We start from the raw sequence: 461373 nt of genomic DNA on the forward strand, positions 1-461373 counted from the left end.
GTTTTCGTAGCAGTAGTTCGTTGCTTCGATATAACCTTCAACGCTACCACAGTCAAAACGATGACCTTTGAATTTGTACGCTAGTACACAACCTGATTTTGCTTGTTTCAATAGCGCATCAGTGATTTGGATTTCACCGCCTTTACCTGGTTCAGTACCTTCAATAAGCTCGAAGATATCCGGTGTTAGAATGTAACGACCGATGATCGCAAGGTTGCTTGGCGCTTTACCTTTTTCTGGTTTTTCCACCATGTCTTCAACACGGAAGATGTTATCTTTGATCATCTCACCAGAAATCACACCGTACTTGTGCGTTTCATCTTCAGGAACTTCTTGAACCGCAACAATTGAACAACGGAACTGCTTAAACAGTGATACCATTTGTGCCAGTACTCCGTCACCTTCGTTTACACAAAGGTCATCCGCAAGTACAACCGCGAACGGTTCATCACCGACTAATTCACGACCTGTTAAAATCGCGTGGCCTAGACCTTTCATTTCACGTTGACGAATGTAAGTGAAGTTCGCACTGTCGATTACTTCACGGATATCGACTAATAGCTCTTCTTTGTTCGTACCGCTAATTTGATGTTCTAGCTCGTAGTTTTTATCAAAGTGGTCCATGATCGAGTGTTTGCCTCGACCTGTCACAATGCACATGCCATCCATACCAGCATCGATGGCTTCTTCTACACCATATTCAATCAATGGTTTGTTTACCACTGGCATCATTTCCTTAGGCATTGACTTAGTTGCAGGTAAAAAGCGCGTACCATAGCCAGCTGCGGGGAATAGGCATTTTTTGATCATTCTGAATCCCTTATCTTTCTTATTACGATAATTTGACTAGACAAACCTTAACATGCTTTTTGGGGAGAAATAACGACAGTCAGTTCGAAAATGTGCAATTTTAGGCTTTGGTTTAAATTTAAGACAATATGTGCTGTTTTGCCCACGAAATGGCTTGGGCACGATTTCGTACAGAAAGTTTTTTAAAGATCTGATACAGGTGCGACTTTACGGTGAACTCACTGATAAAGAGGTCTTCGGCAATCTGTAAGTTCGACGCCCCGGTCCTTAAACTTTGCAGAATCTGAACTTCTCTGCAGGTGAGATCAACCACGACAGGGGTACGGCTTTGGTCTATCACATGGCGGTAATAGTGTAACAACTGCGCACATACCTTTCTTGGTAACCAGTTTTGGCCATTGATGATTTCAGCGCAGCCTTTGGCAATGGCCTTATTATCCTCTTTATACCCAAATAGCCCTTTTAAATTCCCGAGTTCTAAAAGCTGCTCTGTGGTTAGACGTTTCGGTACATTAAACACGATGGTTTCAAAGTTTTTATCGGTCAGCGGCAGATCACGGACTTGCTCTGTGAGGAGGTGAATACTTTGATAATCAATTAGCAGAATTTTATGTTTGTGTTTTTGTAGTGCCATCATAAGGCCCTTGGGCGAGATTTTGGGAATATCTAGCGCGAGGTGATGTTCAATATCGTTTACTTGAAGGTAATTGGCGTTAGGGTTATCACATAAGTGATAAATTGTACGGGTATAACTAGACTTGCTGACCATCTCTATGTTCTCCAAAGATTTTTTGCAGAATATGGTGCATAGGGTCGGTACAGTGCTAATCGAATCATTACTTTTGCGCCTAGTTTCATAATTGACGGTAAGTAAGTGGTTTATCAGTAATATTGTTGTTGAGTTGACTCGTAAAATGTGAGGGCGAATGACGGTCAGCGATCGCAATCGATTCTGTTGGCAATACAATTTGTACCTCACACAAAGCGTGGTATGCTAATGCGCTATTTTTAAGTTACACACTCATTAATCAGACGGAGCAGAACATGGCGAGCCGTGGAGTAAACAAAGTCATCCTCGTGGGCAACCTCGGACAGGATCCAGAAGTACGATACATGCCAAGTGGTGGCGCAGTTGCGAACATTACTGTGGCAACTTCAGAATCTTGGCGCGATAAGAGTACTGGCGAGCAACGTGAAAAGACCGAATGGCACCGTGTTGCTTTGTTTGGCAAATTAGCCGAAGTGGCTGGAGAGTACCTACGTAAGGGCTCTCAAGTATACATTGAAGGCCAGCTGCAAACTCGTAAGTGGCAAGACCAAAGCGGTCAAGATCGTTTTACCACTGAAGTCGTGGTACAAGGTTTTAACGGTACCATGCAAATGTTGGGTGGTCGTGGTCAAGGTGGCGGTCAAAATCAAGGTATGGGCCAAGCACCACAACAGCAACAGCAAGGTGGTTGGGGACAACCTCAACAGCCAATGCAATCTGCGCCACAACAAGCGCCAGCACAGCAAGCACCTCAACAATCCCAGCCTCAATATAACGAGCCACCAATGGATTTTGATGACGATATCCCGTTCTAGGGATGTCATCGACGAAAAAAGCCGCGGTTTCCGCGGTTTTTTTATATAGTTAACAAGATATTGACCTTCTCTCATGGACGGTTTTAACTACGCAATTTTTTTAGCGTAAGCGCTTTGGTTGAGTTAGCCCTTTGCGCGATGGATAAGGATGTCATTATACAATGAGGTATACCCCTACCTTAAAGCTCAGTACTCGCTTGGTGGCTTTTGTCACGATGATCGTCATCAGTGCGATGTTCATTTTGTTTATTGGTGGCACATTGTCGCTGCGCAGTTTGGGCCAAGAGTACGTTGAGCAATCCCTGCAAGGCATTGTGGAAGTGGTGGATAAGGAGATGGAAGATCCTGATGCTGCCTACTCGATGCAGCGTTGGATGCCCAAAATGCTGCAAGCGTCCAACATTGTTGAAATGCAACTGTCCTCCTCGTTTGGTGTCGTTTATCGCTACAAAGATACCTCGATGCGCATCGACGAACGTGCGTTGTACGAAAAAACTTATGTACTAGAAAGGAATGACGGATATTCCATCACCTTTAAAGTTCGCCCTCCTTATCTGGGATACAATTATTCTCTGCAAGCCTTCTCTTCGCTCTCTTTAGCTATCGCGCTGGTGGTGTTTTGTCTTGTGCGTGGTGTTAAGTGGTTGAAAGAGCAATTACTCGGTTCTGAATTGTTGGAAGAACGGGGAAGAATGATCCTCGCCGGGCGAGTTGAGCAACATGCCAAAGGCGATGAGCGTGAATGGCCGTATACGGCGAGTGAAGCCTTAGACCTTTTGATTGAAGAGTTGCAGGATGCACGTCAAGAACGCAGTCGGTTTGATACCTTTATTCGGACTCAGACCTTCTTGGACAAATTGACGGGCACGGCTAATCGCGTGCTGTTTGATAGCAAGTTGGAGTCGGCTTTATCTGAAACGGGTTCTCAAGGCGCTGTGTTCTTGATCCGTTTGGACGACTGGGAATCGGCGATTGAAGAAGTTGGGTTACAACAGGCGAATGAGTTTATTGTTGAGGTAGGGCGCAATTTATCTAACGTGATTCAGCGCTATCCGGATATTACGCTCTCACGATATTACGATGCTGAATTTGCGCTATTTGCTCCGCAAGTTAATAGTAAAGAAGCAAGCTCCATTGCGGCGCAATGTTTGAAGCAACTCAGTCGCATACAGCCGCCTAAACCGCTTGATCCAGAAAACTGGTGTCATATCGGAGTAACAAGTTATCGTGAAGGTGAGCGACAAAACCGGATCATGGATGAAGTCGAAACGGCGCTAAAGAGCGCACGAATTCAACAAATGAACACGTGGAACCGCTTTGATAAAGCGTTTGCTCAGCAAGATGAACGGGGGAGCGTGCGTTGGCGCTCTCTGTTTGATCAAGTAATGGTGCCAGAGAAAATATTAGTTTTTGAGCAGGCGTGCTATCTGTTCGATGAGCAAATGAAAAACGTGCTGGATCACCGAGAGTTATTTATGCGCCTTCGTGATCCTGAAAAAGGGGTGATCAAAGCGTCGAAGTTTGCTTCAGCGGTTGAATTAGTCGGTTATCAAGCGGTGATGGATAAAACTCAGATGACGGTTGTGAGTCAATATCTTAAACAGCGAGATACCGAACAAAAGTTGTCCATCAACCTGCACGTGACACCATTTGCAGAGCGCGACTATTTTAAATGGTTTAGAAATGAGTTGCTGCAGCTCTCAATTCGGCAACGTAGCGCACTGATTTTTGAGTTTTCTGAAGCTAAAGTTGTAAAACATTTGGATTATATGCGTCCGGTAATCAAAATGTTGTCGGGGTTAGGTTGCCAAGCCGCGATAAACCAAGCCGGGCGTTCGATTGTTAGTACGCATTACCTAAAAGAACTGCCTTTTGGTTATATGAAACTACACCGTAGTTTGATTAAGCGCATCGACCAACGGCATGAAAACCAGCTATTTGTACGTAGTTTGCTTGGCGCTTGTGAAGGCAGTGGCACTAAAGTTGTTGCGGTTGGGGTCGATAGCGAGGCTGAGTTAAAAACATTGCAAGATTTAGGTGTTGAAGGCGTTCAAGGGCGATTAGTCGCGAATGAACATCAAATGTTGCCTCCTCCACAAGTTGAGAATCAAAAGCCGAAACAAAATAAAGTCCAAGTAGGTCGACGAAATCGGTGGCGTAAGAAATAATACAAAGGTATGAATATTCAAAGCTTGTTATCTAAATTCAGCAAAACAGCATCTTACCATAAGAAAGTTGTGGTTATTGTGCAGCCTGATGGGTTGTATTTTGCTGGTAAACATCTTGCGCAATTGCCGCAATACGTTGAGTTGTCCAGCCCGTGGCAAGACGTGTTGGTTGAGACGTTACAATCCGCTGATGTTAAAGAATCGGTGCTCGATGTCGTTTTGCATTCGAGTTTTTACCAAACCTACCAGATTGAGCGCCCGAATATTCCTGAAACCGAATGGGAAAGTGCTCTGCCTTTTTTATTAAAGGACTTAACCTCAGAAAAAGTGAGCGATATTGTCGCTCAAGCCTTTCCGCTGCCCTACGGTAATCGCATTCAATGTTATGTGGTCAATAAGCCACTGATTGTTCAACTCGCCATAAAATTGGCTGAGATGCACATTCAGCTTGGAAAAGTTCTGATAGAAGATGATGTTTGGCCACTTGTTGATGATGTACCGAACTCATTTTTGCTACTGCAGAAGAGTAAGCAAAGCCAATATAAAGTGAGCGCGTTGGTGTCTGGCTCATGTGTGTTTCAGCGTACCATTCGCGGTGTCACGTCACCGTTAGTTGGCGGGGCAACCAGTAGTTTACAACTGGACAGCATTGCCTTAGAGCTTCAACGTTCGGTGGATTACCTCTCCTCGCAACTTAAAGGCACCCATATCCACCAAATGAAGGTGTGTTGTGACGGTGAAGATTCAGCTTTACTGGCGAATGAGTTGACTCAGCGACTCAATGTGAATGTTTCACCACTTTCGAGTCACCAAGAGCTGTGTGGCCATATTCTTGCCGTGGCTGCCAGCCAAGGTAAGCCGACGCATATCGACTTATATCTCGAGTCCCTAAAGCCGAAAAAAGAGCATTTAGGGCTGAAGACAGTGCTCGCGGGTTGGGGCATTGTCGCACTGTCATTATTTGCGGCTTGGGGATGGTTGGTGTTTGAACAGCAAGGCCTTAAGCGCCAGGCCGCTGCGTTAAGTTCCCAACAACAAACGCTTGATGACCAGTCAAAGCAATTAAAACTGCAGCTCGCGCAACACAAACCCTCCGCTGACAAATTAGCCGCAGTGGAACGCATCAAAGCCGAAATCGAAGCGCAAAAATCGGCGCTGAATTCTCTACAAAATTATGAGCTTCAAGATCACGCCGGTTTCTCTGGCGTCATGAGCGCGCTGGCCAACATAAACCGTACAGACATTGCTTTAAACTATATTAAAGTTGAGGGGCAATATTTTGATTTAAAAGGCTTAGCCAAAACGCCTCAAGCCGTTCCGAGTTGGATCAAGCAATTCAAACAGGAGCTTAATTTGGTCGGGCGAGCTTTTGATAAGCTCACGATCGGTCGAAACGATCAGCAAGTGATTACGTTTGAGCTGAATACTAAGCGGGAGAGTAACTAGTGGAACGCTATTTACAATTGATCAACGCTCGCTATTCCGAATTCACTGACCGTGAGAAAGGCCTGGTGATGTTGTGCGGTTTTGTTGCGATTATTTTTGGTCTGCTAACCGTATTACTCGACCCGAGTTATCAAACCAACAAGAGGTTGGCAAATGAGATTTCTCAACGCCAACTGGCGATCCAAGCTCTTGAAAGTAACAACATGGTGATGAGCGCTAAGCTCAGGCGTGACCCAGATATCGATGTTGATAAACAGCTTAAAGCACTGACCAAGCAAAGCCTTGCGCTGAGTGAGCGTTCCGCCAATGTGGTCAAGAATTTCATCACGCCGGAAGCGATGGCACATTTGCTGGAAGATGTACTGACCAGCAGTCAAGAATTGAGCTTGATTTCACTGGAGTCTCTGCCTGCGAAACCGATTATCGGCCAGCAATCTCAAAGCAATACAGGATATTATTTACATCCTATGCGGCTTGAAATCAGTGGGAATTACTTTGCTATTCAGCGGTATTTAAGCACGCTGGAGACTTTTGAAGCGAAATATTATTGGCAAAGTTTCGAGTACCAAGTGGCGAGTTATCCGACTGCAACCGTCGTACTTCACGTCTATACATTAGGGACGAGTGAGGAGTTTATCGGTGGCTAAATTTATCTCGGGATTGGTATTTTTCATGGTGTTACTGGCGCCGACGCTACAAGCCGCGTCCAAGGATCCAACGGCGCCGCTGTCTTGGAGTGCGCCAAGTGCAACATCATCCCGCAGCCAGGCGGTCGTTGCTAAACTGCCCACATTACAAAGCATTACATGCAATTCGTCATGCCAAGCGGTGATTAACCAGCAGGTCGTCAATCAAGGGGCGAGAATCAATGGTTACCGAGTTCAAAGCATAACCCCGGATTTTGTCACGCTGACGCGTAACGGAAAATCTTGGCATCTTGAATTATTCTCTTTAGATATAAAACAATAAGGTATTGATAATGCGTCAGGCGGTCATCGTTCTCGTTATCTCATCTCTGGTTGGTTGTTCAATGGGGCACCGTGATCCGGTTGAAACCAAGCAAGCCTTGAATCAGGCGATCAACGAATCAAGCAGTCATAACCTTCAGCAACTGCCAGCCTCGGTTGAAGCTGACTTAATGCCCGATTTAAATAGCCATGACAGTGTGACGTTGCAAGCCATGAAGCGTTTTCGTATTCAGGCGAATGATGTGGATGCGAAAGCGTTCTTTGCCAGTTTAGTCAAAGGTACTGAATTTAGTACTGCAATTCACCCAGAGGTCACCGGGCGAATTACGGTCAATCTCAGTGATGTGTCTCTGGATGAAGTGCTGAATGTCGTGGGCGATATGTATGGCTACGAGATTGAAAAGAACGGCAAAGTCATTCAGGTTTTTCCCGCTGGATTACGAACCGTGACTCTGCCCGTTGACTATCTGCAGCTAAAGCGTCGTGGTCGCTCATTGACTTCAATTACCACTGGCACCATTACCAATACCGATAACAGCAATACAAGTTCATCGTCAAACACCAATAACTCTTCAAACTCCAATGACAGTGATAGCGGCTCCAACTCCGAAAAAGGGGGGACTGAAATCGAAACCACTAGTGAAAGTGATTTTTGGCCTCAATTGCAACTGGCTGTTTCGCAATTAATTGGTAGTGGAAAAGGGCAAAGTGTTGTCGTTTCACCGCAAGCGAGTGTGATCACGGTAAGGGCTTATCCCAATGAGATTCGCGAGGTAAGACGTTTCCTTGGGGTTTCTCAACAACGGTTGCATCGCCAAGTCATTTTAGAAGCCAAGATTATGGAAGTGACATTGAACGATGGTTACCAGCAAGGTATTAACTGGTCAAAAGCCTTTTCGTCCAATGGAACCAATTACAGCTTAGGCCAAGGCTCGGTGGTACGTGATACTGATGGAAACATTGTGACCTCAGCATTAGCGGGTTTGGATGCGATTGGTAATCTACTTGGTGGTCAAACGAACTTAGTGATTTCCAGCGGCAGTTTTGATGCCGTGCTGTCGTTTATGTCGACTCAAGGTGACGTGAATGTGCTGTCGAGTCCACGTGTGACGGCCTCAAACAATCAAAAAGCAGTGATCAAAGTCGGTACTGATGAATATTATGTCACCGATTTTTCCAGTGTGGTTGGCAGTGGGGATAACTCAGAGCCCTCCCCAGAGATCGAACTGACGCCATTCTTTTCCGGTATTTCGTTAGATGTGACGCCGCAAATTGATGATTCCGGAAATGTCTTGCTGCACGTTCATCCAGCGGTGATAGACGTGGCTGAGCAAATCAAAGAGATTGGTTATAACGATTCATCGATTACATTACCCCTCGCGCAAAGTTCGATCCGTGAGTCAGACTCTGTGATTCGTGCTCGAGATGGTGATGTTGTGGTGATTGGAGGCTTGATGAAGTCGAGCGTGGTTGAACAGGCGACAAAAGTGCCGTTTTTAGGTGATGTTCCCGTTCTCGGGCATCTGTTTCGTAGTAAGAGCAATGTGACCGAAAAAACCGAATTGGTTATTTTGTTGAAACCAAGTGTCGTCGGTGTTGATACATGGCAAAAGGAATTGGAACGTTCGCGCTCTCTACTGCAAGATTGGTTCCCCGAGCAGCAACCGTAATTTGTTATGTATCTGACGCACTTTGGTTTTTGCCAATATCCTTTTCACCTGACCCCAAATACCGAACTGTTTTTAGGGTTAGCGCCTCACTATGAGGCGATTCAAACCGTCAATAGTGCGCTGGCGATGGGGGAAGGTGTTGTGACCGTCACGGGTGAGGTTGGTACTGGAAAAACCATGGTGTGCCGAATGTTGATGTCACTATTTTCTGAGCAAACTCAGCTGGTTTATTTGCCAAATCCATGTTTGTCTGACCAAGAATTGCGTCAAGCGATCGCCAAAGAGCTGGCGATTGTTGACAGTGATACAATCTCTATCGTTGATGACATTCAGCAACGTTTAGTTGCGCTCCATCGACAACAGAAGCAAGTTGTGGTGTTAGTTGATGAAGCTCAAGCGTTACCCGACAGTGCGATTGAAGCTTTGCGCTTGTTTGGTAATTTAGAAACTGCGCAAGATAAATTAATGCATATTGTCTTGTTTGGGCAGCCGGAGTTAGATCAGCGTTTAGCGCAGCATCACTTACGGCAGTTTAGGCAGCGGATTTCATTTCGCGCTCAGTTGCGTCCGCTCACTTTGCAAGAAACGGTGGCGTATATTGATAGCCGCTTGATGCAGTCGGGTGGGGACGAGCGCATTTTCAGCTTGAATCATAAGCGCGCAGTTTGGCGAGCCAGCGGTGGCATTCCGCGCTTGATCAATCAGGTGTGCCATAAAGCCTTGCTGATGACCTACAGCGCTCAGCAATCGAGAGTTGGCAGTGAGCGTCTGTTCGAGGCCATTCATGACACCCTAGACACCTATAAGCCGAGATTTAAACGCCCACTGTTATGGGGGTGGAGTCATCCATGAGTAAGATAAATCAAGCATTGAGTGAATTGGCTTCCGAGACCGGAAAGAGCCCAAAAACGTTACAGCGAGCGTCGTTACCTGAAGTGAAGCAGCGCCGGGTTCTACCTTGGTTGATTGCCGGCTTTACATTGAGCATGGCGGTAGGAGGATGGAGCTTAACGCTTCAAGCGCCAAGCGAAGCGATGATCGTTGGCAGTGAGGCGATTGCTTCATCGGCCCCTGAGAAGGCGCGTTCAACCCTATTGTCGCCTACCAGCAAAATGCTGACCACCAGTGGCGCAGTGTTTCCACTTACATCATCAACGACGTTACACAGTCAGGAACAAGAGATTAAGCGTTCTCAACCCCAGTTAACGGCAAAAGTGGATTCAAAGCCTCAAGTCACACCAAAAATAAAAACCGTCACCCAGAATTCACCGCCGGCGGCAGAGGCACCGACTGTTTCGCCTCAAGTGAGTCAACCAGGCAGCGTGCATATTGAACAAGTTGACATGACGCCACGACAGTTGGCGACGAATGCTGAGCAACGTGCGCAAAAAGCCCTTGATAGCAACAACCTAAGTGAAGCCATTAGCCAGTATGAAGATGCGCTGCGTTATATGCCAAGTGATGAGAAAGTTCGTCAGACATTATCTGCGCTCTATTACGGTAAAGGGGAAACTCGTAAGTCCGCCGATTTATTGCAACGAGGCATTGAGCGCAATGTGAATAGTCAAGCGTTGCGTATAGCGCTGTCTAAGTTATTGATCAAAGAAAGCCAACAGCAAGCGGCGCTAACGCCGCTTTTGTATTTGCCTGATCAAGCGAGTACTCAGTATTTATCGCTACGAGCCGCTTTGGCGCAAAAAGTGAATCAAGATGAAATCGCCGAGCAGAGTTATCAAAAACTGGTGGAGATTGCACCAGATAACGGTCGCTGGTGGATGGGGTTAGGTATTCAGCAGGAGCGAGGATTAAAGCCACAACAGGCGCTTATTTCTTATCAATACGCTTTGCAAAAGTTGGGACTTTCTAGCCAATCACAGCAGTTTATTCGTCAACGTCTCGCATTATTGACGCAGCAAGGGGAGTCTTCTGGTGCAAATTAAATTACGTAAACGGCTTGGCGACCTATTAGTTGAAGAAGGGATCATCACTGAATCTCAAGTAGAACAAGCCTTAAGTGCTCAAGCCACTACCGGGACGAAACTCGGTGCAACTTTAATTGAGCTTGGATTCCTTTCAGAACAACAGATGCTGACGTTCCTATCGCAGCAGCTTGATGTTCCTTTAATCGATTTAAGCCGCGCTCAGGTTGATATTGATGCGGTACAGCTGTTACCGGAGGTACATGCCCGACGTTTGCGTGCTCTGGTCATTGGCCAAAATGGCGATATTTTGCGTGTGGCAATGAGTGATCCCGCGGACTTGTTCGCTCAAGAAGCGCTGCTGAGTCAGTTACCGCAATATGCGATCGAATTTGTGATTGCGCCAGAGAAGCAATTGGTCGATGGTTTTGACCGTTATTATCGTCGTACCAAAGAAATTGCGTCGTTCGCCGAGCAGTTACAAGCTGAACACCAGGTCACTGATGCGTTTGATTTCAATATCACTGATGCAACAGACAGCGACGAAGTGACGGTGGTTAAGCTTATTAATTCGCTGTTTGAAGACGCCATTCAAGTCGGGGCATCGGATATTCATATTGAGCCTGACATCAATGTCCTGCGTCTTCGTCAGCGTATTGATGGTGTGCTTCATGAAACGTTACTCAATGAAGTGAATATTGCCCCAGCCTTAGTACTGCGCCTTAAACTGATGGCCAATTTGGATATTTCAGAAAAACGTTTGCCGCAAGATGGCCGTTTTAATATTCGAGTCAAAGGCCAATCTGTTGATATTCGTATTTCGACGTTGCCTGTACAGTATGGTGAAGCTGTGGTCATGCGTTTGCTCAACCAGTCATCGGGCGTGCGTAAACTTGAAGAATCAGGTTTGCCTCATCATTTGCTCGAGCGTTTTCGTCGCCAGCTTCGTCGGCCACATGGCCTGATTTTGGTGACTGGGCCAACCGGCTCCGGTAAAACCACCACCTTATACGGGGCGTTAAGTGAACTTAACCAACCAGGAAAGAAAATCATTACCGCAGAAGATCCGGTAGAGTATCGTTTACCTCGAGTGAGCCAAGTTCAGATAAATAGTAAGATTGCGTTGGATTTCTCAACGGTTCTGAGAACCTTTCTGCGTCAAGATCCAGATATTATCTTGATTGGTGAGATGCGCGATCAGGAAACGGTGGAAATTGGTCTGCGAGCTGCATTAACGGGTCACTTGGTTCTGAGTACCTTACACACCAACGATGCGGTCGATAGCGCGCTTCGAATGATTGATATGGGCGCACCGGGCTACCTAGTGGCGAGTGCAGTGCGAGCCGTTGTTGCTCAGCGACTAGTGCGTCAAGTCTGTAATGACTGTAAAACCGAAGACACTCTCGATACCGCACGTCAACAATGGCTGACTCAACGTTTCCCCAATCAGCAGCATGCAACATTTGTTCGTGGGCGCGGCTGCCAAAGCTGTAATTTGACAGGATATAGTGGTCGAATTGGTGTGTTTGAAATGTTGGAGTTGGATCAGCCGATGATGGATGCTCTAAGAGTTAACGATGCCGTGGCATTTTCTCGCCAAGCACGTCTATCGAACGAGTATAAGCCTCTGATTGTCTCCGCAATGGAGCTGGCGCTCAGTGGCACCACCAGTTTGGATGAAGTGATGGTTCTGGGTGAGGGTGATAGCTCAGGCCATAGTGAAGCGATTTATTTGTAGGTTTTCATGGCGATATTTCGATACCAAGGTCGTAATGCGCAAGGCGCGCAAGTCTCAGGGCAAGTCGAAGCGGCGACACAGGATTTGGCTGCAGAATCGCTAATGAGTAAAGGTGTGATTCCTACTTCGCTCAGCGAAGGTAAGGTCCGCACTCAAAGCAGCTTCGATCTTAAAGCCTTATTGACGCCTTCCGTACCACTGGAAGTGCTTGTGATCTTTTGTCGTCAGCTTTATAGCTTGACCAAGGCGGGGGTCCCTCTCTTAAGGGCGATTAAAGGTCTGAGTCAAAACAGCGACCATAAAACCTTAAAAGCGGCCTTAGAAGACGTTAGCCAAGAATTGGCCAACGGCCGTAGTCTGTCGAGTTCGCTGCAAATGCACTCGAATGTATTCAGCTCGTTATTTGTTTCGATGGTTAATGTCGGTGAAAATACAGGCCGGCTGGACCAAGCTTTGCTTCAACTCGCTAACTATTATCAGCAAGAAGTTGAAACACGTAAGCGCATTAAAACCGCCATGCGTTATCCCAGCTTTGTGATTAGCTTTGTTGCTATCGCTGTTGCGGTATTAAATCTCAAGGTCATTCCGCAGTTTGCTAATATGTTCCAACGTTTCGGAGTGGATTTACCGCTGCCAACGCGAATTCTAATCGCAACCTCTGATTTTTTTGTTAACTACTGGGCCTTTATTGTGGCGCTGTTAGTTGGCTCTTGGTTTGCTTTTCGGGCTTGGCTGAAAACCGCTAACGGTCGAGAACGTTGGGATAAAGCGCGGCTGAGAATGCCGATTGTTGGCTCTATCGTCAATCGGGCTCAGTTGGCGCGCTTTTCTCGAACTTTTTCGCTGATGCTGACCGCAGGTGTTCCTCTTAACCAGTCATTATCGCTGTCTGCAGAGGCGCTGGATAATCAGTATTTAGAAAACCGTCTTCAGGAGATGAAGTCGGCGATTGAAGCCGGTTCGACGGTTTCTACCACCGCTACCAATACCGGAATCTTTACGCCCTTAGTGCTACAGATGATTTCGGTGGGTGAAGAAACTGGGCAAATTGATCAGTTGCTACTGGAAGTCGCTGATTTTTATGATCGCGAAGTTGATTATGATCTCAAAACCCTCACCGCGCGTATCGAGCCTATTTTATTGGTCTTTGTAGCGGGTATGGTGCTGATGTTAGCACTGGGTATTTTTCTACCTATGTGGGGCATGCTTGATGCGATTAAAGGCGGATAATTTCTTCCTTTCGGCGACAAGAGTATTGCCGGTTTCCTGCGTTGGTGCATTTTCTTCTTATCTCAATGCCTCTTATCTAAAGAGGCTGTCCCGCTTATCTCTTTTGTGTTTAAGGTTCACTTTTACATCAGCAAAGTGATCTAACAACCAATATTTTCGTTTAAATTAAAAACAAAGCGCATTAACGACAATTAATGCTTTTCTATTTAATGTAAAGTCTATAAATTTAATTTGCGTATAAACTTTTCGCTTTGTTTTATTTGTAATTATATGTCCTATAGTAGTAAATACTATTTTGCGTATAATTAATTCGTTGAGTGTTGGTGTTTATTTATGCCTCATAAACAAGTGGGTTTTACTCTTGTCGAGCTGGTGGTGGTCATCGTTATCGTTGGTCTATTGGCGGTTGCAGCCCTACCTCGGTTTTTAGATATTACAAACGAAGCCAAAAAAGCCAGCGTCGAAGGCGTGGCTGGTGGGTTTTCGACAGGTGTGTTATCTGCTCGTGCTCAATGGGAAGCAGAGTCAAGACCTTCAATTTCGGTCGATAGTGAGTCGTACAACAGCGTCAATTATGACGGGGTAAACTTTTGGCTAACTCGCTCGCGAACCAGTTCTGGGGCGAGTACCGGTTATCGTGATGGCTATCCGTTAGCAATCAACACTGGTAATTCCAGTTTTCCTACAGAAATAACAGCCGATGACTGTATCGACTTAATGGAGAATTTACTCCAGAATCCACCGCAAGTTGGGTCGGTTGATGACGCAAACAGCAATTCAAATATTAAGTATTCAGCGCAAGCCGACGGGACAAATGCCACTTGCACTTATATTCAGCAAGAAGGCGGCTCAGAGCACCAATTTGTGTATGACGCTCGGACTGGGCGAGTCATGGTGACGTTGCAATAGTTTTGTAAGTACATAATACCTATGAGAGAAAATGTTATGAAAAGACAAGGCGGTTTCACTCTAATCGAATTAGTAGTGGTGATTGTTATTTTGGGTATCTTGGCTGTGACGGCCGCGCCGCGTTTCTTGGACTTACAAGGCGATGCGCGTAAAGCGTCACTGCAAGGTTTAAAAGGGGCAATGCAAGGCGCTGCAGGTATTGTCTATGGTAAAGCAGCGATCAGTGGTGATGAAACGGCATCTTCTGCAACTGTTACTAATGGAACAACAACTATTTCTACAGTTTATGGTTTTCCTGCTGCAACCTCTGACGGTATTGGCAATGCTGTTGCTGGTATCGATAGTGATTGGGATGAAATTGTAAGCGCAGGCCAGGCGAACGATTCTATTTCCTATACATTTGATGGTCGCAGTACTGCTGGATGTCATGTTAATTACCAAGAAGCAGCTCAAAACGGTGAACCAGCAATTGTGGTTGTGACTACCGGTTGCTAATTGAGTAATAAGGCCAGCAACGCTGGCCTTTTTTAACTTCCTTCTTACCATTTTCATCTATGGTTAGATATACATCCTATCAAGCTAGAGAACCATGCGCCGCACTGTTGATTCCGGTTTCACCTTAGTTGAATTGATTGTTGTGATCATTTTGATCGGCATTGTGTCGGTTTATGCCGCAAGCCGTTTTTTTGGTGTCGATAGCGTCTCAGCACCGGTTGCTAAAGAGCAAATTATTTCTGTTATTCGTCAAGTGCAACTCACGCGGATGCAAAATAATATCAATGAATTAAGTTCCTATTGCCGTGACAGTGCGCCCGCGTCGTCAGCCCAGCGTCAACAATGTCTGCGCAGTCGCTTGGTCATTCAGCCTCACTGTATTGGCAGCGCTCAAGCATGCTCATTGACTGACTTAAGTCAACGCAGCGATGCGGTCGCTTTGTCCAACCTAAACTTTTCAACGACCCCTGTGCTAACCGAAGTGGATTTTGATTTGTTTGGCAATCCTCAAGGCAGTGCTGGCAATGGTTTCACCATTTCGATTCAAGGGTTGGACAGTCGTGCCAGCGTGTGTGTTAATCCACAAGGCTATGTTGGTGGAGTCTGCCTATGAAGTGCCCCAAAGTGCGTGGATTTACGTTAGTTGAGAGCGTCGTAGCGATGGTGATTATGGGCATCGCGATGGTCACGATAGCGTCGTTTTTATTACCTCAAGTCTTACGTTCTGCTGACCCTTACTACCAAATTCGCGCTTTAGAGCTTGGACAAAGCGTGATGTCTAAAATGTTGTCGCGGGGCTTTGCGGATAACAGTGATTTTAACGGCGGTAATTGGCGTTGCGGCGATGATAACACCTTGTGTTCAACGCCGTTAGGGCCGGATGGCGAAAGCGCTCCACAACAATTTAATGATGTTGATGATTACATTGGCTGTTGGGTGCCGACTGGCAGTGCGCAGTGCGGTGATCTTAATATTTTAGCGGACGACACCAGCGGTGAGACCTACCGTAATTTTCGCCTTGATATCGCTGTGAGCAATGACAACTCTGACGGTTTTGCTCCACAGACCATGAAAAAAATCGAACTCTCGATAACCATTCCGAATCAGTCACCAGTTGAATTGCAGGCTTGGCGAGGGAACTACTGATGAAATTAGGTGTTCCACGCGGTTTTACATTAGTCGAAATGGTGGCAACGATTGTTGTTAGCTCGATACTGATCCTTGGCATCGCAGGTTTTATTGAACTCGGCACCACAGGTTACGTTGATTCTGTTGAACGAGGACGCTTACAAACTCAAGCCAAATTCTTACTTGAAAAGATGAGCCGTGAGGTACGTCATAGCATTCCGAATCTGGTTTCTACTGATTCTCCCGCAGGCTATGAAACTTGTCTAAACTTTTATCCTATCGACCATTCAGGTTTTTACACTGTTTCCGGTGCCGATCTGCAATTTGTTATTGGTGATGACTATACGAATGAACAGATCGTCGATGTAGGCAAAAAGCTGATTATTAACCCAGCGCGAATGGCGGATATCGACAATGCGATTGAACTGACCTCCAGTAATACCAGCATATCTGGCGCGGTGTTTACCGTCACAGATGGTCAACAAGCATTAGTCAGTGAATCTGTGGCTAAGCGTATGTATCTGTTTAGTCATCGCGTCGCTTATTGTTTGCCAAGTACAGTGAAACCATCCCATTTACAAAGGGTTGATAACGGGCAAGCGGTCGCCATTTCGGACAATATCGTGACGCAAGCCGAGTTTCGTTACGATCAAACGGATCTTCGCCGCGGTAGTTTGATTCATATTGATCTTGATCTCACTCAGAATGGTGAGAACAACCATTACCAGCAAGATATACAGGTGCTTAATGTCCCCTAGTTTACGTAAGCAAAAAGGTAACCTGTACATCGTGGTCATCTTTGTACTGGTCGTGATAGGGTTTTTGGCTAGTGGTTTGGCCAGAATACAGTGGTCAGATAACGATGCTCAGACGCGTAGCGTGCTGGGCGCACAAGCTTGGCTGATTGCTCACTCGGCCAATGAGTGGGCGCTGACTCAGCTTTATCCACTGAGAGAAAATGACCAGCCTTTTGATTTGGCCGCTCATTGTCAAAACCTTGCACCCACGCCAGACACGCTAGAAACGGCGAGCTGCCGTGAAGTCGAAGTGACATGCAGTGCCTCAGCCAGTGAGGTACCTGACGCGTTAAAGTTTTATCGTGTTGAGGCGCGAGTACAGTGCGGTAGTGGGATTAACTTAGTAGAACGACGCCAGCAAGTTTGGGTTAGAGAGGTGGAATAGATGAAATGGTCGCCGTTTTTTTGTGGAGTATTACTGACCTTGTGGTCATCATTGGCCAGCGCGGCTTTTTTTCCTTCTCAGTGTTCCAGCATTGAAACTAGCCAAGACTTCTCGGTAAGCTTTAGCTTGCGTCCTGCGTTACTTCAAGAAACCGTATATCTCACCAAGCGCAATCAAGATGGGTTTGCTGTTGCTTGGACTAACGATCGTCTAATTCGACGTGCTGCAATCCATGATAGGCAAACTCTGCCTCTATTTAACTACAATATCTTACTTCAGTATGAACACATTCGCGGAAAGCGAGGTGTGTTGACCTATTATCTTGAGCGCAATGGCAGTTGGGTTGAAATTGATGCCGTTGAGGCTGATGTTACCGATTTGTCGGCAGCGATAGAGGTCTCTGGGATTAATGTGCAGAACTTAGCGTGTTCTGAAGAGATCGAATTTCCTGAAGCTGAGTCGCTTAACCTTTGCGAGTATTTTCCCGATCCGATTCAAAGTAACCGTTACGTGTTAGGTGTGCCATTTTTCACTGACTTAGTGATTGGCGGCGATCGCAATAAACTCTATTTGCCAACGTATTCACCGATTTCTTTCTCATCCGTGGCGACTAACCCCTTTGGGCAAAGTGGTTGTGTGTACGGCAGTTCAAGCTCGGTTTCTGGCTGCCTATATAATCCATTTTTGAGTTACGCTAACTTTCCGCCGCAACTGGCCACGTTTATCCCAAGTTCGAAAGATGTTTTTTGCACCAACAGTTGTACGGAAACGCTTTCTCCTGGGGCTTATCGCACCATTACGATTGGCTCTAATGGCAGTACGGTGACGCTTTCAGCAGGAGAGTATTGGATAAATACGCTTAATTTCTCAACCAACGATGCCAAGCTTAACGTCACCGGTCAGGTGGTGCTTCATTATAAAAACTTATTAATTAATGGTGACCGAGTAAAAATAAACAGTGAAGGAAATGCCGACAATTTGGTTTTAATTGGTCATGGTACGAATTCAGGGGTCACCATCTATAACAATGATGTTTCCGGCCGAGCACATTGGTATGTTGACCCGGATAATCTTTTTGGTGTCAATGGCATCGTGAGTTACGCAGACCGCTTTAATTGGCGCGGTGCAATAACCGCAACACGGGTAAGATTAGGTGGACACGACAGTCAAATTTCCGCTTACGCGCCACAAAGTTGCGCGCTGTTTAATAATAACTATGCAATCACTATGTCGCCGAATACGGATATTAGCTTGATGTGCGGCGATGAACGCCCTGAGTTCTTAGTCAGAACGACCAACAACGCGTTAGGATTTTCAACTCAAGTGAATGTCGACGTGTTTGATTCGAGTGGTAACGCGGCTTCGGGGGTGACACTGGTGGTGGCGGACGGCGTGGGCTCCGGTTCTGGGAGTGTTTTTACCTCTAACAGTGAAGGGCGTTTGCGTTTGCAAGTCGTGAGTGACAACCCAGCCCTAGTGGCTTTAAACCAAAGTTACTCATTGAAAGTCACAATGGCCGTCGATAATAATCAAGCGGATGTCAGCACATTTCGCTATGTTCCATTTAAGTTTGCTGTGGACGATCAGCAAATCATTGCAGGCCAAGAGACCACCATTGACGCTCAAGTACTGGCGTGTGATGTGGATGGTGGACAAGTGGTGGCAAGCAATTATGCTGGCTCACCGCAAGTTACCCAGCGCGTCGATTACCCGAGTTCAGCGGACGGGGGAATTGAAGGGGTATTAAGTTATCAACCTCAATTTAACCAAGGGCGTTCTACGGCGTCGTTAACCCACAGTGAAGCTGGGCAATTTACGGTCACGCTGCAAGATAGCCGTTATGATTGCTCTGAATTTGCCAGTTGTCCTGTCGATGGAAGTGGCGTGCTACAAGGTAGTTTCACTTTGTATTCTCGCCCATGGACGTTTGCAATCTGTGGTGACAATTTGCAACAGGGGACCAGTGAGTCAGGGCTTGGTATGGTTGCGGCTGGTGAAGGCTTCGACCTGATCGCAAGGCCGATCCGTTTTACGACTCAAAGTGACAATCGCTGCAACCTCGATTTGGTCACCCAAAATTACTTCTATTCTGATGCCAGCATTGATGCCAGTTATTCTCTCGATACCCCTGAGTCTGGTGTGCTAGGCGCTTTGTCTTCCAGTCGTGGTTTGAGCCAAGTGATTGGCGCCGCAGATGTGGTGAATCAGGGCTATCTATTTAACCAACTGCGTTACGATGATGTCGGAAGTATTGATTTTCACGTTACCGAAACAGGCAGTTTCTATTCCAATATTTTGCAAGGAATAGAAACGTCACAGACCTTAGGTCGTTTCTACCCTGCTCAGTTTCGAGTGTTGAGTAATGAGTGGGGTTACCCGGGAACGCAATCTTTTATCTATATGAACCAACCGTTTGAATCTGTTGGTTATCAAGTCGAAGCGCTTAATGCGCAGTTTGAACCAGTCCAAAATTACCCGTTGTTTAATCCGGGTTTACAGGCTCAGTTTGATATCACAGAGCCCAATTATGATGACCGTTTTAGCGCGCCGCGAATGGCAGGGGCTTGGCAACAGATTGATGGGCGTTCGATTGGCGCATTTACCCAACCCGGAAGTGATGATTGTTTAGATGGCTTATGTTGGACAAAACTTTCTGATTTTACTCCTGACGGCCCGTTCAATATGTTGGCTGAATCATTGATCACCGATTTGCAGCTTACGGGCGATCTCATTCCCGGAGATGGTAATGACAACCAAGACCCGGTGAATTTTGCCGGCAATGACAATCAGTTTCTCATTCAGCCCGATATCCGTTTCGGACGAGCTCGGCTTGAAAGTGTCGGAGGGCTGGAAGATCAACAAATTCAGGTTCCTTTAAGTGTTGAGTATTGGAATGGCCAACAGTTTGAGAAAAACGTTGATGATGATTCCACTTCATTCAATGGTGAGCACTTTTGTTCACAACTCATTTGGTCTGAGGGCGGGAGTGGGGCATACTTGTCTGGCAGCGGGCGCGTGTCGAGTGGCTCTTTCTCGTCATTGCTTGCACAACAAACGGTTGTGGGGAAACAACAAGTTCGCTTTTGGCTGCGTTTAGGTCTTCCTCAAACGGATGGTGACTGCGTTGCCTCAACCAATGTTTTACCTTGGCTTCGTTATGATTGGGCACAAGCTCAAACTGATGAACAAGATCCCTCCGCTGTTGTGACTTTTGGTCTATATCGAGGCAACGATAAAGTCATTTTTCGTGGTGAGCGAGGAATGACTGGGCAGTAAATTTTGGATATTTTGGGGTTTTAGTTAGGAATCTGTTAGAAATTGCGGGTTTCAGCCCATCTTTCCACTTCATTGCCTTGCTGTAATGGCAAGGCATTGGTAAATTTAGAGCAATTTTCTTTCTTCTAATTCTTTCAGGACGAGCGAAGAGTATGTTCAAAAAACTTCGTGGCATTTTTTCTAATGACCTATCTATCGATTTAGGTACTGCCAACACTCTTATTTACGTTAAAGGACAAGGTATTGTTCTTGACGAACCTTCCGTTGTTGCGATTCGCCAAGACCGAGCTCGCGCAGGCAAAAGCGTCGCGGCTGTTGGTCACGCTGCTAAACAAATGCTGGGTCGTACTCCGGGAAATATTTCTGCTATCCGTCCGATGAAAGATGGTGTGATTGCAGACTTTTATGTCACCGAAAAGATGCTGCAACATTTCATCAAGCAAGTGCATGACAATAGTGTACTTAAGCCTAGCCCTCGTGTACTGGTCTGTGTACCTTGTGGATCAACTCAAGTTGAGCGCCGCGCAATTCGTGAATCGGCTCTAGGTGCCGGTGCGCGTGAAGTGTATCTGATTGACGAGCCAATGGCGGCGGCAATTGGTGCTGGGCTTCGTGTATCAGAACCTACTGGTTCCATGGTGGTTGATATCGGTGGTGGTACCACCGAAGTTGCGGTTATCTCACTCAATGGTGTGGTTTACTCTTCATCTGTTCGTATTGGTGGTGACCGCTTTGACGAAGCGATCATCAATTATGTGCGCCGTAATTACGGCAGCTTAATCGGTGAAGCAACCGCCGAGAAAATCAAGCACGAAATTGGTTCTGCTTACCCAGGCGATGAAGTGCAAGAAATTGAAGTTCGTGGTCGTAACTTGGCTGAAGGTGTACCACGCAGCTTTAGTCTTAACTCAAATGAAATTCTTGAAGCCTTGCAAGAGCCTCTAACAGGTATCGTATCAGCAGTGATGGTAGCGCTAGAGCAGTGTCCGCCAGAACTGGCATCAGATATCTCTGAAAACGGCATGGTATTGACGGGTGGCGGTGCGCTACTTAAAGACCTTGATCGTTTACTGACTGAAGAGACCGGTATTCCTGTGGTTATCGCCGAAGATCCATTGACCTGCGTGGCTCGTGGTGGCGGTAAAGCACTAGAGATGATCGATATGCATGGTGGCGATCTTTTCAGTGAAGAATAATAAGACTTTGACGCCGAATGGGGTCAACTCTCGATAAGCAGGAACTCAATCAATGAAGCCGATTTTTGGCCGAGGACCTTCACTTCAGATACGTCTGTTATTCGCCGTCATTCTATCAGCCAGCCTTATGCTGGCTGATAGTCGTTTAGGTGCGTTTACTCAAGTACGCTATATATTGAACAGTGTGGTCGCGCCAATTCAGTACGTTGCAGATTTGCCACGTAGCATGTTCGACGACTTTTATGAGCAGTTCAATACACGTCAGCGCTTGATGGATGAAAATCACAGCTTTAAACGTGAAGTCCTCAGACTGAAGAGCGATATCAGCCTGCTCGATCAGTATAAAGAAGAAAACCAGCGCTTGAGAAAGCTGCTGGGGTCTAGTTTCGTGCGCGATGAACGCAAAGTCGTCACTGAGGTGATGGCCGTCGACACCTCACCATATCGTCACCAAGTGGTGATTGATAAAGGCCGCACTGATGGCGTTTATGCTGGGCAACCTGTGGCCAATGAACGAGGTATTGTCGGTCAAGTCACTTTCGTGTCGGCTCATAATAGCCGTGTGCTACTGCTTACTGACGCTAACAGTGCGATTCCGGTACAACTGCTACGCAATGACATTCGAGTTATTGCTTCCGGTAACGGTCAAATTGACCGTATTCAACTTGAGCATATTCCAATCAGTACCGATGTTCAGGAAGGTGATGTGCTTGTTACTTCAGGGCTCGGTGGTGTCTATCCAGAAGGGTATCCGGTCGCGAAAGTCTCACTGGTTGAGCGAGACTCACGCCGCGAATTTGCTTTGATTGAAGCCGATCCTGTGGTCGATTTTGAGCGACTTCGTTATTTGCTACTCATCTGGCCAAATGATGTGCGTCAAGATCGTGTTCAATCGGCGATGCCGGAACAGATGACAGAGGAAATCAGCAGTGACCAATAAGTTTTTTCAAGGCCGCTTTGTCATCATCGTAACCTTTCTTGTTGCGCTGACCTTACAGACCATTCCGTGGCCAGGTGTTCTCGACTTACTCAGACCGTCTTGGCTATTACTCGTCGTCTGTTATTGGGTCTTGGCGCTCCCTCATCGCGTGAATGTTGGCAGTGCTTTAGTCCTTGGTTTAATGTGGGACTTATTACTTGGCTCAACGCTGGGCATTCGCGGTATGATGATGTCTATCGTCGTGTATTTAGTCGCACTTAATTTCTTAGTGATGCGTAACATGGCGCTTTGGCAGCAGGCGATTTTAATCGGTTTGCTCTCTATGTTGCTGGATGTATTGATTTTCTTTGGTGAATATTTGATCCAAGACGTTGCATTTAATCCGCTATCACTGTGGAGTGGGCTAATAAACTGTATACTTTGGCCATGGATGTTTTTATTGCTGCGTCGTATCAGACGCCATTGGCATATTAAATAATATGGAATCACCAACACTGATCCTCGCGTCTGGGTCTCCCAGACGCAAAGAGCTTCTTCATCAACTTGGCTACCAGTTTGAGGTCGTCAAACCGGATGTTGAAGAGTGTCAAACCGCCGAAGAAAGTCCGGTGCAGTATGTAGAACGCCTTTCGCAAGACAAAGCATTTGCTGGTGTGCAATTAGCCCCACCGAATGCAGTGGTGATTGGTTCGGATACCATTGTCGTCGCGGGTAGTGACGTTTTGGAAAAGCCTCAAGATCTAACGGATGCCAAGCGTATGTTACTCAGATTATCTGGTACATCGCATCAAGTGATGACAGCCGTGACTGTCGCCACACAAACCAAACACAAGTCTGTTGTTGTGACAACGGATGTATGGTTTAAAGCTCTAGACCAAGCAGAAATAGAACAATATTGGCAGTCTGGAGAACCATGCGATAAAGCTGGCAGTTATGCTATCCAAGGATTGGGTGGGCGATTTGTAACTCGCATCGAAGGCAGTTATTACGCTGTTGTAGGATTACCGCTATTTGAAACTGACCAGCTCTTGCACGAATTTTTATAATTTACTTTGAGGTGTGCTCATGAGTGCAGAGTTGTTAATCAACGTGACCCCGAGTGAAACTCGAGTGGCCATGATTGAAGGAGGTTCACTCCAAGAAGTACATATCGAACGTGAAGCAAAGCGTGGCATTGTTGGCAATATCTATAAAGGCAAAGTGAGCCGTGTGCTGCCAGGCATGCAGGCGGCGTTTGTTGATATTGGCTTAGATAAAGCCGCCTTTCTTCATGCCTCCGATATCGTTCCCCATACTGAATGTGTTGCCGAAAACGAAAAACAGCAGTTTCAAGTTCGTGATATTTCTGAGCTGGTTCGTCAAGGGCAAGACATCGTGGTGCAAGTGGTGAAAGACCCACTCGGCACCAAGGGCGCACGTTTAACCACAGACATTACACTTCCCTCTCGTTATCTGGTCTTTATGCCTGGTGCCAGCCATGTTGGTGTCTCTCAGCGTATTGAAAGCGAGTGTGAACGCGAGCGATTGAAAAAAGTCGTTGCCGACTATTGCGATGAAAACGGTGGTTTTATCATTCGTACTGCGGCGGAAGGCGCAGATGAGAAAGAGTTGTCTCAAGATGCGGCGTTCTTAAAGCGTTTGTGGTCGAAAGTGGTGGAGCGCCGTTCTAAATATAAAACTCGCTCAACACTGTACGGTGAGCTTGGTCTATCCCAACGTATTTTGCGTGATTTTGTCGGAACCGAACTGACAAAAATTCTTGTCGACTCTCGCCTTGAGTTCGAAAATTTGTTGGAATTTACATCTGAATACGTGCCAGAGCTGTCTGATAAGCTTGAGCTGTTTGAAGGTGATAAACCGATTTTCGATATGTTTGACACCGAAAATGAGATTCAACGTTCACTAGAACGTAAAGTCGAACTCAAATCTGGTGGCTATCTGATCATTGACCAAACAGAAGCAATGACCACGGTTGATATCAACACTGGAGCGTTTGTCGGTCGTCGTAATCTCGAAGAGACGATTTTTAATACCAACATTGAGGCGACTCAGGCTATTGCTCGTCAACTGCGTCTGCGCAATCTCGGTGGTATCATTATTATCGATTTTATCGATATGACATCAGAAGACCACCGTAAGCGAGTGTTACTGTCATTAGAGGCGGCACTGAATAAAGATCGAGTAAAAACCAACATCAACGGCTTTACCCATCTAGGTTTGGTTGAGATGACCCGCAAACGGACACGAGAAAGTATTGAACATGTTTTATGTTCGACTTGTCCTACTTGTGAAGGGCGAGGCAGTGTCAAAACCGTAGAAACGGTGTGTTTTGAAATTCTGCGTGAAATCACTCGTGTTAATCGTGCTTATGATTCGGATAAGTTCGTGGTTTATGCTTCTCCAGCGGTCGCTGAAACGCTACAAGGTGATGAATCGCATGCACTCGCAGAGCTTGAGGTGTTTATCGGCAAGCAAGTTCGTATTCAGGTAGAACCTTTGTATATTCAAGAACAATTCGATGTCGTTATGATGTAAGGCTGTTTGGTGAGCTCGACTGCTACGCGTATATCACGCTTTTTGCTTTGGCTATTGGTGATTTTTTTTGTCACCTTGGCCATTGCGGTAACCACACTACGTATTGCGTTACCTAAGTTAAACCACTTTCAATCTGAAATTCAAACTCTTGTTACGAAAGTGACAGGTGTAGAGATGCAGATCGACAACATCAGTGGTTTCTGGCGCAATACCCATCCGTCTATCTCGTTGCAAGGCATTCAAGCTAAGCTGCCCAAAGGCAGTCATGTTAAATTTGCCGCGGACAAAGTGGATGTCGAATTTGACCTCGTGCAGTCAGCGATGCAATTACAGCCTGTGATTGCAGAACTGACCATTCACCAATTGGGACTTGATGTCAGCTCTATCGATTTTTTCTCTTTGCAGCAAAACCCAGTGAACCAAGAGGATAAGCCCAAACGTAACGCGGTGCAGATTCTTGATGATCTCTTCCTTCGTCAGCTAGATAACTTCTCGCTTATTGACTCAAATGTGATTTACACCAGTGTTGATACCGGTGTTCGTCAATTGAATATTGAAAAACTGAATTGGCGTAACCATGGACGTCGCCATGTTGCTGATGGCTTGGTAAGTATTGCTGACAGCAATATTAACTCGCTGAGCGTCAGCGCCGATTTTGTCGATCATGGCTCATTACTTGATGTCTCCGGTGAATTTTACGCTGCAGCTGACCGAGTGAGTATCACACCATGGCTAACGGTGTACCTCAAAGATCAAACCGGCATTGAAAAAGGGGAAGTGGGCTTACGCAGTTGGATTACCCTTAAGCATTCACAGCCGACCAACGCTTATGTCGATCTCAAACCTTCGGAGCTGATTTGGCAAGAGGGACAGCAGCACCAACTCAATATTGAATCTGGTGTGTTTCAGTTATCTCGTAAAGGCGAGGGTTGGCTGGTGAGTGGTCATTCACTCAAGCTTAGAACTGATGATACACCTTGGCCTCAATTAGACTTAGCTCTCGATTATCAACCTCAACAGTGGCGTTTAAATGCCTCGCAGCTCGAATTGAGCGCAGTGAGCCCACTGGTAAAATTATTACCCGACTCGCAGGCGACCACCGATATTCTTGAGCAGCTTAAATTGGGTGGTTTGCTTGAAGATGTTCGAGTCTCTATGGCGAGTGGCTTGGAAACCCTTCGCTATTCCGCAACGCTTGAAAACGGTCAAATGGCGCAATGGTCGCTATTACCTGAGTTTCATCATTTAAGTGCTTCTATCGCTGGCAATGCGGATAAAGCAGATATTCACCTCTCGCTGATTGATGATATTTTACCTTATGGTGATGTCTTTCAAGCTCCGCTGAACATCAAGCAAGGACAAGTTGATATTGTCTGGCAGCGGCAGAAGTCGGGATGGTCTCTTTGGGCGGATAAAGTGACGGCCGCCACACCAGACTTACAGGTTTTAGGGGCGTTTCGTTTGGACTTTCCAAAAGACAAAAGCCCATTTCTCTCTTTTTACGCCGAAGCGGATGTCTATAACGCTGGAGAAACCTGGCGTTACTTACCTACATTAGCTCTTGGCCAAACCTTGACCGATTACCTGTCTACCGCGATTCAAGCCGGGAAAGTGGATACGGCGAAATTGGTTTGGTATGGCAATTTAAGCGATTTTCCATACAAAAATGAGTCAGGCATTTTCCAAGCGTGGGTGGGCCTGAAAGATGGCCAGTTTAGCTTTGATACCAATTGGCCAGCGGTCACCGATTTGCAGATGGATTTGCTGTTTCAAAACGATGCTATGTACTTGGACTCTGATCACGCCATTCTCAACGAAGTTAAAGCATCACGGATTAAGGGGCAAATTGCCCAGTTAGCAGAAGATGGTCATTTACAGCTAGAAGCCATTGCCAGCGGTGATGGGCAAGCGGTACGTGATTACATGATGGCAACGCCGTTAGTTGATTCTGTCGGTGCTGCGTTAACCGCAGTTAAAGTCAAAGGGGAGGTGGATGCGTCTTTCCAGCTTGATATTCCACTTAATGGGGATGAGCCTCGCGCCTGGGGCTATGCCGAATTAAAAGATAATCATGTCGATATTGATGCACCGCCGATGGCTTTAGAGTCCGTGTCAGGAAAAATCGAGTTCGATAATGATGTGGTCAATGCCGCAGGCATTTCTGCTCAGTTATTAAATCAACCCGTGGCGGTGGATTTTAAAGGCGAGAATGCCACCCAAGGTTATGCGGTCAACATCGATGTGTTGGGGGATTGGGATATCCAACCGTTAGCGCCCTATATCGGCGAGGTTTGGACTCAGCCATTATCCGGACATGCGCCTTGGCGAGCGGGTGTGGATATTCAACTTAACGACGTTGGTTTTAGCTATCAGATTAACGCCAATGCCGACTTGAGACAGTTAGTTAGTACTTACCCTTATCCGCTCAATAAAGCGATGAATGTTAAAGGTAAAGCCACGCTTCAGGCTTCAGGTAATCAGCAACGAGTGGCGGCGCGTCTGCAATTACCGAACACCAAGTTTCAAACCGATGTGGATTTAAGTGGTGATATTCCGGTATTGCAGGCCACCAATCTGGTGTTAGGTCGCGGTAGTTTTAAGATAAGCCCGATGGTGGGTCATCACGCTCAAATACGACTGAAGCGACTTGATCTGGACACTTGGGATGGCTGGTTTAAAACCCACTCAGCGCAACTTGAGCAGACTCAAGGCGCAAAAGACGACGTAAAACAGATACAAAAACCACAACTGCAGCGACTTGATCTTGAAGTGAAAGAGTTGAAAGCGGCAGGGATAGATTGGAATGATGTCAATCTTAATGCGCGGAATAAAGATAAGACCTGGACCATCAAATTGGATAGCCAGGAAGCAAAAGGGGAAGTGCAATACGATCCTTCGCGTAATAATACCGTTGTTAACTTAAGTAAATTACACATCTTTGTTCCGGGGCTCGATGCTAAAAATGAGCATCCTTTGGAGGCACCGACTCTTGAGCGTCCGTTGGTCACCGACTTAGAACGCGATATCTACAAAGGCGTGACTAACGTGACGGTGAAAGTGGATGACTTTTGGCTGCAGGGCTACAAAGTAGGCACCGCAGACATGAGAGTTCGCCGCGAACTCAATCAAATACGCTTAGAGAACCTATCGTTTGCCAGTGGCAGCAACAAAATTGATATCGACGGTATGTGGGCACTGGGTAAAGACAAAAATCAGTCCGCGTTTAATCTGTTTGCCAAAGGGGATAATAACAGCGACCTGATGGAGCGTTTTGGCATCGCCTCAGGTGTTCAGAAAGCGCCGTTTGAACTCAAAACGTCGTTATCTTGGCAAGGCGCACCTTGGTCAATGCGAATTAATACCCTCGCCGGCAAAGTGAATACCGAACTCGGGAAAGGGGTTATTTCGGATGTCAGCGGGGCGGCAAGATTGCTTGGCCTGTTCAGTTTGGATTCCATCATTCGCAAGATGCAGCTCGATTTCTCCGATGTTTTCGACCAAGGTATGGCGTTTAACTCGATTACGGGGAGCGGTGAAATTCAAGAAGGAGTCTTTGTCACTAACGATATCGAGATGGATGCGGTGGCTGGTGAAATGACCATCAAAGGATTGGCGGATTTGAATAAACGTACGGTGGATGCAGAAGTTAACTTTGTTCCGGATATTACGTCAGGAATTCCAGTGTTGACCGCATTTGCCGTTACGCCGACGACCGCACTGTATGTGCTTGCGATTACGACGGTGATATCTCCCGTGGTGGAGGTATTTACTGAAGTCAATTATCAAGTTAAAGGTCCGTTAGATTCACCGACGGTAAAAGAGTTGTCGCGCAGTCGCGGAGAGTTTAAGCTGCCAGAAAAACTTCGTAAAGAAGCCGAAGCGGTGCAATAAAGGAGAATACTCATGGAACGAGTTGGTGTTATTCAAATGACATCAGGCCCCGACCCGCAAGCCAATCTAAAGGTTATCGAAAAGCAGCTTGAGACGTTGAGCCAGCAGGGCGTACGCTGGGTTGTGACCCCAGAAAATGCTTTAGTGTTTGGCGCGAAAGCGGATTATCATCAGCACGCCGAAACCTTTGCTGACGGCCCACTACAGCACCAAGTGGCCGCATTGGCGAAGCGTTTTCAAGTTTGGTTTCTGATTGGCAGCATGCCGATTCGCCGCCCACAAGGTGTTTCCACAACCTCAATTCTTTTCTCTCCAAACGGGGAATGTGTAGCGGCTTATGATAAGCTGCATATGTTTGATGTTGATGTGGCTGATGGCCATAAGCGTTATCGTGAATCTGAAATATTCGCGGCTGGGCATCAAGTTGTTAGTGTGGAGACGCCATTTGCCAAACTCGGATTATCGATCTGTTACGATCTGCGTTTTCCCCATTTATATGGTGAGTTAGTTAAACAAGGTGCAAATGTCATCGTCGTTCCTGCGGCATTTACCGCAGTGACGGGGCAAGCGCACTGGCAAACGTTACTTCAAGCTCGGGCGATTGAAACTCAGTGTTGGGTGGTGGCGGTTAATCAATGTGCGACTCATCCATGCGGGCGGGAGACATGGGGCCATTCGATGGTCATAAACCCTTGGGGAGAGATCGTCGCTTGCCTAGATAATCAGCCAGATACGCTTGTTGTAGAGCTAGATATCGACAAAGTACAAGACATCAGAACGGCGATGCCTGTAGCGAAGCACATCCGTTTTGATACCCAAATAAAACAGTAAAGAGTGAAGTATGACCATTAACCACGTTGAAGAAGCGCTGTTGGCACCTGCTGGTTTAACCGAGCAAGATGTGGCTGACACCTTATCGAGCATCGCGACTCGTCAAATCGACTACGCGGATATCTACTTTCAGTCCAGTTGGCATGAATCTTTGGTGCTTGAAGACCGCATCATTAAAGACGGTTCTTTTAATATTGACTGCGGCGTGGGTGTTCGCGCGGTAACCGGAGAAAAAACGGGCTTTGCTTATGCTGACCAAATTCAGCTTGATGGACTAAAACAGAGCGCCGTAGCGGCTCGAGGCATTGCTCAGCAAGGACAAAATGGTCAAGTACACGCGTTTAAACGTAGTGTTAACCAAGCCTACTATGCGGCGGTTAACCCACTGGCAAGCTGGGAAAAAGAGCAGAAAACGGCATTATTGAAAGAGTTGGATGCTTACATTCGTACCAAAGAACCTTTGGTGACGGAAGTCTCGGTAAGTTTAAGTGCTGTTCATGAACAGATGCTGGTGGCCGCAACCGACGGCACTTATGCGGGTGATATTCGTCCTCTCGTTCGTTTATCGATCAGCGTATTAGCGCAAAAAGGTGAACGACGCGAGCGTGGTAGTGCAGGCGGTGGTGGTCGTTTCGGTTACGATTTCTTCTTGAGTGATTATCAGGGCCGTGCGCAAGCATACCATTACGCTGACGAAGCGATTCGCATGGCATTAGTTAATCTTGAAGCCGTGGCGGCTCCCGCTGGTACAATGCCCGTCGTGCTTGGGTCAGGCTGGCCTGGTGTGCTTTTACATGAAGCGGTAGGCCATGGACTTGAAGGCGATTTTAACCGTAAGGATTCCTCGGTATTTAGTGGTAAGTTAGGGCAAAAAGTGACTTCTTCGCACTGTACCATTGTCGATGATGGTACGCTCAAAGACTTACGTGGCTCTCTCAATGTGGATGATGAAGGGGTTGCGGGGCAATACAATACCTTAATTGAAAACGGGGTGTTGAAAGGTTACATGCAAGACAAATTGAATGCGCGTCTGATGGGAATGTCTCCGACCGGAAATGGTCGTCGTGAATCTTACGCACATCTGCCCATGCCTCGTATGACCAATACCTATATGTTGCCGGGTGAGCATGCTCCTGAAGAGATTATTTCGACCGTAAAACGTGGCCTATACGCACCTAACTTTGGTGGTGGGCAAGTTGATATTACATCAGGTAAGTTTGTGTTCTCTGCCTCAGAAGCCTACATGATTGAAGATGGCAAGATCACGCACCCAGTGAAAGGTGCAACGTTGATTGGTTCTGGTATTGAAGCGATGCAACAGGTCTCGATGGTCGGAAATGACTTGAGTATCGACCGTGGGGTCGGTGTGTGCGGTAAAGCCGGTCAAAGCGTGCCTGTCGGCGTTGGGCAACCAACATTGAAGCTAGATTCAATCACGGTTGGTGGCACAGAATAATTCATCGTGTGGTGATCGAAATAAAAAAGCTGCGTTCATCGCAGCTTTTTTATTATCAGAAGTGTAGCCTTTTCATACAGATTAAATATCGTCTCGCTCTATAGGGCAACTCATGCAGCGAGCTCCGCCGCGGCCGCGACCAAGCTCATTGCCTGGAATGGTTAAGACTTCAATACCGGCTTTATCATACTTTTCGTTGGTATACACATTGCGTTCGTAGCCAATTACCACGCCAGGCTTGACGGTAAGTACATTATTGGCGTCATTCCACTGTTCTCGCTCTGCTTCATAGTTGTCGCCGCCCGTGGTAATGATCTTGAGTTGATTGAGGCCTAGCGCTTGTTCGATGGCATGGATGTAGCTTACTACTGGTTTGACTTCCATCTCTCCATTGGCGGTCGGTGTTAAAGACCACGTTTCCAAATCACTACGCATGACTTCGGGATAAACGGAAAAGGTATCGACATCCATATGCGTCATGACGGTGTCTAAATGCATGCAAGCACGGCTTTTCGGTAAGCGAATCGCGATCACTTGTTTAGCTTGTTGATGTTTAAATAGGTTCGCCGCTAGGTTTTCGACACCTTGTGCGCTAGTGCGCTCTGACATACCAATGAGCACCGTACCTTTGCCGATTACCAGCACATCGCCGCCTTCAATGTTGGCGTTGTCATAATGTAAGTCTTCATCACCAAAGTATTTAATGAAGTCTTGTCCTGCAAAGGTCGGGTGCCAACGATAAATCGCACGTAGATGGTTGGTCTCACGCTGGCGAGCGGCTTTCATCATTGGGTTCAGTGACACACCACCGTAAATCCAGCACGAAGTATCACGCGTAAAGAGGTGATTGGGTAAAGGTTCGATGACAAAGTCTAGTGGGCGATGCAAGCTTGGCAGCATCGATGATGAGCGAATGGGAAGCTCGGAGTAGGCTAACCCCCCAAGTAAAATCGTCGCTAAATGCTCATTGTCCATTTCGGCCAAATACTGGCGTAGCTCTTTCGCAAACGTTGGGCCATAGCGCAAATCTGAAATCTGGGTTTCTAGCAACCAGCGACGCGCTTCTCCTATCGTGAGGGTTTCAACGAGCAAATCGTGTAGCAGTAATACTTCGACATCTTGCTGACGTAAGGTTTCAGCAAATGCGTCATGTTCTTGTCCGGCAGCTTCGACCGCAAGCACATCATCAAACAGTAATTCATGACAATTTGAAGGGGTGAGGTGGGTAAGGGCTCGTTCCGGTCGGTTTAATAATACTCGTCTTAACTGGCCAACTTCCGAGCCAACGTACAGCTTACTCATTTTGTATCCTTACAACTTAATCCTGAGTGTATTTATGACAAGCTTGTTATCAAGATGCAACCCTTGTAATTAGTCTTTAATTCTTAATTTTAAGGTGGAATAGGTGATTCTACCGACTTTTATTATGGGTATTTTGTATTTTTTAAAAATTATCTCTGTTGGCTACTTTTTGCTGACTCTGCGTCTCTATTCGTTTACTTTAACCATGATGAATGCGCAATCTTACATCACGATAGAATAGCTATTCATTCTCTCGGTTAACTATCGCCTTAGAGTTAGTTTTTTATGCATTCGTATGTTTTTTGGTCAACTGAATGGGCTTAATATAAAATACGCATGTATAGGCAAAACCGAGCAAAAATGGCGATATAGATAATTCTGAATCTGGTTTTGAAAAGAAAATGTTAAACGACAGCGGTTTTTCTACTATTTGCTGCTAATTCTTCGCTAAGCTAAAGAAATATGGTCTTATCAACGGGGTTATTGGTGGCTTTTATCGCCGATCCATGCCATATTTCGTCGCAACCAATTAGCTATGAGCGGAGCCACAATATGTCTCATGAAGATGACTACTTATCAGTTGAAGATCTGATTGAAATTCAAAAAGAAGATACTCGAGATATCATTCAATCTTTACTGGAAGATGGCAGCGATCCTGATGCTTTATATGAAATTGAGCATCACCTGTTCTCTGAAGATTTTGATAAGTTGGAGAAAGCGGTCGTTGAAGCATTCAAAATGGGATTTGAAGTACTAGAAGCTGAAGAAACCGAAGATGAAGACGGGAATAAGCTTCTATGCTGTGATGCCACGATGAGCTCGACTTTGGATGCCAAACTAATTGATGAACAAGTGGAAAAACTGGTTCAGCTCGCTGAAAAATACGACATTATCTATGACGGTTGGGGAACGTATTACGAAGGCGAAGACGCGCTTTATCCCGAAGAGGATGATGACGAACTCGAATAAGAGAAATACCAGCTATAGGCTGGTATTTTTTATGGCTGTTATTGCCGTTTTATGTTTGACTATCAACAAATATAAAATAATTAGCTCAACGTTATGATTTCTCCACTATCCGGCTTATGGCAACTGTCTCCGCTGACCGATCTGTCCATTCCTCAGGATGATCTCACTTTTCCTGGACCATTGAGTCAAATCCTGCCCTCAACCCTGTCAGAACAAGATATTGCCGCGCAAGAATGGCATCTCATGCACGATATTGAACTGGATGAAGTTCAATTGGCGTATCCTGCGATCGACCTAGTGATCTCTGGTATCGATTATTTTGCAGAAGTGCGCGTTAACGGCGTGGCGGTATTTGATTGTGATGGCAGCAGCCGAGAGTACAAAAAAGACATTCGTCCTTATCTACAGTTAGGTCCAAACCGATTTGAGATACTGTTCCTTGAACAGGAAGAGGATTGGCTAATTGATGATGAACCAGAGCAGAGAGAGCCAATCGTTGCAACCGATTCACGCATGGGAATTTGGATGCAGCCGTATTTGCAATTCATCTCTAACCTTCGATTGGAGCAGGTGACCACGGAGCAAATTTGGCATCATGGTGGTGGCTGTGAGTTTCTGGTTGATCTGCAATACACCACTTATAAGCCGGGGTTGGTCTCAGCATCGGTCAAATTTAATAGCATGACTTATCATCTACCGATTGATGTACGAGCCAATCATGTCAGTGCGTTATTTCAGATAGACGCACCTGTTTGCATTGATGAGCGTGAACCTAATCCAAGTGATCTTTATCCTTTGGAAGTTAACTTAGATGGCCAGCATACTGAGCTATTGATCGGTTTAAGCCCCTCATTAACGGTGACGCATTATCGAGTTTAACGTCTTACCTTAGTGCGCGGATGCTAACATTGCGTGATGTTTACGTTGCCAACGTTTCTCATGAAAGTAATACGCAATGGTGTTAAAGCAGGGCTCGATGGCTGCCATGATCCCACCGACGAAGAGATCGCCACTGATCATATACGCAACGCTGAATGCGACACTGAAATGCACAATGGCAAAGCTGGTCGTTTTGTTGCGGGTTAGGTGGCCAATAGCGCGATATTGGTTGAAGTGACTCCATACTTTTTCATGGAAGTAAAAGGCAAGCGTGTTGACGCTGGGTTCAAGCATGGCGATTAAGCTGCCCAATAGAATATCGCCAGTTAGCACGTAGGCGACAGTAAAGGCAATCGTAAAATGTATGGCAGCAAAGTTAAGTGTCTTTTTCATAATCTAGCCTTACTGAATCATGTAACCGTGGTGGATATGGTTATTATTGTAAATAATTCTCATTTGTAAAAGACGAAAAGAGCAATGTTTTTGATAGGTGAAAACGATGAAAAAAGCGCCGATAAGATCGGCGCTTTTGATTTGATATTTCGATGAAGAAATAACGTTTATTGCTGCGGTTTGACCACCAATACATTGATGGGCGAATTTTGCACCACTTTGGTTGCCACAGAACCAAGCATTACATTATCAACTCGAGAGCGCTTATGGCTTGGCATAATAATTAAATCTGCCCCTAGACGCTCAGCGTAGTCAAGAATAGTGGTATAGGCTTTTCCTTCGGCCACATGCACGTGATAGACCACGTCTTCATCGATATGGTCAACAGCAAACTGTTTGAGCTGCGCTTTGACATCCGTTTTCATTTTATTGGCAGCATCTTTAGGGAAATAAGTCGCAACCATCGACATATGGATACCAGGAAGAACATTCAGTAGGTGCACTTCCGCATTTGAGTGCTTGGCATGCCAAACGGCTAATTCAACCGCTTTATCTGAAAACCCTTTTTCGTTCAGGTCTACAGGGACAAGGATTTGCTTATACATAAGTGATTCTCTTGATAATAACAAAGTATGCCTATCGGCATTCGCCCTACATTATATGCAGGGCGAAGCGCTTAGGCGCTGGCTTTCTTATTACCTGCTCGGCGTCGTTGATTCCAAGCCATTAGCAATAAGAGTAAACCTGCAGGAACAAAGACCCACTCTTTCATTGGTCTTGGCATCTCTTCAACGACGGATTTGATTTCCCAATCGAAATCAATGCCAGCTGTTTCTGCTGGACTGCCGAATTCAACCATATCGACAATCATTTTTTGCTCGTCTTGGCGTAGCATCAAACCTGTAGAAGCGATACGTTGCTCTGCAGTTTCCGCTTCAGGATCAAACGGAAGCATGACGACTTTTTCAACATGATCACCATCAAGCGTTTCGCCCGCGACGACAAGCTCTAATGATTCTCCCACGTTTAACTGTTCAGTAACTTGCGCTATCTCAATCCCAGGAGAAACAACTTTTGGAGGATAAATCATGTCCCACCAAAAACCCGGACGGAAGAAAGTAAAGGTAAGAACTAAAAGCAGTACTGTTTCCCACCATTTATTTTTGGTAAACCACCAACCTTGTGTGGCTGCGGAGAAAATCAGCATTGCGGTGATCGCCGAGATAATCGTCAGTCCCAAATGCCACCAAGTATCAATACCCATTAATAGTAGTTGAGTATTGAAGACAAACATAAAGGGCAAAATCGCGGTTCGAATATCGTAGGTAAAGCCTTGGATACCTGTGCGAATTGGGTCAGATTTGGCGATCGCTGCAGCCGCAAAAGCCGCTAAACCAACTGGCGGCGTATCATCAGCCAAAATACCGAAATAGAAGACAAACAGATGCACGGCAATCAGTGGAATGATCAAACCGTGTTGAGCGCCTAGTGTAACAACCACAGGAGCCATCAATGTCGACACGACAATATAGTTGGCCGTTGTTGGTAAGCCCATCCCCAAGATCAAACTGATCACTGCGGTAAATAGCAACATCAAGAAAATGCTACCACCGGAAATAAACTCAACAAAGTCGGTCATGACTAAGCCGATACCAGTCAGAGTCACAACGCCCACGACCGTACCAGCAGCGGCTGTCGCAACACCAATACCGATCATATTGCGAGCCCCGGATACCAAGCTTTCGGCTAAATCAACAAAACCGGCTTTGAGCTGTTGTGCTACGTTGTCTTTATTTGTCATCCACGCCATGATTGGGCGCTGAGTGATCAAAATAAAGATCATAAAGACGGTGGCCCAGAATGCAGATAGCCCCGGTGAGAAACGTTCAACGGTCAAACACCAGACCAAAACCACGATCGGCAATAAAAAGTGTAATCCAGATTTTACCGTTGGGCCTGGATCAGGAACTTCCGTTAATTCTTGATCAATCTCTGGCGCTTGGTCTGCATATTTTGCTGATACGCGCAGCAAAGCGACATACACAAGCAGCAGGGCAATGCCAACAATGGTAGTGGCTGCGCCGCCAAACACGTCTTTAGTCCAGCCCACACCGTAGTAAACTAAGGCACTGAGTGCACCCAGAGCGACGATAGTGAAACTAAATGAGAAAATGCTTTGAAGCCATGTTGGCGTATGGCGACGAGGTAAGCCCGTCATACCAGCTTTGCAGGCCTCTAAATGGACAATATACAACAGTGCAATGTATGAGATTAATGCTGGTAAAATCGCGGCTTTGATCACTTCGACGTAAGAGATACCGACATACTCGACCATCAAAAATGCTGCGGCACCCATAATTGGTGGCGTTAACTGACCATTCGTCGAAGCGGCGACTTCCACCGCGCCCGCTTTGGTACCCGGGAAGCCCACGCGTTTCATCAAAGGAATGGTGAACGTTCCTGTGGTCACGACATTGGCAATCGAAGAGCCCGATACCAAGCCTGATAGACCGGATGCGACAACGGCGGCTTTTGCCGGGCCGCCACGCATGTGACCAAGAAGTGAAAACGCGACTTTAATAAAGTACGCCCCTGCGCCTGCGCGCTCAAGCATTGCACCAAACAGAACAAATAAGAATACAAAGGAGGTTGATACGCCTAAAGCAACACCAAATACCCCTTCCGTAGTTAACCATAGATGTGACATCGCTTTATTAAGGCTCGCGCCTTTATGTGCGATCACATCCGGCATGTATGGACCGGCGAAAGTGTAGAGCAAGAACACGGCGGCAACACACATTAGTGGAGGACCGAGTGCTCGGCGCGTGGCTTCAAGTAGTAACACCATTCCGATTACGGCGACCACGATGTCTAAAGTGGTGGGAGCGCCAGAGCGGTTTGCCAATTCGGTATAAAACAAATAAATGTAAGCGGCTGAAAAACTGCCTGCTAAGGCGAGTATCCAATCGATGGCTGGAATACGATCGCGTGGCGAATTGGTGAGCGCTGGATAGGCCGTAAACGCTAAGAAAACCGCAAACATGAGATGAATGGAGCGTGCTTCTGTGTCGTTAAGAATACCGATATCCAGAATAAAAGGCAGTGGAGACGCGTACCAGAGTTGGAATAGTGACCAACACAAAGGCACAAACCACAAAATGCGCCCAGGTAGACCGGCGGGGTTTCGCGCACCAGTGTCTGCTTGAGCGACCATCTCTTGCACATCTTGAGACGAATTATTTGTCTGCGTCATGTACGTTGTCCTTATTATAATTAATTGATTATCGCTTAACAGCGAGTATCTATGTTCGTGTTGCTTTTCAAGTCTAGTTAAAGACCAAATCAACGCGGAACGGTTTGTCTTGTTGTATAGAGATTAAGAGAGAGTGGGATTCGAAAAAGGAGAATACCCAATTTTTGATTTGTTATTGAAATTAGGCTTTTTATTTATAAGGAGATGGTGACAGAACCATCTCCTTGTTGTTCGGATTCTATTATTTTAATAGACCCGCTTCTTTATAGTATTTGATAGCGCCAGGATGAAGAGGAATTGAGATACCTGCTTTCACCATGTCTTCTTTGCTTAAGTTCGCAAATGCTGGGTGTAGGCGTTTGAAGGTGTCAAAATTTTCAAACACGGACTTTACAACATTGTATACCGCGTCTTCAGAAACATCTGAAGTGGTCACTAGGGTGGCAGCTACACCAAAGCTTTTCACATCCTGATCGGTTCCGCGGTACATGCCAGCTGGCACGTTTGAGTATGCGTAGTATGGATTGTCTGAAACAATCTTGTCGATTTCTGGGCCGGTCACAGGAACCAGTTTTGCATCACAAGAGGTGGTTGCTTCTTTGATTGATCCATTTGGATGACCAACTACATAGACGAACGCATCAATTTTGTTGTCACACAGTGCTTGTGAACGTTCAGAGCCTTTTAGCTCAGAAGCAAGTTTAAAGCTGTCGTTTGTCCAGCCCATTGCGTCCATGACAACACCCATGGTTGCACGGTCACCAGAACCTGGGTTACCGATGTTGACGCGTTTACCTTCAAGATCTTTCACGTTGTTGATGCCTGCATCGGTGCGGGCAATAACGTTGAAAGGTTCAGTATGTAGAGAGAAAACTGCGCGAAGTTTTTTGTATGGACCTTGTTCTTCGAACTTACTCGTACCGTTGTAGCCGTGGTACTGCCAGTCTGATTGAACAATACCGAAGTCCAATTCACCCGCACGGATGGTATTAACGTTATAAATAGAGCCGCCAGTTGATTCTACTGAACAACGGATGTTGTGGTCCTTACGTCCTTTGTTCACCAACTTACAGATCGCGCCACCAGTTGGGTAATAAACCCCAGTAACAGAACCTGTACCAATGGTAATAAACTCTTGTGCGTTGGCAGCGCCGGCACCTATAACAGCCGCTGCAAGTGCGCCGACTTTTACTAGTTTGTTAAATGCCATGAATTATCCTTCCTTATTCATTATTGTCCCTAAGCAAGTGTAGATGCTTGGGCGTTTTCTAGGTGAAAACGGGCATCTTTTTCAATCCATCTGTTGAAAAAGTCGCAGAATAATACCAAAAAACAATAGATAATGACGAGAAACTGACAAATTCTAGTAAGAATGACTAATTTATTACGGAGGTTCTACGCGTTTAGTTTGGAATAAATTTGTTCTCACTCAATGAGTTAGTGTAGGTTAGCAAGGAATGACAAATTTATTTGTAGTGTGATCTAAATCACACTAATGTCAGTGTGATTTAGACAGAAAACCGACGATTTTGAGTAATTACCCCGAATATTCAAAGAGTTCGCATACGGAGTGAAAAAGCTCTTTTGCACTGGTGCTCAATGTTGGCGTGATGAAAATGGTGTCGTCACCCGCAACCACACCTAAGATCCCTTCTGATTTACCTAAAGAGTCGAGTAGGCGAGCAATCAATTGTGCGGCGCCAGGGCCTGTATGAATAACAACTAATGCATCGTTGTGGTCGATATCCAGTACCAGCTCTCGCAACGAACTTGAAACGGTAGGTACTCCAAGTTCTGCGGGTAGGCAGTAAACCATTTCCATCTTTGCGTTACGAGTTCGAACCGCTCCAAACTTGGTCAGCATACGAGATACTTTAGATTGGTTGATGTTATCAAAGCCTTCACTTTTGAGGGCATCGACAATATCGCCTTGAGAGCCAAAGCGCTCTTCTTTTAGTAGTGATTTAAAAGCACGAACGAGATTGTCTTGTTTGTCTGAATTACGCATGGTATTTCCAGTCGAATTCCAAAAAAAAAGAAGTGAATATTCTCGCATAGCTATGCAGTCAGTACCAATCACTAAGGTAAAATCTGTCTAACACATCACTGTAAACATTGCGGATATTTAAATGTTGACAAGGCGAACTTAAACCAAGGTATGGGATACGGATAACCACCGCGTACCACGTAATTTCTGGGTTGCGCAACGTCGCAAAGATGACGTTAATTGTTTGTAATCAGTATGTGATTACTATAGCTTTAATTTTCCTGATTTAGATTAGCCTAACTATATTTATAAGAGAGTCATCTCAAGGAGAAGAACAATGAAAGTCGCCGTTATTGGTGCCGCTGGCGGCATCGGTCAAGCCCTCGCCCTACTACTTAAAAATCGTCTTCCTGCTGGATCTGATCTTGCCCTTTATGACATCGCCCCTGTTACTCCGGGTGTCGCTGCCGACCTTAGCCATATTCCAACCCCTGTTAGCATTAAAGGTTACGCTGGAGAAGATCCAACACCAGCACTTGAAGGTGCTGATGTGGTCTTGATTTCAGCCGGTGTTGCACGTAAGCCGGGTATGGATCGTGCGGATCTTTTCAACGTAAATGCTGGAATTGTTAAATCTCTGGCGGAAAAAATTGCCGTCGTGTGTCCAACCGCGTGTGTTGGAATCATCACCAACCCAGTGAATACAACGGTACCTATCGCAGCTGAAGTTCTAAAGAAAGCAGGTGTTTATGATAAGCGCCGTCTATTTGGTGTGACGACTCTGGATGTTATCCGTTCTGAAACTTTTGTGGCTGAACTTAAAGGAAAAGACCCAAGTGATGTTCAAGTTCCTGTCATCGGTGGTCACTCCGGGGTGACCATTCTACCGCTGCTATCCCAAGTCGAAGGGGTTGAGTTTACCGCTGAGGAAGTCGATGCCTTGACTAAACGTATTCAGAACGCCGGTACTGAAGTGGTTGAAGCCAAAGCGGGTGGTGGCTCAGCAACACTTTCAATGGGGCAAGCTGCATGTCGTTTTGGTATTGCTTTAGTGAAAGCACTGCAAGGTGAAGAGAATGTGATCGAATGTGCTTATGTTGAAGGTGAAGGCGAACATGCTCCATTCTTTGCTCAACCAGTAAAACTCGGCAAGCAGGGTGCAGAAGCAATCCTAAGTTACGGCGAGTTGAGTGCTTATGAGCAAGCTGCGCTGGAAGGTATGCTTGATACTTTGAAAGGCGATATTCAAACAGGTATCGACTTCGTCTAACGACGCACTCTATTTATATAGAAAAAGCCGACATTGCGTCGGCTTTTTTGATCGTCATCGATCGTTAGCGATGGTGAACTTTCGCTATGTGTTATTTTGAGCGATTCACAGCCAAATGCGCCAACGTAATAAGCGCTTGTTTGTAGTCCGACTCAGGTAACACCGCTAACTCTGCAATCGCTTTATCGGCTTCTTGTAGCGCTTTCTCTGTGGTGTAAGCCAGAGAGCCAGCTTGATCCATCGCGGCAAGGATCTCATTGAGTCTATCCATACCGTTGGCGTGTTCAATCGCATCGCGAATCATGGCCGTTTGCTCGTTATTTCCATGACGCATCGCATGAAGTAGAGGTAACGTTGGCTTGCCTTCCGCGAGATCATCCCCCACGTTTTTGCCCATTTCTTCGCCATCCGAAGTGTAATCCATCACATCATCGATGAGCTGGAAAGCGGTTCCTAAGTATTTACCGTAATTTTGCAGTGCGGTTTCAATCTCAGGCGAGGAGTCGGTCAAAATAGCGCCTATCTGGCTTGCCGCTTCAAAGAGACGAGCGGTTTTTGAATAAATGACTTCCATGTAACTCTCTTCGGTCGTATCGGGATCGTTACAGTTCATCAATTGTTGCACTTCGCCTTCGGCAATGACGTTCACCGAATCACTCATCAATTTAAGGATCTTCATGGATCCTAGCTCGGTCATCATTTGAAAAGAGCGAGTGTAGATGAAGTCACCAACCAATACGCTGGCGGCGTTACCAAATGCGGCGTTAGCGGTGGCTTTGCCACGCCTCATGTCTGATTCATCAACCACGTCGTCATGCAACAAAGTGGCAGTATGAATAAATTCTATAAAGGCTGCTGCGAGTGTATGCCCTTGGCCTTGGTAACCCAAAGCACGGGCGGATAAAATGGCCAAAAGAGGGCGCAGACGTTTACCACCACCACTGATGATATAGAAACCAAGTTGATTAATAAGAGAAACGTCAGAATTCAGTTGGGCATGAATAGTTTCATTCACTTTTGCCATGTCATCGGCAGTCAGCGATTGGATAGCTTTAAAATCCATGATATATCCGGCTGAGGTTAGTACCTGTAAGGTATTTTTATCGACTTTATTCGTTGAATAATACACTAAAAACCGTTGATAAATACATGCTTTAAGGGCATGATTGCGGCACTTTTGTTTGGCGAGTGCATTTTCGCCAATTATTTTAAAATATGGCTTGTCATGGTCAGATCCTTTCTGTAGAATCTGCGCCCTATTGATGATTAGTTTAGCGCACACCCGAAAGAGAATATTCATAAGGCTGTGCGGAAAAAGCGGAGTAAAATATGTACGCTGTTTTCCAATCTGGTGGTAAACAACACCGTGTAAGCGAAGGTCAAACTCTTCGTTTAGAGAAATTAGACGTTGAAACTGGTGCAACAGTTGAATTTGATAAAGTTCTACTTGTTGCTAACGGTGAAGAAATCACTGTTGGTGCACCTCTTGTAGCTGGTGGCAAAGTAACTGCTAAAGTTGTACAACACGGTCGTGGCGATAAAGTAAAAATCGTTAAGTTCCGTCGTCGTAAGCACTCTCGTAAGCAGCAAGGCCATCGTCAGTGGTTCACTGAAGTGAAAATCACAGGCATCAACGCTTAAGAACTTGTAGGAGAGTTTAACAATGGCACACAAAAAAGCTGGCGGTTCTACTCGTAACGGCCGCGATTCAGAAAGCAAACGTCTTGGTGTAAAACGTTTCGGTGGCGAATCTGTACTTGCAGGTAACATCATCGTTCGTCAACGTGGTACTAAATTCCACGCTGGCAACAACGTTGGCATCGGTAAAGACCACACTCTTTTCGCTCTTGCTGAAGGCAAAGTGAAATTTGAAGTGAAAGGTCCTAAAAACCGTAAATTTGTAAGCATCGAAGCTGAATAATTTAGGTTTTAAGCTGAATTCAAAAGCCCTGCCAATTCGGCAGGGTTTTTTATTGGTCAAGATGAATCAATAACCCACCTTTTTAGTGGTGAGAAAGGTGAGTTATTGGTTTCTTGTATTAGCGACCTCAAGATCTAAGGTGATCGATCTAACGCTTAGGTCTGCTAGAATTTATATCATTGCTATCGCAGTGATATCGCAACGCAATATGCGGAGTATGAAATGAAATTCGTTGATGAAGCGGCAATTAAAGTTCAAGCCGGTGATGGCGGTAACGGTATCGTCAGCTTTTGGCGTGAAAAATTCGTCACTAAGGGTGGCCCTGATGGCGGTGACGGTGGTGACGGTGGTGACGTGTATATCCAAGCGGATGAGAACCTCAATACCCTAATTGACTACCGATTCCAGCGCTTTTATGAAGCTGAGCGTGGTGAGAATGGTCGCGGTGGTAACTGTACCGGAAAACGCGGTAAAGACATCGTAATGAAAGTGCCTGTGGGAACTCGAGCTGTGGATATTCACACCAATGAAATCGTTGGTGAGGTTGCCGAACACGGTAAAAAGGTCATGGTCGCTAAAGGTGGCTGGCATGGTTTAGGGAATACCCGTTTTAAATCATCAGTTAACCGTGCACCACGCCAAAAAACCATGGGGACTAAAGGTGAAGTTCGCGAGTTGCGCTTGGAGCTATTACTCCTGGCTGACGTTGGTATGCTTGGTCTTCCTAATGCGGGTAAATCGACATTTATCCGTTCCGTCTCGGCGGCGAAGCCAAAGGTTGCGGACTACCCATTTACAACCTTGATTCCAAGCCTTGGCGTGGTGAGCGTGGTTCCCGAGAAAAGCTTTGTGGTTGCCGATATTCCAGGGCTTATCGAAGGTGCTGCTGATGGCGCAGGTCTTGGTATCCGCTTTTTGAAACACCTTGAGCGTTGCCGAGTGTTACTGCATATGATCGATATTATGCCGATTGATCAATCGGATCCGGTGCAAAATGCATTGACCATTTTGGATGAGCTTGAACAGTACAGTGAAAAATTGGCGAATAAGCCGCGCTGGTTGGTATTTAATAAAGTTGATCTGATGCCGGAAGAAGAAGCCGATGAAGTGATCCAAAATGTCCTTGATGCACTAGGTTGGGAAGATCAATATTTCAAAATCTCTGCGATCAACAAAGCTGGCACCAAAGAGCTCTGCTTTAAACTGGCTGAATTTATGGAAGCACTGCCTCGTGAAGAGGAAGAGCTTAGCGAAGAAGAGAAAGTCGAGTTTATGTGGGATGATTACCACAAAGATGCGATGTCTGGCGATGATGTGATCACAGAAGACGATGATGATTGGGACGACTGGGATGACGAAGAAGATGACGGTCACGTTATCTACGTGCGTGATTAATCGAAATCGTTAATATTGAGCCGCTCATTAAAGCGGCTCTTTTTGTATCTAAATCAAATCATTTTTGTGTATATTTGTTCACAATGATCTCATCTTTTTAGGTTCTAAACGGAGTTAGGAATAATCAATGATATCCAAGCAACGAGCCGTTTCTCGTCTTATTGCACAGGCAGGGCAAATGCTATTAGCGCATGGGGCTGAAAGTACCTTAGTTGGCGATATTATGCGCCGAATGGGCGTTGCCAGTGGTATGGATGAAGTGGAAGTGGCGTTGACAGCCAGCTCTCTCGTGGTGACCACTGTCTCGCAAGAGCACTGCATTACGACCGCCAGACGTTGTCCTGATCGCGGCATTAACATGCGTGTTGTCACTCAAGTTCAGCGCATTTGTATTATGTTAGAGAAGAAGATCATCGATCCGGAACTCGCGCAGACACGACTGAATCATATAAACCCAGAGCGCTACAATCGATGGATTGTCGTACTGATGATTGGCTTGTCTTGTGCGGCATTTAGCCGTTTAGCTGGTGGTGATTGGACAGTATTTATGATGACGTTCATCTCTTCCGCATGCGGCATGATTGTGCGTCAAGAGATCGGCCATCGTCATTTTAATCCGTTACTAAACTTTGCCTCGACGGCTTTTGTGACCACCGTCATAGCGGCGCAAGCGGTGATTCATCAGTTGGGCAATCAACCCTCTTTGGTCATGGCTTCGTCGGTGTTGATGTTGGTTCCCGGTTTTCCGCTGATCAACTCTGTTGCCGATATGCTCAAAGGTTATGTCGATATGGGGGTTGCTCGCTTCGTGATGGCCAGCTTGTTAACACTAGCAACCTGTCTTGGGATTATCGCGGCGATGAGCATCGTCGGCGTTTGGGGATGGGCTTAATATGATGGATTTATTGCTTGGCTTACTCAACGATATGTTTTTTGCTTCTATTCCTGCTGTAGGTTTTGCGCTTGTATTTAACGTACCATCGCCAGCCCTTAAGTACTGCGCGCTCGGTGGTGCAATAGGGCACGGTTCTCGTTATTTGATGATGCAGTTTGGTATTCCTATTGAGTGGGCCACCTTTTTTGCAGCCACGATTGTCGGTATGGTCGGCGTATATTGGTCGCGGCGTTTTATGGCACATCCCAAGGTGTTCACTGTTGCTGCGTTGATACCCATGGTTCCCGGCGTGTTTGCTTATAAGGCAATGATTGCCATGGTTGAAATTAATCATCTGGGTTACACCCCTGAACTGATCGCCACGTTATTTGAAAACTTTTTGAAAGCGATGTTTATCATCGCAGGTCTTGCGGTTGGTCTTGCGGTGCCTGGGCTGTTATTCTACCGTCGCCGTCCTATTGTTTAAGCTCAAAGGGCAAAGATAGATTCACATTCAGGAAGTTCTAAATGATCATTAGCATGATTGCTGCCATGGCTGAGCAGCGCGTTATCGGTAAAGACAATGAGATGCCTTGGCATTTACCTGCCGATTTTACATGGTTTAAGCGTTGCACTATGGGCAAGCCCGTGATTATGGGGCGCAAAACCTATCAGTCCATCGGGCGGCCTCTGCCTGGCAGAGCCAATATTATCATCAGCCGCGATCCTGAATTGAAGATAGAAGGGGTGACAATCGTTGCTTCTATTGAGCAAGCCTTATCATGCGTAAGCGATAGTCCTGAAGTGATGGTTATTGGTGGTGGTTCAATTTACCAAGCTTGTCTTGAGCGAGCTCAGCGTCTGTATTTGACGTTTATTAACGCGCAATTAGAAGGGGATACACAATTCCCAGATTGGGGAGAGGCATTTATCGAAGTCTCTCGCGAGTCGTTTAAAGCTGACGAGAAAAACGCTTACGATATGGATTTCTGTATTTTCGAGCGTAAAGAATAAGATGTATATCGCGTAAAAAAGGCAGGTCAATGACCTGCCTTTTTTAATCATTGAGCGCGGTTTGCGTAAAGTAGCGTTGATCGTCCCAGCGCAGCATGGTCAAACAGCCTCCCCATACACAGCCGGTATCCAAACCCACGACTTTTTGTCCTTGGTACCCTTCTAGTGCTGCCCAGTGACCAAAGAGCACGGTTTTTTCTAATTGGACTCGATTAGGCACTAGAAACCAGGGCATTAGTTGATCATTGCTGATCTGTGACGGTGGCAGTTTGCAGGCCATATCGAGATGTCCTTGTGCGTCACAAAAGCGCATACGCGTATAGGCGTTGATGATATAGCGATAGCGAGCGAGACCCGTTAAGGATGAATCCCATAAATTGGGCTGATCAGCATACATGTTGGCAATCAACCAGCGCCAATCATCACTTTGTAAGATGGCTTCGACTTCTCTTGCGGCATTACGTGCCGTGTCTAAATCCCATTGTGGAGAAATGCCCGCATGACACATCACAAATTCATCGTGTTCGGCAAGTAGGGGTTGTTGACGTAGCCAAGTCAGCAGTTCTTCGCTGTCTGGAGCCGTAAGAATATTTGCGGTTTTATCTTTGGCTTTAACGGGGTGAATACCGAGAGAGACCGCGAGTAGGTGGAGGTCATGATTGCCTAAAATCACTTTAGCACTGCCACCGAGCGACTTAACAAAGCGTAAGGTTTCTAAAGATTTTGGGCCACGAGCGACTAAATCGCCTGCTAGCCAGAGGGTATCGTGGTCTTCTGAAAAGGCGACCTTTTTCAGTAGCGCCTGCAGTTCATCAAAACAACCCTGAATGTCTCCAACAATATAATTGGCCACGTAACCTCCCGAACAACTTAAAAAATTAATTTAACACGTTAGGGACGGCTAAGCGAAATGGTTCGATTTCAGCGCTGAAATCTTGACCATTTTCATCCAACAATTGATATTGACCCTGCATGACGCCAACAGGCGTTTCAATTGCGGTACCGCTACTGTAAGTATACTCATCAAAGCCAGGGATATGAGGCTGCTGACCCACGACACCATCACCTTCCACCGTCATCTGTTTGCCATTGGCATCGGTAATTAGCCAACGTCGACTGATAAGCTGTACAGTTTGTGAACTGAGGTTTTTTATGGTGATGATATACGCAAAAACATAGCGCTTGAGCTCTGGGTTAGACTGCTCAGCGATGTATTTGGTATGCACCTGAACTTTAATACACGGGGTTGATGAATCCATAATTACTCCTTTGATGGCGTGCAGAGCAATAAATAAAAGGTCATCGCGAGCGATGACCTTATCGATGTGATTACTGTTTAGCGTCTAGCCAGTTAGCCATCGCGACAAATTGTTGTAACGTAAGACTTTCTGGTCGAACACTTGGATTAATACCCAGTTGTTCTAAGGTCTGTTCATCAAGCAAGCCTTTATAGCAGTTGCGAACGGTTTTTCTGCGCTGGTTAAACCCATCACGGCAAACACGATCAAGCCATTTCAAGCTGGTTGCTGGGTGAGGGAGCTCTTCATAAGGTTCTAAACGAACCACGGCCGAATCCACCTTTGGTGGTGGCACGAATGCCGTTGGTGGCACTTCTAATACAGGTACCACCTTACAATAGTATTGAGCCATAACGGTGAGGCGGCCATAAGCTTTACTGCCAGGGCCTGCAGAAAGGCGGTTTACGACCTCTTTTTGCAGCATAAAGTGCATATCCGCGATCTCTTTATGAAACTCAAAGAGATGGAACATCAGCGGCGTTGAAATGTTGTAAGGCAAGTTACCAAAAATTCGTAACTTATTATTTGGCTTCACCAACTGATTGAAGTCGAAGCGCATCGCATCGCCTTCATGAATCGTCAGCTTATCTGCCAAATCTGGATGATTACGCAGGCGTTCTGCTAAGTCACGGTCAAGTTCAATAACGGTGAATTTATCCGTTTGAGCACCAACAGGCTCAGTTAATGCACCGAGACCAGGGCCAATCTCAACCAGATTTTGACCTGGTCGTGGATTGATGGCAGAGACAATGCCATCAATGATATAAGGGTCGTTTAGAAAGTTTTGACCAAAACGTTTTCGCGCTTTGTGCCCCAAGTGGACATCATTTCTCATAGTGTTCTCAAATCGTTTCGCTTTTTTCGACCAAGTCAACGGCATGGTCTAAGGCTGTTTTGAAGCTCCCTGTATCCGCTGTGCCTTTCCCTGCAAGATCTAGTGCGGTACCGTGGTCAACCGAAGTTCTTATAAAGGGTAGACCAAGAGTGATGTTTACTGAACGTCCAAAACCTTTGTATTTCAATACAGGTAGAACTTGATCATGATACATACCCAGTACTGCGTCGGCTTCTTGAAGGTATTTCTCACTGAAAATCGTGTCAGCCGGAAGAGGGCCAACTAGGTCAATACCATCGCGTTGGCGAATTCTATCTAAAGTTGGCGTGATTGTCTCAATTTCTTCACGTCCAAGTACACCATCTTCACCTGCGTGGGGATTTAAACCGCAAACGTAGATTTTTGGCTTAGCGATGGCGAACTTGTCGACCAAGTCTTGGTGCAGGATCGCGATGATTTTCTCAAGCCTGTCCGCTGTTACCGCTTGTGACACATAAGCGAGAGGAATATGTGTCGTTACTAGTGCAACACGGAGCCCTTGAGTTGCAAGCATCATCACGACCAATGGTGTATTGGATTTCTCGGCAAAAAACTCGGTATGGCCACTAAAAGCCACACCGGCACGATTGATGACACCTTTATGGACTGGGCCAGTCACCACTGCAGCAAACTCGCCATTCATACAACCTAAAGCCGCACGTTCCAGTGTTTGCAGAACATAATGACCATTGAGTTCATTCAGTTCTCCGGCGGTGGCGTCGACTGCCAGAGGAATATGATCGACGACCAATGACCCCGCTTGTTGCGGTGTTGGTGCTTGTTCACTGCAGTAATCGCGAAGCTCGACCTCAATACCTAACTGCTGGGCTCGTTCTGCAAGTAGCTGTTTATCGGCACTGACCACGATTTGATGTGGCCAGTTTTCTTGCGAAAGTGCGAGAACCAAATCAGGCCCAATACCGGCAGGTTCTCCGGCGGTAACGACGATGCGTTTAACTGTCATCTTCGTCGTCCTTGACCACTTCCACGTAGGCACTGGCGCGCAGTTCTTGAATCCATGCACTGGCTTCTTCATTAAACTTACGGCTAAACAAAATGCGATATGCTTTGTTTTTTAATGTAGAATCCGTACGGTCGACTTCGCGGCGATCCAGCACTTCAACAATGTGCCAGCCATGAACCGTTTTAAATGGTTCGCTTATTTGACCGACGGGTAAGGTTTCAACTTGGTGCTTAAATTCAGGCACGTATAAATCTGGAGTTTGATAACCAAGTTCACCATCTTGCGCGGCTGACCCTGGATCTTGACTATATTGATGCGCTAATTCCGCAAACGTCGCTTTCCCGGACTTGATTTGGTCGATGAAGTCGTTGAGCTCTTTCTTGGCCCCGTCATCACTGAGAATCACGGTCGGTTTTATCAAAATATGGCGAGCGTTGACTTCAGTTACTGCGACGGTTTCAAGGCCTTTGACATCTTCGATTTTTAGAATATGAAAGCCGACGCCACTACGGAATGGGCCAATAATGGTGCCTTTATTTTGCATCTGGATTTGATCGGCAAAGATGGTGGGCATCTCTTCTTTACGCATCCAGCCCCAATCCCCACCTTGCATCGCTTTCGGGCCTTTAGAATAGGTATACGCGAGGTTATTAAAGTCCGCCCCTTGGTTCAGTTGATCAACCAATTTTTGTGCTTGCGCTTCAATCGCCGATTTATCATCTCCTTCATTGACGCGCAGTTGAATGTGGCCAATTTTATATTGAACCGTTGAGTCAGACTCTTGAGCCAGTAGGCTGGCCATGTTATCAACTTCGGCCGGCAGGATATTGATACGGCGACGAACTAAGGCATTACGTGCTTCTGAAGCGGCGATCTCATTACGAATCTGCTCACGAAACTCTGTGTAACTCAATCCTTCAGCACTGATCGAAGCTTTAAGCTGATCGAGGCTTTGATTGTTCTTTTGGGCAATATCGTTGATTGCGCGGTTGAGCTGAGCATCATCGATACGTACGCCAATACGCTCAGCTTCTTGCTGCTGAATGGTATCGGTGATCAGTTTCTCGGTGATTTGCTCGCGAAGCACGTCATTGCTTGGTAGGTTTTGACCATTGCTGGCGGCGTTCGCGCGTACTGTTTTTAGCGCAGCATCAATATCGCTTTGCAGAATGACGCCCTTGTTGACGATAACTGCCACGCGGTCCAGTTCTTGAGGCGCTGCTTGCGCAGTGCTTAGGCTGCATACCGAGATCAGAGCGATCAGGGTTTGTTTCCACAACTTCATGTATTGTCCTACTGTTGCAAGCCCACCTTAAAAGCAGGCTGAAATTCATTAGTTATTTAAGATAAACGGACGACCGTAACCGAGCGAGTTTGAGCTCGACATTTCAGTTCCCATATTGGTGCCAAAGCCGATAATACCGAAGTTGATTTGAAAATCATTTTCGTACTCAGGTTCAGAATCTGGGTAATTGGAGAACGCGGGTTCCCACTCTTTTAGACGGTTAGAGTAGCTAAATCCGATATACCAACAGTCAGAGGTATAGCGCACTCCGGCAAGCCATTCCAAATCTTGTTCTGTGGTTAAATCATAAAAATATTGGCCGTTTACGCTCCACTTTGGCGAAATTTGATACGAGCTCAATAAGCCAGCTTGAGAGATACCATCTTCGGTGATGGCATCAAGGTTGAGATCAACGGTTTCCGCGATGTATTCACGAGTCACATAGCGGTAGTTACCTTGGATATAGCCGCCATTAAAGCGGTATTCTAACGTACTATTACCAAATTGGACTTCATTGCTGTCGACATCGTATTGAATACCACCGTGATAAAACAAGAAATCGTCGTAGTTGAAATCTAACTCGACTGCGAGTGCAGAGTAGTTAGAGTCATGTTTATCATCGGTTGGTGCATTGGCATTCTTATACTCTTTATCTAAGTAGAAAATCTGCCCAAATGAGAGTGCAAGGCGCTCTTTATAGGCGCTATCAAAGAAGCGAGTCGAAGCGCCATAACTGAATTGGTTAGCTGGTGCGATGCGATCGACACTGCTGTATCGACGACTGCGGAATAAGCCGTAGTAGTCGGTTTGCAATAGCGTTGTATCATACAGGTAGATGTCGTTTTGCTCTTCCTTTGGTACATACAAATATTGCATTTGTGGCTCAAGTGTTTGGGTGTAGCTATCAAGAACGATAGTGTCGCGCTCAAGCACAATTCCCGCATGAGAGCGAAACTCAGGAATTACACGTGACACATCTTCTTTGAGGTCATAACCATCAAAAATACTTGAGCCCAAATTCACATTGGACAAATCTTGGTGATAGTAGGTTCCGAGAACTCGCGCTTCTGTGGTCCAAGACCCCCAAGTTGTTCCTAATGGAACTTTAAAGCCCGGTTCAATATGAACACGAGTTGCCGAAGGTTTATTTCCGTCATCGGTTTCAAAGCGAGATATCTTACTTTTTACATCAAAGTCGAGATAGCGCATTAATTCCGGCGCGTAGTAGTTGAGATCGACCTGCGGCAGGAGTTGGTATGGGGTATTGCCGCCAGAGGTTAGAATTTGGAAATCACGCGTTTGAATGGACGCATCCCAAGAACTTGAACGATAAGAGGCTTTTACTTCTTGAATCAATTGGCCATCTTCACGATTACCAATACTTGAACCTAAATCGGTAAAATAATCGATGTCGCTGACTTTGGCGTAGTCGATATCAAACTTCCAGACCTGGTCAAAAATCCCTGTGTGTTGGTATTGAACGCCCCAACGTGCGCCTTTGTCTTGATACTTTTCATCATCGGGCAGATATTCTGAAACGATGGAGCCAGTACCAAAATCATTTAAGTAACGGAATTTACTGTTCAGTTGCGCGCCACGCTTATCCATGTATTTCAGCGTCGTTTGCAAATCATAATTAGGCGCTAAGTTCCAATAAACTGGAACCTCCACTTCATAGCCATCACTGGAGCCGTAAGATACGGTTGGGTACAAAAAACCCGTTTTACGTGTATCGCCAATTGGCACAGTGAGAAACGGCAAATAAAACACCGGTACATTTTGAATTTCAAAGCGCGGGTTATAAAACGTGGCTTCTTCTTCATCTTGGTCGACGTCGATGCTGGTCGCCACCATTCGCCAAGAGCTGTCGTTTTCAGGGCAAGAGGTAATGGAACCGTCTTGAATCTCGTACACCGCTTTACCCGTTTTAGATACGTACACCGCTTCTCCACGGCCGGGTTCACAAAGGAACTTATATTTGGTGTTTTCGAGCGTAATTTGCTCAGTAGTTAAATTGTTGGTGGCTTTATCGGAAACGGTTTTAAATTGCCCATCATTAAAATTGACATCGCCTTCAGCCACCACAATGTTATCTTTTTGATGTAAAGTAACGCGATTCGCATTGATGCGTTTTTTCCCTTGGGTGACAACCACATTCCCGTTGTAGACGGCTTTATCGCCGTTTATCGCTTCAAGTGAGTCTGCTTCAACGTTAATCGGTTGCTGAGTCGGGTTTTCGGGTTCGGGCTCATTGATCAAACATTGATCTGTAGTGGGCAGATCCTGCACACTAGCATCTGGCATCGATTCTGCTAGAGTCTGAGGCACAAATAGCGCTGCACTGATTGAAGCGGCTAAAAAGGTGCGGGGAAAACATGACATCGAGTTTTACTATCCTGTTCAACTTGAATGATCCGGTAAAAGAGATGACCGAACGTGATTAAAAACGAGGTCTATCATAAAGGAATTTAACGCTTCCGGCACTATCAGACCACGTTACGATAAAAAAATTCAGACATTGAGAGCACATAATGCAGTTTTTTGGCAAAATTCTTGGCGCCTTTTTTGGCTTCTTATTTGGTGGGCCGCTTGGAGCCGTATTCGGATTTTTTCTTGGACATCAGTTCGATAAAGCGCGTCGCTTGAATCAAGCTGGCTTTCGTACGGGCGGTTTTGGTTCTGGTCCAAGCCAAGCTGAGCGCCAAGAAGAGTTTTTTAAGGCCGCGTTTGCGGTAATGGGGCACGTCGCCAAAGCGAAAGGCCAGGTGACGAAAGAAGAAATTCAATTGGCCAGCGCGATGATGGAGCGTATGAACCTGCATGGCGAGCAACGTCGTGCGGCTCAAGATGCGTTCCGTGACGGAAAAGACGCGGACTTTCCATTAGAAAGTGTGTTGGAAAAAGTGCGTCTTACCACTGGAGGACGTTTTGATCTTTTGCAGTTTTTCTTGGAGTTACAAGTGTCAGCGGCATTTGCAGATGGTGAGCTTCATCCGAGTGAGCGCAATGTGCTGCATAAGATTGCCCGTGGACTGGGTTTCTCTTCTGAACAGCTTGAACAGCGACTGCGTATGCAAGAAGCCGCGTTTCGTTTTCAACGTGGCGGCTCATCGCACTCTGGCCAGCAAGGTGGTCAGTATTCTGGTCAATGGCAGCAAGCAAGCCAAAGCGATCAATTAGCCGATGCTTATGATGTTCTGGGTGTGAGTGAAAGTGCCGATAGCAAAGAAGTGAAGCGTGCTTATCGCAAATTGATGAACGAACACCACCCAGATAAGCTGATGGCGAAAGGGTTACCCCCTGAGATGATGAATGTGGCGAAAGAGAAATCCCAGGAAATTCAAAGCGCTTATGACTTAATTAAAAAGGTCAAAGGGTTTAAATAACCGTCTTCGTCATTCAATAAAAAAGCGAGCTTAGTGCTCGCTTTTTTATTTGCCACGATAATTATTTACGCAGTGCAATCGCTTCGATTTCAATGCCGACATCTTTTGGCAAACGTGCCACTTCCACACAAGAGCGCGCTGGGTAGTTCGCGACATTGTGGTCATCGAAGAATTTGCCATAAACCTCGTTCACCGTACCGAAATCGTTGAGATCTTTAACAAATACCGTCATTTTGATGATGTCTGTAACGCCAAGGCCTGACGATTCAATCACTGCTTTCACGTTATTAAGAGATTGCAGAGCTTGCTGTGCAATATCCGCAGGGACTTCGCCCGTGGTTGGGTTGACAGGAATTTGTCCAGAGGTCATCACCATGTTGCCAATATCAACACCTTGAACGTAAGGGCCAATTGCTGCAGGTGCGGATTCGGTATGAAGCACTTTTGTCATTGTTATATATCCATATGTTGTGGTTGAACGCTGAAAACAGTGTGCCGCGAAAGGATTGAGTCGTAAAGAGTAAATCCGTCACTTCTCGGCGTTGTTACGACTTAGCCTTCGCCCATAACATCTCTGGAGAATACTTTTTCGCAATATTTGCACTTCAAACGAATCTCTTGATGTTTTTCAAATACTCGAAAGCTGCTGTCTACGGGCTCGTTATGGGTAATACAGTTGCTATTTGGGCATCGAAAAACGCCTTGAACTTGCTCTGGTAATTCAAGCGCAAGTTTCTTCACCACTTGATAATCTTCAATTTGATTGACGGTCGCATGTGGCGCATAAAGGGCTAACTTATTCGCTTGCTCTTCATTAATAAATACATTTTCAATCTTAAGAAGGTCTTTACTGCCTAATGCTGATGAGGGCAGGTTTAGCCCGACTGTTACACGTTGCTCAGATTTATCCATCGCAAACAGTTTGAGGACCTTAATGCCGATTTGCGCCGGAATATGGTCAATCACGGTGCCGTTTTTGATTGCTTCGACTTGAAGTTGTGTTTCTTTCGCCATGATAGATTCCTTGCTTACAGTGTTTGGTTGAGAACCAGCGCGAGTAGGGCTTCACGCGCATAAACGCCATTTTCGGCTTGCTCAAAGTAGTAAGCGTGCGGCGTTTTATCAACATCGGTGGTGATTTCATCGACGCGAGGCAGCGGATGGAGAACTTTGAGGTTACGGCGTGCATGTGTTAGTAGCGCAGCATTTAACACATAAGCTGACTTGATATGCGCGTATTCCGACTCATCAAAGCGCTCTTTCTGAACTCGCGTCATGTAAAGGATATCCAATTCAGGAATCACACTTTCCATGTCGGTATGCATGCTGTACTGAATGCCAGCTTCATCTAATTCTTCACACAAATAATCCGGCATCGCTAATGCTTCCGGTGCGATAAAGAAGAAGCGGATATTGTTGAACTTAGCCAACGCTTGAGTGAGCGAGTGTACGGTACGACCGTATTTTAAATCCCCAACAAAGGCCACATTGAGATCATCAAGGCGTCCTTGAGTTTCTGAAATCGTAAACAGATCAAGCAAGGTTTGTGTTGGATGCTGGTTGGCGCCATCGCCCGCATTAATCACTGGGGTTTGGTTAGAAAACTCAGAGGCTAAGCGTGCTGCCCCTTCTTGGGGGTGGCGCATCACGAACGCATCAACGTAAGAAGAGATGACACGAACCGAGTCGGCAAGGGTTTCCCCTTTATTGGCTAGGGATGTATTACCGCCGCTATCAAAGCCGATAACGTCGCCGCCGATGCCTTGAATCGCCGTTTCAAAAGAGAGGCGAGTTCGCGTTGAAGGCTCAAAAAAACAACTCGCAATCACTTTGTTTTTAATTAAATTAGGATTGGGATTCGCTTTAAGTTCCCCGGCGGTATTTACGATCAACTCCAGCTCTTGGCGAGAGAGTTCTGGTATCGAGATAATGTGCTTATGATAAAGCGTGTTGGTCATAATCTTCTTCCCTTCAGGTAATAAAAAAGCCTCCCATAACGGGAGGCTTTAACATTTTTGAGCAATAGAAAAAAAGCAGCCGTGTAAGCTTACAGACAGCTTACCGAACGTGTGTCGCAGTGCAGCCATGAGACTCGGTGTCATTTCATATCCCTCAGACAAATTGCCGAGCATTATACGCCTGCAAACGATTACCTCAAGGTTTTTATCAGCAAAATCGCTTAATTTCCTAGCGTGGCAACCATCACGGCTTTGATGGTATGCATGCGGTTTTCTGCTTCGTCAAAAACAATAGAATAATCAGACTCAAACACTTCTTCGGTCACTTCCAGACCTTTCATACCATATTTTTGAGCCACCTCTTTGCCTACGGTGGTTTCATCGTTGTGGAATGCGGGTAAGCAGTGCATGAATTTTACATCTGGATTCCCTGTGAGCTTAATGACTGACATGTTGACTTGGTAAGGCGTCAACTGCGCGACACGTTGATCCCACGCTTCTGGTGCTTCCCCCATGGAAACCCACACATCGGTATATAAGAAATCACAATCTTTCACGCCTTCTTCAACCGATTCCGTAAGGGTGATATGTGCTCCACTTTTTTCCGCCAGAGCCTGGCATTGCTTAACCAAAGATTCATCTGGCCAAAAAGCCTTAGGGGCGACTAAGCGAATGTCGACACCCATAATTGCGGCACCAACTAATAGCGAGTTACCCATGTTGTTGCGTGCATCGCCTAAGTACGCAAGCTTGAGTTGTTTTAGCGATTTTCCGTGGCTATGCTCAAGCATGGTTAGGAAATCAGCAAGGATTTGTGTTGGGTGGTACTCATCCGTGAGGCCGTTCCATACCGGAACGCCCGCATAGGTGCCGAGCTCTTCAACAATCTCTTGACCATACCCACGGTACTCAATGCCATCGTACATGCGACCAAGCACGCGAGCTGTGTCTTTCATTGACTCTTTATGGCCGATTTGCGAACCGGAAGGGCCGATGTAAGAAACCTGAGCACCTTGATCAAAGGCCGCTACTTCAAACGCACAGCGCGTACGTGTTGATGACTTTTCAAAGATCAGAGCGATGTTCTTACCCACTAAGCTCTTTTGCTCATTCCCCGCGTATTTGGCTTTTTTTAACTCGGCCGCCAAATCGAGCAGAAACTGAATTTCCTTAGCGGAAAAATCAAGCAGCTTGAGGAAGTTCCGGTTCCGTAGATTAAACGCCATAGTTATGATCCTTTTTAGTAATCTTTTGTATAGCGTCAGTTAAACATAACTACCCATGTTTTGTGAATATTTATTTTTAATTGGAGCGATATTCGCCTTATTTATTGCAAAGTTGTGATTATAAATGCGTTTACATCGCTTCTTTTATTCCCTGACGAATGAGCACATAGTTGACCGGGATCGCCGTTACTAATCCACACAGCATCGCCAGTTGCATCATCCACCAAAAGCTGACGGAAGTGACTTGTAGAGGGGTATTGAGCACCTGTGCAAAAAGATAGAAATGGGCGAACGCCATAAACCCATACATACCAACTTGCCAAGCCGTCAACGAAAGAAAGTCGGCTTTGAGTGCCTCAAAGATCGCTTGGCGGCGACTGATATCTCGCATCGGTTTAATCGCAAGGTATTGAAAGATAATGCCCAAGGCAAATGCGATAATGAAGTCTAATCCCCAGACCGCAAAAATCTTATCGGCAAATAACCAGTGCCAACCAAATAAGATTGCGAGAGAAGGGAGCAGGAAAGCAAGGCTTTCAGCAATGATATCACCTAATGTACAGCCACTGCCGCAGTGTAGCGCTCCCTTGATAACTTGCACCAATGACGGGTTAGAATCATGTTGATGTTGATGTTGATGTTGATGTTGATGTTGATGTTGATGTTGATGTTGATGTTCTGGATTCGCACGACCGTAGCGAAAATAGAACCAAGCTAATAGCAAATGACCAAACAACGCACACAGGGGCCATACCCAGTTCATAATTTTCATCGGTTGCGGGCGTTGGCGAATATCTCTGATGATGATGAGGCTAGAGGTTAAGCCAAGAAGAATCGATATCCATGCAATCACGGTGACCCAAGTCGGTATCATAAGCGCTCCTAAAGCATTAGCGTAAGTGAGACGATGACCTAAATTTCATTGCAACAATTTGAAACAAAAAGTGCAAGTCATGCTATGAGGGAGTATTGCTGATGAGACAAAGAGTGTATGCGATGAGGGGATTGAGACGGAATGCGGAAACTCTACAGTAAAGAGCTTCCGCATCGTATAAAGGCTAGAGGTTTTCTTCTGCAAACTCGGCCAAACGACTGCGCACCACACCGTTTAAGTGAATGTTGGCGCTGCCTTCAAAGTTCTTAAAGCGTTCAACCATGTACGTTAAACCGGAAGTGACTGGCGTTAGATAGTGGGAATCAATCTGCGCTAGGTTACCTGAGCAGACAATTTTTGTTCCTTCACCACAGCGAGTGATGATTGTTTTGATCTGTGAAGCGGTTAAGTTTTGACACTCATCTAGCAGCACGAATGCATTTTGAATCGAACGTCCACGCATAAAGTTAATCGATTTGAACTGAATATTGGCTTTGTCACAGATGTATTTCATCGAGCCTTCAGTACAGTGATCATTTTTATGCAGCGCTTCGAGTGTATCCGTGACCGCGGCAAGCCAAGGCATCATTTTCTCTTCTTCCGAACCAGGTAAGAAGCCGATCGACTCACCGATGTCAGGAGTGTTACGGGTGACGATGATTTTATCAAACTGATTCTTTTCGATGGTTTGTTCAAGCGCGGCTGCCATCGCAAGCAATGTTTTACCGCTTCCTGCTGCACCGGTCAGAATGACCAGGTCTATGTCGGGGTCAAGCAAGGCATCGAGCGCCATGGCTTGGTAGACATTTTTGGGTGAAATATCCCAAGCATGGCGATGCATCATGTGCTCACGGCTGAGATCACGAATCGTAATTTCCTCTGGCGTTATATCTTCAACACGTCCGGCAAAATCGCTCTCTTCATCAATCACATATTGGTTGATATAAGTGGGTTCAAACGGTTCTCGCGCTAAGGTATGGTAGGTTTTTCCGGCGTAGTTTTGGGTGTGGACTTCACTAATGTTGCTCCAGAAATCGCCTTCAATCTGCTGGAAACCTTTGGTTAAGTACTGAACATCATCAATCAATTGGTCGGTACGGTAGTCTTCAACAAAGCGGACACCGGCTCCTTTTGCCCGTAATCGCATGTTGATGTCTTTGGTGATCAAGACCACTTCACGGGGAGCTCGTTTGTTTTGTAAGTAGAGTACGGCGTTAAGTATACGGTTATCACCTGCTTTATCGGCAAAGGCTTTAACGGTTTCTTGCAGTTCAAAATCGGCGAGGATGGAAATATGTCCTGTGGCCATGCCATCTTTGGAAAAAGGTATGCCTTCGGATATCTGATCTGGGGTTGCTTCGCGGAATAAATCTTCCAGTGCTCGAATCGCGACTCGCGCATCCCGTGCGACGTCACGTTTACTGTCTTTGATTCGGTCAAGCTCTTCTAGGACGGTCATGGGAATGACCACATCGTGTTCTTGGAAGGAGTAAATGGCAAGAGGTTCGTGAAGCAGAATATTTGTGTCGAGCACAAACAGTTTCCGATCGGTATCGCCCATAAGCGTCTCCTTGCCGCAATGCGGCATGCTTAGCAATAGATGTTTGCGCAGGGCAGATTACTTTCGCTCAGCGGACTAGCAGAAGTAATCAATGACAAGCTGCAAACCCGTATGGTTCCGTTTTTGAATAAGCATAACTTGTGCCATTCAGCTTATGTCTGATGCTAAAAATCCTTAGCCTGTGACATAAAACCAAGTTACTTAGGCGTCCTATTCAATGTTGAGTATATGCAAATTTGACTACACTCAAGATTAGATTTGCCATTGAATTATGACATTTTGAAGTCACACAAAAGGACGAAAAAAAATCCTGGCTTTTAAGGTGTTTGTTCGTGACCTGTATCACGGCTTGCAGTAATATTATCGACCTTTTTTCTCAGCCAGATATAACGCTAAATTCATAGATTTGTGACTTTTTTCTGGTAGCAGAAGCTTTAAGATAGCAACACGCTTAATTTCCAATTGATATAGGTGAGGTAGTCGATTCATGACATTTGCTTTGGGGCAACGCTGGATCAGCGATACGGAAAGTGATTTGGGATTAGGGACGGTCGTCGCGCTTGATGGGCGTACGGTCACTCTAATGTTTGCAGCATCAGAAGAGAACCGAGTCTACGCTCGTCATGATGCGCCAGTGACCCGAGTGACTTTTAATGTCGGTGATGAAGTGGAGAGTCAACAAGGCTGGTTTCTGACTGTCGAACAGGTAGTCGAAGACAGTGGCGTCGTCACCTATGTGGGGACTCGTTCCGACACCGAACAACAAGGGGTTGAGCTACGTGAGATTATGCTCAGCCATCAAATTCGCTTTAACAAACCTCAAGATAAGCTGTTTGCTGGTCAAATTGACCGCATGGATAACTTTGTGCTGCGTTATCGCGCATTAACCAATCAGTATCAGCAGCATCGTAGCCCAATGCGTGGCTTGTGTGGTATGCGTGCTGGTTTGATTCCTCACCAGCTGTTCATTGCCCATGAAGTGGGCCGCCGTCATGCACCACGTGTTTTACTGGCCGATGAAGTCGGGCTGGGGAAAACCATTGAAGCCGGCATGATTATTCACCAGCAAGTGTTGTCTGGGCGTGCTGAGCGAATATTGATTGTGGTTCCTGAGACCTTACAGCATCAATGGCTGGTTGAAATGCTCCGGCGTTTTAATTTGCACTTCTCTATCTTTGATGAGGAACGTTGTGTCGAGAGCGTTGCTGAAGGGGAAAACCCATTTGAAACTCAGCAATATGTTCTATGTTCACTCAATTTCTTGCGTAAAAGCCGCGAACGCTACCAACAAGCTTTGGATGCGGAGTGGGATTTACTGGTGGTCGATGAAGCTCATCACCTTGAATGGAGCCAGGATAACCCAAGTCGTGAATATCAAGTTATAGAAGGGCTGGCCAACAGCGCTCCCGGCGTTTTACTTCTGACCGCAACCCCAGAGCAGCTTGGTCGCGAAAGTCACTTTGCGCGCCTGCGGTTGCTCGACCCTGATCGTTTCTATGACTATCACGCGTTTGTCGAAGAAGAGCAGCAGTATGAACCGGTGGCTGACGCCGTTGCTGCACTCTTTTCGGGCGAAGAGCTTCAAAATGACGCAAAAAATAAGATAACCGAACTACTTTCAGAACAAGATGTAGAACCTTTGTACCGGATTCTTAGTGGCGAAGTGAGTGACGAAGAAAAAGCTCAAGCGCGCCAAGAGTTGATCGATAACTTGATGGACCGCCATGGAACTGGACGCGTCTTGTTCCGTAATACTCGAGCGGCAGTGCAAGGTTTTCCTCAGCGTCATGTTCACTTGCTACCGATGGAGATTCCATCTCAGTACACTACTTCAATGCGTGTCGCGAACATGATTGGTGGCAAAATTAGCCAGGAAGCTCGTGCGGTGAAAAACCTCTATCCAGAGGAGATTTTCCAAGAGTTTGAAGGGGAAGAAACCAGCTGGTGGCAATTTGATCCTCGAGTGAATTGGCTTTTGGATAAGATTACCGAAAAGCGCAGCGAAAAAATCTTGGTCATTGCTTCGCGCGCTAGTACGGCTTTGCAGCTTGAGCAAGCGTTACGTGAGCGAGAAGGCATTCGGGCGACCGTTTTCCATGAAGGCATGTCGATTTTAGAACGTGATAAAGCGGCGGCGTATTTCGCTCAAGAAGAGGGCGGTGCTCAAGTTCTGATTTGTAGTGAAATTGGGTCTGAAGGACGTAACTTCCAGTTTGCGAATCAGCTGGTGATGTTCGATTTACCATTCAACCCTGATCTTTTAGAACAGCGAATTGGACGCTTGGACCGTATTGGACAAGCGCGTGATATCGAAGTGTATGTTCCTTATCTTGAGGGGACCTCACAAAGTATCTTAGCTCGCTGGTTTAATGAGGGCTTAAATGCATTTGCAGAAACTTGCCCAACAGGCCGCACGGTCTATGACCAGTTTGATACAACGCTGATTGAAATGCTGGCGACAGGGAATACTGAAGCGCTGGATGATGTGATTGAACAATCTTCGAAACTGAATAAATCATTAAAAGCACAACTTGAGCAAGGGCGTGATCGCCTGCTGGAAATGCACTCAAATGGCGGTGAGCGAGCCCACGAGATTGTTGAGCGTATCGCCGCAACCGATGGCGATACCAATCTAGTGACTTTTGCGCTGAGCCTGTTTGATACCATTGGTCTAAACCAAGATGACAAAGGCGATAATGCTCTGGTCGTCACGCCGTCAGAACATATGATGGTACCAAGTTATCCGGGCTTACCGTATGAAGGGGCAACCATCACCTTTGAACGCAGCACCGCGCTCGCACGAGAAGATATTCACTTTATCAGTTGGGAACATCCAATGATTCAAGGTGGTATTGATCTTCTGATGAGTGAAGGTGTGGGCACTTCCGCGGTATCGCTGTTAAAAAATAAAGCGCTGCCCGTGGGCACTGTCCTTCTTGAATTGGTATTTGTGGTTGATGCACAAGCGCCAAAAAGCAGTGGTATTAGCCGTTTCCTTCCACCGACACCGATTCGCCTTCTGCTTGATCAGAAAGGGAACGATCTGTCGCATCAAGTCGAGTTTGATGGTTTTAACCGTCAATTGAGTCCTGTTAATCGTCATCTGGCGAGTAAACTTGTCACCTCTGTTCAGCCTCAGTTGCACCATCTGATTGAGGTCGGTGAAGGGTTAATTGAAGCCAAAGTTGATGAGGTGAGACAGCAAGCGCAGCGTGATATGCATAGCCGCCTCAATGCCGAGCTTGAACGTTTACAAGCATTAAAAGCAGTTAACCCAAACATCCGTGATGAAGAAATTGAAAGCCTTGACGAGCAAATTACCACGCTTAATGGTTACATTTCTCGTGCTCAGTATCAGCTTGATTCGTTACGCGTCATCGTCGTATCGCATAACTAAACCTACTTTCCAGATATGCAAAAGGCCTTCATTTGAAGGCCTTTTTTGTCGATGTCATGTGCAATTACATGATCCACTTCCACCAAACAAACAGCGCTAGGAAGCCAAAGAGATAAATCAGACCAATAACGGAAAGAAGCTTCAGCTTGTTCCCTACAGCCAAGGCTTTAGGGAGTGGTGTTTTGGTGACCAAAATAAAGTTAAGCAAGGCAAAGAACGGCGTAGTGACAAACGCAAGTACCATCGCGAAGTTCAACATGGGTAGTAGAGCTGATGCCCAAAATACGATAATGCCAAGCGCGAGTGCTGAGATGAACCACATCCAATTTTGGGTTGTTTTAGGGTTCATTTCCGGTTGGTTACGCAGCAAACGCTGAGATTCAGACACGACACGAGCATAGCCATCAATCACCGTAATGGTACTGCCAAAAATACAGAAAAATGCAATGACAGCAATAAGGTAGCGTGACCACTCACCAATCGTCGATGCGTACATACCCACTAACTGATGTGAAAATCCAATCCCTGATTTAGACAGTTCAACACCAGAACCGTGCAGAACCAACGCACCTAATGACAGGAATACAATCGCCAGTAGCGCAGTGCCAATGTAGCCAACATTAAAGTCAAACAAAGCAGAACGTGCGGTGACCGCTTGATGTGAACTCTGGCTCTTGAGCCACATTGAGGTCAGGCTTGAAATTTCAATGGGTGCAGGCATCCACCCCATGGTGACGACGATAAAGCCGATCGCAGCGATGGTCCATGGCGAAGGTTCTTCTACTGCAGCCGATGCCACTGGTTGAGCATCGCTTGAAAAGGCAACCATTACCGCGCTAAGTGTCGCGATGGTTAATACAGCCATGATGATTTTTGACAGTGAATCGAGGGCTTTGTAGTGACCGGCAAATAAAATGACTAAGCAGGTAACCAGCACAATCGCACTCAGGGCACTCATTGAGAGATCAAATGGAATAAAGTAGCCCAGTAGACTTGCACTAAATAGCGCCAGTGCTGCGGTATTTACCACAGCTGAAATACTGGCCAGAGCCATGAAAACCCACAGGTAAGGACGGCCAAGTTTTGAGTAGCCTTCAACTAAACTTTGCCCGGTTCCCATCGTGTATTGAACACCAGCTCGAAAAAACGGATATTTAAAAAGGTTTACGAGCAAAATGAGCGCAGCAAGTTGCCAACCATAAATGGCACCCGCTTTAGTCGATGCGACGAGGTGTGAGCCACCTACCGCGGCAGCCGCGGTCATGACGCCGGGGCCTAAAGACTTGATCAATTGTGACAAGGGAGCTCGCTCTTCGGCGGGCCGGTACTCGGCAGCATTCTCCATGGGTTAATCCTTATACGTGTGCTTGCTTATTGTTTTATAGTTTTTTGTCAATAGATGGTATGGATATCACGTATGACTTTTGTGTCAAACTAAATTTACATTTTTTTCAGAAATAGCAGTTTTAGATTGACAATTAGCCATTCGAGCTTGAAAGGACTCTGGTATAATCGCGACGTTTTTAGTGATGAGACACATTGAATGGCGATGCATGAATACCACCCTCCCACTGAGCCGTGGGTTGAGATCATTTATGAAGACGAACATATTTTGGCAGTCAACAAGCCATCTGGCTTGCTGTCGGTTCCTGGCCGTTTGCCTGAGCATCAAGACAGTATGTGGCGTCGCTTACAAGAAACACATCCCAGCATACAGGTTGTGCATCGCCTCGACATGGATACCTCAGGCTTGATGGTACTTGCTAAAGACAAATGGGCAGAGTCGGCGCTAAAAAAGCAGTTTCAATACCGATTAACTCATAAAGTGTACTATGCGCGAGTTTGGGGGACGGTGAATCATGAGCAAGGCGAGCTCGATTTCCCACTGATAGGTGATTGGCCCAATCGCCCCAAGCAAAAAGTGTGTTATCAACAAGGAAAGCCCGCCAAAACCTATTATCAAGTGGTAGAACGCGAAGCCCAGACAACCCTAGTCCGCTTGCTACCTGTGACAGGGCGCTCGCATCAATTACGCGTTCACATGCAGGCTTTAGGGCACCCTATTGTTGGGGATGAGTTTTATGCATCCGAGCAAGCATTTGAATTTTCTGATAGGTTAGAGCTTCACGCCGCTGAGTTGAGTTTTTATCATCCTCGAAGTCACGAGTTAAGTAGCTTATTTGTTGCCTGTGATTTTTATCCGCAAGCCCAAGCGATGATCTTTGAACATTTTGACGCTGAGAAAACACTGCCAGATTATAAAACTCTGCCCACCCCTTAGTCAGGGGAACTTGGGTAGCGAATAAGGAGAATAAAAAATGACGTTACCCAAAGTGGTCTTTCTGGACCGTGCAACCATTCCTTCCCATATCCATTTGCCTCATTTGCCGTTTGAGCATCTATGGGTCGAGTACGATACCACCGCGCCACCGCAAGTTCTTGAGCGTATTTATGATGCGGCGATCGTGATTACCAATAAAGTGGAACTCAAAGGAGATCTGCTCACTCAGCTTTCCGATCTCAAATTGATTGCTGTCTCTGCGACCGGCTATAACAACGTCGATATTGAGGCATGCCGAAAAAGTCATATTGCGGTCACCAACATTCAGGGGTATGCAACCCAATCTGTTCCCGAACATGTGATTGCAATGATGTTTGCTTTACGACGTAACTTATTTGCCTATCATCAAGATATTGCTAATGGTGAGTGGCAGCGTAACGGGCAGTTTTGCTTTTTTACTTATCCGATTAATGATATCTCCGGAAGTACGCTAGGCGTTATTGGCCGAGGTGCTTTGGGGCAAGCAACAGCTGAACTGGCCAAAGCAATTGGTATGAATGTCCTGTTTGCTGAGCGTAAGGGGGAAACCCGTTGTCGTACTGGATTGACACCGTTTGAACAGGTACTGCAGCAAAGTGATGTTTTGACGCTACATTGCCCGTTGAATGAGGACACGCACCATTTGATCGGTCAACGTGAGCTAAAAACGATGAAGTCGTCGGCCATTTTAATTAATACTGGGCGTGGTGGGTTAGTTGATGAGCAGGCATTAGTGGAGGCATTGACTGAACAAATCATCGCAGGGGCTGGTGTTGATGTATTTAGTGCGGAACCTGCTGATATGTCCAATCCTTTATTAGCGAACATGTCGCTGCCTAATTTACTTTTAACTCCGCACGTTGCCTGGGGGAGTGACTCTTCAATTACGCGTCTCGCCGAAATTTTAATACAGAATATTGCCGCCTTTGAACGAGGTGAGCAGCTCAATAGAATTGTTTAGACGGACGGTTCTTTCCTCTGGCTAAATATTGATAAAAGTAATAATTATATGGTGTATTTTTTTGTGAATTTTACCCATGCAATTGTATTAGTATGATGAATATTTCCTGAACACTTGGTATTCTAAATAGGCAAATATTTGCTTATTTTTGTCGCTAGCAAAAATAATAACAACGTCAGGAAGAACAAATTCATGGATAATAAACAACATATAAACCCCCTGATATTTAAAGGTCAAGGGGGGGCTTTTTTTGGTATTTGGATCGTTAATATATTACTTTCGATTGTTACTCTTGGTATTTATTCTGCGTGGGCAAAAGTGCGTACCAAACGTTATTTTTATGGTAATACGCAATTAGCCGGTGATGTATTTGAATATCATGCGAAACCGCTACAAATTCTAAAAGGGCGCTTAGTGGCTCTACTGTGTCTATTGGTTTGGGCGTTGCTTGGGCAATTCAATCCGGTCGTCTCATTAGTGCTCATATTGGCGTTTTACGTTGCGATCCCTTGGCTACTTTGGAGTAACGCACGCTTTGATTCGGCAATGACCAGTTTTCGTAATGTCCATTTTTCTTTTGCCGGAGAACTGTCTAAGGCGTACGCGGTTATTCTGGGACGAGCTCTAGGGGCACTTGTTATTCTCGCGGTATATTGTGCTTTGGTTGCAGGCGCATTTCATGCCTCATTTGGTTTCGGGTTAGTCATGGCTATCGGCGCGCTGATCTTAATGGCCGTATTATACTCGTGGGTGGTATTTGGCATTACGCAATATTTCGTCAACGGTTACCGTTACGGGGATTGGGCATTTTCAGCGCAGCTTAAGCAGAGTGTTTTTGTTAAAATCTACTTATCTGCCATGGGTTTTGGAGTATTAGCCTTTATCGCGTTGACAGTGGTTATGTTGGCGTCTTCATTCTCCGGTGTTGATTTTAATGGCAGTGCGCAGGATATGTTCGCGACCATCGGGTCGAACTCTGTAATAACGGTGGTTGGTATGTATCTTGGCTTTATTTTGATTACGTTAACGCTAACCGCTTATACCGTAACTCGCGTCCGTAACTATTTATTTTCTGTGATGGTGCTGAGCCAAGAAGAGCATGACCAACTTAAACTGACGTTTATTTCTAAATTTAAGGTTTCAAGCTTTATATGGTTGATGCTCTCTAACTTCCTCTTACAACTTGTGACGCTTGGTTTAGCCAGACCGTGGGCGATGGTGAGAGCCTCTCGTTATGTCGCTGATAATACTCGTGTCGTTGGTGATATGGCGTTGCTTGTATCACGAGACCAAGATTCAGATGTTGATTCGGCGGTTTCCGATGAAGTTGCTCAGGCCTTTGATCTGAACCTAGGCATCGGTTAATGCAACTATCGGGTCATGCCTTCGCGCCTCGCAGTTCACAACGCTGCGAGGCGTTTTTTCATCTTGAACAAAATGAAGCCGGAAGCCAACAATGGGTTTTAGCCTTAGAGGGACAGCGGTTTTGTTATCCACTGCAGGATGTTGAGTTTAGTGCGCCAGTCGGCAACATGCCAATACGTTTGCGGTTGCCTGATGGGCGTATGTTTATTACCCAGCGAACGTCAGAGTTAGATAAGTGCCTCAAATCCCAGCAACGCTGGACGTTGAAGCTTGATTGGTTGGAACGTCACTGGATAGCTTGGCTGAGCAGTGGGATTCTGTGTTTGGTACTCCTTGTATCCGGTTATCACTATGCCTTACCTTGGGTGAGTAGTAAAACGGCACAAGCCTTGCCTGAGCGCTGGAGTCTGCTCATCGGTGACCAAGTTTTGGACACGCTCGACCATATTTATCAGCCATCACAATTGAGCATGGATCAGCAAAACGCTATTCGTTCACGAGTGGCAGGTTATCTTGAAAAGTTACCTGCAATGCCATTTTCTATCGAGATAGAATTCCGGTCATCACCGGGGGAGAGTAACGCCTTTGCTTTACCCGGCGGCAAAATGGTTATTCTCGATGATTTAGTGGCTATGATGGAGAACCCGCGTCAACTTGACGCCATCATCATGCATGAGCTTGGGCATATCTATCATCGCCATATGCTCACTCGCTTGGTTCAATCAAGTATTATCTCGGTGTCGGTTGCAGTGATGACGGGGGAGGCCAGTGGTGTGATTGATAATATGGCTGGCGTGGGGGTTTTTCTCTTAGCGAACCAAAAATCTCGCCGCAATGAGCAGCAAGCGGATGCGTTTGCGCGCCAAGCGATGATGCGTTTGTTTGATGATCACCAGGCCTTGGCGAAGGCGTTTGAGCGCCTAAAACAGCAGCCGGGGTTGGAGCTTCCACAGTGGCTAAGTACTCATCCTGATATTGAGCAGAGAATTCAAGATGCGCAAATATCGCCTTAGTTGGCAGAGGATGAAGAAACAAAAAAAGCAGCGGTTTTCCGCTGCTTTTTTATATCAAAGTGAGGCTTCTTATAAAGCAGCAATCGTCACTTTTTGCTCTTCAAGTTTCGCCAATGTCTCTTTGTAACCTTCGAGCTTCTCTCGCTCTTTTGCAACAACGGCTTCAGGCGCTTTCGCCACGAAACCTTCATTACCAAGCTTACCTTCAAGGCGTTTGATTTCACCTTGCGTTTTCTTCACTTCACCATCAAGGCGAGCAAGTTCCGCATCTTTATCAATGATACCCGCCATTGGGATCATCAGTTCCGATTTGCCCACAAGCGCGGTCGCACAGGCTGGCGTCTCTTCTCCGTCATTGAGAACACGAATACTTTCAAGCTTAGCCAGTGACACCAGCACTTGTTCATTGGCACTGACACGAGCTGCATCAATGTTATTCGCCGCTTTTAGCATCACTTCCAATGGCTTGCCTGGGTTGATGTCGTATTCAGCACGGATATTACGAATGCTAGTGATGAAAGATTTGACCCACTCAATATCATCTAACGCTTCTTGGTGGAAATTATTTTCATCGTACTGTGGCAGCGCTTGCAGCATGATGGTTTCACCTTCAACACCCTCCACTAATGGCTTGATACTTTGCCAGATGGTTTCGGTAATGTAAGGAATTACCGGATGCGCAAGACGCAGGGTTTTTTCCAATACCGTGATTAAGGTGCGGCGAGTGCCTCGCTGCTGCGCTTCGTTGCCTTTCCAAAGTACCGGCTTCGTTAGCTCCAAGTACCAGTCACAGAATTGGTTCCAAATGAACTCGTAAATCGTGTTGGCCGCCATATCTAAACGGAAGTTATCGATATGGTTGTTGAACTCTTTAGCCGCTAATTCAAATTGTGATTCGATCCAGCGGTCGGCATAGGAGTAGACGACTTCACTACCTGCATCAAAGCCACAGTCTTTCTCTTCGGTGTTCATCAAGACGTAACGGCTCGCGTTCCACAGCTTATTGCAGAAGTTGCGGTAGCCCTCTAGGCGTTTCATGTCCCAGTTAATATCACGTCCAGTTGATGCCATGGCCGCAAGCGTAAAGCGCAATGCGTCAGTACCGTAAGCTTCGATACCGTTCTCAAAGGTTTTGCGTGTGTTCTTTTCAATCTTCTTCGCTAATTGAGGCTGCATCATGTTGCCGGTGCGTTTCTCAACCAGAGATTCAAGGTCGATACCATCAATCATGTCGATAGGATCAAGAACGTTACCTTTCGATTTCGACATTTTATCGCCGTTTTCGTCACGAATTAGCCCTGTGACGTAAACGGTTTTGAACGGAACTTGTGGTTTGCCATTTTCATCTTTGATGAAGTGCATGGTCATCATGATCATACGCGCAACCCAGAAGAAGATGATGTCAAAGCCCGTAACTAATACATCCGAAGGGTGGAATGCTTTTAAATCCGGCGTTTGTTCTGGCCAGCCTTGAGTTCCAAAGGTCCACAATGCAGATGAGAACCAAGTATCCAGAACATCATCGTCTTGGCGCAGTTCAATCACTGACTCAAGGTTATGGTTACGGCGAACTTCTTCTTCGTTGCGACCCACGTAAACATTGCCTTGGTTGTCATACCAAGCCGGAATACGGTGACCCCACCATAGCTGACGCGAAATACACCAATCTTGAATATCACGCATCCAAGAGAAGTACATATTTTCGTACTGTTTTGGCACGAATTGGATTTCGCCATCTTCTACCGCTTTAGTCGCGACTTCAGCCATTGGGGCTGTGCGCACGTACCATTGGTCGGTGAGCATCGGTTCAATGACCACACCGCCACGGTCACCGTAAGGGACGGTTAAATCGTGATCTTTAATTTCTTCGAGCAAACCAAGCTGTTCAAACTCAGCAACAACCGCTTTACGTGCCGCAAAGCGCTCCAAACCTTGGTATTGGGCCGGAATTGTGGTTGGGTAGGCTTTGCTTGGCTCACCATTGGTAGTGAAGACTTCCGCTTCATCACGAATATTGGCATCAAAGGTGAGAATGTTGATCATCGGCAGTTGATGACGTTTACCGACTTCGTAGTCATTAAAGTCATGAGCTGGCGTTATTTTTACACAACCAGTGCCTTTTTCCATATCAGCGTGTTCATCGCCAACAATCGGAATGCGGCGGTCAACTAATGGAAGAATGATCTCTTTGCCAATCAGAGCTTTGTAGCGTGGATCTTCTGGGTTAACCGCAACACCGGTATCGCCAAGAACGGTTTCTGGGCGGGTCGTCGCAACCACAATGTAGTCTTTGCCTTCAGCGGTTTTCGCTCCGTCGGCGAGCGGGTAGCGGAAATGCCACATATGACCTTTTTTATCTTTATTTTCAACTTCAAGGTCAGAAATCGCGGTGTGCAGTTTTGGATCCCAGTTAACCAGACGTTTGCCACGGTAGATCAAATCTTCCTGATAAAGGCGAACAAACACTTCTTGAACGGCGTTGGAGAAACCTTCATCCATGGTGAAACGTTCGCGATCCCAATCAACAGAAGCACCAAGGCGACGCAGCTGTTTGGTGATGGTGCCGCCAGATTGGCCTTTCCATTCCCAAATTTTGTCGATAAATGCATCGCGGCCGTAATCGTGCTTGGTTTTTTCCTCTTCCGCGGCAATCTTACGCTCAACCACCATTTGGGTTGCGATACCTGCATGGTCAGTACCGACTTGCCACAAGGTGTTCTTGCCTTTCATGCGTTCGGCACGGATTAAAGTATCCATGATGGTGTCTTGGAAGGCGTGGCCCATGTGTAGGCTACCAGTGACGTTCGGTGGCGGGATCATGATGCTGTATGATGCTTTCGTCGTGTCACCGTGTGGCTTAAAGTAGCCTTTTTCTTCCCAAGCCTGATACAGCGCTTGTTCAATTGAAGTTGGGTTGTATGTCTTTTCCATAGTACTCATTTAATGGATACGTTGAGGTTAATCTTTGCCAATCTTTATAAGTGAACTCTCTGTTTGGAGAGCTTAACTATAAGGATTGACGACTAAGGGTAGTGTATTTCTATGGTTTGCAGCTGGTAGCCAGCTTGACGATAGATTTTATACCTTTCTCTTGCGAGTTGCTTTGCTTTTTCATCGCAGGGGACGAAGTCTACCACCTCTGCAAACTTGTTCGCAAAGGTTGTCTGATTATCCGCCACATTTATAACAAGCTGACGATTCCAACTCGGTTTTACCCCTTGATGACCAATTTCGATACTGGTGGCGTACTTAGGGCCTTCACCGACAAGGTTATGGGCGATAAATTGCTCGGGTGGTTGCTGCCAAAAGTATTCGGCGAGTTGCTCAGCATGGGGCTTATCTTGGCAGTTGAGATAAACCTTAGCCCCTTGCTTGGCAAAGTGTTGAGCCAGAAAAACCACATAGGCAGCAAAACCTTCGGCGCTGGCCTGTGGTGATTGTTCAGGAACAATGTAAAAAGTCGCGTTAGACATGGCGCTTCACTTATTGATTGCAGCAACAAAAAAGGGCCTTTCGGCCCTTTTCGAATTACTCTTCGCTATCTTGGCCACTGCGGTTAAGCAGGAATTGGACAAGCATTGAGACCGGACGGCCCGTCGAGCCTTTTGATGCACCTGATTTCCAAGCGGTTCCGGCAATGTCGAGGTGAGCCCAGTTGTATTTCTTAGCAAATTTCGACAAGAAACAGCCCGCAGTGATGGTTCCCGCAGGACGACCACCAATATTGGCCATATCTGCAAATGGGCTTTTCAGTTGCTCATGGTACTCATCAGTCATTGGCAAACGCCATGCGCGATCGCTGGCTTGCTCTGAAGCATTGATAATTTCATGCGCCAACGGGTTGTGGTTGGAAATGACCGCAGAAATGTGATGACCAAGGGCCATAATACATGCGCCAGTCAGGGTGGCCACATCAACCACACATTCAGGCTCGAAACGCTCAACGTAAGTGAGAGCATCACACAAAACTAAACGGCCTTCCGCATCTGTGTTTAACACTTCAACCGTTTGACCCGACATGGTCGTGAGGATGTCTCCCGGACGGTAAGCATTGCTGCCCGGCATATTTTCACAACCTGCGAGCACACCGACAACATTAATAGGTAAGTTCAGTTTTGCTAGCGCTTTCATCGCGCCAAATACTGAAGCTGCACCACACATATCGTATTTCATCTCATCCATACCAGCGCCGGGTTTGAGTGAGATACCGCCAGAATCAAAGGTTAAGCCTTTACCGACTAAGACAATCGGCTTAGCGTCTGGCTCGGGATTACCTTTGTACTCGATGATTGACATCATCGATTCGTTCTTCGAACCACGACCAACGGCGAGGTATGAGGTCATGCCGAGTTTTTCCATCTCTTGCTCACCAATGATTTTAGTGGTGATGGACTCGTAATCGTCAGCAAGGCGGCGCGCCTGAGAGGCAAGATACGCAGGGTTAGCGACGTTTGGTGGCATGTTACCTAGGTCTTTACATGCTCTTACACCTGACGCCACAGCTAGGCCGTGAGCAATGGCTTTTTCACCTAAACTCAGTTCACGGCGAGTCGGCACGTTGAAGACTAACTTGCGAAGTGGGCGGCGAGTTTCCGGCTTGGTACTTTTGAATTGATCAAAGGTATAAAGACCATCTTTGGTCGCTTCAACAGCTTGACGTACTTTCCAGTATGTATCACGACCTTTGACATGAAGCTCAGTGAGGAAGCATACTGCCTCCATCGAACCGGTTTCGTTCAATGTACTGATGGTTTTTTGAATGATTTCTTTGTATTGGCGCTCGCCCAGTTCGCGTTCTTTGCCACAACCGACGAGCAAAACACGCTCAGAAAGTACTCCGGGTACTTGGTGAAGCAGTAGCACTTGGCCTGGTTTTCCTTCTAGGTCACCACGACGCAGTAGTGAGCTGATATAGCCATCACTGATTTTGTCGAGTTGCTCTGCTACTGGAGAAAGGCGACGTGGTTCAAAGACGCCGACAACGATACATGCGCTGCGCTGTTTCTCTGGACTTCCACTTTTTACACTGAACTCCATGCGTACTCCTACATCCTAAAGACAAATAGTTCTAAATGTTAGATAATGGTCGCCATACTTATGGGAACAACCTTTGAATTAAGCAATCTAACAGTTAGTGAAAAATTAAAAAATAAAAGGTTCAACGGAAAACTATAGTGATTCGACTAAAAATACAAGTTTTGTATAGGTAATTTCAGCGTGATTATTGTTAGATATTTGATCCGCGAGACACTCAAGAGCCAGTTAGCGATCTTTTTTGTACTGTTTCTGGTGTTCGTCAGCCAAAAATTTATTCGAGTGTTAGCGGATGCGTCGGATGGTGAAATTCCTGCCCGTATGATTCTCTCTATTGTTGGTTTAAATATGCCATCAATGGGGTTGTTAATGCTGCCATTAAGCCTGTTTATTGGGATTCTTTTAACCTTCGGACGTCTCTACGCCGAGAGTGAAATTACCGTAATGAACGCGACCGGAATAGGAAATAAATTTCTCATTCGTGCCGCGTTATACCTTGCGGTGATTACTGGTGGTTTAGCGGCGTTTAACGCATTTTGGCTTTCACCATGGGGGCAGGATAAAGAAGCTCAACTGTTTGAACAGTTTGAAGCCGAAAACAGCGTTGACCTGCTACAAAAAGGACATTTTCAGCGTACGCCGGACGGTTCGTCAGTGGTGTTTATTGACAACATCCAGAACAAAAAGTTGTCCAATGTGTTTGTTGCTCAACTAACGCCTCGGGATTCGATTTTACCAAGTGTTATGTTCTCTAACTCTGGGGAAGTCAAAGAGCTCGGGGATGGTCGTCAAGTCATTAGTATGTATGACGGGACCCGTTATGAAGGAGTTCCAACTCGGGTTGATTATATGACAACAACCTTTGATGAATACCAAGGGCTGATTGGGCAGCGTGAAGTCAAACAGCGTAGCCGAGATTGGGAAGCGATTCCGACGATAAACCTGATCAAAAACTCTGATCCGGAAGCACAAGCCGAACTTCAGTGGCGAATTTCGTTAGTGGTGTGTATTCCACTGCTGACGATGTTGGTTGTCCCCCTATCAGCGGTTAATCCTCGTCAAGGGCGTTTTGCGAAGATGGGACCGGCTATTTTGATCTATCTTGCGTATTTCCTTGCTATCAGTGCAACGAAATCAGCATTGGAAGATGGCTCAATTCCGACCATTGTCGGCATGTGGCCGATTAACGCGGCCCTGTTGTTTACGGCTATTGTTGCCAACTCATTGGACAGTGTCATGGCTCGACGCCTGAAAGACCGATTTAGAAAAAAGAAGGCCGCATAACCTGTGTTTAAAATTCTTGATTTGTATATAGGTCGAACCATTATTGCGACCACCTCTTTGGTTTTGGCCACTTTTGTTGGTCTGTCGGCGATCATTAAATACGTTGAGCAGTTACGTAAAGTTGGGCAGGGCAGTTATGACTTGCTACAAGCTTTGTTCTTCGTGGTGCTGAGTATCCCACGCGATGTGGAAATGTTTTTCCCTATGGCTGCGCTGTTGGGTGCGTTAATTGGTCTGGGAATGATGGCTTCAAGTTCAGAGCTGGTGGTGATGCAAGCCTCTGGTTTTTCGAAATTGAACATCGGAACCTCGGTACTCAAAACCGCGGTGCCTTTGATGATAGCTGTCACCCTGCTTGGACAGTGGGGTGCGCCGCAGGCGCAGAAAATGGCGCGAGATATGCGAGCGTTTTCCACCTCTGGAGGGCAGTTGTTGTCGGTACGTGCTGGGGTATGGGCGCGAGATGCCAACGACTTCATCTTCATCGGTAAAGTGGAGGAAGATAAACTCTATGGGTTGAGCATGTGGCGTTTTGATGCGGACAAAAAGCTCGATACAGTCGTGTATGCCAAAGAAGCGGACTTTGTTGAGCAAAGCCATTGGATTTTGAAAGATGTACAAGTGACAAACTTGCAAAATGATATCGAAATATCCAAACAAAATCTCGATGAGTACCGTTGGGATACAACGCTCGCTCCGGATAAACTCGCCGTCGTGACTGTGAAGCCTGAAGAGTTGTCTCTGACGGGGTTGTATGATTACGTCTCTTATCTTGATGCCTCAGAGCAGGATTCTTCCCGTTATGAATTGGCACTGTGGCGTAAAGTCACTCAACCATTTTCAATTGCGGTGATGATGTTGATGGCCCTGTCGTTTATTTTTGGTCCGCTGCGTAGCGTGACCATGGGGGCTCGCATTTTATCGGGCGTCATTGCCGGCTTTACGTTTTACATCTCCAGTGAATTTTTCGGTCCATTGAGTTTGGTGTACGAAATGCCCCCTGCTTTTGGCGCCATTGCGCCTAGTGTGGTGTTTTTGACGATTGCCGTCTTATTGTTGAGGCGCAAGCTTTAGCGACTGTTTGATGTATTAAAAAGGCTGCCTGGATGGCAGCCTTTTTAATTTATTGCGTTACTGGTCTCTGCGAGATGCTGTCTTATAACAACTGCTTAAGGCGATAAAGTGCATCCAAGGCTTGGCGCGGCGTCAATTCGTCCGGATCGATACTTGCCAAGACTTCTTCGACTTCACTCGGCTCGGGAATTAAACTCAGTTGATTGGCGACATCGACCCCTTGACTGGACGACGGATTATGGCTGGAATCTCCCAAGCTTTCTGCTTTACTGAGCTGTTCTAGTTGTGTGAGTTTAGCGCGTGCATTTTTGATCACACTTTTTGGAACACCAGCAAGCCCGGCGACCGCCAAACCATAAGATTTGCTGGCGGCTCCTTCTTGTACGGCATGCATAAATGCGATGCTGTCACCATGCTCAACCGCATCAAGATGCACGTTGGCTAATGCAGGAATTTGCTTGGGTAGCTCAGTCAATTCGAAGTAGTGAGTTGCAAATAAGGTTAACGCACCAATTTGTTTTGCGAGCCATTCGGCACTGGCCCAAGCTAGAGATAAGCCGTCATAGGTGCTGGTGCCGCGACCAATTTCATCCATCAAGACTAAGCTACGCTGGGTTGCGTTGTGCAAGATATTCGCGGTCTCCGTCATCTCAACCATGAAGGTTGAACGGCCTGATGCGAGATCATCGGACGCACCAATACGAGTAAAGATACGATCAATCGAGCCTATCTGTGCTGACTCTGCGGGGACATACGCGCCAATATGAGCCATCAGAGCAATCAAGGCGGTTTGTCGCATGTAGGTCGATTTACCTCCCATATTAGGTCCGGTAATGATCAACATTTTACGTTGCTCTGAGAGTTCAATTGGGTTGGCAATAAAAGGGTCATCCAACACTTGCTCAACCACTGGGTGGCGCCCTCCTTGAATATGCACTCCGATATCATCGGTGAGTTCTGGTCGGCAGTAGTCAAGGCTCTCGGCTCGCTCAGCCAAATTCTGCAACACATCGAGTTGAGAGAGCGCCGAGGCTAAATTTTGTAAACTCTCAAGGTTTGGAAGTAGAAGATCAAATAACTGTTCCCATAATTGCTTCTCAAGCGCCAAGGCTTTGGACTTGGAGTTGAGGACCTTATCTTCATGCTCTTTGAGCTCAGGGATGATATAGCGTTCTGCATTTTTTAGGGTTTGGCGGCGAATATAGTGAGGCGGCACCAAGTGGCTTTGTCCTCGGCTGACCTGAATGTAAAAACCATGAACGTTGTTATAGCCCACTTTTAGGGTATCAATGCCGTGACGTTCTCGCTCTTCCCGCTCAAGTGCTTCAAGGTATTCAGTGGCCCCCTCCGCGAGATTACGCCATTCATCAAGCTCAGCGTTGTAACCACTGGCGATCACGCCGCCATCACGAATCACAACCGGCGGGTTTTCAATGATGGCTCGCTCTAGCAGTGCACAGATTTCCTGTTGCGGTGCGCAGTACTGAGCTAACTTCTGCAAATAAGGGTGCGAGAGCTCACTCACGACAGAGTCAAGATCCGGTAATTGTTGCATGGCGTTACGTAACCTTGCCATATCGCGAGGGCGTGCTGACCTCAAGGCTAAACGCGCCAAGATTCGCTCTATATCGCCAATCTGTTTAAGCACTGGGTGTAACTCAGCAAATAAGGCCTTGTGCTTAATATCGCCTATGGCATCGAGGCGTTGATTGAGTGCCTCGCTATTGCGCATTGGCTGATGAAGCCAGCGCTTAAGCATACGACTGCCCATGGGTGTTGCCGTGTGATCCAGCACCTCTGCCAAGGTATTTTCGCTGCCACCGGCTAAGTTTTGAGTGATTTCCAAATTACGACGAGTTGCCGCATCAAGGATAACGGAGCTGTCTTGACGGTCAAAAGTGAGTGAGCGAATGTGTGGCAGGGCTGTGCGTTGGGTATCTTTCACATATTGGATTAAACAACCTGCTGCACATAGACCATACTGTGCTTGCTCAACCCCAAAACCCACTAAATCTTTAGTGCCAAACTGCTGATTGAGTTGCTGCCTTGCGGTATCAAGTTCAAACTCCCAAACAGGACGACGACGATTACCTTTTCGGTGCTCCATTAACTGCACGGGTTGAAAATCTTCAGGAAACAGCAGTTCACGTGGAGAGGTGCGTTGTAATTCAGCCTGCATCGCCTCTTCATCTTGTGGTTCGCTTAGCTGAAAGCGCCCTGAAGTAATATCTAAGGTCGCGTAACCAAATTGGCCTTGATGATGATAAATCGCTGCAATCAGGTTATCGACACGTTCAGAGAGCAAGGCTTCATCAGTCACGGTTCCTGGAGTAACGATGCGTACGACTTTACGTTCAACCGGACCTTTACTGGTTGCTGGGTCACCGATTTGTTCACAAATCGCGACGGATTCACCGAGCTGAACCAGTTTGGCGAGATAACCTTCCACAGCATGGTAAGGGACGCCTGCCATAGGAATTGGTTGGCCAGCAGATGAGCCTCGTTTGGTCAGAGAAATATCGAGCAAATGTGCAGCGCGCTTTGCATCATCGTAAAAAAGCTCGTAAAAATCGCCCATACGATAGAACAGCAAAATCTCTGGATTTTCAGCTTTCAGTTTGAGGTATTGCTGCATCATGGGGGTGTGTTTTTGCTCGACTGTCACGGGGCCATCTTTGTGTTTATTGGTGTTGGCGATTAGGATACGTGAAAGGAATTGATGCGAAAAGACGAAAATCGGATTTTAGTTATGCAAACGTTGGAAAAATTATCCGCTCAATTGGGCACTTTGCTTGAACAAAAACAACACATTATGACAACGGCTGAATCATGTACTGGTGGTGGTGTCGCCGCTGCTATTACTGATATCGCAGGAAGTTCAGCTTGGTTCGAGCGCGCCTTTATTACCTATAGTAATGAAGCGAAAATGGAAATGCTTGGTGTCAGCGAGCGCTTACTCAATACGGTCGGGGCGGTCAGTGAGCCCGTGGTCATCGAAATGGTTCAAGGTGCACTTAAGCATTCACGAGCGACGATCGGCGTATCCATCAGTGGTATTGCAGGCCCTGGAGGCGGGAGTGATGAAAAACCAGTGGGAACAGTATGCTTTGCATGGGCGAGTACCAACGGTTGGCACAAAGTTGAAACCGTACGATTTAGCGGCGACCGTTGTCAGGTACGCCAGCAAGCGAGCTATCACGCGTTATCGGAAATTTATCAGTACCTTAGTCGATAAACCGGTGATGGCATCCTGAAGTGTGACCTTTGGGCGGCGTCTCACGCTTATGGCACGAGATGTAAATTTTTTTTGTACAGGGCTAGACACTGTATGAATCAACAGTATAATAACCAGCAATTCAAGCTCATAATTTGAGTTAAGTAGATTCAGTTCACTTGATTAAAGTGGGCGCAACGGAGAAAGTGATGGACGATAACAAACAGAAAGCGTTAGCCGCGGCGTTAGGTCAAATTGAAAAGCAATTCGGTAAAGGTTCAATCATGCGCCTTGGTGATAACCGTGCGATGGATGTTGAAACCATTTCTACCGGTTCACTTTCTCTTGATATTGCTTTGGGTGCTGGTGGCTTACCAATGGGACGTATCGTTGAAGTTTACGGCCCTGAATCTTCTGGTAAAACGACATTAACCTTAGAGTTGATCGCTGCCGCGCAACGTGAAGGTAAAACCTGTGCATTTATTGATGCTGAGCACGCACTGGATCCTGTCTATGCGAAAAAACTGGGTGTCGATATCGATGCATTACTGGTTTCTCAGCCAGATACCGGCGAACAAGCGCTTGAAATCTGTGATGCATTAGCTCGCTCAGGAGCAATTGACGTTATGGTGGTCGACTCGGTAGCCGCACTGACGCCAAAAGCGGAAATCGAAGGTGAGATGGGTGATAGCCACATGGGCTTGCAAGCTCGTATGCTGTCTCAAGCGATGCGTAAATTAACGGGTAACCTCAAGCAGTCAAACTGTATGTGTATCTTCATCAACCAAATCCGTATGAAGATTGGTGTTATGTTTGGTAACCCAGAAACGACAACCGGTGGTAATGCGCTTAAATTCTACGCTTCTGTACGTCTTGATATTCGCCGTACTGGCTCTATCAAAGAAGGTGACGAAGTTGTAGGTAACGAAACCCGTATTAAAGTCGTTAAGAACAAAATCGCGGCACCATTTAAAGAAGCGCACACTCAAATCATGTATGGTCAAGGCTTCAACCGCGAAGGCGAGTTGATTGATCTTGGTGTGAAACATAAGCTGATTGAAAAGGCAGGAGCTTGGTATAGCTACAACGGTGACAAAGTGGGTCAGGGGAAGGCGAACGCATGTAAATACATGCGTGAAAATCCTGAGACGGCCAAAACCATTGATAGCAAACTGCGTGAAATGTTACTGGCACCTGCTGAAATCCCAGCCGATGAGCCAGAATTTGGTGCGATGCCTGAGCAATCTGAAGAGCTATAAAACGCTCGACAAAGTCATGCTATTTTTAAGCCCTGCAATGCAGGGCTTTGTTGTATTTTGTAAACGGAAATTGAACTATGTTTAGACGTTCATCACCGCCTTCATTATCGGTTAAAGAGATGGCCATTCAGCTATTAAGCCGACGAGATCACGGTGAGCATGAGTTGGCGCAAAAGCTGACCCAAAAAGGTTATGAGTCAGATGACGTTCAAGAAGCGATAGCGTTCTGTCAGCGTCATCACTATTTGGATGATTTACGCTTTGCGAAAAGCCAAGTACGTCAACATGTCGGAAAGGGGCATGGCGAAAGGCGCATACGTCAAGAACTGAATCAAAAACGTGTGGCAGAATCTGTGATTGACCAAGCTTTTGCTGCTGAGCCCCAAGATTGGTTTGAACTCGCAAAATCGGCTGCAGACAAAAAATTCAAAGGTATCCCGGCCAAGGATCAAAAAGAATACGCCAAGCGCGTACGTTTTTTACAATATCGTGGTTACAGTTTTGAGCAAATCAGCTACGGATTGAACTCAAACCGAGACGATGAGTGATAGCGCCATAACCTTGACTTTTTTGCTCGCCATGAATTTGTTACCGTGACAGCCGAATATTAAAACTCTCAAGCACACCAACAATGACGCATCTCAATGTGAGAACTAAATCTCGTTGGAACTAGCATCAAATGCACGCTTGAGTATACAATACCCCAAAATTTTAACTCGCTATTTTCAGGAAGAGCTGCATGTACATGAGCACTGACGAGGTTCGTAACTCGTTCCTCAAGTTCTTTGAAGCCAAAGGACACCAAATCGTAGAAAGTTCGTCGTTAGTTCCACACAACGATCCGACTCTGCTTTTCACTAATGCCGGTATGAACCAATTTAAAGATTGCTTCCTTGGCCTAGAGAAGCGAGCCTACACACGAGCTACTACGGCCCAGCGCTGTGTACGTGCCGGTGGTAAACACAACGATTTAGAAAACGTAGGTTTTACTGCGCGCCACCATACCTTTTTTGAAATGCTGGGTAACTTCAGCTTTGGTGATTATTTTAAAGAAGATGCAATTAAGTTTGCATGGGAGTTTTTGACGCAAGTGCTTAAACTTCCTCAAGAACGTCTTCTCGTTACCATTTATCAAACGGATGACGAAGCCTTCGACATATGGAACAAACAAGTTGGTGTTCCTGCAGATCGCATTGTGCGTATCGGTGATAAGCCAGGGGGCAAGCCTTATGAGTCAGATAACTTCTGGCAAATGGGGGATACCGGTCCTTGTGGTCCGTGTAGCGAAATTTTTTACGATCACGGTGAGCATATTTGGGGTGGCCGTCCTGGCACACCAGAAGAAGATGGCGACCGCTTTATCGAGATCTGGAATAACGTTTTCATGCAATTTAACCGTCATGCTGACGGCACCATGGAACCCTTGCCGAAACCGTCCGTGGATACAGGAATGGGCATTGAGCGTATTTCTGCGATCATGCAAGGCGTACACTCTAACTACGAGATCGATGTTTTCCAAACGCTGATCAAAGCGGCCGCAGACGTCATTGGCTATGAGGATCTTTCAAATCAGTCACTGCGTGTCGTTGCTGACCACATTCGCTCGTGTGCGTTCCTGATTGTTGATGGTGTGATGCCGTCCAATGAAGGCCGTGGCTATGTGTTACGTCGTATCATTCGTCGCGCTGTACGCCATGGTAATAAGCTTGGTGCCAAAGGCACTTTCTTCCACAAATTGGTTGGTCCGTTGATTGATATCATGGGCAGTGCGGGTAAAGAGCTTAAGAAACAGCAAGCGATTGTTGAAAAAGTACTGCGTATCGAAGAAGAAAACTTCGGGCGTACCTTGGATCGCGGTATGGCGATTTTAAATGAAGCACTAGAAGCCGTTGAAGGTGATGTTCTTGATGGCGAAACCGTCTTCAAGCTATACGATACCTACGGATTCCCAGCTGATTTGACCAATGATGTGGCCAGAGAAAAAGGCTATTCGATTGATGCAGACGGTTTTGAGCAAGCAATGGAAGCTCAGCGTCAGCGAGCTCGTGAAGCGGGGCAATTTGGTACCGATTACAATTCCAGCATTAAAGTCGACGCTGATACAGAGTTTTGTGGTTACACCGCGACTCAAGGTGAAAGCACCATTTCGGCGCTGTTCTTTGACGGTGAAGAAATTGATTCTTTGTCTGCCGGGCATAAAGCCATCATCGTACTGGAAGAAACGCCATTTTACGCTGAGTCAGGCGGTCAATGTGGTGACACCGGAGTATTAAAAACAGAATCGGGTGTGTTCCAAGTGAATGATACCCAAAAATTGGGTAATGCAATCGCTCACTACGGTGAATTAATTCAAGGTGTGGTTGCCAAAGGTGACGCGGTGAAAGCTGAAGTGGATGCTGAACGTCGTCAGGCTATTTCTTTGAACCACTCTGCAACCCATTTGCTCCATGAAGCGCTGCGTATTGTTCTGGGCGAACATGTGGCACAGAAAGGGTCTTTGGTTCGAGCTGAAGCTCTGCGTTTTGACTTCTCTCATCTTGAAGCAATGACGGAAGAGGAAATTAAACGGGTTGAACGTTTAGTGAACCAACAAATTCGTCGCAATCATCATATTCAGACTGAAATCATGGATATTGAAGCTGCGAAAGCCAAAGGTGCGATGGCGCTATTTGGTGAAAAATACGATGACCAAGTGCGTGTGTTATCGATGGGCGATTTCTCTACTGAGCTTTGTGGTGGTATTCACGCTAGCAATACCGGTGATATTGGCTTGTTCAAGATTGTCTCTGAAGCGGGGATTGCAGCAGGGATTCGCCGAATCGAAGCTGTGACAGGTGAAGCGGCATTAGACCTCATCGAAGAGCAGCAAGAGAAATATCAAGAAAAATTAGGCGAAGCGGCGAGCAAAGCGAAGAGTTTGGAAAAAGAAATTCAGGTTCTTAAAGAAAAACTTGCTGCGCAAGCTGGCGCTTCTCTGATTGACCAAGTTAAAGACATTTCTGGAGTGAAAGTCTTGGTTGCTCAACTTGATGGCGCGGAAAACAAAGCATTGCGTGGTATGGTTGATGAATTGAAAAACCAACTGGGTAGTGGAATCATCATGCTTGGTAACGTTGCTGATGGTAAAGTCGGCCTGATTGCGGGTGTGACGAAAGATCTGACTGGCAAAGTCAAAGCGGGTGAGTTGGTCAATATGGTCGCAGTACAAGTCGGTGGTAAAGGGGGCGGTCGTCCTGATATGGCCCAAGCTGGTGGTAGCGACGCAAATGCTCTACCTGCGGCTCTTGCTTCGACTGAGGCATGGTTACAAGAGCGTTTATAATTTAAATTATAAATCAATCGGCGTAATATAGTCGCCGAACTTATGTTTAAGATAACCAAGCGTTATCTCAGGAGATATTTCTGAGAGCGCTTGGTTTTTGTTTTATCCACGCTAATTTTATCCAACATGTTGAGTATGAATTGGCCGCAATGAGATGTTGTGTCCTAGGAAGGTGAAGACTGGTGAAAAAGCCCCTTATCGTGCAGAAGTTTGGTGGAACCTCTGTTGGCTCCATAGAGAAAATTCATGGTGTTGCTGAGCATATTATTAAGGCGAAAAATGCTGGCAACCAAGTTGTGGTTGTGGTTTCGGCTATGTCTGGCGAAACGAACCGATTAATGGACCTTGCGACGCAGATCGACTCGGTGCCAACCGCTCGTGAATTGGATGTTCTATTGTCTGCAGGTGAGCAGGTATCAATGGCATTGCTTGCAATGACATTGAATAAGTTGGGCTATCCAGCCCGTTCTCTAACTGGAGGACAAGCGGGAATAACCACCGACAGTCAGTACAACGATGCGACGATTACACATATCGAGACATCGATGGTGAATCAATGGTTGGAGCAAGATAACATTGTGATTGTCGCAGGCTTCCAGGGCTCGAATGAATTAGGGGATATCACTACCTTAGGCCGCGGCGGGTCAGATACCACAGCGGTCACATTAGCCGGAGCGCTACACGCAGATGAATGCCAAATCTTTACCGATGTTGATGGTATTTATACTTGCGATCCTCGGATTGTCAGTCGCGCACAAAAGTTGGATGTTATCGACTTTCCTTCCATGGAAGAGATGGCAAAAAAGGGCGCTAAGGTACTACATTTACCGTCAGTACAGTTTGCGTGGCAGCATAACGTCCCGCTACGAGTACTATCGACCTTTGAACCAGGGCCCGGAAGTTTGGTGGCGGGGGAAGAGTGCCATGCTGATGTGTGTGGACTTGCCGTTCAGCGAGATGTCGTTATGATTCAAGTTGATAACGGTAGTTTGTCAGCGTTGCTCACCCAGTGCCAGATGTTAGGGATTGCGGTCAGTAATGTGATCGAACGAGCAGATTGGACAGGTATTGTAATAAAACAAGATGCCCGTCCAAAGTTGGAACTGGTTTTCCACGACAAAATCCGCAATAGTGAAGAGGTAAGTCTTCTCACTGCGGTGGGAAAACAAGCCGAAGGATTGGTCGAGCATGCTCAAGCACTGCTCGGTGAAGAGGGGATTGAAGTGCCGTTCATTTGCTGTCAAAAGCAATCACTGGCTTTAATTCTTTCACCGGCACATATTGAACGTGCTGCAAATATACTGCACGACGTTTACATCAAAGCCAATATAGCGATAGATTGTCAGCCAAAACATGCGTTTTTAGGTTAGATTCTCGTTGAATAGAGTTTACGAAAATATAAATTTTGTTGGATAATGGCTTAGTAGCAAGATAAATTCAGAGATTACTCAAGGAGAGCATAGAATGCTAATTTTGACTCGCCGCGTTGGCGAAACACTAATGATTGGTGATGAAGTGACAGTAACTGTACTCGGTGTAAAAGGTAACCAAGTACGTATCGGCGTTAATGCTCCGAAAGAAGTGTCTGTGCACCGTGAAGAGATTTACATGCGCATACAGGCAGAGAAAGGCAGCGGTAATGTGGCTTCTGGCAACTACTAATCGCTGAAAAGGCTGACATTTAGTCAGCCTTTTTTGTTTCTAAAAACCATCCAAAGCAGTGAAAAACAACCGATTCACCAGACTTTGATTAAATAGCCAACGATTGACTTACTTTTTGGGGATTTTCCCAAGAAAATGTTTGACATATTTTTGGTAAATCGTAATATGTGCCTCCGCAAGACGGTGAGGTGGCCGAGAGGCCGAAGGCGCTCCCCTGCTAAGGGAGTATGTGGTTTGTAGCCGCATCGAGGGTTCGAATCCCTCCCTCACCGCCATTCTTGCTTATTTGGGTTAGCATCCAAATGAAAACAAAAAAGTGCGTCCTTAGCTCAGCTGGATAGAGTACCTGGCTACGAACCAGGCGGTCGGAGGTTCGAATCCTCCAGGACGCGCCATATTCTTTGTTTTGATTGAATATGGAAAATGCGGTGAGGTGGCCGAGAGGCTGAAGGCGCTCCCCTGCTAAGGGAGTATGCGGTTTGTAGCCGCATCGAGGGTTCGAATCCCTCCCTCACCGCCATTTATTGGCCTAAGGTCAATTTTTTTGTTTTAAAATAAGTTAAATGTGATATGTTTCACAACTCTGCGCGCTCGTAGCTCAGCTGGATAGAGTACCTGGCTACGAACCAGGCGGTCGAAGGTTCGAATCCTTCCGAGCGCGCCATCACTCTTTTGAAGTGATGAATACAATAGAATTAGGGCATTGCCCTGATATTGAACTATCAATATCAAAACCTGCGCGCTCGTAGCTCAGCTGGATAGAGTACCTGGCTACGAACCAGGCGGTCGAAGGTTCGAATCCTTCCGAGCGCGCCATTATTCTTTTAGAGTGATGTATGGTTTAAGATAATCAATATCAAAATTTGCGCGCTCGTAGCTCAGCTGGATAGAGTACCTGGCTACGAACCAGGCGGTCGAAGGTTCGAATCCTTCCGAGCGCGCCATTATTTCGTTTAATAAGCTTGTATTGCTTAGTAAACACGACGCGTCCTTAGCTCAGCTGGATAGAGTACCTGGCTACGAACCAGGCGGTCGGAGGTTCGAATCCTCCAGGACGCGCCACTCTTCATCAATTAGGCTCTTACCTGATTTGATTTCAAAAATTTGCGCGCTCGTAGCTCAGCTGGATAGAGTACCTGGCTACGAACCAGGCGGTCGAAGGTTCGAATCCTTCCGAGCGCGCCATCATTTTGAGCCTTGCTTTTGCAAGGCTTTTTTATGCCCATTCAAAAGATCATTTCGTTAACAATTTATTAAAATTAAATTTACATCTATTTGTTTTTAAAAGGCTTAATGGCTGAATTTTTAAGCAAATCCCATTATTGAATCGAAACATCAGCTAACTTCTTTAAAGACAAAGATAAATATGTCGAAAAGTTCTGTTTAGGCAGAGTTATGTGACTGACAAGACATTTGTTCACAATAAGTGTGCAACAGCACTCGTTGGACTCGAAAGCAAATTGACAAAATTTAATCAATTACGATAATCCTAGACCGCTTATCAGAGTGACGATTGACTCTGGTGCCATTTGCCACATTAAGATGGCGTTTGTCAGGATGACAACGAAAGGAAGCTCAAATGGAGAATATCGGAAGTCTGCTCGCCGACGCAGCGACTCTCATGGTGACAGGTATGGCTGTCGTCTATCTATTTCTAACGGTTCTCGTTTATCTCGTTCAATTAATGTCAAAACTGGTTTCCGAGGAACAACCGGAACCTGCTACCCAACCGCTCGCATCTAAAACAACGATTCCAACCGCTACGGGTGTGAATCCTAAACTCATTGCGGCGATTTCTAGCGCGGTACATCAGTATCGCAACTCTTCTGCCAAATAGCCTAGTTACATGAATTAAAAGGAGTTTATGAGCATGTCTACACCACTCGCTATTACGGATGTGGTCCTGCGGGATGCCCATCAATCATTGTTTGCGACACGCATGCGAATTGAAGATATGTTACCTATCGCTGCCGAGTTGGATAAGGTTGGATATTGGTCGTTAGAAACTTGGGGCGGTGCTACCTTTGATGCCTGTATTCGTTTTCTCGGTGAAGATCCGTGGGAGCGTTTGCGTGAATTAAAGAAAGCAATGCCTAATACCCCGATGCAAATGTTGCTGAGAGGACAAAACTTATTGGGTTATCGTCATTATGCCGATGATGTGGTTGAAAAGTTTGTTGAACGCGCCCACAGCAATGGTATGGATGTTTTTCGTATCTTTGATGCGATGAACGATGTACGCAACTTTGAAAAGGCAGTGAAAGCGACCGTCGATGTGGGTGGGCATGCTCAAGGCACGCTGTCTTACACTACCAGTCCTGTACATGACTCTGATACTTGGGTTGACCTTGCCAAGCGACTTGAAGACCTTGGTTGTCACTCGCTGTGCATCAAAGATATGTCCGGTTTGCTCAAGCCCTACGAAGCTTATGAGCTTATTTCTCGTATTAAGCAATCATGTGATGTGCCATTAGCCCTTCATTGCCATGCAACGACGGGGCTCTCTACTGCAACTGCAGTAAAAGCCGTTGAAGCGGGTATCGACATTCTAGATACGGCCATTTCGTCAATGAGCTCGACTTATGGTCATACACCAACCGAAACCGTTGTGGCTATGCTTCAAGGAACTGAGCGTGATAGCGGACTGAAGCTCGATCAGCTTGAACCTATTGCTGCATACTTCCGTGAAGTTCGCAAAAAATACGCCAAATTTGAAGGTCAGTTAAAAGGGGTCGATTCGCGAATTCTTATTGCTCAAGTACCGGGTGGCATGCTCACCAATATGGAAGGGCAGCTTAAAGAGCAGGGTGCAGCAGATCGTATCGATGAGGTGTTAGAAGAGATTCCTCGCGTGCGTAAAGATCTCGGTTACATTCCATTAGTCACTCCAACTTCTCAGATTGTCGGTACCCAGTCGGTGATAAACGTGCTGACAGGTGAGCGGTATAAGAGCATCACTAAAGAAACTGCCGGGGTATTGAAAGGCGAATATGGTAAAGCGCCGGCGCCAGTTAATACTGAACTACAAGCTAAAGTTCTTGAAGGGGCAGAGCCGATTACTTGCCGCCCAGCAGATTTGCTTGAAGCTGAAATGGCCACATTGACGGAAGATCTACTGACCAAAGCCAAACAAGAAGGGATTGCGTTAGCAGAAGATACTGTGGATGACGTTCTTACGTACGCCTTGTTCCCACAAGTTGGCTTGAAATTCCTTAAAAACCGCCGCAATCCAGATGCTTTTGAGCCTGTTCCTGGCAGTGAGCCGACAGCGGTTGTTGATGAGCCTGTTGCTGCGCCAGCCACCGGTGGTGTAGAAGCCTACAGCGTCAAAGTTGACGGGCAGGTCTATGAAGTGGAAGTGGGGCCGCAAGGTCAACTGACCTCTGTCGCTCCGGCGAGTCAGCCAGCGGCTTCACCAGCCCCTGCGCCACAAGCCGCGGTAAATGATGCGGAAGTTGTACCAGCACCATTGGCTGGCAACATCTTTAAGATTATCGCACAAAGCGGCGCTGAAGTGGCTGAGGGGGATGTGCTACTGATACTCGAAGCCATGAAGATGGAAACTGAAGTCCGCGCGGCGCGCAGCGGTAAAGTTCACGATCTGCATGTCAAAGAAGGTGACTCCGTTTCCGTTGGCTCACCATTACTAAGCCTAGTGTAAGGGAGTGTCATGGACGGATTACTGACTCTCTGGCGAGAGACGGGCATCGCTAACTTCGAATTTGGTCAAATTTGTATGATTTTGGTCGGTGGGTTATTGTTGTTTCTCGCGATTCGAAAAGGCTTTGAGCCGTTACTGTTGTTGCCCATCGGCTTTGGTGCCATTTTAGCTAATATTCCTAATGCTGGCTTTACTGAGCCAGGTGGCATGCTTTATTACGTCTACCACGTTGGGATTGAATCTGGTGTGTTCCCACTGCTCATCTTCATGGGCGTGGGCGCGATGACCGATTTTGGCGCATTGATCGCGAACCCTAAGACATTATGGTTGGGGGCTGCTGCACAATTTGGCATTTTTACCACTTTGTTCGGTGCTATTTTGTTGAACTTCGTACCTGGTATGGAGTTTTCGATGGCCGATGCCGCCTCAATTGCGATCATTGGCGGTGCTGACGGGCCCACGGCGATTTTCTTAGCCAGCCGATTGTCACCTGATTTATTGGGGGCGATTGCGGTTGCGGCCTACAGCTATATGGCATTAGTTCCGATTATACAGCCGCCTATCATGAAAGCGCTGACGACGCCTGAGCAGCGTAAAATTCAGATGAAGCAACTGCGTCATGTTGGAAAAACAGAGAAAATCCTGTTTCCTATGGCCGTTTTATTGATGACGATTCTGTTCTTGCCTTCCGCAACACCGCTGGTTGGTATGTTTTGTTTAGGTAACTTAATGCGTGAAGCTGGCGTGGTTGAGCGTTTGTCAAAAACCGCGCAAAACGAACTGATCAACATCGTCACCATCTTTCTTGGCTTAGGGGTGGGCTCTAAACTGCAGTCAGATAAGTTTTTAAACTTCGAAACTTTGGGGATTCTAGCGCTAGGCGCGGCCGCATTCAGTGTTGGAACGGCGTCTGGGGTCATGATGGCTAAATTACTGGGCAAGTTTAGCAAAGAGCCGATTAACCCATTGATTGGGGCGGCTGGTGTTTCTGCGGTGCCGATGGCTGCGCGAGTGGTTAATAAAGTCGGTCTACAAGCAAACCCTCAGAACTTTTTGTTGATGCATGCGATGGGGCCTAATGTCGCAGGGGTGCTGGGTTCGGCTGTGGCCGCTGGTATTCTTTTGGCCTTAGTTCATTAAGTAGCAATTTTCGACAAAACGGTTAACTTAGTCCGAATAAATGGTATATATTCAAAGGGATGCCTCAAGCATCCCTTTTCTACATCATAGGGAAACGTATTTATGGATAACAAACAAATCGCGATTACTCAGTTTGGAGAGCCTGACGTTCTCAAACTACAAACCTCGCCCATTCCTCAACCCCAAGCAGGAGAAGTGTTGGTCAAAGTCGCATTTGCCGGCGTTAATCCTATTGATGTCAAAACGCGGGCAGGCCTTGGTTGGGCTGCAACGCAGAATAAAGACAATTTGCCTTGGGTGCCAGGGTACGACATTTCAGGCGAAATTCAGCAACTGGGTGATAATACTCAACGCTTTAGCGTTGGAGATAAAGTGGCTGGGTTCATCGGCTTTCCACTACAAGGTGGCGGTTATAGCCAATATGTTTGTGTGCCAGAATCGGCATTAAGCCTAGTGCCTGACTCTGTGATGTTGGAAGCTGCTGCAGCGCTACCTCTGGGGGGACAAACGGCAGCCCAAGCCTTGGACAAGTCTCAGTTGAAGGAAGGAGAGAAGGTTCTCATCTTGGCGGGAGCGGGGGGCGTTGGCCATATCGCGATTCAAATCGCAGTCGCTGCCAAAGCAGAGGTATATACCACCTGTAGCGAAGCGAACCTTGACTATATGGCGACACTGGGTGCTCATGCGATTAACTATCAATTTTCGCCAGTATCACAGCGTCTGCAAGATATCGATGTACTGATTGATTTGGTTGGCGGTGATGCGGCGTTAGATGCATTAAAGTGCCTAAAAGATGGTGCTCGCGTGATCAGTGTACCTACGATTAGCGCGGAAATGATCTGCGAAAAAGCCAAACTACTTGGTTTTGAAGCGAGTGGGATGCTGGTTGATCCTAACCCTGAACAACTCGACACCATGCTCTATATGGTGAGTGTTGGGTTATTGAAAACCGAAATTTTTGCCACTTATCCGCTTGAGCAAGCGATGGATGCACATCGACAAATCGAAACCGGACATACTCGAGGTAAAGTTCTGCTTGATATGCAATGATCGAGCAATTTAATCTCGCATTTCAACACATAGCGCTGTGGTTCTCTGACTCAGCGTTATGGGTATTATTCTTGAGTGGCTTTCTTAGTGCGACATTATTACCCGGAGGCTCAGAAGCGAGCCTGATCGCGACGTTAAAATTGCAGGCTTACCCTCTGGGTTGGATTTTAGTGGTTGCGACATTAGGTAACACTCTGGGAGGAATAACAAATTATGCGCTTGGCTGTTGGCTTCCGAATCGAACTCAATCCTCAAAACATGGTCATAAAGCTGTAGCTTGGTTACAGAAATATGGCTTTTGGTCGCTTTTATTAAGTTGGTTGCCTATCATCGGTGATCCTCTGTGTCTTGCTGCAGGTTGGTTGCGCTTGCCTTTCTGGCCTAGCTTCTCAATGATTTTTATCGGTAAAGCCCTTCGGTACTCTTTACTTGCAGCGCTATTTTTTGGCTTTTTTTAAAGGAGATGTCATGAGAAAAATATGGCTTGGTGCGTTTTCTCTCTTAGCTTTGTATGGCTGTTCTTCCAATAACGTGTCAATGTTCTCCTCCCTTCCTCAAGGGGTGACTTTAATCGAAGAGGTTGAAGCTCAGCCCGGTAAGGCGATGATTCCCTATTCAAAATACCGTTTAGACAATGGCTTAACGGTGATTCTTTCTCCGGATCACTCGGACCCACTCGTGCATGTGGATGTGACATATCACGTTGGGTCAGCTCGTGAACAGGTGGGCAAATCCGGGTTTGCACATTTCTTTGAACACATGATGTTCCAAGGCAGTGAACACGTTGGTGACCAAGAGCATTTTCGAATTATCACCGAAGCAGGCGGCACGCTAAATGGCTCAACCAACCGTGATCGAACCAACTATTTTGAAACGGTGCCAGCCAATCAGTTAGAAAAAATGCTGTGGTTGGAGTCCGACCGAATGGGTTATCTTCTTGATGCGGTTTCTCAGCGTAAGTTTGAAATCCAGCGTGACACGGTGAAAAACGAGCGCGCCCAAAACTTTGACAATCGACCTTATGGTTTAATGTGGGAGAAGATGGGCGAAGCGATGTATCCTGAAGGGCATCCTTACTCATGGCAAACCATTGGTTATGTTGAAGATCTTGACCGTGTGGATGTGAATGATCTCAAAGCTTTTTTCCTACGCTGGTATGGGCCCAATAATGCCGTTTTGACCATTGGTGGTGACATTAATGTCAATGAAACGCTAGATTGGATTGAAAAATATTTTGGCCCTATTCCCAAAGGGCCTGATGTTGATGATGCGCCAAAGCAGCCTGCACAGCTTAATAACGACCGTTATGTGACGATGCAAGATCGTATCCAGCAGCCCATGGTTCTGGTGGGTTGGCCAACGGAGTATTTGGGGGCCGATTCTCAACAATCTCTGGATATGCTAGCCAAAGTCTTGGGCAGCGGCGCGAATAGCTTGTTGTACCAAAAATTGGTAAAACCACAAAAAGCCGTTGATGCCGGAGCGTTTCAAGACTGTGCGGAGTTAGCGTGCACCTTTTATGCGTATGCCATGGCGCCAAGTGGTGAAAAAGGCCAGCTTAAACCGCTGTACGACGAATTGATGCAAACCCTTAAAGAATTTAAACAGTCAGGCGTAGAGCAAGATCGTTTAGACCAAGTTACTGGTATGGCTGAAGCCAATGCGGTTTTCTCGTTACAAAGTGTACGCGGTAAAGTCACTCGTTTGGCATCAAACCAAACGTTCTTTGATCAGCCTGACCGCATTCAGCAGCAACTGGAACAAATTCGTGCTGTCACTCCGCAGTCCGTAATGGACGCTTACCAGCAGTTTGTTGCGAATAAACCAAAAGTGACATTGAGTGTGGTGCCGCGTGGCAAGACGCAATACCAAGTCGCGAAGCCAAATTTTGAAACGCCGCCACGTCAATTGCCAGATTACACACCCATTGAGGAAGATGATCTCAATTACCGTCGTCCAAAAGATAACTTTGACCGTTCAGTGATGCCTCAGGTGGCACAAAGCGTAAAAGCGCAAATGCCTAAGCTGTATGAACAGCACTTTGATAATGGAATTGAGCTGCTCGGTTCCCAAACCAGCGAAACCCCGACGGTACAGCTAGTCATGAAATTGCCGGCTGGTGAGCGTTATGTGCCAAATGGCAAAGAAGGGCTTGCTGGACTCACCGCGTCGCTGTTGGAAGAGGGCACGACCAAGCACTCATTAGAGCAACTGGAAGCCAAGCTCAGTAAACTGGGTAGTGAAGTCAGTGTGAACAGTAATCACTATACCACCAGTATCGTCGTCTCTAGTTTGGAGAAGAACTTTGAACCCACGCTTGAGATCATGCAGGAGGTGTTATTCCATCCTGCGTTTAACCAAGACGATTTTGAGCGTGTGAAGCAGCAAATGTTGCAAAGTATCGTTTACCAGCATCAGCAGCCAAGTTGGCTTGCTTCGCAAGCTACACGCGAAGTCTTGTACTCCGGCACCGTGTTCGCAAGGGCGCAAGATGGCACGGCGCAATCGCTGCAAGCGTTAACGTTAGAAGATGTTAAACAGTTTTATGCGAAGCATTACACGCCACAAGGAACACAAATTGTGGTTGTCGGTGATGTCAATAAGCGCGACGTACGCAAGAAACTGGCATTTTTGAAATCATGGCAAGGTGAAGCGGTGCCGTTGCTGCGTCCACAAACGTTAACGTCACTTGATGCGCAGAAGATTTATCTGATTGATAAACCAGATGCGCCGCAAACGACAGTGCGTATGGTCCGTCAAGGTTTACCGTTTGATGCTACGGGCGAAGTCTACCTTACTCAGTTAGCCAACTTTAATCTTGCAGGTAACTTTAATAGTCGTATCAATCAGAACTTACGTGAAGACAAAGGCTACACTTATGGGGCGAATGGGTACTTAGCGGCGAATCGTGAAGTGGGCGCGATTGTTTTTAATGCGCAAGTTCGCGCAGATGCGACCGTGGCGTCTATCATTGAAATGAAGAAGGAAATGGCGAAATACAGCCAATCTGGAATTACGGATAAAGAGATGAAGTTTTTGCGGTTGGCGGTCGGTCAACAGGACGCACTGAAATATGAAACCCCTTCTCAAAAGGCGCAATTGTTGAGCAATATTCTGACGTACAGTCTTGATGATGATTATCTTAAGCAGCGCAATGATATTGTTGAGAGTGTGTCAAAACAGGCTCTCAATGAGGTTGCGAGCAAGTGGTTTAACCCCAATGATTATCAAATCATCGTGGTTGGTGATGCTAAATCGTTAAAACCACAATTAGAAAAGTTACAGATTCCGATGGAAGAGCTTGAAATCATCCGTTAGAGTACACATAAATTAGGCATCAGCAGGGGCGACTGAGTCGCCCTTCCACATTTAAGCCAGCCGAAAGCCTCTTTCGGCAACAGATATAGGCGACCTCGTTTTGACTGATTTTGCTGCGCGACTTGAGCGAGTTGCACGTAATCCCAATATCCTTAAACAGCTTTCCCGCGGTGTAGAACGAGAAACGCTACGTTACAACCCAGATGGTTCACTGGCGACGACGCCACATCCTCAAGATCTTGGATCGGCGTATACCAACGAATGGATTACGACTGATTTCTCTGAATCTTTATTAGAGTTTATTACACCTGTCTCACATGAGGTCGATACGCTCTTAGGTCAACTGGAAGATATCCATCACTTCACGCAAACGAAGTTGGGTGAAGAGAGCATGTGGCCACTATCGATGCCATGTTATGTCAGCGATGAAGACGACATTCAGTTAGCGCAATATGGTTCGACGAATTCGGGGCGAATGAAGACGTTATACCGCGAAGGGTTAAAGCGTCGCTATGGCAGCTTGATGCAAATTATCTCCGGTGTGCATTTTAACTTCTCCTTCCCTGATGAGTTCTGGGATGTCCTATATGGTGAGCAAGATGAAAACGCACGTCAGGAAAGTAAATCAGACAGCTATTTTGCGGTGATTCGTAATTACTACCGCTTAGGTTGGCTTATCCCGTATTTCTTTGGTGCATCACCTGCGATCTGTTCTTCATTTTTGCGAGGAAGAGACACCAAGCTTCCGTTTGAGTATATCGGCCAGACTCTCTACCTGCCGTACGCAACCTCTTTACGATTAAGTGATTTAGGTTATACCAACAGCGCACAAAGTGCGTTGAAGATCGGTTTCAATAGCCTTGAGCAGTATCTTGAAGGGCTTAATCGTGCTATCCGTACACCATCACAAGAGTTTGCAGAAATTGGTGTCAAAGTGGATGGTGAATATCACCAGCTCAATACCAATGTATTGCAGATCGAAAATGAGCTTTATGCGCCCATTCGTCCTAAACGTGTGGCGAAAAGTGGGGAAAAACCATCAGAAGCGTTAGGTCGTGGTGGTGTTGAGTACATTGAAGTTCGTTCACTGGATGTTAACCCTTACAGTGCGGTGGGCATCAATGAAGATCAAGTGCGGTTCCTCGATCTATTCCTGACTTGGGCTGCGCTGTCGGAATCTGAACCCATGAACGATGACCAGCTGCAGTGCTGGCGCCGTAACTGGAAGAGTGTGGTGGTTGAAGGACGTAAACCTGGTCTTGAATTGCAGCAGGGCTGTGGCGGTGAAGTTATCACGCTTCAAGCATGGGCAAAGCGCGTCTTTGCGGAGCTTAAGCTCGTCGCAAAACAGTTTGACCAAGCTTTGGGTGATGAGACCTATCAGCAAGTGTGTGAAAAGCTTGAGTCTTGGATTGACGACCCTGAATTGACGATTTCTGGTCAATTACTGCGAGATACCAAAAAGCTGGGTGGGCTTGGTAAGGTCGGCACTCAGTTTGGCGCAGAGTATCGTGTGAAAAACTTGGCGCATGATTACCGAGTGTATTCTGCACAATTGATGGAACAAGAAGTTGTACGTTCTAGTCAGGAACATCAAGAGCTTGAAGCGCAGCCGCAAGGGGATTTTGACCAGTTCTTGGCTGACTATTTTTCGTATCTTAAGTCATAATGAATTGGCAAAGAGCGTTTAAGATAAGTGGGTTGACGATCGCGCTGCTGATCGTCACTGGGTGCTCAACGGCGCCGCCCACCAATCCGAACAATCTTTGTGATATTTTTCGCGAGAAGTCGAGCTGGTATGAAGACGCAATTGATATGCAAGAGGAGTGGGGGACCCCAATCCAGATTGCGATGGCGTTTATTAACCAAGAGAGCAGTTATCGACACAACGCCAAACCACCGAAAGATTATCTGCTAGGGTTTATTCCGTGGGGGCGAATCAGTAGCGCTTATGGCTATGCCCAGGCACAAGATCCTGCTTGGGAAGATTTCCAAAAAGCGACGGATCACGGTGGTTCTCGTAGCAACTTTGCTGACTCACTGATGTTTGTCGGTTGGTACACCAACGAAACCTACCGTGTGCTGGGCATCTCGAAGTGGGATTCGTATAATCAGTATCTCGCCTACCATGAAGGTCGTGGGGGATACAAAAACAGGACCTATCAGTCCAAACCTTCGCTATTGCGTGTGGCTCGTAAAGTTGAACAGCAAGCGAAGGATTATGGTTGGCAACTCAAGAAGTGCCGCCAAGAATTGGAAAGCAATCGAAGCTGGTTCTTTTAGCCAGCAGGGAGAAAAAGAATGCCATTACTAGACAGTTTTACGGTTGATCACACTCGTATGAATGCGCCAGCGGTTCGAGTTGCGAAAACCATGACCACGCCGAAAGGCGATACCATTACGGTATTTGACCTACGCTTTACGTTACCTAATAAAGACATTTTGTCTGAGCGTGGTATTCATACGCTTGAGCATTTGTACGCTGGTTTTATGCGTCAGCATCTTAATGGTGACAGCGTAGAGATCATTGATATCTCACCGATGGGCTGTCGTACTGGCTTCTACATGAGTTTGATTGGTACGCCTCAAGAGCAGCAAGTGGCTGACGCTTGGTTGGCTTCGATGCAAGATGTCCTCAAAGTAGAGAGCCAGAATAATATTCCTGAGTTGAACGAATATCAGTGTGGCACGGCTCAAATGCACTCACTGGAAGAAGCGAAGCAGATCGCTCAAACCGTCATTAACTCAGGTATCAGTGTCAACAAGAATGATGATCTCGCCCTACCTGAAGCAATGTTGAAAGAGTTGAAAGTGAACTAACTGTCTTTCAATAAAAAAAGGAAGGCTGAGCCTTCCTTTTTTTGTGTCCAAAAATCGATGTATATCGCTCGGCTACTATCGCGCTTTGGGCAGTACAACAACTTGCGTTTTGGCTAACCAATCATGCCAGCCACGCTTTTTGGGGTCCACTAACGCCATGATGTTGGCCAGCCCAAATAGCGAAGTGGTGAAGCGAATCAGCGCTTGGCGTATCGTAATAGGCGAATTGTCAAGCTGCCTCACTTGCAGTTTCCATGCACGCATTCCCAATGTTTGCCCGGCTCGGGTCCAAAAGAAAACAAAGAAATAAGCCCAAACACTCAGCAGATAAAGGCTAAAAACCGGGCTCCACAGCGGATGATTAGTCAGCAAATCGCTGATATCCACATACGGCGAGATAGCCAGCCAGCCCATTGCCTCAAGCGCCTGTAAAATTGCGATTAATAATCCCGCGGCAATCATTTCAATGGCAATCACCATTAACCCGTCATAAAACAGCGCGGCTAAGCGGCGAAAAAAGCCTGCGTTAGGAAGAGAAGTTTCAGTCATACCAGTTTAGTCCTACATCATTGTGCTCAGCATAGCGTGTTCGTGGTAGACAGAGAAGCAGCAAAAGAAGGAGCTTAGCGGTCAGTCACATCGCAGTGTCTAGGCGGTGACCAATTTGGCTTGGCCAATAAAATAACCGTCTTCATCAAAACGTTTTACTTCTCCATCTTCGACCACAATCGTGATGTGGCGGGTATCTGAAAATTGCCAATTACGCCACTGGTAGACAAACTTATCATCCTTTACCCACCAATATCCCTCATCGATGTCATTGGGGCGGTCGGACACTCCCATCATTTTGCCATCCGCTTGAAAGGTAATACGATAAGGAATATTAAAACAATCCTTGGTCAGCATGATTTGGTTGGTTAACAGTTGACGAATCTCCTTACTATTAAGTGGAAGCTGCTGGCAATCTGCTAGGGTTTCAATCGGCAGTACTTGTTTTGCGATGCTTGCCAATTCCGCGATACCTTGGCGAATTTTATCGCTGGGGATAGATTGAAAACTCAAGCGAAAGCTATTGGTTTTTTTATCATGATAATAATATTGCGCTCCACTGTTGAGCAAAATGCCTTGAGCCTTGGCGAGTTGTTCAAAGTGTTCAGCATCAAACTCTTGCTTATAATCAATCCAAAATGCTGTGCCCGCTAAAGAGGGCGAAACCCCAGATTGTGGAAAGTAGTAATTGAGCGCTTTTTCCATCGTCAGCCATTTTTCTCGATAACGCCTTAGCATTTTATTGGCTAACGTATCGTAATAACCCAGACTTAAAAAGAGGGCCAGAGTTTGGCAGTTGTTCTTTGGCGGTAAACTGTGTGTACGTTGTTGAAATAGGCGTATCTGTTCAATGAGTGGTGCCGCTGCCACAATGAACCCGATACGCAGCCCAGGTGCGATGGTTGAGGTAAAGCTTGAGATATAAATAATTCGGTCACTTTGATATTCACCGCGCAGAGCCGGGCAAGAGTCCTCGATAAAATTAATGTCATGCTCAAAATCATCTTCAATAATCAACACATCCTGCTGCTCAGCCATTGCCATTAAAGCTTCACGGCGCTGACCCGTCATTCTGACTGTCGTTGGAAACTGGTTACTGGGCGTGGTGTAGATGAGTTTACATTCAGCGACATTGTCATTGACCTCAAGCCCTTGTTGGTCAACGTTAAGCGGAATAATCTCAGCTCTTCGGGCTTGAAATTGATGTAAGGCTTCGGGATACCCCGGATTTTCGACCCCGACTTTGGTGCCATTAGCGACCAGTAATTTGGCAAGATAGTAAAGACTATTTTGACACCCTAAGGTCACGGCAATCTGATTGCTATCGACAAAAATCCCTCGTTTAGTCAGAACTCGTGTTCGTATTTGCTCGATAAGATCGGCGTAGTCGTCCAAACTCGAAGTCCAGCTGTGGTGATTACTTCGATTGAGTGACTGTATGCTGCATTTTCGCCATTCTGAAACGGGAAATAAGTCATCATCAACTAATCCACTGACAAACAGATAGCGATAAGAACGTAAGTCTTGTCCACTCTCAATAGGCACCGCATTTTCTTTTAGTAGATACTGCTGCCAGTTGAGTGATGGAGTGTGGTTGGATGCTTGCAGTGTCGGTTTTGGCGTACTGTTGATTTCAAGATCAGGGTGAACAAAATACCCTTTGCGTTCAATGGCAACCAAAATATCTTCTTCAGTGAGCTGTTCGTATACACGCAAAATGGTATTGCGCGAGACATGTAATTTTTGCGCTAAACGACGTGAAGACTCGAGGGCTTTGGTGGCAGGAATAAAACCGTCAAAAATAGCTTGAGAGATCGCACTTTTTATCTGCTCTTGCAGGGTACGCGAATCGTGGGGATTGATGTGAATATAACGGCTTAACATATCGCTCCTGTTATCCTGCTTTGGTCGTGTGCGGAAAAATCAGATAAAAAAAAGGCATGACACGACAGTCATACCTTTTTAAGCACTCATCAAGGATTAAGCAATCAATTTTTTCAACTGTGTTTTGACAATCTCTAAGCCTTTGACCACTAAATCCGACTCGATGGTGAGTGGCGGAAGAAAACGAATAACATTTCCTTTGACGCCGCAAGAAAGCAAGATAACCCCGGCTTGATTGCTGGCAGCAACTAACTGCTTAGTTAATGCCGCAAGGGGTTGTTGAGTGTGTGGATCATTCAGTTCAATGGCCACCATCGCACCCACTTGGCGAATATCGCCGATTTGAGGAATCTGCTTTTGCATTTCCAGCAACTGCTCTTTAAACAGTAATCCGGTGTGCTCGGCGCGTTCACATAAATTTTCTTTCTTTATGATATCAATCACTTCGAGTGCGGCGGTGCATGATAAGGGCGATCCCGCATAGGTGCCGCCGATACCACCGGGGTTGGCAGCATCCATGATCTCAGACTTGCCGACAACACCAGAAAGTGGAAAACCTCCGGCCATTCCTTTTGCCATTGTGATTAAGTCCGGCTCAATGCCTAAGTGCTCGGTAGCAAACCATTTACCAGTACGTGCGTAACCGGTTTGGATCTCATCACAAATCAAGACGATACCGTGTTTATCGCACACCTCACGTAATTGCTTGGCCCATGAAGCGGGCGCTTGATAGAAGCCACCTTCACCCTGGATGGGTTCGACGATGATCGCCGCTACGCGACTTGGCTCGATATCGCAAGCAAACAAGTCATCCAGTGCCTCCAAGCTTTGCTGCTCAGTTACCCCATGATAGGCATTAGGAAACGGCAGGTGATAGATCTCATTTGGAAAGGGGCCAAAGCCCGCTTTATACGGTGCAACTTTGCCCGTAAGACCCATACATAAGTTGGTACGACCATGAAAACCACCTTTAAACGCCAACACACCTGAGCGACCAGTGTATGCACGAGCAATTTTAACGGCGTTTTCGACCGCTTCAGCGCCGGTAGTCAAAAAAGCGGCTTTTTTAGCGCTTGGCCCTGGGGCTATCTCAACCACTTTTTCTGCCAGTTCAACAAAGCTCGTATAAGGGGTCACCATTGAGCAAGTATGACTGAAGTTATCAAGCTGCTTTTTCACCGCTTCGACAATTTGTGGATGAGAGTGACCCGTATTATTTACCGCAATGCCCGCTGCAAAGTCGATATACTGGTTGCCTTCAATGTCAGTAATCAGCGCATTTTTCGCTGTCGCTGCGTAAATGGGTGACATATTTGCCATTCCATTGGCGACAACTTTTTCTTTGCGCTGTTGCCATTCCAAGTTGGTCATGATCGTATCCTTTCTCTAATTCTGAGATCTATTGACGGCTTACAAGCCGCCGAAACACATGTATTTAATGTTCAGGTATTCGTCGATACCTTGCTTCGCACCTTCACGGCCAAAGCCTGATTGTTTAACACCGCCGAAAGGCGCAACTTCGGTAGAAATTAATCCTTCATTAATGCCGACCATGCCATACTCCAATTGCTCAGCAATATGGAAGGCACGTGGAATAGATCCGGTGTAGAAGTAGCTCGCCAATCCATAAATGGTGTCGTTGGCTTTCTCGACCAATTCTTGGTCATCACTAAAGCGAACAATCGGGGCGACTGGGCCAAACAGCTCGGTTTGCACAATGTCCATGTCCTGAGTCACGTCAGTTAATACCGTCGGTTCAACGAACAATCCATCAAGCCCTTGACCACCCATCGCGACTTTCGCACCTTGTTCGATGGCTGTGGAGATATAACCCATCACACTCTCTTTGGCACGGCTATCGACCAATGGACCAATAGTGACTCCCTCTTCTAGACCGTCACCCACTTTCAGTTTGGCAACGGCCTGAGTGAATTTTTCAACAAACTCATCGTAGACTGCGTCTTGAACGTAAAAGCGATTGGCACAGACACAGGTTTGTCCAGCATTACGGAATTTTGAGGCAATCGCGCCTTCTACTGCATCATCAATATTGGCGTCATCAAACACGATGAACGGGGCATTGCCTCCTAATTCCATTGAGGTACGCTTTATGGTTTCAGCACTTTGTTTGATGAGATGGCGGCCAACTTCGGTTGAACCGGTAAAAGACAATTTCTTGATATCATCATGTGTACAGAAAATATCACCGACAGCAACAGACGAGTGATTGTTGACCACGATCAGGAGATCGCGGGGAAGGCCTGCTTGGTATGCCAGCTCCGCCGTAGCATAAGCAGAAAGCGGAGTTTGGTTGGCCGGTTTGACCATAAAGCTGCAACCTGCAGCCAGGGCCGGTGCCGCTTTACGTGTAATCATCGCAATCGGGAAGTTCCATGGTGTAATCGCCGCTGCAACGCCAACCGGTTGACGAATCGTCATGATGCGTTTGCTTGAGGCTGGTTCTGGAATCACTTCCCCATAGGTACGTTTACCTTCTTCAGCGAACCATTTCAAAAACGACGCGCCGTAATTGACTTCACCTTTTGACTCGGCCAGAGGTTTTCCTTGTTCTAGTGTCATGATGCGCGCGAGGTCATCGGCGTTGTCCATCATTAACTGGTACCAAGTCTCCAGGACTTTACTGCGCTCAGCAGCGGTTTTTTGTTGCCATAGCTTCTGAGCTTGCTTGGAATTTTCGACCAGCTTGAGAATCTCTGAGCTCGAAATCGACGGGATGTACGCGACGACCTGTTCTGTTGCAGGGTTGATCACCGCGATTGCATCGTCATTGGCATCACAAGTCGCGTTTAGCAGACTTTTGTTTACGATTTGCTCCATATAATTCATCTCTCGTTTATGGCTTTAGAGAAATGTTAGACCCAAAGGGGGGAGCCAACGAAGTACCAGTTACTTCTCTTTGTTGGTACCAGTTGTGAAAATTTCGCTGGTACCATCTGAATGCGTCTACTGGTTCTATCGGTTTATAAATTCTTTGGTCATATTGATTCGGCAAATAAATGAATAACAAACAAGTAACGACACAGAAGAGGATTTTCTATGTTCAGTTTAAAAGGAAAGAAGCTTGCTAAAGGGGTTTTAGCAGTTACTTTAGGTGTTAGCGCATTGGTAACATCAGCGGCAACGTTCGCAGCCGATTACAATTGGCGTTTTGCGAATTTATATGGTCGTGGTACGGCATTTGGTGCCGTTTACGAAGATTTGGCCAAAAATATTGAAACTATGTCAGATGGTCGCATCGCCGTTCAGGTTTTGTACTCTGGAGAAGGCGTTGGTACCAGCGGGATTTTAAACGCGGTCAAATCGGGCTTGATTACCATGGGCGCGCCATTTCAACCTATGCATGCAGGGGAATTTCCGGCAGGTGTTGTTGAAGTCGGATTGCCTGGCGGGACTTCAGATGTTGGAGAACTCCTTACTCTATTCAATGAACGCGGTTGGGGAGATGTCCTGACCGAAGCTTATGGCAAGCAAGGTTTGGTGTGGTTAGAACCTTACATTCAGCCACCCGTTTACATTATTACTAAAAAGCCGATTAAATCGATTGAAGATTTTAAAGGCATGAAGATCCGTGCGCCGGGTGCGTATGGAAAGTTCCTACGTAACCTCGGCGCGTCTCCAGTATCGTTAGCATGGAGCGAAATCTATACCTCATTGGCCACAGGCGTGATTGACGGTTCGATTGGCTCAAATATGATCGACCACCGAGACGGTAACCATGTTGAAGTCGCAAAATACATGTACCCACTGCCGATCGCGGGCGCACAAGTTTTACCGATTATTGTCAATCAACGTGAGTGGAAAAAACTGCCTCAAGATTTACAAGCAATCGTGCGAGCGGCCACGTCACAACATGCCTTAGAACAAATCACTAAATCTAAGCTTTGGGAATCACAAGCCGTAGCTGAAATGGAAGCCAAAGGCTTGGAGTGGAGTCCTCAACCTTCTGATGCAGACAAGCAAGCTTGGAGCGAAGCGGGGACCAGCCTGGCACAGGAATATGCCAAAGAAGATGCGTACTCGAAACAGCTGGTGGATATTCTAGAAAAAACGCAACAGTAACAAGGAATAAATAGGGTGAGCCAATGTGGCTCGCCCTATTTTGTTTGGAGTTGGTATGATAACGGAAATAGTACACGCTTACTGCCGAGCCGTTCGCTGGGCGATTCGAGTGATAGGTCACTCGGTCTCATACCTGATGCCGATTTTGGCTTTAGTGGTTGCCTACGAAGTGTTTGCTCGCTACATCTTAGATCGCCCAACCCTCTGGGCATACGACACATCTCTATTCTTATTTGGCTACATTGCGGCGCTTGGCGGTGCATTGGCTCAGCAAAAGTCAGCGCATATTAATGTGGATATTGTTCATGGCAAAGTGTCACTGAAAATGCGCCGAGTTTTTGATGTGGTGACATCGCTGCTTGCGATGTTTTTCCTTACGGTAATGGCCAAAACGTGTTTTGGCATGTTTCTCGAAGCGCTTGAGCTGGGTTACAAAACGCAGAGTGAATGGGCGCCGCACACCCATCATTTTTGGCTTATGGTGACCGTGTCTGCGGTTATCTTTATCGCTCAGTATTCAACTGAATTGTTGGCGAATCTCCATTATCTAGTGACTGGCAGGGATCTGGTATTTCGTGACCATGATGAGGAGGCGTTGAACGACCAACCTTTTAAAGTTGATATGCAACAACAACACAATTCGTCCCTGTTTGATAAGGAGAGCACAAATGGGAATTGAGGTGCTAACTGCTGTCTTGCTGGGATGCATATTGGTGGCATTTATTTTAGGAGCTCAAGTTGGGTTGGCGCTGGGCGGGATTGCGATGGGGGTTGGATACCTTTCTTGGGGCGAGACCATTTTCAATATCATTCCAACAACCATCGAAAGCACCTTCTTTAGTTTTATCTTACTTGCGATCCCTCTTTATATTTATATGGGGCAACTCCTTACACGCTCGGGAATTGGTGATGCGATGTTTAACGCCAGCCAATTAGCCATTGGTCGAGTTCGTGGATCGCTCGCGATCAGTGTGATCGGGGTATGTTCAATGATTGGTGCGATGGTTGGAATTATTGGTGCAGGGATCATGACATCAAGTAGCATCGCCTTAAAACCAATGCTTGACCGTGGTTATGATCGAAAATTGGCGCTTGGTGTAATCATGGCTGGTGGATCATTAGGTATTCTTATTCCGCCAAGTATTCCAATGATTATGTTTGCATCAGCCACGCAAAACTCTGTTGGACGCATGTTTCTTGGGGCGATGGGACCAGCCTTAGTCACCATCATCTTACTGATTGGCTATGTGATTATTTCTTGTAAGCTGCGTCCTGAACGTGCGCCGCTCGATGCCGATACGGATGTTGAGGTCCCTAAAGGTTATGAACGCTTTAAAACCATTCGTGATGGGGCGTCTTCTGCGGCGCTGATTGTGGTGGTACTTGGCAGTATTATCGCTGGTATTGCAACGCCAACCGAATCTGGTGCGCTAGGTGTTATGGGCGCGATTGTGCTCTCAATATTATTTAAACGCTTCAAGCCACAAATGTTATTTCGCTCTGGGATGCAAACGGCAATGTTAGTGAGTGTTGCCATGTGGATTATTCTCGGCGCGTCTGTATTCAGTAATTTCCATTTGTTGATGGGCATTCAAAGCTTGGTAGCTGGGTTTACTCAGGATCTCGATTTACCGCCGATCATGATCATTATTATGTTTCAAGTGATCATGCTATTTCTTGGGTTTATCATTGATGAATTCATCATTGTCTTGATGTGTGCTCCGATTTTTACACCAGTGGCCGTCTCACTTGGCTACGATCCTATCTGGTTCGGGGTACTGATGATCCTTAATATTGTTATTGCAGTCCAAACGCCGCCCTATGGCTTTGCTCTGTTTTACTTGAAAGGCATCGCACCTAAAGGTGTGACCATGATGGATCTCTATCGTTCGGTATTGCCTTTTATTACGGTGCAATTGCTGGTGCTGATTATCGTCATGGTTTTTCCTCAACTGGTCACTTGGTTCCCGAATTACGTAATGAATTAGCTTTATTACAAGGATATAAAGTCGAATACTGAGAAAAATGGTCACAAAAGCGAGAAGAAGACGTTGCTGTGTGCTTGATGGCAGGTAGGTAGATAAGCAAAAAGTCTGATTTAACCATTCTGTGGCGAAATTATCAGCAAACGATATTATTTTCAGTCTTTTGGGCTTGCGCCGTCTGAAAGCTTACGTATAATGCCAAACATCAAAGGGCAATAGCCCCAAGATGCCGGTGTGGTGAAATTGGTATACACGACGGATTCAAAATCCGTTGCCTTCGGGCGTGGCGGTTCAAGTCCGCCCACCGGTACCATATTCTAAGACAAAGCCTCGACGAAAGTCGGGGCTTTGTTGTTTCTATCGCTTGCGATACTGCCCACGTTGGTCCTTACCTTGAAATAGGCGTAATGCGCTGTAAAAGAGAGTTACTCAGAAAGAGTGAGAGATGTGGTTTCTTCATGTTGGAACTTTCTGAGCTGTCTGTCATTCTCGCTTATTTTACTGGTCATCTAGCCAGATCATTTTTCTTAGTGACCATGAAATAGGATTGATCATTTAATTGCATTAGAGTTCATATTCTCTTTTTATCGGTATTCATTAACATTCTTATCCGTCTCAAAGTGACTTAGGCTTAATAAAGTTAGTTAATATTGGTCACTCTTTTATTATTGAATATAAACTCTAAGTTTAAATTCCGAAAATAAGTATTTTCTTATTTTTATTTTAAGTTGTTTGTTTTATTAATAATACACTGATAATTTTCTCTGTAGTATTATTCCCAAATCTACTTTTTGTATTTTTTGTCTGTTGATAATAATTATCTCGAAAGTATACTTCTCTCAAATCAACAAGCTTACCTTTAACATACTTTTTAGGATTAGTTATTAATTCTTAATAATTAGTCCTTTTGATTTATTTTTTAGTTATTAATCTTCTATATTAATAATTGCTTGTTAACCCAAAGCGACAGATTTACGAGAATTTAGACAGAGGTCAATGATATGAAGTACTTATCTTTGGTGTTAGGCCTGCTTGTTAGTGGGGCTGCCGTCGCCACTGATGGCACTATCACTCAAGGTTATCCCGATGAAACACTTTCAGCGGATCAATATGCGGGTTGTAATATCTCTTCAAGTGATATTTATGCTTATCCGGTTGAAGGTTTGCCTACAGCGCGTCAACTTGAATCGATGTCTTCGACATATGGTTGGTCGGGCAGTACATCAACACTCGATGTTACAGACCATGTGCTAAAAACAGTGGGCACCGTAACCAAGACCATTAAAGAGCCGTTTTATGAAGATTGGGGCACACTGGCGATACCAGTTTGCCATGATTACTTCACACCATCAAACCAGAATGGCGGCACAATCACCATCAGTAACGGAACCCACTCTGTTAATATTAGTGGCATTTACTATCAAGGCGGTTATCACACGGTTAACGGCATGGGATGGCGATTTATTAGCTCTCAAAATCTGATTGATGCTGGTTTTTCTAATGGTGACCAATTAACGATTAAGATTAAGAACTCAAGTGCAGCGCCGTACTCTTCATACACAGGGTGGGGTAAATTACTCAAAATGGCTCAAGGTGTTCCGACCATTGTTTTGACATTTGACGATGGCGGTAAAGGTCCTTGGGATCAACTCGCTTATACGCAAGCGAAAGGCATCAAAGGCACTATTTTCTACCCATGGGAGTATGAAGGGCGCCGAGATAAATTAACGGTTGATCAACTACGCGACTTAAAAGATGCCGGTTGGGATATTGAGTTAAATGGTACGGGTAATGATGGGTCTATGACCAATCGTAAAAGTGCGAAAGAAGCGACACAGCATCTGGTCTCTGGACGTCAGTGGTTGGCGGAAAATGGCTTAAATGATTATGCCCGTTTCTTTGCATATCCAAATGGCAATTACGATAAATATGTTCGTCCGGTGACCAAGAAAGGGGTACAAGGCGCCATTGGGTCTCCAGTTGTTGAAATGAGCAGTGTGTCTGGAATTAAAGTAGGTATGGTCGCAGAGGCTCGAACGTTCCCGAAAGGCACTCGCGTTGTTAGTGTTGATAGCGAAAATAACACGGTGACGTTGGATAACGCTTCATTAGATGTTGGACGTGGAGGCGAAACGGTGACAAAACCCAACTCTTACATGAGCTTTTTTGATGATTCTGGAGAGTTTTATACCGGTAAGCTGCAAGCCGAACTTAAAAAAGAAGGGTTTAAAGTAGGGCGTACAACACGTCCAAATACCATCTATTCTCGTTACTGTGTGGGTGACTATGGTTTAGTTGCTCCAGCTCGTGGTTCTACCATCAAGTCCGGTGATGACCCCGTTGCGCGTGTTGAGTCTTGGATTGAAGACCCTCAAAAAGCAGGTACGACAACGTTAATATATTTACACAATGTGACGGGCAGTCAGGATGGTATTAATACCAGTGTAGCGACCTATCAGATGTGGATTGATAAACTGGCTCAAGCTCGAGATGAAGGTAAAATTCAGATTTTGACCATGCAAGAATGGTATGAACGAGATTGTGGCGATAAGTCGTGACTTTAAATAAAAAGGGAGGCTCTTGCCTCTCTTTTTTTCGGGCTGAACAAAGTTGGGCATGCGATATGACTTGACGATTTAGTTTCATTTTTATTATTTCAAGTTCTTGTCAACGATGATGGTTGTTGTCAAAAGTTAGACAGCTTCAACCCTATGAAATAATGTGAATATATAAAACGAGTGTCATTATTGAATTCGTATCAGCGTTGATGATTTGATATTAATTTCGTTGTGATTTTAATTATCTGTTTTTAATGCCTATTTACCTATAGTTATCTTTTTATGAAATTACGTTGATATTGCGGTCGTTTATTTCCTTTCATAATTTTCATTTTTCTTCAGTCTTATACTGTAAGTTTTTCGTTATTTCTTATTTCTTTTGAAGTAATGTAACCTCTACACAACAAAGCTACGTTGATCATATTTTCTATTATTCCCTCTATTTTGAATTGCTCCTAGTTGGATCCCGAGGATAGGATGATTTTTATTGTATTTCGTTCTGACATTTTCATGCTGTGAATGGTTTCCACGATAAAGTAATGCGATTAAAAATAGGCTGTCATCAAGTACTTTTTCTCGTTTCTATTCACGTCATATTTGCGGATGTAACAGAAAATTATGGTTGATAGAGGATAGTTACTATGCGTTTGTTTTTAGTGTTACTGAACCTAATGTACGTCATATACGCAGGATTAGCGGTCGCGCGTGCTGAAAGTAAAGAGATAAAAAATAGTATCGATTTATCAGCATGTTCTTTAACAAGTGCCCAAGTGTTTGAATATCCAGTTAAAGGGCTACCTTATGCGAGTCAACTGCTGTCAATGTCTTCCTCTTATGGTTGGGATGGCGCAGTATCGACACTCTCAGTAAAAGACAATGTGGTTCAAACGACCGGAACCATTTCAATGTATTTACGTGATACATTTTCAGAGGATTGGGGGACACTCGCCATTCCGGTATGCCACGATTCCTTTATTCCTGCTAACCAAAACGGCGGTAACGTAACGGTGACTAATGGAGAAGTGTCAGTTGGTGTTGGTGGCATCGACTACTTAGGTGGTTATCATACGATTGGTGGTTTGGCGTGGCGCTATGTGAGCGCGCAAACATTAATTGATGCAGGGTTTCGTGAAGGTGATGAAGTCACCGTCAAAATTAAAAACTCGACGAAAGCACCGTACTCCTCATACACAGGTTGGGGGAAACTTATCAAGCGTGCCCAAGGTGTACCAACGTTAGTATTAACCTTTGATGATGGTGGAACGGGTCCATGGGAACAATTGGATTACTCTCGAGATAAAGGCATTAAGGGGACGATTTTTTATCCGTGGGATTATGAAGGTCGGAAAAATAAAATGACCGTTGAGCAACTCCAAGATATGAAAGAGGCGGGTTGGGATATTGAATTGAATGGCACCGGGGATGACTCTTCAATGACCTTAGCGCCAACGGCTAAAAAAGCAGTGAGTTCACTGTTAGAAGGTCGAGCTTGGTTGGCAAAAAATGGTTTAAATGATAACGCCCAGTTTTTTGCTTATCCAAATGGGAATTACGACAGCTATTCGCGTGCGGTGGTCAGAAGTGATATATCGGGTCAGACAGGCTCGACCGTCGTCAAAACGAAAAGTGTTTCCGGGATCAAAGTTGGAATGGTGGCCGAAGGGCGCTCTTTTCCAAAGGGAACGCGCGTTGTGAAAGTCAATAAGCGTAAAAAACGAGTGGTGCTCGATCACGCTTCACGCGGGGTTGGACGTGGCGGTGAACCAATAGACCAGCCGAACAAATATATGACGTTTACTGATGATTCGAGTGAGTTCTTTACGTGGAAGTTGCAGAAAAGGCTAAAGCAGGCCGGATTTAAAATTGGCCGAACCACTCGGCCGAATACCATGTATTCAAGATATTGTGTTGGTGATTATGGATTGGTTGCGCCATCTCGAGGCTCAGTATTGAAATCAGGTGATGATCCTGTTGAGCGCATAGAATACTGGATAGATGAAGTCCAGAAAGCAGGGACCACAACCGTTTTGTACTTTCATGATATCACGGGTTCCCAAGACGGCATTAATACGAGTATTAATACCTATCAAATGTGGATCGACAAATTGGCCGAAGCTCGCGATGAAGGGAAAATTGAGGTTCTGACAATGAAAGAGTGGTATGACCGTGATTGTGGAAGCGGAGAGTCCTAACTCATGCTCTTTGAAGATCAACATAGAGGTGCTGATAACAGCGCCTCTTTTTTTGTCCAAAAATAGTGCGTGATACATATATGATGTGCCAGTTTAGTGCATGAGTTATAAGCTCGAGTCGGGCAGACCTTAGCTGTATCAGTAGCTACATGAAACTTGGCTAAGTGGTCAGGATTTTGCTAGTAAAAATCCTGACCATAATGGCGCAGGATGCACTGTCACAACAAGGAGTAAGTATGTCGCTGCCAATCATTGATATATCCCCACTCGATTCTTCCAATCGTCAAGATTGGCAACCCGTTATCAAGCAAATAGATCAAGCCTGCCGTGAACTTGGCTTTTTCTACGTTGTAGGCCATGGCATTCCACAGCAGCAGTTTGACTTGATTCAATCGATGTCAGAACAGCTCTTTGCACTTCCTACCGAGCAAAAGCAGAAAATTTCCATTGAAAAAAGTAGTAACCATCGAGGGTGGGGGCGTCTTAATGCCGAAAAGCTTGATCCAAATGGTGAGCTTGACTGTAAAGAATCGTTTGATATGGCGCTGGATCTGTCACCTTATCATTCACAAGTATCGCGGTGTCCGGCTTTATATGGTCCGAACCAATACCCAGACATTTCCGGGTTCGCCCAAGCGATGAATCAGCACTACTCACTGACATTAGATGTCGGGATGAAAATTTTACGGGCCATGGCGATAGCACTCGGTGAAGATGAGATGTTTTTCGCCAAGTATTTCAAACTCCCAATGTCAGTGTTGCGTATGCTTAGTTACCCAAGTCAAAAACATGAAATGAATGGGGCCGGTGCACATACCGATTACGGCTGTATAACGCTACTCTATCAAGATCAAAGTGGTGGGTTACAAGTATTGAACAAACAAGATGAATGGATCGATGCGCCTCCAGTTGAAGGCAGTTTTGTTGTCAATATCGGTGACCTGATGCAGCGTTGGACAAATGACGTCTATCGTTCTACCTCGCACCGTGTTACCAGCCCAGTTTCTGGTTGCGATCGGTTTTCAATGCCTTTCTTTGTGGAGCCAGATTTTGATACGCCAATCGACACGCTATCCTCATGCCTCGAAGAGGGACAATCTGGGTACCCGTCAATAACTGCGGGTCAATGGATATTATCTCGCTTTGAAGATACCTATTCATACCGACAAGATAAAGACGTGGCTTAAAATCCCCAAACATGAAGGGCACTAGGAAGGGCTTAGGGGAACTCAAGCCTTTCTTTTCTCTTTCACCAACCTGAATTTTAAGTAGTAACTGAAAAAATCCGATTCATTATTTTTATTTGACCATCTAAACTTAAGTTCTAAATTGTTGAGTGCTATTGGGTCGTGCTGCAGTGGCAAGTATAAAAATAACCGTGGATAGGCTTCAGCCTGGATTACACATTCGTCTTCCCCTCAAATGGAATGACCATCCTTTTTTGTTGAATAGCTTCAAAATTAAAAATGAGCAACAGGTTCAGATGATTCGTCATTTGGGCATCTCTCATGTTTTCCTCAATCCGAATCAAAGTGAGACACAACCTCTTCCGCCTAAGCAAATGGAGGAGCAGAGTGAAGAGAGCGTTCAGCAATTAGATGACGAAACTAAAAAACTTTGGGAAGAGAAGCAACAAAGGATCGAGAAGCTCAATGCATACCGACGACGTGTTGCTCAATGTGAAAAAGAGTTTGAACGCTCACTGGCACGGATGCGAGCTGTGATGAATAAAATACGTAACCGACCGGAGCATGCTGTAGGGGAGGCGATAGAGCTTGTCGACAGCATTGTTGATAATCTTCTAAGCGAAGATGATGTCACACTGCATTTGATGAATGGTAAAAGTGAGTTTGAAGATATCTATTTCCATTCTTTAAACGTCGCGGTCATTGCGATGATGATAGCCCGCGCGAAAGAGTGGTCAGCTGAGAAAATAAAGCAGGTCGCTTTTGCCTCTCTATTTCATGATATTGGTAAAATTAAGGTACCGACCGCCATTATCCGTAAAAAGACGGATCTCACTGAACCTGAAAATAACTACTTAAAGCTCCATACCAAGTATGGATTGGATATTGCCAGCAATATTGAGAGCTTTCCTGACATCGCCCAAACTGTGATTGCTCAACATCACGAATGTAATGATGGCAGCGGTTACCCCGAAGGTTTAAAAGAAAGCCAAATTGACGAAGTAACCCAAGTCGTGGCCGTTGCCAATGCTTATGACAACCTCTGCCATCCGAATAATCCGGATAAACAAAAAATACCTTATGTTGCGCTTTCTTATTTATATAAGAATGGGCAAAAGCGGTATAACCAAGATAACCTCAGCATTCTGATTAAGTTCATGGGAGTGTATCCTCCCGGAACAGCAGTACAGCTCTCCAACGATACCATTGGACTTGTGGTTTCGGTCAACTCGAAACATATCCTCTATCCGAATGTTTTAATTTACGACCCTTCGGTACCGAGAACTCAGGCTCCAATCATTGATCTTGCGCAGCGAGATATAAAGATTGTCAGCGCTATATTACCCAATAAGCTTCCAGACAAAGTGCGTGAGTACCTTAATCCTCGCTCTCGAGTCTCTTACTTCTTCGACTCAGATGGTTAAATGTAAGTTATCCACAGGAAAATGTGAGTATCTTGTGTGATTTGTAGTGAGTAAATGTAGATAAAAACCATGTTGAGCAAAAATCAGCCGAACGCGTAATTTATTGTGATTTATTGTGATTTTTTACTTGCCAACTCAAAGCAACTCCCTATAATGCGCCCTCACTGACACGGCAGACGCCACAAGGCTTCAGCCAATGTCTTAGAGGGTAAGACTTCTAAAAAAAGAAAATTTGCGAAAGTGTTTGACACAACAAATTATCTGGTTAGAATGCACCTCCGCTTTGAGAACAAAGTTTCGATAAGCAACGCTCTTTAACAATATAAACCTATCAATCTGTGTGGGCACTCGTTGATGATAATCAAAGATGATTCTAAAGAATCAACTGAGGTTTCAATGAACTGAGTGACCAATCAAGATGTCTTTTGGAAACATTAGAGGTCTTGGCACAGTCAATTCAACATTACTATGTAATGTAATCAGTATTCATTGAGCCAAAAAAACTTTAAATTGAAGAGTTTGATCATGGCTCAGATTGAACGCTGGCGGCAGGCCTAACACATGCAAGTCGAGCGGAAACGAGTTAACTGAACCTTTCGGGGGACGTTAACGGCGTCGAGCGGCGGACGGGTGAGTAATGCCTGGGAAATTGCCCTGATGTGGGGGATAACCATTGGAAACGATGGCTAATACCGCATGATAGCTTCGGCTCAAAGAGGGGGACCTTCGGGCCTCTCGCGTCAGGATATGCCCAGGTGGGATTAGCTAGTTGGTGAGGTAAGGGCTCACCAAGGCAACGATCCCTAGCTGGTCTGAGAGGATGATCAGCCACACTGGGACTGAGACACGGCCCAGACTCCTACGGGAGGCAGCAGTGGGGAATATTGCACAATGGGCGCAAGCCTGATGCAGCCATGCCGCGTGTGTGAAGAAGGCCTTCGGGTTGTAAAGCACTTTCAGCAGTGAGGAAGGCAATGTATTTAATAGATGCATTGTTTGACGTTAGCTGCAGAAGAAGCACCGGCTAACTCCGTGCCAGCAGCCGCGGTAATACGGAGGGTGCGAGCGTTAATCGGAATTACTGGGCGTAAAGCGCATGCAGGTGGTTTGTTAAGTCAGATGTGAAAGCCCGGGGCTCAACCTCGGAATAGCATTTGAAACTGGCAAGCTAGAGTACTGTAGAGGGGGGTAGAATTTCAGGTGTAGCGGTGAAATGCGTAGAGATCTGAAGGAATACCAGTGGCGAAGGCGGCCCCCTGGACAGATACTGACACTCAGATGCGAAAGCGTGGGGAGCAAACAGGATTAGATACCCTGGTAGTCCACGCCGTAAACGATGTCTACTTGGAGGTTGTTCCCTTGAGGAGTGGCTTTCGGAGCTAACGCGTTAAGTAGACCGCCTGGGGAGTACGGTCGCAAGATTAAAACTCAAATGAATTGACGGGGGCCCGCACAAGCGGTGGAGCATGTGGTTTAATTCGATGCAACGCGAAGAACCTTACCTACTCTTGACATCCAGAGAACTTGGCAGAGATGCCTTGGTGCCTTCGGGAGCTCTGAGACAGGTGCTGCATGGCTGTCGTCAGCTCGTGTTGTGAAATGTTGGGTTAAGTCCCGCAACGAGCGCAACCCTTATCCTTGTTTGCCAGCGAGTCATGTCGGGAACTCCAGGGAGACTGCCGGTGATAAACCGGAGGAAGGTGGGGACGACGTCAAGTCATCATGGCCCTTACGAGTAGGGCTACACACGTGCTACAATGGCGCATACAGAGGGCGGCCAACTTGCGAGAGTGAGCGAATCCCAAAAAGTGCGTCGTAGTCCGGATTGGAGTCTGCAACTCGACTCCATGAAGTCGGAATCGCTAGTAATCGTGGATCAGAATGCCACGGTGAATACGTTCCCGGGCCTTGTACACACCGCCCGTCACACCATGGGAGTGGGCTGCAAAAGAAGTAGGTAGTTTAACCTTCGGGGGAACGCTTACCACTTTGTGGTTCATGACTGGGGTGAAGTCGTAACAAGGTAGCGCTAGGGGAACCTGGCGCTGGATCACCTCCTTAATACGAAGATTATTGCGATGAGTGTTCACACAGATTGATGGTTTATACGGTTTTAGAGTACTAAGCGTTCCCAAACGCTTACGATTAGTGTCCCGTTCGTCTAGAGGCCTAGGACACCGCCCTTTCACGGCGGTAACAGGGGTTCGACTCCCCTACGGGATACCACTTTCTTGGGGCTATAGCTCAGCTGGGAGAGCGCCTGCCTTGCACGCAGGAGGTCAGCAGTTCGATCCTGCTTAGCTCCACCATCTTTAAACACATTAGAAATAGTGTTTTTAAAAATGGTTTCTTTCAATAGAAAGTAAACTTTGCTCTTTAACAATTTGGAAAGCTGACGAATAACAACAATCCCCTTATCTTTTAGATAAGCGTTGTTATTCAAATAAAAGTTCTCAAATCCTATTCTCTATGAGAGTAGGTACCAAAATACACATTCAAGTGTTCTTGGGAACAACATTTATGTTGTTCATATTTGAGTCCGGCAAAATCGAAATGTCTCTCGCTCATTCAAATAATGAGAGACACAAACCTTGGTTGCTTATTTGTCTTCACTTTAAAAAGTGAAATCAAATGGGCCATACGCAAGACCCCTTCGGGTTGTATGGTTAAGTGACTAAGCGTACACGGTGGATGCCTTGGCAGTCAGAGGCGATGAAGGACGTATTAACTTGCGATAAGCGTAGATGAGGCAGTAAAAGCCACTTGAGTCTACGATTTCCGAATGGGGAAACCCAAGTGCATAAGCACTTATCTTGCAGTGAATACATAGCTGTAAGAGGCGAACTCGGGGAACTGAAACATCTAAGTACCCGAAGGAAAAGAAATCAACCGAGATTCCGACAGTAGCGGCGAGCGAAATCGGATTAGCCCTTAAGCTTTTAATGATGCAGGTGAACAAGCTGGAAAGCTTGGCAATAAAGGGTGATAGCCCCGTAGCCGCTCCATCATTTTGAGTGAAAACGAGTAAGGCGGGACACGTGATATCCTGTTTGAAGATGGGGGGACCATCCTCCAAGGCTAAATACTCCTGACTGACCGATAGTGAACCAGTACCGTGAGGGAAAGGCGAAAAGAACCCCTGTGAGGGGAGTGAAATAGAACCTGAAACCGTGTACGTACAAGCAGTAGGAGCACCTTCGTGGTGTGACTGCGTACCTTTTGTATAATGGGTCAGCGACTTATATTCAGTGGCAAGGTTAACCGCATAGGGGAGCCGTAGGGAAACCGAGTCTTAACTGGGCGATTTAGTCTCTGGATATAGACCCGAAACCGAGTGATCTAGCCATGGGCAGGTTGAAGATTGAGTAACATCAATTGGAGGACCGAACCGACTAATGTTGAAAAATTAGCGGATGACTTGTGGCTAGGGGTGAAAGGCCAATCAAACTCGGAGATAGCTGGTTCTCCCCGAAAGCTATTTAGGTAGCGCCTCGGACGAATACTACTGGGGGTAGAGCACTGTTAAGGCTAGGGGGTCATCCCGACTTACCAACCCTTTGCAAACTCCGAATACCAGTAAGTACTATCCGGGAGACACACGGCGGGTGCTAACGTCCGTCGTGGAGAGGGAAACAACCCAGACCGCCAGCTAAGGTCCCAAATTATTGCTAAGTGGGAAACGATGTGGGAAGGCTTAGACAGCTAGGATGTTGGCTTAGAAGCAGCCATCATTTAAAGAAAGCGTAATAGCTCACTAGTCGAGTCGGCCTGCGCGGAAGATGTAACGGGGCTAAGCAATAAACCGAAGCTGCGGCAATGCAATTTATTGTATTGGGTAGGGGAGCGTTCTGTAAGCGGTTGAAGGTGTGTGGTAACGCATGCTGGACGTATCAGAAGTGCGAATGCTGACATGAGTAACGATAAAGGGGGTGAAAAACCTCCTCGCCGGAAGACCAAGGGTTCCTGTCCAACGTTAATCGGGGCAGGGTAAGTCGACCCCTAAGGCGAGGCCGAAAGGCGTAGTCGATGGGAAACGGGTTAATATTCCCGTACTTCTTACAATTGCGATGGGGGGACGGAGAAGGCTAGGTGGGCCTGGCGACGGTTGTCCAGGTTCAAGTGCGTAGGCTTAAGAGTTAGGTAAATCCGGCTCTTTATAAGGTCGAGACACGATGTCGAGCCACTACGGTGGTGAAGTCATTGATGCCATGCTTCCAGGAAAAGCCTCTAAGCTTCAGATTGTAAGGAATCGTACCCCAAACCGACACAGGTGGTCGGGTAGAGAATACCAAGGCGCTTGAGAGAACTCGGGTGAAGGAACTAGGCAAAATGGTACCGTAACTTCGGGAGAAGGTACGCTTCTGACGGTGAAGTCTCTTGCAGATGGAGCTATCGGAAGTCGCAGATACCAGGTGGCTGCAACTGTTTATTAAAAACACAGCACTGTGCAAAATCGTAAGATGACGTATACGGTGTGACGCCTGCCCGGTGCCGGAAGGTTAATTGATGGGGTTAGACTTCGGTCGACGCTCTTGATCGAAGCCCCGGTAAACGGCGGCCGTAACTATAACGGTCCTAAGGTAGCGAAATTCCTTGTCGGGTAAGTTCCGACCTGCACGAATGGCGTAATGATGGCCACGCTGTCTCCACCCGAGACTCAGTGAAATTGAAATCGCTGTGAAGATGCAGTGTACCCGCGGCTAGACGGAAAGACCCCGTGAACCTTTACTACAGCTTGGCACTGAACATTGAGCCTACATGTGTAGGATAGGTGGGAGGCTTTGAAGTAATCACGCCAGTGGTTATGGAGCCATCCTTGAAATACCACCCTTGTATGTTTGATGTTCTAACTTGGTCCCCTAATCGGGGATGAGGACAGTGCCTGGTGGGTAGTTTGACTGGGGCGGTCTCCTCCCAAAGAGTAACGGAGGAGCACGAAGGTGGGCTAATCACGGTTGGACATCGTGAGGTTAGTGCAATGGCATAAGCCCGCTTGACTGCGAGAATGACAATTCGAGCAGGTGCGAAAGCAGGTCATAGTGATCCGGTGGTTCTGAATGGAAGGGCCATCGCTCAACGGATAAAAGGTACTCCGGGGATAACAGGCTGATACCGCCCAAGAGTTCATATCGACGGCGGTGTTTGGCACCTCGATGTCGGCTCATCACATCCTGGGGCTGAAGTCGGTCCCAAGGGTATGGCTGTTCGCCATTTAAAGTGGTACGCGAGCTGGGTTTAGAACGTCGTGAGACAGTTCGGTCCCTATCTGCCGTGGGCGTTGGAGAATTGAAAGGGGCTGCTCCTAGTACGAGAGGACCGGAGTGGACGAACCTCTGGTGTTCGGGTTGTGTCGCCAGACGCATTGCCCGGTAGCTAAGTTCGGAATTGATAACCGCTGAAAGCATCTAAGCGGGAAGCAAGCCTTGAGATGAGTTCTCCCTGGCACTTTAAGTGTCCTAAAGGGTTGTCGTAGACTACGACGTTGATAGGCAGGGTGTGTAAGCGTTGTGAGGCGTTGAGCTAACCTGTACTAATTGCCCGTGAGGCTTAACCATACAACACCCAAGGGGTTTTGTGGGCTCAAAGCAAGAACATAAACTTGATTGTGTAAGAAACAGAACGAAAAACAGCTTTCCAAACTTTTTGTTTTCACTTTTTTAGAAAAAGTGAAAGTAAAACAGATAAACTTGCTTGAATGAGCGGGTTTAAAAAGAATTTTGCTTGGCGACCATAGCGATTTGGACCCACCTGATTTCCATGCCGAACTCAGAAGTGAAACGAATTAGCGCCGATGGTAGTGTGGGGTTTCCCCATGTGAGAGTAGGACATCGCCAGGCTTTAAATTTCAACTATTAGATAATTGTTCTAATAGTTAGATAAAAGGGCCCGTTTTTAAATGCGGGCTTTTTTTAGTCCACCGATTAGATTGCTGATATAGCTCAGGTGGTAGAGCGCATCCTTGGTAAGGATGAGGTCCCCAGTTCGAGTCTGGGTATCAGCACCAGTTACTATTAAGTAGTACACAAAATTTGCTTAGCGACCATAGCGTTTTGGACCCACCTGATTCCATGCCGAACTCAGAAGTGAAACGAAATAGCGTCGATGGTAGTGTGGGGTTTCCCCATGTGAGAGTAGAACATCGCTAGGCTTTATTTCCAAGGCCTCGACTGTAAAGTCGGGGCTTTTTTGTATGGTATATGCCTCTTTTAATCTGCTGCTTTATTTAAATCCCAATTATATTGATAATCTATTTCTCCTTGAAAATTCTTAAGCGTAGGTCGATAACGGCTCAGGTGTTTAAGTAACTGCTGTTTGCTGCCAAAATCTTCTCGATACCAGTCATAAATCGATGAGAGTATAAGCGTCTTGCCTTCCAGTTTTACCCCTTTCTGACTTTGAATAAACGCTTTAGCGGCACCTTCAAGCTGGGCTTTTACTTGTGCTCCAGTATAGACATCAGTCTGGAGATTGGGACAGCCTAAACTGGCACAGTTCACTGCGTAGTGAATTCGAGCATCTTTCCAAATAGGGCGTAGAATTCGGTGTTCAATGTCATTAAGTGTTAGATGTTTGCCGTTAATGATGGCTATTTCTTGATCCCAAGGACCAAAACGAAACCATCCTCCAATGTCAGTGATTGACTCTACGGGATAGTTGTCGATAACTAAGTTGACGGTCAATGCGTTATAAAGGTTGATCCAATAAGCCAGTTGTTCATTTGAGTTGTAGTTCAAAGGATCCAGAGACAACTGCTGTTGAATATAGCGACGTAAGCGCTGTTGGTCTTGCGCTGATATATGCTGATAATCAAATAGCGTGTCGCTGCCACTAACCATTAGATTGCCCGTAATGACTTGTTGCCATAATTGGTGAGATATGACTTGCGAATTGTCGGGAGAACTCTGTTGCCAATAAGGCCACAGGTCGGGTTTTGGTGCTCCTAGCGCTGAGAAGGTCAGCAAGCTAAATGATAAGATTAACGAGCGCTGCATACCTATTTCTACCTTTAAGTGGAGATTTAAGATAAGTAGACCTGAATAATAGTAGATCGCTTTCAACAAAAAAGGCTGGCAATCAGTGCCAGCCTTTGAATTTAAAGCGTTACTTCGTACTTAGCGTAAAAAGGCGGGAATATTCGCTTCATAGCGAGAGATTTTTTCCTCGTGCTGCAGTGTTAGGCCTATATTATCTAAGCCATTCAGCAGGCAGTGACGACGAAACTCATCTATTTCAAAGCTGTATTCTTTCCCATTGGCGCGAACTTTCATCGCTTCTAAGTCGACTTCGACTTCTGCACCTTCACTGGCTTCGACAAACTGAAAAATCTCATCCACCTCTTGCTCTGTAAGACGGACGGGAACCATCTGGTTATTGATTGAGTTGCCGTAGAAAATATCCGCAAAGCTTGGCGCAATCATCGCTTTGATTCCGTAATCGGCTAGAGCCCAAGGCGCATGTTCGCGAGAAGACCCACAACCAAAATTTTCACGAGCCAGCAAAATTGAAGCGCCTTGATAGCGTGGGGCATTTAATACGAATTCTGGATTGGGCTGTTCACCCGCATCATCGAGAAAACGCCAATCATGAAACAGGTGTTTACCAAAGCCTAAACGAGAAACCTTCTGCAGAAATTGTTTAGGAATGATCGCATCGGTATCGACATTCGCAGCATCTAAAGGGACGACTAAGCCTTTATGTTGTTTAAAACCTGACATTCTCGTTCTCCTTAATTTAATTCACGAATATCGACAAAATGACCAGCAATTGCAGCAGCGGCAGCCATTGCAGGGCTAACCAAATGCGTACGGCCATCACGGCCCTGGCGACCTTCAAAGTTACGGTTTGATGTCGATGCGCAGCGCTCGTGAGGCCCTAAGCGGTCATTGTTCATCGCCAGACACATTGAGCAGCCAGGCAAACGCCATTCAAAGCCAGCTTCGATAAAGATTTTATCTAATCCTTCGGCTTCGGCTTGTGCTTTCACTTGCTCTGAGCCCGGTACAATCAAAGCCTGAACGTGAGAAGCGACTTTTTTACCTTTCGCCACGGCCGCCGCTGCGCGCATATCTTCAATTCGGGAGTTGGTGCAAGAGCCAACGAAAACTTTATCGACGTTGTAGTCCGAAAGTGACTTACCGGCCTCAAGGCCCATGTAAGCCAAAGCTTTAGTTGCTGACGCTTTCTCAACGGGATCATCAAAGCTTTCAGGAGAAGGGATCGGTGCATCGACAGCAATCACTTGACCTGGGTTGGTGCCCCAAGTGACTTGAGGTTTAATTTCACTGCCTTCTAGTGTTACAACCGCATCGAATTGTGCGTCGTCATCTGTTTGTAGGCTTGACCAGTATTCTACCGCTGCATCCCAATCCGCACCGCTTGGCGCAAACTTACGCCCTTTAATGTAGTCAAAAGTCGTTTGGTCGGGGGCTATCAGTCCTGCTTTTGCGCCGAGTTCGATGGCCATGTTACATACCGTCATACGGCCTTCCATAGACAGGTCGCGAATGGCTTCACCACAAAATTCAACAACATAGCCAGTACCGCCTGCCGCGGTCGTTTTACCAATGATCGCCAGTACGATATCTTTTGCGGTAATTCCAGGCGCTACTTTGCCTTTGACCTCTATTTTCATGGTTTTCGCTCGCGCTTGTTTTAGCGTTTGCGTCGCAAGCACGTGTTCGACCTCAGACGTACCGATACCAAAAGCCAAAGAACCAAATGCACCGTGAGTGGCGGTGTGGGAGTCCCCACATACGATGGTCATGCCTGGCAGTGTAATACCAAGCTCAGGGCCCATCACGTGGACGATGCCTTGATATTTATGATTGATATCGTAAAGGGTTACTCCGAACTCTTCGCAGTTCTTCTTCAACGTTTCCATTTGGATACGCGCCATCTCACCAGAGGCGTTAATATCTTTGGTTGTGGTTGAGACGTTGTGGTCCATCGTCGCGAAGGTTTTACTTACTTGGCGGACTGGGCGACCTTTTTCACGCAAGCCATCAAACGCTTGTGGTGAAGTCACTTCATGCACCAAATGACGATCGATATATAGGATTGGGTTTTCACCCTCGGCAGCTACGGCAACGTGTGCGTCGTAGACTTTTTCATATAATGTTTTGCCCATTGTTTTTCCTCGTCGCCGTGTCACTACAATCGCGCTCGGTTTCTGTTCTCTATCGGTAGAGGGAGAAATGCGCAGTGTAGTACCAATGAATCTGAGACGGACTTATACTCATTGGCTCCAGTGTGATGTTTGACGACCTTATTATTTTGTTGTGTTTGCTTTATTTATTATGAATTCAGAATGTAAGCGGCAATGGTGTCGCCCATGTCTGAAGTCGAGAGTGCAGGTTTGTCGCCAGCTAAATCACCGGTGAGTTCACCAGCTGATAGCGCTTTGGATACGGCGGCTTCAATGCTTTGCGCCGCTTCTTCTTCACCTAAGCTGTAACGCAGCATCAACGCGGCAGAGAGAATCTGCGCGACTGGATTTGCAATGTTTTTACCGGCGATATCGGGCGCACTGCCACCTGCTGGTTCATAAAGACCGAACTTGCTCTCGTTCAGGCTCGCTGAAGGAAGCATGCCCATTGAGCCTGTAATCATCGCGCATTCATCGGATATGATGTCGCCGAAGATGTTTGAACATAGCATTACGTCAAACTGCGCTGGGTCTTTGATAAGCTGCATCGTCGCATTATCGATATACATGTGAGAAAGCTCGACATCTGGGTAGTCTTTGGCAATCTCTTCAACCACTTCACGCCATAAAATTGAGCTTTGTAGTACATTAGCTTTGTCAATTGAGCATACTTTTTTACGACGAAGGCGCGCAGACTCAAACGCAATTTTGGCAATGCGCTCAATTTCAAAGCGGTGATATACCTCGGTATCGAATGCTTTTTCATTCGCACCTTCACCTTCACGACCTTTTGGCTGACCAAAGTAAATCCCACCAGTCAACTCGCGAACGACCACAATGTCAAAACCACGCTCAGAAATATCGGCGCGCAGGGGAGAGAAGGCTTCTAAACCTTGGTGAATTTGCGCTGGGCGCAGATTGCAAAATAGTTGAAAATGCTTACGAAGTGGAAGAAGAGCTCCGCGCTCAGGTTGATCATTCGGTGGTAAATGTTCCCATTTCGGGCCGCCAACGGAACCAAACAAAACCGCGTCTGCCTGTTCACAGGCGGCAACTGTGCTTTGTGGTAGTGGTGTTCCATGGTTGTCGATGGCAATACCACCAACATCGTGCTGCTCGCGATGAAAAGTGATGTTGTGTTTCTTTTCGATAGCATCCAATACCTTATGGGCTTGGGCCATTACCTCTGGGCCAATGCCGTCACCGGGCAATACTGCAATCTGATAGCGCTTGTCAGTCATGTTCTTCCTTAAATTTTAGATTTTTTCGTGTGCTTAATTCTAATGAAACCCCGAGCGAAATGCTCGGGGTAAATTCGTTAAACGGCTGCAATTTGCTTTTGTTTGATGGCTTCGATCTGATCCGCTCGGTGGATACTGTTGATCACATGTAGCAAGGCTTGTCCGGACGCTTCAACGATGTCAGTTGACATCCCAGTACCATGGTATTTACGACCTTTATAGTTAGCGATGATGTCTGCTTGGCCTAGGCCATCTTCCCCTTCGCCTTTTGCTGTTAGGTCAAACTTATCCAATACGATGTCGTAACCGGTGACGCGATAAATGCATTGATATAAAGCATCAACAGGACCATTTCCAACTGCGGCTTCGCTTTTCTCTTCATCGCCGCATTGTAGCTTAATACTGGTGGTTGCCATCACGCTACCAGATTGTACGCTTAAGTAATTCAACTTGTAGAAATCGTCTTCTTCGCGCAAGTTTGAGAAGTGCATGAGCGCTTCTAAGTCGTAATCAAACACTTGCCCTTTACGGTCAGCCAGTTTCAAGAAGTCTTCGTACAGCACATCCAAATTGTACTGCTCTTCTTTGTAACCCATGGTTTCCATGTGGCTCTTAACGGCAGCACGACCACTTCGGCTGGTCAGGTTCAGAGCTTGGTTTTTCAAGCCAATTGACTCTGGCGTCATAATTTCATAAGTGTTTTTGTTCTTTAGCATGCCATCTTGGTGAATGCCTGAGGAATGGCTGAAGGCATTCGCACCAACAATGGCTTTATTGCTTTGAATTGGCATATTACATAATTGGCTAACAAGCTTACTGGTTCGATGGATTTCTTCGTGTTTGATGCCAGTATTGACGCCTAAGAAGTTTTCACGAGTTTTGATGATCATCGCGACTTCCTCTAATGAGGTGTTACCCGCGCGTTCACCAATCCCATTGATGGTCCCTTCAATTTGCCTAGCGCCTGCTTGAACGGCAGCAATCGAGTTCGCCACTGACATACCCAAATCATCGTGACAGTGAACGGAAATGACCGCTTTATCGATATTAGGGACGCGATTGAATAGGTTTTCAATGATGCCTCCGAATTCACTAGGAATGGTATAGCCGACTGTATCTGGAATATTAACGGTTGTTGCACCTGCATTGATCGCCGCTTCTACCATACGGCATAGGTTATCAATTGGTGTACGGCCTGCATCTTCACATGAAAATTCAACATCATCGGTATATTTACGCGCATGTTTCACCGCATTAACTGCCATTTCGACAACATCATCATAGCTACGACGCAGTTTATCTTCGACATGAATGGTTGATGTGGCTAAGAAGGTATGGATTCGGAATTGATCCGCCACTTTCAAGGCTTCTGCTGCTGCGTCGATATCTTTTGCTACTGCGCGTGATAACGCGCAAATTCTGCTGTTTTTGATATTTTGAGCAATGGTTTGTACAGATTGAAAGTCGCCTGGAGAGGAAATCGGAAATCCCGCTTCGATAACATCAACGCCGAGTCTTTCCAGCGCGAAAGCAATTTGCAGTTTCTCCTTAACCGTTAAGCTTGCTGACAACGCTTGTTCGCCATCCCGTAATGTGGTGTCGAATATAATGACTTGGTCGTTCATGTTGGCTTCCTTTTTATCGATGTTGTGTTGTGCGTGTTATGTCATGTTGTGTTTATGGAGATACAAAAAAGCCCGCATCTCGATGCGGGCTTGATAAATCTTGTGTGGTTATTTTTCTTCCACAGCCTACCCGCGCGATCTGGTCACGATGAGGAGGAGGCTAAGCAGGAGAGAAAAACGAGCTGTCATGATTGTTAAGCTTTCCACAAAATTAAGTTATCAAATTAGTACCGCACTCCATGGGTGACGTCAACCCTAAAGTCGAATTTTTATTCAAATTGATTCAACTTCGAGCTTGAATCGCAGTTTGACGTGGAAATTTGCTCTCTTCATTACCTTGATAGTGTCTATCACCATTATTGGTCTATTAAAATCAGCTTGCCGGTCTGAGGATCGCGGTAGACAGTTCCGACACTTTCCATGCCTTGTTGCGATTGTCCCTGCTGTTTCATTCGGTCGGGTAAATCTATCAATTCATCGGAGGTGGTTACTTCTACTTCAGTCAGTGAAAAATGACGTTTAAGGTCATCGCTTTGAGCTATGAGTGCGATCATCAGCCCAAGAGCAAATACCAACATCACGTCCATAATATTGGCGAAACCGCTGAGAGGGTCCGTCTCTTGATGAGAAAAACGTCCCCCTTTTAGCAGCCTTAGACGGGGAGGGTGGTTATGCGTTGATTGCGGCTTCATCATATTCTCTCGTTTCAATTTCTAATAACGTCACTTCATACCAACGGCGGCGAATGCGCCCGAAGATATAGCCGAACAAGCCAATCAATAGGCCCAATACCGTGGTATCAAAAGCAACGGTCATTGCCGTTGCGAGTTGCTCGATATTTCCACCAGAGAGAGCCGCAAGGCCAGGTCCGAGAGGAATGAGTGTGCCCATGAGACCGAGAATTGGCCCGCTACGAGCCAACAGATCCACACGTTCCAAACGTTTGGCGGCATATTGTTCAAACTCGTTAATCGTGCTGTGTTGTAAAACACGTAGACCATTGTATTTTTCGCTCAGCAAAATGCCGAATTCCCATAACAGACACAAAAGGCAAACAGCAAGACCGAGCATTACTGGATAAAGAAGCCAAGAGACCAAATGGTGAAGTAGACCCAATGTGTATCCGTAAATCATCAAGATGCTCCTTTTAAGGTATTTATTGTGCGACGATGTTGGCGGTAGCTCAGCATGATGATAGCCACAAAAAACAGGCCGATGACGCCTGAGATTAGCCAAGTCAACCAGGAGGCACTTGGCTCAGAGGGCTGAGAGTCAGATTGTGTTGATTGCGGTTGCTGCGACTCTTGCTCTAGCTTGACTTCTTTCAATGAGTGAATTTCTTGGCGCTGGGGAGAGTCTTGCTGCGCCTGCTGCAAAACTTCGGTAAAGGCTTGGCGTTTATCGCCGCTGAGCAGCGATTTGAGCCAGGGCATCATCGGATGATCTGGCGTCGTATGACCACTGCCCGGTAACCCATGTTTTATCACCAACTGTGCAAACTCATCAGCCAGTTGCTGTGTCGTCGCTTGGTCTGCATTCCAAAATCCTTTGTGAATCGCCACCAACATAATCGCCAACATATTGGATTTAACATGAACGTTGTGCCCTTGTTCGAGAAAGTCGTCTAAACCGAGCTGATAGCGGTCATCCATATACACCTCTTTCACTTCCTGCCATGCCCAATCCCCGACTAATGTCGGGTTAGTGACTTGCCACCCCCAGAGGTACTCCAAAAATTCACTGCCCATGGTTCGAGCACCTGCATAGCCGTGCTTCATTAAGCCGGTTAACCACTCTGGGTTGAGGAAACGTCCTCTAAGTTCTTGTTTTAACGCGCTCGCGAGCGGTTCCGTGACCACTTTTTGGGGATTGGCATGATTAATCACGAAGTTGTTCGGGGCTTGTCCAGATAGTGTTTCGACCGCTAAGCTAAGGCCGCCTAAATAGTCAAATGCATCGTTATTGTCGATGAGGCCGTATAGATTGCTTGAACGACCGAAATAGGTATTTTCCACATCGCTTAACAAGTGACGAAATGTTTGTTCTGCTGCGATACCATATTGTTGTGATGTGAAACCATGACCTAGCCGCCTTAGGTACACATCGGCTAACTCTTGGCGTTTTTCCCAAGCCCCTGAACGCTCGGCTAAGCGATTCACGCCAGCTCCATAACTGCCCGGAGCATCACCAAAAATACGTAATGAAGCTCGCAAAGCGGCTTGTTCCGGTTTAAGGCCTTGAGCCAATAAATCGCGGCTGTCTTGTACCCAGTGAGCCGCGACTAAGTTTTGACTCAACGGCTCTTGACCACCCTGGCGCAGGTTACCGAGTGGCTGCAATGCGATATCGAGAACTTGAGTTAAAGCCGGATGCTGTTTGACGATGATATCTGCTGACGCATCGAGAGCGAGCAATACGGCGTTATCTAACAAATGCATTTGCTGAGCGTAAAGGTCGCGAAATAGCCCGGAAGTGGTGAACACCATATCACGGCGCTGGCGATCGCTGGGTAATGGTTGGCGCTTTAAGCCTTTAACCAGCCCTCGACTGTTCCAAACTGGCTCCAAGCCGAGCATATCTAATGCGAAAGCGATCATTACGCCTTCATCGCGCACGACATCGGATGCCCATAATATTTGTGCTTCACGTTTTGTTGGATCGAAGGGATTATTGTGGCGAGCATTGCTGGCCATCTCTTTACCCAATTGCCACGCAATTCGGCTAGGAATTAAGCTGTTGTCTAGAGCATAAAAATTTCGACCAGTCGGTAGGCTTTCAGGGCTACGAATCGGATCGTTTCCTTTTCCAGGCGCGATAAAGCGGCCATTTAGCCCATTTAACAGCGCCGTCATTTCATAGGAAGGGGAACTACGGAGTAAAGCTTGCCACTGCTGACGTTGACTATCTGATGTTGGGGACATGGAATTGACCATCATATCAATGGCAGGCGTCTGCCAATCTTTGCCAAAGATATGTAGGCCATATGGCATGAAGTTTTCTTGCAGGTTCGTGAGGTAATGACCAATTTCATGCACCAGCATATCGTCATTGACTTGATCAAAGCCGATCCCCATAACGGCGAGTTCAGCAGACATTGATTGCGCGAGTTCTTGCTTGAGGTCGAGTGCGTCTACTTTGGCTCGAATTTGGGAGATTAACTGGCTTTTAAGCGTTTGATTACGGCTGTCGTGATTAGCTTCAAAACTTTCAACTAATTGGCGTAATTGCAGTAAATCGTCATAAAGTGGCGTGCTCTCGAGTGGCGGAGTGAGGTGGTCAACCATCACAGCTAACCCACGGCGTTTGGCTTGAATGCCTTCACCAACACCATCCACGATATACGGATAGATTCCGGGAACATCGGCTGCAATGATTCTTGAGTAATCATCATTGGCTAAACCAACGGAACGGTGTGGCAGAAACTCGTAGGTTGAGTGACGGCCGACATGGACGATGACATCGGCTTTAAACACATCACGTAAATAATGATAGTAAGCCAAATATTGGTGCGTGGGTGGGAAGGCTAAGTTGGCGTGTAGCAGTTCTGGATTCACCTCCCAGCCTCTTGGTGGTTGAGGGCTAAGCATGATATTCCCATACTGCAAGCTAGGTAGCAGCAACTGTTGGTTATACACCATGACATTGCCGGGAATCTCTCCCCAACCGCCGAGGCCTTCAATCCCCGTTTCCTGCAACGCTTTTACAATGTTTTTGGCTTGCGTCCAGCAAGCTGGGCCAGAATTCTCGATTTCGCTCAAGTAACAGGTTTTCAACTGCTTTAGCAAAGAGAGCGCTCGTGCTCGCGCCGGATGATCCACCCCTTCGACCAAATGCACCATTTCTTCCATGGTGCTAGTGAGTAAAGCATGCGCTTGCTGCGGTAGTTTGGCGTTAAGTGCGGATTGTAACTGCGCTTGCAAGCGGCCAAATGGTCCATAACGCATCTCATCTTGTACTGAGCTTGGCAGTGTCGCGAAGTAGTCTTGATATTGCGCGATATTCATTGTTGGAATTGTTGCACTCATGGTTTCCAGCGCGTGTCGGTCATTGGGGAGGTTGACTCCACGCTGCTGAATATCATCCAGCAATGCCTGCTGTGAATTGGGTAAGGTACCGACTTGATATCCTGCTTGCTTGAGGCGATTTAAGATTTGCCATAAAGAGGCAGGAACATCAAGGTTGTCCGCGCCGATATTGTGGCGTCCTGGAGGGTGGTTATAGTAGACAATCGCAACGCGCTTATCTTTGTTGGCTTTGGTTTGTAAAGTCGCCCAGCGTTTGACTCGCTGACTGATGACTTGCATTCCTTGTCGCTCAGGTTCAATCGGCTGAATCTCAATGCCAGATAAGGGATCTTGGTGTACTTGTCCTGCGGTTGCGACGATTATTGGCTGACTAGCACCTTGAATTTCTGGCATTGCCACTTGGTAGTAAACTTTATCGGAATGAATGCCATCGGCAGAGAGTTGCCATTGCTTGGCGGTTCGATCACGAAGTTTGATCGCTTTGAGTACAGGAACGTTAAGTTTGGTCAACTGCTCGGTGACGTGTTCTCTTCCTTTCCCACCACCAATTACGAAATCTTGTAACATCACAATTGCGGCTAAGCGTGGTTCTATCGTACTCAGTGTCTCAATCGCTTGAACACTGGCGTCTCCCCAGGCGGCAAGCCCGACGAGGCATTGCAAGTGATGAGTGTCTTCAATTTGTCGACACAACTGTTGGAATACCTTGCTGTCACTCGGGCGCGTGCCACCACTATGATCAAGCAGCATTACAATCGGCTGATGGTGGGGCATTGTCGGCAATTGCGAATAATACTGTTGTTGATACCACCATCTGAGGCGTGGTTGCGCCGTTGCAGGTTCTGGAGTGAGTGAGTTATCCCAAAGACGAGCAAGCCAAGTCAATAAGTGGCGAGTGTTGTCGACACCGCCAGCTTGCCAATAGCCGCGAGCCGTTAACCAAGGTGCTTGTTGTGGATTTTGTTTAAGCAGCGCACTGAGCCAAGTTTGGAACTGATCATCGGGTCTTAGCGCGGCCAAGGTAGTTAATTGCTCAGGAGCAGAAAATTGTTGCTGCTGTTGATAGCGACTTAATCCGACGAGTCGGTGGTCACTACTAAAAATCAGCAGGGTGTCTGGCGCATTGAGCTGTAAATCATGTTCTAGTTCGCCAACAATGGCCCCATACAGCCCAATTCCCACTAGCGCTTGGCTATGAGTGAGCAATTGTTGGCGAGTGGTGGATGAGCTGGCTAACCATTGTGTGTCCGTTCGCGCCGTGATGCGAATATTCGGTGTTTGCTGGTGAAATTGTTCCACTGCTTGAGCAATGGTTTCTGCGTTGCGCTGTGAGACAATCAACAGCAGTTGATGTTGTGCTGCGCTGCTGCTGGCGCTCATTAACATCAAAAATAAAATAAACAAAATGCGCATATCTAACCTCAAGGGAATGCTTTGCCTTAAGGGAGAATTGTTCTGAGGACTGATGTCGGAGAAAAGGTGATGTAAAAGACCAACGACATAGTGCCAGGTATTCCCGCCCGGTGACGTGTTTTAATCCGTATTTAAACCCCAAGTATCTGGCTTGTGATAGGTCACTTACAGTTGCGGGTACAGCCTCGGATTCGCACCGAGTTCCTTGGTTATGCCGATGAGGGCAAAGTTTAGATGGGTTGTTATAGAGGGTTCTATTTGTTAGGTCAATAAATAGTCGCTATTCAGTAAGTCTTATATAAAAGCAACCATAAGCAAACGGTGAATTTGATGCTGGTGGAATTTTCATCAATTTACCAATAATACGTCACCGAACTGTCATTTTGGCTCTTTAACGTGATTGGTAATCCGTCAAAGAAGGAGTCGGTAATGCGTACTATAGAACCGATTGCAAAGTTAGATTTTGCATTCTCACAGTTGTGTTTGCGCCATAAATTCAGTTTGCCTGTCGCTCGAGTGAGCCAAGCCATTTCCCATACCGGTGATGGCCACCTTTATGCGTTGATTGGGGCGTTAGCTTGGTTTGTTGATGGGCCGATCGGGCTTGTATTTTTGATGACCGGCCTGTTGGCCTTTGCCATCGAACTGCCAATCTATTGGTTAGCCAAAAATCTGTTTAAACGCCGCCGCCCGCAAGAATTGTCTGAACTATTAACCTCCTTTATTACCCCTTCTGATCGATATAGTTTGCCTTCTGGACATACCAGCGCTGCGTTTCTAATGGCGGTGCTGCTCGGGCATTTCTACTCAGACACGCAAATATTGGCGATGAGCTGGGCGAGTGCCATTGCCGTCTCTCGTGTGTTGTTAGGCGTTCATTTTCTTACCGATGTTGTGATTGGTGCATTACTCGGCACTAGCTGCGCAGTGGTCGCAATCAGTGTGATGGGAGGGTAGAGGTTGAGAATATTATTTGGCGTTCAAGGGACGGGAAATGGACATATTGCTCGGGCTCGCGCAATGCAGCAATCGTTTGAAAATAAAAACGTTGCAGTGGACTTCTTGTTTTCAGGTCGTGAGCGGAATAAGTATTTTTCGATGGAGCCATTTGGCGACTTTGAGACTCGTCGTGGCCTGACGTTCTGTGTTGATAAAGGCAAAGTGAATTACTGGCAGACTGCCGCTAACAATAATCTCTGGCAATTTCGCCGTGAAGTGGCGGAGCTGGATCTCTCTGGATACGACTTAATCTTGAATGATTTTGAGCCTGTTTCTGCTTGGGCCGCGAAACAGCAAAATATCACGACGATTGGTATCAGCCATCAAAACGCCTTTCGTTATCCTATTCCGGTCAAAGGCGCGAACTGGGTAGATAAAAAAGTCGTTAAGTATTTTGCGCCCACAAAGTTCAGTATTGGTTTGCACTGGTATCACTTTGATCAACCGCTTCTGCCACCAATTATTCATACTCATGGCTCACAAGCCATTCGTCATGAGGCTTTTGTGTTGGTGTACTTGCCTTTTGAACGCCTAGAAGCGATCAGTGACTTGTTATTTCGTTTTACTCGACAGTCATTTGTCTGTTATCACCCAGAGGTTAGTGCGCCTTATCAGGAAGAAAATATCCAGTATCAACCCTTATCACAGCCCAACTTTCAACATCACTTATTGCGTTGCGGTGGGGTTATTGCCAATGGTGGGTTTGAATTACCTTCAGAGGCATTGAGTTTAGGTAAGAAGTTATTACTCAAACCTCTGGCTGGTCAGTTTGAGCAATTGACCAATGTCGCGACGTTAGAACATTTAGGTTTAGCCCATTCAATGGATTATTTGGATGCCGCTGCGGTCCGTGACTGGTTAGACGAAAAGCAAGCGGATCAAGTGCAATTCCCGAATGTGGCGGATGCGATCACCGAGTGGATCCTCAGTGGTGAATGGCATAACAGCGCGTCTTTAAGTGACCAATTGTGGGATAAGGTCAACTTTCCAGAATACGTCTCCTTCTCTTAATTCTGCCTCTATCACCCGCTGACAAGTGTTGGGTTTATTCACTTGTGAGTGGGTGTTTTTATTTTTGAATATTCATTACTCTGATGAATGTGTGGGAAAATTCCGATAAATCGCCTCTATCGGCTGCGAAAATTATTCTAAAAACAGCCTGAAAATATTTTTAGGGTTTTTTATACTGTATATAAGCGTTTGTTTTGTAGGTTTTTTCCTGAACTGTGGGTAAAAAATACTGATTAAATATCAACACTGTTGATAAGGGCTTATTGATTCGCAGATAGTAGCGCTGTCCAAAGATTCATCTAAAACACAAATATAAGAATCCTTGGTTATCTATTCCGATTTTTTGAAAGTTATCGTTATTAGGTTTGACGAATACAGAGGCGTTTTATCAATGTTAGACAAAAAAGAACCAATGAATGCAATTTCTAGCTACCGAATGGAGAGTACGCTAAGAGGAGTAGACCTTAATCTACTGACCGTGTTTGACGCAGTAATGCAGGAACAAAATATTACTCGCGCTGCACACAATTTAGGTATGTCTCAACCGGCAGTAAGTAACGCTGTTGCGCGTCTTAAAGTCATGTTTAACGATGAGTTGTTTATGCGCCAAGGTCGCGGTATTCAACCAACTCAACGTGCTCGTCAATTGTTTGGGCCTGTTCGTCAAGCTTTGCAATTGATCCGCAATGAATTACCGAGCTCTATTTTTACGCCAGACACTTCAACGCGTTTATTTAAAATGGCGATCTGTAGTCCTTGTGATATGCGTTTTGCCCCGCGCATTATGCAAACCATCCATAGTAAAGCACCGAATGTACAGCTGCATCTCGATGCGGAATTCTCAAGCAACTTGGCTGAGCGTTTACGTTTTCAAGAGATCGACTTTATTATCGATTACTCGCGCTTTGATGAACCAGGTTATTCCAGCACTGAAATCTTCCAAGATGAATTAGTCGTGGTGGCGTCCAAATCACACCCGCGTATTCAGGGTTCTGTGACTGCCCCTGATCTTCTTGAAGAGCGCCATGCAAAATTGTCCCATGTTCACGGGTTACGCAGTTTCTCTGAATTGGCTTACAGCGATTTGGATGTGAAAAGCTACTATGAAGGTACCAGCCTGAGTAATGTGCTTTACGTAGTGAGTCAATCTGAATTGGTGACCATTGCTCCTCGTTGGATGGTTGAAAATGCGGTGAACAAGGATCAATTGCAAGTCCTTCCATTGCCATACACCAATTCACAAATCAGTGGGTATTTGAGCTGGCATGAGTCGAGCGAAAAAGACAAAGGCCATATCTGGTTACGTGATCAATTAATGGTGATTTGCGGCGAAGTGGTTGCCCAAGCTTAATCTTTGAGCTCGCTGTTATAAACGTAAAACCTTGGATAGTGTCGCTATTCAAGGTTTTTTACAATTTATACCCTCTCAAGTTTGACCCTTGTCAGTTGCCTTTTCTTGACTTGGCGATACACTTGTTCGCTCAAGTTAGCTTACAGCTGTAAGCCCAAAGGTATAAAAGAGCATGGCCTATTTAGATTTTCATATTGTTAGCCGTATACGAGAGCAGGCCGCTAAAGGCGGGGAGCGCGTTGCGCTACAACATAAAGTGGATAAAACCTGGCAAGCGATCAGCTGGAAGTCTTTTGGTATTCAGATCGACGAAGCTTCGCGGGCTTTATTGGCATACGGGATTGATGTTCAGGATAAGATTGGCATCTTCTCGTCGAACATGCCGCGCTGGACGATTACTGATTTCGCTGCAATGCAAGTGCGAGCGGTTACGGTGCCTATTTATCCAACCAACACCGCTGAACAGTCCGCGTATATTTTGCAAAATGCTGATGTAAAAATACTGTTTGTTGGTGAACAGGCACAATATGATGCGGCTCTCGATATTTTCCAACAATGTCCACAGTTGGAATGGCTGGTGGCGATGTCTGATGATATCGATCTGCAAGGCGCGCCATTTGCTGTGCATTGGGCTGACTTTACCGCGCGAGGTTCTGATAACTATCAGGCTGAGTTAGATTCGCGTCTGTCACAGGCGAATTTGCATGATCTATTTACTCTGATTTATACCTCTGGAACCACAGGGCAACCGAAAGGAGTCATGCTGGATTATGCCAATATAGCCGCGCAGTTACAGGGCCATGATCAACGCTTGCAACTGGGTGAGCAGGATGTCTCTTTGTGCTTTTTACCTTTGTCCCATGTTTTTGAGCGCGCTTGGAGTTTTTATGTTCTGTACCGTGGTGCGAGCATTAGCTATCTGCAAGATACCCGTTTGGTGCGTGAAGCACTAACCGAAGTCAAGCCGACCGTGATGTCTGCCGTTCCCCGTTTTTATGAGAAAGTGTTCTCAGCCATTCATGAAAAAGTATCGAAGGCGCCTGTTCATAAAAAGGTTCTGTTTACTTGGGCTGTGAATATGGGGGCCAAAATGGCGGCGTGTCATCAGCAAAACACTAAACCTTCTTGGTTGTTAGCCCGTAGTTATCAATTGGCGGATAAATTGGTGTTATCCAAAATGCGCGCTGTACTCGGTGGACGAATTAACTTTATGCCGTGTGGTGGCGCGAAACTGGATGAAACCATTGGCCGTTTTTTCCATGCGATTGGCGTTAATGTCAAGCTTGGCTACGGTATGACAGAAACGACCGCTACGGTTTCTTGTTGGGATGATAAGTGCTTTAACCCAGACTCCATTGGTATGTCGATGCCGGGGGCTCAAGTTAAAATTGGCGAGAATAACGAGATTTTAGTCCGTGGGCCGATGGTGATGCGTGGCTACTATAAAATGCCGGAAGAAACAGCCAATACGTTTGATGAGCATGGCTTTTTAAAAACTGGCGATGCGGGTTACATTGATGAAAATGGCAACCTATTTATTACCGATCGCATCAAGGAATTGATGAAGACATCCGGTGGGAAATACATTGCCCCACAAATGATTGAAAGTGCGATTGGCAAAGATCATTTCATTGAGCAAATTGCGATTATTGCCGATACCCGTAAATTTGTATCGGCACTTATTGTTCCGTGTTTTGATAGTTTGGAAGAGTATGCCAAAGAGTTAAACATCAAATACCACGATCGTTTAGAGCTGGTGAAGCATCATCAAATTGTTGCCATGTTTGAAAAGCGGGTGGAAGAGTTGCAGCAGGGATTGGCTAAGTTTGAGCAGGTGAAAAAATTTAAGCTGTTGCCAAAAGCGTTCTCAATGGACGATGGTGAACTGACACCTACCTTAAAACTACGTCGTAAGGTTATTAATAACAAATATCAGCAAGAAATCGACGAAATGTACGACGATAAAGACAAAAAAGCCTAATTTCTCGTCTTTTCGCCAACAATTAAAACCTCGTGAACCGACTGGACGCGAGGTTTTTTTGATCGCGGGTTTCTGGTTGTCGATGGATTTAGCGAATGATATTCGTCGATTTAATTATATTTTTTCACTTTTTTCTGCACGAGCTTGTCGTATCTTTCTAATTTGTTATCAGGTTGTAGTGAAATAAACTGAAATTATCGATATTTTTAGCATGTTGTTTAAAAGGTGATCCAACTCCCAATGGATCGCTGTTCCGTTCCGAGTTACATTGTTGCCATGCACTTACTGGTTGTTATGACAGCCTGATAAGACATAGAGCCGAAGTGAAATATTTCGAATTAGGCTACGAATAAGCCCTAACTATGTATCAGCCAAGAGAGAAGTTGACCTGACTTTTTGATATTGGCAAGGAGAACAATATGGCAGCAATGTTGTCTGGCGCCGAAATGGTCGTCCAGTCTTTGATCGAAGAAAGCGTTGAGCAGATCTTCGGTTACCCCGGTGGTTCCGTGCTAGATATCTATGATGCTCTGCACGCTAAAACTGACCACATTAAACACGTCCTCGTCCGTCACGAACAAGCCGCTACCCATATGGCCGATGGCTATGCACGCGCAACCGGTAAACCTGGGGTCGTGCTCGTATGTTCAGGCCCGGGTGCAACCAATACGATCACAGGTATAGCGACGGCGTATATGGACTCAATCCCAATGATTGTGATTTCTGGTAACGTGCCGAATAACCTTATTGGTAATGATGCGTTCCAAGAGTGCGATATCGTTGGTGTGTCTCGCCCTGTGGTGAAACATAGCTTCTTAGTTAAAAAGTCGGAAGATATTCCTGAGACCATCAAAAAAGCGTTTTATATTGCTACCACGGGTCGCCCGGGTCCGGTGGTGATTGACTTACCCAAAGATGTACTCAACCCACAAAATAAATTGCCGTTTGAGTATCCTGAAAGCATCAGCTTGCGCTCTTATAAACCGACGACCAGTGGTCATAAAGGACAAATTAAAAAGGCGTTACGTGCACTGCTTGAGGCTAAAAAGCCTGTCCTTTACATTGGCGGTGGCGCTGTGATTTCAGAAGCGGATAAACAGGTAACCAAACTGGCGGAAACGCTTAATTTGCCTGTTGTCAGCACGCTAATGGGGCTGGGCGCTTTTCCTGGGACCCACCGTAACGCGCTGGGTATGCTGGGTATGCACGGCACTTATGAAGCCAACATGGCGATGCACCACGCGGATTTAATTTTCGGCGTTGGGGTTCGTTTTGATGACCGTACGACCAATAATTTAGAAAAGTATTGCCCCAATGCCAAGGTAATGCACATTGATATTGACCCTTCCTCCATTTCCAAAAATGTGCGCGTCGACCTGCCAATTGTCGGCTCTGCGGAAAAAGTTTTGGATAGCATGTTGAAATTGCTGGTCGAGCAGGGGGGTAATAATGACGAGCAAGCGCTTGAGTCTTGGTGGCAAGATATTCAAGTCTGGCGAGATCGTCAGTGCTTGGCCTATGAAACCTCTCCAGAGCGGATTAAACCCCAACAGGTGGTTCAGACGCTACATAAACTCACCAAAGGTGATGCGTATGTTGCCTCTGATGTGGGTCAACATCAGATGTTTGCCGCTCTTTATTACCCATTTAACAAGCCGCGCCGTTGGATCAATTCCGGGGGATTAGGCACGATGGGATTCGGCTTGCCAGCCGGAATGGGCGTTAAGTATGCAAAACCACAAGAAGAAGTGGTAGTCATTACCGGAGATGGCAGTATTCAAATGAATATTCAAGAGCTATCAACGGCACTTCAATATGATATTCCAGTAAAAATCATTAACTTGAATAACCGCTTCTTGGGAATGGTCAAACAGTGGCAAGACATCATTTATCAAGGACGTCACTCGAACTCTTACATGAGTTCTGTTCCGGATTTTGCAGCGATTGCAGAAGCTTATGGGCATGTTGGTATTCGAATCTCAACACCTGATGAGCTAGAAGCGGGCTTGCAAAAAGCGTTAGACATGAAAGATCGTCTCGTGTTTGTTGATATTAATGTTGATGAAACCGAGCACGTATACCCGATGCAAATTCGCGGTGAGGGTATGGATAAAATGTGGCTAAGCAAAACGGAGAGAACTTAATTATGCGCTACTTGATTTCAGTGTTAATGGAAAACCAACCTGGGGCATTATCTCGCGTGGTCGGTTTGTTCTCTCAGCGTGGCTACAACATTGAAACCCTCAATGTTTCGCCGACAGATGACGATACGTTATCGCGCTTAAATGTCACGACAACCAGTAGTGAGATGCAGCTTGAACAAATTCAAAAGCAGCTGCACAAATTGATTGATGTGCTAAAAGTACAAGAAGTTTCCGAGCAAGAGCACATTGAGCGGGAATTAATGCTAGTGAAAGTGAAAGCCAGCGGTTACGCTCGAGCAGAAGTGGCGCGCATGTCTGACATTTTTCGTGGGCAGATCGTTGATGTCACTTCATCACAATACACGGTGCAAATTGCTGGCACCAGTGAAAAACTGGACGCGTTTGTCACCGCTATGTCGGATGTCACGGATGTGATTGAAGTCGCTCGTAGTGGTGTGGTTGGGATTGCACGTGGTGAGCGGGCTCTGAAAGCTTAATTTCGCACTGCTAGTTGAATAAAAAAGCCACCGACTCGGTGGCTTTTTTGTGACTAAAACGAGCGCATTAGTGCAAGATACGGGCGCGTAGTGTGCCTGCAATGCCTTTGAGTTTTGCGAGTGCTTCATCAGAGCGTTCTGTTTCCACATCAATGACGACATAACCAATTTCTGGAGACGTTTGCAGATACTGTGCCGCGATATTGATGCCTTCTTCAGCGAAGATGGTGTTAATTTGATTCAGAATGCCAGGACGGTTCTCGTGAATATGCAATAGACGAGAACACTCACGTAATTCTGGTAGCGATACTTCTGGGAAGTTAACACTTGAAAGTGTTGAACCGTTGTCTGAGTACTTGGCGATTTTGCCTGCAACTTCAACCCCGATGTTTTCCTGCGCTTCTTGTGTTGAGCCGCCAACGTGCGGTGTCAGAATCACATTGTCATATTTCATCAAAGGTGACTCAAATGGGTCCGCGTTGGTTTTCGGTTCGGTTGGGAACACATCAACAGCGGCGCCCGCAAGGTGGCCAGATTCCAATGCTTGGCATAACGCAGGAATATCGACCACGGTTCCACGCGCGGCGTTGATGAAGATTGACCCTGGTTTCATGCGCGCAAATTCTGCTTCGCCCATCATGTTTTTGGTTTCCGGGGTTTCAGGCACGTGTAGAGAAATAACATCACACTTGTTGAGCAGCTCGCTCATGGTATGAACTTGTTGTGCATTACCCAGTGACAGTTTGTTCTCGATATCGTAGTAATACACGTGCATGCCTAGGTTTTCGGCAATAATACTCAGCTGAGTACCGATGTGGCCGTAACCGATGATACCCAGGTTTTTACCGCGAGCTTCAAAAGAGTGATCGGCACTCTTTTTCCAAATACCGCGGTGAGCGAGGGCATTTTTCTCTGGAACACCACGAATTAGTAGAAGAATTTGACCAAGTACTAATTCCGCAACACTACGAGTGTTGGAAAATGGCGCATTGAATACTGGAATACCACGTTTGGTTGCTGCGTTAAGTTCAACTTGGTTTGTCCCGATACAAAAACAACCGACAGCAACCAATTTGTTGGCTGCTTCAAATACTTTTTCATTGAGGTTGGTGCGGGAACGAATACCGATAAAGTGAACGTCTTTGACGGCTTCTAGCAATTCCTCTTCAGGTAGGGAGCCTTTGTGGTACTCAATGTTGGTATAGCCGGCAGCTTGTAACACTTCTACAGATGAAGGGTGAAGGCCTTCGAGAAGCAGAATTTTGATTTTATCTTTTTCCAGTGAAACTTTGGCCATTATGTTCGTCCTTAAAATGGAAATATGGGGCTTGGTTGGCGCACATTGACCTAAACATCAAATAAAGACAGTTTCATTTGTCGTTTTTAGAAAAGCAAACGTTTTCCTTGTGCGTCTTCTGAACAATAACTTATCAAAAAAATTTTAGTTTGGGTAAGAAAATTACGGAATAAGGCATAATTTTTCCGCGGAGAAAATAAAAAATGGCGCCTTCAGGCGCCACATGTAATTAAGTAACAGAAAAGTCGCTATTTGTTTAACTTTTACTCATCAATTTTAGCACCGTTTGGTGTCCCGGTGATCACTACGTCTGCGCCACGTTCAGCGAACAGCCCGACGGTGACCACTCCGGCGATGGCATTAATTTGTTGCTCAAGCTGCTTGGGATTGGTGATCTGCATGTTGTGTACGTCAAGAATGACATTGCCATTGTCGGTGACAACGCCTTCGCGGTACGCGGGGTCTCCACCGAGTTTAACCAGTTCACGGGCGACATAAGAGCGGGCCATTGGAATCACTTCAACAGGCAGCGGAAATTGGCCTAAAACCTCCACCGCTTTTGTGTCATCAACAATACAGATAAACTTTTTGGAAATCGCCGCAACGATTTTTTCACGGGTAAGCGCTGCACCGCCACCTTTGATCATCTCGCGAGCAGGGTTGATTTCATCTGCGCCGTCAACATATACATCCAAAGACATGACATCGTTACAGCTAAATACTTCGATGCCCAGTGCTTGCAGTTTCTCGGTTGAGGCATCAGAGCTGGATACCGCGCCTTTGATCTCATCTTTCATGGTCCCTAGAGCATCAATGAAGTGATTAACGGTTGAGCCTGTTCCGACGCCAACAATGCTGTCTTTTTCAACATATTTTAAAGCTGCCCAACCAGCTTCTTTCTTCATTTCATCTTGAGTCATGCTCATCTCCTGAATTGACACTGTGTCCGCTAAGATAAATTGCGCGAATTATAACGGCTTAGTGTTTGAATTCCCAATGCCATATGCGCGATGGGGTCACTATTTTCGGCAAAGGCACATCCCACTCTTCTGTCGGGAGTCGCTCGACATGTTGGCAATCATGCGCAAGGCCTATAGGCGTTGGACCGACGCCCGTGGCAAACCAGCGAGCAAGGCTACGATCGTAATAACCGCCGCCCATCCCTAGGCGATGACCTTGAGAATCAAAACCAACCAGAGGCGTGAATACTAGGTCTAGTTGCTCTATGGGTTTGACCTGCGTTTGGTCTAGCTTTGGTTCGAAGATGCCATATTTGTTGGTCATCATTGGCGTATGCTGGTGATAATGGAGAAACAAAAGATGCCCCGGCGAAAAGGGATGCAAAACCGGCAAATACACTTGCTTACCTTGTGACCACAACAATTCAATCAAAGGCTGAGTATCGATTTCACCATCGTTAGACAGGTATAGAGCGATATGTTGACTGATTGCGAGTTCAGGGAGAGTTTGACATTGAGAAAGCAGTTGCGCTGCGGCGTGCATTTGAATCGTCTCATCAAGCTGGTTCCGTTGCTGACGAATATATTGACGAAATTGACGACGAGTCTGAGCCATATCCGTGCCCATTGATTGAAAAGTAGTAAAGGAGAAGGTTACCCCAGGGTGCCGTTGAGGAATTTTGACCCATGAACCAGCTGGTTCAGGGCGGATTGGCAAGATGACCGTAGGCTTCTCGGTACGAGCCGAGCTTGCTCAATAGCCATCAATTACTAATCCTTTGGTGTTGCTTATCGGCTCAGGGACGTAATCCTCTGTCGCACACCCCAGGGTAAATCTGAATTCTTTGTGTACCTGAAAAGCTATGACTGCGTTTTCGTTACTTGAGTAAGTATACCATCAAGTGACGCGCTAAGCTTTTCCATTTTCTCGGTCAACGAATGTTGTCGCTGTGCTTCATCTTGTGAGCGAGATTGTAACTCATAGCATACATTTAATGCAGCTATGGTCAACAGTTGAACCTCGTTGGTGACTTTTGTCTTAGAGCTCATTTCTTCAATGCGAGAGTTCAAATCTTGGGCAGCTCGAATCAACGACTCTTCTTGCCCTGCTGGGCAATTTACTCGAGTGAGTTTACCTAAAATTTCGACTTCTACCGCTTGATTGCTCATAAGAATTCTCAACACCTAATTTGGGTGATCAAGATGGTTGAACACCGAGGTGGAAACTATAGGAAAAGCGACTTTAAGATTCAAGCTTTTCACCTGAGTTCTGACTAAAACCATCGGTGATGAACCAGTAATTGGACAATTTGATTAAAAGCTAGGCACTGAAGCTCTGTCAACATTTTCGCCGATGGCTGGTAAGTGATAGAATTAAACATATTTTTGATAATGGATAGAGCGATGAGCGAAACCTCACTCCCTGAATATCAATCTGTGGCTTCAACGCTGCAGTCGGCCAGTTTAGCGGTGACGCCTGCAGAACTGCACGGTTTATTATGTGGCATGCTCAGCGGTGGGCTGAATAGCCAAGATCAAAGTTGGCAGCCAATTCTTTTTGATTACACCAATGATGGCATGGCTTGGCCGAGTAACGCCGCGCAGGTCGCGACATCACTGCTTGAATTGAGTAGTAAAGAGTTCCATAGCAATGCACTCAGTGTTTCGCTACTCCTTCCTGATGACGATAGTGATATTTTTCAGCAGGCGGATGCAGTATCCGATTGGGTAAATCACTTCATTTCTGGTTTGGGTTTGATTGGCGCGGACATCAAAAAAGCGTCGAAAGAAGCCAAAGAAGCGCTCGCCGATTTGGAAGAGATTGCCAAATTGGGGATTGATGAAGACGATGACCTAGAAGAACAAGGTGCATTGTTGATTCAAGTGATCGAACACATCAAAGTGTGCGTACTGACCGTTCATGCCGAATTTGGTGTACGTCCTTCGGCAACTGAAGCGGCTTCGCCGACCATTCACTAAGAGCGAGCGCCATGAAACAGTTCGATATTGTTATTGCTGGTGGAGCGATGGCGGGAATGACGCTGGCTTTGGCGATAAGTCGTCGTTGTCAGCACCCATTGTCAATTGCGATTGTCGAGCCGTTTGCTGCTGATCATCAAGCGCATCCAGGGTTCGACTCGCGGGCCATTGCGCTCTCTTACGGGACGGTACAGCTACTCAAAGAGTTTGAACTTTGGCAGCATATTCGCTCACTGGCGACCCCGATCGAACAGATTCATGTTTCTGACCGTACCCATTTAGGCATGACTGAAATTACGTCTAATGAAGTGGGATTAGAGGCGCTTGGGTATGTGGTCGAATTGGCGGATGTCGGGCGCGAGTTTTCCGCATTAGTCGCCAAGGACCACCAAATAGACTTATTGTGCCCAGAGTCAGTGGTAAATATTGAACGTGACCAACATCGTGTCACTATCGAGCTGGCAAGCGGGGACGCGATTCAGTCCAAACTGCTGGTGGCTGCTGATGGTGCCATTTCAACGTGCTGTGAAAAAATTGGTTTATCACTTAAAGAGCACGATTTTGAGCAAGTTGCAGTCATTGCCAACATTGTGACGGCGAAGCCACATCAAGGATGGGCATTTGAGCGTTTTACTGATGAAGGGCCGGTTGCGTTGTTGCCGATGAGTGAGCAACGGATGTCTCTAGTATGGTGTATGTCAGCTCAGCAAGCTGAGGATGTTAAGTTGATGCAAGATGAGCAATTTATCGCGACATTGCAGCAACGTTTTGGCTGGCGTTTGGGTAAAATAGAAAAAGCAGGTGAGCGCGCAAGTTATCCATTAACCCTTCGTTACCGACCACAAAATATTTCTCATCGATTTGCGATTGTAGGTAACGCTGCGCAAACGTTGCATCCTATTGCTGGACAAGGCTTTAATCTTGGTATTCGTGATGTCGCCAGTTTAGCGCATGAAATTGGCTTGTCGTTAGATGATGCGGGAGACTACGCCATGCTTAGTCGTTTTCGTCAGCGTCGAGAGCATGACCGCCAAGCAACGATTGGGCTCACTTCTTCGTTAGTCCATCTGTTTTCTAACGATTATTTATCGCTGCGCATTGGTCGAAACCTGGGGTTACTCGCGCTGGATCGCGTACCCGGTTTAAAGGTGCCTTTATTACAACGTACGCTTGGATTGGTTGAGCGTTAATATTAGGAAAAGTTATCATGATGCAAAGCGTTGATATTGCCATCGTCGGCGGTGGTATGGTGGGTTTAGCCCTCGCTGCAGCTTTTAAAGAGTCAGATCTACGTATCGCGGTGATCGAGGCTCATGTTCCAGATAGCCAACTTGAGTCTTTGCCCGATATTCGTGTTTCCGCATTAAGTCGTTCAAGCGAAACGATATTACGTAATCTAGGCACTTGGAGTGGTATCACTCAGCGTCGAGCGGCACCTTACTCTGCGATGGAAGTGTGGGAACAAGATAGCTTTGCGCGAATTGAATTTAGTGCACAGCAGCTGGCCCAGCCTGATCTTGGCCATATTGTCGAAAATCGAGTTATTCAACTGGCGTTGCTTGAACAAGTTGAAAAGCAGGCCAACGTGAGTTTGTATATGCCAGCCCAATGTCAAAGCTTGGCTATGGGAGAAAGTGAAGCCTGGCTGACGCTTGATAATGGCCAGTCATTAACGGCTAAGTTGGTTGTTGGAGCTGATGGGGCGAATTCTTGGGTGAGACGCCAATTGGATATCCCTTTAACCCACTGGGACTACGGGCACAGTGCGGTGGTGGCAACGGTTAAAACTCAGCAACCCCATGAAAAGATCGCAAGACAGATCTTTACCTCACAAGGCCCTCTGGCTTTTTTACCGCTGGGTGACCCGCAGCTTAGTTCCATCGTGTGGTCCACTGATCCAAATCGTGCCAATCGCTTGGTTTCGCTTTCCGATGATGAATTTAATAAAGTCTTGGCTGCAGAATTTGATACACGTCTTGGATTATGCGAAGTCGTGAGTGAGCGCCAAGCCTATCCGCTCAAAATGCGCTATGCACGGGATTTTGTTCTCGATCGTATAGCCTTAGTGGGAGATGCTGCGCACACCATTCATCCTTTGGCGGGGCAAGGAGTGAACTTAGGGCTACTCGATGCAGCCAGTTTGGCACAGGAAATTCATCAGTTATGGCGTCAAGGTCAAGATATTGGTGCTCGGCGGTCTCTGCGTAATTACGAACGTTGGCGCAAATCTGAAGCGGCCAAAATGATCGCTGCGATGCAAGGCTTTCGTGATTTGTTTGACGGTAATAATCCGGCGAAAAAGTTGTTCCGTGGTATTGGTATGAAATTAGTCGGTCAGTTACCGGGAGCGAAAGACGAAATTATGAAGCGAGCCTTAGGGCTAAAAGGTGAGTTGCCAGAGTTGGCGAAAACCTCGTTTTTTGAATCGGTATAAGGCAAAAAGGTTGGCATAAGCCAACCTTTTTTAATTCATGGCTGAAGTGCGATTACGCGTAGGCGCAACGTAACTTCATTATCTCTTCGTTCACTTCTTTCACCGCCTGATAATGGCGCTTTTCGGCTTTCTCTGGAAGAATCAGTTTGCCGTTGTCGAACTCAAATTTGCCAATGCCGTAGATATAAATTCTACCTTTAAAAAGTCGACTTACGTGTTTAGCAATCATACCGGGTGTATAGCGCTTAAACAGTCTCATAGTGTAATCCTTATCTTTTTCAAGCGCTGCACATTATATAAAGCCCACTCAAAAAAGGTGTGATACCAGTGGGATAATATGCAGTAAAATGACATGCGTTTGGATACTTTTGCTGTTGTGTGCAAAAAATTAGTTAAATATCCAATTTAGTGTGACGCTTTCCTCATATTTATACTGTTCTAGGCGAAAAAAGTTCAGTGGGGGTATTACGCCTAAGGTTTATGACCGTTTTAAGAATAGACGAAGATTTTTTTTATGTGCTAGTTCTCGGTCAGAGGTTTGAGAAAAAAAGCCCGCGCGATGGCGGGCGAATAGTCACAGATGCATTACACAAAAAGTGGATGTCCTGAAACAATCAGTGGATTCACTTTTTCGTTGGAGAAGGAATCGCGCCGTTACCAGAAAACTAAAAAGCGTTTGCAAGTAACCACACGTCAAAACAATACAACTTTATTTGTTTGAACTTTAACCAACGAACTCAGCATAAATTAAAAACATAGCCGTGACTACTTATGCTTTTAATTTGAATAAAAATTTATGATGTTTTATATCATTAGTGAGGCAAATGTCACATTTATAGTGTAATGTGATGTATGACACTCTACTTAACGACACAGATCGGCAAGGGTAGGTTGGCATAACTGGATTAAATCAGCGGAGCTAAGCGCGATACCAGCCATATTATGGCCACTACTGATCGTAATCGTCTTCTGCGTGACCAACTGATGATCCATTAAGATGGGCATTGGATGTTTGAGTAATAAAGGCGTAACGCAACCGACTTGATATCCAGTAATCTCTGGGACTTGGCTGAGTTCAACACAGGTCATCCTTCGGCATTGTAAAATTGCGCGGGCTTTTTTAGGATCAACCGATTGATCGCCGGGGACGCACGCTAGAGCGTAAAGGTTTCCCATATCACGTAACAAAATGGATTTTGCCATCTGGCTAGGTGCGATACCGCGTTGCTGAGCGGCATCGATAATGGTCGTTGCGGGACGTTGATGAGGCAGCAGGTGATAATTCACCTGCTGAGCATCTAAATATTCAGTAATACATGTAGAGAAAGGGCTACTCATCATCCAAAGAATACGGCAGAGGTTGAATACTCCAGCGCGTTTCTGGCTGGGCTTTCAAACGTAAAACGGTGTCAGGTTCTAAGTTATTCGGAAGGACTGCAAGAGCGATCGCTTGCTGGTTGTTAAACTGATAGCCTGCCATTAAGGTACCAGCTCCTCGCCAGTTTTCTCCTACGGCACGTTCAATTTCACATTGACCAAAATCGGTGATCTCCTGCTCGGTGTTACCTGCCAAAATGCATAGAGAGCGTTTATTGATACCGCGATATTTCGCTCGAGCCACGGTTTCTTGCCCGGTGTAACATCCTTTGGTGAAACTGATTCCCCCCAATGCTTGCAAATTAAGCGCTTGGGGAATGTGTTCATTTTGCTGCTTATCGGTGACTATCGGTAAGCCATTTTCGATATCAAATCGAGTCCACACTGACTCATCGACGGTTTGCGCAGATGTATTGGCCACCAGTTGCTGAGCAAAGTCGCTATCAACTAGAAGCAGCCAACGTTGAGGATCGATTTTTACTAAACTGCCGTGCTCAAAAGCAATGACGTCAGCATTGGTATCGCCATAGTTTTTCACCCATTGCTCGGCTTGAGCACCCATGATGCCCAACGCGATGTCATCGGTTTCTTTTAAGGTTATTTTTGAAAAAATGGCGTATTTTTTCAGTTCAACCAGCTCTTTGTCGATGGCTGATTTAGGCTGAAACATCGCTAATCCATCGCGATGAGCAAAGGCTTGAAAAACACTCCATACTTTTCCTTTTGCATCACAATGGGCACCAAAGGTGGATTGGGTGTCTTGCAGTGAAACCAAATCGCAGGTCAGTTGTCCTTGTAAGTAAGAGACCTTATCTGCTCCCACCGCTGTGATGGCGCTCCAGGAGCCAAGGTGGGTAAGCATTAAGTCGGGCAAAGCGTCTTGAGGTGAGACAGAGAGCGGAGAAAATGAGTTCAACCAATCCATATTTCAGTTACCTAGTCAGATTTGGGTTATAGCACTATGTTAATGGCTAATGCTGGCGTTAAACAACCCTAAGTTGTTGCACGTATTTTTGTTAGCTTACTCGGTAGTGTGACTGAGTTAGTGGTTGTCACTTATTTTGCTTGTTACACTTCGGCGCAAACAACCAGAGGGTGAAGGATAACAACAATGTACACTACGGAAGAGAAAGCACGTATTAAATGGGCGTGTCGTCGAGGAATGCTAGAGTTAGACGTGGTGATCATGCCGTTTTTTGAAGAGTGTTTTGATTCACTAACTGAAACCGAACAGCAGCATTTCGTGTCACTATTAGAATGTGATGATCCAGACTTATTTACTTGGATTATGGGACACGGCCGAAGTGAGAATCTCAGTCACGCTGCAATGGTAGATAAAGTTGTCGCTCACAATCTCAGCAAGGTCCGTTAATTTTTTAGCTGGACCATCCTTTTACGCTGCGATTGCCCACCTTGCTGCTTTGCAATTGGCAATCGCATTTATCTTGTTTAATCCAATACCGCTCATCGTTTGTATTCCTCTTCTGTCTCTACTGTTGGATACTTTTTTATCATCTAGGCCGCTAGGGAAACCTTTGGTTGGCGCATGCTATGTGGCGCCACATCAGCTTAAATTTGGCGAGCGCAATTACCGAATCAAGGAAACCTACTTAAATTATAAGACTTGGCTGGTGGTGTTAGAGCTAGAAGACGGACAACGTTATTGTTTATGGCGAGATAGTGTCAGCGAGCAGCACTATCGACAACTGCTGGTTATGTTGCAAAATTCGACTCCAAATAAAAAAGCCACCGATAATTCATCGGTGGCTTGAAGAGTTTAACTCGCGAACAGGGATTTAAAATCGTTCGGGAGTCAGGATTGTCGGGCCGCTGTTTTCCTCAAGCTCTGGGTAGTCAAGAGTGTAATGTAGGCCACGGCTTTCTTTACGCTGCATCGCACAACGTACCATCAATTCGGCAACTTGAAGCAAGTTACGTAGTTCTAATAAGTTATTAGATACTCGGAAGTTACTGTAATACTCATGGGTTTCTTGCTGCAGAAGCTGAATACGTCGCAGTGCGCGCTCAAGACGTTTGTCAGTACGGACAATCCCCATGTAATCCCACATAAATAACCGCAGTTCATGCCAGTTGTGCTGAATGACGACTTCTTCATCGGAGCTGCTGACTTGACTTTCATCCCACTCAGGCAGTGTGTGCGCAAGTTGAGCGTTGTCGAGATTATCAAGAATGTCCTTCGCCGCTGCCCAAGCATAGACCACGCATTCCAGCAGTGAATTCGATGCCATGCGGTTCGCACCATGCAAACCGGTATAACTGACTTCGCCAATTGCGTAGAGCTGTTGTAAATCGGTTTGTCCGTGCTGATTAACCATCACACCACCACAGGTATAGTGGGCGGCTGGAACAATCGGTATCGGCTCTTTGGTCATATCGATACCAAGGTCCATCAAGCGCGAATAAATCGTCGGAAAATGTTTTTCCACGAAATCAGCCGGTTTGTGGCTGATATCCAAATACATGCAATCTGCACCAAGGCGCTTCATTTCAAAGTCGATCGCGCGTGCCACGACATCACGAGGGGCCAACTCTGCGCGTTCATCAAAATCCAGCATAAAGCGAGAGCCGTCCGGGCGACGTAAGTACGCGCCTTCACCGCGAAGCGCTTCTGTCAGCAGAAAGTTCCGGGCTTCTGGGTGGTAGAGACACGTTGGATGGAACTGATTGAATTCCAAGTTGGCTACACGGCAACCGGCGCGCCAGGACATGGCGATACCATCGCCCGAAGAGACATCGGGATTGGAAGTGTATTGGTAGACTTTTGATGCGCCACCTGTAGCGAGCACGACAAACTTCGCGCGAACTGCTTCAACATGCTCGTCATTGCGATTCCAGATATAGGCACCAATCACTTTCTTGCGATCGCCACCGATACGATCTTCGGTGATGAGGTCAAGCGCATTGTGGCGTTCTAAAATGGTGATGTTCGGGTGGTTATGAACGTTATCTTGCAGTGACGTTTGCATCGCCATGCCCGTTGCATCGGCCGCGTGTAAAATACGACGATGACTATGGCCGCCTTCGCGAGTGAGGTGATAACGTGGGTGCTCATCATCGTCGTTTTCCATACGATCAAACGGTACGCCACCATCAATGAGCCACTGTACGCACTCTTTGGCATTTTTGGCGATGTACTCGACGGTTTCCTTTTCACAGATGCCAGCGCCTGCAATTAATGTATCTTGCACATGGGATTCAACACTGTCTGATTCATCAAAGACCGCGGCAATGCCACCTTGGGCATAGTAAGTCGCTCCTTCGCTGCGCGGTCCCTTGCTGAGAACGATGACTTTACAATGCTTGGCTACGCGCAGCGCTAAGGTTAAACCCGCGGCGCCACTACCAATGACTAACACATCACATTGATGCTCTCGGTTTGCGTTCATAAAACTTTTAAATTCCCGAACTATAGTAGAGTGGTTACACTCTTATTCCATTAAATTTGCTCAATCATAGCATCGCTTTATTTGCAATTCTTAGTAAATAACATTGCTTTTCGCTATTTTCGTCCTCAAAATCGAAGCCTAGAAAGTAGGACGTGAGCCACTTTGCCAGTTTACTGTAAAAGTTCTGAGAAACGATTGAACTTTATTTGTATTGCCTTGTCACAATAGTGCTCAAGTAAGCAGTGGTGTCAACACTACATTTTGCATAATTAATGCCCATATCTGAGAAGATAGGGGTTTATAACGATAGGAGTATGCGCTCGAATGAACGAGCAGTTGACCGATCAGGTATTAATTGAGCGAGTTCAGAGCGGCGATAAGCAGGCGTTTAATCTTTTGGTTTTGCGTTATCAAAACAAAGTGTGCAACCTCATTTCCCGATACGTTAATAATCCCGGCGATGTGCCTGATGTCGCACAAGAGGCATTTATTAAAGCATATCGGGCGATCCCGAGTTTTCGCGGGGAGAGTGCATTCTATACTTGGTTATATCGAATTGCTGTGAATACCGCTAAAAACCATCTTGTTGCTCAAGGGCGTAGGCCGCCAGCGAGTGATGTCGATGCTGAAGATGCTGAATATTACGAAACGGCTAGTGCGTTGAAAGAAATATCGAACCCTGAGAACTTAACGTTGTCCAAAGAATTGAAACGTGTCGTTTTCAGTGCTATCGAAGCACTGCCTGATGATTTGAAAACCGCAATGACGTTGCGTGAGTTAGATGGGTTGAGTTACGAAGAGATTGCAGCGGTGATGGAATGCCCTGTTGGTACAGTTCGCTCGCGTATTTTTAGAGCTCGTGAGGCTGTAGAGAAGAAGATTCAACCCTTGATGCAACGTTAAATTCGGTAACTACTATGGTGAAAGATAATGGCTGACAAAGAAAAACTTTCAGCACTCATGGATGGAGAGTTGGTCGATAAAGCTTTAATTTCTGAATTAGAGCAAGATCAAGATAGCCTGCAGGTTTGGAAAAATTATCATCTCATTGGTGATGTGATGCGCGGTGAAGCACCTGCTAATCCAAGCTGGAATATCGCGGATAGCGTTGCATTGGCCTTAGAAAATGAACCCGCGCACGGCGTGAACGAACGTCATAGCGTGATCGGCATCAGTGAAGCTATCACTGAGTCTCAACCTGAACCGAAAAAAGCACGTCGTCAGTTACCAACCTGGATTACGCAATTTGGTCAGGTGGCGGTCGCGGCTTGTGTTACACTTGCCGTTGTACTGGGAGTACAACAGTATGGTGGTGACTCTGCGACAGATGGATCAGGAGATAAACTTCCTGTTCTACAAACGGTTCCTTTTGCCGGAAGTGCAGAGCCCGTAAGCTTGACACGTGAATCGGTTGAACGTCAGGTTAATGAAGTGAATGTTCAAGAGCAGCGTCGACGCATTAGCGCCATGCTGCAAGATTACGAGCTGCAATTGCGATTAAACAGTGGTGACACTGAGCATCACATGGTTGATCCTGAAACGGTAGTTGAATGAAAAAGTTTCTGATCAGTGTGCTGACACTGCTCAGTTTGAATACGACAACGGCCTTTGCAGAGGAGACTCCTGCAGAGGCTTTGTTGCTTCAAATGCATGATGCAAGTCAGCAACTTAGCTACGAACTCTCCTATATTTTGATTAAAAAAAGCAGTATTGAACCAATACTGTATCGCCACGCACGTGATGAAGACCAAAAGCAACTTGCCCATTTGGTGTATTTGAGCGGTCCTGTGCGTGAAGTGATTCGTCGCGGTGATGAAGTGAGTTATATCGAACCGAGCGTCGAACCCTTTACTATTGAGTCCGGTTTTATGGTCGCACCGACCATTCCTCTCCTTAATTCCGATGTTGAAGAGCTAAGCCGTTTTTACGATTTTATTCGTGTTGGTCGTGCTCGCGAGGCGGGGAGTGCGTGCCAAGTGTTACGTGTGGTTCCTAAAGACGGGCTGCGCTACTCCTACGTGCTGTGGATTGACGAAAAAACCAAGTTACCACTGCGCGCTGACTTGCTGGATCGCGATGGTGAAATTTTAGAGCAGTATCGAACGGTCTCTTATTCGGTCAGTGAGCGAGTCTCTGAGGTATTAGGGGCACTTAAAAAAGTGCGTTTACCAGAGGTTCTATCATTACCTAAAGGCAATCTTGATTCGACCTTTTGGCATGTCGGCTGGACCCCTAAAGGGTTCGAGGCACGAGAGTTGAACCGTTATCGCATGGCCGTGACTGATCGCTTAGTTGAAAGCCAAATGTATACCGATGGCTTGTTTAATTTCTCGGTTTATGTCTCTAATAAGGATAACGACTCGCTCAAAGGGCAAATAGTCCGCCAAGGGCGTCGAACACTACATAGCTTTATTAAAGGTCAAAATGAGATATCAGTGGTCGGGGATATTCCGCCCGCTACGGCAAAACGCATTGCTCAATCTGTGACCTTTTCACCACAGGAAGCGCAACAATGATGACGGCATTAGCGACCGTGTCAGCGGTTAAATCCATTCAACAAGGGTTTGAAGTACAACTCAACTGTGAGCAAAAAACCAGTTGCAGTAGTTGCTCATCGCAGAAAAGCTGTGGCACTGGCATTGTCTCTAAAGCGGTCGGCAATAAAGCACTTAATTGGACGCTTAAAACCAATCAAGACGTACACACAGGCCAAGTAGTGGAAATTGGTTTTCCTGAAAGAAGTTTAATTTTATCTGCGATGGTGGTGTATATCACGCCACTATGCGCAATGATTCTCGGGGCTTTGCTTGGTCAGTGGTGGCTAGCACCGTTACTGTCTGCCGGTGAAGGGGCGGTTATCGCCAGTTCCGCGGCGTTTGTTGCTTTGGGAATGATCGTCGCAAAACGCTTAGCTCGACGCTTAGAAGCCAACTCCGGACAACAAGTGGTGCTCGTTCGAGTGCTAGGCGAACCAATTAGCTAGTGCGTACTGGTCAGAAATTGGGTAGAATCTGCCAACTTAATTGACTGCCGTCGTTAGACGGCAGTCTTGTTTCCTCGTTAACAAGAGTTTAGTCACCCCAAATCTATGAAGCACATTCGTAACTTTTCGATTATCGCCCACATCGACCACGGTAAATCGACCTTATCTGATCGCCTTATTCAAGTTTGTGGTGGTCTTACTGATCGTGAAATGGAACAGCAAGTACTGGACTCCATGGATCTTGAGCGTGAACGTGGTATTACGATCAAAGCGCAGAGCGTCACCTTGGATTACCAAGCGAAAGACGGCGAAACCTATCAGTTAAACTTTATCGATACGCCTGGACACGTCGACTTCTCGTATGAAGTCTCGCGTTCTCTTGCCGCATGTGAAGGCGCATTGTTGGTGGTTGACGCCGGACAAGGTGTTGAAGCTCAAACCCTAGCGAACTGTTACACCGCCATTGAGATGGATTTGGAAGTTGTTCCTATTCTCAATAAAATTGATTTGCCCGCTGCTGATCCTGAACGTGTTGCTGAAGAAATTGAAGACATCGTGGGTATTGATGCGATGGAAGCAACGCGCTGTTCGGCAAAAACAGGTCTTGGTGTTGATGACGTTTTAGAGAATATTGTTCAAGCGATCCCGGCACCTGAAGGTGATCCTGACGGCGCATTACAAGCGCTTATTATTGACTCTTGGTTTGATAACTACCTTGGTGTGGTTTCTTTGGTGCGAATTAAAAACGGTTCACTCAAGAAAAACGACAAGATCAAAGTGATGAGTACCGGGCAAGTGTGGGGTGTGGATCGTATTGGTATCTTTACGCCAAAACGAGTGGATACCGATGGCCTAAATACCGGTGAAGTGGGCTGGGTAGTTTGTGGTATCAAGGACATTCTGGGCGCACCTGTCGGTGATACACTGACTCACGCTAAAAATGGCAGTGAAAAACCATTGCCAGGCTTTAAGAAAGTCAAACCGCAAGTTTATGCTGGTTTATTCCCTGTTTCTTCGGATGATTATGAAAACTTCCGTGATGCGCTGGGTAAATTGAGCCTCAATGACGCGTCACTATTTTACGAACCAGAGACGTCAGCGGCTCTGGGCTTTGGTTTCCGTTGTGGTTTCCTTGGCATGCTGCACATGGAGATCATTCAAGAACGTTTAGAACGTGAGTATGATCTTGATCTGATTACCACCGCACCAACGGTAGTGTATGAAGTTGAAAAAACCGATGGCGAAGTGATGTATGTGGACAGCCCAGCTAAGCTGCCTGCAATCAACGATATCGAAAATATTCGCGAGCCTATCGCGCGTTGTAACATTTTGGTACCGACAGAATTCCTCGGCAACGTCATCACCTTATGTGTTGAAAAACGTGGTGTTCAAGTTGATATGGTTTACCACGGCAACCAGGTGGCAGTCACGTATGATGTCCCAATGGCAGAGGTGGTTCTTGACTTCTTTGACCGGTTGAAATCGACATCACGTGGTTATGCGTCCTTAGATTACAACTTCCAGCGTTTTGAAGCTTCGAATATGGTACGTGTTGATGTATTGCTAAATGGCGACCGTGTTGATGCCTTGGCAATGATTACCCATAAAGACCAAGCGCAAACGCGTGGACGTCAGTTGGTTGAGAAGATGAAAGAATTTATCCCTCGCCAAATGTTTGATATCGCGATTCAAGCTGCGATTGGTAACCATATTATTGCGCGTTCAACGGTTAAGCAGCTACGTAAGAACGTGATCGCCAAATGTTATGGTGGTGACGTGAGCCGTAAGAAGAAACTGCTTAAGAAGCAGAAAGAAGGTAAGAAACGTATGAAGCAGATTGGCAATGTCGAACTGCCTCAAGAAGCGTTCTTAGCAATTCTTCACGTAGGTAAAGATTAAAGTTTGTTGGATTAACAGACGCAGTGAGTTGATTTAACGAATAAAAAAGTTAAGTGAAAGGGCTTAGGCTCTTTCACTTTTTAATGTAAGGGAACTCAATGGCAAACGTATTTTCACTGATTTTGGTTATCGTTACTTTGGTAACTGGGATTGTATGGTTATTCGATAAGTTGGTCTGGCGTAAAAAACGCCAAGAAAAAGTGCGCGAACTTGTCGGCGATAACCAGAAGGTTGATGAGCAAACTAAAGCCAAAATTGCGCCACAGCCTTGGTGGGTGGAAAACAGCGTGTCTATTTTCCCTGTCATTGCGTTTGTTTTGGTTCTACGCTCATTTATTTATGAACCGTTTCAGATTCCATCGGGATCCATGATGCCAACCTTATTAATTGGTGACTTTATCCTGGTAGAAAAGTACGCATATGGCTTGAAAGATCCTGTGTGGCGTACACAGTTGGTTGAAACTGGTAAACCGGAGCGTGGTGATATTGCGGTATTCAAATACCCAGTCAACCCTAGTATTGATTACATTAAACGTGTAGTTGGTTTGCCTGGGGATGTCGTACGTTATAGCGGTAAGAAAGAAGTCTGTATCCAAGCTAAGGGCAGCGACGAGTGTAAGCCTGTCGCGCTGTCTAACGTTGAACAAAGTGAGTTTTATCAAGATGGTATTCCATTGATTGAGATGCAAGAGCACCTTGGCGATGTGGAACACCATATCTTGGTTAACCCGCTGCGCCGTGATCGTGTGAGTCAATACCATCCACGAGGCGGAGTGAATGAATGGGTAGTGCCTGAAGGCCACTACTTTATGATGGGCGACAACCGTGACAATAGCGCTGATAGCCGCTATTGGGGCTTTGTTCCAGAAGGGAATTTGGTAGGTAAAGCCGTCGCGATTTGGATCAGTTTTGAGTTTGAACGCGATCAAGACAGTATTCTGCCTTCATGGATTCCAACAGGTGTGAGATTTAATCGCATCGGCGGTATTAACTAGTTCGAATTAGAACACCAAAGACAAAGAGAGAGTATGACTACTCCTATTGCAAAGCTACAAAGAAAGCTCGGTTATCAGTTTAATGATGTCGAGCTATTCAATTTGGCGCTGACTCACCGCAGCGCCAACGGTAAACATAATGAGCGTCTTGAGTTTCTGGGCGATTCAATTTTAAGTTTTGTCATTGCTGACGATCTCTATCACCGTTTTCCAAAAGTAAATGAAGGCGATATGAGCCGTATGCGTGCCACATTGGTACGCGGAAATACGCTTGCGGAACTCGGGCGAGAGTTTGAACTCGGAGATCACTTAAAATTAGGTCCAGGCGAATTGAAAAGCGGTGGCTTCCGTCGTGATTCGATTCTCGCTGATGCCGTTGAAGCCATCATTGGTGCTATCTATCTTGATAGCGATATTGAAGTGGTTCGAGGCATCATTTTAACCTGGTATCAAACTCGCCTGACAAGTATTCAGCCTGGGGTGTCTCAAAAAGATCCTAAAACTCGGTTGCAAGAATTCCTTCAAGGCAGAAGAAAACCTTTACCTGTTTACACAGTGTCTAAAATTAAAGGTGAAGCACACAACCAAGAGTTCACGGTTGAGTGTGAAGTAGCAGGAATCGGAAAGCCTGTCATCGGGAAGGGAACCAGTCGCCGTAAAGCTGAACAAGCTGCGGCTGAACTAGCATTAGAGCAACTATCCAATGGCTGATAACGAATTTGATATCGACGCGTTTTTCGCGTCGAGTGGTGAAACCAGTTCACCAGAAAACCAACACTGCGGCTTTGTAGCGATTGTTGGTCGTCCGAATGTGGGTAAATCCACTTTACTGAACCATATTTTGGGGCAGAAAATTTCCATTACCTCGCGTAAACCTCAGACCACTCGCCACCGAATTATGGGGGTAGAGACGGAAGGGGATTACCAAGCGATTTTTGTGGATACACCTGGGTTACATATTGAAGAAAAGCGTGCGATCAACCGTTTGATGAATCGTGCTGCTAACTCATCATTAAGTGACGTTAACTTAGTGCTGTTCTTGGTTGACGGTACACATTGGACTGAAGACGACGAAATGGTGCTGACCAAGTTGCAGAAAGCCAACTTTCCCGTCGTTCTGTGTGTTAACAAAGTCGATAATGTTAAAGACCGCAATGATGTCATGCTGCATATGCTTGAGATGTCGAAGAAGATGGACTTTGTTGATGTGGTGCCGATTTCGGCTAAACATGGCAAGAACATTGATGTCTTGCGTAAGCATGTGCGTGAACATTTGCCTAAAGCGACCCACCACTTCCCGGAAGAGTACGTTACTGACCGCTCTCAACGTTTTATGGCGTCTGAAATTGTGCGTGAAAAGTTAATGCGTTTTACCGGTGAAGAGTTACCGTACTCTGTTACGGTTGAAATTGAACGCTTTGACTATAATCCAGAAACCGATGGTTTTCATATCAATGCGCTAATTTTGGTAGAACGCAGTGGTCAGAAAAAAATGGTCATTGGCAAAGGCGGTGAAAAGATCAAAACCATCGGTCGTGAAGCTCGACTCGATATGGAAGAGTTATTTGGTCGCAAGGTCTATTTGGAAACTTGGGTTAAAGTGAAATCGGGCTGGGCTGATGATGAACGTGCCTTACGTTCTTTAGGTTACATCGACGACTTATAATCCGGCATCTTGGGTCACGCTAAAATTGTTTTCAACGTTAAAAAGAGAGAGTATGAACTCTCTCTTTTGTTATCGGAAAGGATGAGAGATTGAGTGACGGTTTACAACGCTGCTTTGTGTTGCATCGGCGACCTTATAGCGAATCGAGCTTGATTTTAGATGTATTTAGTGAGGAGCATGGTCGCCTGACGTTGCTCTCAAAAGGCGCGCGTAGTAAGCGCTCCAATTTAAAAGGCGCTCTGCAACCATTTACTCCTTTGCTACTTAAGTGGTCGGGAAACAGCTCGATGAAAACACTGCGCCAAGCCGAACCCATTAGCCTTGGCTTACCACTCACCGGTATCAATCTCTATTCCGGAATGTACATTAACGAAATTCTTGGCCGAGTTTTAATGGCTGAGGTTCCTATGCCTGCGTTATTCCACGATTATCTGCATGTGTTAACCGAACTGGCGCAGTGTGAGAACCCGGAACCGGCGTTAAGGCGGTTTGAACTGGCCTTGCTCTCGGCGATGGGATACGGCGTTGATTTTCTTCATTGTGCAGGCAGTGGTGAACCCGTGTCGCCAGAGATGACTTACCGTTATCGAGAGCAAAAAGGGTTTATTGCTTCGGTAAGAAATGACAACCTCACATTTTATGGAAATGAGCTGATCGCCATCAGCGAGCGGCGCTTCGTCACTAAAGAGCAATTACGCGCAGCGAAGCGCTTTACACGTATAGCCCTAAAGCCGTATCTTGGCGGCAAACCGTTAAAAAGTCGGGAATTATTTACGTCCAGTTTTAACACTTCCAGAGCAAGGAGTATTGGAAAATGAGTTCAATCTATCTCGGTGTCAACATCGATCATATTGCAACGTTGCGAAATGCACGTGGAACCAAATACCCAGATCCTGTGCATGCGGCAGAAATTGCTGAACGTGCTGGGGCGGATGGTATTACGGTGCACTTGCGAGAAGATCGTCGTCATATTAAAGATCGAGATGTTCGTATTCTGCGTGAAACGATTCAGACCCGGATGAATCTTGAGATGGCGGTGACCGATGAAATGGTCGATATCGCGCTACAAACTCAGCCTGAATACGTGTGTTTAGTCCCTGAAAAACGCGAAGAGTTGACGACCGAAGGGGGACTGGATGTTAAAGGCCACCTTGAAAAAGTGAAAGCGGCGACTCAAAAACTTGGCGCTGCGGGGATCAAAGTCTCTCTGTTTATTGATGCTGATCGCGAGCAAATTGATGCGGCGAAAGCGTGTGGTGCGCCTTTTATTGAACTCCACACTGGTCACTATGCGGATGCCCAAACCGATGCTGAGCGTCAAGCTGAACTCAAGAAAATCACGGCAGGCGCAACGTACGCGAGTGATTTGGGGATTTGTGTCAATGCGGGTCACGGGCTGACCTACCATAATGTCGCCCCCATTGCTGCGATTCCGGAAATTTATGAGTTGAACATTGGCCACTCAATCATTGGTCGGGCGGCATTTGATGGCTTGGCAACGGCGGTTGCCGATATGAAAGCTGTGATGATTGAAGCGCGTAAATAGCCATGGCCATTTTAGGTATTGGGACGGATATTGCTGAAATCGAGCGTATTGAAGCCGCGCTTGCACGCATTGGTGAAGGGTTTGCAAAGCGAATCCTTACCGAGCCAGAATTTGAGCAATACCAAAACCGCAAGCAACAAGGGCGGTTTTTAGCTAAGCGCTTTGCGGCAAAAGAAGCGGCCTCTAAAGCATTGGGGACAGGCATTGCCCATGGGGTCACCTTCCATGATTTTGTGGTCAGTAATGATCCTCATGGTAAGCCCGTACTTTCATTGGCAAATAAAGCGCAACAATTAGCTCAGGCTCAAGGCATCAATGCCATTCACCTTTCCATTTCGGACGAACGCCACTATGCAGTGGCGACCGTTATTTACGAATCCTGAGTTTGGAGATAAGGCGCCGCGCTCGCGGTGACCTTCTCCATTTCATCTTGCAATTCAAACAGCTCAGGTTCCATCTCTACTAACTCTGCCGATGAACGCAGCCCCTTCTCAAGGGTTTCACACACTTTCTTTAAGCGCGGTACGCCACAGTAGGAACAGCTGCCATGCAGTTTGTGCACATGATGCAGCAACTCTTCACGGCTGGTTTCACCATTTAGAGCCAGTTCGGTAACTTGGTTCACTTCTGGAATATAGTCCACCAACATCTGGAGCATTTCCGTGGCGAGATCGGCTTTATTGGCCGATTGCTTAAGTGCCATTTGCCAATCAATAATAATGTTACTGTAGCTTTGCTCGGTATCGGTTTCCGCTTTTTCTGGTTCGTGGTGAACCAGTTCTAACTTCCCAAACTCATTCTGATCCGCATAAGGGTTCCAGTGCATCAACACCTGTTGCAGAACATGCTCTTCAATTGGCTTGGTGAGATAGTCATCCATACCTGCTTTCAATAGGCGGTCTCGTTCGCCCTCCAGTGCATGGGCGGTAACCGCGATAACGGGTGTATTCGCATTAAGTTCGGTCTTTTTGATCTTACGGCACGCGCTAACGCCATCCATATGCGGCATCTGAATATCCATGAGGATAATGTCAAAGTGAGTACTTTCTGCCAGCGTGACTGAATCCATACCATTGGTACAGGTGATGACGTTGTCCACATGTTCATGCAGTAGAGCACTGATCAGTTTCAAGTTAGCTGGGTTATCATCGACCGCCATAACCTTGAGGGGTAATTTCTCGCTACTGAGCATTGGAACCACAGGTAATTCAGGAAGTAGATCTTGATTGGCGACCAACGTCTGCATCAATTTCTTACGCGATAGTGGCTTAGTAATGCAATGAACTTGGTATTTTTGTAAAAGATGATCAGACAGCGCCAGAGCCGTACTTGGCGTACCAACCACGACATGTGGCGCGCAGCGCATCGCTTGTTCTACCCATTGTTCAACTTGAGCTAATTGATTGCTGTGGTTAGCCGCGAGATTGAGCAGCACATAATCAAATTTCTCAACTGTTTCTGGCAGGCTCGTACGAGTCGTGACGTGCAAGCCCTCTTGTAACAACATGCGCTGGGTTATCGTGGCGACTTGCATGTTAGCTTCAATCAACAAAATGGTGCGTTGGTGAAGTACTGCGGTATTCACGTGATCACTGACAGGCATGTGGGTCGCGTGTAGGCTCAGGGTTAACCAGAACGTCGAGCCCTGGTGCAGCCTACTGGTCAGGCTAATTTCTCCTCCCATTTGACTCACCAGTTTTTGGGTAATCACCAAGCCAAGTCCCGTCCCGCCATAACGACGCGAGATACTGGCATCGGCTTGGCTAAAGGCTTGGAACAACTGCGCTTGCTGACGTTCTGAAATACCGATACCCGTATCGCGCACCATAAATTGCAACTCGACAATGTCTTCTTTACGTGAGCGAAGCTCAACACTGATATCGATGTTGCCGCGTTCGGTAAATTTGATGGAGTTACCAACAAGGTTTGTCAGTACTTGCTGAATTCGCAGTGGATCGCCGACCAGCCCGGTTGGAATTTCAGGATCAATATTGAGTGTAATCTCAAGCCCTTTCTCATGAGCGCTGGTGGCTTGAAGGTTAACCACTTCTTCCAAGGTTTCCTGAAATTCAAATGGAATATTTTCGAGCGCTAATTTACCCGCTTCAAGTTTTGAAAAGTCGAGAATGTCATTGATGATGCTCAACAGATTATTGGCGGACTTCTCAATGGTTTGCAGATAGTCGGCTTGGCTATTGGTTAATTGTGTTTTAAGCATTTGGCGGGTAAAGCCAATCACACCATTGAGCGGGGTACGCAGTTCATGTGACATATTCGCCAAGAATTCAGACTTAACGCGGGCAGCTTCTTGAGCTCGCTTCTTGGCGATATCCAATTCGACGTTTTGAATTTCCAGCTGTTCTAAGGTTTCACGTAGGTCTGATGTGGCTTGATCGATACTATGCTGCATCTCGACGTGGTATTCCGATAACGACACCGCCATTGCGTTGATACCATTTTTAAGTGAGTCGAGTTCGCCATGCATTTTACCTTCAATACGTACGTCGAGATGGCCTCGGCGAATTCTATCAACCATATTTTTCATATGAGTGATGGGCCGAGTGACATCATGCATTAGGCGCATCGCAAAAATAGCCGATAGCCCAAGCCCGGTGAGCAGAACTAAAAACGCCGAAAAAATTTCTTGGTATTGCTGTAGGCGCAGCGATGACAAATCCATTTCAATAGCGATGTAGCCAAGGGCTTGTCCGGCGGCTTGACCTCGCGGCGTGGCAATGACTCCAGACTCAGCGAGGACGGGGGCTCTTAAAATCAGAGTATTGTCATGTAAGTCGGACGACACCAACTGAGGAATCGGTTTGTTTTTAGGGTATGTCAGTGAAGCAAAGTTGGGATGAAAGTTGGAGGTTACGAACAACTCATGGTTGTAATCAAATACCGCGATACTGCGAACCAACTTTGAATTCTTGCGATGGGCGTAACTGATGATCCGTCTTACGGATTCTCGGCTATTGTTTTTTAAACCGTTTTCACTCGCGATAGCAAGAGGCTCGATGATACTTAGCCCTGAATCAATCATCTGATTCTCTAAATCGTGATAGCGGTTAAAGGAGAAAAAAGCACTCAATAACAAGCCGATAATTAACGTCGGCGCTAAAGTTAGGGTAATTACACGGGCACGTAAGCCATATCTGGTCATTATTATCTAAACATCACGGTATGGATATGGGAAAATAGCCCCCAGCACCAGTAAAAGGATTGCTTGGCGAAACCATGACGTCTCGCGACATTTAAAGCAATCTCAGTGCCAAAGCCGTCGAAACAATAAGCATAATCAACTCAGACGGCTCACACAACGACTGCGCGGAGAAATAGTGATTCTTTCGCAGCAAATATTGAAGTAAGCAATGAATAAATAGGTAAACCATGGCGCGTTTTTTCCAAGCTAAGAAAAAGACTCAGATCAACACCAAGCATCAATCTGTGACGGTTGAAAAGCTTGACCACCACGGAGCTGGGTTGGCGTATATGGACAACAAACCACTGTTCATTGAGGGGGCTCTGCCGGGTGAAGAGGTCGTCACTCAGTTAACTGAAAGCAAAAGCAAGTATGCGCGAGGGCGATTGATCAAAGTGATCACGCCAAGTGAATCTCGTATTACGCCATTTTGCCCGCACTTTGAACAGTGTGGTGGCTGTAACATGCAGCACGTGTCGGTCGAGGAGCAACGAACTTATAAGCAGCAGGCGTTAAGTGAGTTGATGACCAAATTTGCAAAACAGCAGATCACGCTCGATCCTGTTATTGCTGGTTTAGATCGCGGGTATCGCCGCCGCGCCCGTTTGAGTGTGTGGTTCGATAAAAAAAGCGCTCAGTTGCAAATCGGTTTTCGTCAAAAAGCCAGTAAGCAAATTGTAAATATCAAAGCGTGTCCGGTACTTGCGCCTGAGCTGAATCAATTGCTGCCAGAACTTCATCATTGTTTAAATCAATTCTCGGAACCGAGCGTGATTGGCCATGTCGAATTGGTTAAAGCGGACAATACACGTGTGTTGGTCGTGAGGCACACTCGTGGGTTAAAGAACCAAGATGCGAAACGCCTAAAGCGCTTTGCGCAGCAGTATGAGTTGTCGTTGTATTTGATGGCGCAAGCTGATCACCTTGAACTTATCCAAGGTCCGGCTCCTATTTATCAAGAAACGGGAGTGGTCATTCCTTTTGAACCTACGCACTTTATTCAGGTCAATCAAAGCGTTAATCAAAGCATGGTGAGTCGCGCATTGGAATGGCTCGAACTGAGCAAACAAGATAGCGTTTTGGATCTATTTTGTGGTTTGGGAAACTTCAGTTTGCCCATTGCTCAACAGGTTGAGCGAGTCGTGGGGGTAGAGGGCGTCGAAGAGATGGTATTCAAAGCTCGATCAAACGCAGAGCAAAACCAGCTGACCAATGCCGAGTTTTACCATGCAAATTTAGAAGCCCCATTGGCAGATGAGCCATGGGCAAAACTGCAGTTTAATAAGGTGCTGCTTGACCCAGCACGAGCAGGAGCAACCGGAGTGGTTGAACAATTGGCAACCCTTGGTGCCTCGCGAGTGGTTTATGTTTCGTGTAATCCTGCTACCCTAGCAAGAGATAGTCAAAGCTTGCTGAATCAAGGTTTCCGTTTACAGCGTCTTTGTATGTTGGACATGTTCCCTCATACCAGTCATTTGGAGTCGATGGCGTTGTTTGTAAAGTAGTGATGTTGCTTAGGAACGAGCGCATCAATCAATAAAAAATATAACAGGATAGAAAAATGGTTGCGGTACGAAGCGCACATTTGAATCAAAACGAACAGTTTGAGCTTGAAAAGTGGATCGCGAGTCTCGGCCAGGATGGCAAAATTTCTCGTGCACTGACCGATGTATACCGGCAGTGTGAACAGGTTTTAGAAGGGCACTCGAAGGCGCAACTTCTGTTGTGGCGTGGTCGAGAGATGATCGAAATATTGATCACCTTATCGATGGACACTGCGACGTTGGAAGCGGCGCTGTTGTTTCCTTTGGTCTCAAGTGGCGCGTATCCACAAGATCAATTGGAAGAACAATACAATAAAGAGATTTTAAAACTGATTGAAGGCGTCGAAGAGATGGCGGCTATTGGTCAGTTAAATGTCACCAAAGAGGGAGGCGAAGCCTCTGAGCAAGTGGATAATGTGCGCCGCATGTTATTGGCAATGGTTGACGATTTTCGCTGCGTGGTCATTAAACTGGCTGAACGTATTTGTAATCTCATTGAAGTAAAAAAAGAGCCTGATGAAGTACGCCGCGCCGCGGCAAAAGAATGTGCCAACATTTATGCACCTCTGGCTAACCGCCTTGGTATTGGGCAACTGAAATGGGAAATTGAAGATTACGCGTTTCGTTACCAACATCCAGAGACTTACAAACAGATTGCTAAGCAACTGTCTGAGCGGCGCATTGTACGTGAGCAATACATCAAGGATTTCGTCGAGTCTTTATCCAAAGAGATGAAAGAATGCGGAATCAATGCGGAAGTGACTGGGCGCCCTAAGCATATCTACAGTATCTGGCGCAAAATGCAGAAAAAGAATCTCGCTTTTGATGAGCTCTTTGATGTGCGTGCGGTGCGAATCATCGCGGATAAACTACAAGACTGCTACGCGGCGCTCGGTGTCGTGCATACCCAGTTCAAGCATATGCCCAGTGAGTTTGACGATTATGTCGCCAATCCTAAGCCAAACGGTTATCAGTCGATTCACACGGTGATTCTTGGCCCTGAAGGCAAAACCATTGAAATCCAGATTCGCACCAAACAGATGCATGAAGAATCTGAGCTTGGTGTGGCCGCTCACTGGAAATACAAGGAAGGGGCAAGCAGTCGCAGCGGTTATGATGAGAAAATTACATGGCTGCGCAAACTGCTCGATTGGCAAGAAGAGATGTCCGATTCTGGCGAAATGCTCGATGAGTTACGTAGCCAAGTGTTTGATGATCGCGTCTATGCCTTTACGCCGCGTGGTGATGTGGTTGACTTACCGATGGGCGCAACGCCACTCGACTTTGCCTATCACATTCACTCTGAAGTCGGTCATCGGTGCATCGGTGCCAAAGTTGGTGGGCGGATTGTCCCGTTTACCCACAAATTGCACATGGGGGATCAGGTCGAGATCATCACCTCTAAAGAGCCGAACCCATCCCGTGATTGGCTGAACCCATCATTGGGCTTTGTGCACTCAGGCCGAGCTCGAGCCAAGATTAATGCTTGGTTCCGTAAGCAAAGCCGGGAGAAAAACCTAGAGGCTGGGCGAGAAATTCTAGAAAGTGAATTGGCAAAAATTGGCGCGACACTCAAAGACGCTGAGCAATATGCCTTGAAGCGTTTTAATGTCAACTCAGCGGATGAACTCTTCGTTGGTGTCGGTAGCGGTGATTTACGAATCAACCAAATCATCAATCACATTAACGCATTAGTGAATAAGCCAACCGCAGAAGAAGAAGATCAGCAAGCGCTGGAAAAACTGCAAGAAGCTGAGCACCGTGTAACCAGCCGTCCGAAAAAAGATGCGGTTGTGGTGGAAGGGGTTGATAACCTGATGACACACCTTGCACGCTGCTGTCAGCCGATTCCTGGTGATGAGATTAGTGGCTATATTACTCAAGGGCGCGGTATTTCGGTGCACCGCTCGGATTGTGAGCAGTTGGATGAACTGCGCCACCATGCGCCAGAGCGAATCATCGATACGGTTTGGGGCAGTGGCTTTGTAGGATCTTACATCTTAACCATGCGTGTGGAAGCGATGGAGCGCGGCGGATTACTCAAAGACATCACCACCTTGCTGGCCAATGAGAAAATCAAAATTGCCAGTATGAAGAGCCGAATTGATTATCGCCGACAAATGACGATCATGGATTTTGACCTTGAAGTTAGTAACGTCGAAGTTCTGCCAAGAATATCCAAGCGGGTTGAACAGATTCGTGATGTGATGACGGTAAAACGCCTCACGTAAACGGGTTTCAAGTGCCGATAAAATCATAGACAGTGAGCGAAAAGGTGAGTGGGAGTACTGCTCACCTTTTTTATTTAGAGGAAGGAAACACGATGAGCCATCCAATAGAAGATTTAGAGCGCATTATGCGCCAACTGCGTGACCCTGAGAACGGTTGTCCTTGGGATGTAAAGCAGACCTTTGAATCGGTCGTTCCACACACTATTGAAGAAACGTATGAAGTGGTGGACGCGATTCATAAGCAAGATTGGTCAAATTTAAAAGAAGAGCTCGGGGACTTACTGTTTCAGGTGATTTTCTACAGCCAACTGGCTAATGAGCAAGGGCTATTTGATTTTAGTGACGTCGTTGACACAGTGAATGAAAAGCTGACTCGACGCCATCCTCATGTTTTTGGTGGTGCCAATTTTAGCAGTGATGCGGAGCTAAAAGAGAATTGGGAAAATCAAAAAGCGCAGGAAAAAGCGCAAAGAGGCGAAACAACGCAAAGTATTCTAGACTCAGTACCAAACTCGCTTCCAGCATTGATGCGCGCCAATAAAATACAAAAGAAATGTGCTCAATTTGGCTTTGACTGGGACACATTAGGGCCGGTGGTTGATAAAGTCCATGAAGAAATTGAAGAAGTACAGCAAGAGGCGTTGATGGTACCGGTTGATGAACATGCTTTGGAGCTCGAACTGGGCGATTTATTGTTTGCTGTGGTCAACATGACGCGTCATTTGGGAAAAAATCCAGAAAGTGCGTTAACCAAGGCAAATGTCAAATTTGAACGTCGATTTAGGCAGGTTGAGCAGCTTGCTCGCCAGAATAACCGTCCTCTGAATGCGTTCACATTAGATGAACTGGAACAGTTTTGGCAGCAAGTCAAACAGCAAGAGAAAGCGACCAGCGAAACCTAAGAGGTTTGGCAATGACGCGTAAGAATGCGCTGTCATTCAAAGGTTCCACCATTCTCATCGCTGGGATTGATTTGAAGCAAAAAATAAAAACACAGGTGTGATATATTTCACGTTGTGGCGGTTAAGGGCTTCTGGTACAATTTTCTCCCGTCCAGAAGAAATCCATTTCCCTCATTCAACCAATTTCAGGTTAAACATGACGACAAACTATATTTTTGTTACTGGCGGGGTCGTATCCTCTCTAGGTAAAGGTATTGCAGCTGCATCACTGGCAGCGATTCTAGAAGCTCGTGGTCTGAAAGTGACCATCATGAAACTAGACCCTTACATCAACGTTGACCCAGGCACAATGAGCCCAACTCAACATGGTGAAGTTTTTGTAACCGAAGACGGCGCTGAAACTGACCTAGACCTTGGCCACTACGAACGTTTTATTCGTACCAAAATGTCCAAGCGTAACAACTTCACAGCGGGTCGTGTTTATGCAGACGTTCTTCGTAAAGAGCGTCGTGGTGACTACCTAGGCGCCACTATTCAGGTGATTCCTCATATCACTAACTCGATCAAAGATCGCGTGATTGAAGGTGCTGAAGGTCATGATGTCGCTATCGTTGAAATTGGTGGTACTGTAGGTGATATTGAGTCATTGCCATTTATGGAAGCGATTCGACAACTTGCCGTAGAAATTGGCCGTGAACGCGCTATGTTTATGCACCTAACGCTGGTACCTTACTTGGCGGCTGCTGGTGAAGTGAAAACCAAACCAACGCAACACTCAGTAAAAGAGTTGCTTTCGATTGGTATTCAGCCTGACATTCTCGTTTGTCGTAGTGATCGTGTGATTCCTGCCAACGAGCGTAAGAAGATTGCTCTGTTCTGTAACGTGTCAGAAAAGGCCGTTATTTCAATGAAAGACGTAGATTCTATCTACAAGATTCCTTCATTGATCCGCTCTCAGGGATTGGATGATCTGGTTTGTAACCGTTTTGGCATCAATGCACCAGAAGCGGATTTGTCTGAGTGGGAACAAGTTATCTACGAAGAAGCGAACCCGACGGGCGAAGTGACGATTGGCATGGTTGGTAAATATATCGAATTACCAGACGCCTATAAGTCAGTTAACGAAGCATTAAAACACGCTGGTCTAAAAAACCGTTTAAGCGTGAATATTAAATACGTTGATTCTCAGGATATAGAAACCCGAGGTATTGACCTTTTAGAAGGTTTGGATGCTATCCTAGTACCTGGTGGCTTCGGTGATCGTGGTATCGAAGGTAAAATCCGTGCGGCTCAATACGCACGTGAAAATAAGATTCCATATTTAGGTATTTGCTTAGGTATGCAAGTTGCGTTAATTGAATATGCGCGTAATGTCGCGGGTATGGAAGACGCACACTCAACAGAATTTAACAAAGGCACCAAGTACCCGGTTGTTGGTTTGATTACAGAATGGATCGACAGCGAAGGTAACGTAGAAGAGCGCACTGAAACGTCAGATCTTGGTGGTACAATGCGTCTAGGTTCACAATTATGTCACCTAGAAAAAGGCACGAAAGCTCGTGAACTATACGGTAGCGATACAATTCATGAACGTCATCGTCATCGTTATGAAGTGAACAATGTTCTTCGCCCACAAATTGAAAAGGCAGGTCTGAAGGTTTCTGGTCTATCAGCAGATAAGAAACTGGTAGAAATGATTGAAAACCCGGATCATCCATGGTTTGTTGCGGCTCAGTTCCACCCAGAGTTCACCTCAACGCCTCGTGACGGTCACCCACTGTTTGCCGGCTTCATTAAAGCCGCGGGTGAATATCAACGTAGCGAAGAGAAATAAAAGGATACGGGCAGTAGCTGAAGATGTGCTACTGCCCTTTAATTTTGACATTTATATTGAAACGAGAGGAAACATTAATGTCTAAGATCGTTAAAGTTCTAGGTCGTGAAATCATCGACTCACGTGGTAACCCAACTGTTGAAGCTGAAGTACACCTAGAAGGCGGTTTCGTTGGTATGGCGGCAGCTCCATCTGGCGCTTCTACTGGTTCTCGCGAAGCTCTTGAGCTACGTGACGGTGACAAATCACGTTTCCTAGGTAAAGGTGTTCTTAAAGCAATTGAAGCTGTAAATGGCCCAATCGCTGAAGCACTTGTTGGCAAAGATGCAAAAGCTCAAGCTGACGTCGACCAAGTGATGATCGACCTAGACGGCACTGATAACAAATCTAAATTCGGTGCGAACGCAATCCTAGCTGTTTCTCTAGCAAACGCAAAAGCAGCTGCTGCTGCGAAAGGCATGCCTCTATATGAGCACATCGCTGAGCTAAACGGCACTCCTGGTCAATTCTCTATGCCTCTACCAATGATGAACATCATCAACGGTGGTGAGCACGCTGACAACAACGTAGATATCCAAGAGTTCATGATCCAACCTGTTGGTGCAAAAACTCTTAAAGAAGCACTACGTATCGGTGCAGAAGTATTCCACAACCTAGCTAAAGTACTTAAAGGTAAAGGCCTAAGCACTGCAGTTGGTGACGAAGGTGGTTTCGCTCCTAACCTAGAATCGAACGCTGCAGCACTAGCGGCAATCAAAGAAGCTGTTGAATCTGCAGGCTACGTACTTGGTAAAGACGTGACTCTAGCGATGGACTGTGCAGCATCTGAGTTCTACGACAAAGAAGCTGGCAACTACAACATGAAAGGCGAAGGCAAAATCTTCACTTCTGAAGAATTTAACTTCTACCTACAAGATCTAGCGAACCAATACCCAATCGTTTCTATCGAAGATGGTCTTGACGAGTCAGATTGGGATGGCTTCAAACACCAAACTGAACTTCTAGGTGGTAAAATCCAGCTAGTTGGTGATGATCTATTTGTTACTAACACTAAGATCCTGAAAGAAGGTATCGAGAAAGGTGTTGCTAACTCTATCCTTATCAAGTTCAACCAAATCGGTTCTCTAACTGAGACTCTAGCTGCAATCAAGATGGCTAAAGATGCAGGTTACACAGCAGTAATCTCTCACCGTTCTGGCGAAACTGAAGATGCAACTATCGCTGATCTAGCGGTAGGTACTGCTGCAGGTCAAATCAAAACAGGTTCTATGAGCCGTTCTGACCGTGTTGCTAAGTACAACCAACTTATCCGTATCGAGGAAGCTCTAGGTGAGCGCGCTCCTTTCAACGGTCTTAAAGAAGTAAAAGGTCAAGCTTAATTCTTAACTGAATAAAGTTTAGCTTTAAAGCTTTTTGAAACGCTCCACTTCGGTGGGGCGTTTTTTTATTTGGAAGCGGGCAGTGAAGAGCGATGAGCCGTTGTGAGCGTGTTGCTGCTATACCTAAAAGAAAGCAACCCACTTATCCGTATCGAGGAAGCTCTCGATGAGCGCTCTCTATTGTATCTCAGAGCGCGTACGATAAGGATCTTTGTGACGGTCAGTTTAGGTCGGCAATGGCTTGAATGCGCCTTCTGTCGAGCTCTTCACGAATGGCTTTACCCTGATAACCATCTTGGATCGCTTGCTGCACATCGATTTCCATTGCGGCCTGATAAGCTTGTTCAAACAACGATTTTTGAGGGTATGGCCGGTTTTCTAGCCCTAACCGCCCAGCATGATCAGCTTGGCAACACAGCAATACTTGCTCAAAGCGCTGTGGTTTGCGCCAGGCGTCGAGTTTATTGAGTATCTTCAGCTTGGTTGCCGGTTTTAATTCAGCGGCTCTGTGTATGTTTGAGTGCTGCTCACAGACCAGCAGTGCCAGCTCTTTGCACTCATTCGGAACTTTAACACGCTCACACAGCGCTTTAATGAGTTTTAATCCAGTATGGCAGTGTAGCTTGTGACTTGGCCACTCTGCTGGTGGTGTGACGCCTTTGCCTAGATCATGGACTTGAGCCGCAAAGCGCAGAGCAATGGAATCGGAAAGTTTAGCGGCTTGCTCGGCGACCATGAGAGTATGAACCCCAGTATCAATTTCTGGGTGCCATTGCTGTGGTTGAGGGACGCCAAATAAAGCATCGATTTCCGGGAGTACGTGCTTAAGCGCACCACATTGATGTAATACCTTCAAAAAGATATGTGGGCTTTGCGTCGACAAAGATTTCTGCCATTCTTGCCATACACGCTCTGCGGTTAAGTGAGCCAGTTCTCCACTGTCGCTGAGGTGTTGCATCAACGAGAGCGTTTCCGGAGCCACGGTAAAACCAAGGTGATTCAGTTTGGCAGCAAAGCGCGCAACACGCAGCACCCGCAATGGATCTTCCACAAATGCCTCAGAAACATGACGCAAAATGCGTTGCTCAATGTCTTGCTGACCACCGTAAGGATCGATAATACGACCATCTTGATCTTGAGCCATGGCATTGATGGTAAGATCACGGCGCAACAAATCATCTTCCAAAGTGACGTCTGGGGCAAAGTAGCAGTCAAACCCAGTATAGCCGACACCGCTTTTTCGCTCAGTACGTGCCAATGCATGCTCTTGCTTTGTGGTGGGATCAAGAAATACCGGAAAGTCTTTGCCAACAGCGGTAAATCCAGCACTGAGCATTTGTTGTGGGGTGCTGCCAACGACCACCCAATCGTGGTCGTAGACATCTAAGTTTAAGAGTTGGTCGCGGACCGCGCCGCCAACAAGATATATTTGCACTGCCTGACCTCAAATTGGGAAAATAGCTTTGGCGATAACTGGCACTAATGGTACTTTGCTTAGCATTGAAATGACAGAGAAGAGAGTATGTATAAGGATTATTATGGTTTTGTAGAGCTGCCGTTTTCTATTGTACCGAACTCTCGTTATCTGTATCTCAGCCCTCGCCACCAAGAAGCGATGCGTCATTTGCAATCTGGGTTAGGCGAAGGTGGTGGTTTTGCGATGTTGACGGGGGAGGTTGGCACTGGAAAGACTACGATCGCTCGTGCCATGCTTAAATCCCTCGATAGCCAAACTCAAGCAGGTTTGATTCTCAACCCGACATTTTCATCGATTGAGCTTCTGCAAGCTATTTGTGATGAATTTAATGTTCGTTATCAGCCCAATGATTCTCTTAAAGTGCTGAATCATGCGTTGTACCAGTGTTTGCTGGCGAATCATACTCAGGGCCGTCAAACACTATTAGTAATTGATGAAGCGCAACACCTCTCTGCTGATGTCTTAGAGCAGTTAAGGTTACTGACGAATTTAGAAACCGACAGTCGTAAACTCCTTAAAGTATTACTCATCGGGCAGCCAGAGTTGCAGTATAAGTTACAAATGCCGCAACTTAGGCAACTTGCTCAGCGCATTACGGGACGCTATCACTTGCTACCTCTCACGGTAGACGACACCGTGAAATACATCAGTTTTCGACTGGAAAAAGCAGGCGGCGATCGCCAATTATTTACGTCGAAGTCTATGAAGTATATTGCAACTCAAACGCAGGGGATTCCTCGACTGGTGAATTTGGTGTGTGATGCGATTTTAAACGAAGCCTATTCGCGAGGCGAGCAACAACCCAGTCACGAGACCGTGGTCGACGCTTGTCAGCATGTTATGGCTTTTCAAACCAGCTTTAATCAGGCCTCAAATAATCAACAAATAACGAGTATTAAACGCCGACTATGGACGGCAAGCACGCTAGTCGGGATCGGGTTAGCAATTGCTTGCTATGTTTGGACGCCAATGTTGATCAGCCCTTTGGCAAAAGAATATGCGCAGCAACATAACCCTAGCTCTCCGGCACCTGCCGTTGAAAAAAAGGTGTTACCAGCATCGCTGACGACATTGATGAGCTCTGGACATCTACTGGAGCAGGGCATCAGTGAGCTGTATAAAGTATGGGGGTACGATGCCTCTGTCATGGACAGTTTCTGCCAAGAAAGCAATAACACGCGAGAATTTGAGTGTCATTATCAAGGCTCGGCAACTCTTGAGACCATTGAAGCATTGAACTTCCCAGTGTTGCTGGAATTAGACGTTAACCAACAACCGGAATATGCGATTCTTTACCAAATGGATGATCAACACGTCGAGTTGCTCATGGGGGATAAGCGCTTACGCTTTGAACGTAACACCCTGAACCAATTTTGGCAGGGAGGTGCCTACATCATTTGGAAAAAACGATGGTCACAAACGCTTAAGCCAGGCATGTCCGGCAAAAAAGTGGCAGAGTTGAATCAATGTGTGTCTAAGTTGCTTGGCGAGTCGGCAACGTCGTCCAACCGCTATGATGCCGCTTTAAAACAAAAAGTGGAGTTATTTCAGCGCTGGCAGAAATTGAGTGTTGATGGGATTGCCGGGCAGCAGACCCTCGATCGACTTTCTCAAATGACGCAAAGTGACGCGCCATTGCTCAATCATCAAGGAGAGCCACATGTCGAATGTTCTTAAAGCGCTCGAACAATCTGAAAGTGGATTTCAGCAAAGAAGTATCCCAACTCACAGGGGGAAAGCGCAGCCCAAAGCCGATACTCGGCTGGGGTATGGATGGATAGCGGTGGCACTTTTACCTGCCGTTATTATATTGGCTTGGCGTGGTATCTCGACTTGGCAGCAAGTGCTGGAAAATCAACAAGCCTTAGTCAATCAAGCACCAAAAGTGATTGAAGTGCCGATAGCGTTTACGCAATTGGAAGCACCTCACTTTGATGAGTTAAAACCGATTGAAAATATCTCGTTGACGAGTGGCGAGGAAAAGCCTCAATCCCCATCGCCAAGCACAACTACATCGGCAGAGGCGCCTAAGGTTAATGACGTGCTTGACGGCGTCGATCTGTCTGCATTACCTGCCGATTTAGCCGTGAAGGTACACTCGGCTCTTAGCCAACGGTCGAAGGGGACTGCGACTCACAATGCGCTCGCCCAAAGCGATTGGACTGACTTATCACAGCACGGTATGGAATTTACTGGAAAGTTGATGCCTCTTAATTTTCAGACCCATGTGTATTCAGATAATGAAAACAAGCGCTGGGTTAAAATTAATGGCCAAGAATACACACAAGGGCAAAATATTGATTCGCAGCTTGAGCTGGTGGAAATAAGGCCGCAAGGTAGCTTGCTCAGTTTTCATGGGCAGCTGATTTTTGTTCCCGCACTTTATGATTGGCAAGGATAAAAAAACCGACTCGAGGAGTCGGTTTTTTTAATTAGAGATTAAACCCAGCCTGAATTTTTGCGTTTACGGCGAGGCATGATTGACGGCAGAATCAAGCCAAACAGTAAGCCACCTCCAGCGACGCCACCACCATACATGAAGTATTTAAGCAGTAGATCATCTTTTTGCGTGTCTAACTTGGCTCGTAGCTTACGTACTTCCTCTTGAGAGGCGGTTAGCTGATTACTGATGTCAGAGTAATTCTTCTCAAGTTCTGAAATCTGTTTATTACGGACTTCAAGGGATTCTGCAAGGCCTGCTTTTTCGCTGTCAGCCGATTGCCGTGCGTTCGCCAATTTGTTTTTAACCTCAGCCAGTTCTTTCTCCAAACGAGGCATACGCGTGGCCATGCTTTCTTGGCGAGTGATGAAACGCGTCTGTACCCAGCCTTTACGTCCTTTCTCGTCAACAACTTCGCTATAACCGGTTTCTTTATTGCTCTGTAGCAAGTTCACTTTCTCACCCGCATCCACGCTACCAATAATGCGGTACTGGTTATTTGGACCAGAATGCATGTAGGTAAAGAGCTTGTCTGCGATATAACGGTCTTGAGCGAAAGCGGCAGGTGCAGCCAACATGGTGACTAAAACCATGTAAAACAGTTTCTTCACGGTAAATCCTTTAGCAGTTTGGTAGTTGTTCAACTATTTCTTTAATGTGAAACAAATACTAAGAACTTTCTTCGCGCTCTGCAACTAAGAAGGGAGGCTGAGCCTCCCTTTCTGTGTTTTTGAGTCAATAATAACAGTGCTCTAACAAAGCATTGACCTATTATTTAACGGAAAATGGCTTCAATTGCGTAGAAGAAGACAACCGCTAATAAAGCGCCGGCTGGTAAGGTTACTACCCAAGACGCGACGATATTACGCACCACACCGAGGTTAAGGGCTGCGATGCCGCGAGCAAAGCCTACCCCAAGTACTGCGCCAACCAAAGTTTGCGTGGTTGAGATCGGCAAGCCGGTTCCTGAAGCCAGTACCACAGTAGAAGCCGTAGCAAGCTGCGCTGCGAAGCCTCGACTCGGAGTGAGTTCAGTAATGCCCGTACCGACCGTTGCCATGACTTTATGCCCAAGAGTGGCCAAACCCACAACAATACCAAAGCCACCAAGCGGTAGAATCCACCATGCGATTTCACTTTTCGCGGCGATTTGCCCCATGTGAGAAACACTGGAAACAACCGCAGACAGGGGACCGATAGCGTTGGCTACGTCATTTGAACCATGCGCAAACGCCATTGCACACGCTGTAATCACCATCAAGACACTAAAGATACTTTCAACACCAGCAAAGCTGTGGTCGTCTTCACGAGCGGTGAAGCGGTTGCGAATATACAGGTAACCACCGATCATCACTAAAGCTGACACGGCGGCAGCCCAAAGCCAAGCTTCCGTCCCTGTCAAATGAAGCCCAACGTGCTTAAGGCCTTTTTTAATGGTGACCAGTGCAATCACCATGGTGGTGATAAACATGTACACAGGCACAAAACGTTTGGCGTTGTGTAATGGGTTTTCGGTGTCGAAAATCAGACGCTGAGCACTGACAAAAATCAGGTAAGCAAAGAACCCGGAAATAATTGGAGTGATAATCCAACTGCCGACAATGCCTTTGACACTTCCCCAGTCAACCGCTTCTGTGCCAACAGAAACGCAAGCGAAACCGATGATAGCGCCAATGATAGAGTGGGTCGTGGATACTGGCCAGCCCATATAGGAGGCAAGTAGAAGCCATGTACCAGCAGCCAGCAGTGCTGACATCATGCCAAACACGAGAATATCAGGTTGAGAAGAGAAGAGAGAGGTCTCAATGACTCCTTTACGGATTGTGTCAGTCACTTCACCGCCTGCAAGATAGGCCCCTGCAAACTCAAAAATCATCGCGATGATGATCGCTTGTTTGACGGTGATGGCTTTAGAACCAACTGACGTACCCATAGCGTTCGCTACGTCGTTGGCACCAATACCGATAGCCATTAGGAAACCGAAAAGGGCTGCAATTATGATCAGGACAGTGCCGTAATTCGCGAGGACATCCATCGTAATACCTAGTTGTTGATAACCAGCGGAGTAAATTTAGGCACGAAACTGCCTTAAGCGTTTATCTGTCGTGACGCTTAAATATAGGCAGTCGTAATTTACTCTTCGTTATTTGATTTACTTAATTATGAGCGTGACAACATTAATTCAAGTCGAGCGCCAACTCGTTGCGCTTGATCAGCGATTCCGCCGACCCACTCAAAAATTTTGTACAAAAATATCACATCAATTGGATTCATATGCGCTTCAATCGCCATCAATTGCTGACGTAGTTGAATTTGCATCGCATCCGTATCATCTTCGATGACATCTAATTGGTGAATCATTTCAGCCACAAGTGTTACCTCACGGCCTTTGAACCCGGTTTCCAGTAGTTCATCTAATTCATTGATGACTTTCTGTGCTTGATTGGCCGCATCTAAACAACGCTTTACATAAGCAATAAAATTATCTTGAAGAGATTCTGGAATGGAAAGTTGACGACCATAGACACGACCAGCGATATCTTTGGCAAGGTTGGCTAACTTATCTTGTTGAGTCAGTAGCTCTAACATGTCACTACGATCAACAGGCATGAAAAGCCCACGAGGAAGTTTAAGACGAATTTCTCGTTTTAATACATCCGCCTCTTTCTCAAGATGAGAAATTTGTGCACGAATTTCAGATGCTTTTTCCCAATCGCCCTGAGCACAGACTTCAAAGAAGTTGATCAGGTGAGAGCAGCATTCATTGACGCACACTACGTGGCGTTGCAAAGGCTTAATCGGGGACTTTGCAAATAACCCCATGATTGTATTTACTGGCATGGTAATTCAACCTAATTCATATAACCCTAAAAAAACAGTCACCACTCATGGCGAAATGTTGAACACTGGCTATAAAGGCGCGCATGGTAACGCATAAAATCGGTGATTAAAACTTTTTTTAATCCACTTATAGCCATGTTGTTTGGATTGCCATTTTGTCAGTGAGGCGGATTGGTGACTTCCTGCTATTGACGAAAACGTTTGCTTCATTGGAATCTTAGTTAGCTTATTAAAAGATACCAAACGCTTACCGTTTACCCGCCTGTTTTGCTACCCGTGGCGCGAAAATGACACACTCGACATTATTGCGTAACGATTTACGCTCAAATGTGAGGATTTCTTGCTTGCTGACACTGAGTTTAAGCAATATCCTGTTGGTATCTGCGTTTAAAGGTAAAACTATGGAAACCGAAATAGAACTGAAGTTTTTTGTTTCTCCAGACTTTTCAGAGACTTTACTAGAAAAAATCTCTGAAACCAAAGTTCTTCAGCACAGTTGCCGTGAATTAGGAAATACCTATTTCGATACACCGGACAACTGGTTACGCCAGCACGATATTGGTCTTAGGATTCGTCGTTTTGATGATGTCTTTGTGCAAACCGTTAAAACCGCTGGGAGAGTGGTAGCAGGGTTGCATCAACGGCCAGAATACAATGCTGAGCATAATAGCAATGATCCTGATGTTTCTCTTCACCCTGATGATATTTGGCCGCAAGGCAAAGCACTGGAAGAGCTTCAGTCAGAACTTAGCCCTCTATTTTCAACCAACTTTACCCGTGAGCAATGGTTAGTGGGCATGGCAGACGGAAGCCAAATTGAAGTTGCTTTTGACCAAGGCGCTGTGATCTCTGGTGATGAAGCCGAACCGATTTGTGAAGTCGAATTAGAGTTGAAATCAGGGCAAACCGATGCCTTGTTTACGCTTGCTCGCGCATTGTGTGATCATGGTGGAATGCGTCTTGGCAACCTCAGTAAAGCGGCTCGTGGCTATCGACTTGCAATGAAGCTTGCTCCAGATGAAGTGACAAGACTGCCTTTGGTGCGTACCAGTAAAACAGACAGCGTGGAATCGTGTTTTATTCAGTCTCTTGAGCACGCCTTAAATCATTGGCAATACCATGAACAGCTTTATGTTGAGCAAGAGAGCATAGAGGCGCTTCATCAAATTCGCCATGCCGTTAGCTTTATTCGTCAATTATTAAGTGTCTATGGGGGCATTGTGCCACGCAGAGCCAGTGCAATTTTGCGCCAGGAGCTGAAATGGCTAGAGCATGAGTTAGAGTGGTTGAGAGAGTATGACCACCTTGAAGATCTGCTGGAAGATAAAGGTCACGCGCTACGCAAGCTCGACGCTAAGAAGTTTTTGATCACTCAATTGAGTGAGATGCAGCAGCAGTTGCCGGATCGTTTTGAAGTTCTGAATCTGTTGACTTGCGCGCGTTACACCGGCTTGATCCTCGACTTGAGCCGTTGGATTTTGACTCGTGGCTGGCAACCTTTTCTTGACGAAAAGGCGCGTGAAAAGATGGATCTTAATATTCAGCAATTTGCCGCAAAACAACTTGATCGTACTTGGGCCGATCTTACTGAAGCGTTTCCGGCAGAGAAGTCGCTCGATCGCCAAGAATACATTGATCAGCAGTATCGATTATTGCGTAATCTCTATACGGGAATGAGTTTCGCCAGCTTGTACGATCTCGATGAACGTAATGGTTTTCGTTTGCCTTGGGCGGACTTACTCGAAGGCATTGAAGAGTTACTCATGCTAAAACCGCTCGAAGATCTGAAAGATCAGTTAGAAACAGAAGAACGTGAACAACTGGAGCGTTGGCTATTTCGTCAAGAGACATCGATTTTACATGCCATGGAACAGACCAGAAAAATCAGTGTTGAGGCCACGCCTTACTGGCGAGAATAGGTCAAACGGAATTGTGTAAAAAGAAGCCTTCGGGCTTCTTTTTTTTTGTTATGAATCTTTCATTAGTCAACATTTTCACCTTGGTGACTTTAGCCCTGTCTCTTTCTGCCGATAACCGAGTATTCCAAGGGGAAACGTTGTGGTACAAGCAAATAATTTCACGGTTCGTAAAAAATTATAAATTATTGAAGTTAGGGTGATTGACACCTCATACCCTACTGGAAATTACTGATACAATCTTTCGCATTAGATCAATAAATAAAAATAGAACTTTAGATTGATGATTTTATAGAGCTATAAGCGCGTCAACAAAGTGAAAGGGAGAACGAATAATGGCAATTCTGTCGTTTAAGCCTTGGGAACGAGTGATTACCGATATTCGCTTAGTGCCGAAAATGGTTTTACTGATGGTGTTCAGTACCATTTTGATCATTGCTAAGCAATTGTGGGACGCAAGTACGTTTTATAACGCTTTAGTCGCGGCAACCCAAAATACACAAGTTGCTCAACAACACTATGATGCCTATTTAGTACAAGTGGTTTGGCAAACCGTATTTATGATTATTATCTTTGTGGTATTGCTGATGTTTACGGCACGTATCATGCTGCGCCAAACACGCTATATCAGTGAATCGATCAACACCATGGCTCAAAAAGATCTGTCGGTAGCGGTTGATATGCAATGTAAAGATGAATATGGCGACGTTGCACGAGAGATCGAGAAAACTCGTCGTCAGCTACGTGAAGTGATCAAAATGCAAGTGGGGGCGTCGAAAGAGCTGTTTGAGCTGACGGAGATTATGGCCATCAGCATGTCGGAAACCAAAGAGTCCGCACAAGAAGAGTTTCGTGAAATTGATCAACTGGCTACAGCAATGAGCGAGATGTCCTCAACCGTTCAAACGGTGGCAGAGCATGCGCAAAGTGCATCAACGCTCACCGAAAATGCGTCAACGCAGGCGGCTTCTGGCCAACGTTTCGTGCTTGATACTGTGGCTAAAATTCGTCAATTGTCTTCCGACATTGCGGCTTCTGCCGAAGCGGTGAATCAAGTTGAAGAACGTGTTGAAGCGATTGGCAGTGTGGTAGGGACGATTCAAGGCATTTCAGAACAAACTAATTTGCTGGCTCTAAATGCTGCGATTGAAGCGGCGCGCGCAGGTGAAGCTGGACGCGGTTTTGCTGTGGTGGCGGATGAAGTACGTAATCTTGCTCAGCGTACCCAAGAAGCGACTGTTGAAATTCAAGAGATGATCAGCCAATTGCAAAACAGTGCGGGTTCGGCCGTTGAGCTGATGGAAAAAAGTGTGGTTGAAGCAGCCGATGGCGTTGATTTGGTCACCAATGCTGGACAAGAATTGGACGGTATTGTCGATCAAGTCAATCAAATCAACGATATGAACTTCCAGATAGCCTCTGCTGCAGGCCAACAAAGTACGGTAGCAGAAGAGATGAATCAAAACTTGACCAATGTCCGAGAACTGGTTGAAGCCTCGGTGACCGTTGTCGGTGAATTGCTGGAAACATCGGAAATTATGCAATCCAATGCGGATGCATTAGATAAGAAAATCACTTCGTTCAAGGTGGATTAGTCCTCTCAAGCGTTTAGCTTTTGATAAAAGTGTCTAACTCTTTATATCAACGCCCACAAATCGTCAGTGGGCGTTTTTTATTTCTGCAACTTTGTATAGAGTAAATCTAATATCTACATGTCGTGCTAGCACAAGGAATCTACATGCAATTGCCCGCTTCTTTATCTTCAGTGTCGCAATCGGCGCTTGAGCCGATCCTTCAATCCGAAGAGATGCAGCATTGGCCATCTAACCGTTTGGATGAGCTAAGTTATATCGCTGGTATGAGCCAGTTTGTTACTTTAACTTTAGAAAGGGATAGTCTTCTGCGTCAGCGTCTGCCACATATGTTGGAATTTGACCGTCGCTGGGAAGAGTATCGTTTGCAGCTGAAAAACCTACTTAAGGGCTGCAAAAACGAACAGCAAGGCATGCAAGTGTTGCGACAGTTTCGTAACCGGGAAATGGTGTATATCGCGTGGCGTGATTTTCTCCATACTTGGAGTCTGGAAGAGAGCTTAAAGCATCTTTCGGAACTCGCCGAGGCGCTGATATTCGAAGCCTACTCATGGCAATACGATCTTTGCTGCCGAGAATTTGGAACACCCTGTAATAGTCAGGGAGAACCGCAGCCAATGTTGATTATTGGTATGGGGAAATTGGGTGGTGGAGAGTTAAATTTCTCTTCCGATATTGATTTGATTTTCACCTACCCTGAAAACGGAGAGACACAAGGTGCGCGCCGCAGCCTGTCAAATGCACAATTCTTTACGCGCTTAGGTCAGCGAATTATCAAAGTGCTTGATCTGCAGACCATTGATGGTTTTTGCTATCGCGTCGACATGCGCTTACGCCCGTTTGGTGACAGTGGGCCACTGGTCATGAGTTACGCAGCACTTGAAGACTATTACCAAGAGCAGGGGCGTGATTGGGAGCGCTACGCGATGATTAAAGCGCGAGTAATGGGCAGTGAAATGTACGCTCAGTATGATGAGCTCCGTCGTCTTCTATTGCCGTTTGTTTTTCGTCGCTATATTGATTTCAGTGCGATTCAATCACTGCGACGTATGAAATCGATGATCAGCAGTGAAATCCGTCGCCGTGGTTTAACCAATAACATTAAACTCGGAGCGGGTGGGATTCGTGAAATTGAGTTTATTGCTCAGTCTTTTCAATTAATTCGTGGTGGACGTGAACCGAGCTTGCGTCGTAAAAGTTTACTTGAAGTGCTCAAAGCCGTTCGTGACCTGAACCTTCTGCCTTACCAAGACGTTTCTCAGCTGCGCAGCTCATATTGTTTTTTACGCCAAGTGGAAAACTTGCTTCAGGCGCTGGGCGATAAACAGACTCAAACCTTACCAGAGACTGAGATTGAGCAGCTGCAATTGGCAACAGCAATGCGTTATGAGAGTTGGTCTGAGTTAACCGCCGAAATCGATCAGCATATGAGCCGAGTTCACGACATTTTCAATAACCTCGTCGGGGATGAAGATGAGTCGACTGATGACGTGGAGATCCATTTCCATGAATTGTGGGATATGGCCCAGAAAGAGGAAGTGATCGAAGTCATTTTGCAAGATCTTGAGGTGCAAGATGCCTTGCGCTGCGCGGAAAGCATTCGTCATTTTAAACGTGATCTGGCGAAGAAAACCTTAGGCCCTCGCGGGCGAGAAGTTCTCAATCATTTAATGCCGAAGATCTTTAAAGCGGTATTTGAAAATAAAGATGCGCTGTATGGATTGCCTCGCGTTCTTACCTTGATCTATCAAATCTCGACACGTACCACCTACCTTGAATTGCTTGATGAGCATAAAGGTGCGTTGTATCAATTGGTTCGTCTGTGTATCGCCAGCCCCATGATTTCCGAACAGTTAGGTCGTTTCCCTATTTTACTTGATGAGTTGATCGACCCTCAGCATCTGTATAACCCGATTCAGCTTGACGATTATCAGGTTGAGTTACGGGATTTTCTGGCACGCATTCCTGAAGATGATATGGAGCAGCAGATGGAAGGTCTGCGTCAGTTTAAGCAGATCAGCATTCTGCGTATTGCCGCGGCGGATATTGCTGGCGCTTTGCCCGTGATGAAAGTCAGCGATCATTTGACGCGTCTTGCTGAAGTTACTGTCGAGTCCGTGGTTAATTTGGCCTGGCGTCAACTGAGTGAAAAATACGGTGAGCCGAGCCATCTGGATCAACGCGGCGGAAAAGGCTTTGCTGTGATCGGTTATGGCAAGTTAGGGGGATGGGAGCTTGGTTATAACTCCGATCTGGATCTGGTGTTTATGCATGACTGCCCAGTTGATGTGGTAACGAATGGCGTCAAGCAGATTGATGGTCGACAGTTTTACCTGCGCCTTGCTCAACGTATTATCCATATTTTCTCGACGCGCACCCCTTCGGGCATCTTATATGAGGCGGATACGCGGCTGCGCCCGTCTGGCGCTTCAGGCTTGTTGGTGAGCCCAACCGATGCGTTTGCTGAGTATCAGTTCAATGAAGCTTGGACGTGGGAGCATCAAGCGCTGGTGCGCGCGCGAATCATCTATGGTGACCAACCCTTAGTTGAGAGCTTTGAGCAAACTCGCCATCGCGTTCTTACCCAAGCGCGTGACCAAGAAACACTCAAGCAAGAAGTGGTCGATATGCGCCTTAAGATGCAGCAGCACTTAGGTGGGAAAAAAAGTGGTCGCTTTATGATTAAGCAAGACAGTGGCGGCATCACTGATATTGAGTTTTTGGCCCAGTATCTGGTGCTGATGTTTAGTCATGACAAGCCCAAGCTAACTCAGTGGTCGGATAATGTACGGATTTTTGAGTCGCTGATGAATGAAGGCATCATCTCTGAGTCTGACAGCCAAGGAATCACTCATGCCTATGCAACGATGCGTGATCAAATCCACCATCGTAACTTACTGAACTTATCGGCGGATGTGGATGAAGAGAAGCTGGTGGCAGAACGTGATCTAGTGACAAAAGTTTGGCAACAATGGCTGGAATAACCGTATGACGGGAGTTTTGGCTTCGTATTGGCTGTGCTAAAATTCGCGCAGAACAATACTTTGGAGATCAACAATGAAACCAATTCTACCTGACTACAGCGATTCAGGCGTACTGATTGTCGGTGATGTCATGCTTGACCGCTACTGGTATGGACCGACGGGCCGAATCTCACCAGAAGCGCCTGTCCCCGTGGTTAAAGTAGAAAACAATGAAGAACGTCCAGGTGGCGCAGCGAACGTTGCGATGAACATTGCGTCACTGGGCGGACGAGCACACATTGTTGGTCTAACCGGGGTGGATGAACCCGCAGCGGTATTAAATGACACGCTATCGTCGCTCGGCGTTGAGTGTGATTTTGTTGGTTTGAGTGATTATCCCACCATCACTAAATTACGAGTGTTAAGCCGAGGCCAGCAACTGATTCGACTCGATTTTGAAGATGAGTTTGAGAACATCGATCCTCAGTTGATGTTAAGCCGTATGGATAAAGTGTTACCAACGGTTCGTGCGGTTGTGCTTTCCGATTATGGAAAAGGCGCGCTTGAGCATGTTCAGCAGTACATTCAACAAGCTCGAGCGGCCAACGTGCCCGTGTTTATTGACCCGAAAGGTGCGGATTTTGAACGTTATCGTGGTGCCACTCTACTCACACCTAACATGGCGGAATTTGAACTCGTTGTTGGACGCGTCAAAACAGAACAAGAGCTAGTCGAAAAAGGGCTTGCGCTGATCGACAAATATGACTTTGAAGCTTTGCTTGTTACGCGCAGTGAACATGGCATGACGTTACTGCGTAAAGGGCAAGCACCGTTTAATCTCGCTACCCAAGCCAAAGAAGTGTTTGATGTTACAGGGGCGGGCGATACCGTAATTTCAGTATTGGCTGCGTCTGTATCTGCGGGGAAACCGCTTGATGAAGCATGTGCACTGGCCAACGCGGCAGCCGGCGTCGTTGTCGGGAAATTGGGCACCTCGACGTTGTCGACCATTGAATTGGCAGAAGCGGTACACGGCAGTCGCGATACTGACTTTGGCGTGATTAGCGAAGACAAGCTTGTCGAAGCGGTGAAACAGGCACAAGCAAAAGGTGAGAAAGTCGTGATGACCAATGGCTGCTTTGACATTTTACATGCCGGCCATGTCTCCTATCTCAATCATGCCGCGAAATTAGGCGACCGCTTAATTGTTGCGGTTAATACTGATGAATCGGTGAAGCGTCTTAAAGGGCCAGGTCGCCCTGTTAACCCAACCGATCGCCGTATGGCGGTGTTAGCGGGTTTAGGTGCTGTCGACTGGGTGGTTCCGTTTGGCGAAGAGACGCCTCAGCGTTTAATTGCTTCAGTCTTGCCTGATTTGCTGGTTAAAGGAGGCGACTACCAACCAGAGCAAATCGCTGGCGGGAAAGACGTAATTGCTAATGGCGGGGAGGTGAAAGTACTTAACTTTGAAGATGGGTGCTCTACATCTGAAATCATTAACGCGATTAAAGGTGGTAAAGGTTAAGTGCCTTAACCTTGTTTGAATAAAAAACCGCTGCGAAAGCAGCGGTTTTTTTGTTTCCGTCAGATGAAGCCATTAGCCCGTCACAGGTTGTAGACTGCTGCTAATGTCGACAATATCTTGCTCGCTAAGTGTGCCTACAGCTTGGCGCAGTTGCAGCACACTTACAATGTAGTCGTAACGAGCGTTGGATAAACTACGGTTCGCATCGTATAAACGGCGAGTCGCATCAAGCACATCAACGATAGTACGTGTACCTACATCAAAACCTGCTTCAGTGGCTTCCAGTGCAGAGCGTGCGGAAACAACAGTTTGTTCGTACGCGCGAATGGCGCCAATCGAAGCGACGATGTTGTTGTTATAGGCACGAACATTACGTACCACGGTGCGGTAAGTGCTTTCTAACTGTTGGCTTGCGGCGACGTAGTTGTATTCGGCCTGTTTGGTCAGTGACGTCAGGTTTCCACCAGTGTATAGAGGAACGGAGAGGTTCAAGCCAACACTAAAGTCGCTGATATTCTCACCAGATAGCGAGTTATCATCGTTATTTTCAGACATGTAGTTGTAACCGCCATCCAGCGTTAACTGCGGTAGGCGACCTGAACTGGCCAAGGTGATGTTATCGCGCGCAATATCTTGTTCAATACGTGCGGTTAGTAGCTCAAGGTTCTTTTGCTGCGCTTGATCGACTAGACGTTGAACGGTTTCATCTGGACGGCTTGCGGCGAAACGCTTGGTGTCTAATTCGCTCAGGTTAGCGTGTGACTGACCCGTAATTTCGCGCAACCCTTCATAGCTGTTTGCCAGTTCATTTTCTGCCAAAACTTCATCAGCGAGAACAGTATCATACTGAGCTTGTGCGTCATGAACGTCTGTAATGGCAGACAGACCCACTTCAAAACGTTGTTTGGTTTGTTCTAGCTGACGCGCAACGGCGGCTTTCTCTGCGCGGACAAACTCCAAGCTTTCTTTGGCTTTTAGTACATCAAAGTATGCTTGGGCGACGCGTAGAATCAAAGATTGCTGAGCAGAAGCATAGGAAGAGTCGGCACGACGTGCAGTTTTTTCTGCAGTGTCTAAACTTATCCAACTGGAACGGTTATAAAGTTCTTGGGAAAAACTGACACCGGCAGCAAGACGATCGCTGTCACGTGTTGAGCGGCCAAGAGCTTCATAATCACTACGGGTTAAATCGTAACTTGCCGTTAAATTAATCTGAGGAAGCAATGAGCTACGACTAGAATTAATGGCTTCAAAAGCGGCATCGCGTTGGGCGGCTGAATTTAACAATGTAGGATCGTTTTCTTTCGCTTGGCTATAGATTTCTGCAAGCGTATCTGCCAAAGCAGATGTCGTGTAAAGCCCGCTTAGCGCGGCGCTAATCACGAGGGGAAGCAGTTTTTTCATGGGTCCTATTCCTGCCTAATGCTTGTAAATTATCGATTTAACGAGAGTTTACCTTATATTGACGTGAATTTACGCAAAAGTTTGTAAATTTTTACACTTTATTGTCCAGTTGTACAGTATGATTGTTGCTCGATATTATAAATTTATTGTGATGGATTTAAATATTCTTATAAAAAATATATAAAAAGTTGAGCCAATGCTTGGCAGCAAAAGCGGTAACTAAGTAGACTATAACGTTCACTCAATGAGGTATTCAATGCAACAGTCTGACAAGCAAGCTGTGAGGTTCACGCCACAAGATGTGGAAGTTCTCTCAAAAGATACATTATTTAAAGGGTTCTTCCAGATGGTGAAGTACCGCTTTAAGCACAAATTGTTTGCGGGTGGCTGGAGCGATACCATTGAGCGAGAGATGTTTGTACGCGGCCACGCGGCGGCGCTGCTGCCTTATGATCCGGTTCGTGACCAAGTTGTTGTGGTCGAACAGATCCGAGTAGGTGCATTAGAGCATCAAAGTCCTTGGCAAATGGAGATCGTTGCGGGCATTATTGATACTCAAGAATCGGCAGAACAAGTGGTTCGCCGTGAAGCCATGGAAGAGGCGGGTGTCGAGATCGGCCTAGTCGAAAAGGTGACGTCCTATTATCCGTCCTCAGGTGGATGCTCAGAACGACTTGATGTTTTTGTCGGTCAGGTAGATTCATCATTGGCTCAAGGGATTCATGGCCTTGAAGATGAAGGTGAAGATATTCGTGTTCACGTGATGAGCCGAGACCAGGCTTATCAATGGGTGCAAGACGGGACGTTTGAAAATGGCGCGTCGATTATCGCTTTGCAATGGTTACAACTCAACCACCAACGACTGAGAGAGCAATGGCTGAAGTAGCAACTAAAAAACCTTATCACGTTGATTTCCCAGAGCTAATGCGTGTTTATGAAACAAATTACGCAAAGTTGAGTGCTCTGCTTCCTAGCCGACCAAGTGTTGGCGATATTCGTTGTTATCAAGCGGCGAGTATGGCTTATCAATTAGAAGTGGAAGAAGTCACAAAGTACACAACGCTTGTGGACATCTGTCAAAGTGATGATGTTGCTGTCTTTCCATTGCCTAAAATGTCTGTCAGGCTCTACCACGATGCACGTGTGGCAGAAGTTTGCAGCAGTGAACATCTCAAACGAGTAAAAGCTCGTTATGATTATCCCAACGAAAAAATGGTTCAAAAAGATGAAAAAGCTCAGTTAAACCGTTTTTTAGGTGATTGGCTTTCGTTTTGTTTAAGACACGGCATTAGCCGGACATCCTTAGGAATTTAGTCAGGTTTTTAGTTTTGAAAGTATCGTCAAGCACATCACAAAATAGCAGCATTAAGTTGCTGCAAATAACAGATACTCATCTTTTTGCGCCCAGTGATGGAAGCTTATTGAGCGTCAACACCCATGAAAGCTTTTTGGCGGTTGTCGACGCCATTAAGACAGAGCACGTTGAGTTTGATGCTATTCTTGCGACAGGTGATATCTCCCAAGATCATAGTGAGCAATCCTATCGAAAGTTCGAGCAGGGCATTGCTCCTCTGCAAAAGCCCTGCTTCTGGTTGCCAGGAAATCACGATTACAAGCCCAACATGGGCTCGGTGATTCCTTCTGCGCAAATTGAACCGATTGACCATGTATTACTGGGCGAGCATTGGCAAATGATCTTGCTGGATTCTCAAGTTGTCGGTGTGCCCCATGGTCGATTAAGCGATCAGCAACTGGCCCTACTGGATAGTAAATTAGCGGAGTATCCAGAAAAACATACGCTGGTGTTGCTGCATCATCATCCTTTATTGGTTGGTAGCCATTGGCTGGATCAGCATTCATTAAAAGACGCCGATGATTTTTGGCAAGTGGTCGACAAGCACAACAATGTAAAAGCGGTGCTGTGTGGGCATATTCATCAAGATATGGATAAAAGCCATCATGAGGTTCGAGTATTGGCTACGCCATCAACCTGTGTTCAATTTAAACCCAACTCAGATGACTTTGCTCTCGATCATCAAGCACCTGGATGGCGAGAATTAGAGTTACTGGATAATGGCGATATCGTTACCCAAGTTAAACGCTTAAAAGCGGGTAGCTTTCAACCTGATTTTAACTCTGCAGGCTACTGAGAATGAGCAAACCCTCACTGCTCATATACATTCACGGTTTCAACAGCTCAGCTAAATCTCACAAAGCAATGGTGATGCAGGAGTACTGTCGGCAATACCGACCCGATATTAAGGTTGTGGTGCCTGATTTGCCTGCCTACCCACAAGATGCAGCAATCGCGCTCACGTCGCTGATTGAACGCTACCTTACGCAGTATCAAATTGGTTTGGTGGGCAGCTCACTCGGTGGGTATTTCTCTTTATGGCTCAACCATAAGTTTGGTTTACGTGCGGTGGTGGTTAACCCAGCCGTCAAGCCCTATGATCTATTAACTGACTATCTTGGGGTTCAAACCAATCCCTATACTCAACAACAATATTTGCTAGAGTGGCATCATATGGATGAACTCAAAGCGCTGGATATTGCAAATATTCGAAATCCGGATACGATTTGGCTGCTGCAGCAACAAGACGATGAAGTTCTTGATTACCGTCAAGCCGTTGAAAAACTCAATGGTGTAAAACAGACAGTAGAAGCGGGAGGCGACCATAGTTTTGTCGATTTTGAACGCTATCCGGAATCCATCATCCAATTCCTTCAACTTTAATGAGCCTTGAGGGAAAAGTCATAAATTTGTGAAGTACTCGCGTCTCTCTCTTGACATAAGCCAGTCTCTTCCAGACTATGTTTCTCCTATACTTTCGCAGCGACTTGTGCTGAAACAATCAGCACTTTTGTGTCAATTTTTAATCGAAATCTTAAAAAGCTTCATAATCGCACTGCGAAGTAACCATTTTTGTTTCTACGACGATAATCCGTACTATGACTGAACAATATAATGCTGGAGCCATTGAGGTTCTTAATGGCTTGGAGCCAGTACGCCGCCGTCCTGGTATGTACACGGATACCGCAAGACCGAACCACTTAGGTCAAGAAGTCATCGATAACAGCGTCGATGAAGCGTTAGCCGGGCACGCCAGTAAGGTGCAAGTAATTTTGCATGCAGACCAGTCGCTTGAAGTGATTGACGATGGTCGAGGCATGCCAGTGGATATTCACCCAGAAGAAAAAGTGTCTGGCGTTGAATTGATCCTCTGCAAATTGCACGCCGGTGGTAAATTCTCCAATAAAAACTATCAGTTCTCTGGTGGTCTTCACGGGGTGGGGATTTCCGTAGTTAATGCACTGTCTAAACGTGTCGAAGTCACGGTACGCCGTGATGGGCAGGTGTATGAAATCGCTTTTGAGCATGGTGACAAGGTTCAAGACTTAACTGTTACGGGCACTTGTGGGCGTCGAAATCGCGGTACCAGCGTTCATTTTTGGCCTGAAGCCAAATACTTTGATTCGGCCAACTTTTCTGTTACTCGCCTTATTAACAATTTGCGCGCGAAAGCCGTGTTGTGTCCCGGGCTTGAAATCACCTTTAGCGATAAAGTCAACGGTAATGAGCATCGCTGGTTTTATGAAGATGGCCTTAAAGACTATCTCGCGGAAGGGGTAAAAGGCTTCCCCGTTTTACCTGAAGAACCGTTTACGGGTGAATTTTTAGCAGAAACGGAAGCGGCAACGTGGGCTGTTATCTGGCAGCCAGAAGGTGGTGAGATGATCACCGAAAGTTACGTCAACCTGATTCCGACCGCTCAGGGTGGTACCCACGTCAATGGTTTACGTCAAGGTTTGCTGGATGCAATGCGAGAGTTCTGTGAATTCCGTAATTTGCTACCTCGTGGCGTCAAACTGACCGGAGATGATGTATTTGATCGTTGCTCTTATGTTCTTTCGGTGAAAATGCAGGATCCGCAATTTGCTGGGCAAACCAAAGAGCGTTTGTCTTCGCGCCAAGCGTCGGCGTTTGTGTCTGGTGTGGTCAAAGATGCGTTTAGCTTGTGGCTCAATGAGAAGCCGCAATTATCAGAAATGCTAGCGGAAGTGTGTATTGCTAACGCGCATCGACGTATGCGTGCAGCAAAGAAAGTGGTACGGAAGAAAGTGGCCTCGGGCCCAGCACTACCGGGAAAACTGACAGATTGTTCGCAACAAGATTTGAGCCGCACAGAACTGTTCTTAGTGGAAGGGGACTCGGCGGGAGGCAGCGCGAAACAAGCGCGTGATCGCGAATTCCAAGCCATCATGCCGCTGCGCGGTAAAATCCTCAATACTTGGGAAGTCTCTGCTGACCAAGTCCTAGCCTCGCAAGAAGTTCATGATATTTCTGTGGCTCTGGGCATCGACCCTGATAGCGATAATCTTGAGTCTCTACGTTACGGTAAGGTGTGTATCCTTGCCGATGCGGACTCGGATGGCCTGCATATCGCAACCCTATTGTGTGCGCTCTTTACTAAGCATTTCCCTTCCTTGGTGGCGGCGGGTCATGTGTATGTTGCTATGCCTCCACTGTATCGTATTGATTGCGGCAAAGAAGTTTATTACGCACTGGACGATGGCGAAAAAGACGGCATTGTTGAGCGTTTAAGTAAGAAAAAAGCCAAGATCAATGTACAACGATTCAAAGGCCTTGGTGAAATGAACCCACTGCAACTGCGTGAGACAACGATGGATCCAAACACTCGTCGTTTGGTGCAATTGACCATTGACGATGGAGATGCGACCAACGAAATGATGGATATGCTGCTTGGTAAAAAACGTGCAGATGATCGTCGTAGTTGGCTACAACAGTACGGCGACATGGCAGAGGTACAATAATAGATGGCTAACGAAATTACTTACGATGGCGTTGAGCAGTTACCACTGCGAAAATTTACCGAAGACGCTTATCTCAACTACTCGATGTACGTCATCATGGACCGAGCCTTACCTTATATTGGTGATGGTCTTAAACCGGTTCAGCGACGTATTATCTACGCGATGTCGGAACTTGGGCTTTCGGCGGCCGCGAAATATAAAAAATCCGCGCGTACGGTTGGTGACGTATTGGGTAAATACCACCCACACGGCGACTCGGCTTGTTATGAAGCCATGGTATTGATGGCGCAACCGTTCTCTTACCGCTATCCGTTGGTCGATGGCCAAGGTAACTGGGGTGCTCCAGATGATCCCAAATCCTTCGCAGCAATGCGTTATACCGAAGCGAAACTGTCTAAATTCGCAGAAATTCTTCTGGGTGAATTAGGTCAGGGCACCGTTGAGTGGCAGCCTAACTTTGATGGCACTATGAAAGAGCCGCAAATGTTGCCAGCACGCTTGCCTCATATCTTACTCAACGGTGTGACAGGTATTGCGGTCGGTATGGCGACCGATATCCCGCCACATAACGTGCGTGAGGTAGCGGATGCCGCCATTCATCTAATTGAACAACCAAAAGCCGAATTGAGCGATGTGATGGACTTTATTAAAGGTCCTGACTATCCAACAGAAGCAGAAATTATCTCGCCGAAGACGGACATCGAGAAAATTTATCGCACTGGTCGTGGCAGCATCAAAATGCGCGCGGTATGGCACAAAGAGGGCAGTGATGTCGTGATCACCGCGCTGCCTCATCAAGTGTCCGGTGCGAAATTGCTTGAGCAAATTGCCGCGCAGATGCGAGCCAAGAAATTGCCAATGGTTGAAGATTTACGTGACGAATCTGACCATGAAAATCCAACACGCATTGTGATTGTGCCACGCTCAAATCGAGTGGACTGTGATCTGCTGATGAATCACCTGTTTGCCTCGACTGATCTTGAGCGTAACTATCGTGTGAACTTAAACATGATTGGCCTTGATAATCGTCCTCAAGTGAAAGGCTTGGTGCAGATCCTTAATGAATGGATTGAGTTTCGTCGCAGCACAGTACGTCGTCGCTTACAACACCGTCTAGATAAAGTGCTGGCTCGCCTGCACATTCTTGAAGGTTTGTTGGTCGCCTATCTAAACTTAGATGAAGTGATTGAAATTATCCGTACCGAGGATGAGCCTAAAGCGGTTCTGATGGCACGTTTTGGTATCACGGATATTCAGGCGGACGCGATTCTCGATACACGTTTGCGCCACCTTGCCAAACTCGAAGAGATGAAGATTCGTGGTGAGCAAGATGAGCTTGAGAAAGAGCGCGAGAAGTTAGAACAATTGCTCGGTTCAGAGCGTCGTTTGAATACGCTGTTGAAGAAAGAAATCAAAGCGGATGCGGATAAGTACGGTGATGATCGCCGATCTCCTTTGGTTGAGCGTGCAGAAGCTAAAGCGATGACCGAGCGCGATTTGGTGCCAAGTGAACCGATTACAGTGGTACTGTCTGAAAAAGGTTGGATCCGCCATGCCAAAGGGCATGAGGTTGATCCGGCCAGTCTCAATTACAAATCCGGAGACAGTTATCTCTCCCACGCGCGCGGTAAGAGTAATTTACCTGCTGTTTTCCTTGGCAGTGATGGGCGCAGTTACTCACTTGAGTCTCACTCGCTACCATCTGCTCGCAGCCAAGGTGAGCCGATTACCGGGCGATTGAACCTGAATGCTGGTTCGCATATTCGCCACGTTGTTATGGGTGAAGAAGACCAACTGTGGCTGGTGGGTTCTGATGCCGGTTACGGTTTTGTGTGTAAAGGCAGTGATTTGTTGTCGAAAAACCGCAGTGGTAAGGCGTTAGTGACTTTGCCTCAAAATGCGGAAGTCATGACGCCAAACCCGATTGGCAATTTGGACAGCGATGAAATCTTAGCCATTACTAATCAAGGGCGTATGCTGTTATTCCCAATTAAAGATTTACCACAATTGGGTAAAGGCAAAGGTAACAAAATCATCAATATTCCAGCGGCAAAGGCCAAAGAGCGAGAAGAAGTTGTGTCTCATCTTATGGCGTTGCCAAGTGGTTGTTCAATAACCCTTTATGCAGGAAAGCGTAAGTTAGGTTTGAAACCGTCTGACTTAGATAACTTCCGAGGTGAACGTGGTCGTCGTGGTAGCTTATTGCCAAGAGGGTTACAACGCGTGACGGCAATTGATGTTGAACCTGTTGCTAGCGAAGACGATACTAACAGTGAGTCGTAATCGATTTAACTGAGCAAAAAAAGCCCCGCGATAGTCGCGGGGCTTTTTATTTCATAAAGCATGAAGACATTAATCCCGAGGATCTTCTCCGACGGTCACGGTTAGGGTTTTCTGCTTACCTTTGCGCACAACCAATACATCAATGGTGGTGCCAGGGCGCAGATCGGTGACGAGGTCCATCACACTCTGGCGACCATGAATTTTTTGCCCGTCAATTTTCAAGATGATGTCTTTTTCCATAAAGCCAGCATCGGCAGCGGGGCCGTTAGGATCAACGCCCATTACCTCGATGCCACCTAAGTGCTCATTACCCAAAATACGCTCAGCCATCGCACTAATATCTTGCCCATCAATCCCAATGTAGCCACGGATAACGCGCCCATCGGCAATGATTTTCTCCATGATTTTGTTCGCTAACTTAAATGGAATTGCGAAAGAAATGCCGTACGTTTCCAGTTCCGTCGCTTGCTGAAACGAGGCCGTGTTAATTCCCACTAACTCGCCACGAGTATTAACTAATGCGCCGCCGGAGTTACCTTCGTTGATCGCCGCATCGGTTTGAATAAACGCCTGACGACCATCCGCGCTAATCGAGGAACGACCTGTTGCTGAAATAATCCCAAACGTCGTGGTTTGCCCTAAGTTATAAGGGTTACCAATCGCCAAGACCACATCACCGACTTTCGGGTCATAGTTAGGGTTGAGGGGAATAACGGGCAAATTGGTGCCTTCGACACGCAGTATGGCGATATCGGTACGGCGATCTTTACCGACTAAATGCGCCGCTGCTGCTCGCCCGTCTTGCAAAGCAACAATAATTTGATCGGCTTGAGCAACTACGTGGTAGTTAGTAATGATGTAGCCTTTATCGCTGACAATCACGCCAGAGCCCAATCCTTGAGTGGACAGTTTAGTGCGATCACTTTCCGTATATTTACGGCTATATATGTTAACCACGGCAGGCGCTGCGCGACGCACCGCCGTATTAAATGAAATCTGTAAGGACTCGATATTATTACTGGTTTCAGCAGTGCCTGCTGGAATGATATGCGAGCGAAGGGAAGGTACCGATATCAACAGTACGGCTGCGGTAGCCAAGCCTAATAAGACGGATCGCAGAAGAAAATTTAGCATACCTTCCTCAAAATCATGGGTAATCTAATGAATGCAGAAGAATAGCATTAGTTCTTAAAATAACAAAAGAGCAGCGAATGTTTCGCTGCTCTTGATGGTAGAGATAAGATTGCGTCAATGACGCGAATTCGGTGAAAACTAACGAACGACCAAGTAAATCGTGCGATCGCCACGTTGGATGTTAAGCGCCAGAATATTCGGTTTTTGTTCGAGAATCTTACGCAGCTCCGCTAAGTTTTTAACCCGTTGGCGGTTAAGGCCAATAATAATATCGCCTTTTTTCAACTGGTAAGCTTCTGCCATTGACCCTTTTTCGACCGAAGCGACTTTCACACCTTCGATACGATCACTCGACGTCGTGTTGGTTAACTCTGCACCGGCTAAACCTTCATGAAGTTTATCCGCAGTGGTCTTCACATCGGTTTGTTCGCCTAAGGTCACATCAAATTCTTCTTTGTCACCATCACGAATCACACCGAGTTTGACCTCTTTACCCGCGCCTAGAGTCGCGACTTTCGCACGCAGTTCACCGAAAGTATCAATGGATTTACCATTGACAGAAACGATGATATCGCCAGCTTCTAAGCCGGCTTTATCTGCCGCACTGTCTGGAATCACTTGGCTAACGAAGGCGCCTTTACTTGATTTGTAGTTCATCGCTTTAGCGAGTTCTGCTGTTATTTCGCTACCTTGAACCCCAAGCATGCCGCGCTTAACTTCACCAAATTCATCGATCTGTTCGGTGAGGTTTTTCATCATATTGGATGGTATGGCAAAGCCAATACCAATATTTCCACCATTCGGACCAAGAATAGCGGTATTGATACCCACCAATTCCCCATTTAGGTTAACAAGGGCACCGCCAGAGTTACCGCTGTTAATGGCGGCATCTGTTTGGATAAAGTTTTCAAAGTTTTCGATATTTAATCCACTGCGGCCCAGCGCTGAAACGATACCGGAGGTCACTGTTTGACCTAAACCAAATGGGTTACCAATCGCGACAGTAAAATCACCGACCCGCAATTTATCCGAATCTGCAATCTTGATTTGCGTGAGGTTTTCAGCTTTTTCGAGCTTGAGTAGCGCGATGTCAGACATCTGGTCGCCGCCGATCAGTTCTGCTTTGTATTCACGTCCGTCATGTAATTGAACACGAATTTTCTCCGCGCCATTAATGACATGGTAGTTGGTTACGACATAGCCTTTATCAGCATCAATCACCACGCCTGAGCCTAAGCCTTTAAACGGACGCTCTTGAAGCTGTTCGGTTGGAAAGTCTGGACCAAAAAAGAAGCGAAATTGCTCCGGGATTTGGCGTTTAGAAACTTGAGTTCCTTCAACGGCGATACTCACTACCGCTGGAGTTACTTTTTCTAGCATTGGCGCTAAGCTGGGAATTTGTTCGCCATTCACCGCTAACGGCAATGCCGCAGATGCAGGTAAGGGAGCAAGAATTGAGCTTAAACTAAGGGATAGGACGGTTAAAGCAAGCAAAGGTTTTTTCATCTGATAACTCCTATACAGTTAATGCTTTGTATCTAATATTTGCTCAAAAAATTAGATTTCAATCAGCACCGACGTGAGTTATGACTCAAAAACCTTTGCAAAGTTCACGTAAAATTTTTAACTTCGATTAAGAAGCTTTGGCAGTAACCACTTCATCCGAATGAAGAATCTGCTTTTCTTGCTCTTTGAAAAGCCCTGTAGACCCATTTGCGTAGTCTTTCGGGGCTTCATCAAGAACCTCATCTAAATAGCTGGCTTTTTCTTCCGCATTATCGGCTGAGGGAACCGTGTATTCAGCAATCTTCTTAGCGAATGGATTATCTTGCTCTGGTAGTTCTGGAAGCAGTTCTCCCGAGGTTTTAACCATATGTTGATAAAGCTTGGTGTAATCTTTACCGAGGTTATCCAGCATCTCTGCGGTTTGTGCAAAGTGATCAGCAAGCTCTTGGCGTTGCTGCTCTAGCTGAAATTTTGCAGTGTCGAGTTCTTTTTGCGTACTTTTTTGCTTTTTATAGTCTGGCGTAGTTAGACGAGAAATGACTACACCCAAAAAAGTGCCAATAACTAGACCTAAAACAGCATATATCCAAGGCATAGTTGCTCCTTATCATTGTTATTTAACATGTTTTTTACCTGTTGGTTACACATGTTGAGTTCACATGGTACTATGACAACCATAGCCAATAAAGAAAAATAGACGTGCTCTACTTAGCATATTTTTCTTTATCTACTCTAGGTATGTGACTCATGACCCCATTAGAAAAATATCAAATTGATCTAAAACAGTCAGGTTTTCAAAAAGATAAAGCGCAACAAGATGCTGTAGAAGCATTAGATCGTCTCTACCACCAATGTATTGAGTATACACAACAGCCTGTTGCATCTGTGAGTCGATGGACAAAATGGTTTACAAAAACGCCGTCAGTACCTGAAGCTCCACAAGGTCTTTACTTCTGGGGGGGCGTCGGGCGAGGCAAGACCTACTTGATGGACTGCTTTTATGAGGTTTTGCCGATTGAAAAGAAAATGCGTGTCCATTTTCACCGTTTTATGCATCGAGTCCATGAAGAGCTGAAAAAATTAAATGATGTCAGCGACCCTCTTGAACATATAGCTGATACGTTTAAAGCTGAAGCGGACATCATCTGCTTTGATGAATTTTTTGTGTCAGATATTACCGATGCCATGATCCTTGGGACGCTTTTTCAGGCCTTATTCCAACGCGGCATTATTTTAGTGGCAACCTCCAATATTCCGCCCAATGAGCTTTATCGCAATGGATTGCAAAGAGCTCGGTTTATTCCTGCCATTGAATTGATTGAAAAGCATTGCCACATTATTAATGTTGACAGTGGCATTGATTATCGCCTTCGTACTCTGGAGCAAGCCGAAATTTACCATCATCCGCATGATGAGAGCGCAAAACGAAATTTGCAGCGCTACTATCAGCAGTTAGTTGGCGAAGACAAGCCCGCGGTACAAAGTATTGACATTAATCATCGCCAGATTCCGGTTATAAAAGCGGCAGATGGATTACTGTTTGCGAGCTTTGCCCAGCTTTGCCAAACGCCACGTAGCCAAAATGACTACATTGAATTATCTCGTCTGTATCACACGGTGTTATTGGCCGATGTTCAACAGATGGGGCGATTGTCGGATGATGCAGCGCGGCGATTTATTGCATTGGTGGATGAGTTCTACGAGCGCCACGTGACGCTGATTATTTCTGCACAAGTGGCTCTTGAAGACTTGTATACAGAAGGTCAGCTCAACTTTGAATTTCAACGTTGTCAGTCACGTCTTATTGAGATGCAGAGCCGAGAATATTTAGCGCGAGAGCATTTGAGTTAAGCAAATCTTTATTGACGAAAAAAAAGACAAAAAACTTGCGGATTTACTCGAAAAGGGGGTGATTTTTTCATCTGACTTCTCTATAATCCTGCGACCCACCGTTACTGCAGACCAATTTAAGGTTGGTCGAGAGTGCCATCCACTCGAAGGGGTGATGACTGGGCTCTTAGTCAGTGGGAGCGTTAAGCTCCTTAAGTGTAAATTTGATTATTAACGGGTTATTATTAGCATGAAAACTTTCGTTGCTAAACCAGAAACTGTAAAACGCGACTGGTATGTTGTAGACGCTGAAGGTAAAACTCTTGGCCGTCTAGCAAGTGAAATTGCATCTCGCCTACGTGGCAAACATAAAGCTGAATACACTCCACACGTTGACACTGGTGATTACATCATCGTTGTAAACGCGGAGAAAGTTGCTGTAACAGGTAACAAGGCGAAAAACAAAGTTTACTACCGTCACTCAGAGTTCCCAGGTGGTCTTAAATCTATCACTTTTGAAAAGTTGATCGATCGTAAACCTGAAATGGCGCTTGAACTAGCGGTTAAAGGTATGCTTCCACGTGGTCCTCTAGGCCGTGCTATGTACCGTAAGCTTAAAGTTTACGCTGGCGCTGAGCACAACCATGCTGCTCAACAACCACAAGTACTAGACATCTAATCGGGGATTTCGAAAATGGCAGAGAATCAATACTACGGCACTGGCCGTCGCAAAAGCTCAGCTGCACGTGTTTTTATCAAACCAGGCAGCGGCAACATCGTAATCAACAAGCGTAGCCTTGATGAGTACTTCGGTCGTCCAACTTCTCGTATGGTTGTTAAACAACCTCTAGAGCTTGTTGAGATGGTAGAAAAACTTGACCTTTACATCACTGTTTCTGGTGGTGGTATTTCTGGTCAAGCGGGTGCAATCCGTCACGGTATCACTCGTGCTCTAATGGAATACGATGAATCTCTACGTCCTGCTCTACGTGCAGCTGGCTACGTTACTCGTGACGCTCGTCGCGTTGAACGTAAGAAAGTTGGTCTACGTAAAGCACGTCGTCGTCCACAGTTCTCTAAGCGTTAATTTTCTTTCGAGAAAATTCGCAAAGTTTGGTTCTGTTTTTCAGAACGACTTGTGGTTCCAAAGCCTGGCTCAATGCCAGGCTTTTTTGTATTTTCAATATTTATCCTTTCCTGCATCCCGCCTTTGAAATTGAGTTTACTTACAGTTATGTGCCTTTTGTGACGGCATAGGCGAATTCCTCTACAAATGTTACTAAAAAGTAGCTTTATCTTGTCAAAAAGTAGGGTTTTATTTATGCTCTTTAATCAAATAAATACAATTAAATCCGTAATTTTGTAGCCATGTTCCTTGAAGAAAAATAGGACTTTTTCGATGGGACAAATGGGAGAATGTTTGGATGAGCAATGCGCCTTTAAATAACGGCCGCAGACGTTTCTTGACAGCCACAACCGCGGTTGTGGGTGGCTTGGGAGCTGCTGCTGTTGCCGTGCCTTTTATAAAATCGTGGAACCCAAGTGCCAGAGCGAAAGCCGCTGGAGCACCGGTTGAAGTTGATGTCAGCAAACTCGAAGAAGGCCAGATGGTTCGAGTTGAATGGCGAGGAAAACCGGTGTGGATCGTTCGCCGTCCCCAAGCCATTTTGGATGGTCTGAATGATATCGGTGATCAACTTCGAGACCCTTCCTCAGAGCAGGCTCAGCAGCCTGAATACGCTCAAAATGCTTACCGTTCCATCAAACCTGAATATTTTGTTGCCGTTGGAATTTGTACTCACCTTGGTTGTTCGCCTACCTATTTACCCGACAGTTTTAGCGAACAAGTCCAAGGCGTAAAATCGGGGTTCTTCTGTCCGTGTCATGGTTCTAAGTTTGATATGGCTGGTCGTGTATTCCAAGGCGTTCCTGCACCGCTGAATCTTGTGGTGCCTAAGCATATGTACTTGAGTGATACGCGAATCATCGTCGGTGTCGACGAAGGAGGGGAGGCGTAATGCAAGCGTTACTTGATTGGGTGGAAAAACGCATTCCGGCAATGAATGCCTACAAAAAACACCTTTCTGAATACCCAATGCCGAAGAACTTTAACTTTTGGTACTTGTTTGGCTCTCTCGCGATGTTGGTGCTGGTTAACCAATTGCTGACCGGGATCTGGCTAACCATGAACTACGTGCCGTCTGGCGATGGTGCTTTTGCTTCGGTTGAATACATCATGCGTGATGTAGAGTACGGTTGGTTGCTGCGTTATATGCATTCAACTGGTGCCTCAGCGTTTTTTATTGTTGTCTATTTACACATGTTCCGCGGTTTGATTTATGGCTCGTATCAAAAGCCGCGAGAACTGCTGTGGATCTTCGGAATGCTGATCTTCTTGGTGCTGATGGCTGAAGCCTTTATGGGCTACCTTTTACCTTGGGGACAAATGTCTTACTGGGGCGCGCAGGTGATTATCTCCCTATTTGGGGCGATTCCTGTGATTGGTGATGACCTGACTCTGTGGATTCGTGGTGACTATGTTATCTCCGGAGCAACGCTAAACCGTTTCTTTGCTCTGCATGTGATTGCGTTGCCTATCGTATTGTTATTGCTGATCGTGTTGCACGTATTAGCTCTGCATGAAGTTGGTTCAAACAACCCTGATGGCATCGAAACCAAACTGCCAAAAGGCACCATGGGTGACGATTACAAAACGCAGTTCAAGTTCCACGATTATTACACCAAGAAATACGACATCATCGATTCGATACCCTTCCATCCATATGGCACGGTTAAGGATCTCATCGGGGTTGCGGGCTTCTTATTCTTGTTCTGTTATGTGCTGTTTTTCAATCCAGAGATGGGAGGTTACTTCCTTGAGCCGCCTAACTTTGAAGCCGCAAACCCATTGAAAACGCCAGAACATATCGCGCCCGTTTGGTATTTCACTCCGTTCTACGCCATTTTGCGTGCGGTGCCTGATAAACTCATTGGGGTGATCGCGATGGGGCTATCGATTGCTGTACTGTTTGTTCTCCCTTGGCTAGATCGTTGTAAAGTACGTTCATACCGTTATCGCAGTAAATTCCACTTAATTAATATTATTCAATTCACCATTTGCTTTATTGCTCTTGGTATTTTGGGGGCGTTGCCTGCAACACCTACTTATACCTTGCTCGCACGTATTTTCAGCTTGGGCTATTTCATGTTCTTTGTACTGTTGTTCTTCTACAGTAAAAATGAAAAAACCAAACCATTACCAGAGAGGGTGACATTCAAATGAAGAAGTGGATTGTAATGTTATTTGCACTGCTGCCATCTCTGGCGATGGCGGCAGGCGCTAATGTTCCGCTTGATGCTGCGAACAATGACTTGAGTGATAAGGCGTCATTACAAAATGGTGCCAAGCTGTTTATGAACTACTGCTTTGGTTGTCATTCAACTCAGTATCAGCGTTATGGTCGTGTAGCCCAAGATTTGGGTATCCCTGATGACTTAATGAAACAAAACCTGATCTTTGATCCGGCGGTAAAAATCGGCAGTTTAATGGAAAATGCGATTCCTGATGAGTCTGCAGCCAAGTGGTTTGGTGCACCGCCACCTGATTTAACCTTGGTGGCTCGTGTTCGTGGGACCGACTGGTTATATACCTATTTACGCTCGTTTTATGCCGACCCTTCTCGTCCGTTTGGTGTGAACAATATCGTCTTCCCAAGCGTTGGTATGCCTCATGTATTAGAAGAGTTGCAAGGTGTACCGCAACCTGTCTATGAAACGCACATGGTCGACGGTGAAGAGCACCGTGTTGTGGTTGGTACGCAAAGTGATGGTCGTGGAGAGCTCAACCAAGAGGAATTTGATACGGCAGTACGCGACTTGGTTAATTTCCTAGAATATTCTGGTGATCCGGTGAAGCTTGAGCGTCATGCGCTCGGGTGGTGGGTCATGGCCTTCTTAGTGATATTCACTATCGTTGTGGTGTTTCTTAAGAAAGAATATTGGCGTGATGTGCACTAATTATGCTATTATACCGTGCTAATTTCTCAATATAACTTGACAATGGAGGCGTAGCCTCCATTGTTTTTTATCTGTAAGTGTGCTGGAGGGCTCCATGGCTGTAGCTGCCAATAAACGTTCTGTGATGACTCTATTTTCAAGTTCATCTGATATGTATAGCCATCAGGTTCGTATTGTTCTGGCTGAAAAAGGTGTAAGTGTTGAAGTTGAGCTTGTGGATGAAGCAAATCTACCCGCTGAACTGGTTGAGCTAAACCCTTATAAGACAGTTCCAACCCTAGTTGATCGCGAGCTCGCGCTTTACGATTCAAAAATCATCATGGAATACCTTGATGAGCGATTCCCGCATCCACCTTTGATGCCAGTATATCCTGTTGCTCGTGGTAATAGCCGTCTGATGATCTACCGTATCGAAACTAACTGGTACTCTTTGGCAGATAAAGTCGCAAATGGGACTGCCGATGAAGCAGAATCAGCACGTAATAAGCTGCGTAATGATCTTCTCACGTTGGCCCCTGTTTTTGCTGAGTATGAATACTTCATGAGTGAAGAGTTCAGCCTGATTGACTGTTATCTGGCACCGCTATTATGGCGTCTACCAGTGTTGGGTATCGAATTGGTTGGTCCGGGCTCTAAAGAGCTTAAAGTTTATATGAACCGCGTATTTGAGCGTGATTCATTCCTTGCTTCATTGACTGAAGCAGAGCGTGAAATGCGCCTTGTTCGCTAATTTTTGAGTGTCATGGATATTTCACAAATGACTCCTCGTCGTCCTTATCTGCTTCGAGCGTTTTATGATTGGTTAGTGGATAACGATCTCACGCCACATTTAGTCGTAGATGCAACATTACCGGGTGTGCGTGTTCCTCTTGAATTTGTTCAAGATGGGCAGATTATTCTTAACATTGTCCCTCGTGCTGTGGGCAATCTTGAGTTAGGAAATGAAGCGGTCACATTCAACGCGCGTTTTGGTGGAAAACCACATTCGGTCATTGTGCCTCTATATGCCGTACAAGCGATTTATGCACGTGAGAATGGGGCAGGTACAATGTTTGAAGCTGAAGATGCTTATCAAGAACCGAGCGAGCAAGAAGACGACGTTCAAGAGGCGGAGCATCTGTCACTGACCTCTGCGCCAGAAATCGATTCTAGTGAGGAAGAGACTTCAGAACCTGATGGTGATGATGAACCGCCGAGGCCGAAAGGCAAGCCTAGCCTTCGAGTGGTTAAATAGGACACTAATAAAAAGCAGCGTATCAACGCTGCTTTTTTTGTATTGAACCCAATGACTTGTTATGACTCGTCGCCATATTGAAACGCTTTAATCACGCGCTTTACCCCGGAGATGTTTCTGGCAATATCGACGGCTAAATCGGCGTGGCGATGAGAAACATACCCTAGCAGAAACACTTCTTTGTCTTCAGTGATGACTTTAATTTTGATGCCTGAGAGCTCGGAATTCGCCAACAACGCTGATTTTACTTTGGTTGTCAGCCAACTGTCGTGACTGATTTCTCCAAGCGACAAAGGCTCTTTAATATGAACTTGGTTATAGATGGTGTTCACGCCTTTGACTTTTCTCGCTCGGGCCTCAAATTCGTCAAGTAATGTTTGTTCAGACGACTGACCTATCAGTATCACCGTGCCGTTGTATGAGCTTGCGGTAATGCGAGTATGTTCGGCAAACGGGGCCTTATTCGCGATACCAGCGATTTGCAGTTCGATATTGTTATCATCCCAAATCTCTTGTGTCGTTCGAGTATCGGTGACGATATTGGCTGTCGTTGCAGCCCCAGCGACTAAAAACCCAGCACAACCACTGAGTATGAGTGGAGTCAATATTATCAATAACCGTGTTACCAGTTTCATAGCGTTACTCTTCGTGAGTGGGGAACAAAACCTGATCAATCAAATCGCATAAGCAATGGAGTGTTACCATGTGTACTTCGTGAATGCGCGCAGTACGATGGGAAGGAATACGAATTTCGACATCATTTTCACCAAGCAATCCAGCCATTTCTCCGCCATCTTTACCCGTAAGGGCGATGATGGTCATATCGCGAGTCACAGCGGCTTCCATCGCTTTGATGATATTTTTGCTATTACCACTGGTTGAAATCGCAAGCAAAATATCGCCAGGTTGTCCGAGCGCCCGCACTTGCTTTGAAAAGATTTCCTGGTAGTGGTAATCATTCGCGACCGCGGTCAGTGTGGTGATATCTGCAGTGAGCGCCATCGCTGGTAAACTTGGACGCTCGGTTTCGAAGCGGTTTAGCAAACAAGAGACATATTGCTGAGCGTTTGACGATGAGCCTCCATTACCACAACAGAGTATTTTGTTGCCTTTCAATAGGCTGCTAACCATGGCTTGTGCGGCATGAGTGATGGCATCAGGGAGCGCTTCAGCCGCCGCGATTTGAATTTGAATACTTTCTTTAAAGCTATCTTTAATGCTTTCGAGCATCGGTTATCCTTGCGTAATCACATTTTTTATCCATTCAATCTGCTTACCTTGTTGGTGAATAGCGACCAGATCAAATCGAAAATCCGTAGAGTGGACTGAAAGCCCTTGTTTCATCAGCCATAGGGTGGCTGTTTTCATTAGGCGTTTTATTTTGGCGGGCGTGACCGTTTCTGCCGCATGTCCGTATTGCTGGCTATTACGATATCTGACTTCGACAAACACCGTGGTGGTGCCATCGCGCATAATTAAATCAAGCTCGCCTCCGCGTACTTGGAAGTTTCTCTCAATTATGACTAAGCCGCAACCTTGTAAATACTTTTCGGCTGCGGCTTCGTAAGCTTGACCAGTGGCTCGGCGGCTAAAGAGCTTCATGCTCCGTCCAGCTTAACTGGCGGTTAATTACGCAGTTATCGTCAATGCTGAGCACGCCTGTCTCACCTTGAATGGTATAGCCTGATACCACTTTCATTTGTGGTAATTGTTCAAGCAAGCGGTAGGCATCAATACCAAGAGCTTGTAAGCGCTTCTCGGCATTCGAGTCTTTAGGCCATAGCTCTTCCATTTGCGCTTCAAGTTCCGGTTCGGGATCAATCAAGATAGGAAGATCACTGTAGGCAACGCCGGAGAGATCTTCATACTGAGTTTCACCACTGTTGCTTCGTGAATTTGAAAACAGTTTTGGAGGTGTGGTATCTGGATTAATCGCGACTTCAATAAAGGGTTTAATTAGCGTCAGTTCAGCGCTGTTGGCTACGATGTAGACAGAATCTACGTCACGGCGACTTCGAGGCTGGCTCTCTAAATTCATGCCCAACAATGATTCCATCTGAGCAATGTGTTGCTGGCTGTCTTGCAGACCAAACACTTCGTTAATGTTGCGCTGCAACTGGCGTTTATCACCGAACAAACTGACGGCGACTTTGTTGTCGCTGTACTGTTTCCACTCTTTATTGAACGCTTCGACGACACGGTTTCCTAAGTGGCCTGCAGGGGCAAGAATTAACGGGTAGCGGTAACCCTTATCAAAAAGGTGGCTCGCGGCTTGAGCTACTTCCTGCTCTGGCGAAAGCGCGACGTAGCAAGTATTAATACCTGGCTCTAGCTCTTCGGGAATATTCAGTGCCAAAGTGGGAATCGGTGTTGAGAAGTGAGATTGCGCGGATTGGAGTTTCTCAACATTTTCTTTGATCAATGGCCCTACGATAAAATCGATGTTTTTCTCAATGATTTTATCTTCAATATCTTGCGCGGTTGAGGCATTGGTATCAATCACTGTTAGGGTGGCGTTTTCATCGCGCTGTTTATCGTTCATCATTTCGAGGATAAAACCATCACGAATGAGTTTGGCTTGCGGTGCAAATTTACCAGAAAGTGGCAGCAATAACGCAGTGTTCATTGGTTTAACGATTTCAAGCGATAGAATGTCGTCAATCGATTTTGGTGTGTACGTCGCCGCAGGATGTTGCGGGTTCTCATCTAACCAGTTTTTCAATGAATTACGCAATTGAGGAATGTCACTGGCCAATGACTTGTTGTACAAAGCCAGTTGAATCCAACCATCAAATACCGCTTCGTCTGGGGAGACGTTTTGGCTTGATAATTGTTGCTCAGAATATTGGTTCAGGTTGTTCCAAATATTCTCTGAAAGAGATTGACGCTCAGCAACAGGCGCGTATTGCTGAAGAGAAGAAAGCTGACGTGCTGCTTCAAAATACTCTTCACGATTGGCGTAGATAGACGCTTGTAATTGGTAATATTCTTGCCACTGGGCATCGTCCAAATTCCAGTTATCATCGAAGCTTAATGCGCTCAGAGCTTGCTGCTCTTGACCTTGCTTGACGTATTGCTGTGCGCGAATCAATTGCCACTGTGCCTGTTGACGGTGGGTCATCTCTGATCGTGATAGGCGTCGAGATAAGTTATCCGCTTGGGCAAAGTCATTGGCGTCGACAGAGGCTTTGTACGCCATGATTAACCAGTCGACTTGCAAAGCGCCTTGGCTGCTGTCAGCCTGCATAAGATAGCTTTGTGCCGACTCAGTCGGAGCAAGGGTAATATCCACTGATGTGGGGGTCGAAGGACCGGTTGAACATGCCGCTAACGTAATCGCTAATGCTACAGGCGTTAAGATGCGTGGTACACTGAGTCTCTTATGGTGTTTCATGGCCATGAGTTCTATCGCTATTAAGTGTAAAATTGTCTCTATATTAATCGTTGAAGTGATGCTAAACAAATGACAGATAACAAAACATTACCTGCCGAGGTTCCAACTTTGTACATTGTACCCACTCCTATTGGCAATTTGGGGGATATAACTCAACGTGCCTTGGAAGTGTTGTCTAATGTCGACATGATTGCCGCAGAGGACACTCGCCACACAGGTAAGTTGCTCTCTCACTTCAATATTCAGACTAAAACTTTTGCATTGCATGATCACAATGAACAGCAAAAAGCTCAAGTTTTAGTGGAAAAACTTCTACAGGGCGCAACCATTGCTTTGGTTTCTGATGCTGGTACCCCGTTAATTAGTGATCCAGGGTATCACTTGGTGAGTCAATGTCGTCATGCGGGCGTCAAAGTTGTGCCATTACCTGGTGCGTGTGCGGTGATTACCGCTTTAAGTGCCTCAGGACTTCCGTCAGACAGTTTTAGTTTTGAAGGCTTTCTGCCACCGAAAAGCAAAGGGCGTAAAGATAAATTCCTCGAGATCGCCAAAGCGGCACGTACCAGTATCTTCTATGAGTCACCGCATCGAATTGTCGACTCTTTAAAAGATATGTTGGATATTCTCGGCTCTGATCGTCAAGTGGTGTTAGCCCGGGAGCTGACTAAAACTTTTGAAACCATTCAGTCCTTACCTTTAGGCGAACTCATCGACTGGGTTACCAGTGATGGCAACCAGCAACGTGGTGAAATGGTGCTGTTGATTCATGGTTATCGAGCGGCCAGTGAAGAGTCGGTGCCTGAAGAGGCGCAGCGGACTTTAGGTATTTTAGTCAAAGAGCTGCCTTTAAAAAAAGCGGCAGGGTTAACGGCGGAAATTTACAACTTGAAAAAAAATGCGCTGTATAAGTGGGGTTTAGAGCATCTTGAATAAGTGAACTTGTCAAAAAACAGCGATATAGCTCTGGCAAATGGCTAGAGTTTAAGCAGATGAGGGCAAAATAGGCGCCAATACTTAATCTACCTAGACACTGCCTGCGCTTATCTATACAATCCGCCTCGGAGCTGACCGGGTAGTCGCTGCCTTATTGATGTCCTTCGGGAGACTGATAAGGGGGAGGAAAGTCCGGGCTCCATAGAGCAGGGTGCCAGGTAACGCCTGGGGGGCGCAAGCCCACGACAAGTGCAGCAGAGAGAAAACCGCCGATGGCCTATCTTTTTCGAAAGGGGCACAGGTAAGGGTGAAAGGGTGCGGTAAGAGCGCACCGTGCGTCTGGCAACAGTTCGTAGCAAGGTAAACTCCACCCGGAGCAAGACCAAATAGGCCTCCACATTGCGTTGCTCGCGTAAGGAGGCGGGTAGGTTGCTGGAGCCAGTGAGCGATTGCTGGCCTAGAGGAATGGCTACCGCCGTGAAAGCGGAACAGAACCCGGCTTACAGGTCGGCTCCTCCACTTTTATAAAGACCCATCGTAACAAGCCGTTATGATGGGTTTTTTGCTTTTTACTGACGTAAATAATTTTGTAAGCAATAAACTTAGCGCAATGTCACGTGTTACTAGCCCCGAGAGGTGGCGATTATACTGCAAATCGGTACACTGAAGACATGAGCGCTTGCTGCGATAGTTTAGACGAGATACTCAATGACGGAATCATTCAAACATATATCGGTCCTGCTCAATGAATCTATTGACGGATTAAACATTAAGCCTGATGGCACCTACATTGATGGCACTTTTGGTCGAGGTGGTCATAGCCGAACGATTCTATCAAAATTGGGTGAAAACGGGCGTCTTTACAGCATTGATCGTGATCCTCAAGCGATTGAAGAAGCAAGTAAAATCGATGATCCCCGCTTTACCATCATTCATGGTCCTTTCTCTGGTATTGCAGAGTATGCCGAGCAATATCAGTTGCAAGGCGAAGTGGACGGCGTGTTATTTGATTTAGGGGTTTCTTCTCCACAGTTAGACGATGCCGAACGTGGCTTCAGTTTTATGAAAGACGGCCCACTCGACATGCGAATGGATCCGACTTCTGGTATTCCTGTTTCTGAGTGGCTAGCAAAAGCCGATCTTGATGATATCACTTGGGTTATTCGCGAATTTGGTGAAGACAAACATGCTCGACGTATTGCCCGTGCGATCGTTGAATATTGTGCCAATGAAGAAAATGAACCTCTGACACGAACTTCTCAACTCGCCAAGTTGATTTCCGATGCCGCACCGAAAAGCTTCAAAGAGAAGAAACATCCCGCGACTCGAGCGTTCCAAGCATTTCGTATTTATATCAACAGTGAACTTGAAGAAATTGATAAAGCCTTGGTTGGCGCCAGTTCTATTTTGGCACCGCAAGGACGCTTATCGGTGATCAGTTTCCACTCGCTGGAAGACCGTATGGTAAAACGCTTTATGCGCAAAGAAAGTAAAGGGCCGCAAGTTCCTCACGGTATTCCGATGACTGAAGCGCAAATTCAAGCTCTGGGGAGCGCCAATCTTAAGACCATAGGCAAAGCCATCAAACCGACAGAACAAGAAATAGAACTTAACCCGCGTTCACGCAGTTCTGTGCTTCGTATCGCCGAAAAACTGTAAGTTATGAGCCAGTCTACACCGAATCTCGCCAAACTGATTGTTCATGACCTGTTTACCACAGGTCGTGTGCCATTGATTTTACTCACTTTGATCTTTACTTCAGCCATGGGGGTCGTGTTCATGACCCATCACACACGTGAAGCGATCACTGAAAAAGATCAAGCGTTAGTCGAGCGAGACCGTTTAGATGGCGAATGGCGTAACTTACTGCTGGAAGAAACTGCGCTCTCTGAACACAGTCGTGTGCAAAACATCGCCAAAGATGAGTTGGATATGAAACGTCCAGATGCAGACAAAGAAGTGGTGATTACGCTCAAATGACAACCAAAAAAACCACGCCGAAGAAAAACAGCGGCAAGAAAACGTCAACTAAAACACAATCAAAGCACCCCACCTCTGGACCAATACTGATTCAGTGGCGCTTCTACCTGATTCTCTTCTTCGTATTTTGTGCGTTTGTGCTGCTGGTTGGGCGTATCGCTTATATTCAAATTATTGAACCTGACAATCTTATTCGTCAGGGAGATTTGCGTTCGGTTCGCGCGAAGACTCTGCACTCAGCGCGCGGGATTATCTCTGACCGTAATGATGAGCCTTTGGCGGTCAGTGTTCCTGTCGATGCGGTCTGGGCGGACCCGGTGACCATCTTTAAGCAAGGTGGCTTAAAAAATATTGACCGTTGGCATGCTCTCGCCGATGTTTTAGGGCTGAAACGTGATGATCTCATTAACAAAATCAGTGCTAACAAAAACCGTCGTTTTATCTATTTGCAACGTCAAGTCAGTGCGGCGATGTCCAAGTATGTTCATGAACTCAAACTGCCCGGCATCGGCTTGAAATCGGAGTCACGCCGTTATTATCCCGCAGGGGAAGTCAGTGCGCACCTAGTCGGTGTTACAGGCATTGACGGACATGGTTTAGAAGGTGTTGAACGGAGTTATGATAAGTGGCTAACAGGTGAAGCAGGTAAGCGGATTATTCGTAAAGATCGCTACGGACGTGTGGTGGAAAATATCTCCCTTGAAGAACGCGAAGAGGGCAAATCACTCCAGCTAACCATCGACCAGCGCATTCAAGCGATCGCCTACCGAGCGATTAAGCAAGCTGTGGCCGATTATCGTGCAACATCTGGCTCTGCAGTGATTTTGGATGTCAAAACGGGTGCGGTGCTTGCCATGGTCAATGCGCCTTCCTACAACCCCAATAATCGTTCTGATTTACAGTCATTTAAGATGCGTAACCGCGTTATTACCGACGCCCTTGAGCCAGGCTCAACGGTGAAACCCTTTGTGGTTCTTGCCGCTCTAGAGAACGGTACCGCGGATGAAAACACCATTATCGATACTGGTAACGGCATTATGCGTATTGGTGGTAGCCGCGTGCGAGACTCATCAAAAGTCGGTAAAGCATCACTGACCAAAATCTTGAAAAAGTCCAGTAACATCGGGGTCGCACATTTGGCACTCGGTATGCCTCTAGACTCTCTATTAGGCATGTACAGCTCGGTCGGATTTGGTGAATTATCAGGGCTGAACTTAGTGGGAGAAACAACGGGGATTTTCCCCAACCGCCGGCGTTGGTCAAAATTTGAAATCGCCACTTTGGCGTTTGGTTATGGTATTTCCGTTACGCCACTGCAACTGGTACATGCTTACGCGACACTTGGCAATTTAGGCAAATATCAACCGATTCACATTATTGAAAATAATAAAGAAGATTTATCGCGTCAGGTTTTTGATCATGATAAAGCAGAAAAAGTACTTAAGATGCTTGAAACCGTGACTCAGCCCGGCGGTACGGCAACCCAAGCGGCAGTCCCTGGTTATCGCATTGCAGCCAAAACGGGGACGTCACGCAAAGCCAATGCTGGCGGTTATAGTGATGAATATGTGGCGGTTACGGCGGGCATTGCGCCAGTTAGTGACCCAAAAGTCGCACTGGTGGTGATTGTCAATGAGCCGCAAGGGGACTTGTATTACGGTGGGTCAGTTGCAGGGCCAGTATTTTCAGAAATTATGAAAGGTACCCTGCAAATTCTGAACGTGGCACCGGACGAAAATCGGTTTAATTAGAGAGAACAAACATGACAGACACATATCCGCTTACCTTAGGTGAATTGATTGCTCCTTGGTGTGATATCTCAACGAGTGAGGCTGCGCATATCGCGGTGTGTGATTTACAGCTTGATAGCCGACAGGTCAGGTCGCAGAGCATTTTTGTCGCCATCAAAGGTCATGCCAGTGATGGGCGAGCATTTATTCCTGCCGCGGTAGAAAAAGGCGCGAGCGCGGTGCTTGCTCAAGCTGATGATGAGCATCTTCACGGCACCATCGATAGAACTAACCCCCATACTCCCATCATTTATATTGAGAAGCTTAATCTGTGTCTCTCTGCGCTGGCTTTACGCCGTTACCCTTTAACGTCAAATCAGCTTATTGCGGTGACTGGCACCAATGGCAAAACCACCATCACCCAATTGATTGCCCAATGGCTAGAATTAGTCGACAAAAAAGCCGCGGTAATGGGGACCACAGGTAATGGTTTTCTCAGCGATTTACAACCTGCAGTGAACACCACCGGAAGCGCGATCGACATTGCCCAAACGCTATCACACCTTCAAGATTGCGGTGCGCAATATACCGCGCTTGAAGTCTCTTCTCATGGCTTGGTTCAAGGGCGAGTAAGTGCTTTGCCTTTTAAAGTTGGCCTATTTTCAAATCTCAGCCGTGATCACCTCGATTATCATGGGTCGATGCAAGAGTATGCGAAAGCCAAAATGAGCTTGTTTACCGAGCACCATTGTCAGCAAGCCGTGATCAATTTAGATGATAAAGCCGGGCTCGAATGGGCGACCCACCTCAGAGAGGTTATCGGCGTATCATTAACCGAGCCACACCCTAAACTCGAGAGCCAAGTATATGCAACCTCTGTTGAGTACAGCGAGCAAGGGATTAGCCTGTCATTCTCTGGTTGTTTTGGTGACGGCACGCTGACAGCCCCGTTGATAGGTCAATTTAACGCGAGTAATCTCTTGATGGCGTTGACGAGTCTAATGGCCTTGGGGTTCAATAAGTCTCAGTTATTAGCTTGTGCCACTCAATTAAAACCCGTGATTGGTCGTATGGAGCTGTTTCAAGCGCCGAGCAAAGCCAAAGTTGTGATTGATTATGCGCATACACCCGATGCTCTCGAGAAAGCGCTATCTGCGTTGAGAGTGCATTGCCAAGGGCAGTTATGGGTTATTTTTGGCTGTGGTGGTGATCGCGATCGAGGTAAGCGACCTATGATGGCAGAGATTGCCGAGCGCCTCGCAGACCGTACGATCTTAACCGATGATAACCCACGCAGTGAATCGCCAGCGGCCATCATTGAAGACATGAAACAAGGTCTAAACGCGCCACATAAAGCCGTTGTTGAACACAACCGATTCCGCGCATTGGCTTTCGCTCTTGAACAAGCATCAGAAAACGACATCGTTTTACTTGCAGGTAAAGGTCACGAGGATTATCAAGTTATTGGGAATCAAACCGTGCACTACTCAGACCGTGAGAGTGCAGCTCAGTTGTTGGAGATAATGTTGTGATGAAATTAAAACTGAGCGAAATTGCGACCGTCGTCCACGGCCAACTAATCGGTGACGATGAAGAAATCATATCGGTGTCTACGGATACGCGTGCTCTTGAACCGGGAGCGTTGTTTATTGCCCTTGTTGGGGAGCGCTTTGATGCCCATGATATGGCCGAGAAAGCCATTGATAGCGGTGCATCGGCTCTCATTGTCAGCCGTGAATTATCTGCTCTCAACATACCACAGGTTTTAGTCAGTGATACCAAACAGGCGCTGGGTTTACTGGGAGCTTATGTTCATAAAATGAGCCAAACACCCACCGTCGCGATTACCGGCAGTTGTGGCAAGACAACCGTGAAAGAGATGGTTGCGAGTATCTTAGGTCTGCAAGGTCAGGTGCTGTATACCGCCGGTAATTTTAACAATGATATTGGCGTTCCTCTCACTTTGCTTCGTTCGACGTCGCAAGATGACTTTGCAGTCTTAGAGCTTGGGGCTAACCATATTGGTGAGATTGCCTACACAACTCAATTGGTGCGCCCAAACGTGGCTATTGTCAACAATGTCGATGCCGCGCATTTGGAAGGGTTCGGCAGTCTCGATGGGGTTAAGCAAGCTAAAGGTGAGATATATCAAGGTCTCGAGCCTGGCTCTGTCGCGATCGTTAATCAAGAAAGTCACGGCGGTGTGTTTTGGAGTGATGTTTTAGCCGATAAACACGTCAAAACATTTTCTGTTGAAGATGCCAATGCTCACTACTTTGCGTCTGATATCGTGTTAAACCCGAAAGGGGAAGCCTTTTTTGTTTTGCACACGCCAGTTGGAGAAACTTCGATTCAGCTCGGTATTGTTGGTAAGCATAATGTCGCCAATGCACTGGCTGCCACGGCTTTAGCGATGGAGATGGGAGCAACGCTTCAGCAAGTGAGTGCTGGGCTAACCTCGTTAAGTAAAGTGAAAGGCAGAGTCGAAGTCCAAGCACTCAGTGAGCACGTTACGGTGATTGATGATAGCTACAATGCCAGCGTGCCAGCGATGAAAGCGGCCGTCGATTTATTGGCAAACTATCAAGGCGAACGTTGGTTAGTACTGGGTTACATGGCCGAGCTTGGCGAGGAAAGTCTTGCACTTCATCGTCAAGTCGGGGAACATGCTGCCCCATTCCACTTTGAGCATGTACTCACTTACGGTGAGGACGCGCGACAAATTAGCGCGGCGTGCCAAGGAAAACATTTTGATAACCACCAAGCCATGGTGGAATTTATTCTGCAGCAACTGAATCAATCCGATAACAAAAAGCATACTTTGCTCGTCAAAGGGGCGAATAGCGCGGGTATGAGCAAGATTGTTGCTGCTTTGAAGGAGACCTTTAAATGATTATTTGGCTTGCCGAACTGCTACAGCCATACTTTTCTTTCTTTCGTTTGTTTGAGTATTTGTCATTTCGCGCCATTGTTAGTGTTTTGACGGCGCTGGCACTCTCTTTATGGATGGGGCCGCGGTTGATCAAGCGCTTGCAACTGCTACAGATAGGCCAGGTCGTTCGTAATGATGGTCCTGAGTCGCACTACAGCAAACGAGGCACACCCACCATGGGGGGAATTATGATTCTCGCCTCAATCGTGATTACCGTGTTGCTGTGGACGGATTTATCCAACCCCTACGTATGGGCTGTGCTGGCGGTGCTCGTCGGTTACGGAATTGTTGGCTTTGTGGATGATTACCGTAAAGTCGTGCGCAAGAACACCGATGGACTCATTGCGCGTTGGAAGTATTTCTGGCAGTCGGCCATTGCTCTGGTTGTTGCATTCGCTATGTACGCCTACGGTAAAGATACTGCGGCAACGCAGTTAGTGGTGCCCTTTTTCAAAGATGTGATGCCGCAACTTGGCGTCATGTATATCGTGCTAAGTTACTTCGTGATCGTCGGCACCAGTAATGCCGTAAACCTCACGGATGGCCTCGATGGTCTAGCAATCATGCCCACGGTATTAGTGTCTGCGGGTTTTGCCGCCATTGCTTGGGCTACGGGGAACGTCAATTACGCCAACTACCTACACATTCCTTATGTCCCTCACGCCTCTGAACTTGTGGTGTTTTGTACCGCGATGGTGGGCGCTGGTCTTGGTTTCTTATGGTTTAATACCTACCCAGCCCAAGTATTTATGGGTGATGTCGGTTCATTAGCCCTTGGCGGTGCGTTAGGAACCATTGCAGTCTTGGTTCGTCAAGAGTTTGTCTTGGTGATCATGGGCGGCGTTTTCGTTATGGAAACCATGTCGGTCATTCTTCAGGTTGGGTCATACAAACTCCGTGGACAACGGATTTTTAGAATGGCGCCGATTCATCACCATTACGAACTGAAAGGGTGGCCAGAGCCGCGCGTTATCGTGCGTTTTTGGATTATTTCTATCATGTTGGTATTGATTGGTTTAGCCACTTTAAAAGTGCGCTAATCTCACACCTTAAGATAGATGAGTTTCCTCGGCCGAGTATTGAACTCGGCCCAACTGATTTTAGGAGCGTTCAATGTCCATTGAAGGTTGGCAACACGTAAAACAAGTGGTGGTTGTCGGTTTAGGGATCACAGGGTTGTCCGTGGTGAATTATATTCAGCGCCAGCACCCGACAGTGTCCGTTAAGGTCATTGATACGCGAGCTAACCCGCCCGGAGTCGAAAAGCTGGGTAATGACATTGAAGTGCATACAGGGGGATGGAAGCTCGAGTGGTTACTGAGTGCGGATTTGATTGTGGCTAATCCGGGGATTGCTCTAGCGACGCCGGAAATCAACACGGCACTTGAGGCTGGAGTGCCCGTAGTGGGCGACATTGAACTGTTTGCTTGGCATGTCGATAAACCGGTTATTGCGATTACAGGTTCAAACGGCAAAAGTACCGTTACCGACTTAACAGGGGTCATGGCTAAAGCCTGCGGGTTGAATGTCGGCGTGGGCGGTAATATCGGTGTTCCTGCGCTGGATTTGCTTAGTGCTGACCACGATCTCTATGTGCTTGAGTTATCGAGTTTCCAGCTCGAAACGACATCCAGCCTTAAACTGGTTGCGGCGGCCTTTTTGAATCTTTCTGAAGACCATATGGATCGCTATCAGGGGATGGAAGACTATCGCCAAGCTAAACTTCGTATTTTTGACCATGCACAGCACTGCGTTGTCAATCTCGACGATAAAGCCACGTACCCACCTCAAGAGATGAACCTCATCTCATTTGGGTTAACGCCTGAAGCTGACTTTGGTGTGGTTGAGCATCAGGGGCAAGAGTGGATTTCTGCGCATCAATCGCCAATTCTTCCTAGCGCTGAATTGACTCTGGTTGGCCGTCATAACCTTGCGAATGTGTTGGTGGTCCTGGCATTACTCGATGGTGCTGGAATCGCGTATCAAAACGGTTTACAGGCACTAAGAAATTACAGTGGACTGACACATCGCTGCCAACTTGTTGCGGATAATCAAGGCATTAAGTGGATCAATGATTCAAAGGCAACCAATGTGGCGAGCACATTGGCCGCACTCTCGGGTTTAGAGTGTCAGGGCACATTATATTTGCTGGTTGGTGGTGTGGGTAAAGGCGCGGATTTCTCCGAATTAGCGCCAGCACTGGCTGCACTGAACGTTCAGTTATGTTGTTTTGGACGCGATGCTGAGCAGTTCTTACCGCTTCACTCATCGGCAACACTGTATCAAACGATGGAGCAAGTCGTTGCATCCATTGCCCCTCGGTTATCATCTGGGGATATGGTCATGCTCTCGCCAGCGTGTGCGAGTTTTGACCAGTTTAGTAATTTTATGGCTCGGGGTGACGCATTTGCGGCGCTTGCGCAGCAATATGCTTAATCCCAGAGCAGGTAGTGTTTGAATGGGCGTTCGTGATTCCATCAGTGACTTGAAATATTGGGTGACCAGACCGTCACCTCGAGCCTTATTTGATCGCCAGCTGGTGTGGATTTCACTTGGTTTGATGTTAATTGGTTTGGTGATGGTGACCTCAGCGTCTTTTCCCATTAGCTCTCGTTTAACCAATGAACCGTTCCATTTTATGTTTCGCCATGGGGTATTTTTATTGCTGGCTTTGGCGGCTTCGTCGGTGATTTTGCAAGTCCCAACAGAGCGTTGGATGCGGCACAGTACATTGATGCTTGGTGTGTCATTCTTCTTGTTGGTGGTGGTTCTGGTTGCCGGTAAATCAGTTAATGGCGCATCACGTTGGATTCCGTTAGGGCTCTTTAACTTACAGCCAGCGGAAGTGGCAAAATTGTCACTGTTTATTTTTATGTCCGGTTATTTGGTGCGTAAAAATGACGAAGTACGACAAACGTTCTTTGGCGGCTTTATTAAGCCCATCATGGTGTTTGGAACACTCGCCAGTTTGCTGTTAATGCAGCCCGATTTAGGGACTGTGATTGTGATGCTGGTTACGCTGTTTGGCATGCTATTCATCGCCGGTGCGAAATTGACTCAATTTTTGGCGCTGATGGTCGTTGGCATTGCTGCCGTGGTTGGGCTCATTTTGATTGAGCCTTATCGAATGCGCCGTGTGACGTCGTTCCTTGATCCTTGGGAAGACCCATTTGGTAGTGGTTACCAGCTAACCCAGTCTTTGATGGCGTTCGGGCGCGGAGAATGGTTTGGTCAAGGGCTTGGTAATTCGATTCAAAAGCTTGAGTATCTTCCTGAAGCGCATACTGACTTTGTCTTTGCTGTGGTCGCGGAAGAACTTGGCTTCGTTGGCGTAACGCTGATTTTAATGCTGATTTTTGCTTTAGTCCTAAAGGCGATTCTTATTGGTAAGAAAGCGTTTGAACATCAGATGAATTTCGGTGGGTATCTCGCTTTTGGTATTGGCATTTGGTTTGCCTTTCAAACCTTGGTTAATGTTGGAGCTGCTGCGGGCATCGTTCCGACCAAAGGTCTTACACTGCCACTCATCAGTTATGGTGGCTCGAGTTTAATTATTATGTCTGTAGCGGTGTCCATTTTGCTGCGAATCGACTTTGAGTGTCGGCTTAAGCAGCGCAGCGTCAGCGCAGATGACTCACAAATAACGACACAATCGAATAATGACCAAGAATAAACGTTTAATGGTGATGGCTGGCGGAACAGGCGGACATGTCTTTCCCGGCCTCGCGGTTGCTAAGCAGCTTCAATCCCAAGGTTGGGAGATTCGCTGGTTAGGTACAGAAGATCGTATGGAAGCGGATTTGGTGCCAAAGCATGGTATCGAGATTGATTTTATCCGTGTGAAAGGATTGCGTGGCCAAAGCGTGACCAAATTGCTGAAAGCACCTTTTCAAATTTTGAGTGCCATCGGGCAAGCTCGTCGTCATCTAAAAGCTTGGCAACCGGATGCGGTGCTGGGAATGGGCGGTTACGTCAGTGGGCCTGGGGGCATTGCTGCATGGACACTTGGCATTCCGGTCGTACTGCATGAGCAGAATGCGGTTGCTGGGTTAACCAATCGGTGGCTAGCTAAAATCGCCAAAAAGGTTTTTCAGGCTTTTCCTGGTGCTTTTAAAGACGCAGAAGTGGTTGGAAACCCGGTCAGAGAAGATGTGGTCAACCTGCCTGAGCCACAAGTGCGTATGGCTGATCGTCAAGGTGCGCTGCGCATTCTCGTCATGGGGGGCAGTCAAGGGGCGCGTATTTTGAACCAGACGCTACCACAAACCGCAGGCTTACTCGGTGATGGCTTTGAAATTCGTCATCAAGCAGGAAAAAACAATGCCCAACAAGTCACCGCTGACTATCAATCGTCAGGTTTTGACTCCGTTGAAGTGACCGAATTTATTGATGATGTCGCACAGGCTTATGCGTGGGCGGATATCTTAGTCTGCCGCTCTGGTGCGTTAACCGTTTCGGAAGTGTCGGCGGCTGGTGTTGGCGCTATTTTTGTCCCCTTTATGCATAAAGATCGTCAGCAAGCACTCAATGCTGATCATCTGGTAGAATGCGGTGCAGCTTTAATGATTGAACAGCCAGATCTCACTGCCAAAATGTTGGCTGAACAGCTACTTCAACTCGATCGAGCCAGTTTAAAAACCATGGCGATGAGTGCCAGACATGCGGCCAAGCTGCATGCTGACCAAACCGTTGCTAACGCGATTATCGACATCAGTAACCACGAGAAAAATTGATGACCATTGAACACAAACAAAACTTAGCCCAAATTCGCGCCATTGTGCCTGAAATGCGCCGTGTTAATTCCATTCATTTCGTCGGAATTGGTGGGGCGGGGATGAGTGGCATTGCTGAAGTCTTACTTAATGAAGGTTATCAGATTACTGGATCAGATATTGCCAATAATGTTGTGACGGAACGGCTTAAAGGCAAAGGCGCTCAAATCTATATTGGTCATCATGAGCAAAATATTGAGAATGCCAGTGTGGTCGTTGTGTCGACAGCAATTAATGAAGAAAACCCAGAAGTGTCAGCCGCCAGACGCGCACGTATTCCCGTGGTTCGCCGAGCGGAGATGTTAGCGGAATTGATGCGTTTTCGTCATGGTATTGCCGTGGCTGGTACCCATGGTAAAACCACTACCACTGCGCTCGTGACACAAATTTACTTTGAAGCTGGGCTTGATCCGACCTTTGTCAACGGTGGGCTTGTCAAAAGTGCTGGCACCAACGCGCGATTAGGCTCAAGCCGAATTTTGATTGCTGAAGCGGATGAAAGTGACGCTTCATTTCTCCACCTTCAACCGATGGTCAGTATCGTTACAAATATTGAAGCAGACCATATGGACACCTACGGTGGTGACTTCAATACTTTGAAGCAAACGTTCATCGACTTTTTGCACAAGCTGCCGTTTTATGGCCAAGCGATTTTATGTATTGATGATCCGGTTGTGCGCGAGTTAATTCCACGAGTCAGTCGACAAGTGATCACCTATGGTTTCTCGCAAGACGCTGATGTGCGTATTGAAAACTATCGCCAAATTGGCCAACAAGGCTTGTTTACTGTGGTGCGTCAAGGCCGGCCTAATCTCGACATTACGCTTAATATTCCTGGCCGTCATAATGCATTGAACGCATCGGCGGCGATTGCTGTTGCGACGGAAGATGACATCAGTGATGAAGCCATTCTAACCGCCATGGCCGGTACTCAAGGCACCGGGCGCCGGTTTGACCAACTGGGTGAATTTGAAACGGGTAAGGGCAAAGCGATGCTGGTGGACGATTATGGGCATCATCCTACTGAAGTCGATGTCACGATTAAAGCGGCGCGTAGTGGTTGGCAACAACGCCGCTTGGTCATGATTTTTCAGCCTCACCGTTACAGTCGAACTCGGGATCTTTATGATGACTTTGCCAATGTTCTGGAACAAGTCGACGTTTTACTGATGTTGGATGTTTATCCTGCCGGAGAACAGCCGATTGCCGGCGCTGATGGTCGAGCATTGTGTCGAACTATTCGAGGCCGAGGGAAGCTGGATCCGATTTTTGTGCCGGATGGAAGTGCTCTACCGGCAGTATTGGCAAATGTTTTACAAGATGGTGACTTAGTACTTACTCAAGGTGCTGGTGATGTTGGCAAAGTAGCGAAACATTTAGCTAGCCTGAAACTCAATATCGAACAAATGCAAAAGCAGTAAAAATGCGTAAGTGAGTGGTTGGTCAAATTGATTATCTGAGTTGTGAAGACATTTCTCGCTTTCAATATTTGATACTTTTAATGACCTCAGTATAATCCGAAGGTTAAAGCAAAGGTTTTGCCTCTTTATTGAGACTAAATAAATGAGAGACAAGGTGCCCGTGGAGTGTAGGAATAACGAACTTTGATTAAAATTGCTTTAAATGAAAGTCGTCGTATCTCTGAATCTCCAGTGATAAAACAGCACGCAGCAGGTGGTGTCTTTTTACTTGCTGTGGTGTTGTTGATAGGGTCTCTTCTCTATTCAACGCTTTCTTGGATGTGGGATGACCAACGTCTTCCCTTATCAAAAATCGTGTTACAAGGTGAACTGGAATACGTGGCTGCCCCAGATATACAAAAAGTTATCGGGCGGCTTGATCATATTGGTACGTTTATGTCTCAGGATATAAATGTACTGCAAAATGCGGTTCAGCAAGTGCCTTGGGTCGAACATGCGTCAATTCGCAAACAGTGGCCTAATACGATAAAAATATTCTTAACCGAATATCACGCAGCTGCGATTTGGAACGGGAATGAATTAATTAATGAAAAAGGAGTGGTGTTTGACGGGGATATTGGCCGCTTAAAAGGCGAACACGTCAAATTATATGGTCCAGAGGGAACCAGTGAACAGGTACTCTCAGTGTGGCAGGAAATGACGCCGCGTTTTAAACAAATTGGGCTTAAAATCACTTCTTTAGTACTGAATGATCGCCGAGCATGGCAAATTATCTTAGATAATGGCATTCGTTTAGAATTAGGAAAGGAATCGCTGGATGAACGTATCGCTCGATTCTTTTCTCTTTACCGACATTTAGGTAGTGATACCGAAAAAGTCAGTTACATTGACCTCAGGTACGATACGGGAGCCGCAATTGGGTGGTTTCCTGAGCAAGAGTTAGAACAAGAGAATTCTGATGACGAAGACCGCTGATGACAACATTATAGTCGGCCTTGATATAGGTACAGCAAGCGTTTCAGCGTTGGTAGGCGAAATATTGCCAGATGGTCAAATTAACATAATTGGCGCTGGTACCAGCCCATCTCGCGGTATGGATAAAGGTGGCGTTAATGACTTAGAGTCGGTGGTAAAATCGGTTCAACGAGCCATCGACCAAGCTGAGTTAATGGCGGAATGTCAGATTAGCCGTGTGTATATGTCGTTGTCAGGTAAGCATATTGCCAGCCGAATCGAAAAAGGCATGGGAACTATTTCTGACGAAGAAGTCTCTCAAGAAGATATGGATCGTGCGATTCATACTGCGAAATCGATTAAAATTGGTGACGAACAAGGCATTCTTCACGTTATTCCCCAAGAATTTACCATCGATTATCAAGAAGGGATTAAAAATCCGCTAGGTTTATCAGGTGTACGCATGGAAGTGAGCGTGCATCTTATTTCTTGCCATAACGACATGGCGAGAAACATTATTAAGGCCGTTGAGCGTTGTGGGCTCAAAGTTAACCAACTTGTGTATTCAGGTTTAGCGGCAAGTAACGCAGTAATTACTGAAGACGAACGTGAACTGGGCGTATGTGTTGTTGATATTGGTGCTGGTACAATGGATGTTGCGATTTGGACTGGCGGGGCACTGCGTCATACCGAAGTTTTTTCCTACGCCGGTAATGCAGTTACCAGTGATATCGCGTTCGCATTTGGTACACCATTGAGTGATGCAGAAGAGATAAAAGTGAAATACGGCTGCGCACTGAGTGAGTTAGTAAGCAAGGACGATACCGTTAATGTTCCAAGTGTTGGAGGGCGTCCTTCAAGAAGTTTACAAAGACAAACCTTGTCGGAGGTCATTGAACCTCGCTACACTGAATTAATGGGTTTAGTTAATCAAACTATCGATACAGTTCAAGAAAAGCTGCGAGAAGAAGGGATTAAACATCATCTTGCCGCTGGAGTGGTTCTCACTGGAGGTGCTGCTCAAATTGAAGGTTTGGTTGAGTGTGCGGAGCGTGTGTTCCGCAATCAAGTTCGAGTCGGTAAGCCTCTTGAGGTGAGCGGGCTAACAGATTACGTTAAAGAGCCGTATCATTCTACGGCAGTTGGTTTACTCCATTATGCAAGAGACAGCCAAATCAATGATGAGGCTGAATATAGCGAACCAAAGCGCCAAGTAACGGCAAACTGGTTTGAACGCTTGCGTAATTGGATACAAAAAGAGTTTTAACCTGAGCAGCAGGAAAAACGGAGATAACACATGTTTGAACCGATGATGGAAATGTCTGACGATGCAGTAATTAAAGTCGTTGGAGTAGGTGGCGGTGGCGGTAACGCCGTAGAACACATGGTGCGTGAATCCATCGAAGGTGTGGAATTCATCAGCGTCAACACCGATGCACAAGCTTTACGTAAAACCAGTGTCAGCAGTGTCATTCAGATTGGCGGCGATATTACGAAAGGTTTAGGCGCTGGCGCGAATCCACAAGTTGGCCGTGATGCCGCTCTGGAAGATAAAGAACGCATTAAAGAATATTTGACCGGTGCCGATATGGTATTTATCGCAGCCGGAATGGGCGGTGGTACAGGTACCGGAGCAGCGCCAGTGATTGCTGAAGTTGCTAAAGAACTGGGTGTTCTCACGGTCGCTGTGGTCACCAAACCATTTAGCTTCGAAGGAAAGAAGCGTTTAGCGTTTGCTGAACAAGGTATTGAAGAGCTGTCTAAACATGTGGACTCTCTAATTACGATTCCAAATGAGAAGTTACTTAAAGTTCTGGGACGTGGTATTACCTTATTAGAAGCCTTTGCTAGCGCAAATGATGTACTAAAAAATGCCGTACAGGGTATTGCTGAGTTGATTACTCGTCCTGGCATGATCAACGTCGACTTTGCGGATGTTCGCACCGTGATGTCGGAAATGGGTCATGCAATGATGGGGAGCGGAGTGGCAAAAGGTGAGGACCGTGCAGAAGAAGCTGCAGAAATGGCGATCTCCAGTCCACTTTTAGAAGACATCGATTTAGCAGGCGCTCGTGGCGTGTTAGTAAATATTACTGCTGGTCTCGACATGCGTCTGGACGAATTCGAAACGGTGGGCAATACCGTTAAAGCTTTCGCTTCTGACAATGCGACTGTGGTAATTGGTACATCACTCGATCCGGATATGGCTGATGAAATTCGAGTCACAGTCGTTGCGACGGGTATTGGTAACGAAAGAAAACCTGATATTACCTTAGTCGCCGGCGGTAAAAGTAAAGTTGCCCCTGTTGCCCAGCAGCAACAACCGCAACCAGTTGCTACTCAGCAGCAACAGCCAGCTACGGTGAAAACGGAAGAAAAAGCGGCACACACTTTGCAAGAAAAAACTCAGACGACGGCTCAACCTTCGCCATCTACAGCGGCGTCAGGTTCTGCAGGAAATCAGAGTACAGCACCTAAAGCTGATAAAGAGAGTGGCTACTTAGATATTCCCGCATTTTTGCGCCGTCAAGCTGACTAATTTTTCATCAGAATTTGACAAGGTTCAAATTTGTGGTACGATCCGCGGTCAATAAATCTCGTTGACCGTGATTTGTAGCACTTACTAAGAGGCAAGCAGATGATCAGACAAAGAACTCTGAAGGAAATAGTGAAAACAACTGGTGTGGGTCTCCACTCTGGTCGTAAAGTCACGTTGACTCTTCGCCCTGCTGCTGCAAATACCGGTGTAATTTATCGTCGTACTGACTTAAATCCACCCGTGGATTTTCCAGCTGACCCAGCCGCAGTTCGTGACACTATGTTATGTACCGCGTTGGTGAACGATGATGGTATTCGTATTTCGACAGTAGAGCACTTGAGCTCTGCGCTGTCAGGTATGGGTATCGACAACGTGATTATCGAAGTGGACGCACCTGAAATCCCAATTATGGATGGTAGTGCCAGTCCGTTTGTCTTCCTGCTACAACAAGCAGGTATTGAAGAGCAGAACGCGCTTAAGCGTTTTATTCGCATCAAGAAACCTGTGCGTTTTGAAGATGGCGACAAATGGGCTGAGTTCAAACCGTATAACGGTTTCCGTATGGACTTCGAAATTGAGTTTAACCATCCGGCGATCGAAGCTGACGAACAGCATTTGGTTTTTGACTTCTCTTCTCAAGGTTTTGTGAAAGAGATTTCCCGTGCTCGTACGTTCGGTTTTATGCGTGATATTGAATACCTTCAATCACAAAACTTGGTGCTTGGCGGTAGCTTTGATAATGCGATTGTTCTGGATGATTACCGAATTCTTAACGAAGAAGGCCTGCGCTTTGAAAATGAGTTTGTGACTCATAAAGTGTTGGATGCCATCGGTGACTTGTACATGTGTGGTCACCCCATTCTTGGTGAATTCCGCGCCTTTAAATCAGGTCATGGTCTAAATAACCAGTTGCTACGTAAAGTACTGGCAACCCAAGATGCATGGGAATGGGCAACATTCGAAGAAGAAGTCGTTTCTCCTGTTGCATTTGCTGATCCAAATATGGTTCTCGCTTAAGATATAGATTGTATAAAACCAGGCTTCGGCCTGGTTTTTTTATGGCTGTTATTTACTGTTTTCAGGCTGGTTATCTGCCATGTTTGCCAGTTGCTCTAAGCGTTTTTTTACTTTGGGCGATGCATTGCTCGCAATCATATGGAGATAGCTCGCTGCATTTTTTGAGATCGGTGGACGTGGCGTTGATGTCTTTTCTGGGGATGACTTTTGTGCATAAAGTCGAGGATTGATGACCACAGTAACTGCAATCAGCCTTGCATAGCCGAGCGTTCTTAATTGATTCAGGATGTGCAAACGATCGTAATCGATCTTCATTTTGATCGCGGCGCTCGCCACTTCCAGGATCAATTGGCCATCGCGGATATTGGCTGCGCGGCAATGATTTTCCGTTCCGCGTGGCAAGATCTTTCGCAGACCCTTATTCAACTTCAGGATCTCTGAAGCTTGCTGTTGTAGTTCGGCAAAGCGGCTTTGAGAAATGATCTCGTTGCCAAGAGTGGGGCGATGATCTCTCATGATGAACCTTAATAAACGCTGTTGAATGGATTGTAATCGATAATGGATAGCATCACAGCCTGATTATCGCCAAACCGTAAAATATTGATAGAAAAAATTAAAAGTGGTTCAAACAAATGACTTTGTTGTTGGTCGTTAGCAAAAAAATTCCTTACACTAGTGGCCACTTGTAACCTGAAGCCTTGAAAATCTAAGTTTGAGTCACAATATCAGAGTGATAAATGACTTATCTCAGTATTCTTAGTTCAAAACTGGTAGAGACTGAAGGCATTGAGATCAGATCACAACCGATCGAAGTAAAGAGAGATTCACAACACATGATAGCTAAGCTACTGACAAAAGTGATTGGCAGTCGCAATGATCGCACATTACGCCGCCTTAGAAAGATTGTTAAAGAAATAAATAATTACGAGCCTACCTTTGAAGCGCTTTCCGATGATGAACTAAAAGCCAAAACGATTGAATTTCGTCAACGCTTGGAAAAGGGTGAAACGCTAGATCAGTTGCTTCCTGAAGCGTTCGCAACCGTCCGTGAAGCTTCAAAACGTGTGTTTGGCATGCGTCATTTTGACGTTCAGCTCATTGGTGGCATGGTGTTAAATGCTGGTCAAATTGCTGAAATGCGTACTGGTGAAGGTAAAACACTCACCGCGACTTTGCCTGCTTATTTAAATGCTCTACCAGGACACGGTGTTCATGTGGTCACCGTCAACGATTACCTTGCTGCTCGTGATGCCGAAACCAACAGACCACTGTTCGAATTCTTGGGGATGACTGTCGGTGTTAATGTACCGAATATGCCTCCACAAGAGAAAAAACAAGCTTACTTGGCTGATATTCTTTACGGTACAAACAACGAATTTGGTTTCGATTATCTGCGTGACAACATGGCATTTCGCGCCGAAGACCGCGTGCAACGAGCCCGCTTTTTTGCCATTGTCGATGAAGTTGACTCGATTTTAATTGATGAGGCACGTACGCCACTTATCATCTCTGGCCCCGCAGAAGACAGTTCTGATCTTTATACTCGTGTGAACACCTTGATTCCTCATCTTCAACAGCAAGACCAAGAAGATTCAGAAGAATATCGCGGTGATGGCCATTACACGGTTGATGAAAAATCAAAGCAAGTGTATTTGACGGAGAATGGTCAAGAATTTGTCGAAGAGCTATTGGTCAGTAATGGCCTGATGCAAGAAGGTGAAACGCTATACTCTCCCGCTAACATCAGCTTACTGCATCACGTAAACGCTGCATTACGTGCTCATGTGTTGTTTGAACGTAACGTTGACTACATTGTTACTGACGATGGTGATGTGGTTATCGTTGATGAGCATACCGGACGTACCATGCCGGGACGCCGTTGGTCAGAAGGCTTGCATCAAGCGGTTGAAGCCAAAGAAGGCGTTAAGATTCAAAACGAAAACCAAACACTGGCTTCGATTACCTTCCAGAATTTCTTCCGTCTATACGACAAGCTGTCTGGTATGACAGGTACTGCTGACACGGAAGCGTTTGAGTTCCAACAAATCTACGGTCTAGAAACGGTGGTTATTCCGACTAACCGTCCGATGATCCGTAATGATATGCCGGATGTGGTGTACCGTACAGAAGCGGAAAAATTTGCCGCCATCATTGAAGATATTAAAGAGCGTGTTGAGCAAGGACAGCCAGTTTTGGTTGGTACCGTATCGATTGAAAAATCAGAACTGCTTTCTAACGCGTTGAAAAAAGCCAAAGTTAAGCACAATGTTCTGAACGCTAAATTCCATGAAAAAGAAGCTGAAATTGTCGCTGAAGCAGGTAAACCTGGCTCGGTGACGATTGCGACTAACATGGCGGGTCGTGGTACCGATATCGTGTTGGGCGGCAGCTGGCAAAGCAAAGTCGAAACACTTGAAAATCCTACTCAGCAACAAATCGATGAAATCAAAGCTGAGTGGCGTGAAGTGCACGATCAGGTATTAGCATCTGGCGGTTTGCATATTATTGGTACTGAGCGCCATGAATCTCGCCGTATTGATAACCAGCTACGTGGTCGTTCTGGTCGTCAAGGGGATGCAGGTTCTTCACGTTTCTACCTTTCTATGGAAGACTCACTGCTTCGAATCTTTACCTCTGATCGTATGGCAAGCTTGATTCAAAGCGGTATGGAAGAGGGAGAAGCGATTGAAAGTAAGATGCTTTCTCGCTCTATCGAAAAAGCGCAACGTAAGGTGGAAGGCCGTAACTTTGATATTCGTAAACAACTGCTGGAATACGATGACGTTGCGAACGATCAACGTAAAGTGGTTTATGAATTGCGTGATGAGCTCATGAATGCGCCAGACATCAGTGAAATGATCGAACAAAACCGTGTTGATGTTTTGACATCGGTTATTGATGAATATGTACCGCCGCAATCTTTGGAAGACATGTGGGATGTGAAAGGGCTTGAGGATCGTCTGAAAAATGATTTCGATTTAGAGCTCCCCATTGCTCAGTGGTTGGAAGAAGACGACAAGCTGTATGAAGAAGCATTGCGTGAGAAAATCATTGATGCGGCAGTTGAAGTCTATAAAGCGAAAGAAGAAGTGGTCGGTAGCGAAGTACTGCGCAACTTTGAAAAATCCGTGATGTTGCAGACTCTAGATACGTTGTGGAAAGAGCACTTAGCCGCAATGGATCATTTACGTCAAGGTATTCACTTGCGTGGTTATGCTCAAAAGAACCCGAAACAAGAGTACAAGCGTGAGTCGTTTGAACTGTTTGAAGGACTGCTGGATTCATTGAAATCTGACGTAATTACTATCTTGTCGAAAGTTCGTGTACAGCAGCAAGAAGAAGTTGAACGTATGGAAGCCCAGCGTCAAGCGCAAGCAGAAGAAGCGGCGCGCTTAGCCCAAGCCCAACATGCTTCAGCAGAAAACCCACTGGGTGAAGAGGAAGCGGCGGAGGATGCGCATGCTCAACCTATGGTTCGTGAAGAACGCAAAGTTGGCCGCAACGAGCCATGTCCTTGTGGTAGTGGTAAGAAATACAAACAGTGCCATGGTAAGATTGAATAAACCAGTGGTAAGGTAATCAATTAAAAGAGTCGCTTGGGCGACTCTTTTTTGTATCTGTAACAGCCTCGTTCCACACGAGTGATTTAAAGGGAAAAGACATGAAACGTACTCACATCGTCGCGGCGATCATTTTTAATCCAGACCAAAGCGAAGTGTTTATAACCAAGCGCCCAAGTGATAAGCACAAAGGTGGATTTTGGGAATTTCCTGGTGGCAAAGTTGAAGCGCAAGAGAGTATTGAGCAAGCCATGTGCCGAGAGTTGGATGAAGAAATCGGTATTGAAGTTACAAAGCAAAGCCTGTTTGAACACCTCGAGTATGACTATTCAGATAAATCACTGACGTTTGATTTTATTGTGGTCAGTGAATTTCGCGGGCAACCATACGGCAAAGAAGGTCAAGAAGGGCAATGGGTTAAGCTCCATCAACTGACGGATTACGCCTTTCCTGAAGCAAATGTACCGATTCTGAAGCGAGTCATAGCAGAGTTTGCTTAAACACTGGTGGTTGGTAAAGAATCTTGTTAGTTTAACTGGATGAAATGAGTAAGCAGCAATGGGAACTGCCCGTTGCCGAAAGATGGAGATAGAGCAATGGTTAGAATTGCGATAGCAGGAGCAGCTGGACGAATGGGGCGCAATTTAGTGAAAGCGACGCTTCATCATCCTCAAGCCGAATTAGGAGCAGGATCGGAACGTCCTGAATCATCATTAGTCGGTGTGGATATCGGTGAGTTATGTGGCGAACGCAAACTCAGTGTTGCTGTGGTTGATGATCTTGAAAAGCATGTCGATGACTACGACGTCATTATTGATTTCACTGCGCCTTCAAGCACCTTAGCTAACCTTGAACTGTGTAAAAACTACAACAAGAAAATCGTGATCGGCACTACTGGGTTTAGTGAGCAAGAACGTCAGCAGATCGATGAGTATGCTCAATCGGTAGCGATCGTAATGGCACCAAATTATAGCGTCGGTGTGAACTTAGTCTTTAAGTTGCTTGAGAAAGCGGCCAAAGTCATGGGGGATTATTGCGATATTGAAGTGATTGAAGCCCATCATCGCCATAAAGTCGATGCGCCGTCAGGCACTGCTATCGGTATGGGAGAGGCCATTGCTGGAGCGATGGGGAATCAGCTTAGTGACGTTGCTGTCTATGCTCGTGAGGGAATTACTGGCGAGCGTAAGCGAGAAGAGATTGGTTTTGCGACGATTCGCGCCGGCGATATTGTTGGTGAACACACCGCGATGTTTGCGGATATTGGTGAACGAGTAGAAATTACTCACAAAGCGACAGACCGCATGACTTTTGCCAATGGAGCAGTGAAAGCCGCTGTGTGGTTAGACACGCATTCCTCCGGTTTTTATACCATGACCGACGTGCTCGGATTAAATGAGCTATAAATGGATAATTATGCGCTAACTTAGGTTGGCGCTTTTTTTTAGCCAAAAACTGGGCTGAATATTTTTAGTGGCTAAAAATAGGTGTTTTTAAGCTACTTTTCTTTTGTTTATGTTGCTCTGTACTCTATTTGTTTATAACCTCATTAAAATTCAATGGAAAGTAAGTAAGCGTAACGTTTGCTTCGGTAACTAAATAAAAACCCATCTATTACGCCCCCTTATAATTCTCTTAATGATTAAAGGTGCTCTAATTTTGGCTATTTGGCCAACTTAAGTTGCCTTTTTAGGCGTTACTTTGTCTTTTTTGTTCATATCCAATTAAATAAAGAATATATTTTTTATCGGTTATTGACAGAATATACTGGCGTAATTAGAATACCGCCAATTTGTCTAAACCCCCTGAATTCGATTATACTGCGAGTCATGGAAGGCAAGTTTGCAATTTAATTTATAATTTATGCATTTTTATTCCGGAGGTTGTCTTGAGTAAATCAGCACTGTTAGTCCTAGAAGATGGGACAGTGTTCCACGGAGTTTCCATTGGAGCAGATGGTATATCCGTTGGTGAAGTTGTTTTTAATACCTCGATGACGGGGTACCAAGAAATTCTCACTGACCCTTCCTATTCCCAACAAATTGTCACCCTGACTTACCCACATATTGGTAATACTGGTACCAATAATGAAGATGAAGAATCCACTTCAATTCATGCACAAGGCCTTGTGATTCGCGATCTCCCTCTTATCGCTTCTAACTTCCGCAGTGAACAAACCCTCTCTGATTACCTTAAATCGCAAAACATTGTCGGTATTGCCGATATTGATACACGTAAACTGACGCGTATTTTGCGAGAGAAAGGGGCGCAGAATGGTTGCATTATGGCCGGTGACAACCTTGACCAAGCGCTAGCGTTAACGAAAGCGCAGGAGTTTCCGGGTCTAAAAGGCATGGATTTGGCAAAAGAAGTGACGACGCAAGAGACGTATGCTTGGCAACAAGGCTCTTGGACTCTAGAAGGCGGCTTACCTGAAGCGAAAGCGGATGCTGACTTGCCTTATCACGTCGTCGCGTACGATTTCGGCGCAAAGCGCAACATTTTACGCATGCTGGTTGACCGCGGCTGCCGTTTAACGGTTGTGCCTGCACAAACGTCTGCAGAAGAGGTTCTGGCGCTCAACCCCGATGGCATCTTCTTATCTAACGGCCCTGGTGACCCAGAACCGTGTACTTACGCAATTGAAGCAACCAAAACATTCTTAGATAAGAACATTCCGCTGTTTGGTATCTGCTTAGGGCATCAAATTCTTGCTCTGGCTTCAGGGGCACAAACAGTGAAGATGAAGTTTGGTCATCACGGCGCAAACCATCCAGTGAAAGATCTTGACCGTGGTGTGGTTATGATTACTTCGCAAAACCATGGGTTTGCCGCAGACGAGAAAACGCTGCCAGATAACCTTCGTGCCACTCACGTGTCATTATTCGATGGGTCACTACAAGGAATTCATCGTACCGATAAGCCTGCATTTAGTTTCCAAGGTCACCCAGAAGCGAGCCCTGGCCCTCATGATGCAGCGCCACTTTTTGACCACTTCATTGACTTGATTAAACAACACAGCGCTTAATTTCGGAGTAGTAAAGATGCCAAAACGTACTGATATTAAAAGCATTCTTATTTTAGGTGCTGGTCCGATTGTTATCGGTCAAGCCTGTGAGTTTGATTATTCAGGAGCGCAAGCGTGTAAAGCGCTGCGCGAAGAGGGTTACCGAGTTATTTTGGTCAACTCAAACCCGGCTACCATCATGACTGATCCTGAAATGGCGGATGCGACTTACATTGAGCCAATCAACTGGCAAGTCGTACGCAAAATCATTGAAAAAGAACGTCCAGATGCCGTGCTGCCAACCATGGGTGGGCAAACTGCACTGAACTGTGCATTAGAACTTGAAAAACAAGGTGTGCTGGCTGAGTTTGGCGTTGAAATGATCGGTGCAACTGCCGATGCGATAGATAAAGCCGAAGACCGTTCTCGCTTTGATAAAGCGATGAAATCGATTGGCCTTGAGTGCCCTCGCGCAGATACCGCGAAAAGCATGGAAGAAGCTTATAGCGTACTCGAAAAAGTCGGCTTCCCATGTATTATCCGTCCTTCATTTACTATGGGGGGCACTGGTGGCGGTATCGCATATAACAAAGAAGAGTTTGATGAAATTTGTCATCGTGGTTTGGATCTTTCGCCAACCAATGAACTGCTGATTGATGAATCATTGATTGGTTGGAAAGAGTATGAGATGGAAGTGGTTCGTGACAAAGCCGACAACTGTATCATCGTCTGCTCAATTGAAAACTTTGATGCTATGGGCATTCATACTGGTGATTCAATCACCGTAGCGCCAGCACAAACCCTGACAGATAAAGAGTACCAATTGATGCGTAATGCGTCTTTGGCGGTTTTACGTGAAATCGGCGTTGAAACTGGTGGCTCCAACGTACAGTTTGGTATCAACCCAGAAGATGGCCGTATGGTTATCATTGAGATGAACCCTCGTGTTTCTCGCTCTTCGGCGTTGGCGTCAAAAGCCACAGGCTTCCCTATTGCCAAAGTCGCGGCGAAGTTGGCGGTTGGCTTTACGCTTGACGAATTGATGAACGACATCACTGGCGGAGCTACGCCTGCTTCTTTTGAACCGACAATCGACTATGTTGTTACTAAGATTCCTCGCTTCAACTTTGAAAAATTTGCTGGCGCCAATGACCGTTTGACTACGCAGATGAAGTCAGTCGGTGAGGTGATGGCCATTGGTCGTAACCAACAAGAGTCTCTACAAAAAGCACTCCGTGGCTTGGAAGTCGGCTCCAACGGTTTTGATGAAATGGTTGACCTTGAAGCACCCGATGCGCTCTCTAAAATTCGTTACGAGCTTAAAGAAGCGGGCGCTGAACGCATTTGGTACATCGCTGACGCATTCCGAGCGGGTTTGTCGGTAGATGGTGTGTTCAACCTAACCAACATTGACCGTTGGTTCTTGGTTCAAATTGAAGAGTTAGTCAGACTGGAAGAGCAGGTAAAAGCGGGCGGCTTTGCCGGTTTAACCAAAGACGTACTGCGCACCATGAAGCGTAAAGGTTTCTCTGACGCACGTTTGTCGACGCTACTTGGCGTGTCAGAAAATGAAATTCGTCGTCTTCGTGACCAATTTGATATTCACCCTGTCTACAAGCGTGTTGACACCTGTGCAGCTGAATTCTCTTCAGATACTGCTTACATGTACTCATCGTACGATGAAGAGTGTGAAGCCAATCCAACGGACAAAGACAAAGTCATGGTACTTGGCGGCGGTCCAAACCGTATCGGTCAAGGCATTGAATTTGACTACTGCTGTGTTCACGCTTCTCTTGCGTTACGTGAAGACGGTTACGAAACCATCATGGTTAACTGTAACCCTGAAACTGTATCTACTGACTACGATACATCAGACCGTCTCTACTTTGAGCCTGTGACTCTGGAAGATGTTCTGGCAATTGTACGTGTTGAAAAACCCAAAGGCGTGATTGTCCAATACGGTGGTCAAACGCCACTGAAATTGGCGCGAGCCCTAGAAGCGGCGGGTGTGCCAGTGATTGGTACTAGCCCTGATGCGATTGACCGTGCCGAAGACCGTGAGCGTTTCCAACAAGCGGTTGAGCGTCTTGGGCTAAAACAGCCAGAAAATGCAACGGTGACTGCGATTGAACAAGCGGTCGAGAAATCTCGTGAAATTGGTTTCCCTCTGGTTGTACGTCCTTCATACGTTCTAGGCGGACGTGCGATGGAGATTGTTTATGATGAGAGCGACCTACGCCGTTACTTCAATGAAGCAGTCAGTGTCTCAAATGAGTCTCCAGTTCTATTAGACCGTTTCCTTGATGACGCCACTGAAGTTGATATCGACGCGATTTGTGATGGTGAACGCGTGGTGATTGGCGGCATCATGGAACATATTGAACAGGCAGGTGTTCACTCTGGTGATTCAGCATGTTCACTTCCTGCTTATACGCTTAGCCAAGAGATCCAAGATGTGATGCGTGAGCAAGTTGAGAAGCTGGCGTTTGAACTTGGTGTCCGTGGCTTGATGAATACTCAGTTTGCGGTTAAAGATGATGAAGTCTACCTCATCGAAGTTAACCCTCGCGCAGCTCGTACAGTGCCGTTTGTTTCTAAAGCAACGGGGGCGCCGCTCGCAAAAATTGCAGCGCGTGTTATGGCTGGGCAAAGCCTAGAGTCTCAAGGGTTCACTAAAGAGATCATTCCACCGTACTACTCAGTAAAAGAAGTGGTCTTGCCGTTTAACAAGTTCCCTGGCGTTGACCCGCTACTTGGTCCTGAAATGCGTTCCACTGGTGAAGTGATGGGCGTTGGAGCGACGTTTGCTGAAGCGTACGCAAAAGCCGAATTGGGGTCAGGCAGCGTTTACCCTGAGGGCGGACGAGCTCTGCTTTCAGTCCGTGAGGGCGATAAACAGCGCGTGGTCGACTTAGCGTCAAAATTGGTGAAACTGGGGTATCAGCTCGATGCGACTCATGGTACCGCGGTAATTCTTGGAGAGGCAGGGATTAACCCTCGTTTGGTGAATAAGGTTCATGAAGGTCGTCCTCATATTCTTGACCGTATCAAGAACAATGAATACACCTACATCGTGAATACGGCCGCTGGTCGTCAAGCGATTGAAGACTCCAAAGTGCTTCGCCGTGGTGCGCTAGCTGAGAAGGTTAACTACACCACCACGCTTAATGCAGCGTTTGCTACTTGTATGGCTCACACCTCTGATGCCACTGCGAGTGTCATGTCGGTTCAAGAGCTGCACGCTAAAGTACAACAAGGCCAAGTTTAATCACTTGGCAATATAACGACAGTAAGCGCTAAAGCTTATCTGACAACCTCATTACCCGCTCATTGAGCGGGTTTTTTTATCTCTTATTATCACCAATAGAAATGATGAATATTTGGAAAGGGTTTCAGTCTTAGCTTTCGCTAACTCAATCAGTAAGTACAGTGATAGTGTCTGTTTATTCAAGTCGTTAAAGGATGTTGTAACACCATGGAGCTCTCGGTTGAGATCATATTGATGCTGTTTTTTGTCGCTGGCGTGGCAGGGTTTATTGATGCGATGGCGGGAGGTGGTGGGTTAATTACGCTGCCTGCATTGTTAGCTGCGGGCATTCCTCCGACTCAAGCGCTGGCGACCAATAAGTTACAAAGCTCCTTTGGTAGCTTTTCAGCCAGTTGGTATTTTGTGCGCAGCGGTATTGTTAAATTGAGCGAAATGAAGCTAGCGATTGGTTGTACCTTTGTGGGGGCTGCCCTCGGCGCTGAAGCGGTGCAATTCATTGATGCTGGGGTGCTTACTAGCCTGATTCCTATACTGCTGGTCGCCATTTCACTCTATTTTTTACTCGCGCCTTCAACCCGGGAGGTCAAAGGTAAGGCTTCACTGTCTGAAGGCATGTTTGCTTTGTGCGTGGGTGGCGGCGTTGGGTTTTACGATGGCTTCTTTGGGCCTGGGACTGGCTCTATCTTTGCCGTGTGTTTTGTGGCTATTGCTCAGTTGTCTTTAGTTGAAGCCACGGCTCGAACCAAAATACTCAATTTTACCTCTAATATCGCGGCTTTACAGTTTTTCGTTCTCGCTGGGTTACCCATTTGGAAGCTCGGTTTAACCATGGCAATCGGTGGTTTTCTTGGCGCACGTCTAGGGGCAAAAGTCGTTGTTACTCAAGGCCAAAAATGGATTCGACCTTTAGTGATCATTATGTCGATGGCCATGGCGCTGAAATTGCTTTGGGAACAGCATCATCAATGGCTGTTATCAAGCTTCTGATCCGTGGGTTCTTATACGAGTGTGGTCGTAAACAGATGTGAAGTGGACGGTAGAGACCGCGCAATTCTTCGAACTGAAAACAGTATTGTCTCGATATTTTTAAGGTGTTGACCATGGATAACGGCACGATGGCAGGCGCAACACCGGCTAACGCTAATTGCGCAGCAGCAGAGTAGGAGTCCATTTCCATTAACGGTGTGATACCTAATTGGTTAAGGACCAGACGTTGATAGCTATTGGCTGGATTATTGAGATCGTTGGTGATGACACAAGCTGGTAGCTGAGTAAGTGGCTGCTTACTGATGGTGTAGAAAGGTTCGTCAGTAAGATGTATCGCCTTCAAGCCATGATGGCTTGGAATATGGCCGGCACAAATACCTAATGTTGCCTGACCGGATTGAACATTTTCTACGATGCGAGGTGTATGATTAGTGGTGATGTTAAGGTGCGGATCTTGGTGTAAATGATGACTAAAGACATCACTTAAAAAACCCGCCACTAAGGTTTCAGAGCAGTCAATGCGTAGTGGTGTACTGTCAGGCAGTGTTTGCTGATCAAAAATCAGCCCTTGCAGTTCGTTAAAACTCGGACCGATATTCTCAATCAGGGCTAAAGCGTCCGCAGTAAGGCGTACTTGACGGCCATCTGGTTCAATCAAACGCTTACCTAATTTCCGCTCGAGGTTTGCGATCCGTTTACTGACCGCCGACGCGCTAATGTATAGCTGGCTGCCAGTTCGGCTCATGGTTTTATATTTGCTGAGAATCAGCAAGGTTTCGATACCTTCAAGTAACACGTATTAATCATGAACATTAGGAAACAATAGGTTTAAATTAACCTATGTTTAACGAAGTGACTAGCGTCATTTCACCAACTTGGCGATACGTTGACCAAAATAGAACGCGGTCGCTAAATCATTGTCTTCGATTTGTTGATGATTGGGCTGAGGGCTTGCAACTAAGCCCAAACTCGACCCTGTACGATTAAGGTTGAGTGTGTCGGTAAACTGTGAAACATCAAGGCCTGCCCAAAGCATGCCATGCTGACAAGCTAAAGCAAACATGGCGAGTAGCGTTTGTTGTTGCTCGCCGTTGAGACTTCCGCCTGAAGTAAAGCCCGCCGCTATTTTATTTCTCCAAGCTTTCGCAACATAGCAATCACTGCTGGCATCCATAAAGGCTTTGAACTGTGCGGCAGGTGAGCCCATATAAGTTGGACTACCAAACACAATCGCATCGCAACCAACGAGCATGTCAAAGATCGCCGAGTTTTGATAACGTCCGGCGACAATATCGTTATCTTGTATCTTGATACTCATGACGGGTATATCCTGACTTTGAATACCTTCCTCGATATGCTTAGCCAGTGAGCTTGTGTTTCCTTGTTTGGAATAAAAAACGATGCCAATCTTAGGTTGCTTCATAGTGATTTCTCTGTTGCGGATTGCGTGTTAAATATTCGATAAACTCCCACTCAATGCCATCGTCATCATAGAAGTAGATACGCTTTCGAAATGCTTCTCGACGTTCCATATTCTTACGATAACCTGCTACCGTTAACCGCTGAGCAACTTCTTCGACGTTGTCAACGACGAGCCCGATGTGATTGACCCCGACATCAAAATAAGGTGTACGAACTACATGGGGCTTGGACTTGGGTTCACGCTCTTGTATGGCAAGATAACTGCTGTCTGTACCAATATGGCACCAGCGTTTGGTGTCGGTTCCTTGGTGGCGAACTTGGAATTCAGGCATCGCGGTAGAGATAAACAGCACCGCGCTCTCAAGGTTTTTTACTGTCAAATTGACGTGTTCAACATAAGCATTCATCTCTGCTCCTTAGTCAATTGGATTCAAGACACACGCGATAAAGCACCCAGACTCTGGTTTTCATGCTCCATGGTGTTATTAAGTAAAGTTAATTGCTTATTAACTTAGCCGATGATCTAATTAAGTAAATAAAAAACTTTATTTAAACCGATGGGAGAGGTGAAATAGTGATCAAAATCGCTATTTTGATCGTGATGCGTCGAGCGGAAAGCAAAAAAAAAACGGTGCTTAATTAAGCACCGTTTGATAGAAACTGAAAGTGTAATCAGCGATTATAGCGACTCAGTAAAGGTACGAGCGATAACATCGCGTTGTTGTTCTGGAGTCAGTGAGTTAAAACGCACTGCGTAACCAGAAACACGAATCGTTAGTTGTGGGTATTTATCTGGGTTTGCTACTGCATCTTCTAACGTTTCACGTTTTAGAACGTTAACGTTCAGGTGCTGACCGCCTTCAATAAGAGGTTGAGTTTGAATCTCAACGGGACGGCTCTCGTAGTCACCTAGATCACTCAGAGTCACAACTTGATCGGTTTCGAAGCCTTTAGTGGCGGCCACACAACGAGCTTCTTTCGCTTCATTATCAAGAAGCCAAATGGTATTAAGTAGGTCGTCGTTAGCTGCTTTTGTAATTTGAATACCTTGGATCATTACAATCTCCTAGTCCACAGAGTGGGCGTTGTGGGTGTTTACTGCTTAGAGTATTGAACTACACCAGTTACTGCGTAGCGAATAACCACTATTTTAATATTGATTTGAGTCAAAAGACAACTTAAAACATTTATTTTTTTAAGGTTATTTTGATATTGATGGGGTGTTTTTCTTTTTAAATTAACATCTTAAATTATTTTTTATTAATTAAAATAATTTTTAATTAAACTAATGTTGTAAATTTACAACATTATTGTGTCAGTTAATCTACTCGTTTATGAACGGAGTACTCACGAATTTAGAGGATAAATGGGTAAAGCAATGCCAAAACTTGGAAATAAATACATTGGTGCGCATGTCTCTGCTGCAGGTGGCGTCGATAATGCCCCTTTGAGAGCGGCGGAAATTGGTGCTAACGCATTTGCACTGTTTACCAAAAATCAGCGTCAGTGGGCGGCTAAGCCCCTCGATCCTGAGGTCATTACGCGCTTCAAAAACCATTGTCGGCAATATGGCTTTGGGCCTGAGCAAATATTGCCCCATGATTCGTACTTAATTAACTTAGGTGCCCCAGATGACGAAAAACTCAGTAAATCTCGTGCTGCATTTATTGATGAGTTTGAGCGTTGTTTTCAACTTGGGCTTAGTTTGTTGAATTTTCATCCTGGCAGTCACTTAAAACAAATTTCCGAATCCGATTGCCTAAAACGCATTGCGGAGTCGATTAATCTGGCTCATCAACGGGTTCCGGATGTGATTGCGGTGATTGAAAATACCGCTGGTCAAGGCAGTAATTTAGGTTGGCGATTTGAACAGTTGGCGGAAATTATCGATCAAGTTGAGGATAAAAACCGGGTCGGAGTTTGCCTCGATACATGCCACGCTTTTGCCGCAGGTTACGATCTTGGCAGTGAACAAGGGTGTGAGCAGGTATTTGCGGAATTTGAAAGGATCGTTGGTATGCACTATTTACGTGCAATGCATGTAAATGATTCAAAAGGCGCTCGGGGATCTCGTCTGGATCGTCATCACTCACTTGGGCAAGGAGAGATAGGTTGGCCTTGTTTCGAATATATCGCTAAAGATCCTCGATTTGATAATATTCCGTTGATTTTAGAGACGATCAACCCCGAAATATGGCCTGATGAGATCGCTCACCTAAGAACAATTCACTGTAAAACACTCGCAAATTAGATAAGTTGGCATCTTTTTTTCATGTTGTGATCTTGAGCATCAAGAAGTCTGTTGTGAAAGGAGGATGCCATGTCATACACACATTCAGTTAATACTATTCGACCTACCCGTTTTCCGGTACCTAACCGTCCTATTACTGGACGTGGGCATCACCGAACGCCGCAGACTCGTTAAGTTTTCAGACCAATAACGAGTTGTTATTGAGTGAGTTTTTGAGAAAATACCCTTATACATTTGATGAGGGTAGCAGCGATGGAACACACGCTAACATGGCACGACGTTATTGGGGATGAAAAGCGACAAAGTTACTTTGTCGACACTCTGACATTTGTTGAATCTGAGCGCAGAGCAGGGAAAGCGATTTTTCCTCCGGAAAAAGACGTGTTCAACGCTTTTCGAGCTACAGAGTTCAACCAAGTTAAAGTCGTGATGCTAGGGCAAGATCCTTACCATGGACCTAACCAAGCTCACGGTCTTTGCTTCTCGGTGTTGCCTGGGGTGAAAACGCCTCCGTCGCTGGTCAATATGTATAAGGAGCTCGCTGCGGATATTGATGGCTTTGAGATTCCTCGCCATGGATATTTGCAGCACTGGGCAGAGCAAGGGGTGTTAATGCTTAATACCGTGCTGACCGTCGAGCAGGGAAAGGCCCATTCGCATGCTAAAACCGGTTGGGAAACGTTTACCGATAAAGTCATTGAGTCGATCAACCAGCATCAAGAAGGGGTGGTTTTCCTACTCTGGGGATCGCATGCTCAGAAAAAAGGCCGCTTTATTAATCGTGCTAAGCACCATGTACTGGCGGCGCCACATCCGTCTCCGCTATCCGCCCACCGCGGATTCTTAGGGTGCCGACACTTTTCTAAGGCGAATGATTTGCTTGTTCAGCAGGGAAAAACACCGATTGATTGGCGGTTACCAATGGATATTCAGCCTGTGGCATAAATGGTCAAATTTCGACCTCATTCAAAGCAAGAGTAGTGACTCTCATATACACTTAGAGAAAGTAAGTGTTAAGGAGAGGCACTATGATGATCGAGCGTATTCGAAGAGAGCATGGTTACATGGTCCGTTTACTGGCGATTTTACGCCGTAAATTGGTGCTATTGCAGCAAGAAATGCCAGTTAACTACAATTTGGTCCACGATATAGTTGATTATTTAGCAACCCATTCAGAGCGGGTGCATCATCCAAAAGAAGATATTTTGTATCTGTATTTTTTAGAAAAATATGGTCACGAAGCCAATGTCGCTAATTTGGAGTTAGAGCATCAAGAGTTGTCTGAAAAAACGCATCATTTTCTTAATACCATCGATATGGTATTGCAAGACGCGGTTGTGCCGCAGCATGTGCTGATAGAACAGCTAGAAAACTTTATCTTGCAGCAAAAACGCCATTTGGATATGGAGGAACAGTCAATCTTGCCGCTTATCCAACAATCTTTTACTGCTACTGATTGGCAAGCCGTCGAAGGCTTATGGAACGTCGATGAAGATGATCCAGTCTTTGGTGACACCATTGCTGAGCAATATCAGCAATTGGCTCAGAGAGTTCGCCAAACAGAAGATGAGTGTGTTTAACACGCTAAATGTGCGAGTGTATAGATACAAAAAGAAAAGGCGCTCGATAAGTCGAGTGCCTTTTTCTTTATTAAAACTCTAGTTTGTCGAGGTCCTCAAAGCCAATATCCATATCCATTAGCTCCTTTTGTAGCCGTTGGCGATCCTTGATAGCTTCGATTTCACGCCATTTACGTTTGACTGGTTTAGAACGAGTTGCACGTAGTTTAGGAAACTCTGTGTCCATGATTTCATCAAAATTTAAGCCTTCCATAAGCACCTCTTGTTATTTCGTCACTCCTCGAAAGGAATTTTTAAATACCACTCTACGAAGATCGTATCCTTGATTGATTTCTCATTTGTTGCATTTCCATGAAGTTTTTATGCAAAACGCGTACCTCGTTCAGCTTGTTATTGGACGGTTTGGATAAAAAGTAGTCAGCTGGTGTTAACCAAAGTGTGAGTTTGGAAAAATTGTGATGTTAATGAGGTGTGGTTAAAATCACGTTTTTAGCGTGTTTCATTCTTTAAACGCCAATGAAAAATAGTATCTGTTGATGATGTGAATGGAAAAACCAGAGGGGGGAATTGACAACCTTTACCACTCAAGGGGTTAGTCGAGTACATCGATTTTACCAACTAGAGGAAATACACTCTGCTGGAGTTACAAGTTTGGGGTTATATTGTTTTGGTTATGTGCTGTTAATGTAACTTAATCTGTTAACGTTTGGTGACTTTACAGTGAAAAATAGGAATTAATAGCATCTTATTGCATATTGATTTTTGTCTTGAGTGGCTGCATTATCCGCCGGTCAAAAAACACAGACTCGTAAAATGGAAGCATGAGGCGATATTTTACAAGTTCAAACTGCCAAACCTATTAATAAAAATTGACTAAGCCTTGTTGACACTTAGTCGTGCAGTTTGAGGGAAGGCTAGGAAGCAGAGGTCAGTGTAAACTCACTATGAGGATCGTATGACAGATATTATCAATTTGATGAATAGCCTACTTTGGGGCTCTATTCTGGTTTATCTATTGGTGGGCGTGGGAATTTACTTCACGTTCCGTCTCGGATTTATTCAATTCCGCCATTTTACGCATATGTTTAAAGTGTTGAAAAACAGCCGTAAAGCGGACAATTCTGGTATTTCTTCTTTTCAAGCACTTTGTACCAGTCTTGCGGCACGTGTCGGTACCGGAAACATGGCAGGGGTGGCCGTTGCCCTGACTGCTGGTGGCCCTGGCGCTATCTTCTGGATGTGGATGATTGCGATGCTTGGTATGGCGACATCGTTTGCTGAAAGCACTTTGGCGCAGCTCTACAAGACCAAAGATGAGGATGGTAACTACCGAGGCGGTCCGGCTTACTATATTGAAAAAGGGCTTGGCATGCGCTGGATGGGCGTGCTTTTCTCTGTACTGCTGTTGATTGCTTTTGGTTTGGTGTTTAACGCAGTACAAGCCAACTCAATCGCGAATGCAATGAACCATGCTTTTGGCTGGCAAGAGAACTATGTCGGTATCGGTGTTGTGGTACTATCAGCAATTGTTATCTTTGGTGGGATTAAGCGTATTGCAAAGACCGCAGAGATGATTGTACCTATTATGGCGCTTGCGTATCTTGCACTGGCGCTCATCATCATGTTTAGTAACATCGAAAAACTGCCAGCGGTATTAGCGCTTATCTTTAAGAGTGCATTTGGCTTCCAAGAAGCGGCGGCAGGCGGCCTAGGCTACGCAATAGCACAAGCGATGATTAACGGTGTTAAACGTGGCTTGTTCTCAAACGAAGCAGGTATGGGGTCTGCGCCGAACGCGGCGGCTTCTGCTACACCTTATCCACCACATCCAGCCTCGCAAGGTTATGTGCAGATGCTGGGCGTATTTATGGATACCATCGTCATCTGTTCATCAACGGTTGCGATTATTTTGATGTCTGGTGAATATGTACCTCATAGCGAGATCACTGGGATTGAGTTGACTCAGGCAGCGCTGAGTTCACAAGTTGGTGATTGGGGCGGCATGTTCGTCGCGGTGGCGATCTTCTTCTTTGCTTTTACGTCGATTATCGCTAACTATTCGTACGCTGAAACAAACCTGATCTTCCTTGAACGAAATCATAAAGCGGGCATCAGTCTTTTCCGTTTAGTGTTCTTGGCGATGGTCATGTTTGGCGCGGTGGCTTCTCTACCGACGGTTTGGTCATTGGCCGATGTATCGATGGGCTTGATGGCGATTGTTAACTTGGTGGCGATTCTCCTGCTTTCTGGCATCGTGATTAAACTCGCCAAAGATTACAATCAGCAATTGAAGGCTGGTAAAGTTCCCAGTTTTGACCCGGATAAATTTCCTGAACTGAAGTCGCAGTTGGAAGAGGGGATTTGGGATAAAAATTCTCGCTCATAGGTCGAAACTATCGACATGATTCTTAAAGCCATGCAGACAATGCATGGCTTTTTTTGTACTCTAGAAACATAAAGATAATCGGATTAAGTAAAGAGAAGCCAACATGTTAATTGTCGTATCACCTGCAAAAACACTGGACTACGAATCATCGTTACCGACCGATAAGCATACCTTACCTGAGTTAACGGACTACTCTAAGCAATTGATTGACGTATGTCGTAAGCTCACGCCTGCAGATGTCTCTTCGCTGATGAAAGTCAGTGATAAGATCGCCGCGCTCAATGTCGCTCGTTTCGAGCAATGGAGTGAAACCTTTACCCAAGAGAATGCTCGCCAAGCGATTTTTGCGTTTAAAGGGGACGTATATACCGGGCTAGATGCCCTGTCTCTTTCTCAAGATGATTTAGACTATGCTCAGCAACATTTACGAATGCTGTCTGGATTATACGGTCTCTTGAAGCCGCTGGACTTGATGCAACCTTACCGTTTAGAGATGGGAACCAAGCTGAGCAACCCAAAAGGGAGCAACCTCTACCAATTTTGGGGCAACATCATCACTGAAAAGTTAAACCAAGCGATTCAAGCGCAAGGGGATAACGTTCTGGTGAATTTAGCGTCGAACGAATATTTTAAATCGGTCAAACCTAAAAGCTTAGATGCGCAGATTATTACGCCTATTTTCAAAGATTGTAAAAATGGCCAGTATAAAGTCATCAGCTTCTATGCCAAAAAGGCTCGCGGAATGATGGCGCGCTACATCATTGAAAATCGCATTGAAAGTGTGGCTGACTTAACTAAGTTTGATACGGCTGGCTATTACTTTTGCGAACAAGAGTCAACGCCGACCGATTTGGTGTTTAAGCGTGAAGAGCAAAAATAGGCAACGATTATGTGGCAACGTTTCAAGCAATGGCTCGCGCATTATGATGCTTGGTGTCAGTCTATGGGGTTAACACCTGAGCAGAAGCGCAGTTGTGTGCCTTATCGAAAAGAGTGGCAAGCGGACGATCACCAAAACAAGCGCCACTGACATGCAACTGTTTGATACCCATTGCCACTTGGATTTTGCCGCCTTCGGGAGGGATTTTGCAAACCAATGGCAACAGGCAAATGCAGCGGGCATTGAGCGGGTTTTACTTCCTGCGATTGGCGCTGAAAACTGGGGACGTATCGAGCAATTAAGTCAGCGTTTTTCTGGCGTTTACTATGCATTAGGCTGCCATCCTTACTTTTTGAATGGCCAACCTGGTGATGCGTTAAACCAATTGGTCGATACGTTAGATGCGAGAAGTGAGCGCTGTGTTGCTATTGGTGAATGTGGGCTTGATGTCGCCATTGATGTTGATAGCAAGCTACAAGAGCGATTTTTTGTTCAGCAAATAGAACTCGCGCAAAGTTATCAATTGCCTTTGATTATACATAGTCGTAAAGCGGATAACCGCATTCTTCAACTTCTCAAACAGGCTCAGTATACCCAGGGGGGGGTCTGGCATGGGTTCTCAGGTAGTGAGCAACAGGCGCATAATTTTATTGAGCGTGGATTCTATCTTGGTATCGGTGGCGTGATTACTTATGAGCGCGCAAAGAAAACCCGGCAAGCGGTCACATCCCTGCCTATTGAGCGTTTAGTGTTGGAAACCGACGCACCGGATATGCCACTGAGCGGCTTTCAAAGCCAGCCTAATCACCCTAAGCGATTACCTCTGGTTCTCGAGACTCTCGCCCAACTGCGTGGGGTGCCTGAGAAACAGATGGCGGCAGAGACTTGGACTAATAGCTCGCGATTATTTGGCTTGAATACGCATGAGTGACGAATAAAAAAGGCGACCATTGAGTCGCCTTTTTTAACATTGTCATTGTGACTATTCGCGCTCTTTGGTGTACGGAACTCCAATGGCTTTTGGTGCAATGGCTTTACCGATAAAGCCTGCCAATAGGAATACGGTTAAGATGTATGGCATTGCCTCAATCGCTTGGACAGGAATGGCGACATCACCGATGGTGACCCCTTGCAGACGAATCGCGAGCGCATCCAAGAACCCAAACAGTAAACATGCTGCCATGGCCGTAAAGGGGCGCCATTTACCAAAAATCAGTGCAGCAAGCGCCATATAGCCTTTACCCGCACTCATATTCGGAATGAACTGCGCGGTTTGGCCTACTGAGAGGTAAACGCCGCCAAGGCCGACTAAGAGTCCACAAATCACCATAGCCGAATAGCGCATGCCCACGACTGAAATCCCCGCCGTATCGACAGCTGCAGGTGATTCGCCTACAGCTCGCAGTCGTAAACCAAAGCGTGTTTTGACAAGGACATACCAAGCGACGGGGACAATAATAAAGGCGAGGTATTCAATCACCGAGTGGCCACTGAGCAGCTCAGAATACAGCAAGCCAATGACCGGAACATCTTGCACAGCGTCTGCGCCTGGGAAGTTTAGTGGAGCAAAGCGTGCGTCTCCACTCAGTGCTGGCGTTTGTCCTCCTTGATGGAACCAGTAGCGACCGAGGGTAATGGTTAGCCCTGCAGCCAGAATATTGATTGCCATGCCACTGACAACTTGATCACCGCGATGGGTAATGGAAGCAAACCCATGCAGTAGCGCCAATAATATCGAGACAAAACAGCCCGCAAAAACACCTAACCAAGCTGAACCTGTGACGTGTGCCGTTGCTGCGCCAGCAAAGGCGGCTGCTAATAGCTTACCTTCAAGAGCGATGTTAACCACACCGGAACGCTCACTGAACATGCCAGCTAGCGCGGCAAGAATCAGTGGTGTAGACATGCGAATAGTTGCATCAAGCATCAAAATAATGGTTTCAAACATATCAAGCCACTCCCTGTGCTTTCTGCTGTTTTTTACTGGCAAATAGTTTCAAATACAGACGCTCGATATTTGGCCTGAACATGTGCTCTAAAGCACCGGAAAACAGAATGACTAACCCTTGTAATACCACAACGATGTTGCGGTCTACGCCGTATTCAAAGCTAAGTTCTGCCCCGCCTTGATATAAGAAACCAAACAGTAAGCTTGCAAGTAAGACTCCCACAGGATGGTTGCGGCCCATTAAAGCGACGGCAATACCAGTAAAGCCAAAGCCTTCGACAAAGTTCAGTTTGATTTGATGAAGTTCACCTTGAAGGACATTGATGCCAAAGAACCCGGCTAACATGCCAGAAAGCAACATGGTCAGGATAATGATTTTTACATAGTTGATTCCAGCATATGAAGCGGCTGATGCATTAGCTCCAATCGCGCGAATTTCATAACCCCAGCGAGATTTCCAGATAAATAGCCAGACAAACACGCAGCACAAGAGCGCAAAAATAAAACTCAGGTTAAGAGGGCTCGGAGCGACATTCACGCCAAAAACAGCCAGAATTTCATGCATTTTAGGTAGCCAACTGCCAGCCGCAAAGACACGGCTTTCAGTTGCCATGGTGGTTTCCGGTTTGAGGATGTCAACGAGGAGATAGGCCATCAACGAAGCCGCGATGAAGTTAAACATAATAGTGGTGATGACGATGTGCGATCCGCGTTTGGCTTGTAGATAGGCGGGAATAAACGCCCAAGCCGCACCAAATAGGCCGCCAACAATCACCGCAACAGGGAAGACCACATACCAAGGTGCGTATTCGCCTAGTGTCAAACAGATAAGGCCGACACCTAATCCGCCAATATAAGACTGTCCTTCTACCCCGATATTAAATAAACCAGCATGGTAGGCGACAGCCACCGCAAGGCCGGTAAAGACGAACCCCGTTGTGTAATAAAGGGTATAACCAAAGCCTTCTGCATAGCCAAATGCGCCGGTCCACATCACTTCAATCGCATCTAAAGGATTGATTTCAATGTATAAAAACAGCAATGCGGAGACTAAAAATGCCACAAAAACATTCACGGCTGGCAGCAGGCCAATGGTTACCCATGCTGGTACTTTTGCCTGACTCATGCGTTTTCTCCTTGGGTAATATGCGGCTTAATATGATCGGGAACGATGTTGGCCATCATCAAACCAAGCGTACGTTCATCCGCTTGGGAAGCATCCAATTCACCGACAATCGCGCCGTCAAAGACCACGATAATTCGATCCGCCAGCGTGAGGATCTCATCGAGCTCCACCGAGACTAAGAGCACCGCTTTTCCTGCATCTCGGCTGGCAATAATTTGCTGGTGGATGTATTCAATTGCCCCAATATCAACGCCGCGCGTTGGTTGACCGATGAGCAGAACATCCGGGTCTTCTTCCATTTCACGGGCGATTACTAACTTTTGCTGGTTACCACCGGAGAAATTGGCAGTTTTTAGGTCGATGTCGTTAGGGCGAACATCCCATTTGTCCATGCTGGTTTGGCACAAGGTGTCGATCGCTTGTTGATCTTGAAGAATGCCTTTGTTGTATTTTTCTAAATGGTGGTAACCAAGGATATAGGCTTCTTTCGCTGCGAACTTGTTGATCAATCCTTGCTTATGACGATCTTCGGGGATATGCCCAACTCCCATTGCCCGCACATCCCGCGGATTGACCGCATTTTGCGCTGTAATGGTGCTGCCATTAAGAGTGATTGAACCTGAACTTGGCGGCAATATACCGGAAAGTAAGCTTAAAATTTCAGATTGCCCATTGCCAGATACCCCTGCAATGGCGACCAACTCACCAGCACGGACATTGAAACTGATCTCTTTGACGCGCTGTACGCCACTGGCATCAACGTAACTGAGGTTTTCTACACGAATCCGCTCATTATCTGGTTTCGCCTCTTGCTTATCGATTTTTAGCCGTACCTTACGGCCAACCATGGATTCTGCCAACTGCTCTTTAGTTGCGCTACTTGTGGCTAAGTGTTCTACCATTTGCCCTTGGCGCATAACCGAGATGTTGTCTGTGATCGCCAAGACTTCACGCAGCTTGTGGGTGATGATCATGACCGTGGTGCCTTGGGCACGCAGTTTGTCCAAGATTGCGAATAAGTGATCGGCTTCTTGTGGGGTCAGAACGCCTGTCGGCTCGTCAAGAATAAGAATATTCGCATTGCGGTAGAGGGCTTTGAGGATCTCTACTCGCTGCTGAAGACCGACGGGAAGATCACCAACTAATGCATCGAGAGGGACTTCTAAACCGTAATCTTGCTCAATTTGGACCAGACGGCGGCGAGCTTCAGCAAGACTGACATCAAGCTGCCAGCCGTTTTCGGCGCCGAGAATGATGTTTTCTAATACAGTGAAGGTATCGACCAACATAAAGTGTTGATGAACCATGCCGATTCCCGCGCGAATGGCATCTTGAGAGTTGTTTGGGCTGTAGCTTTTACCATCAACGAGCATAGAACCGGAATCCGGTTGGTAAAAGCCATAGATAATGCTCATTAAAGTGGATTTACCAGCGCCGTTTTCGCCAATAATTCCGTGAATAGTGCCTTTGGGAACTTGCAGATCGATGGTGTTGTTCGCGTGAACCGCTCCAAAGCGTTTATCGATTTTGCTCAGTTCTATGGCGTAGTCTTGACGTTCGGTCACGAGAATACTTCCTAGAATGACTTAGACAGAGGGCTAGGGTTGATCGTTGACTAAATGTGGTTAGGCAATTAGCAAGATCATCAATACCCCACCGCGAGATCAGTCAAATCACGCCATACCTAAGTATGACGTGATTGTGCACGATATATCGGGTTTAGTAGTTACAAGAGTTGTCTGACATATAGTCGTGTACTTTGATCTTACCGGCGATGATGTCTGCTTTAAGAGAGTCCATGTAGGCTTTCATCTCTTCAGAAATCAGTGCTTTGTTGTTGTCATCTAAGGCCCAGTCGATAGCATTCTCTTTCAGACCCAGCGCCTTGATTCCTGGTTTCCAGTCGCCGTTGATATCGGCCATCCAAGATTCTTTTGCGGCTTTACCCACTAATTTAACCATTGAAGTTAGCATGGTGCCTGGTTGTAGGTGGTTTTGGTTTGAGTCAACGCCGATTGCGTATTTACCCGCATCTTTCGCCGCTTGATAGACACCAAGTCCGGTACCGCCTGCAGCCGCGTAAATTACATCAGCACCTTTCGAGAATTGAGATTTCGCGAGCTCAGAGCCTTTGGCTGGGTCAGCAAATGCAGCAGGCGTTGAGCCAGTCATGTTCTCAAGCACGGTGACATCAGCATTGGCATAGTTCGCGCCTTGCTCATAACCACACTCAAACTTACGAATAAGTGGAATATCCATACCACCGATAAACCCAATCGTGCCTGTTTTAGAGGTTTTCGCCGCAAGTGCACCGACAAGGAATGAGCCTTCTTGTTCCTTGAAGACAATCGACTGAACGTTTGGTTTATCAACCACCATGTCGAGAATGGTGAAGTGTATATCAGGGTATTCAGTGGCGACTTTTTCAACGGCAGATGCCATGTTGAAACCAACCGCGACGATTGGACTAAAGCCACGACTGGCTAGACGGCGCAATCCTTGTTCGCGTTGCGCTTCGTTTTGGGGCTCAAATTCGCGGACTTTGTAGCCGTCAGCTTGCATTGACTTCACACCATTTTGATAAACCGCTTCATTAAATGACTTGTCAAATTTGCCTGCAGTGTCGTAGATAACCGCTGGTTTTGATTCAGCAAATACGGCTGTTGAAGCCAAGGCGAGGGTGAGTGCTGATAGCTTGAGTATTGTTTTTTTCACACTTAAATCCTTTTAATAATGTGTTGTCCAAGAGCATGTATCGCCCAAAAAGAGTAGGCAATACAGAAATAAATAACGCATCAGTTTATCGATTGCGAAAGAAAAAAAATTCGTACACTTCACATCAAATCACATTTTCTGACGTTTGTTAGGGCGTGCATGAAAGTTCTGTTGAATTTTTGCTCTAATTTGTGCCGCATGTCAAATTTGTTAATTAAATAAATGTGATCTAAACAGTTAAAAAAGGTGCAAATAGAGCAAGATACACACTTTTTTCGTTGTGTTTTTAGTCTAATGGCGATTATCTCGCGCCGATAATGTGAACTCGATCTGTTTTTTATTTGGCTTAAGCCGTTGAGAGCGTCAATCCGAACGAAATTTGTAATTCTTTGCTGAGTGAAATGTGACCACTTGCTCAGTAAATGATCTACGTTTAAAGACATGGTTTTTGCTGATAAACAGTGAAAACGCGCAAATTTGTCGCTAAAAACCGATTGCGCTGCGCTATCTTTCCATACGTAAACGGTTGCTTAGAGGTCCTGGTTTTGTTTTTATTTGTTTTCCTGGTGGTTGGTATTTTGTTAATAAGATAGATGGTTCCATCCATCTTTGTGACTAAATTCTCAATTAAGAATGAATCATTGATAACTCGTGCACTATTTCGTGATGTGGACATTACTTTTTGTGTACTGAATACGTATAATCGCCCCGCTTCAACAAACCAGTGTTTTACACGCCAACAAACAACTATAAGGAAATCATAAACTATGAGCCTGTTTATGAGCCTAGTCGGTATGGTTGTGCTACTTGCTATCGCATATGCACTATCCTCAAACCGCAAAGCTATCAATTTCAGAACTGTAGGTGGCGCATTTGCTATCCAATTTATTCTTGGTGCATTCGTGCTTTACGTTCCTTGGGGTCGTGACTTATTAAACGGCTTCTCTAGTGGTGTCTCTAACGTTATCAACTATGGTAACGATGGTGCCTCTTTCCTATTCGGTGGTCTTGTTTCTGACAAGATGTTTGAAGTCTTCGGCGGCGGCGGTTTTATCTTCGCGTTCAAAGTTCTTCCTACACTGATCTTCTTCTCATCACTGATTTCTGTACTTTACTACCTCGGCATCATGCAGTGGGTTATCAAGATTCTTGGTGGCGGTCTGCAAAAAGCATTGGGGACTTCACGTGCGGAATCAATGTCTGCTGCAGCTAACATTTTTGTAGGCCAAACTGAAGCACCACTTGTGGTTCGTCCGTTTGTTCCTCGCATGACTCAATCTGAGCTGTTTGCGGTAATGTGTGGTGGTCTAGCATCTGTTGCTGGTGGTGTACTTGCTGGTTACGCATCAATGGGTGTGCCGCTTGAGTATCTTGTTGCGGCTTCTTTCATGGCAGCACCAGGTGGTCTTCTATTTGCTAAAATTCTTTTCCCTGAAACTGAACAGCCTCATGAAGACATCGAAGAAGCATTGGATGGTGGTGATGATAAACCGACTAATGTCATCGATGCAGCAGCAGGTGGCGCAGCTTCTGGTTTACAGCTTGCGCTTAACGTAGGTGCAATGCTTATCGCGTTTGTTGGTTTGATTGCTCTTGTCAACGGTATCCTAGGTGGTGTTGGCGGTTGGTTCGGTATGCCAGAACTAACACTTGAACTGATTCTGGGTTACGCGTTCTCTCCTCTTGCATTCTTGATTGGTGTGCCATGGGCGGAAGCCGTGACTGCAGGTTCTTTCATCGGTCAGAAGATCGTTGTGAACGAATTTGTCGCGTACCTAAACTTTACGCCATACATTGGTGATAACGCACAAATTATTGCAAGCACAGGTCAAGTCATGTCTGAGAAGACAGTGGCAATCATCTCGTTTGCTTTATGTGGTTTCGCGAATCTTTCATCTATCGCGATTCTACTTGGTGGTCTTGGTAGCCTAGCGCCAAGTCGCCGTCACGATATTGCACGCATGGGGATTAAAGCGGTACTTGCAGGTACGTTATCTAACCTTATGGCGGCAACAATTGCTGGCTTCTGTCTAAGCCTTACCGGTCTGTAATAAGGACTCGTTGTATATAGACGCCAGTTTACTCAATCTGCCCCGTAGCATGTATTTGCTGCGGGGCATTTTTGTTTTAGAGCCGAGAAAAAGTGGTTTTCTGGCTGGGCATGGTGGTGAGATGTTCACTCCGTGGGTATTTTTTGAGATACAAACCGTTTGCGCTTTGTAGCCAATGATAGTTTTGCGGTAAATACCTATACTCTATACAAGCAAAAACGCAGTGATACACCGTTGCTTCTTTATTCGTTTAGGCCAAAGCATGATGCGAAGTGCCGTGACAATAGAGGAGGGAAACACTGATGCTTTTTAGACACCGCAATTGTGATTGTTGTGCCACAGACCAAACCGGACTGTGCGGTGACAAGGATAGCAATTGATGTAGTGCTTTCGCCTACATTGAGTCTTCAAGGAACCAAGTCCGTTCATTAATGACCGCTTAGCCATCGTTATGGTTAAGCAGTAAATGTTTATGAATATTGATCGGAGAAAGAAATGAGCGATTTAAAAGCAGCAGCGCTACGCGCCCTAAAATTGATGGATCTAACGACGTTAAATGACGACGATACAGATCAGAAAGTGATTCAACTTTGCCATGATGCAAAGACAGCCGTTGGTAACACGGCAGCGATCTGTATTTACCCACGCTTTATTCCAATCGCTAAGAAGACACTACGCGAACAAGGAACGCCTGATGTTCGTATCGCTACCGTGACTAACTTCCCACACGGCAACGATGATATCGAGATTGCTGTTGCAGAAACGAAAGCGGCCGTTGCGTATGGTGCTGATGAAGTGGATGTCGTTTTCCCATACCGCGCATTGATTGCTGGTAACGAACAAGTGGGTTTTGACCTAGTCAAACAGTGTAAACAAGCTTGTGGTGATATTTTGCTGAAAGTCATCATTGAAACGGGTGAACTCAAAGAAGAAGCACTGATCAAAAAGGCATCACAAATCTCGATCGAAGCGGGAGCGGACTTCATCAAAACATCAACGGGTAAAGTGCCAGTGAACGCAACACCTGAATACGCACGCATGATGCTTGAAGTGATTCGTGATTTGAACGTCGCTGAAAGCGTCGGCTTCAAACCTGCTGGAGGGGTTCGCACAGCAGAAGATGCAGCGCAATACCTCGCTATGGCTGATGACATTCTCGGTGATAACTGGGTTGATGCTCGTCACTACCGTTTTGGTGCATCAAGCTTGTTGACCAGTCTACTCAATACGCTTGAGGTTTCAGACCAAGTCGCGGATCCAAACGCGTACTAATCCGAACTGATAGGAAAGAGCGTTCTGCTCTTTCCTATTCCATCTCTGACATTCTACCAAGGCGTTTAGCGCTTGGGAGGCTTTCATGTTTTTAGCTCAAGAGATCATTCGCAAAAAGCGCGACGGTGAAACACTGAGTAATGAAGAAATCCAATTCTTTATTCAAGGCGTGGCTGATGACTCGATTTCCGAAGGTCAAATCGCTGCTTTTGCGATGACCATCTTTTTTAATGAAATGACCATGGACGAACGTATCGCCTTAACTTGTGCGATGCGTGATTCCGGTATGGTTATCGATTGGAGCCAGATGAATTTTGGTGGCCCCATTGTCGACAAACATTCAACAGGCGGTGTCGGAGATGTTACCTCGTTGATGCTAGGTCCTATGGTGGCGGCTTGTGGTGGTTTTGTTCCAATGATTTCTGGCCGTGGGTTAGGTCACACGGGTGGCACGCTTGATAAGCTCGAATCTATCCCTGGGTACAATATTACGCCAAATAATGAAACGTTCGGACAAGTCACGAAAGAGGCTGGCGTTGCGATTATTGGTCAAACGGGTGACCTCGCTCCTGCTGATAAACGTGTCTATGCAACGCGTGATATTACCGCTACCGTCGACAATATCTCACTGATCACGGCGTCTATTTTATCTAAAAAACTCGCCGCAGGTCTCGAGTCTCTTGTGATGGATGTTAAAGTTGGTTCTGGTGCTTTTATGCCAACATTTGAAGCATCGGAAGAGCTGGCCAAGTCTATAGTGGCTGTCGCCAATGGGGCGGGGACGAAAACCACCGCCATTTTAACCGATATGAACCAAGTCTTGGCTTCTTCGGCAGGGAATGCTCTCGAAGTCCGTGAGGCGGTACAGTTCCTAACTGGTGAATATCGTAATCCACGCTTGTACGAGGTGACCATGGCGCTATGCGCGGAAATGCTCGTACTGGGTAACCTAGCATCAAACACTGCGCAAGCTCGTGAGCAATTGCAAACCGTATTAGATAACGGTAAAGCCGCACAATGCTTTGGCCAAATGGTTGCTGGGCTTGGTGGGCCGGTAGATTTTATTGAGAACTACGATGACTACCTTGAAGTTGCGCCACTGGTTCGCCCTGTATACGCCAAAGAACATGGTGTGGTTTCGGCAATGGACACTCGCGGCATCGGTATGGCGGTTGTTGGAATGGGCGGTGGTCGCCGAGTAGCTTCAGACAAAATTGATTATGCGGTAGGTTTCGATCAGTTTATTCGTCTTGGGCAAGAGGCGGATGATAAGACGCCGTTAGCGGTGATTCACGCTCGTGATGAAGCGCAATGGCAGCAAGCCGCCAATGCCTTACAACAGGCGATTACCGTTGGTGGAGAATATCAGCCAACGCCAGAGGTTTATCGTCAAATTCGCGCAGACGATTTGTAATAATACTTTGCTCGCTGATGTATTCCTTTGGTGAGCGTGAGAGCAAGCAATGAAAAGAGCATTTATTTTAGTCCTTGACTCATTTGGGGTTGGGGCAACACAAGACGCAGTTAAATTTGGTGATGTGGGCTCTGATACACTCGGACATATCGCCGATCACTGTGTTCAAGGTTTGGCTGATAACGAGCGACGTCAAGGTGCATTGAGTTTGCCAAATCTGTCTAAATTAGGGTTAGCAATGGCGCATAAAGAGTCAACAGGTCGACTCGCGCCAGGGTTAGATGAAAGCGCCGAGATCATAGGCGCCTATGCTCATGCAGCTGAATTGTCTTCAGGAAAAGATACGCCATCGGGACACTGGGAGATTGCCGGTGTTCCTGTATTGTTCGATTGGGGCTACTTTAGTGATAAGCAAAACAGTTTTCCTAAAGTCTTGACTGATCGCATTCTTGAGCGAGCAGGACTTGAGGGCTTTCTGGGTAACTGCCACGCATCAGGAACTCAGGTATTGGATGATTTGGGCGAAGAGCATATGCGAACGGGTCTACCTATCTTCTATACATCAGCGGATTCGGTGTTCCAAATAGCGTGTCATGAAGAGACCTTTGGCTTAGATAAACTGTTGGAGCTTTGCCAAATTGCGCGTGAAGAGCTGGAAGATTACAACATTGGCCGCGTGATCGCTCGTCCATTCATTGGGCCGAGAGCGGGTGAGTTTGTTCGCACGGGTAATCGTCGAGATCTTTCTGTTGAGCCGCCATCGGCGACGGTGTTGCAAAAGTTGGTCGATGAAAAGCAAGGACGTGTGGTCTCTATTGGTAAAATTGCTGATATTTATGCTCACTGCGGAATTACCGATAAAGTCAAAGCCAACGGAATTGAAGCCCTGTTTGATGCCACACTTGAACAGGTGAAAGCTGCAGGCGACAATACGATTGTTTTCACTAACTTTGTTGATTTCGATTCTGCGTATGGCCATCGCCGTGACGTGGCAGGCTATGCCGCGGCACTGGAATATTTCGATAAGCGTCTGCCTGAGCTTCTGAACATTATGGAGCAAGACGATGTGCTTATTCTCACGGCCGATCATGGCTGCGATCCAACTTGGGCGGGGACTGATCATACTCGTGAGCATATTCCGGTATTGATTTATGGGCCGCAAGTGAAAGCTGGCTCATTGGGCCGACGCGAAACGTTTGCCGACATTGGACAGAGTCTTGCGAGTTATTTTGCAACCACGCCAATGGATTTCGGTAAGAATTTTCTATAATTGAATACTAGCGCTTGGGCTTCATTATTTTGATAAGCCCACTCTTTATTTAGCCTAAGTCACGAGAAGGAAAGTATTATGGCTACTCCTCATATTAATGCAGAAGCTGGCGCTTTTGCTGATGTCGTTTTAATGCCGGGTGATCCACTACGTGCTCAATACATTGCTGAAACCTTTCTTCAAGATGTTGAAAAAGTGTGTGATGTTCGAAATATGTTCGGCTTTACTGGGACCTATAAAGGTCGCAAAGTTTCGGTGATGGGCCACGGTATGGGGATTCCATCGTGCTCAATCTATGCAACAGAACTTATCAAAGATTACGGCGTGAAGAAGATCATTCGCGTGGGTAGCTGCGGTGCGGTAAGTGAAGATATCAAAGTCCGTGATGTTGTGATTGGGATGGGGGCATGTACCGATTCTAAAGTGAACCGTATTCGTTTTAAAGGCCATGACTTCGCTGCGATCGCGGATTACAAAATGGTAAAAGCAGCGGAAGAAGCGGCAACGGCACGTGGCATCAACGTTAAAGTCGGTAACTTGTTCTCTGCTGAGCTGTTCTATACGCCAGATCCTGAAATGTTCGATGTGATGGACAAATACGGCATCGTTGGTGTGGAAATGGAAGCGGCAGGTATCTACGGTGTGGCTGCTGAATACGGCGCGAAAGCACTAACCATTTGTACTGTATCTGACCACATCAAAACCGGTGAGCAAACCACATCTGAAGAGCGTCAAACCACGTTTAACGACATGATTGAAATTGCTCTGGATTCAGTGCTGCTTGATGATAAGTAAGCAATAAATAGAAAAAAACCTCAGCCTTGGCTGAGGTTTTTTGTATCTGATGAAATCGCGGTGTTACTCGGTTTCTCCGACACTTTGTAGCAGCAGGTTCGGACCACGTTTTTTTGGACGACGGCGAATGATGATGGTCAACAGCACTCCACCAATAAAACTCATTGCCACCATGGTGTACATATAGCGATCACTTTTACGGTAATAGTGATCAGAGAAGGCGGTCAGAAGCCCCGTTTCAAAGGTGATCCGCACATAGCCAATAATACTACCATCGTACATTACTGGTTCTACCAGTTGTTGCTTACCGATTCTTGCGGTTTCAAGTGGCGTATCGAGACCAAGAATTTCCCGTACCGATTTGGCACTGTCACTAGAGGCCAAGCGAATACCTTCCGAATCGTAAATCGCGGCATCAAACACCAGTTTGTCTTGAGCAAGTTGATTGGTCAGCTTTAATAAACGTTCTTGATCTTGCTGAGCGATCATTTCACTCGCAGAGAGAGAGGCTTGAGAAATTAGGACTTTGGTCAAGGTTTCAAGCTGGTTGGCTTGAATCTCTTCATTACCTTTTGTGATTTTGACACTGTTAATGCCAATGACCACCACCATCACAGCGAGCAACAGGATGACAATGACCCTTAAAACCATGCGAAAAGAGAATAAAGAGGCGTTCATACCTTAACCTAAAAGAAGCTTATTTTAACAACGTCCATATTGATACTTGCCTAAGTAAATTGCAATAGGGTAACGTGAGGGGGATTCAGTGAGGAAGAACTACATGGATAAGTTAAAGACGTTACCAATACGCCGACATACCACCCTTTTATCTCGTCTGCCAGAGATTCTCGACACCACTCAACATCAACGTAGCCAAGCCAATTGGATTGTGTATGGAGAGTATTTATCGCCACGTTACTTTGAAGATATCGACTTTTTCTTAGGGTATTTGAACCCCATTGTCGATGCATGGAAAGTCGGAGGCTACGAAGTCGCGCTGATGGCTGGTGAGTTGACCCCTCAGCACGAAAAGATTTTACAGAGCCTTCAACTCGATTACGCACGCCTAACGGAAGTCCCTGATCTGTCTAAACCAGGACTGATTGTTATGGATATGGATTCCACGGCAATTCAAATTGAATGTATTGATGAAATTGCTAAATTGGCGGGAGTTGGAGACGAAGTTGCAGAAGTAACCGAACGTGCGATGCAGGGTGAGCTGGATTTTGAGCAAAGCCTGAGACAACGAGTTGGCAAGCTTGCTGGCGCCGATGAAAGTATTTTAACCACCGTTCGCGACGTTTTACCCTTGATGAATGATCTTGAGGTTATGGTGGCGACACTTCAACAGTTTGGCTGGAAAACCGCGATAGCCTCTGGTGGCTTCACCTATTTTTCTGATCATTTGAAACAGATACTGAGGCTAGATTTTGCCCAGTCCAATCAACTTGAAGTTATTGAAGGTAAGCTCACAGGGCAAGTGAAGGGTGAGATTGTCACGGCACAAATTAAAGCCGATATTCTGCAAGCATTAGCCGAAGAGCTCGATATAGAACTCCATAATACGGTTGCGATTGGCGATGGGGCTAATGACCTTATTATGATGAATGCCGCTGGCCTTGGTATTGCGTATCATGCCAAACCGAAAGTTGAGGCGGCTTCGCAAGTTGCGATTCGTTACTCAGGGTTGGGCGGCGTTGTTTGTGTCTTGTCGGCAATGCTGGCCAAACACCAGAAATTGAGTTGGCAAAGTAAGCCTTAGATAATAAAAAAGCGCCGTATATGGCGCTTTTTTATTGCGTCGATGAGGTGTTAACGAGTGAGTTGCAAACGGACTAATACTTCTTCGGTGATATCCGTAATTTCGCTGTAACCGATGATTGACGCGATCTCTTTCTCCAATTTTTTTGCTTGCGGCATGCTGATCGTCGCTAACTCCTCAAGATCTTTTCTCAGTAGCGTTGTCATCGGGTCAAACACCGGGGCACCACAAATGCGTAGCACAAAACATTCGCCAACAGATTGAGCATTTTTGATAAAGGCAATGCGCTCTTTAATGTGCGTAAACTCTTCTCGCAGTTTGGCTTCGACTGACTGAATCCGCTTGCCAAATTTAAAAGCGCAGATATAAAGCTCATGGTATTGAGGAATGGCACCGTCAATCCGCTTCATCGGCTGAGCCAAGAGGGTATTGGTGTGCCCTTTATATATTGGTGCAAGAGAAAATTGCTCACTATTACCGAGTTGGGCGAAAAGAGCCAAGTGAGGTAATAATGGGTAATTCACGCCCATCACTTTCGGTCTTAAATTGGCGCCCGGTTTATCAACAAAAATCGGGGTACTCACCATTTTATCCAACAAAATGTCGTGTAGCCCTTCAAGCAATGCATCACTAGGCAGAATTTCTGTTTTTGGTTTGAGTTTCGCCTGATTGTGTTCAATCAACGTATTAAAGAAGGCAATGGTTTTAATAGTTTTACTGTCTTCGAGCATCACCATTTGCAGTTGTTTCCCATTGGGGCTAACGCGTATAACACGGTAAGGTACCGTATTGAGTGGTAAGTTTTTATCGTAAAGCTGTAGCTCTAGGAAGTTGATTAGGCATTCGTCGCCGCTTTTAAGTGCGCAAGGGGTTTCCAGCTTTAGATTTAAGCCTCGCTTGGAGAAATCAAAGCTTTTCCCCGCGATTGTTTGCTGGTTGGCCGTTAATTCGACGGGAGTTTGCAGTGGATAGCGTGGCTCTTTTCTTCGCGAAACGGCATCAAAATATAAGCACCTTGGCTCGTAGGCTTGGTTTCGTGGATGACGAAAAGCGTTCAGTTCACTGCTCGCCAACTTTGGTTTTTCACTGAGCAAGTAATCATGGCTCGCTGTATCGTCGGCAATCTCTTGCAAAATGCCGCAGTGAGTTAATGTATTGGTGCCTACGGCGAGTTCTTCAGCGTGGTCGATTAATTCGCGACACTCTTCTTTGTTCAGTTCAAAAATATGCAGGCGAAAAACTTTCCAGCTTGGTTTTTTGGCTCCGATGTGCCAGAACAACTGGCGCTGCTCTCGGGTTGCCTCCGGCATCATCATTGAAAAAAACAGTGTTTTGTCTTGGTGCTCATGAGTAAAGGTGTAAAGCACATTATTGGTTGCGCGAACGCCAGGGCTGGTAAGCAGAGACAGACGTTGAGGGTTCAGTAAGCTGGTCAGCGATTGTTGATTCCGTTCATCGTGCCAATATTGCCAAATAGGCTGATTATTTTCGGTCATCAGCGCCAACTTTAGTTCACTGCCACTAAAAAACAGCGGTAACGCACAGGTATGTTTGAGATAGGCATGTTCAAAGCTTCGAGTACGTGCACGAATGACTTTATCTTGATTATCGTGTTTGGTGCGCTGAGTATCATTGCGCAGCGATTCGTCAATCAGCTGGTCTATGGTATCGTCGTTATCGAGCTTCAGAAGACGTAAATATTTCACCGCATCATTATCATAGCTTTCATCGACCGCTAGAATTCGATAAGTCATTGGCGACTGTAGCCCTATGACTTCGGAAGTTTTTGCCAGCTCACTAAACAACAGGGTGAGCGTATCGCCAAGCTTGTACTCAAAGGCACTAGGGACTTTGATTTTGGCACCGGAAGGCGAAAGGTCTAACGTCAATCCATGCACCAATTGTGAACCGCGAAGCGTCATTTCAACTTGCGAGCTGACTTTGAGACGATTCTCTTTACGCTTGAGATCATAACCTAAGGTCAGCGGCTCAACGTCATACTGATTTTCTTTGGCGGTAACCTCGCGGCCGAGAGGTTTACCGCGCTGTTGCATCACGCGAAAATTATTACGAGTGTTGGACAAGGCTTCCCATACCCCTTCGGTATAGCCGCCAAACTTACGGGTGTTTTTATGGTAAGCGTTAAACGCGACGTCATCTAGCCAGTGGGTGAGTCCATCGAGTTCATATTCTCGACATTCTCCTTGCACGCGACCACGGAGATCGATGACCTTCTGACAAGGCGCCATAATACGATTTAATTCCATTTTCAGAAGGATTTTGACCGAAGGTGGCTCGTCCGCAGTAATTTGATTCAGAAGCTTTTCAAAGTCACCTGAATGGTATGCGGGGATGAGTCTTTCTGCTAAAGAGAGAATATCGGATTGCTGCATATTTTCTGTTAGAGTATCTCACTCTCAATAATTAAGGCTGGTTATCCAAGATAACGGCGATTCAATCGGTCGCTCTTGTTATCGGCTACGATGCGATAATCTTTAGATATTTGGAACGCATGATCAACTTGAATATGACTTCAAAAAGATAGCGTTGTCACAGAGTTGAATTTAATCGAGGTAGTATGGCAAAGGCAAAGCGAGCTTATGTCTGTAATGATTGTGGAGCGGATTTCCCGCGTTGGCAAGGACAATGTAATGCCTGTGGCGCATGGAATACGATAACTGAAGTCAGAATTGCTGCCTCGCCAACCGTCGCGCGCAATGAGCGTCTAAGCGGTTATGCGGGTGGGGCAACCACTGAAGCGCAAGTGCAAACACTGTCAGAGATCGATCTCCAAGAAGTGCCGCGCTTTTCTAGTGGTTTTAAAGAGCTAGATCGCGTACTGGGTGGTGGTATTGTTCCTGGAGCGGCGATTTTGATTGGTGGTAGCCCAGGCGCAGGTAAGTCAACCTTACTATTGCAAACCATGTGTTTGCTTTCGTCGCAAATGCCTGCGTTGTATGTGACCGGGGAAGAGTCTTTACAGCAAGTGGCACTTCGGGCTTCTCGATTAGGACTACCGAAAGATAACCTAAAGATGTTATCGGAAACCAATGTCGATCGCATTTGCCAAATCGCAGAAAAAGAGCAGCCACGCATTATGGTGATTGACTCGATTCAAGTGATGCATGTGTCAGATGTTCAGTCATCTCCTGGTAGTGTCGCCCAAGTCCGTGAATCGGCAACGGCGCTAACACGCTACGCCAAGCAAAATAATGTCTCGGTATTTATCGTTGGCCATGTTACCAAAGATGGAACCTTGGCTGGGCCTAAAGTTCTTGAGCACATTATTGACTGTTCGGTATTGCTTGATGGGGGAACTGACAGCCGTTTTCGTACGTTGCGCAGCCATAAGAACCGTTTTGGTGCGGTGAATGAGTTAGGTGTGTTCGCTATGACGGGGCAAGGTTTGCGTGAAGTCAGCAACCCATCGGCAATTTTTTTGTCTCGCGGCGAAGAGGAGACGTCGGGCAGTTCCGTCATGGTTGTGTGGGAGGGGACTCGCCCATTGCTGGTGGAAATTCAGGCGTTGGTTGATTATTCCCAACTGGCTAATCCTCGTCGGGTGGCGGTTGGGCTTGAACAAAACCGTTTGTCTCTATTATTAGCGGTGCTGCATAAACACGGTGGTTTACAAATGGCCGACCAAGATGTGTTTGTGAATGTCGTTGGTGGTGTTAAAGTAACCGAAACCAGCGCAGATTTAGCTTTGGTCATGGCGCTGTTATCGAGTTTTCGAGATCGTCCTTTGCCTAAAGACGTCGTCGTATTTGGCGAAGTGGGGTTGGCCGGTGAAATTCGTCCGGTACCAAGTGGACAAGAGCGTCTCAACGAAGCATTTAAGCATGGCTTTAAAAAAGCCATCGTGCCGATGGCGAATATGCCCAAAGGGGGCATTCCCGGAATGCAAATTCACGGGGTTAAAAAACTTTCCGAAGCGATTGATGCTTTTGATGAGTTGTAATAATCATCATTAAAGTGTGTCACAATAGAGCCTAAGCTTAGGTAAATAAACGTCCTACCCTAATATCGTCTATGATTTTTTGGGGGTGGGGATGTTATCCCTAAATATTTTTTATACGAACAGCTCGCAAGGGTATCAGTCTTTTTAGATTGTGATATACTCTGCGCGCAATTTATACCTTATAAACAGAGTAAGACAATGGCAGATTTATCGAAATACAGAAACATTGGTATTTTCGCGCACGTTGACGCGGGTAAAACCACTACCACTGAGCGTATTCTAAAGCTTACTGGTAAAATCCATAAAACGGGTGAAGTTCATGACGGTGAGTCTACAACTGACTTCATGGATCAAGAAGCTGAGCGCGGTATTACTATCCAGTCAGCAGCTGTAACGTGTGAGTGGAAAAACCACCGTCTAAACGTTATCGATACTCCTGGACACGTTGACTTCACAGTAGAAGTGTACCGTTCTCTGAAAGTACTTGATGGCGGTATCGGTGTATTCTGTGGTTCTGGTGGTGTTGAGCCTCAGTCAGAAACTAACTGGCGCTACGCAAACGAATCTGAAGTTTCTCGTATCATTTTCGTGAACAAGCTAGACCGTATGGGTGCAGACTTCTACAACGTTGTTGACCAAGTTAAGAACGTACTAGCTGCTAACCCACTAGTTATGGTTCTTCCAATCGGTCGTGAAGATGACTTCGTTGGTGTTGTTGATCTACTATCTCGTAAAGCATACGTATGGGATGACACTGGTCTTCCAGAAAACTACGAAGTTCAAGACGTTCCTGCAGACATGGTTGATGATGTTGAAGCTTACCGTGAAGAGCTAATCGAAACGGCAGTTGAGCAAGACGACGATCTAATGGAAGCTTACATGGAAGGTGAAGAGCCTTCTATCGAAGACCTAAAACGTTGTATCCGTAAAGGTACTCGTGATCTAGCATTCTTCCCAACATACTGTGGTTCTGCATTTAAGAACAAAGGTGTTCAGCTTGTACTAGACGCGGTTGTTGATTACCTACCTTCGCCAACTGAAGTAGACCCACAAGATCTTACTGATCCTGAAACTGGTGAGCCAACAGGCGAAAAAGCGATTGTTTCTGCTGATGAGCCACTACGTGCTCTAGCATTTAAGATCATGGATGACCGTTTTGGTGCACTAACCTTCATCCGTATTTACTCTGGTCGTCTGAAGAAGGGTGACACCATCCTTAACTCTGCGACAGGTAAAACTGAACGTATCGGCCGTATGTGTGAAATGCAAGCGGACGACCGTAACGAGATCACTGAAGCTCAAGCGGGTGACATCATCGCTGTTGTCGGTATGAAGAACGTTCAAACTGGTCACACTCTATGTGATCCGAAACACGAATGTACTCTAGAACCAATGATCTTCCCTGAGCCTGTAATCTCTATTGCAGTTACTCCAAAAGACAAAGGTTCAACTGAGAAAATGGGTATCGCGATCGGTAAAATGGTTGCAGAAGATCCATCATTCCAAGTTGAAACTGACGAAGATTCAGGTGAAACCATCCTTAAAGGTATGGGCGAACTTCACCTAGACATCAAAGTTGACATCCTAAAACGTACTTACGGTGTTGAACTTGAAGTTGGTGCACCACAAGTTGCTTACCGTGAAACTATCACTCAAGCAGTTGAAGATAGCTACACGCATAAGAAACAGTCTGGTGGTTCTGGTCAGTTCGGTAAGATTGACTACCGTATCAAACCAGGTGAGCCAAACTCTGGCTTCACGTTCAAATCAACGGTTGTTGGTGGTAACGTACCTAAAGAATTCTGGCCTGCAGTTGAAAAAGGCTTTGAATCAATGATGGACGAAGGTGTTCTAGCTGGCTTCCCAACGCTAGACGTTGAAGTTGAATTGTTCGACGGTGGTTTCCACGCAGTTGACTCATCAGCAATCGCTTACGAAATCGCAGCGAAAGGCGCATTCCGCCAATCTATGCCTAAAGCGGGTGCACAGCTTCTTGAGCCTATCATGCACGTTGATGTTTTCTCTCCAGAAGACAACGTGGGTGACGTAATCGGTGACCTTAACCGTCGTCGTGGTATGATCAAAGATCAACAAGCTGGTGCAACTGGTGTTCGTATTAAAGCTGACGTTCCTCTATCAGAAATGTTTGGCTACATCGGTCACCTACGTACTATCACTTCTGGTCGTGGTCAGTTCTCTATGGAGTTCGCACACTACGCAGCATGTCCAGCAAACGTTGCTGAGCAAGTTATTGCTGAAGTGAAAGAGCGTAACGCTAAGAAGTAATTATCACTGATAATTCTTTGATAAAAAGCCCCATATTTGGGGCTTTTTTTATGTCTAATGAGATGACTTAGTCTCTGTATTTAAGGTGATTCACGTGCGTAGCTCGCTTCCAATGTCATAAAATCACAGGGTGAAGATTGTTGGAATTGGGCAATTTCTCTCTTCATCCAGTGCATAAACTGAATCACTTTTTCGCGTTTAAAATAGCCTTTTGGTGCACATGCGTAATAGCCAAAATGAGGCTTAATCGCTACGTCACCAATGCGAACTAACTTTTCTTCCTTGAGGTAACGCTGAACAATGGAGTGTTTAACCAAGGCCACTCCTTGTAATGATAAGGCTCCCTCAAGCACATACAATGAGCCGTTATAGCGCATTGTGGAGCGGTCATTATGCATAATGCCGACATTATCTAACCATGTATGCCAATCGATATCAGGCCAAATATCTTCAAGAAGATCAGCTTTAGAGAGATCTTCTAATCGATAAATCTGCTTTTCTTTTTGATAGATCGGATTGCAAACCGGATAAAGCACCTCATCCATCAACCATTCTGACTCCAAATTATCATATTCTCCACGACCGTAACGAATACAAAGATCAATACTCGAATCTTGAAATTTTACCAGTTGATCTGTGGGTTCAATGAGCATCGCAAGGTCTGGATATTGTTCGCGAAACTGGCGGATTCTAGGCACTAACCAATGCTGTGCAAAAGAGGGCACAGTAGAGATCGAGAGTTGGTTGGGCGTAGGATCTTGGTTGATGAGTCGTATTCCATCCTGAATGTAGGAAAAGCCCTTTTCTGCTTGTCGATACAGTGTTTGACCTTCATGAGTGAGCCGGATCTCTCTATGATGTCGGGTGAAAAGATCGACCCCTAACCACTCCTCCAATTGACGTATCTGTTGACTTACCGCTGCGGGGGTCACGAACAGTTTTTGGGCGGCGAGCTTAAAGCTTCCTTGCTGCGCAGCCATATAAAAGTAATACACACCTTGTAATGGTGGAAGACGTTTACTCACATTAGTTTTCCTTAACTGAAGGATAGAATCTATCGTTTGTCGAATAAGTGGTATTGGTTAATTATTGCCCTAAGCACGAGATAAAAACAGGAGAAGAACATGGCTGAATTGGTATTACGGCAACGACATCCATCACACAATACATTTAAACGTATCATTAGGGTTAGTTTAGCTAAACTTAAACAGTGGCGTCAAAATTCAAGAACACGCCATCAATTATCTCAACTTTCCGCGCAGCAGCTATGTGATATTGGTATCGAATCGAATATCGCTGAACGAGAAGCAAAGAAATGGTTCTGGCAATAAGCATTCAACCCTCTGAGCTATTGTTGCGTTGCCAGTAATAGCTCTTTCTTCAGCCACAAATTAATTTCGTTAATTCTTCAGAGACGATGTCGACCCAGCCGTTGTCAAAACGAAACACGGCACGAACTTTTATCTTTACTAATAATAAAAAAGGAGCGCAAAGCACTCCTTAAAATAAAGACAATAATCGAAATCAGAAAAGTTACTCTTCCCATATGACCAATTTATCTTTCGGCCATTGTTGGCCCATATCGTGATATTTTTGCTCTAGAACATGACGTTTGATTTTGAGCGTTGGCGTTAAAATGCCATTCTCAATACTCCAAGGATCTTTGATCATTAACACGCCTTTAATCTGCTCATGGGATTCAAGTTCTGAATTCATTCGATTTATGATCTTACGTGTGGTTTTTTCATAGCGGTTCCGATCAAAGTTTTTAAACTGGTGCGGAACAACCAACAAGATAGGAGCGGGTAATCCAAGGCCTATCAAGCACATCATTTCAACCCGGCTGTATTCAAATAGCTTTTTCTCGATAGGGACAGGGGAGACAAATTTCCCTTTGGCTGTTTTAAACGTGTCCTTTTTCCGTCCTTGTATCGTGAGATAACCGTCTTGATCAAGTGAGCCAATGTCACCAGTATGCAACCAACCTTCACTGTTAAAAGATTCTTTGGTGGCTTCGTCATTATGATAATAACCGGAGAACATTCCTTGGCTATGGACCAGAATTTCGCCATCGTCCGCTATTTTGACTTTGACACCGGGCCCTGCATTTCCTACGGTTCCAATCTTATCTGGATTAAATGGATAATTAATGGTGCTGTAGGCAAAGGATTCGGTCATTCCCCAAGCCTCTGTAATATTTAATCCGATAGAGTGATACCATTTTAATAATGCAGGCGAGACCGGGGCTGAACCACAACCTAAAATGCGAGCCTGACTCAGTCCTAAACCATCTGCGATTTTCTTTTTGACAAGGGTATTCACAAACGGAATTTTTAGCAGAAGATTGAGCTTTCTCTGTGGCATCTTGTCTTGAATGCGCTGCTGGAAAAGCGTCCATAACCTGGGTACCGAAATAAAAAATGTCGGTTGATGACGTTTTACATCCTCAATGAAGGTGTCTAGGGATTCTGAAAAAGCCGTCGGCACCGCGCCCGTAATTGAGGTACCAAAAACATAAACCCGTTCCGTGATGTGGGCTAATGGAAGGTAAGAAAAGAGCCGGTCGTCATCTCTCAGGCCAATCAGTTCCACTAACTGTTTAACCGACCACGAAAAAGCGCCGTAGCTGAGCATCGCCCCTTTTGGTTTTCCTGACGTTCCGGATGTATAAACCAAAGACATGATCTTGTTGTCGCTGTGCTGTGGCCGCGCCTCGCTGGGGGAAGATTGAGCGATTAATTGATCAAAATTGTATTGCGCGTTAGGGGCGGAAGGGTAAGAAAAGGCGATAGAGATAATATCACTGTTGGCTTTTAAAGCTAACTCTGTTGCCTCTTTATTATCTAACTTCCCAACAACTACGGCTCGACTCGAGCTGTGTTTCAAACAGTAGTCAATGGTGTCGTCACCTGCGGTTGGGAAGATAGGTACGCTGACATAGTCTCCCAACATCAGTGCTAGGTCGGTGACGAACCATTCAGCACAGTTTTTTGAAATGAGTGCGACCCGCTCTCCTGGTTGAATCCCTAACTCTCTTAGAGCAGTGACTAAGCGCAGTGCTTTGTCCGCAACTTCAGCAAATGTCCATTCAATAAATTCACCATTCACGCTCTGCTTTAAATACACAGAGTTTGGTTGTTCTTCTGCCCATTTCAGAATCAATTCATTTGGCGGTGGCAGGGTACAAGAGAGCTCTTGAGTTTCATTTGGCAACATCATATGCAAACTCCATTCAATCTATTTTGTAATTATAATGTTAAATCAATGTTAAGTTAGCATGCTGGCGTCGCTTATGAAAAGAGTTTCGCTCTAAACATAGAGCTCAATAGCAGATATTTAGTTTATACAGAATGCCTGTAACGCGCAGGCGTGACCCCAGTTTTCTTTTTAAAGATACGAGTAAAGTAGGAAACATCCTTGTAGCCACACTGGAACGCGATAAAGGCAACTTTAGTCTTTTTATCTTCTCTTAGCAGTTGTTTGGCTAAGCCGATGCGTTTCTGGATCAGATAATCCCTAAAGGTCATCCCGATGGAATGATGAAAAATTTTGGAAAAATAACTGACAGAATAGTGGCAGTAGTCAGCGATATCCTCCTCACGAATCGTGCGAGATAGGTTGTTATCGATGTAACGTAAAATTTCGATGAGATCTTTATTGATAGCTTGATCTTGCTGTTCACCCTCTTCGAGAGAAAGGGTCGTTTCACCAAGTAAGTAGGTCAGTTGGGTCGAAAGTTTATCTAGCCAAGGAAGGATATTGTTTTCCTTGAGGTTGTAACTGGCAATGATGCTCTCATGGTTAAGTTTGTTTGAATCTAATAATCCGGTATGAATGATAATTAGGTTTTTTTTGAGAAACTCACAAATCTTGAGTGATGTATTGAGGAGTCCACTTTCACTCTCTTTTTCATGGAAGAAAAAACAGTACTGAGTGTTTGGATCGCTCAGAATGGACACATCGAATCCAAATTCATTGATTTTAAAATTGTTTTCAATGCTTAGCATTGTATCTCTAGGAATAAATGAGAGAGATTGGCCTAGCCAGTTCCCTCTGTGCCTTAAACCCATTGTTTATCCATCAATCAAAAGTTTGCTTTAAAGCTTAGATGAGCATTTTACGATTTCAATGCTCTATTTATTATTTTGTTACTTGCGCAAATGATAATTAAGGCATTATTGGGCTTATTTTTATGAATCGATATCACAAATATGCCATAAGTATTTTTTGTCAAGTTTCATGAATAAGAGTGACTTAATTCTGTTTTAGAAGAGCTTGCCTTTGTATTTTTGTTTTTATTTTTCAGTTAATTATTTGTATTTCTATTTGTGCTTCTCCTTGCGATTTTTATTCATTTGATGTTGTTTTGGGTTGTTATGAGTTCAAGTTCATAACAAAAAAGTACTATTCATTAATACATAAATACTAACCGTTAGAGCTTTTTGGTTGTAATTTTTAATTAGGCTTTTAAACAGCCATTACCCAAGGAGAAGTTTATGGATAAGTTTTTGAAATCTGTTAAGTCCTTTATGCAAGATGAAGAGGGGTTGACTGTAGTGGAGTATGTTATTGGCGGCGCTTTAGTGGTTGCTGCTATAACAGCAATATTCGGTACTTTTGAAACTCAGTTGCAGGCTGAATTAAACTCTTTCTTTACGTGATTGTGTGCGAATAGATGACGTGATGAAAGTCCACTAATTAATTTGTGTGAATATCATAATGAATCTTGAGTGATTAGGCTAAGGTGTTTAATCACTCGATGTACTGATTTATCGATAACTAATCAGAGGTGTTTATCGTTTTATGAGCTTCCCGCTTTGGATCCTTTTCAGTGTATTGGCAGTGTCAGATGCAAGAGAAAATAAAATCCCAAATATAATTTTGTGCTTTTTGTTCGGTTTTACTCTGCTTGAAGTGTTGCTCTTGTCTAATTCACCTAACGATTTAGCTTTATCATTTGTTGGGGCTGGGATTTTTTTGGGTGTGGGAATCTTGCTGTATTGTTTTGGCTGTATGGCTGCTGGCGATGCAAAATTGCTTGCAGTTGTTGGTTTCATTATGGGGTGGGGGAATTTGGTAGCGATAACGATTGCAATATCGTGTGCTTCAGTGGTTGTTGGAAGTTTCTACTGTTTTCAATACTTGGCCTACAAGCCTACGTTGCTCGAAAAGACAATAACTCGTTATAAATTAGTTCTTTATGGTGGATTGCTGGCTTCAAAACCATCTGGAGGAAAATCAGAAGACAAAATAAGAATGCCTTTTGCGCCTATCGTCGTTATCGGCTTAGCGTGGCATCAGTATTTCTATTAACTTTATTGAATGTCAAGGAAGCAAGTTATGGAAGCAAGCTCTGAGGAAACCCAAGAAAAAGTTACAACACTTAAGCCTCAAGCTCTCGCGCCAAGCGTGCCGACGTCTATTGATCTTTTGCAGGTTCCCCGTGCGGTTTTAGAAAACTTGCTTCTTAAACAGCTCGCTGCATTCCCAAAATCCGACTTGCTTCAAGTCACCAAATTGATGGGCATCAACAGTCACTTGGTTGAAGAGTTGATTGCTACGCTGCGTAAAAAATCCCTCGTTGAAGTGTTTCAGTCAGACGCCTCTCCTTCACACACGCATGCTGGGCGAGTTGTTTATGCGCTTTCTGATATGGGAGGCCAAGAAGCAGATGTCGCATTTAAAAAAGATGCTTACATAGGCCCTGCCCCTGTTTCTCTGCAGCAATATAACGAAATGGTTCAAGCTCAAGATGTTAGAGCAAACTTAGTAACACGAAGTGACGTCACGGCTGCACTGAACGAGGTTTATGGCGCCGAGAGACTGATTTCTCTGCTAGGCCCCGCGATTAATTCAGGAAGAGCACTTTTACTGTATGGCGATGCGGGTACAGGTAAAACCTTTGTCGCCACGCGGCTTTTAAACTCTTTGAATACATCTGTTTACATACCCTACGCAGTGTATGCCGCTGGAAATATTATCAAGGTCTATTCCCCACAGCACCATCGAAAAGTACATCAAGAACAAAGTCAAAGTATCATTTTTAAAGGACAGTATGACCAGCGATGGGCACTATGTGAGCGCCCTAGTATTCAAGTCGGTGGCGAATTAACAATGGATATGCTTGAAGTTAACCACTCTGAGCATAACCGGGTGTGGATGGCACCTCTGCAAATGATGGCAAACAATGGCATCTTTATTATTGATGATTTGGGGCGTCAGCCCATGCCTGTCGCAACATTGCTTAACCGTTGGATTGTGCCCATGGAGTACTTCTTTGACCATCTTAATCTCCCTAACGGTCAACAGATTACGATCCCCTTCATTCTGACACTTGCATTTTCAACCAATCTCGACCCCGAAAAAATCAGTGATCCGGCCTTCCTAAGACGACTAGGTTACAAGATTCAGTTTCAACCTTTGCTTGAACAGGAATATACGGCTCTCTGGGATAAATTAGCACAAGGACGTCAATTGGAAATAGCATCGACTTCATTTGACACTCTTCTTTCTTTGCATCGCCAACATGAAGTCGGTTTTTATCCGTGCTTACCTAAAGATATTGTTGGCATCAGCCGCGATATTATTGCTTTTGAACAGACTGAGCCGGTAATTACTTCCGAGATTTTATCCCGGGCATGGGAAGTGTATTTTACTGCCGATGGAAAAGGCGGAGGTAAACGATGAGCCGCAACCAGATTATTTTATTATTTTTCCTTTCTATTCTATTTGGCTTAGGAGCGGTATTTTTTGCTAAGCAATGGATGGATAGTCAGACCCAACCCCAGGTGGAAGTTGAAGTGGTTGAGCGCGAACCTGTGGTGATCGCGAGTCAGGAGATTAAGGCGGGAACCATTGTTGACTCAGCGCACCTCTCAACAAAATTGCTCGAAAAGAGCTGGAGAGCGGAAGATCAATACACAAGCGCCGATGATCTTGTTGGTCAGGTTGTTGAGAATACGATATTCCCAGGAGAGATTATTACGCTAAATCGTGTGACGACCCCCGGTGAAGGGGCGACACTCGCCGCGTTGATTCCGGAAAACAAACGAGCAGTGACGATTCGAGTTAATGACGTTATTGGTGTCGCGGGATTTTTGTTGCCGGGAAATAAGGTCGATGTACTAAACACCATCAAATATGGACAAACGTCTGCCAACACTCGAACGGTTTTAAAAGATATTAAGGTATTGGCCGTAGACCAAACAGCGAAAACCGATGAAAACAAACCAATAATTGTTCGCGCAGTAACGTTGGAAGTTTCTCCTTCAGAGGCTGAAAAATTGCTGTCTGCAAAAAGCCGAGGAGAGATTCAACTCACTTTAAGAAACCCTCATGAAAAACCCAAACCAGTAGTTCGGCGCTATGTGGCTCCAAGTGTGACCATTATTAAGGGCACAGAGTCTTCTAATATTCGAGTTTCGGACTGAGGTGAAAAATGAAAAGAGTCAATGTTTGGGTTTTTAGCCTTTTTATTCTGTGCTTTAGCGGGCTTTCTTACGCTGCTCCTCAGACCGGAAAAATAGTGACGGTGCCCCATCATAAATCCACCCACGTTACATTAGTCGGAAAAGCCAAAAGAGTCTCGTTGGGGGATCCTAGTGTATTAGATATTGTGATGCTGAAATCTGACGAGCTATTTTTAATTGGTAAGAAGCTTGGTTCAACAAACCTCATGGCTTGGGATCGTAATGGTCGCTTGATTGAATCAATCAATATTCAGGTTACTCATGATCTAAACAGTTTGAAAGCCAAGCTTTTTGAATTTATGCCTGATGAAGTGATTAAAGTGCATAGTTCACAACAGCGTTTAGTATTAAGCGGTCAAATTAGTTCTCAGTCAGCGATGAATATGGCGTTAAGAATTGCAGAGACGTACGCCTCAGGGGTTGCTGTGGATAAGCAAACCGAGTCATTGAGTGAACAAGTAGGTCAAACAGGCGTTATTAACCTGATGACCATCGGAGGTGCTCAACAAGTTATGTTGGAAGTTACTGTTGCAGAAGTTCAACGCAGTTTGGTCCGCCGTTTCGACGCCAACTTTCATTTCTTTGAGCAAAACGGAAGTTTTTCTTGGGGGGGAACTTCTGCTGGAGGTCTTATTGATGACGTCAACGGTGTTATTGGGCCGATATTTAATTCGCCCTCTATTCAAGATACCGGATTGTTAGGCTCTTTTATCGACAGTGATACCTTATTTACTTTCGCTTTAGATATCGCCAAACAAAATGGGTCAGCAAAAATATTAGCCGAGCCTAATTTAACCGCGTTGAGCGGAGCTAAAGCCGAGTTTTTGGCGGGTGGAGAGTTTCCAATACCGGTTCCAAATGATGATGGTATTACGATTGAATATAAAGAGTATGGTGTCGGTCTCAAATTTATTCCTACTGTACTGAGTGACAAAAAAATCAATCTAAACCTCGCGGTTGATGTCAGTGAGATAGCCAATTCTAACTCCTTGACTGTTTCTCCGGGCTCGACTAATGGTACATACGTGATCCCTCCTATTACCCGGAGAAGTGCATCTTCAACGTTGGAGTTGGCCGATGGCCAAACAATCGGAATTGCAGGACTATTAAGTGAAAACGTTCGTGATGCTATTAGCGAAATGCCTGGGTTTAGTGACATCCCAATTATCGGACAGCTTTTCAATAGCCAGGAGTTTGTGTCTGGCGAAACGGAACTCGTTATCCTCGTAACCCCGCGCTTAGCTCAGCCTATCGATAGAAACGCAGTCAGATTACCTACCGATGCTTATATCAAACCCAGCGATATTGAATTTTATTTGCTTGGCAAAGGTTCGTATATTGCACCATCTTCAGACGTTAAACCTCGTTATTCCAGCGTGGAAGAGACAAGCGCAGGATCTAATAAAGGCGGTGCTGAAGGGGTATTCGGTCATGGTTTATAGGAAAGCATTATGATGAAAAAACGATTTCAACTTGTGTCTTTGACCTTTGTCAGCTCATTGATTGTTGGATGTAGCAGTGAACCATTACCTTTAGGACAACATGTTGTCGCGGTAAAAGAGCTGCAGACTTTCAACCCGAACGCAAGCCAAGATAATTTGGGGTATATCCCATCAGGAAGTGGGGAAAGAATGGAGTCAGCTTACCAAGTATATACAGGGAAACAGGGCGAGGATTTATCAAGCTCTGATAGTCAATTTATTGAAGGGTTTAGTGATTAGCCCTTAAGGAAGGTGGTATGCGTGTTTCGATGTATACCCAACACCGGCATCATCAATCAGGATTGGTTGTCGCGATCGTAACCTTAGCTATGTTTTCTTTAATTGGCATAGCAGCCCTCGCCATTGATGTTAACCATGCGTTGATGAATAAAAGCCGCCTACAAAATAGTGTGGATGCGGCGGCGCTTGCGGCTGCAATTGTGCTTGATAACGAGGGCACATCAGAGTCTGCCAAGTCGGCAGCCGAAGAGACTTTAACCAAGATGGCCTTATTCGATGGTAATGATGAAATGGAGTTTGATTTTACCAATCTTGAGGTTCTATTTTCTGACAATGCGAAAATTTTTTCTTCGGACTCTGCTGTTAGCTCACCTCGATTTGTTCGAGTTTCGATCAATGACTACCCTCTCTATGGTTTCTTTACCGATATTTTTGATATAGCTAAAAGCATTACTGCAAGCGCCGTTGCCGGACCAAGCCCAGGGGCGGTCGTTGCTAATGTGGTGCCTATGGCTGTGTGTGAAGGAAAGGAAATTAATGACAGTTTTTATGGATATTCAAGTTCTACGATTTATGCATTAAAACTTCCCTCATCTTCTGGTCATGATGATCCTGAAGGTGAATCTATGGGGCCTGGTAACTTTCAGTTACTTGACCTGAGTAGTACTGATGGTGAAGGCAACATTATTGATATTGATTATAAGACCAATTCTGGAGCATCTTCCGTCAGAGATGGATTAGCTGGACATTTCTACGGCCAAGTAAAGATTGGAGGCACGGTAGATACAAAACCTGGTGCATCCACGGGACCCGTTGGGCAAGGGTTAAATACTCGTTTAGATAGTGATGATGATATGACCCCTCCGGACCAGTACATAAAAGAGCCTACGACAAAAGCTCGCTTAGATAATAATGGTGAAGTGGTATACGAAGGGGAGTGGTATTACGCCGATTATCTGAGTGAGCGACAAACCTGTTTTGGTGAATCTCAAGATACCTCGTTATGTCCCGCAAATGGCCAACCAGACCGTAGAATTTTACCTGTGCCCATTGTTGACTGTTCAAGCGGAGTCGATGATAGCGAAAACGGCAAAACAACCTATCGTGTAACGGCTATTGGGTGCTTTTTTATGCTTCAGAAGGCACCGACCAACAATAGTGGTAAAGATGCCGTTTATGGCGAGTTTATCTCTGAGTGTGAAGTCACTGGCGGTATGCCGGGTAGTGATTCTAACAACGATGGACCATATCGAATTGTTTTGTATGAAGATCCATATTCGGAGGATTCATGAAACGATTAACTAATCAGCGTGGTATTGCTGCTGTAGAGTTTTTAACCGTTTTACCTCTAATGCTTTTTATTCTTCTTGCTGTTGCTGAGTTTGGGCAGGCGTTTATCACGTTTAATGTATTGAACAAGCAGGCTCAGAATGGGGTTAGGTATGCAACGTCCGCAATTCAGGGGACGGCAAGTTATGATCAAATTGCCAATGAAACAAACATTAAAAATATGGTTGTGTATGGAAAGGTTACCCCAAATTCCGATGATGAGAGTTCGGTAAAAAATCTCACAACGAACGATGTTACTGTGGATCATAGCAATGGATACGTCACTATATCGATTAACTATAACTACATTCCAATCATCGATTTTATTCCTACTTCCCTAGATTTAGAGTTTCCACTTAATACCTCTATCGTTATGAGGACTCTACCATGAAAAAAAGGAATAAAAGCCACCATGGTCTCAGCATTATCGAATTTACATTTGTTGTCACTGCTCTGTTTTTGATCATGTTTTGGGTGATGGAAGCGGGTCGTTATATGTATTCGCTTCAGCTTATCAATAATGCGACTCGAGTTAGCGCTCGGCTAGCCGTCGTTTGTCGAGTTCAAGACCAAGCCGATATTCCTCTTCTTGCTGTCCCTAAGCCTTTGCTTGGAGGATTTAGTGCGAGTGATATTGATATTGAGTATTTAGATAGCAATGGTTTGGAAGTTGATATTGATGTGTCATCTAAAAGTGCAGAAATGGAAACCTATTCTAAGATTAATTATGTACGAGCCAAAGTTAATGAAAGTTTCAAATACCAACTTTCTGGCTTACTTAGTCTCTTTGGTATAGAGGGGGCCATAAGTATTCCGAGTTTTGAAACTATCAGGCCTAGAGAAAATTTGGGTTATCACAGCTCAGATAGTGAAGATGTTTATACTGATTGTTAAGGAGTAACAATGGGAGAAGCGGTGACCTTAAACTCGAACAGTCATAATCATTTTCGTTTAAAAACGAACTTAACGGTTTGGGTATTCTATTCTTCAGATAGATTTCATCTTCATATCAGTCAAGAGTTGGCGAACTGTGACAACCTGAGTTTTGAAACAATCTCTTTACACAGTTTAGTCGTTGCTAACCTCGCCCATTTTTCCCCACCGGATCTTATTTTTGTTGAGACTGGACCGAATTGGGCCCAGAAAGTGATGGAGCTTCAACACTATGAGGCTCCTCAGGAACAGCAAGATAACCACGAAGCGTCTCTCATTGTTTTTGGGAATGAAAATGATAATGGTGCATTAAAAATCGCTTTAAAAATTGGTGCTGCGGATTTCATTTCGGATCGGGTTGTACTCTCTGAAATGATGCCTATGTTCAAAAATGCGGTTGAAGATAAACTCGCTAGTCGCAGCATTGGAGATATGTACGCCTTTGTTAATACAAAAGGTGGGGCAGGCGCCTCTATGCTAGCGGTAAATACGGCGATTGAAATGGCTAAAGTATACCCAGAGAAAGTGTTATTACTCGATCTTGATCTTCAATTTGGTGTCGCAAATGATTATTTGAATATTAATTCTTCGTATGGGCTCGCAGATGCAATAGCTAATGTGTCTGATATGGATGAGATGTCTCTAGCTAGCTATGTGACCAAGCATAAGTCCGGACTTCATATGCTGACATTTAAGCCTGAAAATGGTCACGATAATTACGATAAAGCTAAGAATTTTAATAAATTATTGCCAGTTCTTAGAGAGGTTTACCCTTATGTTATTGTGGATTTGTCACGCGGATTAGATCGCATATTTGCGTCCGTCATTGTTCCTGCTAACAAAGTATTTTTAGTTACTCAACAGAACTTGGTTGCGGTTAAAAACAGTGCTCGAATCATAAAAACACTGACATTCGAATTTGGTCTTAGTAGAGAGCAAATTGAATTAGTTGTTAACCGCTATGAAAAAAGGCAAAGCATAAAATTAAAAGATATTTCAGAGACGTTACCTGGCGTTAAAGTGCATATGATTCCCAATGATTTTAAGGCTGCAGTCGAAAGTGCCAATTTGGGTAAACCGTATGTTCAATCAAAGAAAAACTCTTCTCTAGCTAAATCTGTTATTCAGTTTACACGTACTTTAGTGCCTGAAACTGAACAGAAATTAAGTTGGATAAAGCGCTTGTTTAGCTAATTCAGAGAGGGCGAATAATGTTATTCAAAAGAAAAAACATTAACTCAGATTTGCAGGAAAAAGTAGAAGCTGCAGACAGAGTTAATATGGTCGTTGAAAACGAGAAAATACAGCCGTTAGTTGGTGAACCCAAAGTAGACCCTCCTTCAACCACAGAACTTAGGCTCAGAGAACTCGAAGCGAAAGAGAAAGCAATAGATGATGCTCGAAAGCAGCTTGAGCAGGAACTTTCTACTAAGCACTACTATCATCAGCGTTTATTAGAAACGCTTGACCTTGGTCTTTTGGCAAGCTTAGAGAAGGAAAAAGCGAAACAGGATCTCCACGAGGCTATCGTTCAACTGATGGCTGAAGACCAAGGTCATGTCTTGAGTGCTGAGGGAAGAAAACGTGTTATCCAACAAATAGAAGATGAAGTGTTTGGGCTTGGTCCGCTTGAGCCGTTACTCCACGATCCTACCGTGTCCGATATTCTGGTTAATGGTCCTAAAAGCGTTTACGTTGAACGCCGAGGAAAATTAGAACGAACACCATACACTTTTTTAGATGGTCGCCATCTTAGAAATATTATTGATCGTATTGTTAGCCAAGTTGGCCGTCGTATTGATGAAGCGTCACCCATGGTCGATGCTCGTTTGGCTGACGGGTCTCGTGTGAATGCGATCATTCCACCTTTAGCGCTTGATGGCGCATCGGTATCTATTCGTCGCTTTGCTGTCGATAAACTGACCATGGAAAATCTACTTGGCTATAACTCTTTATCTGAAGCGATGGCTCAGTTCGTTGAAGCGGCTGTGAAGGGTGAGCTGAATGTATTAATTTCGGGGGGGACAGGTTCAGGAAAAACAACCACACTGAATATATTTTCAGGGTTTATACCTTCAGATGACCGCATCATTACGATTGAAGACTCTGCAGAACTGCAACTTCAACAGCCACATGTGGTTAGATTAGAAACTCGTCCCCCTAATCTAGAAGGAAAAGGAGAAATCACTCAGCGTGATTTGGTAAAAAATTCATTACGTATGCGACCTGATCGCATTGTTCTGGGTGAGGTTCGTGGTAGTGAGGCTGTCGATATGTTGGCTGCAATGAATACTGGACATGATGGCTCATTGGCAACTATTCACGCCAATACTCCGAGAGATGCCCTGAGCCGTGTTGAAAATATGTTTGCGATGGCAGGTTGGAACATGTCGGCGAAAAATCTACGCGCACAAATTGCTTCGGCCATTCATCTTGTGGTGCAAATGGAACGGCAAGAAGATGGTAAAAGACGGATGGTCAGCATATGTGAGATTAATGGCATGGAAGGTGAAATTATAACGATGTCTGAAATATTTCGCTTTAAACGCCAAGGAATGGATGAAGAAGGGAATGTCATCGGTTATTACAGTGCAACAGGTATTGTTCCTGCTTGCCATGACCAATTAAATAAAAGAGGTATGTATTTACCTTTTGAAATTTTTAATGAAACTCATTTATAAGGAGATTTATTATGCCGCAAGATGCCACTCTGTTTTTTGTTTTATTATTTTTTGCGGTTGTATTTATTTCTCAGGCATTGATTCTTCCTGCCGCTGGTAGCAAAGCGAAACACAAGCAGTTATCTGAACGCTTGAAAGAAACTCAGAATAGTCTTGATGAGGAAGCACGCTCTATTCTTAATGAGCAATACTTGAAAAACTTGTCACCTTTAGACCGAAAACTTGTTGCCTTTAAATGGTTTTCAGTACTTAAAAAAAATATTGAGTTATCTGGGCTAGATTGGACGATCAGCCAAACTATATCGGTAACGATGATTATTTCTATTTCATCAAGCGTTTTACTATTTCTTTTAAATCAGCCTTTTTATACCTCGATAGCTAGTTTTATTTTTACTTGGGTTAGTTTGCATTTTTATCTACAAAAGAGAATTGCTAGAAGACTTTCACTCTTTGAAGAGCAATTACCTGACGCCCTAGATATTATGCGTAGGATGTTACAAGCTGGACAACCTGTAACTCAAACATTTAATGAAGTTGGTAGTGAAATGGCGGATCCGATTGGTGTTGAGTTCAAAAATACCTTTAATTTATTAAATTACGGTTACGATATGCGCTTAGCCATTATGCAGATGGCAGAAAGAACGCCGACGGTGTCTATGCTGGCATTTGCTAGCGCAATATTATTACAAAAAGAAACAGGGGGGAATTTGTCTGAAAACTTGGAAAAAGTATCTCATTTATTAAGAGCTAGATTTAAACTACAACGGAAAATCAAAACTATTTCTGCGGAAAGTCGTTTATCTGCTTGGATTCTGGTGCTTTCTCCATTTGGATTATTTGTAATGCTTTGGTTTACTAATTCAAACTATGTTGAACCTTTGTATTCAACTACGAATGGAATGAATATGGTTGGGTTTGGTTTAATATGCTTATTCCTAGGATCGTTATGGATTCGAAATATTATTAATTTCGAGGTGTAACATGGAGAGTATGTTGAGTTTTATTTCTGGATTTCAAGTCAGTTCTCAAATGATTTTTTTAATCATGTTGCTTATTTCTACGGTATTAATCGTAATTACAATTGTTTTACTTGTCGTAGGAAAGAGATCGCCATTAAAGGTAAAACTAGAGCAAATAAAAAGCACACAAGGTTTATCTTCAGGAAAAAAAACACATAGATTTGAAAATACATTAGAGTCTTTGGCGCCAGTAATGACACCAAAGAGTTTAAAAGAAAGAGAAAGTGTTCGTCACCAACTCATGCATGCTGGGTTTCATGATGCAAGTGCATTGACGACTTTCTATGCTTTAAAGGGCAGTTCATTGGCGCTTGGGTTCGGAGTTGCTGCAGGCATTTATTTTATTTATCCAAATCTGGACAACATGCTTTGGTTTATCATGTGTACCTCAGTTGCTGCTGGTACCTTTGTTCCCAATATTATTTTGCATAACATGGTAAAAAAAAGGAAATTTCGATTAAGAGGTGGGGTTCCGGATGCACTCGACTTGTTGGTGGTTTGTACCGAGTCAGGTCTTGGATTTAATGCAGCATTAAGACGAGTTGCTGATGAATTAGCCCTCTCTCATCCCGACTTTGCTGATGAGCTGGATACTGTTTGCGCCAAGATAAAAGCGGGTGTTGATATTTCTGATGCATTTAACGACTTGATAGAAAGAACAGGCGTTGTAGAAATCTCTGGTTTAGTGACGATGCTTTCTCATGCCTCCAGAATTGGTGGGAGTTTATCTCAGAGCTTACGTGAATACACTGAAGATTATAGAGATAAACGAAACCAAGAAATAGAAGAGCTGGCAGCAAAAATACCAACAAAAATGATATTTCCGATGTTGATATTTATTTGGCCTTGTTTTTTTATCGTTGCAATAGGCCCCTCTCTACTGATGCTAGCTGATGCTTTTGGAAAATAGGGTAGACTTATGAAGTTGAAAATTTTCACTACAATGCTGACTAGTTTTTTCCTAGTTTTGGGGTGCTCAAATAGCAATCCTAAAAGGGATAAATTTGATACAACACTTTATGATGGCAGGCCCATAGATACGTTATCTACTGATGTTCCGCCTTTGAGTGAAAAAGAGGCGATTACTCGTGGTGATATCGCCTTAACGAATAACAACCTTGATTTGGCTCTTTATGAATATATTCGCTCGCTCTCGTTTGAAGAGGCCCGTTTTCAGGATAAGACTTTATACAATATAGGTCGAATTCATCAGTCTAGAAACAATAATTTATTGGCTGAAAAAGCGTATTTAATGGCAGTAAAAAGTAACCCAAACCATATTCCTTCTTTGACTAAGTTAGGTGTTGAATATAGCAAGTCGGGAAGTATCGAACTTGGAGAAAGTTACTTACTCAGAGCGGTTAATGCTGATCAGGCCCGACTAAGTAGCCAGTTGAGAGTAAATAAAGACAAAAAAGTAGACAACAAGTTGATACAAGCTTTATTAGTCGATAATCAATCCCCAGAAGAAGCTCTGATGGCTCTAGGAGTGTTAGCGGATGTAAGAGAGCATCACGACCATGCTCAGGCTTGGTACAGTAAAGCGCTTATGGTGGATGGCAGCTCTGCTAAGACGTTAATGAATTTAGGATACTCTTATTATATGTCGGGTGATTACACCACTGCGCAGCGTTTTACTCTGGCTTCACTAGAAAAGCAGCCTGATAATGACAAGGCATTAAATAACCTTGCTCTGATATATCTTGCCAAAGGAGAGGTGCGTAGGGGATTAAGCGTTTTCCAGCAAAAAATGGAAACGCCGGAGGCATTAAATAACGTTGGATATATTCTTATGATCCAAGGCAAGCCAGATAAAGCAATACCTTATTTACAGCAGGCCATCAATATGAAGCCAAATTATTATAAAGTGGCGAATGAAAACCTTGAACGAGCCTTAGCTTTGGTCAAAGAAGAAAAGGGTGAAAATTAAAGGGAAAAAGAGAGCTTATCGCTCTCTTTTTGTTAAATAACTAAGTATTGAACGACACCGCTAATAACAAAAAAGGCGACTAATGCCAAAATGGGCAGCTTCAATACTTTCAGTAAAAACCATCCAATGAGTATTAAAGCCATATCAATAGGAGAGAGGACTGAGCTGGAGAATATTGGCTGATAGAGCGCAGCGATAAGCAGTCCAACGACGGCTGCGTTTACACCGCTGAGAGCTCCGGCTACAGCTGGATATTCAGAAAGCGTCGACCATTTTTTTAGCACTACAAGCAGCAGAAGAAATCCAGGTAAAAATACGGCAACCGTTGCCACGACAGCACCGAGTAACGGGGCTTCATTAGAAAGCTGATAGCCTAAAAAGGTTGCTAAGCTAAACATTGGCCCTGGGACTGCTTGGGCTGCAGCGTACCCGGTAATAAACATATCCGATTGTAGTTGGTCACCCACAATGTTTTGTAGTAGCGGAACGACCACATGCCCCCCTCCAAACACTAAACTACCCGCTTGAAAAAAAGCATTGAAGATAGGAATAGTCGATGAGGTGGAGGTGAAAAGGGGTGGAACAATAAGCAGTCCAATAAATAGAATCAGAGGCCAATAGTTTGGAGTAAAGCGCTGATGAGGTTTTGCGTGATGCTTGTCTCGGGTCAGGAATCCGATCAAAGCCGTCGCGGCGAGTAATACCATTTGGGTCAGCATTGAAGGAAAAATAAGAATGGCCACCGCTGTAGTAATACACAATGTCACTTTGGTTGTGGTGGTACAAAAGCTTCGATACATACCCCATATCGCATCAGCAACCACTACCACAGCAAGCAGTTTTAGCCCGTGAATAATACAGTCAAACAAGGGGGTATCGATAAACTGATGACTGATAATCGCAAGCAGTAGCATCAGTAGAACAGAGGGTAGTGTAAAGCCTAAAAATGCGCTTATGGCGCCAGAAAGCCCAGCTTTGTGATAGCCAATGGCAAAACCAACTTGGCTTGATCCTGGCCCAGGAAGAAATTGACTTAACGCGACCAGCTGTGCGTACTCATCATCAGAGAGCCATTGCTTCTGCTCGACAAATGTTCGTCGAAAGTAGCCGATATGCGCCGCAGGCCCACCAAAGCTAACCCATCCAAGTGCAAAAAATATTTTAAATATTGAGAGCATATACATCGTTCGATAAGAAGTTTGAACCTAAGTTAGACAGAGTTTGCGATAACTGCAAACGGAGTGTTTTACTAATTGTTACTTGGACTATTTCATAGATTTGTTACAGCTGAAATATTGCGACGATTATATCGCTTAACGTATTAGGAAGGCTTTATTGGAAGGGATTAGTCGAATATTTGAAGCGTCCAATATTCCGTCAATGTCTTCATCCGTACATACTCTGTTACTAAAGTTTAGTTGGATGAAGACAACGCTGCTTGGCGTGTTATTAACTTTTGAATGCTGTCACTATTTGAGTTGTTGCAACAACGCATCCACTTGGCTTTGGTGAATTTCATTAACACCAGCAAAATTGCCATATTTTGGGGAGTGGCGATCATTTTCTCGTGGAAAGTGCCAGCCAATGGTTTGCTCTACAAACTGTTTGGCAAACGCGTCAGAGATCTCGAGGCATCCTGCTAAGACAGTATCAACGTAAGTTTGCATGATAGGGACGAGATTGCATGGCGGCTCAGGTGTCTCTTTCACATAGACCCAAATATCATCGCTTTCATTTAAAGCAAATTCACATTCGATATCGTTAGGAGAAACCCGCAATCGATGGTAGCCACGCTCCCTTGTATCAAAATCACTTAACGCCGCTTGTTCAATCGCAAGTAACACACCATTAACTTGCCCATCGCCTTGGGTCACAATAAGCGGAGATAAAACGTAGGAGTCATCAATTTTGCTCCAATAGCGAACAAGGCCTTTGACATTGGCTGGAATAGCAGGAGAAGTTTGCCCAGTGAGTTGGCGTGATGCAGAGTTCATGAGGCTTCCATAGCCAAAGATATAAGTCGTCATTCCGTGCTCCTTACTTTTTACTCAAAGTAATCGTTTTTGTAATAAAAAGAAAGAGCATGTGGGGGATTTGGTTATAAAAAAAAGCCTCGCATTGGCGAGGCTTTGTGCGGGATATAAAGTATTAGTTATTGCTGTGCAATTCGCTATTGAGTTCCACTGCTGTCTTGTTGGCAAGGCATTCAATCTGTCCAGTGACTGAGTTGCGACGGAATAGAAGGTCAGACACACCGGCGAGGTCGCGAGCTTTAACGATTTCTACTTCGTTGCCATCAGAATCTAACATTCGTACTTTCGTGCCTGCCGTTACGTACAAACCTGATTCAACAGTACAACGATCACCAAGAGGGAAACCTAAACCAGCGTTTGCGCCAAGTAGTGAGTTTTCACCAATTGAGATCACGACTTTACCACCGCCAGAAAGCGTACCCATGATTGATGCGCCGCCACCGATATCTGAACCGTTACCAACCAGTACACCTGCTGAGATACGGCCTTCAACCATGCTAACGCCAGTTGTGCCAGCATTGAAGTTGATGAACCCTTCATGCATAACGGTCGTGCCTTCACCGACGTGAGCACCAAGACGTACACGTGACGTATCAGCGATACGTACACCCGTTGGTACTACGTAGTCGACCATTTTAGGGAATTTATCGACGCAATCTACGCTTAGCGCACGGCCAGCTAGACGTGCTTCAATTTGACGCTCCGCAAGTTCAGGCAAATCGATAGGGCCTTCATTTGTCCAAGCGATGTTGTGCAGTAAGCCAAAGATACCATCAAGTACGATGGTGTGTGGTTTAGCTAAGCGGTTAGAAATCAACTGCAGTTTTAAGAAACCTTCCGCAACACTTTGTGGCTGTTCATCCGTTGCAAGAATAACAACGACTAAAGGCTGAGCTGATTGTGCCGCTTTGTTCGCAAATGATGCATTTTGGGTATCGCCATTTGCTTCAAATGCCGTGGCGAGTTCAGCACTTTGAGCGGCGGAGATTTCAATTGCTTGGTTACCTTGTTCGTAACCTGAAATAGCTGCGACAGCTTTTACCAATTCATCACTTGGGTTAAGAAGCGGGTTTGGAAAAAATGCTTCAATGATTTTTCCGTCGCGGTTTTTTGTTGCGCTACCAAAGGCTAAAGAAAAGTAAGCCATAGTCTATCTCCATCTAAAATGTTCAATGACCGCAAAGTGCAGTTAATGTGTTGGTTGAGAGTCATCATAATGACACAGTCTTAGCGAGAAAAGAGCAAATCAGGATAAAGTCCGTAAGACGATACCGTTTGTCTTTTTAAAGATATATTTTTCTATTAAGAAAAGGTTTGAGTCACTGGTGATAAAAAAGCCCAAGACCTAAGTCTTGGGCTTTGTGACTTCACTTTCACTGATTGGCGCTGCGTTTATTACGCTATTACTTTAATTCATTAACCAACCATTGCCTGTTGAGCGAGGCTGAAAGTCGATTATTTTTTCGCTAGGTCTGAAGAGTGTTCAGATAGGAATGCTGCAACACCGTCTGGAGATGCTTGCATACCTGCTTTACCTTCTTCCCATTGCGCTGGACAAACTTCACCGTGTTTTTGGTGGAAGTTTAGAGCGTCAACCATGCGTAGCATCTCGTCGATGTTACGACCAAGAGGACCATCGTTGATCACTTGGTGACGAACAACACCGTCTTCGTCGATTAGGAAAGAACCACGTAGTGCAATGCCAGGGCCGTTTGGATCAACCACGTCGTACGCTTTTACGATATCGTGAGTAGTATCTGCAACCAGTGGGTATTTCACTTGACCGATACCGCCGTTTTCAACAGCAGTGTTACGCCATGCGTTGTGAGAGAAAACAGAGTCAATTGATACGCCGATAACTTCCGCGCCTTTCGCTTGGAAATCTTCTAGACGTTGATCGAATGCAATGATTTCTGATGGGCAAACGAATGTGAAGTCTAGTGGGTAGAAGAATACAACTGCTTTCTTACCTTTAGTAAACTCTTTCAGATTGAAGTTATCTACGATTTCACCGTTACCAAGAACAGCTCCAGAGGTAAAATCAGGGGCTTGACGACCTACTAGTACCATTTTTTATTGCTCCTAAATCAATAATAAATTCCCGAGCTCAAAATCCTATATGGAGAGCTCAGTTCGTGTTGTACGGGACAAACTATAGTACAGACTGTAGTATAGAAAAAAGCGAAATAAATAGATTAAGCTAATCGAAAAAAGCGATAAAAGAACTAAGTATAAAGACGCATCAATTTAATGCTCAGAAAGAACAAATATTATGAATAAATGGCCAAGTTTGAAGCAGTTACATTATCTTGTGACCCTGTATGAAACGCGACATTTTAGTGAAGCAGCCAGTCGTTGTTACGTCAGTCAATCAACCCTAAGTAAGGGGATTCAAAATCTCGAAGCGCTGATTGGTTGCCCCTTGTATGAAAAATTAGACAAAAAAAGCCCGTTGGTTTTCACTCATGCTGGCGAACTTGTGGTCCAGCAAGGGCGAGAGCTACTTGCCAAAGGGCAAGACATCGTTGAGCTTGGTCGAGTTTGCCAAGAAAGTCATATGAGCGGTCAATTGAAAGTCGGCTGTATTCCGACCATTGCTCCCTTTTTGTTGGGGGATATGGTTCAAGAAGTGAATATGCGTTTTCCTAAACTTCACCTCCTGTTACGAGAAGATACGACCACCAATCTTCTCGACGCGCTTAAGCATGGTGAGCTAGATGTCTTGATCTTGGCTTTGCCTGTCGATATCGAGGGAATGCAGAGTCAAATTGTTGGGAGAGATCCATTTAGGATGATCATCAGCCGTGATCAAGCCAATCATATCCGTGTACCCATTAAATATGATGACTTACCTGATGAATCTGTTTTTTTGTTGGAAAGAGAGCATTGTTTAACCGATCACGCAGTTTCTGCATGCGAACTCACGGGGAAAGAAAAGATCAATCCATTTACCGCAACCAGCCTACACACTCTGGTGCAAATGGTGGCCAATGGTTTGGGAACCACGTTTATTCCGCAAATGGCGATCGATCATGGTTTGCTCGACAATCAAAACTTGGTAGTGGTGGATCCGCCAGGGCATAAGGCTTATCGAAATATTGGTCTCGTTTGGCGCCCAAGTTCATCAAAAATCAGTACGTTTGAACGGCTTTCAGAGCTTGTTGCCGAGCTATTGTGAATTTTATAAGTAATGGCGCTAGCTTTTTATGCTGGTTACTGTTTTATTTTATTGTATTTATGGTTTTTTATTCTGTTGGTGTTTTTTGACTTGTAAAATTTTACACAAAAAATTCGAGTGAAGGTTTCATTAAATTATGAAACTTCACACTGTCAATTTTACAATAGGGAACCAAAGCCTGCGTATTTTGCGTAGGCTTTTTGGGTTTTAAGCCCCGTCATATATCGACGGAATGTTCATTCCTCTGTGAATCACAGTTCAATCACTCTATTTTACTTATCCAATTTTACTGTAATTTTATTACGTAAATCATTACATCTTTGGGGTGAGCGTTATCCATTCACCACTGACCGAATAAAACTTTGAATTTTCTGTTTTTAAGTCTTGCCCATTTCATGATTTGGCTTGTTGTTATAAGTTAATTAAACACTTTTTGAACATTTTGGTCGTTGTCGAGAAGAGTGAAGAACAACCAATAATTTATATGTTTTGGTCTGGTCGGCATTATGTTTTTAGCGAGATAAGTAGTTTTATAGTTACAAATGTAATTGTCGGTGATGAGCCTAATCAAAATAACGTGATCAAGGATGAGACTATGCTTGCCCCTTTAAAAGAAACCGTCACCCCATTGTATGAAACACCACCAATGAACGCGCTGAATAAACTGAAAATCAATGCGCCGATCTCTTCACAGCAACAAGGGATTTTTTCTACTGAGGCGCAAACTTTCTTGGCGCATTTGTGTGAGCGGTTTATCCCTAGCCTTGAAGCATTGATGGCCGAACGTGACGTTTTTCAGCAGAGAATAGACCGTGGACAACTGCCTCATTTTCTTGAACATACGCGTGAAATACGCGAAGGAAGTTGGAAAATCCAAAGTATTCCTCACGACCTGCAAGACCGACGCGTCGAAATTACGGGTCCAACCGACCGAAAAATGGTGATTAATGCACTGAATGCGAACGTTAAAGTCTTTATGGCGGACTTTGAAGATTCGATGTCGCCAGGCTGGACCCAAGTGTTAGATGGGCAGATTAATTTACGTGATGCGATCAATGGCACTATCGAATACACCAATCCTCAATCCGGGAAGCGCTATCAACTCCGTTCTGATCCTGCGGTGCTCATTTGCCGAGTCAGGGGCCTGCATCTAAAAGAAAAGCATGTCACCTTTGAGGGCTATGAGATTCCTGGCTCACTGTTTGATTTTGCGCTGTATTTTATTAACAACTATGATGCGCTGCTTAAAAAAGGCTCTGGGCCTTATTTTTATCTGCCAAAACTCCAGTCCCATCGAGAAGCACAATGGTGGAGTGACGTTTTCCACTTAACCGAGGAATATTTTGGTTTAGATGTTGGCACAATTAAAGCCACAGTATTGATAGAAACGCTCCCTGCAGTATTTGAAATGGATGAAATTCTGTTTGCTCTCAAAGAGCATATTGTTGGCTTAAATTGTGGACGTTGGGATTATATTTTTAGCTATATCAAAACGTTAAAAAATCATCCTGATCGTGTGTTGCCCGATCGACAAGTGGTGACCATGGAGAAACCTTTTCTCAGCGCTTATTCCCGATTGTTAATCAAAACGTGTCATCGCCGTGGTGCTTTTGCCATGGGAGGCATGGCTGCGTTTATTCCTGCCAAAGACCCACAACAAAACCAGCAAGTGCTCGACAAAATACATCATGACAAATTACTTGAAGCCACCAATGGACATGATGGCACCTGGGTTGCTCATCCTGCCTTAGCCGATACCGCTAAGGCAGTGTTTGATGAAGTCCTTGGTGACCGAAAAAATCAGTTGGATGTGATGCGAGAAGAGGATTCACCCATTGAGTCGAGCCAGCTGCTGGAAGCGTGCGACGGTGAAAGGACCGAAGCTGGTATGAGGCACAACATCCGTGTTGCTTTGCAATATATTGAGGCGTGGATTTCGGGTAATGGCTGTGTGCCTATCTATGGATTGATGGAAGATGCTGCGACTGCAGAGATCTCAAGAGCCTCTATTTGGCAATGGATTCAACACCAAAAGACGCTGGATAACGGTGAAGTGGTGACTAAATCACTGTTTGAACGCTATCTACAGCAGGAAATTGAAGTCGTGAAGCAGGAGCTTGGAGGGGAACGTTTTGATCAAGGCCGATTTGACCAAGCGGCTGCACTGATGAGCCAACTGACGACCAGTGACGACTTATGCGACTTTTTAACACTACCTGGTTACGACTATTTGGAGTAACTAACCCGTCCCACCCAACAACCAATAACGTGAACTATTTAAGGCTGATAGGGAAGTACAGCCTCATAAGAATCGACCGCGCTTGCGCGAATCTATAAGAGGGAAAGACCATGACATTAACTCGCCGCCAACAAATTGAAGCTTTAGAGAAAGACTGGGCCACTAATCCACGCTGGAAACAGGTTAAACGACCATACAGTGCAGAAGAAGTTGTTGCACTACGTGGTTCGGTCATTCCTGCCAACACCCTTGCTCAGCGAGGGGCAGATAAGCTTTGGTCCTTGGTTAACGGCCAAGCAACAAAAGGGTATGTAAACTGCCTCGGTGCACTCACTGGCGGGCAGGCCGTCCAGCAAGCTAAGGCTGGCATCGAAGCGATTTATTTATCAGGTTGGCAAGTGGCAGCGGATAACAATACCGCATCAACCATGTATCCAGATCAATCATTGTACCCTGTTGATTCTGTCCCTTCAGTGGTAAAGCGTATTAATAATGCCTTTCGCCGCGCTGACCAAATTCAATGGTCTTCAGGCGTAACGCCACAAGATGAAAACGGTGTTGATTATTTTTTACCGATTGTTGCCGACGCTGAAGCGGGATTTGGGGGTGTACTGAATGCCTATGAGTTAATGAAATCGATGATTGAGGCCGGTGCGTCTGGGGTTCACTTTGAAGACCAACTCGCATCGGTGAAAAAGTGTGGCCATATGGGAGGAAAAGTATTGGTTCCTACCCAAGAGGCGGTACAAAAGTTGGTGGCGGCGCGCTTAGCGGCAGATGTCGCGGGCACGACCACATTAGTGATTGCGCGCACTGATGCGAATGCAGCGGACCTATTAACATCGGATTGCGATCCGTATGACAAAGATTTTATTGTCGGAGAGCGCACTAGCGAAGGATTCTATCGTGTGCGTGCTGGTATTGACCAAGCGATTGCTCGTGGCTTGGCGTATGCACCTTATGCTGACCTCGTATGGTGTGAAACAGCGAAACCTTGTTTGGAAGAAGCGCGTAAATTCGCAGAGGCGATTCATGCACAGTATCCAGATCAGTTGTTGGCTTATAACTGTTCCCCATCTTTTAATTGGGAGAAAAACCTTGATGCCGACACCATTGCTAAATTCCAGCAGGAATTGTCTGACATGGGGTATAAATATCAATTCATTACCTTGGCCGGTATTCACAATATGTGGTTCAACATGTTTGATCTTGCACATGCTTATGCTCAAGGGGAAGGAATGCGCCATTATGTAGAGAAAGTGCAGCGTCCTGAGTTTGAGGCGGCGGAGCAAGGGTATACCTTTGTGGCGCATCAGCAAGAAGTGGGAACCGGTTATTTTGATAAGATGACCAACACCATTCAGGGAGGGCAATCATCAGTGACGGCATTAACAGGGTCAACAGAAGAGGACCAGTTTTAAATCAACATTTACTTAGCCCCCGAGTACGGGGGCTTGGTTTATTCCGGCCGATCACTGTGCCTATGGTTGAGTTTATCTTGATATAACACTTCATCTGCGCGGACTATCGCTTCTTGAATATTTTCATAGCCACTTTTCATGACAATCCCCGCGCTAATTGTCACTCTAATATCGTCTTTTTTGGTAATTGGTTGAGTGGCGATTTGATATCTTAGCTCTTCCGTTAAATTACTGGCTTTCTGTAAATCACAGCCAGGCAATACCGCGATAAATTCGTCACCTCCACAACGAATCAGGTAATCGGTTTTGCGAAATGTCAGCTTCATTTTTTCAGCAATGAGCTTGATCGCTTTGTCTCCAGTCGCGTGCCCATAGGTATCGTTGATTTTTTTGATACGATTACCATCGATGGCAATAATACTTGCACCTTCTGATGCTACGCGAGTGATGAAGTCGTGATCTCTAAAAATCTTACGATTATAAAGATCGGTGAGTTCGTCATGGCTAGAGGTTTTTTCAGCAGCATAAAACTTACTTTTGTGAAACTTTGATTCATCCCATTTCCAAAGTATGATAGAAAAGAGAATGATAAAGACCAATAGTAACCACGAGTTTTTAATAAGTAGGCTGCTTAATGATATTTTATAGATAAACTTAGTCTTATTATCAATAAACCGTTCAATCGAATAAAAATAATTTTCAAACTTCCACTTTTCCGTTTCTATAATATTGTATTTATAGTGATTATCTCGATACGTAAAAAACCGATGTTTATCTGCAAATGACTCGGGAAGGGTAATGTCGACAACAAAATCTCCTAAAATGTTTTCTGAATTAAAAGCGTAAACAGGAGAGGATATTGATATGATTCGCTTGTTTGTTAAGAAGTCTCTATAAACAGGCGAAACGATAACACGGTCTTCTAATTGGTCATTCTTCGCATAAATTGAGCAAGTTTCATGTGCATCACAACGTTCGTGGTTAAATAAAGACTCGGAAATAGGAAAGTCTTTGACTTCTTGGTTTAATAAATAACTTTTACCTTCATAAGAACGGTAATACATAAAGGTATAACTCGATGAAAAAAGCCTCGGCGTATAATGTTGAGCAAGTTGCATCAGTTCGACAATGATGTCTTCTTGAGCGGTTAACTCCTCATTATAAAGTGATTTCTTATAGATCTTTCTATTGCTAGGGTTATTTCTCTTTGCAAAGACAGGTTTTGATGTCTCTGACTCGCTGAGTAAAGCCAGAGACACAATCTTTTGCTTATAGATTTCAATAGTACTTATGATCTCATTATACTTTGATGTTTCTTGTTTTAAGATATTTTTTATAAATAGGTATGAAAGCGATGAGTATAAAATAATCGCGATTAATATTCCTTTTACAATGGATGTGATGATCGTTTTCATCGTATATCCTTAATATGAAATTTCTTGTATTTTCTCAAGCGGCATTGGCTTTCCAGTAAAGTAGCCTTGGCAGATATCAACGCCATAGTCTTTGAGTAGGTTCCAAGTGACTTCATCTTCTACACCTTCAGCCACAAGCTTTACATTAAGCTCTTTGGATAACATGCAAATCGACTTAACGATTGATTTACTCGTCTCATCGTTAAAGCAGTCACTAATAAAACTACGATCTATTTTTATTTCAGTAACCGGGATTTTAGATAATTGAAAATATGAGGTTTTACCGATGCCAAAATCATCGATAGAGATACCAAAGTTATTTAGCCTTAATCGAGAGATATTAGTTACTAAGTCAACAGAATCACTGTAAATACCATGTTCAGACAATTCCAATGTTAACTTGGAATGTTCTACATTATAAAATTTACAAATTTTTATTAATTTATCGGTGAAGTCTGGATCTTCTAAATCAATTTGAGTTAAGTTCACGGAAACATTGTATGGGATTAACCCAAGGCTAATGTCACGCAGTATTTGGTCAAGTACAACATCAAAGAGCTCTTTTTCTAAATGATGAGCTTCAATCATAGGAATAAAAATATTCGGATAAATAAGACCATGCTCAGGGTGATTCCAGCGAGCAAGTGCCTCGACACCAATGATTTCTCTATTATCAAAACTCACTTGAGGTTGGTAGTAAGTAGAGATTTGTCTATTTTCTAGACCAAACAAAAGATCTTTAATCGTGAGTGAAGGAAGAAGTGTATCACTGTCTATTTTTTTCTGATTTTTAGCTCGCATATCGAAAATAATGTCTTCTATTTGCTGTTGGCTAATCGGTTTTTTTACCACGTAATCGGTTTTTATATGGAGTAGTTTGCATAAATGATTGGCCACCGAAACAATATCACTTTTCGCACTGCTCATAATCGCAATTTGCCCTTGGTAATCTAAACGGGATAAGTTGTTTATAAATTCAATGCCGTCCATATTCGGCATAATGAGATCGCTCAGAACAAGGTCAATATGATTGTTCTTTATAATATCTAAAGCCTGTGTTGCTTGGTGACAACAGTAAATGTCAGTGACGTTGTTTTTTTTAAGTATTAGGCTGACCATATTTAGAGTGATTGGCTGGTCATCTAAAATAAGCACAGTAAGTGCAGTCATAAAATTCTCGTTATTAAAATTTTGAACGTTGTAATCCACGATGAGTGATATAGAGAAGAGGCCTTAATTATTCAGGCGTCTTCTCTGATTTATTTTTAATTGGTGTTTTTGGCAACGTCTAAGTTAAAGAAACTCGTCATATCAGACAGTGATGTAGCCATTTTGGCGAGCTCTTCTGACGCCTGATTGCTGTCATTGATCATGTTCACGGTTTGGTCGACGTTATCTCGCACACTGGTAATGCTTTCGCTGATCATTTCTGCCGTTGCGCTTTGTTCTTCGGTGGCAGCTGCAATTTGGGTGTTGAGGTTGTTGGTTTCCGTTACACTGTGAGTAATGACCTCAAAGGAGGATTTGGCGGATTCGGCTTGTTCGACGGTTTGCTGCAAAATCAGTTGGCTGGCATCAATGGATTCCACCACTTGCGCGGTATTGTGTTGAAGCGTTGCGATTTGACCTTCGATCTGCTCAACGGCCTTTTGTGTTTGCTGTGCTAACTGACGCACTTCATCAGCAACAACCGCAAAGCCACGTCCTTGCTCACCAGCTCGCGCGGCTTCAATTGCGGCGTTAAGTGCTAATAAGTTGGTTTGTTCTGCAATCTTTTGAATCACACTCATAACATTGCCCACTTCCTCTGTTCCGGATTTTAGGGTCGAGATTTCGGCGCTCAGATCGCCCATTTGTGATGCCAATGAGCTGACTTTCGTCATTGCATTGTGCATGACATGATTTCCGTTGTCGGCTTGAGAAGTCGCGGCCTCGGCTTCACGTGATGCGTTGTTTGCACCTTGTGCGACCTCACTAATGGCCGCAGACATCTCGTTCATTGCTGTCGCAACTTGATCCGTCTCTTGTTGCTGATTGAGCGCGCCACGCAATACCTCACCATTAATTGAGGAAAGCTCTTCAGAAGCAGACGCTAGCAGATCACTGCATTGAGTGATCTCTTGAATGGTCTCAAAAAACTTTTTCTCCATTTGTTCCAGTGATACCTGCATCGCGGCAACTTCATCATTGCCCTCTACGCGAAGTGCGGTTTGCACAAAGTGGCCACGTGCCATATTTTCGATCTTGGCTTTTGCCTGAGAAATCGGCTTGGTCAGGCTTTTGGTGATCAAGTGGCACAAAACCAAAATCATCGGCATGGAGATAAGCCAAGCCAAGATCACCGTCGTAAGCGCTTTATCGGCCACGGACTCGACATGGTTGGCTAGGGTTGCTTGAGTATGAAAGGCATCGGATTTAATTTGTTGCAACTGGTCACTAATTGAGCGGCCAAGTTTTGCTAGCTCGATATTCCAAATCTTGTTGCGTTGGATGATGGTGTTATGAATCTGTTCCGTGATTGATTCCAGCGTTTCTAAGTCATGTTCAAATTGTTGTTTAAGACGAGTTTGCACACTGTTGCGGCGGTCAGAGGGTAAAGGCGTGGCGTTGAGCGTAGCGATTTGCGCATTAAACGTCGTGAAGTTGACCTCACTATTATCCAGCAGGTAATTGGTGAGTTGCTGGATAGCTTGGTTAAAGTGCATTTCTGTCGCAATGACCTTACTGATCTGAACGCTATCTGATGCCTCTGCGCTGTTTTTTAAATCGATCAACGTTTGTTTCATGGCCTCGGTTAATCTGAGCTGCTGATTCACCAGTTGATCACGTTGCGTCATGAGGTTTTCAACTTGCGTCAGATTATCACTGTAGGCGTTGGTATCTTGCTCCACTTGGGTAAAGACACGTTTGAGGTTTTGCTCGCTGGTCTCGAGGATCAATTGTGCAAGTTGCTCGTGTGTTTGTGCTAACTGGTGCTGAGCTGCTTGATAATCTTGCTCAGAGTGCGTGGCGCGAAAGGTCAGAGCAAGAGTTCGAGTCATCAGTAAGCTTTCTTGAACATCGGTTGCCGTTAATGCATTGCGGTTAATCTGACGAAATTGATCAAAACCACTTTGGATTGAGCGAATACCCATCCATGAAATCGCTACGATCAGTAAGGTGACTAACGTAGTGACCCCCAAAATTAGATAGAGCTTATACGAAACTTTCGAAATTTTATTTAGCATCGTGACAAAATATCTCGGTGATGAAATTTATGACCGAATATTATCCTGCTAGCGCGGGTTCACCAAAATGATCTTAAGTCTAAAGTATTTTAAGTTATTGAAATTTAATGGTTTTTGTTGTGAGATAAAACTGGTCGGATTAGCGTGATTTCTGATGGCAAGATCAGGCATACCTGACAGCCGCTGACGGTATTTCTGCCAGATAAAGAGGAAGGCTGCTACAGTGGTGGCAGCCTTGGGGTTAGAAATCGGAAATATTTTCTTCAGGTTCCACTTCTTCCTGTAATTCCAACAAATTAATCGCAATAGCGACAAAGTCACTGTCAGTAATGATACCGACTAACTCACCATGCTCGACGACGGGTAAGCAGCCAATTTTGTGCTTTTGCATATACAGCGCACTCTCTTTTAACCCCGCACGTGGCGTGACGGTCATGATTTTTGAACGCATTACATCACCAAGGGGCGTACTTAGTGTGTACTCTTGATTATTTGGCACCTTATGCAGGCTAGATTCTTGAGCGGCAAGAACGTCACGATGGGTGACGATGCCGAGCAGTTTTTTATCGGCATCAATAATCGGAATGTGGCGAATATCGAGCTTATTCATACTTGCTTTGGCATCTTCAAGGGTGTTTGACCGCAAGAGCGTGTGTGGATGACGGGTCATCATGTCTTCAATTTTGATCATGGCAGACTCCTGTGCTTCTTTATGTTTTTATTTATTCTTAATATAGCTTCGCACACCGAGCAAAGTTGGGACTTAGTTCGTTTTTACGGGCAATGATATGGATAAACCCGCCTTGATTGAGGTGGGTCAATTTTCCTTTCGCTTACAATAAATCTGTGGCCGATTCTTGCTATTGTATGCGGCGTGCCTATACTAGTCGGCTGCGAAAAGCATCGCGAAACCACGGCCCTTCATGTGAAGAAAAGCCAATCCGTTGTAACCAAACAAGATGAATACCATGCAAGTATCCGATTTTCATTTTGATCTCCCTGATGAGCTCATAGCCCGCTACCCGCAACCAGAAAGAACTGCGAGTCGATTATTACAGCTTGATGGCAACACCGGGTCGCTCACGGATGGCACCTTCAAAGACGTATTGAATCAAGTTCAGCCGGGTGACTTAATGGTATTTAACAACACGCGAGTGATCCCAGCGCGTTTGTTTGGTCGTAAAGCTTCAGGCGGAAAATTGGAAGTGCTGGTCGAGCGTATGCTTGATGAGCATTCGATTTTGGCGCACGTTCGATGTTCAAAGTCACCTAAACCAGGCTCGATGATTCTGCTTGGCGAAAATGATGAATATGAAGCGCAAATGGTGGCTCGTCACGATGCGCTATTTGAACTGCGATTTACCAGTGATAAAGCAGTATTAGATATTCTCAATGAAGTTGGTCACATGCCGCTTCCGCCTTATATCGACCGTCCTGATGAAGATGCAGATAAAGAGCGCTATCAAACGGTATACAACCAAAAACCAGGTGCTGTCGCCGCCCCGACTGCCGGATTGCATTTTGATGATGCCTTACTTGAACAAATCAAAGCCAAAGGTGTCGAATTTGCTTACGTGACGCTACACGTGGGTGCGGGCACTTTCCAACCGGTACGCGTTGAGAACATTAACGACCATCACATGCATGCTGAATATGTTGAAGTCTCACAAGAGGTGGTGGACGCTATTCACGCGACGAAAGCACGCGGTGGGCGCATTATCGCGGTGGGGACGACATCCGTGCGTTCCTTAGAAAGTGCGGCGCAACATGCGAAGCAACAAGGGGCCGATTTACAACCCTTTTTTGACGATACCGAAATCTTTATTTACCCCGGTTATGAATACCAATTGGTTGATTGTTTAATTACCAATTTTCATTTGCCAGAATCAACTTTGATTATGTTGGTTAGTGCATTTGCTGGCTATGATCACACCATGGCGGCTTATCATCATGCCGTGGAGCAACAATATCGCTTCTTTAGTTATGGTGATGCGATGTTTATTAATAAGCAGACAACAGCTGCTTAGTCAGCGTTATCGCGTAGAGATATCGAGTGCTAGCAGTAGGCTAGAAAAAGGACACTCCTTTTTTCGCATGGAATTGGCGACCGCTCTTCATGGGCTCACTACCCACTAAATAGACTGTCAGACTGTTTCTCTGACACGGAGGCTTCGTGAAGTTACAATTTACATTAAATAAAAAAGACGGCAATGCACGTCGCGGCCAGTTAAAGTTTGAACGCGGCACAGTGCAAACGCCAGCGTTTATGCCTGTTGGTACTTACGGTACGGTGAAAGGCATGACACCAGAAGAAGTCAAAGGCACAGGTGCTGAAATTCTTTTGGGAAATACCTTCCACCTTTGGTTGCGTCCTGGTCAAGAAGTGATGAAAATGCACGGCGACTTGCATGATTTTATGAATTGGCAAGGTCCTATTTTGACGGACTCAGGCGGTTTCCAAGTTTTTAGTCTCGGTGATATTCGTAAGATCACTGAAGAAGGTGTGCATTTCCGTAATCCAGTCAATGGTGACAAAATCTTTATGGATGCCGAGAAATCGATGGAAATCCAAAAAGATTTAGGCTCTGACATCGTGATGATTTTTGATGAGTGTACGCCGTACCCAGCCACTCATGATGAAGCAAAAAAATCGATGGAGATGTCTTTGCGCTGGGCACAACGCTCACGTGATCATTTCGACAAATTGGAAAACCCAAATAACTTGTTCGGAATTGTTCAAGGTGGCGTATACGAAGACTTACGTGATATTTCGGTAAAAGGCCTAACTGAAATAGACTTTGACGGTTACGCAGTCGGCGGACTGGCTGTCGGTGAACCAAAAGAAGACATGCACCGCATTCTTGAACATACTTGTCCTCAGCTTCCTGAAGATAAGCCGCGTTACCTTATGGGCGTGGGCAAACCAGAAGATCTCGTTGAAGGGGTGCGCCGTGGTATTGACATGTTTGATTGTGTGATGCCAACCCGTAATGCGCGTAATGGTCATCTGTTTGTGACAGGGGGTGTGATCAAGATCCGTAATGCGACACATAAAACCGATACTTCACCTTTGGATCCGCACTGTGACTGTTACACTTGCCAGAATTATTCGAAGTCGTATCTTCATCATTTGGATCGTTGTAATGAAATTCTTGGCGCGCGCTTGAATACCATCCATAACCTGCGTTACTACCAACGCGTGATGGAAGGCATTCGTCAAGCGATTGATGAAGACCGTTTCGATGAATTTGTGACTGAATTTTATGCTCGTCGTGGCCGTGAAGTGCCACCTCTTGGCAAATAATTAATCGATAGCACGTTATTTTTGAGAGTTCGATCTCTAATCGATACACTGACGATTGAAAGCAACGTGCTTCTCCCCAACTTGTTGGATTATCAATAAATAATAGAGGATGTTTTAATGTTTATTTCTCAAGCTCATGCAGCGGCTGAGGGTGCTGCACCTGGTGGTGGTTTTGAAATGTTGATCATGTTGGCGATGTTCGCTGTGATCTTCTACTTCATGATTTACCGTCCTCAAGCAAAACGCGTTAAAGAGCATAAAAACCTAATGGCTTCCATGGCTAAAGGTGATGAAGTGCTCACTACGGGTGGCTTAGTGGGTAAAATCACTAAAATTGCAGAAGACAATGACTACCTAAGCATTGAGCTAAACCCAAATAACGAAATCGTCGTTAAGAAAGATTTTGTTACTGCCGTGCTGCCTAAAGGTACACTTAAATCTCTATAAAACAGCTAGAGGATCCTCGCTGTGCTAAACCGTTATCCATTGTGGAAGTATTTGATGGTGGTGTTTGCCATCGCCATTGCTGCACTTTATGCACTTCCAAATCTATACGGTGAAGATCCGGCTATTCAAGTTACAGGGGCGCGTGGCGCCTCTGTAGATATGTCAACGCTGGATGCTGTCACCCAAGCTCTTGATGAAAAGAGCCTTTCTCATAAATCCATTGCTCTCGAAAATGGATCGATTCTTGTCCGCTTTAACGATACAGACACTCAAATCAGTGCGCGTGACGTCATCAGTGAAGCACTGGGCCAAGATACAATTGTTGCTTTAAATTTAGCGCCTTCTACTCCTAACTGGCTTGAATCTGTCGGCGCCGCGCCGATGAAGCTGGGTCTTGACCTTCGTGGTGGTGTGCATTTCTTGATGGAAGTGGACATGGATGCTGCGATGGAAAAATTGGTTAGCCAGCAAGAAGAAGCGTTTCGTTCTGAATTGCGTGATGAACGTATTCGCTATCGTGCCATTCGTCCGTCTGGCTCTGATGCGGTTGAAATTGTGCTTCGCAATCGTGAACAAATGGAGCAAGCCAAAGACATTCTGGTCGATAAACATCGCGATATGACGTTTGTTGAATCCAGCGCTGGTGGACGTGCGGCGTTAGTCGCCAACTTTACTGAAGAGCGTTTGCAAGAAATTCGTAACTACGCCGTTGAGCAAAATATTACGATTTTACGTAACCGTGTTAACGAGCTTGGTGTTGCTGAGCCATTGGTTCAGCGTCAAGGTGCGAGCCGTATTGTGGTTGAGCTGCCTGGTGTTCAAGACACGGCGCGCGCGAAAGAAATTTTGGGTGCGACCGCAACGCTTGAGTTCCGCGAAGTCGATTCTAAAGCGGATCTGTCTGCGGCCGCCAGTGGCCGAGCGCCAGCCGGTAGTGAAATCAAGCAAGATCGCGATGGGCGCCCTGTTGTGCTGAAAAAACGCGTGATTCTTGGTGGTTCAAGCATTACCGATGCCAGCTCCAGTACCGATGAATATGGTCGCCCACAAGTGAACATCTCGCTCGATAGCGAAGGTGGTAGCAAGATGTCAGCGTTCTCTAAAAAGAACATTGGCAAGCTTATGGCAACCGTATTTGCTGAGTACAAAGACAGTGGTAAGCGCACCAAAGAAGGTAAAGTCATTCTTACCAAGCATGAAGAAGTGATCAACCAAGCCACGATTCAATCGGCGCTGGGACGCAACTTCCGCATCACGGGGATCGATTCTGTTGCTGAAGCGCATAACTTAGCCTTGCTGCTACGCGCGGGTGCATTGATTGCGCCTATCTCGATTGTTGAAGAGCGTACTATTGGTCCTTCAATGGGTCAGCAAAACATTGATATGGGTATTCAAGCGTGTGTTTGGGGCATGGTCGCAGTTATGCTGTTTACGCTGCTGTACTACCGTAAATTTGGTTTGATTGCCAATATGGCACTGGTCGCGAACTTAGTGTTGATTATTGGTGTGATGTCGATGATTCCCGGCGCGACGATGACGCTACCAGGTATTGCCGGTATTGTTTTGACCGTCGGTATGGCGGTGGATGCTAACGTACTGATCTTTGAGCGGATTCGTGAAGAGCTTCGTGATGGGCGCAATCCACAACAAGCGATTCATCAAGGTTATGCGAACGCCTTTAGTACCATTGCGGATGCCAACATCACCACATTAATCACGGCAATCATTCTATTTGCTGTGGGCACTGGCGCGATTAAAGGCTTCGCCGTGACTCTGTCTATCGGTATTCTTACTTCCATGTTTACCGCTATTATCGGCACCCGTTGTGTGGTGAACTTGATGTATGGCGGTAAGCGCGTCGATAAACTGTCGATCTAAGGCTAGGAATTTATTATGTTTCAGATTCTAAAACCGGGCAAAATGATCGACTTTATGCGTTGGTCTAAGTTTGCCTTCTTCTTCTCAATCCTGATGATTGCCGCTTCGATCTTTACCCTTTCCACGAAGTGGTTGAACTGGGGGTTGGACTTTACAGGTGGTACTCTGATTGAAGTGCGCTTTGACCAACCTGCTCAGCTTGAAGATATTCGTAGTGCGCTGGAAATTGAAGGTTTTGGCGATGCAACGGTACAAAACTTTGGCTCTGCGCGTGACGTTATGGTCCGTATGCGCCCACGTGAAGATGTGTCAGGGGAAACTCTGGGTAACCAAATCATTACGGCAATTCACCAAGGAACAGGTAAAGACGTTGAGATGCGTCGTATCGAGTTTGTAGGGCCGAATGTCGGAGATGAGTTAACAGAAGCAGGCGGCCTTGCGATTCTGGTCTCTTTAATCTGTATTTTGATTTATGTTTCGATGCGTTTTGAGTGGCGTTTAGCGGCCGGGGCTGTGTTGGCTTTGGCGCACGACGTGATTATTACGTTAGGCGTATTCTCATTAATGCAGATTGAAGTCGATTTGACGATTGTCGCAGCGCTACTCACGGTTGTTGGTTACTCACTCAATGATACCATCGTTGTCTTTGACCGGATTCGTGAGAACTTCCGCAAGATGCGCAAAGGTGAACCCGCTGACATTATGAACAGCTCAATCACCCAAACCTTAAGCCGTACCTTGATTACTTCGGGAACAACCTTATTTGTTGTTATCGCGTTGTTTACTCAAGGTGGCGCGATGATCCACGGTTTTGCGGCTGCATTATTAATGGGTATTACAGTCGGTACATACTCATCTATTTATGTCGCATCGGCCTTGGCATTGAAACTGGGTATCACCAAAGAGCACTTGATGCCTCCACAAGTGGAGAAAGAAGGTGCGGAATTTGATGAAATGCCTTAATGCTATTTAGGTGATAAAAAACCGCAGTCTCGGCTGCGGTTTTTTTATATCTGCGAATATCGCACTTTGAATAAGTGCTTGTTACTATGAATAAAATGATAAAAATTTAAAAGGAAGCTTGTCATGCCACATCTACGTTTTCGCGCAGTTGAGCCACAAATGGTTCAACTTCTTTCTAAATCTCTCATTGATGAGCTTGAGCCGCATATGCAGTGCCCACGTGAGGATTTTACCTTTGAATACATCTACACTACGTTTTATCACGAAGGGAAAGTGACTCAAGCTTATCCTTTTGTTGAAATTTTATGGTTTGACCGCGGGCAAGAGACGAAAAACGCGGTCGCCGAGATAGTAACGCGCCAAGTACGTGATGTGTTTGGCAGTGATCTCGATGTTGCGGTTATTTTCACGCCCTTAAATGGCAGTGACTACTACGATAATGGCCAACACTACGGCTCATAAGGAGACAACATGGCAGGGTGGAAATGCGCGAGTGTAGTGTGGGGCGCCTTGTCATGGTTTAGCTTTGCTCATGCGGCAGATACGCCGTGGGAGCATATGATCGCTCCGTCCGATGACAAACTACAAGCGATCGGTGGTTACGCCAATGGCTGTATAGCTGGTGCTCAACGTTTGCCTTTGAAAGGCGAGGGGTATCAAGTTTTGCGCCCTCAACATCACCGTTATTATGGGCATGCTTCAACCATTGCTCTGGTTGAGAAACTGGCCAAACAAGCCCAGCAGCAGCTTGGCGTACAAATTTTGGTGGGGGATATGTCACTGGCGCAAGGGGGGCGTTTTTCATCTGGACACTCCAGTCACCAAACGGGGCTTGATGTCGATATTTGGCTGCGCCTTGCCTCGAAACCGCTTAGTGTAAACCAACTTGCCGTTCCAACCCCTTACAGTGTCGTCAATGTGCCCGCTTACCAATTGCGATCAGATAAATGGCAGCCCCAGCATTTTGAATTAATCAAAATGGCAGCCAGTGAGCCTCAAGTGGCGCGAATTTTCGTTCATCCGGTGATCAAACAGCAATTATGTGCTGAGGAAAGTGCCACCGGTGGCGAGCGGTTATGGCTGCGTAAGGTACGACCGTGGTGGGGGCATAATTACCATTTCCATGTAAGGCTAACCTGTCCGAAAGGGGATTTTTTATGTCACAACCAAGCCCCTCCCCCTAAGGGCGATGGTTGTGGAGCGGAGCTTGCTAGCTGGAAACCAAAGCCAAAGATTGAATCGCCACCGAAAGTTGTGACCGCCAAACCGGAAAAGCGAAAACCGCCAACCCTGCCAGCGATGTGTCGAGCGTTATTGAGTCGAGTGGCCCATTAAGTATAAAAAAAGCGCCAGTAGAAACTGGCGCTTTTTACGAGTGAGGATGGCGTTAAGCGAGGCCCTGAATAATCACAAACTTCTCAAGCAATTGCTCTTCGGTTTCCACATGATTGGGATCGGTGATAATACATTTGCTAATAGGGCACACCGATTGGCACGTTGGCTTTTCATAGTGACCTTTGCATTCGGTACACAGGTCAGGGTCGATTTCAAAGATAGAGTCACCCATAGAGATCGCGCCATTCGGACATTCCGGATCGCACATATCGCAGTTGGTGCATTTATCGGTAATCAACAATGCCATAATTATTTGCCTGTTGGGTTACGCGTATCCTGACCTAAGTTGAGGTTACGCATCAATAATGCATATTCCAAGTCCAACTCTTGTGGAACAGGAATAAACACAAAGTGGCCGTTGCCTTTGGCGTCATCGACCGCTTGTGATTTGCGGTTCTCCATCGCTTCTAGCGTGAAGATCACGTTACCTTTTGGTGTCATTAACTCAAGGCTATCACCCACCAAAAATTTATTCTTCACTTCAACTTCGGCCAAATCACCACGGCGCTTGCCTGTAAACTCACCGACAAACTGCTGAGAGTCTGAAACGGAATAACCGTAATCGTAGTTTTGGTACGTATCATGGGTATGACGACGTAAGAAACCTTCGGTATATCCGCGGTGAGCAAGGCTTTCCAGTGTACTCATTAGGCTTTCATCAAATGGTTTGCCTGCAACGGCATCATCAATTGCCTGACGATACACCTGCGCAGTACGAGCACAGTAGTAGAACGACTTGGTACGGCCTTCAATTTTAAGTGAGTGAACCCCCATTTTTGTCAAACGGTCTACGTGTTGAATTGCACGTAAATCTTTAGAGTTCATGATGTAAGTGCCGTGTTCATCTTCAAATGCCGCCATTTTTTCTTCTGGGCGATGGCTTTCTGAAAGTAATACCACTTCATCACTTGGTTTACCAAGGCCGATGGTATTATCTGGACGCTGTTCTTGTACTTCAATCGCTTGTGCTGCAGCGGGATCAAACTGCTCAACAATTTGACCAGCGTCGTCTTCTTTGCCTTTTTCTACTTTGTATTCCCAGCGACACGCGTTGGTGCAAGTTCCTTGGTTTGGATCTCGCTTGTTGATGTAGCCTGAGAGTAAGCAACGGCCAGAATAGGCCATACAAAGCGCACCATGAACGAACACTTCGAGTTCGGTTTCAGGGCAGTGCTGACGAATTTCTTCGATTTCTTCAAGTGAGAGTTCACGAGAGACAATCACACGTTCAACACCATTCGCCGCCCAGAATTTTACCGTTGCCCAGTTCACCGCGTTGGCTTGTACGGACAGGTGAATGGACATATCAGGGAAGGCTTCACGAACCATCATGATAAGACCTGGATCAGACATAATCAGGGCATCTGGCCCCATATCAACAACAGGTTTTAGGTCGCGAATGAACGTTTTGAGCTTTGAGTTATGTGGCTGAATGTTACACACCACGTAAAACTTCTTACCTAAAGCGTGGGCTTCATCGATGCCGATCTGTAGGTTTTCGTGGTTGAATTCGTTGTTACGAACACGCAAGCTGTAACGTGGTTGCCCGGCGTAAACCGCATCAGCGCCATAGGCAAACGCGTAACGCATGTTTTTTAAGCTGCCTGCCGGAGACAATAGCTCAGGCACAAAAGGAGTTTGGATTGTCATTGTGGTATCTCTAATCTGATCTCAAGTCAGGCTAATCCCACCTAATGGGATTAGAAAGGGCGCAAATTTTACGTCAAAACGTGACCGCTGACCAGATTAAACACGGACTAATTTTAAGGCTTTGTGGCGGTAAGAAACAAAAAAGCCCGCGTTGGCGGGCTTTGGAGAAGGTCAGGTATTATTCACTTTGAGCAGGCAATCCACCCAACGCTTGATACAAGCTCGGCAAGAAAGCGCTAAACTCGCCACACATCAAAGACAAATCGGCATCGAGGCGTGCCGCTTGATCTTCACGGGGAATATCTTCATTTTGGTCTTTGATGTCATCTGAGAATTTCAGGCGCTTGATGCTGCCATCTTCAGTAAGTACGAACTCTAGACGATCTTCCCAACTCAAAGCCAATTTGGTGACGACTTTATCTGCATGGATGTGGCTCAAAATTTCATCACAGGTCAATTCTTGATTCTTACAGCGAATCACACCACCATCTTCTAGCAAGGATTTGAGTTCGGCTTCATCTTGAAGCGTTAAACCCGTTGGTGCATCACCCGTTTTGACCCACTCTGTGAGGGTGGTTTCGATCGCTTGTTCCGGAATCGCAGGAACGACAGGCAGACTTCCCATGGTTTTACGCAACAGCGCTAAGACTTCTTCCGCTTTTTTAAAGCTGCCTGCATCCACCAAGATAAACCCTTGTTCAGGCATAATTAACACAAAGCTGTGGCTGCTGCGGCTAAAGGCGCGTGGCAACAAGTCCATGATGATGTCTTCTTTTAGCGTATCTTTCTCAGTTTTTTTAAGAGGGCGGCCTTCCTCTGCTTCCATAGCATCGACTTTCGTCGAGAGTGACTCTTTAATTACCTGTGCTGGCAGCATTTTCTCTTCTTTTTTGGCACAGATAAGAATGCGGTTTTCTGACACATGCGTCATCATGTCGCCGTGTTTACCCAATGCGGTCACCCAACCGAATTTTTGTTTGTCTTGGCTACCACAAGGCGTAAAGCGAAATTCTTCTAACTGCTTTTCTAGTTGCTCAGCATTAAATTCAATATCGCGATTAAAACGATATACCAGACAATTTTTAAACCACATAATTCTTCTCATAGCGAAATACAGAAGCGCAATGATAGGCAATTTTGACGGTCATGTGTTAATGGAATTTCAAATTCTGGGCTTAACACTCAAAGTTACCAACGCAGAAAAAACTCGGTAAATTACTGATGAAAAGATGTGAAGTTTGTTGGTACTCGTGACGACAGTTATATGAAAATTTGTTTGCAAAGGTCACAAAAGTGTCATAATTGCTAGTGATAATGCGTAGTGTTGGCAAAGGCTTATAACTGAAAGAAATTCAGAACACTTAACTAAAAAGGTTCCTTAATTATGTCGAGAAGGATTCTGGTCGTTGAAGATGAAGCACCTATCCGTGAAATGTTGTGCTTTGTTCTTGAACAGAAAGGTTATCACGCAATCGAAGCGGAAGATTACGACAGCGCGGTGACCAAACTTGCTGAACCCTTTCCTGATCTGGTTTTACTTGACTGGATGTTACCTGGTGGTAGTGGGATTAACTTTATCAAGCACATGAAACGTGAAGAGCTAACGCGCAACATTCCTGTTGTTATGCTAACGGCTCGTGGTGAAGAAGAAGATAAAGTTCGTGGGCTCGAAGTGGGAGCCGATGACTACATCACCAAGCCATTCTCACCCAAAGAGCTGGTGGCCCGTTTAAAAGCCGTGATTCGCCGCGTAACGCCAACCGCACTTGAAGATGTTATTGATGTGCAAGGTTTGAAATTGGATCCTGTCTCTCATCGCGTTACGGCAAATGAGTCGCCTCTTGATATGGGGCCGACTGAATTCAAAATGCTGCATTTCTTCATGACTCACCAAGAGCGTGTCTACAGTCGTGAACAGCTGCTGAATAATGTGTGGGGCACCAATGTTTACGTCGAAGATCGCACGGTTGATGTTCATATTCGGCGCTTACGCAAAGCGCTAGAATTGGCGGGACATAATAAATTGATTCAAACGGTACGCGGCGCAGGCTACCGTTTTTCGACAAAAGCTTAACCATCAATGGAGAGGTAAGTGGTTGAAAGGTTAACTTGGAAAAAGCTGGCCTGGGGGCTGGCTTTTTTTTACGCCCCTTGGGTTATCGTTGGGTGGTTGTTCGGGTACATGCCTTGGCTTTTGCTGACGGCAACGGTGATTCAGTTGATTTGGCACTTGAGCAATCAAGTGCGCCTTTCTGCATGGTTATGGGATGAAAAACGCCTAACACCGCCGTCAGGCAGCGGCAACTGGGAACATCTATTCAATGGCATCTACCGATTGCAGCAGCGTCAACGTCGCAAGCGTAAAGAACTCACCAACTTAATTCGTCGCTTTCGTAATGGTGCAGAATCCTTACCCGATGCTGTCGTGGTGTTTCGCAGTGAAGGTAACATCGTATGGTGTAACCGTTTGGCGCAACATTTACTTGGGTTTCATTGGCCTGATGATTCAGGTCAGCCAATTTCCAACCTGATTCGCACGCCCGATTTCATTAAGTACCTGAGCAAACAAGACTACTCTCAGCCGCTGGAAATGCGCTCGCCGCTTAATGTCGAACGATCGTTAGAGCTGCGAATTGTTCCGTATACTGAAGGGGAACATTTGATGGTTGTGCGTGATGTTACTCAGGTGAAGCAGCTTGAAGGCATGCGACGCAACTTCTTTGCTAATGTCTCACATGAATTACGTACCCCAATGACGGTGCTGCAAGGTTATTTAGAAATGACCGAAGATCCCGAAATGGTGGTCGGGCCGATGTGGCCCAAAGCTCATGGTGTGATGACAGAACAATTAAACCGAATGAACAGCTTGGTGAATCAACTTCTGACGTTGTCAAAAATTGAAGCGGCACCAATGCATGAATTGGAAGATGTGGTGGATGTTCCGGCCATGCTTGAAGTGTTGGAAAAAGAGGCGATAAGCTTAAGCGGCGAACATCAGCATCAGATTCATTTTGATATTGATGATGAATTGAAGGTCTTAGCGGATGAAGATCAGCTGCGTAGCGCTATCTCGAACTTGGTGTATAACGCAGTCAAGTACACGCCTTCAGGTGCCAATATTCATGTTCGCTGGTTTAAAGGCCCGCAAGGCGCTTGTCTTGAAGTGAAGGACAGCGGCGATGGTATTGAGCCACAACATATTCATCGTTTAACCGAGCGTTTTTATCGGGTTGATAAAGCGCGGTCAAGAGACACCGGAGGCAGCGGGTTGGGGTTAGCGATTGTGAAGCATGCGCTATCCCATCATGATTCACACCTTGAAATTCACAGTGAAGTGGGCGTGGGGAGTCAGTTTTCATTTGTACTGCCGCGTCGCTTAATCGTCAACCAATAAGGGGATGGCTTGAAGTATCGTCACCGTCGTGCAGCGGCACTTGTCGCCCTGATTTGCTCAGCACCTTTTGCTCAAGCTAAATTTTTAACTGATTACCAGAAAGTGCCGGGTATTTCGGGCAGCTTAACCAGTGTTGGTTCAGACACCTTAGCTGGCATGACAACATTATGGGTTGAAGAGTTTAAACACCTCTATCCGAGTATTAACGGTCAAGTGCAAGCCTCTGGGTCGTCAACGGCGCCGCCAGCGCTAACCGAAGGTACCGCGCAGTTTGGCCCGATGAGTCGGCCAATGAAGCACCGTGAAATTGAATCATTCGAGCGTGAGCATGGCTACAAACCAACGGCGTTACGTGTGGCGATTGACGCCATTGGCGTCTTTGTTCACCGAGACAACCCGATTAAAGGGCTTAACTTTAAGCAATTGGACGGTTTATTCTCGGCCACGCTGCGCTGCGGCGCGGTCAAACCGATTGAGCATTGGTCACAACTGGGTGTTGATCTCGAGTGGGCTAAACGCAGCGTGCAGCTCTTTGGCCGTAACTCGGTATCCGGCACGTATGGGTATTTTAAACAAAATGCGTTGTGTGGCGGGGATTTCAAAGCTAACGTCAACGAACAGCCTGGGTCGGCGTCAGTAGTGCAGTCCGTTGCGTCGTCGATAAACAGTATCGGTTACTCAGGCGTTGGGTATAAAGTGACTGGCGTGAAATTGCTGCCTATCGCTAAGCAGGGAAACCAATACGTAAAACCAACACGCAAGCATATTTTATCAGGGGAATACCCGCTCGCTCGCTACCTGTATGTGTATGTGAATAAACATCCTAATCAACCTTTAACGCCTATTCAGCGTGAATTTATTCGGTTTATCTTCTCAAACCAAGGCCAGGCTTTGGTTGAAAAGGATGGTTATGTGTCGGTGTCTGGCGACTTTGCTCAGCAAGAACTCAGTAAAGTAGGCATTGAGTAATCGCATGGCGGTTTAAAACTTCAGTGTCCACTCAACATTGCGCCAATATTCTTGCTCGGTTTGTAAGTCCGCGTTGAGCAATTTGTTGTTTTCAAGCCAATCTTCGTCGGTGCTGGTTAAGGTCCACTGATCGCCATCCACTTTCAGTTTTAAGGGCGGTAAAGGGTCGTCATTGCGTTGACCATTGAGCAAAATGGCCAAGCGTAAAATGCGAATCAGATTAATGATGTCCTTTTTCTTGTAGAGGGAAAAATCATCCATCTCTTTTAACTTGAGAGACTTACGCTGAAAGCGCACAAGCATGGCTAACACGCGTTGTTGCTCGCGGTTAAAACCTGGCATCGTAGTATGTTGCAAGATATAGGCAGAGTGACGATGAAACGCCTGTAAACTGATACTCAAGCCGACTTCATGCAACAGTGCGCTCCACTGCAATAAGTCCGAAAGTTGATTCTTTTTACTGATGCCAATTTTTTTATGAATTTGTTCAAAGAACTCACTGGCTTGGCCTTTGATTTTGGCGGCATGATCTAAATCGACAAAGTGTTTATTGGCTAGAGACTCTGTGGTTCGCATACGAATGTCAGTGCGTTTAAAGCGATCTTCCATCTCGTACAGCAAACCTTCACGCAATGCGCCTTCTGAGAAGTGCAGAGTGTCGATTTTTAAACTGCTGAATATCGCCTGTAAAATCGCGACACCGGCGGCAAACACAGGTTTACGCTCTGGAGTTAACCCATCGAGTTCAATCTCCTCGATAGTGGACCACTTACACAGTGTATCGATTAACTCTTCGAGTCGCTTTGCGGTAATTTGGCCGTCCTCATGACCAAGCCCGATGAGTACATCGCGAATGGCTTTTGCCGTACCTGAAGAGCCAAAAGCAATATCCCAACCATGTTTTCGATATTGATGCGCTAAGGATTCAAGCTTTTGCTCGGCGGCGAGTGAGGCTTTCGCAAAGTTCTTTTTCGACAGTTTTTCATTGGCAAAAAAGCGGTTAGTGTAACTGACGCAACCCATCTGCTTGCTGTTCACCAATTCGGCTTCAAATCCTTGACCAATGACAATCTCAGTACTGCCACCACCAATGTCGATGACCAACTTTGAGTCCGATTCTGGCTGCGTATGGGCCACACCAGAATAGATAAGCCGACCTTCCTCAACGCCGGGAATGATTTCGATCGCAAAGGGCAATACTTGTTGTGCTCGCTGAATAAACAGATGGGCATTACTGGCTTGGCGCAAGGTGTGCGTTGCCGCAATACGAACGTTTTCTTCATCAAAGCCTTGCAGCCTCTCGGCAAACATGGCGAGGCACTCTAAACCACGCTCTATCGCGGCATTGTCGAGGTTATTCTGCGCATCTAAGCCCGATGCAAGGCGGACACGTTGTTTGTGACGACTTATGAGTTGCAAGTCTTGACCAACGACACGCGCAACCACCATATGAAAGCTATTTGAGCCAAGATCGATGGCGGCGATGTAACGGGGTTCTGAATCAGATGTCATGCTTTTGCGATTGCTCTCTGAGTTTTAATGTCTGTTTTTCTACCTGTCTGAGGTAGTCATAAATGGCCATTTGTGAACGCACTTTTTTACGGTTGCCACGAGGAACGTAACGATTGGTCATCTCTTTATCAATGTAGCGAGCTTTAACCGTATCAATAAAGTGTAAGTTGATAATATCAATAATGCGTTGTTTTAATAATGGATCTCGTACTGGCGCTGCGACTTCGATCCGATAATCGATGTTGCGAGTCATCCAATCCGCTGAGGAAATATAGACAATCGGGTCGCCGTTGTTATGAGTTATTAGCACTCGCGGATGCTCGAGAAAGCGGTCAACAATACTGATGACTTTGATGTTTTCACTAAAGCCTTCGACGCCGGGTACTAAAGAACACATCCCGCGTACGATCATCTTGATTTTGACGCCTGCACTGCTGGCTGAATACAGTTTGTTGATCAGCCCCTTATCAACTAAGTTATTGACTTTAAGCGTTATCGCTGCTTTTTTTCCTGCGCGAGCATTGGCGGTTTCGGAATCAATCAAATGGTAAAGCTGCATTCTGGAATTGCGTGGTGACACAATCAGATGGTTAAAATGTACCGGCTGATAGGGATTTTCGATGTAGCCAAAGACGTTACGTACTTCGCTGGTAATTTCAGGATCAGCTGTTAGCAACGAAAAATCAGTGTAGATACGTGCGGTTTTCTCATGAAAGTTCCCTGTCCCTATGTGTGCGTAACGCTTAATTTGGTCGTCTTCACGTCGACTGATTAGTAGTAACTTAGAGTGAATTTTGAGCCCCGGAGCTCCGAACACAACGTGCACGCCTGCGTCGGTGAGAATACGAGCCCATTCGATGTTGGCTTCTTCATCAAAGCGCGCCTGAAGCTCGACCACCACGGTGACTTTTTTTCCATTGTGCGCGGCATCGATCAGGGAGTTCATTAGCCGTGAATCTTTGGCCACGCGATACACATTGATTTTAATTCCGAGCACTCTCGGGTCAAATGAGGCTTGGCGAACAAGCTCTGTGATGTGTTCAAAGGTGTGGTATGGATAGTGGAGTAAAATATCGCGAGCGCTGATGGCATCAAAGCTGTTGGCGTAGCCAATGAAGTCACTGCAACGTAATGGCGGAATCGGTTTGTACTCTAGGTAGTCTCGGCCGACATTAGGAAACCCGATGAAATCTTTAAAATTATGGTAACGCCCGCCGGGAATGAGGCTGTCGTAGTGAGAGATCTGCAATTTCTCACACAGGAAAGCCAACATTTCACTGGGCATTTCACGTTCATAGATAAAGCGTACAGGCATCGCTGTCAGTCGCTGGCTTAACCCTTCAGACATTTGTTCAAGCAGACTATGTTCAACTTCGTTGCTTAAGTCGTACTCCGCATCACGGGTCATTTTGATGGCATAGCCATTCAACTGCTGATAGTCAAAGAAGGCCCTGAACAGTTCATCGAGACAGTAGCGAATGATGTTATCCAGCAAGATGATGGTTTTGCGTCGCCGTCCTTTCGGTTCAGGCACCATAACAAACCGAGGTAGGTGGTCGGTTGGAATCTCGACTAAGGCGTATTGCGAGTGATCCTGATGCTGCAAGTCGACGGCGATGTAGGCGTATTCGTCTTTGAGAAATTGCAGAACATCAGTATCTTTGTTGATCAGCAAAGGAGTAATATGCGGGATAACCTCACGGCGAAAGTAATCACGCACCCATTGCTGCTGATACTCGTTTAACTGGGTTTCGTTAACCAAAAAAATTCGGCGGCGTGCCATTTCCCGAATCAGCTCTGAATATAGTTCATCAAATCGCTCATTCAATTTAAACGCTTTTGACTGCATTTTACTCAGCAAGTGCTTGGCGCTATTGCTTCCACCGCGCTCTTGGCTGATCATGATGCGCCTTTTTACATCGGCAAAACGGACTTTGTAGAATTCATCAAGGTTGTTAGAAAAAATGCCTAAAAATCGAATACGGTCAATGATCGGCACACTTTTGTCTGCCGCTTCTTGCAACACGCGTTCGTTAAACGATAGCCAGCTTAGCTCTTTTTCTATGTATAATTTTTCCGTACTCATGCCTGTCCTTGCCTGAAGACGTTCAAGGAGGTGATGCCTCCGCATTGATGGTGAAGAATTTTTCATGATGATAAACCACCAATTTGTATGACACTTGGTGGTTGGGCACGACTGTTGGCAGAAAAATGTCTGCTTGAAAGTTTGGAACCGAACTATCAAGTTAAGAGCTTTATGTGACAATTTTATTTCAATTCGTTATTGCATGATTTTCAGATGTTTAATGCGATCTGTAATATAATTGTCACTTTATCGACATATTATATTGTAGGCAGTTTTATACGCTGTCTGTCTCGATCTTGAGGATTTTAATAATCAAGTCATTGTGACATCGAGCAACGCTTTATTTGAGGTACCGCATTTCATGGCCAACGCCAACTTTTCACTGCAGGAGAAAGATCGCAAACGGCTAATCAAAGACCGTTTAGTGAGAGTGGCAGTGACAATGGGGGGCGCAACCGTTCTTGGTGCCTTGCTACTGATATTTATCTACCTTTTGTTGATGGTGCTGCCTCTGTTTGGGGATGCAACATTAACCCCTCGGCAAGGAACGCATCCTGTTTCTACTTCGGCGCCCAGCGCTATGGGGATCGACGATTATGGCGAAAATGCGTATGTGATTTCTCAACAAGGCCAACTGGATTTTTGGTCGTTAAATGCTTCGTCATCCCAGCCAGTGAAATCAGTACAAATCACAAATGATGCGTATCTATTGAGTCAAACAACGCCAGACAGAGGCTGGTTTGCGTTTTCTGATAATACGGGCAAGGTGACACTGTTTGCCCCTCGGCTTCGCAGTGTTTTGAGCCAGGAAACGCGTCACTTCTCTCCCTCGGTTGATACTGTAGAGCTAGGGGACAACTTGTCTCTGTATGTCGAAGGAAGCCAACTTAAGCAATTTAGCTTTGCCTATAGTCAGCAACGTGTTGCGTTGGTTGGTTGGTATAACGATCATTATTTGCGTTTCAAATGGCAAGATGCTCAGGGCGCAATCAAGTCTTATACCGTGGCTAAGCCACTGGCTAAGGTTGATCAGTTATTAATGACGCCAGATGCGCAAACGCTATATGTGCGTCAAGGTGATCAACTATTGGTATTTAAACAGCAAGCAGACCAGTACCGAGTACGAGAGATTGTTGATTTGAGCTTAGGCAATCGCAAACATTCGGTGACGGAGCTGCATTTATTATCCGGCGCATATTCGTTATTGGTGTCTCACTCTGATGGCCTGGTTTCACAATGGTTCGACGTTTTAACATCGGGGCAGCGTGAACTGACTCATATTCGTGAGTTTCATCTGGCTTCAGAACTGAAATTGCTATTACCTGATACCTATCGCAAAGGTTTTTACAGCTTCTACCAAAATGGCACGGTACAAAGCCATTACACCACCAGTGAAAAGTTAGTGCTATTTAAGCGCGCATATCAAAAAGCGCCGCAACTGGCGGCGATGTCGAGTAACGAGGAATACTTGCTGACACTGACCGATGGCCAGTTGAATGTCGCTTATATTGATAATCCTTTCCCTGAAGTCTCCTTATCATCATTGTGGCAAAAGGTTTGGTACGAAGGCTATCCTGAAGCGGATTATGTTTGGCAAACGTCGTCGGCGAGCGAGCAGTTCGAAGCTAAATTCAGTTTGATTCCTATTGCGTTTGGTACGTTTAAAGCAGCGATGTTTGCTATGTTGTTTGCCGTACCCACGGCGGTGTTTGGTGCTATTTACACCGCCTATTTTATGAGCCCGAAAATGCGCCGCGTCGTCAAACCATCGATTGAGCTTATGGAAGCATTGCCAACCGTGATCATCGGCTTTCTTGCTGGATTGTGGTTCGCCCCTTTTGTGGAAAGCCATTTAGCGGCAGTCATGAGTTTACTGGTGGTATTACCCATTGCCATGATTGCGCTAGGGGCGCTTTGGCAATGTTTACCAACGATGTGGTTAAACCGTCTGCCTAAAGGTTGGCATACGGCGATATTAATGCCTGTGCTGTGTGTCGTGGTTGCAACGGTCGTCGCTTATAGCGGTGAGATTGAGTATTGGCTGTTTGATGGCGATGTTCGCGTCTTTTTAGCTGAAAGCGGAATAAACTTTGATCAACGTAATGCCCTAGTGGTGGGCTTTGCCATGGGGTTTGCGGTGATTCCAACGATTTTTACTATCGCTGAAGATGCGATTTTTTCAGTACCGAAACATCTTTCTGATGGCTCTCTGGCGCTTGGAGCGACCCCTTGGCAAACACTGATTCATGTTGTGCTTCTCACCGCCAGCCCGGGGATCTTTTCAGCCATTATGATGGGGCTTGGCCGAGCGGTTGGAGAAACCATGATAGTGCTGATGGCGACAGGCAATACTCCAATCATGGATTGGAATATTCTTGAAGGAATGCGCACTCTGTCGGCAACCATTGCCGTTGAGATGCCAGAGTCGGAAGTGGGCAGTTCACATTATCGAATTCTATTTCTCGCCGCACTTTTATTATTGGTATTCACTTTTGCCGTTAACTCATTGGCTGAGTGGGTGCGACAGCGTTTAAGGGAGCGGTATCGTGCGTTATAACATGAGCAACCAAGGAGGAGTGACGCTCCGTGTTTAAATGGTTTAAGTCAGGTGCGCCTTGGATCTGGTTAACGGGAGGCGCAGTTAGCGTCAGCTTGCTCTCGGTGATGGGGTTGATCCTGCTTATCGGCTGGAAAGGACTATCGTTTTTCTGGCCAGCTCCGCTGTACCAGTGGCAAAACAGCGACGGCGATACCTTAATTGGCCAGCTATATGCAGAGGAAGATGTGCCAATTAGCCATTTACGAGAAATGAATATCGCACTTCCTAAAGCCATCGAAGAGAAGGGATTGGCCACACGCCTAAGTATTAAGGTTGCTAACCGAGAGCTCTACAACAGTGACTTTGTGTCTTTATTGGCTTTTGAAGTGACTCAGGTATCGACGCCAGAGGCGTGGGCCGTCATTGAGCGAAATCGTGACGGTGACTTTTATGGGCTACCGATAGAGTATCGAGATGCGAAAGGAAAGTCTCATCAAGATATTGTCGCGGCGATGGAGGCTGGATTAGCGTATGCCGATGTGATTCGAGCGGAAGTTGAGCGAGTGATCAACCAAGACATCGAAGTGGTCAGCCATCAGCTCGAGACATTGCGTTTACAAAAACGGCGCCGAGAATTAAATGATAATTTAACCCCTGAATATCAAGCTCAATACCAGCAACAACTTGCGACTTACACTGAGCAATTGATTGGTTTTGAACGCCAAGTGGATAAACTACGCAGTGAGCTTGAAAAGCAAGTGCTGGTGGTTAAAGACATGCATGGTCAGCGTGTAAACATCGCGCTTGAGAATATCTTGGACATTTGGTTCCCAAACCAGATGTCGGGGATGGAAAAAGTGGCCCACTGGGGAAAACAAGTCTGGAAGTTTTTGTCTCAACCTCCGCGTGAATCGAATTCAGAAGGCGGTGTTTTCCCGGCCATGTTTGGCACTGTGCTGCTGGTGCTGATTATGTCGATTATCGTGATGCCACTTGGTGTGGTTGCAGCGATCTATCTTCATGAATATGCGCGTAATACGTTGATGACGCGGATTATTCGAGTGGCGGTGATTAACTTGGCTGGTGTTCCTTCCATTGTTTACGGTGTCTTTGGGCTTGGATTTTTTGTCTATACCCTTGGTGGCAGCATTGATGATCTGTTTTATACCGAAAGGCTGCCGGCTCCAACGTTTGGTACCCCTGGCTTGCTATGGTCGGCATTAACCTTGGCGGTATTGACACTGCCCGTCGTTATTGTCTCGACAGAAGAAGGGTTAACTCGCATTCCGTCCTCGGTGCGTCACGGTTCATTGGCGCTGGGGGCGACGCAGTTTGAAACCATGTGGCGCATCGTACTGCCGATGGCAAGCCCTGCGATCATCACCGGGCTCATCTTGGCGATTGCTCGAGCTGCTGGTGAAGTCGCGCCTTTAATGCTGGTTGGCGTGGTCAAACTGGCCTCTAGCCTGCCCGTCGACGGACAATTTCCCTACTTGCACTTGGAGCGTAAGTTCATGCATTTGGGGTTTCACATTTATGATGTCGGTTTTCAAACCACTAATATTGAGGCAGCACGGCCATTAGTGTACGCCACATCATTTTTATTAGTTACGGTGATCATCAGTTTGAACCTCACCGCTATCAGTATTCGCAACAATTTGCGCGAGAAATATCGAACGCTAGGGCAAGATTAACCATGTTTTCTGTCAATCAAGCATTGGGCTACGGCGCCCTATTAGATGTGAATAATTTAAGTGATGAGCAAACCGCGATTGCGATTGAAGACCTTAGCTTGTTCTATAAAAGTAGCCAGGCATTGAGTGATATCTCGATGCGTATTCCCAAAGGGCAGGTGACCGCATTTATTGGCCCTTCAGGGTGTGGGAAGTCGACGCTGCTGCGCTGTATTAATCGTATGAATGATTTGGTGGAAGGTTGTCGCGTCCAAGGTAAAGTCAAACTGCACGGTAAAAATGTGTATCACCCCAATGTCGATGTTGCCACATTAAGGCGTCGAGTGGGGATGGTCTTTCAACGCCCAAACCCATTCCCTAAATCGATCTACGAAAATGTTGTTTATGGCTTACGCTTACAAGGGATAAAGAATAGTCGAGCGTTGGACGATGCCGTTGAACGCGCTTTACGGGCAGCGGCGCTTTGGGATGAGGTGAAAGACCGCTTACATGAAAATGCTTTTGGGTTGTCAGGTGGTCAGCAGCAGCGTTTAGTGATTGCCAGAGCGATTGCCATTGAGCCGGAAGTTTTGCTTCTTGATGAACCCACATCCGCCTTGGACCCGATTTCAACGTTAACCATCGAAGAGTTGATTAACGATCTCAAAACCAAATATACGGTGGTGATTGTGACTCACAACATGCAACAAGCCGCACGGGTGAGTGACCATACTGCCTTTATTCATATGGGAAAGTTGATCGAGTACTCAGATACGGACTCTATCTTTACTTCGCCATTGAAAAAACAAACAGAAGACTACATTACTGGTCGATACGGTTAAGTTTTTCGCCGCCGTCACCTCGTACATTGTTGAAGGAGTCGCAAACGAGAATGAATTTTGGTCGCCATATTTCCGGACAATTTAACGTCGAACTAGAATCGATTCGCACGCATGTTTTAACCATGGGGGGATTGGTCGAGCAGCAACTGTCGTTTGCAATGCAAGCCTTGCATAAAGAAGATGTCGAATTGGCGAGAAAAGTGGTACGTGATGATCATAAAGTCAACAGTATGGAAGTGTCGATTGATGAAGCGTGTACACGAATCATCGCTAAACGCCAGCCGACAGCCAAAGATCTAAGGCTGATCATGGCGATCATCAAAACCATTACTGATCTTGAGCGAATTGGTGATGTCGCGACTAAAATCGCTTACGTGGCGATTGAAAGCCCCGCATCGAAAGAGCGGCAGTTTAATGTTTCCCTTGAACCCCTTTGTCGTCAAGCGATTGATATGCTTCATCAAGTCTTGGATGCTTTTGCTCGAATGGATGTGGATGCAGCAGCCGAGGTTTACAAAATTGACGATAAAATTGATGCCGAATATGAAGCGGTGATTCGTCAACTCATGACCTTTATGATGGAAGACCCAAAGAATATCCCTCACATTCTGCAAGTTATGTGGTCTGCGCGAGCGATAGAGCGTGTCGGTGACCGATGTCAAAATATCTGTGAGTACATCATCTACTTCGTAAAGGGGAAAGACGTGCGCCACCTTAGTCACAATCAAAGCATTGATGACGCACTGAAGTAAGTATGCTTTGATGTGATCAAAAACGCCGGGCTTTGCTCGGCGTTTTAAGTTTTATCATAGTGTGTTGAGAACACTGGCAACGCCACTGATCAGACGAGGATTTGTCACGGGGATTTTATAGTCATCAATACCATCTTGCCCCATATGAGTATGCTGCACACGATAAATCATCTCAGAGTCTCGAGTGCTTTTGCCTGATAGATGGACTTCACGCACACCGCACTGCTTGACGATGGTTTCAACATTCTGCTGTGAAAGCCCTGCGCCCGCCATCACGATAATGCGGCCTGCCGCTTGCTCAACGAACTGGCTAAGCATCATTTGGCCCTCATTGACGTCTTGCGCTAGGCCGGACGTCAATACTCGCTCGCATCCTAAGCTAATGATGGCCTCTAACGCTTGTGGGCCGTTACGGCAGTGATCGATCGCACGATGAAAAGTAACCCCAAGGTTAAGCGCATGAGCTTTTGCAACCAAAGCACTTGCATTGTGTGAATCGATGTTTCCTTCTGGGGTGAGAAGACCAAGCACAACACCTTGTAGTCCAGCATCGCTCGCGGCTTGGATATCATCAGCCATCATGTCGAGGTCATCTTGGTCGTACACAAAGTCGCCTTGGCGCGGGCGAATCATCGCGTAGACCGGTACATTGCTATGTTTTGCTGCTTGTTTCATCATGCCTACACTTGGGGTTAGGCCGCCAAGTGCCAGTGAAGAGCAAAGTTCAATACGAGTCGCGCCGCCTTTAAGCGCACGATGCAAAGATTCTAAATTATCAATACAAACTTCGAGCTGGTAGGTCATTGTTTGCCTTAATTGGGGTTAGGGAAAGAGGGTCAATCAGCCACAAAAAAGCCCTCGCAGTCGAGGGCTTAGAGAATTATCTCGTATTTATGCTGCGTCGTCTTGTTGCTCAGGTTCAACAGCGGCTACTTTTTTGGCTTTCTTTGGCGTCGGCTTACGTTTTGCTCCCAGCGCGTAGAGTAAATCTTCTTTGTTTTGCGCAAGGAACATGGCTAAATCTTCTTGTTTAGTCTCGTCTTCGATCAGTTCACTTTTTCCTAGTAAGCTAAACAGTTCATCAGCCGTATCCAGCATTTTGTCATAGGCGTCTGCTTCCGCTTTAGAGGTAAAAGTCATTTTCTCTTCTCCGTTACGTTCTACCACGTACTTGACGATTACAGCCATGGTGCATCCTCTGATTTTAAATTCGTGAGTTAATTACTGTCTTTTTATACAGTTTTGGTGACCAAAAGTCCAGCCGAAGTCTGAATAATGAGAACCCGCTGAGGGTTAATTCCCCCATTGCTGACAAAACTCAATAAACCGTTTAAGCAGTGGACTTTGGTATTTTTCCTTGTGCACCAGCAGCCAATAGCGACGTTTCATGTCCAGCGGGACATTAAGCCGAGTCACACGGTCGTCATTGAGCGCTGCTTCTGCTGCCAACGTTGACAAACAGGCTAAACCAAGCCCGGCGCTGACACTATTAATGATCGCTTCGGTAGTATTTAATTCAAAAGCTTCATGCCAATGTTCTAGCCGAGGTGCGACGGTGCGTAGAAAAAACTCACGAGTGCCAGAGCCTGGCTCTCGTAGTATCCATTGGCTGGCTTCAAGTTGATCGACCGTGATCGTCTCTAATCCTGCTAACGGATGCTTTAAGCTACAGATAATACACATTTCATCGCTACTAAACTGGGTGGAGATTAATTCAGAGTGGAGTGTTTTACCTTCAATAAGTGCAAGATCGAGTTCATAGTCTACCAGTTTTTGACAAATCAACGCAGAATTGGAGATAAACACGCTTTGCGACAAATGTTGAGTTTCTCGGCGAAAGTCACTCAGCAAATAAGGCGCAACTTGATTGCCTATGGTATCGCTTGCGCCAATATGCAGTTGGCCTGCCAGAGTATGAGTGTTGTCAAATAAGTGAGTAAGGTCATCACTGCGCTGCAGTAATTCGTCGGCCAGCGGAAGTAATTTTTGACCTTCTTGATTGAGAATGAGCCGATTGTTGACGCGATCAAACAGCGCATGACCAATTTGTTTTTCCAATTCCGCCAGCGCCATACTTACTGCGGCCTTGGATAAAAACAGCGTTTGTGCCGCTGCTGTCATGGTTTTATGTTGAGTAATGGCGGTAAAGACTTTGAGCTGTTTAAAAGAGATGTTGTTTGCCATGCTGTTTAGATATTCTGAACGTATTATGTTCATAATTAGATAATTAAGAACATAATACAAGTGTAACCCAACTCTTAGTTGGTTTATGACTCTGGTTTGATTGAAGATCAAACGCGTTCAAGATGGGGTAGTGACTGAGTAGGGCTTAACCTTTTGCGAGGTTCATCAATGGTTTTTGCTCTGGAAACGAGGCGCGCTATGCTAACCTTGAGCTAATTTTGGTCATGAGGCATCAAGCTACTGTGTTTACGGTTTATCACTCAAATCAAGTCGACATTCTCAAATCTTTGCTGGTGGAGTTGATTCGCTTGAATCCTCTGCAAAACCCTTTTGAGCCCGAGCGAATTTTGGTGCAAAGTCCTGGTATGTCGCAGTGGCTGAAAATGGAACTCGCCAATGAATTTGGAGTGGCGGCAAATATTGAATTTCCTCTGCCTGCGACGTTTATTTGGCAAATGTTTACGCACATTCTCCCTGATGTGCCAGAGCGTAGTGCTTTCAATAAAGAGGCGATGACTTGGAAACTCATGCACGTTTTGCCTCCACTGCTCAAGCATAGTGAGTTTGCTCCTCTTGAGCGCTATCTGCGTGACGATCAAGACGATGGCAAACTGTATCAACTAGCGGAAAAAATTGCCGATATTTTCGATGGTTACCTCGTTTATCGACCAGAATGGATCGCGCAGTGGGAAGCGGGTAAGAGTGTTGCTGAGCTCGAAGACCAACATCCATGGCAGCCGATTTTATGGCAAGCGCTTTATGACCATACCGTGGCGCAAGGACAATCGCCTTATCACCGCGCGAACCTGTACGAAGATTTTATCGAGAGTTTACAACAAGGGGCGATTCCCCCTAGCGCCTTTCCAGAAAGATTGTTTGTTTTTGGTATTACGTCTTTACCTCCACGCTACATGGATGCGTTAAAGGCCATGGGCGAGCACATCGATGTCCATCTGATGTTCACTAACCCTTGCCGTTACTACTGGGGAGAAGTGCGAGATCGTAAGTATTTAGCGCGTTTGGCCGCCAAACATCGTCAACACTTGGTGTGGCAACAGGATCACTCACAACTTGATGGACACAGTGAGCAGCTTAAAGGGTCATTAGAAGCGAATATAACGGATGAACTGCATACCGATGCGGTCGGCAATAGTTTACTGGCCTCAATGGGGAAGCTTGGTCGTGACAATATGTATTTGTTGTCACAGTTGGAGTCTCACGAAATTGAAGCGTTTGTCGATGTCAGTCGTGATTGTTTATTGCATCAGTTGCAAGCCGATATTCTCAACTTAGAAGAGCATCAAGACGATAGTCTTTTGCTGTCTAGCGAGCATAAGCAAATTATCGCGCAAGAAGATCGCTCATTAACCCTCCATGCTTGCCATTCGCCAATGCGTGAAGTCGAAGTCTTACACGACCAACTCTTGGCGATGTTTGATCGCGACTCTAGCCTCAAACCGCGCGATATTATTGTCATGGTCGCGGATATCAATGCTTACAGTCCTGCAATCCAAGCGGTATTTGGTAATGCGCCAGGTGAGCGTTTTATTCCTTATTCGATTTCCGATCGCAGCGCCGATCAAGAAAGCCCGATTCTCAATGCTTTTTTGCAACTTGTGGCTTTGCCACAGAGTCGTTGCCTGGCTTCTGAGTTACTGGAGTTACTTGAAATTCCTGCGGTAATGGCGCGCTTTGCTTTGAGTGAAGAGGAATTTTTACTGGCCAAACAATGGGTGGAAGCATCAGGTATCCGCTGGGGACTGAATGCTCAAACGGCGGAAGAGTTTGATTTGCCGGCAAATCGTCACAACACGTGGCAATTTGGTATTGAACGCATGTTGCTCGGTTACGCGATGCCGGAATCTGCTGGGCTGTTTGAAACGCGTGAAGGTGAAAAAATTGCGCCATATAATGAAGTACAAGGCCTCGGCGCAGAGCTGGCCGGTAAATTGGCTCATTTTATAGAGACTGTCAGTCACTACCATCAAGCTCTGGCGATGAGTCAGTCTGTTGAGGAATGGCGCGATAAGCTCTACCAAATGCTGGATGATTTTTTTGCTGTTGAACTGGAAGGTGAGCTGGCGTTAAAAAATATAACTGATACGTTATCCCAGCTTAAACAGCAGCTTAGCGATGCGGGCTATCAACAACCGTTATCACCTACGGTTGTGACTCAATACCTACAAGATAAACTTTCTGGCACACGAGTGAGTCAACGTTTCCTCGCGGGACAAGTCAACTTTTGTACCTTAATGCCAATGCGTTCTATTCCATTTCGCGTCGTTTGCTTGTTGGGAATGAATGATGGGGTGTACCCGCGCTCCATGCCGCCTGAAAGCTTTGATTTGATGACAGGAAGAACGCGTCCGGGCGATCGCTCTCGCCGTGATGATGACCGCTACCTCTTTCTTGAAGCCATGCTGTCTGCTCAGCAGGCGCTGTACATCAGTTATGTCGGGCGCTCAATTCAAGACAACACGGAACGCGTACCCTCCGTGCTGGTGTCTGAGCTGATGGAGTATTGTCAGCAGAACTATTGTTTACCAAGCGATACATCGCTGGATGTTGACCGCTCAGGGCATAAGCTTGTTACGCACCTCACCACTCACCATCCGATGACGCCTTTTAGTCCAGACGCATTTCGCGGTGATGGGGCGAGTTATGCCAAAGAGTGGTTACCAGCGGTTAATCGCCGCGGAGAAAAGAGTGGTGAGTTTCAACAGCCCGTTGATGATTTTACGCTCGAGGCAAGCTTCCCGTTCGAACTGGATTTAGTCGAGTTACAACGTTTTTGGCGTTTACCTGTTCAATATTTCTTTAACCGCCGTTTAAAAGTGGTGTTTGAACCTCCGTTACCAGTGATGGAAGATGAAGAGCCATTCGCTCTCGATGGTTTACAAAGCTACCAAATTCGAGATGCTTTGCTTGAGCGTTTTTTGCAAAGTGCGGAACAAACACCACAAGCTTTGAATGATGTGGCTAAGCAGTTCGTTGAGCAGCAGCGCGCTCAAGGCAAGTTGCCTTATGGTGCGTTTGGTGAGATTGAGTTTGAAACGAATCAGGTCCAGATTCAGGACTTGCTCAATGAGCTGCTGTTTATTACTCAAGCTCCGCAAGAAGACGTAGATATCGACCTTGAGTTTGACTTTTTAGGGGCGGATAAACCGGTACGTTTACAAGGTTGGTTAACTCAACATTATCAGTCTGGGTTGGTGCGCTACCGAACCGGAGGCATTCGTTCACAAGATATTCTCTCAGCGTGGATTGATCACTTATCGATGGCTGCATCAGGGGTTGTAAAACCGACCCATATTCTCGGTTATTCGCGCAAAGAAGGCGTCGAGCATCTTCGTTATCCACCGCTTAATGATAGCCAGCAAGCGAAAATGTGGTTACAAGCTTTGATTGAACTGTATTTCCAAGGCATGAGTGAGCCGCTGCCTTATTTTCCCAAAACAGCACTGGCGTCAGTGGAAGCGGGATTTAGTCGTGGAAAATGGGTCGATGACCAAGACAAATCACTCAAGAAAATGGCGGATACATTTAACGATAGCTATTTATTCGCTGGGGAAGGGAGTAATAGTTATATTCAACGAATCTGGCCACAATGGAATGACACTCTGGGCAGTCAAGCTTATACCTTGGCAAGTTTGGTCTTACAGAACCCGCGCTTACTGCTGCAGGATAATGAGGAGGAGAAATAATGGCCGCCAGAAAATCATTATTGTGTGTAGGGCGTTCGCTGTGCGGCCATAGGTCAGAGGGACCGTTATAGGGTGACGATGATACTTAGCTCATCGAAGTTGCGGCGATAGTAAAGGCTGACTTCGGTGACGTCCGTGAGTCAGATCTCACTACTTAGCAAATTAAAATTAGGTGTGAGCTTAGGAGTTAAATAATCTGGCCTAACTCACAATTAGAACAGCGTATTGCAATGAAAGGTCTCAATACTATGACAGTTAAGGCACAGCCAAAAGCCTTGGATATGATGACATTCCCTCTTCACGGTGCTCGTCTCATCGAAGCGTCGGCAGGAACAGGGAAAACATTTACCATTGCTGGGCTTTATCTGCGTTTATTGTTAGGGCATGGTGCAGATAAGCAGCGCCATGCTAAACCGCTTACGGTGGATCAAATTTTAGTTGTGACGTTTACGGAAGCCGCGACCGCGGAACTGCGTGATAGAATTCGCCGCCGCATCCACGATGCGCGAATGGCCTTTGCTCGTGGTCACAGTGATGATCCTGTGATTAGACCGTTGTTGGACTCAGTGACTGATCACCGTGAAGCGGCAAAAACCTTGCTGCAAGCAGAACGTCAAATGGATGAAGCCGCAGTCTATACGATACATGGCTTTTGTCAGCGAATGCTGACTCAAAATGCCTTTGAATCAGGCAGCCGGTTTAATAACGAGTTTGTGACGGATGAAAGCCACCTTAAAGCGCAAGTGGTAGCCGATTATTGGCGACGTTATTTTTATCCCTTGGGATTAACACTGGCCGGTGAGGTCAGGCAGATTTGGTCTTCGCCACACGCGTTACTCAAAGACATTAGCCAATATTTGAGCGGTCAAGCTCTGACTCTTTCTGAACCTGAAATGGACAGCGAGCTTGCCGAACTCCATGAACACAATTTGCAGCAAGTTCAATCGCTGAAAAATCGTTGGCTTGAGCACAGCCATGAGTTTCTCGAGCTGATTTCAAATTCCGATATCAACAAGCGCAGCTATACCAAAAAGTCGTTACCAAATTGGCTTGAAGCGGTGGACCTTTGGGCGAACAGTGACACGCATGATTACCATACACCAGAAGCGCTTGGAAAATTTGCTCAGAATGTGCTGTTTGAGAAAACCCCAAAAGGTGAAGCGCCAACTCACTCGGTCTTTGAGTTAATTGAGACGTTTCTTGCTGCAGATGTGTCGCTCAAAAGCCCATTAATGGCGCATGCCATTCGTGAATGTCGAACCATGTTGATAAAAGCCAAACAGCAAAAGCAATGGCTATCGTTTGATGATCTTCTTGCCCAGTTATCGGCGGCGATTGATCAAGATGATCAGCAGCAATTGGTCGCTCGCATTCGAGAGTTATATCCGGTGGCGATGATTGACGAATTCCAAGATACCGATCCGTTGCAATATTCGATCTTTAGCCGAGTGTATCTTAACCACCCCGAGTGCGGGTTGTTTATGATCGGAGATCCGAAACAGGCGATATATGCGTTTCGCGGTGCAGACATTTTTACTTATATTAAGGCGCGAAACCAAGTTTCTCAGCATTACACTCTAAGGACAAACTGGCGATCGAGCGCTGAAATGGTTGCGGCTGTGAACCAAGTTTTTTCAGCCGCAGACAGCCCATTTATCTACGATGAAGATATTCCATTTTATCCGGTCAATGCTAGCCCAAATGCCAATCAACGCTTTTGGGCTATCGGTGACCAAAAACAGCCAGCCCTCACTTATTGGTTGCAACCTGCCGATGATAAACCACTAAGCAAAGGGGATTACTTACAAGTCATGGCGTCGGCAACCGCCAGTCAAATCCAAACTATTCTCACCGCCTCTCAGCAAGGTATGGCATCACTGTGTAATGGCGATAAACGCACGGCGATTAAAGCGGGCGATATCGCGGTTTTGGTTCGTACCGGAAGTGAAGGTCGATTAATCAAGCAAGCACTTGCTGAGCAGGGGATTGCCAGTGTGTATTTGTCAAATCGAGACAGCGTGTTTGTTAGTTCGGTCGCTCAAGACGTTCAGCGTTTATTGCAGGCAGTGTTAACACCAGAGCAAGACCGTGCGCTGCGCGCGGCATTGGCTTGCGAAATGTTTGCGCTGAATGCGGCGCAACTTGATGCGCTTAATAACGATGAAAACGCGTGGGAAAATGCGGTTGAAGAGTTTAAAGAGTATCGCAAACTCTGGCAGCAGCGAGGCGTATTACCCATGCTGCGTAGCGTCATGAGTAAAAGACACATTGCCGAGCGCTGGTTAGCCGAAGAAAAAGAGCGCCAACTGACGGATATGATGCACCTCGGGGAATTACTGCAACAGGCAAGCAGTGAGCTTGAAAGTGATCATGGGTTACTACGCTGGTTAGCGCAAGCAATCAGTGAGGCTGAACAAGGTCTTGGCGGTAGCGACGAGCAAATTCAGCGTTTGGAGTCAGAACGTAACTTAGTACAGATTGTGACTATCCATAAATCCAAAGGACTGGAATATGATTTGGTGTTTTTGCCGTTTGTCTGTGCTTATCGGGAAGCATCGGAAGCTAAGTACTACGACAGCGAGCATGATCGAATTATGCTTGATATATCAGCCAATTCAGCATCGCTTAAGCAAGCAGATAAAGAACGTTTAGCAGAAGATCTTCGTTTAATTTACGTCGCCCTCACGCGCGCTGTCTACGGCTGTTTTATTGGGGCGGCGCCGCTGCGTAACGGGCGCTCAACCAAAGAGCCAACAGGTGTGCATTTAAGTGCGATTGGCTATCTACTGCAAAACGGAGAGCCAGGAACGATTTCTGATTTAAGTGCTGCCATCGGTCAGCACGCATCGCAATTGTCATGTGTCAGTTATACCGAGCCGCCCGAGTTAACTTCCGAGCGTTATCAGGCGATATCTTCAGAATCCAATGATTATCAAGCCAGTGAGCTGAGCCAAGCGGTGGATCGCTTATGGCGTATTACCAGTTATTCTGGGTTAATTAAGCAAAGTCACCACAATGATTATGATGCGACGATGGAAGTTTCTGGCTTTGATATTGATTCAGCGCAAGAGCAAGGTGAGCAAGAACTGATTGAGCCGCAGCAGAGTATTTTTACGTTTCCCAAAGGCGCTCGCCCGGGGACGTTCTTACATACTTTATTTGAAGAGGTTCGGTTTACTGAGAGTGCTGACAGTGACTATAACCATCAAGTGATTCGCGAGTTGCTTGTCGAGGAGCAGTTGGATGAATCTTGGTTGCCAATTCTCCAATCATTAGTCGATACGGTGTTAAGTACCCCGTTGGATGGCAAAAATCTTCGTCTCAATACTAAAGATGATCAGCAAAAACTGGTCGAAATGGAGTTTCTTTTACCCATCAAAGTACTCTCTTCTGCGGCGTTAAATCGTGTTATTCAGCGCCACGATAACCTTTCTGCCCGCGCAGGCGATCTCGGTTTTCAAACGGTGCAAGGCATGCTCAAGGGCTTTATTGATTTAGTCTTCGTCGATCAAGGTAAATATTATGTTCTCGACTGGAAGTCTAACTATTTGGGTGATCGAGTTGAGTGCTATCACGGTGAGGCGCTCAACTCGGCCATGGCAGAGCATCGTTACGACCTACAGTATCAAATTTACGCATTGGCGCTGCACCGTTTTTTGCGGAGTCGTTTGGCCAATTATGATTACCAGCAACATTTTGGCGGCGTTTATTATCTGTTCCTACGTGGTATGGATGGGCACAGTGAGCATGGGATTTTCTCTGCAAAACCGAGTGCTGAATTTTTAGATGAAATGGACAAATTAATTGATGGCTTGGAAGTGGATCATCGTGATCAGCAACACGGTCAGATGGAGCTGGGGTTATGAGTGAGTTTCGCTGGGAACAGGCACTGAAACAGCTGACAGCGCAAGGTTATCTCCGTCAGCTCGACCATCAATTTGGGCAATTTATTTACCACCAAAGTGATGACTGGACGCTGGCGTTTATTGCCGCGCTGGTCAGCAGTGAGGTGGGAAAAGGGCACATCTGCATGGTGCTTGACCAGAAGGCTCAGACACCATTTGACCCATCAGCGAGTCTAGGTCTATATGGTGAGATAGCGCAAGCGTTACGTCATCAATGGCAACAGGTTGATTGGCGTGAGCGGCTTTCCTCGTCGCCGCTGGTGGCCAGTGAACAATCTGCGTTGCCACTTATTTTTGATGGTAAGCGATTGTATTTAAATCGCTATTGGCACTATGAATGTCAGCTGGCTTCGCGTTTAGTTAGCTTTGGGACACCAGTGAGCTTAGAGCTTCCCATGATCCAAAAGCTTAAATCGCTGCTCGACCATCTTTTTGCGCGTGAATATCGTTATTTATTTAGTGCGCTGAATCAGGCCAAACAACAAGGCCGAGATAACCAAGTAAGCCGTCAGCAATTAGTATGCGATATGTTGGATGTGATAACGCCACATACACTAGACTGGCAGGCCATTGATCAGGTATTGGTGAAGGCGTCTCGGGTAGACGCGCTGACGGAGTTGGATGATTTGATTCCTAACGCCGTGTGTCTGAACTGGCAAAAAGTGGCGGCAGCAATGGCGCTAACAAGACGTTTTGCTGTGATTTCAGGTGGGCCTGGCACAGGGAAAACCACCACGGTGGCGAAACTATTAGCCGCGTTGGTCACGCAAGAAAAGCAGCAAGGAGCGTTGCCTAATATTAAATTGGTGGCCCCCACCGGCAAAGCCGCTGCACGGTTAACCGAGTCCATCGCTAAAGCGGTTGACTCACTGGCAGTCAGTCCAGACGTTAAGCAACATATCCCCACAGAATCAAGTACTTTGCATCGTTTATTAGGCGTCATTCCTGGTAGTGCCGAATTTCGTCATCACCAAAAAAATCCGCTGCATTTAGATGTATTAGTTGTCGATGAAGCCTCGATGGTGGATTTATCGATGATGTATAAATTGGTCGATGCGTTGCCTGCGCATGCTCGATTGATTTTACTTGGTGATAAAGATCAGCTTTCTTCCGTTGAAGCCGGAGCGGTACTTGGTGACATTTGCTCATTTCATCGATTTGGTTATAGCCAGACGCAAAGTACAAGACTCGCCGAATTGACAGGGTTTGAAAGTTTAGCCAACACCAATGGCCATAATCGCGACATAGCGGATAGCCTGTGCATGCTGCAAAAGAGTTACCGTTTTGATGGTCGTTCGGGAATAGGGCAATTAGCTAAGGCGGTCAATGCAGGTGATAGCACGCAGATCGATGCCGTATTTGCCAATGCCGCTTTTGATGATATCGCGCATTTTGACTTAGATAGCCATCACTACCATCAGATGCTTCAAACCTTGGTTAGCGAATATCGTCATTACCTCGAGCTGCTTAAGATTGATAAATCGGATATCAATCATTCACAAATATCCCCTCAGCAGCAGCAAAACATCGCAAAACAAGCGCTAGAAGCCTTTAATCGCTGCCGATTGTTATGCGCTATTCGTGAAGGTGATTTTGGTGTAAAAGGGCTTAATCAGCGAATTGAAAAGGCGCTCGCGGCGCGGCGTCTCATTCGTACTCAAGATGAAGTTTGGTACTCAGGCAGGCCGATTATGATCACTCGTAATGATTACGGGTTGGGGTTGTATAACGGTGATATTGGTATTTGTATTCAAGAGCCTGGAGAGAATGGACGACTTAAGGTCTATTTTGAACAGTCAGATGGCACAATCAAAGCGGTATTACCAAGTCGTGTCCCTGAACATGAAACGGCGTATGCAATGACGATTCATAAGTCGCAAGGCAGCGAATTTGACTTTACGTTAATGATTCTGCCACCTGACTTCACGCCAATTGTCACTCGAGAACTGATCTATACCGGAATTACACGAGCGAAAAAGCAATTGAACGTTTATGCCAATATTGGCTTGCTCAAGCGTGGTGTACAAATACAGACTCAGCGCGCAAGTGGGTTGGTGGAGAGGTTAAGTTAAGAATGCATGGAAAACTCGGTCGGTTTAACCGACCGAGTTGAATAAACTGCTAAATGAGATTTTTTCGATGTTGTATTTGATTTGGTAGTTGAGAATAAAATTTCTCAATGGTTCAGTAACCGGAAAAACACAATGGACGTGTTGGCCGTGTAGAAGTTCATTGTCAGCCATGTCCCAAAAACTTTGTACTGAATTACAAATAATGGTCTTCATTCAATCGTTGCTCTCAGTGATATTTTATCGACTTAAAAGCAATCCCTGCGTGTTAAATGCTTATTCAATCATAAGATTGATCAATTCGCTTCCTAGGAATTGAGGCGAAATATTATACGATCAATATCACAAAATAAAGGTTAATTTTTAACCTTTATAACTAATTGATTATGAACTTAAATTCCTATCGCTCTCTAATCATACTTGGAGAACAAGGATTTTAGATTTGCGTTGATAATTATACAGCCCTTGCTTTTTCATCGGTAGACCTTCGACGCCAATCTCGGTAAAGCCCTGTTCTCTGAACCAATGCAAGCTATGAGTTGTTAATACGAAAATTTGTTTAATGCCCTGCGAACGGGATTGGAGCTTCATGTGGTTGAGCAGTAGAAGACCGCGGTCGCCATCTCGATACTCCGGATGAATGGCAACACATGCCATCTCCGCCATATTATCTTCTTTATATGGGTAGAGCGCCGCACAGCCGATGATTAGGCCATCTTTCTCGATGATGGTAAATAGCGTGATTTCTTGTTCGAGTTGCTCACGCGAGCGTCGTACGAGAATACCTTGCTCCTCAAGCGGGCGAATCAGTTCCAGAATGCCGCCGATGTCATCAATATGCGCTTGCCTTACTTGCTCGGCACTGGCGGTAACGATTTGCGAGCCAATACCGTCAAAAGAGAACAGTTCCTGAATCAGGGCGCCATCTTCTTTGTAACTGACTAAATGACCACGCGGTACTCCCGCTAGACATGCGCTGGTCGCAGCACGAATAAATCGTACCGTGCCTGAACTTTGCTCGCTGCTTGGATCATAATCTGCTTCCAACTTCTGCAATACTTTTTCTGCCTCACGAGGGAAAAGCTCCGCAATGACGTGACCATTATCATTCATGATCCCTTGCTCTGAGCAGAAGCCGATGAGTTTATCCGCTTTCAATTTGATCGCGACTTGAGTCGCGACCTCTTCGGAGGTGAGATTAAAAGATTCCCCTGTGACGGAGCTTGCAATAGGACCAAGCAAAACAATTGAGCCTTGGTCTAGCATGCGATTGATCCCTTGACTATCAATGCGCCGAATACGACCACTATGACAATAATCAATGCCATCATCGACACCAAGTGGCTGAGCGATAACAAAGTTACCACTCACCACATTGAGCTGAGTCCCCGCCATTGGCGTGTTGTTAAGGCTCATTGACAATTGAGCGGTAACCGCCAGTTGTAGACGACCGGACGCTTGCATCACAAAATTAAGGGCTTTTTCGTCGGTAATGCGAATGCCTTTGTGATATGGAGTTGAATAATTATGTTCTTCTAAAAGCGCATTAATTTGTGGGCGAGCACCATGCACCAAGACAATCTTAACCCCTAAGCTATGAAGCAAAGAAAGATCGCTAATGATATTGGCAAAGTTATTATCGGCGATAGCTTCACCGCCGAGCATGATGACCATGGTTTTATCACGATGCGCATTAACGTAAGGGGCGGATTGACGAAAGCCTTTGACAAGAGCGGTGCTGCGAATTTTCACAAAATACCCATTTATTTTGAATTTATATGTATAAATACTGATGTTTTATTCTTTTGAAGGCAAGTTAATTTTGGAATTAGACAGCCATTTTGTTGTTAGCGTCGTTGTTGGGGCATTTATCACTGAGATAGATTAATTGACTGTAGAGAAATAGAGACAACACTTAGAGAACGCTTGTGAGTAAAGTTGTAGTAGAAAACCAACAAAAGGGTGAAATGAAAACACCGCAGAGAAAACTGGTTGAGCGCATGGTTATTGCCATTGCCGTGGTTGGCACCGTGGTGGTTGTTTCTATATTTGGCAATATTGGTCAACACATCAGTGAGATTATGAATCCTAAGTCATCCGTCTACGGAACTTGGGTGGAGCAGAATGTGGCGACGTATGCGGCAGAGAAAATAGTGCTGTCTAAACATGGAGTGACGATTAAAGGAAGAGTGGTCGCGACTCAGTTTGAGTTTGATGGTACTGAATTGAGTTATCAATTCGGTAACCACACGCTGCGTTACAAAATGAAAGATCACAATAATGCCGAAATGAAGCGGATCTCATCGCCGCATTACCAGCCCGTGTATCGATTGTCAGGAAAAGACCAAAATCGTTACTAATCATAATGGAAAGATTGAGATTTGAGACGGAGTTTGTCATCCTCATTACAACTTAACTTGAGGATGTTTTTTGTGTTCAAACAATGCCTGCCTGTCGCAACGTTAGCCTTACTTTTTGGTTGTGCCCAGCCTACTGATCGTGCTCAGCAGTACGACAATAAACAGTTCCCTGAAATCTTAAATCCAACCGTTGCGATTGACTCCAATAAACCACGTGATTACAGCACGTTTTATACTCAAGCCGAGCAAGTTGTTGAAAACTCGCCGTCAATGGCCGCCATTTATCAACCACTCTACGAAAAACTCAATGATTGGGTGTTGGCCAGTGGTGATCCGAAAGAACTCACTCAATATGGAATACAAGCCGCCCAGCTTGGTGGAGGCGACAGTAAAGGCAATGTCCTGTTCACGGGGTACTTTTCACCGGTTATGGAACTGCGTCATACACCTGATGCCAAGTTTAAGTATCCCGTTTATGCCAAACCTGAATGCGAGGCGGATTGTCCAACACGAGCTCAGATTTATAACGGCGCGTTGAGTGAGCAGGGCCTAGAGCTCGGTTATGCTGCGAACATGATTGACCCATTTATCATGGAAGTTCAGGGCAGCGGTTTTGTTCACTTTGAAGATGATACGCTCGAGTATTTTGCATACGCGGGTAAAAATAACAAAGCCTATGTGAGCATCGGTAAAGTGCTGATTGAACGTGGGCTTGTTGAGCGTGAAAAAATGTCGCTTAAGGCCATAAAAGATTGGGTACTGGCGAATGATGAAGAGACCGTACGCGAACTTTTAGAACAAAACCCATCATTTGTTTTCTTTGAACCACGCTCTGCAGCACCAGTGACTGGGACGGCGGGCATTCCTTTATTGCCGATGGCTTCGGTGGCGGGAGATCGCACTGTGTTTCCAATGGGAACCCCTATTCTTGCCGAAGTGCCGCTGCTAAATGCCGACGGGACGTGGAGTGGGACGCATCAATTACGTTTGCTTGTGGTTCTTGATACCGGCGGCGCAGTCAAACAAAACCACCTTGATTTATACCATGGTATGGGGCCGCGAGCGGGGACGGAAGCGGGGCACTATAAGCACTTTGGGCGTGTATGGAAACTTGGCTTACAAAACTCACCCACGGAAGCGCCTTGGGTCATGCCGCCAGAGCGAAAACCGCAAACGGAAGCCAAAGAGTAACGTAGAACGAATCTAGACTTTTTGATCAAGAGTGCGTATAAAACGCACTCTTTGTTTTTGTACGGATTGGGCATTGATTATGCGTGAACTTGAGACGCCAGCTTCTGACAGTTATAACCAGCGATTTGGGGGCACTCGCCGCCTATATGGGGATCAACAAGTCGAGGTTCTTCGTGCGGCACATGTTTGTGTTATCGGTATTGGTGGGGTGGGTTCATGGGCTGCTGAGGCGCTAGCACGCAGCGGTATTGGCCAACTGACTCTGATTGATATGGATGACGTGTGCGTTACGAATATCAATCGCCAAATTCATGCTATGAGCGGGACCGTAGGGCAAAGCAAAATCGAGGTGATGGCTGAGCGCATTGCGCTGATTAACCCAGATTGTAAAGTAAACCTCATCGATGACTTTATTACGCCAAGCAACCAGCACGAGTATTTGTCAAAAGAGTACGACTATGTGCTGGATGCGATTGATAGCGTAAAGGCAAAAGCATCTCTGCTGGCCTATTGCCGTAGTAATAAAATTAAAGTGATCACCACCGGTGGTGCGGGTGGGCAAACCGATCCGACACAAATTAAAATCGCCGATTTAACCAAAACCATTCAAGATCCATTGGCGAAAAAGCTCAAAGATACCTTGCGCCGTCACCACAACTTCCCGAAGAACCCGCAGCGTAAATTTGGTATTGATTGTGTTTTTTCGACCGAGCAACTGAAATACCCACAAGCGGATGGCAGCGTCTGCGGGGTTAAATCAACCGCAGAAGGGCCTAAGCGTATGGATTGCGCCAGTGGATTTGGTGCCGCAACCGTCGTGACTGCGAGTTTTGGGTTTATCGCCGTCTCGCGAATCATCGAAAAACTGATTCAAAAGCATTATAACGCTTAGGGAGCACTGTATGTCCGCATTGCCTTATTCTCCGTTTGGTCCTGAAATAGACTCCGATTATGTGGTTACCACGATGCAGCCCCTCACCAGTTGGGAAGATCGATATCGCCAAGTGATTCAGTGGGGGAAAAAGCTGCCAGTTATGCCGGATACCCTCAAAACCGAGCAAGTCAAAGTTTCGGGATGTGAAAGCCAGGTTTGGCTCGTGGGAGAGCAACATGACAAGCAGTGGTTTTTCTGTGCTGACTCCGATGCGCGTATCGTTCGTGGCCTCATTGCATTGGTGATGGCGGCGTTTAATGGCAAGACGGGCGCTGAAATCGAGCAGTTTGATATTCAACACTACTTTCAACAAACCGGGTTGATTGCGCATTTAAGCCCATCAAGAAGCAACGGCTTGAACGCCATTGTGGCTCAAATCAAGCAGCAAATTGCGGAGTGATTGATCGCATCTTAAGCGACGATTTACACCTTTATTTTGTTGTATAAACTTTAATCATTGCGTTTTTAATGCCTTAGTAATTACAGGGTGTTACACCCCTTGTTGTCGTTGAATAAAGGCTGTACAATTCGCGCCCTTAATTATCGTTCCGTCATTTGTGAGGTTTCATGACCACTGAAAAAATCAATCTACTCGATTTTGATCGCAAAGGTCTGCGTGAATTTTTCGCTGAAGAGCTGGGTGAAAAAGCATTCCGTGCCGATCAAGTTATGAAGTGGATCTACCATTTCGGTGTCGATGACTTCGAAAAGATGACCAACATCAACAAGAAGCTGCAAGCTAAGCTGATTGAGCGTTGTGAAGTCACAGCGCCTACCGTATCAGAAGCTCAGCATTCGTCTGATGGCACCATTAAATGGGCTATGAATGTTGGCGATCAAGATGTTGAGACCGTGTATATTCCAGAAGATGATCGCGCGACGTTATGTATCTCATCTCAAGTCGGATGTGCGCTTGAATGTAAATTCTGCTCAACCGCTCAGCAAGGGTTTAACCGTAACCTAAAAGTGTCTGAAATCATTGGTCAGTTATGGCGAGCGGCGCGTGAAATTGGTTTAGAAAAAGAGACGGGGCGTCGTCCAATTACCAACGTGGTGATGATGGGAATGGGTGAGCCACTGCTTAATATGAAAAACCTTTTGCCCGCCCTTGAGTTGATGCTAGATGATAATGCATTCGGATTATCAAAACGTCGCGTTACCGTTTCAACGTCCGGCGTTGTCTCTGGGCTCGATCAAATGACCGGCAAAATCGATGTTGCTTTGGCTATTTCCTTGCATGCACCAAACGATCAGCTGCGTAGTGAAATTATGCCGATTAACGATCGCTGGGACATTGACGACTTCCTTGGGTCTGTTCGCCGTTATATTGCCTCTTCTAATGCAAACCGAGGTAAAGTAACGGTTGAGTACGTACTTCTAGATCACGTGAATGATGATATGGACCATGCTCGTGAATTGGCACAGTTAATGAAAGATACGCCTTGTAAGATTAACTTGATTCCGTTTAATCCATACCCAGGATCGCCTTACAAGAAACCCAGCAACTCACGCATTGACCGTTTCCAAAAGACGTTGATGCAGCTTGGTCATACTGTTACTGTGCGTAAAACCCGTGGTGATGATATTGATGCAGCCTGTGGCCAGCTGGTCGGCGATGTCATTGATCGTACTAAACGAACTAAAATGCTTGCTGCGGCGAAAGGTGAGACGATCCCAGTTAAAGCCATGCAGTAAAATCAGTTTTATAAGCCGGAGTTGTTACTCCGGCTTTTTTATATGCAAGACGACAGGTTGAAGTCACTCGTTTGTTAATTTTGGGAAAAAGCTTGACCCGTCTGCGATTTCTAAACCTTCCTCGTGTTGTGTATTGACTAATATCTATTAGAATGTTGAATTAACTAATTGATTTATCCTATTTGAGACTATTTCATCAAAATAGGCGGATCTTTATGACCCAATTTCCAAACATTTAGCCTGATCCGGTGTCACTACTAAAGGAAAAGAACAAAAGTGACAAAGCATCTGGCACACAATAAAAGAGATAGCACTCCGTATGAGTATTGAAAGCGAATTAGAACAGACCCAACCATCTCAACTTCAGCCAGGAACTATTTTAAAGCGCAAACGTGAAGAGCTCGGACTGAGCCAAAAGCAGATTGCAGATAGACTACGTTTGCGTTTAACCCTTATTCAAAATATTGAAGAAAATCAATATGAGGATGGTCAGGTTGCCACTTTCACTCGTGGCTATTTACGTTCTTACGCCAAGGCTGTGGGTATTGATGAGAGTGAGGTGTTGGGTGCGCTTGAGAGCACAGGTGGTGTTCGCTCTGAAGAACATGAGATGCAAAGCTTCTCGCGTAAAACCAAGACCGACAAGCATGACAGTCGTATTATGTTACTCACTTGGGGGATCTTTGCTGTCATCATTGGTATTTCATCGGTGTGGTGGTGGCAAAACCAAAAAAATGATGATCTCACGCCTCCGCCAGCAGAAAGCCAAGCGCAAGTGGAAGACATACCTGAAAGTGATGCTCCTATGTCTGCGTCGGAGACAGATTTTGTATCGTTAGAAGCGTTAGAAGATGCGGAAGAGACACAAATTGACCCGCAAGAGAACAGTGCTGCTGAAGAAGAGACACCATCTGTCGAAGATAGTCTTGATGCCGCGATCACGGACGAGGAGGTTGTTGACGCTCAAGACTCACAGCAAGACACTGAAATACAAGAAAATACAGCGCCAGTGGTGTCGCCAAATTTATTGGTGATGAACTTTGAAGCGGATTGCTGGATTCAAATTAAAGATGCGTCGGGTCGAACTTTAGCGACAGGCGTAAAAAAAGCCGGACAAAGTCTAGAATTGGATGGTGCTAAGCCGTATCGTGTCGTTTTAGGCGCTCCAGAAAACGTCTCAATGACATTAGCAAGTGAACCTGTCGACCTTTCTGGGTATACTTCAGGCAAAGTAGCACGATTCACCTTACCTTAGATATTACTATGCAACACGAATCTCCGATTAAACGTCGTCCATCTAAACGAATTTATGTGGGCGACGTTCCTATTGGTGATGGCGCACCGATTGCGGTTCAGTCCATGACCAATACTCGAACCACTGATGTAGAAGCAACAGTGGCGCAAATCCGTTCTTTGGAAAAAGTGGGTGCAGACATTGTTCGTGTCTCGGTGCCGACCATGGAAGCGGCGGAAGCGTTTAAGCTGATTAAACAGCAAGTCCAAGTCCCCTTAGTGGCTGATATCCATTTTGACTATCGTATTGCGTTGAAAGTGGCGGAATATGGTGTTGATTGCTTACGTATTAACCCAGGTAATATCGGTAAAGAAGATCGCATTCGCGCAGTCGTTGACTGTGCTCGTGATAAGAACATTCCGATTCGAATTGGGGTTAACGGCGGCTCGCTTGAGAAAGATCTGCAAATGAAATACGGCGAGCCGACACCAGAAGCACTGGTGGAATCGGCGATGCGTCATGTGGATATTCTTGACCGTCTCAATTTTGACCAGTTCAAAGTTAGCGTAAAAGCGTCTGACGTTTTTCTTGCGGTGGATTCTTACCGTTTGCTGGCAAAACAGATTGATCAGCCTTTGCATCTTGGTATTACAGAAGCTGGTGGTGCTCGTGCTGGAGCCGTGAAATCTTCCGTCGGTTTAGGTATGCTACTGGCAGAAGGTATTGGTGATACGTTACGTATCTCGTTGGCGGCTAACCCGGTTGAAGAGATCAAAGTGGGTTTCGATATTTTGAAATCGCTGCGTATTCGCTCGCGAGGCATTAACTTCATTGCTTGCCCAAGTTGTTCGAGACAAGAATTTGATGTCATTGGTACAGTGAATGCCCTTGAACAGCGTCTTGAAGACATTCTCACTCCAATGGATGTCTCAATCATCGGGTGTGTGGTCAATGGCCCTGGTGAAGCAGAGGTTTCGCATCTAGGGTTAGCGGGCAGTGCCAGAAAGAGCGCTTTCTATGAAGACGGTAAACGTCAAAAAGAGCGTTTTGACAACAATGATCTTGTGGATCAGCTTGAAGCCAAAATCCGCGCAAAAGCATCGATGATGGACGAGCAAAATCGTATCAACATCAATATCAAAGATTAATTTTCTCAACCAGAATTACGGTAAGTATTGTGGCAAAAACTATTCAAGCAATTCGAGGCATGAACGACTGCCTCCCAACCCAGTCTCCACTGTGGCAAAAACTCGAAAATACCGCCAAAAATGTCATCAGCGCTTATGGATATAACGAAGTGCGTATGCCGATTGTCGAGATGACGCATCTGTTTAGCCGTGCGATTGGTGAAGTCACTGATGTGGTTGAGAAAGAGATGTACACCTTTGAAGATCGTAACGGTGACAGCCTAACTTTGCGTCCTGAAGGGACAGCAGGTTGTGTTCGTTCTGGTATTGAAAACGGCTTACTGTATAACCAAGAGCAACGCCTTTGGTATATGGGGCCAATGTTCCGCCATGAACGTCCTCAAAAAGGTCGTTATCGTCAATTCCACCAATGCGGTGTTGAGGTGTTTGGTATTGATGGCCCTGACGTCGACGCCGAGCTGATTATGATGACAGCGCGTCTATGGCGTGAGTTGGGTATCGATAAATACGTTCGCCTTGAACTTAACTCAATCGGTTCACTAGAGGCTCGTCAAAATTACCGTACGGCGTTGATCGAATACCTTGAACAACATACTGAGGTATTAGACGAAGACGCCAAACGTAGAATGTACACAAACCCTTTGCGTGTACTCGACACTAAGAATCCAGAGATTCAAGCTATTTTGGGGGATGCCCCGCGTCTTTCTGATTATTTAGATGATGAATCTAAACAACATTTTTCTGGATTACGTGAACTTCTTGATGCTGCAGGTATCGAATACACAGTTAACGAACGTTTAGTGCGTGGTTTGGATTACTATAACCGCACTGTTTTTGAATGGATCACCGAAAGCCTAGGTGCTCAAGGTACAGTATGTGGCGGTGGACGTTATGACGGCCTTGTTGAACAACTTGGCGGCAAAGCGACGCCAGCCGTTGGTTTTGCCATGGGCCTTGAGCGTTTAGTTCTGATGCTAGAAACGTTAGAACTTAACGATGTCCGCCGTAGTGTCGATGCTTATGTTGTCACTGCTGGGGAAGGCACAATGATGGCGGGAATGAAACTCGCCGAACAATTGCGCGAACAAGTTCCTGGCCTGCGAGTGATGAATCACTTTGGCGGTGGTAACTTTAAGAAACAATTTAAACGTGCGGATAAAGTTGGCGCCGCAGTTGCTTTAGTTCTCGGCGAAAATGAAGTGGCAGATAACACAGTGGTGGTGAAAGACCTCGTCGGTGGTGAGCAAACCACTTATGCACAAAGTGACGTTGCCGCCAAACTGGCAGAACTTATTTAAGTTAACGACTCAAATTCAAAATGGTGATTTGATATCACCATTTTTTTAGATTTAAGAGGGCAGGAAGTGGAACTCTACGATACTGAAGAACAACAAGTTGAACAGATTAAAGAGTGGTTTAAAGAAAATGGCAAGCCTGTTGTTGCTGGTTTAGTTATTTGCTTAGGCGGCATTTTTGGTTGGCGTTTTTATCAAGACACAGTCACCGAGGCGCAAGAAGCTGCTTCGAAAGCCTACACGGCGACGATGACCTCACTGCAGGAACAAGGGACTGATGCTCAGTCATCTGTACAAAGCTTTATTGATGCGAATAAAGACACAGAGTACTCGGTTCTGGCTGCTCTGCAATTGGCAAAAGTGCAAGTAGAGGCCGAGCAAGCTGATGCTGCAATTGAGCAGCTAACTTGGGCGAAAGGTGCAACATCGGATGATGCGTTGAAAGCGGTGATTAACTACCGTCTCGCGCGTTTACACGCAGATCAGCAAAGCTATCAAGCCGCACTTGATGATCTCAAGCAGATCAGCGCTGAATCTTGGAAAGGTCGCGTTGCCGAATTGCGTGGTGATATTCAATTAAGCCAAGGTAACAATGACGCGGCTTATATTGCATACACCGAAGCTCAACAAGCTCAGGACGCAAGCCAGACGCTGCAAATGAAATTGGATGATTTGGCCAAATAACAAGGCGTGAACAATGAAAACATTGCTTCGTAAAGCTCTAATCTCGGCCGTGGTGATGGGTGTGCTTGCTGGCTGTGCCAGTGAGGAAGACACCATTGTCATGGCACCGGTGCCAAGTGTAGACAACCAATTCACTCCTAAAATGGATTGGGCGACGTCTATAGCTGATGGTGTTGGTGAATATTACTCTAAGCTAAAGCCTGAATACGCGTATGATCATGTGTTTGTCGCGAGTCGAAGTGGACTCGTCAAAGCCCTTGATCCAGAAAACGGGAAAACGGTTTGGCAAATTGATTTAGAAAAAGATGTGCCAGCTCGTTTGTCGGGCGGGATCACCGCTGGCTACGATAAAATTTTTATCGGTAGTGAAAACGGCAGTGTCACGGCGCTCAACGCAGAAAGCGGTGAAGAAGTTTGGCACAGTAATGTCGAAGGTGAAGTACTTGCTGCACCTACGACCGACAGCAATTTGGTTATCGTTAATACCAGCCGTGGCATGCTTGTTGCGCTTGACCAAAGTACTGGCGAACAGAAATGGACCATTAGCACCGAGGTGCCTAACCTCACCTTACGCGGTGATAGCCAACCGGTTGCGGCTGGTGGTGGTGTATTTTGGGGTACGGCAAATGGTCGCTTAGCGGCAGCGGTTGTTGACCGTGGCCAGCTTATTTGGCAACAGCCGATAGGCACTCCGCAAGGTGCGACTGAAATCGACCGTTTAGTGGATGTGGATGCAACCCCAGTTGTTATTGGCCCTGTATTATACATTGCCGGTTACAACGGTCAGCTCACCGCCATTGATCTGCGTTCTGGTAAGCCAGCGTGGAAACGCCAGTATTCATCGGCCACCGATCTCGCTTCGGATGGCAACCGTATTTTCGTCGTAACGCAAGATGACCATTTAGCGGCGGTAGATGCGCGTAGCGGCACTGAAATTTGGACCAATGATGAACTTGAAAATCGTCTACTAACGGCACCAGCGATTATTGATGGTTACTTAGTGGTTGGCGATAGCGAAGGGTATCTGCATTGGCTTGATCGTGATAGTGGTGAGTTTGTTGCTCAGCAACATGTCGACAGCAGCGGTTTTGCCGTGGCACCAATCCAACTCGATGATGGTTATGTGCTGGTAACTCGCGAAGGCGAAGTAAAGAAACTAACGATCAACGAATAATAACGTGATATAATTCGCAGTCGGCTCCTGGTTGGTAACAGCTAGGGGCCGTTTTGTTGAGTTAAATCCTAAAGTGTGTGGTTATAGGCAAAGACAGCGCAAAGCCCGCTATCCTTACCTATAACTACATAGAAAGAAATATTGTAGAGGTTACTATGTTACCTGTTGTTGCCCTCGTGGGCCGCCCGAATGTGGGTAAATCGACGCTGTTTAACCGCCTAACGCGCACTCGAGATGCGTTGGTGGCCGATTTCCCGGGCCTCACCCGTGACCGTAAATACGGTCAAGCAAAGCTTGGTGAACACGAGTTTATTGTTATCGATACCGGAGGGATTGATGGCAGTGAAGAAGGCGTTGAAAATGAGATGGCGCGTCAATCGCTAGCGGCAATTGATGAAGCAGATGTCGTCCTATTCCTTGTTGATGGTCGCGCAGGTCTCACCCCATCGGATGTGTCGATAGCCAATCATTTACGTCGCACCGAAAAGCCTAGCTACTTGGTCGTGAATAAAGTCGATGGTATTGATGTTGACGCTGCCAGTGCCGATTTTTGGCAATTGGGGATGGAAAGCATGTACCAGATTGCTGCAGCTCACGGACGTGGTGTTAGCTCGCTGATTGACCGTGTTCTTAACCCATTTGCAGAGAAATTGCTTAAAGAGTCACAGCAGATCGAAGATCTGACTGGCGATGAACAACCAGAGCAAGAGCAACTTGAGTTTACGGAAGAAGAAGCAGAACAAGAGTTCCAGCGTCTTCAAGACCAACCCATTAAACTGGCGATCATTGGTCGTCCAAATGTTGGTAAATCAACATTGACCAACCGCATTCTTGGCGAAGAGCGTGTGGTTGTTTACGATATGCCGGGTACAACCCGTGATTCCATCTACATTCCAATGGAACGTGATGGACGTGAATATGTACTTATCGATACTGCGGGTGTTCGTCGTCGTAAGCGTATTAATGAAACCGTAGAAAAGTTCTCAGTGGTTAAAACATTGAAAGCCATTGAAGACGCGAACGTGGTGATGCTGATCATTGATGCACGCGAAAATATCTCTGACCAAGATTTGAGTTTATTAGGTTTTGCTCTTAACGCCGGTCGCTCGATTGTTCTCGCCGTGAATAAGTGGGATGGCTTAGATTCCGAAGTAAAAGAATACGTGAAGAAAGAATTGGATCGCCGTCTTGGCTTTGTTGATTTTGCCCGTATTCACTTTATTTCCGCGTTGCATGGCACTGGGGTTGGGCACTTATTTGAATCAGTACAAGAAGCGTATAAATCGGCAACGACTCGTGTCGGTACGTCCGTGTTGACTCGCATCATGAAGATAGCAACGGAAGATCATCAGCCGCCAATGGTTCGTGGCCGTCGAGTAAAATTAAAATACGCTCACGCTGGAGGCTATAACCCACCGATTATTGTTATCCATGGCAACTTGGTGAATGAACTTCCAGATTCGTATAAACGTTATCTGATGAATTACTATCGCAAGTCTTTGGAGATCATGGGAACGCCAATTCGTATCCAATTCCAAAACAGCGAAAACCCATTTGAGAAGAAAACCACTAAAGCGACATTATCTCAGGAGAGAAAGCGTAAGCGCCTAATGAGTATGATGAAAGATCGCAAGAAATAGTTTTCTTGATTGAATCAAGCGCCGAACGATGAAGATCGTTGGCGCTTTTTTTATCTTTAGGTTTTGTCATCAATCAAAAGGAATGAGCATGATAGTTAGCGCAACCCACATTCGTTTTTGCCATCAAATTTGGCAGTTAGATGCGTCGGTACAATGGATTCAACCCTGCGAGGGAGGCCTAGACATTGTTACCGATATTTCACCTTTTCACCCTGTGAGTCATATATGGCCAGACCATCCGGCGGATAAGGGCGTTATTTGTAGCGAAGCTCAATCAGTGGCGGTCGTTGATTGTTTGGTTGGAGCCTTTGAACATCAAAGCCAACAATTATGGATAGGTGAGAATATTCCCGTAAAACGCGATACACCGGGATGGGAGTTTGTTGTAGTACATCGAGTTTTAGATAATTGTACTGTTAAAGTCGGCGATATAGTGAAATTATCTGTTGATGAGAACTACCAACGTGCACTTAGCCGAGGCCATAGCGCAGGACATTTAGCGTATTTAGCCCTTAACAAAGTGCTCGATATAGCCTACTGGCGAAAGGATGCAGAGCGTAAAGATACGCTTGGTCACCGAGATTTCAATAGTTATGCTCAGCAAACAAGTACGGTGACTACCGACCAATGTGTCGATTGTTATCGATTGGGGAAAACGTTGCGTAAGCGAGGTTTAAACAGTGCTGAGGTGATTGAACAGTTATCTTCGATAGAAAACTCTGTTAATCAACAACTTAAAGAGTGGCTAGCGCTAGATTCAAAAGTGACAATGCGCTGTGAGGGCCCTAGTCTAACGGATTCTCGCTATTGGCAGTGCGATCTACACGAGCCACAACTCGCGGTTATTCCTTGCGGTGGGACTCATATTGAGTCACTCGCAGATATCGCTGAGTGTCAGGTACGATTAGTGAAGATTGATGAACAAAATCTCGAAATGCACACGCATGTAATTGCGCCATCGCAATAAGCGATCTTTTTATTTAATACTGAATTAAAGATAAAAAATATAAAAATCAGGATATTTGTCTATCTTAAATCCAAATGCAGCACATGTAACTTATGCTTTCGGTATGTGGTTATATAAAAGTTCTTTTAAGGGCAGATCGCTGAACAAAGAGTATTAAGCCTCCGATCGTCAAAGGATCTTTTTCGATCAACAGGCAGGGGGTAGAGGAGTGCGTATGTTTCGCCGACTACGCTCAATCTATCGTCAATATGGGCGCTAATATAGATCGTTACTTGTCTATTGTGATGAAGATCAATGCTGATTAACGATCGCAACGTTTACCATTTGGATATGCGCTTTACTGAGGAACCCAATGATGAGTGACAATATATGCCCTAACTGTCAGCAGTCTCTTGAATGGGATAATGGGTATGTGTGCAAAGCATGCAGCCAACGTTATCAAAAACAAGCCGATTGCCCCGAGTGCGGTCATCAACTTGAAAAATTACAGGCGTGCGGTGCGGCAAGTTACTTTTGTAATCACTGTAATGAACTTAAATCGAAATCGCGTTTAACTTTTCGATTTATTGCCAAAACGGACTAATCGACCGTTGACTTGAACTCGCCTGATGCAAGTCGAGTAATGACTTTGTCTCCTGACTGCAACGAGGAGGCATCGGTAATGACATCACCATCTGCTGATTGTGTAATCGAGTAACCACGTTTTAGTGTCGCGAGTGGACTTACGGTATCAAGCTTTTCAGCCGCTAAGGAAAGTTGATGGCGATGGTTGAGTAATTGATGCTTCAGTGCGTCGTGTAAACGACGTGTCGACTGCTGAAGATGATTTTGCTGATGACTCAATTGATATTGAGGAGAACACAAAGCTAGTCGATGCTCTAACCGTTGTAAACCTTGCTTTTGCTGAGAGAGTTGGTGCTGTATACCACGCGCTAAGCGTATTTGTAGATCGTCAAGTTGTTGCGCTTGCTGCATTAAGCGTTGGCGCGGGTGTTGACGTTCCAGGCGGTGCGATAGCATGGAGAGCTGATGCTGCTGTTTAGAAAAATAGTGCAGCATACTGCTCGCTAGATTCTGCTGACGCTGCTGGAATACTTGCTGCTTATGGCTATTATCTCGGCTGACGAGTTCGGCTGCTGCTGAGGGGGTCGGTGCACGAACATCGGCAACGAAGTCGGCAATGGTGACATCCACTTCATGGCCAACAGCACTGATAATTGGTATTTGACTCGCCGCGATAGTGCGAGCGACGATTTCATTGTTAAAACACCACAAGTCTTCCAGTGAGCCACCGCCCCGGCCAACGATCAAAACATCACATTCGGCGCGTGCATTTGCGCGACCAATCGCTTGAGCGATTTGAATAGCCGCTTCCTCTCCTTGAACCAGCGTTGGATAAACAACGACAGGCAAACTTGGATCTCGGCGTTTTAACACATCTAAAATATCGTATAAAGCGGCACCGGTTTTAGACGTTATGACCCCGACACGTTGAGGATGCTCGGGAAGCGGTGTCTTGAGAGCTTGAGCAAACAAGCCTTCGGCAGCCAGCTTCATTTTTAATTCGTCAAACTGCTGCTGTAGACGACCATCGCCTTCAGGTTGCATTGATTCGATAATTAACTGGTAATCACCACGAGGTTCATAAAGCGATAAACGCGCTTTGACTAATACTTGATTGCCAGCTTGGGGCTTGAAGGTGACGCGGCGGTTGTTCCCTTTGAACATCGCGCATTTAACCTGCGCACGACTATCTTTTAGTGTGAAGTACCAGTGCCCAGAAACAGGCGCAGAAAAGTTGGAGATTTCGCCCACCAGCCAAACTATTCCCATTTCATTTTCTAGTAACAAACGTACTTCAGCATTTAAACGTGAAACGGTGAATATATTTTGATTGGTCATATGAGTGGGCTAATTCCTAAGACATGAGTATGGAAATTAGCGGCAATATAATACATATCAAGGGGGATAATGCAAATAAAATATATAAAAATGTGTAGCCAAGCGATTTCGTTCGCCGTATAATCCCTCCGCAATATCTAATCCAAATGACTTTATTACGCGAAACGATAAAGCTTGGATTTACTTTTTTAAACCTCTTGTTGTGAGATATTGCAAATGTTAAGAATTGCCAAAGAAGCGCTGACTTTCGACGACGTATTACTCGTACCAGCACACTCCACCGTTCTCCCAAATACAGCCGATCTTCGCACTCGGTTGACCAAAAACATAAACCTGAACATTCCTATGATTTCCGCGTCCATGGACACGGTCACTGAAGCTCGCCTTGCGATTGCGCTTGCTCAGGAAGGTGGTATTGGTTTTATTCACAAAAACATGTCGATTGAACAACAAGCGGCAGAAGTCAGTAAAGTTAAGAAATTTGAAGCAGGTGTGGTTACAGACCCTGTAACAGTCAGCCCTGATGCGACCATTGCCGATGTGGTTGCGTTAACCGAAAAACATGGCTTTGCTGGTTTTCCTGTGGTGACTGAAAGCAACGAATTGGTCGGTATTATTACCGGGCGTGATGTACGCTTTGTAACAGATTTGAGCAAAAAAGTCGCTTCAGTGATGACGCCGAAAGAGAGCTTGGCTGCCGTTCAAGAAGGTGCTACTCGCGCTGAAGTACAAGAAAAAATGCATGAAGCGCGTGTTGAGAAAGTTCTGGTTGTGAATGATGAATTCCAGCTGACCGGTATGATCACCGCAAAAGACTTCCACAAAGCAGAACGTAAACCAAATGCATGTAAAGATGATCGTGGTCGTTTACGTGTTGGCGCGGCCGTGGGAGCGGGTGCAGGTAACGAAGAACGTGTTGCGGCTCTGGTTGCAGCTGGTATCGATGTGCTTTTGATTGACTCTTCTCACGGGCACTCAGAAGGCGTTCTACAACGTATCCGTGATACCCGCGCTGCTTACCCAGATCTTGATATCATTGGTGGTAACGTGGCAACGGGCGCCGGAGCAAAAGCTCTGATTGAAGCGGGTGTGAGTGCTGTAAAAGTGGGTATCGGCCCAGGCTCTATCTGTACGACTCGCATTGTTACTGGGGTAGGGGTTCCACAAATTACCGCGATTGCTGATGCTGTCGAAGTGGCGAATGAATACGGTATTCCGGTGATTGCTGATGGCGGTATTCGTTTTTCAGGTGATATCTGTAAAGCCATCGTTGCTGGCGCATCGTGTGTGATGGTAGGTTCAATGTTCGCTGGAACGGAAGAATCTCCAGGCGAAGTCATTCTTTACAATGGTCGTTCGTACAAATCATACCGTGGTATGGGATCTCTGGGCGCAATGTCTCAAGGCTCTTCTGATCGCTACTTCCAAACAGACAACGCGGCAGACAAACTTGTGCCTGAAGGTATTGAAGGTCGCATCGCGTACAAAGGTCGCCTAAAAGAGATCGTTCACCAGCAAATGGGTGGTTTGCGTTCAAGTATGGGTCTTACAGGCTCAGCGACTATCGAAGATATGCGAACTAAAGCGGAATTCGTCCGTATTTCTGGTGCGGGCATGCAGGAATCTCATGTCCATGACGTGCAGATCACGAAAGAAGCACCGAACTACCGTTTAGGTTAAGGTATTAGGCTTACGTAAACGTTTGCTTTTTTCCTTGAAGCCTTGATGTGAGGCGGGTACACTCGCCTCCGTTTTCTTCACTTAGCTAAAAGACTGCCCACAATGACGAAAAATATTCATGACCAACGTATTCTGATTCTTGATTTTGGATCTCAGTACACACAATTGGTCGCACGCCGCGTTCGTGAAATCGGTGTTTACTGTGAACTTTGGAGTTGGGATGTAGATGAAGCGGATATTCGTGAATTCAATCCTGACGGCATTATTCTTTCTGGTGGCCCTGAAAGTGTAACCGAACATAACTCACCTCGTGCCCCACAATATGTATTTGATAGTGGCTTACCGGTATTGGGTGTTTGTTACGGCATGCAAACCATGGCAGAGCAGTTAGGCGGGCGAGTTGCCGGTTCTAACGAACGTGAATTTGGTTACGCACAAGTGAACGTCACCGAGTGTTCTCTATTCAAAGATCTTGATGCAATTCAAGACGTTTGGATGAGCCACGGTGACAAAGTTGTCGAAATTCCTGCTGACTTTACTCAAGTTGGCTCAACGGACACCTGCCCATATGCGGCAATGGCTAATGAAGAGAAGAAATACTTCGGTGTTCAGTTCCACCCTGAAGTTACTCATACCAAACAAGGTCTTCAGATGCTGGAGAACTTTGTTCTGGGCGTCTGTGGCTGTGAACGCTTATGGACATCAGAATCCATTATCGAAGATGCAGTTGCTCGTATCAAAGAACAAGTTGGTGATGATGAAGTCATTCTTGGTCTATCGGGTGGGGTAGATTCATCGGTTGTTGCGATGCTGGTTCACCGTGCTATCGGAGATCGCTTAACGTGTGTGTTCGTTGATAACGGGCTACTACGTTTAAACGAAGCTGAGCAAGTGATGGAGATGTTTGGCGATAAATTTGGCCTCAACATCATTCATATTGACGCGGAAGAACGCTTCCTTAAAGCGTTAGAAGGGAAATCAGACCCTGAAGAAAAACGCAAAACCATTGGTCATGTGTTTGTTGAAGTTTTTGATGAAGAGTCGAAGAAACTGAAAAATGCAAAATGGCTTGCTCAAGGAACGATTTATCCTGATGTGATCGAATCGGCAGCATCGAAAACTGGTAAAGCACATGTAATTAAATCTCACCATAACGTCGGCGGTTTGCCAGACGATATGCAAATGGGGTTAGTCGAGCCGTTGCGTGAACTGTTTAAAGACGAAGTGCGTAAGATTGGTCTTGAACTTGGTTTGCCATACAACATGCTTTACCGCCATCCATTCCCTGGGCCTGGTCTTGGTGTCCGCGTGCTAGGTGAAATTAAGAAAGAGTACTGTGATTTACTTCGCCGTGCGGATGCTATCTTCATTGAAGAGCTTCATGCTGCTGATCTGTATAACAAAGTCTCTCAAGCCTTTACGGTATTTTTACCTGTACGTTCTGTTGGCGTTATGGGCGATGGTCGTAAATACGACTGGGTAGTTTCGCTGCGCGCAGTGGAAACCATTGACTTTATGACTGCACATTGGGCGCATTTGCCATACGATTTCCTTGGCCGCGTATCGAACCGTATCATCAACGAAGTCGACGGTATTTCTCGCGTGGTTTACGATATCTCTGGTAAGCCACCAGCGACAATTGAGTGGGAATAACTGTTAGGCCGTAGAGTTTGACACTAGCAAGCACTCAGTGATGATTAAGCCCGCATAACAGCGGGCTTTTTTATAGTATTGGAGCGAGTAATCGCGATAACTTCACTCCCAACCACCACCATAAAGGTCGCTGCTTTAGAGCGTCTGGAGCTATTGGTTGCGCATTATCGAAATCTTTCTCAAACATTGTTTCTATTTGGTTGGCGAGGTCTGTATCGACAGTCACCACCGATACCTCGAAGTTAAGACGAAACGAGCGGTTGTCGAAGTTATGTGTTCCCACGCTTGAGGTATGCTCATCAATCAACATCGCTTTTTGGTGTAGAAACCCCGGCTTATAGGCATAAAAGCGAATGTTTAGCTCGCACAACTTTTGTATATAGTGGAATGATGCCAAGTACACAGGAAGGCTATCGGGCTTGCCTGTCGTAATTATTCGTACATCCACCCCGCGTAGGGCTGCAAGTTGCAATGCTTTCATGACCGCTTCATCTGGAATGAAATAAGGGGAAGATAACCAGATACGTTGCTTAGCGCTATTGATGGCGGCGACAAAAAACAAGTTGGCGTTTTCTAATGGGCCTGTTGGCGCGGTGGGAAAGACCATCACTTTCTGATTACTTTGATGGGAGGCGGTGGGAGTCCAGTTGACCGTCGGGATTTTGCGAGTTGCCCAGTACCAATCAGATAATATCGTTAATTGTATTGGTAATACCGCTGGCCCTTCGAGTTTGATATGAGTATCTCGCCATGGGCTTAACTTTGGATTTCGCCCCAAATACTCATCTCCAACATTATGCCCACCGAGCCAAGCGCTGAGGCCATCGATCACTACCATTTTTCGGTGGTTGCGAAAATTCAATTGAAAACGATTTAACCATCCTTGGTTCGGTTTAAAAGAGCTGACCTCAATACCCTGTGAACGCATTTCTTTAACATACGTTTTGGATAAATCTTGACTGCCAATTTCGTCAAACAAGACGATCACTTTGATGCCTGCTTGGGCGCGTTTTGTGAGTGCAGCTTTGACTTTTTGCCCGAGTTCATCATCTCGAATCATGTAGAACTGAAAAAGAATGTACTGCTTTGCCTGCGCGATCCCTTCGAGGATACTCTCGAACGTCGCGTGCCCATTTATCAGTAATGTCATTGAGTTATTGCTGACGATTGGGTGCTGGGAAATGTCTTGGGTTGCTTGAAACCAATGTGGGCATTGTTTTTCTGGAACTTGCCACGGTCTAAGGTGCTGAGCACAATTGGTCTTCAAATTACTCATTTCTTTGGCTCGCTGCTCAAATGCTTCAACTCTACCTTGAAAGCGATTTCGTCCAAAAACGGCGTACAAAGGAATAGCAATAAAAGGAACGGTGACAAGAGAAATAACCCATGCGACCGCGCCAGTCGGTGTCCGTGCGGTCATGGCGGCATGCAAAGCTGTCACTATACCAAGGATATAAACAACAACGAGTGTTACTACCATCACTGCTCGATACCAGTGAGTTTAGGTTTATGAATCATGAGGGTAAAATCTCCTATCTCAGGGTTTTGATGTGTATTTGTCTGATTTATAGGTCAAGCGAATACCTAACCACCACATTAACACTGTTATTCGGCATCTCCTAGGTGGAGAAAAATAGCGTAGTGCCCTTCTAACGCCCCACAGACTGGTCCCAGTTTGATTCCACTCGTCTCATATCAAGGTGTTTGGTCGTCAATGATATGCGTTGACTCCTAGTGTATTCACTCCTGTATTTCATCTAGGCGATTTCCCCAGTCAACATTACTTATTATTCCTAGATCTATAACAGTCTGTTTTTATGCACAGTTTTGGATAAAGGCAGCGGGAACTTGCACCTAAAGTATGCGTTTAGAACGCTGCCTATCAATAATAAAGGATGATTAATTATTCATATATTATTGATAATTATAATGTTGTTGATTTTTTTTAAATAAATTAACCAAGTGGTCAGCTTTTTGCTACGCGTAGCTTACTTGGGGTGAAGTCATTGCCACCATAAAGCGGCAGGCACCATAGAGCCACATTTGCTTAAGGAAATACATTCAGAGTGAAAGGGCATCCCCCAAGTTAGGAGATATTAATAAAAATTATGTAAAGGAAGACAGATAATGAAATTTAAACAAGTCACGACGACTTTGCTCATCGGTTTATGCACGGCGGCAACGGCAACGACGGCTAATGCTGAAATGATCTGGCAAGACTTTAGTGTCAGTTATTTGAACGGTAGTGATTATGAAGTCGGCGATAAGGATCGCCAAGTCATCACGTTTGAGCATGCCAGTGGCCACTCTTGGGGCGATACGTTCTTCTTCTTAGACCGTTTGAAATGGGATGATGGGACCACTGAAAACTACAGTGAGTTTTCTCCTCGTGCGAGCTTAAGTCATCTTTCTGGTTCTTCACTTTCTTTCGGTCCAGTAAAAGATGTTTTGATCTCAACAACTTGGGAATCTGGTGAAGGTTTTGATAACTTTTTATATGGCGTTGGTTTTGCGCTTGATGTTCCTGGGTTTAACTATTTCAACCTTAACCTTTATCAAGCCGACAACGATGAGTCTGATGATGATCAGCAGTTAACCTGGACGTGGGGATTGCCGGTAGAGGTTGGCGGGGCAGAGTTCTTATGGGATGGTTTCTTAGACTGGTCCTCTGCATCAGACACCAACTCGGCTGAAATGAACTGGACATCACAGGTTAAGTGGAACGCTGGTAAGTTGCTAGGTTTGTCTTCGCCGCTGTATTTAGGCATTGAGTACTCATTCTGGAACAATAAGTTTGGTATTAAAGATGCGGATGAGCGTAATGCCGCTTTGTTAGTGAAATGGCACTTCTAGAATAACGTACCTTACATTAGGTTAATGATTTAAAAAAGCTCGCGATAGGCGAGCTTTTGTTTTTAACTATCTGTTAATAATGTATTTTTTATTATTTGTCTTCTTTTGTTGAGCTTTTGTTTTTAATAAACCCAATAACCATATAAATGAAATCTTAGTTTTCATAAATACAATCTTATCTTTTGGCGATGAGGCATTTAAAATCCGCGCGTATTTTTTATTCATATTTTTGAAAAAGGGTTTTATTCGATGTCGACAAAACTGGCTAATCCAGCACCTTTAGGTTTAATGGGATTTGGTATGACAACCATTCTCCTCAACATTCACAATGCTGGGTTTTTCCCTATGGATTCTATGATCCTTGCGATGGGCATCTTCTACGGTGGGCTAAGCCAAGTGATTGTCGGTATCATGTGCTTTAAACGTGGTGATACCTTTGGCACTACAGCGTTTACTTCATACGGTCTATTTTGGTTGACCTTGGTTGGTCTGATTGTCATGCCTTATATGGGGCTACCTGCGAGCCCGGCTCATTTCATGGGTTGGTACTTAGCATTGTGGGGCGTCTTTACTGGCTTCATGTTTATCGGTACTTTTTGCTACCCTGTGGCGAAACGTGTGGTGTTTGGTTCACTGACAATTTTGTTTGCGTTACTGGCGATTCGTGACTTTACTGGCAGTGAAGCGATTGGTTTTACCGCTGGTGTTGTCGGCATTTTCTGTGGCGCAAGTGCGATTTACTTCGCGATGGCCCAAGTGCTTAACAACGAATTTGGTCGCGTTGTGTTACCTGTCGGTGATAAGAAAAAGCCAGCTTTACAAGCGGTAAAAGCGGCGGCTTAACGCTAAAGGCTTGAAAAGAGAAAGCGAGCAATAAGCTCGCTTTTTTTGTGCGTGAAACGTATTAATTTTAAGATATTTCTTCGGTTTCATCTAAGATAATACGTTATTAACTTGGCTCTTATTTTTCATATTGGCTGGTGTCCTAAACTGGCTCCGATCCTATTTACATGACCTCAAACAGGAATTGCCAAAATGAAAATATTCGTGACATCCGCGCGCGCCATTTTTATCGCGATGTTAAGTTTGGCTTTGTGCCAAACTGCGATGGCGAAAGAGAGCGATCCGTTGCCTTCTTGGAATGACGGCCCAACTAAGTCTGCCATTATTGAGTTTATGGATAAGGCGACGGATGAATACTCGGAGCAGTATGTCCCACTTGATGAACGTGTTGCGACGTTTGATAACGATGGAACCTTGTGGTCTGAAAAGCCGCTTTATTTCCAATTGCTTTTTGCCCTAGATCGTGTCGCTCAGTTGGCCAAGGATCATCCCGAGTGGCCAAAAAAAACCCCTTTCTCTTACGTACTAAACGGGGAAACCGATAAGCTTTCCACACAAGATATTCTGACTATCGTTGAAGCCACGCATTCAGGCATGTCGAGTGATGAGTTTGATAAAATCGTTAAAGAGTGGATTAGCACCGCGAAACATCCAACAACGGGTAAGCCTTATACCTCGATGGTGTTTAAACCAATGCTTGAGCTGATGAATTATTTCCGTAGCCATGGATTTAAAACTTTCATTGTTTCTGGTGGAGGCAATGCATTTATGCGAGCTTGGGTTTCATCAACCTATAACATTCCTCCCGAGCAAGTGATTGGGTCGAGAATGGCGGCAGAATACCAGATTATTGATGGTAAACCCCAAATCACGCGTTTGCCTGAGTTAGTGATAAACAATGATAAAGCCATGAAGCCAGTGGAAATTTATCAAGCGATTGGGCGTAGGCCTGTTGCTGCGTTTGGTAACTCTGATGGTGATTTAGCGATGTTGCAATGGACGATGGCAGGTAAAGGGCCTCGATTGGCTATGTTTGTTCACCACACTGATGCGAAACGGGAGTGGCAGTATGACCGACACTCTTCGGTTGGGAAATTAGACAAAGGACTGGATGAAGCCAAGGCTGGCGGCTGGTTAATCGCGGATATGAAAAAAGACTGGAAGCAAATCTATCCTGGTGACGATAAATAAATGTTTGAAACTAAAAAAGGGTTAGCCATTTGGCTAACCCTTTTATCAAAAGACGAAATGCTTGCTACGATTAGTAAGGCACTCGTTCACCATCAGTAGAAGCGGTCGGCGCTTCTTGTTCTGGTGCTTTGCCAGTTCGACGTAAGTATTTTTCTTCCCAATATTTGGCCCCTTTGATACCAAGCTTCACAGGGTTAAAGGTATATTCTTCAACGCCCGCTTTTTGTTGCTCTTCGTAATCTTTCAGCGCTTTAATTGCAGGCTTGGCCATAAAGAACAGAATTAAGATGCCAACGATATTGAGCCATGCCATCAAGCCTACGCCGACATCACCCATCGCCCATGCGAGATTTGCGGTTTTAATCGTTCCATAAAAGACCGAGGCGATGATCACCAGTTTAAGTAAGAACATTAAACCGCTGACTTTCACGCTGCGGCGAATGTATGCGATATTGGTTTCTGCGATGTAGTAATACGCCAGTACTGTTGTAAAGGAGAAGAAGAACAACGCAACGGCAATAAACAGTTTGCCGACACCGGGTAGGGCACTTTCAATCGCCATCTGAGTGAATACTGGGCCATTGGCTCCGATATTCGCAGCTAAGTTTTGAACGATGAAACCATCGTCGCCATGTACGTTATAAGAGCCTGTAATCAAAATCATAAAGGCGGTAGCTGAACACACAAGCAGCGTATCAATATAGATGGAGAATGACTGCACTAAACCTTGCTGTGCTGGGTGGTCGACATTAGCGGCTGCGGCTGCGTGAGGACCAGTCCCTTGACCTGCTTCATTTGAATACACACCACGTTTTACTCCCCAACCAATGGCTGCACCGAAGCCCGCCATCGGTGTGAAGGCATCATCTATGATCATAGAGAAAATGCGAGGCAATTCGCCGATATTGAGCAAAATAATGATAAACGCGGTAATGATGTAGGCAAGCGCCATAAATGGCACCACAACTTGAGTGAAGTTTGCGATACGCTTTACACCACCAAAGATAATAAATGCCAGAATGATCGAGATGACGGTTCCTGTGAAGATCTTAGCAAAGCTAAAGGTTCCAATTGCAGTCTCGATCATCGCACCAGTACCAAAGGCCGCTTCAACCGCATTACCGATACTATTTGATTGAACGCCAGGAAGCAGGACGCCACATGCGAAGATGGTCGCGATGGCAAAAATCCATGCATACCATTTCTGACCCATGGCTTTTTCGATGTAGTAGGCTGGACCACCGCGAAACTCGCCTTTATCTTCTTCTTTGTATATCTGTGCCAGTGTCGATTCAATGTATGAAGTTGCGGCCCCAAAAAACGCGACCATCCACATCCAAAAGATAGCCCCAGGGCCACCAAATCCAATTGCGGCGGCAACGCCAGCAATATTACCGGTACCAACTCGACCAGAAAGCGAAACGGCTAACGCTTGAAAAGAGGAGATGCCTTTGGTTGAGCTTTTTCCGGATAGAAGAAGACGCCACATTTCAAAAAAGTGCCGAATTTGCACAAAACGTGTCATGACGGAATAGAAGAGTCCGGCTCCCAAACATAAATAGATGAGAGCAGGGCTCCAGATGATTCCGTTAAGAAAATCAACGAGTGACTGCATAAGTATTTCCCTGTTTTTTTGTATGTTGTGTTTGTTATTCCAGCGGAATATTACCCTTTTTGTAATTCATTTGTTAAACGTTTTATCTATTTCTGTCATTAAGCGTGATTGATGGCGCAAAACACTTTGATAGAGCCAATAACTAGAGATATAAATTAGAAATGGCTTATATTTTCGAATTTAGAGTAGGTATGTGCTTGGTTTGAGGTTTTATTCAGTTGGTTAAATGTTAGACGGTTGAACGTTAACGCTGAAAATTGGTTGAAAAATCAGCATATTTATCCCTTTTATAACGCAAATGTGGCGTCAGTATAAAATGGACAAGTAGAATCGTTGGCGTTTTATGTTGGCAAGAAGCTGACTTGCTTAATCGCAAGTCAGCCCGTTAGAGGATTATTCTTGGTCGACGATTTCTGCGATGGAGGCTTTCGCCTCTGGCGATCTTTTTAGCCACAGAACAAATAATTCATACCAGATAGAGAGAATGACCGCGCCTAAGAATAACCCGATAATCCCCGCAAACAACATGCCTCCAATCGCCCCAATGAGAATAATCGGCATCGGAATATCGACTCCGCGCCCCATTAGCATTGGTTTTAATACATTATCAGATAATCCGCCAACCAAAGCCCAAATGACAAATAGTGTGGTGGTTGTGGTATCGCTGGTGGAGTAGACATAAAACATGACTGGCGCCACAACCAGTAACGCAGGGAGTTGGGCAATACACAACACCAAAACTAACAGGGTTAATAACCCTGCACCAGGAATACCAAATACAAAGAATGAGGCCCCAATGATCATCGATTGAATAAACGCAACGCCGATCACCCCAACCAATACACTGCGAATGGTTGCTGCGATCATTTCTGTCCATTCTGTGGCTTGTTCACCGGCAGTGCGGACTGCGACCGTTTGTAAGGTGGCGGTGATTTTCTCGGAGTTCGCCATGAACAGTCCTGAAATGGCTAACGCAATAATAAACACCACCAAACTGGTAAAGGCTCCGCCAAGTATAGAGGCGAGAGTGGTGGCTAATGCTTTAATTTCAGGCAGGAAGTTACTAATTGCCTTTTCTAAATTGGTGGCAAATAACGCCCAAATTTCATAGAGCTTACCGCCGATCAACGGGATATTAGCGACTTTTTCTGTTGGCCTGGGAAGTTCAATGCTCCCTTGTTGCAAACTGTGGGTTATGTGCGTTATTCCATCATAAATTGAGCCAGAGACAGTTAAAAATGGCGACATCAAAATTAAAATACCGGCAATCGAGACCAACGTTGCGGCGAGTCCACGCCGTCCTTTCAGTAACACTTCGAGCCGGTTGGTCACTGGAAGCAGTGCAACAGCAATGATCGCTCCCCACAGAACAGGAATAATAAAAGGCTTAATGATGTCGTAAGTAAAGACCAACAAGATGATCAGAAGACCGATGCGTATCGCAGACTCCACCATATTATTGACGAAAATTTTATTCTGACGTTGTTCGAATTGTTTATGCATTTTGATTACCTTTATGAGCAATGTGAGCACTCACTAAACTGGAGACGACAATGGCCATGTAAAACAGGCCCGCGATCGCTTCGAGATACGTTAAAACTTGTGATAACGGCGTTATTGGGCTGATATCGCCATAGCCTAAAGTGGTCAAGGTGACGAAACTAAAATAGGCAATGTGAGAAAAGTTATTGACCCATGATTGAGATTTAATACCGGCAAATGCCTCAGGGATAAACTGCAAAATGATTAGATAAGCAAAGGCCCATACTAATCCCAGAAGAAGAAACAGCGCGACTGAGCCAACGATTTGATTTGCGGTGACTTGGTCAGTGAAGAGGATCTGTTTCGCAATCGATTTAAACGTCGATAAGAAAAACACAAAATTTAGGGCGAGCATCCATGGCTCAAGTGGTAACGTTGAAAAGACTAAGTGAGCAACGTTAAGAGCGAGCCACAAAACCAGTAGTAGTAATAAAAACCGAAACCACTGCGGGTCAAAACGAAGGCTAAACAGACAGACTCCCAGAGTTAGGGTGACAAACCCCATAAATAGAGAATCAATCAGTCGATTTTCAAGTAAAGGGAGGATTGAGCTACTCACTAGCAATGCAATCAAGGCTAGAGTCAGGTAGATAAAATTATTTTGAGGATTAATTTTTTTGATTAACACAGTTTTTTACCTAAGCCTGATGCCATAGAGAAAAAGCACACATGCACGCAAATTCGGGTTTGCTTAAAGTGCGCAAAATATAGAGGTGATGCTCTAAAACCTTGTTAGACGTAGGTCAATAATAACGAAAACCATATTGCGATAAATGGCGCGTCACCCTTTGATAAATATAGAATTTACCGAGGTACGCTAATAAATCATTGCGCCTATTCTCAAAGCTGAGTCAGTAAATCAAACAAAGGTAAGTTGTGAAGAGGGGAGAAAAAGAAAACGGCCAGTTCATCATGAACCAGCCGCTTAATTATGCTTTTGTGTAATGCCAATCAGTTCCATTGAAATTTGTTTCCTAACTGTACTTATTTATTAGTTACGAGGAACTGAAATAAATGCAGTTTCGGTAACTTTTTGACCTTGGTTGTCATCAACACTTAGAGTAACTTGCTTAGTACCGTAAACATTAGGTGTTACACGAATAGTTCCATCTTCTGCTGTTGTTGCTGATGAAGTTACAAAACATTCTACTTGTACTGGATAGTTAGCAAGAGGTTCACCATCTTTTGTTACTGTGAATGTTGCCATTGAGTCGGTTGCGGTAGCGTCTTGTTGAATATCAAGATCAGATGCAAGTGCGCCAGCAGCAAAAGTAGTTGATACAGCAGCAGTGAAAATTACAGTAGCTAGTTTAAACATAATATTTACCTCATTCGTTAAATTGACGAGTAAATGAAATCGATGTGTTTCGTTTACCTGAGGTCAATATTAGATGTGGCTCACACTTTTGACTATAGCAAAAACTCGCTCCTCTCATTCGAAAAATTAGAACATCCTTTCTTATGTTTGTTGAAATTTTTATATTATTCAAATGTTTATATGTATTTCTTGCTTGGGGAAATGTCACCTCAATTTTTATTTTTTTATATCTTTTATGCTTTATAGAGGTTTGATTAATAATTGACCGCATCAATGCTCGACGTGGGAGTGGGTTGGTATTCTATTCTCGGTGTTTTTTTGAGTGCACCTGCGTAAAAAGCGGTGTGTACGCTAAGTTTGATTTCGGACAAACTGACGACGAATTTCTTTTACTCAACAAAGAATTGGTTTTGCTACTCTTTTCATCACTCTGATTATCAGTAAAATAGCCCTCTTATTAATAAATGATAATTAAAATAGTTCTCAACTAGTTGCAGTGGAGACTGAGGGGCCGCTTATGTTCAAGGTATCGGGTGTCAAAATGGTTCGTAGCCAACGAACGATTCTTGAGATCGATGAACTTACTATTCCAACCGATCAACTGACCGTGGTGCTCGGCCACAATGGCTCTGGGAAATCGACATTAATGAGTTTACTTTCCGGTCAGCAAGCACCAGATAGCGGTAAAATTGAGCTCGATACTAAGGATATCAGTCACTACGGGGCTAAAGACTTGGCCAAGCAAGTGGCTTTTTTGCCTCAGAAGTTGCCAGCAAGTGCAGGGCTTACAGTACGCGAATTAGTCCGTTTAGGGCGTTTCCCTTGGCGTGGTGCATTAGGACGCTGGCGCAAAGAAGATGCGTCTATTATTGACGCCGCAATGGAAAAAACCGGTGTGATTTCTTTTGCTGATACGCTGGTGGATGAACTCTCCGGAGGGGAACGTCAGCGCGCATGGGTCGCGATGCTATTAGCACAGGAGTCTCCGGTTCTCATTCTCGATGAACCGACCTCAGCGCTGGATATTCAGCACCAATATCAATTAATGGCATTGTTAGCGGAATTAAACCGACAGCAAGGCTGCGGGATTATTGTTATTCTTCATGATCTTAACTTATCACTACGCTATGCGACTCATATTGTGGCGTTAAAGCAAGGTAAAGTGGCATTTTCTGGCCCTGCTGACCAGCAGATGGATGAGCAGAAACTCTCTGACCTCTATCAAACTCCGATCAAGTTGATTTCTCACCCTCAGCCTCTTGAAGCAGCTCAAGATAAAAAGGTCGCGATTGTATGTGCATAAAGTTACTACCCAAACGTGCAAACCCTTGGACACAACAATGACAGGAGAGAACAGAAAAGTAATGGGTTGGAAAACTCTGTTTAGTGTCTTTGGGTTACTGGTTGTCGGTGTCGCACTCAGTCTACAGTTGAACCAGACTCTCGCCGTAGAGCAGCAATGGCAACTGATTGTTAATCCATCAAGTGCCGAGTCTTTTGATGACTTTATGTTTGCTTATGCACAGTTACCACGTGCCGTCATAACGCTTGTCGTTGGTGCTATGCTCGGTGTTGTTGGCAGTTTAATGCAACAATTGACTCAAAATACGCTAACGTCCCCATTGACGATGGGGACGTCATCAGGCGCGTGGTTGGCATTGGTGATTCTCAGTATTTGGTGGCCGGATGCGGTCAATGATTACAGTGCTTTTGCTGCGATGGCAGGCGCACTTCTCGCGTTTAGTATGATTCTGTTAATCACAGGTTTGGATAACATGACCGGATTGCCAATGGTGATTTCGGGAATGGTGATTAATATTTTACTCGGTGCGATTGCGGGCGCGGTTATTTTACTTCACCAAGATTATGCACAAAATGTATTTATGTGGGGCGCGGGAGATTTGGCACAAAACGGATGGGAGATGCTCGAGTGGCTTGTTCCTCGCCTCAGTCCTGTGATTATTTTGTTGCTAGTGGCGCCAAGAATTCTGACGTTGCTCAGATTGGGTCAGCAAGGCGCTGAAGCTCGTGGCCTCTCCGTTATTCCTGCGTTTTTTGTTTTGATGGTGATCGGGATTTGGTTAGTCTCTGCCGCCATCACTGCCGTCGGTATTATTGGTTTCATCGGCCTCCTAACGCCGAATATAGTGCGTGTTCTTGGGGCGAGAACGCCAAGAATGGAGCTGTTTGCAAGTCTACTGTTTGGGGCATTATTGCTTCTGATGACCGATGTCATTGCTCAGCTTATGAGTTTATGGGCCGGACAAGTCGTACCTAGCGGAGTGACCGCCGCCGCGGTTGGTGCGCCCGCGCTTATTTGGTTCAGCCGTCGCCAATTAAAGGCTCAAGATGGGATGGCGGTTGCCTTGCCGGGGTCTCGTTCATCACTAAGTTCTGGGTTAGCCCTGAGCGTTATTGGCATGTTGATGATTGGTATCGCGGTCTATTTTCTATTCCAAGTCGATGAACAAACGTGGCATTTGGCTATGCCAAGCGATTATCAATGGATGCTACGTTGGCCTCGTGCGCTCACCGCATTGTGTACAGGGGGAGGGTTAGCGCTTGCCGGAACGATTCTTCAGCGTTTGATCTACAACCCACTGGCAAGCCCTGACATTTTAGGGGTTTCCTCCGGGGCAACGTTTGCGCTGGTTTTTGCCACCATTTTTTGGGAGCAATCGCTACTTTCGGCGCAGTGGAGCGTTGCGTTTATTGGCAGTATGGCGGTGTTGTTGGTGTTGATCTTTTTGGGGAAACGCCACCAGTTTGCACCATCGAGTGTGATTCTAACTGGGATTGCAATGAGTGCTTTGCTGCAAGCCTTTGTTCAGTTCTGCTTATCGAAAGGCAGCCAAGACAGTTACACGATATTGCAGTGGTTAGCGGGTTCAACATACCGTGTTACCGATACTCAGGCTCTACTTCTTAGCGGTTTGGTTTTAGTGATGTTGATATTGAGCCTCTCGGCATCTCGTGGTTTGACTCTGCTTTCCATCAGTCGTGAGTTTGCCAAAGCTCGAGGCTTAAATACTTCATTAATGTCGATGTTGCTATTGGCATTGGTTGCCATGCTGTGTGCCGTCGTGACGGCCACTATGGGGCCTGTCGCGTTCGTGGGCTTAATTGCTCCGCATTTAGCAAGAATGTTGGGCGCTCAGCAAACACGGCAACAACTGCTTTTTGGTAGCTTGATTGGCGGCACAACGATGCTGTGGGCGGATTGGCTCGGGCAGGTCTTGTTGTATCCAAATCAAGTTGCAGCAGGCACCCTAGTCGCGATCATCGGTGCGATCTACTTTTTGGGCTTACTCATTTTTAACCGTGTAAAAGCCCGACTCTCCTTTTCTGCATAACCATCAATAATAGGCGGCATTTTGCCGCCGTTATTCCTCTTGTTTGATATTGAAAATTATTATCATTAGCAATAGTATTGATTTTATAACAATATTATTGATTTCATTATTTTTAAGCAGAGGTTTTTTATGGCACCGTATCACCTTTCTCGGGTGGGGCTTAGTGTGATCGCCGCGCTTTCGTATGCGCACTCCACACTATCTTTCGCCGATGACGCAACAAATGTTTCTCAAGATGAGGCAACGGAAGTCGTCACCGTTATCGGTTCACAAGTTGATTTAGGTGATGCGTATCAAGGTGGTCAAGTTGCTCGTACCGGGCGTGCCGGAATGTTTGGGGCTCAAGACATCATGGATACCCCATTTTCTTCGACCAATTACACGCAAGAGCTGATCGAAAACCAGCAAGCCGCAAGTATTGGTGATGTATTGCAAAATGATCCTACGGTCCGCGTCGCGACGGGTTTTGGTAACTTCCAAGAACTGTATATGATGCGTGGTTTTCCCGTCTTCTCTGATGATATGACGCTCAACGGGGTATACGGCATTTTACCGCGCCAATATGTCGCGGCAGAAATGCTGGAGCGTGTTGAAGTCTTGCGCGGTGCGAATTCTTTTCTGAACGGAGCTTCGCCAGGTGGTACGGCTGGCGGCGGTATCGGCGGCGCAATCAACTTGGTTCCTAAGCGTGCAGGGAGTGAACCATTAACTCGCGTAACGGTGGGGACGCAAACTGGCGGTCAAGCCTATGGTGCGATGGACTTTGCTCGTCGATTTGGTGATAACCAAGAAAATGGTCTTCGTATCAACTTGGTAGCGCGTGATGGTGAAGATGGTGTTGATGATCAAGATACTCAACTTGGCGTATTGACGGTCGGGTTTGATCATCAAGGCGAAAATTTCCGCTTGTCAGCCGATGTGGGCTATCAAGATCACCATATTGACTCTCCACGTCCTTCCGTGACTCCCGGAACTGAAATTCCTTCAGCTCCTGATGCAAGCAGTAATTATGCTCAAGATTGGACATACACAGATGACAAACAACTGTTTGGTGCAGTCCGTGGTGAATATGATCTTAATGATTCTACCAGTATCTGGCTTGCTGGTGGCGCACGGAAAGGGAAAGAGCATAATTTGTTAGCAAATCCAACCGCAGATTCTGATGGTAATTTGACAGCCTACCTCTTTGATAATATTCGTGAGGATACCGTTTTTTCCGCAGACAGTGGTATTCGCCATCAATTTGAAACGGGCAGCGTCGCGCATACTGTGGTTTTCTCAGGGTCGCTTTATCAATCTCGTTCTAAAAACGCGTATGTGATGTCTGGGAATTCTTCCGTTGGCTCCTTAAATCAATATCAGCAGCAAGATAAGTTTACGGCCACTATTTTTGGTGGGGATATGGATGATCCTAAGGAAACTGAACGTACAACTTATGGGAGCTTAGCACTTGCAGATCAACTTTCTATGCTTGATGATCAAGTTAAAGTGATGCTTGGCGCACGCTTACAGCGTATTGAAACCAAGAGCTTTGCTTATGGAACGGCGGAGTTAAATGATGGAGGATATTACGGAGCAACGGGGTTAACGCCATCATTGGGTATTGTTTATCAGCCAAACTTTGATGTTTCGCTTTATGCTAATTATTCAGAAGCGTTATTACCGGGCGAGATCGCGCCAGCGACATCTAATAATGTCGGTGACGTACTTGATCCAGGAAAATCTCAACAGTACGAGGCAGGGATAAAATACGATACTGGTGACTATGGCACTACGCTGTCTGTGTTTGAAATTAGTAAACCAACATACATGGAAAATAGCCACGGTGACTACACTGATAACGGTGAACAGCGCCATCGTGGTCTAGAACTGACGGCCTTTGGCCAACCTGTTGAGAGCGTAAAAGTCATTGGTGGCTTAACTCTGATTGATTCTGAAATAGTCAATAGCGCCAACAGCGCTGAAGTAGGTAAAAACGCCATTGGTGTGCCAGAAGTTCAGGCCAACCTTAACCTCGAATGGGCAACGCCTTTTGTTCAAGGTTTAACGCTTGAAGGTCGCACCGTTTATACCGGTTCTCAATATGCAAGCTCTGATAACAGTATAGAAATTGGTTCATGGACACGCTTTGATTTAGGTGCTCGCTATGCGATGCAACTGAGTGGACACGAATTAAACTTGCGTGCTCGAGTTAACAACCTAACTGATAAGAGTTATTGGGCATCGGCTGGTGGTTATCCGGGGAGTAACTATTTAGTCCAAGGTGCGCCGCGTACGGTGGTCATTTCAGCGAGCTATGATTTCTAAATAAAGTGATGTTGAAACATAAAAAAACCAGCCATTGGCTGGTTTTTTTATGGGGAACGTTTTTGTCTTATCAATCAGGGGCTTTGTTCACACCAAAAATGACGATGTTGGTGGATTGGTAGTAAGAATTTCGGCGATAACAGAGAGACCATGTTTGATGTAACCGCGATTGGTTTCGGCGCCTAAGCTCACACGGACAAACGGCAGGGCTTGATTGACATTGGTTACGAACGGTTTATAGCTGGTGATCTGTACACCTGAGCGTTTGGCTGCGACCACAAGATCGTCACTTTGCCATTGCTCGGGCAGCGATAACCATAGATGCTGACCTTGAGGGTGCGCTTGGTAGTGATAGTCTTTAAGGATGCTCGCGGCTAACCGTTGACGTTTAGCAAATTCATCACGCTGAAAATCAATAAACCGTTCCAAGGTGCCATTTCGAATCCACAGATCGGCGATTTCAAAAGCCAGCGGAGTGGCTGCCCAACTGCTGGCAGCAAGTCTTCCCAATGCATGTTGCAAATAATGGCGTGGAACTGCCAAGTAGCCGGTACGTAGCCCAGGTGCCACCACTTTTGTTAAGCTGGTAACGTAGAAGGTCTGCTGAGGAATTAGCGAAGCAATAGGCGGCTCTCGCTGGGGTTCGAGCGCGCCATAGACATCATCTTCAATGACAAGAATATTATAGCGCAGAGCAATATCGGCAATGGCTTGACGTCGCTCTCGATCCATATGAGAGCTGCACGGATTGGCCATACTTGGGGTACAACACAGCACTTTGATATTGCGAGTTTGGCAAGCCCATTCAAACGCTTGAGGAGTAATCCCACGTTCATCCATTTCTAAAGGCAGCAGCTTAAACCCCAGCATACGAGAGCGTGAGATTAACCCGTGATCGACACGCTCTCCACATGCAACGACATCGCCATGTTCCACTGTGGTACTCAGAGCGAGCATTAGTCCGTGGCAGGCGCCATTGGTTAAAATTAATAAATCGGGTTCTACGTCCAGCCCTTGTGTTTTTAGGTACTGTTGTCCGGATTCTTGATGTACAGGTTGACCCATAATCGGCCGCGCTTTAGCGAGTAGGTGATGATTATCTGCCTGAGACGCGATGTTGGAGAGTGCCTGATTGAACAGCGTCATATGTCTTTCAGTGATCACTGGATGAGCAATGGACATGTCAATTTCATCTGGCGTTTCTTTCATTTCATGAGCCAGCATGAATTCAATGTCGGTATTATCATCGACAAATCCCGCTTTGACAAACGTGCCATTGCCGACCCACGATTCCAGTGCTCCCTTCTTTTCTGCATAGGCGTAGGCATGGCTAACGGTTTGAACACTAACACCAATTTGCTCAGCAAACTCACGATGAGTAGGTAGGCGGGTACCGGGCGCCAAGTCACCGCTGCGCACGCACTCCACCAAATATTGGCCAATCGAAAGGTATTTGGCTTGTCCTGAAGAAATGATCGGGTTCAAAGAAATTGTCATGACACAATGTTTTTGTTGCTTCATTTTATGTCCCAACTGTAACTTGAAATTAGGTCTTGGCTAAAATTAATACAATAAATGTGTGATAGAGCACATAAAGTGAACGGTATTGTACTGATTGTCATGAATGTCTGATTCAGCTAACACTTAATGTTATGACCATTCATTAGCAGCAGACTTATTGTTCCCCTCGTTCGAGAATGGAGGTCGGTAAACCAAGTGGTTTGCTTTTAGGTAGGAATACCTCAACGTCTTCGAGCGTCGTATGGCGCCGTAATGTGAAGAAGGAGAAACTCATGAGAGACGTTGCTATGCACTTTACCCCAGATGAATATCAAGAGCGCTTGCAGAAAGTTCGTTTTTCAATGGAAGAGAAAGAGCTTGATGTGCTGATTATTCATGACCCTTCAAATATGTCTTGGTTAACTGGCTATGATGGTTGGTCGTTCTATGTTCCGCAATGTGTGGTGATAGGAATGAGCGGAGAGCCGGTATGGTTTGGCCGTGTTCAAGATGCCAATGGTGCGTATCGCACCGCTTATATGTCGCCCGAAAATATTACTTTTTATCCTGATCATTACGTAATGAATCCACCATTGCATCCGATGGATTTTCTATTAGAAGCCGTACTGGCCCCAAGGATGTGGGATCGCGGGCGAATTGGTGTGGAGAAGGATAATTATTATTTTAGTGCGACGGCCTATGAATCGTTATTGACTCATCTTCCTAACGCGCAATTGCTTGATGCGACGGGGCTCGTGAATTGGTGTCGCGCTGTAAAATCTGAGCAAGAGCTTATCTATATGTACCGTGCGGCACGTATTGTCGAAAACATGCATCGTGTCGCCTACGAGATGATTGAACCAGGCTTACCGAAACACCATTTGGTGGCTGAAATCAACCGTCATGCTGTGCTCGGGTGTGACGACCATTTTGGTGATTATACGGCCATCGTGCCGCTATTGCCTTCCGGCACGGACGCCTCAGCGCCACATTTAACGTGGGATGACCGTCCGTTTAAACGTGGTGAAGGAACGTTCTTTGAAATAGCGGGCGCCCATCGCCGATATCATTGTCCACTATCACGCACCATTTTTCTCGGTGAACCGGACGATAAATTTAAGCGTGCTGACGAGGCATTAAGTCGTGGGCTTGAAGCCGGGCTCGCGGTGGCTAAACCGGGAAATACTTGTGCTGATATTGCTCGTGCTTTACATCATGAGCTGGAGCAAGCAGGGATCTCTCGTCAAGGGGCGCGCTGCGGTTATCCAATCGGGTTGAGTTATCCTCCTGATTGGGGAGAACGCACGATGAGTTTGCGTGATACGGATAACACCATTCTAAAAGAGGGCATGACATTTCATTTTATGCCCGGTTTATGGTTTGAAGACTGGGGGCTAGAAACCACGGAAAGTATCGTTATCACTGCCCAAGGTGCCAAAACATTGTGCGATTTTCCGCGTCACCTGTTTGTGAAGCTTTAGGAGTAATAATGCAGCCAAGTTCTATATCGGCGACTGTCAACTTTGAGCTTGATGGTGTTCAACATGGCTTTCTCACTTTACCTCATTCACATGATGGATCGGCATGGGGGAGCGTTATGATTCCTATCACGGTGATAAAAAATGGCGAAGGACCTACATCATTATTAACAGGGGGTAATCACGGTGATGAATATGAGGGAATTACGGCTTTATTAAAGCTAAGCCATGAGCTTAGTGCGGAGGCAATTAGCGGCCGAGTGATCATTGTACCGATGATGAATCATCCTGCAGTACAAGCGGGGACCCGAACCTCACCGATTGATGGAGGGAATCTCAATCGCAGTTTCCCGGGTGATCCTACCGGGCTTCTTACCGAAAAAATCGCGGATTACTTTACTCGTTATCTGGTTCCGATGTGTGACTTTGCGTTGGACTTACACTCTGGAGGAAAAACCTTAGACATCGTGCCTTTTGCTGCCGCTCATCGTTTAGAGGATCCACTATTAGCGACATCTTGTTTACGGGGAGCCAAATTGTTTGGTGCCCCCTATACCATGTTGATGCATGAATTGGATGCCAGTGCGCTTTACGATACGGTGGTTGAAGAACAAGGTAAGGTTTTTGTGACCACTGAACTTCGGGGTGGAGGAACAACGACGCCGCAGACGATGGCTTATGCTGAGCGCGGCATTCGCAATTTTTTACGTTTTGCGGGTAATTTGGCCGGAGAGTATCAATACCCTGCGGAGCCGACTCGGCTGCTTGATATGCAAGATAGCCAGTGTTACTTGCAAAGTGAGCATGTCGGGATTGCTGAATATCATGTTGAACTCGGCGCCAAAGTGGAAGTGGGAGAGGTGATTGTCAGTCTCTATTCTCCACTGAGAAGCGGCGAGGCCAGTATTGATTATCGAGCCAAGCAAAGCGGTATATTGGCAGCAAGGCGTTTCCCATCAATGGTGAATATGGGGGATACGATTGCTGTGATCGCTAAGGATTGCGGACCATTAGCATAAGGTGGTAACCGGCGAAGGTTGGTTCGTGGATTGAGAATACATAGGGAGTTTCTAATGCGATTAGACCGCTATGATGTAAAAATCTTGCAGATCCTTCATCAAAACGGACGGATCACAAAATCCCATTTGGCGGAAGCCATCAATTTATCGGTAAGCCCATGTTGGGAGCGGGTGAAAAAGCTCGAACAAGCAGGGATTATTGAAGGGTATGGTGCCAAGCTCAATACGGATGCGTTATTTAAACGTACGTCAGTGATGGTCGAAATTTCCCTTAAAGAGCATAACGCTCAGACGTTTCGTCGCTTTGAACAGGTGATGATGCATACCCCGGAGGTGTCAGAGTGCTACGCAACAGGGGGCGGTGTTGACTACATTTTAAAAGTCCAATCACAAGATATTGACCAATATCAGCGGTTGATTGATAACTGGTTGGAATCAGGCTTGGGGATTGAGCGTTATTTTACCTATATCGTCACCAAGACCATCAAGCGGGATGTTGGTGAGTTAGCCATCTCGCCACCTGAACAGCAATGGGCAAAATAGTATCAAAGGTGGTTTAAAAAGAGCGGTGATGTTTCACCGCTCTTTTTTGTCATCGGTATTTTTCGAAATATTGACTCGAAAATTAGAGCAGAAAAAATGTGTCGTTTGCGGCTGACAAACAAAAAAAATAGCCGATAAACGAGCTTGGTTAAGAAATTATTGGTGTGATTTGTTGCGTAGAGTTGAAGTACGGACAACGCAGCGAGGATAGCCCAATGACCGCACATTTAAGTATGCACGCCCATCAGTTCAAAGCATCTCATGACATGATGGCGATGATGGATGACGTTCGTCTGGTACGAAACCTAGCTTATGTCAATGGTAAGTGGAGCAGCGGCGAGCAATTTCTTGCCGTCGATAATCCAGCCGATGAGCGGGTGATTGGTTATATGACCTTACTTTCTCAACAACAGATCTATCAGGCGATTGATGCGGCGGATAAAGCCTTTGTAACTTGGCGTCAATGGCAAGCCGATGAGCGAGCCCACATCCTTATGGTTTGGCACGACTTGATCATCGAAGCCAAAACCGATCTCGCCCGGCTTATGGTAATGGAACAAGGTAAAACCTTAGCTGAAGCCATGGGAGAGATCGATTATGGCGCCTCCTTTATTCGCTGGTTCGCTGAAGAAGCTCGGCGCAGTTATGGTGAAACGATTCCTAGCCACATTGCCAATGCGCAACTCGCAACCATTCGTGAACCCATCGGTGTTGCGGCACTAATTACACCGTGGAATTTTCCTTGTGCAATGATCACGAGAAAAGCCGCGGCGGCGCTCGCGATAGGGTGTCCGGTATTGATTAAACCTGCTGGCGAGACCCCCTTTTCCGCATTGGCACTCGCTGAATTGGCTGATCGCGCAGGGTTTCCTCCGGGAGTGTTTAACGTCATAACTGGGGAGCCGGAAATGGTGTCTAAAACGTTATGCCATTCCACTAAGGTAAAGGCGCTATCGTTTACCGGATCGACACGAGTGGGCAAATTGCTACTGCAAGACGCCGCACAAACGGTCAAAAAATGCAGCATGGAATTAGGCGGAAATGCCCCGTTCATTATTCTTGAAGATATGGATGTAGATGCGGCTGTGCAATCTGCTTTAGAGGCTAAATTTCAAACCTCAGGGCAAGATTGTCTCGCCGCAAATCGAATCTTTGTTCCTCAATCGATGTATGAGCCGTTTATTGAACGCTTTGCCGAAAAGATGCGTCAACTCGTGGTTGGGAACGGCTTTGAGCAGGGCGTAGACCTCGGTCCGCTGATTAATCGCAAAGCCGCGCAAAAAGCGCAGAATTTAGTCGTAGATGCGTTAAACAAAGGCGCGAGATTGATCACCTGCGATCAAATTCAATCCACGGATTACCGTCAGCCATGGCGCAGCAACTTTTTTCCCCCCACATTACTGGCTGATGTTACACCCGACATGGACGTGTATCGCGAAGAAAACTTTTGCCCGGTAGCGGGCGTGCTTCCCTATCAAGACCTCGACACCATGCTCGCCATGTGTAATGACACCGAGTATGGCTTAGCAGCGTATGTCTATGGTCATGATATTCACCAAATATGGCACTGCTTACGAGCGCTAGAGTTCGGTATGGTCAGTGTTAATTCGGTCAAAATGACCGGACATTCGATTCCATTTGGTGGCGTCAAACAGTCCGGTGTGGGCCGAGAAGGCAGTCGTCATGGGTTAGATGAATTCAGTGAGTTGAAATACTACTGCTTAGGCGCGCTACCCACGGTCAGTGGCAGCTAATTTACAGATTGAGAGCGAATAAATAAGGAGAGTTAAGATGGACAATAAAACACAACGTTTACTTGAAATGGATCGCCAGCGTGTATTTCATGCTTCTACGCACCTCAAACAATATGCCCATGGTGAGCTACCAGGACGCATCATTTCTGGCGGTAGCGGCCTTCGTATTACTGACTCAGAAGGCATTGAACTTGTTGATGGTTTTGCCGGGCTTTACTGCGTCAATATTGGCTACGGACGCACTGAGATGGCCGATGCAATTTACCAGCAAGCCAAGCAGTTAGCGTATTATCACACGTATGTGGGCCATACCAACGAAGCTCTGGTCACGCTGTCTGATCGCATTATTAATATGGCGCCAGAGGGAATGAGCAAGGTTTACTATGGTATGTCGGGAAGTGATGCCAATGAAACTCAGTTGAAACTGGTATGGTATTACAACAATGTTCGCGGTTTACCTGAGAAAAAGAAAATTATCTCTCGAGATCGTGGTTATCATGGCTCAAGTATCGCATCAGGTTCAATGACTGGGTTGCCTCTGTTCCACGCTCATTTTGATCTTCCCCTTGACCGCATGAAGCACACGGTCGCACCGTATTATTATCGCCGTGAAGACGCCTCGATGAGTGAACTCGAGTTTTCTCAGTACTGCGCGGATCAATTGGAGGCAATGATTCTTGAGGAAGGGCCAGACACCGTTGCTGCGATGATTGCTGAACCAGTGCTTGGAACTGGGGGAATTGTACCGCCACCACAAGGGTATTGGCAGGCAATACGCAAAGTGCTCGATAAATACGATGTGCTATTGATTGCCGATGAAGTGGTGTGTGGTTTTGGTCGTCTAGGCTCGCCATTTGGATCCATCCATTACGATATGCAGCCTGATCTTATTACCATCGCGAAAGGGTTAACTTCGGCGTATCAGCCGCTTTCCGGTGTGATTGTTGGTAATAAAGTATGGTCAGTGCTAGAGCAGGGCACGGATGAATGGGGAGCCATCGGCCATGGTTATACCTATTCTGGTCATCCACTTGGCGCAGCGGCAGCGAACTGCAACCTCGATATTATTGAACGTGAGGGGCTGATAGAAAACGCGGCGCAAACCGGGGCTTACCTTCAACAGCGTATGGCAGACACGTTTGCTGACCATCCATTGGTCGGGGATACTCGAGGTGTTGGTATGCTGCATGCGTTGGAGTTCTCATCCGATAAAAACCAGCGTTCTCTGTTTGATCCAAACCTTAAAGTCGGCGCTCAAATTTCAGCGGCGTGTTTGGAGCAAGGGTTAATAGCGAGAGCCATGCCACATGGGGATATTCTTGGTTTTGCTCCTCCGCTGGTAGCGACTCGCAATGATATTGACACCATCGTTGATAAAACCCATCAAGCAGTGAATCAAGTTATGGATCGGTTAGTGACGTCAAAGCAATGGCAAGCGAAATAACGCCGCTATTGGTCTTTTAGCTCCCCAACGTTCGTTTGGGGAGTCTTGTCTCGACAACACAACGATAAGATATACATCGGTCCCATTATCTTTAAGTTAGATATTTATGGGGTGTATACCTGATATTTCGCAGCATGATCTAGGTTAAAAGAACGATGGTTTCTCGCTTTTTTATCTATGATTTAATATTTTGTACGGTAAAATCAACCTCGATACAATTAGAAATAATAATAATTACCAATTCTATTTCGAGGAGTTCATGACTATGCAGGGTCAAACCACGTTCGTTCCCTTTTTTAACACTTCACGTCTTGGCGTATTGATACGTCAAGCCTTGCGACTTAGCTTTATACCTGTTGCTTTATTCACTACTCATAATGCTGTTGCCGCTGATGAGCCGCAGGAGACCGTGGTGGTCACTGCGTCAGCGTTAAAAGTGGAAACGCCTTTAAAGGAGACACCGCGCGCGGTCTCTTTAATTGACCAAGAAGCATTGAAAGTCAAACAGCCAAGTAAACTTGATGAAGCCTTGCGTTATCAGCCGGGGGTAGTGACTCAGCCTTACGGCTCTGATAACGATACGGACTGGTTTAAAATTCGAAGTTTTGATGCAGCAATGTATCTAGATAATAACCGTTTATACGAAACAGGGTATTACGTCTGGACGTTGGAGCCATATGGTTTGCAAAGTGTTGAAGTACTCAAAGGGCCAGCGGCCATTTTATATGGTGAAGCGCCTCCAGGCGGGGTGGTTAATGCGGTTTCTAAGCGTCCGGATGATATCGAATTTGGTGAAGCGCAATTGAAGTTGGGTAACCGGCAGCAGCGCGAGTTGGGCATTGACATTAATCGTTATGTCAATGAAGACGGCGATATGCGCTTTCGGTTTGTTGGCTTGATTGGGGAGCGAGATGGCACTCTCGATCATACTGATAACCAAAGAATTTATCTTGCTCCAAGTTTGACTATCGATTTTTCGCAAGACACCACACTGACATTGCTTGCTTCCTACAAGCAGGATGACGGCACGCCGACCAACCCATTCAAGCCCGCTTACGGTACGCTCATTGATACGCCAAATGGCAAGATTGACCCAAGTACGAACCTAGGTGAGCCAGACTACGACAAAAATGAAAACACTCAGTTTTCATTAGCCTATGAGCTTGAGCATCACATTAATGATACTTGGACCTTTAAGCAAAACACCCGTTATGCCTACACAGACCTGTTGCTGCGCAGTACGTATGCCTTTGGCAGTGAAACTTCCACAGATGTCAGCCGCGGAATCATTTTCCGTGACGGGAAAACCCACTCATTAAGCAGCGATAATAACCTTATCGCCAAGTGGGACACCGCTGGTACAGAGAATGTCACGCTATTTGGCATTGAATTACAAGGCTTTAAAAATGACAGCAAAGAAGCGGATGATTGGGGGATTGCTTATGGTGGTACGACTGGTGGAATCGATGCGCTGAATCCAGTCTACGGTAATTACACTCCGATTGATGACCGCGCGACCAAGGTCGATATTAAGAAAACCTTGGCAGGTTTCTACGCTCAGCATCAAGTGACTTTAGACGAGCAATGGGTAGCCAAGTTCGGTGGACGTTACGATATTGTTCGTTTGGAAAATGACACCGTGTCAGCAAGCCAAGATATACACAATGATGAGTTCTCTTTCTCTGGTGGTTTGATGTACGTTGCGCAAAATGGGTTATCACCCTACATCAGCTATGACGAGTCTTTCGAGGTTTTAACTTCTGTCGATGAAAACGGTGAAGCTTACAAACCATTGAAAGGTAAACAGACTGAAGTGGGGGTAAAATATGAACCGGAGTTTGTGAACGGTTACGTGAACTTAGCATGGTTTGATATTACTCAGAAAAACGGCCTGGTGACGACCGGCGGTGCGTATACAACGCAAAGTGGTGAGTTGACATCACAAGGTATTGAAGTCGAGACCAAAATCCAGGCGACCGATGATTTGATGCTCACGGCAAACTATACCTATACCGATGCAAAAACCGACATGACAGCAGACGCAGATCCGACACGCACTCCAATGATCCCACGTCATATGGCTTCTGCGTGGTTAGAGTATGACTTGAGTCATCTCGGTTTGACGGGCTTTGTCGTCGGTGCGGGGTCACGCTATATGGGAACAACGACAGGCCACAACTCAGCAGGCAATGACACACTGCATGTACCAAGTGTGACTTTGTTTGATGCCATGGCACGTTATGACATTAACCAAAAATGGCGAGCTCAACTCAATATCAATAACTTAACGGATAAAGAATACGTTTCAGCGTGTGATTATTACTGTTACTACGGTGAAGAGATGAGCGCGACAGCCACCATTAACTACATGTGGTAGAACAATAAACATGGGCGTATCCTTGCGATGCGCCCTTTTTTTATTTAATTTATCAGATGGTTAGTTTCGATGGCTCACGATGTCAATGCATGCTTATGGCGGTTCTTGATACGGGGCTTTCATCAATAAGACGTTGAGTATCGCGCTGTTGATGTAATAGAAACACGCGTTTTTTGGCAGAGCGGGAGACTCCCATACTGCATTAATTTTTTAAGGATGAACTTTTATGTCGTTATGTCTTCGCGCACTTGCCCTTGTCAGTGTGGCATTTGCTGGCACGTTAATGGCTGCTCCGATCACCGTTCATGACAGCCGTGGTGAGCATCAATTGGATGGTGTGCCACAGCGAGCAGTGGTGCTCAATTGGGATTTGGTTGAGCAAGTATTAGAACTTGGTGTCACCCCCATCGCAGCCCCAAATATAGAAGGTTACAACACTTGGGTTGTACAACCTTCGGTACCAAAAGGTGTGGAAGATATTGGCACTCGCGCTGAGCCCAATCTTGAGAAAATTGCTGAGTTAAAGCCGGATGTGATTATTACAGCAGTGACGCAAAAAGATTTGCTTCCGCAACTTGAACGCATTGCTCCGGTATTGTATTACCAAAACTTTGAGCAGAGCGATCAGCAAGCCGAAGAGGCGATAAAGCAATTTAAACAGCTTGCACAAGTGTTTGATAAAGAAGAGGTCGCGAAGAAAAAATTGGATAATATGACTCAGCGTTTTGCACAAATGCATCAGCAGTTGGTTGATGCATTTGGTGAGCCGTTACCCAAAGTCTTGCCATTACGATTTGCTAATGAGACCTCCGCTTTTCTGTTTACCGAAAACTCTACCACCATGTATGCGATGTCTCAGTTAGGTCTGGAGAGTCCATTACCTCTACCTGCGGCTAAGTGGGGAATCAGTCAGCAACGCATCACCGAGCTGCAAAATATCAAAGACGGATACGTTATGTATATTTTGCCTTTTGCACAGGAGAAGAAATTGAATTCTTCCATCTTATGGAAAGCGATGCCATTCGTGAGAAATGGGCATGTGAATGCAATGTCTGCGGTATGGAGCTACGGTGGGGCGATGTCGATTCTCTACAACGGCGAAGCCATCACTCAAAGCTTACTTGAAATGAAAGCCGATAAATAAGAAGAGGGAAGCTTAATGCTTCCCTTTTTTAGCTTTTGCTACGGATGATTTGAAGTTGCTCGGTTAACCATTGCTCACTTGTCGTGGTCGTATCTTGGCACTTCACATGGTATTGATTGCCCAATAACCAACTGCCACTTGCGACCTCTTTAATAAAGGTTTCACTGCTATCGACCTCGTCTTTGGCGTAATCCCATTTGTCTTTTAAATGCTCAGCGGCTCGCTTACCGCTGTACCAAGTGCCACTCCGTTCAAATTGGCAATCAGAGTGGCGAAGTGTATCCAGCATGGTCTCAATTTCTTGTTTCGTGGAGGCCACACATACTGTGCTGACAAGCAGTAGTCCCAAACACAAGATTCGTTTCATTGTGACCACCATTTCTCTTCTGCCCACGGTTCACCAATTTGGTACCGTTCGCCAAATTCTGGAGTGACAACTTCAACCCCCTTCTTCTGACCAATCTCAACCACTTTCTCTAATGGTTCATACCAAGGATGGTCGGCCAGTTGAAATGTGCTGTTGTGAACGGGAAGCATGACTTGGCTTTTCAAATCAAGGCTGGCTTGAACGACTTGCTCTGGAAACATGTGAATATCCGCCCAGCCATGGTTGTACTGCCCATCCTCAAGGAGAGCGACATCGATGGGCCCATATTGCTCCCCAATTTTTTTGAATACATCGTAGTAGCCAGTATCGCCGCTATAGTAGACTTTACGGGTCGCAGAAAGCATTAACCAGCCTCCCCATAGAGTCTCATTTCTATCACCCAGCCCACGTCCTGAGTAATGCTGGGCTGGCGTAAAGACGAATTTAGTCGCACCAACTTGTGTTGTTTCCCACCAGTTAAGAGCCTGAATCTTAGCCGCTGGCACTCCCCATTCTTCTAGTAATGGCGCTATTTGTTTCGGTACCAAGAAGTGTTTGACCTTGGGAGTCAGTTTGACAATCGATGCCTCATCAAGGTGATCAAAGTGGTTATGGCTTATCACGACGATATCAATGCTCGGAAGCTGATCGATGGTGATTGGGGTTGGATGAAAGCGTTTCGGCCCCATCCATTGCACGGGCGAAGCGCGTTCACTAAACATCGGATCGGTTAAAATCCATTGATTGCCAAGCTTGATGAGCATCGTCGAGTGACCTAGCCGATAAATCACATCAGCATCTTCATTGAGTAATTGCTGTTTGGTCATCGCCGTCATCGGCAGTGGTGAATCCGGTGTTAAGTCAGGCGTGTCAGACGTTAGCATATTCCAAAAACCACTTACAAAGGTGGTAAATCCTGGCTGGTAATCAATCTCCTGATTATGGAATTCTACTGAGCTATTGGCTTGACCTGTGCTACTGCAACCGACTAAAAGCAACAGGCTTAGGCTAAAGCAACGCACAAAGATAGGATGGATAGAGAGTTTTTTCATGTCAGTCAGTGTCACTCTAAGTGATTGGGGGCTATGCGAAATCGACAACAAAGGTGACTTGCTGTTCAAGGGCTTTGATGGCAGGTAAGTCTGCACTATCGATATGAGCGATAATCATCATTTGCTCATAGCTTTGCGACACCTCTTCTCCTTCAAATAAAACAGCAAACCAACCGCCCGCTAAGCTGATATCTCCATTTTTCCAGCCCGCTTGCATTTCACTTTCATCATAACGACCACTGCTCGCAGTGCAGCAATAATCGTAGGTTGAGCGATGCCCTGAAACGGTAAAAGGCAGGCGCGATTTAAAATCTTGGGCAGCGACCGTGTCGTTTAATGTTGCGGGAATTCGAATATCATTCACTTGAAGAAAGATCGGGGCTGGCATAAGAGCACTCCATCACCAAAGTCTAAAACCTTATGATTATGGAATGGTGAGTTTTTAGACAGACTGATTCCTACCAAATACTTGCCTAATCGTACATTTTAGGGCGTTGAAGTCTTTGATTTGGGAGCCAAGTTTTAAAAATGGTGTTCATTTTATCGTGTTTATTATCACTCTCTCCCACCAGGGAATTTAAGCGGGTGGGTCGAGAGTGATATGTGGTGAGCGCCGTTAATTGTTACTCGCGACGACCGCATCAAAAAAGGCGATCATGTCATCCAGCGCGGGTTTGCCAACGGTGTTAAAGGTCTCGCGAACCCCGGCTTCTGGTTTCCAATCAAAGTAAGCGTGGCCCACGCCAGGATATTCGACAAATTCAACCTGTTGACCCGCATCTTCAAGTGCCTGAGCGAATTGACGAACACCTTCTGGCCCAACGGTAGTGTCATCTGATCCGACTTGAAGATAAAACGGAGGTAACAGACGCTGGTTAGATGAAGGAATATTGCTTATGGGTTCAACGGCAGGATCCATATCGCCAACACCATCTGTTCGATTAAACGCACCATAGCTTGGTGCCACCGCGAGCAGTGAGTTGGAAATCTGCTGCTGGAGTTGATCCACACTCATACTGGATGGAATGTAGCTTGGCATAAAGTAGGATTGGCCGATTTCTCCAGTATAGCCTTGCGAACCGATGTAGGGAGTTAATAGCCCAGCACTCGCGCTAAGATGACCGCCAGCGCTGTCTCCAGTGATAATGACTTGAGAGGCGTCGCCGCCATACACAGCGGCGTTTTCCTGAATATGGGCAATTGCGCCGTAGACATCTTCGATCATGTCGGCATGAGTGGGTGCTGGCTCGTCAAGGTCAACCAACAGTCGATAGTCAATACTGGCGACCACATAACGACCACTTTCAGCGATATAACGCGCTTGGCCACGCATAATATCTTCAGAGTTTAAACTCCACCCTCCACCATGAACGATGACAACGATGGGTAAATCAACCGCCCCTGGTGGCGTGTAAACATCGTATTTAAGCGCTTTACTTCCTGGAGTGGCGTAGACGATATCCTCTGTGATTTGCAGGTCTTGCCATGTATCGTCAGGAATAAAACTCGCGCCAATGGTGTAGCTATCAAGGTCTCCGCCGTAGATTTTAAATCGCGCGTCTTGCTTGTCCGTTACGATGGTATGCGGTGAGGAGGTTGATTCGTCAAGATAGGCGCTCCAAGTACCAACGACCCAAATCATTTTATAGATAGAGTCAATCGCATAACCATTATCTGGCAGTGCAGTAATGGTGAACTGACTACCAAAAGGAACCACCGTGCCAGACTCGATCGGTGGATCGATGATGACTTGTCCGTGTTCGGCCTCTGAAAGATTAATCGTTACGCCTAACTCAAAATTAGCTTGAATGGATTGATCACCATCGATCTCTAAGGTTAGAGGGTTTTCGCTGGGGTGATCACCACTCCAACCAGTAAACACGTAGCCTTGCTCTGGCGTTGCCGTCAAGCTGACTTGCGTGCCTGCAGGGTAATTTGTTGCCTCAGGAGAGACGTTCACACTGCCATGCTCTGTCGCGTTTACGGTGAGCGTGTAGTGGGAATCATCATCGTCGCAAGCCGTAATCAGCAGTGTTAATAAAAAGGTAAAGAGAAGAGGGACGAGAGAATTTGTATATCGCCTCAAAACAAAATAAGCAGGATGGTAGGGCATAGTAAACTCCGTTTTGACGTTTATGCAGGTAATAGCTGTTGATGAAAAACAACGCCCAGCATAAGGCAGATATTAGGAGCAATACTTTTCTTCTCGGTGCGATTATTTAGCCCTAGGTAGCAATGGTGAAAAGTGTGAATAAAAGGAAGTTATCGATGAGATGAGTGATGAGATGTATAAAAAAACGGACATTCGAGGATGTCCGTTGTGAAAAGCTATATGCGTTTTAATCACGTTGTGGTCGTGGTATAGAGCCGAAAGGCACTAGACTTCCGAGACAGGATTCGAAACCACTGGGCTTGGGCGCTCAAGCTCTACACTCGAGACCTCAACTTTCGCTAACTCGCTTCGAATAACGCTCTTGCATCGTTCTATTTCGACACTCAACTTCTGGTTCATCGCTTCACGTTCCGACTCGATATTGGCAATTTTGTCCAAAACTCGGTTTTTGAAACTTTCAGTATCTAAGCTGTTGATGTCGATTGAGTAATCACCCATATCTATTTTATTCAGAATCCCTTGAGACTTATGCTCATAATAAACAGCAAAGGCTGGGGTACCAAAACGCATAGATAGAATAGCACTATGTAGACGAGTACCGATGGTTAACACACATTTAGACAACAGCGTGCCGAGTTCGATATCGGTTAACTCGTCCATGACCACAGAGTAATTTTCTGAGTCGTTCACTATTCTTCCCACGCGAAGGGCAGGAATACGATCATCTCGATGGTAGTTATCGAAACCCGTACATGTCGATAATGCGATGACATTATAGCCACTCTCAATGAGAGACTGGCATAAGTGTGCAACTTTCGCTTCATACTGTGCTTGGGATACGCCGAGTCGAACATCAAAAGGCGCAAGCTCTCGCATAGTAATCGCAACCGTTGGTTTGTCTTTAATATATCGGCGCTCTAAGTTTTCAATATCCGGATTGTATTTAGTTGGGTCAATTAACCATGCGGTATCACTGCCCAAAACATAATGGTTGGAGTTAACATTTACTTCGTCTAAATGTTCTTCACTAACCGATTCTCTCAGAATTAAAGAGTTCGCTTGCTTGAAGACTTTATTCGCGACCTTAGCAACGTTTGGATCTTTAAAAGGGCCTACGCTATGGCCAATAATAAGGAAGGGCTTTTCTTCACGAATCGCCACTGCTGCGGCTTCAAATTGCGCGACACCATATAAGTCTACAAAAAAAGAGCCCCCGACTTGAATAACCAAATCATAAGGTTGAATGAACTCAGCAAATTCCTTATAGGCTTTTGGAAGCAATTTAGGTGAAGTGATTTTTTTATCGAGATATTTAGGCAGGACAATTCGGTTAACAAGCCTTTTCTCGATTCGACCCCATATTGATGTATATTGCTTTCTGGCCAATGAGAGTGTGTCTTTAAAAACTTTATGGCCGAAAAAAAACTGCGCTCCATCAGTATATCGGGATGTTATATCAATATCGTATTCTTGAAATTCACTTTCCAAGAAATCGATTAGACCACGTAAAATTGCTGCGTCACCTCTGTTTGAGCAAGAGTGGTTGCCAACGATTAGTATTTTCTTCATATTGTTTAAACTCAATTTAAATTATAATTTATATTTATATGATAGCCGTGTCCATATGCTTGAACTTGGCCTGGGACCTTAATGAATCCTAACCTCGAAATATTGTTATTTTGGTAAGGGCTTTCTCATTTTAGGTTTATATAATGATACTTTATTATTTGAAACCCAGCTTATCTTGAATGCTGTTAGGCAATACTCTTTGTCTGAATGAAATAAAAGATCTTACTATTCTAAACGATGTTTCAGACGAAAGAACATCTTTATATTTTGATAATAATGATTGCAATGAAGTCTGGTAGTATTTTAATCCTTTTTCATATAAGAAATCATTTTTATTAAGCTCGACAACTAACCTTATTTTTTGATTTTTCTTAGATGGTTTAGTCGTTAAACTATTTTTTCGTTGCATGACGCAATAAATTGGCTTGTCAACAGAAGAGATTGACTTTGCGTAATAACCGGTTTTAACAGAAAACATGACATCATTAGAGGCCATAACTTGGTCAAAAGAGATATTGTTATCTTTAACGAGCTGGTGTCTGATTAATTTACCCCAAGGCGGGTAGTAACGATAGCGGATAGATTCATCACCAGTTTGTAAATGCTGATTGACTAAATCCAATAGGTAAGAGTTTCTATCTGAAATTTCACCCGTCTCTTCTACTAAACTCAAAGACTTAAAGTAAATGATATCATCATTACTTTGGGAAACGGCATCTAAGTAGTTGAAAGCTTCGTCAGTAAAAACATCATCTGAGTCTGCAAAAAGTAACCACTTACCTTTGGCAATTTTAAGTCCTAAATTACGGCATGTTCCCGCACTTTTTTGCTCAGTATTATTGTCTAAAAAAATACATTTAGACTTTATATTAGTCAGTTCATAAGTATCTGTACTTTTATCATCTACAACAATGACTTCAATATCATCTCGGTGAGGTATACTGTCAAGAAGCCTCTCAAGAGATTTAAAGTCATTAAAATGAGGTACAATTATCGAATACTTCATTGGAGACATATACCTTATAGTTATGCTTAAATTTATATCAAACTAAAACTAAATTTGAATAGTTGAAAATGTTTTTATTAAGAGTGATGTTATTAAATTCAGATTCACATTTTTCTCGCGCGTTTCTACGAATACTCTCAACCTTTTCCGGTGATAACTGACTAATTTTAATCAGTGTGTCTGAAAGTTCATTAATACTCGCTTCATTGACTAAGTAACCGGACACGTCATTTTCTATTAATTCAGGGATACCTGAGTGGTAAGTCGATAACGTAATTAGCCCTTTGGCCATTGCTTCCATGAGTGCCACGGGTACGCCTTCCATATCACCATCTTTTGCTTTTACACTAGGCAACAGGAATATGTCCGCTTCATCGAGTTTATCTTTAACGACTTTCTGAGGTTGTTTGCCTAATAGGTGAATAAACGAATTCGCGTTAGATTTTTCAATGAGATCTTTGGCTTCGTTGTATAGCTCACCATCACCGATGATTGTAAACTCGATAGGGATTTTTTTAGATGCAAGCAGAACGGCATTAATAGAGTCCAAGATCGCCTTTTTATCTGTAAGGCGTCCGACTTGAATAACTTTTAAAGGTGTTGATAATTCTGAATCAACGTCTCTTAGTGTAAAATCATTCACATCAATGCCCATACGATGTACGCGAATTTTTTCTGGTTTGCAGCCCATTTCGATAAGCTTATCTTTCCATAGATGACTGATAGGTAGCATCAAGTCACCTAATTCAAATAGCTTTTTGTAGTGAGGCTTATTTTCTTTGAGGGTACGATAACGGCTGAGTTCATATCCATGGAATATGGTTGATATTGGTCCACCGATGATCCCGATCTCTCTCATTTTACATACGTAGTAACCGTTAGTACCAAAATGGCAAATGATATTATCATATTGTCTTTTTGGAAGATTAAGGCTTGACCAATATAGTAAGTCTACTTTTTGGTCATTGGTGATCAGTGGATCACGAATAACACTTAATACGGTCCTAAATTTTCCTTGCAATATTAACTTAGTCGCATTCTTGGCTGTTAAAAGCAGACGCTTTAATTTGGGTGTGTCGGACACTTTTTTACATATAACACTATCCATCAAGTTATATTTTTCGACGGTATCATGCATCATGCTATCTCTTAGGACAGTACTCGTGATGACATCAACATCAGCGCCCAAATCAATTAAACCACTTATTTGGTTTATAACAAATGTCTGAGAGATATTTGGAAAGTTATTCGTATACACTGCAATTTTCATTTTTATCTTTCCGTTATTATCCTAGTTTCTTCTTTTTATTGATTAAACCCATTGGTGTAGGGACAGGTGCTGAGCTGTTATGAGTAACGTAATATCCCATGTAGTAGATACCTATCGATATAATTGATATTAGTGTTAAGTACACAAAATTACTGTGAATGAGTGATGCATATGAAACAAAATACTCAGATATGAAAATGGACCCGACGGATATAACGAGGAAAGTTATAATTGGGGTTATATACCAAGAGTATTTAAAATTAATAATACGTTTATAGAAAACCAGGAATACGACGTTTAGCAATAAAGTTTGAAGCACCGCACTGCCCCAAGCGAGATTGTAAGCTCCGTAGCGGGCAAGGACTGAGTACATCACACCAAATAGGCCCAGTACTGATAGGTTCCAATAAAAATCGATTTTGGTTTTGCCTAAACCTTGAGTCAGCGTTCCCACTAATGCACCACCCACAGAGCGTACGCCCCAGAAAATAGCTAATGGCACCATGAAATAAGCGACTTCTAGTTTTCCATCACCATACACAAAGGAGATCAGTTCTTCGTTCAACATACACATTATTGCGTATGGAAAAATCAAAACCGCAGAGACATAAGTGTGGGCTTTTCTTGCTATCTCGTTCATCTTGCCCATGTCTTTTTGCGATGAAGCGAACAGCGGCAAACTGATGCTTCTAGCAATAGGCAGTATAAACTCAGAAGGTTTGCGAGTAAGTTGTTTGGCTAGGTTGAATGCACCTAACTGGTTGCTGCTAATGTAGAAACCTAACAATAGCGTATCTAGGTTTAATATGAATTGGTTAATCAGTTGCGAGCCAATCTGATAAATACCATAACGCCAAGCTCCCTTTGCCTCTTCCATTGAAAACGAAAATTTAGGATACCAACTCTTGTCGGCGTAGCCCCAAATTAAAAAGCAACGAACAAAACTGGTAAATACAGAACCAAAGAATATGGATGCTGCGCCCATACCAAAATAAGCCGTTGATACTGTGAGTACAGTGCCGGCAAATCTGGAAATCATATCGAACTTTGCCAACAGGTTGAGCTTGAAATCACATACATATCGAGCTTGAAGCTGGGCGGATAACGAAAGGGGAACAAAGGTTAGAGCAGCAAAAGGCAGCAAAGATAATATCTCACTATTATCATACATATTTGCTACAAGTGGGGTAATGGCGCAAAGAAAGAGAAACAACAGCAATCCTGATGATGCACAAAACCAAAATACTGTGGAATTAAGAACGCTGGAAACCTTTTGCTTATGTACTAAATAGTTTGCCATGCCCAAATCAGCGAGGATCTGAGAAATATTGATAACAACCATGACAATAGCTACAACACCAAAGTCTGATAACTCTAGCAATCTAGCTAATATGGCAACTTGCCCCATAGATATAAAAAATATAAAGGCTTTTGACATTGTTTGCCATTTTAAAATATTACCTATCATTTAAGAGTGTTTCCTTGCAACGATATAATTTTTAGAATTGAAGTCAGAACTTTAGTAAGTGCAAAAATTATAGTTTTTTACTAAAAATCTATAATGCTCTAATAAAGAAGATATTTTGTTATTTCCTTATGCCAAGGCTACATTCTTTTTCGGTTTTCAAGTCATTCACTTGACTGAAAGGGCATGAACATATGATGCCCACCCACGCTGCCGCCCTAAGGTTTACCGCTCCCCTAAAGCGTTATCGTTTAGAAAATCTATCAACGAGTAAGTCATCTAAGTAACGACAGAATTAAAAATAAAATCATTTATTTCAGTCAGTTAAGAGTGTTTAAGTCAGAAGGATTAACTCTAAGGGTGACAACCGAATTCCCTTTGTACCACTTCCTTTAAGCACGATAAGATACCATAGTGAAAGGAAGTGTGATCTCCAACATGAGGCGAGTCTCGTTAATGAAACTTCTTTTTACTACATGGTCTTATACGAGATTTAATACCTTCATAATGCGAATAATCACGTCATGACAACGACGATCAGTTCTAGCACTAATATCGTATTAATAATGAGAATATTAATTAGAAAGTTGTGTGTGGAGGCAATGATTGAATCGATAGTTAAGAGAGTGAGAATTTAATTTTGATATGTCAGAAACGCGTTTTAATTCCGTAATAAAGCCGTGATAGAAGAAGTGAAACGACATTGTTTAGTGCAATGGGGAATGCTGGAGACGCGATAAATTCAAGGTATAAAATAAGCGAGGAAATTTCCTCGCTTATTCAGTCACGTTAATGGCCATTTGGCTTTAACGAGCGGTTGCTCCGCCGTCTACTGGGAGCGATACGCCTAAAACAAAAGATGCTGCATCGCTGCTTAGCCACAATACCGCTGCCGCAACTTCTTCACCTTTGCCGAGCCGGCTAATGGGCTGGATACCTTCAATGATGTCGTCGGTGAGAACGCCTTTCTCTTTCATGTCCGCGACCATAGGAGTGTCGATTGCGGCAGGGCAAACCGCATTTACACGAATTCCTCGCGTAGCATATTCGAGAGCTGCACTTTTTGTTAAGCCAACGACGCCGTGTTTAGAGGCGTGGTAGGAAGCAAGCTTCCCAAGCCCGACAAGGCCGCCAATAGACGCGCAGTTTACAATAGAGCCGTGACCTTGGTCGCGCATGTATTTTAGCTCGTGTTTCATGCTTGCCCAAACTCCACGAAGGTTTATCGCGTTGACGCGATCGAAATCTTCCGCTTGCTCATCTGCAGCATCGATAGCAGGAACTTGAATACCCGCGTTATTAAATGCCATATCCAAACCGCCGAACTGCTCAACAGTCTGCGCGACTAATGCGGCGACTTGTTCTTCTTTGGTGACGTCACAAACGAATCCCGCCGCTTTTCCTCCGGATTGGTTGATTTCGGTTACCGCGGCATCTAATGCTTGTTGGTTGACATCCGATAGCATTACTGAGGCGCCTGCTTTGGCGTACGCCTGCGCCGTTGAAAAGCCCATTCCAGATGCGGCCCCTGTTACTAAGGCTACCTTTCCAGAAAAATCATAAGAGACTGACATGTTACCTCCTCGAAGATGAAGAATATGATGGTGTTAAGACACAGAGAAGGTGCTTTGCACCGTGAATCGAGACTCCAATCGGATTCGACGAGATATCACTGTGTTAAAGCAGTTTGATAGCACCAACTCTTTGTTGGCTGAGTGTGAATGAAATGCTTGGCCAAATGAGAGTGTGATTGTGGCCATTTACACATCAGCTGGTCATCAGCAGGGTAGTGATATGTTGAGCATTTTAGTTCACCCAAATCTGATGGCATCCAGTGTATCGGTTATTGGCAAGGGTGTGATGTGGCTAAACTCCACAATGTTTGCTCGATTGTCTAAGCTATTTACGAAGGATGGATTTTTGATGAGCGCATCGCTAGCTTATTCGCTAGAACGTTTGATGATTTCAAAGCGATGATAGAGGCACTTTGCCAAAAATAAGTTGTAAGTTATTGATTTTAATTTGTTAAAGGCAAGAAAAAAGACGCTCTAGGACGTCTTTAAACTTAGAATTGGTGGAGCTGGCGGGAGTTGAACCCGCGTCCGGAAACCATTCATCTTCGGTACTACATGCTTAGTCGATCTTTAATTTCACCACCCGACTGCGAACCGACACGCGACCGAATGACTAACCTGAATTATATCTCACGCTTCATCCCTCAGGTGGGGGAATCCACGCCAGCTTGATTTGGTTTGACCTTCCTGAATCCCCGTCTTACAAGCGGAAGCTAGGGAGGAAGGGCTCTAAGCAGGTTATTAAGCTGCTAGTGCGTAGTTTTCGTCGTTTGCGACTATTTTTTTGCGGTTTGTTAACGAGGCCTACCGCACCTCGGCATGCACCTTAGACTGCAAAATTCCCGTCGAATCCTGAATCAGCCCCAAGGTATGGTGTGCATAGTAACAGATAAGTAGCGGCTGTCTAGCTCTATGCGTTTGATTGGTTAAGATTAACGCAGTGAACTTTTCATCACACGCGCTTTTTGACGTTGCCAATCTTTGTCTTTTAAATCAGTACGCTTATCGTGAAGTTTTTTACCTTTAGCCACACCAATTTTCAGCTTCGCCCAAGAGCGAGACCAATAAAGGGATAGAGCGGTTAAAGTCATGCCTTCACGGTTGATTCGACCAAATAGGTTATCGAGTTCACGACGCGAAAGTAGCAGTTTACGAACCCGTGTTGGCTCAGAAACCACATGGGTGGAGGCTTGAGTCAGTGGTGTAATTGTCATCCCACTGATAAAAGCCTCTCCGTCACGCATGAAAACATAGCTTTCAGCGATATTTGCTTTGCCTTGGCGAAGTGATTTGACTTCCCAGCCTTGTAACTCAAGGCCCGCTTCGTACTCATCTTCAATGAAGTACTCGTGGCGAGCTTTTTTGTTGAGTGCGATGGTATTGCTACCCGCTTTTTGTTTTGATTTTTTCTTTGCCATAATGGGAGCATTATACGGATCACAAGTGGGTTAGGAAATGCTTTTATTTGCGCAAAGCGTGAATAACAGTAAAATTAACCAAAGCTTGAGAATCAGGCTGTCGTTATAGGAGTTTGTATGAAGCAAGTCACTCGCTCTGCACTGGTCTCTTTTAGTGCTGAGCAGATGTATGACCTCGTCAATGATGTCGCAAAATATCCTGAGTTTTTGCCTGGGTGTTCCGGTTCGAGAGTACTAGAAAGCTCAGCGACTGCGATGGTGGCTTCTGTTGATGTCTCCAAAGCGGGGATTAGCAAAACGTTTACCACGTCCAATACGCTTATTCCTTGCGAAGCCATTTTAATGAATTTGGTCGATGGGCCATTCAAAAGCTTACAAGGTGGATGGTACTTTACGCCACTCGATGAGCAAGCATGTAAAGTTGAATTGAAATTAGAATTTGATTTTTCAAGCAAAATGATAGAAATGGCGTTTGGCAAAGTATTTAGTGAACTGACCAATAATATGGTGAACGCATTCACTCAGCGAGCAAAGCATGTCTATCAACCAGCAAATAAAACCGGTGTTCCTGCATGAGTATTGAATCAGATATGATCCATGTTGAAGTCGTCTATGCGCTTCCACAAGAGCAGCGAGTCTTTACGATGGTGGTGAACAAATCGATGACCGTAGAGGAAATTATATCTGAATCAGGTGTATTAGAACTCTATCCTGAGATAGATTTGTCCAAGAATAAGGTCGGTGTGTTTAGCCGGAATGTGAAGCTCGATGCAACGGTTCGCGACCATGATCGTATTGAAATTTATCGTCCTTTATTAGCTGATCCCAAAGAGATTCGTCGTAAGCGAGCTGAGCAGGCTAAACAAAAAGGAACTGCAGACCCTGTGACTGGCGGTAAACCGAATACCCAGCGCAAAAAAGAAGGCTCGTTGTAACAAGCCTTCTTTTTGTATAGCGAGTTTGAATAACAGAAAACGCGAATATTGTTGGCACACACATTGTGGTTGCGTATTAGCGGATTAATTCAAACCTTCAAAAAACTTATCACTGGCTTCAAAGTCGCCATTCAGGTTAACCAGTTGACCTTTATCATTAAAGTTCACCACTAAGTTTTTTTGAATGGAGTCATGGTGACCTTCGGTATGGTGGTAAATGTAGTACCAAGTGTCAGGGTAGCCATTTTCGATTAACATTGGCGAACCCATAACGTAACGCACCTGTTCCTTTGTCATGCCAAATTTGAGCTGATCAACAGCTTGCTGTTCAACATAGTTTCCTTGATTGATGTCGATACGATAAACCAGTTTCTCTGCCAAAGAGCAACCTGTCAGTATGGTCATCGCGAGCGGTAGGGCTACAAGCCACTTTTTCATTTGCATACTCAAATTCTACTACTGAGAAATCATAAAACTGCGGTGATGATAAACCAAGCGGGGCATGAAAGTAAAAACATGCCCAGCGATTGAATTGTTTCAGACCGTTATTTTTGAATTTGGTTGCAAAGTTAAGCGAATATTTCTGTGTTTACGCGGCGATTAATAGCTCTTTGGCATTGGCAAGCGTTGATTGGGTAATCTCACTTCCACCCAATAAGCGAGCGAGCTCAGAAATACGTTGCTCTTGGTCTAAACAGTGCATTTGTGTTTCGGTATGGCCTTTCTTGGTTTGTTTTGCCACAAACAGTTGTTGATGACCACAGCCTGCAACTTGAGGTAAATGAGTAACACACAATACCTGAGTTGATTCACCAAGTTGGCGAAGCATACGGCCAACAACGGCCGCTGTTGGTCCGCTGATCCCTACGTCTACTTCATCAAAAATCAGGCTTGGAGTATCGACTTTTTGTGCCGTAATTACTTGAATCGCCAATGAAATTCGTGACAATTCACCACCGGAAGCCACTTTTGAAATTGGCTGCAAGGGCTGGCCTGGGTTGGTTGAGACTAAGAAGCAGACGGAATCCATGCCGAGTGGTGATGGATGTTCGTTATTATTCATCACTTCAATAGAGAATTGTGCTTTCTCCATACTTAACTCATGCATACTCTTGGTGATCAGCTTATTCAGTTCTTTGGCATAGCGACTACGAGATTTATGCAGCTTCTCAGCGCTGACTAAAAAGGCTTGATACAGCGATTCTACTTCAGCTTCGATCGCTTCAATTCGCTCATCAGAGCAATCAAGTTGCTCTATTTCTTGTCGCAAATTTTGATGATGCTGATAAAGCTCCTCTGGCATAACACTATGTTTACGAGACACCGACATAACTTTGGAGAAGCGTTCTTCAACAAAGGCCATTCGTGCTGGGTCGACATCAATACTATCAAGGTAGCTGCGTAATTCATTGTTGGCTTCTTCAATCTGAATCATCGCTTCTGAAATTAGGTTTGGAAGCTCGCTCAGTGAGTTGTCCATTTCAGCAATTTGAATCATTGAATGGCTAGCGGTTTGCAAAATACCCAATGCGTTAACTTCTTCGCCTTCATAAAGCTGCTCAATGACCTGTTGGCAGGTTGCCGCCAGTTCACCGCTATTAGCGAGACGCTTATGTTCTTGTTCTAACTCAGTAAACTCTTCTTCGCCAATGTCTAACTCGTTAAGTTCTTTGATTTGATATTCGAGTAGCTGCTTTTGTGCGAGGTTTTGTTGGCTGTTTTCGCGCAGTTGTTTGAGCTGATTATCCGCTTGTCGCCACTTTTGGTACGCCTTACGAGTCGCTGTGGTCAGGTTGACGTGGCCTGCGTACTGGTCAAGCATCGACATTTGATGCTCACTTTTCATCAATTGATGATGGGCATGTTGTCCATGGATGTTGACCAGTAATTGCCCTAGTGATTTCAATTGAGATAAAGGCACTGGGCTACCATTAATGAACGCACGAGAACGGCCTTCTTTGGTGATAATACGGCGCAATATGCATTCGCTGCCATCAAGGAGATCGTTATCTTCCAGCCAGCGCGAGGCGTGAATATTATTGTCGAGCAAAAACGCGGCGCTAACCTCGGTTTTTTCCTCCCCAGGCCTCACCATACCAGCTTCTGCGCGGCCACCTAAACATAAGCCGAGAGCATCAATGGCGATCGATTTACCCGCACCAGTTTCCCCAGTGATGGTGGTCATTCCTTTAGCAAGTTCCAGTTGTAAGGATTTGACGATAGCGAAATTATTAACACTTAGATGAGCCAGCATTTTTGCACCTGTATAATTGAACAATACTGTATAAGAGAACAGTATATACTGTTTCTTTATACAGTAAAGATCTTGAAGTGCGTTTTTTTTGTTCAGTTGAAAAAATTTGGAACTAGAACAACTTACTTGACCAACCTAATTTATTTCGTAGGACGTGATAGTAGCTGTAATCTTGAGGGTGGATAAGACGCAGAACGTTAGGGCTTTGATAAATAAGCACTTCGTCCCCAGGAGAGACAGGTAAAGAGATTTGCCCATCGCAGCTTACTTCTTGTGTTCCTCGATTATCTGGTGAGACGATGAGTTTAATTTGGCGATTGCCATCGACCACGAGAGGACGAGAAGACAAGGTATGAGGAAACATAGGAACCAACGAAATGGCATTTAAACTTGGTGATAAAATAGGGCCACCACCAGAGAGAGAATAAGCAGTTGAACCGGTTGGAGTAGAGACGATTATTCCATCCGAGCGCTGAGAGAAAGCAAAGCTGTCATCAATATAAACTTCAAATTCAATCATGTGCGCGATTTTTCCTGGGTGGAGAACCGCTTCGTTGAGTGCCGAGTTATGACTTTTGATTTGCCCATGGCGATGCACTTCCGCTTCGAGTAAAAAGCGTTCTTCTTCGATATACTCACCCTGCAACACTTTTTGCAGCGCGGCTTGAAAGTCTTCAGGGTTGAGATCCGTAAGAAACCCTAGATTGCCACGATTAACCCCAATAACAGACACGTCAAAGCGCGATAGAACACGTGCGGCACCCAGCATATTTCCATCACCGCCCACCACGATCGCCAAATCGGCTTTTTGCCCAAGTTCAAGTAAGCTTGCAAAATGCTCGCGTGGAAGATCGACCAAAATATCGCTTAATCTATCATCAATAAAGACGGAATAACCTTCTTCTGAAAGCCAGCAGTAAAGCTCTTTATGGGTTTGAATTGCTTGCTGATCTCTTGGTTTCCCAATGATGGCGATCGTTTCAAAAGGTGTTTTCATAACTTTTCCACACGAAATAGGCTTGAATCGAGTTTCTTCATCCCCATAATAATGGCAAGTCACGTATTTATGCGAATTTTTATGTGTTTAATTCCGCTGGTCTGAGCGGCAAGCACCTTAACGTTGAATTCTCGGAGATATTCATGAGCAACGAAGAAAACAAACCGAACGAAGAAGAACTACAGCCAGAGAACGTTGAACAACAAGACGATGTCGATGCTGTGGGTATGGAAGCGGATATCGATTGGAACCAAGAATCAGAGCTAGATGACGCAGACAGCAAAATTGCTCAACTTGAAGCCGCGCTGTTGGCCAGCGAAGCGAAAGTGAAAGAGCAACAAGACTCGGTGCTTCGTGCTAAGGCGGAAGTTGAAAATATGCGTCGCCGCACCGAACAAGAGATTGATAAGGCGCGTAAATACGCACTGAACAAATTCTCTGAAGAGTTGTTGCCAGTTATTGATAACTTAGAGCGTGCGATTCAAGCGGCAGATGCTGAAAATGAAATTGTGAAGCCAATCCTCGAAGGGGTTGAGCTAACACATAAAACCTTCATTGATGTGGTGACGAAATTTGGTTTGAGCGAAATCAACCCTGAGGGGGAAGCGTTTAACCCAGAATTGCATCAAGCGATGTCAATTCAAGAAAGCCCTGATCATGAGCCGAATACGGTGATGTTTGTGATGCAAAAAGGCTATGAATTGAACGGCCGAGTGATTCGTCCTGCAATGGTTATGGTTTCAAAATAAATAGCCTACATTGTCAGTTGAAAAGGAGGCGAGAATCGCCTCCTTTTTCATGCAGTAAGCTGAACAAATTCAACATTTGTTCAAATAACGGCGGAAAAGAAGAAAAAGAACAACTTTTTTTGAATTCCCCCTTGAAAACATATTTGGCGCCCTTATCTAAGGTGCATAAGAGAAGCAAACATTAATGTTTTTGTTTGTGAGCAGGGTTGAATCCCAATTCTCCATCCCCACATAAGGGGATATAAACCAAACGAAAATAGAATTTATTCGGAGATAGCCTGATGGGTAAAATCATTGGTATTGACTTAGGTACTACTAACTCATGTGTTGCTGTATTAGACGGTGACAAGCCACGCGTTATTGAAAATGCGGAAGGCGAGCGTACAACAGCATCAGTAATTGCATATACAGATGGTGAGACGCTAGTAGGTCAGCCTGCAAAACGTCAAGCGGTAACTAACCCAACCAACACGCTATTTGCAATTAAGCGTTTAATCGGTCGTCGTTTTGAAGACGAAGAAGTACAACGTGATATCTCTATCATGCCGTACAAAATCGTTAAAGCAGACAACGGTGATGCTTGGGTTGAAGCTAAAGGCCAACAAATGGCGGCTCCTCAGGTTTCTGCTGAAGTACTGAAAAAAATGAAAAAAACCGCTGAGGATTTCCTTGGTGAAGAAGTAACAGGCGCTGTTATTACCGTTCCTGCTTACTTTAACGATGCACAGCGTCAAGCAACCAAAGATGCGGGTCGTATTGCGGGTCTTGAAGTGAAACGTATCATCAACGAGCCAACAGCAGCAGCGCTGGCTTACGGTCTAGACAAAAAAGGCGGTGATCGCACTATCGCTGTTTATGACCTTGGTGGTGGTACATTCGATATCTCTATTATCGAAATTGATGAAGTTGAAGGCGAGAAAACCTTCGAAGTTCTAGCAACCAACGGTGATACTCACCTAGGTGGTGAAGACTTTGATAACCGTCTAATCAACTACTTGGTTGATGAGTTCAAGAAAGAACAAGGCATCGATCTAAAAACAGACCCACTTGCGATGCAACGTGTGAAAGAAGCGGCTGAAAAAGCGAAAATCGAGCTTTCTTCTGCTTCTCAAACTGACGTTAACTTGCCATACGTGACTGCGGATGCAACTGGTCCTAAACACATGAACGTGAAAGTGACTCGTGCGAAACTAGAATCTCTAGTTGAAGACCTTGTTCAACGTTCACTTGAACCACTCAAAGTTGCTCTGGCTGATGCGGATCTTTCTGTTGGTGATATCACTGACGTAATCCTTGTTGGTGGTCAAACTCGTATGCCTATGGTTCAAGCTAAGGTTGCTGAGTTCTTTGGTAAAGACGCACGTAAAGACGTGAACCCTGATGAAGCGGTTGCTATCGGCGCTGCAATTCAAGGCGGTGTTCTTGCGGGTGATGTGAAAGACGTTCTTCTTCTTGACGTAACGCCACTGTCATTTGGTATCGAAACCATGGGCGGTGTGATGACCAAGCTTATCGAGAAGAACACCACTATTCCGACTAAAGCGAACCAAGTGTTCTCAACCGCGGAAGATAACCAAAGTGCAGTAACCATTCACGTACTGCAAGGTGAGCGTAAGCAAGCGACTTACAACAAATCTCTAGGTCAATTTAACCTAGAAGGTATTCAGCCTGCACCACGTGGTATGCCGCAAATCGAAGTAACGTTCGACTTGGATGCCGATGGTATTCTGAATGTTTCCGCGAAAGACAAAAACACCGGTAAAGAGCAGAAGATTACGATCCAAGCTTCTGGTGGTCTAAGCGACGAAGAAATCGAGAAAATGGTTCAAGAAGCAGAAGCTAACAAAGAAGCGGACAAAAAGTTCGAAGAGCTAGCAACTGCACGTAACCAAGCTGACCAAATGATTCACGGCACTCGTAAGCAGATGGAAGAAGCGGGTGACGCTCTACCAGCTGATGAGAAAGAGAAAATTGATGCTGCAATCTCTGAGCTAGAAACAGCACGCAATGGCGACGACAAAGAAGCGATTGATGCGAAAACTCAAGCTCTGATGGCTGCGGCTCAAAAGCTGATGGAAATTGCTCAGCAGCAAGCTCAACAAGCTCAGGGTGCTGAAGGTGCTCAACAACAATCTTCACCAGAAGACGACGTTGTTGATGCTGAGTTTGAAGAAGTAAAAGAAGACGGCAAAAAATAATTTTTGAGTCGTTACGCTTGATTTCGTAACGGAAGTGCTCACGAATTCATATAGCGTGCATTTTCTGGAACAATTGAAAGCATTTGCGCGGGCGTTTGGGGAAACTCTTACGCCCGCCTATGTGTCAAGCGTGTCCGTATAGCTAAAGTTTTTGCTTTAGCTATATCGATATAACCACCAAGCGGCAATGGGCCGTTTGCAGTAACATTTGGTGACGAGCAACATGTCAAAACGTGATTTTTACGAAGTATTAGGTGTCGGCCGTGATGCCGCAGAGCGCGATATTAAAAAGGCTTATAAACGCCTTGCTATGAAATATCATCCGGACCGTAATCCAGATGACGCAGGCGCGGCTGACAAATTTAAAGAAGTAAAAGAAGCGTATGAAGTACTGACCGACCCTCAAAAGAGAGCGGCTTATGATCAGTACGGTCATGCTGCCTTTGAACAAGGTGGCGGCGGCTTCGGTGGCGGTGGCGGCTTTGGCGGCGGCGGTGCTGACTTCGGTGATATTTTTGGTGATATGTTTGGCGATATCTTCGGCGGTGGCCGTCGTGGTGGTGGCCAAGCGCGTGCCCAACGTGGCGCAGACTTGCGCTACAACATGGAATTAACGCTTGAAGAAGCGGTACGTGGCGTATCAAAAGAGATTGAAGTACCAACGCTTGTGCACTGTGATACGTGTAATGGTAGCGGTGCGAAGAAAGGTTCATCTCCACAAACGTGTTCGACCTGTCATGGGCATGGCCAAGTACAGATGCGTCAAGGCTTCTTTGCGGTACAGCAAACCTGTCCAACCTGTCACGGTAAGGGCCAGATCATTAAAGATCCATGTGATGATTGTCATGGTCATGGCCGTAAACAGAAGAGCAAAACGCTGAATGTTAAAATTCCTGCAGGTGTTGATACGGGTGACCGTATTCGTCTTTCTGGCGAAGGTGAAGCGGGCGAAATGGGCGCACCCGCAGGTGACTTGTATGTGCAAGTTCACGTAAAAGATCACCATATTTTTGAACGTGACGGTAACAACTTACATTGCGAAGTACCGGTTAGCTTTACTATGGCAGCGCTGGGTGGGGAAGTTGAAGTGCCAACCTTAGATGGCCGAGTGAACCTCAAAGTACCTGCAGAAACTCAGACGGGACGCATGTTCCGCATGCGTGGTAAAGGTGTGAAAGGCGTACGTGGCGGCGTGGGTGACTTAATTGTTAAATTGGCAGTAGAAACCCCAGTCAACTTGAGTTCACGCCAAAAAGAGCTATTACGAGAGTTTGAAGAGTCTTGTGGTGGTGATGCCGCGACCAAGCATAAGCCGAAGTCTGAAGGCTTCTTTGAAGGCGTTAAGAAGTTTTTTGATGACCTAACTAGTTAGTCTAATTCGTATTTTAAATAGAAAAGAGGTCCTTACAAGGGCCTCTTTTTTATTGCCAGCAATTTACTGGCTCGGTCTGTCCTGAAGAGTCGAGTGAGAGCTCATTATAATTCTGACCACGACACTGATCTTGTAACTGATGCCCAATTGGTCTCGCGCGGATAACGTAGCGATACATTTCATGGTCGATGGTGAGGCGATAGCGCGAAGCATCCGAACTGCAAATCAAACATTCGCCAGCCGATAGAATGCTCTCAACCTGATAACCTTGATCATAATCTTGTTCAAGTCGCAGTTGAATTCGAGCCATATCAGTTTGTATTTGCTGACGGTGACGAGTGAGTTGGTGTTGGGTATAGCTTGGATACGCAATACTTAATAGCACCGATAGAACGGCGACAACGATCAGCAATTCGATCAGTGTCATGCCTTGAGGTTTCATGGCGGGCTCCTTACATTGAATTTTTCGAATTGTTTCGTGTAACAGTCATGTCTCCTTTTTCTCATATCTTGGTGTTCTGCTAGGATAAGTACAATAAAATTCAATACATCTCATTGTTTACAAAAAGGATTTGGGAAATGACTCGCGGGTTTACCCTACTTGAACTGCTGGTTAGTATTGCCGTTATGGCACTTGTCGTAGGAGTGTCGATTCCTAACTTTTCAAGTGTGTCCACCCAAACTCAAATGACGAGCTTAGCCAGTTCATTAGAGAGTTTTCTTTATCAAGCCAAGTCAGAAGCGATATTTCGTAATCAGAATTTATGGGCACACTTTATTATGCCTGAGTCTCACAAGCAGCAGAGCGAGTGGTTGATTGAACTGACTGACTCCGAGCGGCGAGGAGGGACGGTACTAATGACGTTTTCTGGGGCACCCTATCGTCAAATTAAGTTGTCGCCCGATTTTAGTGCCAATCAAATTAAGTTTGATGGTGTTCGCGGTAAAATTAAGAATGGTTCGATTGAATTCCACGCCATTCACAATACCCAAAAGTCTCTAAAACTGGTGACGTCATACGGCGCGAGTCGTATTCGAATTTGTGGTAAAAATGGTTCGGCGTATGGTTACCCCAATTGCGCTTCCTAGGTGCAAATTAGGTTATCAGCAAGGCGTTATGTTGATTGAGCTACTCATTTCAGCGCTTTTATCCGTCGTGGTTATTGGGCTGGTAGGTAGTGTGTTTTTATCTATTCATTCAGCGGTGAGCCGTCAAAATCAGCAATTATTACTGAGTCAAAATATCTTTAGCGCAGTGGCTCAGATGAAAGAACAAAGTGCCAGAGCTGGCTTTCACCCTCTGAATGAACAGCCCCTCATCCTTTCTGGCGCTGAGAATCTGATTGCTCTCGGCACGCACTCTCAATCACTGGGGTTTCTCTATTACGATCAACTTGCGACTGAGCCGTTTTTCCATGTGGTTTATAAGTTTGAGGCACTTAGCCGGCAGCGCGGTACCATTAAAGTTTGTGAGAAAAGCCAGAATGAGGTGCTCCGCTTTGCCTCTGCAGCCACTTCCGGCTTTAACGGTTACTGCTATTCACTCTTTGATGAACAGCAGATCAACATTCGTCATTTTCGTCTTAAGCGTGAGGTCTATACTGGGCCCAAAGCACGTCGTGAGGTTGTCAGCGTGAGCCTTGATGCTCAGCTGACGAAAAACGCTTCAGTGACCGAATCACTCACTTTAACCTTGTCTCCGAGGAACAGCTTATGATTCGCCAAACTCAGCAAGGAATGGCGACATTGCTGGTTACGTCACTGTTGCTAGGCGCGGTTTTATTACTGGTGATGGCAAGTTACCGCAGTGTTTTTTACCAATTGAAACGCGAGCAAAATGAAGTCATCAGCCGTACTCAACATTGGCAAGCAGAAGGTATATTGCAGTGTGTGCTAGCAAAAGCGTCTGAGCAAAAACGCTTGTCTCAGACGCTCGCGGAGTCATGTGTAGAAGAAGATGAGCACATTCATCTTGTTGCTTCAGGTCATCAACGCTATCTGCTTCAAGTGGAGGTTGGATTCGTGGTTTTACGCCGTGAGTTACAGTTTCCAACTGTTAGCCCGGCCGCGCCGTTAACGTTACGTGGAGAGCTAGAACTGGCGGCTGGCGCGATGATGACACCAGATGCTGGCGAGTGGGTTGAGGAGAATCTCTGGCGCTGCCGCCTAATTGCTTACCAAGGCCGATTGGTACTCGGCGGCGAACTGGTCAATCATGGGTTACATACCTCGTTGCCATACGCCGAGTTTCCGCCGTCACAAGCGTGTTTCTCTGGCTATCAAACGGTTGTTAACCGTGGCTCTAGCTTTGAGCAAGATGTCGTTGTGGATCCACAGCTGACACCGTTTGAAAACCTGTTTGGGACAGCACGCCACCAATGGTTTGAGGTCATGTCACAGCCAGAGTTTTTTAAAATTGCTCACCAAAGCTTAACCGATAGCGAAGGCGTTATACGCTTTAGCCAAGCGCAATTGCCTCAAAGCCAAGTGATCAGTGACTGTGCCCAGCAATTACACCAGGCGTTTTTAAATGGGGAAAATCTTATTTGGATTTACGGCAGTTGTCATTTGGATACCGATGATCTTTATACTCTTAAATACCTATTAAACCCAATATCTTCTACCTTTTTCGGCGCTTTAGTTGTGGTCCAAAATGGCGTTTTATCATTAAGTGGTGAGGCTGAATTACCGATAATGATCTATCAGTTGATTGAGCAACCACTCACATCGCAGCAAATATCTTCAGGATGGCAAGCCATAGCAGCAAGCCAAAGCCAAGTGCTCAACCAAGCATTAGCGCAAAGTGAGCGGCTTGAGCTTGAGCAGTTGGTTTATTTTCAACATGGCGATGTTCGACCACAAGGTGGTTTAGTGTTGGATATTGCACCTCATCAGGCATTGGTGGCGTCTGCACTTGAAATTAGGTTTGACCGCGATGTGCTCAATGCGCCTCTTCAGAGGTTACGCTCGGTGAGATGGCGAAAAGGATCATGGTATGCCAAATAGTCAGCAAGGGCTGAGTTTTGTTGAGGTGATGATGTCTATGATGTTGATCGCGACGGCAACATTAGGTTTGGTGAAGCTGCAAATTGAGTTGGAACAAAGAAGTGAATTTGCTCGCCATCGCCAGCAAGCATTGATGGTGATGGAAGAGAAATTAACTTGGTTTTATTCTCGAGGCGCGACCAGTTCGCTCCCTACTCGGCCCGTTGCGGATTTCGCTACCAATCTTATATCAGGCAGTGACGATTCACATTTTAGGTATCAGTTGACTTGGCGTATTGAAGAAGGTGGTGTGGAAGGGTTACGTGACATTCAAATCGAAGCAAACTGGTTGGATCGCCATGGAGAAGAGCAGAGTGTAGCGTTGGAAACGCGACTTTTTGAGTTCGGTGAGTTTGAGCGTTAAGCATTGATTTTGGTTTGAGAGAATGGATAGAAAAGAGCTTTTGGTCTACAGGTAACCAAAAGCTCTTTTTCATTGTGATACCTGCTCAATCCACCTATTCGCCTTTAAGATGTTGAGCATGGAATTCAAGGTGCTCATCAATAAAGGTTTGAATAAAGAAGTAGCTATGGTCATAGCCCGGCTGCATTCGAACCGTGATGTCACGGTCCATTTTGTCCGCGATAGCCACAAAATATTCGGTTTTTAGCTGCTCGGAGAGGAAGTTATCCGCTTCACCTTGATCAACCAAAATTGGCAGCGATTGTTCACTATTTCTGAGAAGCTCACAGCTGTCATACGCTAACCATGTATTCTTATCATCACCCAGATAGTGACTGAACGCTTTATTTCCCCAAGGGCAGATGGTTGGGTGAACAATCGGCGAAAAGGCGGAAATTGAGCGATACTGCTGCGGATTTTTCAAACCAATCGCCAGTGCGCCATGACCACCCATACTATGGCCTGAGATCGACTTCACAGATGTAACGGGGAAGTGCTCTTCGATCAATTTTGGAAGCTCTTTGGTTACGTAGGAATACATATGGTAGTGCTGATCCCAAGGTGCTTGTGTCGCATCAAGGTAGAAACCTGCGCCCAAGCCAAAATCGTAAGCTTGTTCTGGATCGTCAGGGACGCCTTCACCGCGAGGGCTGGTATCCGGAGCGACAATCGCAATCCCAAGTTCTGCTGCTTTTTGGAAAGCTCCGGCTTTTTGCATGAAGTTTTCGTCGGTGCAAGTTAGACCTGAAAGCCAATACAAGACAGGGACTGGGTTTTCAAAGCTCGCCTCTTGTGGCAAAAAGATCGCAAAACGCATGTCGCAGTTAAGCACTGCTGAGCTATGGGTATACTGCTTGTGCCAGCCGTCAAAGACTTTGGCCTGGCTGTGTAAAGCAAGACTCATTGAATGCTCCTTTTGAAAAGACCCGCGCTTGGCGGGCCTAGGCTGACTGGTTATTTTTCGTCCATCAATACAACGCTACGAATACTCTTGCCTTCGTGCATGAGCTCAAAGGCTTCGTTGATGTTATCAAGACCCATGTTATGGGTAATGAATTCTTGAAGACCAAATTCACCGGCGAGATATTGCTCTACAATACCCGGCAGTTCACTACGGCCTTTCACACCACCAAATGCGCTACCACGCCATACACGGCCTGTGACGAGTTGGAATGGACGGGTTGAGATTTCTTGACCTGCACCTGCAACACCGATGATAACGGATTCACCCCAACCTTTATGACAACATTCAAGTGCACTGCGCATCACGTTGACGTTACCGATACATTCAAATGAGTAATCGACGCCGCCGTCGGTTAGTTCAACAATCACTTCTTGAATAGGTTTGTCGTAGTCGTTTGGATTGATAAGGTCGGTTGCCCCTAGCTGAGTGGCCAGTTCAAATTTGCTGTCGTTGATATCGACACCAATGATGCGTCCAGCGCCAGCCATGCGTGCGCCGATAATTGCAGACAGTCCGATACCGCCGAGACCGAAAATCGCGACAGTGTCGCCTTTTTCTACTTTAGCGGTATTGAGTACTGCGCCCATACCTGTGGTAACGCCGCAACCAAGGAGACACACTTCTTCAAGTGGCGCTGATTTGTTGACTTTAGCCAGCGAGATTTCAGGCAGAACCGTATATTCAGAGAACGTTGAACAACCCATATAATGGAAGATAGGCTCACCGTCTTTATAGAAACGAGTCGTTCCATCAGGCATGAGACCTTTACCCTGTGTTTCACGAACGGCGCTACATAGGTTGGTTTTGCCTGATTTACAGAATTTACATTCACCACATTCAGCGGTGTAGAGAGGAATTACGTGGTCGCCCACTTCAACGCTCGTGACACCTTCGCCAACCATCTCAACAATACCGCCACCTTCGTGGCCAAGAATTGCAGGGAATACACCTTCAGGATCCTCACCAGAAAGCGTGAAAGCATCGGTGTGGCAAACCCCAGTTGCAACGATGCGAACCAGTACTTCACCCGCTTTTGGCAACATTACGTCGACTTCTTCAATCTTCAGTGGTTCTTTTGGTCCCCATGCAACCGCTGCACGTGATTTGATGAATTTATCAGTCATTGGATTTCCTTCGTGTTGTTGGCTGAATAATACAAGACTAGTTTAATTCTTTTTTATGGTTTTATAATATAGCTAAAAAGCAAAACACTATTACATATTTGTAATAATTGGAAAGTTATGAGTCAGTGGGAAGGAATATCAGAATTTGTCTCGGCTGCGGAGTTAGAAAGTTTTACTTCGGCGGCCAATCAGCTCTCTACGTCGGTCGCTCAGGTGAGCCGACGTATTGCACGTTTAGAAGCGCATCTTGGGGTTAAACTGTTTGTTCGCACCACTCGTCGTGTCGCCTTAACAGAAGCAGGCCAAGTTTATTACCATCATTGTAAGCAATTGGTTTCTGGCCTAGAAGCGGCGAACAGTGCGCTAACGGAGATGCAATCGGCGGTGAAAGGTAAAATTCGCTTAACCGCGCCGGTGTATTTTGGTGAAAACGAACTGGCTCCATTGCTCACGGATTTTGCCGAGCAGCATAGCGACCTACAGTTGGATATCGTACTGACTAACCGTCAGCTCGATATTATAGAGGGTGGTTTCGACTTAGCCATTCGTCTCGGCAACTTGTCAGACTCTAACTTGATTGCCAAGAAGCTCGGTACGCGGCAAATGCATGTGTGTGCGAGCCCGCAATACCTAGCTCAATACGGCCAACCCCATTCACTGGCCGAGCTTTCGTACCACCAGTGCTTGGTGGGTTCCCAACCCTATTGGCGGTTTAGTGAAAAAGGCGCCCATCGGCAGATTCGAGTGGATGGCCGTTTTCGTTGTAACAGTGGTCACTTTTTAGCGATGGCCGCGAAACGTGGAATAGGTATTGCCCAGTTACCCGATGTGTATGTGCATCAAGACCTTGAGCGTGGCGATTTGGTTGAGCTCTTGCTGCCGTTTCGTGAAAAAGAAGAGGGGATTTGGGCGTTGTATCCACAAAAAAGTTTTCTTCCTTATAAAACCAAGATGCTGCTCGACCATTTGGTTGAAGGTTTAAAAGGGCGTTAATCGAGAACTCGCTTAAGATTGCGGTGTGAAAACGCTATACTCTCGGCGTTGATGTCGACTCTGATTTAATGCTGGCTAAATTTTATGACTTTAAGCGCTTTTAGTACCCAAGACGAACAGTTTATGCGGCTGGCGATTGAGCTCGCCGAGCAGGCCGAACGCCAAGGCGAAGTGCCTGTTGGCGCGGTGCTCGTGCGTGATAATCAGGTGATTGCGCGTGGTTGGAATCAGTCAATCACTCAGCATGACGCCACTGCTCATGCCGAAATGCAAGCACTGCGCGAAGCCGGGCAGATCATTGAAAACTACCGCCTGCTCGACACAACGTTATACGTGACGCTTGAGCCTTGCCCAATGTGCGCTGGTGCTCTATTGCACAGCCGAGTAAAACGGATTGTATTTGGTGCGCCCGATTTGAAAGCTGGCGCAGCGGGGACGGTGCTGAATCTATTTAACAGTGAGGCGGCGTTTCATTATGCAACGGTTGAGGGAGGGTTACTTGAAGAGCAATGCCGAACTCAACTGCAGGCCTTTTTTAAACGTCGGCGTAAAGAGATAAAAGCAACCAAACGACAACAGAACCCGCAGCCTAATGAAGGTGGGGGTAAGTAAACACCAAATCGGTGTCTACTTCCTGATTGTCTACGCTAACAATTGCATAAAGGCTCTGTGTCGCCAAATAATTTTCTTTTTATTATTGGCTAGCTTGCGTTTACGACGGTTAGCAGAGACAGTTTTGTACAAGCGCTTCGCTTGTGTTTGACGACGACGCATCATCAGTTTTCTCCACAAATGTCCAACGTAATGTGATATGCCGATGGCTGATATGAATGGTCAGCCAAGGAGAGAGCTCGGATTACTTTGCGCTCTAAACAGCGACAATAAATGTAGGGGCTTTGTAGTGTTAGGTCAAGAGGGGAAGGGCTGTTCCCCTCTTGTTTTTATGTTTCGCGGCTATTTATCGATATTTCGCTTTATTTCCCCGTAAGATCGCCACTGGAATCAACCTCGGGTGCTGGTGGTAAGTCTGGGTTATCAGCGGGTAAGTCATCGCTTTCATCCGCTTGTTCACCGAGCATCAACTCATTGAGTTGTTCCTGCAGCGCATCGGTTGCATCGCTTGGCTCAGCACCAGAAAGTGCCTCTTCAGGAAGTTCAATCACTGTGAGGTCATTGATATCCACGTCACTGTTGTCCGTGGTTTGTTGCTCAACATGGCCAATAATACTTTGATAATAGCGACGGATATTTTCGACGTAATTGCGTGCTTCATCACCTCGCGCATAGCCATAGCGGGTTTGACTAAAGTATTTACGTTGACGAAGTAGCGGCAAGCGGTCTTTCACATCGCCCCAAGAGTCTGGGTTTGCGCCCTGTTTTTTGGTTAAACGGCGTGCATCCATCATGTGACCATAACCAACGTTATATGATGCCAGAGCAAACCAAATCTTCTCGTGTTCATTAATGCTATCGGGAATACGTGACACCATACGTCGCAAGTATTCGACTCCACCGCGAACAGATTGCTCTGGATCGAGACGATTACTTACATCGACACTACGAGCCGTTGGGAGGGTTAGCATCATCATACCGCGCACCCCAGTAGGAGATTTAGCGCGTGGGTTCCAATGGGATTCTTGGTAGGCAAGAGCGGCAATAAGACGCCAGTCAAATTCATCCGAGTACTCTTTGAACAGAGGTGACCATTTGGGCAAGCGAGTGTCCAACGAGCGAATAAAGGCGCGAGTATCGACATAATCGAAGCTGCCAATATGGCCTAAGTATTTTTCTTCCAGGCTTGCTAAACGGCCTGATTGGTTGAGATCGCCAAAGAATTCAATCATTAAAGCATACAAGCTCTCATCACCTGAGCGGCGAGTAAACCAAGAAACAGGTTGATCTTCGGTCAGTTCAAATGCGACCGCGAGGTCTGGATAAACACGCTGTGAGAGAGAAACCTCGACGGAGTCTGCGACGGTAAACATTAAGTCACCTTCAGACACTTGCTTGAGGAGATCGTTGACGTCAGCATTTTGGGCAATTTTGTATTCAAAGTCAGGGTGTCGTTGCTGAATGTCGGAAAGAGTGCGATTAAAATGAGAATCACCGACAATATTGAGCACCGGTTCACCCTGGTTTGCCGCGGTAAGCTCAGGCAAGCTTTCTACTAACTGGTCGATGTTACGCGGTCGCCAATGACCTTTCTTATAAACCAGTTGTTGACTGACATAATAATAAGCAGGGCCGGTTCGAAAACGGCGCACGCGATCTTCTGATTGACTCAGCCCAGCCGCGATCATATCAATTTCACCCGTTTCTAGCGCCGGGTAGAGGCTAGAAATGCGATACGCAGGTTTCATCTCTAGCTTTACGCCAAGTTGGTTGGCAAAGTCACGAGCAATCTCATAATCAAGCCCTGCGGGGCCGTCAGGGCCAATATAATAAGAGAGCTGATTATTCAGTGTGCCTACGTGCAATACACCTCGTTCGCGTATTTTATCGAGATCACTTTTCGGGTTAGATTCGATCTGGCAACCTGTCAGGAGCAGCAAGGCAGAAAAGAGGGTTAGGCCACGTTGTAAATATTTTAGGTAATGGGTATTCATTAACGACATTCTCACTATCCGGTAGGGCATTTATAACAGAGCCTGTGTACATCGCAAGTAAGACTTCTATCTATAGTGATGCAAACAATCCTTATCCCAGTGAAGTTGCGGGATTTCAAATTTGACAAAAAAAATGACGCAAACGGTTGCGTTTGGTGTTACATCACAAAAACAATTCCGATATAATGCGCCCGAAATGACGAGGTCGTATTGGTATAAATTTGTGTAAATTACAGATTAAACTTCTGAATTTATTCCAATATTTCCTTAATCAACCGTACAAGAGACCTAAGCACATGAGAATTTTGCGTGGCTCCCCAGCTCTTTCTGAGTTCCGAGTAAATAAACTTCTGGAACTGTGTCGTGAACAAGAACTCCCAATTACGGGTATTTACGCAGAGTTTATGCACTTTGCTCATCTAACGGCTGATTTAGACCAAACAGAATCAGAGAAGTTAGAGAAGCTGCTAACCTACGGACCAACCATCGAGGAACATGAGCCTCAAGGTCTATTGCTGCTTGTCACACCACGTCCGGGCACAATCTCTCCGTGGTCCTCTAAATCAACTGATATAGCTAACAACTGTGGCTTAACAAAAATAAAGCGCCTTGAGCGCGGAACGGCTTATTATATCGAATCGTCATCTTCATTAAGCGACGAACAACTCACGATTGTGAAGGGGCTTATTCACGATCGTATGATGGAAACGGTATTTACTGAGGTAGAGCAAGCTAGCGCTCTATTCACTCAAGCGCAACCAGCACCTGTGACTGAGGTTGATGTGTTGGCAGGTGGGCGTACTGCACTTGAGAAAGCAAACGTTTCCCTTGGTCTGGCTCTGGCCGAAGATGAAATTGATTATCTGGTTGAAAGCTTTAACACTCTTGGTCGTAACCCAAAAGACATTGAGCTGATGATGTTTGCGCAAGCTAACTCAGAGCACTGCCGTCATAAAATCTTCAATGCGGATTGGACGATTGATGGCGTCAAGCAGCCGAAATCGCTGTTTAAGATGATCAAAAACACCTTTGAAACCACCCCAGAGTATGTCCTTTCGGCTTATAAAGACAATGCCGCGGTGATGACTGGATCAAAAGTTGGGCGTTTCTTCCCAAATCCTGAGTCTCGTCAATATGGTTACCATCAAGAAGATGCGCATATTTTGATGAAAGTGGAAACCCATAACCACCCAACCGCTATCTCGCCTTGGCCTGGCGCATCAACAGGCTCTGGTGGTGAAATTCGTGACGAAGGCGCAACGGGTATAGGCGGCAAACCTAAAGCCGGCTTAGTTGGATTTACCGTGTCAAACCTGCGTATTCCCAACTTTGAGCAGCCTTGGGAAACCGACTTCGGTAAACCTGGGCGTATCGTTAATGCTCTGGACATCATGCTGGAAGGCCCTCTGGGCGGTGCAGCATTTAACAATGAATTTGGTCGTCCAAACCTGTTGGGATACTTCCGTACTTACGAAGAAAAAGTGAATTCGCACGCAGGTGAAGAGGTTCGTGGTTACCACAAGCCAATCATGATTGCTGGTGGTATGGGCAACATTCGCGACGAACACGTGCAAAAGAAAGAAATTCCGGTTGGCGCCAAACTGATCGTGCTTGGCGGCCCGGCAATGAATATTGGCCTTGGTGGTGGCGCCGCGTCTTCTATGGCCTCAGGTCAATCAGCAGAAGATTTGGATTTCGCATCAGTACAGCGTGAAAACCCAGAGATGGAACGCCGTTGCCAAGAGGTGATCGATCGCTGCTGGCAAATGGGGAGCGATAACCCAATCGCCTTTATTCATGATGTTGGTGCGGGCGGTATCTCTAATGCGCTGCCTGAATTGGTTGACGATGGCGAGCGTGGCGGTAAATTCCAGCTGCGTGATGTGCCCAATGACGAGCCTGGAATGAGCCCACTTGAGATTTGGTGTAATGAATCTCAAGAGCGCTATGTACTGGCCGTTGCGCCAGAGAATATGGATGTCTTTGACGCGATTTGTCAGCGCGAGCGTGCGCCTTATGCAGTTGTCGGTATCGCAACAGAAGAGCGTGATTTAGTCCTTGAAGATTCACATTTCGACAATACGCCGATCGATATGCCGATGGACATTTTGCTTGGTAAAACGCCGAAAATGCATCGCGATGCGACGACGCTCAAAGTGAATAACCCGGCTATTGACCGCCAAGGTATTGAGCTGAATGAAGCGGTTGAGCGCGTACTGCGTCTACCTGCTGTGGCTGAAAAAACCTTCTTGATCACCATAGGTGACCGCACGGTAACAGGGCTCGTGGCTCGTGACCAAATGGTTGGCCCTTGGCAGGTTCCCGTTGCGAACTGTGCGGTCACCGCAGCAAGTTATGATACCTATCATGGTGAAGCAATGTCGATGGGTGAACGTACACCAGTGGCTCTACTTGATTTTGGCGCCTCGGCTCGTCTTGCGGTTGGTGAAGCGCTGACTAATATCGCGGCGACGCATATTGGCGATATCAAACACATCAAACTGTCTGCCAACTGGATGTCACCAGCGGGGCACCCAGGTGAAGATGCTGGTCTTTATGAAGCCGTTAAAGCGGTAGGTGAAGAGCTGTGTCCTGCACTGGGTTTAACCATTCCTGTGGGTAAAGACTCAATGTCGATGAAGACGAAATGGTCTGACGATGGGGTTGAGAAAGAAGTGACCTCACCGCTGTCTCTCATCATTACGGCATTTGCTCGTGTGGAAGATGTTCGTAACACAATTACACCACAGCTGCGCACTGATAAAGGCGACACCAGTCTGGTGTTGATTGATTTAGGTAATGGTAAAAACCGCCTGGGCGCGACTGCGTTGGCGCAAGTTTACAAACAGCTTGGTGATAAACCCGCAGATGTTGACAATGCAGAGCAGCTCAAAGGCTTCTTTGATGCCGTTCAAGCTTTGGTAGCAAACCAGCAAGTGCTGGCATATCACGATAAAGGTGACGGTGGTCTATTGGTCACGCTAGCCGAAATGGCGTTTGCCGGTCACTGTGGTGTTAAAGCCAATATTGAAGCACTGGGCGACGATACTCTGGCTGCGTTATTTAACGAAGAGCTTGGTGCGGTGCTGCAAGTTCGCAACAGCGACTTGGGTGCCGTGAACGCGACATTAGCCCAATATGGACTCGAGACATGCTCACATGTTATCGGCCAAGTTAACGACAGCGATACTTTTGTGATTACCGCCGCGAACAACGTCGTTATTGAACGTTCTCGTACTGAGCTTCGCACGATTTGGGCTGAAACCACTCATAAGATGCAAGCGCTGCGTGATAATCCACAGTGTGCTGATCAAGAATTTGCGGCGAAGCAAGATAATTCAGACCCGGGTTTGAACGTCAAACTCAGCTTTGATGTCAATGAAGATATTGCGGCGCCGTACATTGCCAAAGGTGCTAAGCCTAAAATGGCGGTTCTGCGTGAGCAAGGTGTTAACTCGCACGTTGAAATGGCAGCTGCGTTTGACCGCGCTGGTTTTGAAGCCACGGATATTCACATGAGCGACATCCTAACCGGTAAAGCTGTCCTTGATGAGTACCACGGTTTGGTTGCCTGTGGCGGTTTCTCATACGGTGATGTACTTGGCGCTGGTGAAGGCTGGGCTAAATCCGTGCTGTTTAACGAGCAAGCACGCAGCCAATTTGAAGGTTTCTTCAAGCGTGACAATACTTTCTCGCTCGGGGTATGTAACGGCTGTCAAATGCTTTCGAACTTGAAAGAACTGATCCCGGGTGCTGACTTATGGCCACGCTTTGTGCGCAATGAGTCAGAGCGTTTTGAGGCGCGTTTTAGCCTTGTTGAGGTACAAAAGTCGGATTCAGTCTTCTTTGACGGTATGCAAGGTTCACGTATGCCAATCGCGGTTTCTCACGGTGAAGGTCGTGTTGAAGTGCGTGGTGCTGAGCATCTTGCTGAGCTAGAACAGTCGGGCACCGTGGCAGTACGTTTTGTTGATAATCTGGGTAATCCAACTCAGCAATATCCAAACAACCCGAACGGTTCACCAAACGCGATTACCGGTCTAACAACGCGTGATGGACGTGTCACGATTATGATGCCACACCCTGAACGTGTGTTCCGTACGGTGGCAAACTCTTGGCATCCGGAAGAGTGGGGCGAGAACAGCGCTTGGATGCGCATGTTCCAAAATGCGCGTAAGAATATCGGTTAACTTACCTTTTGTTGCTGTAAAAGAGAAAGCCGTGAGCTCATGCTCACGGCTTTTTTAGTTCGTAATGTTGTTCGAAATGTATTTTCACATCGAAGACAAGATATACGTATTTAATTAACGGAATTGACCCGCTTCAGGAAGAAAGTCGTAGCCGGCTTTATTGAGCTTGGTTTCCAGTGTTTCTTTGTCGATATCAAAGTAGTTCACTAGCTTATCAAGGTCGCCTGAAAAGTTATCACGCAGCTTCATGTTAACGATGCTCATTAACATGTTTGGGTCCATTTTTTCAAAATTCTCTAAGTTCATCATTGGTCCTCAAAGTCAGAGATAAGTAGATTCGCTGCGGCAAAGGCCGCCTTTTCACGTGTTGCTTGCGGCAGAGAAGTATCAGCAGCGACATCGTTGAGTGCTCTTAAAGCACAGCCAATGGCTTTGGGAATATAGCCTTGGTCACCACTACCAATTTGTGCATAGAGTTCACGAATCAAATCACAACAATCGTATACTTGCATGGTTTCTTCCTAATAAATGATAACTACTCTCAAATATACACATGGCGCAGAGCAAACACAAAGCGTGAACTTGCTCTGTCTCAATTAAGTGATGGGTTTGGTGAATAATTCATCGCTTACTGTCGTGCTTGCTGTTGGAGTTGAGTGATGACCTCTGTTGATAAATTAAGCTGTTTGGCCAATTCATCAAGGTAAGCTTTCTCCATAAAGTTTTGCTCGTCTGCCACCATAAGTGACGCTAAATAAATCTCTGCGCCTTGTTGTGGTGATTGAGCGAGTCTGGCAATCGTGCTTGGTTCCAGCGCCTTATTCAGCTCTTCTTGGATAAGCGCTCTTACGCTGTCATCAGCGCCAAAGCCCTGTAAAGCTTCCTCGATGCGGGCCATTTCATTGTCATCTACATGGCCATCGGCTTTCGCTGCAGCAATCATCGCTTTAATGATAATGATATGGTGGCGTTCATCGTTGGCATCAAAGGTTTCCTGTGGCGCACCATCAGGCTGCTTGTTCTGCCAATCGTTGTAAACTTTATAAGCAAGTGCTCCTAGAGCCGCCGCGCCTCCGACTTTTAGCGCCGTTTTACCCATCTTTTTGCTTTTTTTAGAGCCCATCAAGAGCCCAACGAGCCCGCCGGCAGCAGCGCCTGTCCCCAGCGTTTTTAGCGTGTTGGGGTTTTGTTTGAGGTTTTGGGTTTGGGTTTGCAATTGCTGCTTACCCTGACGAACGATATCGGAATTCAGTGCTTGGTTAAGTAAACCTTTGAGATCCATAGTTACCTCCTATTGGCAGTAACGACAGAATAAGAGAGTAGTGATGAATAGAAGATTAACAAAAAAAGCGAGCCATTAAGGCTCGCTGTCTTTTTAATCATTTGAAGGTGAGGTGTTATTCACCCGCGTGACCATGAATCCCTAAAGGCTGACCATCAAGCACGGCTTTACCATCGATCATCGCCAAACGACCTTCGACAAACCACTTCACGACCAGCGGGTAAATACGATATTCCTGAGTTTGAACTCGCGCAGTGAGGGTTTCAACTGTATCTTCGTCAAAAATCGGCACTTTGGCTTGCAAAATAACGGGCCCACCATCAAGCTGCTCGGTCACAAAGTGAACGCTGGTACCGTGCTCCTCATCGCCCGCGTGGATCGCACGCTGATAAGTATTTAATCCAGGGTATTTAGGCAGCAGAGAAGGATGAATGTTGATCATTCGACCAAGGTAGCGACGAACAAACTCGTTACTCAAAATACGCATGTAGCCAGCAAGTACGACTAAATCTGGCTCGTATTCGTCGATTTGACGCATTAACTCCTGGTCAAACGCATCACGTGTTTCAAACGATTTCGGATCTAAAGCGAGCGCTGCGGCACCCGCTTTTGTTGCTCGTTCTAACGCATGCGCCGTTGCTTTGTTTGAAAAAACAGCAGTGACTTTGCCATCTTTAATCTGGGTTTCACAGGCATCAATGATGGCTTGTAAGTTAGTACCATTTCCTGAAACTAAAACAACAATACTTTTCATGCTTAGTTGATCTCTACTTGTTCTTCTTCATCTGTTGCTGTGGCGATCTCACCAATGACCCAAGCATTTTCGCCTTCTTGCTTAAGAAGTTCGACAGCGGCATCTGCTTGAGCTTTTGGTAGTGCGACAATTAAGCCCACACCACAGTTAAATGTACGGTACATTTCGTGTGTATCGACATTGCCTTTCTCTTGCAACCAAGAGAAAATCGCAGGCCATTGCCAGCTATTGCCATCGATCACGGCTTTGGTGCCTTGAGGTAGGACTCGTGGAATGTTCTCCCAGAAGCCACCACCTGTGATGTGTGAAATCGCGTGAATATCATGCTCGGCAATCATTTTCAGTGCCGATTTAATATAAATTTTGGTTGGTTCTAGAAGGTGTTCACCAACACTGCGTCCTTCAAGTTGCTCGTTTTTATCTGCGTTAGACACTTCAAGGATCTTACGAACCAATGAATAGCCGTTAGAATGCGGGCCACTTGAACCAACAGCAATAAGGGCATCACCAGCTTGGACTTTGGTCCCATCGATAATGTCTTCTTTCTCTACGACGCCGACGCAAAAACCAGCGACATCGTAGTCTTCACCTTCGTACATGCCTGGCATCTCAGCTGTTTCTCCGCCAATCAGCGCACAGCCTGCTTGAACACAGCCTTCTGCGATACCCGAAACAACATCCGCTGCGGTATCGACATCCAGTTTACCCGTTGCATAATAGTCGAGGAAAAAGAGGGGCTCTGCACCTTGCACAATCAAATCGTTGACGCACATTGCGACCAAATCAATACCGATAGTATCGTGTTTGTTCATATCCAAGGCGAGGCGTAGTTTGGTCCCTACACCATCGGTACCTGAAACCAGAACCGGTTGCTTGTATTTGGTTGGCAATTCGCATAATGCGCCAAAACCACCTAAGCCACCCATGACCTCTGGGCGACGAGTGCGTTTTACTGCACCTTTAATTCGGTCGACTAACGCGTTGCCTGCATCAATATCAACGCCTGCATCTTTGTAGCTAAGTGAAGAGTTATTACCGCTCACAGGGAAGTCCTCGGTTATCTGTGGATATGAAAACGGCGCTATTCTAACAGCGTATAAAGTTAAAGAGCAAACGTTTGCGCATGTTTTTTTATCTTATGATAGATCAAGATATTTGAACCGGAATCGTATATAATCAGCAGGTTTGATTAAAATTTGCCTATTGCCGGAGATGAAAATGAAAGTTGTTGAAGTAAAACACCCGCTAGTAAAACACAAGATAGGTCTTATGCGAGAGGGTGATATCAGCACTAAGCGTTTTCGTGAATTAGCCACCGAAGTTGGTAGCTTGCTCACATATGAAGCGACTTCTGATTTTGAAACAGAGAAAGTGACCATTGAAGGTTGGAATGGTCCGGTTGAAGTTGATCAATTAAAAGGTAAGAAAGTTACTGTTGTTCCGATTCTACGCGCGGGTCTTGGAATGATGGATGGCGTACTTGAGCATATGCCAAGCGCTCGTATCAGTGTTGTCGGTATCTACCGTGATGAAGAAACCCTTGAGCCAGTCCCTTACTTTAATAAATTAACCTCGAATATTGAAGAGCGCATCGCTTTGGTTGTTGACCCAATGCTTGCGACTGGCGGATCAATGATTGCAACGATTGATCTACTGAAAGAGCAGGGATGCCAAAGCATTAAAGTGTTGGTTTTAGTGGCAGCACCAGAAGGCATCGAAGCTCTCGAAAAAGCCCACCCAGACGTTGAGCTTTACACCGCCGCTATCGATGAAAAGCTGAACGATAAAGGCTATATCGTACCGGGTCTTGGCGACGCTGGTGATAAGATCTTCGGCACCAAATAGGTGTTTACTGAGATATTAGAAAGGGAGCATAGCGCTCCCTTTTTTGATCGATAAATATGCTTATTTATAGCGTTCAGCCGGATTACTTTTTCAGGCTGAGCGTTCCACCAACGCGCTTTTTGTTTACGTTAGGGCGTGATTCATTGGTTTGTGGGCGCCCCGAGCGAGATTTGTTGGCCGGTTTTGATGGTTGCTCACCACGTGCTTTCTTAGAATTTGGAGCATGGCGAAGTGTATCAGCATTATTCCCTTTAAAAGTCCGTGTTTGATTACGGCGAGCTTTAGAGGGTTGGTTCTCTTCTCGACTATCATACAACTTAGCGTCCGTTGCTTTGCGAATCTTCCGCCCTTGGGCATCGAGCTTAGAGGCTTCCTCAGTGCTACTTGAGCTTTCGCACATGGTAAGAATCTGCTTAACTTCATCATCGCTTAAATAGCGCCACTCGCCATTGGGAATACCATCTAAAGAGATGTTCATAATCCGCACACGGCGTAATTTGTAGACCTCGTAACCGAGAGATTCACACATACGGCGAATTTGACGGTTTAAACCTTGGGTCAACACGATACGAAAAGAAAACTTGGTTTCTTTGGTGACTTTACACGGTAAGGTGACGGTATCTAGAATGTGGACACCGGAACTCATACGTTTGATAAATTCATCAGTTACTGGTTTATCGACACGAACCACATACTCTTTCTCGTGGTTATTACCCGCGCGCAAAATCTTATTGACGATATCGCCATCGTTGGTTAAAAAAATCAAACCATCAGACGGTTTATCAAGGCGACCGATAGGAAATATACGTTTTTTATGTCCGATAAAATCGACGATGTTGCCCGGAATGTCGCGTTCTGTCGTACAGGTGATGCCTGTAGGTTTGTTGAGCGCAATGTAGATAGGTTTTTCTTTGCTGGCGACAGGCTTACCATCAATGCACACTTCATCACCAAGTTGAACTTTGGTCCCCATTTCTGGCACGACGCCATTAATCGTTACTCGTCCTTGATCGATTAATTTATCGGCCTCTCGGCGCGAACAAAACCCTGTCTCACTGATGTATTTATTAAGGCGTTTCTCTGAACTTTGTGACATGCGAACTCTCTTTATTACGTTTCACAACGGCGTTAGGGAAAGAAAAAGCAGCGAGAGGCTGCTTTTCATATAGGAGATTAAGTTTAACACCAATAGGGGGGCTAGCCCATGCGTTTTTGATGGCGTTCTCGGTTCTCTAGCTTTTTGTCATTGCTTTTGCGCAGTAAGACGTAAACCGAGCCTGTTCCGCCATGATGACGTTGCGTACTGTGCGCACACTGCACATCTTTAATTTGCTCCAGCCAAGTTGCGACATAACTTTTCATCAACGCTGGTGGGTTCGATTTCTCACCACGTCCATGAACAATCACGACAGTGCGTATGTCCATTTCAATGCATTGTTTGAGAAACCTAATGACTTCATCGCGGGCTTGCTTGATGGTTTTTCGATGCAAGTCGAGCCGAGCTTGTATTGGATACTTTCCTAAGCGTAATTTGCGATACACGCCATCTTGTACGCCGTCACGTTTAAACTCAATCACATCTTGTGGTTTGATCATGGTGGTGTGTTCGACGGAGAGATACTCAGGGTTGTCCTCATTAAGCCAAATTGCCGCCTCACGTTTTGCGAGTTGGGCTTCTGTCACCGAATGGGTTTTCTTATGTTCTGCTGTATCGTGTTGGAGAGGTTTTACATCCCCCATCATCTCTTGAAACAGAGAAAAATCATCGTCTTGAGACATAACGGCTTCTCAAAAAGTGGGAACAATACGGTGAGTATATCAGGGCTGAAACGGTGACGATATCTTGGAAAACAAAAAACCGGATTAGATAAACATCTAACCCGGTGCAAAGCGAGTGTTCACTGATTAAGATGAACGCTAAGCGATTTAGTGAGGAGATTTGCCGTTGATAACTTATCGGATGATCCCGTATACATTCTCGGCCTATTGAAGACAATGAGCTAAGCTCTGTCACCTGCTACGCATTACCAGATAGCAACAATCAGCCGATACCATCACTAAAGTTATCGAAGACAAGCTAAGCATAGGAGTTGGTTAAATAATCAACACTGACTTAGATCAATAACGAAAGCGAGTCATGAAAAGAGTGTTGAAAGCTGTGCCTTTAATCACGTTTTATCGTGATTGATTGAGTTTTGAGCGAACGAAAGTAATTCAAGAAAAACTTCATAAAATGGCTTGCGTTCACATTAAGAATCCGTATCATACGCCTCCGTTGCCAACGATAATGGCAAGCACTCGGTGAATAGCGCAGTTTGGTAGCGCATCTGGTTTGGGACCAGAGGGTCGGGGGTTCGAATCCCTCTTCACCGACCACATTTGAGAAAGCCGCAGTAGAAATACTGCGGCTTTTTTACGTTTATTGGTAGAAGTATTTGTGTTCAAGGTTAGTGGGTCGTGGTCTGGATCGCCAGTCCGATCGAATTCCTCTTCACCGACCCTATTTGAGAAAGCCGCAGCAGAAATACTGCGGCTTTTTTACGTTTTTTGGCAAAGATATTTGTGTTTAAGGCTAGTGGGTCGTGGTCTGGAGCGCCAGTCCGATCGAGTCCCTCTTCACCGACCATATTTGAGAAAGCCGCAGTAGAAATACTGCGGCTTTTTTACGTTTATTGGCAGAGGTATTTGTGTTCAAGGCTAGTGGGTCGTGGTCTGGAGCGCCAGTCCGATCGAATTCCTCTTCACCGACCATATTTGAGAAAGCCGCAGTAGAAATACTGCGGCTTTTTTTACGTTTATTGGCAGAGATATTTGTGTTTAAGGCTAGTGGGTCATGGTCTGGAGCGCCAGTCCGATCGAATTCCTCTTCACCGACCACATTTGAGAAAGACGCAGTAGAAATACTGCGGTTGAGTAATTCTCTTGAACTCTCTGGCTTTTAGCCAAATGAGCACTGAGCGTTCCCTTCATTGCTGAGTTTCGTAATCACAAAGCCTTTTTGGCGCAGCAGCGTGATTAAATTATCCTGACCAACCAAGTGGAGCATGCCAACCACAACGAGATAATTGCCTTTACTTTGCGTAATGAAGCGATTAGCCAACTTATTTGCCCAATCTTGATTACGTTGGGTGATAAATTGGTTTTCGTACTCTTCTGAAAGAGCGGCCAGTTCTGAAAATCTTTCTAGGCTTTTGAGATCCCCTGTTTTCCAGCTTTCGAGTAAGCATTGGATCATCGTGTCTGCGCGCTCATATTCATCGATAAAGCTGGTCAGCAGCTCTTTACCACCCTCGGGCTGCGAGGTGAGTAAATTGATTTGAAACTGCATGGTTTCCAAGCTAAGCACAGGAATGCCTTTGACAGTCGCTTGGTAGACGAGGCGAATATCAACACCGTCATCTGAACGATACCCCAAATATTCAAGTTGCTTTATCTGTAAGCTGATCGCGGCGGCCCATGGCGGTGCGTCTAATAACGTTTTGTTATCGAGTTCAAACTGTTTGGCAATGGCGGATAACTGTTGTTGTTGGGCGGGGCTTAATACATCACGTGTGGCGATATCAGAAGTGGGATAGTTAACCCCTGATGATTTGCGAACATCGGTTTCAATGATTAAACCATCGCTTTGTTCGAGAAATTGGTTAACGGTATCGGGCAGGGGATACAAACTGTCATCGCCAACATGAACTGATCCGAGTAGCATCAGCTTCAAATCACCTTTTTGCGCCATCCAGTACATGGGTTCTGCTTTGAGCATTGCCGAGAAAAAACAGAGAAAAAATACAACGACACGTATCATGTGAAGGCCCTTTCAGTGGGATTGATATTGATAACCAGCAAACCGATGAGCTGAAAAATAACAATAATGAATGACTAACGGCGAGTATTTTATACTATCAATGATAGCTGAGGATAGAGATAGACGAGCGAAAGCCTCCTAAAAACAAGGGGATTAAGAGGCTTTGCTGAAAATGTGAACAGTTAAACTTTTGTTTTACAATGCTTTGTATTGATTGAAAACTTTTTGCTGACCTTTCGCGTTAAATTGAATTACGGAATAAGCTTGGCGTTTATCGCCATAATCCATGCCTGGTGACCCCATCGGCATACCCGGAACGGCTAGGCCTTTTGCATCACTGGGTTTGTCCGCGAGAAAAGCTTTAATATCGTCAGCTGGAACATGGCCTTCAAAAATATACCCATCGATTTGGGCGGTATGGCATGAGACCAAATTGTCCGGGACGCCAAACTTTGCTTTGACCGGAGCCATATCTTCGTGGGGAACTTCTTTCACCGTAAAGCCAGATTCTTGCATATGCTTTGCCCATTCACTGCAGCAACCACAGTAAGGGGATTTGTGATTAATGACATCACTGGCCAGAGCTGTGCCTGTCACTGTCGAGAGCAGTGCGAAAGCCAATAAAGAACGTTTCATTGATTAAGCCTCATTGAGTTGTTTTGGGATTAAACAGTCGAAGTCGGTTGGCATTACTGACCACCGTGATAGAAGACAAGGCCATTGCTGCGCCAGCGACAACTGGGCTGAGCAAAAAGCCAAATGCCGGATACAACACGCCAGCGGCAATCGGAATGCCAAAAGCGTTATAAATAAAGGCCCCAAGCAGGTTTTGTTTCATGTTTTTCACTGTTGCTTGAGAAAGCTGAATCGACTTCACTACGGATAGCGGTGAGGTATTCAGTAAAGTCATTTGTGCACTATCGATAGCCACATCACTGCCACTGCCCATTGCAATGCCAATATCAGCCAGAGCGAGTGCCGGAGCGTCATTGACGCCATCTCCAACCATTGCCACTTTGGCCCCTTGACGTTGAAGATCTTCAATGTGCTGAGCTTTTTGATCCGGTAACACTTGTGAAATCACCTGACTGATTCCGAGCTGTTTGGCTAAGGTTTGTGCCACCGCATCATTATCACCGGTGAGCATAACCGAGCGAATATTCATGGTATTAAGCTGAGTAATGGCTTGTTTCGCATCCTCTTTGAGTGCATCAGCAATGGCAATCACACCAATCAGAGTATCGCCTTCTACAACACCGATGGGGGTCCAAGCTTGCTGACGAGCGTCTTCAAGCGCTTGGTCAGCGGCCGACAGAACGATATTTTTCTCTTGCAGCGCATTAATGGAAGCCACTTGTATCGGTGAGCCTTTATAGTCTGCACTAACACCTTGCCCTCGTTGGTTATTGAAGTTGGATACCTCGATTAACGAAAACTGGTTTTGCTTGGCGTATTGGGTAATCGCTTTGGCAAGTGGGTGCTCTGAGTGTTGCTCAACACTGGCGGCAAAGCTAACCACAGAATCTTGATCTTTACTGAGCGCATAGACTTGACGCACCGTTGGTTGTCCCTCGGTTAAGGTGCCTGTCTTATCAAATACCACGGTATCAATTTGACTGGCCGACTGCAGAACATCGGCATCTTTGATTAAAATACCTATCTCCGCAGCTTTACCGACACCAACGGTCACAGACAATGGCGTCGCTAAACCGAGAGCGCAAGGGCAAGCAATGATCAGTACTGTCGTCGCGACCACCAACATATAACTTGCTTTTGGATCGGGGCCAACCCACCACCAAACCAATGCGGCCAAAATAGCAATACCGACCACGACAGGCACAAAAACTGCCGAGATTTGGTCAGCCAGTTTAGCGATCGCTGGTTTACTGCTTTGCGCTTGGCGAACTAACTGAATAATTCGTGACAACATGGTATCGCTTCCAATGCCCGTCGCTTCGATGACTAGGCTGCCATCTTGGTTAAGCGTTCCGGTTGCAACGGTGTCATTTGGACTTTTATTCACCGCAATAGGCTCACCGGTGAGCATGGATTCATCAATGTATGATTCGCCTTGCACCACTTTGCCGTCGACGGGGACTTTTTCTCCAGGTTTAATACGCAGTTTCATGCCAAGTTCAATGGCTTCCACATCAATCTCTTTATCGCCATTATCTGTTACTTGCGTTGCTTTCTGTGGCTGAAGATTTATAAGTGATTGCAATGAACGCGTGGTATTGGCTTTAGCTTTAGCTTCAATATAGTGTCCTAGCGAAATGAGGCCGATGATCATTGCGCTGGCTTCAAAATAAACATGGCGCGATGCTTGTGGAAACCAAGTGGGGAACAATACGACCAACATTGAGAATGTCCACGCAGCTCCAGTTCCAAGGGCGACCAGTGTGTCCATTGTTGCGCGTTTATGTTTCAGTGCTTGCCAAGCATTGACGAAAAAACTACGACCTGCAGTGGCCAGTAAGCCAAGACAGAGGGCACCAACCAGCCCCCAAATCCATTGATCTTGACCACTGCGAATCATCATATTGCCGCCAAATACTCCCCACAGCATTAGGGGCGCGCCAATAATTAAGCCAGCAATTGCACTACGTTTATATTCGGTTTGCAGCTTTTGTTGCTGCTCAAGTTGCTGTTGCTGTTGCGTATTTGGGTCATGAACGACTTTGGCTTGGTACCCTGCATTTTTTACGGCTGTTGTTAACGCAGGCTCCAACGCTTCGACCGTTTGAGTGGTTTTAACCAGCGCTGACTGCTCAGCCAAGTTGACCTGAACTTTCTCAACGCCATCCACTGAAGCCAATGCTTTTTCGACAGACGAAACGCAGCTTGCGCAGGTCATTCCTTGAATCAATAAATGTCCGGTTTGTAACGCACTATCATTTGCTGAGGAGCTACCACTACTCTTTACCGTATAGTCGTGCTGTTGTGACGTTTGACGAGCATTGCTATCATCCGCTTCTCCGGTGGAATCGGCTTCGGTGTCAGTCGTTGGTTGAGCTTGGTATCCTGCCTTTTCGACTAACCCAACGACTTCCTGCTCAGAAAGCAATGTATCGACACTTAAATGGCTGGTGGAGATCTCGTAGTGTCCAATTTTATCGTCAGCATCGAGGTGCTTTTTAACTTTATTCACGCAGCCGCCGCAGTGTAGCCCACTTAACGCTATTTCATAATGGTGACCCGCGTGATAACCCACGTCTTCAATACTGTGCGCCAGCTCTTGAAAAGAAGCATTCGAGTCAAGAGAAACGGACTGCGGTGAGAGCTCATGAATATCAACCGAATGCTCGGCTTTAAGTGCTTTCTCGACTTTGCGAGCACAGCCCATACAGTGCAGACCGCGCAATGGAATATCGAATGTTGCCATAATGTTTGCCCGTCATCTGATTATCAATATCGATGAGCTTAAACCTTACCTCAAGGGGAAAGTCAAGAGACGGATTGCAGAATAAATAGACAGTAACTGAATTAAGGTAAAAAAACGCGATTCATGCCGAAAGCCATGTGATTGTACGAAGTTGGCTTCCAACTGGTACCATAGAAAGATGCTATGTGGCGTTGGAGTTGAGTGCTGTGGGTGATAGAATACCGCCCAAATTTAGCGCTGACCTATGGCTTGTAATAGGCAGCAGTGTCAATCAAAGGTATATATCATAATGACGGTTAAAACTCGTTTTGCTCCAAGCCCTACCGGCTACCTTCACGTTGGTGGTGCGCGTACCGCACTTTATTCTTGGTTGTATGCAAAGAACCAAGGTGGTGAATTTGTTCTTCGCATCGAAGATACGGACCTTGAGCGTTCAACTCAGGAAGCGGTGGACGCAATTCTGGAAGGCATGACTTGGATGGGGTTGGACTGGGATGAAGGTCCATACTACCAAACCAAGCGTTTTGATCGTTATAACGAGATGGTCGATAAGCTGCTTGCTGAAGATAAAGCCTATAAATGTTACGCGCCAAAAGAGTTGCTGGACGAAATTCGTGCAGAGCAAGAAGCGAACAAAGAGATGCCGCGTTATGACGCGGATCATCCGAAAATTAAAGCGGTAAATGACGCAGCGAAAGACGGTGACCCATGTGTGGTTCGTTTCCGTAACCCGAAAGAGGGGAGCGTGGTGTTTGATGACCAAATTCGTGGTCGTATTGAAATCAGCAACTCGCAAATGGATGATTTGATCATTCGCCGTACTGATGGTGCGCCAACATACAACTTCTGTGTTGTTGTTGATGACTGGGATATGGGCATTACACACGTTGTTCGCGGTGAAGATCATATCAACAACACGCCTCGCCAAATTAATATCTACAAAGCACTTGGTGCGCCCGTTCCTGTATTTGCACACTGTGCGATGATTCTTGGTGATGACGGAGCCAAACTGTCTAAACGCCATGGCGCGGTTTCTGTCATGCAGTATCGAGATCAAGGCTACTTGCCAGTGGCGTTGAACAACTACCTTGTTCGTTTAGGTTGGTCTCACGGTGACCAAGAAGTCTTCTCTCGTGAAGAGATGATTGAACATTTCAGCTTAGAGGCGATTTCAAAGTCGGCTTCCGCGTTTAATACCGACAAACTCAACTGGTTGAACAATCACTACATTAAAACGTCATCATCAGAGTATGTTGCAGAACATCTACAGTGGCATCTTGAAAACCAAAACCTCAATACGGATAACGGCCCAGCCATTACTGACGTTATCAAATTGGTTGGTGAGCGTTGTAATACACTGGTAGAACTGGTTGAACAAATCCGTTACTTCTACGAAGATTTCTCCGAATTTGAAGCGGGTGCTGCGAAGAAACATTTACGTGGCGTAGCAAAACAGCCACTAGAGCTGGCACTCAGTAAAGTAGAAGCGTTGACAGACTGGTCAACAGAGAGCTTACACACTGTGATAGCTCAAGTGTGTGAAGAGCTTGAAATTGGTATGGGTAAAATAGGTATGCCACTTCGCGTTGCCGTAACCGGTGGTGGTCAATCTCCTTCAGTGGATGCGGTTATGCAGCTTGTCGGGCAAGAACGTGTGATAGCTCGAATTAAAATGGCGCTCGATTTTATCGCTGAACGTGAAGCCAACGCTCAATAAATTTATTTTTGCTCTTACAAAAAATCGCGGCCTAGTCCGCGGTTTTTTTTGATTTTTCAGTATTTCCACTCCGCTTTATCCGTTAAATCCTACGCCATTCGGTCTTATTTTTTGGAATAAACACACACAGACACTGGTTTATTCTCGAAGTTCAATTTAAACATTTTTTTCTGCAACCCTGTTCACATAAGGCTTGGGCATTGATTTCTATGCTTGTCGTTAATTTGGCATGACAATTTGTTGACATTTTTCATCTTCAAAGTCGAAAAAAATTGATTATAGTTTTCCTCGTCAGCTACTGAGAACCAGTGGCAAGTCGGAAACAAATCAAACGGAAGTGAAACAACAAGGTGTTCGATAACCACGCTCGTTGGCTTAATCATAAACGAGGTTGGAATGAACCCCCTTGCTAACCAACCCAACGATTTTGACTGCACGAGCAGTTAGCGGATTTCAGAGGAATCAATAATGAAAAAATTAGCAGCGGTAATCTCAGCGTCACTTCTTATGGCAGCAACAACTTCAGCAATGGCAGAAGTTTACGTTGGTGCAAAAGCCGGTAAATCTTGGTTAGATGATGACGCATGTAAAAATTCAGCAGTGTGTGATAAAGATGACTCCACTGTTGGCGCGTTCATCGGTTATGAAATGTGGGATTTCCTATCTATTGAAGCTGGCTACGATTACCTAGGTCGCTTTGATGGTAATGGTCTAAACAACGACAAAGTAGAAGCATACACTTTAGCGCCTAAAGTAAACCTACCAATTACTAACGATATCTCTCTTTACGGTAAATTTGGTGGTGCCTTCGTAAACTACGGCGATAAAGATGACTACTCTTACCTTGGTGCTGCGGGTATTGAATTTGATTCTCACGAAAATGTAGCGGTTCGCGTGGAATACCAAGCAATCACAGACATCAACAACGACAGCGTTCGTGCAATGGGCAACTCGGCAACGATCGGTGTGGTTTACAAATTTGGCGCAAGCGAAGAGCCAGCTCCTGTCGTGGTTGAAGAACCAGTCGTGGTGGAAGAACCAGCAGCGCCTGTTGAAGTCACAAGAACATTTGAAACTCAACGTCTTGGCACTGGTAGCTTCGAACTCAACAGTGCAGAGTTGAAAGCAGAAACAAAAGCTCAGCTTGATGAGTTAGTTGATTTCCTAAACACCTATCCTCAAGCAAATGTTGAAGTAGTGGGTTACACAGATACATCTGGTAGCGCTGCATACAACCAAGTAATGTCTGAAAAACGTGCAGAATCTGTTGCTAATGCATTGGTTGAAAAAGGTATCGATTCATCTCGTATCACAACTCGTGGTGAAGGTGAAACAAACCCAATCGCATCAAACGATACTCACGAAGGTCGTGTTCAAAACCGTCGTGTAGAAATCATCGTTCCTGAATTTGATTACCAAGTTCAACAGTAATTCAAAGCGTCGAATGTAGTCAAATACAATAACAACATCAGTTGGTAATAAAAAAGCCCTGACCTTTTGGTCAGGGCTTTGTGTTTTTTTGGGGCCAGCTAATCGATTCAAAAACAGAGAAGCGCAAAGCAAAGTTTATTTACTTCAAATCGATACTGGAAAGCCTACCCATAAATTCAAGTATTTCCAGATTATCTTTATTAGCTTCTAACAATGCTTTTTTGGTTTTGGTATAGGCACCAAGTCGACCATGCTTTTTAATCGAACATACCACACTTTTATAGATGAGCTTACCGTCTTTATCGTAGTTGCGCCAAGCTGCGATGTAACATTCATCTTTGGCGTTTGGATCATCTTTTGTTGGGCGAGGTTTATAGATGATTTTGGGTTCTAAAGAGTGTGGAAGACGAGTCATTAAGTAGGGATCTTTTAACAAGCGACGCCAAAACTTACCCCACATTTCACTTCCCAATTCATTGCGAAGCTTAATGGCTTTCTTTAGTCCTCTCTTTTCCCCAATGCGAATATAACCTACCGAACGGTGTAAAACGGTATCATCAGGTGTATGGATATGTATCTTAAATGCAGTCTTAGCTTTAGAAATAAAGCGATGGCCAGTATTGGTAACCAGGTTGCTCTTTTTCATTGTGTGCTTATCAACATTCTATATTAATAAATATTTTAAATGGAAAGGTGTAAAGAAACAGAATAGAGGAATGGGCTCAGCCTTTTGTCTGTGCAGCGTCAATAAAAGGATGCATCCAGAAAACCACGCTTTTTCATTATGGTCTTTGGAGGAATGTCTCATTTTGCTTGGGGTTATAAAATGGTTTGAGTAAATATAGACATAAAGAAAGGGAACTTACCTTAGTCATCCAGGCTTTTCGTTGGCGTTATGTTAGCGTTAGGTCAAGCTTAAGCTAGAAATCTTGATAGCTTGCTCATTGAGCAAGCTTTGATCGTTAAAAAGCATAGCGAGCGCCTACATAGCCACCATCGAATTGAATATCGAATTGGTCGTCACTAAGTTTTGCGGCGCGATAGCCCAAGTGAACATCCCAATGTGACGTTAGTCTAAAGCCAAGTTCGGCACCGAATTGGTAGGCTGTCTCCGTTGTCGATTCAGAAAAGCCAATGCTGGGGATTTTGGCTTTAACATCCAAGCGCCCTAGGCCAGCTAGAAGCGCAACGTAGACATCCACTTGTTCATACTCGACGATAAATTTGGGTTTAACATTAAGAAATACACCTTGCCCTTCAAGAGTTAAGGTGTCAAAGACGCTGACGTTGCCAAACTGACGATATTCAGCTTCTAAACCAACTTTAACGACGCGGTGCGTGTTGAGCTCATAGCCCGCCACTAAGTTGTAGCCCATGTCACCGGATTCACTGATCGAAATTCCACCGGAATCAAGGGTTGCTTGATTTGCAGGTAGCCAGTCAATGCCCATGTAGAATGGGTTGTGGTCTAAATGCGAGGTTTGTTGATCGTTGGCAAAAGAAACGCCACTTAGAAACCAAGTGGCGAGTAAAGGGTAAAACCACTGCTCTTTTATCATCATTTATTGATACGTATCTATTCTGTCAGGTTAGGGATTAACTTGATGGCTTGGGTTAACGTCTCAGTTGACGTTCGACTTTCTTTTGCCCCAATTCATGCATCAAGCTGCTGACGGTATTCATATAAGCCATGGCATCTTGTTCGTTTCTAAATGAGCGACGGTAAAGGAAATCATCACCTTTATGGGCTTTCACCATAAATAAAATATTATTGCCTTTTGGCTGTGTCCAAAGTGAGTCGATTTCAATCGGCCAGACTTGGTTACGCTGTTTGTCGATAGCGCAAATGAAGTCACCCGCATCGATGCTTTCTATAACCAACTCGTCAAATACTCTTTTATTGTTCATGTTGGGCTCTCTTTTATATTCACGTTCAATTTGATAATAAATTATAGGTAGAGCTGTTTTATCTGATAAAAATAATTCACAAATTTGCGACCATTGAGCATTAACTTAGCACTAAATGACGGGATGTTATTCGGTTTTTTCAATCTTTAGGTTTGAAATCTGAATCCAGTCACAACGGGTTTTATAAGTGAGAAAAGGGTATTGTTCGAAGGAATTTATTAGCTCGCCGCTGATAATTTCAATGAATGCTTTTAGCGTAAAAAGCGGGAGAGCTTGTGGGCAGTCGAGCCGTAAATAGGTAGCGAAAGTAAGTAAACCCACTGGAGCTATACGAAAAATAACAAGGGCTAAGCAGATATTAACCGCTTAGCCCTTGTAGTATATGGCGCTCCCAACAGGATTCGAACCTGTGACCTGCCCCTTAGGAGGGATTTAAAAATAAAATGAATAAGCATGGTTAGTAATGGTTTCCCTTTAAATCAGTCAGTTACTGTTTTGTTTGTCATGGTTTAAATCGGTAAAAGATGGTGTGTGTGGACATATTGTGGACATTTCCAAAGGGTTGAGCTTAACCGCATCTTGCAGATAGTCAGGTGCTAGGTGGGCATATTCCATAGTTTGTCCAATATCAGAATGACCAAGTATTTTCTGTAATGTAAGTATGTTTCCACCATTCATTATGAAATAACTAGCAAACGTGTGGCGCAAGATATGAACCTTTTGTCCTGTTGGTAGCTCAAATCCCATTTTTTTGATTTTTCGTCTCAATTTTTGTTGGGGATCAGTTGTAAACAAATTCCCGCCACGCTTCGGATATATTCTGTTGTAAAGTTCTTCACTGATTGGGACAGTTCGAGACTTATCGGTTTTAGTTTCCGTAAACCTAATGCGGTAGGGGCTCAGGTTTTGTGCTTTTAGGGTGATCATCTCACGCCAACGAGAGCCCGTTGCTAGACAAATATCTACTGCATTTAAAAGTTCTATATCATCTGCAATAGCTTCACGCAGTATGTTTACTTGTTCGATAGTTAAGTAGGTCATTTCTGGACGTTTTTCGATTGGGCGTTTAATCCCTTTCATTGGGTTTTCGTTTGTCCAATCTCCAGTAGCTATGAGCTCAGTGAATACATTACTTATACAGTTTGTTGCTCGGCGGATAGTGCTGGCTTTGTGTCCTTTTTCCATTCTCCATAATTGCCAATCTGATATTAATTTAGCGTTGATTTTATCAGCGGTAGGATCGCCTAACTCCTTGCAAACTAGTTTCAGGTTGCTGTGATATTTTTCCGCTGTCCTCTTAAACTGACCAGCTTTCGTGTACCAAAGTGCAATTAATTCGGATAAATGTCTTTTATCTTTTGGTGTATCTAGCCATTTTTTATCATGAGCGTTAGCGATAATGTATTTTTCATACGCTACAGCTTCTGATTTCTTATCAAATTTACGGCGAAAACGCTTACCGGCTCGACCGGCAGGTCGAACATCTACAACCCATTTTTCACCGTCTTTTCTGATCGTCATAAAATCTTTTTAACCAAGGGTGCTACAGCTTTGCCAATAATCTTGAAGTTTCTACCGTTGTTATGATTTACCTGAAAGGCAGGGTAGTTAGCATTATCGGAAATAATGTTGTAAACGCCGTTAGCAATATCCCAGCGTAGCCGTTTCACATAAACGGCTTCATCGATGCGAATTACATAAACTCCGTTAGTTACTGGGTGCTGGAGCTCTCGTATATCTACAAGTAGTCGATCTCCGTGGGATAGTGTTGGCTCCATGGAGTCACCATCGACATAAATTATTGAGCTATTTGATGGAGAAAGCCCTAGCTCAGTTAAAAGACTGGTTGGTATTTGTAGTGTTTCAAGCTGGAATTCACTATGTACTAAAGTTCCAGCACCCGCTGCTGCATGCACGTCATAAACTGGCAATTCACTCCACTCCTTGAATTCATCTAGTTTCTTTATCGAAGAAACATTGCTCTGTGGCTTATTGCTCGTGAAGTTTTCTAAGTATGCTTTGAATTCTTCTTGTTCTTCTTTGTTTGTGATGTATTTCTCAATTAATTGGTTTTGAATATCAGGGTGGAAACTGGAGATGTGGTATTCCATAGCTCGCCCTTTTCCAGCTGCCTTTCTTGATAACCAATTGTTTCTTCTAGCAGTTTGTCCCATGTTGTTGATGGTGTTAGGAAGTCCATTGATCCCTAATAGCTCACTACTTAAAAACCATTCCTTCATAAAAACCTCTTGATCATTCAAATGTCGTCAGGTTTAATGCGTGTGTTATCATTCTTAATCATTCATAAGTTTTGCGCATTAAATTGTCAGTTAAGGGGAATATTACATGTTAAATCATTCTGAATCATTACTAAACAGTTTAAATACTGCTTATTCACCACTTGTGACTCCTGAAAAATATTCCGAATTATCAGGGCTGTCCTTAAATGCTGTTAAGTGTGCAATTCAGGAGGGACGTTTACCGGTTGTTCGTCGAGAGAATGGGCGTCGAGGTCGTAGCTACATAAATATGAGAGCTTTGGAGCAGTTTGCCCTTGAGCAAGCCAGTGAGTTTGAAGATTGGAAAGCAGCAATTTAAGGAGCTTGTCAGATGCCAACTGAAAAAGGACTCGCGATCTTAGAAAGCCTAAAGGCGAAACACTTCCCTAATGGTTACCAACATCATGCGCAAGGTGGCAAAGACTACCGCTTTAGCCGTAAAGGTCAGGCGGAGTTTAAACGCGCTGCCAAGCTCCAAGCCATTAAACACCGTCAGGCGATTTCATGAGTACGTCTATTTTCTTGCGCTCATTAAAAGCGTGCCCCGAGTGCGACAGCCTCGCGGTGTTTTGTTGTAGCTCCCTCGATGCCGTCTCTAAATATTCCGTGCTTTGCCACGATTGCGGCTTTGAGGGAGAAGAAGCGCGGAGCACGCAAGCCGCTATCGACCTTTGGAACCATCCCAAAGCCCACACACCGGTTAAACGTTACAAGGATTACTAAGTGTATACGTTATTCGCCCGAGAATTTATGTCCCGACTGCCTCGCATTGTTCAAGACGATGTGAGGTTTCAGGTATCCCGCCGTAAACGCCGAACCAATGCCACGCAAGCCAACGTGGAGCGTTACGAAAAAGACGCCGTAAAGCACGCGCTAAAGTGGTCACCGTTTATCGAGGACAAATATTCGTTTGTGGACGAGCGCAACAACGCGCCCGACAAGCAGCGGTTTCACAGTGGCGTGCGCCAATCGGTAGAACTCAATCACGCCACGTTAATGTGTGATGAAGCCCTTGAACGTTTAGCCACCAATCTCACTGAGCAATTTACCCGCTTGATTCAAATGATTGACTTGGAAGAGACCGAGCGCGGCTACTTGGAAGCACTGCAAACGGCATTTAAAGGCATTAGTGGCGATATGAAAAAGGTCTATATCCAGCCACCACAAATCAAAAAGAAACACCCAACCATTGAAGAAGCAGAGCGCGAGTTAGAGCGCGCGATTCGCCGTTGTTTGGACGTCAATTACCTTGTGCGTAAATTCAAGTTCCTACGCACTCAATACATTGAGTATTCGCAAATTGCTTTGGGGCGTGTGGGCGGCGGCAAAGGTCAGCGCAAATACGTATCGAGTCGCTCTTATGCCCGTTGGGAAAAGAAGCAAATCGAGGCAGAGCAATTCGTCAATTCTATGTCCGTCCTCAGTGACGACACCGGCGAAGCGTTCGATCTTGCCGAAGTGGTCAAACGTACCACTGCTAATCCAGAAAACCGCCGTATTGAATTGGTGGTTCGTAGCCGTGGGGATGAAGAGCGTGCCATTGAAATGGGTTACGAGGGCGTGTTTGTGAACTGGACATTACCGAGTAAATATCACCGTAACTCGGACAAGTGGAACGGCTGCACGCCTAAAGAAGCGCATGAAGTCATGATGTCAAAATGGCGCCTTGCCCGAGCGTGGTTTAAAAAGCCCAACATTGATATTCAGTGGTTTGGTTTGCGAGTGGCTGAGCCGCACAAAGACGGCACGCCTCACGCTCACATGTTTTTGTATGTTCGCCCAGACCAAAAGCAAGCCCTTATCAACATTATCGAAGCCGTTGCGATTGATGAAGATAAAGACGAGCTGATGGTCAAAGGCACATTGGATAAAACGCCGCGCATTACCATCAAAGAATGCGATCCATCCCTTGGCACCGCCACCGGCTACATCATTAAGTACATTTCCAAGAACATTAACGGCGCCCACATGCCCGAGGGAGACGCAAAACAGTCAGCCCTTTCGGCAACCGCTTGGGCGCGTATCCATCGAATCAAACAGTTTTCACAATCCGGTGCGCCGTCTGTGGGGCTATGGCGTCAATTGCGCCGAGCTAACCCACTGGATACCGCCTTTGATGAAGAGCTGGAAGCCCTAAGAGACCACGCCGATAACTCGCGCTGGAAAGGGTTTTGTGAGCTTGGGTTCAAAGCCAAGTTGGCTTATGAGGAAAAGTTTAATCAATACGGTGACACCGTGAAACGGGTCATTGGTATCGACTGGCTCGGGAAAATCATCGAAACGTGCAGCGAACAATTCAGCCTCGTGAAAACGAAAGACGTGAAGCACCGCCAACAGGAGCGCGGCGCGCTCCCTTGGAGCACTGAAAATAAGTGTAACTCCCCTTTAGTTGAACCCCTTCAACGGCTGACCGGATGGAGTGCTCAGGGAGTTCAATGCCTGATTGAGCCACTGCGAAAAGGCGCAGTGGTGCCCATAGACAAATACGCCAAGCTATCACTGCGAAATGGGCGGTTGATAGTCACCTAAACGAGAAAGCAGAGGAACCTATGAAAAATTTATCCGTTGAGCAATGCCAGCAAGACCTTAACGCGCTCGATGCGGCTGACCAACTCACCGCCAGCGTTGAGCGCGAGATTGAGCGTTTCAAGAATTTGGATATGAAAGACATTATCGGCAAAGCCACCAAAATGCTCATGACCGGCAATTTGTCGCTGGAAGCGTTAGGGCTACCGCCGAACTTCTTTGAGCAGATTGAAACGCTCTCCAAAATCAACAACGTGACGCGCAAGAAATACCGCGCCCACGTTCAAGCCAACATCAACGAATTGGCAGTGATTGAAGATGCTGAGTACAGCGAGGTCACCGCCAATGAGTAGGGTATTTGCTAACCCTGTGCGCGGGGCAGTGCGCTGCCCTGTGTGCAGCAGTCTTTCAACGGTTCACCAAGTCGGTGAGGGAAAACTCATTGCCGAGGGTGAGCCACCAAAAAACAGCCGAAACCTTGGTTTGAAGTATTACCGCTGTCCAAGCTGCGGCAATAGCTCAATGAGTAAGAGCGTTAACCAGTACGTTGAAACCCACATGGCAGCCGATGAAAGTGCGTTACTTGCCAGTGAGCTTGAGCCGGTTGAAGCACTAGCACCAACCGAACATAGTGCATTGGATTCGGTTGAAAGCGTTGAAATCATCGAAAGCACCGAGCCCAGTCAGGACAAGGTTGAACGCATTGAACCAACCGTTGGTTCAACCGAACAAGCACCACTCCCCAAACCAAGCTTCTTTAGCGTCAAACGTGTGTTGATGCTGCTTGGTGTACTGATTGCCTGTGTGTGGGCGGTCAAAGCCTTGATGCCCAAACCTCAGATTCAGGAGGCAAACCATGGAGCAAAATAACGAACTGCCCGAGGTGTTCGATATGGATGTTTTCCCCGATTACAGCCATGTAGTGAATTCCCTCGAAGACACAGAGAAACAAGAAATCTTCGAAGAGCAGCAAGCGCAAGAGCCTGCCCAAGAGGAAAAAGACACCTTAAACCCAGAAGCTCTTGAGGGCTTCCTTGGGATTATGTTTTCGATGGCTGAACAAGCCACCTCAGCGATTAGCGGGGTGGATTTTGCGTTTGATGAAAAAGGCAAAACCGATGTGATTCAAAATGCGGTGCCGGTACTCAACAAACACGGTGGGCAATTGCTTGGGGTGTTTGGTTCTTATGTTGAAGAAGCCTCACTCGTGATTGCGGTGGTGGTACTGGTCTTTTCATCCAAGCGCCATATCACCGAGTTAAAAATTCAGAAAATGGAACAGGAGAAACGCCGTGAAGAAGCCGAAAAAGCCCGCGCTCAAGCTGCCTAATCCGATTAACTCTGACCCGTCTCACGATGCCGAGCATGTGATTTATGTGGCGGGTACCGGCGGCGGGAAAACCTCAGCAGTGAAACATTTGGGACTGGTGCCCAAAACCTCGCAAGCGGTGTTCTTTGACCCATATCGAAATTACGCCGATGCCAAGTTTCAAGGGCAAATGTGTCACGGCACCTCGGTGCGCTCAACGTTTGTGAAAATGTTGGTCGCAGCTCGCCGTAGTGGGAAATCATTCAAGCTCGCTTATGTTCCCAAAGGCGGCGCCAGTGCTGACGAACTCGAGTTTTTTAGCGCGGTAGTGTGGTCACTTGGCAACGGTAAAGCGCCTAAGCTGCATTGCATCATTGAAGAGTTGGCCAGTTGTGTTGAGACCTCGGGCAAACTCAAAGGTAAAGCCGGTGAATTGCTGCGTGGTGGGCGCCAATATGGATTAGTCGTGCACACCGTGTTTCAACGTGGTCAGGAAGTGCCGAAAACCGTTACCGAACAATCATCGACTTGGTGGATTGGGGCGGTGAACTCCATGTCGGACGCCAAGTGGCTAGCCGATAAGAAAGGCGTGGACATTAATGCGATCGCCGCACTGACCTCGGCAAAGGTCAACAAGCAGAAAATTGGTAAGCCCATTGCGGAATATATGCTGGTGCGTGATGGGATTGGAAATGTGGATCTAGGGGCGTTTAATTGTCTAACAGGTAAAGCGCATAAGTTAACAAGTTAATAAATTCAATGGGACATCACAAATGCTTAGTGGTGTCCCGTCACATGTTCTATGGGTTAACTTTCTTCGTTTTTCTTGGTGAGATTTATTAATTCTTGCTCAAGTATTTGTGCTTCTAGTTGCGTTTTTCTTATCTGGGCAGATAGAAGTTTATTTTGTTGAGGTTGAACCATAAACCCCCAAAAACTAAAACCAAAACCGATAGAGAATACCGATATGACAAGAAAGACCGCCGCCGCTTTTAAGGTAAACATTCTGTCCGAAGTGTCGGTTTCCTTTTGGGTATTTAATACTTTAATCGTTGCCAATTGTTTTTGTGTTGGTTTTTCAATTGATTCTAATGAAGCTAATTCAATGTATCGAGAGTAAGCTCGTTCTTTCAAATTTGTGTAAGAGTATACCGATAGAGTTAGGGTCGTTATTAGCAGGATAAGACCAAATATAGCGAAGAATTTCGCGATGTTATCTGTTGGTGCTGAAATGGATGAATTCATATTTAGGTACCTTATTTGATTGCACCATTATCTTATGCGTTAGTTTTTTTATAGTCATTAAGTATTAAGCTAACCTATAGGTTACCCGCTTAACCTATAGGTTCCTTTCAATTTACCTCTTTCCATTCCCCTGTTTCTAATAGCCGTGTCCTTAACACAGTTGAAATTGGAAACAACATGAAAGCACAGCACAAAAACATGTTAATCACGGCAGCGGTGACCATTGTCATTATCGCGGCGATTAACAACATCAGCGCCATGAGCACGCTGAAAGAGACCATTAATGGCGACACTGGCTGGTTCTAAGGGGAACAATGATGGAAGCATTACAAACGCTATACAATCCACGCCCTAAAGAGCTCGATCCGGTTGAGGGTGTGGCGTGGGGCAACCAAGCAACCCTCCGTTTGGTATCCGGTCCGACTTACCAAAACCTTGAGTTGGTGACGAGCATTACTGACCCTGCCGACATTGAGCGTGTTCGCATCACACACAATGGTAAAGAGATTGTCTCTTTGACTGGTCAGGATATGGTGGATTTGCAAGAGCACCGCGCCAACTACGTTGAGCAAGGTCGCTACATCATTTCATTCTCAGATTTAACCATGCGCACCAAACTTGGCGTTCGCCAATGTGAGTTGGTGACGTTGCCAGGGGAAATCTGGTTCGTGTATATCCAGCTAAAAGGCAAAACCGGTGAAGCCGCGCCAAGCATTCGTGCTCGCGCTCATATCACCGAAGCCCAAACGCAGCGTATCTTTATGCCGCGCATGTACTCGCTGACGTGGTTTGCTTCTGCGTCAGGTCGCACGCCGTTTGATTGGGCGGAGCGTTCGCCAGCACTCAGCATCAAACGCATTCACTTTAAAGACGCCTCGATTGATCGCGTTCGCGTCCTACGTGATGACCGTGAAGAAATGAACGTCAATAAAGCGGATAACGCCTTTGACCTTGCAGCGGCAGAGCTTGAGCAAAATGATGGCTGGTTCTCCCTTGATTTCGTGCGCACCGGTTTCGGCTCAGAAAGCAAACTCAAAACGCAGGCATCACGCTCATTGCAGTTTGAGCTTGAAAAGAGCGAAGCCGGCAGCGTGCCGGTGATTGTTGAAGCGGTAGAGCAAGTCGCTATTCCAGCCAACAACGGCTAAGGGGATGGTATGAGCTGGTTAGATTCCTTATCGGAGGCAGGCGGCGAATTGGTCGATGCTGTCTCCAATGCGGGTAGCACTTGGCTGCAAGGCACCGTTGAAAACAACCTTGCCAAAGACCAAGCCAGCGACCCCGATGTAGCGCGTAAAAGCCAAGTCGAAGGACAAACCGCAGACGGTCAGCCGATTAACACGGCGCGTGGTGGATTTAACTCCACTTACCTGATGGTCGGCGTGGGCGTCTTGGTGCTTGTGGTCTTGGTGACCCTGTTAGCCAAAGGGGGCAAGTAATGCCGTTAGCGTTCTTACTTCCTGCGGTCTTTGCCGGTGGCGGCATTGTCGGCTTTCAGCTCTCGGAGGGCTCTAGCAAGTTAATCATGTTGCTGATTGTCCTTATCGTGGCGTATGTCCTGTTCTTTAAGGGGGGCGTATGAATCCTTTAATGGGCGGCGGATTGACCAACAGCGGCACCATGCCCATTACGGGCGGTGACGCCGGTCCCTCTACGGCGCGTAGCGGTAACAACAGCGGGCAGACCATCGGCGCTATCAATATGGGGAGCCAAGGCATTAGCCCTTGGCTCATTGGAGCCGTGATTGTCGCGGTGGTTTTCTTGGTGTTTAAGAAGAAATGATCCGTTGTGTCACCAGTAACCCAAAAGCTCTTGAGCGTTTGAAAGTCGCCTTTCGCGCTTGTCCTAACGACTTCGAACAATTGAAGCAGGAAGTGACCGCAGGACGAGTGAGTTTGTATGAGCTGACCGGTGATAACTACCACATCACGGTCGCGGGGGAAGTCTTAGGTGATTCCTATTTTCTGTGGGGCGTCTCGGGTCGGGGCGTGGTTCCTGCCATTCGTGAGTTATCGGCGTATGTCAAAAACGCCGGTCTTAACTCGATTTCAGCAGAGACCTATTTCGCGGGATTGGCGCGTTTAGTGCGCCGATTGAACACCACGGAGCAGCCCCAAACCGACACCACGCAGTTAACAATGAGAGTGTAACCATGGGCGGAAAGTCGAGTTCTAAGAACCAAACGACATCGACCAATGTCAGTGGTCAGAATGCCATTTCTGGCGACAACCTCGGGACGGCGATTAGTGGCGTGAACAATTCCACGCTCAACGTCACCGCCACCGATTATGGCTCAGTGAGCAAAGCATTAGACCTTGGCGGCGAGATAGTCGAGCAGTCGGGGCAAATGTTTGATAACGCCTTGAGCTATGCAGGGCAAGTCAATCAAGACTCCCTCGATTTTGCGGACAATGCCCTTGAAGACATTACCGCAAGTAACAGTGAAAACTTGCAAATGATGGCGGGGCTTGCCGGTAACCAAGCCGAGCAAAACACCAAGAATCTCAACGCCATTATGGATTTGGCGAAGTTCAAACAAGACGGCGGCGTGAGTGCCAGCAATAAGCAGCAAATCATTTTAATGGCTGTTGTCGCGCTCGTACTCGGCGGCGTTGCATACATGGCGGTGAAAAAATGAATCTGAATTTAAAAGCGGGTCACGCCTTACCGGTCACCATTGCGGGGAGTTGGGTTTATCTCGAAACCGCAGACAAGCACATCATTTTGGAAAGTGAGCAAGGCAACCGAGTCACGTTAAAACAAGATGCCGTGATTAAAAACCATGAGCAGATTGGGCGTGTACTGGTTTACTCGGACATTGACCAAGATGTGTCGATTGAATTTGGTTTTGGTGACTTCACACCGCCGTCCAATATCAACGGTCAGTCAGTTGTCATTACCGAATTGCCGAAAGTCGAAATTTCGGCGGGGCAATCGGTCAACATCGAGCAGATGCCTGCCATGCAAATGGCGGCGGGTCAGTCGGTGAATATTGGGCAAATGCCAGCGGTGCAAATTGCGAACCTACCCAACATCCAGTTTGCTACGGGGCAAACCGTTGGCGTGAGCCAGCTGCCAGCGGTGGAGATTGCGCAGGGGCAAGAGGTGACCACGCGCATTAGTCACAGTCTCGCGGCGCAAGAAAGTGTGATGCCGTTGACTATTGCCGAGAATCTAACGCGCCGAAAACTACGCATTAAAGCCAGCGCCGCCAATACCCAAGAGATTGTGATTGCAGGGGCGTATCCATTGAGTGCGGGTGAAAGCATCGAGCTAGAGACTACCGCCAGTATTGAATTAACCGGAGACGCCGCCGATATGGCGCACGTATTGGAGTATTAACGATGCCTATTGACTTACCAACCGGCAGCAACCGAAATAAAGTCGAAGCCTTGGCGCAGCAAATCAAGCAACAAGCCACCGTGATTGAGCAGCAAACGAGTGTGATTAATCAGGCGATGCCCACGGAATTTGATTTCCAGATGAACACCACGCAAACCATGATGGAGGGCTTTGTGTTTGAGCTGGACGCGCTACCGGCTATCCGCAACCCAAAAGATGAAACGCCCTTGTTTCGCCATGATACGGCGCGGTCTAAATATGTCCTCGACTTTGCCCCGCGCTATCGCGCCCTAAAAGCCGAGAAAGGCATTACCAATAACAGCGTGTATTACCACTGTATTGCCAACATTCTAGTGGATCGCTTTTACGTCAGCGGCGTGAGTCTGGTCAATATGGTCAATCTCAGCAGCAAGATTAACCTGTCGATTCGTCCAATTGGGTCGATGTTCGAAAACTACGCCTCATGGGATGTGACGACACCGGCGCGACCTTACAACCGCTACGGCGCCCAGATTAACGGCAATGACGATTTATGGGTGGACAGCACCACGCTCAGTTTTGGACGCACGCCCATTTTTGCCCCGAGCCAAATCACCAGTGACGCGCAGTGGGAAACCGCGCTCAAAATCACTGGTAACGGCATTGATATGAGCGAAATGTATCAGAACTCAGTCAACCCACAAGACGGCGCCGAAGTGATTGCGGTGGGCACGTTCCAGCTTGTTGATGAATGGCTGGTTGATATGACCGGCAACCGTGTGTGAATCCGATGGATTGGCGCGTTCTCACTCTCTTAATCCTTGGAGGATTTTTGATGAAAAAGGGAATCGATTATTCCAAGCCTCGCGGCGTTCGAGCCAATAACCCGCTAAATGTGGAAAGTAACGCCTCAAACAATTGGGTTGGCAAGGTTACACCGTCCGTTGACCGCCGCTTTGAAACCTTTAGCGCGCCGGAATATGGCTTTCGCGCCGGTGCGATTTTGCTGCGGGATACCTATCAGGACAAATACGGTTTGGAAACCGTGAGCGAGCTTATTCATAAGTTTGCGCCGAGCCATGAAAACGAAAGCGACCATTACGCCGACTTTGTGGCGGGGCAGCTTGGTATCAGTGCTCATGAGCCGGTAAACCTGCACAGTGATGCCGTGCTATCAAAAATGATTTACGCCATGTCGGTGATGGAAGTCGGGCGGTATTACTCACTGGAACAAGCTCAGCAAGGGGTACGTATGGCATGACGAAACAAGATTACAAACGTATCGCAATCACGGTGCTTGGGGCGGTTCTCGCTGCCTACGCGCTCAAATACCTCAAAGAATGGAAATTACTATGAAAGCATTTTTGAAAAATAAGTTAGGCATTGATCTCACGCAGCCCTCAACTAAAAAGGGAGTCGCTTTGATTGGTGCCGGTATTGCGCTTGCTGCCGGTCACCCTGAAATCATCACCGCCAGCGTGACACCCGAGGGTGTGGAATATGGCGGCATCGTAGGCACAGCGGTTCCTGTACTTCTTGGGTTATGGGAAACCTTTCGAAAAGAGTTCGATTAATGGCAGAGTATCAAACGCTGATTGTTGCGGCAGTCAGCGCCCTATTTAGTGGGATTGGGGTTGGTGTCACTCTGAAAACCGATGTGAAGTGGCTACGCCTGATGATGGAAAAGATGGACGCCCGACTGACCCGCCTAGAAATAAAATCCGATCATGAACGTTACCTTGATTAGCGTATCTCCAATTCAACAATGGAGTGATTCAAACATCTAATTACTCCATTTGATGCAGTGATAACTATCATTAATGGTTTATAGTACTGTCATCTATTTAATCTATGTAACAACTAGGTACTAATTCAGTTTCAACATGAACTAGACGACATTTTTTTGTTTAGCATCCGCTTTCATTATCAATTTCCAAGTCATCTCGTTGAATACTATTCTAAAAGACTACACCCTGAATCTCTGAAAGAGGACTTTGTCATCTAATCAACGTTAAGTGTAACGAAGGAGGCTAGGTGGAAAGCAGTACTATATCAGTTGAAAAGCATAATATCGCACCATACTTATCTATTCTATTAGGCGCAAAATCAACTAAAGAGGAATCATGTTCAGTACATGAAGTCATTCTCAAACTATTACAGGAAGAGTCTTCTGATGAAATGAAATTAGGTTCTACTGTCAACGATAAGGTTGGAGAATTAGGGACAGTAAAAATTACATCATATACAATTTCAAAGGAACCTAGTTGGGCTAAGGGATTGGATCTTAAAGACATAGAGCACCACGTATTCGTTAGCTTTAATGTTAGGGATCACCTTGCTTTTTATTTCTCGGAAAAAGGCAAAAAAGACGTAATCCGAGAGTTTTTTGGAAAAAAGAAATTACCTAATCTATTCCCAATTCCAATTAGTAAGTTGAATGGCAATTTTATTAATGAAGACGAAATTAAAATGCTATGGTTATCAGGAATACATGGTAGAGACAACTTTAAAGCAGACTCTAAAGTTTTAGGAGGTCAAAGTGTTGCAGACACCCTTGACCCTCTAATTGATCAGTCTTATATGATGTCAGCTGTGCGTACTGAAGTTTGGGGAACAAATTCAAAAACCTCTGTTGGAATTAATCCATTTAAGTCATCAATATGGCGAGGGCCATGTAAGGATTGGGCTACTTTTGAGAACAGAGTTTTGGAAATTTTAGATACACTGTCTATCAATAGTGTCGAATCTGAGAGCCCTATAGGCATACTGTCTTATCCAATATCCCAGCTAAGTGATTTGAAAAAGCCATATGATTTTTCTCTCGTAGATTATGACTTTTTGCCCGAAGAGGACGGACAGCGCCGTAAAGATTTGCTAAAAAAATTACAGTATGACTTCCATGTTGAACTAGTTAATAGCTTTATTGAAAGTGACATTTCAATGAATATTTTCTATTTAGATAAAGAGGTCGGGCATATATGCGTTGAAGTTAAAGTTGACGACTATAAAGTCGACTTTAAAATTAAAAGTGAAACTCCTAAAATTAAGACACACTTCGATTCATATAAACGAGTATTTCAATACCCTGAACTTATTAAATGTTGGTTTGAATCTGGACATGCCATAGTGAATGGCATGGTATTCAGGACTGGCTATCAAGACGTAGAGTATGACAAGTTTTTATGGGCTGATTTTGAAAAGTACGAAATCACAAAGGAAAAACCTGGGGCAAATGCCAAAAAGCCTTCATTGAAGGACATTGGTAAAGAAAAATCTCTATTTTGTTGGGTACAAAAATGTTGGAGTGGTAATTGGATAAATTCAGCTGATTTTAATACCACAGAAAAGCCACAAGGATGGCTTTATTGTGATGATGGCGCAGCAGAAAAAGCTGATTTTATTCATTATGTTAAGTATGGTTCACTTCATCTAATATCGTTAATTCACGTCAAAGCTTCAAAGAGTGGTGATATATCTAGAAAAATATCTGTAGGAGCACATGATATTGTGCTCAATCAAGCTGTTAAGAATCTCAGATATACAGCGAGGAAAGTCCTCGTCGAAGACCTGAAAACAAGACATGACAATGCGGCTCATAAGGGGTGTTGGCATAATGGTAAACCAGCAAAAGCCGAAGATTTCTTTAATGTTCTATCGAGTTTAAAAGATAACAAACATATGAAGACTCGCGTAGTGGTCGTTCAGCCACACACTCAGAAAAGTGTTTACCAAAATAGCGCAGGCAGCAGAATTAAAACTCAGCTAGATGTATTATTGGTCAGTGCCGATAATGCAATTAGATCTTCAGGAGCTGATTTTTATATTATTGGTTTAGCCGACAAAAAAAGATGACAAACATTTGATAGCCATTGTAATGCTCGCAGTTTTGGCTTGAATCGAAACTTGTGGTCTTTAATTTGTAAAAAAACATTAAAAACAATGAGTTAATGCAATAAAAAAGGCACCGAATGGTGCTTTTGGTTTAGGCATGGTGAAAGTATGTTCATTTTCTAGGTTTAAGTAATTCGTTTCACTTACGATATTGAATATCCCTTTCAAATAAGTGGTTAGCACTCTCGCAGTTTAATGGGGCAGTTATTCTGATGAAAGTTGAAATTATGTGGACACTATGTGGACATATGTAGCAAGGGCTAAGCAGTTACTAACTGCCTAGCCCTTGTAATTATGGCGCTCCCAACAGGATTCGAACCTGTGACCTGCCCCTTAGGAGGGGGCCGCGCTATCCAGCTGTGCCATGGGAGCATTTGCGCTTATCATACTGAATTTTCAGCGAAAGTTAAGTCTTGAAAAGGCGAATGGCTACAGTTTGTGCATTACATCGCCAATCTGAATGCTTCCTGCCAGTTCTGGCTGATCGACAGAGACTTCAGCTTCGTTTTCATAAACGCGTGTTACCGTGAGTGTGATGTCGGTTTGGCTGACCTTATTGCGCGGGATGCCACGCTGATCGATGAACGAACCCGTATGCCAAAGTTGCAATCTATCACCCGTTTGCACGCCGTGAATACGACCAAGATCCATCGTAATGGTGTTGTCCCATTTCGCCACTATTTCAGGAAGGGTTACTTTACAAGAAATCTCAGATTCTAGGTCGAGCATGATGTTGCGGCTCAGCCTTAACATCATCTCACCATAAGTGGATGCCCAGAAACGCGCACTTTTGGTGTCGACTTTACTGGTCTTAGCGAAAGGCCATCTAGCGACTTCACGATAGTTGCGGCTAAAAATTTCATTGCCTGTTTTGCCGTCAAAGACGGTCATTTCCAACGCGAATTGGCGGTTGATGTCATCTTCAGACAGCGCGTTTTGCGTGATCGTGGCTGTTAAGTCATTAATGACACCGCCAATAATGTATTGTGCGCCACTATCTTGAGCAATCATTTTCAAGCGTTCAGGATACTGTTTACTGATTTCATAATCCGTTGTTCCGACTGACAGAAAACTGGCTGATTCCAATTCTAGCTGGCGGTTCAATACTTGGGCGAAGTCATCTCCGACGCTATATATTTGCCCCATCACCGCTTGCTGTGGAGAGGCAATATCGATATTGCCGACCAAAAATGTCTTTTTGTATTGGTTTACGTGGCAACCTGTTGCCGATGGGTAGATATCAATACGTGCCGTGACAAACAGGCGATTGCCTCTAATTTGTTCCTTTTCAATGAGTACATAATGGACTTCATGGTTAGAAAACTGATATTGCTGGCGGTTACTCTCAATGTATTGACGCAGGTTGCTGATGCTGCCTATATCTGCGCCAGAAAAACTCACGGCTTTATATAACGCATCTTCCAGAGCATCGGTACGGGCTTTTTCTTGAGAAGAAACAATTGACGCCGAGCCCGTTACTTCATACCAAGCAGCTTGGCTGACTGGGGCCAACATCAAGCTTATAAAAGCCGATAACAGAGGGAAAAACAATTTTTTCATGACTTCTTTACCAGTTGGGTACAGTTTTTGCTAGTTTTGTCTTAGCTGATTTAGGCATTGCGTTTCTGGATGGTAGCAGATTTAGAAAAGCAAAGAGTGTTCCACTTTTTATAGAGAGATAAAAGCGGGAACAAAAATGCCGAAATTTCTGGAGATTAAGAGAATGAAAAAATGGTTAATCTTGGTGCCTGCAGTGTTTCTCGCCGCTTGCTCCTATGCTCCCATTTATAATGGCAAGGCGCCGTATCCCGGCTCCCAATTCATGTTAATGCAGAGCCCGCGTCATACTTTGGACTTTTTCGTCGAAAGTCTGACGGACGATTTAATGGTGTCAAATACCAGTGTATCGGCAAGAACGCCAATTGCCGTCACCTCATTTGTCGACCTACAAAATATGGATGCAACGAACTGGCTTGGTAACTCGGTATCAGAAGGGTTCATCTATCAGTTCCAGCGTCGTGGGTTTAAGGTGGTCGATTTCAAAACGACCGGTTCAATTCAAGTCACCCACCAAGGCGATTTTGCATTTAGCCGTGATTGGAAAAATCTCGCGAAAGAGCAAGATATCCAATACGTCTTAACCGGAACCATGTTGCGCCAAGAGGGCGGGGTTCTGATTAACGCTCGGGTGATTGGTATGCAAACGCGTATTGTTGTTGCCTCAGCGCAAGGTTTTTTACCTGCGGACCGTATTGGACGAGATTTAGATACTTTAAATCGTATGCGTACGGAAGATGGTGTATTGATTCGTTCAGATCCAACCATGACGCAGCCATACACTGTTATTCTTCGTCCATAGGAGCGGCAATGAGAACTTTATTACTAATGGTTGCGGCTCTGATGATGGTGGGTTGTCAACCGCTGACCAACATGCGAACCGGTGAGTGGCTAACCGCCGTTGGATATGCCAGCATCAGTGAGCAGAAAGGGCGTAATGACGAAGAGAAACAAGTTCGTGCAATGCGTGCATCCAAAATCGATGCTTATCGTGAACTCGCTGAGCAAGTGTATGGAATGCGTGTGAGTGGCCGTGCTGCGCTTCAAGATCAACGTTTAGGTACTGAGTTGACATCTGGTGCCGTCGACGGAGTGATTCGCGGAGCTGAGGTGGTGCGAAGTTATAAAGTCGGTGATAGCTATGTCACTGAGTTAAGGCTTGATATCAATAAAATGAATCGCCTACGTGATTATGGTGAAGTGCAACAAGTGCCTGAAAAGCGCCAGCAAACGCTGTTTTAGAACGCTTCGTTATTAACGGTTAACGACTCTTAATCTCTCAAATAAAAAAAGCGGCAATCATTGCCGCTTTTTTTATTTTAATCATACCTGTATTGATGCCGCGATATTAGGCTTTGACGTTAGTCCCCAATGTCGATACATTTTGAGTTTGGCCATCTGAGTTGTATGTCATCCCCAACTTTCCTTGGCTTTGCTTCATTAAGTTATTGAGCTTATTAAAACTGAGTTGGGCATTTTTCAGCGCTTCACCATTTACATCATTGGCTTGCTGGCAATCGTGAATGACGGAACGGATCTCATCGACATAAGGCTTGAGGTCAGGATCGTCAGTTAGGTTTTTCACATCAGGGTGACGTTGGATCCGTTCATCAGTTGTTTGCAGCTGGGTGATCAAGGTGATCTTTTCGTGCGCGATGGCTTCGATGCTTTTTGAGATTCGTTGGGTGATCGCTTCTTTTTCTTTTTCAAGAAGCAAGGAGAGCGATTTGGCGCTCTGTAATTGAAATTCAACTAAATCTTTTAATGCCGCCATGATTTACTCGGGCTAAAACCCGCCTAGTTCTTTCTCGAATTTCACCATGTTATCAGCGAGTTTCTCAGGGTCAACCGAGTAAGAGCCGTTAGCAATGGCTTCTTTAATCGCTGCAACTTTGGCTTTATCAAACGCTGGCTGCGAAGCCATTTGGTTGTGCATCTCACCAATCGCCTTGCCTTGAGAGCTAAGCGACACGGCATCTTGCGCCGCCGAAGAGGAAGATTTTGCGCTTTCCGTACTGCTTGATGCGTTGCTATCCGTACGCGAAGTATTACGCGTTGACGTGGTCAACGTTTGCCCGCTACGAATGTTGTCTATGCCTGCCATAATTGCCTTCTTAAATTAAGAGTGAAAAACCTGTACAGTGAATATCGACTTAGATGTATATAACTTTAGTGTTTTTTTATTAAACATTATTGTTAACTAATCCTCGCTCATTTTGTATCAAAACTGAACGCGAACTTCGCCGATCCCTGTGACTCTTGCCTCAATTATACGATTGGATTTGCTATTTTTCACTCTAATCTGCTCACCTTGGGCGCCATCACTTAATGCGACCCCTTTTGTAGAGATGGTCATTCCAGGTTTACCAGCCTTGATGATTACCGTTTCATTTCGACAAACGACACAAATGTCGTTGCCTTCTAACACTTCGCCAGGACGCAGGTTTTTCTTTGCCCGAGCACCTAACACAGACTCAACATTTGAAAAACCTTGGCGGCGAAACCGCAATAAATCTACCATCTCAATGGTGACATCTTGGCGATTGAGTAATTGTCCTTTGTTGACTGAGTTGACCAACATCACCTGAGGGCCTGTTTTGGTTAGTTTTACAGGCACATAAATACGCCAGTTGTCCTCTGGGCATTCGACTAACACCGTAATGCTACTTGCGCTTGAGCTTAGAGAAGAAGAGGACGTTTGTAGCGGTGCTGGGCAATCTGTAGCAAAGATACGTGAGTCAATGGCATTCGCATCCGCTTCAAGTTTTCCACCTTCAGGAGACTCGATATTGTCTAAAATGTAATTTTGTGCCGCGTTTTGTATGGTCAGGATCTGATTTTCAGTTGCACTTAACGCACAAGTACTAAAGAAAAATAATAAAAATCCGATAGACTTAGAAAAAAGTTTATAGAAAGCTCTACACTTAGGAGTGGAAGTCGCTTTAGAGATAGATTCGTTCAATATCATTCTTTGTCTCTGATTTTATTACTGAAGGTAGGTTAACATTTTTTATAACAAAGTTTGCATGGAGATGAGCTTATGACGGGTATCATGGATTCCGTAAACCAGCGTACTCAACTAGTTGGTCAAAACCGTTTAGAGCTATTAACGTTCCGCCTTATGGGCCAGCAACGTTATGGAATAAATGTATTTAAGGTCAAAGAAGTTCTTCAATGCCCAAAGCTCACGGCGATGCCCAATTTACATCGTCTAGTTAAGGGGGTGGCTCATATTCGTGGCCATACCGTTTCGGTTATTGATCTCAGTTTAGCGGTTGGTGGTCGTCCTACCACTGATGTTGATAAATGTTTTGTTGTTATTGCTGAGTTTAACCGCTCTATACAAGCTTTCTTAGTGTCGTCGGTCGAGCGTATCATTAATATGCATTGGGAAGCGATTTTGCCGCCACCTGAAGGCGCAGGAAAATCAAACTACCTGACTGCAGTTACCAACATTGATAACGAACTGGTCGAGATTCTCGACGTCGAAAAAATCCTTGCAGAAATTGCGCCAGTCGATGAAACCATGGATAGCACCATTGCTGAAGATATCGCTAAAGCCGAAGTCGAAACCCCGATTGTGCGCCGTATTCTAATTGCTGATGATTCAACGGTGGCTCGTAAACAGGTTGAGCGTGCCATTACCGGCATCGGGTTTGAAGTTATCGCGGTTAAAGACGGTAAAGAAGCGTATGATAAGTTAGTCGAAATGGCTGAAGAGGGAAGTATTTACGAACAGATCTCTTTGGTTATTTCTGATATCGAGATGCCAGAAATGGATGGTTACACTCTCACTGCGGAAATTCGTCGTAATAGCGACTTAAAAGATTTATATGTTATTCTTCACTCCTCACTGAGCGGAGTATTCAACCAAGCAATGGTTGAGCGGGTAGGGGCTAACTCCTTCATCGCGAAGTTTAATCCAGATGAGTTAGGGAATGCAGTGAAGTCTGCACTAACCAAATAAAGAGATATCAATGACAGCGATAACTATAAGCGATCAAGAATATCGTGATTTCAGCCGCTTTTTGGAATCCCAGTGCGGTATCGTATTGGGGGATAGTAAACAGTATCTAGTACGAAGCCGTTTGAGTCCTCTGGTGACGAAGTTTAAGCTGGCTTCATTGTCTGATCTTTTAAAGGATGTTGTCACCGGACGTAATCGTGAATTACGGGTTGCTGCTGTTGATGCCATGACAACCAATGAAACATTATGGTTTCGCGATTCGTATCCGTTTACCGTACTGGCAGATAAGTTATTGCCGGAGATTGCGGCAAATAAACGCCCCATAAAAATTTGGTCAGCGGCAAGTTCTTCGGGGCAAGAGCCATATTCCATGGCGATGACCATTTTGGAAACACAGCAAAAGAAACCTGGTTTATTACCCAATGTATCGATCACGGCGACTGATATTTCGACCAACATGCTAGAAGCATGTCGTGCAGGGATTTATGACAACCTAGCTCTAGGGCGAGGGTTGTCCCCTGAGCGTCGCCGCACATTCTTTGAAGATGCGGGTGATAACCGTATGAAAGTCAAAGATAATGTTAAGCGTTTAGTCAGCTTTCGTCCGCAAAACCTGATGGAAAGCTATGCGCTACTTGGTAAGTTCGACATTATTTTTTGTCGTAACGTACTGATTTACTTTTCGCCAGATATGAAGTCTAAAGTACTGAATCAAATGGCGAACAGCTTAAATCCGGGTGGCTATCTTCTTTTAGGGGCGTCAGAGTCTTTAACTGGCCTCACCGATCGCTTTGAAATGATTCGTTGTAATCCTGGTATTATCTATAAATTGAAATAGGGAGTACCCCTATTGATATTCTGTTAAAGCCCAGCGTGATTGCTGGGCTTTTCTTTTGCGGTGCGCTATATATAGCAGTGAGACAATTCCAAAATCTCGAGTAACCAGAGCGACAAGCGTAATTACCGTTGGCGCAAAACTTGCTCAATCAATAACAAAAAAGCAATTTAGCCAGTTTTATAGATGTTGGCACACTAGTTGCTTTAATCTGATAGAAACAAACTGTTCATAGTGTAGAGGCGATTATGGCCATTTCTTTTGACAATGCTTTAGGTATCCACCAGTACACGGTGGGAGTGCGAGAGCGCAATAGTGAGGTGATTTCCACCAATATCGCGCAAGCAAACACACCTGGATTCAAAGCAAAAGGAATGGATTTCCAACGCGCTTTGCAGGCGGCAACGTCGGAGGCAAGTATTGGTCTTAGTCGTACTAACGGGCGGCATATTGCTGCCTCTACCAACGTTACAGGTGAGGTACTTTATCGTGTTCCTAACCAGCCAGATACCGGTGACGGTAACACGGTTGATGTGGATGTAGAGCGTAACCTCTTTATGCAAAACCAGCTCAGACACCAAGCTTCACTCGATTTCTTGGGCGGCAAATTCAAGAACTTAACGAAAGCGATTAAAGGGGAGTAATTTAGATGAGCTTATTTAATGTATTCAATGTAACTGGTTCTGCCATGAGCGCCGAATCTGTTCGTCTAAACACAACCTCGAGTAACTTAGCTAACGCAGACAGTATCGCTAGTTCAGCAAAAGATACTTACAAGGCGCGTCATGCAGTGTTCGGCGCAGAGTTAAGTAAAGCCCGCTACAACCGAGATGATAACGTTCCGGTGAAAGTGCTCGGTATTGTAGAAAGTGATAAGCCGCTTACGGCAGAGTACAACCCTGATCACCCACTTGCGAATGACGAAGGGTATATCTACAAACCAAACGTTAACGTAATGGAAGAAATGGCAAACATGATCTCAGCATCACGCTCATATCAAACGAACGTTCAGATAGCTGAGTCGAGTAAACAAATGCTGCTGCGTACGCTGCAGATGGGTCAATAGGATAGGAGATAGCGTATGGCTGGTATCAATGACGTTGGTCAAAGCGGCTTGTCCTATATCGACCAGCTTAAACAGCTTCAAGACCAAAAAAAGCCTGATGAAACAACAGGTAAGCAAGATCTTAAACAAGAAGATTTCTTATCTCTGCTCACCAAGCAATTGGCTCAACAAGATCCGTTTAAGCCGGTTGGCAATGATCAGATGATCGCGCAAATGGCATCGTTTGCAACGGTGGATGGCATCGGCAAAATGAACAACCAGTTCGAAACGCTGAATGATTCAATGACATCGAACCAAGCGTTGCAAGCGTCTTCTCTGGTCGGTCGCGATGTTTTAGTGCCTGGCGCTGCTGGCATAAAACAAGATAACGCGGGTATGGCGGCAATGGTTAAGCTTCCGAAGTCACTCGATAACCTGATGGTTCGAGTGGAAGACGCAGCGGGACAATTGGTTCGCACCTTTGAAGTCGGCGCGAAACCGGCAGGGGATACTCGCGTTGAATGGGATGGAAAAGATCAAAACGGTAATCCATTGCCGGCTGGCAAATACAAAGTGAGAGCGGCGGGTTTGTTAGATGGCGAGAGCAAAGAGTTCCCAGTATCAACGTATGCAAATGTGAACAGCGTGCTTCTTGGTAAAGGTAATGGCAACGTACTGCTCAATCTGGCTGGCTTTGATTCGCCAGTTCGACTTGCTGAAGTACTAGAAGTTGGCAAAGCATAATACGCTAGCCAGATAGGAGATTTTGGAATGTCTTATATTTCACTTAGCGGTCTATCCGCAGCTCAATTAGATTTGAACACCACCAGTAACAACTTGGCCAACGCCAACACGTTTGGTTTTAAAGAGTCTCGTGCTGAATTTGGCGATGTGTACTCAAACTCATTGTTCACACACGCAAAAACCACCCCGGGTCAAGGTGTTCAGGCGGCGAAAGTTGCTCAACAATTCCATGAAGGTTCAAGTATTTATACCAATAACCCAATGGATTTACGCATCTCTGGTACAGGTTTCTTCGCGGTATCAAAAGATCGCTTAACGCCTCAGCAAAACGAGTTAACTCGTAACGGTGCGTTTCATATCAACAAAGACAACTACATGGTCACCGCCAATGATGAGTTTTTGTTGGGTTATGATGTGAATAAAGACACCGGTGAAGTGCTCTCTTATGAGCCTCAACCGATCAACATTCCAGCAGAGTTTGGTAAGCCAAAGCAGACATCAACGATTGAAGTTGGGGTTAACTTACCTGCGAACGGCGATCTAAATGATCCAGCATTGTTTGATTACAGCGATCCGGAAACTTATAACCGTTCAACGTCTTCAACGATTTATGATTCGATGGGTCAGTCGTACAAAATGACGACTTACTATTTGAAAGATCAAAATCAGCCGAACACATGGCAAACGTACTACACCGTCACAGACCAACAAGGTGAGAAACCCATCAACATCACGGGTGGTGATGTCACCAGCCCAAGTGGTCATGTTGGCCATACCATGCGTTTTAACAACGACGGTACGTTAGCAAGTATTAATAATGGTAATCCTATTGTGTCAGACCCACTTGGTTCAGGGCCAAACCCGATCGATTTGAACGGTGCTGATGTCACGCAAACCTTAGGTTTCCAATTGGATTCAACGACGCAGTTTGCCGCACCCTTTGAATTAACTAAGTTTGATGAAGATGGGGCGACCACTGGCTTCTTGACTAAAGTTGATGTTGACGAAACGGGTAACGTACTCGGGACTTACTCGAATGGTGAAGCAGTGACGTTGGGACGCGTATCTCTGGTTCGTGTTGCCAATGAGCAAGGTTTGGACAAAAAAGGTGGAACTCAGTGGGATTCGACTCAAGATTCTGGTGACAAAATCTGGGGCGAATCGAACAAAGGGTCGTTTGGTACCATCAGTAGTGGTTCGCTTGAACAGTCGAATATCGATATGACGCAAGAATTGGTCGATTTGATTTCTGCGCAGCGTAACTTCCAAGCCAACTCGCGTGCACTTGAAGTCCATAACCAGCTACAACAAAATATCCTTCAGATTCGATAATCGTTAGGTATTCTTCCGGGGCATCATCAGCGGCAATGCTGGTGGTGCTCCTTTGCCGATTTAGCGGCAACCCTCTTTTTATTTCCTCCCTTTACCTTTTAACTCTCTGAAATTAATAGTAAATAAATATTGGCACGTGCTTTGCTTTAATTGGTTTGAATAACGAATTTTAGGAGCAAATTATGGATCGTGCACTGTTTCTTGCCATGAGTGGCGCTAAGCAAAACATGCAAGCGATGCAACTTCGAGCGAATAACCTTGCTAACGTCAGCACAACCGGTTTTCGAGCTGACTTAGAACACGCCCGTTCTATGCAAGCGTATGGCGAAGGGTTGCCAAGTCGTGTGTTTAGTATGACAGAACGTCCAGGCCATAATTTCTCTCAAGGTAGTGTGATTACCACTGGCCGTGACCTTGATGTCACGATTGAAGGTGATGGCTGGATTTCTGTTATGGACAAGACCGGCAAAGAAGGTCTAACGCGTAACGGAAACTTTAATATTGGGCCAACCGGTTTACTGTCTAATGGTAATGGTAACCTCGTGCTCGGTGAAACGGGTGCACCTATTACTTTACCCATTCCAATTAGTAAAATTGAAATTGGTGGAGATGGCACGATTTCCGTCGTACCGATGGGCGCTCCGGCAGACGCGATGGAAGTCGTTGACCGTATTAAGTTGACTCGCACTCCCAATCAATCCTTATACAAAGATGTGAACGGCTTATTCCGTTCGAAAGATCCTAATGCAACCTACGATGCTGATGCCGACGTCAAGCTCCTTAAAGGAGCTCTGGAAGGCAGTAATGTGAATGCGGTTGGTGAAATGACCAGCTTAATTGACTTGCAACGTCAATTTGAAATGCAAACCAAGATGATGAAAACCGCTGAAGAGATGGATCAAGCATCTGACACATTGCTTCGTATGAGCTGATAACGGGTTAGGAGATAAATTATGCAACCAGCATTATGGGTAAGTAAAACGGGCTTAGACGCTCAACAAACCAACATCGCAACCATTTCAAACAACTTGGCCAACGCCTCAACCGTTGGTTTCAAAAAAAGCCGCGCGGTGTTTGAAGATTTGTTCTATCAAAACATTAACCAGCCTGGTGGTCAGTCATCGCAAAATACTGAACTACCCAGTGGTTTGATGTTGGGGGCGGGTTCAAAAGTCGTGGCTACGCAAAAAGTGCACACTCAAGGTAATACCCAAACCACGAACAATAGTTTGGATATGATGATTGAAGGCGATGGTTTTTTCCAAATCCTTATGCCAGACGGCAACATCGGCTATTCACGTAATGGCCAGTTTACCGTCAATGATGAAGGAGTGATTGTTACCTCTGGATCGGGTTACGCGCTGCAGCCTGAAATTGCTATCCCAGAGGATGCGATTAGCATCACCGTCGGTAACGATGGTGAAGTCTCTGTACGTGTACGTGGTCAGCAAGACAACCAAGTTCTAGGGCAGATCACCACGGTTGATTTTATCAACCCGGGCGGTCTAGAGCCTATCGGTCAGAACTTGTACCTTCCAACAGGGGCGAGTGGCGATCCACAAGAAGGTGTTCCAGGGCTTGATGGCTTTGGTGAAGTTCGCCAATCGATGCTCGAAACCTCTAACGTGAACGTGACAGAAGAGTTGGTCAATATGATTGAGGCTCAGCGTGTTTACGAAATGAACTCCAAAGTGATTTCAGCCGTCGATAAAATGATGAGCTTTGTGAATCAGCAGTTATAAGCGTTTTTGAGGATTAAGGTTATGAACCGTTTACTGCCTTTAGTGATGATTACCTTGATGTCGGGTTGTTCTCTACTTCAACCGCCTGTTGAGAGTGAAGACGTAGTCCGCGGCACAACGACCGTTGATGCGGTTGAAGGTGACCGAGCGAGTCAAGACAGTGCTGGAATCGTGGATACGTTGCGTGGGCGTAGTGATCCTGTGGCGGATGATCCTGCTTGGGCACCTATTCACCCTAAGCATCAGCCCGAGCACTATGCGGCAGAAACGGGGTCTTTGTTCAATGTCGCGAGGTCGGCCAGCTTATACGATGATTCGAAACCGCGTGGTATCGGCGACATCATCACGGTGACGTTAGACGAGGCAACCAAAGCGGCAAAAAGCTCAGATGCCGATCTGTCAAAAAATAACGATGCATCCATGGAGCCACTAGAGGTCGGGGGGCAAGCATTAACCGTAGGAGATTATAATTTTTCCTATAACCTCAGCAACGACAATAATTTCAGTGGCAGTTCGGCGGCAAATCAGAGCAATAGCTTAAGTGGTTCTATTTCTGTCGAGGTGATTGAAGTCTTAGCCAATGGCAACTTACTGATTCGCGGAGAGAAGTGGCTGACGCTTAACACGGGTGATGAGTACATTCGTTTAAGCGGCACGATTCGTCCGCAAGATATAGATTACGATAACACCATTGCTTCAACTCGAATTTCCAATGCGCGAATTCAATATTCTGGTACTGGAACCAACCAAGATATGCAAGAACCTGGATTCTTGGCACGATTTTTTAATGTCGCTCTTTAGTGATTAGAAAAGTCGAAGTTTTGGCACTGCGACTTAGAGTGAAGGTAAACACGATGAAAAAACTGTTGCTATTAATCTCCAGCTTGATTTTGCTGGCACCGCAAGCGAATGCGGCGCGGATTAAAGACGTTTCTCAAGTCGCAGGCGTACGAAGCAACCAACTTGTTGGCTATGGTCTCGTGACCGGATTGCCGGGAACAGGGGAGTCGACTCCCTTTACCGATCAGAGCTTTAACGCCATGTTACGCAATTTCGGTATTCAATTGCCGCCTGGAACGAAACCTAAGACCAAAAATGTCGCCGCGGTGATCGTGACCGCCACATTGCCTGCTTTTTCAAAACAAGGGCAAACGATAGACGTCACGGTCTCTTCTGTTGGATCAGCGAAAAGCTTGCGTGGTGGTACCTTGATGCAAACCATGTTGAAAGGTCTTGATGGCAGCATCTACGCCGTTGCGCAGGGGAACCTCGTGGTCAGTGGTTTTAGTGCGAATGGCGCTGATGGATCAAAAGTCGTTGGTAACAACCCTGCGGCGGGTATGATTTCAAATGGCGCGATTGTCGAACAGGAAATCCCAAGTCCATTTAGCCGTGGAGACTACATCACCTTCAATTTATTAGAATCTGATTTTACGACTGCGCAGCGTATGTCTGATGCGATCAATAGTTTCCTCGGCCCGCAAATGGCTTCTCCTGTTGATGCCACCTCAGTGCGAGTGCGAGCACCACGAGATCTTACCCAGCGAGTTGCGTTCCTTTCTGCGGTAGAAAACCTAGAGTTTGACCCTGCTGAAGGCGCGGCAAAAATTATCGTAAACTCTCGCACGGGTACCATTGTTGTGGGGCAGCACGTTCGTCTAAAGCCGGCTGCTGTTACCCATGGTGGTATGACGGTGGCGATCAAAGAGAACCTGAATGTCAGTCAGCCTAATGCTTTAGCGGGCGGGCAGACCGCAGTGGTCCCTGATACCGATATCGAAGTGACCGAAGAGCAAGGTAAAATGTTTAAATTTGAGCCGGGCCTTACGCTTGATGACCTAGTTCGTGCGGTGAATGAAGTCGGCGCAGCACCGTCAGATCTTATGGCCATTTTACAAGCACTGAAACAAGCTGGCGCAATTGAAGGCCAACTGATTATTATCTAAGGAGTCGATGATGAACAATGGAAACGACATTGGTTTTATTCATGATATCGCTAACTTAGATAACTTGCGTCGTAAGGCTGTTGGTGGTGATAAAGACAGCGAACAGGCTGCTTTGAAGGCCGCAGCGAAACAGTTTGAAGCGATTTTTACTAACATGCTGTTTAAGTCGATGCGAGATGCTAACGCAACGTTTGAATCCGGGCTAATGGACAGTCAAAACCAGCAGTTTTTTCGTCAAATGCTTGATGAGCAGCGTGCGAGTGAACTGAGCGATTCGGGGGCGCTTGGGCTGGCCGATATGATTGTGGCGCAATTAAGTACAGGTCAGATAGATGACCCTAATGCGAAAGCGCGTGATCAAGACTTCGGAGCGTTGATGGAAAAAATTGATCAGCGCCGACAAGCTGCGGCAACTGCGGCAAATGATGACCCACTTGTTAATGCGGCAGCTGTTGAAGTCGAGGCGGCGCAGAAGCAAGCGGAACCGACGCGTTTTGATTCGCCAGAAGCCTTTGTTTCATCAATGAAACCTTATGCTGAAAAAGCGGCCCAGGTATTAGGTGTCGATTCGTCATTATTGTTGGCTCAGGCTGCACTTGAAACTGGTTGGGGTAAGAAAGTGATTCAAAACAGCCAGGGCAGCAGTAACAACTTATTCAACATTAAAGCGGATAAGCGTTGGGGCGGTGACAAGATGGCGACTCAAACATTAGAGTATCATCAAGGTATCCCTGTGAAAGAGAAAGCGGCATTTCGTTCTTATTCAAGTTATCAAGATAGCTTTAATGATTACGTGCGTTTTCTTCAGCAGAATCCACGTTATACAACGGCACTCCGTCATGATGGCAGCTCGGAGCAATTTATTCATGGCATTCATCGGGCGGGTTATGCAACGGATCCGACTTACGCGGATAAAGTACTCAGAGTCAAAGAAAAAATTGACAAAATGCAGTAACGCTACAGCTTTCCCTCCCTTTAAAAAGCTTGCCAATTGGCAAGCTTTTATCATTTACAGCGCAGAATAAAACACTTTGGCACGCACTTTGCTTTTATCTCTTTAGATACTCAGTAACAGCTGATTTTTAAAGGTTTTCGGGGGCAGTATGGCGTCGGATCTTCTGAATTTGGGTGCACAAAGTGTGCTTACCTCTCAGAGACAATTAAACACCACAGGACATAACATTTCTAATGTTAATACAGAGGGTTATAGCCGCCAGTCTGTGATTCAAGGCACGAACATGCCGCGTCAATACGGTGGGCAAACCTTCGGTATGGGTGTGCATGTGGAAAATGTTCGCCGCTCTTGGGATCAATTTGCCGTTAAAGAGCTTAACACCTCAACTACTCACTACGCGCGTAAGCTAGACGTAGAGGAAAACCTTGAGATGTTGTCGAACATGCTGTCCTCTGTCGCCTCAAAGAAAATTCCTGAAAATCTGAATGAATGGTTTGATTCGGTTAAGTCGCTTGCCGATAGCCCAAATGATGTCGGCGCACGTAAAGTGGTACTTGAGAAAGCCGACCTCATTACACAGAACATGAATGACTTCCATGAAACGGTACGTCAGCAATACGATGTGACGAATCGAAAGCTGGAACTCGGCGTTAAACGAATCAACCAGTTAGCGGTTGAGATTCGTGATTTGCACCGTTTGATGATGCGAACCCCAGGCCCACATCTTGATTTAATGGATGAGCATGAAAAGTTAGTCAACGAGCTCTCAGAATATACCAAGGTAACAGTCACTCCACGTAAAAACGCCGAAGGCTTTAATATCCATATTGGTAACGGGCATACCTTGGTTTCAGGAACGGAAGCCAGTCAATTAAAAATGATTGAAGGTTATCCTGATACCCATCAGCACCGTTTAGCCATGCTTGAAGGTAAAGGCATCAAACCCATCACCAGTAAAGATCTTGATGGCAAAATGGGTGCGATGCTTGATATGCGTGATACTCAAATTCCGTACCTCCTTGACCAACTGGGTAAGATGGCCACGTCATTTTCGAATGAAGTGAATGAACTTCAATCTCAAGGTCTTGATTTAAGAGGAAATGTCGGGGGGCTGATGTTTACCGATATCAACTCCGATGTTGTTGCCAAATCACGTGTTGTGACCTCGTCCAATTCACAAGCTGACCTTCGAGTTTACTTAGAGGACACATCGCAAGTCGTCGCGGGTGAATATCAGCTGCAATCTGTGGATGGCGATTATTATGTGACACGTCCAAATGGTGAACTGAGTGAAGCTCAAATGGATGATGGTGACATCGTTATTGATGGCATGCGCATGGAGATCCGGCAGGATCTCGCCGATGGTGAGCGCGTTTTAATTCGTCCTACTCGACGCGGCGCCGCACAGATGAAAATGGAAACCAACGATCCTACGACCATTGCCGCTCAAAGTTACGAGGCATCGACCACGTTCGCGCAAGGTACTGCTGGGTTTGAAATAAAGCAGGCCGGCGAGCTTCGTGAATTTGAAGTAGTCGTTTCTCCAGATGGGACACAATTTGCCGTCACCGACCCTAAAGGTCGTGTGCTGATGCAGCCGCAAAGTTATCCGCCATCAGGGCCTGTCACCGTTCAAGGGACCACCTTTGAGTTAACCGACGGGGCGCTGCCGAATGACAAATTTACGGCAAACCTTGTCCCTTCTGAAGGGGACAACGGCAATTTACGTAAAATGCAGAATATTCAAACCGATAAAAAGCTCAACGGTGGTGAGACAACCATTTTGGATGTCTATCACGATCTGAATACAGAAATGGGGCTTAGAAAGTCAACCGCATCTCGTTTGACCGATGTATCACGGTTAGAAAAAGAGGCTGCTCAGGAGCGTATCGCGTCTATCTCTGGCGTTAACCTCGATGAAGAAGCGGCCAATATGATGAAATTTCAACAAGCGTATATGGCATCGTCGCGCATTATGCAGGCGGCAAATGATACGTTCAACACCATCTTGGCACTGAAGTAGGGAGGTCATAAATCATGTTAAATCGAATTGCGAGCTTCCATAATTATCAATCGGTGCAAAATGACTTACGTCGCCAAGAAGCCAAGATTCATCATAATCAGGCGCAATTGGCTTCGGGTAAGAAGTTAATGCAAGCCAGTGATGACCCTTTAGCGACCCACTATATTCAAAATATTGGTCAGCAAAAAGAGCAACTGCGTCAGTACATGGATGCCATTGTTCTGACGCGAAACCGTCTTGAGCATCATGAGGTCATCATTTCTAACGCAGAGCAATATGCCGATGAGGCGAAACGCACAGTGATGGAAACCATCAACGGTGCGTTGTCTCCAGAAGATCGTCTGGCTAAAAAGCGCGAGATGGAAGAGATAGCCAATAACTTTTTGAATCTGGTCAATGTCCAAGATGAATCTGGAAACTACATCTTTGCGGGGACCAAACCGAAGAACCAGCCTTTCTTTCGCGATCGTGACGGTAATGTCGAGTATGCGGGGGATGATTACCAACGAAAAATGAAAATTTCCACTAGCTTGGAAATGCCAATCAATGATCCTGGTAGCAAGCTATTCATGGAGATTGATAACCCATTTGGTGATTATGAGCCGCAATACGATCTTAAAGGTGCCTCGGAGTTACTTCTTGAGCGTGCAACCAACATCGACCCTGATGACAATGCCACTTATAAAGTGACTTTTGTTGATATGCCGAATAACAAATACGGTTATCAAATTGAACGCAATGGTTCGGTGGTCGCGGCTGATGAATTTGACCCTAAAGAAGGTATTCAATACGAAGGGTTGAATGTCCACATCAAAGGGCAAATTAACCGAGGCGATGAGATAACCTTAGAGCCGCGTAAGACTTATAGCATTTTTGATACTTTCAAAGATGCCATGGAATACACCACAGGTTCGGTGTCGGATATTTCTAACACCGCTAAGCTGCACCAAATTACTGAAGAATTTCATGCGGCATTTATTCATCTGAATAAAGCTCGGACGGATGTCGGTGCCCGCTTGAATACGCTCGATATTCAAGAGCAGCAACATGAAGACTTCAATATGACGCTCGCCAAATCAAAAAGTAATTTTGAAGATTTGGATTATGCCGAAGCGGTGATTGAGTTCAATGAAAACTCAAGAGCACTTCAAGCGTCACAACAAGCTTTTGGTAAAACCAAAGATCTCACTTTATTTAACTACATCTAAACGCGTTCACTCCACGGCCTTATGTGCTAATGCCATATGTGCGGAGTGAACTTGTTGGTAAGTAAATCGGTGAACTGCCGCTGGCAAATAGGCGGCAAAATAAGCGGCAAACTCTGTTGCCGATAGCAAGAAGTAATCATTTATTCGCTCAATATACAGACTTAAATAGATGTTAATTTGTGTATAAGTGTTTGAAAGTAAATGATTAAAAAATAATTTTAAAACTTGGCACACATATTGATATAGGTATTACGTAACTTGATTAACCACCTTTGTGTGAACAACGTGTTCGTAAACCGGCAATAGCCAGGTTTTAGCAAGGCATATTTCGGTCAGTGCTTCCAAATGAGATTAAGCTGGCCGCTTCGCAAAGCACTTGCGAACTCACTAGGAGAGCAACCTATGACCATTAATGTAAATACTAACGTTTCAGCGATGACCGCTCAGCGTTACCTAAATAAAGCAACTGGTGACTTGAACACCTCAATGGAACGTTTGTCATCAGGTGCGCGTATCAACAGTGCAAAAGACGACGCGGCTGGTTTGCAGATTTCAAACCGCTTGACAGCTCAGTCTCGAGGCCTTGATGTGGCAATGCGTAATGCTAACGACGGCATTTCAATTGCTCAAACAGCAGAAGGTGCGATGAATGAATCGACTAATATTCTGCAACGTATGCGTGACTTAGCACTGCAATCGGCAAACGGTACTAACTCAGAGTCTGAACGTACAGCGTTGAACGAAGAAGTTGAGGCACTTCAAGATGAATTGAACCGTATCGCGGAAACCACATCCTTTGGTGGACGCCGCCTGCTTAATGGTTCATTCGGTGAATCATCATTCCAAATCGGTGCCAGTTCCGGTGAGGCAATGATTGTTGCGCTAACCAGTATCCGTGCGGATGACTTCCAAATGGGTGGGCAAGCTTTTATCGCTCAAAATGGTCAGAATAAAGACTGGGGTGTCCCTGCTCAATCAAACGACATGAAGTTTGAGTTTACCACCAAAGAAGGTGAAGAGGTCGTATTTGACTTAATCGCAAAACCTGGTGATGACGTGGAAGAACTTGCCACCTATATCAATGGTCAAACTGATAAGCTTCAAGCCTCGGTAAACGAGAACGGCCAATTGCAAATCTTCGTGGCTGAGCCAAACATCCAGGGCGAATTGAATATTTCGGGTGGCCTTGCTAGCGAACTGGGTTTAGAAGGTGGTCCTGGGCAAAATGTTACCGTCAATGATATTGATGTAATGACGGTGGGTGGCGCTCAAAACGCTGTCGGTGTGATTGATGCGGCAATGAAGTACGTGGATTCACAACGAGCAGATCTAGGTGCGATTCAAAACCGTTTGAACCATAGCATTAATAACTTAGCCAATATTCAAGAAAACGTTGCAGCTTCGAATAGCCGAATCCGTGATACGGACTTTGCGAAAGAAACCACTGCAATGACAAAATCTCAAATTCTGCAGCAAGCAGGGACATCGATCCTTGCCCAAGCAAAACAGTTGCCAAACTCTGCATTAACGTTATTGCAGTAGTAAAAGAGCCTTCATTAACGTGGTCTCAGACGTGAGGTTAATGAAGGATTTCTTGGCAAGCGCGTGGATGATTAGATGGTATAAAGTTCTCTCTCAAACCTGCTTTATATTATTGAATCAATCTTCGCACCCCTAGGTAGTTAAATGTGTCATTTCTCTCGATCTCCACATTGGCTTAGCTACCACCTAGCCCCGGTTCTCTCAAAGGAAAAGGGGCTTTTTTCTTTTCTGGCGTTATGACTCTATTCGCTGTTTTTGCACTTAGCCGTTTACCGTTAGTCCAACCAATCAGAATTTTGGATTAGGCCCAAAGCGGTTTTCACCTCGGTCACCTTCCTGAACCATAAAGTAGAGCAAAACAATAAACCCAATCACCGGAATAAAACTGAGTAATAACCACCATCCCGTCCGGTTTGTATCATGCAAACGGCGCATACTGACGGCGACATAAGGTAAAAACACCAACACACTATAGATGCCGATAAGTATGTTGATGTGAGTTAAATACTCAATAATTCCCAATCCCAAGCGAATCACTGTATCGCATAGAATGAACATCCAAAATTCCTTACGCCGAGCTCGCCCATAAAAGCCCAAATAATTACGTACTACCACTAAATACCAATCCATCTTATTTGTCCTTATTTTGTGTTGTGGCGTTGTCTTTTTCTGATTGCGCTCATAATCCTAGCCTAACTCGCTCAAAGGTAAATCACCCAAAACTCAAGGAATTATAATTTCTTCAATAATGTTAATAAGTTACCCCGGCAGAACCTGGAAAAACTTGAGCGGTAATTTTCGTTTTTGTGCCAGGTATCATTAAATCTGCAAAAAGTATGAGGTTTTTATTAGCGGTGAATTTTTCCTCTAAAGCTTATCAAGTTGGAGTCGTTAACAAGGGTACTTTGAGAGAACTTGGTGATCTGAGACGTCGGAAAGCCA

General features: G+C 45.7%; 400 protein-coding genes, 14 tRNA genes, 4 rRNA genes, 3 other RNA genes and 1 riboswitch (1 of these 422 running past the window's edge). Of the genes, 281 read left to right on the forward strand and 140 right to left on the reverse strand.

The window, feature by feature from the left end:
• Both galU and M1D72_RS08520 read right to left on the reverse strand, forming a co-directional pair.
• Positions 1–810: the 5' portion of a UTP--glucose-1-phosphate uridylyltransferase GalU gene (gene galU / locus M1D72_RS08515; RefSeq protein ID WP_390196284.1), read on the reverse strand. Its footprint begins 66 nt before the window's first position; 810 of the gene's 876 nt are visible here — the first part of the coding sequence; its start codon is at positions 808–810; the stop codon falls past the left edge of the window.
• 118 nt (positions 811–928) lie between these two features.
• Complete coding sequence (locus M1D72_RS08520; protein WP_390196281.1) at positions 929–1579, reverse strand: LuxR C-terminal-related transcriptional regulator; 651 nt, start codon at positions 1577–1579, stop codon at positions 929–931.
• 275 nt (positions 1580–1854) lie between these two features.
• Here M1D72_RS08520 and M1D72_RS08525 point away from each other — a divergent pair, with 275 nt between their 5' ends.
• From M1D72_RS08525 to tldD, 25 genes are all read left to right on the forward strand, one after another.
• Positions 1855–2394 carry a single-stranded DNA-binding protein gene (locus M1D72_RS08525; RefSeq protein ID WP_390196278.1) on the forward strand — a complete coding sequence of 180 codons (540 nt, stop codon included), beginning with the start codon at positions 1855–1857 and terminating at the stop codon, positions 2392–2394.
• A 161-nt stretch (positions 2395–2555) separates the two neighbouring features.
• On the forward strand, positions 2556–4562 hold the full coding sequence (csrD, locus tag M1D72_RS08530) for an RNase E specificity factor CsrD (RefSeq protein WP_456296602.1): 2007 nt from the start codon (positions 2556–2558) through the stop codon (positions 4560–4562).
• Positions 4563–4571: 9 nt separating this feature from the next.
• A complete protein-coding gene (locus M1D72_RS08535; RefSeq protein ID WP_456296603.1) occupies positions 4572–6008 on the forward strand; it encodes an MSHA biogenesis protein MshI in 1437 nt (478 codons plus the stop codon).
• Positions 6008–6655: an MSHA biogenesis protein MshJ gene (locus tag M1D72_RS08540; protein WP_456296604.1), complete on the forward strand. Its 648-nt coding sequence runs from the start codon at positions 6008–6010 to the stop codon at positions 6653–6655. The genes M1D72_RS08535 and M1D72_RS08540 overlap by 1 nt, the downstream gene beginning before the upstream one ends.
• Entirely contained in the window at positions 6648–6977 is a 330-nt protein-coding gene (locus tag M1D72_RS08545) for an MSHA biogenesis protein MshK (RefSeq protein WP_456296605.1), read from the forward strand. The genes M1D72_RS08540 and M1D72_RS08545 overlap by 8 nt, the downstream gene beginning before the upstream one ends.
• Before the next feature lie 10 nt (positions 6978–6987).
• Positions 6988–8646: a pilus (MSHA type) biogenesis protein MshL gene (mshL, locus tag M1D72_RS08550; RefSeq protein ID WP_456296606.1), complete on the forward strand. Its 1659-nt coding sequence runs from the start codon at positions 6988–6990 to the stop codon at positions 8644–8646.
• A 6-nt stretch (positions 8647–8652) separates the two neighbouring features.
• Positions 8653–9498 carry an ExeA family protein gene (locus tag M1D72_RS08555; RefSeq protein ID WP_456296607.1) on the forward strand — a complete coding sequence of 282 codons (846 nt, stop codon included), beginning with the start codon at positions 8653–8655 and terminating at the stop codon, positions 9496–9498.
• The gene (locus M1D72_RS08560; protein ID WP_456296608.1) at positions 9495–10586 is read left to right on the forward strand and encodes a tetratricopeptide repeat protein; all 1092 of its coding nucleotides are present in this window, start codon (positions 9495–9497) and stop codon (positions 10584–10586) included. Before M1D72_RS08555 ends, M1D72_RS08560 begins: the two co-directional genes overlap by 4 nt.
• The gene (locus tag M1D72_RS08565) at positions 10576–12303 is read left to right on the forward strand and encodes a GspE/PulE family protein (protein WP_456296609.1); all 1728 of its coding nucleotides are present in this window, start codon (positions 10576–10578) and stop codon (positions 12301–12303) included. The genes M1D72_RS08560 and M1D72_RS08565 overlap by 11 nt, the downstream gene beginning before the upstream one ends.
• A 6-nt stretch (positions 12304–12309) precedes the next feature.
• Positions 12310–13533, forward strand: a complete 1224-nt coding sequence (locus M1D72_RS08570; protein ID WP_456296610.1) for a type II secretion system F family protein — start codon at positions 12310–12312, stop codon at positions 13531–13533.
• 333 nt (positions 13534–13866) lie between these two features.
• Positions 13867–14442, forward strand: coding sequence for a prepilin-type N-terminal cleavage/methylation domain-containing protein (locus tag M1D72_RS08575; protein ID WP_456296611.1), 576 nt, complete (start codon positions 13867–13869; stop codon positions 14440–14442).
• A gap of 36 nt (positions 14443–14478) precedes the next feature.
• Positions 14479–14937, forward strand: a complete 459-nt coding sequence (locus M1D72_RS08580; RefSeq protein ID WP_456296612.1) for a type II secretion system protein — start codon at positions 14479–14481, stop codon at positions 14935–14937.
• Positions 14938–15031: 94 nt separating this feature from the next.
• Positions 15032–15550 carry a prepilin-type N-terminal cleavage/methylation domain-containing protein gene (locus M1D72_RS08585; RefSeq protein ID WP_456296613.1) on the forward strand — a complete coding sequence of 173 codons (519 nt, stop codon included), beginning with the start codon at positions 15032–15034 and terminating at the stop codon, positions 15548–15550.
• On the forward strand, positions 15547–16083 hold the full coding sequence (locus M1D72_RS08590) for a type IV pilus modification PilV family protein (RefSeq protein WP_456296614.1): 537 nt from the start codon (positions 15547–15549) through the stop codon (positions 16081–16083). Before M1D72_RS08585 ends, M1D72_RS08590 begins: the two co-directional genes overlap by 4 nt.
• A complete protein-coding gene (locus tag M1D72_RS08595; RefSeq protein WP_456296615.1) occupies positions 16083–16823 on the forward strand; it encodes a PilW family protein in 741 nt (246 codons plus the stop codon). The genes M1D72_RS08590 and M1D72_RS08595 overlap by 1 nt, the downstream gene beginning before the upstream one ends.
• Positions 16813–17247 (forward strand): MSHA biogenesis protein MshP, encoded by a 435-nt coding sequence (locus M1D72_RS08600; RefSeq protein ID WP_456296616.1) that lies wholly within the window; start codon positions 16813–16815, stop codon positions 17245–17247. Before M1D72_RS08595 ends, M1D72_RS08600 begins: the two co-directional genes overlap by 11 nt.
• Positions 17248–20523: a DUF6701 domain-containing protein gene (locus M1D72_RS08605; protein ID WP_456296617.1), complete on the forward strand. Its 3276-nt coding sequence runs from the start codon at positions 17248–17250 to the stop codon at positions 20521–20523. It abuts the gene before it with no gap.
• Positions 20524–20675: 152 nt separating this feature from the next.
• Positions 20676–21719 carry a rod shape-determining protein gene (locus M1D72_RS08610; RefSeq protein WP_093274359.1) on the forward strand — a complete coding sequence of 348 codons (1044 nt, stop codon included), beginning with the start codon at positions 20676–20678 and terminating at the stop codon, positions 21717–21719.
• Positions 21720–21771: 52 nt separating this feature from the next.
• Entirely contained in the window at positions 21772–22659 is an 888-nt protein-coding gene (gene mreC / locus M1D72_RS08615; RefSeq protein ID WP_390196233.1) for a rod shape-determining protein MreC, read from the forward strand.
• Positions 22649–23137 carry a rod shape-determining protein MreD gene (gene mreD, locus M1D72_RS08620; protein ID WP_390196230.1) on the forward strand — a complete coding sequence of 163 codons (489 nt, stop codon included), beginning with the start codon at positions 22649–22651 and terminating at the stop codon, positions 23135–23137. The genes mreC and mreD overlap by 11 nt, the downstream gene beginning before the upstream one ends.
• Before the next feature lies 1 nt (position 23138).
• Positions 23139–23705: a Maf family protein gene (locus M1D72_RS08625; RefSeq protein ID WP_390196227.1), complete on the forward strand. Its 567-nt coding sequence runs from the start codon at positions 23139–23141 to the stop codon at positions 23703–23705.
• 19 nt (positions 23706–23724) lie between these two features.
• A complete protein-coding gene (gene rng / locus M1D72_RS08630; protein WP_456296618.1) occupies positions 23725–25194 on the forward strand; it encodes a ribonuclease G in 1470 nt (489 codons plus the stop codon).
• 9 nt (positions 25195–25203) lie between these two features.
• The gene (locus M1D72_RS08635) at positions 25204–29085 is read left to right on the forward strand and encodes a YhdP family protein (protein ID WP_456296619.1); all 3882 of its coding nucleotides are present in this window, start codon (positions 25204–25206) and stop codon (positions 29083–29085) included.
• Between the two features lie 12 nt (positions 29086–29097).
• Positions 29098–29916, forward strand: coding sequence for a carbon-nitrogen hydrolase family protein (locus tag M1D72_RS08640; protein WP_456296620.1), 819 nt, complete (start codon positions 29098–29100; stop codon positions 29914–29916).
• Between the two features lie 10 nt (positions 29917–29926).
• Complete coding sequence (gene tldD, locus M1D72_RS08645) at positions 29927–31372, forward strand: metalloprotease TldD (protein ID WP_456296621.1); 1446 nt, start codon at positions 29927–29929, stop codon at positions 31370–31372.
• An 81-nt stretch (positions 31373–31453) separates the two neighbouring features.
• Here the strand turns inward: tldD and arcA are convergent, their stop codons facing one another.
• Positions 31454–32674 (reverse strand): arginine deiminase, encoded by a 1221-nt coding sequence (arcA, locus tag M1D72_RS08650; protein ID WP_456296622.1) that lies wholly within the window; start codon positions 32672–32674, stop codon positions 31454–31456.
• A gap of 103 nt (positions 32675–32777) precedes the next feature.
• Here arcA and M1D72_RS08655 point away from each other — a divergent pair, with 103 nt between their 5' ends.
• The 3 genes from M1D72_RS08655 (at position 32778) to M1D72_RS08665 (ending at position 34522) form a co-directional block, all read left to right on the forward strand.
• On the forward strand, positions 32778–32915 hold the full coding sequence (locus M1D72_RS08655; RefSeq protein WP_456296623.1) for a hypothetical protein: 138 nt from the start codon (positions 32778–32780) through the stop codon (positions 32913–32915).
• Between the two features lie 311 nt (positions 32916–33226).
• Positions 33227–33643 carry a ribonuclease E inhibitor RraB gene (rraB, locus tag M1D72_RS08660; protein ID WP_390196213.1) on the forward strand — a complete coding sequence of 139 codons (417 nt, stop codon included), beginning with the start codon at positions 33227–33229 and terminating at the stop codon, positions 33641–33643.
• A gap of 93 nt (positions 33644–33736) precedes the next feature.
• Complete coding sequence (locus tag M1D72_RS08665) at positions 33737–34522, forward strand: glycosyl hydrolase 2 galactose-binding domain-containing protein (protein WP_390196210.1); 786 nt, start codon at positions 33737–33739, stop codon at positions 34520–34522.
• Between the two features lie 9 nt (positions 34523–34531).
• On the opposite strand, the gene M1D72_RS08670 is transcribed toward M1D72_RS08665, so the two are convergent.
• The 5 genes from M1D72_RS08670 to argR form a co-directional block, all read right to left on the reverse strand.
• On the reverse strand, positions 34532–34915 hold the full coding sequence (locus M1D72_RS08670; RefSeq protein WP_456296624.1) for a DUF2061 domain-containing protein: 384 nt from the start codon (positions 34913–34915) through the stop codon (positions 34532–34534).
• A gap of 167 nt (positions 34916–35082) precedes the next feature.
• Entirely contained in the window at positions 35083–35520 is a 438-nt protein-coding gene (locus M1D72_RS08675; protein WP_390196205.1) for a universal stress protein, read from the reverse strand.
• A 71-nt stretch (positions 35521–35591) separates the two neighbouring features.
• Positions 35592–38168, reverse strand: a complete 2577-nt coding sequence (locus M1D72_RS08680) for a TRAP transporter permease (protein ID WP_456296625.1) — start codon at positions 38166–38168, stop codon at positions 35592–35594.
• Between the two features lie 241 nt (positions 38169–38409).
• A complete protein-coding gene (locus M1D72_RS08685; RefSeq protein ID WP_456296626.1) occupies positions 38410–39378 on the reverse strand; it encodes a TAXI family TRAP transporter solute-binding subunit in 969 nt (322 codons plus the stop codon).
• A 327-nt stretch (positions 39379–39705) separates the two neighbouring features.
• Positions 39706–40176 carry a transcriptional regulator ArgR gene (gene argR, locus M1D72_RS08690; RefSeq protein ID WP_390196196.1) on the reverse strand — a complete coding sequence of 157 codons (471 nt, stop codon included), beginning with the start codon at positions 40174–40176 and terminating at the stop codon, positions 39706–39708.
• Between the two features lie 316 nt (positions 40177–40492).
• Here argR and mdh point away from each other — a divergent pair, with 316 nt between their 5' ends.
• Positions 40493–41425, forward strand: coding sequence for a malate dehydrogenase (gene mdh / locus M1D72_RS08695; protein WP_390196193.1), 933 nt, complete (start codon positions 40493–40495; stop codon positions 41423–41425).
• 91 nt (positions 41426–41516) lie between these two features.
• On the opposite strand, the gene ispB is transcribed toward mdh, so the two are convergent.
• Positions 41517–42488, reverse strand: a complete 972-nt coding sequence (ispB, locus tag M1D72_RS08700) for an octaprenyl diphosphate synthase (RefSeq protein ID WP_456296627.1) — start codon at positions 42486–42488, stop codon at positions 41517–41519.
• Positions 42489–42754: 266 nt separating this feature from the next.
• Between ispB and rplU the strand changes: the two genes are divergently transcribed.
• The 6 genes from rplU to folA all read left to right on the forward strand — a co-directional run bounded on the left by rplU (position 42755) and on the right by folA (position 46629).
• Positions 42755–43066 (forward strand): 50S ribosomal protein L21, encoded by a 312-nt coding sequence (rplU, locus tag M1D72_RS08705; RefSeq protein WP_456296628.1) that lies wholly within the window; start codon positions 42755–42757, stop codon positions 43064–43066.
• A gap of 22 nt (positions 43067–43088) precedes the next feature.
• On the forward strand, positions 43089–43346 hold the full coding sequence (gene rpmA / locus M1D72_RS08710; RefSeq protein WP_076586054.1) for a 50S ribosomal protein L27: 258 nt from the start codon (positions 43089–43091) through the stop codon (positions 43344–43346).
• 222 nt (positions 43347–43568) lie between these two features.
• Positions 43569–44741 (forward strand): Obg family GTPase CgtA, encoded by a 1173-nt coding sequence (gene cgtA, locus M1D72_RS08715; protein ID WP_456296629.1) that lies wholly within the window; start codon positions 43569–43571, stop codon positions 44739–44741.
• Positions 44742–44868: 127 nt separating this feature from the next.
• Positions 44869–45633 carry a threonine/serine exporter family protein gene (locus M1D72_RS08720; protein WP_456296630.1) on the forward strand — a complete coding sequence of 255 codons (765 nt, stop codon included), beginning with the start codon at positions 44869–44871 and terminating at the stop codon, positions 45631–45633.
• Between the two features lies 1 nt (position 45634).
• Positions 45635–46102: a threonine/serine exporter family protein gene (locus M1D72_RS08725; RefSeq protein WP_456296631.1), complete on the forward strand. Its 468-nt coding sequence runs from the start codon at positions 45635–45637 to the stop codon at positions 46100–46102.
• Between the two features lie 41 nt (positions 46103–46143).
• Positions 46144–46629 (forward strand): type 3 dihydrofolate reductase, encoded by a 486-nt coding sequence (gene folA, locus M1D72_RS08730; RefSeq protein WP_456296632.1) that lies wholly within the window; start codon positions 46144–46146, stop codon positions 46627–46629.
• A 43-nt stretch (positions 46630–46672) separates the two neighbouring features.
• Here folA and apaH read toward each other — a convergent pair whose 3' ends face one another.
• From apaH to lptD, 6 genes are all read right to left on the reverse strand, one after another.
• Positions 46673–47482, reverse strand: a complete 810-nt coding sequence (gene apaH, locus M1D72_RS08735) for a bis(5'-nucleosyl)-tetraphosphatase (symmetrical) ApaH (RefSeq protein WP_456296633.1) — start codon at positions 47480–47482, stop codon at positions 46673–46675.
• Positions 47483–47507: 25 nt separating this feature from the next.
• The gene (gene apaG, locus M1D72_RS08740) at positions 47508–47888 is read right to left on the reverse strand and encodes a Co2+/Mg2+ efflux protein ApaG (protein ID WP_456296634.1); all 381 of its coding nucleotides are present in this window, start codon (positions 47886–47888) and stop codon (positions 47508–47510) included.
• A gap of 70 nt (positions 47889–47958) precedes the next feature.
• Positions 47959–48762, reverse strand: a complete 804-nt coding sequence (rsmA, locus tag M1D72_RS08745) for a 16S rRNA (adenine(1518)-N(6)/adenine(1519)-N(6))-dimethyltransferase RsmA (RefSeq protein ID WP_390196166.1) — start codon at positions 48760–48762, stop codon at positions 47959–47961.
• Between the two features lie 7 nt (positions 48763–48769).
• Positions 48770–49765 carry a 4-hydroxythreonine-4-phosphate dehydrogenase PdxA gene (gene pdxA / locus M1D72_RS08750; RefSeq protein WP_456296635.1) on the reverse strand — a complete coding sequence of 332 codons (996 nt, stop codon included), beginning with the start codon at positions 49763–49765 and terminating at the stop codon, positions 48770–48772.
• Positions 49755–51050: a peptidylprolyl isomerase SurA gene (gene surA, locus M1D72_RS08755; protein WP_456296636.1), complete on the reverse strand. Its 1296-nt coding sequence runs from the start codon at positions 51048–51050 to the stop codon at positions 49755–49757. The genes pdxA and surA overlap by 11 nt, the downstream gene beginning before the upstream one ends.
• 48 nt (positions 51051–51098) lie before the next feature.
• Positions 51099–53432 (reverse strand): LPS assembly protein LptD, encoded by a 2334-nt coding sequence (gene lptD, locus M1D72_RS08760; RefSeq protein WP_390196157.1) that lies wholly within the window; start codon positions 53430–53432, stop codon positions 51099–51101.
• Positions 53433–53581: 149 nt separating this feature from the next.
• Between lptD and djlA the strand changes: the two genes are divergently transcribed.
• Positions 53582–54436: a co-chaperone DjlA gene (gene djlA / locus M1D72_RS08765; RefSeq protein ID WP_456296637.1), complete on the forward strand. Its 855-nt coding sequence runs from the start codon at positions 53582–53584 to the stop codon at positions 54434–54436.
• A gap of 61 nt (positions 54437–54497) precedes the next feature.
• On the opposite strand, the gene M1D72_RS08770 is transcribed toward djlA, so the two are convergent.
• The 6 genes from M1D72_RS08770 to M1D72_RS08795 form a co-directional block, all read right to left on the reverse strand.
• The gene (locus tag M1D72_RS08770; protein WP_456296638.1) at positions 54498–54887 is read right to left on the reverse strand and encodes a RidA family protein; all 390 of its coding nucleotides are present in this window, start codon (positions 54885–54887) and stop codon (positions 54498–54500) included.
• Positions 54888–54988: 101 nt separating this feature from the next.
• Entirely contained in the window at positions 54989–55450 is a 462-nt protein-coding gene (gene pyrI, locus M1D72_RS08775; RefSeq protein ID WP_390196148.1) for an aspartate carbamoyltransferase regulatory subunit, read from the reverse strand.
• Between the two features lie 14 nt (positions 55451–55464).
• Entirely contained in the window at positions 55465–56394 is a 930-nt protein-coding gene (gene pyrB / locus M1D72_RS08780; RefSeq protein WP_390196145.1) for an aspartate carbamoyltransferase, read from the reverse strand.
• A 221-nt stretch (positions 56395–56615) separates the two neighbouring features.
• Entirely contained in the window at positions 56616–57620 is a 1005-nt protein-coding gene (argF, locus tag M1D72_RS08785; RefSeq protein ID WP_456296639.1) for an ornithine carbamoyltransferase, read from the reverse strand.
• Positions 57621–57750: 130 nt separating this feature from the next.
• Positions 57751–58494, reverse strand: a complete 744-nt coding sequence (locus M1D72_RS08790) for a DUF4396 domain-containing protein (RefSeq protein WP_456296640.1) — start codon at positions 58492–58494, stop codon at positions 57751–57753.
• A gap of 184 nt (positions 58495–58678) precedes the next feature.
• On the reverse strand, positions 58679–60055 hold the full coding sequence (locus M1D72_RS08795) for a PhoH family protein (RefSeq protein ID WP_456296641.1): 1377 nt from the start codon (positions 60053–60055) through the stop codon (positions 58679–58681).
• 487 nt (positions 60056–60542) lie between these two features.
• Between M1D72_RS08795 and rapA the strand changes: the two genes are divergently transcribed.
• Positions 60543–63452 (forward strand): RNA polymerase-associated protein RapA, encoded by a 2910-nt coding sequence (rapA, locus tag M1D72_RS08800; protein ID WP_456296642.1) that lies wholly within the window; start codon positions 60543–60545, stop codon positions 63450–63452.
• Positions 63453–63516: 64 nt separating this feature from the next.
• Here rapA and M1D72_RS08805 read toward each other — a convergent pair whose 3' ends face one another.
• Positions 63517–64797 carry an NRAMP family divalent metal transporter gene (locus tag M1D72_RS08805; protein WP_390196131.1) on the reverse strand — a complete coding sequence of 427 codons (1281 nt, stop codon included), beginning with the start codon at positions 64795–64797 and terminating at the stop codon, positions 63517–63519.
• Positions 64798–64995: 198 nt separating this feature from the next.
• Between M1D72_RS08805 and rluA the strand changes: the two genes are divergently transcribed.
• From rluA to M1D72_RS08825, 4 genes are all read left to right on the forward strand, one after another.
• A complete protein-coding gene (rluA, locus tag M1D72_RS08810) occupies positions 64996–65733 on the forward strand; it encodes a bifunctional tRNA pseudouridine(32) synthase/23S rRNA pseudouridine(746) synthase RluA (RefSeq protein ID WP_456296643.1) in 738 nt (245 codons plus the stop codon).
• A gap of 37 nt (positions 65734–65770) precedes the next feature.
• Positions 65771–66733 carry a D-2-hydroxyacid dehydrogenase gene (locus M1D72_RS08815; protein ID WP_456296644.1) on the forward strand — a complete coding sequence of 321 codons (963 nt, stop codon included), beginning with the start codon at positions 65771–65773 and terminating at the stop codon, positions 66731–66733.
• Positions 66734–66925: 192 nt separating this feature from the next.
• Positions 66926–68098 (forward strand): YjgN family protein, encoded by a 1173-nt coding sequence (locus M1D72_RS08820; protein WP_456296645.1) that lies wholly within the window; start codon positions 66926–66928, stop codon positions 68096–68098.
• Positions 68098–69111 (forward strand): M48 family metallopeptidase, encoded by a 1014-nt coding sequence (locus M1D72_RS08825; RefSeq protein WP_456296646.1) that lies wholly within the window; start codon positions 68098–68100, stop codon positions 69109–69111. The genes M1D72_RS08820 and M1D72_RS08825 overlap by 1 nt, the downstream gene beginning before the upstream one ends.
• 69 nt (positions 69112–69180) lie before the next feature.
• Here M1D72_RS08825 and M1D72_RS08830 read toward each other — a convergent pair whose 3' ends face one another.
• The 3 genes from M1D72_RS08830 to pepA all read right to left on the reverse strand — a co-directional run bounded on the left by M1D72_RS08830 (position 69181) and on the right by pepA (position 74148).
• The gene (locus tag M1D72_RS08830; RefSeq protein WP_456296647.1) at positions 69181–72042 is read right to left on the reverse strand and encodes a valine--tRNA ligase; all 2862 of its coding nucleotides are present in this window, start codon (positions 72040–72042) and stop codon (positions 69181–69183) included.
• A 92-nt stretch (positions 72043–72134) separates the two neighbouring features.
• On the reverse strand, positions 72135–72584 hold the full coding sequence (locus M1D72_RS08835) for a DNA polymerase III subunit chi (protein WP_456296648.1): 450 nt from the start codon (positions 72582–72584) through the stop codon (positions 72135–72137).
• A 55-nt stretch (positions 72585–72639) separates the two neighbouring features.
• Positions 72640–74148, reverse strand: a complete 1509-nt coding sequence (gene pepA, locus M1D72_RS08840; protein WP_390196110.1) for a leucyl aminopeptidase — start codon at positions 74146–74148, stop codon at positions 72640–72642.
• Positions 74149–74328: 180 nt separating this feature from the next.
• On the opposite strand from pepA, the gene lptF reads away from it, so the two are divergent.
• Together lptF and lptG are read left to right on the forward strand one after the other, a co-directional pair.
• Positions 74329–75429, forward strand: a complete 1101-nt coding sequence (gene lptF, locus M1D72_RS08845) for an LPS export ABC transporter permease LptF (RefSeq protein WP_390196104.1) — start codon at positions 74329–74331, stop codon at positions 75427–75429.
• Positions 75430–75432: 3 nt separating this feature from the next.
• Positions 75433–76503 carry an LPS export ABC transporter permease LptG gene (gene lptG, locus M1D72_RS08850; protein WP_456296649.1) on the forward strand — a complete coding sequence of 357 codons (1071 nt, stop codon included), beginning with the start codon at positions 75433–75435 and terminating at the stop codon, positions 76501–76503.
• Positions 76504–76585: 82 nt separating this feature from the next.
• Here the strand turns inward: lptG and mutS are convergent, their stop codons facing one another.
• Entirely contained in the window at positions 76586–79168 is a 2583-nt protein-coding gene (gene mutS / locus M1D72_RS08855) for a DNA mismatch repair protein MutS (RefSeq protein WP_456296650.1), read from the reverse strand.
• Positions 79169–79252: 84 nt separating this feature from the next.
• On the opposite strand from mutS, the gene pncC reads away from it, so the two are divergent.
• The 23 genes from pncC to luxS all read left to right on the forward strand — a co-directional run bounded on the left by pncC (position 79253) and on the right by luxS (position 97949).
• Positions 79253–79738 (forward strand): nicotinamide-nucleotide amidase, encoded by a 486-nt coding sequence (gene pncC, locus M1D72_RS08860; protein WP_456296651.1) that lies wholly within the window; start codon positions 79253–79255, stop codon positions 79736–79738.
• Between the two features lie 188 nt (positions 79739–79926).
• A complete protein-coding gene (gene recA, locus M1D72_RS08865) occupies positions 79927–80976 on the forward strand; it encodes a recombinase RecA (RefSeq protein ID WP_390196091.1) in 1050 nt (349 codons plus the stop codon).
• Between the two features lie 77 nt (positions 80977–81053).
• Positions 81054–81524 (forward strand): recombination regulator RecX, encoded by a 471-nt coding sequence (gene recX / locus M1D72_RS08870; RefSeq protein WP_456296652.1) that lies wholly within the window; start codon positions 81054–81056, stop codon positions 81522–81524.
• 191 nt (positions 81525–81715) lie between these two features.
• Positions 81716–84298, forward strand: a complete 2583-nt coding sequence (alaS, locus tag M1D72_RS08875; RefSeq protein ID WP_456296653.1) for an alanine--tRNA ligase — start codon at positions 81716–81718, stop codon at positions 84296–84298.
• A gap of 182 nt (positions 84299–84480) precedes the next feature.
• Positions 84481–85668: an aspartate kinase gene (locus M1D72_RS08880; protein WP_456296654.1), complete on the forward strand. Its 1188-nt coding sequence runs from the start codon at positions 84481–84483 to the stop codon at positions 85666–85668.
• A gap of 94 nt (positions 85669–85762) precedes the next feature.
• On the forward strand, positions 85763–85960 hold the full coding sequence (csrA, locus tag M1D72_RS08885; protein WP_237315324.1) for a carbon storage regulator CsrA: 198 nt from the start codon (positions 85763–85765) through the stop codon (positions 85958–85960).
• 182 nt (positions 85961–86142) lie between these two features.
• A tRNA-Ser gene (locus M1D72_RS08890) sits at positions 86143–86235 on the forward strand.
• Positions 86236–86278: 43 nt separating this feature from the next.
• A tRNA-Arg gene (locus M1D72_RS08895) sits at positions 86279–86355 on the forward strand.
• 32 nt (positions 86356–86387) lie between these two features.
• A tRNA-Ser gene (locus M1D72_RS08900) sits at positions 86388–86480 on the forward strand.
• A 67-nt stretch (positions 86481–86547) separates the two neighbouring features.
• A tRNA-Arg gene (locus M1D72_RS08905) sits at positions 86548–86624 on the forward strand.
• 75 nt (positions 86625–86699) lie between these two features.
• Positions 86700–86776 (forward strand) — tRNA-Arg (locus M1D72_RS08910).
• Positions 86777–86827: 51 nt separating this feature from the next.
• A tRNA-Arg gene (locus tag M1D72_RS08915) sits at positions 86828–86904 on the forward strand.
• Positions 86905–86945: 41 nt separating this feature from the next.
• Positions 86946–87022, forward strand: a tRNA-Arg gene (locus tag M1D72_RS08920).
• A gap of 46 nt (positions 87023–87068) precedes the next feature.
• A tRNA-Arg gene (locus M1D72_RS08925) sits at positions 87069–87145 on the forward strand.
• Positions 87146–87539: 394 nt separating this feature from the next.
• Positions 87540–87797: an oxaloacetate decarboxylase subunit gamma gene (locus M1D72_RS08930; protein ID WP_390196078.1), complete on the forward strand. Its 258-nt coding sequence runs from the start codon at positions 87540–87542 to the stop codon at positions 87795–87797.
• A 33-nt stretch (positions 87798–87830) separates the two neighbouring features.
• Positions 87831–89621: a sodium-extruding oxaloacetate decarboxylase subunit alpha gene (gene oadA, locus M1D72_RS08935; RefSeq protein ID WP_456296655.1), complete on the forward strand. Its 1791-nt coding sequence runs from the start codon at positions 87831–87833 to the stop codon at positions 89619–89621.
• A gap of 9 nt (positions 89622–89630) precedes the next feature.
• The gene (locus tag M1D72_RS08940; protein WP_390196072.1) at positions 89631–90761 is read left to right on the forward strand and encodes a sodium ion-translocating decarboxylase subunit beta; all 1131 of its coding nucleotides are present in this window, start codon (positions 89631–89633) and stop codon (positions 90759–90761) included.
• 102 nt (positions 90762–90863) lie between these two features.
• A complete protein-coding gene (locus tag M1D72_RS08945; protein ID WP_390196069.1) occupies positions 90864–91811 on the forward strand; it encodes an NADP-dependent oxidoreductase in 948 nt (315 codons plus the stop codon).
• Positions 91808–92269 (forward strand): YqaA family protein, encoded by a 462-nt coding sequence (locus M1D72_RS08950; RefSeq protein ID WP_390196066.1) that lies wholly within the window; start codon positions 91808–91810, stop codon positions 92267–92269. Before M1D72_RS08945 ends, M1D72_RS08950 begins: the two co-directional genes overlap by 4 nt.
• 10 nt (positions 92270–92279) lie before the next feature.
• Entirely contained in the window at positions 92280–95129 is a 2850-nt protein-coding gene (locus M1D72_RS08955) for a M16 family metallopeptidase (RefSeq protein ID WP_456296656.1), read from the forward strand.
• Positions 95130–95229: 100 nt separating this feature from the next.
• The gene (gshA, locus tag M1D72_RS08960) at positions 95230–96798 is read left to right on the forward strand and encodes a glutamate--cysteine ligase (RefSeq protein ID WP_456296657.1); all 1569 of its coding nucleotides are present in this window, start codon (positions 95230–95232) and stop codon (positions 96796–96798) included.
• Positions 96798–97412: a transglycosylase SLT domain-containing protein gene (locus M1D72_RS08965; RefSeq protein ID WP_456296658.1), complete on the forward strand. Its 615-nt coding sequence runs from the start codon at positions 96798–96800 to the stop codon at positions 97410–97412. The genes gshA and M1D72_RS08965 overlap by 1 nt, the downstream gene beginning before the upstream one ends.
• 18 nt (positions 97413–97430) lie before the next feature.
• On the forward strand, positions 97431–97949 hold the full coding sequence (gene luxS, locus M1D72_RS08970; protein ID WP_456296659.1) for an S-ribosylhomocysteine lyase: 519 nt from the start codon (positions 97431–97433) through the stop codon (positions 97947–97949).
• Positions 97950–98024: 75 nt separating this feature from the next.
• Here luxS and M1D72_RS08975 read toward each other — a convergent pair whose 3' ends face one another.
• The 4 genes from M1D72_RS08975 to M1D72_RS08990 all read right to left on the reverse strand — a co-directional run bounded on the left by M1D72_RS08975 (position 98025) and on the right by M1D72_RS08990 (position 103220).
• Positions 98025–98498 (reverse strand): RDD family protein, encoded by a 474-nt coding sequence (locus tag M1D72_RS08975; RefSeq protein WP_456296660.1) that lies wholly within the window; start codon positions 98496–98498, stop codon positions 98025–98027.
• A gap of 99 nt (positions 98499–98597) precedes the next feature.
• A complete protein-coding gene (pdxR, locus tag M1D72_RS08980) occupies positions 98598–100382 on the reverse strand; it encodes a MocR-like pyridoxine biosynthesis transcription factor PdxR (protein WP_456296661.1) in 1785 nt (594 codons plus the stop codon).
• A gap of 96 nt (positions 100383–100478) precedes the next feature.
• Positions 100479–101753, reverse strand: coding sequence for a 4-aminobutyrate--2-oxoglutarate transaminase (gene gabT, locus M1D72_RS08985; protein WP_456296662.1), 1275 nt, complete (start codon positions 101751–101753; stop codon positions 100479–100481).
• A gap of 39 nt (positions 101754–101792) precedes the next feature.
• A complete protein-coding gene (locus tag M1D72_RS08990) occupies positions 101793–103220 on the reverse strand; it encodes an NAD-dependent succinate-semialdehyde dehydrogenase (protein WP_456296663.1) in 1428 nt (475 codons plus the stop codon).
• Positions 103221–103439: 219 nt separating this feature from the next.
• On the opposite strand from M1D72_RS08990, the gene M1D72_RS08995 reads away from it, so the two are divergent.
• From M1D72_RS08995 to rrf (M1D72_RS09065), 15 genes are all read left to right on the forward strand, one after another.
• Positions 103440–104462: a TRAP transporter substrate-binding protein gene (locus M1D72_RS08995; RefSeq protein WP_456296664.1), complete on the forward strand. Its 1023-nt coding sequence runs from the start codon at positions 103440–103442 to the stop codon at positions 104460–104462.
• Positions 104463–104517: 55 nt separating this feature from the next.
• A complete protein-coding gene (locus M1D72_RS09000; RefSeq protein ID WP_456296665.1) occupies positions 104518–105141 on the forward strand; it encodes a TRAP transporter small permease subunit in 624 nt (207 codons plus the stop codon).
• Positions 105131–106450: a TRAP transporter large permease gene (locus M1D72_RS09005; RefSeq protein ID WP_456296666.1), complete on the forward strand. Its 1320-nt coding sequence runs from the start codon at positions 105131–105133 to the stop codon at positions 106448–106450. Before M1D72_RS09000 ends, M1D72_RS09005 begins: the two co-directional genes overlap by 11 nt.
• Before the next feature lie 225 nt (positions 106451–106675).
• Positions 106676–106760 (forward strand) — tRNA-Leu (locus tag M1D72_RS09010).
• A gap of 688 nt (positions 106761–107448) precedes the next feature.
• A complete protein-coding gene (locus M1D72_RS09015) occupies positions 107449–109005 on the forward strand; it encodes a polysaccharide deacetylase family protein (protein WP_456296667.1) in 1557 nt (518 codons plus the stop codon).
• Between the two features lie 641 nt (positions 109006–109646).
• The gene (locus M1D72_RS09020; protein WP_456296668.1) at positions 109647–111197 is read left to right on the forward strand and encodes a polysaccharide deacetylase family protein; all 1551 of its coding nucleotides are present in this window, start codon (positions 109647–109649) and stop codon (positions 111195–111197) included.
• A gap of 236 nt (positions 111198–111433) precedes the next feature.
• Positions 111434–112384: an isopenicillin N synthase family dioxygenase gene (locus M1D72_RS09025; RefSeq protein WP_456296669.1), complete on the forward strand. Its 951-nt coding sequence runs from the start codon at positions 111434–111436 to the stop codon at positions 112382–112384.
• Between the two features lie 170 nt (positions 112385–112554).
• Positions 112555–113808: an HD-GYP domain-containing protein gene (locus M1D72_RS09030; protein WP_456296670.1), complete on the forward strand. Its 1254-nt coding sequence runs from the start codon at positions 112555–112557 to the stop codon at positions 113806–113808.
• 507 nt (positions 113809–114315) lie between these two features.
• Positions 114316–115869: ribosomal RNA gene (locus M1D72_RS09035) — 16S ribosomal RNA — on the forward strand.
• Positions 115870–115958: 89 nt separating this feature from the next.
• Positions 115959–116034 (forward strand) — tRNA-Glu (locus M1D72_RS09040).
• Positions 116035–116041: 7 nt separating this feature from the next.
• A tRNA-Ala gene (locus M1D72_RS09045) sits at positions 116042–116117 on the forward strand.
• Positions 116118–116472: 355 nt separating this feature from the next.
• A 23S ribosomal RNA gene (locus M1D72_RS09050) occupies positions 116473–119363 on the forward strand.
• A 165-nt stretch (positions 119364–119528) separates the two neighbouring features.
• Positions 119529–119645 (forward strand): 5S ribosomal RNA (gene rrf, locus M1D72_RS09055).
• A 91-nt stretch (positions 119646–119736) separates the two neighbouring features.
• Positions 119737–119812: transfer RNA gene (locus M1D72_RS09060), tRNA-Thr, on the forward strand.
• 28 nt (positions 119813–119840) lie between these two features.
• A 5S ribosomal RNA gene (rrf, locus tag M1D72_RS09065) occupies positions 119841–119956 on the forward strand.
• The 16S, 23S and 5S rRNA genes sit together here with 3 tRNA genes alongside, the layout of an rRNA operon.
• A gap of 58 nt (positions 119957–120014) precedes the next feature.
• Here rrf (M1D72_RS09065) and M1D72_RS09070 read toward each other — a convergent pair.
• The 8 genes from M1D72_RS09070 to M1D72_RS09105 all read right to left on the reverse strand — a co-directional run bounded on the left by M1D72_RS09070 (position 120015) and on the right by M1D72_RS09105 (position 131257).
• A complete protein-coding gene (locus tag M1D72_RS09070; protein WP_456296671.1) occupies positions 120015–120800 on the reverse strand; it encodes a DUF547 domain-containing protein in 786 nt (261 codons plus the stop codon).
• A gap of 120 nt (positions 120801–120920) precedes the next feature.
• Positions 120921–121523: a 3-isopropylmalate dehydratase small subunit gene (leuD, locus tag M1D72_RS09075; RefSeq protein ID WP_456296672.1), complete on the reverse strand. Its 603-nt coding sequence runs from the start codon at positions 121521–121523 to the stop codon at positions 120921–120923.
• Positions 121524–121534: 11 nt separating this feature from the next.
• Positions 121535–122935, reverse strand: a complete 1401-nt coding sequence (leuC, locus tag M1D72_RS09080; RefSeq protein ID WP_390191766.1) for a 3-isopropylmalate dehydratase large subunit — start codon at positions 122933–122935, stop codon at positions 121535–121537.
• 167 nt (positions 122936–123102) lie between these two features.
• Complete coding sequence (gene leuB, locus M1D72_RS09085) at positions 123103–124194, reverse strand: 3-isopropylmalate dehydrogenase (RefSeq protein ID WP_456296673.1); 1092 nt, start codon at positions 124192–124194, stop codon at positions 123103–123105.
• A gap of 77 nt (positions 124195–124271) precedes the next feature.
• Positions 124272–125819 carry a 2-isopropylmalate synthase gene (leuA, locus tag M1D72_RS09090; RefSeq protein ID WP_390191761.1) on the reverse strand — a complete coding sequence of 516 codons (1548 nt, stop codon included), beginning with the start codon at positions 125817–125819 and terminating at the stop codon, positions 124272–124274.
• 356 nt (positions 125820–126175) lie between these two features.
• The gene (locus tag M1D72_RS09095; RefSeq protein WP_390191758.1) at positions 126176–126514 is read right to left on the reverse strand and encodes a DUF2149 domain-containing protein; all 339 of its coding nucleotides are present in this window, start codon (positions 126512–126514) and stop codon (positions 126176–126178) included.
• Positions 126489–126953: a MotA/TolQ/ExbB proton channel family protein gene (locus tag M1D72_RS09100; protein ID WP_456296674.1), complete on the reverse strand. Its 465-nt coding sequence runs from the start codon at positions 126951–126953 to the stop codon at positions 126489–126491. The genes M1D72_RS09095 and M1D72_RS09100 overlap by 26 nt, the downstream gene beginning before the upstream one ends.
• Entirely contained in the window at positions 126953–131257 is a 4305-nt protein-coding gene (locus tag M1D72_RS09105) for a cobaltochelatase subunit CobN (protein ID WP_456296675.1), read from the reverse strand. The genes M1D72_RS09100 and M1D72_RS09105 overlap by 1 nt, the downstream gene beginning before the upstream one ends.
• A gap of 120 nt (positions 131258–131377) precedes the next feature.
• Positions 131378–131503: riboswitch (cobalamin riboswitch) on the reverse strand.
• A gap of 183 nt (positions 131504–131686) precedes the next feature.
• Here M1D72_RS09105 and M1D72_RS09110 point away from each other — a divergent pair.
• From M1D72_RS09110 to ilvN, 6 genes are all read left to right on the forward strand, one after another.
• On the forward strand, positions 131687–132214 hold the full coding sequence (locus M1D72_RS09110) for a phosphatase PAP2 family protein (protein WP_456296676.1): 528 nt from the start codon (positions 131687–131689) through the stop codon (positions 132212–132214).
• Between the two features lie 3 nt (positions 132215–132217).
• The gene (locus M1D72_RS09115; RefSeq protein WP_456296677.1) at positions 132218–133267 is read left to right on the forward strand and encodes an MJ1255/VC2487 family glycosyltransferase; all 1050 of its coding nucleotides are present in this window, start codon (positions 132218–132220) and stop codon (positions 133265–133267) included.
• 391 nt (positions 133268–133658) lie between these two features.
• Positions 133659–134618: a transcriptional regulator LeuO gene (leuO, locus tag M1D72_RS09120; RefSeq protein ID WP_390191746.1), complete on the forward strand. Its 960-nt coding sequence runs from the start codon at positions 133659–133661 to the stop codon at positions 134616–134618.
• A 172-nt stretch (positions 134619–134790) separates the two neighbouring features.
• A complete protein-coding gene (locus M1D72_RS09125; protein WP_456296678.1) occupies positions 134791–136599 on the forward strand; it encodes an AMP-dependent synthetase/ligase in 1809 nt (602 codons plus the stop codon).
• A 419-nt stretch (positions 136600–137018) separates the two neighbouring features.
• Entirely contained in the window at positions 137019–138743 is a 1725-nt protein-coding gene (locus M1D72_RS09130) for an acetolactate synthase 3 large subunit (RefSeq protein ID WP_456296679.1), read from the forward strand.
• Between the two features lie 2 nt (positions 138744–138745).
• Complete coding sequence (gene ilvN / locus M1D72_RS09135; protein WP_390191932.1) at positions 138746–139240, forward strand: acetolactate synthase small subunit; 495 nt, start codon at positions 138746–138748, stop codon at positions 139238–139240.
• 67 nt (positions 139241–139307) lie between these two features.
• On the opposite strand, the gene serA is transcribed toward ilvN, so the two are convergent.
• The 5 genes from serA to M1D72_RS09160 all read right to left on the reverse strand — a co-directional run bounded on the left by serA (position 139308) and on the right by M1D72_RS09160 (position 142666).
• Complete coding sequence (gene serA, locus M1D72_RS09140; RefSeq protein WP_456296680.1) at positions 139308–140537, reverse strand: phosphoglycerate dehydrogenase; 1230 nt, start codon at positions 140535–140537, stop codon at positions 139308–139310.
• 263 nt (positions 140538–140800) lie between these two features.
• Positions 140801–141457 carry a ribose-5-phosphate isomerase RpiA gene (gene rpiA, locus M1D72_RS09145; RefSeq protein WP_390191735.1) on the reverse strand — a complete coding sequence of 219 codons (657 nt, stop codon included), beginning with the start codon at positions 141455–141457 and terminating at the stop codon, positions 140801–140803.
• Between the two features lie 58 nt (positions 141458–141515).
• A complete protein-coding gene (locus M1D72_RS09150; RefSeq protein WP_390191732.1) occupies positions 141516–142112 on the reverse strand; it encodes a 5-formyltetrahydrofolate cyclo-ligase in 597 nt (198 codons plus the stop codon).
• A gap of 36 nt (positions 142113–142148) precedes the next feature.
• Positions 142149–142331: non-coding RNA, 6S RNA (gene ssrS / locus M1D72_RS09155), on the reverse strand.
• Between the two features lie 26 nt (positions 142332–142357).
• A complete protein-coding gene (locus M1D72_RS09160) occupies positions 142358–142666 on the reverse strand; it encodes a cell division protein ZapA (protein ID WP_456296681.1) in 309 nt (102 codons plus the stop codon).
• 234 nt (positions 142667–142900) lie between these two features.
• On the opposite strand from M1D72_RS09160, the gene M1D72_RS09165 reads away from it, so the two are divergent.
• Genes M1D72_RS09165 through M1D72_RS09175 form a run of 3 tightly spaced genes read left to right on the forward strand, consistent with a single transcriptional unit; the run spans position 142901 to position 145910 of the window.
• Positions 142901–143476, forward strand: coding sequence for a YecA/YgfB family protein (locus M1D72_RS09165; RefSeq protein WP_390191728.1), 576 nt, complete (start codon positions 142901–142903; stop codon positions 143474–143476).
• A gap of 11 nt (positions 143477–143487) precedes the next feature.
• The gene (ubiH, locus tag M1D72_RS09170) at positions 143488–144666 is read left to right on the forward strand and encodes a 2-octaprenyl-6-methoxyphenyl hydroxylase (protein WP_456296682.1); all 1179 of its coding nucleotides are present in this window, start codon (positions 143488–143490) and stop codon (positions 144664–144666) included.
• 17 nt (positions 144667–144683) lie between these two features.
• The gene (locus M1D72_RS09175) at positions 144684–145910 is read left to right on the forward strand and encodes an FAD-dependent 2-octaprenylphenol hydroxylase (protein ID WP_456296683.1); all 1227 of its coding nucleotides are present in this window, start codon (positions 144684–144686) and stop codon (positions 145908–145910) included.
• 52 nt (positions 145911–145962) lie between these two features.
• Here the strand turns inward: M1D72_RS09175 and M1D72_RS09180 are convergent, their stop codons facing one another.
• The 3 genes from M1D72_RS09180 to ygfZ all read right to left on the reverse strand — a co-directional run bounded on the left by M1D72_RS09180 (position 145963) and on the right by ygfZ (position 148212).
• Positions 145963–146169, reverse strand: coding sequence for a DUF1107 domain-containing protein (locus M1D72_RS09180; RefSeq protein WP_390191720.1), 207 nt, complete (start codon positions 146167–146169; stop codon positions 145963–145965).
• Positions 146170–146774: 605 nt separating this feature from the next.
• Positions 146775–147248 (reverse strand): aminoacyl-tRNA deacylase, encoded by a 474-nt coding sequence (locus M1D72_RS09185; RefSeq protein WP_456297372.1) that lies wholly within the window; start codon positions 147246–147248, stop codon positions 146775–146777.
• Positions 147241–148212, reverse strand: a complete 972-nt coding sequence (gene ygfZ / locus M1D72_RS09190) for a tRNA-modifying protein YgfZ (protein WP_456296684.1) — start codon at positions 148210–148212, stop codon at positions 147241–147243. Before ygfZ ends, M1D72_RS09185 begins: the two co-directional genes overlap by 8 nt.
• Positions 148213–148398: 186 nt before the next feature.
• Here ygfZ and M1D72_RS09195 point away from each other — a divergent pair, with 186 nt between their 5' ends.
• Complete coding sequence (locus tag M1D72_RS09195) at positions 148399–148659, forward strand: FAD assembly factor SdhE (RefSeq protein ID WP_390191715.1); 261 nt, start codon at positions 148399–148401, stop codon at positions 148657–148659.
• Between the two features lie 55 nt (positions 148660–148714).
• On the forward strand, positions 148715–149059 hold the full coding sequence (locus tag M1D72_RS09200) for a hypothetical protein (RefSeq protein WP_456297373.1): 345 nt from the start codon (positions 148715–148717) through the stop codon (positions 149057–149059).
• Positions 149060–149083: 24 nt separating this feature from the next.
• On the opposite strand, the gene nadB is transcribed toward M1D72_RS09200, so the two are convergent.
• Complete coding sequence (nadB, locus tag M1D72_RS09205) at positions 149084–150694, reverse strand: L-aspartate oxidase (RefSeq protein WP_456296685.1); 1611 nt, start codon at positions 150692–150694, stop codon at positions 149084–149086.
• Between the two features lie 324 nt (positions 150695–151018).
• Between nadB and rpoE the strand changes: the two genes are divergently transcribed.
• From rpoE to acpS, 11 genes are all read left to right on the forward strand, one after another.
• Positions 151019–151597: an RNA polymerase sigma factor RpoE gene (gene rpoE / locus M1D72_RS09210; RefSeq protein WP_390191707.1), complete on the forward strand. Its 579-nt coding sequence runs from the start codon at positions 151019–151021 to the stop codon at positions 151595–151597.
• A 27-nt stretch (positions 151598–151624) separates the two neighbouring features.
• Positions 151625–152248: an RseA family anti-sigma factor gene (locus M1D72_RS09215; RefSeq protein ID WP_456296686.1), complete on the forward strand. Its 624-nt coding sequence runs from the start codon at positions 151625–151627 to the stop codon at positions 152246–152248.
• Positions 152245–153210, forward strand: a complete 966-nt coding sequence (gene rseB / locus M1D72_RS09220) for a sigma-E factor regulatory protein RseB (protein WP_390191704.1) — start codon at positions 152245–152247, stop codon at positions 153208–153210. The genes M1D72_RS09215 and rseB overlap by 4 nt, the downstream gene beginning before the upstream one ends.
• Positions 153207–153677: a SoxR reducing system RseC family protein gene (locus M1D72_RS09225; RefSeq protein ID WP_456296687.1), complete on the forward strand. Its 471-nt coding sequence runs from the start codon at positions 153207–153209 to the stop codon at positions 153675–153677. The genes rseB and M1D72_RS09225 overlap by 4 nt, the downstream gene beginning before the upstream one ends.
• A gap of 105 nt (positions 153678–153782) precedes the next feature.
• Entirely contained in the window at positions 153783–155576 is a 1794-nt protein-coding gene (lepA, locus tag M1D72_RS09230) for a translation elongation factor 4 (protein WP_390191701.1), read from the forward strand.
• 98 nt (positions 155577–155674) lie between these two features.
• Positions 155675–156571 carry a signal peptidase I gene (gene lepB, locus M1D72_RS09235; protein ID WP_456296688.1) on the forward strand — a complete coding sequence of 299 codons (897 nt, stop codon included), beginning with the start codon at positions 155675–155677 and terminating at the stop codon, positions 156569–156571.
• A gap of 33 nt (positions 156572–156604) precedes the next feature.
• The gene (gene rnc / locus M1D72_RS09240; RefSeq protein ID WP_390191697.1) at positions 156605–157282 is read left to right on the forward strand and encodes a ribonuclease III; all 678 of its coding nucleotides are present in this window, start codon (positions 156605–156607) and stop codon (positions 157280–157282) included.
• On the forward strand, positions 157275–158237 hold the full coding sequence (gene era, locus M1D72_RS09245) for a GTPase Era (protein WP_390191695.1): 963 nt from the start codon (positions 157275–157277) through the stop codon (positions 158235–158237). The genes rnc and era overlap by 8 nt, the downstream gene beginning before the upstream one ends.
• An 89-nt stretch (positions 158238–158326) precedes the next feature.
• Positions 158327–159055 (forward strand): DNA repair protein RecO, encoded by a 729-nt coding sequence (gene recO / locus M1D72_RS09250; protein ID WP_390191693.1) that lies wholly within the window; start codon positions 158327–158329, stop codon positions 159053–159055.
• Positions 159052–159783, forward strand: coding sequence for a pyridoxine 5'-phosphate synthase (gene pdxJ, locus M1D72_RS09255; RefSeq protein WP_390191692.1), 732 nt, complete (start codon positions 159052–159054; stop codon positions 159781–159783). Before recO ends, pdxJ begins: the two co-directional genes overlap by 4 nt.
• 2 nt (positions 159784–159785) lie before the next feature.
• On the forward strand, positions 159786–160166 hold the full coding sequence (gene acpS / locus M1D72_RS09260) for a holo-ACP synthase (RefSeq protein WP_456296689.1): 381 nt from the start codon (positions 159786–159788) through the stop codon (positions 160164–160166).
• On the opposite strand, the gene barA is transcribed toward acpS, so the two are convergent.
• On the reverse strand, positions 160154–162943 hold the full coding sequence (barA, locus tag M1D72_RS09265) for a two-component sensor histidine kinase BarA (protein WP_456296690.1): 2790 nt from the start codon (positions 162941–162943) through the stop codon (positions 160154–160156). The genes acpS and barA overlap by 13 nt on opposite strands.
• A 227-nt stretch (positions 162944–163170) precedes the next feature.
• On the opposite strand from barA, the gene rlmD reads away from it, so the two are divergent.
• From rlmD to eno, 5 genes are all read left to right on the forward strand, one after another.
• On the forward strand, positions 163171–164487 hold the full coding sequence (gene rlmD / locus M1D72_RS09270) for a 23S rRNA (uracil(1939)-C(5))-methyltransferase RlmD (RefSeq protein WP_456296691.1): 1317 nt from the start codon (positions 163171–163173) through the stop codon (positions 164485–164487).
• A gap of 56 nt (positions 164488–164543) precedes the next feature.
• Complete coding sequence (relA, locus tag M1D72_RS09275; RefSeq protein ID WP_390191681.1) at positions 164544–166757, forward strand: GTP diphosphokinase; 2214 nt, start codon at positions 164544–164546, stop codon at positions 166755–166757.
• Positions 166758–166849: 92 nt separating this feature from the next.
• Positions 166850–167659 (forward strand): nucleoside triphosphate pyrophosphohydrolase, encoded by an 810-nt coding sequence (gene mazG, locus M1D72_RS09280; protein WP_456296692.1) that lies wholly within the window; start codon positions 166850–166852, stop codon positions 167657–167659.
• A gap of 196 nt (positions 167660–167855) precedes the next feature.
• On the forward strand, positions 167856–169493 hold the full coding sequence (locus M1D72_RS09285) for a CTP synthase (RefSeq protein WP_390191675.1): 1638 nt from the start codon (positions 167856–167858) through the stop codon (positions 169491–169493).
• Between the two features lie 77 nt (positions 169494–169570).
• Complete coding sequence (gene eno / locus M1D72_RS09290; RefSeq protein WP_390191672.1) at positions 169571–170872, forward strand: phosphopyruvate hydratase; 1302 nt, start codon at positions 169571–169573, stop codon at positions 170870–170872.
• A gap of 220 nt (positions 170873–171092) precedes the next feature.
• Here the strand turns inward: eno and M1D72_RS09295 are convergent, their stop codons facing one another.
• Positions 171093–172307, reverse strand: coding sequence for a multifunctional CCA addition/repair protein (locus M1D72_RS09295; RefSeq protein ID WP_456296693.1), 1215 nt, complete (start codon positions 172305–172307; stop codon positions 171093–171095).
• Between the two features lie 87 nt (positions 172308–172394).
• Between M1D72_RS09295 and M1D72_RS09300 the strand changes: the two genes are divergently transcribed.
• Together M1D72_RS09300 and M1D72_RS09305 are read left to right on the forward strand one after the other, a co-directional pair.
• Entirely contained in the window at positions 172395–174026 is a 1632-nt protein-coding gene (locus M1D72_RS09300) for an AAA family ATPase (RefSeq protein ID WP_456296694.1), read from the forward strand.
• Positions 174010–174750 (forward strand): general secretion pathway protein GspB, encoded by a 741-nt coding sequence (locus M1D72_RS09305; RefSeq protein ID WP_456296695.1) that lies wholly within the window; start codon positions 174010–174012, stop codon positions 174748–174750. The genes M1D72_RS09300 and M1D72_RS09305 overlap by 17 nt, the downstream gene beginning before the upstream one ends.
• Positions 174751–174788: 38 nt before the next feature.
• On the opposite strand, the gene M1D72_RS09310 is transcribed toward M1D72_RS09305, so the two are convergent.
• The 3 genes from M1D72_RS09310 to M1D72_RS09320 form a co-directional block, all read right to left on the reverse strand.
• Complete coding sequence (locus tag M1D72_RS09310; protein WP_390191662.1) at positions 174789–175400, reverse strand: TIGR04211 family SH3 domain-containing protein; 612 nt, start codon at positions 175398–175400, stop codon at positions 174789–174791.
• 164 nt (positions 175401–175564) lie between these two features.
• Positions 175565–176824: an inorganic phosphate transporter gene (locus tag M1D72_RS09315; protein WP_456296696.1), complete on the reverse strand. Its 1260-nt coding sequence runs from the start codon at positions 176822–176824 to the stop codon at positions 175565–175567.
• Between the two features lie 125 nt (positions 176825–176949).
• The gene (locus M1D72_RS09320; RefSeq protein ID WP_390191656.1) at positions 176950–177630 is read right to left on the reverse strand and encodes a TIGR00153 family protein; all 681 of its coding nucleotides are present in this window, start codon (positions 177628–177630) and stop codon (positions 176950–176952) included.
• Positions 177631–178031: 401 nt separating this feature from the next.
• On the opposite strand from M1D72_RS09320, the gene M1D72_RS09325 reads away from it, so the two are divergent.
• From M1D72_RS09325 to hldE, 4 genes are all read left to right on the forward strand, one after another.
• Positions 178032–179549, forward strand: coding sequence for a CYTH and CHAD domain-containing protein (locus tag M1D72_RS09325; protein ID WP_390191654.1), 1518 nt, complete (start codon positions 178032–178034; stop codon positions 179547–179549).
• 332 nt (positions 179550–179881) lie between these two features.
• Entirely contained in the window at positions 179882–181141 is a 1260-nt protein-coding gene (locus M1D72_RS09330) for a methyl-accepting chemotaxis protein (RefSeq protein WP_390191652.1), read from the forward strand.
• Positions 181142–181284: 143 nt separating this feature from the next.
• A complete protein-coding gene (glnE, locus tag M1D72_RS09335) occupies positions 181285–184122 on the forward strand; it encodes a bifunctional [glutamate--ammonia ligase]-adenylyl-L-tyrosine phosphorylase/[glutamate--ammonia-ligase] adenylyltransferase (RefSeq protein ID WP_456296697.1) in 2838 nt (945 codons plus the stop codon).
• 73 nt (positions 184123–184195) lie between these two features.
• Positions 184196–185626 carry a bifunctional D-glycero-beta-D-manno-heptose-7-phosphate kinase/D-glycero-beta-D-manno-heptose 1-phosphate adenylyltransferase HldE gene (hldE, locus tag M1D72_RS09340; protein WP_456296698.1) on the forward strand — a complete coding sequence of 477 codons (1431 nt, stop codon included), beginning with the start codon at positions 184196–184198 and terminating at the stop codon, positions 185624–185626.
• Positions 185627–185698: 72 nt separating this feature from the next.
• Here hldE and tolC read toward each other — a convergent pair whose 3' ends face one another.
• The gene (tolC, locus tag M1D72_RS09345) at positions 185699–187030 is read right to left on the reverse strand and encodes an outer membrane channel protein TolC (protein WP_390191643.1); all 1332 of its coding nucleotides are present in this window, start codon (positions 187028–187030) and stop codon (positions 185699–185701) included.
• Between the two features lie 256 nt (positions 187031–187286).
• Between tolC and nudF the strand changes: the two genes are divergently transcribed.
• From nudF to parC, 6 genes are all read left to right on the forward strand, one after another.
• The gene (gene nudF / locus M1D72_RS09350) at positions 187287–187916 is read left to right on the forward strand and encodes an ADP-ribose diphosphatase (protein WP_456296699.1); all 630 of its coding nucleotides are present in this window, start codon (positions 187287–187289) and stop codon (positions 187914–187916) included.
• On the forward strand, positions 187904–188344 hold the full coding sequence (locus M1D72_RS09355; protein ID WP_390191639.1) for a DUF1249 family protein: 441 nt from the start codon (positions 187904–187906) through the stop codon (positions 188342–188344). Before nudF ends, M1D72_RS09355 begins: the two co-directional genes overlap by 13 nt.
• 14 nt (positions 188345–188358) lie before the next feature.
• Positions 188359–189180 carry a 3',5'-cyclic-AMP phosphodiesterase gene (cpdA, locus tag M1D72_RS09360; RefSeq protein WP_456296700.1) on the forward strand — a complete coding sequence of 274 codons (822 nt, stop codon included), beginning with the start codon at positions 188359–188361 and terminating at the stop codon, positions 189178–189180.
• A 2-nt stretch (positions 189181–189182) separates the two neighbouring features.
• Positions 189183–189767, forward strand: coding sequence for an esterase YqiA (gene yqiA / locus M1D72_RS09365; protein WP_390191634.1), 585 nt, complete (start codon positions 189183–189185; stop codon positions 189765–189767).
• 215 nt (positions 189768–189982) lie between these two features.
• The gene (gene parE, locus M1D72_RS09370) at positions 189983–191866 is read left to right on the forward strand and encodes a DNA topoisomerase IV subunit B (RefSeq protein ID WP_390191632.1); all 1884 of its coding nucleotides are present in this window, start codon (positions 189983–189985) and stop codon (positions 191864–191866) included.
• A gap of 3 nt (positions 191867–191869) precedes the next feature.
• Positions 191870–194149: a DNA topoisomerase IV subunit A gene (parC, locus tag M1D72_RS09375; protein ID WP_390191631.1), complete on the forward strand. Its 2280-nt coding sequence runs from the start codon at positions 191870–191872 to the stop codon at positions 194147–194149.
• A 69-nt stretch (positions 194150–194218) separates the two neighbouring features.
• On the opposite strand, the gene degS is transcribed toward parC, so the two are convergent.
• The 3 genes from degS to zapG all read right to left on the reverse strand — a co-directional run bounded on the left by degS (position 194219) and on the right by zapG (position 197384).
• Complete coding sequence (degS, locus tag M1D72_RS09380; protein WP_390191628.1) at positions 194219–195283, reverse strand: outer membrane-stress sensor serine endopeptidase DegS; 1065 nt, start codon at positions 195281–195283, stop codon at positions 194219–194221.
• A gap of 138 nt (positions 195284–195421) precedes the next feature.
• A complete protein-coding gene (locus M1D72_RS09385) occupies positions 195422–196789 on the reverse strand; it encodes a Do family serine endopeptidase (protein ID WP_390191625.1) in 1368 nt (455 codons plus the stop codon).
• Between the two features lie 127 nt (positions 196790–196916).
• A complete protein-coding gene (gene zapG / locus M1D72_RS09390; RefSeq protein WP_456296701.1) occupies positions 196917–197384 on the reverse strand; it encodes a Z-ring associated protein ZapG in 468 nt (155 codons plus the stop codon).
• A 152-nt stretch (positions 197385–197536) separates the two neighbouring features.
• Between zapG and zapE the strand changes: the two genes are divergently transcribed.
• The 8 genes from zapE to sspB all read left to right on the forward strand — a co-directional run bounded on the left by zapE (position 197537) and on the right by sspB (position 203870).
• Complete coding sequence (gene zapE / locus M1D72_RS09395; protein ID WP_456296702.1) at positions 197537–198640, forward strand: cell division protein ZapE; 1104 nt, start codon at positions 197537–197539, stop codon at positions 198638–198640.
• 229 nt (positions 198641–198869) lie between these two features.
• Positions 198870–199298 (forward strand): 50S ribosomal protein L13, encoded by a 429-nt coding sequence (gene rplM / locus M1D72_RS09400; protein ID WP_390191618.1) that lies wholly within the window; start codon positions 198870–198872, stop codon positions 199296–199298.
• Positions 199299–199313: 15 nt separating this feature from the next.
• Positions 199314–199706 (forward strand): 30S ribosomal protein S9, encoded by a 393-nt coding sequence (gene rpsI, locus M1D72_RS09405; protein WP_136483334.1) that lies wholly within the window; start codon positions 199314–199316, stop codon positions 199704–199706.
• 337 nt (positions 199707–200043) lie between these two features.
• Positions 200044–200637 carry a ubiquinol-cytochrome c reductase iron-sulfur subunit gene (gene petA, locus M1D72_RS09410; protein WP_390191615.1) on the forward strand — a complete coding sequence of 198 codons (594 nt, stop codon included), beginning with the start codon at positions 200044–200046 and terminating at the stop codon, positions 200635–200637.
• The gene (locus M1D72_RS09415) at positions 200637–201902 is read left to right on the forward strand and encodes a cytochrome b (protein ID WP_390191613.1); all 1266 of its coding nucleotides are present in this window, start codon (positions 200637–200639) and stop codon (positions 201900–201902) included. Before petA ends, M1D72_RS09415 begins: the two co-directional genes overlap by 1 nt.
• Entirely contained in the window at positions 201899–202636 is a 738-nt protein-coding gene (locus M1D72_RS09420) for a cytochrome c1 (protein WP_390191610.1), read from the forward strand. Before M1D72_RS09415 ends, M1D72_RS09420 begins: the two co-directional genes overlap by 4 nt.
• A gap of 94 nt (positions 202637–202730) precedes the next feature.
• The gene (sspA, locus tag M1D72_RS09425; RefSeq protein WP_390191608.1) at positions 202731–203366 is read left to right on the forward strand and encodes a stringent starvation protein SspA; all 636 of its coding nucleotides are present in this window, start codon (positions 202731–202733) and stop codon (positions 203364–203366) included.
• A gap of 12 nt (positions 203367–203378) precedes the next feature.
• A complete protein-coding gene (gene sspB, locus M1D72_RS09430; protein ID WP_456296703.1) occupies positions 203379–203870 on the forward strand; it encodes a ClpXP protease specificity-enhancing factor in 492 nt (163 codons plus the stop codon).
• Between the two features lie 59 nt (positions 203871–203929).
• Here the strand turns inward: sspB and M1D72_RS09435 are convergent, their stop codons facing one another.
• The 4 genes from M1D72_RS09435 to M1D72_RS09450 are packed head-to-tail and all read right to left on the reverse strand — an operon-like array spanning position 203930 to position 207264.
• The gene (locus M1D72_RS09435) at positions 203930–204505 is read right to left on the reverse strand and encodes a BON domain-containing protein (RefSeq protein WP_390191605.1); all 576 of its coding nucleotides are present in this window, start codon (positions 204503–204505) and stop codon (positions 203930–203932) included.
• Between the two features lie 4 nt (positions 204506–204509).
• Complete coding sequence (locus tag M1D72_RS09440; protein ID WP_390191602.1) at positions 204510–205100, reverse strand: phosphoheptose isomerase; 591 nt, start codon at positions 205098–205100, stop codon at positions 204510–204512.
• A 3-nt stretch (positions 205101–205103) separates the two neighbouring features.
• A complete protein-coding gene (locus M1D72_RS09445) occupies positions 205104–205472 on the reverse strand; it encodes a YraN family protein (protein ID WP_390191600.1) in 369 nt (122 codons plus the stop codon).
• Positions 205459–207264, reverse strand: a complete 1806-nt coding sequence (locus tag M1D72_RS09450; protein ID WP_456296704.1) for a penicillin-binding protein activator — start codon at positions 207262–207264, stop codon at positions 205459–205461. The genes M1D72_RS09445 and M1D72_RS09450 overlap by 14 nt, the downstream gene beginning before the upstream one ends.
• 69 nt (positions 207265–207333) lie before the next feature.
• On the opposite strand from M1D72_RS09450, the gene rsmI reads away from it, so the two are divergent.
• From rsmI to lpxC, 16 genes are all read left to right on the forward strand, one after another.
• A complete protein-coding gene (gene rsmI / locus M1D72_RS09455) occupies positions 207334–208197 on the forward strand; it encodes a 16S rRNA (cytidine(1402)-2'-O)-methyltransferase (RefSeq protein ID WP_456296705.1) in 864 nt (287 codons plus the stop codon).
• Between the two features lie 127 nt (positions 208198–208324).
• An RNA gene (gene rnpB / locus M1D72_RS09460) (RNase P RNA component class A) lies at positions 208325–208716 on the forward strand.
• Between the two features lie 189 nt (positions 208717–208905).
• Positions 208906–209856 (forward strand): 16S rRNA (cytosine(1402)-N(4))-methyltransferase RsmH, encoded by a 951-nt coding sequence (gene rsmH / locus M1D72_RS09465; protein WP_456296706.1) that lies wholly within the window; start codon positions 208906–208908, stop codon positions 209854–209856.
• A 3-nt stretch (positions 209857–209859) separates the two neighbouring features.
• The gene (ftsL, locus tag M1D72_RS09470; protein ID WP_390191591.1) at positions 209860–210177 is read left to right on the forward strand and encodes a cell division protein FtsL; all 318 of its coding nucleotides are present in this window, start codon (positions 209860–209862) and stop codon (positions 210175–210177) included.
• Positions 210174–211928 (forward strand): penicillin-binding transpeptidase domain-containing protein, encoded by a 1755-nt coding sequence (locus tag M1D72_RS09475; protein ID WP_456296707.1) that lies wholly within the window; start codon positions 210174–210176, stop codon positions 211926–211928. Before ftsL ends, M1D72_RS09475 begins: the two co-directional genes overlap by 4 nt.
• An 11-nt stretch (positions 211929–211939) precedes the next feature.
• A complete protein-coding gene (gene murE / locus M1D72_RS09480) occupies positions 211940–213439 on the forward strand; it encodes a UDP-N-acetylmuramoyl-L-alanyl-D-glutamate--2,6-diaminopimelate ligase (RefSeq protein WP_456296708.1) in 1500 nt (499 codons plus the stop codon).
• Entirely contained in the window at positions 213436–214800 is a 1365-nt protein-coding gene (locus M1D72_RS09485) for a UDP-N-acetylmuramoyl-tripeptide--D-alanyl-D-alanine ligase (RefSeq protein ID WP_456296709.1), read from the forward strand. The genes murE and M1D72_RS09485 overlap by 4 nt, the downstream gene beginning before the upstream one ends.
• Positions 214797–215879 (forward strand): phospho-N-acetylmuramoyl-pentapeptide-transferase, encoded by a 1083-nt coding sequence (mraY, locus tag M1D72_RS09490; RefSeq protein WP_390191581.1) that lies wholly within the window; start codon positions 214797–214799, stop codon positions 215877–215879. The genes M1D72_RS09485 and mraY overlap by 4 nt, the downstream gene beginning before the upstream one ends.
• A gap of 79 nt (positions 215880–215958) precedes the next feature.
• Entirely contained in the window at positions 215959–217275 is a 1317-nt protein-coding gene (gene murD / locus M1D72_RS09495; protein ID WP_456297374.1) for a UDP-N-acetylmuramoyl-L-alanine--D-glutamate ligase, read from the forward strand.
• A gap of 22 nt (positions 217276–217297) precedes the next feature.
• Positions 217298–218512, forward strand: a complete 1215-nt coding sequence (gene ftsW / locus M1D72_RS09500) for a cell division protein FtsW (RefSeq protein WP_390191579.1) — start codon at positions 217298–217300, stop codon at positions 218510–218512.
• Complete coding sequence (gene murG, locus M1D72_RS09505) at positions 218499–219572, forward strand: undecaprenyldiphospho-muramoylpentapeptide beta-N-acetylglucosaminyltransferase (protein ID WP_456296710.1); 1074 nt, start codon at positions 218499–218501, stop codon at positions 219570–219572. The genes ftsW and murG overlap by 14 nt, the downstream gene beginning before the upstream one ends.
• Positions 219572–221032 carry a UDP-N-acetylmuramate--L-alanine ligase gene (gene murC, locus M1D72_RS09510; protein WP_456296711.1) on the forward strand — a complete coding sequence of 487 codons (1461 nt, stop codon included), beginning with the start codon at positions 219572–219574 and terminating at the stop codon, positions 221030–221032. The genes murG and murC overlap by 1 nt, the downstream gene beginning before the upstream one ends.
• A 183-nt stretch (positions 221033–221215) precedes the next feature.
• Positions 221216–222007, forward strand: a complete 792-nt coding sequence (locus tag M1D72_RS09515) for a cell division protein FtsQ/DivIB (RefSeq protein ID WP_456296712.1) — start codon at positions 221216–221218, stop codon at positions 222005–222007.
• Positions 221991–223253 (forward strand): cell division protein FtsA, encoded by a 1263-nt coding sequence (gene ftsA / locus M1D72_RS09520; RefSeq protein ID WP_390191568.1) that lies wholly within the window; start codon positions 221991–221993, stop codon positions 223251–223253. Before M1D72_RS09515 ends, ftsA begins: the two co-directional genes overlap by 17 nt.
• A gap of 30 nt (positions 223254–223283) precedes the next feature.
• Positions 223284–224525 (forward strand): cell division protein FtsZ, encoded by a 1242-nt coding sequence (ftsZ, locus tag M1D72_RS09525; protein ID WP_390191565.1) that lies wholly within the window; start codon positions 223284–223286, stop codon positions 224523–224525.
• A 99-nt stretch (positions 224526–224624) separates the two neighbouring features.
• Positions 224625–225542 carry a UDP-3-O-acyl-N-acetylglucosamine deacetylase gene (lpxC, locus tag M1D72_RS09530; RefSeq protein WP_390191562.1) on the forward strand — a complete coding sequence of 306 codons (918 nt, stop codon included), beginning with the start codon at positions 224625–224627 and terminating at the stop codon, positions 225540–225542.
• Positions 225543–225590: 48 nt separating this feature from the next.
• Here the strand turns inward: lpxC and M1D72_RS09535 are convergent, their stop codons facing one another.
• Positions 225591–226058 (reverse strand): DUF721 domain-containing protein, encoded by a 468-nt coding sequence (locus M1D72_RS09535; RefSeq protein WP_456296713.1) that lies wholly within the window; start codon positions 226056–226058, stop codon positions 225591–225593.
• 317 nt (positions 226059–226375) lie between these two features.
• Here M1D72_RS09535 and secA point away from each other — a divergent pair, with 317 nt between their 5' ends.
• The 6 genes from secA to M1D72_RS09565 all read left to right on the forward strand — a co-directional run bounded on the left by secA (position 226376) and on the right by M1D72_RS09565 (position 236364).
• Positions 226376–229105 (forward strand): preprotein translocase subunit SecA, encoded by a 2730-nt coding sequence (gene secA, locus M1D72_RS09540; RefSeq protein ID WP_390191925.1) that lies wholly within the window; start codon positions 226376–226378, stop codon positions 229103–229105.
• A gap of 98 nt (positions 229106–229203) precedes the next feature.
• Positions 229204–229602, forward strand: a complete 399-nt coding sequence (gene mutT / locus M1D72_RS09545; RefSeq protein WP_390191557.1) for an 8-oxo-dGTP diphosphatase MutT — start codon at positions 229204–229206, stop codon at positions 229600–229602.
• A gap of 96 nt (positions 229603–229698) precedes the next feature.
• Positions 229699–230508 (forward strand): 4-hydroxy-tetrahydrodipicolinate reductase, encoded by an 810-nt coding sequence (gene dapB, locus M1D72_RS09550; RefSeq protein WP_390191554.1) that lies wholly within the window; start codon positions 229699–229701, stop codon positions 230506–230508.
• A 482-nt stretch (positions 230509–230990) separates the two neighbouring features.
• Positions 230991–232130, forward strand: coding sequence for a glutamine-hydrolyzing carbamoyl-phosphate synthase small subunit (carA, locus tag M1D72_RS09555; protein WP_456296714.1), 1140 nt, complete (start codon positions 230991–230993; stop codon positions 232128–232130).
• A gap of 16 nt (positions 232131–232146) precedes the next feature.
• Positions 232147–235377 (forward strand): carbamoyl-phosphate synthase large subunit, encoded by a 3231-nt coding sequence (gene carB, locus M1D72_RS09560; RefSeq protein ID WP_456296715.1) that lies wholly within the window; start codon positions 232147–232149, stop codon positions 235375–235377.
• A 207-nt stretch (positions 235378–235584) separates the two neighbouring features.
• Entirely contained in the window at positions 235585–236364 is a 780-nt protein-coding gene (locus M1D72_RS09565; RefSeq protein WP_456296716.1) for a TSUP family transporter, read from the forward strand.
• On the opposite strand, the gene M1D72_RS09570 is transcribed toward M1D72_RS09565, so the two are convergent.
• The 4 genes from M1D72_RS09570 to grcA form a co-directional block, all read right to left on the reverse strand.
• The gene (locus tag M1D72_RS09570; RefSeq protein ID WP_456296717.1) at positions 236294–237160 is read right to left on the reverse strand and encodes a LysR family transcriptional regulator; all 867 of its coding nucleotides are present in this window, start codon (positions 237158–237160) and stop codon (positions 236294–236296) included. The genes M1D72_RS09565 and M1D72_RS09570 overlap by 71 nt on opposite strands.
• Positions 237161–237226: 66 nt before the next feature.
• Positions 237227–237787 carry a flavodoxin family protein gene (locus M1D72_RS09575; protein ID WP_456296718.1) on the reverse strand — a complete coding sequence of 187 codons (561 nt, stop codon included), beginning with the start codon at positions 237785–237787 and terminating at the stop codon, positions 237227–237229.
• Positions 237774–238193, reverse strand: a complete 420-nt coding sequence (locus M1D72_RS09580; protein WP_456296719.1) for a VOC family protein — start codon at positions 238191–238193, stop codon at positions 237774–237776. Before M1D72_RS09580 ends, M1D72_RS09575 begins: the two co-directional genes overlap by 14 nt.
• A 272-nt stretch (positions 238194–238465) precedes the next feature.
• Positions 238466–238843, reverse strand: a complete 378-nt coding sequence (gene grcA / locus M1D72_RS09585; protein ID WP_456296720.1) for an autonomous glycyl radical cofactor GrcA — start codon at positions 238841–238843, stop codon at positions 238466–238468.
• Between the two features lie 321 nt (positions 238844–239164).
• On the opposite strand from grcA, the gene nfo reads away from it, so the two are divergent.
• The 3 genes from nfo to M1D72_RS09600 all read left to right on the forward strand — a co-directional run bounded on the left by nfo (position 239165) and on the right by M1D72_RS09600 (position 241617).
• The gene (gene nfo, locus M1D72_RS09590) at positions 239165–240037 is read left to right on the forward strand and encodes a deoxyribonuclease IV (RefSeq protein ID WP_456296721.1); all 873 of its coding nucleotides are present in this window, start codon (positions 239165–239167) and stop codon (positions 240035–240037) included.
• A 252-nt stretch (positions 240038–240289) separates the two neighbouring features.
• Positions 240290–240982 (forward strand): uracil-DNA glycosylase, encoded by a 693-nt coding sequence (gene ung, locus M1D72_RS09595; protein WP_456296722.1) that lies wholly within the window; start codon positions 240290–240292, stop codon positions 240980–240982.
• Positions 240983–241065: 83 nt separating this feature from the next.
• Positions 241066–241617, forward strand: a complete 552-nt coding sequence (locus tag M1D72_RS09600; RefSeq protein ID WP_456296723.1) for a hemerythrin domain-containing protein — start codon at positions 241066–241068, stop codon at positions 241615–241617.
• A gap of 70 nt (positions 241618–241687) precedes the next feature.
• Here the strand turns inward: M1D72_RS09600 and M1D72_RS09605 are convergent, their stop codons facing one another.
• Positions 241688–241870 (reverse strand): DUF3545 family protein, encoded by a 183-nt coding sequence (locus M1D72_RS09605; RefSeq protein WP_390191526.1) that lies wholly within the window; start codon positions 241868–241870, stop codon positions 241688–241690.
• Positions 241871–242572: 702 nt separating this feature from the next.
• Here M1D72_RS09605 and M1D72_RS09610 point away from each other — a divergent pair.
• From M1D72_RS09610 to M1D72_RS09625, 4 genes are all read left to right on the forward strand, one after another.
• On the forward strand, positions 242573–244003 hold the full coding sequence (locus tag M1D72_RS09610; protein WP_390191523.1) for an alanine/glycine:cation symporter family protein: 1431 nt from the start codon (positions 242573–242575) through the stop codon (positions 244001–244003).
• Between the two features lie 103 nt (positions 244004–244106).
• Positions 244107–244883 (forward strand): peroxide stress protein YaaA, encoded by a 777-nt coding sequence (gene yaaA / locus M1D72_RS09615; protein ID WP_456296724.1) that lies wholly within the window; start codon positions 244107–244109, stop codon positions 244881–244883.
• 9 nt (positions 244884–244892) lie between these two features.
• A complete protein-coding gene (locus M1D72_RS09620; protein ID WP_456296725.1) occupies positions 244893–245033 on the forward strand; it encodes a hypothetical protein in 141 nt (46 codons plus the stop codon).
• Between the two features lies 1 nt (position 245034).
• The gene (locus M1D72_RS09625) at positions 245035–245814 is read left to right on the forward strand and encodes a TatD family hydrolase (protein ID WP_456296726.1); all 780 of its coding nucleotides are present in this window, start codon (positions 245035–245037) and stop codon (positions 245812–245814) included.
• Between the two features lie 51 nt (positions 245815–245865).
• Here the strand turns inward: M1D72_RS09625 and M1D72_RS09630 are convergent, their stop codons facing one another.
• The 4 genes from M1D72_RS09630 to M1D72_RS09645 all read right to left on the reverse strand — a co-directional run bounded on the left by M1D72_RS09630 (position 245866) and on the right by M1D72_RS09645 (position 250672).
• The gene (locus M1D72_RS09630) at positions 245866–246831 is read right to left on the reverse strand and encodes an ABC transporter permease (protein WP_456296727.1); all 966 of its coding nucleotides are present in this window, start codon (positions 246829–246831) and stop codon (positions 245866–245868) included.
• Position 246832: 1 nt separating this feature from the next.
• Positions 246833–247957 (reverse strand): ABC transporter permease, encoded by a 1125-nt coding sequence (locus tag M1D72_RS09635; RefSeq protein WP_456296728.1) that lies wholly within the window; start codon positions 247955–247957, stop codon positions 246833–246835.
• On the reverse strand, positions 247954–249522 hold the full coding sequence (locus M1D72_RS09640) for an ABC transporter ATP-binding protein (RefSeq protein ID WP_390191511.1): 1569 nt from the start codon (positions 249520–249522) through the stop codon (positions 247954–247956). Before M1D72_RS09640 ends, M1D72_RS09635 begins: the two co-directional genes overlap by 4 nt.
• Before the next feature lie 154 nt (positions 249523–249676).
• Positions 249677–250672, reverse strand: coding sequence for a BMP family lipoprotein (locus M1D72_RS09645; protein ID WP_390191508.1), 996 nt, complete (start codon positions 250670–250672; stop codon positions 249677–249679).
• 767 nt (positions 250673–251439) lie between these two features.
• Between M1D72_RS09645 and M1D72_RS09650 the strand changes: the two genes are divergently transcribed.
• From M1D72_RS09650 to deoD, 5 genes are all read left to right on the forward strand, one after another.
• Positions 251440–252723, forward strand: coding sequence for a NupC/NupG family nucleoside CNT transporter (locus M1D72_RS09650; RefSeq protein ID WP_390191505.1), 1284 nt, complete (start codon positions 251440–251442; stop codon positions 252721–252723).
• 495 nt (positions 252724–253218) lie between these two features.
• Positions 253219–253995 (forward strand): deoxyribose-phosphate aldolase, encoded by a 777-nt coding sequence (gene deoC / locus M1D72_RS09655; protein ID WP_456296729.1) that lies wholly within the window; start codon positions 253219–253221, stop codon positions 253993–253995.
• An 85-nt stretch (positions 253996–254080) separates the two neighbouring features.
• On the forward strand, positions 254081–255409 hold the full coding sequence (deoA, locus tag M1D72_RS09660) for a thymidine phosphorylase (protein ID WP_456296730.1): 1329 nt from the start codon (positions 254081–254083) through the stop codon (positions 255407–255409).
• A gap of 49 nt (positions 255410–255458) precedes the next feature.
• Positions 255459–256679 carry a phosphopentomutase gene (locus tag M1D72_RS09665; protein WP_456296731.1) on the forward strand — a complete coding sequence of 407 codons (1221 nt, stop codon included), beginning with the start codon at positions 255459–255461 and terminating at the stop codon, positions 256677–256679.
• A gap of 78 nt (positions 256680–256757) precedes the next feature.
• Positions 256758–257474, forward strand: a complete 717-nt coding sequence (deoD, locus tag M1D72_RS09670; RefSeq protein ID WP_456296732.1) for a purine-nucleoside phosphorylase — start codon at positions 256758–256760, stop codon at positions 257472–257474.
• 63 nt (positions 257475–257537) lie between these two features.
• Here deoD and M1D72_RS09675 read toward each other — a convergent pair whose 3' ends face one another.
• Positions 257538–258152: a YtjB family periplasmic protein gene (locus M1D72_RS09675; RefSeq protein WP_456296733.1), complete on the reverse strand. Its 615-nt coding sequence runs from the start codon at positions 258150–258152 to the stop codon at positions 257538–257540.
• Positions 258153–258255: 103 nt separating this feature from the next.
• Here M1D72_RS09675 and serB point away from each other — a divergent pair, with 103 nt between their 5' ends.
• A complete protein-coding gene (gene serB, locus M1D72_RS09680; protein ID WP_456296734.1) occupies positions 258256–259236 on the forward strand; it encodes a phosphoserine phosphatase in 981 nt (326 codons plus the stop codon).
• A gap of 50 nt (positions 259237–259286) precedes the next feature.
• On the opposite strand, the gene M1D72_RS09685 is transcribed toward serB, so the two are convergent.
• On the reverse strand, positions 259287–261629 hold the full coding sequence (locus M1D72_RS09685) for a PilZ domain-containing protein (RefSeq protein ID WP_456296735.1): 2343 nt from the start codon (positions 261627–261629) through the stop codon (positions 259287–259289).
• 185 nt (positions 261630–261814) lie between these two features.
• Between M1D72_RS09685 and radA the strand changes: the two genes are divergently transcribed.
• Both radA and fusA read left to right on the forward strand, forming a co-directional pair.
• A complete protein-coding gene (gene radA / locus M1D72_RS09690; RefSeq protein WP_456296736.1) occupies positions 261815–263197 on the forward strand; it encodes a DNA repair protein RadA in 1383 nt (460 codons plus the stop codon).
• Positions 263198–263395: 198 nt separating this feature from the next.
• Entirely contained in the window at positions 263396–265483 is a 2088-nt protein-coding gene (fusA, locus tag M1D72_RS09695) for an elongation factor G (protein ID WP_456296737.1), read from the forward strand.
• Positions 265484–265563: 80 nt separating this feature from the next.
• Here the strand turns inward: fusA and M1D72_RS09700 are convergent, their stop codons facing one another.
• A complete protein-coding gene (locus M1D72_RS09700) occupies positions 265564–266508 on the reverse strand; it encodes a LysR substrate-binding domain-containing protein (protein ID WP_456296738.1) in 945 nt (314 codons plus the stop codon).
• A 99-nt stretch (positions 266509–266607) separates the two neighbouring features.
• On the opposite strand from M1D72_RS09700, the gene M1D72_RS09705 reads away from it, so the two are divergent.
• Positions 266608–266814: a DUF1127 domain-containing protein gene (locus M1D72_RS09705; protein ID WP_456296739.1), complete on the forward strand. Its 207-nt coding sequence runs from the start codon at positions 266608–266610 to the stop codon at positions 266812–266814.
• A 202-nt stretch (positions 266815–267016) separates the two neighbouring features.
• On the opposite strand, the gene M1D72_RS09710 is transcribed toward M1D72_RS09705, so the two are convergent.
• Together M1D72_RS09710 and M1D72_RS09715 are read right to left on the reverse strand one after the other, a co-directional pair.
• The gene (locus M1D72_RS09710) at positions 267017–268702 is read right to left on the reverse strand and encodes an AMP-binding protein (protein ID WP_456296740.1); all 1686 of its coding nucleotides are present in this window, start codon (positions 268700–268702) and stop codon (positions 267017–267019) included.
• Positions 268703–268824: 122 nt separating this feature from the next.
• Positions 268825–269553 (reverse strand): helix-turn-helix domain-containing protein, encoded by a 729-nt coding sequence (locus M1D72_RS09715; protein WP_456296741.1) that lies wholly within the window; start codon positions 269551–269553, stop codon positions 268825–268827.
• Between the two features lie 426 nt (positions 269554–269979).
• Here M1D72_RS09715 and M1D72_RS09720 point away from each other — a divergent pair, with 426 nt between their 5' ends.
• From M1D72_RS09720 to M1D72_RS09785, 14 genes are all read left to right on the forward strand, one after another.
• Positions 269980–270144, forward strand: coding sequence for a Flp family type IVb pilin (locus tag M1D72_RS09720; protein WP_456296742.1), 165 nt, complete (start codon positions 269980–269982; stop codon positions 270142–270144).
• A gap of 142 nt (positions 270145–270286) precedes the next feature.
• Positions 270287–270796, forward strand: coding sequence for an A24 family peptidase (locus tag M1D72_RS09725; protein ID WP_456296743.1), 510 nt, complete (start codon positions 270287–270289; stop codon positions 270794–270796).
• 27 nt (positions 270797–270823) lie between these two features.
• A complete protein-coding gene (locus tag M1D72_RS09730; RefSeq protein ID WP_456296744.1) occupies positions 270824–272170 on the forward strand; it encodes an ATP-binding protein in 1347 nt (448 codons plus the stop codon).
• On the forward strand, positions 272167–272913 hold the full coding sequence (cpaB, locus tag M1D72_RS09735) for a Flp pilus assembly protein CpaB (RefSeq protein ID WP_456296745.1): 747 nt from the start codon (positions 272167–272169) through the stop codon (positions 272911–272913). Before M1D72_RS09730 ends, cpaB begins: the two co-directional genes overlap by 4 nt.
• An 8-nt stretch (positions 272914–272921) precedes the next feature.
• On the forward strand, positions 272922–274394 hold the full coding sequence (locus M1D72_RS09740) for a type II and III secretion system protein family protein (protein ID WP_456296746.1): 1473 nt from the start codon (positions 272922–272924) through the stop codon (positions 274392–274394).
• 9 nt (positions 274395–274403) lie between these two features.
• Positions 274404–274673 (forward strand): hypothetical protein, encoded by a 270-nt coding sequence (locus M1D72_RS09745; RefSeq protein ID WP_456296747.1) that lies wholly within the window; start codon positions 274404–274406, stop codon positions 274671–274673.
• A gap of 17 nt (positions 274674–274690) precedes the next feature.
• A complete protein-coding gene (locus M1D72_RS09750) occupies positions 274691–275965 on the forward strand; it encodes a Tad domain-containing protein (RefSeq protein ID WP_456296748.1) in 1275 nt (424 codons plus the stop codon).
• A complete protein-coding gene (locus M1D72_RS09755; protein WP_456296749.1) occupies positions 275962–276393 on the forward strand; it encodes a TadE/TadG family type IV pilus assembly protein in 432 nt (143 codons plus the stop codon). Before M1D72_RS09750 ends, M1D72_RS09755 begins: the two co-directional genes overlap by 4 nt.
• Positions 276390–276896: a TadE family protein gene (locus tag M1D72_RS09760; RefSeq protein WP_456296750.1), complete on the forward strand. Its 507-nt coding sequence runs from the start codon at positions 276390–276392 to the stop codon at positions 276894–276896. Before M1D72_RS09755 ends, M1D72_RS09760 begins: the two co-directional genes overlap by 4 nt.
• Before the next feature lie 9 nt (positions 276897–276905).
• Complete coding sequence (locus M1D72_RS09765) at positions 276906–278129, forward strand: AAA family ATPase (protein ID WP_456296751.1); 1224 nt, start codon at positions 276906–276908, stop codon at positions 278127–278129.
• Between the two features lie 17 nt (positions 278130–278146).
• Positions 278147–279616, forward strand: coding sequence for a CpaF family protein (locus M1D72_RS09770; protein ID WP_456296752.1), 1470 nt, complete (start codon positions 278147–278149; stop codon positions 279614–279616).
• Positions 279617–279627: 11 nt separating this feature from the next.
• A complete protein-coding gene (locus M1D72_RS09775; RefSeq protein WP_456296753.1) occupies positions 279628–280596 on the forward strand; it encodes a type II secretion system F family protein in 969 nt (322 codons plus the stop codon).
• Between the two features lies 1 nt (position 280597).
• Entirely contained in the window at positions 280598–281545 is a 948-nt protein-coding gene (locus M1D72_RS09780) for a type II secretion system F family protein (protein WP_456296754.1), read from the forward strand.
• A gap of 9 nt (positions 281546–281554) precedes the next feature.
• Entirely contained in the window at positions 281555–282565 is a 1011-nt protein-coding gene (locus M1D72_RS09785; protein WP_456296755.1) for a tetratricopeptide repeat protein, read from the forward strand.
• A 32-nt stretch (positions 282566–282597) separates the two neighbouring features.
• Here the strand turns inward: M1D72_RS09785 and chrA are convergent, their stop codons facing one another.
• The 4 genes from chrA to M1D72_RS09805 all read right to left on the reverse strand — a co-directional run bounded on the left by chrA (position 282598) and on the right by M1D72_RS09805 (position 286668).
• Entirely contained in the window at positions 282598–283743 is a 1146-nt protein-coding gene (gene chrA / locus M1D72_RS09790) for a chromate efflux transporter (RefSeq protein ID WP_456296756.1), read from the reverse strand.
• A 291-nt stretch (positions 283744–284034) separates the two neighbouring features.
• On the reverse strand, positions 284035–284592 hold the full coding sequence (locus M1D72_RS09795) for a gamma-glutamylcyclotransferase family protein (protein WP_456296757.1): 558 nt from the start codon (positions 284590–284592) through the stop codon (positions 284035–284037).
• 121 nt (positions 284593–284713) lie between these two features.
• Positions 284714–285745, reverse strand: coding sequence for a 2,3,4,5-tetrahydropyridine-2,6-dicarboxylate N-succinyltransferase (dapD, locus tag M1D72_RS09800; protein WP_456296758.1), 1032 nt, complete (start codon positions 285743–285745; stop codon positions 284714–284716).
• A 308-nt stretch (positions 285746–286053) separates the two neighbouring features.
• On the reverse strand, positions 286054–286668 hold the full coding sequence (locus M1D72_RS09805) for a peroxiredoxin (protein ID WP_390191434.1): 615 nt from the start codon (positions 286666–286668) through the stop codon (positions 286054–286056).
• A 202-nt stretch (positions 286669–286870) separates the two neighbouring features.
• Here M1D72_RS09805 and M1D72_RS09810 point away from each other — a divergent pair, with 202 nt between their 5' ends.
• The 3 genes from M1D72_RS09810 to aceA all read left to right on the forward strand — a co-directional run bounded on the left by M1D72_RS09810 (position 286871) and on the right by aceA (position 291436).
• On the forward strand, positions 286871–287776 hold the full coding sequence (locus M1D72_RS09810; RefSeq protein WP_456296759.1) for a hydrogen peroxide-inducible genes activator: 906 nt from the start codon (positions 286871–286873) through the stop codon (positions 287774–287776).
• Positions 287777–288422: 646 nt separating this feature from the next.
• A complete protein-coding gene (gene aceB, locus M1D72_RS09815) occupies positions 288423–290015 on the forward strand; it encodes a malate synthase A (RefSeq protein ID WP_456297375.1) in 1593 nt (530 codons plus the stop codon).
• 110 nt (positions 290016–290125) lie between these two features.
• Positions 290126–291436, forward strand: coding sequence for an isocitrate lyase (gene aceA / locus M1D72_RS09820; protein WP_456296760.1), 1311 nt, complete (start codon positions 290126–290128; stop codon positions 291434–291436).
• 38 nt (positions 291437–291474) lie between these two features.
• Here the strand turns inward: aceA and M1D72_RS09825 are convergent, their stop codons facing one another.
• From M1D72_RS09825 to M1D72_RS09840, 4 genes are all read right to left on the reverse strand, one after another.
• Positions 291475–292851, reverse strand: a complete 1377-nt coding sequence (locus M1D72_RS09825) for a diguanylate cyclase domain-containing protein (protein ID WP_456296761.1) — start codon at positions 292849–292851, stop codon at positions 291475–291477.
• 9 nt (positions 292852–292860) lie between these two features.
• Positions 292861–294021 carry an EAL domain-containing response regulator gene (locus M1D72_RS09830; protein ID WP_456296762.1) on the reverse strand — a complete coding sequence of 387 codons (1161 nt, stop codon included), beginning with the start codon at positions 294019–294021 and terminating at the stop codon, positions 292861–292863.
• Between the two features lie 95 nt (positions 294022–294116).
• Complete coding sequence (locus M1D72_RS09835) at positions 294117–296078, reverse strand: methyl-accepting chemotaxis protein (protein ID WP_456296763.1); 1962 nt, start codon at positions 296076–296078, stop codon at positions 294117–294119.
• Between the two features lie 241 nt (positions 296079–296319).
• On the reverse strand, positions 296320–296769 hold the full coding sequence (locus tag M1D72_RS09840; protein WP_390191416.1) for a CBS domain-containing protein: 450 nt from the start codon (positions 296767–296769) through the stop codon (positions 296320–296322).
• Between the two features lie 277 nt (positions 296770–297046).
• Here M1D72_RS09840 and queA point away from each other — a divergent pair, with 277 nt between their 5' ends.
• The 7 genes from queA (at position 297047) to mepA (ending at position 304005) form a co-directional block, all read left to right on the forward strand.
• Complete coding sequence (gene queA / locus M1D72_RS09845; protein WP_456296764.1) at positions 297047–298105, forward strand: tRNA preQ1(34) S-adenosylmethionine ribosyltransferase-isomerase QueA; 1059 nt, start codon at positions 297047–297049, stop codon at positions 298103–298105.
• Positions 298106–298251: 146 nt separating this feature from the next.
• Positions 298252–299382: a tRNA guanosine(34) transglycosylase Tgt gene (gene tgt / locus M1D72_RS09850; protein ID WP_390191410.1), complete on the forward strand. Its 1131-nt coding sequence runs from the start codon at positions 298252–298254 to the stop codon at positions 299380–299382.
• A 117-nt stretch (positions 299383–299499) separates the two neighbouring features.
• On the forward strand, positions 299500–299829 hold the full coding sequence (yajC, locus tag M1D72_RS09855) for a preprotein translocase subunit YajC (protein WP_390191407.1): 330 nt from the start codon (positions 299500–299502) through the stop codon (positions 299827–299829).
• Between the two features lie 21 nt (positions 299830–299850).
• The gene (gene secD, locus M1D72_RS09860) at positions 299851–301707 is read left to right on the forward strand and encodes a protein translocase subunit SecD (protein ID WP_390191406.1); all 1857 of its coding nucleotides are present in this window, start codon (positions 299851–299853) and stop codon (positions 301705–301707) included.
• Between the two features lie 15 nt (positions 301708–301722).
• Positions 301723–302670 (forward strand): protein translocase subunit SecF, encoded by a 948-nt coding sequence (gene secF / locus M1D72_RS09865; protein WP_456296765.1) that lies wholly within the window; start codon positions 301723–301725, stop codon positions 302668–302670.
• Positions 302671–302793: 123 nt separating this feature from the next.
• Positions 302794–303132 carry a DUF1904 domain-containing protein gene (locus M1D72_RS09870; protein WP_456296766.1) on the forward strand — a complete coding sequence of 113 codons (339 nt, stop codon included), beginning with the start codon at positions 302794–302796 and terminating at the stop codon, positions 303130–303132.
• A gap of 9 nt (positions 303133–303141) precedes the next feature.
• Positions 303142–304005, forward strand: coding sequence for a penicillin-insensitive murein endopeptidase (mepA, locus tag M1D72_RS09875; protein WP_456296767.1), 864 nt, complete (start codon positions 303142–303144; stop codon positions 304003–304005).
• Positions 304006–304057: 52 nt separating this feature from the next.
• Here the strand turns inward: mepA and M1D72_RS09880 are convergent, their stop codons facing one another.
• The 3 genes from M1D72_RS09880 to rdgC form a co-directional block, all read right to left on the reverse strand.
• Positions 304058–304312 carry a YfhL family 4Fe-4S dicluster ferredoxin gene (locus M1D72_RS09880; protein ID WP_456296768.1) on the reverse strand — a complete coding sequence of 85 codons (255 nt, stop codon included), beginning with the start codon at positions 304310–304312 and terminating at the stop codon, positions 304058–304060.
• Between the two features lie 2 nt (positions 304313–304314).
• Entirely contained in the window at positions 304315–305715 is a 1401-nt protein-coding gene (trhP, locus tag M1D72_RS09885) for a prephenate-dependent tRNA uridine(34) hydroxylase TrhP (RefSeq protein WP_456296769.1), read from the reverse strand.
• 178 nt (positions 305716–305893) lie between these two features.
• Positions 305894–306808 carry a recombination-associated protein RdgC gene (rdgC, locus tag M1D72_RS09890; RefSeq protein ID WP_390191395.1) on the reverse strand — a complete coding sequence of 305 codons (915 nt, stop codon included), beginning with the start codon at positions 306806–306808 and terminating at the stop codon, positions 305894–305896.
• A gap of 291 nt (positions 306809–307099) precedes the next feature.
• Here rdgC and phoB point away from each other — a divergent pair, with 291 nt between their 5' ends.
• The 3 genes from phoB to M1D72_RS09905 are packed head-to-tail and all read left to right on the forward strand — an operon-like array spanning position 307100 to position 310078.
• Entirely contained in the window at positions 307100–307789 is a 690-nt protein-coding gene (gene phoB / locus M1D72_RS09895; RefSeq protein ID WP_390191394.1) for a phosphate regulon transcriptional regulator PhoB, read from the forward strand.
• An 18-nt stretch (positions 307790–307807) separates the two neighbouring features.
• A complete protein-coding gene (gene phoR / locus M1D72_RS09900; RefSeq protein WP_390191391.1) occupies positions 307808–309109 on the forward strand; it encodes a phosphate regulon sensor histidine kinase PhoR in 1302 nt (433 codons plus the stop codon).
• 48 nt (positions 309110–309157) lie between these two features.
• Positions 309158–310078: a PstS family phosphate ABC transporter substrate-binding protein gene (locus tag M1D72_RS09905; protein WP_456297376.1), complete on the forward strand. Its 921-nt coding sequence runs from the start codon at positions 309158–309160 to the stop codon at positions 310076–310078.
• A 12-nt stretch (positions 310079–310090) separates the two neighbouring features.
• On the opposite strand, the gene ppx is transcribed toward M1D72_RS09905, so the two are convergent.
• Positions 310091–311590, reverse strand: a complete 1500-nt coding sequence (gene ppx / locus M1D72_RS09910) for an exopolyphosphatase (protein ID WP_456296770.1) — start codon at positions 311588–311590, stop codon at positions 310091–310093.
• Positions 311580–313676: a polyphosphate kinase 1 gene (ppk1, locus tag M1D72_RS09915; protein WP_456296771.1), complete on the reverse strand. Its 2097-nt coding sequence runs from the start codon at positions 313674–313676 to the stop codon at positions 311580–311582. The genes ppx and ppk1 overlap by 11 nt, the downstream gene beginning before the upstream one ends.
• A gap of 361 nt (positions 313677–314037) precedes the next feature.
• On the opposite strand from ppk1, the gene M1D72_RS09920 reads away from it, so the two are divergent.
• Genes M1D72_RS09920 through phoU form a run of 4 tightly spaced genes read left to right on the forward strand, consistent with a single transcriptional unit; the run spans position 314038 to position 319482 of the window.
• The gene (locus tag M1D72_RS09920) at positions 314038–316233 is read left to right on the forward strand and encodes an ABC transporter permease subunit (RefSeq protein ID WP_456296772.1); all 2196 of its coding nucleotides are present in this window, start codon (positions 314038–314040) and stop codon (positions 316231–316233) included.
• Positions 316234–316262: 29 nt separating this feature from the next.
• Complete coding sequence (gene pstA / locus M1D72_RS09925; RefSeq protein ID WP_456296773.1) at positions 316263–317909, forward strand: phosphate ABC transporter permease PstA; 1647 nt, start codon at positions 316263–316265, stop codon at positions 317907–317909.
• 2 nt (positions 317910–317911) lie between these two features.
• Entirely contained in the window at positions 317912–318730 is an 819-nt protein-coding gene (gene pstB / locus M1D72_RS09930) for a phosphate ABC transporter ATP-binding protein PstB (protein ID WP_390191379.1), read from the forward strand.
• 50 nt (positions 318731–318780) lie between these two features.
• On the forward strand, positions 318781–319482 hold the full coding sequence (gene phoU / locus M1D72_RS09935) for a phosphate signaling complex protein PhoU (protein ID WP_390191377.1): 702 nt from the start codon (positions 318781–318783) through the stop codon (positions 319480–319482).
• Positions 319483–319536: 54 nt separating this feature from the next.
• Here the strand turns inward: phoU and M1D72_RS09940 are convergent, their stop codons facing one another.
• The 3 genes from M1D72_RS09940 to M1D72_RS09950 all read right to left on the reverse strand — a co-directional run bounded on the left by M1D72_RS09940 (position 319537) and on the right by M1D72_RS09950 (position 321666).
• Entirely contained in the window at positions 319537–320286 is a 750-nt protein-coding gene (locus tag M1D72_RS09940) for a copper homeostasis protein CutC (RefSeq protein WP_456296774.1), read from the reverse strand.
• An 87-nt stretch (positions 320287–320373) separates the two neighbouring features.
• Positions 320374–320670: a YebG family protein gene (locus tag M1D72_RS09945; RefSeq protein ID WP_390191374.1), complete on the reverse strand. Its 297-nt coding sequence runs from the start codon at positions 320668–320670 to the stop codon at positions 320374–320376.
• A 105-nt stretch (positions 320671–320775) separates the two neighbouring features.
• Entirely contained in the window at positions 320776–321666 is an 891-nt protein-coding gene (locus tag M1D72_RS09950; RefSeq protein WP_456297377.1) for a LysR family transcriptional regulator, read from the reverse strand.
• Between the two features lie 242 nt (positions 321667–321908).
• Between M1D72_RS09950 and recC the strand changes: the two genes are divergently transcribed.
• From recC to recD, 3 genes are all read left to right on the forward strand, one after another.
• On the forward strand, positions 321909–325370 hold the full coding sequence (recC, locus tag M1D72_RS09955; RefSeq protein WP_456296775.1) for an exodeoxyribonuclease V subunit gamma: 3462 nt from the start codon (positions 321909–321911) through the stop codon (positions 325368–325370).
• A gap of 248 nt (positions 325371–325618) precedes the next feature.
• The gene (gene recB, locus M1D72_RS09960; protein WP_456296776.1) at positions 325619–329236 is read left to right on the forward strand and encodes an exodeoxyribonuclease V subunit beta; all 3618 of its coding nucleotides are present in this window, start codon (positions 325619–325621) and stop codon (positions 329234–329236) included.
• Positions 329233–331347, forward strand: coding sequence for an exodeoxyribonuclease V subunit alpha (recD, locus tag M1D72_RS09965; protein ID WP_456296777.1), 2115 nt, complete (start codon positions 329233–329235; stop codon positions 331345–331347). Before recB ends, recD begins: the two co-directional genes overlap by 4 nt.
• Positions 331348–331371: 24 nt before the next feature.
• Here recD and M1D72_RS09970 read toward each other — a convergent pair whose 3' ends face one another.
• Together M1D72_RS09970 and argA are read right to left on the reverse strand one after the other, a co-directional pair.
• Positions 331372–331560: a hypothetical protein gene (locus M1D72_RS09970; protein WP_390191368.1), complete on the reverse strand. Its 189-nt coding sequence runs from the start codon at positions 331558–331560 to the stop codon at positions 331372–331374.
• 198 nt (positions 331561–331758) lie between these two features.
• The gene (gene argA, locus M1D72_RS09975; protein WP_390191365.1) at positions 331759–333096 is read right to left on the reverse strand and encodes an amino-acid N-acetyltransferase; all 1338 of its coding nucleotides are present in this window, start codon (positions 333094–333096) and stop codon (positions 331759–331761) included.
• A 176-nt stretch (positions 333097–333272) separates the two neighbouring features.
• Here argA and M1D72_RS09980 point away from each other — a divergent pair, with 176 nt between their 5' ends.
• From M1D72_RS09980 to M1D72_RS10040, 13 genes are all read left to right on the forward strand, one after another.
• The gene (locus tag M1D72_RS09980; protein WP_456296778.1) at positions 333273–333704 is read left to right on the forward strand and encodes a DUF2850 domain-containing protein; all 432 of its coding nucleotides are present in this window, start codon (positions 333273–333275) and stop codon (positions 333702–333704) included.
• 72 nt (positions 333705–333776) lie between these two features.
• Positions 333777–334895 carry a murein transglycosylase A gene (gene mltA / locus M1D72_RS09985; RefSeq protein WP_456296779.1) on the forward strand — a complete coding sequence of 373 codons (1119 nt, stop codon included), beginning with the start codon at positions 333777–333779 and terminating at the stop codon, positions 334893–334895.
• A 79-nt stretch (positions 334896–334974) separates the two neighbouring features.
• Positions 334975–335787: a tRNA cyclic N6-threonylcarbamoyladenosine(37) synthase TcdA gene (tcdA, locus tag M1D72_RS09990; protein WP_390191360.1), complete on the forward strand. Its 813-nt coding sequence runs from the start codon at positions 334975–334977 to the stop codon at positions 335785–335787.
• Between the two features lie 10 nt (positions 335788–335797).
• Entirely contained in the window at positions 335798–336229 is a 432-nt protein-coding gene (gene csdE / locus M1D72_RS09995) for a cysteine desulfurase sulfur acceptor subunit CsdE (protein ID WP_456296780.1), read from the forward strand.
• A gap of 167 nt (positions 336230–336396) precedes the next feature.
• On the forward strand, positions 336397–337524 hold the full coding sequence (locus M1D72_RS10000; RefSeq protein ID WP_456296781.1) for a bifunctional tRNA (adenosine(37)-C2)-methyltransferase TrmG/ribosomal RNA large subunit methyltransferase RlmN: 1128 nt from the start codon (positions 336397–336399) through the stop codon (positions 337522–337524).
• A gap of 319 nt (positions 337525–337843) precedes the next feature.
• Positions 337844–338779: a cytoskeleton protein RodZ gene (gene rodZ / locus M1D72_RS10005; RefSeq protein ID WP_456296782.1), complete on the forward strand. Its 936-nt coding sequence runs from the start codon at positions 337844–337846 to the stop codon at positions 338777–338779.
• An 8-nt stretch (positions 338780–338787) separates the two neighbouring features.
• Complete coding sequence (ispG, locus tag M1D72_RS10010; RefSeq protein WP_456296783.1) at positions 338788–339906, forward strand: flavodoxin-dependent (E)-4-hydroxy-3-methylbut-2-enyl-diphosphate synthase; 1119 nt, start codon at positions 338788–338790, stop codon at positions 339904–339906.
• A gap of 29 nt (positions 339907–339935) precedes the next feature.
• Positions 339936–341204 (forward strand): histidine--tRNA ligase, encoded by a 1269-nt coding sequence (gene hisS / locus M1D72_RS10015; RefSeq protein WP_456296784.1) that lies wholly within the window; start codon positions 339936–339938, stop codon positions 341202–341204.
• Positions 341205–341270: 66 nt separating this feature from the next.
• Positions 341271–341885, forward strand: coding sequence for a YfgM family protein (locus M1D72_RS10020; RefSeq protein WP_456296785.1), 615 nt, complete (start codon positions 341271–341273; stop codon positions 341883–341885).
• Between the two features lie 13 nt (positions 341886–341898).
• The gene (gene bamB, locus M1D72_RS10025) at positions 341899–343059 is read left to right on the forward strand and encodes an outer membrane protein assembly factor BamB (protein WP_456296786.1); all 1161 of its coding nucleotides are present in this window, start codon (positions 341899–341901) and stop codon (positions 343057–343059) included.
• A 155-nt stretch (positions 343060–343214) separates the two neighbouring features.
• Positions 343215–344699: a ribosome biogenesis GTPase Der gene (der, locus tag M1D72_RS10030; RefSeq protein WP_456296787.1), complete on the forward strand. Its 1485-nt coding sequence runs from the start codon at positions 343215–343217 to the stop codon at positions 344697–344699.
• Positions 344700–344787: 88 nt separating this feature from the next.
• On the forward strand, positions 344788–345666 hold the full coding sequence (locus tag M1D72_RS10035; RefSeq protein ID WP_456296788.1) for an alanyl-tRNA editing protein: 879 nt from the start codon (positions 344788–344790) through the stop codon (positions 345664–345666).
• A gap of 355 nt (positions 345667–346021) precedes the next feature.
• Positions 346022–346249 (forward strand): zinc ribbon domain-containing protein, encoded by a 228-nt coding sequence (locus tag M1D72_RS10040; protein WP_456297378.1) that lies wholly within the window; start codon positions 346022–346024, stop codon positions 346247–346249.
• Here M1D72_RS10040 and xseA read toward each other — a convergent pair.
• Positions 346246–347568, reverse strand: a complete 1323-nt coding sequence (gene xseA, locus M1D72_RS10045; protein WP_456296789.1) for an exodeoxyribonuclease VII large subunit — start codon at positions 347566–347568, stop codon at positions 346246–346248. The genes M1D72_RS10040 and xseA overlap by 4 nt on opposite strands.
• A gap of 216 nt (positions 347569–347784) precedes the next feature.
• On the opposite strand from xseA, the gene guaB reads away from it, so the two are divergent.
• Complete coding sequence (guaB, locus tag M1D72_RS10050; RefSeq protein WP_390191337.1) at positions 347785–349248, forward strand: IMP dehydrogenase; 1464 nt, start codon at positions 347785–347787, stop codon at positions 349246–349248.
• 102 nt (positions 349249–349350) lie between these two features.
• Positions 349351–350901, forward strand: coding sequence for a glutamine-hydrolyzing GMP synthase (guaA, locus tag M1D72_RS10055; RefSeq protein ID WP_456296790.1), 1551 nt, complete (start codon positions 349351–349353; stop codon positions 350899–350901).
• Positions 350902–350971: 70 nt separating this feature from the next.
• Here the strand turns inward: guaA and cls are convergent, their stop codons facing one another.
• Positions 350972–352381, reverse strand: coding sequence for a cardiolipin synthase (gene cls, locus M1D72_RS10060; protein WP_456296791.1), 1410 nt, complete (start codon positions 352379–352381; stop codon positions 350972–350974).
• Between the two features lie 647 nt (positions 352382–353028).
• Between cls and M1D72_RS10065 the strand changes: the two genes are divergently transcribed.
• The 3 genes from M1D72_RS10065 to M1D72_RS10075 all read left to right on the forward strand — a co-directional run bounded on the left by M1D72_RS10065 (position 353029) and on the right by M1D72_RS10075 (position 355788).
• On the forward strand, positions 353029–353754 hold the full coding sequence (locus M1D72_RS10065; RefSeq protein WP_456296792.1) for an outer membrane protein OmpK: 726 nt from the start codon (positions 353029–353031) through the stop codon (positions 353752–353754).
• 249 nt (positions 353755–354003) lie between these two features.
• Positions 354004–354597 carry an acetate uptake transporter gene (locus M1D72_RS10070; RefSeq protein WP_390191327.1) on the forward strand — a complete coding sequence of 198 codons (594 nt, stop codon included), beginning with the start codon at positions 354004–354006 and terminating at the stop codon, positions 354595–354597.
• A 192-nt stretch (positions 354598–354789) separates the two neighbouring features.
• On the forward strand, positions 354790–355788 hold the full coding sequence (locus M1D72_RS10075; RefSeq protein ID WP_456296793.1) for an HAD family hydrolase: 999 nt from the start codon (positions 354790–354792) through the stop codon (positions 355786–355788).
• A 70-nt stretch (positions 355789–355858) separates the two neighbouring features.
• Here M1D72_RS10075 and M1D72_RS10080 read toward each other — a convergent pair whose 3' ends face one another.
• The 4 genes from M1D72_RS10080 to M1D72_RS10095 form a co-directional block, all read right to left on the reverse strand.
• On the reverse strand, positions 355859–357403 hold the full coding sequence (locus M1D72_RS10080; RefSeq protein WP_456296794.1) for an alanine/glycine:cation symporter family protein: 1545 nt from the start codon (positions 357401–357403) through the stop codon (positions 355859–355861).
• A gap of 393 nt (positions 357404–357796) precedes the next feature.
• Complete coding sequence (locus M1D72_RS10085; protein WP_390191322.1) at positions 357797–358906, reverse strand: AI-2E family transporter; 1110 nt, start codon at positions 358904–358906, stop codon at positions 357797–357799.
• Positions 358899–359573, reverse strand: a complete 675-nt coding sequence (locus tag M1D72_RS10090) for a potassium channel family protein (RefSeq protein WP_456296795.1) — start codon at positions 359571–359573, stop codon at positions 358899–358901. Before M1D72_RS10090 ends, M1D72_RS10085 begins: the two co-directional genes overlap by 8 nt.
• A 363-nt stretch (positions 359574–359936) precedes the next feature.
• Positions 359937–360263: a hypothetical protein gene (locus M1D72_RS10095; protein ID WP_456296796.1), complete on the reverse strand. Its 327-nt coding sequence runs from the start codon at positions 360261–360263 to the stop codon at positions 359937–359939.
• A gap of 517 nt (positions 360264–360780) precedes the next feature.
• Here M1D72_RS10095 and M1D72_RS10100 point away from each other — a divergent pair.
• The 3 genes from M1D72_RS10100 to M1D72_RS10110 all read left to right on the forward strand — a co-directional run bounded on the left by M1D72_RS10100 (position 360781) and on the right by M1D72_RS10110 (position 365923).
• Positions 360781–361566, forward strand: a complete 786-nt coding sequence (locus tag M1D72_RS10100) for an ABC transporter ATP-binding protein (protein ID WP_456296797.1) — start codon at positions 360781–360783, stop codon at positions 361564–361566.
• A 61-nt stretch (positions 361567–361627) separates the two neighbouring features.
• Positions 361628–363616, forward strand: coding sequence for a Fe(3+)-hydroxamate ABC transporter permease FhuB (gene fhuB, locus M1D72_RS10105; RefSeq protein ID WP_456297379.1), 1989 nt, complete (start codon positions 361628–361630; stop codon positions 363614–363616).
• Positions 363617–363745: 129 nt separating this feature from the next.
• Positions 363746–365923 (forward strand): TonB-dependent receptor, encoded by a 2178-nt coding sequence (locus tag M1D72_RS10110; protein ID WP_456296798.1) that lies wholly within the window; start codon positions 363746–363748, stop codon positions 365921–365923.
• 87 nt (positions 365924–366010) lie between these two features.
• On the opposite strand, the gene ehuR is transcribed toward M1D72_RS10110, so the two are convergent.
• Positions 366011–367444 (reverse strand): MocR-like ectoine utilization transcription factor EhuR, encoded by a 1434-nt coding sequence (ehuR, locus tag M1D72_RS10115; protein WP_456296799.1) that lies wholly within the window; start codon positions 367442–367444, stop codon positions 366011–366013.
• A gap of 272 nt (positions 367445–367716) precedes the next feature.
• On the opposite strand from ehuR, the gene doeA reads away from it, so the two are divergent.
• The 7 genes from doeA to M1D72_RS10150 all read left to right on the forward strand — a co-directional run bounded on the left by doeA (position 367717) and on the right by M1D72_RS10150 (position 377182).
• Complete coding sequence (gene doeA, locus M1D72_RS10120) at positions 367717–368904, forward strand: ectoine hydrolase DoeA (RefSeq protein ID WP_390191313.1); 1188 nt, start codon at positions 367717–367719, stop codon at positions 368902–368904.
• A gap of 8 nt (positions 368905–368912) precedes the next feature.
• Positions 368913–369920, forward strand: a complete 1008-nt coding sequence (gene doeB / locus M1D72_RS10125) for a N(2)-acetyl-L-2,4-diaminobutanoate deacetylase DoeB (protein ID WP_456296800.1) — start codon at positions 368913–368915, stop codon at positions 369918–369920.
• Positions 369921–369974: 54 nt separating this feature from the next.
• Positions 369975–370463 carry an Lrp/AsnC family transcriptional regulator gene (locus tag M1D72_RS10130; RefSeq protein WP_456296801.1) on the forward strand — a complete coding sequence of 163 codons (489 nt, stop codon included), beginning with the start codon at positions 369975–369977 and terminating at the stop codon, positions 370461–370463.
• A 215-nt stretch (positions 370464–370678) separates the two neighbouring features.
• Positions 370679–372217, forward strand: a complete 1539-nt coding sequence (locus M1D72_RS10135) for an NAD-dependent succinate-semialdehyde dehydrogenase (protein WP_456296802.1) — start codon at positions 370679–370681, stop codon at positions 372215–372217.
• 37 nt (positions 372218–372254) lie between these two features.
• A complete protein-coding gene (locus M1D72_RS10140) occupies positions 372255–373661 on the forward strand; it encodes an aminotransferase (protein ID WP_456296803.1) in 1407 nt (468 codons plus the stop codon).
• 265 nt (positions 373662–373926) lie between these two features.
• On the forward strand, positions 373927–376038 hold the full coding sequence (locus tag M1D72_RS10145) for a TonB-dependent siderophore receptor (RefSeq protein WP_456296804.1): 2112 nt from the start codon (positions 373927–373929) through the stop codon (positions 376036–376038).
• Between the two features lie 226 nt (positions 376039–376264).
• Positions 376265–377182, forward strand: coding sequence for an iron-siderophore ABC transporter substrate-binding protein (locus M1D72_RS10150; RefSeq protein ID WP_456296805.1), 918 nt, complete (start codon positions 376265–376267; stop codon positions 377180–377182).
• A gap of 28 nt (positions 377183–377210) precedes the next feature.
• Here the strand turns inward: M1D72_RS10150 and M1D72_RS10155 are convergent, their stop codons facing one another.
• From M1D72_RS10155 to smpB, 11 genes are all read right to left on the reverse strand, one after another.
• On the reverse strand, positions 377211–377549 hold the full coding sequence (locus M1D72_RS10155; protein ID WP_390191297.1) for a DUF5329 family protein: 339 nt from the start codon (positions 377547–377549) through the stop codon (positions 377211–377213).
• Positions 377546–378601: an MBL fold metallo-hydrolase gene (locus tag M1D72_RS10160; RefSeq protein WP_456296806.1), complete on the reverse strand. Its 1056-nt coding sequence runs from the start codon at positions 378599–378601 to the stop codon at positions 377546–377548. Before M1D72_RS10160 ends, M1D72_RS10155 begins: the two co-directional genes overlap by 4 nt.
• A gap of 31 nt (positions 378602–378632) precedes the next feature.
• Positions 378633–378989 carry a cyclophilin-like fold protein gene (locus tag M1D72_RS10165; RefSeq protein WP_456296807.1) on the reverse strand — a complete coding sequence of 119 codons (357 nt, stop codon included), beginning with the start codon at positions 378987–378989 and terminating at the stop codon, positions 378633–378635.
• 228 nt (positions 378990–379217) lie between these two features.
• Entirely contained in the window at positions 379218–380714 is a 1497-nt protein-coding gene (locus tag M1D72_RS10170; protein WP_456296808.1) for an alpha/beta hydrolase fold domain-containing protein, read from the reverse strand.
• A gap of 264 nt (positions 380715–380978) precedes the next feature.
• Positions 380979–382283: a colanic acid biosynthesis pyruvyl transferase WcaK gene (gene wcaK / locus M1D72_RS10175; RefSeq protein WP_456296809.1), complete on the reverse strand. Its 1305-nt coding sequence runs from the start codon at positions 382281–382283 to the stop codon at positions 380979–380981.
• 154 nt (positions 382284–382437) lie between these two features.
• Positions 382438–383289, reverse strand: coding sequence for a glycosyltransferase family 2 protein (locus tag M1D72_RS10180; RefSeq protein WP_390191290.1), 852 nt, complete (start codon positions 383287–383289; stop codon positions 382438–382440).
• Between the two features lie 37 nt (positions 383290–383326).
• Positions 383327–384559: a glycosyltransferase gene (locus M1D72_RS10185; RefSeq protein ID WP_456296810.1), complete on the reverse strand. Its 1233-nt coding sequence runs from the start codon at positions 384557–384559 to the stop codon at positions 383327–383329.
• Positions 384560–384575: 16 nt separating this feature from the next.
• On the reverse strand, positions 384576–386027 hold the full coding sequence (locus M1D72_RS10190) for an oligosaccharide flippase family protein (RefSeq protein WP_456296811.1): 1452 nt from the start codon (positions 386025–386027) through the stop codon (positions 384576–384578).
• Positions 386028–386830: 803 nt separating this feature from the next.
• Positions 386831–387598 (reverse strand): glucose 1-dehydrogenase, encoded by a 768-nt coding sequence (locus tag M1D72_RS10195; RefSeq protein WP_390191283.1) that lies wholly within the window; start codon positions 387596–387598, stop codon positions 386831–386833.
• Between the two features lie 498 nt (positions 387599–388096).
• Positions 388097–388463, reverse strand: a transfer-messenger RNA (tmRNA) gene (gene ssrA, locus M1D72_RS10200).
• Positions 388464–388530: 67 nt separating this feature from the next.
• The gene (smpB, locus tag M1D72_RS10205; RefSeq protein WP_390191273.1) at positions 388531–389016 is read right to left on the reverse strand and encodes an SsrA-binding protein SmpB; all 486 of its coding nucleotides are present in this window, start codon (positions 389014–389016) and stop codon (positions 388531–388533) included.
• Positions 389017–389133: 117 nt separating this feature from the next.
• Here smpB and M1D72_RS10210 point away from each other — a divergent pair, with 117 nt between their 5' ends.
• On the forward strand, positions 389134–389592 hold the full coding sequence (locus M1D72_RS10210) for an SRPBCC family protein (protein WP_456296812.1): 459 nt from the start codon (positions 389134–389136) through the stop codon (positions 389590–389592).
• Positions 389589–389951: an RnfH family protein gene (locus M1D72_RS10215; protein ID WP_390191269.1), complete on the forward strand. Its 363-nt coding sequence runs from the start codon at positions 389589–389591 to the stop codon at positions 389949–389951. The genes M1D72_RS10210 and M1D72_RS10215 overlap by 4 nt, the downstream gene beginning before the upstream one ends.
• A gap of 84 nt (positions 389952–390035) precedes the next feature.
• Here the strand turns inward: M1D72_RS10215 and bamE are convergent, their stop codons facing one another.
• The 3 genes from bamE to nadK form a co-directional block, all read right to left on the reverse strand.
• Complete coding sequence (bamE, locus tag M1D72_RS10220) at positions 390036–390395, reverse strand: outer membrane protein assembly factor BamE (RefSeq protein ID WP_390191267.1); 360 nt, start codon at positions 390393–390395, stop codon at positions 390036–390038.
• A 145-nt stretch (positions 390396–390540) separates the two neighbouring features.
• Complete coding sequence (gene recN / locus M1D72_RS10225) at positions 390541–392205, reverse strand: DNA repair protein RecN (RefSeq protein WP_456296813.1); 1665 nt, start codon at positions 392203–392205, stop codon at positions 390541–390543.
• 112 nt (positions 392206–392317) lie between these two features.
• Entirely contained in the window at positions 392318–393202 is an 885-nt protein-coding gene (nadK, locus tag M1D72_RS10230; RefSeq protein ID WP_456296814.1) for an NAD(+) kinase, read from the reverse strand.
• 143 nt (positions 393203–393345) lie between these two features.
• On the opposite strand from nadK, the gene grpE reads away from it, so the two are divergent.
• The 3 genes from grpE to dnaJ all read left to right on the forward strand — a co-directional run bounded on the left by grpE (position 393346) and on the right by dnaJ (position 397521).
• Positions 393346–393951: a nucleotide exchange factor GrpE gene (gene grpE / locus M1D72_RS10235; RefSeq protein ID WP_390191263.1), complete on the forward strand. Its 606-nt coding sequence runs from the start codon at positions 393346–393348 to the stop codon at positions 393949–393951.
• A 281-nt stretch (positions 393952–394232) separates the two neighbouring features.
• Positions 394233–396149, forward strand: coding sequence for a molecular chaperone DnaK (gene dnaK / locus M1D72_RS10240; protein WP_390191260.1), 1917 nt, complete (start codon positions 394233–394235; stop codon positions 396147–396149).
• 223 nt (positions 396150–396372) lie between these two features.
• Positions 396373–397521 (forward strand): molecular chaperone DnaJ, encoded by a 1149-nt coding sequence (gene dnaJ, locus M1D72_RS10245; protein ID WP_456296815.1) that lies wholly within the window; start codon positions 396373–396375, stop codon positions 397519–397521.
• 49 nt (positions 397522–397570) lie between these two features.
• Here the strand turns inward: dnaJ and M1D72_RS10250 are convergent, their stop codons facing one another.
• Positions 397571–397963, reverse strand: a complete 393-nt coding sequence (locus M1D72_RS10250) for a type IV pilin protein (protein WP_456296816.1) — start codon at positions 397961–397963, stop codon at positions 397571–397573.
• Positions 397964–398100: 137 nt separating this feature from the next.
• On the opposite strand from M1D72_RS10250, the gene M1D72_RS10255 reads away from it, so the two are divergent.
• Genes M1D72_RS10255 through M1D72_RS10270 form a run of 4 tightly spaced genes read left to right on the forward strand, consistent with a single transcriptional unit; the run spans position 398101 to position 400930 of the window.
• A complete protein-coding gene (locus M1D72_RS10255) occupies positions 398101–398610 on the forward strand; it encodes a pilus assembly FimT family protein (protein WP_456296817.1) in 510 nt (169 codons plus the stop codon).
• On the forward strand, positions 398585–399238 hold the full coding sequence (locus M1D72_RS10260; protein WP_456296818.1) for a PilW family protein: 654 nt from the start codon (positions 398585–398587) through the stop codon (positions 399236–399238). Before M1D72_RS10255 ends, M1D72_RS10260 begins: the two co-directional genes overlap by 26 nt.
• Positions 399235–400527, forward strand: coding sequence for a hypothetical protein (locus M1D72_RS10265; protein ID WP_456296819.1), 1293 nt, complete (start codon positions 399235–399237; stop codon positions 400525–400527). Before M1D72_RS10260 ends, M1D72_RS10265 begins: the two co-directional genes overlap by 4 nt.
• On the forward strand, positions 400517–400930 hold the full coding sequence (locus M1D72_RS10270; RefSeq protein ID WP_456296820.1) for a type IV pilus modification PilV family protein: 414 nt from the start codon (positions 400517–400519) through the stop codon (positions 400928–400930). The genes M1D72_RS10265 and M1D72_RS10270 overlap by 11 nt, the downstream gene beginning before the upstream one ends.
• Positions 400931–401024: 94 nt before the next feature.
• Here the strand turns inward: M1D72_RS10270 and fghA are convergent, their stop codons facing one another.
• Both fghA and M1D72_RS10280 read right to left on the reverse strand, forming a co-directional pair.
• The gene (fghA, locus tag M1D72_RS10275) at positions 401025–401873 is read right to left on the reverse strand and encodes an S-formylglutathione hydrolase (protein WP_456296821.1); all 849 of its coding nucleotides are present in this window, start codon (positions 401871–401873) and stop codon (positions 401025–401027) included.
• Positions 401874–401923: 50 nt separating this feature from the next.
• On the reverse strand, positions 401924–403057 hold the full coding sequence (locus M1D72_RS10280) for an S-(hydroxymethyl)glutathione dehydrogenase/class III alcohol dehydrogenase (RefSeq protein WP_390191229.1): 1134 nt from the start codon (positions 403055–403057) through the stop codon (positions 401924–401926).
• A gap of 117 nt (positions 403058–403174) precedes the next feature.
• Here M1D72_RS10280 and M1D72_RS10285 point away from each other — a divergent pair, with 117 nt between their 5' ends.
• Both M1D72_RS10285 and tadA read left to right on the forward strand, forming a co-directional pair.
• Entirely contained in the window at positions 403175–404050 is an 876-nt protein-coding gene (locus M1D72_RS10285) for a LysR family transcriptional regulator (protein WP_456296822.1), read from the forward strand.
• 84 nt (positions 404051–404134) lie between these two features.
• Positions 404135–404662 (forward strand): tRNA adenosine(34) deaminase TadA, encoded by a 528-nt coding sequence (tadA, locus tag M1D72_RS10290; RefSeq protein ID WP_390191224.1) that lies wholly within the window; start codon positions 404135–404137, stop codon positions 404660–404662.
• A 362-nt stretch (positions 404663–405024) separates the two neighbouring features.
• Here the strand turns inward: tadA and mltF are convergent, their stop codons facing one another.
• Entirely contained in the window at positions 405025–406656 is a 1632-nt protein-coding gene (gene mltF / locus M1D72_RS10295) for a membrane-bound lytic murein transglycosylase MltF (RefSeq protein ID WP_456297380.1), read from the reverse strand.
• A gap of 296 nt (positions 406657–406952) precedes the next feature.
• Between mltF and purL the strand changes: the two genes are divergently transcribed.
• Positions 406953–410846 (forward strand): phosphoribosylformylglycinamidine synthase, encoded by a 3894-nt coding sequence (purL, locus tag M1D72_RS10300; RefSeq protein WP_456296823.1) that lies wholly within the window; start codon positions 406953–406955, stop codon positions 410844–410846.
• A 114-nt stretch (positions 410847–410960) separates the two neighbouring features.
• Here purL and M1D72_RS10305 read toward each other — a convergent pair whose 3' ends face one another.
• The 5 genes from M1D72_RS10305 to purM form a co-directional block, all read right to left on the reverse strand.
• Entirely contained in the window at positions 410961–411152 is a 192-nt protein-coding gene (locus M1D72_RS10305) for a DUF4250 domain-containing protein (protein WP_390191905.1), read from the reverse strand.
• A complete protein-coding gene (locus M1D72_RS10310) occupies positions 411152–411358 on the reverse strand; it encodes a YaeP family protein (RefSeq protein WP_390191221.1) in 207 nt (68 codons plus the stop codon). Before M1D72_RS10310 ends, M1D72_RS10305 begins: the two co-directional genes overlap by 1 nt.
• A gap of 116 nt (positions 411359–411474) precedes the next feature.
• Positions 411475–412128, reverse strand: coding sequence for a tellurite resistance TerB family protein (locus M1D72_RS10315; protein WP_456296824.1), 654 nt, complete (start codon positions 412126–412128; stop codon positions 411475–411477).
• A gap of 115 nt (positions 412129–412243) precedes the next feature.
• Positions 412244–412882 carry a phosphoribosylglycinamide formyltransferase gene (purN, locus tag M1D72_RS10320; RefSeq protein WP_456296825.1) on the reverse strand — a complete coding sequence of 213 codons (639 nt, stop codon included), beginning with the start codon at positions 412880–412882 and terminating at the stop codon, positions 412244–412246.
• Between the two features lie 2 nt (positions 412883–412884).
• The gene (gene purM, locus M1D72_RS10325) at positions 412885–413925 is read right to left on the reverse strand and encodes a phosphoribosylformylglycinamidine cyclo-ligase (protein WP_390191215.1); all 1041 of its coding nucleotides are present in this window, start codon (positions 413923–413925) and stop codon (positions 412885–412887) included.
• A gap of 175 nt (positions 413926–414100) precedes the next feature.
• Here purM and upp point away from each other — a divergent pair, with 175 nt between their 5' ends.
• Positions 414101–414727, forward strand: a complete 627-nt coding sequence (gene upp, locus M1D72_RS10330) for a uracil phosphoribosyltransferase (protein ID WP_390191213.1) — start codon at positions 414101–414103, stop codon at positions 414725–414727.
• An 82-nt stretch (positions 414728–414809) separates the two neighbouring features.
• On the opposite strand, the gene rluF is transcribed toward upp, so the two are convergent.
• Together rluF and smrA are read right to left on the reverse strand one after the other, a co-directional pair.
• Entirely contained in the window at positions 414810–415823 is a 1014-nt protein-coding gene (gene rluF, locus M1D72_RS10335) for a 23S rRNA pseudouridine(2604) synthase RluF (protein WP_456296826.1), read from the reverse strand.
• Between the two features lie 101 nt (positions 415824–415924).
• Positions 415925–416506: a DNA endonuclease SmrA gene (smrA, locus tag M1D72_RS10340; protein WP_456296827.1), complete on the reverse strand. Its 582-nt coding sequence runs from the start codon at positions 416504–416506 to the stop codon at positions 415925–415927.
• Positions 416507–417026: 520 nt separating this feature from the next.
• Between smrA and M1D72_RS10345 the strand changes: the two genes are divergently transcribed.
• Positions 417027–417103, forward strand: a tRNA-Pro gene (locus M1D72_RS10345).
• A gap of 562 nt (positions 417104–417665) precedes the next feature.
• Here M1D72_RS10345 and M1D72_RS10350 read toward each other — a convergent pair.
• The 3 genes from M1D72_RS10350 to M1D72_RS10360 all read right to left on the reverse strand — a co-directional run bounded on the left by M1D72_RS10350 (position 417666) and on the right by M1D72_RS10360 (position 421908).
• The gene (locus tag M1D72_RS10350; RefSeq protein WP_456296828.1) at positions 417666–418526 is read right to left on the reverse strand and encodes a TraB/GumN family protein; all 861 of its coding nucleotides are present in this window, start codon (positions 418524–418526) and stop codon (positions 417666–417668) included.
• A gap of 195 nt (positions 418527–418721) precedes the next feature.
• Positions 418722–419162 (reverse strand): DUF411 domain-containing protein, encoded by a 441-nt coding sequence (locus M1D72_RS10355; protein WP_456296829.1) that lies wholly within the window; start codon positions 419160–419162, stop codon positions 418722–418724.
• A gap of 10 nt (positions 419163–419172) precedes the next feature.
• On the reverse strand, positions 419173–421908 hold the full coding sequence (locus tag M1D72_RS10360) for a heavy metal translocating P-type ATPase (RefSeq protein ID WP_456296830.1): 2736 nt from the start codon (positions 421906–421908) through the stop codon (positions 419173–419175).
• 289 nt (positions 421909–422197) lie between these two features.
• On the opposite strand from M1D72_RS10360, the gene gltX reads away from it, so the two are divergent.
• Positions 422198–423625 carry a glutamate--tRNA ligase gene (gltX, locus tag M1D72_RS10365; protein ID WP_456296831.1) on the forward strand — a complete coding sequence of 476 codons (1428 nt, stop codon included), beginning with the start codon at positions 422198–422200 and terminating at the stop codon, positions 423623–423625.
• Positions 423626–424093: 468 nt separating this feature from the next.
• On the forward strand, positions 424094–425056 hold the full coding sequence (locus M1D72_RS10370) for an OmpA family protein (protein ID WP_456296832.1): 963 nt from the start codon (positions 424094–424096) through the stop codon (positions 425054–425056).
• A gap of 139 nt (positions 425057–425195) precedes the next feature.
• Here the strand turns inward: M1D72_RS10370 and M1D72_RS10375 are convergent, their stop codons facing one another.
• From M1D72_RS10375 to M1D72_RS10395, 5 genes are all read right to left on the reverse strand, one after another.
• Positions 425196–425702, reverse strand: coding sequence for a Fe3+-citrate ABC transporter substrate-binding protein (locus M1D72_RS10375; protein WP_390191197.1), 507 nt, complete (start codon positions 425700–425702; stop codon positions 425196–425198).
• Between the two features lie 316 nt (positions 425703–426018).
• Entirely contained in the window at positions 426019–426618 is a 600-nt protein-coding gene (locus tag M1D72_RS10380) for an outer membrane beta-barrel protein (protein WP_456296833.1), read from the reverse strand.
• 52 nt (positions 426619–426670) lie between these two features.
• Positions 426671–426964 (reverse strand): hypothetical protein, encoded by a 294-nt coding sequence (locus M1D72_RS10385; RefSeq protein ID WP_390191191.1) that lies wholly within the window; start codon positions 426962–426964, stop codon positions 426671–426673.
• 483 nt (positions 426965–427447) lie between these two features.
• Positions 427448–428485: a phage integrase gene (locus M1D72_RS10390; RefSeq protein ID WP_456296834.1), complete on the reverse strand. Its 1038-nt coding sequence runs from the start codon at positions 428483–428485 to the stop codon at positions 427448–427450.
• Complete coding sequence (locus tag M1D72_RS10395) at positions 428482–429204, reverse strand: helix-turn-helix domain-containing protein (protein ID WP_456296835.1); 723 nt, start codon at positions 429202–429204, stop codon at positions 428482–428484. The genes M1D72_RS10390 and M1D72_RS10395 overlap by 4 nt, the downstream gene beginning before the upstream one ends.
• A 106-nt stretch (positions 429205–429310) precedes the next feature.
• On the opposite strand from M1D72_RS10395, the gene M1D72_RS10400 reads away from it, so the two are divergent.
• From M1D72_RS10400 to M1D72_RS10435, 8 genes are read left to right on the forward strand one after another with little or no spacing between them, the layout of a single operon-like run.
• On the forward strand, positions 429311–429562 hold the full coding sequence (locus tag M1D72_RS10400) for a hypothetical protein (protein WP_456296836.1): 252 nt from the start codon (positions 429311–429313) through the stop codon (positions 429560–429562).
• Positions 429563–429574: 12 nt separating this feature from the next.
• On the forward strand, positions 429575–429751 hold the full coding sequence (locus tag M1D72_RS10405) for a hypothetical protein (protein ID WP_456296837.1): 177 nt from the start codon (positions 429575–429577) through the stop codon (positions 429749–429751).
• Positions 429748–429966 (forward strand): Lar family restriction alleviation protein, encoded by a 219-nt coding sequence (locus tag M1D72_RS10410; protein ID WP_456296838.1) that lies wholly within the window; start codon positions 429748–429750, stop codon positions 429964–429966. The genes M1D72_RS10405 and M1D72_RS10410 overlap by 4 nt, the downstream gene beginning before the upstream one ends.
• Positions 429967–431772, forward strand: coding sequence for a replication endonuclease (locus M1D72_RS10415; RefSeq protein WP_456296839.1), 1806 nt, complete (start codon positions 429967–429969; stop codon positions 431770–431772). It abuts the gene before it with no gap.
• Between the two features lie 20 nt (positions 431773–431792).
• Positions 431793–432122 (forward strand): hypothetical protein, encoded by a 330-nt coding sequence (locus M1D72_RS10420; protein WP_456296840.1) that lies wholly within the window; start codon positions 431793–431795, stop codon positions 432120–432122.
• Positions 432115–432639: a hypothetical protein gene (locus tag M1D72_RS10425; RefSeq protein WP_456296841.1), complete on the forward strand. Its 525-nt coding sequence runs from the start codon at positions 432115–432117 to the stop codon at positions 432637–432639. Before M1D72_RS10420 ends, M1D72_RS10425 begins: the two co-directional genes overlap by 8 nt.
• On the forward strand, positions 432626–433099 hold the full coding sequence (locus M1D72_RS10430; RefSeq protein ID WP_456296842.1) for a hypothetical protein: 474 nt from the start codon (positions 432626–432628) through the stop codon (positions 433097–433099). The genes M1D72_RS10425 and M1D72_RS10430 overlap by 14 nt, the downstream gene beginning before the upstream one ends.
• Complete coding sequence (locus tag M1D72_RS10435; protein WP_456296843.1) at positions 433062–433829, forward strand: hypothetical protein; 768 nt, start codon at positions 433062–433064, stop codon at positions 433827–433829. The genes M1D72_RS10430 and M1D72_RS10435 overlap by 38 nt, the downstream gene beginning before the upstream one ends.
• A 56-nt stretch (positions 433830–433885) precedes the next feature.
• Here M1D72_RS10435 and M1D72_RS10440 read toward each other — a convergent pair whose 3' ends face one another.
• Positions 433886–434323, reverse strand: a complete 438-nt coding sequence (locus M1D72_RS10440; protein WP_456296844.1) for a hypothetical protein — start codon at positions 434321–434323, stop codon at positions 433886–433888.
• A gap of 177 nt (positions 434324–434500) precedes the next feature.
• Between M1D72_RS10440 and M1D72_RS10445 the strand changes: the two genes are divergently transcribed.
• From M1D72_RS10445 to M1D72_RS10505, 13 genes are all read left to right on the forward strand, one after another.
• Positions 434501–434629 (forward strand): hypothetical protein, encoded by a 129-nt coding sequence (locus M1D72_RS10445; RefSeq protein WP_456296845.1) that lies wholly within the window; start codon positions 434501–434503, stop codon positions 434627–434629.
• A gap of 11 nt (positions 434630–434640) precedes the next feature.
• Positions 434641–435471 carry a major capsid protein P2 gene (locus M1D72_RS10450; protein WP_456297381.1) on the forward strand — a complete coding sequence of 277 codons (831 nt, stop codon included), beginning with the start codon at positions 434641–434643 and terminating at the stop codon, positions 435469–435471.
• Positions 435472–435480: 9 nt separating this feature from the next.
• Positions 435481–435762, forward strand: coding sequence for a hypothetical protein (locus tag M1D72_RS10455; RefSeq protein ID WP_390189026.1), 282 nt, complete (start codon positions 435481–435483; stop codon positions 435760–435762).
• Positions 435762–435905 carry a hypothetical protein gene (locus M1D72_RS10460; protein WP_456296846.1) on the forward strand — a complete coding sequence of 48 codons (144 nt, stop codon included), beginning with the start codon at positions 435762–435764 and terminating at the stop codon, positions 435903–435905. The genes M1D72_RS10455 and M1D72_RS10460 overlap by 1 nt, the downstream gene beginning before the upstream one ends.
• On the forward strand, positions 435902–436105 hold the full coding sequence (locus tag M1D72_RS10465; RefSeq protein WP_456296847.1) for a hypothetical protein: 204 nt from the start codon (positions 435902–435904) through the stop codon (positions 436103–436105). Before M1D72_RS10460 ends, M1D72_RS10465 begins: the two co-directional genes overlap by 4 nt.
• Complete coding sequence (locus M1D72_RS10470; protein ID WP_390189029.1) at positions 436102–436473, forward strand: DNAase; 372 nt, start codon at positions 436102–436104, stop codon at positions 436471–436473. The genes M1D72_RS10465 and M1D72_RS10470 overlap by 4 nt, the downstream gene beginning before the upstream one ends.
• A gap of 2 nt (positions 436474–436475) precedes the next feature.
• Entirely contained in the window at positions 436476–436961 is a 486-nt protein-coding gene (locus M1D72_RS10475; protein WP_456296848.1) for a chemotaxis protein, read from the forward strand.
• Positions 436958–437665, forward strand: coding sequence for a hypothetical protein (locus M1D72_RS10480; RefSeq protein WP_456296849.1), 708 nt, complete (start codon positions 436958–436960; stop codon positions 437663–437665). Before M1D72_RS10475 ends, M1D72_RS10480 begins: the two co-directional genes overlap by 4 nt.
• Before the next feature lie 2 nt (positions 437666–437667).
• Positions 437668–438429, forward strand: a complete 762-nt coding sequence (locus tag M1D72_RS10485) for a hypothetical protein (RefSeq protein WP_456296850.1) — start codon at positions 437668–437670, stop codon at positions 438427–438429.
• Between the two features lie 50 nt (positions 438430–438479).
• Entirely contained in the window at positions 438480–438905 is a 426-nt protein-coding gene (locus tag M1D72_RS10490; RefSeq protein ID WP_456296851.1) for a structural protein, read from the forward strand.
• Between the two features lie 91 nt (positions 438906–438996).
• Positions 438997–439218, forward strand: coding sequence for a hypothetical protein (locus M1D72_RS10495; RefSeq protein WP_390189036.1), 222 nt, complete (start codon positions 438997–438999; stop codon positions 439216–439218).
• Complete coding sequence (locus tag M1D72_RS10500) at positions 439218–439391, forward strand: hypothetical protein (RefSeq protein ID WP_456296852.1); 174 nt, start codon at positions 439218–439220, stop codon at positions 439389–439391. The genes M1D72_RS10495 and M1D72_RS10500 overlap by 1 nt, the downstream gene beginning before the upstream one ends.
• 287 nt (positions 439392–439678) lie before the next feature.
• The gene (locus M1D72_RS10505) at positions 439679–441496 is read left to right on the forward strand and encodes a hypothetical protein (RefSeq protein ID WP_456296853.1); all 1818 of its coding nucleotides are present in this window, start codon (positions 439679–439681) and stop codon (positions 441494–441496) included.
• Positions 441497–441830: 334 nt separating this feature from the next.
• On the opposite strand, the gene M1D72_RS10510 is transcribed toward M1D72_RS10505, so the two are convergent.
• Both M1D72_RS10510 and M1D72_RS10515 read right to left on the reverse strand, forming a co-directional pair.
• Positions 441831–441907, reverse strand: a tRNA-Arg gene (locus M1D72_RS10510).
• A gap of 57 nt (positions 441908–441964) precedes the next feature.
• Positions 441965–443095, reverse strand: coding sequence for a flagellar assembly protein FlgT (locus M1D72_RS10515; protein ID WP_390191189.1), 1131 nt, complete (start codon positions 443093–443095; stop codon positions 441965–441967).
• 163 nt (positions 443096–443258) lie between these two features.
• On the opposite strand from M1D72_RS10515, the gene M1D72_RS10520 reads away from it, so the two are divergent.
• Both M1D72_RS10520 and flgP read left to right on the forward strand, forming a co-directional pair.
• Complete coding sequence (locus M1D72_RS10520) at positions 443259–443894, forward strand: FlgO family outer membrane protein (protein ID WP_390191188.1); 636 nt, start codon at positions 443259–443261, stop codon at positions 443892–443894.
• 8 nt (positions 443895–443902) lie between these two features.
• The gene (gene flgP / locus M1D72_RS10525; RefSeq protein ID WP_390191186.1) at positions 443903–444334 is read left to right on the forward strand and encodes a flagellar assembly lipoprotein FlgP; all 432 of its coding nucleotides are present in this window, start codon (positions 443903–443905) and stop codon (positions 444332–444334) included.
• Positions 444335–444440: 106 nt separating this feature from the next.
• Here the strand turns inward: flgP and M1D72_RS10530 are convergent, their stop codons facing one another.
• The 3 genes from M1D72_RS10530 to flgA form a co-directional block, all read right to left on the reverse strand.
• The gene (locus M1D72_RS10530; RefSeq protein ID WP_390191184.1) at positions 444441–444866 is read right to left on the reverse strand and encodes a flagella synthesis protein FlgN; all 426 of its coding nucleotides are present in this window, start codon (positions 444864–444866) and stop codon (positions 444441–444443) included.
• A gap of 12 nt (positions 444867–444878) precedes the next feature.
• Positions 444879–445196: a flagellar biosynthesis anti-sigma factor FlgM gene (gene flgM / locus M1D72_RS10535; RefSeq protein WP_390191179.1), complete on the reverse strand. Its 318-nt coding sequence runs from the start codon at positions 445194–445196 to the stop codon at positions 444879–444881.
• A gap of 117 nt (positions 445197–445313) precedes the next feature.
• Positions 445314–446060, reverse strand: coding sequence for a flagellar basal body P-ring formation chaperone FlgA (gene flgA, locus M1D72_RS10540; RefSeq protein ID WP_456296854.1), 747 nt, complete (start codon positions 446058–446060; stop codon positions 445314–445316).
• Positions 446061–446132: 72 nt separating this feature from the next.
• On the opposite strand from flgA, the gene M1D72_RS10545 reads away from it, so the two are divergent.
• The 14 genes from M1D72_RS10545 (at position 446133) to M1D72_RS10610 (ending at position 460431) form a co-directional block, all read left to right on the forward strand.
• The gene (locus M1D72_RS10545; RefSeq protein WP_456296855.1) at positions 446133–447059 is read left to right on the forward strand and encodes a chemotaxis protein CheV; all 927 of its coding nucleotides are present in this window, start codon (positions 446133–446135) and stop codon (positions 447057–447059) included.
• A gap of 10 nt (positions 447060–447069) precedes the next feature.
• The gene (locus M1D72_RS10550; RefSeq protein ID WP_390191171.1) at positions 447070–447897 is read left to right on the forward strand and encodes a CheR family methyltransferase; all 828 of its coding nucleotides are present in this window, start codon (positions 447070–447072) and stop codon (positions 447895–447897) included.
• Between the two features lie 245 nt (positions 447898–448142).
• Positions 448143–448538, forward strand: a complete 396-nt coding sequence (flgB, locus tag M1D72_RS10555; protein WP_456296856.1) for a flagellar basal body rod protein FlgB — start codon at positions 448143–448145, stop codon at positions 448536–448538.
• A 5-nt stretch (positions 448539–448543) separates the two neighbouring features.
• Entirely contained in the window at positions 448544–448960 is a 417-nt protein-coding gene (gene flgC / locus M1D72_RS10560) for a flagellar basal body rod protein FlgC (protein ID WP_390191167.1), read from the forward strand.
• Between the two features lie 15 nt (positions 448961–448975).
• Positions 448976–449683, forward strand: a complete 708-nt coding sequence (gene flgD, locus M1D72_RS10565; protein WP_390191164.1) for a flagellar hook assembly protein FlgD — start codon at positions 448976–448978, stop codon at positions 449681–449683.
• 27 nt (positions 449684–449710) lie between these two features.
• Positions 449711–451015 carry a flagellar hook protein FlgE gene (flgE, locus tag M1D72_RS10570; protein ID WP_390191163.1) on the forward strand — a complete coding sequence of 435 codons (1305 nt, stop codon included), beginning with the start codon at positions 449711–449713 and terminating at the stop codon, positions 451013–451015.
• A gap of 182 nt (positions 451016–451197) precedes the next feature.
• Positions 451198–451947, forward strand: a complete 750-nt coding sequence (locus M1D72_RS10575; protein ID WP_456296857.1) for a flagellar basal body rod protein FlgF — start codon at positions 451198–451200, stop codon at positions 451945–451947.
• A gap of 21 nt (positions 451948–451968) precedes the next feature.
• Positions 451969–452757, forward strand: coding sequence for a flagellar basal-body rod protein FlgG (flgG, locus tag M1D72_RS10580; RefSeq protein WP_390191161.1), 789 nt, complete (start codon positions 451969–451971; stop codon positions 452755–452757).
• A gap of 21 nt (positions 452758–452778) precedes the next feature.
• Positions 452779–453558, forward strand: coding sequence for a flagellar basal body L-ring protein FlgH (gene flgH, locus M1D72_RS10585; protein ID WP_456296858.1), 780 nt, complete (start codon positions 452779–452781; stop codon positions 453556–453558).
• Positions 453559–453611: 53 nt separating this feature from the next.
• Complete coding sequence (locus M1D72_RS10590; RefSeq protein WP_390191156.1) at positions 453612–454703, forward strand: flagellar basal body P-ring protein FlgI; 1092 nt, start codon at positions 453612–453614, stop codon at positions 454701–454703.
• A gap of 10 nt (positions 454704–454713) precedes the next feature.
• Positions 454714–455658: a flagellar assembly peptidoglycan hydrolase FlgJ gene (gene flgJ, locus M1D72_RS10595; RefSeq protein ID WP_456297382.1), complete on the forward strand. Its 945-nt coding sequence runs from the start codon at positions 454714–454716 to the stop codon at positions 455656–455658.
• A gap of 148 nt (positions 455659–455806) precedes the next feature.
• Positions 455807–457681, forward strand: a complete 1875-nt coding sequence (gene flgK / locus M1D72_RS10600) for a flagellar hook-associated protein FlgK (RefSeq protein ID WP_390191154.1) — start codon at positions 455807–455809, stop codon at positions 457679–457681.
• Positions 457682–457695: 14 nt separating this feature from the next.
• Positions 457696–458889, forward strand: coding sequence for a flagellar hook-associated protein FlgL (flgL, locus tag M1D72_RS10605; RefSeq protein ID WP_390191152.1), 1194 nt, complete (start codon positions 457696–457698; stop codon positions 458887–458889).
• 402 nt (positions 458890–459291) lie between these two features.
• Positions 459292–460431, forward strand: coding sequence for a flagellin (locus M1D72_RS10610; protein ID WP_456296859.1), 1140 nt, complete (start codon positions 459292–459294; stop codon positions 460429–460431).
• Positions 460432–460719: 288 nt separating this feature from the next.
• Here M1D72_RS10610 and M1D72_RS10615 read toward each other — a convergent pair whose 3' ends face one another.
• Complete coding sequence (locus M1D72_RS10615; RefSeq protein WP_456296860.1) at positions 460720–461061, reverse strand: DUF805 domain-containing protein; 342 nt, start codon at positions 461059–461061, stop codon at positions 460720–460722.
• Positions 461062–461373: the final 312 nt, after the last annotated feature.

Source organism: Vibrio sp. AK197 (assembly GCF_053903115.1).

What these genes read in the sequence shown, in the direction of transcription:
- M1D72_RS09810 (WP_456296759.1), top strand. Translation starts at nt 286,871, where the DNA reads ATGAATAAATGGCCAAGTTTGAAGCAGTTACATTATCTTGTGACCCTG.
- M1D72_RS09825 (WP_456296761.1), bottom strand. Translation starts at nt 292,851, where the DNA reads ATGAAAACGATCATCACATCCATTGTAAAAGGAATATTAATCGCGATT.
- M1D72_RS10260 (WP_456296818.1), top strand. Translation starts at nt 398,585, where the DNA reads ATGGTTACCCCAATTGCGCTTCCTAGGTGCAAATTAGGTTATCAGCAA.
- flgK (WP_390191154.1), top strand. Translation starts at nt 455,807, where the DNA reads ATGGCGTCGGATCTTCTGAATTTGGGTGCACAAAGTGTGCTTACCTCT.
- flgM (WP_390191179.1), bottom strand. Translation starts at nt 445,196, where the DNA reads ATGGCAGGCATAGACAACATTCGTAGCGGGCAAACGTTGACCACGTCA.
- M1D72_RS10380 (WP_456296833.1), bottom strand. Translation starts at nt 426,618, where the DNA reads ATGATGATAAAAGAGCAGTGGTTTTACCCTTTACTCGCCACTTGGTTT.
- zapG (WP_456296701.1), bottom strand. Translation starts at nt 197,384, where the DNA reads ATGCCTTGGATATATGCTGTTTTAGGTCTAGTTATTGGCACTTTTTTG.
- M1D72_RS09180 (WP_390191720.1), bottom strand. Translation starts at nt 146,169, where the DNA reads ATGAGACTGTTTAAGCGCTATACACCCGGTATGATTGCTAAACACGTA.
- yqiA (WP_390191634.1), top strand. Translation starts at nt 189,183, where the DNA reads ATGAGCAAACCCTCACTGCTCATATACATTCACGGTTTCAACAGCTCA.
- rplU (WP_456296628.1), top strand. Translation starts at nt 42,755, where the DNA reads ATGTACGCTGTTTTCCAATCTGGTGGTAAACAACACCGTGTAAGCGAA.
- M1D72_RS09185 (WP_456297372.1), bottom strand. Translation starts at nt 147,248, where the DNA reads ATGAGTAGCCCTTTCTCTACATGTATTACTGAATATTTAGATGCTCAG.
- M1D72_RS09970 (WP_390191368.1), bottom strand. Translation starts at nt 331,560, where the DNA reads ATGAAGACCATTATTTGTAATTCAGTACAAAGTTTTTGGGACATGGCT.
- rpiA (WP_390191735.1), bottom strand. Translation starts at nt 141,457, where the DNA reads ATGACTCAAGATGAAATGAAGAAAGAAGCTGGTTGGGCAGCTTTAAAA.
- M1D72_RS08795 (WP_456296641.1), bottom strand. Translation starts at nt 60,055, where the DNA reads ATGGGCGATACCGATCGGAAACTGTTTGTGCTCGACACAAATATTCTG.
- M1D72_RS10190 (WP_456296811.1), bottom strand. Translation starts at nt 386,027, where the DNA reads ATGATAGGTAATATTTTAAAATGGCAAACAATGTCAAAAGCCTTTATA.
- chrA (WP_456296756.1), bottom strand. Translation starts at nt 283,743, where the DNA reads ATGCTCTCAATATTTAAAATATTTTTTGCACTTGGATGGGTTAGCTTT.
- M1D72_RS09760 (WP_456296750.1), top strand. Translation starts at nt 276,390, where the DNA reads ATGAAAAAAAGGAATAAAAGCCACCATGGTCTCAGCATTATCGAATTT.
- guaA (WP_456296790.1), top strand. Translation starts at nt 349,351, where the DNA reads ATGACGAAAAATATTCATGACCAACGTATTCTGATTCTTGATTTTGGA.
- M1D72_RS09420 (WP_390191610.1), top strand. Translation starts at nt 201,899, where the DNA reads ATGAAGAAGTGGATTGTAATGTTATTTGCACTGCTGCCATCTCTGGCG.
- pstB (WP_390191379.1), top strand. Translation starts at nt 317,912, where the DNA reads ATGTTTTCTGTCAATCAAGCATTGGGCTACGGCGCCCTATTAGATGTG.
- M1D72_RS09330 (WP_390191652.1), top strand. Translation starts at nt 179,882, where the DNA reads ATGGCAATTCTGTCGTTTAAGCCTTGGGAACGAGTGATTACCGATATT.
- rdgC (WP_390191395.1), bottom strand. Translation starts at nt 306,808, where the DNA reads ATGTGGTTTAAAAATTGTCTGGTATATCGTTTTAATCGCGATATTGAA.
- M1D72_RS09415 (WP_390191613.1), top strand. Translation starts at nt 200,637, where the DNA reads ATGCAAGCGTTACTTGATTGGGTGGAAAAACGCATTCCGGCAATGAAT.
- flgH (WP_456296858.1), top strand. Translation starts at nt 452,779, where the DNA reads ATGAACCGTTTACTGCCTTTAGTGATGATTACCTTGATGTCGGGTTGT.
- arcA (WP_456296622.1), bottom strand. Translation starts at nt 32,674, where the DNA reads ATGAGTAAGCTGTACGTTGGCTCGGAAGTTGGCCAGTTAAGACGAGTA.
- leuC (WP_390191766.1), bottom strand. Translation starts at nt 122,935, where the DNA reads ATGGGCAAAACATTATATGAAAAAGTCTACGACGCACACGTTGCCGTA.
- M1D72_RS10500 (WP_456296852.1), top strand. Translation starts at nt 439,218, where the DNA reads ATGGCAGAGTATCAAACGCTGATTGTTGCGGCAGTCAGCGCCCTATTT.
- M1D72_RS10450 (WP_456297381.1), top strand. Translation starts at nt 434,641, where the DNA reads ATGGAAGCATTACAAACGCTATACAATCCACGCCCTAAAGAGCTCGAT.
- M1D72_RS10575 (WP_456296857.1), top strand. Translation starts at nt 451,198, where the DNA reads ATGGATCGTGCACTGTTTCTTGCCATGAGTGGCGCTAAGCAAAACATG.
- radA (WP_456296736.1), top strand. Translation starts at nt 261,815, where the DNA reads ATGGCAAAGGCAAAGCGAGCTTATGTCTGTAATGATTGTGGAGCGGAT.
- M1D72_RS08720 (WP_456296630.1), top strand. Translation starts at nt 44,869, where the DNA reads ATGATATCCAAGCAACGAGCCGTTTCTCGTCTTATTGCACAGGCAGGG.
- M1D72_RS09475 (WP_456296707.1), top strand. Translation starts at nt 210,174, where the DNA reads ATGACAACCAAAAAAACCACGCCGAAGAAAAACAGCGGCAAGAAAACG.
- ppk1 (WP_456296771.1), bottom strand. Translation starts at nt 313,676, where the DNA reads ATGAGTACGGAAAAATTATACATAGAAAAAGAGCTAAGCTGGCTATCG.
- flgA (WP_456296854.1), bottom strand. Translation starts at nt 446,060, where the DNA reads ATGATATTGAACGAATCTATCTCTAAAGCGACTTCCACTCCTAAGTGT.
- M1D72_RS08675 (WP_390196205.1), bottom strand. Translation starts at nt 35,520, where the DNA reads ATGTATAAGCAAATCCTTGTCCCTGTAGACCTGAACGAAAAAGGGTTT.
- M1D72_RS09160 (WP_456296681.1), bottom strand. Translation starts at nt 142,666, where the DNA reads ATGAGCAATCAAGCGGTAGAAGTCGAAATTTTAGGTAAACTCACTCGA.
- ftsA (WP_390191568.1), top strand. Translation starts at nt 221,991, where the DNA reads ATGACGAAGACCGCTGATGACAACATTATAGTCGGCCTTGATATAGGT.
- M1D72_RS09100 (WP_456296674.1), bottom strand. Translation starts at nt 126,953, where the DNA reads ATGATTTACGGATACACATTGGGTCTACTTCACCATTTGGTCTCTTGG.
- eno (WP_390191672.1), top strand. Translation starts at nt 169,571, where the DNA reads ATGTCTAAGATCGTTAAAGTTCTAGGTCGTGAAATCATCGACTCACGT.
- M1D72_RS09355 (WP_390191639.1), top strand. Translation starts at nt 187,904, where the DNA reads ATGGCTGAAGTAGCAACTAAAAAACCTTATCACGTTGATTTCCCAGAG.
- M1D72_RS09215 (WP_456296686.1), top strand. Translation starts at nt 151,625, where the DNA reads ATGGCTGACAAAGAAAAACTTTCAGCACTCATGGATGGAGAGTTGGTC.
- ppx (WP_456296770.1), bottom strand. Translation starts at nt 311,590, where the DNA reads ATGACATCTGATTCAGAACCCCGTTACATCGCCGCCATCGATCTTGGC.
- ygfZ (WP_456296684.1), bottom strand. Translation starts at nt 148,212, where the DNA reads ATGGATTGGTTGAACTCATTTTCTCCGCTCTCTGTCTCACCTCAAGAC.
- M1D72_RS10165 (WP_456296807.1), bottom strand. Translation starts at nt 378,989, where the DNA reads ATGCCAGCCCCGATCTTTCTTCAAGTGAATGATATTCGAATTCCCGCA.
- M1D72_RS10460 (WP_456296846.1), top strand. Translation starts at nt 435,762, where the DNA reads ATGCCGTTAGCGTTCTTACTTCCTGCGGTCTTTGCCGGTGGCGGCATT.
- guaB (WP_390191337.1), top strand. Translation starts at nt 347,785, where the DNA reads ATGTTAAGAATTGCCAAAGAAGCGCTGACTTTCGACGACGTATTACTC.
- M1D72_RS09730 (WP_456296744.1), top strand. Translation starts at nt 270,824, where the DNA reads ATGGAAGCAAGCTCTGAGGAAACCCAAGAAAAAGTTACAACACTTAAG.
- M1D72_RS10520 (WP_390191188.1), top strand. Translation starts at nt 443,259, where the DNA reads ATGAAAAAATGGTTAATCTTGGTGCCTGCAGTGTTTCTCGCCGCTTGC.
- aceB (WP_456297375.1), top strand. Translation starts at nt 288,423, where the DNA reads ATGAACGCGCTGAATAAACTGAAAATCAATGCGCCGATCTCTTCACAG.
- flgL (WP_390191152.1), top strand. Translation starts at nt 457,696, where the DNA reads ATGTTAAATCGAATTGCGAGCTTCCATAATTATCAATCGGTGCAAAAT.
- lptD (WP_390196157.1), bottom strand. Translation starts at nt 53,432, where the DNA reads ATGTCATGTTTTCCCCGCACCTTTTTAGCCGCTTCAATCAGTGCAGCG.
- secF (WP_456296765.1), top strand. Translation starts at nt 301,723, where the DNA reads ATGTTTCAGATTCTAAAACCGGGCAAAATGATCGACTTTATGCGTTGG.
- rodZ (WP_456296782.1), top strand. Translation starts at nt 337,844, where the DNA reads ATGAGTATTGAAAGCGAATTAGAACAGACCCAACCATCTCAACTTCAG.
- phoB (WP_390191394.1), top strand. Translation starts at nt 307,100, where the DNA reads ATGTCGAGAAGGATTCTGGTCGTTGAAGATGAAGCACCTATCCGTGAA.
- M1D72_RS09795 (WP_456296757.1), bottom strand. Translation starts at nt 284,592, where the DNA reads ATGACGACTTATATCTTTGGCTATGGAAGCCTCATGAACTCTGCATCA.
- M1D72_RS10445 (WP_456296845.1), top strand. Translation starts at nt 434,501, where the DNA reads ATGAAAGCACAGCACAAAAACATGTTAATCACGGCAGCGGTGACCATT.
- M1D72_RS09805 (WP_390191434.1), bottom strand. Translation starts at nt 286,668, where the DNA reads ATGGTACTAGTAGGTCGTCAAGCCCCTGATTTTACCTCTGGAGCTGTT.
- M1D72_RS09740 (WP_456296746.1), top strand. Translation starts at nt 272,922, where the DNA reads ATGAAAAGAGTCAATGTTTGGGTTTTTAGCCTTTTTATTCTGTGCTTT.
- M1D72_RS09715 (WP_456296741.1), bottom strand. Translation starts at nt 269,553, where the DNA reads ATGGGTTTAAGGCACAGAGGGAACTGGCTAGGCCAATCTCTCTCATTT.
- glnE (WP_456296697.1), top strand. Translation starts at nt 181,285, where the DNA reads ATGCAATTGCCCGCTTCTTTATCTTCAGTGTCGCAATCGGCGCTTGAG.
- M1D72_RS10440 (WP_456296844.1), bottom strand. Translation starts at nt 434,323, where the DNA reads ATGAATTCATCCATTTCAGCACCAACAGATAACATCGCGAAATTCTTC.
- folA (WP_456296632.1), top strand. Translation starts at nt 46,144, where the DNA reads ATGATCATTAGCATGATTGCTGCCATGGCTGAGCAGCGCGTTATCGGT.
- M1D72_RS10530 (WP_390191184.1), bottom strand. Translation starts at nt 444,866, where the DNA reads ATGGCGGCATTAAAAGATTTAGTTGAATTTCAATTACAGAGCGCCAAA.
- surA (WP_456296636.1), bottom strand. Translation starts at nt 51,050, where the DNA reads ATGAAGTTGTGGAAACAAACCCTGATCGCTCTGATCTCGGTATGCAGC.
- xseA (WP_456296789.1), bottom strand. Translation starts at nt 347,568, where the DNA reads ATGACCAATCAAAATATATTCACCGTTTCACGTTTAAATGCTGAAGTA.
- M1D72_RS08835 (WP_456296648.1), bottom strand. Translation starts at nt 72,584, where the DNA reads ATGTCTAACGCGACTTTTTACATTGTTCCTGAACAATCACCACAGGCC.
- M1D72_RS09445 (WP_390191600.1), bottom strand. Translation starts at nt 205,472, where the DNA reads ATGAAGCTCTTTAGCCGCCGAGCCACTGGTCAAGCTTACGAAGCCGCA.
- M1D72_RS09175 (WP_456296683.1), top strand. Translation starts at nt 144,684, where the DNA reads ATGATGCAAAGCGTTGATATTGCCATCGTCGGCGGTGGTATGGTGGGT.
- M1D72_RS10475 (WP_456296848.1), top strand. Translation starts at nt 436,476, where the DNA reads ATGGGCGGAAAGTCGAGTTCTAAGAACCAAACGACATCGACCAATGTC.
- deoA (WP_456296730.1), top strand. Translation starts at nt 254,081, where the DNA reads ATGTTTTTAGCTCAAGAGATCATTCGCAAAAAGCGCGACGGTGAAACA.
- M1D72_RS09770 (WP_456296752.1), top strand. Translation starts at nt 278,147, where the DNA reads ATGTTATTCAAAAGAAAAAACATTAACTCAGATTTGCAGGAAAAAGTA.
- M1D72_RS08600 (WP_456296616.1), top strand. Translation starts at nt 16,813, where the DNA reads ATGTCCCCTAGTTTACGTAAGCAAAAAGGTAACCTGTACATCGTGGTC.
- hldE (WP_456296698.1), top strand. Translation starts at nt 184,196, where the DNA reads ATGAAACCAATTCTACCTGACTACAGCGATTCAGGCGTACTGATTGTC.
- murC (WP_456296711.1), top strand. Translation starts at nt 219,572, where the DNA reads ATGACCATTGAACACAAACAAAACTTAGCCCAAATTCGCGCCATTGTG.
- rseB (WP_390191704.1), top strand. Translation starts at nt 152,245, where the DNA reads ATGAAAAAGTTTCTGATCAGTGTGCTGACACTGCTCAGTTTGAATACG.
- M1D72_RS10395 (WP_456296835.1), bottom strand. Translation starts at nt 429,204, where the DNA reads ATGAAGGAATGGTTTTTAAGTAGTGAGCTATTAGGGATCAATGGACTT.
- nudF (WP_456296699.1), top strand. Translation starts at nt 187,287, where the DNA reads ATGCAACAGTCTGACAAGCAAGCTGTGAGGTTCACGCCACAAGATGTG.
- M1D72_RS09580 (WP_456296719.1), bottom strand. Translation starts at nt 238,193, where the DNA reads ATGAATGCTTATGTTGAACACGTCAATTTGACAGTAAAAAACCTTGAG.
- rpsI (WP_136483334.1), top strand. Translation starts at nt 199,314, where the DNA reads ATGGCAGAGAATCAATACTACGGCACTGGCCGTCGCAAAAGCTCAGCT.
- grpE (WP_390191263.1), top strand. Translation starts at nt 393,346, where the DNA reads ATGAGCAACGAAGAAAACAAACCGAACGAAGAAGAACTACAGCCAGAG.
- M1D72_RS08725 (WP_456296631.1), top strand. Translation starts at nt 45,635, where the DNA reads ATGATGGATTTATTGCTTGGCTTACTCAACGATATGTTTTTTGCTTCT.
- M1D72_RS09755 (WP_456296749.1), top strand. Translation starts at nt 275,962, where the DNA reads ATGAAACGATTAACTAATCAGCGTGGTATTGCTGCTGTAGAGTTTTTA.
- sspB (WP_456296703.1), top strand. Translation starts at nt 203,379, where the DNA reads ATGGATATTTCACAAATGACTCCTCGTCGTCCTTATCTGCTTCGAGCG.
- M1D72_RS09685 (WP_456296735.1), bottom strand. Translation starts at nt 261,629, where the DNA reads ATGCAGCAATCCGATATTCTCTCTTTAGCAGAAAGACTCATCCCCGCA.
- M1D72_RS09630 (WP_456296727.1), bottom strand. Translation starts at nt 246,831, where the DNA reads ATGTTTGAAACCATTATTTTGATGCTTGATGCAACTATTCGCATGTCT.
- M1D72_RS10405 (WP_456296837.1), top strand. Translation starts at nt 429,575, where the DNA reads ATGCCAACTGAAAAAGGACTCGCGATCTTAGAAAGCCTAAAGGCGAAA.
- M1D72_RS08520 (WP_390196281.1), bottom strand. Translation starts at nt 1,579, where the DNA reads ATGGTCAGCAAGTCTAGTTATACCCGTACAATTTATCACTTATGTGAT.
- barA (WP_456296690.1), bottom strand. Translation starts at nt 162,943, where the DNA reads ATGACCAGATATGGCTTACGTGCCCGTGTAATTACCCTAACTTTAGCG.
- M1D72_RS10150 (WP_456296805.1), top strand. Translation starts at nt 376,265, where the DNA reads ATGTCGTTATGTCTTCGCGCACTTGCCCTTGTCAGTGTGGCATTTGCT.
- pncC (WP_456296651.1), top strand. Translation starts at nt 79,253, where the DNA reads ATGCAAACGTTGGAAAAATTATCCGCTCAATTGGGCACTTTGCTTGAA.
- M1D72_RS08945 (WP_390196069.1), top strand. Translation starts at nt 90,864, where the DNA reads ATGGATAACAAACAAATCGCGATTACTCAGTTTGGAGAGCCTGACGTT.
- rplM (WP_390191618.1), top strand. Translation starts at nt 198,870, where the DNA reads ATGAAAACTTTCGTTGCTAAACCAGAAACTGTAAAACGCGACTGGTAT.
- tldD (WP_456296621.1), top strand. Translation starts at nt 29,927, where the DNA reads ATGACCATTAACCACGTTGAAGAAGCGCTGTTGGCACCTGCTGGTTTA.
- M1D72_RS08790 (WP_456296640.1), bottom strand. Translation starts at nt 58,494, where the DNA reads ATGATACCGACTTGGGTCACCGTGATTGCATGGATATCGATTCTTCTT.
- rsmH (WP_456296706.1), top strand. Translation starts at nt 208,906, where the DNA reads ATGACGGAATCATTCAAACATATATCGGTCCTGCTCAATGAATCTATT.
- M1D72_RS09315 (WP_456296696.1), bottom strand. Translation starts at nt 176,824, where the DNA reads ATGGATGTCCTCGCGAATTACGGCACTGTCCTGATCATAATTGCAGCC.
- parC (WP_390191631.1), top strand. Translation starts at nt 191,870, where the DNA reads ATGGCTAACGAAATTACTTACGATGGCGTTGAGCAGTTACCACTGCGA.
- flgD (WP_390191164.1), top strand. Translation starts at nt 448,976, where the DNA reads ATGGCTGGTATCAATGACGTTGGTCAAAGCGGCTTGTCCTATATCGAC.
- rnc (WP_390191697.1), top strand. Translation starts at nt 156,605, where the DNA reads ATGACTACTCCTATTGCAAAGCTACAAAGAAAGCTCGGTTATCAGTTT.
- M1D72_RS10590 (WP_390191156.1), top strand. Translation starts at nt 453,612, where the DNA reads ATGAAAAAACTGTTGCTATTAATCTCCAGCTTGATTTTGCTGGCACCG.
- M1D72_RS10490 (WP_456296851.1), top strand. Translation starts at nt 438,480, where the DNA reads ATGAAAAAGGGAATCGATTATTCCAAGCCTCGCGGCGTTCGAGCCAAT.
- bamB (WP_456296786.1), top strand. Translation starts at nt 341,899, where the DNA reads ATGAAAACATTGCTTCGTAAAGCTCTAATCTCGGCCGTGGTGATGGGT.
- M1D72_RS08680 (WP_456296625.1), bottom strand. Translation starts at nt 38,168, where the DNA reads ATGACGCAGACAAATAATTCGTCTCAAGATGTGCAAGAGATGGTCGCT.
- M1D72_RS10100 (WP_456296797.1), top strand. Translation starts at nt 360,781, where the DNA reads ATGTTCAAGGTATCGGGTGTCAAAATGGTTCGTAGCCAACGAACGATT.
- M1D72_RS10455 (WP_390189026.1), top strand. Translation starts at nt 435,481, where the DNA reads ATGAGCTGGTTAGATTCCTTATCGGAGGCAGGCGGCGAATTGGTCGAT.
- pepA (WP_390196110.1), bottom strand. Translation starts at nt 74,148, where the DNA reads ATGGAGTTCAGTGTAAAAAGTGGAAGTCCAGAGAAACAGCGCAGCGCA.
- M1D72_RS10130 (WP_456296801.1), top strand. Translation starts at nt 369,975, where the DNA reads ATGCGATTAGACCGCTATGATGTAAAAATCTTGCAGATCCTTCATCAA.
- M1D72_RS09575 (WP_456296718.1), bottom strand. Translation starts at nt 237,787, where the DNA reads ATGAAGCAACCTAAGATTGGCATCGTTTTTTATTCCAAACAAGGAAAC.
- M1D72_RS09105 (WP_456296675.1), bottom strand. Translation starts at nt 131,257, where the DNA reads ATGCGCATTTTGTTTATTTTATTTTTGATGTTAATGAGCGCCAGCAGC.
- pdxJ (WP_390191692.1), top strand. Translation starts at nt 159,052, where the DNA reads ATGAGTTCAATCTATCTCGGTGTCAACATCGATCATATTGCAACGTTG.
- M1D72_RS09610 (WP_390191523.1), top strand. Translation starts at nt 242,573, where the DNA reads ATGACAGATATTATCAATTTGATGAATAGCCTACTTTGGGGCTCTATT.
- M1D72_RS08535 (WP_456296603.1), top strand. Translation starts at nt 4,572, where the DNA reads ATGAATATTCAAAGCTTGTTATCTAAATTCAGCAAAACAGCATCTTAC.
- ftsZ (WP_390191565.1), top strand. Translation starts at nt 223,284, where the DNA reads ATGTTTGAACCGATGATGGAAATGTCTGACGATGCAGTAATTAAAGTC.
- M1D72_RS10185 (WP_456296810.1), bottom strand. Translation starts at nt 384,559, where the DNA reads ATGAAAATTGCAGTGTATACGAATAACTTTCCAAATATCTCTCAGACA.
- M1D72_RS09720 (WP_456296742.1), top strand. Translation starts at nt 269,980, where the DNA reads ATGGATAAGTTTTTGAAATCTGTTAAGTCCTTTATGCAAGATGAAGAG.
- M1D72_RS10425 (WP_456296841.1), top strand. Translation starts at nt 432,115, where the DNA reads ATGAGTAGGGTATTTGCTAACCCTGTGCGCGGGGCAGTGCGCTGCCCT.
- M1D72_RS10110 (WP_456296798.1), top strand. Translation starts at nt 363,746, where the DNA reads ATGGCACCGTATCACCTTTCTCGGGTGGGGCTTAGTGTGATCGCCGCG.
- parE (WP_390191632.1), top strand. Translation starts at nt 189,983, where the DNA reads ATGACTGAACAATATAATGCTGGAGCCATTGAGGTTCTTAATGGCTTG.
- purL (WP_456296823.1), top strand. Translation starts at nt 406,953, where the DNA reads ATGAGAATTTTGCGTGGCTCCCCAGCTCTTTCTGAGTTCCGAGTAAAT.
- M1D72_RS09650 (WP_390191505.1), top strand. Translation starts at nt 251,440, where the DNA reads ATGAGCCTGTTTATGAGCCTAGTCGGTATGGTTGTGCTACTTGCTATC.
- M1D72_RS09440 (WP_390191602.1), bottom strand. Translation starts at nt 205,100, where the DNA reads ATGCTCGAAAGCATTAAAGATAGCTTTAAAGAAAGTATTCAAATTCAA.
- M1D72_RS09870 (WP_456296766.1), top strand. Translation starts at nt 302,794, where the DNA reads ATGCCACATCTACGTTTTCGCGCAGTTGAGCCACAAATGGTTCAACTT.
- M1D72_RS08685 (WP_456296626.1), bottom strand. Translation starts at nt 39,378, where the DNA reads ATGGCATTTAACAAACTAGTAAAAGTCGGCGCACTTGCAGCGGCTGTT.
- M1D72_RS09020 (WP_456296668.1), top strand. Translation starts at nt 109,647, where the DNA reads ATGCGTTTGTTTTTAGTGTTACTGAACCTAATGTACGTCATATACGCA.
- mepA (WP_456296767.1), top strand. Translation starts at nt 303,142, where the DNA reads ATGGCAGGGTGGAAATGCGCGAGTGTAGTGTGGGGCGCCTTGTCATGG.
- M1D72_RS09635 (WP_456296728.1), bottom strand. Translation starts at nt 247,957, where the DNA reads ATGAGTCAGGCAAAAGTACCAGCATGGGTAACCATTGGCCTGCTGCCA.
- M1D72_RS09000 (WP_456296665.1), top strand. Translation starts at nt 104,518, where the DNA reads ATGATAACGGAAATAGTACACGCTTACTGCCGAGCCGTTCGCTGGGCG.
- M1D72_RS10420 (WP_456296840.1), top strand. Translation starts at nt 431,793, where the DNA reads ATGAAAAATTTATCCGTTGAGCAATGCCAGCAAGACCTTAACGCGCTC.
- upp (WP_390191213.1), top strand. Translation starts at nt 414,101, where the DNA reads ATGAAAGTTGTTGAAGTAAAACACCCGCTAGTAAAACACAAGATAGGT.
- cls (WP_456296791.1), bottom strand. Translation starts at nt 352,381, where the DNA reads ATGGTAGTAACACTCGTTGTTGTTTATATCCTTGGTATAGTGACAGCT.
- ispB (WP_456296627.1), bottom strand. Translation starts at nt 42,488, where the DNA reads ATGGATTTTAAAGCTATCCAATCGCTGACTGCCGATGACATGGCAAAA.
- serB (WP_456296734.1), top strand. Translation starts at nt 258,256, where the DNA reads ATGGATAAGTTAAAGACGTTACCAATACGCCGACATACCACCCTTTTA.
- M1D72_RS09945 (WP_390191374.1), bottom strand. Translation starts at nt 320,670, where the DNA reads ATGGCTGTAATCGTCAAGTACGTGGTAGAACGTAACGGAGAAGAGAAA.
- M1D72_RS09840 (WP_390191416.1), bottom strand. Translation starts at nt 296,769, where the DNA reads ATGATCAAAATTGAAGACATGATGACCCGTCATCCACACACGCTCTTG.
- M1D72_RS10465 (WP_456296847.1), top strand. Translation starts at nt 435,902, where the DNA reads ATGAATCCTTTAATGGGCGGCGGATTGACCAACAGCGGCACCATGCCC.
- dnaK (WP_390191260.1), top strand. Translation starts at nt 394,233, where the DNA reads ATGGGTAAAATCATTGGTATTGACTTAGGTACTACTAACTCATGTGTT.
- purN (WP_456296825.1), bottom strand. Translation starts at nt 412,882, where the DNA reads ATGAAAAGTATTGTTGTTTTAGTTTCAGGAAATGGTACTAACTTACAA.
- M1D72_RS10255 (WP_456296817.1), top strand. Translation starts at nt 398,101, where the DNA reads ATGACTCGCGGGTTTACCCTACTTGAACTGCTGGTTAGTATTGCCGTT.
- leuD (WP_456296672.1), bottom strand. Translation starts at nt 121,523, where the DNA reads ATGTCAGGTTTTAAACAACATAAAGGCTTAGTCGTCCCTTTAGATGCT.
- cpaB (WP_456296745.1), top strand. Translation starts at nt 272,167, where the DNA reads ATGAGCCGCAACCAGATTATTTTATTATTTTTCCTTTCTATTCTATTT.
- M1D72_RS10075 (WP_456296793.1), top strand. Translation starts at nt 354,790, where the DNA reads ATGAAAATATTCGTGACATCCGCGCGCGCCATTTTTATCGCGATGTTA.
- M1D72_RS08965 (WP_456296658.1), top strand. Translation starts at nt 96,798, where the DNA reads ATGAATTGGCAAAGAGCGTTTAAGATAAGTGGGTTGACGATCGCGCTG.
- fhuB (WP_456297379.1), top strand. Translation starts at nt 361,628, where the DNA reads ATGGGTTGGAAAACTCTGTTTAGTGTCTTTGGGTTACTGGTTGTCGGT.
- recX (WP_456296652.1), top strand. Translation starts at nt 81,054, where the DNA reads ATGTTTAGACGTTCATCACCGCCTTCATTATCGGTTAAAGAGATGGCC.
- M1D72_RS09705 (WP_456296739.1), top strand. Translation starts at nt 266,608, where the DNA reads ATGGCTGAATTGGTATTACGGCAACGACATCCATCACACAATACATTT.
- M1D72_RS09920 (WP_456296772.1), top strand. Translation starts at nt 314,038, where the DNA reads ATGGCCAACGCCAACTTTTCACTGCAGGAGAAAGATCGCAAACGGCTA.
- M1D72_RS09285 (WP_390191675.1), top strand. Translation starts at nt 167,856, where the DNA reads ATGACGACAAACTATATTTTTGTTACTGGCGGGGTCGTATCCTCTCTA.
- M1D72_RS10375 (WP_390191197.1), bottom strand. Translation starts at nt 425,702, where the DNA reads ATGAAAAAGAGCAACCTGGTTACCAATACTGGCCATCGCTTTATTTCT.
- pyrI (WP_390196148.1), bottom strand. Translation starts at nt 55,450, where the DNA reads ATGGCGAAAGAAACACAACTTCAAGTCGAAGCAATCAAAAACGGCACC.
- ilvN (WP_390191932.1), top strand. Translation starts at nt 138,746, where the DNA reads ATGCGCTACTTGATTTCAGTGTTAATGGAAAACCAACCTGGGGCATTA.
- flgB (WP_456296856.1), top strand. Translation starts at nt 448,143, where the DNA reads ATGGCCATTTCTTTTGACAATGCTTTAGGTATCCACCAGTACACGGTG.
- pdxR (WP_456296661.1), bottom strand. Translation starts at nt 100,382, where the DNA reads ATGTTAAGCCGTTATATTCACATCAATCCCCACGATTCGCGTACCCTG.
- M1D72_RS09675 (WP_456296733.1), bottom strand. Translation starts at nt 258,152, where the DNA reads ATGAACGCCTCTTTATTCTCTTTTCGCATGGTTTTAAGGGTCATTGTC.
- ispG (WP_456296783.1), top strand. Translation starts at nt 338,788, where the DNA reads ATGCAACACGAATCTCCGATTAAACGTCGTCCATCTAAACGAATTTAT.
- M1D72_RS10315 (WP_456296824.1), bottom strand. Translation starts at nt 412,128, where the DNA reads ATGGATCTCAAAGGTTTACTTAACCAAGCACTGAATTCCGATATCGTT.
- tolC (WP_390191643.1), bottom strand. Translation starts at nt 187,030, where the DNA reads ATGAAAAAACTGCTTCCCCTCGTGATTAGCGCCGCGCTAAGCGGGCTT.
- nadB (WP_456296685.1), bottom strand. Translation starts at nt 150,694, where the DNA reads ATGAACGCAAACCGAGAGCATCAATGTGATGTGTTAGTCATTGGTAGT.
- M1D72_RS09785 (WP_456296755.1), top strand. Translation starts at nt 281,555, where the DNA reads ATGAAGTTGAAAATTTTCACTACAATGCTGACTAGTTTTTTCCTAGTT.
- mreC (WP_390196233.1), top strand. Translation starts at nt 21,772, where the DNA reads ATGAAGCCGATTTTTGGCCGAGGACCTTCACTTCAGATACGTCTGTTA.
- M1D72_RS09600 (WP_456296723.1), top strand. Translation starts at nt 241,066, where the DNA reads ATGATGATCGAGCGTATTCGAAGAGAGCATGGTTACATGGTCCGTTTA.
- M1D72_RS09165 (WP_390191728.1), top strand. Translation starts at nt 142,901, where the DNA reads ATGAGCGAAACCTCACTCCCTGAATATCAATCTGTGGCTTCAACGCTG.
- M1D72_RS08830 (WP_456296647.1), bottom strand. Translation starts at nt 72,042, where the DNA reads ATGGAAAAGACATACAACCCAACTTCAATTGAACAAGCGCTGTATCAG.
- M1D72_RS10140 (WP_456296803.1), top strand. Translation starts at nt 372,255, where the DNA reads ATGGACAATAAAACACAACGTTTACTTGAAATGGATCGCCAGCGTGTA.
- M1D72_RS08525 (WP_390196278.1), top strand. Translation starts at nt 1,855, where the DNA reads ATGGCGAGCCGTGGAGTAAACAAAGTCATCCTCGTGGGCAACCTCGGA.
- M1D72_RS10265 (WP_456296819.1), top strand. Translation starts at nt 399,235, where the DNA reads ATGATTCGCCAAACTCAGCAAGGAATGGCGACATTGCTGGTTACGTCA.
- aceA (WP_456296760.1), top strand. Translation starts at nt 290,126, where the DNA reads ATGACATTAACTCGCCGCCAACAAATTGAAGCTTTAGAGAAAGACTGG.
- M1D72_RS10350 (WP_456296828.1), bottom strand. Translation starts at nt 418,526, where the DNA reads ATGATACGTGTCGTTGTATTTTTTCTCTGTTTTTTCTCGGCAATGCTC.
- rluF (WP_456296826.1), bottom strand. Translation starts at nt 415,823, where the DNA reads ATGTCACAAAGTTCAGAGAAACGCCTTAATAAATACATCAGTGAGACA.
- cgtA (WP_456296629.1), top strand. Translation starts at nt 43,569, where the DNA reads ATGAAATTCGTTGATGAAGCGGCAATTAAAGTTCAAGCCGGTGATGGC.
- M1D72_RS09940 (WP_456296774.1), bottom strand. Translation starts at nt 320,286, where the DNA reads ATGACCTACCAGCTCGAAGTTTGTATTGATAATTTAGAATCTTTGCAT.
- M1D72_RS09880 (WP_456296768.1), bottom strand. Translation starts at nt 304,312, where the DNA reads ATGGCATTGTTGATTACCGATAAATGCACCAACTGCGATATGTGCGAT.
- rsmA (WP_390196166.1), bottom strand. Translation starts at nt 48,762, where the DNA reads ATGAGAAATGATGTCCACTTGGGGCACAAAGCGCGAAAACGTTTTGGT.
- M1D72_RS10550 (WP_390191171.1), top strand. Translation starts at nt 447,070, where the DNA reads ATGACAGCGATAACTATAAGCGATCAAGAATATCGTGATTTCAGCCGC.
- nfo (WP_456296721.1), top strand. Translation starts at nt 239,165, where the DNA reads ATGCCAAAACTTGGAAATAAATACATTGGTGCGCATGTCTCTGCTGCA.
- M1D72_RS08625 (WP_390196227.1), top strand. Translation starts at nt 23,139, where the DNA reads ATGGAATCACCAACACTGATCCTCGCGTCTGGGTCTCCCAGACGCAAA.
- oadA (WP_456296655.1), top strand. Translation starts at nt 87,831, where the DNA reads ATGTCTACACCACTCGCTATTACGGATGTGGTCCTGCGGGATGCCCAT.
- rsmI (WP_456296705.1), top strand. Translation starts at nt 207,334, where the DNA reads ATGACAGATAACAAAACATTACCTGCCGAGGTTCCAACTTTGTACATT.
- leuA (WP_390191761.1), bottom strand. Translation starts at nt 125,819, where the DNA reads ATGAACGACCAAGTCATTATATTCGACACCACATTACGGGATGGCGAA.
- M1D72_RS08640 (WP_456296620.1), top strand. Translation starts at nt 29,098, where the DNA reads ATGGAACGAGTTGGTGTTATTCAAATGACATCAGGCCCCGACCCGCAA.
- yajC (WP_390191407.1), top strand. Translation starts at nt 299,500, where the DNA reads ATGTTTATTTCTCAAGCTCATGCAGCGGCTGAGGGTGCTGCACCTGGT.
- M1D72_RS09025 (WP_456296669.1), top strand. Translation starts at nt 111,434, where the DNA reads ATGTCGCTGCCAATCATTGATATATCCCCACTCGATTCTTCCAATCGT.
- M1D72_RS09005 (WP_456296666.1), top strand. Translation starts at nt 105,131, where the DNA reads ATGGGAATTGAGGTGCTAACTGCTGTCTTGCTGGGATGCATATTGGTG.
- csdE (WP_456296780.1), top strand. Translation starts at nt 335,798, where the DNA reads ATGTCCGCATTGCCTTATTCTCCGTTTGGTCCTGAAATAGACTCCGAT.
- der (WP_456296787.1), top strand. Translation starts at nt 343,215, where the DNA reads ATGTTACCTGTTGTTGCCCTCGTGGGCCGCCCGAATGTGGGTAAATCG.
- deoD (WP_456296732.1), top strand. Translation starts at nt 256,758, where the DNA reads ATGGCTACTCCTCATATTAATGCAGAAGCTGGCGCTTTTGCTGATGTC.
- ung (WP_456296722.1), top strand. Translation starts at nt 240,290, where the DNA reads ATGGAACACACGCTAACATGGCACGACGTTATTGGGGATGAAAAGCGA.
- zapE (WP_456296702.1), top strand. Translation starts at nt 197,537, where the DNA reads ATGACCCCATTAGAAAAATATCAAATTGATCTAAAACAGTCAGGTTTT.
- M1D72_RS10310 (WP_390191221.1), bottom strand. Translation starts at nt 411,358, where the DNA reads ATGCAAGTATACGATTGTTGTGATTTGATTCGTGAACTCTATGCACAA.
- M1D72_RS10305 (WP_390191905.1), bottom strand. Translation starts at nt 411,152, where the DNA reads ATGAACTTAGAGAATTTTGAAAAAATGGACCCAAACATGTTAATGAGC.
- M1D72_RS10545 (WP_456296855.1), top strand. Translation starts at nt 446,133, where the DNA reads ATGACGGGTATCATGGATTCCGTAAACCAGCGTACTCAACTAGTTGGT.
- grcA (WP_456296720.1), bottom strand. Translation starts at nt 238,843, where the DNA reads ATGATCCAAGGTATTCAAATTACAAAAGCAGCTAACGACGACCTACTT.
- M1D72_RS09125 (WP_456296678.1), top strand. Translation starts at nt 134,791, where the DNA reads ATGGCCTATTTAGATTTTCATATTGTTAGCCGTATACGAGAGCAGGCC.
- murG (WP_456296710.1), top strand. Translation starts at nt 218,499, where the DNA reads ATGACCAAGAATAAACGTTTAATGGTGATGGCTGGCGGAACAGGCGGA.
- M1D72_RS10160 (WP_456296806.1), bottom strand. Translation starts at nt 378,601, where the DNA reads ATGAAAAAACTCTCTATCCATCCTATCTTTGTGCGTTGCTTTAGCCTA.
- M1D72_RS10135 (WP_456296802.1), top strand. Translation starts at nt 370,679, where the DNA reads ATGACCGCACATTTAAGTATGCACGCCCATCAGTTCAAAGCATCTCAT.
- M1D72_RS10270 (WP_456296820.1), top strand. Translation starts at nt 400,517, where the DNA reads ATGCCAAATAGTCAGCAAGGGCTGAGTTTTGTTGAGGTGATGATGTCT.
- M1D72_RS08955 (WP_456296656.1), top strand. Translation starts at nt 92,280, where the DNA reads ATGAGAAAAATATGGCTTGGTGCGTTTTCTCTCTTAGCTTTGTATGGC.
- apaG (WP_456296634.1), bottom strand. Translation starts at nt 47,888, where the DNA reads ATGGATTCATCAACCCCGTGTATTAAAGTTCAGGTGCATACCAAATAC.
- M1D72_RS08805 (WP_390196131.1), bottom strand. Translation starts at nt 64,797, where the DNA reads ATGGAGAATGCTGCCGAGTACCGGCCCGCCGAAGAGCGAGCTCCCTTG.
- pdxA (WP_456296635.1), bottom strand. Translation starts at nt 49,765, where the DNA reads ATGACAGTTAAACGCATCGTCGTTACCGCCGGAGAACCTGCCGGTATT.
- M1D72_RS10070 (WP_390191327.1), top strand. Translation starts at nt 354,004, where the DNA reads ATGTCGACAAAACTGGCTAATCCAGCACCTTTAGGTTTAATGGGATTT.
- lepB (WP_456296688.1), top strand. Translation starts at nt 155,675, where the DNA reads ATGGCAAACGTATTTTCACTGATTTTGGTTATCGTTACTTTGGTAACT.
- recA (WP_390196091.1), top strand. Translation starts at nt 79,927, where the DNA reads ATGGACGATAACAAACAGAAAGCGTTAGCCGCGGCGTTAGGTCAAATT.
- ftsW (WP_390191579.1), top strand. Translation starts at nt 217,298, where the DNA reads ATGGGCGTTCGTGATTCCATCAGTGACTTGAAATATTGGGTGACCAGA.
- M1D72_RS10145 (WP_456296804.1), top strand. Translation starts at nt 373,927, where the DNA reads ATGCAGGGTCAAACCACGTTCGTTCCCTTTTTTAACACTTCACGTCTT.
- M1D72_RS09780 (WP_456296754.1), top strand. Translation starts at nt 280,598, where the DNA reads ATGGAGAGTATGTTGAGTTTTATTTCTGGATTTCAAGTCAGTTCTCAA.
- smpB (WP_390191273.1), bottom strand. Translation starts at nt 389,016, where the DNA reads ATGGCAAAGAAAAAATCAAAACAAAAAGCGGGTAGCAATACCATCGCA.
- M1D72_RS09195 (WP_390191715.1), top strand. Translation starts at nt 148,399, where the DNA reads ATGTACACTACGGAAGAGAAAGCACGTATTAAATGGGCGTGTCGTCGA.
- M1D72_RS10495 (WP_390189036.1), top strand. Translation starts at nt 438,997, where the DNA reads ATGAAAGCATTTTTGAAAAATAAGTTAGGCATTGATCTCACGCAGCCC.
- acpS (WP_456296689.1), top strand. Translation starts at nt 159,786, where the DNA reads ATGGCCATTTTAGGTATTGGGACGGATATTGCTGAAATCGAGCGTATT.
- dnaJ (WP_456296815.1), top strand. Translation starts at nt 396,373, where the DNA reads ATGTCAAAACGTGATTTTTACGAAGTATTAGGTGTCGGCCGTGATGCC.
- secA (WP_390191925.1), top strand. Translation starts at nt 226,376, where the DNA reads ATGATAGCTAAGCTACTGACAAAAGTGATTGGCAGTCGCAATGATCGC.
- M1D72_RS09835 (WP_456296763.1), bottom strand. Translation starts at nt 296,078, where the DNA reads ATGCTAAATAAAATTTCGAAAGTTTCGTATAAGCTCTATCTAATTTTG.
- mltF (WP_456297380.1), bottom strand. Translation starts at nt 406,656, where the DNA reads ATGAATACCCATTACCTAAAATATTTACAACGTGGCCTAACCCTCTTT.
- M1D72_RS10155 (WP_390191297.1), bottom strand. Translation starts at nt 377,549, where the DNA reads ATGAAACGAATCTTGTGTTTGGGACTACTGCTTGTCAGCACAGTATGT.
- csrD (WP_456296602.1), top strand. Translation starts at nt 2,556, where the DNA reads ATGAGGTATACCCCTACCTTAAAGCTCAGTACTCGCTTGGTGGCTTTT.
- M1D72_RS10430 (WP_456296842.1), top strand. Translation starts at nt 432,626, where the DNA reads ATGGAGCAAAATAACGAACTGCCCGAGGTGTTCGATATGGATGTTTTC.
- M1D72_RS09745 (WP_456296747.1), top strand. Translation starts at nt 274,404, where the DNA reads ATGATGAAAAAACGATTTCAACTTGTGTCTTTGACCTTTGTCAGCTCA.
- M1D72_RS09130 (WP_456296679.1), top strand. Translation starts at nt 137,019, where the DNA reads ATGGCAGCAATGTTGTCTGGCGCCGAAATGGTCGTCCAGTCTTTGATC.
- M1D72_RS08585 (WP_456296613.1), top strand. Translation starts at nt 15,032, where the DNA reads ATGCGCCGCACTGTTGATTCCGGTTTCACCTTAGTTGAATTGATTGTT.
- M1D72_RS09320 (WP_390191656.1), bottom strand. Translation starts at nt 177,630, where the DNA reads ATGCCAGTAAATACAATCATGGGGTTATTTGCAAAGTCCCCGATTAAG.
- M1D72_RS10485 (WP_456296850.1), top strand. Translation starts at nt 437,668, where the DNA reads ATGCCTATTGACTTACCAACCGGCAGCAACCGAAATAAAGTCGAAGCC.
- M1D72_RS10250 (WP_456296816.1), bottom strand. Translation starts at nt 397,963, where the DNA reads ATGAAACCTCAAGGCATGACACTGATCGAATTGCTGATCGTTGTCGCC.
- M1D72_RS10615 (WP_456296860.1), bottom strand. Translation starts at nt 461,061, where the DNA reads ATGGATTGGTATTTAGTGGTAGTACGTAATTATTTGGGCTTTTATGGG.
- csrA (WP_237315324.1), top strand. Translation starts at nt 85,763, where the DNA reads ATGCTAATTTTGACTCGCCGCGTTGGCGAAACACTAATGATTGGTGAT.
- wcaK (WP_456296809.1), bottom strand. Translation starts at nt 382,283, where the DNA reads ATGAAGAAAATACTAATCGTTGGCAACCACTCTTGCTCAAACAGAGGT.
- M1D72_RS09150 (WP_390191732.1), bottom strand. Translation starts at nt 142,112, where the DNA reads ATGGCTCAGACTCGTCGTCAATTTCGTCAATATATTCGTCAGCAACGG.
- yaaA (WP_456296724.1), top strand. Translation starts at nt 244,107, where the DNA reads ATGTTAATTGTCGTATCACCTGCAAAAACACTGGACTACGAATCATCG.
- gltX (WP_456296831.1), top strand. Translation starts at nt 422,198, where the DNA reads ATGACGGTTAAAACTCGTTTTGCTCCAAGCCCTACCGGCTACCTTCAC.
- M1D72_RS09830 (WP_456296762.1), bottom strand. Translation starts at nt 294,021, where the DNA reads ATGACTGCACTTACTGTGCTTATTTTAGATGACCAGCCAATCACTCTA.
- M1D72_RS08595 (WP_456296615.1), top strand. Translation starts at nt 16,083, where the DNA reads ATGAAATTAGGTGTTCCACGCGGTTTTACATTAGTCGAAATGGTGGCA.
- M1D72_RS09450 (WP_456296704.1), bottom strand. Translation starts at nt 207,264, where the DNA reads ATGAAACACCATAAGAGACTCAGTGTACCACGCATCTTAACGCCTGTA.
- M1D72_RS09750 (WP_456296748.1), top strand. Translation starts at nt 274,691, where the DNA reads ATGCGTGTTTCGATGTATACCCAACACCGGCATCATCAATCAGGATTG.
- bamE (WP_390191267.1), bottom strand. Translation starts at nt 390,395, where the DNA reads ATGCAAATGAAAAAGTGGCTTGTAGCCCTACCGCTCGCGATGACCATA.
- tadA (WP_390191224.1), top strand. Translation starts at nt 404,135, where the DNA reads ATGACTTTAAGCGCTTTTAGTACCCAAGACGAACAGTTTATGCGGCTG.
- M1D72_RS10000 (WP_456296781.1), top strand. Translation starts at nt 336,397, where the DNA reads ATGACCACTGAAAAAATCAATCTACTCGATTTTGATCGCAAAGGTCTG.
- M1D72_RS10400 (WP_456296836.1), top strand. Translation starts at nt 429,311, where the DNA reads ATGTTAAATCATTCTGAATCATTACTAAACAGTTTAAATACTGCTTAT.
- queA (WP_456296764.1), top strand. Translation starts at nt 297,047, where the DNA reads ATGCAAGTATCCGATTTTCATTTTGATCTCCCTGATGAGCTCATAGCC.
- deoC (WP_456296729.1), top strand. Translation starts at nt 253,219, where the DNA reads ATGAGCGATTTAAAAGCAGCAGCGCTACGCGCCCTAAAATTGATGGAT.
- sspA (WP_390191608.1), top strand. Translation starts at nt 202,731, where the DNA reads ATGGCTGTAGCTGCCAATAAACGTTCTGTGATGACTCTATTTTCAAGT.
- M1D72_RS09625 (WP_456296726.1), top strand. Translation starts at nt 245,035, where the DNA reads ATGCAACTGTTTGATACCCATTGCCACTTGGATTTTGCCGCCTTCGGG.
- M1D72_RS10280 (WP_390191229.1), bottom strand. Translation starts at nt 403,057, where the DNA reads ATGACTGATAAATTCATCAAATCACGTGCAGCGGTTGCATGGGGACCA.
- M1D72_RS10515 (WP_390191189.1), bottom strand. Translation starts at nt 443,095, where the DNA reads ATGAAAAAATTGTTTTTCCCTCTGTTATCGGCTTTTATAAGCTTGATG.
- fusA (WP_456296737.1), top strand. Translation starts at nt 263,396, where the DNA reads ATGGCAGATTTATCGAAATACAGAAACATTGGTATTTTCGCGCACGTT.
- M1D72_RS10215 (WP_390191269.1), top strand. Translation starts at nt 389,589, where the DNA reads ATGAGTATTGAATCAGATATGATCCATGTTGAAGTCGTCTATGCGCTT.
- M1D72_RS10390 (WP_456296834.1), bottom strand. Translation starts at nt 428,485, where the DNA reads ATGACGATCAGAAAAGACGGTGAAAAATGGGTTGTAGATGTTCGACCT.
- M1D72_RS10410 (WP_456296838.1), top strand. Translation starts at nt 429,748, where the DNA reads ATGAGTACGTCTATTTTCTTGCGCTCATTAAAAGCGTGCCCCGAGTGC.
- M1D72_RS08975 (WP_456296660.1), bottom strand. Translation starts at nt 98,498, where the DNA reads ATGACTGAAACTTCTCTTCCTAACGCAGGCTTTTTTCGCCGCTTAGCC.
- gabT (WP_456296662.1), bottom strand. Translation starts at nt 101,753, where the DNA reads ATGACCAACTTGGAATGGCAACAGCGCAAAGAAAAAGTTGTCGCCAAT.
- era (WP_390191695.1), top strand. Translation starts at nt 157,275, where the DNA reads ATGGCTGATAACGAATTTGATATCGACGCGTTTTTCGCGTCGAGTGGT.
- rng (WP_456296618.1), top strand. Translation starts at nt 23,725, where the DNA reads ATGAGTGCAGAGTTGTTAATCAACGTGACCCCGAGTGAAACTCGAGTG.
- recN (WP_456296813.1), bottom strand. Translation starts at nt 392,205, where the DNA reads ATGCTGGCTCATCTAAGTGTTAATAATTTCGCTATCGTCAAATCCTTA.
- M1D72_RS08605 (WP_456296617.1), top strand. Translation starts at nt 17,248, where the DNA reads ATGAAATGGTCGCCGTTTTTTTGTGGAGTATTACTGACCTTGTGGTCA.
- leuB (WP_456296673.1), bottom strand. Translation starts at nt 124,194, where the DNA reads ATGACTGACAAGCGCTATCAGATTGCAGTATTGCCCGGTGACGGCATT.
- M1D72_RS08665 (WP_390196210.1), top strand. Translation starts at nt 33,737, where the DNA reads ATGATTTCTCCACTATCCGGCTTATGGCAACTGTCTCCGCTGACCGAT.
- M1D72_RS09710 (WP_456296740.1), bottom strand. Translation starts at nt 268,702, where the DNA reads ATGATGTTGCCAAATGAAACTCAAGAGCTCTCTTGTACCCTGCCACCG.
- phoU (WP_390191377.1), top strand. Translation starts at nt 318,781, where the DNA reads ATGAATTTTGGTCGCCATATTTCCGGACAATTTAACGTCGAACTAGAA.
- mshL (WP_456296606.1), top strand. Translation starts at nt 6,988, where the DNA reads ATGCGTCAGGCGGTCATCGTTCTCGTTATCTCATCTCTGGTTGGTTGT.
- M1D72_RS10285 (WP_456296822.1), top strand. Translation starts at nt 403,175, where the DNA reads ATGAGTCAGTGGGAAGGAATATCAGAATTTGTCTCGGCTGCGGAGTTA.
- M1D72_RS09620 (WP_456296725.1), top strand. Translation starts at nt 244,893, where the DNA reads ATGTGGCAACGTTTCAAGCAATGGCTCGCGCATTATGATGCTTGGTGT.
- fghA (WP_456296821.1), bottom strand. Translation starts at nt 401,873, where the DNA reads ATGAGTCTTGCTTTACACAGCCAGGCCAAAGTCTTTGACGGCTGGCAC.
- alaS (WP_456296653.1), top strand. Translation starts at nt 81,716, where the DNA reads ATGTACATGAGCACTGACGAGGTTCGTAACTCGTTCCTCAAGTTCTTT.
- M1D72_RS08575 (WP_456296611.1), top strand. Translation starts at nt 13,867, where the DNA reads ATGCCTCATAAACAAGTGGGTTTTACTCTTGTCGAGCTGGTGGTGGTC.
- dapB (WP_390191554.1), top strand. Translation starts at nt 229,699, where the DNA reads ATGGTTAGAATTGCGATAGCAGGAGCAGCTGGACGAATGGGGCGCAAT.
- M1D72_RS08940 (WP_390196072.1), top strand. Translation starts at nt 89,631, where the DNA reads ATGGACGGATTACTGACTCTCTGGCGAGAGACGGGCATCGCTAACTTC.
- argF (WP_456296639.1), bottom strand. Translation starts at nt 57,620, where the DNA reads ATGGCGTTTAATCTACGGAACCGGAACTTCCTCAAGCTGCTTGATTTT.
- M1D72_RS08590 (WP_456296614.1), top strand. Translation starts at nt 15,547, where the DNA reads ATGAAGTGCCCCAAAGTGCGTGGATTTACGTTAGTTGAGAGCGTCGTA.
- argR (WP_390196196.1), bottom strand. Translation starts at nt 40,176, where the DNA reads ATGCGTAATTCAGACAAACAAGACAATCTCGTTCGTGCTTTTAAATCA.
- doeA (WP_390191313.1), top strand. Translation starts at nt 367,717, where the DNA reads ATGAGAGACGTTGCTATGCACTTTACCCCAGATGAATATCAAGAGCGC.
- M1D72_RS09305 (WP_456296695.1), top strand. Translation starts at nt 174,010, where the DNA reads ATGTCGAATGTTCTTAAAGCGCTCGAACAATCTGAAAGTGGATTTCAG.
- M1D72_RS09110 (WP_456296676.1), top strand. Translation starts at nt 131,687, where the DNA reads ATGCGTACTATAGAACCGATTGCAAAGTTAGATTTTGCATTCTCACAG.
- M1D72_RS08820 (WP_456296645.1), top strand. Translation starts at nt 66,926, where the DNA reads ATGGATAATAAACAACATATAAACCCCCTGATATTTAAAGGTCAAGGG.
- M1D72_RS10080 (WP_456296794.1), bottom strand. Translation starts at nt 357,403, where the DNA reads ATGCAGTCACTCGTTGATTTTCTTAACGGAATCATCTGGAGCCCTGCT.
- trhP (WP_456296769.1), bottom strand. Translation starts at nt 305,715, where the DNA reads ATGACAATCCAAACTCCTTTTGTGCCTGAGCTATTGTCTCCGGCAGGC.
- M1D72_RS08610 (WP_093274359.1), top strand. Translation starts at nt 20,676, where the DNA reads ATGTTCAAAAAACTTCGTGGCATTTTTTCTAATGACCTATCTATCGAT.
- M1D72_RS10035 (WP_456296788.1), top strand. Translation starts at nt 344,788, where the DNA reads ATGATAGTTAGCGCAACCCACATTCGTTTTTGCCATCAAATTTGGCAG.
- recD (WP_456296777.1), top strand. Translation starts at nt 329,233, where the DNA reads ATGAGTGAGTTTCGCTGGGAACAGGCACTGAAACAGCTGACAGCGCAA.
- M1D72_RS10480 (WP_456296849.1), top strand. Translation starts at nt 436,958, where the DNA reads ATGAATCTGAATTTAAAAGCGGGTCACGCCTTACCGGTCACCATTGCG.
- M1D72_RS08825 (WP_456296646.1), top strand. Translation starts at nt 68,098, where the DNA reads ATGCAACTATCGGGTCATGCCTTCGCGCCTCGCAGTTCACAACGCTGC.
- M1D72_RS08770 (WP_456296638.1), bottom strand. Translation starts at nt 54,887, where the DNA reads ATGACAAAAGTGCTTCATACCGAATCCGCACCTGCAGCAATTGGCCCT.
- flgP (WP_390191186.1), top strand. Translation starts at nt 443,903, where the DNA reads ATGAGAACTTTATTACTAATGGTTGCGGCTCTGATGATGGTGGGTTGT.
- M1D72_RS09070 (WP_456296671.1), bottom strand. Translation starts at nt 120,800, where the DNA reads ATGCAGCGCTCGTTAATCTTATCATTTAGCTTGCTGACCTTCTCAGCG.
- M1D72_RS08995 (WP_456296664.1), top strand. Translation starts at nt 103,440, where the DNA reads ATGTTCAGTTTAAAAGGAAAGAAGCTTGCTAAAGGGGTTTTAGCAGTT.
- M1D72_RS09605 (WP_390191526.1), bottom strand. Translation starts at nt 241,870, where the DNA reads ATGGAAGGCTTAAATTTTGATGAAATCATGGACACAGAGTTTCCTAAA.
- M1D72_RS10385 (WP_390191191.1), bottom strand. Translation starts at nt 426,964, where the DNA reads ATGAACAATAAAAGAGTATTTGACGAGTTGGTTATAGAAAGCATCGAT.
- M1D72_RS09325 (WP_390191654.1), top strand. Translation starts at nt 178,032, where the DNA reads ATGGAAACCGAAATAGAACTGAAGTTTTTTGTTTCTCCAGACTTTTCA.
- M1D72_RS09435 (WP_390191605.1), bottom strand. Translation starts at nt 204,505, where the DNA reads ATGAAACTGGTAACACGGTTATTGATAATATTGACTCCACTCATACTC.
- relA (WP_390191681.1), top strand. Translation starts at nt 164,544, where the DNA reads ATGGTTGCGGTACGAAGCGCACATTTGAATCAAAACGAACAGTTTGAG.
- luxS (WP_456296659.1), top strand. Translation starts at nt 97,431, where the DNA reads ATGCCATTACTAGACAGTTTTACGGTTGATCACACTCGTATGAATGCG.
- leuO (WP_390191746.1), top strand. Translation starts at nt 133,659, where the DNA reads ATGTTAGACAAAAAAGAACCAATGAATGCAATTTCTAGCTACCGAATG.
- M1D72_RS10095 (WP_456296796.1), bottom strand. Translation starts at nt 360,263, where the DNA reads ATGTTTAAACTAGCTACTGTAATTTTCACTGCTGCTGTATCAACTACT.
- M1D72_RS10210 (WP_456296812.1), top strand. Translation starts at nt 389,134, where the DNA reads ATGAAGCAAGTCACTCGCTCTGCACTGGTCTCTTTTAGTGCTGAGCAG.
- M1D72_RS10040 (WP_456297378.1), top strand. Translation starts at nt 346,022, where the DNA reads ATGAGTGACAATATATGCCCTAACTGTCAGCAGTCTCTTGAATGGGAT.
- carB (WP_456296715.1), top strand. Translation starts at nt 232,147, where the DNA reads ATGCCAAAACGTACTGATATTAAAAGCATTCTTATTTTAGGTGCTGGT.
- pyrB (WP_390196145.1), bottom strand. Translation starts at nt 56,394, where the DNA reads ATGACCAACACGCTTTATCATAAGCACATTATCTCGATACCAGAACTC.
- M1D72_RS10370 (WP_456296832.1), top strand. Translation starts at nt 424,094, where the DNA reads ATGAAAAAATTAGCAGCGGTAATCTCAGCGTCACTTCTTATGGCAGCA.
- djlA (WP_456296637.1), top strand. Translation starts at nt 53,582, where the DNA reads ATGCAGTTTTTTGGCAAAATTCTTGGCGCCTTTTTTGGCTTCTTATTT.
- rpoE (WP_390191707.1), top strand. Translation starts at nt 151,019, where the DNA reads ATGAACGAGCAGTTGACCGATCAGGTATTAATTGAGCGAGTTCAGAGC.
- ehuR (WP_456296799.1), bottom strand. Translation starts at nt 367,444, where the DNA reads ATGAAGCAACAAAAACATTGTGTCATGACAATTTCTTTGAACCCGATC.
- M1D72_RS08560 (WP_456296608.1), top strand. Translation starts at nt 9,495, where the DNA reads ATGAGTAAGATAAATCAAGCATTGAGTGAATTGGCTTCCGAGACCGGA.
- M1D72_RS09535 (WP_456296713.1), bottom strand. Translation starts at nt 226,058, where the DNA reads ATGAGAGATCATCGCCCCACTCTTGGCAACGAGATCATTTCTCAAAGC.
- M1D72_RS09775 (WP_456296753.1), top strand. Translation starts at nt 279,628, where the DNA reads ATGCCGCAAGATGCCACTCTGTTTTTTGTTTTATTATTTTTTGCGGTT.
- M1D72_RS10610 (WP_456296859.1), top strand. Translation starts at nt 459,292, where the DNA reads ATGACCATTAATGTAAATACTAACGTTTCAGCGATGACCGCTCAGCGT.
- M1D72_RS09015 (WP_456296667.1), top strand. Translation starts at nt 107,449, where the DNA reads ATGAAGTACTTATCTTTGGTGTTAGGCCTGCTTGTTAGTGGGGCTGCC.
- M1D72_RS10085 (WP_390191322.1), bottom strand. Translation starts at nt 358,906, where the DNA reads ATGCATAAACAATTCGAACAACGTCAGAATAAAATTTTCGTCAATAAT.
- M1D72_RS09950 (WP_456297377.1), bottom strand. Translation starts at nt 321,666, where the DNA reads ATGGCAAACAACATCTCTTTTAAACAGCTCAAAGTCTTTACCGCCATT.
- M1D72_RS10355 (WP_456296829.1), bottom strand. Translation starts at nt 419,162, where the DNA reads ATGAAACGTTCTTTATTGGCTTTCGCACTGCTCTCGACAGTGACAGGC.
- lpxC (WP_390191562.1), top strand. Translation starts at nt 224,625, where the DNA reads ATGATCAGACAAAGAACTCTGAAGGAAATAGTGAAAACAACTGGTGTG.
- smrA (WP_456296827.1), bottom strand. Translation starts at nt 416,506, where the DNA reads ATGTCTCAAGACGATGATTTTTCTCTGTTTCAAGAGATGATGGGGGAT.
- M1D72_RS09725 (WP_456296743.1), top strand. Translation starts at nt 270,287, where the DNA reads ATGAGCTTCCCGCTTTGGATCCTTTTCAGTGTATTGGCAGTGTCAGAT.
- M1D72_RS08570 (WP_456296610.1), top strand. Translation starts at nt 12,310, where the DNA reads ATGGCGATATTTCGATACCAAGGTCGTAATGCGCAAGGCGCGCAAGTC.
- mdh (WP_390196193.1), top strand. Translation starts at nt 40,493, where the DNA reads ATGAAAGTCGCCGTTATTGGTGCCGCTGGCGGCATCGGTCAAGCCCTC.
- recB (WP_456296776.1), top strand. Translation starts at nt 325,619, where the DNA reads ATGACAGTTAAGGCACAGCCAAAAGCCTTGGATATGATGACATTCCCT.
- rapA (WP_456296642.1), top strand. Translation starts at nt 60,543, where the DNA reads ATGACATTTGCTTTGGGGCAACGCTGGATCAGCGATACGGAAAGTGAT.
- rpmA (WP_076586054.1), top strand. Translation starts at nt 43,089, where the DNA reads ATGGCACACAAAAAAGCTGGCGGTTCTACTCGTAACGGCCGCGATTCA.
- lepA (WP_390191701.1), top strand. Translation starts at nt 153,783, where the DNA reads ATGAAGCACATTCGTAACTTTTCGATTATCGCCCACATCGACCACGGT.
- M1D72_RS08815 (WP_456296644.1), top strand. Translation starts at nt 65,771, where the DNA reads ATGACGTTACCCAAAGTGGTCTTTCTGGACCGTGCAACCATTCCTTCC.
- mraY (WP_390191581.1), top strand. Translation starts at nt 214,797, where the DNA reads ATGATTATTTGGCTTGCCGAACTGCTACAGCCATACTTTTCTTTCTTT.
- doeB (WP_456296800.1), top strand. Translation starts at nt 368,913, where the DNA reads ATGCAGCCAAGTTCTATATCGGCGACTGTCAACTTTGAGCTTGATGGT.
- M1D72_RS09665 (WP_456296731.1), top strand. Translation starts at nt 255,459, where the DNA reads ATGAAAAGAGCATTTATTTTAGTCCTTGACTCATTTGGGGTTGGGGCA.
- petA (WP_390191615.1), top strand. Translation starts at nt 200,044, where the DNA reads ATGAGCAATGCGCCTTTAAATAACGGCCGCAGACGTTTCTTGACAGCC.
- M1D72_RS09095 (WP_390191758.1), bottom strand. Translation starts at nt 126,514, where the DNA reads ATGATGAAGCCGCAATCAACGCATAACCACCCTCCCCGTCTAAGGCTG.
- nadK (WP_456296814.1), bottom strand. Translation starts at nt 393,202, where the DNA reads ATGAAAACACCTTTTGAAACGATCGCCATCATTGGGAAACCAAGAGAT.
- M1D72_RS10195 (WP_390191283.1), bottom strand. Translation starts at nt 387,598, where the DNA reads ATGTCAGTCTCTTATGATTTTTCTGGAAAGGTAGCCTTAGTAACAGGG.
- M1D72_RS08950 (WP_390196066.1), top strand. Translation starts at nt 91,808, where the DNA reads ATGATCGAGCAATTTAATCTCGCATTTCAACACATAGCGCTGTGGTTC.
- M1D72_RS09300 (WP_456296694.1), top strand. Translation starts at nt 172,395, where the DNA reads ATGTATAAGGATTATTATGGTTTTGTAGAGCTGCCGTTTTCTATTGTA.
- mazG (WP_456296692.1), top strand. Translation starts at nt 166,850, where the DNA reads ATGAGCCATCCAATAGAAGATTTAGAGCGCATTATGCGCCAACTGCGT.
- mutT (WP_390191557.1), top strand. Translation starts at nt 229,204, where the DNA reads ATGAAACGTACTCACATCGTCGCGGCGATCATTTTTAATCCAGACCAA.
- flgG (WP_390191161.1), top strand. Translation starts at nt 451,969, where the DNA reads ATGCAACCAGCATTATGGGTAAGTAAAACGGGCTTAGACGCTCAACAA.
- M1D72_RS08555 (WP_456296607.1), top strand. Translation starts at nt 8,653, where the DNA reads ATGTATCTGACGCACTTTGGTTTTTGCCAATATCCTTTTCACCTGACC.
- murE (WP_456296708.1), top strand. Translation starts at nt 211,940, where the DNA reads ATGACAGACACATATCCGCTTACCTTAGGTGAATTGATTGCTCCTTGG.
- dapD (WP_456296758.1), bottom strand. Translation starts at nt 285,745, where the DNA reads ATGGCTTACTTTTCTTTAGCCTTTGGTAGCGCAACAAAAAACCGCGAC.
- serA (WP_456296680.1), bottom strand. Translation starts at nt 140,537, where the DNA reads ATGGCCAAAGTTTCACTGGAAAAAGATAAAATCAAAATTCTGCTTCTC.
- M1D72_RS10360 (WP_456296830.1), bottom strand. Translation starts at nt 421,908, where the DNA reads ATGGCAACATTCGATATTCCATTGCGCGGTCTGCACTGTATGGGCTGT.
- M1D72_RS10180 (WP_390191290.1), bottom strand. Translation starts at nt 383,289, where the DNA reads ATGAAGTATTCGATAATTGTACCTCATTTTAATGACTTTAAATCTCTT.
- M1D72_RS09565 (WP_456296716.1), top strand. Translation starts at nt 235,585, where the DNA reads ATGGAGCTCTCGGTTGAGATCATATTGATGCTGTTTTTTGTCGCTGGC.
- ubiH (WP_456296682.1), top strand. Translation starts at nt 143,488, where the DNA reads ATGAAACAGTTCGATATTGTTATTGCTGGTGGAGCGATGGCGGGAATG.
- M1D72_RS10065 (WP_456296792.1), top strand. Translation starts at nt 353,029, where the DNA reads ATGAAATTTAAACAAGTCACGACGACTTTGCTCATCGGTTTATGCACG.
- rraB (WP_390196213.1), top strand. Translation starts at nt 33,227, where the DNA reads ATGTCTCATGAAGATGACTACTTATCAGTTGAAGATCTGATTGAAATT.
- flgJ (WP_456297382.1), top strand. Translation starts at nt 454,714, where the DNA reads ATGAACAATGGAAACGACATTGGTTTTATTCATGATATCGCTAACTTA.
- M1D72_RS08990 (WP_456296663.1), bottom strand. Translation starts at nt 103,220, where the DNA reads ATGGAGCAAATCGTAAACAAAAGTCTGCTAAACGCGACTTGTGATGCC.
- rlmD (WP_456296691.1), top strand. Translation starts at nt 163,171, where the DNA reads ATGGCGCGTTTTTTCCAAGCTAAGAAAAAGACTCAGATCAACACCAAG.
- degS (WP_390191628.1), bottom strand. Translation starts at nt 195,283, where the DNA reads ATGCTAAATTTTCTTCTGCGATCCGTCTTATTAGGCTTGGCTACCGCA.
- M1D72_RS10470 (WP_390189029.1), top strand. Translation starts at nt 436,102, where the DNA reads ATGATCCGTTGTGTCACCAGTAACCCAAAAGCTCTTGAGCGTTTGAAA.
- M1D72_RS10170 (WP_456296808.1), bottom strand. Translation starts at nt 380,714, where the DNA reads ATGCCCTACCATCCTGCTTATTTTGTTTTGAGGCGATATACAAATTCT.
- M1D72_RS09385 (WP_390191625.1), bottom strand. Translation starts at nt 196,789, where the DNA reads ATGAAAAAACCTTTGCTTGCTTTAACCGTCCTATCCCTTAGTTTAAGC.
- M1D72_RS08580 (WP_456296612.1), top strand. Translation starts at nt 14,479, where the DNA reads ATGAAAAGACAAGGCGGTTTCACTCTAATCGAATTAGTAGTGGTGATT.
- M1D72_RS09765 (WP_456296751.1), top strand. Translation starts at nt 276,906, where the DNA reads ATGGGAGAAGCGGTGACCTTAAACTCGAACAGTCATAATCATTTTCGT.
- ftsL (WP_390191591.1), top strand. Translation starts at nt 209,860, where the DNA reads ATGAGCCAGTCTACACCGAATCTCGCCAAACTGATTGTTCATGACCTG.
- flgC (WP_390191167.1), top strand. Translation starts at nt 448,544, where the DNA reads ATGAGCTTATTTAATGTATTCAATGTAACTGGTTCTGCCATGAGCGCC.
- M1D72_RS09225 (WP_456296687.1), top strand. Translation starts at nt 153,207, where the DNA reads ATGATGACGGCATTAGCGACCGTGTCAGCGGTTAAATCCATTCAACAA.
- tcdA (WP_390191360.1), top strand. Translation starts at nt 334,975, where the DNA reads ATGCGTGAACTTGAGACGCCAGCTTCTGACAGTTATAACCAGCGATTT.
- M1D72_RS08930 (WP_390196078.1), top strand. Translation starts at nt 87,540, where the DNA reads ATGGAGAATATCGGAAGTCTGCTCGCCGACGCAGCGACTCTCATGGTG.
- flgE (WP_390191163.1), top strand. Translation starts at nt 449,711, where the DNA reads ATGTCTTATATTTCACTTAGCGGTCTATCCGCAGCTCAATTAGATTTG.
- rluA (WP_456296643.1), top strand. Translation starts at nt 64,996, where the DNA reads ATGGCGATGCATGAATACCACCCTCCCACTGAGCCGTGGGTTGAGATC.
- M1D72_RS08670 (WP_456296624.1), bottom strand. Translation starts at nt 34,915, where the DNA reads ATGAAAAAGACACTTAACTTTGCTGCCATACATTTTACGATTGCCTTT.